Source organism: Rathayibacter sp. PhB179, from assembly GCF_004345345.1.
Lineage (GTDB): Bacteria > Actinomycetota > Actinomycetes > Actinomycetales > Microbacteriaceae > Rathayibacter > Rathayibacter festucae.
The window spans coordinates 344,638-705,342 of record NZ_SLVD01000002.1 but is presented as its reverse complement, the minus strand read 5'-3'; the positions used below and the strand labels follow the sequence as shown (position 1 = coordinate 705,342).

The following is a 360,705-nucleotide window of genomic DNA, read 5'->3' as shown; positions in this document are numbered from 1 at the left end:
CGACAGTTCGAGATCCAGACAGCCCTGCCAGGCGTCAGATACGCAGACGAGTCAGAACCCCGCGACACACCAAGGCAATCACCGATACGCCCGCTGCGCGGGCTACTCGATCAGCATGGAGCGCCTGTTGCGCGGGCTGCTCGATCAGCATGGAGGGCCTGTTGCGCGTCCCTGGCGCACAGCGATCGCGTCGTCGGGCCCCGACGCTAAAGTGACGTTCTGTCGATATTCGAGACGGGTCGCCTCCGCCGAGACGCACCTTCTGAGCTTCGGGCCGCCCGCCTCTCGAGGGAGAAGGAGCCGTCATGAGCGACGAGAACGTGCCGGGACCTCGCACTGAGCGCCTGCGAGCGGGGGTGTACGCGACACGGGACGCCAACGGCACGACCGTGATGGCGTGGCCACGAGCCCTGGCGCTCGGCGACGGCGCGGACGTCGACGAGCGACTCCGGCAGCTCGTCGAGGGCGGGCCGGGCGGTGCCGACGATGCCGTGACTGCGCGGCTGCGCGAGGAAGGCTGGCTCGTCCAGGAGTTCGGGGACGACGACGGTCCCGGCTTCGTCGTCCGCCCGCTGCGGGCCGCGGTCGAGCCCGCTCCTGAGCCGTCCGCCGACCTCGACCTCTCGAGGTTCGCGGTGGTCCGCCGCGACGGCGCCGACCTGCTCGTCGAGTCCCCGCTGGCCAGCGCCGAGATCGTGCTGCAGCGGCGATCGCTGCTCGCCGACGCACTCTCGGGCTCCGGCGGTCTCGCCGCCGCCCTGCGCCGCGAGCTCCAGCGGCACGGGTTCCTCGCGCTGCCGGGCGGACCGGAGGACACCGAGTTCCGCTACCGGCAGTGGGCACCCCACGAGCTGCTCTTCCACGACCGCAGCAGGCAGGGCTATCGCGGCCCGGCCGCCGACTTCGGAGGCACATGGTGGGGTGGGAAGGCGGGTTTCCCTCCGGAAGGCGCCGCCCCGGTCCCGTTCGGCGGGCGCCGGGTCGCACTCCCCGCGGTCGATCTCGCCGCCCTGCGCGCGAGCGACCCGCCCTACGCCGAGGTCGTCGAGCGCAGGGCGTCCCTGCGCGAGCACGACGACGCCGCGCCGATCGACGTCGCCGAGCTCGGCGAGCTCCTGTTCCGGACGGCCCGGGTCCGCGGGCTGCGCATCGACCACGGGACGGAGGTGGTCAGTTCGCCGCGCCCGTCCGGCGGCTCGCTCGCGGAGCTCGAGCTGTACCTCGCCGTCTCGCGCTGCGCCGGGCTCGGGCCGGCGTTCTACCACTACGACGCGCACCGCCACGAGCTCGAGGAGGTGTGCGGCATCGGCGCTCCCGCCGTGCGCCGGATGGTCCAGGTCGCGAGTGGGGTCGCGGCGACCGGGGTCACCCCGCAGGTCCTGATCGTCGTCTCCGCCCGTGTCGGCCGGGTGATGTGGAAGTACCAGAGGATGGCGCTCGAGCTCGTGCTGAAGGACACCGGGGTGCTCTACCAGGCCCTCGCCGGGGCGTGCAGCGCGATGGGACTGGCGGGCTGCCCGCTCGGCACCGACGACCCCGTCGCCTTCGCCGAGGCGACCGGTCGCGACCCGCTCCTCGAGTGCAGCGTGGGCCAGTTCATCGTCGGCTCGACTCCGCGACCGGTGCCGGCGGTGACGCGATGACCCTCACCGTGGACACCAGCGCCTGCGTCATCGACCACGAGGGGCGCACCTACGGCATGACCGCCGCCGGTGACATCGAGCTGACCGGCGAGGTGGCGGGCTGGATGCGCGTGATCGCGGCGTGGATCCTGGCCGGGGACGACGTCGAGGAGCGGGCGCGGTCGCTCGATCCCGCCCGGGCGGATCAGGTCCGGCGCGTGCGGAGCGCGATGCTCAGCCTCGGCCTCCTCCGGGAGGCTCCCGTCGCCGGTCGCGTCCGCCTCCTCGGCGAGACAGAGCTCCTGCAGCGCGCGGTGGCGCGGAGCGGCCGTGCGCTCCCCGAGTGCTCGCTCGCGGTCGGCCCGGTCGGGGGGCGGTGGCTGATCGACGAGGTCCGCGAGCACCCGGAGCGGACGTACGGGGCGGTGCTGCTGCGTGACGGCGCGGCGCTGGTCGTCGGCCCGGCGCCCGGCGCGGAGCTGCTCCCGGTGCTGGTGGCAGCGGCAGAGCGCGGGGTCGAGGCGGGCAGGCCCGAGGGGCACGTGCTCCGGCTGGCCGTCGCCCAGCTGGTCCGCCGCGCTGCCTCCGGTCGCACGGATCCGTGGCGGGCCACGACGGTCACTGCGGACGGAACCGTGCTCACCCGGATCAGCCCGCACCCGTGGCAGGCCGGGCAGCCGGAGGCGACCGGCCCGTTCGAGGAGCGCGCGATGACGCTCGTCGATCCCGACTTCGGGGTCGTCCGGCTGATCGAGGAGGCGGACCTGCCGCAGGTGCCGCGGCACCACTCCCGAGCGCTGGTCGCCTGCGACGCCGTTACCGACCGGCGCGACGTCGAGGTCGTCGGCGAGGGCGCGGACTTCGCGGAGGCACGGGCGGACGCCGTGCGCCGGGCACTCGCGATCCGCGCGGAGTCGGTCCTCGATCCGCGCCGGGTGCTCGACGCCGCAGGACGCGCCGTCGCCGCGCCGACCGCGACCCTCGAGCAGCTGCGCGCGGCGGTCCGCGACATCGTCGCCGCACCCGCGGAGTGCACCGTGCCGGGCCGGCGCCTGGCCGACAGCGCGACCGTCCGGATACCGGTCTCCCTCGCCTTCCGCTGCTCGGACGCCCCTCCGGCGACTGGCGGCCTCGGGGTCGCCGCCACTGAGGAGGAGGCGCTGAGGCTCGCCGTCGAAGCGGCTCCCACCTCCGATCCGCGGGCGGTCGTGGTCGACCTGGACCACGATCCCGTCGTCGCGCGACTCGGGCTCGTCGTCCGGAAGGTGGTGATCCTGCCGTGAGCACGGGTGAGATCGACGCTGCGGACGCCGCGGACGGACTGCTCCAGGGCGCACTGGCCGGCGTCGGCGCGGCGAGCGGGGTCGTCGTCCGGGCGTCCGACACCTGGCGGATCCCGAGTCGTCCTGCCGCGGACGTCCCGTGGCTGCCCGTGCACGTCGAGGTGAACCGCATCGTCATCGGGCCCCTCGTCCGCCCCGGACTCCCGGGCTGCCCGCGGTGCCTGGCGCTCCGGCGGGAACGCCTCGGCGGCGCGGAGCCGTGGCGGGTGCGGCTGACGGCGGAGTACGCGGAGCAGCTCGAGAGCCGCCGCCCCGAGGCGCTCGACGAGCTGGCGACCGACGTCGCGGCGATCGCGCTCGAGCGCCTCCTGGCCCGGGAGCGCGAGGCTGCGGGTGCCCAGCGCCGGGTCGCGGTGGTCCGCCTCGACACCCTGGCGGTGGAGTTCCACGCCTTCCTCCCCGAGCCCCTCTGCGTGCTCTGCGGCGACCTCCCGGAGGACACCGCCGCGGCTGCCCAGCACGTCCTCGCGCCGCAGCCCAAGACCGTTCCGTTCGGAGCGCGGATCCGCGACGTCGTCGGCGAGGCCGACGCCCTCTGCTCCCTCTACATCGACCCCTTCTGCGGGACGATCGCCGCCACGCGGCGCGGGGACGAGGGCGGGCTGGTCATGGCGGCCGCGCCGATGCCGATGCGGCTCGACGGCCTCGTCGAGCCGGGCTACGGACGCGGCCGCGACTACCGGTCCGCCGAGGTCACCGCGGTGCTGGAGGCGCTCGAGCGCTACGGGGGAGTCGCCCCGGGCGGACGCCGGTCGACGGTGCGCGGGAGCTACCGGGATCTCGCCGCCGAGGCCGTGCATCCCGACGTCTTCGGCCGGCATCCGGACGAGTCCTACGACGATGCGGCCTTCCGCTACCGGCGGTTCGACGAGGACGTGCCGATCCAGTGGGTCTGGGCGCACTCCTTCGCCGAGGGCCGCGCGCGCCTGGTCCCCGAGGCCCTCGCCTACTACTTCTCGCAGCGACTGCGCGGGGACGACCCCGTCTCCTACTACGAGGTCTCGAACGGCTGCGCGCTCGGCTCCTCCTGGGAGGAGGCCGCCCTGCACGGCCTGCTGGAGACGGTCGAGCGCGACGCCTTCCTCTGCACCTGGTACACCCGCAGCACGCCGGCCGGCATCGACCTGAGCAGCTGCCGCGACCCGCTCGTCGCGGAGCAGGCGGCGGCGATCACGGCGGCGACCGGCTACGACGTCGCCGCCTTCGACGTCACGACGGACTGGGGCATCCCGGCGGTGTGGCTGCTGGCGACGCGGCAGGGCGGCTCCGGACCGGCCGCCCTCAGCACGGCCGGGGCGGGTTTGGACCCCGAGCGCGCCCTGCTCGGCGCGATGAACGAGCTCGGCCCGATCCTGGCGGACCTCCTCCGGCGCTACCCGGGCGAGGAGGCGCACGCCGCGGAGATGGTGCGCGACCCCTCCGCCGTGCGCACGATGCTCGACCACTCCGCCCTTTACGCGCACCCGGACGCCCGCCACCGCCTCGACTTCCTCCGCGGCGGTCCGACGATCCGCACCGACGACATCGGCGGAGCGGACCGCGTGCGCCCGGACGCCTCGGACCTGGCGGTCGATCTCCGCGCCGCGGTGGACCGGATCGGCGAGGTGCTCGTCGTCGACCAGACCACGCCGGAGCACCGCGCGGGCGGATTCGCCTGCGTGAAGGTGCTCGTGCCGGGCGCCGTGCCGATGACGTTCGGCCACCGCAATCGCAGGATCGACGGGCTTCCCCGGCTCCTCGAGCTGCCGCGTCGGCTCGGTCGGCTCGACCGCGACCTGCTCCCGGACGAGCTGAACCCCGATCCGCACCCGTTCCCGTGACGCCGTCATCAGGGAGCGGAGCTGACGCGTCGACCGACCCGGGTCTCCGCCGGGGCTCGGAGGTCGCCCATCCGCGCCGACCCGAGACCGCAGACCCGCGGCGGCGCGAGCGCATCCTCGACGCGATGCGCGATCTCGTCCTCCGCTGGGGCTACCGCAAGGTCTGCATGCAGGACGTGGCCGACGCCGCGCACGTCGGCAAGGGCACGCTCTACCTGCACTGGAGCAGCAAGGACGAGCTCCTCGACGCCGTCCTCGTCCGCGAGGCGGGCCGGATCGACGCCGAGCTCGGGGCGGCCCTCCTGCGCCGGCCGGAGCTGGTCGCGTTCGGCCTCACGGCCGCGATGCTCTACCACGGGACCATGGCGGTGCCGTTGCTCAGCGCCTACAACCGAGGGGACAGCGCGGTCCTCGGCTCGCGCGGCGCCCGGCCCGGAGCGCCCGACCGGCTCGGGCTCTCGCTCGTCTCCCGGCTCTCCGATCCGGGCTACCTCGGCGCCCTCAGCCGCCACCACCTCGTGCTCGGCGACGCGCGCTCGGAATCCGGGCGGCTGGCGGTCGGAGCGGTCGTCGGCGGCTTCGTCCTGCGGCCCGAGGGCGCCGGCGACGCGGATCGCAACGGCGACTGCGCCCGGCTCCTCGGCACGGTCCTGCAGCGGTCCTTCGGGCAGCCGACCCACGACCGGCACGCCGAGTACGCAGCGGCGGTGGCCGAGACGGTCTCGCCGGAGGGCCGGTGGGCTGCCCCTCCGGCGTCGCCGCGGACGGCAGAAGGCTCCCGTCCTGCGTGAAGCGGGACGGGAGCCCGGTGCGGCACGCGGAGGGACGCGTGCTCGCTTGCCGCGTCGAAGGGGCGACCGGCGCGCCCTCGGCGCTCAGGCGGCGGGGCCGCCGCAGCAGATGTAGCAGACGCAGTTGGAGTCGGCGAGCTCCTTCATGCCATGACCGGCGGTGAGGGACTCGACGACCCCGCCCTGGTCCGCCACCTCGAACACGGTCATCGGCAGGTCCCGGACGTCCGTCAGGTGCTTCTCGTTCATGGTCTCTTCTCCTTCACTCGGTGCGCGTCGCGCCCGGGTCGATCCCCGAGGCGTCTCCTCGACCCTGCGCCGGTCACCGTCGGGCCCACCCCTCCGATGAACGGGTGACCGGGATCCGAGCTCGGTCACCCCACCGCTCGGCGCATCCGTGGTGGCGCTGCCATCCGCCAGATGGCGGGCGAAAGCGCGTCGCTGTCCGGATGACTCCGGGCCGCTGCGTCGGCAGAGTGGCCGGTGGCGTCGATCCCCTCGCGAGGAGTCGCCCCACCCGCACTGCCTGTCGAAGGAGACACGATGCACGTCCACGGACCCACCACGAGATCCCGCCGCCTGACGTCGGCACTTGCCGCGGCCGTGGTGGTGCTGCTGCCGCTGACCGGCTGTCAGAGCGCGACCCCGTCGCCCCCGGCCGGCGAGCGCCCGGCCGAGTGCGACGGCGTCGGGCTCACCCGCGTCGGCTACTCGCCGTACTCCAACTCGGGCGGCTACTTCCCGCTGGTCGAGAAGGGACTGCAGAGCGTCCTCGGCGACTGCGGCATCGACGTCGTCACCTCCGACCCCGACGGCGAGTCCGGCGAGCAGGTCTCCGGCATCGAGAACCTCGTCGCGGCCGGCGCCAAGGCGGTGATCGTGTGCCCGACGGACCCGAAGGCGATCTCGCCGGTGGCGCGCCGCCTGGCGGGGCAGGACGTCCTCGTCATCGGCCTCGCGACCGACATCCCCGAGGCGGATGTCGTCTTCAACCTCGACGACCGCGCCTTCGGCGAGCTCGAGGGCGAGAGCGCCGGCGGCTGGCTCGCGGCGAACCGCGCGGACGAGAAGCCCACCGTCGCGATCCTGCACCAGGACTCGGGCGGTGCACCGCTGATCGCCCGGCACGAGGGCGTGATCGCGGGGCTCGACGCGGCGCTCGGGGAGGGGGAGTGGACGCTCGTCAGCGAGGTCGAGGCGTATCAGGAGGACACCGGCAACGCGCAGACCTCGACCGTCCTGCAGGCGCACCCCGATCTCGACCTGATCGTCGGCCTGAACGACTCCAGCGCGCTCGGGGCGCTCTCCGCGGTCAAGGCCTCGGGACGCACCCCCGGCGAGGACGTGGCGATCGTCACGGGCGGCGAGGACGCGCGGATCCTCCAGGGCGTCCTGTCCGGGGAGGTCGTCTCGACGGTGGGACTCTTCCCGGTCCAGCAGGGCGAGATCATCGCCCGAGCGGTCCTCGAGCTCTCCTCGGGCGGCGACGTGGAGCGCGAGCAGATCGTGCCCGTCGAGCTCGTGACGGCGGAGAACGCCCAGGGGATCCTGGACTCCCTCGGATGACGGCACTGCACGGCAGCGCCCCCGTCCTCACCGTCTGCGGAGTGAGCAAGTCCTTCGGCGGGGTCGCGGCCCTCACCGGCGTCGATCTCACGGTGCACGCGGGCCGGATCCTCGGACTGGCCGGCGCCAACGGGGCGGGCAAGTCCACCCTGATCAACATCCTGACCGGCCAGCTGCCACCCGATTCCGGCGAGCTGCGGGTGGACGGGGAGCCCGTCTCGTTCTCCAGCCCTCGGGAGGCGCAGCAGAAGGGCATCGGCGTGGTGCGCCAGGAGCTGGATCTCGTTCCCGATCTCACGATCGCCGAGAACCTCTTCCTCGGCGACGAGCGGGTGTTCCAGCGGGCGCTGCGGCTCGACCGGCGGCGGATGCGCGAGGCCGCTCGCGCGCTGCTGCGCCGGATGGGGCTCGAGAACGACGTCGACACCCCGGTGTGCGACGTGTCGATCGGCGACCGCCAGCTGATCGCGGCCGCCCGCGCGCTGCGCAGCGCCGGATCCGTCCTGCTCCTGGACGAGCCGACGTCCTCGCTCACGCCGTTCGAGGCGGCTCGCCTCTTCCGCGTGATGCGCTCGCTCAGCGACGAGGGCGTCGGCGTCGTCTTCATCTCGCACCGGCTCGACGAGGTCGTCCAGCTCTGCGACAGCATCGTCGTGCTGCGGGACGGGCGCGTCGCCGGCGAATTCGGCGCCACCGCGGCCGTGCTGCCGCAGGTGGTCGACGCCATGGTGCCCGGGTCCGCCGCTGTCACCCGGGTCGAGCGGGCGGCCGTCTTCGGCGAGCCCGCCTTCGTCGGCAGTGCTCTGGTGGTCAAGGGACGCCCGCCCGTCGACCTCGCGATCCGGCGGGGCGAGGTGCTGGGCGTCTTCGGGCTCGTCGGCGCGGGCAAGTCGTCGATCGGCCGCTCGATCGCCGGGCTGGAGGCCCTGCAGTCCGGCTCGATGCAGCTGGCCGGCCGGCCCTACCGTCCCCGCTCCGCCGCCGCCGGCTTCGCCCGCGGTGTCGCGTACCTCTCCGAGGACCGCCGCAGCGAGGGAATCCTGCCGCACCTCAGCGTGCGGCGGAACATGATCGTCCGGGCGCCGCGGAACGTCGCTCGAGGCGGCGTCTTCGACCGGCGCGCGGTGACCGCCCTCGTCGCCGAGATGACGTCCCGGCTGCGGATCAAGGCCGCGAGCGACGCCCTCGACATCCGCTCGCTCTCCGGGGGCAATCAGCAGAAGGTCCTCGTCGGGCGCCTGCTCGCCGAGGACCTGTCCCTGCTCGTCCTCGACGAGCCCACCCACGGCATCGACGTCCGGGCCAAGGCCGATCTCATCGACACGGTCTGGGATCTCACCGCGCAGGGCGTCGCCGTCCTGCTCATCAGCTCGGAGATCGCCGAGCTGCGCGCCGCCTGCGATCGGATCGTCGTCGTCCGCAACGGCGCCGTCGTCCGGGAGCTCCCGGCGACCACCGCCACCGAAGGAGAACTCTTGTCCGCAGCGACCGGAGGCGTGTCATGACCCGCCTCGACACGCCCGTTCCCGGAGTGGCCCGCGCTCCGCGCCGCGGGTTCGACCAGGAGCGCCTCGCCACGATCGTCCTCCCGGTGGCGCTGGCCGTGATGATCGTCGTCTTCGCCGTCAGCTCGACGACGTTCTTCACCGTGGACAACCTCTTCGTCGTGCTGCGGCAGTCGGCGGTGCTCGGCGTCGCGGCGATCGGCGCGACGATCATCCTGATCGCCGGCCGGCTCGACATCAGCCAGGGCGCGCTGATCGCGGCGTCCGGGATCACCTGCGTCTCGCTCCTGCAGGCCGGGCTGCCGCCGCTCGTCGCCGTCCTCGGGGCGATCGCGCTCGGGGCCCTGCTCGGCCTCGTCAACGGCGTCCTGACCGAGAGCCTCCGGATCCCGGGGTTCATCTCGACGCTCGCGGTGGCGCTGGTGGTGCGCGGTGCCGCTCAGGTCTGGACCAGCGGGCAGTCGATCGCGGCGCCGGTCGTCGAGGGCTTCGACCTCCTGCTCTGGGTCGGCACCGGGTCGATCGGCCCGCTCCCGGTCGCGGTGGTGCTCGTGACCGTCCTCTACGTCGTCGCGTGGCTCGTGATGCGCACGACGACCTGGGGACTGCGGTCCTACGCGATCGGCTCGTCCGGGCGGGCCTCGAGGGTCGCGGGGCTGCGGGTGAACCTGCACGCGATGCAGGTCTTCGTGGTCGCCGGGGCGCTCTCGGCGGTGGCCGGCGTGCTCCTCGCGGGGCGGCTCGGCTCCGGATCCGCGAACAACGGCCAGGGCGCCGAGTTCGACATCTTCGCCGCGGTCGTGCTCGGCGGGACCTCGCTCTTCGGCGGCCGCGGCAGCATTCCGCGCACGGCGCTCGGCATCGTCTTCCTCTCGACGCTGAGCAACGGCCTCGTGATCCTGAATGTATCGTCCTACTGGCAGGGCATCGCGACGGGGACCGTGCTGGTGCTCGCCCTGGCGATCGACCGGTTGCGAGCACGCGATGACGAGTGAGGCTGTGACGCATGGAGGGTCTTCTCCGGCGGCTGTCCGAGGGCGGCGAGAGCGGTGCGGACGCGCTGCGCGTCGTCAGCTTCTTCGACAAGCTCCAGCAGTTCCGGGCCGGGATCGACGAGCTGGTGCGCTCGACGGCGATGCTGATCGGGACCGAGGCGGGGTTCGCTGGTCCGGGCGGTGGCTGCGGCTTCGACAGCCTCGGACGCGCGAGGCCGCACGATCCGCCGACCGGCGCGATCAGCACGACGATCGGCGGGGACACGGCGGACGCCGGCCTGGTCTGGGTGGTGCCCGCGAGCAGCGACCCGGACATGGCGCAGCTGATCCTCGAGCGCATGTCCCTGACAGCGGCCACGATCCTCATCCGGCAGGCCGACGCGGCCCGGCTGGGCGACGGCGAGCCGCTGCGGATGCTCATCGAGGCGCTGCCCTCGATCACGGAGCACCGGGAGGAGGCGCTCCGGCGGCTGGGCTTCCGGCCGGACTGGCGAGTGCGCGTCGTCCTCGCCCGGGGCGCGAGCGGACCGCTCTCGGATCCGCGCGGCTGGCGGGAGTGGTGCGGGCCGGAGCACCGCTGCACCGCTCCCGTGCGCTTCGGGACGGCGCACGCGGTGCTGCTGCACGGTCCCGGGACGCGGCCGGGCACGCTCCCCGAGGGCGCCGAGACCGTCGCCGTCGGCGCGACGGCCTCGGCGCTCTCGCCGCGGGACTCCTACCTCTCCGCGCTGCGCACGCTGCGGCTGTGCTCGCCGGTGCTCGGTCCGCGCGCGCTCGCGCACGACGCGCTCGGCTCGTTGCGCTGCCTCGCCCGGGTCTCCCCGGCGGAGGCCGCCGGCTCGGAGCTCGTGCAGCGGATGCAGCTCCTGGTGCGGACGCCCGTCGGTCTGGGCGAGATCCTCGCCCTGGACGCGTACTGCCGCCACGCGAACGTCCGCGCGGCGGCGACGGAGCTCCTGCTGCACCACAGCTCGCTGGGGCACCGGCTGAAGAACGTGGGCGCGAAGCTGGGGATCGACGTGTTCGACGCCGTGCAGCGCAACGACGCGTGGCTCGCGCTGCAGCTGCTGCGCATCGCCGAGGCGGAGCCGGACGAGGCGTGAGCGCCCTGGGCGCGGCAGGCGGTGGCCGCCGTGGACGCTGAGCTCGCCGCCGCCACCGAGCTGATGCTCCGGCCCGATCTGAACGACGTCGAGGGCACCCGGCGACTGATGGGCTCGTCGACGATGCAGCCGTCGTCCGCCGAGGTGGAATTCGGCGGGTCCGTCGCGATCGAGTCGCGCTCGGTGCGCCTCGACGGACACGACATCGGCCTCCGGCTCTATCGCCCGTCGGCGTCCGTCGGGTCCGCGCTGCTCTTCCTGCACGGCGGCGCCTTCGTCGCGGGGGACACCCTCTCCGAGAACGCCCGCTGCCTGCGCTACGCGGGGGACGCGGGCTGCCTCGTCGTCTCGGTCGACTACCGTCTCGCGCCGGAGCACGCGTATCCGCACGGCCTCCGCGACTGCCGGGCGGTGCTCCGGTGGATGATCGAGCGAGCGGCCGAGCTCGGGATCGATCCCGCCCGGATCGCGGTCGCCGGCGTCAGCGCCGGCGGCGCACTGGCGGCGGGAGTGAGCATGCTCGCCCTCGACGAGGGGGAGCGGGTGCCGCGGGCGCAGCTGCTGCTGTTCCCCGTGCTGGACGACCGCCTGCACAGCTCGTCGATGCGGGAGTTCGACGCCACGCCGGTCTGGGACAACCGCAACGCCGCGGTCATGTGGCGGCTCTACCTCGCCGGTGCGCCGGCCGACGAGTACGCGGCACCGGCGCGACGGGAGTCGCTGATCGGACTGCCCGAGACCTATCTCCTGGCCGCCGAGCTCGATCCCCTGCGCGACGAGGCGCTCCGATTCGGAGCGCGGCTCCTCGAGGACCGGGTCCCCGTCGATCTGCGGCTCTGGGCCGGCACGTACCACGTCTTCGATCAGCTGGTGCCGGACGCCGCCGTGTCGCAGGCCAGCCTCGAGGATCAGGTGCGGTTCCTCCGGCGGACGCTGCGGCCCTGAGCCCGGGCGTCGGCGCGTCGGTCAGCCGGTGTCGTCGCCCGGGCGCGCGGCGTCCACTGCTCGCGCGGCCAGGCGGGCGAACGCCGCGCGGAGCTCGACCGGCTCCACATCGGTGATCGGCGCGTCGAAGCGGGCGATCGACGCGGCGACGCCGGGCCAGGACCAGGAGCCGACGCGGATCCGGCAGCGGCCGTCCGGCTCGACGCTCAGCGTGCCGTCGCCGAGGTACGGGGCGATCTGCACGGCGTCGGCGTCGAGGATCGCCGAGCCCCCGCACGGCCAGGTGTCTGCGCCGGTCGAGCCCTTGAAGCGGGCTGAGAGGAACGCCGCGGGGTCGCCGCCCGGCACGGACCGCGGGGTGAAGCTGGCGCCGGTGTGACTGCGGAGCCGGATCCGGTCGACCCGGTAGGTGCGCCAGTCGTCGCGCTCGGGAGTCCAGCCGATCAGGTACCAGCGGCCGCCGGCAAGGACGAGGTGGTGCGGCTCGGTCGTGCGGGCGGCGGGTTCGGCGTCGGCCGGTCCTGCGAAGGAGTCGTAGTCGAACCGCAGGGTCAGCGCGTCGCGGATCGCGTCGCCGATCCGCAGCAGCACCCCGGCGTCGGCGTGCGCCTCGGCCGGGCGGGTCGCGGTGCCGGCGCTCGCCGCGAGTCCGTCGATCCGGTGCGCGAGGCGGCTCGGCAGCAGTCGGCGGATCGTCCGGAGCGCCCGCTCGGCCGCCTCGTCGAGGTCGGTGCCGAGGGCGCCGGCGGTCCGCAGCGCCAGGGCGATCACGACGGCCTGCTCGTCGTCGAAGAGCAGCGGCGGCAGTTCCGTGCCGGCGGCCAGGCGGTAGCCGCCGTCGGGGCCGCGCGTGGTCTCGATCACGTAGTCCACTTCGCGCAGCCGCTCGACGTCGCGCCGGACGGTGCGCTCGCTCACCTCGAGTCGCCCCGCCAGCACCGGTGCCGACCAGTCGCGGCGCGACTGCAGCAGCGACAGGAGGGTGAGCAGCCGCTTCGAGGTGGAGGGCGAGGAGGAGGTGGGCACGGATCGATCATCGCGCGCGAAGCGGACGTTCCCTGGCCGGTACCGACGAGATCGTGTTCTCAAGCCCCGGAAGAACGGGGAGAACCGCGGCCCCACCACCGCGCAGCGAAGGAGCACACCCATGACCGCAGCAGTCGTCGCCCACCTCAACTTCACCGGAGCGGCCCGCGCCGCCCTCGAGTACTACGCCGCCGTCTTCGGCGGCCGGGCCGTCGTCCGCACATACGGCGACTTCGGGATGCCGGCGGGCCTGCCCGACACCGATCGCGTCGTCCACGGCCAGGTCGTCGGCGCGGGCGGCTTCACCGTGATGGCGTACGACGTCCCCTCGAGCGAGGCGGACCTGCAGGCGGGAGCCACGCGCCGCGAGAACGGCACGACGATCACCGACCGTCCCTTCTTCCTGGCCCTGCAGGCCGCGACGCTCGGGGAGGCGACCGGCCACTGGGACGCGCTCATCGACGGAGCGAGCGTCGTCGAGCCGCTCGCGGCGTCGGCCTGGTCGGCCGGCTTCGGCATGCTCACCGACCGCTTCGGGGTGGTCTGGGCGATCAGCGTCGTCGAGCAGCAGGGCTGAGCGCGGGGCGGGTGGCCGTGTGGCGCGGCCGCCCCTGCCCTCCGGCGCGAATTCCGGGCGACGGATGGCTTTCCGGAGCGCTCTGGGTACTATGTCCCGACGCGGTGGGAGTCCCCTCCTCCGCGCCCGCGGGTCCCAGGCCCGCCCTCAGCTCCACACCCCAGCCCCACCACCCCCAGCCCACAGACGAACGGGAGACGGATGCGCACGACGCGCCCTTCGACGGACCACTCCGCCGCGGACGAGTCGGCGCGCACGCCGCGACCCCACGTCCGGCACGGACGGCAGAAGCGCCACAGCCTGCCGCGGACCCTCGTCAAGGCCGCTGCGACCGTCTCGGGAGTGGGCATCGTCGCCTCGATCTCGATCGTCGCGATCGCCGCGACGCTGCTCGTGCAGTCCGCCCAGCCGTCCGTCAGCCTGCACCCGATCGCGGCGGGCTCCGAGGTCGCGGCCGGCTCGGTCCCCGAGATCGGCGCCCTCGAGGGCGGATTCAACGTCCTCGTCGTCGGCAGCGATTCTCGCCAGGGTCAGGGCGACGCCTACGGTGACCCGGACGAGGAGACCAGCGTCCTCAACGACGTGAACATGCTGATGCACGTCTCGGCCGACCACAGCAACGCGACCGTCGTCAGCTTCCCCCGCGACATGTACGTCGACATCCCGTCCTGCGTCAACGCGGTGACGGGGGAGACCATCCCCGCCCGCTACGACACCAAGATCAACGAGGCGATGGGCAAGGACGTCAGCCTCGGCTGCGTCGCCGGCGTCGCGGAGGAGCTGCTCGGCGTCCGGGTCGACTACGGCGCGGTCGTGCAGTTCAACGGCGTCATCGAGATGTCGAACGCGATCGGCGGAGTCGACGTCTGCGTCGCGACCGAGATCGCGGATCCGTACACCAACACCTACCTCGAGCCCGGCGTGCACTCGCTCGAGGGCATGGCCGCGCTGCAGTTCCTCCGCAGCCGGCACGGCATCGGCGACGGCAGCGACCTGACCCGGATCAGCAACCAGCAGGTCTTCCTCTCCTCGCTGGTCCGCCAGGTCAAGAGCGCCGACACGCTGCTCAACCCGGTCGCGCTCTACGGACTCGCCAAGGCCGCCCTGGGCAACATGACGCTCTCGACCGAGCTCAACAACGTCAATACCCTCGTGCAGATGGGCCTCGCGCTCAAGGACGTCGACATCGCGAACGTCGTGTTCGCGCAGTACCCGACCGGCTCGGTGTCCGGTGGCGTCGTCCCCGACCGCACCGCGGGCGACGTGCTCGCCACCGCCCTGCAGACGGACCAGCCGATCGCCCTCACCGGTGGCACCGGCGCCGGCGCGACGACCTCGGGTGAGCCCGCGGCTCCTGCGGCGACCGAGGCCCCCGCCGCCGGCCCCGCCACGACCGACCCGCTCGCGACCGCGGAGGCGACTCCCGGCGCGACCGCCGCGCCCGGCACGCCCGCGGCCGGCGCACCGGTCGAGCTCCCGGAGGCCATCACCGGCCAGCCCGCCGATCAGCAGACCTGCTCGGTCGGGTTCTTCGGCTGACGCCGGAGGCGGAACCGATGACCGACCCCGTCGTCTCGCGCCGGACAGCGGCCCGTCACGGGCGGCTGCGGCCGCACAGCGGACTCCGGTTCGCCGGGCGGATCCTCGCGGCCTGCGTCGGCGTCGGCGTGCTCAGCACGATCTCGATCGTGGTGATCGCCCTCTCGATGATCGCGGGCAGCGCGCGTCCCTCCGTCGACCTCGGCATCGGCTCGACCGACGCCGGCTCCGCCGTCCCGGAGATCGGCGCGATCGAGGGCGGCGTCAACATCCTGCTCGCGGGCAGCGACAGCGCCGAGGGCTCCGCGGCGGGCGCGTACGGCGACCGCTCCGAGAACCTCAACGACGTCACGATGCTGATGCACATCTCCGAGGACCACTCCACGGTCGAGGTGATCAGCTTCCCCCGCGACATGTACGTGCCGATCCCGTCCTGCACCGACCCGGCGACGGGCACCGTCTCGGACGCGCTCCGCTCCGCCAAGATCAACACCTCGCTGAGCTACGGCGGGCTGGCCTGCACCGTGCAGACCGTGGAGCAGCTCACCGGCCTCGACATCCCCTACGCCGCCCTCATCCAGTTCGACGGCGTCATCGAGATGTCGAACGCGGTGGGTGGGGTCGACGTCTGCGTCGCCACCCCGATCGAGGACGAGTACACCGGCCTGAACCTCACCGCCGGCACGCACACGCTGGTCGGCGCCGAGGCGCTCGCCTTCCTGCGCACCCGGCACGGCGTCGGCGACGGCAGCGACCTCACGCGCATCTCCAGCCAGCAGGTGTACCTGTCGTCGCTGGTGCGCAAGGTGAAGGACGCCTCGACGCTCTCGAACCCCGTCGCCCTCTACGGCCTCGGCAAGGCGGCCGTCTCGAACATGCAGCTCTCCACCTCGCTCGAGAACGTCAACACCCTCGTCTCGATCGGCCTCGCGGTGAAGGACGTGGACCTCGCCAGCGTCGTCTTCGTCCAGTACCCGACCTACATCGACGGCGACGGCGTCTACCCGAGCGAGGAGGCGTCGGCGACGCTGAACGCCGCCCTCCTGGCCGACCAGCCGATCGCCCTCACCGGCACCACCGGCGGCGGCTCGGAGTCGGCCGACGGGTCGACGCCCGCCGCGACCGGCTCGGCGGCTCCCTCGGATCCGGCCACCTCGGACGCGGCCACCTCGGACCCCGCTGCGACCGCGGACCCGGCGACGCCGGCTCCGGGCGAGACCGCCGTCGCCCTCCCGAGCGACGTCACCGGCCAGACCGCCGACCAGCAGACCTGCACCGTCGGCCGCACCCTCGACGAGCAGTAGCGCCGCAGCGCCGGGTGTCACGCCCGGCTCCCGGGTGCGGTTATAGTGGTCGTCGTGCGTTCGCCTGGCGGGCGCTCAGGAGACGTCGCATAGTCCGGTCGAGTGCACCACCCTGCTAAGGTGGAGAACCCTTTATTGGGTTCCGTGGGTTCAAATCCCACCGTCTCCGCACTCCTCGAGAGCCCGCTTCCCCGCGGGCCGATAGCCCTCTGCTCCTCCGGTGCCTGCATCATCGAGGGTCGTGCAGCACTCGTCTCAGCGCATCTTTCTCGCTCGACCGGCTAGCCTGGCGGGATGTCCAGTGCGATCCTCGAGGCCCTGTCCGCAGCTCCCGCCCGGCGGGACGTCGCGTCGATCCGCGGAGCCCTCGCGGAGGTCTCGATCGGCGACTCGGTGCGGGTGCTCGTCCGCTCGCCGCGCTACGGGCTCTACGGCATCGAGGGCGTCGTCCGGCAGGCGGTCGGCGGAGAGCTCGTCGTCGCCGACGTCTTCCTCAACACGGGGACCGAGATCCAGAGCATCGCGCTCGCACCCGAGCCGGAGGCGGGAGCCGACGGGAACCGGTCCGTCGACGGGCTCGCCCACGGAGACCCGGTGCGGGTGACCTTCTCGACGCCGACGATCGGCTCCTTCACCGTGACCGGGCCGCTCACCGCCGGCGGCCGCGACCCCTACCTGCTCGTCGGCAGCTGGATCGTCGCCGAGGACGCGAGCGCCGCCCGCCACGTCGACCGGATCGAGCGGCTCAGCGACGTCGCCCTGCACGTCAAGCACGTCCCCGGGCACCGCTCGGCCGCCGTCGAGGAGTAGCGGGCACGCAGCGCGACAGCGCCGGGCGTCAGGTCTGGCAGCGCGGACACCAGTAGGTGACCCGCAGCTGCAGCTCGTCGTCGCCGAGCTCGCCGCGGCGGATCGCGGTGCCGCAGCGCCGGCACGGCTTGCGGTCGCGGCCGTAGACCCACAGCTGCTGCCCGGGGCGGAGGTTGCCCGTCGTCGTCCGCTCGATGCGCTCGCGGTTGACGGTGATCAGCTTCTTCGCGAGGGCGATGGTGCGGACGAGGTCGCCGCTCTCGCCGACGGGACGCGTGGGCAGCACACCGCGGAGGAAGCAGAGCTCGGCCCGGTAGACGTTGCCGAGCCCGGCCATGATCCGCTGGTCGAGCAGCGCCAGGCCGATCGGCCGCTCGGGGTCGGCGGTGAGGCGACGGAGTGCCTCGTCGGCGTCCCAGTCCGCACCGAGCAGGTCGGGGCCGAGGTAGCCGACGACGTCCTCCTCGGCGGACCGCGGCACGATCTCGAGCAGGCCGAGTTCGAAGCCGACGGCCTGCCACTCGTCCGTCTCGAGCACGATGCGCGCCTGGAAGGCGGGGCGGTGCCACTTCGGCCGGTCGCCGGTCAGCGAGTAGAGGTGCCAGCTGCCCTCCATCTTGAGGTGGGAGTGGATCAGCGCGTCGCCGATGCGCATCAGCAGGTGCTTGCCGCGCGGGACGACGGAGTCGATGGTCTCGCCGGTGAGGTCGACCGTCGCGAACTTCGGCACGCGGACGTCGCAGCGGGTCAGCACCTGGCCGTCGAGGGCGTCGGCGAGGTTGTGGGCGGAGCGGTAGACGGTGTCACCCTCGGGCACGGGCGGTCCTCTCGTGGCGGCCGGCGCTCACGCGCGCAGCCTCAGGCCGCGCGGGTTCGCGACGAACCCGGCGGCGGTCAGGGCGTCGCCGAAGGGCGTGCCCAGGGCGAAGACGCCGTCGATCTTCTCGACGGTGAGCTTCTCGACCCCACGGGAGCGGACCAGCTGCGCGAGCGCTCCGGCCGCGTCCGCCAGGACGGTCTCGTCGGCCGAGAAGGTCAGCGCCGTCTTGCCGCCGCGCTCGAGGTAGACGGCGAGCTCGCCGTCGACGACGGCGACCAGAGCGCCCGCCTTGCGACCGGGCCGGTGGCCCTCGCCCTGCGGCCACGGCAGTGCCGCGCCGAAGGGGTTCGCCGGGTCGGTCGCGGCCAGCGCGAAGACCGGTCGCGCGCGCTGCTGGGCCTCGTCCTGCGGCGCGAAGGTGCGGAGCCGATCGACGCTGCCCGCGGTGCCGAACTGCGCGGCGCCGAGCTTCTCGATGAAGTAGCCGCGGCGGGCGCGGCCCTGCTGCTCGAAGCCGCTGAGCACCTTGTAGGCGAGCGCGAAGCCGCCGAGCACCCCCTCGGCCTGGACGGAGCCGCGGGTGACGATGCCGTAGCGCTCGAGCAGCGTCTCGCCGAGCGCGTGCCCGCGGATCGTCGCGTCCGACTCCGCCAGCGGCACGATCGACCAGCGGCCGCCCGCGGTGGGCGGGCCGACGCGGGTCGCCATGGTGGGCCTGGCGGTCATCCGGCCGCGTGGCGCCCTGGCGCGGGCGGGGGCACGCGGCTGCCGGTGCGCGCCCCCGGTCGAGCCGACGAGGGTGCGCAGCGGAGCGAGCGTGTCGTTCGTGAGCAGGCCCGCCCAGACCAGCTCCCACAGCGCCTCGACCAGCGTCTTGTCGTCGGTGGAGCCGACCGCGTCGGAGAGCTGGCGGAAGAAGTAGCCGCCGCCGGAGCCGAGCACGCCGACGATCTCCTGCTGCAGCTCGCCGAGCGGCACCGCCTCGGCCGCGGGGACGGGCAGCGTGAGCCCGGCGGTGTCGGCGAGGTGCAGGCTCACCCAGCCGTCGTTGCCGGGGAGGGTGCCGGCGCCGGCCCAGAGGACCTCGCCGGTCGCGGTCAGCTCGTCGAGCATGGCGGGCGAGTAGTCGCGCACCCGCGCGGGGAGGATCAGCGACTCCCAGGCCGAGGCGGGGATGGGCGCGCCCGCGAGCTGGTCGATGACGGAGGCGACGCCGTCGATGCCGCGCAGCGAGCCGCCGAGGTGCTGCCAGGCCGGCAGGAAGCGGCCGTAGGCGGCGGCGTCGACCGGCTCGACCTCCTTGCGCAGCGCGGCGAGCGAGCGGCTGCGCAGGCGGCGCAGCACCTCGGAGTCGCACCACTCCGAGCCGGTGCCGTTCGGGCGGAACTCGCCCTCGGAGACGCGCCGCTCGCCGGAGAGCCGGCGAAGGGTGTCGTTGACGACCGCGACGCCGAGGCCGAGCCGCTCGGCGACCGCGACGGCGGTGAACGGGCCGTGGGTGCGGGCGTAGCGGGCGACGAGGTCGCCGAGCGGGTCGCGCACCGGGTCGATGAAGGCGACGGGGACGCCGATGGGCAGCGGCACGCCGAGGGCGTCGCGCAGGCGCGAGGCGTCCTCCATCGCGGCGTAGCGCTGCTCGCCCGCGAGACCGACCGGCAGGACGCGCTTGGCGCGGACCAGCTCGGCGACGATCGCCTCGAGCGTCCCGCGCGCGATCGGCGCGGCCTTCGCGACGTCGGCCGACGTCACCGACTCGTCGACCAGCCGCTCGCCGAGCTCGTCGATCGTCAGCGGGCCGAGCAGGCGGAGCAGGTCCGCCGCTCCCTCGAGGCCGCGCAGGCGCCGCTCCGGCTCGACCCGCTGCAGCTCGCGCTCGATCTGCGCCAGGACGAGCGGGTCGAGCAGCTCGCGCAGCTCGGCGCGGCCCAGCAGCTCGCCGAGGAGCGTCGCGTCGACCGAGAGCGCGGCGGCGCGGCGCTCGGCGAGCGGGCTGTCGCCCTCGTACATGAAGGCGGCGACGTAGCCGAACAGCATCGAGCGGGCGAACGGGCTGGCCGTCGGCGTCTCGACCTCGAGGATCTGCAGCTCCCGGCCGTCGAGCCGCGCGGCGAGGCGCAGCAGCGCGGGCAGGTCGTAGACGTCCTGGAGGCACTCGCGCACCGTCTCGAGGATGATCGGGAAGGTCGGGTAGGTGCGGGCCACGTCGAGCAGCTGGGCAGCGCGCTGGCGCTGCTGCCAGAGCGGCGAGCGCTTGCCCGGGTTGTAGCGGGGCAGCAGCAGCGCCCGCGCCGCGCACTCGCGGAACCGGGCGGCGAAGAGCGCGGAGCCGCCGACCTCGCTGGTCACCAGCTGCTCGAGCTCGTCGCGGTCGAAGAGGAAGAGCTCGGCACCGGGCGGCTCGGACTCGGTGTCGGGGATCCGGACGACGATGCCGTCGTCGCCCGCCATCGCGGCGCCGTCGACCCCGTGCCGCTCGCGGACCCGCGCGCCGATGGCGAGGGCCCAGGGGGAGTGCACCTGCATCCCGTAGGGCGAGTGCAGCACCAGACGCCAGTCGCCCAGCTCGTCGCGGAAGCGCTCGAGCACGAGCGTGCGGTCGTCCGGGATGCGGCCGGTGGCCAGCCGCTGCTCGTCGAGGAAGGACAGCAGGTTGTTGGTCGCGTACTCGTCCAGGCCCGCGGCGGTGCAGCGCTCGCGGGCGGTCTCGACCGCGGCGCCGCCGATCTCGCGGGTGAAGGCGCCGATCGCCTCGCCGAGCTCGGCCGGCCGGCCCTGCGAGTCGCCCTTCCAGAACGGCAGGCGTCCCGGCTCGCCGAAGGCGGGCGTGACGATGACGCGGTCGTAGGTGATCTCCTGGATCCGCCAGCTGGTCGCGCCGAGCGCGAAGACGTCGCCGACGCGCGACTCGTAGACCATCTCCTCGTCGAGCTCGCCGACCCGGTTGCCGGTCGAGCCGGGCTCGCCGACCATGAACACGCCGAACAGCCCGCGGTCGGGGATCGTCCCGCCGCTGGTCACCGCGAGGCGCTGCGCTCCGGGCCGGCCGGTGAGGGTGTTCTCGTCGCGGTCCCAGACGACGCGGGGCCGCAGCTCCGCGAACTGGTCGGAGGGATAGCGGCCGGAGAGCAGGTCGAGCGTCGCCTCGTAGGCCGAGCGCGGCAGGGCGACGAAGGGGGCGCTGCGGCGGACGGTGTCGAACCACTCGTCGACGTCGAGCGATTCCAGTGCCGTGGCGGCGACCGTCTGCTGCGCGAGGATGTCGAGCGGGTTGGCCGGGACCATGATCGCCTCGATCAGGCCGGCGCGCATCCGCTCGGTGGTGACGGCGGAGTGCAGCAGGTCGGCCCGGTGCTTGGGGTAGAACGAGCCTCGCGAGACCTCGCCCACCTGGTGCCCCGCCCGGCCGACGCGCTGGAGCGCACTCGCCACCGACGGCGGGGTCTCGACCTGCACGACGAGGTCGACGGCGCCCATGTCGATGCCGAGCTCGAGGCTCGAGGTGGCGACCACGCAGCGCAGCCGGCCCGACTTGAGGTCGTCCTCGATGATCGCCCGCTGCTCTTTGCTGACCGAGCCGTGGTGCGCGCGGGCGAGGAGCGGCTCGTCCTCGGGAGCGGCCTGACCGGTACCGCTGGTCGCTCCGGCGGCGCCCATCGTCGCGGCGGGGCTCCGGCGGGCGGAGGCGCCGACCGCCTCACCGAGCAGCGCCCCGACCGCGACCGGCTCGCCGGCCTCGCGGGCGCGCTCGGCCTCGGCCTCGCGCCGCTCCGCGTAGATCTCGTTGAGCCGGGCCGTCAGCCGCTCGGCCAGCCGCCGCGAGTTCGCGAAGACGATCGACGAGGTGTGCGCGAGCACGCGGTCGACGATCGACTCCTCCACGTGCGGCCAGATCGAGCCGCTCTGCGGACCGGTGGCGCCCATGGTGGAGCCGTCCTGCGAGGCGGTGGAGCCGAGCTCGGACATGTCCTCGACGGGGACGACGACGCTGAGGTCCCACTGCTTCTCGGAGACCGGGGCGACGATCGTGACGGGGGAGCGGCCGGCCAGGAAGCGCGCGACCTCCTCGCGCGGACGGACCGTGGCCGAGAGCCCGATGCGCTGCACGGGCTGGGGCAGCAGCGCGTCCAGCCGCTCGAGCGAGACCGCGAGGTGCGCGCCGCGCTTGGTGGAGGCGACCGCGTGCACCTCGTCGACGATGACCGTCTCGACCCCGCGCAGCGACTCCCGCGCGGCCGAGGTGAGCATCAGGTAGAGCGACTCGGGGGTGGTGATCAGGATGTCCGGCGGCGTCTTCTGCAGCACCCGGCGCTCGGCCGCGGGGGTGTCTCCGGAGCGGACGCCGACCGTGACCGTCGACGGCGCGCTGCCGATGCCCTCGGCGCTCAGCCGGAGCGCGGTCTGCGTGACGCCGACCAGCGGCGAGCGGAGGTTGCGCTCGACATCGACGCCGAGCGCCTTCAGCGGCGAGACGTAGAGCACGCGGGTGCGGTGCTGCGGGTCCTCCGGCGGCGGGCCCTGGACGAGCCGGTCGATCGCCCACAGGAACGCCGAGAGCGTCTTGCCCGAGCCGGTCGGAGCGACCACGAGGGCGTGCGCGCCGCTCGAGATCGCCGCCCATGCGCCCTCCTGGGCGGCCGTCGGCGCGGGGAAGGCGCCCTCGAACCAGGCCCGCGTGGCGGGGCTGAAGCGATCGAGGACGTGCGGCATGCGTGAATCCTCCCTGCCACCACCGACATTGCCGTGCGCGGGCCCCGCGGGCGAGCCCTTGACGAGCGGTCGCCGCGGCGGGACCTCGTCGGGCGGCACCGGAGTCAGGCGAAGCCCAGCCGCACGAAGGTGCCGATGTCGGCGAGCTCGGCCTGGCTCACGCCGTGGGCCACGCCCTCGTAGACCCTCGCGTCGAGCGCGGTGTGAGCCGGGAACCACTCCGCCGCCGCCGCGACCAGCTCCGGCGGGATCACGGCGTCGAGCGTGCCGCGCCCCCAGAACACCGGCGGACGCTCCTCGGCGAGGACCTCGTCGGCCGCGTCGCCCTCCGCCAGCGGCACCACGAAGCCCGAGAGGGCCACCGCGAACGCGAACCGCCCGGGGGCTCGCCGCAGCAGCTGCACGGCCAGTGCCGCGCCCTGCGAGAAGCCGAGCAGGCCGACAGGACCGTCGTGCTCGAGCGCGTCGAGCCAGTCGAGGACGCCCTGTGCGGCCTCCTCGACCGCGACCGGGTCGGTCCGGGGCTGATCCGGATCCAGCGGCACCCGCAGCGGCCACCAGGCGTTGGCGCCGCCGTCCAGGGCCAGTGGCGCCCGGAGCGAGGCGAGCACCGGCTCCAGCGGCAGGTAGGCGCCGAGCGAGAACAGGTCGCCCTCGTGCGAGCCGTAGCCGTGCAGGAGCACCAGGAGGGGCCGCCCGGCCCGGTCCTTCGCGGAGGAGGACCACAGCACTGCGTTCGCGTCGATAGCCATCGGACCATCATCGCCGAGCCCGCCGGATGCGAGCCGAAACCGGACTGACATGAACGTCGGGTAAGAATGGCCCTATGAGCGTGCGTACCCCTGATCCCAACTCCGGGTGGCTGTCCGACGATGAACTCGCCGAGATCCGCCGTCGGCTCCCGCTGCTGTACGTCGAGGCGGTGCCCGTCCGCGTCGACGGACTCGGCCAGGTGACCGAGGTCGGGGTGCTCCTGCGGGCGACCGCCTCGGGGCAGATCACGCGCACCATCGTCTCCGGCCGGGTGATGTACGGCGAGACCCTCCGCGACGCGCTCTTCCGCCACCTCGAGAAGGACCTCGGCCCGATGGCGTTCCCGCTGCTGCCGGCAAGCCCCCTGCCCTTCCACGTCGCCGAGTACTTCCCCATGCCCGGCATGGGCCCCTTCACCGACGACCGGCAGCACGCCGTCTCGCTCGCCTACGTCGTCCCCGTCACCGGCACCTGCGACCCCCGCCAGGACGCCCTCGAACTGACCTGGATGACCCCCGACGAGGCCTGCTCCGACGCCGTCTCCGCCGAGATGGAGGGCGGGCGCGGCGCGTTGCTGCGCGCCGCACTCGCATCGGTGGGGAAGCTCCGGTAGCGCGCAGCGTGCCTCCTCGCGCGCCGCGGGGCGGCGCGCCGCGGTCGGCTCTTGCAGGTGGTCGGGCCCCGTAGAGCGTCCGACGTCCGCCTGGCGGAATTCGCTGGCACGCGAATTCCTCTTACGGCTCGAAGCGCGCTCTCGCGCCGAGACTAGGGGCGAGGGGCTTCGCATTCGCTGGCACGAGGCAGCCGCCTCCATTGAGTCGTCCGGTGCGGCGCGGGGCGGCGCGCGACATGCTGGCCGAGTAGCGCGGAGCGCGTCTCGAGCGGCGAAGCCGCTTCGCGTCTCGGTGGTGAGGAAAAGGACACGGCGGCGCCGCGTCATGGTGGTCGAGTAGCCCTGCAGGGGCGTATCGAGACCCGCCGTCGCCAGCATGGGCGGGTCTGCAGACTCGTCTTTTAGCGATGGTGGATCTCGATACGCCCGCTCCGCGGGCTACTCGATCAGCATGGCTTTCCCATACGGACTTGGTGAACTTTCCTAGGAGACCCGCCGTGACCTGGCAGGCATCGTCCGCGGTCCTCTGGTCTCAGAGGTCTCGGTGCGGGTGGGCCGCGCTTGCGCGCGAGCATCCCGTCGAGAGGTGCGCCTCAAGCGGGCGACCCGTACACAACGAAGGCTGAAGAGCGTTCTCACGTCCTTTTTCGTGCGGAACGGGCGGTTCAGCCTTAGTTGTGCACACCGCTGACGACTGAGAGACGACGAAGGCCGGGACTCCGACCCGCGACTGTGTCGCGGAAGGACTCCCGGCCTTCTTCATGTCTCTTCGTGCAGTCGTCGCGGCACGCGCACGTCGTCAGACGCTGCGCCCCCGGACCAGCCGCCCCTCGCAAGGCGGAGCGGCGATTCGCGTGCCAAGCGAATCGCCGTAGCCGGTGGCGAGACGCTCCAAGGAACGCAACCACCCGCCCTGCCGACTGCGGCGCGCCGCTGCGCGGCGCGCGAATCAGCCTTGAGCGCGTCGCGCAGGGCGGCGCTCGGCGCCGGCCGGGGCGGAGCTGCCGGAGCCCGAGCCGGTGCTGTAGTACGAGCGCGAGCCGCCCGAGGTGGTCGCTGCGGCGGCGGAGCGGCCGCGGCCGCCGCGCTGTCCGCCGCGAGCGGCGCCGTCGGAGCTCCCGCCGGTGCCGCGGCGGGGACGGTCGGAGCCGGCGCCGGCGGGAGCCGCCGAGCGCTCGCCGCGTCCGCCGCGGGGCGCGGTGCCGCCGTCGGTGCGCGCGGCGCGCTTGCGCTGCGCGTTGGCGCCCTGCGAGCGGCCGCCCTGCGACTGGCCGCGGACGGGCTCGACGACGGCGGTCGGGGTGACGTACGCCGCGACGTCGCCGACGAGCTTCGACACGGCGGCCGAGTCGGCGGTGACGAGCTGCGGGGTGACCTGGATGGCGGCCTTGCGCAGGAGGGTCTTCACGTCGCCGCGCTGGCTGGGCAGCACGACGGTGACGACGTCGCCCTCGCTGCCGGCGCGGGCGGTGCGGCCCGAGCGGTGCAGGTACGCCTTGTGCTCCATGGGCGGGTCGACGTGGATGACCAGCTCGACGTCGTCGACGTGCACACCGCGGGCGGCGACGTCGGTGGCGACGAGCACCTTGACGGTGCCTGCGCCGAAGGCGGCGAGGTTGCGGTCGCGGGCGACCTGCGAGAGGTTGCCGTGCAGGTCGACGGCGGGGATGCCCTGGCCGGTGAGCTGCTTGGCGAGCTTCTTCGCGTGGTGCTTGGTGCGCATGAAGAGGATGCGGCGGCCGGTGCCGGACGCGAGGGTCTTCACGAGGGCGTTCTTGGCGTCGAGGCCGTCGACCTCGAAGACGTGGTGGGTCATCAGCGCGACGGGCGAGTTCGCCTCGTCGACCGAGTGCAGCACCTCGTTCTGCAGGTACTTCTTGACCAGCTTGTCCACGCCGTTGTCGAGCGTGGCCGAGAACAGCAGGCGCTGTCCGCCGCGGGGGGTCTTGTCGAGGATGCGCGTGACGACGGGCAGGAAGCCCAGGTCGGCCATGTGGTCGGCCTCGTCGAGCACGGTGATCTCGACGGCGTCGAGGTTGACGAAGCCCTGCTTCATCAGGTCCTCGAGGCGGCCGGGGCACGCCACGACGATGTCGACGCCCTGCTTGAGCGCGGCGACCTGGCGCTGCTGCGAGACGCCGCCGAAGATCGTGGTGGTGACGATGCCGTAGGCGTCGGCGAGGGGCTGCATGGCCGCGGTGATCTGCGTGGCGAGCTCGCGGGTCGGCGCGAGGATCAGGCCGAGCGGGCGGCCCGGGCGGCGGCGTCCGCCGGCGAGGGCGCCGCCGAGGCGGGCGACCATGGGGATGGCGAAGGCGAGGGTCTTGCCCGAGCCGGTCTTGCCGCGGCCGAGCACGTCGCGGCCGTTCAGGGTGTCGGGGAGCGTGTCCACCTGGATCGGGAAGGGCTCGGTGATGCCGTTCGCGGTCAGGGCGGTGACGAGGGGTGCGGGGACGCCGAGTGCGGCGAAGGTGGGGATGGTCGACATGGATGGTGCCTTTCGGGGCATCATGCCGATCTGACAGCGCAGGCGGTGGCCGGGCGCGGGTGATCGGCTGTTCGGGCGAAGGTGACGGTGGTCACATCCGTTCGCCGTACGAAGCGGTGCGCGCGGCCGGGGGCCTCATGCACGTGCGCCAGATGGTCGGGATCCAGAGGGATCCGCAACGGAAAATGGGCGTTCTACGACGCGGGGGAGCGCAGTCGTCGCGCTCGCACCCTCCCACCCTAGTGGGTGCCGATCCATCCCCGCATGGTCGACTGCACGCGGGAGCCGTCGAGGTCGGCCAGCTTCAGGCCGACGAAGTCCCGCGCCCAGTCCGAGGTCTGCACCCGGAAGGGCGGCTCCGGGTCGCGCAGGGTCTGCAGGATCACGGCGGCGACCTCCGCCGGCTCCTGGGCATGGCTGGAGGAGAAGGCGGAGGCCGTGCGGTCGAGGTAGGCGCCGAGCGCGCCGGCGTACGGGCCGGCCTCGGCCATCAGAGCGGAGGAGTCGATGCCGACGTTCTCGACGAAGCTGCTGCGGACCGCGCCCGGCTCGATCAGCGAGACGTGCACGCCGACGGCCGCGGCGACGGGCGCGAGCGCCTCGAAGAAGCCCTCGATCGCGAACTTCGCGGCGCAGTAGTCCTCGTTGAAGGGCTGGCCGACGGCGCCGCCGACGCTCGACACGGTCACGATCCGCCCGCGCGAGGAGCGCAGCAGCGGCAGCGCGGCACGGGTCACGGCGACGGTGCCGAAGAAGTTGACCTCCATCACACGGCGCAGCTCGGCCGGGTCCTCGAGCTCGGTGATGCCGACGTGGCCCGCGCCGGCGTTGTTCACCAGGACGTCGAGTCCGCCGTGCACGGACTGGATCCGCTCGAGGCACGCGGTGACGGAGTCGGCGTCGGTGACGTCGAGCCGCTGCACGTCGAGCTCCACCCCGGCCCCGCCGATCGCCTCGCGCAGTCCGTCGGCGTGCTCCACGTCGCGGACCGTCGCGACCACCTGCCAGCCCGAGCGGGCGGCCTCGATCGCTGTCGCGCGGCCGATGCCGGTCGAGGTTCCGGTGACGAGGAGGACGGGTCGGGGCATGCTGATTCCTGCTTTCCGGCGCGGGGGCGCGCCGCCCGGAGGCTATCGGCGGAGCCTCCGAGAACGGTCAGCATCGGCGGGCGGGATCTCGATACGCCCTCTGCGAGGGCTGCTCGATCAGCATGTCGCCGCCGCGTCAGCCCTTGTAGCGCTCGCCCACCGGCACCTCGACCGGCAGCGTGTTGCCGGCCTGCGCGAGCGGGCAGGCCCAGGCCGGGTCGTACGCGCAGGAGGGGTTGTAGGCGAAGTTGAAGTCGAGCACGAGCGTCGACGGCGTCGCTCCGGTGCCGAGGTCGGCGCCCTTCACGGTGTCGAGCAGGTAGCGGCCGCCCCCGTAGGTGCCGCCCGGCGTTCCGGCCAGCGCGTCCTTGACGGGCACGAAGAGCCCGCCGCCGTAGGAGCCGAGCTTCCAGACGTCCAGGGTCCCTGCGGAGGGGACCTCGACGGTCCCGACCAGCTCGAACGGCACGACGCCGTCCGTCCCGGTCTCCACGTCCATGCGCCGTGCCTCCTCGGCCGGCGCGACCTCGAGCTCGAACCGCCAGGCCGCGTCGTACGGTGCGATCGGCAGCGAGCGGAAGTGCGCCCGGTCGGCGGGCAGCAGCGGAGTGGCGGGGTGTCGGTCGAACAGCGCGTTGCGCGCCCGGATCCACGACGCGTGCGCGGCGAGCAGGTCGACGTTCGAGAGCCTGCGGACCTCGGCGTACATCGCCTGGACGTGGCGGCGCCAGTCGGCGACCTCGATGGCGGAGGCGAGCCGGCGCCGCGGCGACACGGCGCCCTCTTCCTCGCTGCCGTCGTCCTCGCCGGCGGGCCAGCGGAAGCGCAGCAGGTCCGCGCGGGACAGCTCGACGGCCTCCTCGGCCGATCCGTCGGGGCTCACGGTGCGTCCTCCCCTCGGGGGCGGGTATCGGCGCCGACGTCGTGACGCCAGGTCGGGGCCAGCGCGCGGATGCGGATCCCGCGCCACTGCCAGAACGCCCACATCGACGGCCAGAGCGCCGGCGAGGCGAGTCCGGCGCTGAACTCCAGCCGGTCGCGGAAGAGCGTGCGCCCGTCCGGGAGCGGCGCGACGGCCATCCGGTGGTCCCACGCGGTGATCAGCCGCAGCGCGCCGGAGAGCGGAGCGCCGTTGTCGCGGAGGATCCGGACGTCGGGCATCGACGGGACGCGGCGGTAGGAGAGGTCGATCTCCTGCGCGCCCATCGGCACGATCCCGAGCGCGTCCATCGCGACGTCGTGCGGCCCGAGGCCCCAGGTCGGCCGGAAGCCGCCCTCGTCCAGGGACGCCGCGGTCAGGAACGGGGACATCACCTCGCGGAACACGGCCGGACTCTGCAGGGCGCGCCAGGCGGAGTCGGGGTCGGTGTCGAGCACGTGCTTGAGCATCACCTTCACGGAGTCCATCCTCCTCCGGGTTCTTCCGGGCGGGAACCGGGTGCGCGCCGGGCCGCGGGCGTGTAGGCGGCGGCGGAGCGGTCGGTACCGTGGAGGAGTGAACGCCGCGCTCCCCGACTCCGACCGCACCGCCGCCGCCCCGGCCACCGCCTTCGACCAGGGGTCGTACCAGATCCGCTTCGACTGGGGCGCCCGCGGTCTCCGCGCCCTCGCCCCCGCGCACATCACCGTGCTGGTCGACGCGCTCCCGGGAGGAGCGGACGACGCCGTCGACCCCGACGCGATCGACGGCCACGTCGTCCGCGCCGGTCTGGCCGACCGCACCGCCGTCGCCCGCTGGATCCTCGAGCGCCAGCACGAGAACGGCGGGCGGACCAGCGTCAACGTCGTCGCCGTCGGCGAGGTCGACGCGGCGGGCGAGCCGCGCTTCGCCGTGGAGGACCAGCTGGCCGCGGGCGCGCTGATCGACGCCCTGATCGGGCTCGGCATCGACCACGTCTCGCCCGACGCGGCCGTGGCCTCGGCCTCCTACGAGGGACTCCGCCGGGCGTGCGTCCACCTGCTGACCGCCTCCGCCACCGGCCGCCTGCTCACGGCGCAGGGCCGCGGGGCGGAGATCTCCGCCGCCGCCCGCGTGGACACCGTCGACACGGTGACGGTCCTGCGCTCCCCGCGCTGACGGACCGGGCCTGAGCGTCTCCGCAAGGGGTGCGGCCGCGCTCGACCCGCGGGGCCGGAGCGGCGTAGCGTTCCCCGGGAGCGGAGGACCGCCTCCGCCGATCGTCTCCGCGACAGGAAAGCTGGCCCGAATGAAAGCCGTCCTCAACGACGTCGTCATCGCCGACGCCCCCGACTCCGACCTCATCTCCATCGAGGGCAACTGGTACTTCCCGCCCACGAGCGTGAACAACGACTACCTGGTGCCGAGCAGCACCCAGTACACCTGCCCGTGGAAGGGCGAGGCGCAGTACTACGACGTGAAGTCCGACGACGGGATGCTCAAGGACCGCGCCTGGTCCTACCCGACGCCGTACCCGACCGCGTTCGACCGCGTCGGCAAGGACTTCTCGGGCTATCTCGCGTTCTGGAAGGACGTGAAGGTCGTCGACTAGCCCTCGACGCGGTCCGCGCGCTCGGCGCTCCGGCGCCGGTGCGCGCGGACCTTCGCCCGGTTGCCGCAGCGCTGCATCGAGCACCAGCGCCGCGAGCCGGCCCGGGAGGTGTCGAGGTAGAGGATCCGGCAGTCCTCCGCGTCGCAGCGGCGCAGCCGCCCCGGAGTGCCGCCGCCCAGCAGGTCCACCGCCTCGCGGGCGAGGGTCGAGAGTGCCTGCCGCGCCGCCGCGTGCGAGCGGCCGGCCTGGCGCGAGCCGCCGGAGAGCGACGGCGGGACGTCCGGCATCGCGGCGAAGAGATTGACGACGTCGACGTCCGCCGGGTCGCCCACGACACCCCGCTCGGCGGCGACCGCCAGCCGCGAGACCGCGCCGCGCAGCATCAGCGCGTCGTCGAGCCGCGCGTCGCGGGCGGTGGCGTCGACGGCGTCGAAGCGCTCGGCGAGCCACGCCGCCAGGGCCTCGTCGGAGTCGAGGCGCTCGCCGGGGATCCCGCGCAGCGGCCCGGTGCAGGCGAAGTCGAGCGCGAGGCTGCCGGAGTCGAACCACCAGCGCAGTCCGCCCGCGTCGACCAACCACTGCCCGGTGCTCGGCACCCGGCCGCGGACCACGCGATGCGGTGCGCCCTCGCTCACGCCGAGCGCTCGCTCGCGGCCGGTCGCGCCGGCACCTCGCGGCGCCGCCACTCAATCGCGTTCGCGGCCTCGAAGCGCCGGGCGCACCTCCCGCAGGCCAGCGGCCGGCTCGGGCGGCGGTGCCGGTAGAAGAGGTGCCCGCTCGGGCAGCTGCCGACCCACGGGGCCAGCTCGTCCGCGGTCGGATTGCTGTGCGTGCGGTCGCCGGTGTAGCCGAGCGCGGTGGCGATCCGCCGCCACGCGGGCCCGTGCCCGGCCTTCGGGCCGGCGAGCGCGTGCGCGACCTCGTGCAGCAGGGTCTGGTGCACCTCCTCGTCGCTCCACCGCGCGGCGAGGTGCCGCGAGACGGTGATGCGCCGGTCCTTCCAGTGGCAGGCGCCGCCGCGGGTGCGGGCGTGATCGAAGGCGAAGCTCCACGAGGCGTCCAGGTGCTCGCGCAGCAGCGCGTCCGCCCAGCGGGCGACCTGGTCGAGCTCAGCCATCGGTCGGATCGGCTCCGGGGCTCAGGCCTCGTCGCCCTCGGCGCGGCGGCGGCCGCGCACGGCGCCGTCCGCCCGGGGGCCGCGGGTCGACTCGTCCTGGAACTCGGAGGCGGCGGCGAAGCCGAGGCGCGCGACCTCGAGCTCCTCCTCCTCCACGCCGACGCGCTCGCCGAGCGCGGTCGCCGCGTCGAAGTCGCGCGCGGCCTGGCTGTACTCGCCGCTCTCGAAGAGCGCGAGCCCGCGGTGCTTGAGCGCGAAGGAGTGCTCGACGTGCCACTCGTGCGTGCGCGCCTCCTCGACGCAGAGCGTCAGCTCGGAGAGCGCCTCGTCCGAGCGGTCGCGCAGCTGCATGAGGCGCGCGCGGCGGACGCGCGCGGTGAGCAGCTCGGCGCGGTCGCCGGAGAAGCGGGTGCGGCGGACGGCCTCGGTGGCGATGTCCCAGGCCTCGTCGAGGCGGCCGAGCAGGCGCAGCAGCTCGGCCTTCTCGGTGAGCGCGGCGAGGGAGCGCAGCGCGCCGATCTCCTCCAGGCGGTCCTGGGCGGCGTCGACGTCGATCTCCTCGCGGAGCGTCGCGGGGTCGTGGCGGATGATGATGCTCAGGGCGGTTCTTCCTCGTGGATGCGGATCCGGATCGGCGCACGCTGCGGCGAGAGGACGGAGGGGGCTCTGGCCCCCGTCCACTGTACGGGCAACCGGGCCGGGCCGCCCGGCCCGGACGCGCGGGGTCGAGGTCGGCCCCGGCGACGTTCCTCGGCCCCGGCGCCGCTCCTCAGCCCCGGCGGACCTGGAAGATGCTGCGGGCCGGCAGCGGCGAGGGCGTGGCGGTGTCGTCGGTGACGACCGAGGCACCGCCGAGGAAGTTCTCCAGCTCGCGCCCCTGCACCAGCTTCGCGGGCGCGGGATCGGAGGCGAGCCGCCGCGGCAGCCCGTCCACCGGCAGCGGAGAGGGCGAGGCGAGCATCACCACGTTGCCGAAGCGCTTGGCCTTCAGCATCTGGGTGTCGGTCATGATCGCCGTGTGCGCGAAGACCGCCGCGAGCGTGGCGGCCTGGGCGCGGGCGAAGGCGAGCGCGCCGCCGTCGGCCACGTTGACCGCCACGACGCCGGTGGGCGCGAGCAGCGGCGCGATCTCGCGGTAGAACTCGGCGCTCGTGACGTGCGCGGGTGTCCTGGCCCCGGAGAAGATGTCGACCACCACGACGTCGACCGTGCCGAGCAGCCCCGGCGGCAGCTTGCCGAGCACCTCGCGGGCGTCACCCTGGCGGATCCGGATCTGCGCGCCGCGGGGCAGCGGGAGCGCCTCCCGCACCAGGTCGACGAGCGCCGCCTCGATCTCGACCACCTGCTGGCGCGAGCCGGGCCGGGTCGCCGCGACGTAGCGGGGGAGGGTCAGCGCGCCGGCGCCCAGGTGCAGCGCCGTCACGGCCTCGCCCTCGGGCGCGAGCAGGTCGATCGCGTGGCCGATCCGCCGCACGTACTCGAAGGAGAGGTGCGTGGGGTCGGCGAGGTCGACGTGCGACTGCGGGGTCCCGTCGACGACGAGGGTCGCCGCGTCGGAGGAGTGCCGGTCGGGCTCGATCTGCGCGAGGAATCCGCTGGCGAGCACGGCGCGGGGGTGCTCGGAGTCGTCGCCGCGTCGGCGACCGGTGCGTTCGGCCATCCGACCAGTCTGCCGTGCCGCGCAGGAGGGGAGGCGGAGCGGGAGAGGAGGAGCAGGAGAGGCGGGGAGGAAGACGGAGCGGGCGAGACCCTCGACCCGGCCGTATACCCGAGGCCCGTGCCGGGCGCAAGCACCTGCACTTGCGCGGCGTGGCGCAGTGCATCTATAGTTGTACTTTGCGCTCCCGAGTGCCGAGTCGTCATATTGCGGTCGACCAGCCATCGGAACCCGGCATCAGATGGTGGATGCCGATGCCACACTCTAGCCCCCGCCCCGAAGGCCGCGTCAAACCGGTCGCTTCGTCGCTGCGGCCGCGTCACCGCGGTCACGGAACGGGGAGCAGGACGTGTCGGCCCGCCCGGCGGGAGCCCACTCCACACATCCCACAGATTGAGACCCGCGAGGGTCTACGGAGGTTCCTTCCTTGGCTGCTGCGCCCAACGCAACCACCACCTCACCCAAGAACGGACGCGGAGCTTCGCGTCTCTCGTTCGCCAAGATCAGCGACACCCTGACGGTTCCGGATCTGCTCGCGCTGCAGACCGAGAGCTTCGACTGGCTCGTCGGCTCGGAGGCGTGGAAGACCCGCGTCGCCGAGGCGAAGGCCGTCGGCCGGGAGGATCTCCCCGCCAACTCCGGACTCGACGAGATCTTCGAGGAGATCTCCCCGATCGAGGACCTCAGCGAGACGATGCAGCTGAGCTTCACGAACCCGTACCTCGAGCCCGAGAAGTACACGATCGAGGAGTGCAAGGAGCGCGGCAAGACCTACGCCGCTCCGCTGTACGTCGAGGCCGAGTTCATGAACCACCTCACGGGTGAGATCAAGACCCAGACGGTCTTCATGGGCGACTTCCCCCTGATGACGGAGAAGGGCACGTTCATCATCAACGGCACCGAGCGTGTCGTCGTGTCCCAGCTCGTCCGCAGCCCGGGCGTGTACTTCGAGCGCCAGCAGGAGAAGACGTCCGACAAGGACATCTACTCCGCCCGCGTCATCCCCAGCCGCGGTGCCTGGCTCGAGTTCGAGATCGACAAGCGCGACCAGGTCGGCGTCCGCATCGACCGCAAGCGCAAGCAGTCGGTCACCGTCTTCCTCAAGGCCCTGGGCCTGACGAGCGAGGAGATCCTCGAGCAGTTCGCCGGCTACGAGTCGATCGAGCTGACCCTCGAGAAGGACAACATCCTCACCAAGGAGGACGCCCTCCGCGACATCTACCGCAAGCTCCGCCCGGGCGAGCAGGTCGCCGCCGAGGCCGCCCGCGCGCTGCTGGACAACTTCTACTTCAACAGCAAGCGCTACGACCTCGCCAAGGTCGGTCGCTACAAGATCAACCGCAAGCTCGGCATCGACAAGGCGCTGTCCGACTCGGTGCTCACGGTCGAGGACATCATCGCGACCATCAAGTACCTGGTCGCGCTGCACGACGGCCGCACCAACCTGCCCGGTGTGCGCGACGGCGCCGCGGTCGACCTCCGCCTCGACGTGGACGACATCGACCACTTCGGCAACCGCCGCATCCGCGCGGTCGGCGAGCTCATCCAGAACCAGGTCCGCACCGGTCTGTCCCGCATGGAGCGCGTCGTCCGCGAGCGCATGACCACGCAGGACATCGAGGCGATCACCCCGCAGACCCTGATCAACGTCCGCCCCGTGGTGGCCGCGATCAAGGAGTTCTTCGGCACCTCGCAGCTGTCGCAGTTCATGGACCAGAACAACCCGCTCGCGGGTCTGACCCACAAGCGCCGCCTGTCGGCGCTCGGCCCCGGCGGTCTCTCCCGTGAGCGCGCCGGCGTCGAGGTCCGCGACGTCCACCCGTCGCACTACGGCCGCATGTGCCCGATCGAGACCCCGGAAGGCCCGAACATCGGCCTGATCGGCTCGCTCGCGTCCTTCGCGCGCATCAACTCGTTCGGCTTCATCGAGACCCCGTACCGCAAGGTCGTCGACGGCGTCGTCACCGCGCAGATCGACTACCTCACCGCGTCCGAGGAGGACGAGTACCTGGTCGCCCAGGCGAACGCCCCCCTCACCTCCGACATGCGCTTCGCCGAGGGCAAGGTCCTGGTCCGCCCCAAGGGCGGAGAGGTCGAGCTCGTCGACGCCGAGCGCGTGCACTACATGGACGTCTCCCCGCGCCAGATGGTGTCGGTCGCGACGTCGCTGATCCCGTTCCTCGAGCACGACGACGCGAACCGCGCGCTCATGGGCGCGAACATGCAGCGTCAGGCCGTCCCGCTGCTGCGCAGCGAGTCGCCCGTCGTCGGAACCGGCATGGAGGGCTTCGCGGCCATCGACGCCGGCGACGTCATCACGGCCGACAAGGCCGGCGTGGTCCAGGAGGTCTCCGCCGACTCCGTCACCGTCCAGTTGGACGAGGGCGGCACGCAGACCTACTTCCTGCGCAAGTTCGACCGCTCGAACCAGGGCACCTCGTACAACAACCGCGTGGTCGTCTCCGCCGGTGAGCGCATCGAGGTCGGCGAGATCGTCGCCGACGGTCCCGCGACCGAGAACGGCGAGCTCGCGCTCGGCAAGAACCTGCTCGTCGCGTTCATGCCGTGGGAGGGTCACAACTTCGAGGACGCGATCATCCTCAGCCAGAACCTGGTGAAGGACGACGTCCTCTCCTCGATCCACATCGAGGAGTACGAGGTCGACGCCCGCGACACCAAGCTCGGCAAGGAGGAGATCACCCGCGACCTCCCCAACGTCAGCCCGGAGCTCCTGGCCGACCTGGACGAGCGCGGCATCATCCGCATCGGCGCCGAGGTCCGCCCCGGCGACATCCTCGTCGGCAAGGTCACGCCCAAGGGCGAGACCGAGCTCTCGGCCGAGGAGCGCCTGCTCCGCGCGATCTTCAACGAGAAGAGCCGCGAGGTCCGCGACACGTCGCTGAAGGTGCCCCACGGCGAGCAGGGCACCATCATCGGCGTCAAGGTGTTCGACGCGCAGGACGGCGACGACGAGCTCGGCTCGGGCGTCAACCAGCGCGTGGTCGTCTACATCGCCCAGAAGCGCAAGATCACCGAGGGCGACAAGCTCGCCGGCCGCCACGGCAACAAGGGCGTCATCTCGAAGATCCTGCCGGTCGAGGACATGCCGTTCCTCGCCGACGGCACCCCGGTCGACATCGTGCTCAACCCGCTCGGCGTCCCCGGCCGGATGAACTTCGGCCAGGTCCTCGAGATCCACCTCGGCTGGATCGCGAAGCAGGGCTGGAAGGTCGAGGGCAAGCCCGAGTGGGCCAAGCGCCTGCCCGAGCACGCCCGCGAGGCCGCTCCCGGCACCAAGGTCGCCACCCCGGTGTTCGACGGTGCGGCGGAGGAGGAGCTCGCAGGGCTCCTCGACTCCACCACCCCGACCCGCGACGGCGAGCGCCTGATCGGCTCGTCCGGCAAGACGCAGCTGTTCGACGGCCGCTCGGGGGAGCCCTTCCCGGACCCGGTCTCGGTCGGCTACATGTACATCCTGAAGCTGCACCACCTCGTCGACGACAAGATCCACGCGCGCTCGACGGGCCCGTACTCGATGATCACCCAGCAGCCGCTCGGTGGTAAGGCGCAGTTCGGCGGCCAGCGCTTCGGCGAGATGGAGGTGTGGGCCCTCGAGGCCTACGGTGCCGCCTACGCGCTGCAGGAGCTCCTCACCATCAAGTCGGACGACATCCTCGGCCGCGTGAAGGTGTACGAGGCCATCGTCAAGGGTGAGAACATCCAGGAGCCGGGCATCCCGGAGTCCTTCAAGGTCCTCATCAAGGAGATGCAGTCCCTGTGCCTGAACGTCGAGGTCCTCTCGGCCGACGGCACCGCGGTCAGCCTGCGCGACACGGATGACGAGGTCTACCGCGCCGCGGAGGAGCTCGGCATCAACATCTCCTCCCGGTTCGAGTCGTCCTCCGTCGACGACATCTGATCCCGCGCCAGCATCTGACGACTCCCCGTCTCTGACGAGACACCCTGTTTTCCGACAAGGAGAAAACATTGCTCGACGTAACAACTTTTGACGAGCTGCGCATCGGCCTCGCGACGGCCGATGACATCCGTCGCTGGTCGCACGGTGAAGTGAAGAAGCCCGAGACCATCAACTACCGCACCCTCAAGCCCGAGAAGGACGGTCTGTTCGGCGAGCAGATCTTCGGACCCTCGCGCGACTGGGAGTGCTCCTGCGGCAAGTACAAGCGGGTCCGCTTCAAGGGCATCGTCTGCGAGCGCTGCGGCGTCGAGGTCACCAAGTCCTCGGTCCGCCGCGAGCGGATGGGCCACATCGAGCTCGCCGCCCCCGTCACCCACATCTGGTACTTCAAGGGCGTTCCCTCGCGCCTCGGATACCTGCTGGACATGGCGCCGAAGGACCTCGAGAAGGTCATCTACTTCGCGGCGTACATGATCATCGACGTGGACGACGACGGCCGTCACGCCGACATGCCCGGCCTCGAGAACGAGCTCCGGCTCGAGATCAAGACCCTCTCGGACCAGCGCGACTCCCGCATCGCGGACCGCCTGGCGCGCCTCGAGACCGACCTCGCCGCCCTGGAGGCGGAGGGCGCGAAGAGCGACCAGAAGCGCCGCACCAAGGACGGCGCCGAGAAGGAGATGGGCCAGATCCGCAAGTCCTTCGACGAGGACATCGCGCGACTGGAGAGCGTGTGGGAGCAGTTCCGCACCCTGAAGGTCGGCGACCTCAAGCCCGAGGACGCCGTCTTCAACGAGCTCGTCGACCGCTACGGCGTCTACTTCGAGGCCTACATGGGCGCCGAGGCGATCAAGAAGCGCCTCGAGCAGTTCGACCTCCAGGCCGAGGCCGAGACGCTGCACCTGCAGATCGCCGAGGGCAAGGGTCAGAAGAAGATCCGCGCCATCAAGCGCCTGCGCGTCGTCAACTCGTTCCTCGCCACCGGCAACTCGCCGGCCGCGATGGTCCTCGACGTGGTCCCGGTCATCCCGCCGGAGCTGCGCCCGATGGTCCAGCTCGACGGTGGCCGCTTCGCCACCTCCGACCTGAACGACCTGTACCGCCGCGTCATCAACCGCAACAACCGCCTCCGCCGCCTGCTCGACCTCGGTGCCCCCGAGATCATCGTGAACAACGAGAAGCGCATGCTCCAGGAGGCGGTCGACGCCCTCTTCGACAACGGCCGCCGCGGCCGTCCCGTCACGGGCACCGGCAACCGCGCCCTGAAGTCCCTGAGCGACATGCTCAAGGGAAAGCAGGGTCGCTTCCGCCAGAACCTGCTGGGCAAGCGCGTCGACTACTCGGGCCGCTCGGTCATCATCGTCGGACCGCAGCTCAAGCTGCACCAGTGCGGTCTGCCCAAGCAGATGGCGCTCGAGCTGTTCAAGCCGTTCGTCATCAAGCGCCTGATCGACCTGTCGCACGCGCAGAACATCAAGGCCGCCAAGCGCATGGTCGAGCGCTCGCGTCCGCAGGTCTGGGACGTGCTCGAGGAGATCATCCGCGAGCGCCCCGTCCTGCTCAACCGCGCGCCCACCCTGCACCGACTCGGCATCCAGGCCTTCGAGCCCCAGCTGGTCGAGGGCAAGGCGATCCAGCTGCACCCGCTCGTCTGCGCCGCGTTCAACGCGGACTTCGACGGCGACCAGATGGCCGTCCACCTGCCCCTGTCGGTCGAGGCCCAGGCCGAGGCGCGCATCCTGATGCTCGCCTCGAACAACATCCTCAAGCCCTCCGACGGCCGCCCGGTCACCCTGCCCACGCAGGACATGATCATCGGCCTGCACCACCTGACGACCATCCGCGAGGGTGGCGCCGGTGAGGGCCGCGCGTTCTCCTCCGTCTCGGAGGCGATCCTCGCGAAGGACCAGGGCTCGCTGCACCTGAACTCGAAGGTCCGCATCCGCATGTCGGACGTGTACTTCGCTCAGGGTCAGAGCCCCGAGGGTGTCGAGATCGACGACAAGGGCAAGGTCACCGCGCCCGTCCTCCTCGACACGACGCTCGGCCGCGCCCTCTTCAACGAGGCTCTGCCGGTCGACTACCCCTACTTCGAGCAGGTCGCCGACAAGACGACCATCTCCGGGATCGTCAACGACCTCGCGGAGCGCTACCCGAAGGTGGAGGTCGCCGCCTCGCTCGACCGCATCAAGGACGCCGGCTTCTACTGGGCCACCCGGTCCGGTGTGACCGTCGCCCTCTCGGACATCCTCACCCCGCCCTCGAAGCCCGTCATCATCGCGGGCTACGAGAAGAAGGCGGCCAAGGTCGAGTCCGAGTACGACAAGGGTCTGACCACCCAGGCGGAGCGCCGCCAGGAGCTCGTGAAGATCTGGACCGAGGCGACCGACGAGGTCGCCAAGGCGATGCGCGCGAACTTCCCGATCGACAACACGATCAACCGCATGGTCACCTCCGGTGCCCGTGGAAACTGGCTGCAGGTGCGCAACATCGCCGGCATGCGCGGTCTGGTGAACAACCCGAAGGGCGAGATCATCGCCCGACCGATCATCTCCTCGTACCGCGAGGGACTGTCGGTCGCCGAGTACTTCATCGCCACGCACGGTGCCCGCAAGGGTCTGGCCGACACCGCGCTCCGCACCGCGGACTCGGGCTACCTGACGCGTCGACTCGTCGACGTCTCGCAGGACGTCATCATCCGCGAGGACGACTGCGGCACGACCAAGGGCCTCGACCTGCCGATCATGCTCCAGGACGCCACCGGCGCCTGGATCCAGGACTCCAACGTCGAGAACTCCGTCTACGCCCGCTCGCTCGCCACCGCGGCGACGAACGAGGCCGGCGAGGTCGTGGCCGAGGCCGGCGAGGACGTCGGCGACGTCCTCATCGAGAAGCTCGTCGGTGCCGAGGTCCGTCACATCAAGGTGCGCTCGGTCCTGACCTGCGAGTCGGCCGTCGGCGTCTGCGCGGCCTGCTACGGCCGCTCGCTCGCCACCGGCAAGCTCGTCGACATCGGAGAGGCCGTCGGCATCATCGCGGCCCAGTCGATCGGCGAGCCCGGCACGCAGCTCACGATGCGCACCTTCCACACCGGTGGATCGGCCTCGGCCGACGACATCACGCAGGGTCTGCCCCGCGTGCAGGAGCTCTTCGAGGCCCGCACCCCCAAGGGTGCGTCGCCGATCGCGGAGGCCGCCGGTCGCATCACGATCGAGGACACCGACCGGGCCCGCCGGGTCATCCTCCAGCCGGACAACGGCGACGAGGCGGTCATCTACCCGGTGCTCAAGCGCTCGCAGCTCCTCGTCGAGGACGGCCAGTCGGTCGTGCTCGGTCAGCAGCTGCACGTGGGAACGGTCGACCCCAAGGAGGTCCTGCGCGTGCTGGGCGTCCGCGAGGTCCAGAAGCACCTCGTCGGCGGTGTCCAGGGCGTCTACCGCTCGCAGGGCGTCCCGATCCACGACAAGCACATCGAGGTCATCGTCCGGCAGATGCTCCGCAAGGTCACCGTCGTCGACCACGGCGACACCGACCTGCTGCCGGGTGAGCTCGTCGACCGCTCGCGCTACAGCGAGGTCAACCGTGCGGCTCTGACCGAGGGCAAGCGGACCGCGTCCGCTCGCCAGGAGGTCATGGGCATCACCAAGGCCTCGCTCGCGACCGAGTCGTGGCTGTCGGCCGCGTCCTTCCAGGAGACCACCCGCGTCCTGACGCAGGCGGCCATGGAGGGCAAGCGCGACCCGCTGATGGGCCTCAAGGAGAACGTGATCATCGGAAAGCTGATCCCGGCCGGAACGGGTCTGCCCCGCTACCGGAACGTGTCGGTCGAGGCGACGGAGGAGGCGAAGGCCGAGCGGTACCCCAACCGCATCTTCGCCGACGACGCCGCGTTCAGCGACGCGGACCTCTCGTTCGTCGACTTCGACTCGTTCTCGAGCGACGGCTACGAGCCCGGCAACTACAGCTGAGCACGGTCTGAGTGACGAAGGGCCCCGCCGGGAGACCGGCGGGGCCCTTCGTCGTCAGCCCAGTCACCGGTCACGTGGCGCGATGAACGATTTGGCTATTCAGACTGCTCGGTTGGACGTCGTAGTCTAAATCCTTCGATAAGGACCGTCTGGTCACTCTCAAATAGCTTGATGGGAGCCCTTGTATCCTTGTCGGAAACCAGTGCAAGCTGCTCAAAATGCTCAGCCACCTGATGAGGGGTCACACCCCATTGCTGAAGAACGTGTTCCAATAGCAATGCCGTTGAGCCGGATTTGCCATACTGGTACCACCAGTTGCGTGGGTTCCATTCTCTTAGGCGCAGATCCCCAAAGTCACCAAAGCGCGAGTCTTTTGCCGTCTTCTGAATCTCTTCCGGGAAGAAGTTTCGCGAACCAAGACGAATCACTATAGCGTTATCTGGCAAGTCCAGTTGCCGCCCCTGCTGGCGTTCGCGAAAGACGAGGCTTCCTGAGTCGCTGTGATAGGTGTTGATCTCCCAATCCGGGATGATTACCACTTCGTTTCGCGTTGATAGCCAATCCCCAAGCTGGTCAGGCGATATTTCTCCTGACCGTAAAATTCCGCAAGGCATACTTGGCAAAGAAACGCCGACAGAGCGACCGAGGTCGGCGGCCCCATACCGGGTCGAAGATGAGGCGAATCTCTTCCGGTCCATCAGGTCAATCTGAGTACTAGCCCATCGCTGTAGCTCGGATGGGTTGGCTAGAGGAAAGGAGGAGTTGCGATCAGCTTTGAGCGGTGCGCCTGAAAAGGCGCCAAGGCAGTTGTAGACATAGTCGCTGAGCAAGCCGCCAACATATGTTTTGGCGTCTGGTGCCGGCCACCACCACACGTCAGCTGTCGATTCGTTTTCTAAACCGCTAGCCAGAACCGCCCTACCAATTACGCGTCCATCTTCGTCGAACAAAGACTGCTCATTTTCAATGAAGTACTTTCGCCATTCGATGTACATCTTTTGATAATTCGGGTTCTTCATATCGAAAGTGTAGATACGATCGAAAAGCTGGTCGGCGGGTAGTGTGCTCCACTCGTTGGCTTCAATAAGTCTCTTCGCGTCTCGATCGTCCGGTCCCTCGAACTTCAGATCAACGTCCAGCAAGGCACACATGTTAATCAACATATCCCGCACCATTTGCGAAACGGATTGCTCAATTGCATCCGTTTCCAGTAAGCCCTTTTCGGAGAGCGGAGGATTTTTTAATCTTAGTCTGACGAGGGTGCCATTCTGAGTGAGCTCCTCGCGCACAGGAACGTTTCGGAAAAGTGGCCTACCGGCCAAACCATCTTCAAAGACCAGCATTGCCGTCTCCGACGAACCCTGCCTATATCGCAGAGACTTAATTTCCACGCGATCCGCAATCATAAATGCAGAAAAAAAGCCAATCCCGAACTTTCCGCGAGGTCGAAAAGACGCCGCGGGTAAATCAGCGAGGTCCGAGTTGGTTGTAGCTTTCCATTGTGACCTGCCGAAGTCCAACAATGACTCAGCCATCTGATGCTGCGTCATACCGATGCCGTGGTCTTCGACTTCAAGCCAGTCGGATCCACCGTGCTGGTAAAGCCTGATGCTCACTGCGGGAACATCGCGTTGGGAATGGGCTGCATAGAGGTGACTGGCATCTGCCGCATTCGCGATCAGTTCCCGCAGGGGGATAGTTGGATTGTCGCCATAAAGTTAAGCTCCACCAAGCGTTTCCACCACGGTGTTGACTTTCGAGACTTTCAGGGTTGCGTCAATCGGGGTCCAGCCCTGGGTCTTGACGAGTGACGCGAGTCGTTCTGGCGTCGAGACTCCGGCCACCGAATTCACCTTGAACGGTTTGCGGCCGAGGTCGCGACACACGGCGTCTACTTGTTTGAGTTCAAAGTCAATCATTTTTAGTGTGTCGTAGGCGAGCCACCACGCGCGCGATTCTGACTCAGGAAATGATCTACTGGATGTGTATTCAAGTCGAGACTTGTTTACAATGGGGCGGTTGAGTCGTTGTTGAAATACCCAGTGATCTCTGCTCACTCCGACCTGCGGTCGAAACGCGTGAAGCATTAGCGGGGCGCGCCTACTGTCGATATGACTGGCGTCTGCCAGGCGCAGAATGCAAGCAAGCTTGAGCGGGTCTATGTTCCACTCGCCGGGGAGTGAACCGTCTGTCCCGTGTTTGTCGGCCACAAAAGATGGAAGCTCGTCGACGGAAACCCAATGACTCTGGGCAATTCGTCCAATATCGTCCCCAAAGAAACGACGGAGATCTTCCTGGGCAAGAAGTGTTACTTTGCGTCCTGAATCTGTTTCGAATTCTTGGTCCACTAGGCGCGCGGCCTGCTCTGCATGTCGCAGCCTCAGTGTCGTCACCAGAGCAAGCTCGCGATTCGATGCGTCTTCCGCCGCTGTTGGAGGATCTGTCACGCCGGATTCCAGTACACGTGCAAATGTAGGATCTGCTTCGACGGCGTCCTTTCCACCAGGATATGAATTGAGGCCCATCCCGAGATCGTGCAGCAAGAAAGCGCCGCCAAGGATGAATGCTTCCGCCGGGTTCAGAGGGAAATCATCGTCGACGATCATCGAGGCCATATCCCAGAGCGAGTCTATATGCTCGATGCCGTGGTCCGTGAACATAGGCATGGAGATCTTGATGTCTTCGGCGAGGAGTTTTGCGTTACTTCGAAAGTCGAAATAGGCTTCTCGAAGTCGATTTACTGTAGGTTGATTCTCGCCGAAGTCAGTAGAGCCGAGAGTTCGTCGCCAAAGTGATGACGTCTGATAATCGTATGGCATTGCCCGTCCTGTATATGTCAGTACCCGTGGCCATGGGGAGCTCTTACGCTCCATTGCGGAAGCGTGACAGCCTTCGTGTCGCGGGTCAAGAAAGCTGATCCCGGCCGGAACGGGTCTGCCCCGCTACCGGAACGTGTCGGTCGAGGCGACGGAGGAGGCGAAGGCCGAGCGGTACCCCAACCGCATCTTCGCCGACGACGCCGCGTTCAGCGACGCGGACCTCTCGTTCGTCGACTTCGACTCGTTCTCGAGCGACGGCTACGAGCCCGGCAACTACAGCTGAGCACGGTCTGAGTGACGAAGGGCCCCGCCGGGAGACCGGCGGGGCCCTTCGTCGTCAGCGGCACCGTGCGGGCACAGCGACGCGCGACGGGTGCCTCGCGCGCCGCGCGGTAAGGGCACCCTGACTGGGGGTCCGTCGATTCCCGACAGAGAGCCCGAACGGGGGCGTCCGGATGATTGACTTCTGGGACGTTCGTCCGGTCGATCCCCTGAACCCGCTCAGCAGGGGTCGCGGCGGTGAGGAAACGTGCGGATGAGAGTCCTGATCGCCCTGCTGGCCGCCCTTCTCGTGGTGGTCGGTGCCGTCGTCGTACCGTCGGGCACCGCGGTCGCCGCGGCCGCCGCAGCCGCCCCTCCGCCGGCGACCTGCGGCATCGCCGAGCTCGCCCCGGTCCTCCCGGGCGACGAGGTCGAGTCCACGGCGGCGGCCTCGCTGGTGCCGATCCTGGTGCTGCACGGCTGGCTCGGCACCGCGACGCACGACGCGTCGCGCACGGGCGCCTTCTCGCACCTGGTCGACCTGATCGCCACCAACGGCGTCGACCAGCCGGTCACCACCTCCCAGCGCTCGCTCATCGGCGCGTTCCAGGACACCGAGGGCGCCGTCGTCTACACCTTCGACTACCGCGATCTCGCGGCCCGCTGGGTGACCGATCCCGGCATCGCCGACGCCCTGGCCTCCTCGATCGCCTGCCTCACCGCCGCGACCGGCCACCGGGCCGTCGTCGTCGCCCACTCGATGGGCGGCCTCGCCGCGCGCCAGGCCCTCAGCCAGAGCGTCGACGGCGTGCCGGTGGAGTCGATGGTGCGCGAGGTCGTCACCTTCGGCACGCCCAACACGGGCTCGGACCTCGCCCTCCGCCTCGGCCAGATCATCGACTCCACCGGCACGGTCAGCCCCGCGGTGGTCGGCGGACTCGAGCCGCAGTCGCGCCTCGGCCTCTCGGCGCTGCTCGCCTCCTGCGGCGCGGCGGCCTCGCAGGACGCGGGCAACGCGGGGGAGTGCACGGGCATGCCCATGATCGACGCGCTGTCCTCGCAGGCGGGGATCGCCCTGCGCACCGGCTCCACGCAGCTCGCGGCCCTGCCGCCGTGGCCGGAGAGCGTGCGCGTGGTCTCGCTCGCCGGCGACATCCGCGTGACCATCGCCTCGGTCCTGGGCTCGCGGACGGGCTCGGTGTCGCTCGGCGACATCATCGTCGCGCCGCCGTCGGCCGAGGCGGGCGTCGACGACTACGTCGTGTCGACCTGCTACTACACGCTGCTGTCGATGCCGGACGTCCCGTCGGTGCTCGCGGAGCTGAACCCGATGGCGCGGCTGGGCGACGCGCTGCGCTTCTCCGCGATGGTGGTCGCCATCGACGCCAGCCCCTGCCACCACGCCAAGCTGATGCGCAACGTCGAGCTCGCCGGCCACGCCGAGGCGGAGGTCGCCGGTGCGGTGGCGGACGAGCTCGGCATTCCGCGCCTCGGCGCCGTGCGCGCCGGGCAGCACCTCCTGCCGTTGTCGGACGAGCCTCGCCGCCCCTTCCGCCCCTGACCGGCGGGACATGATGTCCGGAGTTTTGACGCCGCCCTGATCGAGCGCCTACGGTCGAGATCGGCCGAAGGGGCGGCCGCCTGGGGGACAGGCAGCGCGGCTCGCGCGGCTCGCACGCCGAGCGCGAGCCGCGCCCGTCCCGCGCGTCCGGCTGCCTCTGTGACCTCCCGAGTAGCCGATGTGCGCGACGACTGTCGGCGATCGTCTACGCTCGGGTGCACCGGGGACGCCGAAGCCGCCCCGCTCACCCGCCTCCGGAGGCACGATGGGCACCGACACCCCGCCCGAGGTCCCGCCGCGACCGGCCCGTCTCAGCCGTGAGCAGGTCCGGACCCGGCTGCTCGACGCCGCCCTCGCGCTCGTCCGCGCGGAGGGCCTGCGCGTCGGCGTCTCGCACCTGCCGCTCGAGGACGTCATCCGCTCCGCCGGCGTGCCGCGCAGCACGGTCTACCGGATCTGGCCCACCCGCCAGGCGTTCTACGACGAGCTGGTCGCCGCGATCCCCGAGCGGATCCTCACGGCCCGGCTCGACCCCACCTCGCTCACCGCGGGGGACGCGTACCTGCATCGCCGCCTCGCCGAGCAGCCGACCCCCGAGCAGATGCGCGAGATCCTCGTCGCCTCGCTCACCGTCGCGATCGAGGCGAACTACGACAACGTGTTCGCCTCCCAGCACTGGCGTAACTTCGTCGCCCTGATCGGCGCGGTCGACTCGCACTCGGAGTCGGCCCGCGTCGCGATCCACGAGGCCCTGCACTCGCGCCAGGTGCACTTCATCGAGAACATGGCGAAGTACTACCGGCACACCCTCGCCGAGGCGGGCCTGCGCCTGCGCTCGGGCCGGGAGGAGGAGTACGCCGTGCTCGCCTCCGCGATCTCGTCGTTCGTCGAGGGACTCTGCGTCGCCCGGATCGCCGCGCCCGAGCTGGTGACCGGACCGATCGATCCGGGCCGGCCGGACTCGCCCTCGCTCGTGGTGGCGGGCACGCTGATGCTGATCGACGGCTTCTGCGAGCCCGTGCCGTCCGCGCCCACCGGGTCCGCACCGGCGGAGGACGCCGCGCTCTAGCGGTCGGCGGGAGGCTCGTCCTCGGCGACCGGCTCGAGCATCCCGTCGACGATCGAGCGGATCGTCCAGGCGGTGAGGCTCCACTCGACGGGCTCGCCGTCCAGGCCGGGCGCCGTGACGACGGCGTCGAGCTCGTCGTCGAGCAGCCGCCCGCGGTGCACCAGCCCGTCCGTGACGATCGCGGTGAGGTGCGCGAGCTGGAGCGTGGTGAAGCCGGGCCGGAGTGAGGCGCTGAACTGGTCCAGGACGTCCTGGTAGTAGTCGCGCAGCCGCTGGCTGAGCATCGTCTCGAGCCGGCGGGCGGTGGCGCGCACCGCCTCGCGCGCGGGCCCCTCCTCCATCGAGAAGGTGCACGCCAGCAGGGCGTTGTAGGAGGACCAGTCGACGGAGGCGCGAAGGGTCTCCACGCTGGAGTTCGCACCGATGCGGATCATCTCCCAGGCCACCTGACGGCGGCCCGCCGCGGTGCCGAGGTGGGCGGAGGAGCGCTCGTAGACCTCGGTCATCGCCCGCTGGGCGTCGGGATCCGCGCCGTCGGCGAAGCGGTCCGCGACGAAGATCTCGCCGATGAGGTCGGCGACGAACTCCTCCCGCGTGCTCCAGATCCGGTAGACCGAGCTGCGCGGCACGGCGGCCAGGCGGATGTACTCCTCCATCGGCAGGTGGGCGAAGCCGACCGTGAGCCCGTGGGCCGAGATGACCTCGCGGGCGGCGCGGAGCATCCGGGTCCGCACCTGGTCGGCGGGGATCCGGGTCGAGCGGAGGGCGGTCTCGTCGGAGTCGTTCATCGTCACGGAGACTAGCCCTCCTGGGCGGAGTGCGAGCAAGGAGGGGGATCCGCGGTCGGCGGAGATGCGCTGATGGTCGTCGGGACGGAATGTCCCGTGCGTGGCTCGGCCGGTCCTCCTTTCGCTACGGTTCGATCCAGGACGGACCCGACCGTCCTCGCAAGGGGTTTCCGTGGCGGAATTCGAGAAGTTCGCTGTGACCGTGGTGAGCGGTCTGTCCATCGAGCGCGCGGCTCTCGCGGCGCTCCTCGTCGACGTCCTCCCGCACCTGAGTGCCGCGGACCCGGACGCCGCCGAGGCGGACACGATCGCGGTCCTGGACCTCGACCGGGTCGCGCCCGAGGTGCTGACCAGCACGCTCGCGGAGGTCAGCGCGCGGCATCGCGGCCTGGTGGTGCTGTCCGCGTCGGACTCGCTCGAGGCCGTCCGCGCCGTGCTCCGCCTCGAGCGCACCGCCTTCGTCTGGAAGGGCGACGAGCCGGGCGAGCTCGTCGCGGCCCTGGTGTCGGTCGCGTCCGGCCGCTCCTGGATCTCGGAGGCGGCCCGGCACCGCTTCCTCGCCGCCGGCGAGCACCGCCGGCCCGTGCTCAGCCGGCAGGAGAGCCGCGTCATGCGCTCCTACGGGTCCGGCACGGCGGTCAAGGACGTCGCCCTCGACATGCGGATCGCCGAGCACACCGTGCGCACCTACATCAAGCGGATCAAGGCGAAGTACCTCGACGCCGGCATCGCGCTGGAGTCACGGGTCGACTTCTACCGCCACCTCGACGGGCATGACGTCGCGATCCGCAACGGCCGCGACCGGGTGCGGCCCGGCCTGCAGGAGACGGGCGGCGGCGTGCGTGGCGAGGTCGCCTCGTGAGGCGAGCAGGATCGCGTTGCCGCTCCCGCGCCCCTCGGCGTAGCTGAGCGGACCGACGGCGGCGACCACCGGCAGCACGCGCTGCACCTCCCGCCGGAGCCGCCGCAGGCGCCGGTGATCGGCGTCGTCGGCGACGTTGACCGCGAGCAGGCCGACGCCCTCGACCAGCCCGGCGAGACCGCCGAGCACCTCGGTGCGGTAGAAGGGCTCCGGGATCTCGTCGCCGTCGTAGACGTCCAGCACGACGAGGTCGGCCCGCGGCACGGCGAGGGGTCCGGCGGCGTCCGCGGTGACGCTGCGCAGCCTCGTCCCGGTGGGGAGCGGTGCGTGCGCCAGCACGAACTCGACCAGCCCGGCGGCGCGCTCGACGACCGTCTGCTCGGAGCCAGGGCGGGTGGCGGCGACGTAGCGCGCGAGCGCCAGCGCGCCCGCACCGAGGTGGAGGACCGTCACGGGCGCTCCCGCCGGCCCGAGCGCGTCGACCGCGGAGCCGAGCCGGGCCAGGTACTCGAGGCCGAGCTGCTCGGGCGCGCGGAGATCGATCAGGGACTGCTCCGAGCCGTCGATCTCCAGCACCAGCGAGCCCTCGCGGATCGGGTCGGGCTCGAGCGAGACCAGTGCTCCACCGGGGAGACGGGCGGAGGGGGGCACCCGCCCACGCTAGCGGGAGCTCCCGCCTCGCGCCGGACCGCGGCCGCGGCTACGGTTGCAGCCATGGTCGCCCTCATCCTGCTCGACGTCGACGGCGTCCTGAACCCGTCCGTCTCGAGCGACCGCGCGGCGGGCGGCCACCGGCTGATGCTCGAGCCCGAGCGCGAGGACCTGGTGCGCCGCCTCGCCGCCGTCGGCACGATCGTCTGGGCCACCACCTGGCCGCCGAAGCTCACCTCGGTGCTCGCGGACGATCTCGGTCTGCCGGCCGGCACCGAGGCGATCGTCTTCGGCGGTGGCCTCCCGCGCGACCCGCGCTTCCCCGGGCAGACCGGCAAGCTCCAGCCCGTCGCCGTCTGGCTCGAGCAGGCAGAGGACAGGTTCGCGATCGACGCCGTCGTCTGGATCGACGACAACCTCCGCGGCGACGCCTTCGACTGGGCCCGCGAGCAGGAGACCCCCTTCCACCTGATCGTGCCCGAGGCGGCCGCCGGCCTGACGGCGGACGAGGTCGCCGGCGCGGAGTCGTTCCTCGCGGGGCTCGGTGCCCGTCCGGCGTCACACGGCGACATCCGGGAATAGCGGTCCCCCTCCCGCTGGTTGGGTGGAGGGTGCGGACGCGTGCGATCGATCGCCGTCCGCTCCTCCCCACCCCACCGAACCGTGCGCGGCTCCGGCCGCGATCCGGTCGTGAGACACCGCGATGCACCGAAGGAAAGACACTGTGACGCTCCTCCCCGCCCGCACCTCGCTGCGCATCCTGCTCGGCACGACCGCGGCCGCCGCCGCCCTCGTCCTCGCCGGCTGCGCCCCCGCCTCCACCGACGACGTGGTCTCCGGCTCCAGCGACGACAGCACCGCCTCGACCGCCTCCGGGCTGACGCTCGCCGAGGTCGAGGAGTCCGGGAAGCTGACCATCGGCACCGAGGGCACCTACTCCCCGTTCTCCTTCCACGCGGACGGCGGCACGGGCGACCTCACCGGCTACGACGTCGAGGTGATCACCGCGGTCGCCGAGAAGCTCGGCGTCGAGCCGGAGTTCGAGGAGACGCAGTGGGACGCGATGTTCGCGGGACTGGACGGCGGCCGCTTCGACGTGATCGCCAACCAGGTCTCGATCAACGACGAGCGCAGCGCGAAGTACGACTTCTCCGAGCCGTACTCGGTGAGCCCCGGCGTGGTCGTCGTGCCGGCCGACGACACCGAGATCACCTCGCTGGACTCGCTCTCCGGCAAGACCACCGCGCAGTCGCTCTCGAGCAACTGGTACACGCTCGCGCAGGACAGCGGCGCGACCGTCGAGGGCGTCGAGGGCTGGGCCCAGGCCGTCGCCCTCGTCGAGCAGGGCCGTGTGGACGCGACCCTCAACGACCGTCTCACCTGGCTGGACTGGTCGACGACCTACCCCGACCAGGCCGCTGGCCTCAAGGTCGCCGTGACGACCGACGACAGCTCCTCCAGCGCCTTCACCTTCCCGAAGGGCTCGGACGACCTCGTCGCCGCGGTCGACGGCGCCCTCGACGAGCTGCGGGCCGACGGCACCCTCGCCTCCATCTCCGAGCGCTACTTCGGCGCCGACGTCTCCCAGTAGCCAGGCCTCAGGCGGTGGGTCTCGATACGCCCCTCCGGGGCTGCTCGACCAGCAAGAAGGACGCCTGCGGCGCTGGTCGCCGCTTCCGACGGTCGGCTGCGACATGCTGATCGAGTAGCCCGCGCAGCGGGCGTATCGAGATCCACCGTCGCCGTCACGCGAGTCCGCAGACCACCGTCTCGGCCACGGTGGGTCTCGATACGCCCCTCCGGGGCTGCTCGACCAGCATGGGTCGGCCGACACCCCCGCTTCGCAAGGCCGAGCGGCCCCGAGAAATGCGTGCCAGCATTTCTCGGAAGCGGACGCGACCCGCTCTGCCCCACGCATCCACCTCGACAAGCCGACCGCGGTCTTCTCCCGCCTCCGGCGGGAGAAGACAAGATGGAACTGTTCTTCAGGTCGTTCTGGCCGATCCTGTCGGGCGGCATCGTCGGCACGATCCCGCTGGCGCTGTCGAGCTTCGTGCTCGGCCTGGCCCTCGCGCTGGCCGTCGCGCTGATGCGCCTCTCGCGGGTGAAGGTCCTGGCCTGGATCGCCCGGGCGTACATCTCCGTGATCCGCGGCACCCCGCTCCTGGTGCAGCTCTTCGTGATCTTCTACGGCCTGCCCAGCCTGGGCGTCAAGATCGACCCCTGGCCGAGCGCGATCATCGCCTTCGCCCTGAACGTCGGCGGCTACGCGGCCGAGGTCATCCGCGCCGCGATCCTCAGCGTGCCCAAGGGGCAGTGGGAGGCGGCGCACACCATCGGCATGGGCCGCGGTCTCGCCCTGAGGCGGATCATCCTGCCGCAGGCCGCGCGCGTCTCGGTGCCGCCGCTCTCCAACACGTTCATCTCGCTGGTCAAGGACACCTCGCTCGCCTCGCTGATCCTGGTGACCGAGCTCTTCCGCCAGGCGCAGAAGATCGCCACCGCCTCGAGCGAGTTCATGCTGCTCTACCTCGAGGCCGCCCTCATCTACTGGCTCATCTGCCTCGTCCTCTCCAGCGGCCAGAGCCTCCTCGAGAAGCGATTGGACCGCTATGTCGCCCGTTGACGCCTCCTCCGGCACCGCAGGCCGCCCCGCGGACGGCGACCGCCCCGTCCTCCGCGCCACGGGGCTGCGCAAGTCCTTCAGCGGCGTCGAGGTCCTCCGCGGCATCGACCTCGAGATCCGCCGCGGTCAGGTCATCGCGCTGATCGGCCCGTCCGGCTCGGGCAAGACGACGGTGCTGCGCTCGTTGAACAGCCTCGAGGTCCCCGACGGCGGCCTGCTCGAGCTCGCGGACGGCTCGGTGCTCGACTTCGGCGGGCCGGTCGGCAAGCGCGCCCTCACCGCGCTGCGCGACCGCTCGGCGATGGTCTTCCAGCACTTCAATCTCTTCCCGCACCTCACCGTCCTGCAGAACGTCACGGAGGGCCCGCTCCGCGTGCAGCGCCGCCCGGCGTCCGAGGTGGTCCCGGAGGCGGAGGCGCTGCTCGAGCGCGTCGGTCTCGGCGGCCGCGGCGGCGCCTACCCCTTCGAGCTCTCCGGCGGCCAGCAGCAGCGGGTCGGCATCGTCCGGGCCCTCGCGCTCCAGCCCGACCTGCTGCTCTTCGACGAGCCGACGTCGGCGCTCGATCCCGAGCTGGTCGGCGACGTCCTCTCGCTGATGCGCGAGCTGGCGGGCGAGGGCTGGACGATGCTCGTCGTCACGCACGAGCTGGAGTTCGCCCGGCAGGTCGCCTCCGAGGTCGTCTTCATGGCGGACGGGGTGGTCGTCGAGCGCGGCGCCCCTGCGCAGATCCTCCGCGAGCCGCAGGAGCCGCGCACCCGGCAGTTCCTGCACCGCCTGCTGCACCCGCTCGAGTAGCGCAGCGGCGTCCCCCGTCCCGGGGTGGGCGCGGCGGTCGCTCGTCCCGCGCGGACCCGTGCCTAAGCTGTCGGAGTGACGGGGAACAGCGAAGCCGAGACCACGCGGATGCCGACGACGGGCGACGGGGCCGAGCCGACCCGGGAGTACGTCTGGCCCGAGCCGGAGCCGGGCGGCCGACGTCCCGCGACCGGCGCCACCGCCGTGCAGGAGGCGCAGCCCGCGTCGCCGTCCCCGCTCGGCTCCGTCGAGCCGGAGCCGGAGCCCGCCCGCCGGAAGGGCAACCGCCTCGCCGGCCTGGCCATCGCCCTGCTCACCACCGCGGTCTTCGCCGCCCTGTACCTCGTCGCCCTCACCGCGATCCGCGTGCTGATCGACGCCGTCGAGGGCGACCCCGTGGCGATCGCGCTCGCGCAGGGCCCCACGGCCGTCTTCCTCCTCCCGGTGGCCGCCTTCTTCGTCGGCCTCGCCCTGATCGTCCTCGCCGTCAATCGCGCGGGCTGGTGGGCCTACGTCCTCGGCGGCTTCTTCGTCGCCCTGCTCGCCGGCGCGGCGGCCCTCGTCGGCGCCTGGTCCGCGGTCGGCGGCTTCGCCGTGCCGCAGGACCGTACCGCCGTCGTCGACTTCCTCCGCGACCCCGCGACCCTCCTCGCCGTCGCCGCGGCCGCCGTGCTCGCCCGGGAGGTCAGCGTCTGGGGCGGGAGCCTCATCGCCGGCCGCGCGCGGGGAGTGAAGCGCCGCAACGCCGAGCGCGACGCCGCCGCGCAGTCGTGACGCCCGCCGGCCCGGGGGAGCAGGGCCGCGGCGCCGGGCTCGGCTACGGCATCGCCCTCGCGGCGTTCGCGTCCTTCCTCTACCTCGCCCTCGTGGTCTGCGCGTTCGGCGTGCTCAGCCTGCTGCTGGACCAGGACGTCGTCCCCGAGCGCGACGCCGGCCCGATCCTCGGCCCGGTCGTGGTGGCGGTCTGCGTCCTCGCCGTCCTCGTCTCGATGATCACACTCGCCGCCCGGCCCGGCGTCAGCCGTCTCGTCGGCCCCTCGCTGCTGACGGCGGTCGTCGTCTACGCGCTCTTCCTCCTGGTCGGCGGCGCGATCTACGGCCTGGGCCTGGGGGAGCCGGGCGCCATCCTCCGCTTCGTCGTCGACCACGCCGCGACGCCGTTCGCGATCGCCGCGGGCGTGCTGGCCGGAGCGGTGCAGATCCTCTTCCTCGCGATGCTCGCCCGCCGCGACGCCGGCGGCGGGACCCCGCACTGGGGCTGGGAGGGCGACGAGCGCGAGTGAGGCTCCCGGGCGGCGTTCTCGCCCAGGGCGAACGCCGTCCAGTTGACCGCCCCCGTCACTCCCCGTAATATTCTTCGGGTGTGCGCTTTGTCGTGCGCTCGTGTCGTGCCTCCGGGCCGGCACAGTGCCGCGCTTCGCTCCACCGGGTCCGCGAGGACCCGCGGGTTCGTCCGATCGGGCGGCCCCCACGGCATACCCCTCCCCTTCCCCGGTTCCGCTCGTCGGTGCCGAGAGGGAGTCGGGTCCAGATGAACTCGGCCGTCCCGGTAGCGGGCAGGCCGAATGTCGACCATCGATCCGCTGTCACCGTGCAGCATTCAAGGAGCAAATCAGTGCCAACGATTCAGCAGTTGGTCCGAAAGGGACGCACGCCGAAGGTCACCAAGACCAAGGCGCCCGCCCTGAAGGCCAACCCCCAGCAGCGCGGCGTCTGCACGCGCGTCTACACGACCACGCCCAAGAAGCCGAACTCGGCCCTCCGCAAGGTGGCCCGCGTGAAGCTCTCCAACGGCACCGAGGTCACGGCCTACATCCCCGGTGAGGGCCACAACCTCCAGGAGCACTCGATGGTGCTCGTCCGCGGCGGTCGTGTGAAGGACCTCCCCGGTGTCCGCTACAAGATCGTTCGCGGCGCCCTGGACACCCAGGCCGTCAAGAACCGCAAGCAGGCTCGCAGCCGGTACGGCGCGAAGATGGAGAAGAAGTAATGCCTCGTAAGGGACCCGCTCCTAAGCGCCCCGTCGTCGCAGACCCCGTCTACGGCGCCCCGGTCGTCAGCCAGCTCGTGAACAAGATCCTCCTGGACGGCAAGAAGGGCCTCGCCGAGCGCATCGTCTACGGCGCGCTCGAGGGAGTCTCGACCAAGAACGGCCAGGACGCCGTCGTCACGCTCAAGAAGGCGCTCGACAACGTCCGTCCGACCCTCGAGGTCCGCAGCCGCCGCGTCGGCGGCTCGACCTACCAGGTCCCCGTCGAGGTCAAGCCGCACCGCGCCAACACCCTCGCCCTCCGCTGGCTCACCAGCTACGCGAAGGCCCGTCGCGAGAAGACGATGACCGAGCGTCTCATGAACGAGATCCTCGACGCGTCGAACGGTCTGGGCGCCGCTGTCAAGCGTCGCGAGGACACCCACAAGATGGCCGAGTCGAACAAGGCCTTCGCGCACTACCGCTGGTAGCGCACCCCGCGCCCGCCTCTGGCGAGCGCGACCCCCGGTCCCGCGGCGCGCGCCTCAGTGCGCGCGCCGCGGTCCCGGACCCGGCGGCGGATCCTCGGATCCGGCGTGGACGGGCGACCGCCACCATCACGATCCCAGCCGATCGGCCATGAACCCGTTGCGCTGGCTCCATCACCTATCGGAGGAACTCCGTGGCACAAGATGTGCTCACCGACCTGAACAAGGTCCGCAACATCGGCATCATGGCCCACATCGATGCCGGCAAGACCACCACCACCGAGCGCATCCTGTTCTACACGGGTATCACGCACAAGATCGGTGAGGTCCACGACGGCGCCGCCACGATGGACTGGATGGCGCAGGAGCAGGAGCGCGGCATCACGATCACGTCCGCCGCGACGACGTGCTTCTGGAACAAGAACCAGATCAACATCATCGACACCCCCGGTCACGTCGACTTCACGGTCGAGGTCGAGCGCTCGCTGCGCGTCCTCGACGGCGCCGTCGCCGTCTTCGACGGCAAGGAGGGCGTCGAGCCCCAGTCCGAGACCGTCTGGCGTCAGGCCGACAAGTACGACGTCCCGCGCATCTGCTTCGTCAACAAGATGGACAAGCTCGGCGCCGACTTCTACTTCACCGTCGACACGATCATCAACCGCCTCGGCGCCAAGCCGCTGGTCATCCAGCTGCCCATCGGCGCGGAGTCCAGCTTCGAGGGCGTCGTCGACCTCGTCGAGATGCGCGCGCTCACGTGGCGCGGCGACTCGAAGGGTGACGTCGCGCTGGGCGCGAAGTACGAGATCGAGGAGATCCCCGCGGACCTGGCCGACAAGGCCGCCGAGTACCGCGAGAAGCTGCTCGAGACCGTCGCGGAGACCTCCGACGAGCTGCTCGAGAAGTACTTCGGCGGTGAGGAGCTCACGGTCGCCGAGATCAAGGGCGCCATCCGCAAGCTGACCGTCAACTCGGACATCTACCCCGTGCTCTGCGGCTCCGCGTTCAAGAACCGCGGCGTGCAGCCGATGCTCGACGCGGTCGTCGACTACCTCCCCTCCCCGCTCGACGTCCCCGCCATCGAGGCGCACGACGTCCGTGACGAGGAGAAGGTCATCATGCGCCACGCGGACTCGACCGAGCCCTTCTCGGCGCTCGCGTTCAAGGTCGCGGTGCATCCGTTCTTCGGTCGCCTCACCTACGTCCGCGTCTACTCGGGCAAGCTCGACTCCGGCGCCCAGGTCATCAACTCGACCAAGGGCAAGAAGGAGCGCATCGGCAAGATCTTCCAGATGCACTCCAACAAGGAGAACCCGGTCGACTCGGTCACCGCCGGCCACATCTACGCCGTCATCGGCCTCAAGGACACCACCACCGGTGACACCCTGAGCGACCCGACCGCGCAGGTCGTGCTCGAGTCGATGACCTTCCCGGAGCCCGTCATCGAGGTCGCCATCGAGCCCAAGACGAAGGCCGACCAGGAGAAGCTCGGCACCGCGATCCAGAAGCTCGCGGAGGAGGACCCCACCTTCCGCACCGAGCAGAACCAGGAGACCGGTCAGACGGTCATCAAGGGAATGGGCGAGCTGCACCTCGACATCCTGGTGGACCGCATGAAGCGCGAGTTCAACGTCGAGGCCAACGTCGGCAAGCCGCAGGTGGCCTACCGCGAGACGATCCGCCGCACGGTCGAGAAGTACGACTACACCCACAAGAAGCAGACGGGTGGCTCGGGCCAGTTCGCGAAGGTCCAGATCTCCATCGAGCCGATGGAGGTCGAGGCCGACAAGACCTACGAGTTCGTCAACGGCGTCACCGGTGGTCGCGTCCCCCGCGAGTACATCCCCTCGGTCGACGCGGGCATCCGCGACGCCATGCTGGTCGGCGTCCTCGCCGGCTACCCCATGGTGGGCATCAAGGCGACCCTGACCGACGGCGCGGCGCACGACGTCGACTCCTCGGAGATGGCGTTCAAGATCGCCGGCTCCATCGCGTTCAAGGAGGCCTCGCGCAAGGCGCAGCCGGTCCTCCTCGAGCCGCTGATGGCCGTCGAGGTCCGCACGCCCGAGGAGTACATGGGCGACGTCATCGGCGACCTCAACTCGCGTCGCGGGATGATCCAGTCCATGGAGGACGCCGCGGGCGTCAAGGTCATCAAGGCCAACGTCCCGCTGTCCGAGATGTTCGGCTACATCGGCGACCTGCGCTCGAAGACCTCGGGCCGCGCGGTCTACTCGATGACGTTCGAGACCTACGCCGAGGTCCCCAAGGCCGTGGCCGAGGAGATCGTCCAGAAGAACAAGGGCGAGTAGCACTCGTCCCACCCCCGCCGCGGTTCTGCGGAACCGCGGCGGGCCTGGTAGTGTCGTGCGGGTTTGCTGCCGCGTTCTGCGCGCCTCGGATCCTCATCGGATGGCCCGCGCGACCACTGCCGGTAACATACCTACACAAAACCCCCGCAAGTCCTCCTGTCCTCGTGCCGCCCCGTGCGGCGTCGGATGCGGATGCTTGCACCTAAGTCCTGAGGAGGACCCACAGTGGCTAAGGCCAAGTTCGAGCGGACCAAGCCGCACGTCAACATCGGAACCATCGGTCACGTCGACCACGGAAAGACCACCCTCACCGCGGCGATCTCGAAGGTTCTGGCGGACAAGTACCCGTCCGCGACCAACGTCCAGCGTGACTTCGCGTCGATCGACTCCGCTCCCGAGGAGCGCCAGCGCGGCATCACGATCAACATCTCGCACGTCGAGTACGAGACGCCGAAGCGCCACTACGCGCACGTCGACGCCCCCGGTCACGCCGACTACATCAAGAACATGATCACCGGCGCGGCTCAGATGGACGGCGCGATCCTCGTGGTCGCCGCCACCGACGGCCCGATGGCTCAGACCCGTGAGCACGTCCTCCTCGCCAAGCAGGTCGGCGTGCCGTACCTCCTCGTCGCCCTGAACAAGGCCGACATGGTGGACGACGAGGAGATCCTCGAGCTCGTCGAGCTCGAGGTCCGCGAGCTGCTGTCCTCGCAGGGCTTCCCCGGCGACGACGCCCCCGTGGTCCGCGTCTCCGGCCTCAAGGCCCTCGAGGGCGACGAGGCGTGGACCCAGTCCATCCTCGACCTCATGGACGCCGTCGACGCCTCCGTCCCGGACCCGATCCGCGACAAGGACAAGCCGTTCCTCATGCCGATCGAGGACGTCTTCACGATCACCGGTCGTGGAACCGTCGTCACCGGTCGCGCCGAGCGCGGCACCCTCTCGCTGAACTCCGAGGTCGAGATCGTCGGCATCCGCCCGACGCAGAAGACCACGGTCACCGGCATCGAGATGTTCCACAAGCAGCTCGACGAGGCCTGGGCCGGCGAGAACTGCGGTCTGCTCCTCCGCGGCACCAAGCGCGAGGACGTCGAGCGCGGCCAGGTCGTCGTCAAGCCGGGTTCGGTCACGCCGCACACGGACTTCGAGGGCACCGCGTACATCCTGTCCAAGGACGAGGGTGGGCGTCACAACCCGTTCTACGGGAACTACCGCCCCCAGTTCTACTTCCGCACCACCGACGTCACCGGCGTCATCACGCTGCCCGAGGGCACCGAGATGGTCATGCCCGGCGACACCACCGACATGACGGTCGCGCTGATCCAGCCGATCGCCATGGAGGAGGGCCTCGGCTTCGCCATCCGTGAGGGTGGCCGCACCGTGGGTGCCGGAACGGTCACCAAGATCGTCAAGTAGGTTCTCCTACTGATCTCTCGAGAGGGGTCGTCCGCTTCGGCGGGCGGCCCCTCTCGTCGTTCCCGGTGCAGGTCGGCCCCGGTCTCGATCCGCTCGGCGGAGGCTGACTAGCGTGGGAGGCATGCCCTTCGTGAAGACGAACCCGTCCGCTCCCGCGCAGTTCTTCGAGTGGGAGGCGGCGGGACTGCGCTGGCTGGCCGAGGCCGAGGAGGCCGGGGGAGCGCGCTGCGCCGAGGTGCTGCTCGTCGAGCCCGGCCGCATCGAGCTCGAGGAGGTCCGCTCCGCCCGCCCGACGCGGGAGGCCGCCCGGCGCTTCGGAGGCGCCCTCGCGCGCACGCACGACGCGGGAGCCGCCGCCTTCGGTGCGCCGCCGGCCGGCTGGTCCGGCCCCGCCTTCATCGGACGCCGCAGGATGCCCTGCACTCCGGAGGACTCCTGGGGCCGGTTCTACGCGGAGCAGCGGGTCCGGCCCTTCCTCCGCCCGGCCCTCGAGGCGGGGAACCTGTCCTCCGCCGACGCCCGCACCGTCGAGAGCGCCCTCGACCTCGTCCGGGCCGGAGCCTTCGACGACGACGACGTCCCGGCGCGCCTGCACGGCGACCTCTGGAACGGCAACGTGCTGTGGTCGGACGAGGGCGCGGTGCTGATCGACCCGGCCGCGCACGGCGGCCACCGCGAGACGGACCTCGCCATGCTGGCCCTCTTCGGGCTGCCCCGGCTCGACGACGTCCTCGCCGGCTACGAGGAGGTCCACCCGCTCCGGCCCGGGTCCGAGGACCGCGTGCCGCTGCACCAGCTCCATCCGCTCGCGGTGCACGCCGCCGGCCACGGACCCTCCTACGGCCGGGCCCTCGCCGAAGCCGCGGCCCGCGTCCTCGCTCTCTGATCTCCCCGGCGCGTCCCGCATCGTTCGTCCAGGCGGTGTCGCCACACTGAGGCTCGCGCGGCCCCCTGCCCGCACGGATCAAGGAGGAACCATGGTGGACTTCGGCAAGCTCGGACGACAGGCCGGCGAGCTGCTCAACAGCAAGAAGGTCCAGGAGACGCTCCGCAGCGAGAAGGCGGAGGGCGTCTCAGACCAGGTGCTCGAGAAGACCGGCGACATCGCGAGCCGCCTCACCAAGGGCAAGTACGACGACCGCATCGAGGACCTCAAGCGCCAGGCCGACAAGCGCCTCGGCAACGAGTAGCGCAGGGCCGGGGGCGCCCGTCAACCCGCTGACGGTGCCGGAGCCCCCGCCCTATCGTCGGGTCGATGGCCGATCCGCTCACTCAACGACTCCGCCGGACCGACTCGAGCGGTCGCGGCTACAGCCGGGTCCGCTCCGGTACCGGCTTCAGCTACCGCGACCCCAAGGGCGCCACGGTCACGGACCCCGAGCTGCGGGACCGCTTCGACCACCTCGGCATCCCGCCGGCCTGGCAGGACGTCTGGATCGCGCCGTACCCCAACGGGCACATCCAGGCCACGGGCGTCGACGGCGCCGGCCGGCGGCAGTACATCTACCACCCGACCTGGCGCGAGCAGAAGGACCGGATCAAGTTCGACCGGGCGCTCCGTCTCGCGGAAGCCCTTCCCGGTGCCCGCCGCCGGGTGACGATCGCCCTCCGCGACGACGGGCCCACCCGCGAGCGCGCGCTGGCGACCGGCTTCCGGATGCTCGACACCGGCTCGCTGCGGGTCGGCAGCGAGCAGTACGCGAAGGAGCACGGCAGCATCGGCCTCACGACGCTGCTCTGCTCGCACGCGACGACGCACGGCGATCGCGTCGCACTGGCCTTCCCCGGCAAGAGCCACCAGGCCTGGACGAGCGAGATCCTCGACCACGACCTGGCCCGGGTGGTCCGGGCACTGAAGCGCCGCGGCCCGAACGCCCGGCTCCTGGCCTGGAAGGACGGCCGCGTCTGGCGCCCGGTCTCCGCAGCCGATATCAACGACTACGTGCGCGAGCGCGCTGGCGACGACTTCACGGCGAAGGACTTCCGCACTCTGCACGGCACGGTCGCCGCAGCGCTGAGTCTTGCGAAGGCGGGCCCGCAGCCCACCCAGCGGCTGCGCACGAGGGCGATCTCGCAGGCGATGAAGGACGCGTCCGAGGTGCTCGGGAACACGCCGACCGTGGCTCGCGCGAGCTACGTCGACCCGCGGGTGCTCGATCACTTCCGCGCGGGCGAGACGATCGATCCGTCCCGCCCCGGCTCGGCCGACACGACGCTGCGCGCTCTGCTCTTCGAGTGAGCGGCGAGCGTCGCCCGGGTGCGGTGAGGCCCGGGATTCCGCGGGCGGACGTCCGCGGCCACCGACCTCCGCGCCGCGACACGCCCGGGTTGCACGGGTGCTGGATCCGTGAGAGACTCTTCTAGTTCAAAATTTCCGCCCGCGCAGCGTGCTGCGAGGGGGTGGAACACTGCCAGGCAGTGCCGAGACGGCGCCCCAGCGGCTCGACCCGAGAGGGCGGCCCCGCGAGTGCGACGTCGAGGCGGCGGGTAGCAGAACGACAACAACCGACAACTCAACGGGCTCTCCGTGCGTCGTGCGTTCTGCACGGCTCTCAGAGCGCCTCGAGCGCGGTGCTTTTGACAGAAGAACACTGGTGCACTTCCTCCGGTTCTCCGGATGTTCCTTCGCGAGCGCGTCCTATGCGACACGAGCCCGGCTCCGGCCGGGGGAGTGGCGTACGACGCAATAACAAGAGAGTGAGAGATCACACATGGCGGGACAGAAGATCCGCATCCGACTGAAGTCGTACGACCACGAGGTCATCGACACGTCGGCGCGCAAGATCGTCGACACGGTGACCCGTGCCGGTGCAACGGTCGTCGGCCCCGTGCCGCTTCCGACCGAGAAGAACGTGGTCTGCGTGATCCGTTCTCCCCACAAGTACAAGGACAGCCGCGAGCACTTCGAGATGCGCACCCACAAGCGCCTCATCGACATCATCGACCCGACGCCCAAGGCCGTCGACTCGCTGATGCGCCTCGACCTCCCGGCCGACGTCAACATCGAGATCAAGCTCTAAGGAGGAGTGCCACCATGTCTGTCACTGTTTCCCCCACGCTGAAGACCAGCAAGGGCCTCCTCGGCACGAAGCTCGGCATGACCCAGGTCTGGGACGAGAACAACAAGCTCGTCCCCGTCACGGTCATCGAGATCAGCCCCAACGTCGTGACCCAGGTCCGCACGGAGGAGAAGGACGGCTACACCGCCGTCCAGCTCGCCGCCGGTGCGATCGACCCGCGCAAGGTGAACAAGCCCGCCGCCGGTCACTTCGACGCCGCGGGCGTCACTCCCCGCCGCCACCTCACCGAGGTCCGCACCTCCGACGCCGCCGACTACTCGGCCGGCCAGGAGCTGACCGTGGACGCCGTCTTCGAAGCCGGCACCAAGGTCGACGTCGTCGGCACCTCCAAGGGCAAGGGCTTCGCCGGTGTCATGAAGCGTCACAACTTCAAGGGCGTCTCGGCTTCGCACGGTTCGCACCGCAACCACCGCAAGCCCGGCTCCATCGGCGCCTCCTCGACCCCCAGCCGTGTCTTCAAGGGCATGCGCATGGCCGGTCGCATGGGTGGCGAGCGCGTCACCGTGCTCAACCTCAAGGTGCACTCCGTCGACGCCGAGAAGGGTCTGCTGCTCGTCAAGGGCGCCGTCCCCGGTGCGCGCGGTCGCCTCGTGTTCGTTCGCAACGCCGTGAAGGGAGCGTAGTTCCATGGCTACCTCTGTCGACATCATCGACGTCCAGGGCAACAAGTCGGGCGCGTTCGAGCTCCCCGCCGAGCTCTTCGACGTCCAGACCAACATCCCCCTGATCCACCAGGTCGTCGTGGCGCAGCTCGCCGCGGCGCGCCAGGGCACCCACTCCACGAAGAACCGTGGCGAGGTCTCGGGAGCCGGCCGCAAGCCGTTCAAGCAGAAGGGAACCGGTCGCGCTCGTCAGGGCTCGATCCGCGCCCCGCACATGACCGGTGGTGGCGTGGTCCACGGACCCACCCCCCGCAGCTACGCGCAGCGCACCCCCAAGAAGATGATCGCCGCGGCCCTGCTCGGTGCTCTCTCGGACCGCGCCCGCGGCTCGCGCGTGCACGTGGTCGAGTCCCTCGCCCTCGGCGAGACCCCGAAGACGAAGGACGTCCTCGTCCTGCTCGAGGCCCTCTCGGTGTCGCGCAACGTCCTCGTGGTCCTCGAGCGCGACGACTTCATCGCCGAGCTCTCGCTCCGCAACGTGCCGTTCGTGCACATCCTGCCGTCCGACCAGCTCAACGCGTACGACGTGCTCGTCTCCGACGACATCGTCTTCACGAAGGCCGCACTCGACGCGTTCGTCGCCTCGAAGTCCGGCGCCAAGAAGGAAGAGGTGAGCGCATGAGCCAGTCCGCCGCGTTCAACAAGGACCCCCGCGACGTCATCATCTCGCCGGTGGTCTCGGAGAAGTCCTACGGCCTGATCGACGAGGGCAAGTACACCTTCGTCGTCGACCCGCGCTCCAACAAGACCGAGATCAAGCTCGCCATCGAGAAGATCTTCGGTGTCCAGGTCGCGTCGATCAACACGCTGAACCGTCAGGGCAAGACCCGCCGCACGAAGTTCGGGGCCGGCAAGCGCAAGGACACCAAGCGCGCGATCGTCACGCTGAAGTCCGGCTCCATCGACATCTTCACGAGCGTCGGCTGAGCCGAAGAAGCGTAGAGGAAACAGACAATGGCTATTCGTAAGTACAAGCCCACGACCCCCGGTCGCCGCGGCTCCAGCGTTGCCGACTTCGCCGAGATCACCCGATCGACGCCCGAGAAGTCGCTCCTTCGCCCGCTGTCCAAGACCGGTGGCCGCAACAACTCCGGTCGCATCACGACGCGTCACATCGGTGGTGGCCACAAGCGCCAGTACCGTCTGATCGACTTCCGTCGGAACGACAAGGACGGCATCAACGCCAAGGTCGCTCACATCGAGTACGACCCCAACCGCACGGCGCGCATCGCGCTGCTCCACTTCGTGGACGGCACCAAGCGCTACATCCTGGCTCCGAACAAGCTCTCGCAGGGCGACGTCGTGGAGTCGGGCTCGGGTGCCGACATCAAGCCCGGCAACAACCTGCCGCTGCGCAACATCCCGACCGGTACGGTCATCCACGCCATCGAGATCAAGCCGGGCGGCGGCGCCAAGCTCGCCCGCTCGGCCGGCACCTCGGTCCGCCTCGTCGCCAAGGACGGCCCCTACGCGCAGCTCCGCCTGCCGTCGGGCGAGATCCGCAACGTCGACGCGCGCTGCCGCGCCACGATCGGCGAGGTCGGCAACGCCGAGCAGTCGAACATCAACTGGGGCAAGGCCGGCCGCATGCGCTGGAAGGGCGTCCGCCCGACCGTCCGCGGTGTCGCGATGAACCCGGTCGACCACCCCCACGGTGGTGGAGAGGGCAAGACCTCCGGTGGTCGCCACCCGGTCAGCCCCTGGGGCCAGTCCGAGGGACGCACCCGTCGCCCCAACAAGGAGAGCGACAAGCTCATCGTTCGCCGCCGCACCGCCGGTAAGAAGCGCAAGTAGGAGTTGTAGAAGATGCCTCGCAGTCTCAAGAAGGGCCCCTTCGTTGACGACCACCTGCTCCGCAAGGTGTTCACCGCCAACGAAGCCGGCAACAAGAACGTCATCAAGACCTGGTCGCGCCGCTCGATGATCATCCCGGCGATGCTGGGACACACCATCGCGGTCCACGACGGTCGCAAGCACATCCCCGTGTTCGTGACCGAGACCATGGTCGGCCACAAGCTCGGCGAGTTCGCCCCCACTCGGACCTTCCGCGGTCACGAGAAGGACGACAAGAAGGGCCGTCGCCGCTGACGCGGCGACGAGAAGGAGGAGAGAAATGGTGGAGTCGATCGCACGCGTGCGACACATCCGCGTCACCCCCCAGAAGGCTCGCCGTGTCGTGAACCTGATCCGCGGGAAGCAGGCGGAGGAGGCCCTGGCCATCCTCAAGTTCGCCCCGCAGGGTGCGTCCGAGCCCGTCTACAAGCTCGTCGCCTCGGCGATGGCCAACGCTCGCGTCAAGGCCGATGCCTCGAACGAGTACCTCGACGACCAGGACCTGTTCGTGTCCCGCGCCTTCGTCGATGAGGGAACCACCCTCAAGCGATTCCAGCCCCGTGCTCAGGGTCGTGCCTTCCGCATCAACAAGCGCACCAGCCACATCACCGTCGTGCTGGCCACTCCTGAGGAGGGGACCAAGTAATGGGTCAGAAAGTAAACCCCTACGGTTTCCGTCTGGGAATCACCACCGACCACGTGTCGCGCTGGTTCTCCGACAGCACCAAGAAGGGCCAGCGGTACAGCGACTTCCTCGCTGAGGACGTCAAGATCCGCCGGCTCCTCGCCACGCAGCTCGACCGCGCGGGCGTCGCCCGCATCGAGATCGAGCGCACCCGCGACCGCGTCCGCGTCGACATCCACACCGCCCGCCCGGGCATCGTGATCGGTCGCCGCGGCGCCGAGGCCGAGCGCATCCGCGCCGACCTCGAGAAGCTCACCGCCAAGCAGATCCAGCTGAACATCCTCGAGGTGAAGAACCCCGAGGCCGAGGCTCAGCTGGTCGCGCAGGGCATCGCCGAGCAGCTCTCCGCCCGCGTGGCCTTCCGCCGTGCGATGCGCAAGGGTCTGCAGGGCGCGCAGCGCGCCGGCGCCAAGGGCGTCCGCATCCAGGTCTCCGGCCGCCTCGGCGGTGCCGAGATGAGCCGTTCGGAGTTCTACCGCGAGGGACGCGTGCCGCTGCACACCCTCCGCGCGAACATCGACTACGGCTTCTACGAGGCGAAGACCACCTTCGGCCGCATCGGCGTGAAGGTCTGGATCTACAAGGGCGACATCACCAACAAGGAGCTCGCTCGGGAGCAGGCGAACAGCAAGTCGTCGCGCCCCGAGCGCAGCGACCGTCCGCGTCGCGCCCCCCGCCAGCAGAGCGAGGCGCCCGTCGCAGCAGGAGTTGAGGCATAACCATGTTGATTCCGCGTCGAGTCAAGCACCGCAAGCAGCACCACCCGGGCCGTTCCGGCCAGGCCACCGGTGGCACCAAGGTGTCGTTCGGTGAGTACGGCATCCAGGCCCTCACCCCGGCCTACGTGACCAACCGTCAGATCGAGTCCGCTCGTATCGCCATGACGCGCCACATCAAGCGCGGTGGAAAGGTGTGGATCAACATTTACCCCGACCGCCCGCTGACCAAGAAGCCCGCCGAGACCCGCATGGGTTCCGGTAAGGGCTCGCCGGAGTGGTGGGTCGCGAACGTCAAGCCGGGTCGCGTCCTCTTCGAGGTCGCCGGCGTCGACGAGCAGCTCGCTCGTGAGGCCATGACCCGTGCCATCCACAAGCTGCCCCTCAAGGCACGCATCATCAAGCGCGAGGAGGGAGACGCATAATGGCGATCGGATCCAAGGAGCTCGTTCCCACCGAGCTCGACACCTTCGAGGACGAGCGTCTCGTCACGGAGCTGAAGAAGGCCAAGGAGGAGCTGTTCAACCTCCGCTTCCAGTCGGCCACCGGCCAGCTGGACACCAACGGCCGCCTGCGTGCCGTCAAGCGCGACATCGCCCGCATCTACACGGTCATCCGTGAGCGCGAGCTGGGCATCCGCGCCACCCCCGCACCCGTCGAGGCTCCGGCCAAGGCGGAGAAGAAGCCGAAGACCAAGAAGGCCGCCAAGGCCGAGGTCGAGGCGACCGAGTCGAACGAGGAGGCCAAGTAATGGCAACCGTCACTGACAGCGCCGGCCACGAGTCGGCCGCCCACGACATCAAGGAGGCGGGCGCTCGCGGTTACCGCAAGACCCGTCGCGGCTACGTGACCAGCGACAAGATGGACAAGACCATCGTCGTCGAGGTCGAGGACCGGGTGAAGCACCCGCTGTACGGCAAGGTCATCCGCCGCACGTCCAAGGTCAAGGTCCACGACGAGCTGAACTCCGCCGGCATCGGCGACTCCGTCGTCATCAGCGAGACCCGTCCCCTCAGCGCCACCAAGCGCTGGCGCCTGGTCGAGATCCTCGAGAAGGCCAAGTAGGCCCCGGCCCGCTTGAGTTAGCAGGAGAGACACATGCTTCAGCAAGAATCCCGAGTCAAGGTCGCCGACAACACCGGCGCCAAGATGCTCCTCACCATCCGCGTGCTCGGTGGCTCCGGCCGCCGCTACGCCGGCCTCGGTGACGTCATCGTCGCGACCGTCAAGGACGCGATCCCCGGCGGAAACGTCAAGAAGGGCGATGTGGTCAAGGCCGTCATCGTCCGCACCATCAAGCAGACCCGTCGTCCCGACGGCTCGTACATCAAGTTCGACGAGAACGCCGCCGTGATCCTGAAGAACGACGGGGACCCCCGCGGCACCCGCATCTTCGGACCGGTCGGTCGCGAGCTCCGCGACAAGAAGTTCATGAAGATCGTCTCGCTGGCACCGGAGGTTATCTAGTCATGGCCAAGATCAAGAAGGGTGACCTCGTGCAGGTCATCTCGGGCGCGACCCAGGCCCGCGGCGGAGACCGCGGCAAGCAGGGCAAGGTTCTCGAGGTCCTGGTCGAGAAGAACCGCGTCGTCGTCGAGGGTGTGAACTTCGTCAAGAAGCACAACCGCGTCGGCCAGTCGCAGCGCGGCTCGAAGGAGGGCGGCATCGAGACCATCGAGGCCCCCCTCCACATCTCGAACGTCGCGGTCGTCGACCCGAAGACCAAGAAGCCGACCCGGGTCGGCCACCGCAACGTGGCCGTCACCAAGGACGGCGTGACCAAGACGGTTCGCGTTCGCTACGCGAAGGCGTCGGGTGAGGAACTGTAATGACTGACACCACCGCAGTGGCTGCGAAGGTTCAGCCGCGGCTCAAGGCCAAGTACCAGGCCGACATCATCCCCGCTCTCAAGGAGCAGTTCGGCTTCTCGAACATCCACCAGGTCCCCGGCCTGGTCAAGGTGGTCGTGAACACCGGAGTCGGCGAGGCGGCCCGCGACGGCAAGATCATCGACGGCGCCATCAAGGACCTCACCGCGATCACGGGCCAGAAGCCCCAGGTCACGAAGGCCCGCAAGTCCATCGCGCAGTTCAAGCTGCGCGAGGGCCAGGCCATCGGCGCGCACGTCACCCTCCGCGGTGACCGCGCGTGGGAGTTCCTGGACCGCCTGCTCTCGGTGGCGCTGCCGCGCATCCGCGACTTCCGCGGTCTCTCGGACCGCCAGTTCGACGGCAACGGCAACTACACCTTCGGCATCACGGAGCAGTCGATCTTCCACGAGATCGACCAGGACCGCATCGACCGCGTCCGCGGCTTCGACGTGACCGTGGTCACCACCGCGAAGACCGACGACGAGGGTCGCGCGCTGCTCAAGCAGCTCGGCTTCCCGTTCAAGTCGGCGGACAACGCGTAGCACGACCCCCGAGGCCGGAGGGCGGATCACCCGCCCTCCGGCCTCGCTGTGCACCCGCCCGCCCCGCGGCGCGGAAGCACTCTCAGAGCTCCGGTCCTCCTCCGGGAGGATCGGCCGTCGGCCCTCGACCGCCGGCCCTCAGCCGTGTACCATGGCTCGTTGGCCTGCGCTCGCGCGGCCGCATGGGCGTCGACGTCGTCGGCGCCGTCCCACACCACAGGTCGTCACTCTTGTAAAGGGTGCCGAAACCAGGCGAGAAAGGCACCATCAGCCATGACCATGACTGATCCGGTCGCAGATCTGCTGACCAGAATCCGCAACGCGAACTCCGCGCACCACGACTCCATCGCCCTCCCCGGCTCGAAGCTCAAGGCGAACATCGCCGAGATCCTCAAGCGCGAGGGCTACATCTCCGACTGGAAGGTCGAGGAGGCGCGCGTCGGCACGACGCTCTCCATCTCCCTCAAGTACGGACCGAACCGCGAGCGCTCCATCGCCGGCATCAAGCGCGTCTCGAAGCCCGGCCTGCGCGTCTACGCGAAGTCGACCGAGATCCCCACCGTCCTCGGTGGCCTCGGCGTCGCCATCCTGTCCACGTCGAGCGGTCTGCTGACCGACCGTCAGGCCGAGAAGAAGGGCGTGGGTGGGGAGATCCTCGCCTACGTGTGGTAACCCCATGTCGCGAATCGGAAGACTCCCCATCGAGATCCCGGCGGGCGTCGACGTCTCCGTCGCCGGATCCCTCGTCACCGTCAAGGGCCCCAAGGGCGAGCTGACCGTCCCGGTCGCCAGCCCGATCCAGGTCGCCGTCGAAGGCGGCCAGGTCCTGGTCTCCCGCCCCGACGACGAGCGCGAGTCGCGCTCGCTCCACGGCCTCACCCGGACGCTCATCGCGAACGACATCATCGGTGTCACGCAGGGCTACTCCAAGGGCCTCGAGGTCGTCGGAACCGGTTACCGCGTGCTGGTGAAGGGCTCGGACATCGAGTTCGCCCTCGGCTTCTCGCACCCGGTCGTCGTCACCCCTCCCGCGGGCATCTCGTTCACGGTCGAGGGCAACAACAAGGTCACCGTGCACGGCATCTCCAAGCAGGCCGTCGGTGAAGTGGCCGCCAACATTCGTAAGATCCGCAAGCCCGAGCCCTACAAGGGCAAGGGCGTGCGCTACGCCGGCGAGGTCGTTCGCCGCAAGGCCGGAAAGAGCGGTAAGTGATCATGGGACTCGGAACCAGAGGAAAGAGCAAGTCCGCTGCGCGCGGTCGTCGTCACGACCGTCTGCGCAAGAAGGTCGTCGGCTCCGCCGAGCGCCCCCGTCTCGTCGTCAACCGATCGGCCCGTCACGTCTTCGTGCAGATCGTCGACGACTCGCTGGGTCGCACCCTCGCGTCCGCGTCGACCCTCGAGGCCGACCTCCGCGTGTTCGACGGTGACAAGACCGCCAAGGCCCGCCGGGTCGGCGAGCTTCTCGCCGAGCGCGCGAAGACCGCAGGAGTCGAGGCGGTCGTCTTCGACCGCGGAGGCAACAAGTACGCCGGTCGCGTCGCCGCGATCGCCGATGGAGCACGAGAGGCAGGGCTCAACCTGTGACCGCCGCAGAGAGCAAGGAACCCGAGGTCGCCGCCGTGTCGGAGGCCCCCGTCGAGACCGCTGCGTCCACGCAGCCCCAGCAGGAGGCTCGCGAGCCCCGTCGTGGCGGCCGTGACCGCAACCAGGGTGGCCGCGACCGCGGTGGCCGCGACTCCGAGAAGAGCCAGTTCCTCGAGCGCGTCGTGACCATCAACCGCGTGTCGAAGGTCGTCAAGGGCGGTCGTCGCTTCAGCTTCACCGCGCTCGTCGTCGTCGGCGACGGCAACGGACTCGTCGGAGTCGGCTACGGCAAGGCCCGCGAGGTCCCCACCGCCATCTCCAAGGGCGTCGAGGAGGCGAAGAAGAACTTCTTCCGCGTCCCGCGCGTCGGCTCGACCATCCCGCACCCCGTCCAGGGTGAGGCCGCTGCCGGTGTCGTGCTCCTGCGCCCCGCGTCGTCGGGTACCGGTGTCATCGCCGGCGGTCCCGTCCGCGCCGTGCTCGAGTGCGCCGGCATCCACGACGTCCTGAGCAAGTCGCTCGGCTCGTCGAACACCATCAACATCGTCCACGCGACGGTGACGGCCCTGCAGCAGCTCGAGGAGCCGCGCGCCGTCGCCGCTCGTCGCGGGCTCGACTTCGACCAGGTCGCGCCGCCCCGGCTCGTCCGTGCCGAGGCCGACGCCCTCGCCGCCGCGTCCAAGTCGAAGGCAGGTGCCTGATGGCCCAGCTCAAGGTGACCCAGATCAAGTCGAAGGTCAGCGAGAAGCAGTACCAGCGCGACACGCTGCGCTCGCTCGGCCTCAGGAAGATCGGTCAGAGCGTCGTCCGCGAGGACAACTCTCAGAACCGCGGATACGTGAAGACCGTCGCCCACCTGGTGAAGGTCGAGGAGATTGACTAATGGCTGAGAAGAACCAGGCCGTCGCGGAGTCCACGACTCCCGCGCAGGCCTCGACCAAGGAGCACGTGCTCAAGGTCCACCACCTCCGACCCGCAGTGGGCGCCAAGAAGGCGAAGACTCGCGTCGGCCGCGGTGAGGGATCCAAGGGAAAGACCGCCGGTCGCGGCACCAAGGGCACCAAGGCCCGCTACCAGGTGCGCGTCGGCTTCGAGGGTGGGCAGATGCCGCTGCACATGCGCACCCCGAAGCTCCGCGGCTTCAAGAACCCGTTCCGCGTCGAGTACCAGGTCGTGAACCTGTCCGCTCTCGCGGAGCTCTACCCTCAGGGCGGCGACGTCACCATCAGCGACCTGGTCGCGAAGGGTGCCGTCCGCAAGAACGAGAAGGTCAAGGTTCTCGGCGACGGGGACATTGCGGTTACGCTGAACGTCGCGGTCGACAAGGTCTCCAGCTCCGCCGAGCAGAAGATCGTCGCCGCGGGCGGATCCATCAAGTAGCACCAGCAGCTTGTCGGTCGGGCTTGCCACGACGACTCCCCACGGGCACCTCGCCCCTGGAGAGCGCGTGGCAAGCTCGACCTGTATCCCGCACCAAGAACTGAGCAGGAGACCCTAGGTAGATGTTTGGCGCCGTAGCGCGGATCTTCCGCACCCCCGACCTCCGCCGCAAGATCGGCTTCACTCTCGCGATCGTGGCGATCTTCCGGCTGGGATCCTTCATCCCCGCTCCGTTCGTCGACTTCGAGGCCGTCCAGGCCTGCCTCGCCGGCAACCAGGGCACTTCGGGTCTCTACGAGCTCGTGAACCTCTTCAGCGGTGGAGCCCTGCTCCAGCTGTCGATCTTCGCGCTCGGCATCATGCCGTACATCACGGCGTCGATCATCGTGCAGCTCCTGCGCGTGGTCATCCCGCACTTCGAGACCCTCTACAAGGAGGGCCAGTCGGGCCAGGGCCGTCTGACGCAGTACACCCGCTATCTCACGATCGCGCTGGGCGTCCTGCAGTCGACCACCCTCATCACCGTCGCCCGCTCGGGCGCGCTGTTCGGCAACTCCGGTGTCCCGGAGTGCTCGGCGCTCATCATCACCGACGAGTGGTACTCCATCCTGCTCATGGTCATCACCATGACCGCGGGCACCGGCATCATCATGTGGATGGGCGAGCTCATCACCGAGCGCGGCATCGGCAACGGCATGTCGCTCCTGATCTTCACCTCGATCGCCGCCCAGTTCCCCACCTCGCTCTGGTCGATCGCGCAGTCGCGCGGCTTCGAGACCTTCCTCCTGGTCCTCGCGGTCGGGCTCGTGCTCGTCGTCGCGGTCGTCTTCGTCGAGCAGTCGCAGCGGCGGATCCCCGTGCAGTACGCCAAGCGGATGGTCGGGCGCAGAACGTACGGCGGCAACAACACGTACATCCCGATCAAGGTCAACATGGCCGGCGTCGTGCCCGTCATCTTCGCCTCGTCGCTGCTGTACCTGCCCGCGCTCATCGCGCAGTTCAACCAGCCCGCGGCCGGCCAGGAGGCGCCGTTCTGGGTGACCTGGATCACGAACTACCTCACCAAGGGCGATCACCCGCTCTACATGGCGCTGTACTTCCTGCTGATCGTCGGCTTCACCTACTTCTACGTCGCGATCACCTTCAACCCGGACGAGGTCGCCGACAACATGAAGCGCTACGGCGGCTTCATCCCCGGCATCCGCGCCGGCCGTCCGACCGCCGAGTACCTGAACTACGTGCTGACCCGGGTGACGCTGCCCGGCTCGGTCTACCTCGGTCTGATCGCGCTCGTGCCCCTCGTGGCGCTCGCGCTCGTCGGCGCCAACCAGAACTTCCCGTTCGGCGGCACGTCCATCCTGATCATCGTCGGAGTCGGACTCGAGACGGTGAAGCAGATCGACTCCCAGCTGCAGCAGCGCCACTACGAAGGGCTCCTCCGATGACCTCGACCCCGGTCGGCTTCCGTCTGCTGCTGATCGGCCCTCCGGGCGCCGGCAAGGGGACTCAGGCCGCTCGGCTCAGCGAGGTCCTGAAGGTCCCCGCGATCTCGACCGGAGACATCTTCCGCGCCAACGTCGCCAACGAGACCGAGCTCGGCCTGCAGGCCAAGTCCTACCTCGACGCCGGCCGCTACGTGCCCGACGAGCTGACCAACGCGATCGTGCACGACCGGCTGCAGGAGGCCGACGTCTCGACGGGCTTCCTCCTCGACGGCTACCCGCGCACCACGGAGCAGGTCGACGAGCTCGACCGCATCGTCGCGGCGGACGGCAACCGGCTCGACGCGGTCGTGCAGCTGACCGCCGATCCCGACGAGGTCGTCGCACGTCTGCTCAAGCGCTCCGCGGAGCAGGGCCGGAGCGACGACACCGAGGAGGTCATCCGGCACCGTCTCGCTCTCTACGAGGAGCAGACCGCGCCGCTGATCGACATCTACGCCGCGCGCGGGCTCGTCATCGTCGTCGACGGCCTCGGCCCGGTCGACGAGGTCACCGAGCGCATCGTCGTCGCCCTCGAGGGCCACCGCGTCGGTCGCCTCGTCGGCGACTCGCCGGCCGCCTGACCCGTGGCGCTGCGCTCCTCCCTCTACAAGACGCCGGCCCAGCTGCGGTCGATGATCGCGCCCGGGCTGGCGACCGCCGCGTCCCTGGACGCTGTCCGTGCCGCCGTGCGACCCGGCGTCAGCACGCTCGAGCTCGACGCGATCGCCGAGGCCGCGATCGTCGCGCTCGGTGGGCACTCGAACTTCCAGCTCGTGCCGGGCTACCGGCACACGATCTGCGCCTCGGTGAACGAGGAGGTCGTGCATGGGATCCCCGGCGGCCGCGTCCTCGAGCCCGGCGACATCGTCTCCATCGACAGCGGCGCCGAGATCGACGGCTGGAACGGCGACTCCGCCCTGACGATCGTCCTGCCCGACGCCGAGCGCCCCGACGAGGTCGCGCGCCGCGAGGCGCTGTCCCGCGTCACCGAGGGCTCGCTCTGGCGCGGCATAGCGGCTCTCGCGTCGGCGCGGCACCTCAACGAGGTGGGCGCGGCGATCGAGGAGTACATCGAGGACGAGGCGGAGGCCTCCGGCGCCGTCTACGGCATCCTCACCGACTACATCGGCCACGGCATCGGCAGGACGATGCACGAGGCGCCGCCGGTGTTCAACTACCGGGTGCGCCAGCGCGGCCCGGAGGTGAAGCCCGGTCTCGTCGTCGCCATCGAGCCGATGGTCACCGCGGGCAGCGCCGAGACGGTCGTCCGCGAGGACGACTGGACCGTCGCCACCATCGACGGCAGCATGTCGGCGCACTGGGAGCACTCGGTCGCGGTGCACCGCGACGGCATCTGGGTGACGACGCTCGCCGACGGCGGCGCCGCCGGCCTCGCGCAGTACGGGATAGTGCCGACGCCGATCGCGTAGGGGAGGACTTCGTCGCGGTGATGCGACCCATTGAGGGTCGCCGTCGCGTTGTCGAGTCTTCCGCGGTGAGGGCGGTCCACTGGACCGCCCGGCTGGCCGCCTTGGAGGAGCTGGTCAGGGTGACCGACAGCTAGCTGTCGATCACCCTGACCAGCTCCTCGATGAAGCCGCCGAAGTCCGCGGAGCGGCGGATCAGGCGCTGCACCTCCGCGCGGTCGGCGAAGACCTCGACGAACTGGTCGAAGACGGACTGGAAGCTGCTGCGGCCGGCGGAGGCGAAGGCGATCATCGCGATCACGTTCACCCGCTGCTCGCCCCACGCCATCGGCACGTCGTTGACGACGATGGCGATCGCGGTCCGGCGCGCACTCATCGCCATCGCGTGCGGGACGGCGAGGTTGTCGGTGAACGCGGTGGAGCTCATGCGCTCGCGCTCGATCGCGCCGTCGACGTAGTCCTCGTCGATGATGCCGTCGGCGATCATCCGCTCGCCGAGCAGCCGGATCATCGCGGCTTCGTCGCGCGCGTGCACGTTCCGGAAGAAGAGCGACTCGTCGAAGAACTGCAGCAGCTCGTCCTTGATCCTCGCGCGGCGGCGGTGCCGGCGCACCCGGGCGATGGCGCGGCGCACGGCGTCCACGTCGTGGTCGGTGAGGAACGGCTGCACCACGACGACGTCCTCGGAGGCGGGCCGCTCGTCGATCGTGGTGATCACCAGATCCGCGGTCAGGCGGTCCCAGTCGACGTCGCTCCGGGTGATCAGCGAGCGGACCTCCACCTCGGTGCCGAGCGAGCGCTCGACCCGCAGCCGCAGCATGTGCGCGAGGTCGTAGTAGTTCGGGCAGACGATGACGCAGGAGAGCCGCTCCTCGCGCCGGGACACCCGCTCGAGGAAGGAGCCGACGTGCAGGGCGATGTAGGCGATCTCGTCCTCGTTGACGGTGATCCCGCGCAGGCGCTGCAGTCCGCTCGCGAGGAACACCGCGATCTCGTAGGTCATCGGGAAGCTGGTCTTGATCGAGCGGGTGAGCGGGTTCCGTGAGTAGCCGCCCTCGGCCGCCCGCGCGACGAGGTTCCGCACGTGCAGCGCGAGGCGGACGATGAAGCCCTCGTCGTCGAGGTCGACGAGGTACGCCTCGTTCACATCCGCGACGAGCTCGCGGACGACGGCGACGTCCTCCGGATCGAGGTAGTTCTCGACGACGGCGGCGACGGGCTCGTTCTGCCCCGGCGTCGCCACCCGCGTCGTCATCAGGATCGCCAGCTGGGCGAGCTCGGCGTCGGTGAGCCGCGTGGCGAAGTGGCGCTCGACGAGCTCGGCGAGCAGCGCGGCGAGCTCGCCGTGCACCGCGGGGGAGGGGCGCGAGCCGGACGGGTCGCCGATGCCCCGGGAGACGCGGTCGACGGCGATCGCGATGTGCAGCAGCACGCTGTTCACGCCGTAGTCGTTGATGTAGTAGCCGCGGGTCTCGAGCTCGGCCAGCAGCTCGGTCTTGAACGCGCCGAGACCGGGGGAGGCGAACTCGCGCTGCACGTCGTCCAGCGTGAAGACGCCCTGCGCGCTCTCGTCGCGGAACATCCGCGAGATCAGCCGGCGCCGGGCCTCCTCGCTGCCCTCGAGACGAATGGAAGGGCCGCGGCGCACGAGGGCCAGGCCGGACTCGTCCGCCAGCGCCTTCACCCGGCGCAGATCGGCGTCGATCGTCGACTCGCTGACGGAGAGCGTGTCCGCCAGTGCCGCGAGGTCGAGTCCCTCGTCGGAGTCGACCAGGCGCCGGACGATGCTGTACAGCCGGTCGCGCGGGGTGTCCGGCTCGTCGTCGCGGAGCAGCCGGGTCTCGAGGAACGCCGTGTACGCGTCGCGCGCGAGCCGGTAGCCGTTGGCCGACGACTCCACGGGCTCGAGCGGGGCCGCCTGGGCCTTCACCGCCGTCACGTAGCTGCGGACGCTCCGGGTGGTGACTCCGAGCCGGTCGGCCAGCTCGTGCGCGGTCACCCAGCCGTCGGCGCGGGAGAGGTACTCCAGCAGTCGTTCGCGGTTGTCAGGCATCGGTCTTCCAGTCAACCATCTCCGGGTCGGCGGGGTCGGACCCGCGCCGAAGCCGCCGGGAGCGCTCTTCCGCCCCCGCGGAAGATTGTCTGCGGGGGCGGACGCGCGGCCCCCGAGATGCTTGGATGAGGCAAGACCCGGACGCGAGGAGGCGAACGAGGTGCGCACGATCCTGATCGTCTGCGGTGCAGGCGCGTCGAGCACGTTCCTGGCCCACCGGCTGCGAGCGGGCGCGAAGCAGCGCGGCATCGATGCCGTGTTCCGATCCGAGACCCTTCCCGGTCTCGCGGACGCTCTGCCCCAGGCGGACGTCCTCCTGGTCGGACCGCACCTCGAGCCGCAGTTCGACGAGCTCCGCCAGCGCGCGGTGCACGTCGGCGCCGCGGCAGCACTCCTCCCGCACGACGTCTTCGGGGCGCACGGTGCCGATGCCGTGCTCGACACCCTTCCCGTCCTCTTCGCCGCTCGCGCGGTCGTCGCAGGATCGGACGGGGACGCCTCACCTCCCGCCCCGGGCCTCGCGCCCGGCGCCGGGAACCACTGACGCAGTTCCGACTGCAGGATCAAGGAGAAACGTTCATGGTCGAGCGCACCGTGCAGGTTGCATCGTCGAAGGGCCTCCACGCCCGCCCCGCCTCGCTCTTCAGCCAGGCCGCGGCGAAGTCGGGTCAGAAGGTCCTGGTGAAGAAGGGCGAGGGCACCGCGGTGAACGCGGCCTCGATCCTCGGCATCATCTCGCTCGGCATCGAGCACGGCGACTCGCTGACCCTCTCCGTCGAGGGCGACAACGAGCAGGCGATCCTCGACGAGCTCGCGGAGTTCCTCTCCACCGACCACGACGCTTAAGACCCCTCGCCCCACCGCCCTCTCACCGACGAGACGCACGACAGGAACCGGGAACCCATGACGCTGTCCACTCCTTCCACCGCCTACGCCTCCGCGAAGCTCCAGGGCACCGGAGTCGGCCGCGGCCTGGCCCTCGGGCCGGTGCTGCGCATGCCCGACCCGCTCCCCGAGCCCGAGGACACCGCCAGCACCCGCTCCGTCGCGCAGGAGGAGGAGCGCGCGGTCGCCTCCCTGTCGGCGACCGCCGCGACCATCCGCCACCGCGGTGAGCGCGCCGGCGGCTCGGCGAAGGACGTCCTCGACGCGCAGGCGCTGATGGCGGAGGACCCCTCGCTCGCGGACGACGTCAAGGCGCGGCTCGCGACCGGCAAGACCGCCGAGCGCGCGGTGCACGAGGCGTTCGCCGGCTTCCGCGATCTGCTGGTCGCGATGGGCGGCTACATGGCCGAGCGCGCGACCGACCTCGACGACGTCTCGCAGCGGGTCGTCGCCCACCTGCGCGGCGTCCCGGCGCCCGGCGTCCCGGAGTCGGACGAGCCGTTCGTGCTCGTCGCCCGCGACCTCGCGCCGGCCGACACCGCGCTGCTCGACCTCGAGAAGGTCCTCGGCCTGATCACCAGCGACGGCGGCCCGACCTCGCACACGGCGATCCTCGCCCGCGAGAAGTCCATCACCGCCATCGTCGGCACCACCGGCGCGCTCGACCTGCGCGACGGCCAGCTCGTCATCCTCGACGCCTCCTCCGGCGTCGTGACGGTGAACCCGTCCGACGTCGAGATCGGCGACGCGAAGTCCTCGATCGCGGAGCGCGCCGAGATGCTCGCCGCCCCCGTCGTCCCGGGCGCCCTCGCCGACGGTCACGCCGTGCCGCTGCTGGCGAACCTCGGCTCGGCCGACGGCGCCGAGAACGCCGTCGAGCTCGGCGCGGAGGGCGTGGGCCTGTTCCGCACCGAGTTCCTCTTCCTCGACGCGAAGGAGGCCCCGACCGTCGCCGAGCAGGCCGAGCAGTACACCCGCCTCCTCGCCGCCTTCCCCGGCCGCAAGGTCGTGGTGCGCGCGCTCGACGCCGGCGCCGACAAGCCGCTCGCCTTCCTCAACGACAACCACGAGGAGAACCCGGCGCTCGGCCTCCGCGGACTCCGCGCCCTGCGCGCGAGCGAGCAGATCCTCCGCGACCAGCTCACCGCGCTCGCCCAGGCCGATGCCGCGACCGACGCCGACCTGTGGGTCATGGCGCCGATGGTCGCGACGGTCGACGAGACCCGCTACTTCACCTCCATGGCCAAGGAGCTCGGGATCCGCACCGCCGGCGTGATGGTGGAGGTCCCCTCCTCCGCCCTGCTCGCCGACCGGATCCTCGGAGTCGCCGACTTCGCCTCCATCGGCACCAACGACCTGACCCAGTACACCCTGGCGGCGGACCGGATGCTCGGCACCGTGTCCGCCTTCCAGGACCCGTGGCACCCCGCCGTCCTCCGCCTCGTCGGCGAGGTCGGCCGCGCGGGCGCCGCACTGGGCAAGCCCGTCGGCATCTGCGGCGAGGCCGCCGCGGATCCGCTGCTCGCCGTGGTCCTCGTGGGCCTCGGCGCGACGACCCTCTCGATGTCGCCGTCGGCTCTCGCCGACGTCCGCGCCGAGCTGGCCGAGCACACCCTCGAGGACGCGAGGCGCTACGCCGAGCTCGCCCTCGCGGCCGACAGCGCGGCGGACGCCCGGTCCGCCGTCACCGAGGCGATCGCCGCCTCTTGATCCCGGGGATCGCGCGGCCCGCATCCGCGCGATCCTCCGCAGCACCACCCCGCACCACCCGCACCACGGCACGACCCCTGCACCACCCCGTCTCGTCCCGCCCCGCGGGAGCCCGGCCCGCCTCCGGAGCGACCGGATCTCCCACCCTCAGAATCGGAGAACACACCACATGACAACGACGTCAGCGACGTCGACGCGCGGAGGTACGCGCGTCCACGTCCAGCGATTCGGCACCTTCCTCTCGGGGATGGTCATGCCGAACATCGCGGCCTTCATCGCGTGGGGTCTCATCACCTCGCTCTTCATCGCCGCGGGCTGGCTGCCCAACGGCATCCTCGGCGGCTTCGGCGACGCGGCCCAGATCGGCTGGGAGGGTGCCCGCACCCAGCTCGCCGCCGGTGAGGACGGCGCGACCTTCCAGCAGTACATCGGTCTCGTCGCCCCGATGATCACCTACCTGCTCCCGCTGCTCATCGCGAACACCGGTGGCCGCATGGTCTACGGCCAGCGCGGTGGCGTGGTCGCCTCGATCGCCACCATGGGCGTCATCGTCGGCGCCACCATCCCGATGTTCCTCGGCGCCATGATCATCGGCCCGCTCGCCGCGTGGCTGATGAAGAAGGTCGACTCGATCTGGGACGGCAAGATCAAGCCCGGCTTCGAGATGCTGGTCAACAACTTCTCCGCCGGAATCCTCGGCATGCTCCTCTCGCTGGGCGCGTTCTTCGGCATCGCGCCGATCATCTCGTTCCTCACCAAGATCCTCGGCGACGGCGTCGACCTCCTGGTGAACGCGGGCCTGCTGCCGCTGACCTCGATCTTCATCGAGCCGGCCAAGATCCTGTTCCTCAACAACGCCATCAACCAGGGCGTCCTCACCCCGCTCGGCACCGTCATGGCGCAGGACCAGGGCAAGTCGTACCTGTTCCTGCTCGAGGCCAACCCCGGCCCCGGCATGGGCGTGCTGCTCGCCTTCGCGATCTTCGGTGTGGGCATCGCCCGCGGCTCCGCCCCCGGCGCCGCGCTGATCCACTTCGTCGGCGGCATCCACGAGATCTACTTCCCCTACGTGCTGATGAAGCCCGCGCTCGTCGCGGCCGTCATCCTCGGCGGCATGACGGGCGTCGCGACCAACGTCGCGTTCGACTCCGGCCTCGTCGCCCCGGCGTCCCCGGGATCGATCATCGCGGTGCTCCTGCAGACCTCGCGTGACAGCTACCTCGGCGTGATCCTCTCGGTCCTGCTCTCGATGGCCGTGTCGTTCGTCGTCGCGTCGTTCATCATCCGCGGCAGCCGCAAGCGCGACCTCGACGCCATGGAGGCCGGAGACGACAAGCTCGCCGCCGCCGTCGCCGCCAACTCGTCGAACAAGGGCAAGGAGAGCGCCGTCGGCTCGCTCCTCAACGCGAGCGGCGCGTCCAACCAGGACGGCGCCTCGGCGACCGCCACCGCCACGCAGGTGCGCAACATCGTCTTCGCCTGCGACGCCGGGATGGGATCGTCCGCCATGGGCGCCTCCGTCCTGCGCAACAAGATGAAGAAGGCGGGCTTCGAGGACGTCACGGTCACCAACAAGGCGATCGCGGCCCTCGAGGACGACGTCGACCTGGTCATCACCCAGGCCGAGCTGACCGAGCGGGCGCGCCAGCGCACGCCGGGCGCGATCCACGTCTCCGTCGACAACTTCATGAACAGCCCCAAGTACGACGAGGTCGTCTCGCTCGTCGCGGAGCAGCACGGCAAGTAGTCGGGAACACCCCTGAGGGAGCCCGTAGGGTGCGATGTGGCGGAGACGCTCCGCTCGCCCCTGCGGGTTCCCTCATTCGTTCACCACCCACGGAAAGGACGCACGCCATGAGCGATGTGCTCACCATCGGACAGATCAACGCCTCCGGCACCGCCACGTCGAAGGAGACCGCCATCAAGGAGGCCGCCGACATGCTGGTCGGCGTCGGCGCCGTCACGCCTGCCTACCACGAGGCGATGCTCGCCCGCGAGGCGACCGTCTCCACCTACATGGGCAACCTGCTCGCCATCCCGCACGGCACGAACGACGCGAAGGACGAGATCCGCTCCTCGGCGCTCTCCTTCGTCCGCTACGCGCAGCCGATCGACTGGGACGGCAACGAGGTCCGCTTCGTCGTCGGCATCGCCGGCGTCAACAACGAGCACCTCGAGATCCTCTCGAAGATCGCGATCATCTTCTCCGAGGAGGACGAGGTGCAGAAGCTCCTCGACGCCCCGGACGCGCAGTCGCTCTACGCGCTGCTGGGCGAGGTCAACTCCTGATGCCCACCGCCGTCCACTTCGGCGCCGGCAACATCGGCCGCGGCTTCGTCGGGCTGATCCTGCACGGTGCCGGCTACGAGCTCGTCTTCGCCGATGTCAACGCGGCGCTGATCGATCAGCTCGCCGCCGCCGACAGCTACGAGGTGCACGAGGTGGGGGAGTCGTCCGCGACGCACGTCGTCGACGGCTTCCGCGCGATCAACTCGGCGAGCGACGAGGAGGCCCTCGTCCGCGAGATCGCCGCCGCCGACCTCGTCACCACCGCGGTGGGTCCGAACATCCTGCGCTTCGTCGCCCCGGTGATCGCGAAGGGCCTCGCCGCCCGCGCGGACTCCGCGCCCCGCCTCGCCGTGATGGCCTGCGAGAACGCGATCAACGCGACCCGGCTGCTGCAGACCGAGGTCGCCGCGAGCCTCGGTGCGGACGAGTGGGAGCGCCTGCGCTCCCGCGCGGTCTTCGCGGACACCGCGGTCGACCGCATCGTGCCGAACCAGGCGGCCGGCCAGGGTCTCGACGTCACGGTCGAGAGCTTCTTCGAGTGGGTCGTCGACCGCACGCCGTTCGAGGGCTCCGAGCCCGAGATCCCCGGCGCCACCTGGGTCGACGATCTCGAGCCGTTCATCGAGCGCAAGCTCTTCACGGTGAACACCGGGCACGCCACCGCGGCGTACGTCGGCTTCGCGGCCGGCGCGCACAAGCTGTCGGACGCGCTCGCGCTGCCCGAGGTGCACGACGCGGTGAAGGCCGCGCTCGAGGACACCAAGACGCTGATCGTCGAGAAGCACGGCTTCAGCGACGAGGAGCAGGAGGCCTACCTCCGGAAGACGCTGAAGCGCTTCGCGAACCCGGGTCTGACCGACACGGTGGACCGGGTCGGGCGCCAGCCGCTGCGCAAGCTCTCGCGGCACGAGCGCTTCATCGGCCCGGCGGCCGAGCTCGCCGAGCGCGGGCACGTGCCGAGCGGACTTCTGACGGCGATCGGCGCGGCCCTCCGCTTCGACGTGCCGGAGGACCCGCAGAGCGTCGAGCTGAAGGAGAAGCTGGCGGCGCTGTCGCCGGAGGAGTTCGTCGCCGAGGTGACCGGCCTCGGCGCGGACCACCCGCTGTTCGCGCAGGTCGTCGCGGTCGTCCGCGGCTGATCTCGCGGGTCCGCGTCCGAAGGGGCGGGATCGGGTGCTCCGGCATCCGGCTCCGCCCCTTCGCGGTTCCGGGGGCGGGCCGGACTAGAAGAGGCGCCAGCGGGTCAGCGGCCAGGCCACGGCGAAGACGCGCCCGACCACCCTCTCGATCGGCACCGTCTTCACGCAGGAGTCGATCGGGCCCGGCGCCCCGCGGCAGTCGCCGAGCGAGTCGTTGGAGTTCGAGCGGTGGTCGCCGAGGACGAAGAGCGTGTCCTCCGGCACCGTGTACTCCTGGAAGCAGCGGGTGGAGGCGGGCTGCGAGTCGCAGTCCTGGGTGCCGGGGGTGAACGGGAAGTCCTCGAAGACGTAGTCGCCCGCGAGCGGCTGCCCGTCCACGAGCACGTGCCCCTCGGCGTCGCAGCAGGAGACCGTCTGGCCGGCGGTCGCGATCACGCGCTTCACGAGGAACTCCTCGTGCGACGGGCCGATGCTCGTCACGTCGCCGAAGTACTTGACCGCCTCGGAGAGCGGGTTCCCGACCGCGTCCGTCGCGCCCCAGCGCGCGTCGCGAGAGAAGACGACGATCTGCTCCGACTCAGGCTCGCCGTGCAGGGCCGCGGTGCGGTCGACCAGGATGCGGTCGCCGAAGAAGCCGCCGCCCTGCAGGGTGTTCTCCATCGAGCCGGTCGGCACGGTGTACACCTTCACGAAGAACGTCTGCACGAGGGCGATGACGACGATCGCGACGAGCACGGTCACCAGGGGGTGCGAGTACCAGCTCCGCGGGCTCCTCGCCGTGCCGTCCGTCGTCTTCTCCGTGCGCGCCATCCGCGGTCCCTTCGACGAGGGAGAGCCTAGGCGGCGGCCGTCGTGCTCGCGCTCCGCGGCGCGCACACCGCCGTCCGCGGCGGGTGCCCGCCCCCGCCCTGAGGCGACACGCCCGGGCTGGCGGAGAAGCGGGGATTCGCGTAGTATCGACCCTTGGTGTTTGCGCGTGCTCCGGCACGCCCGCGCACCGCTCCCCGGGCTCCGCCCGGGGGGAGGATCGTCGCGGAAGCATTCGCACGACCAGTACACACACTACTTCCGAACGACAGTGAGGCTATGGCCAAAAAAGACGGTGTCATCGAAATCGAAGGTGCGGTTGTCGAGGCGCTCCCCAACGCGATGTTCCGCGTGGAGCTCACCAACGGACACAAGGTTCTCGCCCACATCTCGGGCAAGATGCGTCAGCACTACATCCGCATCCTCCCCGAGGACCGCGTGATCGTGGAGCTCAGCCCCTACGACCTGACCCGCGGCCGGATCGTCTACCGCTACAAGTAGACGTTCGCTCCGCTCAGTTCGCGACGTGCGTGTCCTGTAAGGAACGGCCCCGGCATCCGCCGGGAGCACGACGCCAGCGAAAACAAGGAACAGAACAATGAAGGTCAACCCCAGCGTCAAGCGCATCTGCGACCACTGCAAGATCATCCGCCGCCACGGCAACGTGATGGTCATCTGCAGCAGCAACCCCCGCCACAAGCAGCGCCAGGGCTAGTCCTCCGGGACTCCCGGCGCTCCTGCGAGGAGCGCGGGCGGGAAACCGCCCAGCAGCACGGCAACACACCACCCCGCAACGTCAGAAATCGCGCAGCGCCCCGGGTCTCCCGGGGTGAACGGCGAGGACACCTTCGGTCGGAGGCCGAGGCACCGACGTTGCTTCACACCTCCACTCACTCACAGGAGAAGCCACCATGGCACGTCTGGCAGGAGTAGACATTCCGCGCGAGAAGCGCGTGGAGGTCGCACTGACCTACATCTACGGAGTCGGCCGCACCAGCGCGCTGAAGACGCTGAGCGACACGGGGATCGACGGCAACATCCGCGTCAAGGACCTCACCGACGACCAGCTCGTCGCGCTCCGCGACTACATCGAGGGCAACTACAAGGTGGAGGGAGACCTCCGCCGCGAGGTCGCCGCCGACATCCGCCGCAAGGTCGAGATCGGGTCCTACGAGGGCATCCGCCACCGTCGCGGCCTCCCGGTCCGTGGACAGCGCACCAAGACGAACGCTCGCACCCGCAAGGGCCCGAAGCGCACCGTCGCCGGCAAGAAGAAGGCCGGCCGCAAGTAACGCGGGCGACACGGACCTAGAGGAGATAACAAGTGGCTACCCCCAAGTCGGCCGCGCGCAAGCCGCGCCGCAAGGAGAAGAAGAACATCGCTGTGGGCCAGGCCCACATCAAGTCGACGTTCAACAACACCATCGTGTCGATCACCGACCCCGCCGGGGCCGTCATCAGCTGGGCCTCGTCCGGTGGAGTCGGCTTCAAGGGCTCGCGCAAGTCGACGCCGTTCGCCGCCCAGCTCGCTGCCGAGTCGGCCGCGCGTCAGGCGCAGGAGCACGGCATGAAGAAGGTCGACGTCTTCGTGAAGGGCCCGGGCTCGGGTCGCGAGACCGCGATCCGCTCGCTCCAGGCCGCAGGCCTCGAGGTCGGCTCGATCAACGACGTCACCCCGCAGGCGCACAACGGCTGCCGCCCGCCGAAGCGCCGTCGCGTCTAACGCAGCACTCGCAGCCGTCGGCCGGCCGAACGAAGCGCTCTCCAGCGCGACGTGAGGCCGGCCGGCGGATCGCGCATTTCTTTCACAACTTCAGACTCGCAAACGCACGTGTCATATAGCGGACACGTGATCGAAAGGAATCAACAGTGCTTATCGCACAGCGTCCGACGCTCACCGAGGAGAACATCTCGGAGTTCCGTTCCCGCTTCGTCATCGAGCCCCTCGAGCCCGGCTTCGGCTACACGCTCGGCAACTCGCTGCGTCGCACCCTGCTGTCCTCCATCCCCGGCGCCGCTGTCACCAGCATCCGGATCGACGGAGTCCTGCACGAGTTCACGACCGTCCCGGGCGTCCGCGAGGACGTCACCGAGATCATCCTGAACATCAAGGGACTCGTCGTCTCCTCCGAGCACGACGAGCCGATCACCGCCTACCTGCGCAAGCAGGGCGCCGGCCAGGTCACCGCCGCCGACATCTCGGCTCCGGCCGGTGTCGAGATCCACAACCCGGACCTCGTCATCGCGACCCTGAACGACAAGGCGAAGTTCGAGCTCGAGCTCACCATCGAGCGCGGCCGCGGCTACGTGTCGGCGACCCAGAACCGCAGCGAGTTCTCCGAGGCCGGCCAGATCCCGGTCGACTCGATCTACTCGCCCGTGCTCAAGGTCACCTACCGCGTCGAGGCCACCCGTGCCGGCGAGCGCACCGACTTCGACCGCCTCGTCGTCGACGTCGAGTCGAAGCCGGCGATCACGCCGCGCGACGCCATCGCGTCGGCCGGTCGCACGCTGACCGAGCTGTTCGGACTCGCCCGCGAGCTGAACAACGCGGCCGAGGGCATCGAGATCGGCCCCGCGCCGGTCGACGCCGTCCTCTCGACCGAGCTGTCCATGCCCATCGAGGACCTCGACCTCTCGGTGCGCAGCTACAACTGCCTCAAGCGCGAGGGCATCAACAACGTCAATGAGCTCGTCGCCCTCTCGGAGACGCAGCTCATGAACATCCGCAACTTCGGTCAGAAGTCGGTGGATGAGGTCAAGGAGAAGCTGACGGAGCTGGGCCTGTCGCTGAAGGACTCGGTCCCCGGGTTCGACGGCGCCCACTTCTACAGCTACGACGACGAGAGCATCTAGGTCTCCGCTCCGGCGTTCGACCTTCTGACACCCCTTTAGTACTGGAGTAAAGCCATGCCCAAGCCCACGAAGGGCCCCCGCCTCGGAGGCGGTCCCGCACACGAGCGTCTGCTGCTCGCGAACCTGGCCGCGGCCCTGTTCACGCACAAGAGCATCAAGACGACCGAGACCAAGGCCAAGCGCCTGCGTCCCCTCGCCGAGCGTCTGGTGACGTTCGCGAAGCGCGGCGACCTGCACGCCCGCCGCCGCGTCCTCGCGACCATCGGCGACAAGAGCGTCGTGCACGAGCTCTTCACCGAGATCGCGCCGCTCGTCGCCGAGCGTGAGGGCGGCTACACCCGCATCACGAAGATCGGTCCCCGCAAGGGCGACAACGCCCCGATGGCCGTCATCGAGCTCGTCCTCGAGCCCGTGACGCCGAAGGTCAAGAAGTCGCGCACCGGCGCCGCTCCCGTCTCGGCTCCGGTCGAGGACGAGACCGTCGTCGCGGACGCCCCGGCCGAGGACGCCACTGTCGAGGAGGCGCCCGTCGCCGACACGACCGAGGCCGACGCGACCGTCCAGGACGCGCCCGTCGAGGACGCACCGGTCGAGACGACCGCCGAGACCAAGTAGTCCCGAGCACGTCTCGAGAGCCCTCCGCCCCCTCGGGGACGGGGGGCTCTCGTCGTTCCGCGCGGTGGTCGTCGTCGTACTCGGTGGCGCGGAACGTCGCTTACGATGGCGGGATCGTCCCGACAGAGGGTCGGGATGCGTCCGGTACCCCGGCCCCCGTCCTCGTCGGCCAGCAGGAGGAGTTCCGTGCGCGCGCACCATGCGGTCCTGCTCCTCGCCGCGACGGCTCTGCTGACGGGCTGCTCCTCCGCGGGCGTCGTCGACGTGCCGGAGTCGGCGGGCACGACGGCGCCGGATGCGGTCGCCGCCCCCGAGTCCGTGCCCAGCGCGACCGCTGCGACCGTCGCGCCGGCTCCCGAGCTGGACTGCTCCGCGGCACTGCCCGCCTCGGCGGTCGAGACGGCGGTCGGACTGCCCGCCGGAACGGCCGTGCTCGTCCAGGCGGAGGACTCCTGCTCCTACGGCATCGCCGGCAATCCGTCCGCGGTCCTCGTCAGCGTCGGGCCCGCGCGGCTCGCGGAGACGTTCGCCGGTGCGGGGGAGGCCGTCGGCGCCGTGCCGGCTCCGCTGGGGGAGGCGGCCTACCGGCTCGAGGGCTCGGCGGCGACGCCGTCCCAGCTGGCCGTCCTGGCGGGCGGCTACGAGCTGCACGTCGAGTCCTTCGTCGGGGACCAGGACGTCCTCGCCGACTGGGCGGTGGCCGTCTTCGACTCGCTCGGCGTCCGGCTCTCGGCCGGCTGATCCGGCGACCCGGAACGGCCCGGCGGACGACCTAGACTCGTCGGGTGCTCCACCGCGTCCGCCTCGATCTGGCCTACGACGGCACCCACTTCGCGGGCTGGGCACTCCAGCCCGGCCTCCGCACGGTGCAGGGCGTCCTCGAGGACGCCCTCGGCGTGCTGCTGCGCTCGGAGGAGCGGACGGTGGTCACCGTCGCGGGCCGCACCGACGCCGGCGTGCACGCGAGCGCGCAGGTGGCGCACCTGGACCTCACGCCCCAGCAGTGGTCGCGGCTGAACGGCAGCCCGCGGGCCGGGACCGAGAAGGTCGCGCCGGAGGTCGTGCTCCAGCGCAAGCTGCAGGGGATCCTCGGTCAGTACTCGGACCTGTCCGTGCACCGGGTGACCCGGGCGCCCGAGGGCTTCGACGCGCGCTTCTCCGCGCGCTGGCGGCGCTACGAGTACCGGCTCGCCGACCGCACCTCGTTGCGGCGGCCGCTCGAGCGCGGCTTCACGACCTGGATCAACGAGGCGGTCGACGAGGGCATGATGGCGCAGGCGGCCGAGTCGCTGCTCGGCCTGCACGACTACGCCTCGTTCTGCCGCGCGCGGGTCGGAGCCACCACCATCCGCAGCCTCCTCGACTTCACCTGGGAGCGGGACGAGGACGGCGTGCTGCACGCCCACCTGCGCGCCGACGCCTTCTGCCACAGCATGGTGCGCGCCCTCGTCGGCTCCTGCGTGGCCGTGGGGATCGGCAAGCTGGAGGCGGGCGAGCTCCCGCTGCTGCGCGACGCCGCCCGCCGCACGAACGCCTTCGCGGTCATGCCGGCGCGCGGCCTCATCCTGCGCGAGGTCGATTACCCTGAGGACTCGGAACTGGCCGAGCGGGCGGTGCTCACCCGGGTGAAGCGCACCCTGCCCGGCGGGGACGCCCAGGGGGAGGACGACGAGTGATCCGCAGGAACCACCGCGCGAGCGCGCTGGTCGCAGCGCTCGTCCTGCCGGCCGGGCTGCTGCTGGCCGGCTGCTCGTCGTCGGCGATCGACGTGCCGGACCGGGCGCCCGCCGCCGCGGTCGACTCCACCGCGCCGACCGCCGTGCCCACCGCGGTGCCGACCACTCCCGCGGCCGAGCCGACCGCCGGTGCGACGGTCGAGGTCCTCGACTGCGCCGCGGTGCTGCCGGTGACGGCGATCGAAGCGGCCCTCGAGCTGCCAGAGGGCTTCGTCACCGCCTCGGACCAGGGCTCGGGCTGCGCCTGGGCGATGGCGGGCAACCCCGCCGCGCTCGTCCTGCAGACGGCGACCGGCGCCACCACCGCCGACGTCGCCGCGCAGCAGTCCGAGGCCCCCGTCGAGCCGAGCGGGCTGGGTGACGCCGCCTTCTTCCGCGCCGGCGACCCGGCGGTCGACCCGGCCGCCACGGTCGTCGTGCTCGCCGGGGACCGGCTGCTCTCGCTCCGCTCCTACGTCGGCGGCCAGGCCCCGCTCGAGGAGCTGGCGACCGAGGTCCTGGCCGCGCTGGGGCAGGACGACTCCTGACCCGACCGCCCGGGGGAGCGCGGCGGCGAGCCCGTGAGCTTCCGCTCCGGTGCGGATTGCTGTACTGTCGACCCTTGGTGTTCTCGGCTGCGTGCCGGCACCCGAAGTTGAGCCCTCCACCGGATCGGTTCGGCCCCCTCGCGGGTCGAACGGCCACGGAGCGGGATTCACGAACTCCTCACTCCGATCAGAAAGCAGCACTCACGTGACTCGCACTTTTTCTCCGAAGCCGGCTGACGTCCAGCACGACTGGATCGTCATCGACGCGTCCGACGTCGTGCTCGGCCGTCTGGCCACCCACGCCGCTGCGCTCCTGCGCGGCAAGCACAAGCCGACGTTCGCGCCGCACATGGACATGGGCGACTTCGTCATCATCGTCAACGCCGAGAAGGTGGCCCTCACCGGCCAGAAGCTCCTCCAGAAGAAGGCGTACCGCCACTCCGGCTACCCGGGCGGCCTCACGGCCACCACGTACGCCGAGCTCCTCGAGAAGAACCCGATCCGCGCCGTCGAGAAGGCCATCCGCGGAATGCTCCCCAAGAACTCCCTCGGTCGTGCGCAGCTGCGCAAGCTGAAGGTCTACACGGGCACCGAGCACCCTCACGCGGCTCAGCAGCCCAAGGCGTACGCCTTCACCCAGGTCGCCCAGTAGGCTCCGGCCCTCCCCGACACCCCAGACTTCGAAGACAAAGGATCACCTACACCGTGGCGAAGATCGCAGACCAGATCGACGTGGCTCCCGAGAGCTACTCCACCGAAAGCCCGGCCACCGAGGCGTCCTCGACGCCCCGCGCCGTCCTCAACGTCTCCGGCGCAGCCGTGGGCCGTCGCAAGCAGGCCATCGCCCGCGTGCGCCTGGTCCCGGGCTCCGGCAGCCTGACCGTGAACGCCCGCGAGTTCGCGGAGTACTTCCCGAACAAGCTGCACCAGCAGCTGATCAACGACCCGTTCAAGGTCCTCGACCTCCTCGGCTCGTACGACGTCGTCGCGAAGATCACCGGCGGCGGCCCCTCCGGCCAGGCCGGTGCGCTCCGCCTCGCGATCGCGCGTGCGCTGAACGAGATCGACCGCGAGAACAACCGCGCCATCCTGAAGAAGGCCGGCTTCCTCACCCGCGACGCTCGCGTCATCGAGCGCAAGAAGGCCGGTCTCAAGAAGGCCCGCAAGGCGTCCCAGTTCTCGAAGCGCTAGTCGCTGCGGCCCCCGTGGCCGCCGATCAGCAGCTTCAGAAGGGGACTGGCATCATGCCGCGCCTGTTCGGAACAGATGGCGTCCGTGGCCTCGCGAATCGCGACGTCACGGCCGACCTGGCCCTCGGCCTCGCTCAGGCGGCCGCCCGTGTACTCGGTGCGGCCGCCCGGGCGGAGGGCCGTCGGCCCCTCGCCGTCCTGGCCCGCGATCCTCGGATCTCGGGCCAGTTCATCGGTGCCGCCGTCGCGGCCGGCCTCGCGAGCGCCGGCGTCGACGTGCTGGACGCGGGAGTGATCCCGACGCCCGCCGCCGCCTACCTCATCGCCGACGAGAGCGCCGACTTCGGCGTGATGATCTCGGCGTCGCACAACCCCGCTGCCGACAACGGCATCAAGTTCTTCGCGGCCGGCGGCCGCAAGCTCCCGGACGAGCTCGAGAACCGCATCGAGGCGGCTCTCGGCGTCCCGCCGCTCACGCCGCTCGGCCCCGACGTCGGCCGCATCCGCCGCTTCGCCGACGCCGAGGACCGCTACGTCCTCCACCTGCTCGGCTCGCTCGGCAGCACCCGCCTGGACGGACTGCACGTGGTCATCGACTGCGCGCACGGCGCCGCCGCGGGCATCTCGCCGGAGGTCTTCACGGATGCCGGCGCGACCGTCACCGTGATCGGCAACGATCCGGACGGCATCAACATCAACGACGGGGTGGGCTCGACCCACCTCGACCACGTCGCCGAGGCGGTCCGCGAGGCGGGCGCCGATCTCGGCATCGCGCACGACGGCGATGCGGACCGCTGCCTCGCGGTCGACGCCGAGGGGCGCGTCGTCGACGGCGACCAGATCATGGCGATCCTCGCGACCTCGATGGCCCGTCGCGGCGTCCTCCGCGACAACGTGCTCGTCGCCACGGTGATGAGCAACCTCGGCCTCAAGACCGCGATGGCCGACGCCGGCATCCGCGTGATCGAGACCGGTGTGGGCGACCGCTACGTGCTCGAGGCCATGAACGACGGCGGCTACTCGCTCGGCGGCGAGCAGTCGGGTCACGTCATCATGAGCCGCTTCGCGACGACCGGCGACGGCGTCCTCACCGGGCTCCAGCTCGCCGCCGAGGTGGCGCGGACCGGGAAGTCGCTCGCCGAGCTCGCCTCGGTGATGCGGGTGTTCCCGCAGACGCTCGTCAACGTCCGCGGCGTCGACCGCGAGGGCGTGCACGACGACGCCGTCATCGCGGCCGCCATCGCCGAGGCGGAGCGCGAGCTCGGCACCGGCGGGCGCGTGCTGCTCCGGCCCTCCGGCACCGAGCCGATGGTGCGGGTCATGGTCGAGGCCTCCACCAAGGAGACCGCCGACCGGCTGGCCGAGTCCCTCGCGGCCGTCGTGCTCGAGCAGCTGCGCGTCGCGGCCTAGCGGCCTCGCCCGCCGCTGGCCCGGGGATCCCGATACGCCCCTGCGGGGCTACTCGATCAGCATGATTCCGCCTGCTCGCTGGGCGAGGCACGTCATGACTCGGCCTGCTCGCCGCCTGCTGGTCGAGCAGCGCCGGAGGCGCGTATCGAGACCTGCCGCCTCCCATGCTGGTCGAGTAGCGCCGGAGGCGCGTATCGAGACCAGCCGCCGGGGCCCCGCGTCAGATCTTGCGGAGGAGCACCGAGGAGACGGTGTGGTCGGCCTGCTTGCGCAGGACGAGGCTCGCGCGCGAGCGCGTGGGCCGCACGTTCTGCAGCAGGTTCGGCTCGTTGATCGAGGACCAGATGCTCCGGGCCCGCTCGCGCGCCTCGTCGGGCGTCAGCGAGGCGTAGCGGTGGAAGTAGGAGTTCGGGCTCGCGAAGGCGCCCTGCTGCAGCGCGAGGAACCGCTCCTCGTACCAGCGCGCGATGTCGCTCGTCCGCGCGTCGACGTAGACCGTGAAGTCGAAGAGGTCGCTGACCGCGAGGCCGTGCCCGGGCGCGGGCGGCTGCAGGACGTTCAGTCCCTCGACGATCAGCACGTCCGGTCGCCGCACCACGATCTCGGCGTCGCGGACGATGTCGTAGGAGAGGTGCGAGTAGAACGGAGCACGCACCTCGGCCGCCCCGCCCTTCACCTCCGAGACGAAGCGCAGGAGCGCGCGGCGGTCGTACGACTCCGGGAAGCCTTTCCGGCTCATCAGCCCGCGCCGCTCCAGCTCGCTGTTCGGCAGGAGGAAGCCGTCGGTCGTCACGAGCTCGACGCGCGGGGTGTCGTCCCAGCGGGCGAGCAGCTCGCGGAGCAGGCGGGCGATGGTCGACTTGCCGACCGCGACCGAGCCGGCCACGCCGATCACGAACGGGGTGGGCTGCGCGCGCTCGCCGAGGAAGGTGCTCGTCGCCCGGTGCAGCTGGCGCGCGCCGCCCGCGTAGAGGGTGAGCAGCCGGGACAGCGGGAGGTACACCTCGGCGACCTCGGTGAGGCTCAGCCGGTCGCCCAGCCCGCGCAGCTGCACGACCTCGGTCTCGCTCAGCGGCAGCTCGGTGCTGCGGGCGAGCTCGGCCCAGTCGGAGCGGACGATCTCGACGAACGGGGAGGGGTGCGCCTCGCGCCCGGGTTCGCGAGCTGACGAGGACATCTGCACGATCCTAGCGGCCGCCGCGGCTCGGCCCCGTCGCCGCAGGAGCGCCCCCGCGCGCGATTAGGATCGAGCCCATGTGTGGAATCGTTGGATACGTCGGCGCGCGCGACAGCCTGGCCGTGCTGCTCGGGGGACTGAAGCGACTGGAGTACCGCGGGTACGACTCCGCCGGTGTGGCCGTGATCGACGCCGACGGCCGGATCGACAGCCGCAAGCGCTCCGGCAAGCTCAGCGTTCTCGTCGACGATCTCGAGGCGCACCCCCTCGCGCAGGGCACCACCGGCATCGGGCACACCCGCTGGGCGACGCACGGCGGCCCCACCGACCGCAACGCCCACCCGCACCTCGCGGACGACGGGCGCCTCGCCGTCATCCACAACGGCATCATCGAGAACTTCCAGCCCCTCAAGGAGGAGCTGCTCGCCGAGGGCGCGGTCTTCGAGAGCGAGACCGACACCGAGGTCGCCGCGCACCTCATCGCCCGCGAGCACCGCCGCACCGGCGACCTCGTGCTCGCGTTCCAGGCCGTCGTCGCGCGCCTCGAGGGCGCCTTCACGCTGCTCGCGCTGCACCAGGACCAGCCCGGCGTCGTCGTCGGCGCGCGCCGCAACTCGCCGCTCGTGATCGGCCTCGGCGACGGCGAGAACTTCCTCGGCTCCGACGTCGCCGCGTTCGTCGAGTTCACCCGCCGCGCGGTCGCGATCGGGCAGGACCAGATCGTCACCATCACGCCCGACGCGGTGACCGTCACCGACTTCTTCGGCAACGCGGTCGAGACCGAGCCGTTCGAGATCGCCTGGGACGCCTCCGCCTCCGAGAAGGGCGGCTGGTCGAGCTTCATGGCCAAGGAGATCAGCGAGGGCCCGGAGGCGGTCGCCAAGACGCTCCTCGGCCGCATCCAGGACGGCGCGATCGTCCTGCCGGAGCTCGCGTCGCTCGACGCGACCCTCACCGACATCGACCGCATCACCGTGATCGCCTGCGGCACCGCCGCCTACTCCGGCATGGTCGCCAAGTACGCCATCGAGAAGTGGGCGCGCGTGCCCGTCGAGGTCGAGCTGAGCCACGAGTTCCGCTACCGCGACCCGGTGCTGAGCCCGCGCACCCTGGTCGTCTCGATCAGCCAGTCCGGCGAGACCATGGACACGCTGATGGCCGTCAAGTACGCCCGCGAGAAGGGCGCCAAGACGCTCTCCGTCTGCAACACCCAGGGTGCGACGATCCCGCGCGAGTCCGACGCGGTGCTCTACACCCACGCGGGCCCGGAGGTCGCGGTCGCCTCGACGAAGGCGTTCGTCGCGCAGATCGCGGCGCTCTACCTCTTCGGCCTGCACCTGGCCGCGGTGCGCGGCGCGGCCACGCCCGAGCTGATCGCCTCGCAGGCCGCGCAGCTCGCGGCGATCCCCGAGAAGCTCTCGCGCGTCCTCGACGCCTCCGAGGCGATCGCCCAGCTCGCCGGCTGGATGGCGGACACCCGCGCGGTGCTCTTCCTCGGCCGCCACGTCGGCTACCCGGTGGCACTCGAGGGCGCGCTCAAGCTCAAGGAGCTCGCCTACATCCACGCCGAGGGCTTCGCCGCGGGCGAGCTCAAGCACGGGCCGATCGCGCTGATCGAGCCGGGGCAGGTCGTCTTCGTCATCGTGCCGAGCCCGAGCGAGTCCTACGAGCTGCAGCGCAAGGTGATCTCGAACATCCAGGAGATCAAGGCGCGCGGCGCCCGGGTGATCGCGATCGCCGAGCAGGGCGACGCCGCCGCGATCCAGATCGCCGACGAGGTCGTGCCGATCCCGCTGGCCGACCCGCTGTTCGAGCCGCTGCTCGCGGTGACGCCGCTGCAGATGTTCGCGATGGAGCTCGCCTCGGCCAAGGGCCTCGACGTCGACCAGCCGCGCAACCTCGCCAAGTCGGTCACGGTCGAGTGACCCTGCCGTGATCGTCGGGATCGGCGTGGACGTGGTGGATCTCGCGCGCTTCGAGCGGGCGATCTCCCGCACGCCCCGGCTCCGCGAGCGGTTGTTCGCCGAGAGCGAACGCGACCTGCCGACGGCCTCGCTGGCGGGACGGTTCGCGGCGAAGGAGGCTCTGATCAAGGCGCTCGGCGACTCGGCCGGCGCGCGCTGGCACGACATGGTGGTCGAGCGGGACGAGCACGGGAATCCGTCCTTCGTCCTGCACGGCGCGGCGCGCGCGGCGGCGGAATCGCGCGGGATCGCGCGGGTGCACCTCTCGATGAGCCACGACGCCGGCGTCGCCTGCGCGTTCGTGGTGGCCGAGTCGTGATCGCGCCGCTCGCCTTCCGCGAGGCGCTGATCGATCTGGACGCCGTCGCGGCGAACACGGCGCGGCTCCGGGAGCTGACGGCCGCGCCCCGGCTGATGGCGGTCGTCAAGGCGAACGCCTACGGGCACGGCGCGCTCGCCGTCGCGCAGGCGGCGCTCGCCGGCGGAGCGGACGCGCTCGGCACGGCCGATCTCGACGAGGCGGTCGCGCTCCGCGAGGCCGGGATCCTGGCGCCGGTGCTCTGCTGGCTGCACGACCCCGAGCAGGACTTCGACACCGCCCTCGAGCACGGGATCGAGGTCGCCGTGTCCTCGGTCGGACAGCTCGACCGGCTCGCGCAGGCCGCCGAGGACCGCGGCGTGCGCGGGGCGGTGCAGCTCAAGGTCGACACCGGACTCAGCCGCAATGGGGCGGCGGAGGCGGAGTGGGTGCCGCTCGCGCAGTCCCTCGTGCAGCACGCGGCGCGCGGCTCGCTGCAGCTCACCGGGCTGTTCTCGCACCTCTCCAACACCTCGCGCGAGGAGGACCTCGCGCAGCTCGCCCTCCTGCGCCGCGCGGAGGAGGTTCTGCGCGCGCACGGGACGCCGGCGCCGCTGGTGCACCTGGCCGCGACGGCCGCGGCGCTCCGCCTGCCGGAGGCGCGGCTCGACCAGGTGCGCACTGGGATCGGCGTGTACGGGCTCTCGCCGTTCGACGACGAGACGTCCCTCGGGCTCGGCCTGGTGCCGGCGATGACCCTGCAGGGGCGGGTGGCGGGAGTGCGGCGGGTGCCCGCGGGGACGGGCGTCAGCTACGACTACGCCTACCGCGCGTCCGGCGAGACGACGCTCGCGCTGGTGCCGTTCGGCTACGCCGACGGGATCCCGCGCGCCGCCTCCGGCACTGCCGAGGTGTCGATCGGTCGACGCCGGCACCGCATCGCCGGGCGGGTGGCGATGGACCAGTTCGTCGTCGACGTCGGGGATGCTCCCGTCGCGGTCGGCGACCCGGTGACGCTCTGGGGCGACCCGACCACCGGAGTTCCGTCGGTCGACGAGTGGGCGCGCTGGTGCGGCACCATCAACTACGAGCTCGTCACCCGGGTCGGGCACCGCGTTCCGCGGAGGACGGTCGGCGGCTCTGCGGGAGGCGTCCGTGCCTGAGCGGGACTGGTTCGCCGACCGCACCGTCGAGATCGCGGATCCGGAGGCGATGGAGGGGCTCGGCCGCTCCCTCGGCCGGGTGCTGCGCGCCGGCGACCTGCTGGTGCTGACCGGGCCGCTCGGGGCGGGCAAGACGACCTTCACCCGCGGACTCGGCGAGGGCCTCGGGGTGCGCGGGCCGGTGACCAGCCCCACGTTCGTCATCGCGCGGACGCATCCTCCGCTGCACGGCGGGCCGCCGCTGGTGCACGTCGACGCCTACCGCGTCGGGTCCGCGGTGGAGCTGGACGACCTCGACCTCGACCTCGAGCACTCGGTCGTCGTGGTCGAGTGGGGCGCCGGTCTGCTCGACGGCGTGGCGGACTCGTGGCTCGACATCGTCCTGGAGCGCCCGACCGGCGGCTCCGACGCCGAGGACGGCGAGGAGCCGATCGAGCCGCGCACGGTGCGCTTCCGCGGCACCGGCTGGCGCTGACCGCTCTGCTGACGGCGGGTCTCGCTACGCCGCTGCGCGGCTGCTCGACCAGCATGATCTGCATGCCGATCGAGCAGCCCTCGGAGAGGGCGTATCGAGATCCACCGAGCAGCTGCGGAGCGCCGCGGGCTCCTCGGCCGGTGCCCCGTCGCCCGCGGGTACCCTGTCAGGGTGCTGCTCGCGATCGACACCTCCTCCGGAACCTCCGTCGCCGTCGTCGGCGCGGACGGGGCGGTCCGGGCCGAGCGCACCGAGACCGACACCATGCGGCACGCCGAGGTCGTCGGCCGGCTGATCGAGGAGGCCCTCGGGGCGGCCGGCATCGGCCCGGACGCGATCGAGGCCGTCGCCGTCGGCATGGGCCCCGGCCCCTTCACCGGACTCCGGGTCGGCATCGCCGCAGCCCGCGCCTTCGCGTTCGGCCGCGACGTGCCCACCCTGCCGGTCGTCTCGCACGACGCGGTCGCGCTCGGCGCGCTGCGGCACGGCCGTGCGGACGGCTTCCTCGTCGTCACCGACGCGCGCCGCCGCGAGCTCTACTGGAGCGCCTACGCCGGCCTCGACGAGCAGGGCCTGCCCGTCCGCACCGCCGGACCCGGCCTCGACAAGCCGCCCGCGCTGCCCTTCCCCGAGCTGCCCCGCCTCGAGGCGGAGACGGTGTCCGCCGCCGAGCTGGGCGTCGTGGCCGCGCTCACCCGCGCGGCCGGCCGCGACCCCGCGGCCGACGAGCCGCTCTACCTCCGCTCGCCCGACGTCACACTCTCGGCCGGTCCCAAGCGGGTCACCGCGTGAGCGCGGAGCTGCGCGACGCCACCGTCCACGACCTCGACGCGATCATGGCGATCGAGGAGTCCGAGTTCACCAGCGACGCCTGGTCCCGCACGATGATGCGCGAGGAGATCCGGAGCCGGCACACCCGCTACCTGGTCGCCGAGGACGCGGGCGAGCTGGTCGGCTACGCCGGGCTGCTCTGCCCGGTCGGCGCGCACGAGGGCGACGTGCAGACCATTGCGGTGCTCGCCTCCGCGCGCCGCACCGGACTCGGCAGGCGCCTCCTGCGCGCCCTCGTCGCCATCGCCGCCGAGCGCGGTGCCCGCGAGGTCTTCCTCGAGGTCCGTGCCGACAACCCGGCCGCCCAGTCGCTCTACCGCTCGGAGGGCTTCGAGGAGATCGGGGTCCGCCCCGCCTACTACCAGCCCGACAACGTCGACGCGCTCGTGATGCGCGCGCCGATCGCCGCCCCTCGACAGGAGTCGCCATGACCGCCGGTCCGCTCGTCCTCGGCATCGAGACCAGCTGCGACGAGACCGGGATCGGCATCGTCCGCGGCACGACGCTCCTCGCCAACACCATCGCCTCGTCGATGGAGGAGCACGCCCGCTACGGCGGCGTCGTGCCCGAGGTCGCCGCCCGCGCGCACCTCGAGGCGCTCGAGCCGACGCTGCGGACGGCGCTCGCCGAGGCCGGCGTCACGCTGCAGGAGCTGGACGCGATCGCGGTCACCAGCGGCCCCGGGCTCTCCGGGGCGCTGATGGTCGGTGTCGGCGCGGCCAAGGCGCTGGCGGTCTCGCTCGGGAAGCCGCTCTACGCGGTCAATCACCTCGTCGGGCACGTCGGGGCCGACGTCCTGCGCGCCGACGGCGGCGAGGGCGGCCCGGTCGAGGTGCCGACCATCGCGCTGCTCGTCTCGGGCGGGCACACCTCGCTCCTGCACGTGCGCGATCTCGTCTCCGATGTCGAGCTGCTCGGCGAGACGATCGACGACGCGGCCGGCGAGGCGTTCGACAAGGTCGCCCGCGTGCTCGGCCTGCCCTACCCCGGCGGCCCGCAGATCGACCGCGTCGCCGCCGACGGCGATCCGCGGGCCATCCGCTTCCCCCGCGGCCTCACCCTCCCGAAGGACAGGGAGAAGCACCGCTACGACTTCTCCTTCTCGGGGCTGAAGACCGCGGTCGCGCGCTGGGTGGAGAAGCGCCAGGACGCGGGCGAGGAGGTGCCGGTCGCCGACGTCGCCGCGAGCTTCCGCGAGGCGGTCGCCGACGTGCTGCTCACCAAGGCGATCGCGGCCTGCGTCGACCGGGAGGTGCCCCGGCTGCTGCTGGGCGGGGGAGTGGTCGCCAACGCGCGGGTCCGCGAGCTCGCCGAGGAGCGCTGCGCGGCGGCGGGCACCGCACTGCGGATCCCCCCGCTCTCGCTCTGCACCGACAACGGCGCGATGATCGCGGCGCTCGGCGCCCAGCTGATCGAGGCGGGGCACGCGCCCTCGAGCCTCTCCTTCGGCGCCGATTCCACGCTGCCCGTCACCGAGATCCAGGTGCGCTAGGCGCTCTACCGCAGTGCCGTCTCGCGTCACAAGCGCCGTCCAGGGTTTTGACAGCCCTCCGGGGACGCTGCCACTCTGAGCGCATCCACTCGTTCCTGATCAAGGGGGATCTTCCATGACTGCTCCGTACACGCCCGCGTCCGACCGCTACAACATCCTGGCGATCATCGGCTTCATCGCCTCGTTCTTCATCGCGATCGTGGGGATCGTCCTGGGCTTCATCGCTCTCTCGCAGATCAAGCGGACCGGAGAGAAGGGCCGCGGACTCGCGATCGCCGCCGTTGTGATCGGCTTCGTCGCGATCATCGTCTACATCGTCCTGTTCGTCACCCTGTTCTCCCTCGCAGGCATCGCGGGCACGACGAACTACTGATCCACTCCGCCCCGCCCTGCACGGCGGGGACGGCGGAGCGCTCGAGGAGGGCGACGTGAACGACGAGTCCACCGGCGATCCGGCACCGGGGTCGGTGCCGCCCCCGCCGCCGCGGTACGCGCCGCCCTCCGGAGCACCGTCTCCCGCCTCCGCTCCGCCGGCCGCCGGTGCCGCGTCCGGCTGGACCGGGGAGGCCGTTCCCCCCGGAGCCCCGAGCGGCCCGGAGGCCTTCGACGGCTCCGCGCATCCCGGCGCTCCCGCGCCGCGCCCGCCGCTGAACGGCCTCGCCGTCGCCGCCCTGATCTGCGGCATCCTCGGGCTCGCGCCCGCCGCGATCGTCCTCGGGCACGTCGGCTTCGCGCAGGCGCGCCGCTCGGGGCAGCGCGGCCGCGGACTCGCGATCGCCGGCTTCCTCCTCGGCTACCTCGCGCTCGTGCTGCTGCTGGTCGGCGCCCTCGCCTACTCGGCCTTCGTCGGCGGACTCCGGACGGACGGCTACCTCCCGGCCTGAGCCGGTCGGCGGCCTCGTTCTAGACTTCGAGGCATGAGCGACAGCAGCCGGCCCGGGTCCGACGACCGACAGGGCCCTCCCGTCCCCCCTGCTCCCCCCGTGCCGCCGGCGCCCCCGGCCCCGCCCGTGCACTCCGGTGGCACTCCGGTGCCCCCGGCCCCGCCCGCGTACTCGGGCGGCACCCCGGCGGCACCGGGACAGGGTGCCCAGGATACCCCGCCGCCCGCGTACGGGACCCCGCTCCCGCCGGCCACGAGCGCCGCGCCGCCGCAGTACGCCTACGTCCCGGCGCCCACGACGGTGCCCAAGACCCTGAGCCTCACCGGCATGATCCTCGGCATCGTCGGCCTGGTCATCTCGATCTTCGGCTGGGGCTTCGGCTTCATCCTGTCCGCGCCCGCGATCGTGCTCGGCTTCCTCGGCCGCCGTCGCGAGCCGGGAGCACGCGGCTTCGCGCTGACCGCGATCATCACCGGCATCGCCGGCGTCGTGGTCTCGCTGATCTACCTGGCCGTCACGATCGTGATCTTCGTGGTCGCCCTCGACGCGGCGACCTCCTCCTCCGGCTACTAGGCGCCGGCCCCCGGTCTCACACGACGCGCTCGGCGAGCAGGGCGCGGTGGCGCCCCTGGATCCTGGTGAGGATCAGGACGGCGCTGCCCCGCCCGGCCAGGCCGAGCTTCCTGCGGAAGCGCGCGGGGTCGACGTCCACGCCGCGCTTCTTGATCTCCAGGACGCCGATGCCGCGGGCGCGCAGCTCGCGCGCGAGGGTGCGCTCGTCCAGGGGCAGCTCCGCGAGCACGCGGAAGCTGCGCAGGAACGGCGACGCGGACGGCTCGTCGCCCGTGAGGTAGGCGATGCCGGGCGAGAGCATCAGCGAGCCGCTGGTGCGGGCCAGCTCGCCGAGCAGGCGCGCGCGGATGGCGGACCCGTCCGGCTCGTGCACGAACGCGCCGAGGTCGCCCACCTCCTCGTCGTCGCTGTCGGCCGGTGCGGTGAGCTCCACGGCGCCGGTCGCCGAGAGCAGGAGCGCGGACCGGCGGACGCCCGGCCGCGCCAGCGGACCGAACCACAGGCCCGTCTCGACGAGCTCGCCGTCCACCGACACCCACTGCGCCTCCGCGTCAGCGGGGATCCGCTCGCGGTCGAAGCCCGGCCCGAGCTTCACGCCCACGGGCCGCGCCTCGGCGAGGCCGAAGGCGAAGTCGAGCGAGGGGGAGTAGTCGTCGGGATCGTCGAGGCGCCGGGTCTCGCGGTGGCCGGCGGTGCGGCGGGCCGGATCGAGGTAGACGGCGTCGAAGCCGTCCAGGTCGAACGCCTCGGCGTCGCCGTGCACGGCCTGAGCGGAGGGGAACGGGGCGAGGTTGAAGCTGGCCAGGGTCGCGGTGATCTCGTCCGCGTCCACCGCGGTCACCTCGAGGTCGATGGCGGCCATCGCGAGGGCGTCGCCGCCGATGCCGCTGCCGAGGTCGGCGATGCGGGTGAGCCCGGCGGAGGAGAAGCGGCCGGCGTGCAGCGCGGCGACCCGGAGGCGGGTCGCCTGCTCGAGCCCGGCGTCGGTGAAGAGCATCGACCGGGCGAACTCGCCGAACTTCCCGGTCGCCTTCGCCCGCAGCCGCGCCTGGGTCAGCACGGCCGACACCAGGCCGGGGGAGTGGCCGGCGGAGCGGAGCGCCGCGACGGCGCGCACCAGGTCGTCCGCGCGGTAGCCGTCGAGCGAGTCGAGGAGCCGGAGGCCCTCGGGGGAGAGGAGCTCGACCAGCTCGGCGCGTTGCATCCGGCCATGCTAGGCCACGCCCTCCGCACGACGCGGCGCGCCTGCCTGGCACTCTGATTGCACGAGTGCCAGCGGAGCCTCTACAGTGGAGCTAGCACTCTCGGAGCGTGTCTGCCAACGGCGACGCTCCGCCCCCGTCGTCGTCAAGAAAGAGGTCAACCGTGTCGGTGTCCATCAAGCCGCTCGAAGATCGCATCGTCATCAAGCAGGTCGAGGCCGAGCAGGTCACTGCTTCCGGTCTCGTCATCCCCGACACCGCCAAGGAGAAGCCCCAGGAGGGCGAAGTCGTCGCCGTCGGCCCCGGCCGCATCGACGACAACGGCAACCGCGTCCCGCTCGACGTGGCCGTCGGTGACAAGGTCATCTACTCCAAGTACGGCGGAACCGAGGTCAAGTTCGGTGGGGACGACCTGCTGGTCCTCTCCGCCCGCGACGTCCTCGCGGTCGTGGTCCGCTAGAGACGGATCCCCGAAGGGCCCGGCGACGCGAGTCGCCGGGCCCTTCGTCTTTCAGCGCAGTGGGCCCGGCGACGACAGTCGCCGGGCCCTTCGTCGTCCAGCGCGGTGGGCCCGGTGGCGGGAGTCGCCGGGCCCACCGTCGTGCGCCCGGTCCTCTTCGCGACCGGTGGCCTGATCCTGACGTCCGGTGACCGTTCCGGGCGGTCCGCCGGCGCCGGCCCTGCGTAGCATCGGACGGGTGCCCGCCTCCCGCCTCCCCGCCGATCCCGCCTCGCCGACGACGGGCGACGCCGCGGCCGGCGAGGGCGTCGAGGCCCTGCCCGTGAAGGGCGCCGGCGGCGCGCTGTCGTCGACCGGCCTCTGGTTCGGCTTCGCCGCCTACCTGCTCTGGGGCGCGATGCCGCTCTACTTCATCGCGATGGCCCCCGCCTCGCCGTTCGAGATCGTCGCGCTGCGCGTGCTCTTCTCGCTGGTCTTCTGCCTGCTCCTGCTCACGGTGACGCGCAGCTGGCGCGGCTTCGCGGCGCTCTTCCGCGAGCCGCGGCTGCTCGGCGTGATGGCGATCGCCGGCGTGCTGATCTACATCAACTGGCAGGTCTACGTCATCGCGACGACCACCGGCCACGTGATCGAGGCGGCGCTCGGCTACTTCATGAACCCGCTCGTCACGGTGCTGCTCGGCGTGATCGTGCTGCGCGAGCGGCTGCGGCGGGCGCAGTGGATCGCGATGGCGATCAGCGCCGTCGCCGTCCTCGTGATCGCCGTCGGCTACGGCTCCTTCCCCTGGGTCTCGCTGGCGCTCGCCTTCTCCTTCGGCCTCTACGGCCTGGTGAAGAGCCGGGTCGGCGGCCGGATGGACGCGGTCAGCGGTCTCACGCTCGAGACGCTCTGGCTCACGCCGCTCGCGATCGTGCAGCTGCTGGTCGTCGGCTCGACCGTCGGGCTGACGCTGGCGACGGAGGGCACGGGGCACGCGCTCATCCTCGCCTCGGCCGGCATCGTCACCGCGGTGCCGCTGCTGCTCTTCGCGGGCGCCGCCCGGCGGCTGCCGCTCTCGATCGTCGGCTTCATCCAGTACCTGACGCCGGTGCTGCAGTTCGTCGTCGGCGCCTTCCTCCTGCACGAGGAGATGCCGCCGGAGCGCTGGATCGGCTTCGCGCTCGTCTGGGCGGCCCTGGCGATCTTCTCAGTGGACCTCGTCTCGGCCGAGCGCCGGAGGCGACGCGTGACGGCCGGACCTGCGGATCGCGTCGCGGGAGAGCGCTCCGACGACGAAAAGTAACGATCAGGTCGCGAAACGCATCTGAAACACCCCCGTATTGTTCACGGCTTCTCCGAAGGTTAGGTTGGCCGAGCGGTTGCCTCCGGCACCGCTCCCACGACAGAACCTCTCAAGGAGAAACATGCGCGTTCACGCGAAGGCCGGGACGGCCCGTACGCGATCCCTCCGGGCGACCCTGAGCGGGGTCGCCTTCCTGGGCGCCAGCGCTCTCGTCCTCGCCGGTTGCGCCAGCGGCGGCGGCGGAGACGCGGGCACCGACGGCGGCGAGTCCGGCGACCTGTCCCTGAAGATCGGCACGATCCTCCCGCAGACCGGCACCCTGGCCGTCCTCGGCCCGCCCGAGATCGCGGGCGTCGACCTCGCGGTCAAGGACATCAACGACGCCGCTGCCGGCATCACGGTCGATGTCGAGCAGAAGGACTCGGGCGACACCACGACCGACATCGCGACGCAGTCCGCGACCTCGCTCATCGCAGACGGCGCCAGCGTCGTCATCGGAGCGGCTTCGTCGGGCGTCTCGAAGACGTTCATCGACCAGGTGACCCAGGCGGGCGTCGTCCAGATCTCGCCGGCCAACACCTCGCCGGACTTCACGACCTACGACGACGACGGCTACTACTGGCGCACCGCCCCCTCGGACGTGCTCCAGGGCCGCATCCTCGGCAACAAGATCCTCGGCGACGGCAAGACCAACGTCTCGATCCTCTACATGAACGACGCGTACGGCACCGGACTCGAGTCGAACATCAAGGAGACCCTCGAGGCGGGCGGCGCGACCGTCGCGGCCGAGGAGATCTTCGAGCCGGCCTCGACCGACTTCAACTCGGCGATCACCTCGGTGCTCGCGCCGAACCCCGACGCGCTCGTCGTCATCTCGTTCGACGAGATCAAGACGATCGCGGAGCAGCTCGCGGCGAAGGGCTTCGACTTCTCGAAGCTCTACGGCACGGACGGCAACTACGGCGTCATCACCGACGCGGACACGAACGTCGACATCGCCGGCGCGCAGTTCACCAACCCCGGTGTGCAGGCGTCGGAGGAGTTCCAGTCGAACCTCCAGGCTCTCGTGAAGGAGCAGGGGAACGACGCGCTGACGGTGTTCAGCTACGCTCCCGAGTCGTACGACGCCACGGTGCTCGCCGCGCTCGCCGCGCTCAAGGGCGGCGCGACCGACGGTGCGACGATCCGCGACAACCTGCAAGACGTCTCTGACGAGGGCACGAAGTGCACCACGTTCGCGGACTGCGCCACGATGATCGCCGACGGCGAGGACATCGACTACGACGGCCTCTCCGGCCCGATCTCGTGGGACGAGAACGGCGACCCGAGCGAGGCCTCGGTATCGATCTACAAGTACTCCACCGGCAACGTCACCTCGTTCGAGGAGACCGTCGAGGGCTCGCTGAAGTAGAACACCGCTCGCGGCTCCGGCCGTGACGCGCGAAGGGGCCCGGTCATCCGACCGGGCCCCTTCGTCGTCCCCGAGGTCTCGATACGCCGCTGCGCGGCTACTCGACCAGCATGAAGCGCCGGCTTCCCGTCCCGGTGGACCCGCGCCGATCTCGATCGGCAGGCCATCTCCATGCTGATCGAGTAGCCCTCGGAGAGGGCGTATCGAGATCCATCACCGAACGAACGTCGGTCCCCGCTCCGCCCCTCCCGGTGCCGCACGACGCAGCGAGCGCGCGCCCCCGAGGGGACGCGCGCTCGCTCAGTGCTCGGTGCGGCCTCAGGAGGCGCGGAGGAGCTCCGCCTCCTGGGCCAGGCGGTAGGTCACGAACGAGCGGCTGTAGTTGCGGCGCTTGCCGCCGGTGGTCTCGGCGATGACGACCTGCGCGTAGACGCCGACGACGGACCAGCGCTCGTAGTCGCCGATCGCACCGGTGCCGAAGGTCGCGCCGAGGGCGACGGGTGCGGGGGTGTAGCTCTTCATGGGTCGGCTCCTTCGAAGACGGGGACCGCGGCGCCGGGAGGGGACGCGGAAGGGGAAGGAATCGGTGCCGAGGAGAGCGGGAATCCGGCCCTGATCAGGGGGGAGAGGAGTCCGGTCGTGGTGTCGGCGCCGATGTCTCTTGTCCCCAAAATTACGGCACGGCGGCCGCTGCCCTGACCCTCGGGCGGGGGGTGCCAGCGCAGAGAGAGACTCGATGTCCGTGGCGCGTCGGCGCTCACCGCCAGCGGCAGGAGTCCTCGGCGATGAAGCGGTAGAGCGCCCCGCGCACGGCGTCGGACACACCGACGGCGACGACGCCCGAGGTGCCGTCGTCGAGCGTGACGGCGACCGGGAAGAACGTGCCGCGCTTGTCCTCCGAGACGGTGTGCGTGTTGCAGTTGTTCGGCACGATCGCGAGGTCGACGCGGGTCGTGGCGGCGCCGGCGTCCATCCGCACCCCGACGGGCCAGCTGTCCTGTCCCGAGGCGGGTCGGAGCAGGATCGTGCGTCCGACCGAGGCGATCGAGACGCCCCCGTCGGCCCCCGTCGGCGTCAGGGTGAGCGGCAGGTGCGCGACGGGCTGTCCGCCCTCCTGAGCCACCGTGACGACGTCACCGGGCACGATCGACACCACCTCCGCCACGCGCTGTGCGAGGCAGTCCTCGGCGTGGATGCGCGGCAGGCTGCCGAGCGGATCGTCCGGCGCGACCACCGCCATCCCCGAGACCCCGCCCTGCGTGAAGGCGAGCCGCACACGGGCGTCCGCGCCGGGGTCCGCGCAGTCCGGGGGAGCGAGCTGCAGCCGGAGCGCGGTCGTCGTCCCCGGGCGCACCGTGGTCGGGCCGTCGGTGGCGGCCGGGTCGGTGAAAGCGGGGGAGTCGAGCCGCGCCTCCCAGACGTCCAGGGGCTCGTCGGCGGTGTTGGTCACCAGGACCTCGAGCCGGCGGGGACCGTAGTCGTCGCGGTTCTGCTGCACGCCGACGGAGACGCCCGCCGGCAGCTCCGAGACCGGCCCGGGTGCGCAGCCGGAGAGGAGCCCTGCCGCGAGCGCGACGACGACCAGAGCGGCGCTGCGGCGCATCCGGTCCTCCTCCTCGACGACGACGGGCCCGCCCCCGCCTCTCGGCGGGTGACGGGCCCGGAGGTGCGGCGGCCTCAGCCGCCGACGGTGGGCGTGCTCGTGGTGACCTCGTTGGTCGTCGCGAGTGTGCCGAGGTAGAGCTCGATCACCTTCGGATCGTTCATCAGCTCGCGGCCGGGACCCTCGTAGGCGTCGCGGCCCTGGTCGAGCACGTAGCCGCGGTCGCAGATCTGCAGCGCGCGGCGGGCGTTCTGCTCGACGATCATGATCGAGACGCCGGCGCGGTTGATCCGCTGGACGTTGACGAAGGTCTCGTCCTGGCGCATCGGCGAGAGACCCGCGCTCGGCTCGTCGAGCAGCAGCATCGACGGGTCCATCATCAGGGCCCGCGACATCGCGACCATCTGGCGCTCGCCGCCCGAGAGCGAGCCGGAGCGCTGCTTGAGGCGCTTGGTCAGCTCCGGGAAGAGCTCCGTCACGAACTCGAGGCGGTCCTTGAACATCTTCGGCTTCTGGTACATGCCCATCTCGAGGTTCTCCTCGATGGTGAGCGACGGGAAGACGTTGTTGTTCTGCGGCACGAAGCCGACGCCCTTGGAGACCAGCTTGTCGGCCTTGAAGCCGGTGATGTCCTCGCCGTTGAGCAGGACCGTGCCCTGGCGGATGTTCACCAGCCCGAACATCGCCTTGAGCAGCGTCGACTTGCCGGCGCCGTTGGGGCCGATGATGCCGACGAGCTCGCCCTTCTTCACGTAGACGTTCGACCCGTTGAGGATGTTGACTCCCGGCACGTACCCCGCGTGGAGGTCGTGCGTCTCGAGCGTGTTCTGGGTCACTTCTCGTCCTTTCCGAAGTCGACGGCGGGCGCGTCGGTGGTCGGCGCGATGCTCGTCGGTGCGCCGTCCGCGGGGGCGGCCGTCGCGGGGGCGTCGTCCGCGGTGGAGGCCGTCGCGGTGGAGGCCGTCGCGGTGGAGGCCGCAGGGGTCGCCGCGGCGGCGTGCTCGCCGCCCGTGTGGTGCACGTCGACGCCGGCCGCCTCGGCCCGCTTCTCGACGTCCTCGCGGACGAGGTCCGAGTCCATCTCCTCCGCCACCTCGAGCTGGCCCTCGATCGTGCCGAGGTCGGTGTCGTGGTGCGCGCCGAGGTAGGCGTCGATGACCGCGGGGTCGTTCATCACCGTCGAGGGCGGTCCCTCGGCGACGACCTTGCCCTCGGCCATCACGATGACCCAGTCGGCGATCGTGTTGACCATGTGCATGTCGTGCTCGACGAAGAGCACGGTCATGCCCTCGTCCTTGAGGTTCACGATGTGGCCCAGCAGCGACTGCGTCAGCGCCGGGTTCACGCCCGCCATCGGCTCGTCGAGCATGACCAGCTCGGGCTCCGACATCAGGGCGCGGGCCATCTCCAGCAGCTTCTTCTGGCCGCCCGAGAGGCTGGACGCGTAGTCGTCCTTCTTGGTGTCGAGCTTGAACTTCTCCAGCAGCCGGATGGCCCGGGTCTCGATCGTCTCCTCCTCCTTCGACCACAGCGGCCGGATGAGCGAGGTGAGGATGTTCTCGCCCTTCTGCCCCTTGGCGCCGAGGAGCATGTTCTCGAGCACCGTCATGCCGCCGAGGGCCTTGGTGAGCTGGAACGTGCGGACCATGCCCATCCGGGACACCTTGTAGGCGGGGACGTTCGCGAGGTTCTTGCCCTTGAAGTTCCAGCGCCCGGTGTTGGGCTTGTCGAAGCCCGTCAGCAGGTTGAAGAACGTGGTCTTGCCGGCGCCGTTCGGGCCGATCAGGGCGGTGATCGAGCCGCGCGGGATCTCGACGTGGGCGACGTCGACCGCGGTCAGGCCGCCGAAGCGTCGGCTGACGCCGTCGGCGACGAGGATGGGGTCCTTCTTGACGACCCCGGGGACGATTTCCTGCTCGGTGATGTCCGAGACCGGCGTTTTAGGCAAAGTGCAGATCCTTCTTCTTGCCGAAGATGCCCTGGGGTCTGAAGATCACCAGGAGCATGAGGGCCACACCCACCACGATGAACCGGATCGGTCCGGTCTGCACGGTGGTGAGCTTGATGAGGTCGTTGTTGAGGACCCCGGTGTCGATCCCGAGCGTGAGCAGTCCGTCGGTCAGACCGAGGACGACCCAGAAGACGATCGAGCCGACGACCGGCCCGAAGACCGTCGCGGCACCGCCCAGCAGCATGATCGTGTAGAGGAAGAACGTCAGCTGGGTGCCGTAGTTGTCGGGCTGCAGCGAGCGCGGCAGGATGAACAGCGCTCCGGCCAGGCCGCCCAGCACGCCGCCGAGGATCAGCGCCTGGATCTTGTAGGAGAAGACGTTCTTGCCGAGCGAGCGCACGGCGTCCTCGTCCTCGCGGATGCCCTTGATGACGCGGCCCCAGGGGCTGCGCATCAGGAGGAAGACCAGCAGGCAGGCCAGGAGCACGAGGCCCCAGCCGACGATGCGCACCCACCACTGGTCCTGGTTGTAGGTGAGGATCCCGATCCCGAAGCGCCCCTCCGGCAGCGGGTTGAGGTCGTTGAACGCCTTCGCCGCGCCGTTGATGCCCTCCGAGCCGCCGGTCACCGCCGAGAACTCGGGTGTCTTGACCGAGAGCCGGACGATCTCGGCCGCCGCGATCGTGACGATCGAGAGGTAGTCCGCCCGCAGTCTCAGCGTCGGGATGCCGAGGATGAGGGCGAAGAGGGTCGCCGCGACGATCGTCGCGAGCAGGGAGCCCCAGACGGGCCATTCGAACTTGACCGAGGTGATGGCGAAGGCGTAGCCGCCCACCGCCATGAAGCCGGCCTGGCCGAAGTTGAGGAGGCCGGTGAATCCGAAGTGGATGACCAGGCCGATGGTCGCGAGCGCGTAGGCGGCGACGGTGGGATCGACGATCTGCCCGATCGCCAGCCAGATGAAGTTGAGGTTCATGGTGTCAGCCGATCCGTTCCTTGCGACCGAGGATGCCCTGCGGTCTGACCAGCAGGATGATGATCATGAGGACGAGCGGAGCCACGTACTTGAGGTTCTCCGGGATCCAGATCGTCGAGATGTTCATCATCAGGCCGATGATGAGCGAGCCGACCAGCGCTCCGTAGGCGGAGCCGAGTCCGCCGAGCGTGATCGCCGCGAAGATCAGCAGCAGGATCGACGCTCCGGTGTCCCAGCGCAGCGACTGGTAGTAGCCGATGTAGACGCCGGCCAGCGCGGCGAGGGCTCCGGAGAGCACCCAGACCACGCGGATGACGCGCTCGACGTTGATGCCGGAGGCGGAGGCGAGGGCCCGGTTGTCGGACACCGCGCGCATCGCCTTGCCGATCTTGGTCTTCGTGAGCAGCAGGGCGACACCGACGATGCAGACGATGCCGACGGCCGCGCCGACGAGGTCGGTGAACTTGAGGCTGATGCCGAGCGCCGGGACCGTGAAGAACGGCGCCGTGCTGTTCGGCAGCGAGAGGCGGTCCGCGCCGAAGAAGAAGACGAAGGTGTAGCGCAGCGCGAGCGACAGGCCGATGGTCACGATCATCAGCGGGATGAGCTGGATGTTCCTCTTGCGCAGCGGCTTCCAGAGCAGTCCGTCCTGCGCGAAGCCGAACGCCCCGCCGAGGATCACCGCGATCGGGATCGCCAGCAGCGCCGGCAGCCCGAAGACGCCGGAGAAGAGGTACGCCATCAGCGCACCGAAGGTGACCAGCTCGCCGTGGGCGAAGTTGTTCAGCCCGGTGACGCCGTAGATCAGCGAGGCGCCGATCGCCGCGAGGGCGATCAGGAGTCCGAAGATCAGGCCGGTGACGACCTTGGGCCAGAAGATGATCCAGAAGGTGTCTGCCGAGACCGGCTGGTTCACCGCGTTCGAGGTCCCGTCGGGGTTCGTCGCGTCGTTGCCCGTGGTGCCCTCGGTGGCGGGGCTCGTGGGGGCGGCGGAGTCGGTCGGGACCGGAGCGCTCGCGCCCGTGCCGATCGGGTTGGCCGTCGAGACGATGAAGTTCACGATCTGGTTCTGCGAGGAGACGATCGTCACCTGCTTCGGGTTCTGACCCGCTGCCGGATAGCCCTTGTCGGCGGGGAGCGTCTCCTCGTCGACCGTCACGCTGAAGGTGCCGGCCTCCTCGAGCGGGAAGACGGCGCGGCCGTCGTCGCCCGTGGTGAGGGTCGCGGTGGCGTCGCCGCCGAGCTCGACGGTCACCCCCACCAGGTTCTCGTTCGTGCCCTGCACGCGGACCCAGGCGATGATCGACTGGTCGGCCGTGGTCTCGGCGGTCGCAGCGGGTGCTGCAGCGGCGACGCCGGTCAGGGTCGCGGCGAGCAGGCCGAGTGCGACCAGGCCGTCGCGGAGCGTGCGGAGTGTGGGGAGCCGCCTAGGCACGGGGAGCCTCCCGGTCCGTCGGATGCAGGGTCGTCGCGCGCTTGTGGCGCGTCGAACGGCTGGCTGTGAGCAAGACGTCTACCTCTCGTCAGGGTGCACAGACGGATGGGGTCCTCGGGCGCGCCCGGATCGCCGTCGTCAAACAACGTTGGTTGACCATACGTTCCGCATGTGTCGGCGGTGTTTCCCCACCTGCACTACTGCGTGACGACATTATGCGGGGCGGAGAGCGCTCCCGTGTCCCCCGCACGGGTCGCGAGCGCGCCCGGAGCACATCCGAGGGACGTCCGGGCAGGAATACCGGGCGCGTCGCCGCGCTTAAGATTGAGCATCCGGGACACCCGTGACCGGATGCGCGACCTCCACCACCGGGCCACCCGCACGACCTGCTAAGGGGCATTGATGGACCAGCCGGATCCCTTCGGATTCCTCGGACTCACCTACGACGACGTCATGCTCCTCCCCGGGCACACCGACGTCATCCCGAGCGAGGCCGACACGGCCTCCCGGCTCACCAAGCGCATCACGGTCGCGACCCCGCTGCTCTCCGCGGCGATGGACACCGTCACCGAGTCGCGGATGGCGATCGCCATGGCCCGTCAGGGCGGCCTCGGCATCCTGCACCGCAACCTCTCGATCGCCGATCAGGCCGATCAGGTCGACCGCGTCAAGCGCAGCGAGTCGGGCATGGTGTCGAACCCCGTCACCACCACTCCCGACGCGACCGTCGCGCAGGTCGACGACCTCTGCGGCCAGTACCGGATCAGCGGCCTCCCCGTCGTCGACGCGAGCGGCGTCCTCGTCGGCATCATCACCAACCGCGACATGCGCTTCGTCTCGCCGTTCGAGAAGGCGTCCACCCTCGTCCGCGACGTGATGACGAGCGCCGGCCTGATCACCGGCCGCGTCGGCATCCCCGACAGCGAGGTGATCGCGCTCTTCGCGCAGCACAAGATCGAGAAGCTGCCCCTCGTCGACGCGCAGGGCAAGCTCGCCGGGCTCATCACCGTGAAGGACTTCGACAAGTCCGAGCAGTACCCGAACGCGACCAAGGACGAGGAGGGTCGCCTGCGCGTCGGCGCCGCCATCGGCTTCTTCGGCGACGCCTGGCAGCGCGCCACCGCGCTCCTCGACGCCGGGGTCGACGTCCTCGTCGTCGACACCGCGAACGGGGACTCCGCCGGGGTCCTCGAGATCATCCGCCGCCTCAAGGCCGACTCGGCCTTCGCCGGCGTCGACGTCATCGGCGGCAACGTGGCCACCCGCTCCGGCGCCCAGGCGCTCGTCGACGCGGGCGCCGACGCCATCAAGGTCGGAGTCGGCCCCGGCTCCATCTGCACCACCCGCGTCGTCGCCGGCGTCGGCGTGCCGCAGGTGACCGCCGTCTACGAGGCGTCGCTCGCCGCCCGCGAGTCGGGCGTTCCCGTGATCGCCGACGGCGGACTGCAGTACTCCGGCGACATCGCGAAGGCGCTCGTCGCCGGCGCCGACACCGTCATGCTCGGCTCGCTCCTCGCGGGCTGCGAGGAGAGCCCCGGCGACCTCGTCTTCCAGAACGGCAAGCAGTTCAAGACCTACCGCGGCATGGGGTCGCTCGGCGCGCTGCAGACCCGCGGCGAGCGGACCTCCTACTCGAAGGACCGCTACTTCCAGTCCGACGTCCCCACCGACGACAAGCTGATCGCGGAGGGCATCGAGGGCCAGGTGCCGTACCGCGGGCCGCTCGCGAATGTGGCGTACCAGCTGGCGGGCGGGCTGCGGCAGTCGATGTTCTACGTGGGGGCGCGGACGATCTCGGAGCTGAAGCAGCGCGGGAAGTTCGTGCGGATCACGGCGGCGGGGCTCAAGGAGTCGCACCCGCATGATGTGCAGATGGTGGTGGAGGCGCCGAACTACCGGCGCTGATTCTGCTGCGTCTCTGGGTGGGGGTCGGCGCCGGGTCGTGAGGGCGGCCCCTCTGCCCGATGGGCCTTCGGCCCATACGCCCACCACGCCGGAGGGGCCGCCCTCACGACCCGACGCCTCCCACTCGGGGCACGCGGACGTGTGTGAGACCGAGGGACGCAGCGCGAGCGGCGCTGGCGCGCCGCCGCGACTGCGCCTGCTGGCGGCAGCGCGAGCGGGCTGCGCCCGCCGCGACTGCCCCCCCAGACACGCTCGGCAGCAGGGTGGGAGCGCTATCCGGTGATCCGCGTGTCAGCGGATCGGCGTGCGCGGAAGTAGGACGCTCTGCGGGACGCGACCACCTGCCTGAGCCGACTGCGGCCGTGCAACGAGCGGAGCGAGGCGCACGGCACGGGAAGCACCGCCCGGCGATCCGCGTGCTAGCGGATCGGCGTGCGCGGACGCGAGACGCTCTATGGGACGTGACCGCCTGCTCGAGCCGACTGCGGGCGACAGACGAGCGGAGTGCTGAGCGGAGCGAGGCGCGGAGCGAGGATGGAGCCACAGGTAAACTGCCGCTCATGGAGATCGAGATCGGGCGCGCCAAGCGCGCCCGCCGCGCGTACGCCTTCGACGACATCGCGGTGGTCCCGAGCCGCCGGACCCGCGATCCGGAGGTGGTCTCGGTGAAGTGGGCGATCGACGCGTACCAGTTCAGCACTCCGATCCTCGCGGCGCCGATGGACTCGGTGGTCTCGCCGGCGACGGCGATCACGCTGGGCCGGCTGGGGGCGCTGGGCGTCCTCGACCTCGAGGGGCTGTGGACGCGCTACGAGGACCCGGAGCCGCTGCTGGCGGAGATCCGGGAGCTGCCGGCGGAGCGGGCGACGCAGCGCATGCAGGAGATCTACTCGGAGCCGGTGAAGCCGGAGCTGGTGACGGCGCGGCTCGCGGAGATCCGCGCGGCCGGCGTGACGGTCGCGGGTGCGCTGTCGCCGCAGCGCACCGCCGAGCTGTACCAGACGGTGGTCGACGCGGGGGTCGACGTGTTCGTCATCCGCGGCACGACCGTGTCGGCCGAGCACGTCTCGCGGGACACCGAGCCGCTCAACCTCAAGAAGTTCATCTACGAGCTCGACGTGCCGGTCATCGTCGGCGGGGCCTCGACCTACACGGCCGCCCTGCACCTGATGCGCACGGGCGCCGCGGGCGTCCTCGTCGGCTTCGGCGGCGGCGCCGCCTCGACGACCCGCGCGACGCTGGGCATCCAGGCGCCGATGGCCACCGCGGTCGCCGACGTCGCCGGCGCTCGCCGCGACTACCTCGACGAGTCCGGCGGACGCTACGTGCACGTCATCGCGGACGGCGGCCTCGGCACCTCCGGCGACATCGTCAAGGCCGTCGCGGTCGGCGCCGACGCCGTGATGCTCGGCTCCGCGCTCGCCCGCGCCACCGACGCGCCCGGCGGCGGCTGGCACTGGGGTGCCGAGGCGCACCACCAGCAGCTCCCGCGCGGTCGCCGCGTCCAGGTCGGCACCGTCGGCACGCTCGAGCAGGTCCTCTACGGCCCCGCGACCGACGCGAACGGCACCGCCAACCTGATCGGCGCCCTGCGGCGCTCGATGGCGACCACCGGCTACTCCGATCTCAAGGAGTTCCAGCGCGTCGAGGTCGTCGTCGCCCCGTACCAGCCCAGCTAGCCTGGCGGCCGGCCGAGGCGTCCCCGAACGGTCGAGACGTCCCGCAGCAGCTGGACGCTTCGACCGTTCGAGGCCGTCTCGGTGGGGTGGACTCCCGCGCGCGCGAGGGCGGCGAGCATCGGGCGCGCGGCGTAGGCGTCCTGCCAGCGCCAGCGGACGACGCCGCTGACGAGAGCGCGGAGGCGGTCCTCCCGGCGTTTCTCGTCGCGCAGCGCCCGCTCGGGGCTGCGCCCGCGGAGGAACCGCGGATCCGTGTACTTGTGCGCCCCATCGGCCTCGCCGATGACGCCGGCGTCCTCGAAGAAGAAGTCGACCGGGCCGATCAGGCCCTCGTCGTCGTGGAACGGCCGCTGGAGCACAGGACGGGGGAGCCCCGCCTGGTGCATCGCGACCCGGCTGATCGACTCCAAGGGCGAGTCGGCGCGCTCGTCGGCGAAGTCGATCGCCCGCGCCGCCGCCGCACGGCCGCGGGCCCCGCCGGGAAGGACGGCGAGGCGCTCCCTCAGCTCCTCCAGCTCGAGAAGGTGCTCGCCGTGGCTGCCGCGCATCCGCAGGGCGTGGTCCGCCGCGGTGACGGCGCGCCGGAAGGAGGAGAAGCGGCAGAGGTCGAGCACGGTCTGCGCGAGATCGGAGATCGTCAGCCCGTCGACGACCACCACCGAATCGGATGACACGCCGCGGTGCTCGGCGACGCGGTTGCGCGATCGGCTGCCGACCGCCGGCGACGCCGCGACGTGCACGGTCTCCTCGAGCGGCTCGACCAGGGGGAGGCCCCAGACAGCGGCGGCGGATTCACGGAGGAAGACGGGCCGGCCCCACGTCGCGGCGACCGCGTCGATGCGGGCGCGGTGGCGCGCGTCGACCGAGGCGCCCGCCCACTCCGCCGCGCGCACGTGGACCCCGCGACGGAGGCGGACGAACTCCGCCGACCTCCCGCAGGCCCCTCCCCGGAACAGCTCCACCCGTGTCATCCCGGAACCCTCCCACTCCGGGTGCCCTCATCGGCCGACCTCTCCCCACCTCTGGTGACGGCGCGCGACGCCCTGTGGAGAGCGAGGCGTCCCACTGTGGTCGAGACGTCCTGCTGCGGGTGGACGTCTCGACCGTTCGGGGACGCCTCGGCGGCGGCGACCGGTGGCCGGTGGCCGGGTCCTCCGTGGGCGAACGCGGGTCGGGGGTGGGCGGTGGCCGCCTAAACTGGGGGGATTCCCGACGTCGGAGCGCTGCGAGGCGCGGATGGAGCACGCATGGTCGAGGTCCGCAGGGTCAAGCTGCCCGGTGTCGGTGTCCTGCACACCTTCCTCACCGCCGACGGCGGCAAGGTCGGCGTGATCGCCCACCGCTCGGGTCACAGCGACCTGATCACCTTCGCCGAGGGCGACCAGGACGGCGCGAAGGTCTCGCTCCGCCTCAGCGACGACGAGGCGCACACCCTCGCCGAGCTGCTCGGCGGCACCCAGATCACCGAGTCGCTCACCGCGCTCGACCAGATCCCCGGGCTCTCCATCGACTGGTTCACCGTCGACTACGACGACCACATCGCGGGCCAGCAGCTGGGCAAGCCCGCCGACCGCGGCATCGTCGGCCTCACCGTCGTCGCCGTCGTGCGCGGTGACGCCGCGAACCCCGCTCCCGCCCCCGACTTCCGGGTGTTCCCGGGCGACACGCTCGTCGTCGCCGGCAGCCCCGAGAAGGTCGCCAAGGCCTTCGCCTTCTTCCGCTCCGGCGTCTTCGCCAAGGCTCCCGAGACGCCGCCCGGAGCCTGAGGATGCACCACGGCGAAGACCTCATCGTCCTCGGTGTCCTGTTCGTCGTTGCCTACGTCCTCGGGCGGCTGGGGCGCACGATCGGCCTTCCGGCCATCCCGATCTACATGGTCGTCGGCCTGCTCGCGAGCCCGAACTTCCACCTGTTCCCGCTCGACTTCGAGTCGTCCTACATCGAGCTGACGGCGGTCTTCGGGCTGATCCTGCTGCTGTTCAACCTCGGCCTCGAGTTCGATCAGGACGAGTTCTACGGCAACGCGGCGCGGCTGATCCTCTCCGGCGGCTCCTACATCGCCGTCAACATGGCGGCCGGCCTGGCCTTCGGATTCGTGCTGGGCTGGGGCAGCCGCGAGGCGCTGATCATCGCGGGCATCACGGCGACGAGCTCGAGCGCGATCGTGACGAAGCTGCTGATCGAGCTCAAGCGCCTCGCCAATCCGGAGACGCCGATGATCCTCGGCGTCACCGTCGTGGAGGACATCTTCATCGCGGTCTACCTGGCGATCGTGTCGGTCGTGCTCTCGGGCGAGACGGAGCCGTGGCCGGTCGTGCTCAAGCTGGTCATCGCGTTCGCGTTCCTCGTGGTGATGTTCGCGATCGCGCGCTGGGGCGGCCGGGTCGTCTCGCGGTTCTTCCGCACCCGCGACGACGAGCTGTTCACGATCCTGTTCTTCGGTCTCGCGATCCTCTTCGGCGGGATCGGCGAGGTGCTCGGCGTGACCGACGCGATCGGCGCGTTCCTGATCGGCCTGGTGATCGGCGCCACCCGGTTCCGCGCGCGGGTCGAGCGGATCGCGATCCCGCTGCGCGACGTGTTCGGCGCCTTCTTCTTCGTGAACTTCGGCCTCGGCCTCGACCCCGGGGCGTTCCCCGACGTGGTGCTGCCGGTGATCGCCGCCGCAGTGATGACGATCGTGCTCAACCTCGGCGCCGGCCAGTTCGTCGCGTGGCTGAACAAGCTCGGGCCCCGGGCCGGGCTCAACGCGGCCTTCATCCTGCACAACCGGGGCGAGTTCGCGCTGATCCTCGCGACGCTCTCGCTCTCGGCGGGGCTCGACGAGCGGATCCAGCCGTTCGCGGGACTCTACGTGCTGATCATGGCGATCGTCGGCCCGATCCTCGCGTCGCGCTCGGAGAGCATCGGGCAGTTCCTCTCGCGGCGGCGGCACCGGCCGAAGCCGGCCACCCGCAGTGCGATGGCGGAGGAGGACTTCGCCCTCGTCGAGGCGGCGATGGCGGACGGGGCGGCGGACGAGCGTCCAGCGGTCGACCCCGCCGAGGCGCCGGTCGCCGAGCCTGCTCCCCGCCCGCGCCGACCCGTCGAGCCCGACGAGCTGGACGACGAGTTCCCGGACCCGATGCGGCAGGCCCTCATCGACCAGGCGATGCAGCAGTCCGACGGCATCGACTCCGACCGGCCGCGGCGCCCACGCGAGCCCGACTACTGAGCCGCCGGGTCCGATCATCGGGCGGACCTCCATGCTGGTCGAGCAGCCCGCGGAGCGGGCGCATCGAGACCCACCTGAATCAGAAGGACGGGTCTGCAGGCCCGCCGTGCTGATGACGTCGGGTCTCGATACGCCCCTGCGGGGCTGCTCGACCAGCATGGAATGGGCCCCTGCGGGGCTGCTCGACCAGCATGGAGCAGGGCGCCGCCGTTTCGGTGGTGCTCGACCCGCACGACGTCGGCCAGGCAGCGATCCGAGGGTCCTCCCACCCTGGTTGGCTAGGCTTCAGCGGTCCGCCGCCGCCGAGCGGATCCGCCCCGAACGAGGAACGCATGACGCAGAGCGCCCCGCCGCAGAGCACGGTCTGGCAGGTCGCCCGGCGACCGCGCTGGCTCGCGGCCCTGGCCCTGGCCCTGGTCATCGCGGGGCTCTTCGCGGCCCTCGGCCAGTGGCAGGTGGGACGCGCGGTCGAGGCCGCCGCGCCCGACTCCGGCGTCTCCGAGACGGTGCTGCCGCTCGACGAGGTCGCCGCCCCGTCGCGCCCGATCACCGCGACCGCCGACGGCCAGCGCGTGGCGGGCAGCTCCGAGTTCGTCCCGGGCGGCGCCGAGATCCTCGGCGGGCGCCTGAACGGCGAGCAGCCGGGCTGGTGGGTCATCGCGCGCACCCGCACCGCTGACGCCGACCTCGTCGTCGCCTACGGCTGGACCGCGGACGAGGATCAGGCGCGGAGCGTCGCCGAGCGCCTGAACGACGGCGCGGAGGCGGCGCCGACCGGCTTCACCGGCCGCCTCGTCGCGAACGAGGCCGCCGAGGTGCCCGCCGAGGGCACCGATCCGATGACCCTCACCGCGCTCTCGATCCCGGCACTGATCAACCGCTGGCCGGACCCGCCACTGGATGTCTACCAGGGCTACGTCGTCGTCGACCAGCCGGTCTCCGGGCTCGAGGCGATCGACTCGCCCGCCCGCGTCACCGACGTCTCGCTGAACTGGCTCAACGTCTTCTACGCGATCGAGTGGGTCGTCTTCGCCGGCTTCGCGCTCTACCTGTGGTTCCGCCTCGTCCGCGACGCCTGGGAGCGCGAGACCGAGGAGGCCCTCGAGGCCGCAGAGCTCGCGCAGAGCCCGGTCACCGCCTCCGCCCCGTAAACTGGACCCCATGCCCCTCGAGCCCAAGCCCGCGCAGTTCCCTGCGATCCGGAGCGCGCTGCGCTTCTACCGGGTGACCTCGATCATCACCGGAGTGATGCTCCTGCTGCTCTGCGCGGAGATGCTTCTGAAGTACGTGTTCCACCTCGAGCTGTTCGTCTTCGGGCAGCAGGGGATCGCGCACTTCGCCCCGATGTACGAGGTGCCGGGGGGCGAGTGGAAGTCGAGCGGGACGGGCGCGAACCTGTCCACCGGCATCCTGATCGCGCACGGCTGGTTCTACGTCGTCTACCTCTTCGCCGACTTCCGCCTCTGGAGCCTGATGCGCTGGCCGTTCTCGCGGTTCGTCCTCATCGCGCTCGGCGGCGTCGTGCCGACCCTGTCCTTCTTCGTCGAGACCCGCATCGCCCGTGAGGTGGAGCAGTACCTCGAGCGGCGCACCGCCGCCCTCGAGCCGACGACCCCGACCGACTCCGTGGAGGCCCCCCATCAGTGAGCAGTCCGGCGCCAGCGCGCCGCAGTCCGCCCCGCAGCCGCATCTCGCCGCCCAGCCCGTGCTCGTCGTCGACTTCGGCGCCCAGTACGCGCAGCTGATCGCGCGGCGCGTCCGCGAGGCGAACGTGTACTCCGAGATCGTCCCGTCCGGCACGACGGCCGCGGAGATCGCCGCCAAGTCGCCGGTCGGGATCATCCTGTCCGGCGGTCCCTCGAGCGTGTACGAGGAGGGGGCGCCGCAGCTCGACCCCGCCATCTTCGACCTCGGCATCCCCGTGCTGGGCATCTGCTACGGCTTCCAGGTGATGGCCAAGACGCTCGGCGGCGAGGTCGCGAACACGGGCCTCCGCGAGTACGGCGCGACCGACGCGTCCGTCTCCGCCGAGGGCGGCGTGCTCCTCGGCGACCAGCCCGTCGACCAGACGGTCTGGATGAGCCACGGCGACCAGGTCTCGAAGGCACCCGCCGGCTTCGACGTGCTCGCCTCGACCGGCTCGACCGCCGTCGCCGCGTTCGGCAGCGACGCGCGCCGCCTCTACGGCGTGCAGTGGCACCCCGAGGTCAAGCACTCGGCGCACGGCCAGGCCGTCATCGAGAACTTCCTGCACCGCGCCGCCGGCATCCCCGCGGACTGGAACTCTTCCAACGTCATCGACGACCAGGTCGCGCTGATCCGCGAGCAGGTCGGCACCGGCCGCGTCATCTGCGGTCTGTCCGGCGGCGTCGACTCCGCCGTCGCCGCGGCGATCGTGCACCGCGCCGTCGGCGACCAGCTGGTCTGCGTCTTCGTCGACCACGGCCTGCTGCGCAAGGACGAGCGCCGCCAGGTCGAGGAGGACTACGTCGCCGCGACCGGCGTCCGGCTCGTCACGGTCGACGCGCGCGAGCAGTTCCTCGACGCGCTCGCCGGTGTCAGCGACCCCGAGCAGAAGCGCAAGATCATCGGCCGCGAGTTCATCCGCACCTTCGAGGGCGCCGCCGAGGCGCTCGTGCTCGAGGCGCAGGGCGAGGGCACGTCGATCGACTTCCTCGTGCAGGGCACGCTCTACCCCGACGTCGTCGAGTCGGGCGGCGGTACGGGCACCGCGAACATCAAGTCGCACCACAACGTCGGCGGCCTCCCCGAGGACCTGCAGTTCGCGCTCGTCGAGCCGCTGCGGACCCTCTTCAAGGACGAGGTCCGCGCCATCGGCCGCGAGCTCGGGCTGCCCGAGACGATCGTCGGCCGCCAGCCGTTCCCCGGCCCCGGCCTCGGCATCCGCATCGTCGGCGAGGTCACCCAGGAGCGGCTCGACCTGCTCCAGGAGGCCGACGCGATCGTCCGCGCCGAGCTCACCGCCGCCGGCCTCGACAGCGAGATCTGGCAGTGCCCGGTCGTGCTGCTCGCCGACGTCCGCTCCGTCGGCGTCCAGGGCGACGGTCGCACCTACGGCCACCCGATCGTGCTGCGCCCCGTCTCCTCCGAGGACGCGATGACGGCCGACTGGACGCGACTGCCCTACGACCTGCTCGCCCGCATCTCCAACCGCATCACCAACGAGGTGAGCGGCGTCAACCGCGTGGTGCTCGACGTGACTTCCAAGCCCCCGGGCACCATCGAGTGGGAGTAGCCGCGACCGCGGTCTGAGAACGGGCCTCCTGCGGGGGCCCGTTCGTCGTCGTGGGCGGGTGGTCCGATGAGCAGGTGATCCCGGCGCGAGAGCGCGCTCGCCCGCGTCGGACGTCGACGGGCGGCCGGATCGCCTGCGAATCGGACGGGGGCGGGCGGGACGGGCGGGTCAGACGGGGGTGTCGAGGACGCCGACGAAGCGGGTGCCGATGCCGTCGTACTCGTCGCGGCGGTGGCCCTCGGGGTGGTGCGGCCACGCGTCGGGCGAGTGGTCCTCGCAGACGAGGAAGCTGAAGTCGGGCCACCACTTCTTCGGGCGGGCCGACTCGGAGCGACCGCAGATGGCGCAGTCCAGGGTCACCCAGACCGGGCGCTTCCCGGTGCGGTTCTCGCGCGACTGGGCGAGCCAGGCGGGCGGATCCTGCTCCAGGGCGACGAGCTCCTCCTCGGAGAGGCGCGTGGGCAGCCCGTGCCGCGTCGCCATCTCGACGGGGATGTCGAGGCGCTGAGCGGCTTCGCGTCGCGTGATCATCGGATCACCCTAGCCGAGCGCCGGGCGGGCGGCCCGGGTGCGCGGCCGGAGCGAGGCCCGCGCGACCAGCCACTCCAGCGGCCCCTGGCCGACGAAGCGGCGCCAGAGCAGGGCGCCGAACACCGCGACGACCGTGAAGGACGCGAGCAGCGTCCAGCTCTGCCAGGCGGCGAAGTCGAAGGGCTCGTAGGGGATCAGGTAGACCGCCAGCGCGACGAGCTGCACGGAGTAGACCGTGAGCGGCATGGCCCCCACCGCGGCGAGCGGCGCGGTGACCGCACGGACGACGGCGAGGCGCGCGGTGAGCGCGGTGAGCGCTCCGATCGCGACGGCCGCGACACCGCCGGCGCCGACGATCTCGGCGGTGGTGCTCGAGTGCGCCTCGACGCTCTCCGGCCCGCCGAGGGCGAGGCCGACACCGTAGCCGAGGACCGCGGCGATCGCGCCGCCGATCACGAGCCAGCGCTGCGTCGTGGCCGAGCGGATGTCGCAGCGCGCGATCAGCAGCCCGAGCATCACATAGGCGAGCCAGGAGGGCACGGGGTAGTACTGCGTCAGCCAGGTGAGCGGCATCCGCGCGAGCAGGGCGTCCTCGGGGGAGAGCGTCGCGATCCAGCCGTTCCCGGTGGTGACGATGCGGTCGACGAGCAGGGGGCCGCCGATCGCGAAGACGGCGGCGAGGACGGCGAGGACCGCGCGCGGCAGGAACATCAGCAGCGCCGCGACGACGAACATCAGGCCGTAGTGCGGCAGGATCACCGCGATCGGCGTGCCGAGCAGGTTCAGCCCCACGCCGATCACGAGCAGGTAGAGGCCGCGGAGGAGGATCGACGCGGTGTCCAGGAGCGGACGGGCCGAGCGCGTCGCTCCGCCGGACATCAGGCCGATCGAGACGCCCGCGAGGACGGCGAAGAGGACGGCGCTGCGGCCGTCCCAGATCATCTCGCGCTCGGCGGGGGCGAGGTGCGCCGCGAACATCCCGAGCACGGCGAGACCGCGGGCGACGTCGAGGCCGACGATGCGGGTCGGAGCGGCGGCCATCATTCCTCCATCGTCTCAAAAGCGGCGGGCGGGGTTGCGCGGCCCGGCCGCTCAACGACGGACGGGCGCCCGACCGGTGAGGTCGAGCGCCCGTCGGGCCGGTCCGGATCGCTCCGGAGCGGACGTGACTACTGGCGGAAGATCGAGATCAGTCGCAGCAGCTCGAGGTACATCCAGACGACGGTGACGAGGATGCCGTAGGCGCCCGTCCAGCCGTAGATGCGCGGGGCACCGTTGCGGACGCCCTGCTGGATGAACTCGAAGTCCATCACGAGGGAGTAGGTGGCGAGCGCGATGGCGATGAGGCCGATCACGATGCCGATGAAGCCGGTGCGGAGACCGAAGCCGCCGCCGACGCCGAACAGGCCGAGGCCGAGGTTGACCAGCGAGAAGACCGCGTAGCTGATCATGCCGATGAAGAAGATCTTGTTCAGCTTCGGCGAGGTGCGGATCTTGCCGTTCATGAACAGCGCCAGGGTGACGCCGATCACGACGACGGTCGCGAGCAGGGCCTGGACGACCGCGCCCTCGTAGGCGCTCTCGAAGAAGCGCGAGATCGCGCCGACTCCGATGCCCTGGAACGCCGCGTAGCCGAGGATCAGGCCCGGCGACGGCACCTTCTTGAAGGCGTTGACGATGCCGAGGACCAGCGCGACGAGCACGGCCGGCAGCATCAGCCCGGGGACGAACCAGCCCACCGCGGCACCCGCGAGGAGCACGACGAAGGCGAGTGCCGTCTTCGCGAGGGTGTCCTCGACGGTCATCCGGTTGGTGTCGGCCGAGCCCGCGGCCGGACGGTTGTACATCTGGTCGAGCGTGCCGGGCGACACGTCCGGGACGTCCTGCACGCGGCCGGCGTAGCCCCGGTTGCTGAACTCCGGACGACCGAACGCCGGGTTGTTGCTTGCCATGGTTCCTCTTCTCTCAGGTGCGCTCGACGGTGACGGACGGATCCGTCGGGACTCGCGGAGCTGAGTCGCTGTGACTGCGGGATCCACCGGCTGCCCTCTCGGGCCGCAGGCGGTAGGTCCACAGTATCTGAGAACATCTCTCAGAGTCTGGCTATTCCCTTCGCGGGAGCCCCGGTTCCGCCCGGAGTCGCCTGCCGCCGCCCGTAGGATCGCCGCATGCCGACCCGTCCCGTCCCGCTCGTCATCGGCCACCGCGGGGCCAGCGGCTACCGCCCGGAGCACACCAGATCGGCCTACGAGCTGGCGATCGCGCTCGGCGCCGACGCCGTCGAGCCGGATCTCGTCGCCTCGCGCGACGGGGTGCTGGTGCTCCGGCACGAGAACGAGATCTCCGGCACGACTGACGTGGAACGTCGACCCGAGTTCGCGCAGCGCCGCACGACGAAGCGCGTCGACGGCAAGGAGATCACGGGCTGGTTCACCGAGGACTTCACCTGGGCCGAGCTGTCGACGCTCCGCGCGCGGGAGCGGCTGCCGGCCGTCCGCGCCTCGAGCGCCACCTTCGACGGGCAGTTCCCGATCCTGCGCTTCAGCGATCTCCTCGCCGTGCTCGACCGGGCGGGGGAGGAGTCGCCCCCGTCGCCGCCGGGGCTCGTCGCCGAGATCAAGCACGCCACGTACTTCGATGCGCTGGGTCTGCCGCTGGACGTCCTCCTCGAGCAGGAGCTGGCCGCGGCGGGCTGGGCGCGCACCGATCCGCGGCTGACGATCGAGAGCTTCGAGAAGACCGTCCTCGAGCGCCTCGCGGTCCGCGGGGTGGGCACCCGGCGCGTCTACCTGATCGAGTCGCGCGGCACTCCGCCCGACCTCGTGGCGGCGCACGGCTCGCGGGCGACGCCCTACGCCGACTTCGTCACTCCCGCCGGCCTCCGCGGACTGGCGGGGACGGTCGACGGCGTCAGCGTCGACAAGAGCATGCTGTTCGGCCGGGACGGCGCGGGGCGGGCCGTGGGGACGAACTCGCTGGTCGCGGACGCGCACGCGGTCGGGCTGCAGGTCTACACGTGGACGCTGCGCGCCGAGAACCGCTTCCTCGAGAAGGTGCACCGCGTCGGCCGCGAGCCGGAGGCGTACGGCGCCTGGCAGGACGAGTTCCGCGCGATCCTGCGCACCGGGATCGACGGGGTGTTCGCGGACCAGCCTGACCTGGCCATCGAGGCGCGCGCCGCCGAGGACGACGCCTGGGCGGGGTCCGCCGGCTGACCACGATCGCGCGGTCCGGCGAGTGCGCAGGCGACCGGGAGCCTCCGCTGGCATCATCGGGCCGACGACCCCGCCGCCCGGCGCCCCCGCCGGTGCCGACCGACCCCGCCCCGCGCATCCCGAGAGGAGCCCGACCGTGAAGACCCGCGCCCGCATCACCCGCCGCTGGATCGTGTTCGCCGTGCTCGCCGCGCTCGGGGTCGCCGTGGTCTACGGGCTCGCCGTGCTCACCCCGCAGGGGCAGGCGGCCGAGAACTCCGGGCTGCGCGGCGCGGACCTGGTCTTCGGCCGGGCCACCGGCACCGCGGCGGGGGCGCTCGCCGACGTCACCCCGGTGTCGATGATCGGCGGTGCGCTGCTGGTCGCGGCGATCGCGCTGATCCGCCGGCGTCCGGCGCTGGCGCTCGCCTCCGTCGGCTCGATCGTCGTCACGGCCGGGCTGACGCAGCTGCTGAAGAACGTGGTGCTCGAGCGGCCGCTGCTCGTGGAGACCGACTCCTGGTACACCGGCGGCAGCTTCCCGAGCGGGCACACCGCGGCGGCGGTGTCGGTGGTCTTCGCGCTGGCGATGGTCGTCCCGGGGCGCGGACGCACGGTCGTGCTGGCGATCGGCGGTGCCGTGGTGGTGCTGGTCGGGAATCTGACGATGGCCGCCTCCTGGCACCGCGCGAGCGACGTGCTGGGCGCCGATCTGGTCGGTCTCGCCTCCGCCTCCCTGGCCTGCGCCTGGCTGTCGACGCGGGCGCAGGTGGGGCGGGCGCCGCGGAAGCCGCCGCGCCGGACGGTGCTGCGCGTGCTGCTGATCTGCTCGGTCGTGCTCGTGCTGACGCTCGGGGCGCTCGCCGTGCAGGGCATCCAGTACTACCCCGACGACACCAAGGACCTCACGGCGTTCGTGCTGCTGCAGGTGCTCGCGGTGGCGACCTCGACGGTCGCGGTGGTCGGCTTCGCGCTGGCCTGGCGCGGGCTCGACATCGGCGGGCCGCTCTCCGCGCCCGTGCGGCGGCCGCGCGCCGCCTGATCGGAGCCCGACCGCGCGGCGTCCCGCGGCGGGGTGTCGGAGGCGCGATCTACACTCGGAGGGACATGAGCCTCCTCTTCGATCCGAGCGATTCCCGCGCCACCCCGGTCATCGTCGGCGCGCCCGGCGGGCCCTCCGGCGACTCCGCGCGCACCGACCCCGAGCACGAGCGCCTGGTCGCAGGACTCAACCCGCAGCAGCGCGAGGCGGTCGAGTACCGCGGCGACGCGCTGCTCATCGTCGCGGGCGCCGGGTCCGGCAAGACCAGCGTGCTGACGCGGCGCATCGCGAGCCTGCTCGGCAGCGGCGAGGCCTGGCCCAGCCAGATCCTCGCGATCACCTTCACCAACAAGGCGGCCGCCGAGATGCGCGAGCGCGTCGAGAAGATCGTCGGCCAGGCGGCCGAGGGCATGTGGATCTCGACGTTCCACTCCGCCTGCGTGCGGATCCTGCGGCGCGAGGCCGAGAACTTCGGGATGACCTCCTCGTTCACCATCTACGACTCGGGCGACCAGCGGGCGCTGCTCAAGCGGATCGTGAAGGACCTCGAGGCGGACTCGCTCGGCATCACGGTCGCGAGCGCCTCGTCGAAGATCTCGAAGCTCAAGAACGAGCTCGCCGACGTCGACTCCTACGCGCGGACCGCGAACATGAGCGACCCGAACGAGGAGATGTTCCTTCAGGTCTTCCGCGCCTACTCGCGTGCGCTCGAGAGCGCGAACGCCTTCGACTTCGACGACCTGATCGCGCAGACGGTCTACCTCTTCCGCGCGTTCCCGCACGTCGCGGCGAAGTACCAGCGCCGCTTCCGGCACGTGATGGTCGACGAGTACCAGGACACGAACCACGCGCAGTACTCGCTGATCCACGAGCTGACCCGGGCCGTGCCGCCCGCGACGATCGCGGCGGCCGCCTTCGACCGGCCCTACCGCGGCCCGGTGACGGCCGACGGCTCGATCCCCGGCGCCTCGCTCACGGTCGTTGGCGACTCGGACCAGTCGATCTACGCGTTCCGCGGGGCGGACATCCGCAACATCGTCGAATTCGAGCGCGACTTCCCCGGCTGCCGGGTGATCCTGCTCGAGCAGAACTACCGCTCCACCCAGAACATCCTCTCGGCCGCGAACGCCGTCATCTCGAACAACTTCGACCGCCGTGCGAAGAACCTCTGGTCGGCCAGCGGCGAGGGCGAGAAGATCATCGGCTACACCGGGTACTCCGGCCACGACGAGGCGCAGTTCGTAGTCGACGAGATCGCGCGGATCCACGCGGCCGGCACCGGCTACGACGAGATCGCGGTGTTCTACCGCACCAACGCGCAGACCCGCGCGCTGGAGGAGATCTTCATCCGCTCCGCCCTGCCCTACCGGATCCTCGGCGGCACCAAGTTCTACGAGCGCGCCGAGATCAAGGACGCGCTCGCGTACCTGATCACGGTCGCGAACCCGGCCGACGTGCTGGCGCTGCGGCGGATCATGAACACGCCCAAGCGCGGCATCGGCCCGGCGACGGAGGCGCAGCTGCAGTCCTTCGCGGACACCAACGCGGTGACCCTCCGCGAGGCGATGCGCAACGCCGGGTCGCTGGGCATGGGGCCGAAGGTGACGAAGGCGATCGTCGACCTCGCGACGCTGCTCGACGAGTGCGCCCTGATGCTCGACCCGGCGCGGCCCGAGGGCGAGGCGAAGGTGCACGAGGTGCTGTCGGCGCTGCTGTCCCGCAGCGGCTACATCGACATGCTCCGCGCCAGCCGCGACCCGCAGGACGAGGCGCGCGCCGAGAACGTCGACGAGCTGATCGCCGTGACGAAGGAGTTCGCGCGGAACAACCCCGACGGCGGTCTCGTCGACTTCCTGACCGAGGTGTCGCTCGTCGCCGCGGCGGACGACCTGGACGACGACTCCGGGACCGTGTCGCTGATGACCCTGCACACCGCGAAGGGGCTCGAGTACGACGCGGTGTTCCTCACCGGCATCGAGGAGGACCTGCTCCCGCACCGCATCTCGGCGAACGAGCCGGGCGGCCCGGCGGAGGAGCGGCGGCTGTTCTACGTGGGCATCACCCGCGCGCGCAAGCGGCTCTACCTCTCGCTCGCGATGACTCGCGCGCAGTACGGCGAGACCTCGGTCGCGATGCCCAGCCGGTTCCTCCAGGAGATCCCGGCCGAGCTGATCGAGTGGCGCCAGTCGCCGGGGGCGGCAACCTCTCGCGGCGGCACCCAGCCGCGGGCGCTGAACGCGCAGCGGCCCGGGTTCGGCCGCTCGAAGTCGAACACCGAGTTCCGCCAGGCGCTCGCCGCGGCGCCGAAGGCGAAGGGCGAGTTCCCCAACCGGATCACCGGGATGGTGCGCGACAACGGCGACCTCGAGCTGATCGCGGGCGACCGCATCCGGCACACCGACTTCGGCGAGGGCCGCGTGAACGCGGTCACCGGCGAGGGCAGCAAGCGGGTCGCGCACGTGCTCTTCGACCAGGTCGGCGCCAAGAAGCTGCTGATCAAGGTCGCGCCCATCGAGAAGATCTGAGCCGGTCGGAATGCCCCGTGCCGGTCGACGAGTCGTGAGCCGCTTCAGGGGCACTGCGGCCGACACCGCGACGAGCGGACGCGGGCCGCTCGCGGCGCGGGTGGCGACGGAGGCGTTCGCGCCGCCGGTGCTGGCGATGGTCGTCCCGCTGATCGTGGGCGCGCGGGTCGCGGACCCGCCGCTGCTCGGCGTGGCCTGGGGAGCACTCGCGGCGCTGTTCGTGGGCGTGCTGCCGTACCTCGTGGTGCGGCTGCTGATGCGCGCGGGGCGGATCCGCGGCGATCACCACGTGCCGGTCCGCCGCGAGCGGGCCCTGCCGATCGGGCTCGCGCTGGTCTCGATCGTGGTCGGGCTCGTGCTGCTCGCCGTGCTCGGCGCGCCGGCCGCGGTGACGACGTTCGGCGTGGTGACGGTGGCGGTGCTCACGGTGATCGGGATCGTCAACCTCGGCTGGAAGCTGTCGGGGCACGCCGCGGTCGTCGCGACCTGCGCGGTGGTGGTGCTGATCGCCTACGGCCCGTGGTCGCTGCTGATCACCGTGCCGATCGCGCTCTGGACCGGCTGGTCGCGCGTGCGCCTCGGCGCGCACACTCCCGCTCAGGTGATCGCGGGCGCCCTGGTCGGCGCCGTGCTCGCCTCGCTCGTCTGGTCCCTCCTGAGCTGACCCCCTCCGCGAGATGCCACTTGTGCACGCTCGACACGGCGTGTCGCGTGCACAAGTGGCATCTCGCGGCGGGGGAGGGGGTTACTTGTCGCAGGCGATGCCGTCGCCGTCGCGGTCGAGGTCGTACTCGTCGGGGCCGACGACCGTGACCGGGCCCTGGATGTAGACGGGGCCGTCGCCCTCTCCGGAGGCGCAGTCGCCGTCGGAGGCGATGGGGACGCACTCGCCGGCGTAGCTGGGGTGGCAGCCGGCGTCGGCTGCCGCGGCGACCGGGGCGGGGGCCGGGGCCAGCGTGCCGACGCGGGTGACGTCGTCGACGGCGGGTGTGGTGACCGCCTCCGACAGCTGCGCGCGGGAGACCTCGACGCCGTCGTGCTTGACGACCTCGAAGGTGCGGGTGAGCACGCCGTCGATGCCCGCCACGACGGTGCTCGTGCCCTGCGCGGCGCTCGGGTCGTCCTCGGTGCGGGAGGATCTGGCGATCGGGGCGGTCTCGGTGACCTGCTCGGTCGTGATCACGACGGTGGGGGTCGGGGTCGGGGTTGGCGTCGGCGTGCGGGTGGGCGCCGGCGTGGTCGTGCGAGTCGGAGCGGCGGCGAACGACGCCGGGCTCTCGGACCCGGACGCCACGGCCTGCTCGTCGGCCGGTGCCGACGCGGACGTGGATCCGAACGCGGAGGTGCTCAGGACGAGCACGAGCATCGCGGCGGCCCCCGTCATCGCTGAGGCGCGGCGGCGGCGCGGCAGTCCGAGCCAGGTCGGCCGGCGCAGGAGCACGCCGTAGGCCGCCGTGATCAGCACGACGAGAGCAATCATCATCAGCGCCGACCAGGGCCCGCCCGTCAGCCAGGCGACGAGGGCGAGGAAGGCGGTGATGCCGCCGACGACCCACTGCAGCGGCGTGAGGCGGAGGCGGGTGAGCCGCAGCGATCCCGCCCGCAGCGGCCGGCGCCCGGACGGGCTGCGGTCCGCAGAGGCGTGGGCGGCGGGAACGCTGTCCTGCGGCCGGCCCGCGGACCGGAGGAGGGCGGGCAGGGCGGCCGCCCGCCGGCGGACGGCGGAACGCGGATCGACGGAGCGGGCGTTCCGGCGGGCGCGACCCGGCAGATCGGGCGGGAGGTGCGGGTGGCGGGGGCTCATCATCGTTTCTTCCTGGTGGCGCGGCGGACGCCTCAGCATGCCCCACCCGCGCCCCTCCCCGTGTCCCCCTTACAGGGCAGACTCTGCACAGCGCTCCCGAGCTCGCCTTTCCGCGAGATGCCACTTATGAGCGCGACACGCCGTGAGAGGCGTGCACAAGTGGCATCTCGCGGAGGGGACGCAGGGGTCAGGAGTACTGGGCGACGAGCTCGCGCTTCAGGATCTTGCCGCTCGGGCCGAGGGGGAGAGTCTCGACGAGCTCGATACGGCGCGGGAACTTGAAAGCGGCGAGGTGCTCGTTCGCGTAGGCGATCAGCTCCTCCGCGGTCGCCGTCGCCGAGGGCAGCAGCACGACGGCGGCCATGATCTCCTGGCCGTGCTTCTCATCGGGGACGCCGAAGACGGCGGCGTTGGCCACGGCGGAGTGCCCGATCAGGACCTCCTCGACCTCGCGCGGGTACACGTTGTAGCCGTTGCGGATGATCATGTCCTTGGTCCGGTCGAGGATGCGGATGTAGTCCTCCTCGTCCTTGGTGCCGAGGTCGCCGGTGCGGAACCAGCCGTCGACGACCGCGGCGGCCGACGCCTCCGGGTTGCCGAGGTAGCCCTTCATCAGGTTGTGGCCGCGGACCACGATCTCGCCCAGCTCGCCGCGGGGGAGCAGCTCGATCCGGTCGACGACCTCGGCGCGGGCGACCTCGACGTCCACGCCCCAGATCGGTGTGCCGACGGTGCCGGCGCGCGGCGGGACGCCGACGTGGTTGAAGGTGGCGACGGGGGAGGTCTCGGTCAGGCCGTAGCCCTCGTAGATCTCGACGCCGAACACCTCGCGGAACCGCTCGATCACGGCGACGGGCAGGGCCGCTCCTCCGGAGACCGCGTAGCGCAGCGGCGGGCGGTCCTCACGGCGGGTCGCGGCGTCGAGCAGCGCGACGTACATCGTCGGCACGCCCTCGAACACGGTGCACTCGTGCGCGATCATCGCCTCGAGCGCCGCGTCGCCGTCGAACTTGGGCACGAGCACCACGGTCGCCGCGGTGCGGAACGCGGTGTTCATCGCGCAGACCTGGCCGAAGGTGTGGAAGAGCGGCAGCGCGCCGAGGACCACGTCGCCCTGGTGCAGGTCGAAGGTGTTCATCAGGAGCACGTCGGACTGCGAGACGATCGCGAAGTGCGTGCCCTCGGCTCCCTTGGGCCGGCCGGTGGTGCCGCTGGTGTAGAGGATCGTCGCGGTGTCGAACGGCGAGCGCGGCACGTAGGTGTCGACCGGCGTCGCGTCGGCGGCGAGGTCCTCGAGGCGGGGGAAGGGGCTCTCGGTGCCGTCGGGCACCAGCACGCTCAGCACGGGGACGTCGGCCAGGGCCGCTCCGGCGGCGCCCTCGGCCAGCAGCGGGGCGGCGCAGATCAGCGCGGTCGCTCCGGAGTCGCGCAGCACGTAGGCGATCTCGTCGTGCTTGAGCAGCGCGTGCACGGGCACCACGACGGCGCCCAGGGCGAGGACGGCGAAGTAGCCGCGCGGGAAGTCGGGGACGTTGGGGATCAGCAGGGCGACCCGGTCGCCGGGGCCGATGCCCTGCGCGCGGAGAGCTCCGGCGTAGGCGCGGGTCTGCTCCCAGAGGGTCCCGTAGTCGATCGCCTGCGGGCCGACCCGGACCGCGATCGTCGTCGGCGTGCGGCGGGCCGCCTCCGCCAGGATCGCCGCGACCGAGACGCTGCCGAACCCGGCTGTGGGCGGGGGTGCGGCGGGTGCCTCGGTGGTGCGCGGTTCGGTGATGCTCATCGGGGCTCCAGTCGTCGTTGACCGCCGCGGCGCGTTCGCCGGGTGCTTCACGGTAGATCCGCCGGGGGCGGCGTTCAAGCGCTGCGCATCGGATGCTCAGCGTGCCCTCCCTCTGCGGCAGCGCGGCGGCAGGCGGGTGGTGGTCGTCGGCGAGGGAGCGGATCCCGCCGGAGACAAGGGCCTGCACCCGAGCACGGCCGCCCGTACAGTCGAGGCGACGACGGAGGAGGCGCTCATGCGCGGCGAGGCGACGCTCTACACCGAGACGATCGCGACGGCGCCGTTCGCGCTGGCCGTCATCGCGGAGGCGACCGGCTCGCGGGTGGTCGGCGCGCGCACCGCGGATGCGCACGTCCCGCTCTACAGCGGCCCGACCAGCGCGCGGGTCTCGGTCGCGGGCTTCGGCGACAGCGTGCCGATCAGCGTCGACGTCCGGGACGAGCGCGGGCAGGACGAGGCACGCGCCGCCGCGCAGGCGCTCGGGTTGGAGCTCGCCGCCTACGCGGGCTGGACGATCACGGCCGGCTTCTGAGACCCCGGTCGGACTCCGCGCGCACCCGGGCCAGGAAGAACCGGCTCGGCGCGGTGCGCACCGCGGTCGGCAGGACGCGGTAGACGGCGAAGGTGCGGGCGAGCGCCCGGTCGAACCGCCTCTGCTGCCGGGCGCTCCAGCGGAAGCCGAACGGCGCGCGGAGCTCCGGGGGCAGGAGGCCCGCCGTCATCAGGCGGAGGTAGGGGCCGACCGGGCGCAGCCACCAGGCGGCGATCCCGCCGTCGAGCAGATCGTGGGCGACCCGGCGCGCGGCGGGCGTGACCTCGAGCCGGGCGAGCTCCCGCTCCCAGTAGGCGTCGAACGACGCGCGGGAGTCGGGCCACAGCTCCTCGGGCATCTGCAGCGCGGTGCCGACGACGCGGGAGCGGTGCACGATCTCGTCCGCCTCCTCGCGGCCGAGCGGGCCGAAGGCGCCCTCGTGGAGCTGGAGCATCGACTGGGTGATCGTCGCGGCGACCCAGCGCTGGAGCTCTGGATCGAACGCGGTGTAGCCGGGGCCGCGGACCGGCGCGTGCGCGCGGTTCACCCGGCGCTGGACCGAGCGGACGTCCTCGGGGCTGCCGAACTGCAGGGCGTAGAGGTAGGAGAGGGTGCCGAACAGCCGGCCGAGCGCGCGGTGGACGAAGTCGGAGTGCTCGGCGACGCCGGCGCCGACCGCGGGGTGCGCGATCTGCAGGAGGATGGCGCGCGCGCCCGCGACGAGGAAGACGCCCTCGCGGAAGACGTCGCGGTCGGCGGGTGCGCGCAGGGGCATCCCTCCACGGTACGCGGGGCAGGTCCCTCCACACGCGGCGATCCGGTGGTCCCTCCACAGTCCGCCGCTGCGCGCCCCGCGGCGCAGGAACGCCTCGCGGGGTCCGGAGTAGAGTTGGCGCGGCCCAGGAAGAGTGCCGACACAGAACCGTGCCGAGACTCCGGACAGCGCAGCGGACCACCAGCGCGGATCCGGACAGCACGGACCGCCGGCGCCGTGGGCCGACCTCGGACTCGGAACGCAAGCGCGCTCGGCGCGGAATGGGAATGCAGCGTGGATCTCTTCGAATACCAGGCCCGTGATCTGTTCGAGAAGTACGGCGTGCCCGTGCTCCCCGGCATCATCGCCGACACGCCGGAGGAGGTGCGCGCCGCGGCGGAGAAGCTGGGCGGCGTCACCGTCGTCAAGGCGCAGGTCAAGATCGGCGGCCGCGGCAAGGCGGGCGGCGTGAAGGTCGCGAAGACCGCGGACGACGCGTTCGAGGCGGCGAAGTCGATCCTCGGCCTGGACATCAAGGGCCACGTCGTCAAGCGCGTCATGGTCGCCGGTGGCGCCCGCATCGACCGCGAGTTCTACTTCTCGGTCCTGCTCGACCGGGCGAACCGCTCCTACCTCTCGCTCACCTCCTACGAGGGCGGCATGGAGATCGAGCAGCTCGCCGTCGAGCGCCCCGAGGCGCTCGCGCGCGTCGAGGTCGTCCCCGGCCAGGGCATCGACCAGGCCAAGGCCGAGGAGATCGCCCGCGCGGCGAAGTTCCCGGAGGAGCTCATCGCCAAGGTCGCCCCCGTGCTCGTCAAGCTCTACGACGTCTACACCGGTGAGGACGCGACGCTCGTCGAGGTCAACCCGCTCGTGCTCACCGAGGAGGGCGACATCGTCGCGCTCGACGGCAAGGTCTCGATCGACGAGAACGCCGGCTTCCGCCACCCCGAGCACGCCGCGCTGGAGGACAAGGACGCGGCCGACCCGCTCGAGGCCAAGGCCAAGGAGAACGACCTCAACTACGTGAAGCTCGACGGCGAGGTCGGCATCATCGGCAACGGCGCGGGCCTGGTCATGTCCACGCTCGACGTCGTCGCCTACGCCGGCGAGAAGCACAAGGGCGTGAAGCCCGCCAACTTCCTCGACATCGGCGGCGGAGCCTCCGCCCAGGTGATGGCGAACGGCCTCGACGTGATCCTCGGCGACGAGCAGGTCAAGAGCGTCTTCGTCAACGTCTTCGGCGGCATCACCGCCTGCGACGCGGTCGCCAACGGCATCCTGCAGGCCCTCGAGATCCTCGGCGACTCGGCGACCAAGCCGCTCGTCGTGCGCCTCGACGGCAACAAGGTGGAGGAGGGCCGCGCGATCCTCGAGGCCGCCGCCAACCCGCTCATCACCCTGGCCGCGACGATGGACGAGGGCGCCGACAAGGCCGCCGCACTCGCCGCCGCGTAACGACCCCCTCGACTCAAGGAATCAGAGAACAAGCATGTCGATCTTCCTCAACAAGGACTCCAAGGTCATCGTCCAGGGCATCACCGGCGGCGAGGGCACCAAGCACACCGCGCTGATGCTCAAGGCCGGCACGAACGTCGTCGGCGGCGTCAACGCCCGGAAGGCCGGCACGACCGTCACCCACGGCGACGTCGAGCTGCCCGTCTTCGGCACCGTCAAGGAGGCCATCGAGGCCACCGGCGCCGACGTCTCGATCGCGTTCGTCCCGCCCGCCTTCTCGAAGGACGCCGTCATCGAGGCGATCGACGCCGAGATCGGGCTCCTCGTCGTCATCACCGAGGGCATCCCGGTGCAGGACTCGGCCGAGTTCTGGGCCTACGCGCAGGAGAAGGGCAACAAGACCCGGATCATCGGCCCGAACTGCCCCGGCATCATCACGCCGGGCGAGTCGCTCGTGGGCATCACCCCCGCGACGATCACCGGCAAGGGTCCGATCGGCCTCGTCTCGAAGTCGGGCACGCTGACCTACCAGATGATGTACGAGCTGCGCGATCTGGGCTTCTCGACCGCCATCGGCATCGGCGGCGACCCGATCATCGGCACCACGCACATCGACGCCCTCGCGGCGTTCGAGGCGGACCCCGAGACCAAGGCGATCGTCATGATCGGCGAGATCGGCGGCGACGCCGAGGAGCGCGCGGCCGACTTCATCAAGGCGAATGTCACCAAGCCGGTCGTCGGCTACGTCGCGGGCTTCACGGCTCCCGAGGGCAAGACCATGGGCCACGCCGGCGCCATCGTCTCCGGCTCCGCGGGCACCGCGCAGGCGAAGAAGGAGGCCCTCGAGGCCGCCGGAGTCCGCGTGGGCAAGACGCCCTCCGAGACGGCCGACCTGCTCCGCGAGGTCTACGCGGCGCTGTAGCGCACCCACGTCCCGCGCGCGCCGCGGGACACGATCGGACGGGACCCTCTGCCTCGGCAGGGGGTCCCGTCGGTCGTTCGGGCCCCCGGCGGCGGTAGCGTGCAGGGGTGACCCGCCGCCTCGGACTCGACTTCCTGACCTTCGTCCCCTACCCGGAGGGCCCCGAGCAGCCGGGCGACGCGGCGCGGAGCCTCGAGGACGGCCTCGCGCTGTTCGAGCTCGCGGAGGAGCTCGGCTACGACACCGGCTGGGTGCGCGTGCGGCACTTCGAGCGCTTCCTCGCCTCGCCGATGACCTTCTTCGCCGCCGCCTCGCAGCGCACCCGGCGCCTGCGCCTCGGCACCGCGGTGATCGGCGCGCGCTACGAGTCGCCCGTCCGGCTCGCCGAGGACGCGGCCACGGTGGACCTGCTCTCCGGCGGCCGGCTGAACCTCGGCGTCAGCAGCGGCTTCGCGCACCTCGCCTCGGTCTTCGACGGCGTCTTCGGGCAGGCCGAGCGGGAGTTCCGCGCCGAGGCGCAGGAGCGGATCGAGCGCCTGCGCGACGCGCTCTCGGGCTCGGTGCTCGGCATCGCGGAGTCCGCCCTGATGTCGGTGCCGGTCGGCGATCCGCTCGTGCAGCAGCCGCACGCGCCCGGTCTGGCCGACCGGCTCTGGTACGGCGCCGGCACCACCGCCTCCGCGGTCCGCGCCGGGGAGCAGGGCATGCACCTCCAGGTCTCGACGCTGAACACGGAGGAGACCGGGCTGTCGTTCGCCGAGCAGCAGGCCGCGCAGATCCGCGCCTACCGCGAGGCGTTCGCCGCCGCCCACCCCGGGCGCACCTCGCGGGTCACGGCGGGGCGCATCGTGCTGCCGCTGACCGGCCCCGCCGACGAGGAGGCGCACCGCCCCTTCATCGAGGGCTACCTCGCCCGGATGGACGACGACGGCCGCCCACGCACCGCCGACCGCTCGATCATCGCGGCGCCGATGCGCTTCAGCCCGCTGCACCTCGGCACGGTCGACGAGATCGTCGCGTCGCTCTCGGCCGATCCGGCCCTGGCGGAGGCGGACTCGCTCACGATCACGCTGCCCGCGGTCGGCGGGGTCGAGTCGCACCGGCGGATCCTGCGCACGATCGCCGCGGAGATCGCGCCGCGGCTGGGCTGGACGCCCGCCGCCTAGCCCCGGCGCAGCAGGAGCAGCGAGAGCGGACGCTGGGCGATCAGCAGCAGCAGCCACCAGAGCCCGACCGAGGGCACGAGCAGTGCGAGCGCGAGGGCGAGCACGAGGAGGGCGAACGGGACGACGGCGGGGGCCAGCCGGACCGGCCCGGCGCCCTCCCGCAGCAGGTGCGGTCGGCGCCGCAGCCGCAGCTCGATCAGCAGCAGCGCCCCGCTCACCACGACCATCGTGCCGATGTAGAGGCCGATCGTCGCGCGCGAGTCGGGCAGCAGGGCGATGGCGCTGGTCGAGAACGGGAAGAACGCGATCGCGACCAGCCAGAGCAGATCGAGCCAGACCAGCCCCGCGTCGTAGTCGCCGGCCAGCTCGAAGACCCGGTGGTGCGGCATCCAGAACACCGCGATCAGCGTGAAGGAGAGCGCGAAGGCGAGCACCGAGTCGAGGTGCTGGCCGAGGACCTCGCCCACGCCGCCGCCGTCGCGGCCGATCTCGGGGGCGAGCTCGACCAGCGGGAGCACCAGGATCGTGATCGCGATGGCCACGGTCGCGTCGGAGAAGTTGACCAGGCGGTCGAGGCCCCGCTCCGTGCGGGTGGGCCGGTGCCGCTCCGGCGGGTGACCGCGGTGCACCAGGCGCTCGATCGGGCCGGAGAGCAGCAGCAGCAGGAGCGCGAACATGTTGACGCTCGGGAGGGTGACGGCGAGCACGAGCGCGGCGGCCAGCAGCGCGATCACGATCAGCGAGCGCGAGAGCGAGCGGAGCGGGTCCGTGCCGGGCACGAGGAGGGCGGGGTCCCGGCGCAGGATCAGCTGCATCGCCAGGGTCGCGGTGCTCGCGACGATCATGGTGCCGATGTAGAGCGCGAACACGCTCGGGTCGGTGGTGAAGACGTTCGACAGCAGGTTCGCCGCGAACGGCAGCAGCACGATCGCCGCGAGCCAGACGAAGTTCACCGCGACCAGCGCGGGGGAGTAGCGGGCCACGCCCTCGAAGACCGCGTGGTGCACCAGCCACAGCCGCCCGATCACGGCGAAGGTGATGAAGAAGGCCGAGAGCGTGCCGTAGTGGCCGCCGAGCAGCGCGCCGACGTCGGTCGCGCCGCCCTCCTCGACGACGTCGACGAGGGGGAGCACGAGGAACGTGATCGCGATGGCCACCGTCGCGTCGGTGAAATTCACCAGGCGGTCGAGTCCGCGCTCGGTGCGGGAGGCGCTGGACGTCACGGCTCGACCCTAGGGGACGGCTGCTCTGGTGACGCAGGTGGATCTCGATACGCCCGCTGCGCGGGCCACTCGATCAGCATGAGCGGGCCCATGCATGTCGGTCGTTCGGCACGATCGGGCTATGCCAGTGCCGATCGATCTACGCGACGGGGCCCTTCCCATGCTGGTCGAGTAGCCCCGGAGGGGCGTATCGAGACCTACCGTCGTCAGCGGGGCTTCCGGCCCCGGTCCGGGGCGTCGCTGAGCGGTCGCGGGCGGGGCCGCCGATAGGCTCGACAGGCTCATGAACCGGATCACCGTCGCACTCCTCGCCGCCTTCGACGCCGCGCTCTCGGCGCTGATCGGGCTCGCGATCCCGCTCGTGCCGCTGACGATCCTCTGGGCCGTCCAGTACGACACGGCGGTCGACTGGAGCGTCTTCTGGCGCGTCGCCGCGGACGCCTGGCTGCTCGGCCACGGCGCGGATCTGCAGGCCGCCTTCGCCCCCGACTCCCCGCTGGCGCTCGGGCTGCCGGACGGCGGGCAGCCGTTCGCGATCACTCTCGCCCCACTGGCGTTCGCGCTCCTCGCGATCCTGCTCGGCGCCCGCACGGGCCGTCGCGCGCAGGAGTCGCCCTACCGGCTGCTCGGCATCGGCTCCGCGATCGCCACCTATCTCCTCGTCGCGCTCCTGGTGACCCTCGGCGCGACCACCGACGTCGCCCGGATCGACGTCGTGCAGGGCACGCTGCTCCCGCCGCTCGTCTTCGGCCTCGGCGTGGTGATCGGAGCCGCGACCCACTCGGCCAGGAGCGGCGAGCGCGACCCGATCGGCGAGTTCGCCGACCGGACGCTGCACCGCCTGCCCGAGCCGGCCGCGCCGCTCGTCCTCGCCTCGCTCCGCGGCGGGACGCTCGCGGCCGCCGGCGTGATCGGGGTCGCCGGCGTGCTCGTCGCGGTGCTGCTGGTCGCCGACTACGCCGCCGTCGTCGCGCTCTACGAGGGTCTCGGCGGGGAGGCGCTCGGCGGCCTCGCCCTGACGCTCGGGCAGCTGGCGATCCTCCCGAACCTGGTGATCTGGGCGGCGAGCTGGCTGATCGGACCGGGCTTCGCCCTCGGCACCGGCTCGTCGGTCGCTCCGGCCGGGACGCTGCTCGGACCGATCCCCTCGATCCCCGTGCTCGCAGCACTGCCGCAGGGCGAGCTCGCCTTCGCCTTCCTCGGTCTGCTCGTGCCGCTGCTCGCCGGCTTCCTCGCCGGCTGGCGGATGCGCGCGGAGGTCGTCGACGGGCTCGACGGGCGCTCGCTGTTGCGCTGGGGTGCGGCTGCGGCGGGCGGCATCGGCGTGGTCGGCGGTCTGCTGCTCGGGCTGCTCGCCTGGTTCTCGGCGGGAGCGGCCGGGCCGGGGCGCCTCGTCCAGGTCGGGCCCGACCCGCTGCTCGTCGGGGCGTTCGCGGCGCTCGAGCTGGCGCTCGCCGCGGGTCTCGGACTGGCGGCCGGCCGCATCCGCCGCGGCTGAGCGCCGGGCCCGACCGCCGGTGGTCGCCGCGGAGGCGTCCCCCTAGACTTGCGCAGTGCTGAAGTTGGTCGTCCTCATCTCCGGCGGTGGCTCCAATCTCCGCGCGCTGCTCGAGGCGACGCGCGACGACCGCTTCCCCGCCCGTGTCGTGGCGGTCGGCAGCGACACCGACGCCGACGGCCTGCGCCACGCCGAGGCGCACGACGTCCCCTCCTTCACCGTGACGCCCGGCGCCTTCGCCTCCCGCGACGCCTGGGGCGCGGAGCTGCTCGCGCAGATCCAGGGCTGGCAGCCCGACCTGGTGGTCTGCGCCGGCTTCATGCGGATCCTGCCGCCCGTCGTCGTCGACGCCCTCAGTCCGCGGATGATCAACACGCACCCGGCACTGCTGCCGCTGTATCCCGGTGCGCACGCCGTCCGCGACGCCCTCGCCGCCGGCGCCACCGAGACCGGAGTGACGGTGCACGTCATCGACACCGGCGTCGACACCGGCCCGGTCATCGCCCAGGAGAGCCTCGCCGTGCTCCCCGGCGAGAGCGAGCACGCGCTGCACGAGCGCATCAAGACCATCGAGCGTCGCCTGCTGGTGCAGACGGTGCTCGACATCGCCCACGGAACCGTCGATCTCGAGGAGCTCGCCCGCGCATGAGCATCACCGCACACGATCCCAGCAGCTACGACGACCGCGACGTCGTCCCCGTCCGCCGGGCGCTGATCTCGGTCAGCGACAAGACCGGACTGCTCGAGCTCGCCTCGGCGCTGGCCGGCGCCGGCGTCGAGCTGGTCTCCACCGGCTCGACCGCCGCGACCATCCGCGACGCGGGCCACTCCGTCACCGACGTCTCGGCCGTGACCGGCTTCCCGGAGTCGCTCGACGGCCGGGTGAAGACCCTGCACCCCGGCGTGCACGCGGGCATCCTCGCGGACGTGCGCCTCGCCTCGCACCGCGAGCAGCTCGAGCAGCTCGAGATCGCGCCGTTCGAGCTCGTCGTCGTGAACCTCTACCCGTTCCGCGAGACCGTCGCCGGCGGCGCCGACGCGCCGACCGTGGTCGAGAACATCGACATCGGCGGCCCCGCGCTCGTCCGCGCCTCGGCGAAGAACCACGCGAACGTGGCGATCGTCGTCGATCCGGCCGACTACGCCGGCGTCGTCGCCGCGCTCGGCACCGGCGGCACGACCCTCGCCGCACGCCGCACGCTCGCCGCGCGCGCCTTCGCGCACACCGCCTCCTACGACTCCGCCGTCGCCGCCTGGTTCGCCGGGCAGGAGGCGGGCGGCGAGTCCGAGTTCCCCGGCTCGGTCGAGATCCGCGGCACCCGGCAGCAGGTGCTCCGCTACGGCGAGAACTCGCACCAGAAGGCGGCGCTCTATGTCTCGCCCGACGGCACCGGCATCGCCCAGGCGCGCCAGCTGCACGGCAAGGAGATGTCGTACAACAACTTCGTCGACGCCGACGCGGCCGTCCGCGCGGCCTACGACTTCGTCCTCCCCGCCGTCGCGATCATCAAGCACGCCAACCCGTGCGGCATCGCGATCGCCGGCGCGAAGGCCATCGACCCCATCGCGTCCGCGCACCGCCGCGCCCACGAGTGCGACCCGGTGTCCGCGTTCGGCGGCGTCATCGCCGCGAACCGGACCGTCACCCTCGCCATGGCCGAGACGGTGAAGGAGATCTTCACCGAGGTCCTCGTCGCCCCCGGCTTCGAGCCCGAGGCGCTCGAGGTGCTGAAGACCAAGAAGAACCTGCGCCTGCTGCAGCTCCCCGACTTCTACGCCCCCGTCGAGACCGAGTTCAAGCAGATCTCCGGCGGGATCCTGCTGCAGCAGCCCGACCGCTTCGTCGGCGGCCCCGGCGAGGTCAGCTCCGGCTGGGAGCTCGTCGCCGGCGAGCCCGCCGACGCGGACACGATGCTCGACCTCGAGTTCGCCTGGAAGGCCTGCCGCGCCGTCAAGTCGAACGCGATCCTGCTCGCCAAGGGCGGCGCCTCCGTCGGCGTCGGCATGGGCCAGGTCAACCGCGTCGACTCCTGCCACCTCGCCGTCTCCCGCGCCGGCGACCGTGCCCCCGGCTCCGTCGCCGCCTCCGACGCGTTCTTCCCCTTCGCCGACGGCCTCGAGGTCCTCCTCGCCGCCGGCGTCAAGGCCGTCGTTCAGCCCGGCGGCTCCGTCCGCGACCCCGAGGTCATCGAGGCCGCGAAGCGCGCCGGCGTCACCATGTACACGACGGGGGAGCGGCACTTCTTCCACTGAGCGCCGCAGGCGCTCAGTGGGCGCCTTCTTCCACGCCGCTCCCTGCGCGGCGTGGCGCGGTCGGCCTCTCGGGGTGGTGCGTTCCGCAGGGCGGGTCGCGTCGGCGCTCTCGGGAATCGCTTGGCACGCGATCCCCGATGAAGCGCCTCTCCCGGTGCTGTCTTCCACGCCGCTCCTCGCGCGGCGTGGCGCGGTCGGCCTCCTGGGGTGGTGCGTTCCGCAGAGCGGGTCGCGTCGGCCGCCGCGGGAATCGCCTGGCACGCGATCCCCGCACGCGGCCTCTCCCTTCGGGAGTCGGGGTCTGCCCGCTCCACTCCTCAGAAGTTGTCGTAGTCGAGCGTCGAGTCCGACAACATTTGCGGACTCGGGGTGCGTGCCCGGCGCCGCGCCGCCACTCTCCAAAAGTTGCGGTAGTGGGGGGCGACCACCGCAACTTCTGCGGAGTCGGTGGCCTCCGAGCGCGGACGGGTCCCTCCGCTCTCCAGAAGTTGTCGTAGTCGAGCGTCGAGTCCGGCAACTTTTGCGGACTCGGGGAGCGAGCCCGGCGCCGCGCCGCCACTCTCCAGAAGTTGCGGTAGCGGGGCGCGACTACCGCAACTTCTGCGGAGTCGGCGGCCTCCGGGCCTGGACCGAGGTGTCTGCTCTCCAGGAGTTGTCGTGGTGGGGCGTCGAGTACGACAACTTCTGCGTCCTCGGGGGAGCGGACCCGGTGCGCGCCGCCACTGTCCAGAAGTTGCGGTAGCGGGGCGCGACTACCGCAACTTCTGCGGAGTCGGCGGCTGCCGAGCGTGGAGGAGCCGCTCCGCTCTCCAGGAGTTGTCGTAGTGGGGCGTCGAGTGCGACAACTTCTGCGTCCTCGGGGGAGCGGACCCGGTGCGCGCCGCCACTCTTCAAAAGTTGCGGTAGTGGGGCACGACTACCGCAACTTCTGCGGAGTCGGCGGCTTCCGAGCCGCGGAGGGCCCGCTCTGCTCTCCAGGAGTTGTCGTACTGGGGCGTCGGGTACGACGACTTGTGAGGAGTGGTGGGGGAGCCGGGCGGGCGCGGCCCGGCCCGCGGCTCTCAGACGGCTGCAAGGGTCTGGGCAGGGGGCGCAGGGGTGCGGGCGCGTAGGGTCTCCGGGTGCCCTCCGACTCGACGCTGAACGCGCCCACCGCCCCGACCGCCGCCACCGCTCCGACCGTGAGGCGGCGCCTGCTGACGGCGCTCGCCGCCGCGGCGGCCACGGCGGTCGCGGCCCACCTCGCCAACCTGCTCGCCTTCTTCATCGGCAACCAGCTGGCGCCGACGTCGATCCCGCAGGTCAACGCCTACTTCCTGCTCTCGAGCGTGCTCGCCTTCGTGGTAGTGCTCGTCCTCGCCGCGGCCGGGCTGCTCGCCCGCGCCTGGACGGCGGCGATCGCCGGGCTCGTCGCGGGGATCGTCGGCGCCGTCTTCGGCACCCTCGTGCAGGCCAGCGCGACGGGCGAGCCGATCACCGGCGAGGTCTGGTTCTCCATCGTGCAGACCTTCGGCGGGCTCAACCTCGTCTTCCTGCTCGCCTTCGTGATCGCCGCCGCGACCCTCGGCCACCGCATCGCCGTCGCATCGACGCACGCCAGGTCCGCGAAGTCCTCGGCCACCGCCGCCCGTCCGGAGCGCCGCATCGCCCTCATCCGGCAGCCCGCGGACGACCTCGACGCCGGCGAGCTCACCCACCTCGAGCGCGTCCCCGTCGACCGGGTGAAGGCGCTGCAGCAGTGGGAGGAGTACGTCGACGCACTCGAGGAGGCCGGCTGGGAGACCGTCCAGGTCACGACGGCGCCCGAGCTGCCCGACTCGGTCTTCCTCGAGGACGCGCTGCTCGTCGTCGACGGGCACGCGGTCCTCACTCGCCCGGGCGCCGAGTCGCGCCGCGGCGAGGTGGACGGCGCGGAGGAGGCGGCTCGCGCCCTCGACCTGATCGTGCACCGGATCGAGGCGCCCGGCACCCTGGAGGGCGGCGACGTCCTCCGCGTCGGCTCCACCGTCTACGTCGGCCGCGGCGGCCGCACCAACGCCGAGGGCGTCGCGCAGCTCCGGGCCCTGCTCCGTCCGCTCGGGCTGAGCGTCGTCGCGGTCCCGCTCACCCGCGCGCTGCACCTCAAGAGCGCCGTCACCGCGCTGCCGGACGGCACGGTGATCGGCTGGGAGTCCGTCGTCGACGAGCCGCGGCTCTTCCCCTCCTTCCTGCCGATGCCGGAGGAGGGAGGCGCCCACGTGGTCGTGCTCGGCCCGGACACACTGCTGATGGCGGCGTCCGCGCCGCGGAGCGCGGAGCTGCTCCGCGAGCTCGGCTACCGCGTCGTGACGGTCGACATCTCGGAGTTCGAGAAGCTCGAGGGCTGCGTGACCTGCCTGTCGGTGCGGGTGCGCTGACAGCCTCGGCGCCGCTCGCGCGGGCACTCGGCGGGGCCGGTCGTGGTGCAGAAGACGACCCGGCGATCCGCGCCCGCGGTCGCCGAGCGGTGGACGCCGCCGAGGGACCGGGTATAGCCTTCAAGGCTGCCCAGAAGCCCTCAACGGGCCGGTGGCATCCCCGCCCTCGCGACGCCACGGTGCCGCAGGGCTCCGTCCTCCGTCGCGAAAGCCCAGCACCGTGCTCGCACAGTCCTCCCCGCCCGCCGCTCCGAAGCGCCCGAACACCCTCCGCACTCTGCTGCGCCTGGTCCCGTTCGTCGGCGACGCGCTGCCCCGCCTGGTCGGCGGCATCGCGATCGCCCTCGTGGCCAGCCTCGTCTCGCTCGCGATCCCGATCGTCCTCCAGCAGCTGGTCGACGGACCGCTCGGCGACGGCGCGACCGCCGCCGGCTCCGGCGACCTCGGCCCGCTGATCGGCCCGGTCGTCGTCGTGCTCCTGCTCGGCGTGCTCGAGGCCGCCGCCATCGCGCTGCGCCGCCGGATGGTGCTCACCCCGAGCACGCGGGTCGAGGCGCGGATGCGCAGCGCGCTCTACCGCCAGCTCCAGGACCTGCCCGTCTCGTTCCACGACCGCTGGCAGAGCGGGCAGCTGCTCTCGCGCGCGATGAGCGACCTCAGCCTCATCCGCCGCTGGATCGCCTTCGGCTTCGTGCTGCTGGTGGTCAACGCGCTGACGATCGTCGTCGGCTTCGGCGTGCTGGTCTACTGGAACCCGATCCTCGGCGCGCTGTTCGTGGCCTGCTCGATCCCGGTCTGGATCTACGGCTTCGCCTTCGAGAAGCGCTACTCGAGCATCGCGCGCCGCAGCCAGGACCAGGCTGGCGACCTCGCCACCACGGTCGAGCAGTCGGTGCACGGCATCCGTGTCCTCAAGGCGTTCGGCCGCCACCAGCACGCGCTCGCCGGCTTCGCCGATCAGGCGGAGAAGCTGCGCGGCACCGAGGTGGAAAAGGCGAAGGCCATCGCGGGCATCTGGGTGGTCCTGTTGCTCATCCCGGACATCGCCTTCGCGCTCTGCCTCCTCGCCGGAGTCTGGCTGGCCGCCGACGGGCAGCTCAGCGTCGGCGAGCTCTTCGCCTTCTTCGCCACCGCGACGGTGCTGCGCTGGCCGGTGGAGTCGATCGGCTTCCTGCTCTCGATGACGTTCGACGCGCGCACCGCCGTCGACCGCTACTTCGAGGTGATGGACAGCCGGAACACGATCACCGATCCGGAGACGCCCGCGTCGATCGCCCGGCCGCTCGGCCGAGTGAGCTTCCGCGACGTGCACTTCCGCTACCAGGACGCGCCCGAGCGCTTCGCCGACCTCCTCGACGGCGTCGACCTCGAGGTCGAGCCCGGCGAGACGATGGCGCTCGTCGGCCTCACCGGCTCGGGCAAGACGACGCTCACCGCACTGCTGCCGCGCCTCTACGACGTGACCGGCGGGGCGATCGAGATCGACGGCGTCGACGTGCGGCACCTCCGGCGCGACGAGCTGCGCTCCCACGTCGGCATGGCCTTCGAGGACGCGACACTCTTCTCCACCTCGGTGCGCGAGAACGTGCTTCTCGGCCGCCCGGACGCCTCGGAGGCGGAGCTGCTCGAGGCGCTCGAGATCGCCCAGGCGGACTTCGTGCACACCCTGCCGAACGGGCTGGACACCACCGTGGGCGAGGAGGGGATGAGCCTCTCCGGCGGCCAGCGCCAGCGGCTCGCCCTGGCGCGCGCGATCGCCGCGCGTCCCGCCGTCCTCGTCCTGGACGACCCGCTGTCGGCCCTCGACGTCGACACCGAGGCGCGGGTCGAGAAGGGCCTGCGCCGCGTGCTCGGCGACACCACCGCGCTGATCGTCGCGCACCGCCCGTCGACGGTCGCCCTCGCCGACCGCGTCGCCCTCCTCGAGGAGGGCCGCGTCACGGCGGTCGGCACCCACACCGAGCTGCTCGCGAGCAGCCCGCACTACCGCTTCGTCATCTCGAGCCTCGAGGAGGACGAGCTCGCCCGTCCCCGGGGCACCGAGCGCGTCGGCTCGCGCCCGCGCGCCGAGGCCGAGCTGACGGACCTGACCGACCTCACGGAGCTGGAGACCCGATCATGAGCACTCTCGGATCCACCGAGGAGCGCGACGACCTCACCCGCGCGGAGTCCGCGGCCCTGCGTCGGCGCTCGCTCGCGCTGCTCGGATCGCTGCTCCGCCCGCTGCGGATGCGGCTGGTGCTGACGGCCGTCGTGGTGGTGATCTCGACCGCCGCGCAGGTCGCCGGGCCGGCGCTGATCGCGCTGGGCATCGACAACGGGCTGCCGGCGATCCTCGACGGCGACGCGACCCCGCTGGTCCTCACCGTGATCGCCTACGTCCTGACCGGCGTGGTCGGCGCCGTCCTCGTCGCCTGGTACACCGTGCTGTCGGCGCGGGTGAGCCAGGCGATCCTGATCGACCTGCGCAAGCGCGTCTTCCTGCACACCCAGAAGCTGAGCCTGGAGTTCCACGAGAACTACACCTCCGGCCGGATCATCTCCCGGCAGACCAGCGACCTCGACTCGATCCGCGAGCTGCTCGACTCCGGCATCAACCAGCTCGTGCAGGGCGCCCTCTACATGGGCTTCGTCGCCATCGCGCTGGTCTCGCTCGACGGCGTCAGCGGCCTCGTGCTCGCCTGCGCTCTCGTGCCGCTGGCGATCCTGACCCGCTGGTTCCAGAAGCGCTCGCAATCGCTCTTCCGCGGCACCCGCGTCGCGTCGTCCCGCCTGATCGTCCAGTTCGTCGAGACGATGACCGGGATCCGCGCGGTGCAGACCTTCCGCACCCAGGAGCGCAACGAGTCGGCCTTCGGCGTAGTCGTCGAGCGCTACCGAGTCGCCTACAAGAAGGTCTTCGGCGTCTTCGGCACCTTCGACCCCGGTCTCGTGCTGATCGGCAACGTCACGATGGCGGCCGTGCTCTTCTTCGGCGGGATGCGGGTGCTCGACGGCGGTCTCGAGATCGGCGCCCTGCTCGGCGTGCTGCTCTACACCCGGCGGTTCTTCGCGCCGGTGCAGGAGATGGCGATGTTCTACAACTCCTACCAGTCCGCGGCGGCCGCGCTCGAGAAGATCTCGGGCGTCCTCGCGGAGGAGCAGAGCGTCCCGGATCCGGCGCACCCTGTCGACCTCCGCGAGGCGCGGGGGGCGCTCGGCTTCGAGGGCGTCCGCTTCGCCTACACGACCGACCGGGAGATCCTGCCGCGCTTCGACCTGCGGATCCCCGCGGGCCAGACGATCGCGCTGGTCGGCTCGACCGGCGCCGGCAAGTCGACGCTCGCGAAGCTCATCTCGCGGTTCTACGACCCGACCGACGGAGTGGTGACCCTCGACGGCGTCGACCTCCGGCAGCTGCACCCGAAGGACCTTCGGCGCGCGATCGTGATGGTGACCCAGGAGGCGTACCTCTTCTCCGGCTCCGTCGCGGACAACATCGCGATCGGCCGGCCCTCGGCCTCCTACGACGAGATCGTCGACGCGGCGAAGGCGGTCGGCGCGCACGCGTTCATCCAGGCGCTGCCGGACGGCTACGACACCGACGTGAACAAGCGCGGCGGCCGGGTCTCGGCCGGCCAGCGCCAGCTGATCTCGTTCGCGCGGGCGTTCCTGGCGGACCCGGCGGTGCTGATCCTGGACGAGGCGACCTCCTCGCTCGACATCCCGAGCGAGCGGCTGGTGCAGCTCGGCCTGCAGACGCTGCTCGCGGACCGGACCGCGGTGATCATCGCGCACCGGCTGTCGACGGTCGCGATCGCCGACCGGGTACTGGTGATGGAGCACGGCCGCATCGTCGAGGACGGGACGCCGGAGGCGCTGATCGCGGGCGACGGCCGCTTCGCCACGCTGCACGCGGCCTGGCGCGACTCCCTGGTCTGAGCCGGAGGGTCCGCCGCCGCGGTCAGGGCGTCCAGCGCGCGGCGCGGACGTCCACCCGGTAGCCGCCCGGCGTCGCGACGAGCGGCGTGCCCTCGCGCTCGTAGTGCTCGCGGGCGCGCTCCTCGTGCCCGATCGCCGGGGCGCCGCCGGAGCGGACCACCCGCCACCAGGCCACGTCGGAGCCGTAGCGGGCGAGCACCGTGCCGACGGCGCGGGCGGCGCGGGTGCCGAGCACCGCGGCGATCTCGCCGTAGGCCATCACACGGCCGGGCGGGATCGCGTCGACGACGGCGAGGACCGCCGAGACGAAGTCGGCGGGGTCCGCCGCGTCGTCGGGACGCTCGGTCAGAGCTTCAGCGCCCCGATGTTCTCGCCGTACGGGGTCTCGCCGATGACCTCGAAGCCGATCCAGCGGAAGAACTGCTCAGGGCCGTCGGCGCCGGACTCCCAGATCACGGTGAGGGTGTCGAAGCCGCGGGCCCGCGCCTCGTCGGCGGCGGCACGGACGGCGAAGGTCCCGACACCGCGGCCCTGCTTGGCCGCGTCGATGTTGATCCGCCAGATGCAGCTGCGGAACTCCTCCGGCGCCTGCGGGTCGAAGTGCGCGTGGATGAAGCCGACGAGCTCGTCGCCGTCGAGGATCGCCCGCTGCCAGGCGGCGCCCGGGTCGATCACGGCGGCGGCCGCGGAGTACGACTCCGGTGCGACGAACTGCTCCTGACCCGGTTTGAGGCTCAGTCCGTTCACGGCGGAGATGTTCGCGGCCGACAGCTCTTCCAGGCGGAGGTCACTCATGCCGCCCAATCTAGCGGCCCGGCTCGGCGGCGGTCATCCTCCTCGCGGACGAGCGTCGCGGCGCGCAGGGTGCGGGGCTCCTCCTCGCGGAGAACTGTCTCGACGTCGAGACAGTTCCGGCCTCGGGTAGGCTGGTCGAGGCCGTCTGGAGCGGCCGCGGAGCCACCCGTCCCTCGCAGCAGCGGGGCGGTGCAACGAGACCCTGGGAGTGCAATGTCGAAGATCAAGGTTGAAGGAACCGTCGTCGAGCTCGACGGCGACGAGATGACGCGGATCATCTGGCAGAAGATCAAGGACACCCTGATCCACCCGTACCTCGACGTGAACCTCGAGTACTACGACCTCGGCATGGAGTACCGCGACCAGACCGACGACCAGGTCACGATCGACGCGGCCCACGCCATCCAGAAGCACGGTGTCGGCGTCAAGTGCGCGACCATCACGCCCGACGAGGCGCGCGTCGAGGAGTTCGGCCTGAAGAAGATGTGGAAGTCGCCGAACGGCACGATCCGCAACATCCTCGGCGGCGTCATCTTCCGCGAGCCGATCATCATCTCGAACATCCCGCGCCTGGTGCCCGGCTGGAACAAGCCGATCATCATCGGCCGCCACGCCTTCGGCGACCAGTACCGCGCCACCGACTTCGTCTTCAAGGGCAAGGGCACGCTCACCGTCGAGTTCACCCCCGAGGACGGCTCCGAGCCGATGAGGTTCGAGGTCTACAAGGCCCCCGACGACGGCATCGCGCAGGTCCAGTACAACCAGGACTCGTCGATCCGCGACTTCGCGCGCTCCTCGCTCAACTACGGTCTGACCCGCAACTACCCGGTCTACCTCTCCACGAAGAACACGATCCTCAAGGCCTACGACGGCCGGTTCAAGGACATCTTCGAGGAGATCTTCGAGACCGAGTTCAAGGAGCGCTTCGAGGCCGCCGGCCTCACCTACGAGCACCGCCTCATCGACGACATGGTCGCCTCGGCCATGAAGTGGGAGGGCGGCTACGTCTGGGCCTGCAAGAACTACGACGGCGACGTCCAGTCGGACACCGTCGCGCAGGGCTTCGGCTCGCTCGGCCTGATGACCTCGGTCCTCTCCACCCCCGACGGCAGCGTCGTCGAGGCGGAGGCGGCGCACGGCACCGTCACGCGCCACTACCGCCAGCACCAGGCGGGTAAGCCCACCTCGACGAACCCGATCGCCTCGATCTACGCCTGGACGCGCGGCCTCGCGCACCGCGGCAAGCTCGACGGCAACCAGGAGCTCATCGACTTCTCGCTGACCCTCGAGGACGTCGTCATCAAGACGGTCGAGTCCGGCAGCATGACGAAGGACCTCGCGCTCCTCGTCGGCCCGGATCAGGCCTGGCAGACGACCGAGGAGTTCCTCGCCACGCTCGACGAGAACCTCAAGGCGCGCATGGCGAGCTGAGCTCCGCCCCTCGGCCCGACCTCGGGCTCGCACGAACGGCTCCGGCTCGCGGGAATCCTCGGATTCCGTGAGCCGGAGCCGTTTCCGCGTGCCGGAGGTGCGGTGGCGGTCGGTACCGCCGTCAGAGCACGCGCGCCAGCTGCTCCATCGCCGCCCGGGGGTCGTCGCCGGCCGGCATGAGCACGGTGCTGACCGCTCCGGCCGCGTGCAGCTCGTCGATCCGCGCGCGGGCCGTCTCCGGAGTCCCGACGACGGCGAGCCGGTCGACCCACTCGTCCGGCAGATCGCGGACGAAGGCGGCGCGGTCGGCGCTCCGGGCGCGCAGCTGCGCGAACTCCGCGGCGAAGGGCAGCGGCTCGATGTGCGGTGCCCAGTCCGGCTCACCGACCCACTCCAGTCCGGGGCGCACGGCGGCGCGGGCCTCTCCGGCGTCGTCCGAGACGGCGGCCACGTTGTACGCCACGACGCGGCCCGGCGTGCCCATCTGCTCCCGGGCGCGGGCGAGGTACTCCGGAGCGACCGGCTCGGCGAGGATCGCCCCGTCGGCGATGCGCCCGGCCAGCTCGAGCGAGCGCGGACCGCGCACCCCGGCCAGCAGCGGCGGCACGACCCGCGGCGGCGACTCGAGCCGCAGCCCGTCGACATGGACGTAGCGGCCGTCGCGGGTCACCTCCTCGCCGGCGAGCAGTGCGCGGATCGCGTCGAACTGCTCCGAGAGCAGCGTCAGCGGGCTCTTCGGCCAGACGCCGAGTCCGCGCATCCAGCCCGGCATGCCGTGGCCGATGCCGGCATGGACGCGGCCGGGGAAGAGCTCGGCGAGGGTGCCGAGCTCCATCGCGGTGAAGGCGGCGGTGCGGACGGCGGCGGGCAGGATGCCGATCCCGACGACGATCCGCTCGGTCGCGGCGAGCACGGCCGCGGCCTGGGCGACGCCGCCGCGGAAGCCGAGGTCCTCGACGACCCAGAGCTCGTCGAAGCCGAGCTCCTCGGCGCGGCGGGCGTACGGCAGGACCTCGGCGGCGGGGAGATCGCGGGGGAGCAGGACGCCGACAGCGGCGTCGGGATTCGGAGTGCGCATCTCGCCAGCGTAGGACCGGCGGGGTGGAGTCCCCGAAATGGGGGCATCCGGATCCCCGGAGATCGGACGCCGCTGTCCCCCGAACAAGGACTTCGTTACCTGTTCGTAACAGAGCCGGGCGATCCAGTTCGTAGGGTCGACTCTGTGCGAGAACCGATCCGGTTCTCAGCAACTGTGAGTAAAGGACATCGATTGCCGCTTCACTTGTCCCACCGTCCACCCGTCCGCCGCGCCGAGAAGCGCATCCTCGCCGGCCTCGCCGCCCTCGGCATCGCCGCCTCGGGCGCCTTCGCCGTCTCGGCCGCCTCGGCCGCCCCGCTCGTCGGCGGGGCCGCTCTCGTCGGCGGACTCTCCACCCTCCAGACCTTCGACGACGGCGACTACGTCGTCACGCTCGTCGAGCCGTCCGCGGCGACCTACGAGGGCACCGATGCCCGCTTCGCCCGCACCGCTCCGGACGCCGGCGCGCAGCTGCAGGCCCGCTCGGCTCCGGTCGAGGACTACTCCGCTCACCTCGAGCAGCGGCAGGACGACGTCGCCGCCGCCGTCGACGCCGCGATCGGCTACCACTACACGGTCGCCCTCAACGGCTTCTCCGCCTCGCTCACCGCCGCGCAGGCGAGCGAGCTCGCCGGCCGCAAGGACGTCGCGCAGGTGCGGGAGCTCGAGGATCTGAAGCTCGACCGCGCCCCCGCCGCGACCGCGCCGGCCCCCGGCGCCACCGCCGAGGCCGGCATCCCCGTCCCCGACACCGGTCAGGAGTCCTCGACGAGCTTCCTGGGCCTCGAGGGCGACGGCGGAGTCTGGGACACCGTCGGCGGTGCCGAGAAGGCCGGCGAGGGCATCGTCGTCGGCGTCATCGACTCCGGCATCGCACCCGAGAACCCGTCCTTCGCGGGCGCTCCGCTCGCGACCTCCCCGGGCGCCGCTCCCTACACGGACGGCACGACCGTCAGCTACCGCAAGTCGGACGGCACCACCTTCGCCGGCTCCTGCTCGCCCGGCCTCGCCGGCTCCGAGCAGTGGGACGGCGGCGAGTGCAACCAGAAGCTGATCGGCGCGCGCTGGTTCCTCGGCCCGAACGAGGAGGCCGGCTCCGCCGACAACCCCGAGTACCGCTCCCCGCGCGACGCGGACGGCCACGGCTCGCACACCGCGAGCACGGCGGCCGGCAACGCCGACGTCGAGGCCTCGGTCGACGGCTACGACTACGGCACCATCTCCGGTGTCGCACCCGCCGCGAAGGTCGCCGCCTACAAGGTCTGCTGGAACGGCGACGTGGACGGCACCGACGACGACGACTACTGCTCCGGCGAGGGCATCCTGGCCGCGATCAACGCGGCCGTCGCGGACGGCGTCGACGTCATCAACTTCTCGATCGGCGGCGGTTCCGCCGTGTCGACGCTGACCCCCTACGACGAGGCGTTCCTGAACGCCGCGGCCGCGGGTGTCTTCGTGGCCGCCTCGGCCGGCAACTCCGGCCCGGGCGTCTCGACCCTCGACCACGCCTCGCCCTGGTACACCACGGTGGCCGCGTCCTCGATCCCGACCTACACGGCCACCGCCACCCTGGGTGACGGCCAGGCCTTCGTCGGCGGATCGATCAGTGTGCACGACGACGTCACCGGCCCCCTCGTGAACAGCGCCGACGTCGTCGTCGCCGGGACCGAGAACGCCGACATCTGCGCGCCGGGCTCGCTCGACGCCGCGAAGGTCGCCGGGAAGATCGTCGCCTGCACCGCCGGCGTCACCGCGCGCGTCTCCAAGTCGGCCGAGGTCGATCGGGCCGGGGGCATCGGCATGCTGCTGCTGAACCCGTTCCCGAACGCCCTGCACGTGGACGACCACTCGGTCCCGAGCATCCAGATCGACTCGCAGGCCTACGACGCGATCACCGCGTACGCCGGCACCGCGGGCGCGACGGCGACGCTGACCGAGGGCAACGCGACCGGCACCGAGATCCCGGTGCCGCAGGTCGCAGGATTCTCCTCGCGCGGCCCGGCCGAGGCGGACGGCACCGACGTGCTCAAGCCCGACCTCACGGCGCCCGGCGTCGCGATCCTCGCCGACAGCTTCAACGCCGAGGGCGACGACCCCGCCTTCGCGTTCGAGTCCGGCACCTCGATGTCCTCTCCGCACATCGCGGGCCTCGCCGCCCTCATCCTCGGCGTGACCCCGAACGCGTCGCCGTCGGCGGTCAAGTCGGCCATGATGACGACCTCCTACGACAGCGTCGACCAGTCGGGCGCCGCGTCCGACGACGTCTTCGCTCAGGGCGCCGGACACGTCGACCCGACCGCGTTCCTCGACCCCGGACTGCTCTACGAGAGCGGCACGAGCGACTGGATCGCCTTCCTCAAGGGCGCCGGCTACGTCTTCGCCGACCCCGAGCTCGACGCGGTCGAGGCGATCGACCCGTCCGACCTCAACCAGGCCTCGATCGCGATCGGCGCCCTGGCCGGGACCCAGACGGTCACCCGCACGGTCACCTCGACCGAGGCCGGCAGCTACACCGCCGGCCTCGACATCCCCGGGATCGACGCCGTCGTCTCGCCGTCCACCCTCTCCTTCACCGGAGCGGGCCAGACCGCCGAGTACACGGTGACCTTCACGAGGACCGACGCCGAGCTCGCCGAGTTCGCGACCGGCTACCTCACCTGGTCGAGCGCCGAGCACGAGGTGCGCAGCCCCGTGGCCGTGCGTCCCGTGCTGCTCGACGCGCCGTACGAGGTGTCGGGCTCCGGCTCGACCGGCTCGACGAGCGTCGAGATCATCCCCGGCATCGACGGCCCCCTGCCGCTGGTCCCGAGCGGCCTCGCGGTGGGAGTCCTCGCCGAGGACGCGACCGCGGCGGACGGCCACACCGGCACGCTGCCGCAGGGCGAGACCTTCGAGACGACCGTCGAGGTGCCCGAGGGCACCGAGTTCGCCCGCTTCGACCTCGACTCGCTCGACGACACGGCCGACCTCGACCTGACGATCGCGCAGATCGTCGACGGGAAGCCGGTGACCACGGCGACCAGCGCGACCGGCTCGGCCGACGAGCGGGTGGACCTCTACGCCCCCGAGGCCGGCAGCTACCTGGTCTCCGCGGACATCTACGCGGTGGGCGCGGAGCCGGAGGCGACGTTCGACCTCCGGAGCTTCCTCATCGCGGCGGACGGCGGCGAGGGCTCGCTGACCACCGCGCCCGAGACCGTCGACGCGGTCCTGGGTGAGCCGACGAGCTACTCCGTGTCCTGGACCGGCCTCGCCGGCCCGGCGCAGTACCTCGGCAGCATCGACTACGCGGACTCGGGTCTCCGGACCCTCGTCAGCGTGGACGTGACGGAGGCGGCGACGCCGGCTCCGACCGCGACGCCGACGGCCGGACCCACGGCCGAGCCGACCGCGACGCCGACCGCCGGACCGACGGCGACGCCGGCTCCGACCGGGACGCCGACCGCCGGACCGACCGCGCCTCCCGCGCCGACCTCCACGCCCACCGCCGGACCGGGCGCGCCCGGCCACGGAGCGGGCGGGCTGCCCTCCACCGGCTTCGGCGGCGGACTGCTCGGAGCGGGTGCCCTGGCGCTGATCGGCGCCGGAGCGGTGCTGACGGGACTGCGTCGCCGCGCGCTCGCGCAGCGTGAGGCGGGCGCCGCGGAGTAGCCCTCCGCAGCCCGTCGACGGCCGCTCCGCACGCCCCTCCGGGGTCGGCGGGGCGGCCGTCGCTCGTTGCGCGCGGGATCTCGATACGCCCGCTGCGCGAGCTACTCGATCACCATGGTGCGCCCGCTCTGCGGGCTGCTCGATCAGCATGGGTCGGAAGCCCTGGAGCTCCTCATGCTGGTCGAGTAGCCCCGGAGGGGCGTATCGAGACCCGCCGTCGCCCGCAGGGTGGCTTGCAGGCTCCGGTTCAGACGGTGGTGGATCTCGATACGCCCGCTGCGCGGGCTACTCGATCAGCATGAAGCGCCCGCTCAATCGGCGTAGCTGCTCGATCAGCACGAGGGAGCGAACGGCCACCGCGGAGCTCGCGCCGTCAGCTCAGCGCGCGGCGCCCCGAGATCACGCCGGACACCACGGCGACCACGCCGAAGACGATCGCGACGATCGGCTGGCCGAGGTCGAGCCAGGCGAGGGCGGCGGCGCCCATGATCAGCAGCTCGATCAGCGAGCGGCCGTAGAGGTCGATCGCGAGGACGGCGCGGGGCGAGAGGAACAGCGCCCAGAGCAGGATCGCCAGCACCGGTGCGCCCACGCCGAAGACGATGCTCCACGGCAGGTCCCAGGACAGGAAGCCCCACAGTCCGAGGCTGACGAACGCGAAGAGCTCGAGCACGAGGCGGAGGACGTCGTTCGGCCCGACCTTCTGATCGGTCCGTGCAGTGCCCGCTGTCGCTCGATTCACGCGGACCATCGTATCCGCCCGCGGTGAGTCGCCCGAGAGGGCTCGTTCTCCCGCCCTGCGGGCAGCCGTTCCGGGCGACTCGACGCCGCACGCCGGAGCGGCGCGGCGGTCAGTGGAAGATGATCGTGCGGGCGCCGTCGAGCAGCACGCGGTCCTCCGCGAACCACTTCACGGCCTGGGTCAGCGTGCGGCTCTCCTCGTCCTGCCCGATCGCGACCAGCTGCGCGGGGGAGTGCGAGTGGTCGACCCGCACGACGTTCTGCTCGATGATCGGGCCCTCGTCGAGGTCGCTCGTCACGAAGTGCGCGGTCGCGCCGATCAGCTTCACCCCGCGGGCGTGCGCCTGCTTGTAGGGGTTCGCGCCCTTGAAGCCGGGCAGGAAGGAGTGGTGGATGTTGATCGCCCGGCCGGCCAGGCGCGCGCAGAGCTCGGGGGAGAGGATCTGCATGTAGCGGGCGAGGACGACCAGCTCGATGTCGTGCTCCTCGACGACCTCGACGACGCGGTCCTCGAAGGCGCGCTTGGTCTCGGGCGACGTCACCGCCCGCGACTCGAACGGCACTCCGTAGAAGCCGGCCAGGTCTTGCAGCGTGGCGTGGTTCGAGAGGATCAGCGGGACGTCGATGGCGAGCTGCCCCGCACGCTGGCGGAACAGCAGGTCGTTCACGCAGTGCCCCGCCGTGGAGGCGAGCAGCAGCGTGCGCAGCGGGCGGCCGACGACGTCGAGCCGCCAGGTCATGCCGTAGTGCTCGGTGACCGGCAGCAGGGCGGCCTCGAACTCGTCGCGGGTGACGGGCGACTGCACCTGCAGGCGCATGAAGAAGCGGCCGGTGTCGGCGCTGGAGAACTGCTGGCTCTCGGTGATGTTGCCGCGGGCCTGCACCACCGCTCCCGAGACCGCGTGCACGATGCCGGGCAGGTCGGGGCAGGCGAAGGTGAGGGTCCAGTGGTTGCCGGGACCGCCGTCGGAGCCGCCGCTCGCCGCGTCGGCGGGCGTTCGGGCGGGAGCGGGCGCGGCGGAATCGGTCTGCATCCGCTCAGGATATCGGCCGCCCGTTGCTACACTGGCCGCGTCGCGACTGGCGTTCGGATGGGTGACCATCAGGGAGCGGCACCCTCTCCGGAGACCTCTTCCGGACACTTTTCCTGCCGCTCGCCTGGGCCGGAACGGATACCGTTGTTCTGCGTGCCCGAGCGTGCCTCGTCGCCTCGCGGACGCCATCCGTTTCGCAGCCAAGGAGCGCACGTGTCCTCTTCTCCCGCCTCGAGCACCGCCAGCACCGGTGTCTCGGCCTCGTTCAACGAGCCCGTCTCCGTCGTCGATCCCGAGATCGCCGCCGTCCTGCAGCAGGAGCTCGACCGCCAGCGTGGCTACCTCGAGATGATCGCCAGCGAGAACTTCGTGCCGCGCGCGATCCTCGAGTCGCAGGGCTCGGTCCTCACCAACAAGTACGCCGAGGGCTACCCCGGCCGTCGCTACTACGGCGGCTGCGAGTTCGTCGACGTCGCCGAGCAGCTCGCGATCGACCGCGCCAAGGCCCTCTTCGGCGCCGAGTTCGCGAACGTCCAGCCGCACTCCGGAGCGACCGCGAACGCGGCGGCGCTCGCCGCCCTCGTCCAGCCGGGTGACACCATCCTCGGTCTCGAGCTGGCGCACGGCGGCCACCTCACCCACGGGATGAAGCTCAACTTCTCGGGCAAGCTCTACAACGCCACGGCGTACGGAGTCGACCCGCAGACCTTCCGCATCGACATGGACGCGGTCCGCGAGAAGGCCCTCGAGGTCCGCCCGCAGGTCCTCATCGCCGGCTGGTCGGCCTACCCCCGCCACCTCGACTTCGAGGCGTTCCGCGCGATCGCCGACGAGGTCGGCGCCAAGCTCTGGGTCGACATGGCCCACTTCGCCGGACTCGTCGCCGCGGGCCTGCACCCCTCGCCCGTCCCGCACGCCGACGTGGTGACCACCACGGTGCACAAGACGCTCGCCGGCCCGCGCTCGGGCCTCATCCTCGCCAAGCAGGAGTACGCCAAGAAGCTCAACTCCGCCGTCTTCCCGGGCCAGCAGGGCGGACCGCTCATGCACGTCATCGCCGCGAAGGCCACCGCGTTCAAGCTCGCGGGCGAGCAGGAGTTCGCCGACCGCCAGGCGCGCACCATCCGCGGCGCGCAGATCCTCGCCGAGCGGCTCACCGCCGCCGACTCGAAGGCCGAGGGCATCGACGTGCTCACCGGCGGCACCGACGTGCACCTCGTGCTCGCCGACCTGCGCAACTCCCCGCTCGACGGCAAGCAGGCCGAGGACCGCCTGCACGAGGTCGGCATCACGGTCAACCGCAACGCGGTGCCGTTCGACCCGCGCCCGCCGATGGTCACCTCGGGCCTGCGGATCGGCACCCCCGCGCTCGCGACCCGCGGCTTCGGCGACGCCGAGTTCACCGTCGTGGCCGACGTCATCGCCGAGGCGCTCAAGCCCTCGGCCGACCTCGAGGCGCTGCGCGCCCGGGTCAAGGGGCTCACGGACGACTTCCCGCTGTACCCGGGGCTGTAGGCCGCCCCGCCCCTTTCGGGCGACCCCGCGCTCGGCGGGGTCCGGAGCGCCGAGCGCGCCTGCGGACACCGCCGAGCACTACTGCACGACAGGCGCGGGAGCGCCGACGAACGAGGAGTTCCACGATGACGGCACAGGTACTCGACGGCGTTGCGACCGCCGCGACGGTCAAGGCGGAGATCGCCGAGCGCGTGGCGGTGCTGCGCGAGAAGGGCGTCGTGCCCGGTCTCGGCACGCTGCTGGTCGGCGACGACCCGGCCTCGCGCTCCTACGTCGCGGGCAAGCACCGCGACTGCGCGGAGGTGGGCATCGAGTCGATCCGCGTCGACCTGCCCGCCACGGCGTCCGCCGAGGACATCCGCGCGGCCATCCGGCAGCTCAACGAATCGGACTCGGTGACCGGCTACATCATCCAGCTGCCGCTGCCCAAGGGCATCGACGAGAACGCGATGCTCGAGCTGATGGACCCGGACAAGGACGCCGACGGACTGCACCCGACCAACCTCGGCCGGCTGGTGCTGGGCGTCGAGGGCGAGCTCGACAGCCCGCTGCCCTGCACGCCGAACGGCATCGTCGAGATGCTGAAGCGCCACGAGATCCCGATCTCGGGGAAGCACGTCGTGGTCGTCGGGCGCGGACTCACGGTCGGCCGCCCGCTCGGGCTGCTGCTGACCCGCAAGGGGCTCGACGCGACGGTGACGCTGACGCACTCGCGGACGACGGATCTCGCCGCGGAGGTGCGGCGGGCGGACATCGTGGTCGCTGCCGTGGGCGTTCCTGGGCTGATCGCGGCGGACTGGGTGAAGCCGGGGGCGGCGGTGCTCGACGTGGGGATCACCCGGGTCGAGAATCCGGAGACGGGGAAGGCGAAGCTGACCGGCGACGTCGCTCCCGGGGTGGCCGAGGTCGCGGGGTGGCTGTCGCCGGTGCCGGGCGGGGTCGGGCCGATGACGCGGGCGATGCTGATCCACAACGTGGTGGGGGCGGCGGAGCGGGCTCTTCGCTAGCTCGACGTCGGGGTGCTTGCTGCCGGCGTACTGACGGTGGGAGGTGCGCGGTGCCTCGTCGCGGCTCCTTCCCGCGCGCCTTCGGCGCGCCCGCCAGACCCGAGCCAGGAGCCGCGACGAGGCACCGCGCCCCTCCGGGGGCGACGGCTGCGGAGGGGCGCGCCCTTCGGGCGGCGCGGTGCGGAGTCCGGGTTTCAGGGACCAGAGGTGGTGGCGGACCTCGGTGGTCAGGAGTGGAAGCGGACCTCGTCACCGGGGGCCAGGTGGGCCAGGTGGTCGAGGGAGGCCGAAGTGACGACGGCGAGGACGGGGTAGCCGCCCGTTGTCGGGTGGTCGGGGCCGAAGAGGACGGGGAGGCCTGAGGGCGGGAGCTGGATCGAGCCGTGGACCAGGGCCTCGCTGGGGAGCTCGGGGGCGTCGCCCGTGGGGAGGGGGGTGCCGGTGAGGCGGAGGCCGATGCGGTCGGCGGAGGGGCTCAGGTGCCAGGGGCCGGTGAGCAGGCGCTGCCACGTGCCGGGGGGCAGGAGGTCGAGGCGGGGGCCGGGGTGCACGCGCAGGACCGGGTCTCGGCGCGGGTCGAAGGGCCACCAGTCGGGGAGGAGGACCTCGCCGGCGGGGGTGCCGAACGCGAGCAGGTCGCCGCGGCGAAGGGGAGCCGGGCCGAGGGCGGAGAGGGTGTCGCGGGAGCGGGAGCCGAGGACGGGTGGCGCGGCGATGCCGCCGCGGACGCCGAGGGTGCGGCGCAGGCCCGCCGTCAGACGGCCGAGGGTCAGGAGCGAGCCCGCGGGGGCGAGCGTCGGCAGGACGCGGGCGAGGGCGGCGCCGTCGAGGGTCGCGGCTCCGGCGGCTCCGGTCAGGCTGATCCAGGCGGAGGTCTCGAAGCGGGCGGTGAAGCCGGCGCCGAGCAGTTCGAGCGCAGCCGCGTCCGGGGCGTTGCCGAGCAGGCGGTTCGCGAGGCGGAGAGCGCCGCGGTCCATCGCGCCGGAGCGTCCGACGCCGACGGCGGCGTGGCCGGGGCGGCCGTGGTCCTCGACGAGGGCGAGGGGGCCGGGGTCGAGGATGCGCAGGCTCACGGCAGCGCCCGGAAGCGGACCTCGTCGCCGGGGGCGAGCAGGGCGGGCGGCAGGCGCTCGATGTCCCAGAGCTCCGCGTCGGTCGAGCCGATCAGCTGCCAGCCGCCGGGGGAGGGGCGCGGGTAGACGCCGGAGTAGCCGGCCGCGAGGGCGACCGCGCCGGCGGGGACGCGGGTGCGCGGCTCGGCGCGGCGGGCGACCTCCGGCCAGGGGGCGAGCGCGACGAGGTAGGCGAAGCCGGGGGCGAACCCGCCGAAGGCCGCGCGCCACGGGGTCGCCGTGTGGCGGCGGATCAGCTCGGCGGGCGTCCAGCCCAGGGCGTCCGCCGCCTCGGCGAGGTCGACGCCGTCGTAGCGGACGGCGATCTCGTGCCGGCGGCCGACGGTGCCCGGCCCGTTCGGCTCCGTCGCCTCCGCGGTCCGCAGGATCCACGGGGACGCCGTCGCGACCGGCAGCGACTCGTCCAGCACGACGAGGACCGTCCGCGCGGCGGGGACGAGGTCGAGGACGCCTGCGGGCCGGGAGCGGTCGAGCGCCGCCGCGAGGGCGAGCGCCTCGTCGAGGCCGTCGACCTCGACCAGCACGGCGCGGTCGCCGGAGGGCAGCAGCCGCACCGGGATCACGGGGCGGCGCTCGCCAGAGCGACGCCCGCCTCGGAGAGGGCCGCGCGCACCGCCTCCGCCATCGCGACGGCGCCGGGGGTGTCGCCGTGCACGCAGAGGGAGTCGACGTCGAGCTGCAGGTCCTCGCCCGAGGCGGCCGTCACGGCGCCCTCGAGGACCATCCGCACGGCCCGGGCGGCGACGACCGCCGGGTCGGTCAGCAGGTCGCCCGGCTCGCCGCGGGGCACCAGCGTGCCGTCGGCGCGGTAGCCGCGGTCGACGAACGCCTCGCGCAGGAACGACAGGCCGGCGCTCGCCGCCGCGCGCTCGACGGCGGAGCACCCGAGGCCGAGCAGGGGCAGTGCGGGAGCGGTGTCCCGGACGGCGGCGACCACCGCCTCCGCCTGCCGCTCGTCGTGCACGATGCGGTTGTAGAGGGCCCCGTGCGGCTTGACGTAGCGCACCTCGGTGCCCGCGGCTCGCGCGATCGCCTGCAGGGCGCCGAGCTGGTAGACGACGTCGGCGTGCAGCTCGGCCGGGTCGACGGGGAGGTCGCGGCGGCCGAAGCCGGCGAGGTCGCGGTACGCGACGTGGGCGCCGATCGCCACGCCGCGCTCGGCGGCGGTGCGGCAGGTGGCGAGCATGATCGAGGGGTCGCCGGCGTGGAAGCCGCAGGCGATGTTCGCGCTCGTGACGAGCCGGAGCATCGCGTCGTCGTCGCCGAGCGACCACACGCCGAAGCCCTCGCCGAAGTCGGCGTTCAGATCGATCGTCCTCCGCATCCTCCGAGCCTACGGGCGGCGTCCAGCCGGGGCTCGCTAGCGTGGGCAGACGCGCTCGCGTTCCCACCCCCTCCCGACCACCGCTCGAGCGCGCCCCCACGAAGGAGAAAACATGCTGACCGTCAACGCCTACGCCGCCCCCTCCGCCACCGAGCCGCTCGTCCCCACCACGATCGAGCGCCGCGACGTTGGAGCGCACGACGTGCTCATCGAGATCGCCTACGCGGGCATCTGCCACTCCGACATCCACACCGTCCGCGGCGAATGGGGCCCCGTCCAGTACCCCCTCACCGTCGGCCACGAGATCGTCGGCGTCGTCGCCGAGGTCGGCTCCGAGGTGTCCAAGCACAAGGTCGGCGACCGCGTCGGCGTCGGCTGCATGGTCAACTCCTGCCGCGAGTGCGAGAACTGCCTCGCCGGCGAGGAGCAGTACTGCCTGAAGGGCAACACCGGCACCTACGCCTCCGTCGACCGCGACGGCACCGTCACCCAGGGCGGCTACTCCACGCACGTCGTGGTCGTCGAGGACTTCGTGCTCCGCGTCCCGGAGTCGATCCCCTACGAGGCCGCCGCGCCGCTGCTCTGCGCCGGCATCACCACCTACTCGCCGCTCTCGCACTGGGAGGCGGGCCCCGGCAAGCGGGTCGCCGTCGTCGGTCTCGGCGGGCTCGGCCACATGGCCGTCAAGTTCGCGCACGCGATGGGCGCCGAGGTCACCGTGCTCTCGCAGTCGCTGAGCAAGAAGGAGGACGGCCTCCGTCTGGGCGCCGACCACTACTACGCGACGAAGGACGAGGAGACGTTCTCCACGCTCAAGAACACCTTCGACATCATCATCAACACGGTCAGCGCGCCGCTCGACCTGGACGCCTACCTCGGCCTCCTGCGCCGCAACGGCACGATGGTGAACGTCGGCGCTCCGGCCGAGGCGCTGCCGCTGCACGTCTTCACCCTGTTCGCCGCGCGCCGCTCCTTCGCGGGCTCGGGCATCGGCGGCATCCGCGAGACCCAGGAGATGCTCGACTTCTGCGCGGAGAAGGGCATCGCGAGCGAGGTCGAGGTCGTCTCGGCGTCGCAGATCAACGAGGCCTACGAGCGCGTGCTCGCCTCGGACGTGCGGTACCGCTTCGTCATCGACATCGCGACGCTCACGGAGTAGCGGTGCCACCGGCCGCGGGGTCGGCTACGGTCGTTCGCATGAGCGAGCGCAGCCACCCCGCGGTCGACCGTGTCCTGGCGGATCTCGAAGTGCACGGGGTGCGGCCGCCGGTCCGCTGGCTCGACGAGGCGGCGTCGACGGCGGCGCTCGCCGCGGCCGCCCTCGGCATCGAGGTCGGCCAGATCGCGAACTCGCTGGTCTTCCTTCTGGACGGGTCGCCGCTGCTGGTCCTCACCAGCGGCGCGCACCGCGTGGACACCGACTGGCTGGGCGCCGAGCTGGGCGGGGAGATCACCCGCGCCTCGGCCGCGGTCGTCAAGGCTGCGACGGGCCAGACCATCGGCGGCGTCGCGCCGGTCGGTCACCCAACCCCGCTGCCCACCGTGGTCGACTCCGCCCTGGCCGAGTTCGACACCGTCTGGGCGGCCGCCGGCCACGCCCACACCGTCTACCCGACCAGCGCCGCGGAGCTCGTCCGCGTCACCGGAGGCGCTCTGCGCTCGGTCGTCCCGCCGGCGCCGGCCCAGTAGGCCGCTGTTCGAGCAGCCCGCCCCTCATGCTGTTCGGGCAGCCCGCTCCGCGGGCGTATCGAGCGGCGAAGAAAGGACGCGCCGCGCCCCCTCTCATGCTGGTCGAGTAGCCCCGCAGGGGCGTATCGAGACCCACCGCCCTCGACAGGGCGGGTCTGCAGACTCGCGTTCTGACGGTGGTGGATCTCGATACGCCCGCTCCGCGGGCTACTCGATCAGCATGGTTCGCCCATGCCTACCGGTGATCTCTCCTAGGAGATCGGAGGGTCAGCGGACGCGGCCCGCGCCGTCGGCCGCGGTCACGAGGAACAGCTCGGGGGTGCGGAAGCCCTTGTCGGCGAAGGCGGCGAGGACCGCCGCGCGGACCTCCTCCTCCTTCTCGACGGGGGTGAGCGCGATGGCGGAGCCGCCGAAGCCGCCGCCCGTCATCCGCGCACCGATCGCGCCGGCGCCGCGGGAGGCCTCGACGGCGGTGTCGAGCTCCGGGATCGAGATCTCGAAGTCGTCGCGGAGCGAGACGTGGCCGGCGTCGAGGAGCTCGCCGATCGCGCGCGGCCCCTGCTCGCGGAGGGTGCGGACGGTGGTGAGGACGCGGGCGTCCTCGGTCACCACGTGCTTCACCCGGCGGTAGGTCACGTCGTCGAGGAGCTCCTCGGCGCCCGGCAGGTCGTCCACCGACAGCTCGCGCAGCGACTCGACGCCCAGCGTCGAGGCACCGAGCTCGCAGGACGCACGACGCTCGGCGTAGCCGCCGGTAGCGTGCGCGTGCTCGACCCGGGTGTCGATGACGAGGAGCACCAGCCCGGCCTCCTCGAAGCCGAGCGGCACGACCTCGGTGTCCAGGCTCCGGCAGTCGAGGAAGACGGCCGCGTCGCGCTCGCCGAACAGCGAGGCGGACTCGTCCATGATCCCGGTCGGCGCGCCGACGGCCACGTTCTCGGCGCGACGGCCCACGCGGGCGAGCGTCGCCCGGTCGAGCCCGAGCTCCCAGAGCTCGTTCAGCGCCACGGCCATCGCGCACATCAGCGCGGCCGAGCTGGAGAGCCCCGCGCCGACCGGCACGTCCGAATCGACGAACGCGTCGAAGCCCGAGCGCGCGCTGAGGTCGACGCCGTACTCGGTGAGCGCCCAGACGACACCGAGCGGGTAGGCCGACCAGCCGTCGAGCGCGTCCGGCCCGAGGTCGTCCAGCGAGATCTCGACGTGCTCGGGGGAGAAGGCGCTCGAGATCCGGACGACCCGGTCCTCCCTCGGCGCGACGGCCATCGCGGTGGCGCGGTCGATGGCGAACGGGAAGACGAAGCCGTCGTTGTAGTCGGTGTGCTCGCCGATCAGGTTGACCCGGCCGGGGCCGGCCCAGACGCCGACGGCCGGGTGGCCGTAGGCGCGCTCGAAGTCCTGCGCGGCGCGCTCGGCGACGGCGTCGAGGGAGGCGGAGGTGGTCATCGGGTCTCCTCGGGGGTGGTGTCGGCGGCGGGGAGCGACGCGTCGGGGTTCGCGGCCGTCTCGGCGGCCAGGGTGGCGGCGTCGGCGCGCTCGATCGCCTCGCGCAGGGCGGCGGCGCTCGTCTCGGGGGCGATGTCGCCGATCCAGGCGCCCATCGCCGCCTCACTGCCCGCCAGGTACTTGAGCTTGGTGGCGGCGCGGCGCGGCGACGTGATCTGCAGCATGAGCCGCACCTCGTCGCGCCGCTCGTGCACCGGCGCCTGATGCCAGGCGGAGATGTAGGGGGTGGGCGAGTCGTAGAACGCGTCGATCCCGCGCAGGAGCCGCTGGTAGACCACGGCGAGCTCGTCGCGCTCCTCGGGCGTCGTCTCGCTGATGTCGGCGACGTGGCGGTGCGGCAGCACGTGCACCTCGATGGGCCAGCGCGCGGCGAAGGGCACGAAGGCGGTCCAGTGCTCGCCGCGGACGAGCACGCGCTCGCCGGCCTGCTCGAAGGCGAGGATGTCGGCGAACATCCCGGGGCCGTAGGCGTCGAGCGACGCGAGCAGCCGCGTCGTCCGCGGGGTGACGTACGGGTAGGAGTAGATCTGGCCGTGCGGGTGGTGAAGGGTGACGCCGATCGCCTCTCCGCGGTTCTCGAACGGGAAGACCTGCTGCACCCCGGGCAGAGCCGACAGTGCGGCGACGCGGTCGGCCCACGCCTCCACGACGGTGCGGGCCCGCGAGGCGGAGAGGGTCGCGAACGAGCCCTCGTGCTCGGGGCTGAAGCAGACGACCTCGCAGCGGCCGACGCTCGTCAGGGTCCGGCCGAGGCCGAGCGTGCGGAGGTCCTCGAGGGACGCGGGCGCGTCCTCGTCCTCGAGCAGCGGTCCGAAGGACGGCGAGCGGTTCTCGAAGACGGCGACGTCGTAGACGCTCGGCACCTCCGACGGGTTCGTCGGCGAGGCGGGAGCGAGCGGGTCGAGCTCGGCCGGCGGGAGGAAGACGCGGTTCTGCCGGGAGGCGGCGATCGACACCCACTCCCCGGTGAGGACGTCCTGGCGCATGCGCGCGGTCGCGGGGCGGGGATCGAGCTCGCGGGCGTCCGCCGAGCGCTCGGGAGGGAGGGACGTGTCCGCGTCATCGAAGTAGATGAGGTCGCGGCCGTCGGCGAGGACGTGCGGGCGCTTGACGACGCCGGCGGAGAGGGGGATCGCTTCGTTCATGGCACCGCCCACGATAGACCGCGACCTTCGGAAAGGAAAGCGCGGTTTCTCTTTGACAAGTCGATGGCGCGAAGGACACGATGGAGCGATGAGGACGGACGGGGAGCAGGAGAGCCGCTCGGCGCTCGAGCGCCGCTTCGAGATGCGGCTGCTCGCCGAGAAGCAGGGCTTCGTCTCCGTCGCGGACCTCTCCGACCGCCTCGGCGTCTCCGTCGTCACCGTCCGCTCCGACCTCGATCGGCTCGCGGGCGAGGGGACCGTCCAGCGCGTCCGCGGGGGAGCCGTGCCGACCGGCGAGCGCTCGGGGGAGCGCTCGTTCGAGGAGGGCCTCGCCGCCGCCTCCGACGAGAAGGCCGCGATCGGCCGCGAGGCCGCCGCCTCGGTCGTCTCCGGCGAGAGCGTGATCCTCGACGTCGGCACCACGACGCTCGCGATCGCCCACGCGCTCGTGGCCCGCGACGACCTCCGCGACGTCACCGTCGTCACCAACGGCCTCAGCGTCGCCCTCGCGCTCGAGCCCGCCATCCCGCGCTTCACCGTCGTCGTCACCGGCGGCACCCTGCGCCCGCTGCAGCACTCCCTCGTCGAGCCGCTCGCCTCCGAGGTGCTCGAGCGGATCCGCGCCGACGTCGTCTTCGTCGGCTGCACGGGCGTCCATCCCGAGGCGGGCGTGACCAACGTGAACCTGCCCGAGGCGACGCTCAAGCGCCGCATGCTGCACGCGGCCACCCGCCGCGTCGCGGTCGCCGACTCGAGCAAGCTCGGCGTCGTCGACCTCGGCCGGGTCGCCGGCACCGAGGAGTTCGACCGCCTGCTCACCGGCGCGGCCGCGGGCGACGCCGTCGTGGGGCGGCTCGAGGCGGCGGGCCTCGCCGTCACCCGCTGCGGCACGCTCCGGCCCGGTCCGCAGGCCGACGGCGGTGCCGGTCCGTAGGATTCAGGGATGGCCGACTTCACTCCCGCCCCCGCAACCGGGCGCCAGTTCGCCCTCGACCTCACCGCCGAGGGACGCACCCTGCACGCCGTCGTCACGGAGGTGGCCGCAGGGCTGCGCCACCTCTCCGTCGACGGCGTCGAGATCACCGCCGGATACCCCGAGACCGTCGTCCCGCCGTTCGGCTCGGGCATCGTCCTGATGCCCTGGCCCAACCGCGTGAAGGACGGCCGCTGGCACCACGCCGGCCGCACCCAGCAGCTCGACATCACCGAGCCCAAGTACCACAACGCGATCCACGGCCTGCTGCGCAGCGCCTCCTACCGCGTCGTCGAGCAGGGCCCGTCCTTCGTCGAGCTCGCCGCGCCCGTCGTCCCGCAGGCCGGCTACCCGTTCCACCTCGAGACCACGGTCCGCTACGAGCTGCAGGCCGACGGCCTGAAGGTCGTGCACCGCGTCGTCAACGTCGGAGCCGACGAGGCACCCGTCGCGATCGGCACGCACCCGTTCCTCGCGATCGGCGACGTCCCGACCGACGAGCTCGAGATCACGGTCGACGCGGCCCTGCACATCGAGGTCGACGAGCGGCTCAACCCCACCGGTCAGAGCCCGGTCGACGGCACCGAGTGGGACCTCCGCCGCGGCCGCCGGATCGGCGAGCTCGAGCTCGACGACGCCTGGGCCGACGTCACGATCGTCGACGGCGAGAGCGTCCACGGCCTCCGCGCCGACGACGGCCGACGCGTGCTGCTCTGGGCCGACGCCTCGCACAACTTCATCCAGGTCTTCATCACCCGGATCTTCCCTGACGGCGACGACGTCAAGACCGCCATCGCGGTCGAGCCGATGACCGCGCCCGCCGAGGCGCTCAACTCCGGTCAGGGCCTGCGCTGGCTCGAGCCGGGCGAGGAGTGGAGCGTCGCCTGGGGCATCCGCCACGAGGGCTTCCCCGCCTCGTCATGACGACGAGCAGCACGAGCGCCGTCAGCACCTCCGCCGGCGGCACCTCCGCCGGGCGCGACGACGAGGCGAAGCGCGCCGCCCTCGTCGCGATGAAGCGGCTCGCCACCGGGCTGCTGGTGCTGATGGCGATCGTGTTCGCCGTGTCCTTCGCCCTCCAGGACCGCTACCCCTGGCTCCAGTGGGTGCGCGCGGCGAGCGAGGGCGGCATGGTCGGCGCGCTCGCGGACTGGTTCGCGGTGACGGCGCTCTTCCGGCGGCCGCTCGGGCTGCCGATCCCGCACACGGCGATCATCCCGACCAAGAAGGACGAGATCGGCGCGAGCCTCGCGCAGTTCGTCGAGGAGAACTTCCTCCGCGGCGCGATCGTCCGCGAGAAGCTCGATTCCTTCGGCATCGCCCGCCGTGCCGGGCTCTGGCTCGCCGAGCCCGAGAACGCGCACCGCGTGGGCGGCGAGAGCGCGGCGGCGGTCCGCTCCGCGATCGCGCTGCTCGACGACTCCGACGTGCAGCGCGTGATCGAGGCGCTCGCCCGGCGCCACCTGCTCGACCCGCAGTGGGGCCCGCCGCTGGGCTCGCTCGTCGGCAGCGTCGTCGAGGCGGGGCACCACCGCCGACTCGTGGACACGCTGGTCGAGCAGGCCGAGGCCTGGCTGATCGCGAATCCCGAGAGCTTCACGAGGATGGTCAGCGGCCGGCTCCCGAGCTGGCTGCCCTCCGCGGTCAGCCGGGCGGTCGACGAGCGGCTCTACCGCGAGGCGCTCGTCCTCGTCGAGACGATCCGCGACGACCAGGGGCACCCGTTCCGGATCGCGGTGGACGGCTACCTCGCGACGCTCGCGAAGGACCTCGGCAGCGACCCCGACCTGATCATGCGCGTCGAGGAGATCAAGAACCGCGCCTTCGACAGCCCCCGGGTGCGCGAGCTGGCCGGGGACGCCTGGGAGTCGACGAAGTCGTCGCTGCTCGGCGCGATGGACGACCCCGAGAGCCCGCTGCGCGCGAGCATCGAGTCGATCGTCGTCGACCTCGGCCGCCGGCTCTCGACCGATCAGGCGCTCGCCTCGACCGTCGACACCTGGATCGGCACCGTCGCGGCGAACCTCGTCGACCGCTACCGGGGCGACATCGCCAGCATCATCGGCGAGACGATCGGCCGCTGGGACCCGCAGGAGACCTCCGAGAAGCTCGAGCTGCAGGTCGGCAAGGACCTGCAGTTCATCCGGATCAACGGCACCGTCGTCGGCTCGCTGGCCGGCCTGGTGATCTTCACCGTCGCCCACGCTCTCCTCGGCTCCTGACGCGGGACGCCGGCCGCATCCTGCGCGCGACCGGAACGGGTCGCCCGGGCCCGCTCCGCAAGCCCTCGCCGGTGTCGGTGGTCGGGCGTACGGTCGCAGCATGAGCGACGACATCCCCAACACCACCGATCCCGACGTCAAGACCGAGGGCGACGTCCTCGGCGCCCGTGCCGATGACGGCAGCGACACCAGCGCCAGCAAGGACCCGTCCGACTGGGTCACCGGCGACGAGCCGATGACCGGCCCGCAGCGCAGCTACCTCGACACCCTCGCCCGCGAGGCCGGCGAGACCCTCCCCGCCGACATCACGAAGGCGGAGGCGTCCGAGCACATCGATCGCCTGCAGTCCGCGACCGGCCGCGGCGACGGCAGCAAGTAGCCTCCCGCCCCACTCGCACCCGGGCGCACGACGGCTGAGCATTGCTGCCGTCGTGCGCCCCCGTGTCGGGGCCGTCAGGACGCGCCGACCCTCTCTAGGGTCACGGGCATGGCGATGTCCCGGACCACGCAGACGGCTCTCGATCTCATCGACGCGGTACGGATCCCGGAGGGGATCGACCCGCGTCTCGCCCGCCAGGTCTCGCTCTCGCTGAGGCTCCTCCTCGAATCCGACAGCTTCGGTCCGAGCGACCGGACGCTGCGCCGCCGCTCCCGCAGGCTGCGCGCCGGTCGACTGGTCTGACGGCCCTGGCAGGAGCGCCTGCGTGACCTCGCAGGGGGCAGACAGCGCGCGCGCAGCGGTCTAGAATTCGGGTCATCCGGTCCGCCGGACGCCCGCGGGGCCGAGCACGGGGACGACGTCGTTCCACGAGCCGGGCCCGCCGTCCGCTCGCACGACGAGCGACCGCTCCCTGCCGACGCTCAGCGCCGACGCCGTCTCAATGAGGAGACCGTCATGCCGTCCTTCCGCTCCACCCTGCTCGCCCTCGCCGCCTCCGTCGCCCTCGTGGGCGCCGCCGCCACCCCCGCCCTCGCCGATCACAACGCCGGGGCCAACCTCGACGGCTACGCCTCGACCGACATCTCGTCGAACGGCTCCTGCTACTACGGCGCCCTGCTGCCCGCCGCGCCCGGCTACAGCCTCCAGACGAAGGACTACCGCTTCGTCCGGTCCGGGACGTCGCTGACGCTCGTCTGCGTCTTCACCGGCATCCCCGCCTTCGTGCCCGCCGACGACACGGTCACCGGTGACGACTACACGGCGCCGACGCGGCTCACCCGGTACGTCTCCCTCGGCTCGTGCCTCCCGCCCGGCGTCGACTCCGCCTCCGAGCTCTACCCGGACTACGAGCGCGAGGTGCCGAGGGTCGACGCGGTCACCTACTCCTACCGCTCGACCACCACGATGGTCTGCCACTGGCGCGTCGACCCCACGCGCTGACCCGCAGGGGCGGCCGGCGGTGTCCCCTTCCGCCGGTCGCCCCGCCCCCGCGGCCGCCGCTGCTGATCGCTCAGCCGCCATCGCAGGGCGAGGAGGAGACCGAGGTTCAGAGGGAGGTGGGTCTCGATACGCCCCTGTGGGGCTACTCGACCCGCAAGATCTGCGGTCTGTCTTCCAGTCGACCCGACTCTCGAGCAGCCCCTCCCCGCCACCGATCCCTGTTGGTCGAGTAGCCGCCGCCGACGACGTACCGAGACCCCCCGCCGATCGAGCAGCTCCACCAGGCGCCCCGCCACCACCCCGCCCCGACAGGACACACCCGATGACCCACCGCCTCCAGCCCCACCAGAGCACGACCGTCCGCCTGGTCCGCTGGTTCCGCACCGTGGACGGCTGGCAGTCCGAGATCGTCCGCGGCCGCCTCCTCGAGCACCACGACGGCGTCTGGCGCCTGGTCTCGTTCGAGGACGGCGAGGAGCGCGAGTACCCCGACGCCGCCTGGTCCCTCTGCCACGAGTGATCTCGGCCGACGTCGGGAGGGGTGTCGAGCGCTGCTGCTCCGCCATGTCCACCGGCGCGCGTCACGCGGCGGTCGTGCTCGGGGGGCGGCGGGAGGAGTGGGCCCCGTCGGGCTCGAACCGACGACCCGCGGATTTGAAGCGAGCCACTATCGCTCGTTAGTTCGGGCTAGCGCAGTGGTGCGTTTGGGCCGGTCAGCAGTCATATTGACGATTGCCTACTATCATCGGCTTTCCGCGTATGTTCGGAATATGTTCGGAGCGAGGCCTCAAGGAGGGTGCGGTTCACACCCCCCCCGTCGAAGCTACGCGCCGAGTGCGTGCCCTCCCGATGCCCTAAGCACTGCTGAGGGCGTCGGTACTGCCGACACCCCAGGGGTACGCACTTCTGCGTACCCTTCGCGGATGGGGGTGGGCTTCAAGTCCCCATCTTCCGGTCGGGTATGGGTTCGAGCCACCCCCTCAATGCGGCGGTGATCCGCCACCCCACCGGGGCAACGGGTCAGGGGGTGGTGATCCGCCACCCCCCTCGCGATGCTGTCGGCAGCACCGACGCCATCAGGGGTCCCCACAATCTGCGGACCCTTCGAGGGTGTGCAGAGTTCGCACCCCCCTCACGAGATCTCGGTCGGATGTAGACCTCGTGCGACCTCATTGCTGTTCTTCGGGGTGAGAGGAGCGCCACCTTCTCGTTGCCTACGAGATGGTCATGCCGGCGGCGAGAAGATCAGCTCCGCTTCTCGTAGTCGATCTCTTGGCCCGCGAGATCCTGTTCGAGTCCCGAACGAGGTCTGCGCGATCAAAGCAGCCCGATGAGGAGCCGAGCCAACATCGCGATGAGAACGCGATGGTCACGTGTGCAACGCGAAGATCGTTCTGCGCCTCTCTTACGCGTCGAGCTCGTCAGGCGGCCTGTTGGTCGCGGCGGCGGTACGGACGCGGCAGGGCTTCGACGGCGGGCTGTCCAGCCCATCCGGCAGCCTTCGCCCTTCGCTCTGCGGTCTCCTGCAGCCGCTTCGCGTATCGGGCACGCTCGCGGGCAGCGTTCGCACCCCTGCACGGCTCGCATCGACAGCCCCGCCCGTACTGGCTGCAGGTCCCGTGCTCGAGCGACGCGGCCGACCGCGGCCGGGTCACGTCGGTCGCGAGCTTGCCGACGAACGCCGCCTGCAGATCATCGAGCCAGATGTGTCGGAAGCCGGCGTGTTCGTGACTCGGCATCCCGGCCTCGAGCCACCGGTGGATGGTGCGGCGGGAGCGGTGCATGCGCTTCGCCGCGTCCGGAATGGTCAGTCTTTCTCGTCGCTCCACAGCAGCAGATTAATCCGAGTCGGGGACAAGTGCCGTAGAGCTATCTGCTCGGCGCTTCGTACAGCGCTGAGACCTGCTCCATCGCGGTTCGCAGGCGTGTCATCGATGGCCCGGACTTGTAGCTGCGCGTCATCCGGTTGTTTGAGTGGCCGAGCATCTCGACGATGGCATCTTCAGGCACGCCTGCCTCGTAGAGCATGTCGACCGCAGCGTGGCGTAGGTCGTGCAGCCGGACAGCTGAGGTGATGCCGAGCTCCTTGCGGAGGGTCTTCCACCGGTTGCTCATCCAGTCGGGATCGATGGGGTTACCGACGGCGTTGACGAAGACGAGGCCGTTTCGCGGGATCGGGTTCCGTCGGATGTGCGTCAGAAGGATCGCTCGGAGCGGTTCGACGAGCGGGACGAAGCGAACGCCGGCAACCGACTTCGGGCGAGTGAGGTAGAGGGAGCCGTAGACGTGCCGCCGCTCGAATGATGCGGGCAGGTCGATGTGCCGGCCGGGGCAGTCCGTTGCGCGGCGACCGGCGGAGCAGGGATCTCCGGAGCATCCGTGGACCCAGGGGAAGCGCTGCAGCTGCCAGGACAGCTCGAGCACTTCCCCGACTCTGCTGAGTTCGAGGCCGAGCACTTCCCCGCGGCGTGCGCCTGTCAGCAAGGAGGTGGCCCAGAGCGCTCCATCTGGCCGGGAGCTGAGCTCGTGGAACACACGGACGGCGTCTGACGTGGACAGTGCGGAGAGCGACGCCGGCGCCTTAAGTGGGGGGCGCATGCGCTCAGCCGGATTGCGCTCGAGCATTTCCTCCCGGACAGCGTCACCAAAGCAGACCGCGAGCACGCGATGAGTGTGCAGGGCGCTGCTCGACGAGAGCCCGCGCGCGAGCATGGTGGTCTCCACCTGCCGAAGATGTGCAGGTCCGACCGCCGTCAGGGGGACGGACCCGATGACGGGGTTCACGTGGAGCCGGATGGCGCTCTCGTACGCCGTGTACGTCATCGGTTTGATGCGGCGGCTGGCGATCAGCTCGAGCCAGTGCGCGGACCACGTTGACACCGTCCACGGGAGATCCTTCGCCGCGACCGCCTCTCGCGCTGCAGCCAGCTTCCGGGCAAGACGGTCGGCGGCGACCTGCTCGGACATGACGCGCAGGGCCTCACGTGCAACCGCCTCATCCTTGCTGCGCACGGTCTTACGACGTCGCTTGCCGTCGACCTTCGGCAGGTCGACCGTCGCGCTCCACAGCCCACTGGTGCGCGCGAAGTGCAGAGAGCCGTACAGGCGCGACCCAGAAGGTTCGACGGGCTCGCTCTCGGTCACTTCACGAGCATGCACCACCACCGACCCATGGACGGAGGCTGCCTTTCGGAACCGATAGATCTTCTGTCCGTGGGGAGAGAAATTGCCCGATGAAGACGCGATCAGTGTCGGCGTTTCCGTGCGAGGAACGCTTCAGCTGCGTCTCGCAGCGTGTCGCCGCCCCCGACGACCCACTCACCTCGGGTGACGCAGACGTAGGTGTCGCGGCCCTGGTAGGTGACGAGCCTGATCCAGCCGAGGTCCTCCCGCTTGTCCGCCATCCGCCACTCGCGCGGGACCACGGACCTCGAGACCATCGACAGCGGGGTCCAGTGGTGCGACATGCGCCGATCGTGGCGGCGACCACCGACAACGGCGTGGCTACGATCGTCCGAGTGAGCACGAAGAGCGCGCGCGTAGAGGCGTTGACCCTCGCGGCTGGCGACCTCGTCGTCTCAATCGCAGTGCTGTTCCTGGTGCGGTCGATCCTGACCCTGCACCCGGTCGACGGGTATGGCGCCGGCATCCTGTTTGTGATCGGTTTGGGCCTGCTCCACGACAGAGCGACGGATCACATCGATCTCGGCGAAGGTCGTCCCGGGAGCCAGCCGAACTAACGCGCGCCAAGCGAGCGACATTCAGTCGCAGCGCTTCCACTTCTGAACGGTGTTGGTGGAGATCTCTGCGGCGGCTGCAAGTTCGCGGATTGAGGCGCCTTCCTTGTGTAGGTCGCGGACGACGTCGCGGAGCTCGGCTTGGGCGTTGTCGAGGGCGGCCTGTGCGGCTCTGAGGCGCGTTGTTTGCTCGTCGGTGAGCATCTGCTTGACCCGGGGCACTCTGCAACTGTAGCTAGCTACTGGCGCCTCGCGCTCGTGCCGATTACGTCGATGGCAGGCAGGCTCTCGGGCCCACGGGAGTCACTTCGAAGCTAGCCGCCGCCGGAATCAGTAGAATGCCGACCATGGCCAAGCGCCTGCGCACCCTCTTGCGGTACGGAGTAGTGAGCGGCGGGCAGACGCCATGCGCTTGAAGGCGATCAGTGATCGCTCGGCCAAGGATGGGCTTCAAGCCACATCTCGGCATTGTGGCCAACTCGGCAGATTTCAAGAAAGAGATCCCTGATCGGGACCGAGTCATCGAGGAGGCTTAAATCTCCGCTGTAAGGGTCATAGCTCCGAAGATTTACCCGCGTGGAGTTCTCGATCACTATGGCGTTCAAGCGCCCGATGTAGCTGTCAATCACTGCATTCGGCGGGTCGATCATCACCGAATCAAGACGCTCGTCGAAGTGCTCGATGGAGTTCCTGACCCTCCGCGTCTCGAGCAGGCTGCCGTTGCCCACCTGAGCGAGAGTTCGCAGGGTCTTTGAACGTGCCTTCACAAAGAGTCTGCGTTCGGCTACAGCGTCGGGATCGATGGTCGGCCAAAATAGCTTGGAAATTTGCGCAGCCGCAGTCAGCATGTTCTGCAAGCTTTGGTAGATGCGAAGGCTCTCGTCTGAGTCGTGGGGGCCGTCCGGCGTCAGCGCCAGTCGGAGTGCCGAGTTGTAGTCGTGACTCGCGAGGTCCGCGAACCGGTACTGGCGAACAAGCTCCCTGACATACGGGGTGATCACACGTGTCTGCATCACCGAACGCTACTGAGAGCAGGCCACAACAGCAAGAGCGCCCTCGCCTCCTCGAAGTTCCGGGGAGGCGAGGGCGCTGCTCGCACGAGGCAGGATTCAAACCTGCGGAGCGCCCGTTTCATGACACCTGGCGTTCGTTCTGTAGTTTCAGCCGCCGCCGGTTTGGCCTGCACCGGCAATCGTCGCGCGAGGTTCTGCTAGTAATAGCTGTAGCGGGCTGGCAGGCCCGTCTTTCTGTTTTCCGACCGTTGGGGCTGGTCATGACCAAGCATAGTGGACGTGAGTGTGTTTTTTGTGGCGTTAGCTCAGTTCTCACGAAGGAGCACGTCTTTCGGAGAAAGCTTCGTGAGTACGTCGATGAGCCACTAGGTGTCGCGCACCTTCAAGATTTCATTGGCGACAGGACTCGGTCCAACTCTTCGTTGATTTTCGAGAATCAAGTTCGTCGAACGTGTGGTCCCTGCAATAACGGCTGGATGAACGATCTTGAAAATCAAGTCGAGCCGTTTCTTGGGCCAATGATCGGGGGCGCTCGTGGTCGCCTAAATCCCCGCGACCAGGTAGATCTGGCCAAGTGGGCGGCAAAAACTGCCATCATCCGCTCCTACTTAGACATCGACCGCAGTATTGAGCGCTCAACGGAACTGTCACTTAAGGCGACCCCTCGATTGGATGAGAAGTGGACTGTACGGATCGGCAAGTCGTACACCCCGACAGTCGTAGACCGAACCCAGCACAGCTCCATGTTCTTCGGAGTTCGTTCAGACAAGAGTCGAGAGCCAAACATCTTCATCCAGCAACACACAATGGCGATCGGACAGGTTTTCCTTGTCACGGTTTGCGTCTCGGGAGAGAGCAGGTTCACTCATCTCGTGAGGCAATTCGTGAACAATTTGATTGCCGGCGCCGCCCCTCAGCTGAAGATGCTCGGTCAGCGCTTTCCAATCGTATGGCCGAGTCAAACCGAGGTCACCGATGCCGATATAGGAAGCATCCTTGCGCTCGGTGAGAATATGCAAGCACTCGTGAACCAGGCGGCGAGCGCCATTTCCGGAGCGAGGTTGAGGCGCGAAACCTAGCGTGCAATCGCCCGTCAACGCCCTCGGTGGGTCCTCCTGGGGAGGACCCACCCCGATCTCGGGTTCAGACGAGGCCGCGGAGGCGCGCGGTCTGCCAATCGGCCGCGGCCTGCCCGATCTCTCGCTCGGACTGCCGGGGCTGCGGGTTGACGACGGTCGTCATGTTCGTGGTCGTCACGGTCGAGGAACCACCGCCGCGCCACCCGTCCGCTCCCGGCACGTAGGCGGGGCGCTCGCTCGCATAGGCCGCGGAGTAGGCCCGGGGGTCGTAGATGTCCCCGTCGCCCACGGTGCCGCCGTCCGCGTAGGAGCCCGCGATCATGTCGTAGAGATCCTGGGTGGATGCGCCGGCATTCACGGCCTTGAGAAGCGAGCGGTGCTCGGTCGCCTGGCCGCGCTTGTTGCTGACGACCTCCTCGCCGACAGACAGCGCGAACAGGCCCGCCGTGTCCGAAGACGCGGTGCCAGGGCCGAAGATCGTCCCGCCGTCCGCGTAGGCGTAGGACGGGAGGCCGGTGCTGCTGTAGCCACCCGAGCCGCTCACCGAGTCCACGGCCGACTGCAGCTCCCTGATCTTGCGCTCCGCGTTGGACGTGTCGACCTGGATCGAGGGGTTCTTCGACTCCACGATCAGGCCGTACTCGTCGATGATCTCCTGCACGGTCGACGTACCCTCAGCGAGCTTCCGAGAGATCTCGTCGGCTGTCTGCTGACCCAGCTGCTCGCCTGCGGCAGCGATGACGGGTGCCGAGTTCTCGAGCGCGCCCGCGATGGCGTAGCCCCCATCGACCCCGCCCTGCGACAGCTTCGACTCGAAGGAAGCGATCTGCTCGTCCGTTCCCGCGAACAGGGCGGCGACGATCGGCGCCCCCTCCTCACCCAGGCCGATCAGGTAGTCGAGCGTGCTCTTCGAGACGCGGCCCGACAGCGACACGAGGTTCGCCTCCCAGTTGGTCTGAGCGTCGATCTGTTCCTGCAGGCCCGCGAGGTACTCGTCGAGGTTGAACGACACCCCGTCGTAGTAGTCCTCCCAGGAGTCGCCCGCGTCCTCGGTGGCGTCGGCCGTCGAGGTCGCGTACTCCTTCTGCTTGGTAATCAGGTCGTCGACGGCACCGGTGATGGAGAAGAAGGACCCGTCGGCCTTCACGACCTCCTCGCGCCAGTCGTCGAGCGCCTTCTGCGCTTCCTCCGACATGGTCGCGACCTGCTCGATACCGGCCGAGAGGGTCTCGGTGGTGGTCGCGAGACCTCCGGAGCTTTCCTCTGCGCCGATCAGGGCGTCCGCGTACTGCGGGAACATGTCCTTGACCTGCTCCACGGAGTAACCCTGGTCGATCGCAGCCTGAGCGATTCGGTCGAACTGCTCCGCGGCGGTATCCGCAGCGCCACCCTCGACGAGCGCCCTCAAGTTGGAGTCCAGGCCCTCGAACTGGTCTCGCGTCGCCTGAACGCCATCCTGGATCGGCCCACCGAACGCCTGGTTCACGCTCGACACGAAACGGTTGATGTTCGAGTTCATGTCGTCCCCGAGAACGACGTCGAGAGCGGAACCCAGGTCGCGCACTTCCGACGCGCCGTCGAGGTCGGAGAAGAGCGTGTTCAACCCTTCAAGAGACTTGGCGGCCTTGGCCGTCTCCTCCAAGCCCGCTGCACCCTCAAAACCCGCGGTGGCGATCGCAGACAACACGGTCGCAGCTGTCGTCACCGCGGCTATGGCCCCCAGACCCTTCGCGGCACCCGCCGCGAACTTGGCGGTCCTCGGCATCTCCTTGTTGAGAGTGACGAGGTTTCGGCGCATCTCGCCGACACGAACCGCTCCGACGAGAAGCGAGCCGCCGAGGAGCGCGAAGCCACCGACCGTGCCCGCGAGAGCGAGACCAGTCGAGAGGACCGGGGCCGGGATCTGGCCAATGCCGTCCGCCACGTCGGTGGCACGCTGAACCATCTCGCGCAGCACTTCGTTCGCGCCCGAGCCCGCCTGAATCAGGCCGGTATCGATGGCGCCCTGGAGGTACTCGACGTCGCCAGCCAAGTTGTCGAGCTTCGTGGCGGCAGTGATCGCCGCGTAGCCGCTGTCGTCGGTCTTGTCGATCCACTCCTGGATGCCGTCGGCGCCCTGCGTGTAGAGCACGCTCGCGGCGCGGACGGCGTCCGAGCCGAAGATGGTGGCGAGGGTGGAATCGCGCTCCGCATCGGTCTTGCCGATGAACGCCTGCTCGAGCTGACCCGCGATCTCGGTCATGCCGCGCATCTTGCCCTGCGCGTCGTAAACGGAGATGCCGTACTTCTCCATCAGGCCCTTGGACTTGTCCGTCGGGTTCTGCATCGCGAGGATCGCGGTCTTCAGGGAGGTGCCTGCGTCGGAGCCGAGGAGGCCCGCGGAGGCGAAAGCGGCGAGCGTGCCGGTCGTCTCCTCGATGGAGAAGCCAGCCTGCGAGGCGACGAGGCCGCCCTGGTTGAGGGCCTGAGAGAGGTCGTCGACCGACCCTTGGGCTTTGCCCGCGCCGGCCGCGAGGAGGTCCGCGATGTGCGGGACTTCCGCACCAGTCTTGTTGAAGATCGTCATCGCCGTAGCTGCGGTCGCAGCGGCGTCTGCGACTGCAAGCCCGCCCGCGGATGCGAGATCGAGAGCGCCGGACAGCGCGCCACCTGTGATGTCCGCGGTCGAGACGCCAGCCTTCGCGAGCTCGTCGATCGCGTTCGCCGCCTCAGTCGCCGAGAAGACGGTAGACGCGCCCGCTTCCAGAGCGGCGTCTCGCAGGTCGGCCATGCCGCTGGCGGACTCGTGCGTCGACGCCTGCACCTCGGACATCGACTTGTCGAACTCGACGAATTTCGCGATCGCCACGCCGACGCCCGCGAGGACGACGCCGCCCATGATGGCCGCCTGTCCACCGACGTCGGTCATCGCCTGACGCTGACGTTCGAGAGCCGCCTCGGCGTCCTTCGACGAGTCGGTCGTCGCCTTCGCGGCCTTCTTCATTCCGTCGATGTACTGGCCCACCTGTGCCAGGAGGGTGATTTTCGTGACTCTTTCGACCATGAGGTCGTACCATTCCGGCCCACGGATTTTGGCTGCTATGAAAGTGCTCGCCGCTGCTAGCAGGGGCCGGCGAGCGTGCCCGGTCTAAGCGTCCGGCTGTTGCCGCTTCATCGGCGTGACGCGCTGGCGGAAAGCCGTGACGAAAGCCCGCCAGTTCGGGATTGCGACGATCTGTACATTGAAGTCGCTCACCTCTCGGAGGCAGTAGAACGCGAACAATGACGAGAGCCTCTCGCCGAGAGCGTTGAGGTAGTCGCCACCGCTCTTCGCGAAGATCCGCTCGACCTCCTCCTCGATCAGGGCGTCGTGCAGATGCGGCGCAGCCGACACAAGATGCCACAGCTCCGCGAGATCCCGCTCGTACTGGGCGCCGGAGAACATGGCCATGCGGCCGTCGCCGGAGTCGTAGAAGACCGTGTCGTGAGCGGGCTCGTTGATCATGTTGTCGGTCCTTCGAGTAGTTGAAGCGTGAGGGGTCGCAGCGATGTTGGTGCGCCCCTGAAGCGCTTGCCCGTGAGAGCGATGTAGCGGCCGGCGGAGTAGACCTCAATATTGCGTCCATCGCGGATCTTGCGGCCAGGACCTTCCTCGAGGAGACCGAAGATGTGCAGACCCTCTCCCGAGCGGCTCACCTCCACGAAAGTGCCGTGATTGGCGTCGAGGACGGCCTTAGCCCACGGCTCGAGAGTGTCGCCGTCGAGGCAGTGGTCCAGGTCGATGCAGCCCACCCCATCGCCGAGGACGTAGCCGACACCTTCGCCGGCCGTAGCGGCCCGAGCGCCTGCGAGCGATGTCCAAGTCGTCGAGTCCGTGGACGACGCTGGAGTTCCGGCCGTTGTTATCGGCCGCTTCGAGGGAAGAAACCGGACGAAACGAGCCCTCTCCGCCATCTCTCGGGGCAACTCGCCGGCCTTCCTGGCCTTCCGATGGGCGTAGACACGACATCTCGTGGAGCAGAAGCGGGCGCCCCTGCGAACAATGCGCATAGAAGTCGCGCAGTTGCCGCATCGAGGTCTATCCATGCTTCCATTCTAATGGTGTTACGGATAATCGTCTATATCTCGCGGATAGCTTGCAGAAGGTGAGTACCTCTTCTGCGTCTGCCTCAATGGGGCATTGCCGCCATCGAGAAGTCGTAAGTGGCGACTTTCGCCCGAGAGAAGAGCACTCAGCCGCCGTCGCACCCGGCTGAAAAAACGGGGAGAGTGCGCACGCAGGATCGGAGTTGCTATCCGGCGGTTTGACCAGAAGACGAGAGGGGGTCACCCCCACCCCCTCTCGTCGACGTCGGCAGGTCGTTACTCGGTCGGGACGTCGTTGCCGTCGGGGTCGATCTCGACGGCGTTGCCTGCGCTGATGAGGTGTCGGAGCGAGGACACGGCGAGCTTGTGGCTCGTGAGCACGTCGCCGGCCGTGTGCCCGCCGCTGTCCTTCACCAGTCGCACGCGCACCTCGGGCTCCGTCGGCTGGTCGCGTCGGTCGTGACGGGCGAGTGCGTCGAGCTGCTGAGTGAACTGCTCTCCGGTCGTGATGGGGTCGGTGACTGCCTTCACGAAGGGTGCAGCGCCGGTGATCGAGGAGATGCGGTTGCCTCCGTACACGATCTCGGTGTCGCCCCATTCGCCAGCGCCGCCGCCTCGCACGGTGATGGGGACGCCGTCGATCTCGAGCCCATCGCGAGGGATGCCGAGCTTGTGCAGGCGCGCGGCCCACTCTCGCACCGCCGTGTTGCGTGCATCGAAGGCGAGGAGTACCTGCTCGAGCGCGGTGTTCAGCTCGGCGATCGAGGCAGCTGCCTGCTCGGTACTGAGTGCGGGGTCGACGAGCATTTCGCTGATGGCGGCGCGAATGTCGGCTTCGGGTCCGCGTGCGCTGTCCTCCTGTTCCAGTGCTCGGCGTGCGGCACTGAGCCTGGCGGCGACGAGTGCGCGCTCGTCGTCGAAGCGGGCGAGGGATGCGCCGTCGACGTTGCCGGCGAGCGCGGACTGCTCGAGGCTGATCCGCTGCCGGTCGAGCTGCTCGAGCTGGCGGGTCAGGTCGTCGTGCGCGGTCTGGGCGGGGGTGCTGATCGTGAGCATGTGCGTCTCCGTGGGCTAGTGGTTGAAGATCCGGGCGACCATCGAGTCGATGTCCGTATCGGGCGGGGTGGCTTTCTCCGTCGTGTCGACCGAGCGCTGGTTGTCGGTCATCGATGCGGCGAGGGTCTGCCACTGCTCCTGCGCGAGCTCGAGGGCCGGCTGGCGGGCGCCGGTAGCGCCGACCTTCGCGATGACGAGTCCGGCCTGTTCGATCTCATCCGCGAACGCGGTCAGAGACTCGGACGGCGGCAAGTCCGCGTTGTCGAGGAGCTGCAGGTCAGCCGCGGTGAGGGGTGATCCATTCGCGGCCGACTCGAGCAGGTATCGAACTGGGTGATTTTTGGGCAGGTGGGTCATGAGATCAGCTCTCTCGGTCGCCTCGAGGACGACGCGATCGTCGTGGGGAGAGAAAGGTTGCCGCCCCGGTGGTCCATCGGATCGGGCAGCCTGAGGGGGTAGGGGGTGGGCCTGTTCGTGCTTCCGGCGCTTGAGGCCACGAATGCAGACCCACCCCGTCGTGTCACTGGGGTCAGTACTCGCCGTCTGCCCAGGCCTGAACGGTGTGCCCGGGTGCTCCGTCGACCTCGTGTGGTGCCTGCGGTTCAGCGAACGCGAACACGCTCGAGTCGATCGGCTCGGTGCTGATCTTCCAGAGCTCGTTGAGGTCGGCGTCGTCCTTCTCGTGGGCGTTGGCGTAGGCGTTGATGACGTCCACCTGCTGCCGTTCGTAGGCGACGGCGAGGAGCGCACGAACGAGGGTGGTGTCGCCGGAGATCTCCGCACGGCGCATGAGCTCGACGGCCTGCCGTTCTCCCTCTGCGGTGGTGGAGTCGATGGCGCTGGCCCGGTCGAGCGCGTCGCGGTAGCTGATGGCGTGGCTCGCGTCGGTGGTGTTGGGGATGCCGAAGAGCTTGCGTTCGAGTGCCTGCTTGCGGGTGCTGCGGGTGGCGTTCGTGTCGGAGGCGAGGGCGTTGATCTGCTTCTTGGCGTCGAGCCAGGCGCGGGCGATCTGGTCGCGCTTCTCGATGTCGCTGATGCGGGTGTTCGCTCGGATGCTGTCGACGGTGTTGGTCATGGTTGCTCGGATGGCGCTGCTCTTCTCGTCGACGGGCGAGAGCGTCTGGGTGGGTTCGGGGTTCATTCGTGCTCCTGTTCAGGTACGACCGGCGTTCCGGTCGGGTCGATCTGGATGTAGCCGGCGCCGCGGAGGGCGGCGACGACGTGGTGGGCGAGCTCGCCGAGGATGTCGCTGCGGGCGGATCGCTCGGCTTGCACGCGGGCTTCGTGACGGCGGGCCAGGGTTCGCCACCGGTCACGGTCGACGGTCATCACGTCGAGATCAGTCGGTCTTGGCGTTGTCCGGTTCGGGGATCTCGGTAATCCCGAAGGGGTGATGGCGTCCTCGCCGGAGGCGTCGGTCATGCTTCCTCCTTTTGGTGTTCGTGCCGGTGGTGGTGCTGGTAGAGCTCGGGCTGGTGGAGTGCGATGCATCGGTGTACATCCGGAGAGACGTTCACTCCTTCGGGCATGACGAGGAGGAGGGCGTCGGGGGTGGTGGCGAAGTAGCCGCCGTTGGCGTAGATCTCTGCGAGGGCTACAGCGAGGGGGAGAGTCATGACGTCTCCTGAGGTTGATGAGGGCTTGGGAAGAGGCTGACGATCGCGGGCGGGCGGGCGAAGGTGTCAGCCAAGGTGTCGAAGGTGTCGGGCCTCAGGGTGGTGACACCTTTGACGCCTTCGGTGACACCTTCGTGGTCGAGTTGCCAGACCCATCCGGCCCCGAACGCGGACTTCACGCTCTGGATCTTCGGGTTCCTGCAACGTCTGCGGGCGTTCTTCATCTCGGATTCGTTGAAGCCGGCTCCGCGACCGGCCTTGATGACGTCGGCCGCGTTCGCCTCCTGGGCCTCAGTGCTCCGGATGTAGTCGAGGACGAAGGCTTGTGCAGCGTTCCGGTCGTCTTGCTCGTCCTCACTTCCCCTGTTGATGACGTCGTGCACGGTCCTGTCGGTGACGCCGAGGTCGATGACGCGAGCTACCTGCGTCAGCTCGCCGTCGTCGGTGGGGACGTCGACCGACTCGAGGCGGAACGCGAGGGATTCGCCTGCCGCGGCCGAGTAGTTCGACTTGTCGACGGAGACGATGCGATCGCCGGTCTCTTCGTCCTCGGCGAAGACGAGCACGGAGCGCGCTGCGTCTCGGAAGGCGGCGGAGCCCGTCAGCTTGTCGCTCACCGAGCCGGCTCCCTTGTTGAAGTGGCTGACGATGACGACGGCGGTGCGCGTCTCCTGCGCGACGGTCGCGAGACGATCCATTGCCGCGCGTACGTCCTCGCGCTTGTTGAGGTCGCCGGAGACGATCGAAGAGGCGGGATCAAGCATCACGAGTCCGGCCTTCGTGACATCGATCGCCTCGCGCAGTCGGTCGACGTCGAGAGGCATGACCGGCGAGCTTGTTGAGGACTCGCCACCTTCGTAGGTTGTTCGGACCTCGAAGCGGTGGACTCGCTCAAGGTCGGCGCCCGCTGCGATGAGCCGGGGAACCATGACGGCGCTCCAATCGTCTTCCGGCCCGACAATCAGGGCGTCGGCCGGCGTTCGGACATCGCCGCTGAGGCGGCCGTGAGTGAGGTCTGCGATTCGGGCGAGGACCCAGGAGGATTTGCCGGCGCCTCCCCTTCCGGCGCAGACCGTGAGGGTGGATAGCGGGATCAGGCCGGGGATGAGCCAGGGCTGCCGCAGGGACTTGATGTGTGAGGCGCGCGTGAGGTGGAGGGTGCGGGCGGCTTCTGTCATGCGGCTTCCTCCTTTCGGGAAGGGATTTCGGTGAGGTCGATGAGGCCGGCCATGACGTCCTGCCAGTAGTTCTCGGCTGCCGTGTCGATCCGACGAAGTTGGTGTTCGCGCGTGTCGTACGCGGCTCGGTAGTACCTGTCTGCGTCGGCGTTCGCTCGGTCAATTTCGGCTTGCCGTGAGGCGCGACCTTCGTCGTAGGCGAGCGACCAGAAGCCTGCGAGACCGGGTGCGAGCTGCTGCAGCCCGATCTCGCCAGCGATGAGGCGCCAGAGCGTCTCTTCCAGCTGCGCGTCGACGGAGTGTCCGATCAGCCGTCCGTCCGTGACGCCGCCTCCTCCGTGTCGGGGTTGTCGAGCCAGTCGTCATCCACGGGATGCTCGGATCGGTGTGCCGCCTCAAGGAGGGCTGTTGCGAGCCTCTGCGCCTCGGCGGGCGACAGCGGCACCTCGAGCTCGGGGAAGGCGAGGCGAACGGCGGGTCGACCGAGGAACGTCCCAGGCCTCACGAAGACGGCCCCGCCTGCGTGGCGGATGTCGACCACGATGCTGCTCACAGCGCCACCTCCGTGTCGGCGAGGATCACGCGCGGCGAGAACGCGTCGTGCACGTCGAGGCCGACGACGCGGTATTCGCCGATGTACTCGAACCACATGGTGCTGTCGGAGTCCTCGTCCGCCCAGGACCAGCGAGCTCCGGGCGCCGTGCAGCGGTCGGCGTAGGCGCCGAGGTCGATGTGGAGCGCGACGCCGGCTTCGTACTCGGTGGCGACGAGCGAGACTACGGATCCGATCTTTCCGGCGATCTCCCGCCCCACGTGCGAGGTGGGGATGGAGAACATCTCACGAGCGTTCAGGGTGTCGACCTGGCGAGCGGCAGTACTGAGCGCCACCGATGCGGCGAGGGCGTCGTCGGCCGACAGGACGTCTTGCACGCCCGCGACGACCTTCCATGTCTTGGAGGCCAGATCATGGACCGCGTTGATCTCGAGGGCGGGGTTCGGGCGGGGGATCTCGAGCCAGCTGCTGGGTCCGTCGGTGTCCTGGTCGACGGTGACTGTTCTGGCGGAGGCGAGGAGGTCGGCGCGCTGGTCAACGACGAGGCGGCGCCAGTCGCTCAGGACAGTGGGCGCGGTCGGTGCTACGGTGATTTTAGACATCAGCTGTTTTCTTCCTTGGTTGGTCGGTTCGGCTGTCGGCCCCCCGCTGTTGGCGCAGCGTTGGGGGCTTTCTTCGTGTAGCGGGCGCGGAGGCGTCCGGTTCGGGTGACGGTGACGGAGCAGAGCGTCAGCAGTGCCCGGAGGTCGTCCGCGGTGATCGTGATGCGGGTGTCCCTGCTGGTGACGATCGTGCATTCGCCTTCCAGACGGCGGATGACGTCGGCGGCGACCTGGTCGCGGTAGGTCAGCGGGTTGTAGCCGAGCGAATGGTCAGCCCGGGACGAGTGTTTCTGGCGGCCGTCTATGCCGGCACCGCCTTCGCCTGCTGCGCCTCGATCCAGGCGTCCACGGATTCCTGCGTGAAGCGCAGCTTGGATCCGACCTTGAAGCCCTTCGGCATGTCGGCTCCGATGCTGCGCCAGCGGTAGAGGGTGGCGACGCTGATCCCGAGCTGGATGGCGACGTCATGCACGTCGAGGTAGCGGCTCGCTACCCTCGCGGTCTGGATGGTCATCTACGCTCCAATTCTCAAATCGGCAATCCTAAGTACGACGCTTCGCATCGTGCGGATCCGATGAGATGAAGCTACTTCCCTCGCGCAGCGGCTGTCAACTGCTGCTACGATTCGCATTATGAGAATCGGAGATGGACGATTGGACTCGATCGGCAAGAGAGTCGCCGCGTACAGGCGGAAAAGAGGCTTCCCGACGCCCGCGGCGCTCGCGGCCGCGATCCCAGACGGTGCCGTCACCCGGTCGACGATCATCAACATCGAGGCGGGGCGTAAGAAGGACCCGAGCATCGGGGACCTACTCGGTATCGCGCGGGGCCTGCAGATCTCGCCAGTTCTGCTTCTTATCGACGTGACGGAGCCCTTTGCTCCGGCGGCCGGTTTGTTCCCAGGCGACTGGGCGGAGCTCACCGCCTCCGAGGTCTTCGACCTGTTCGCTGTGCGGTTTCAGCCTCGGCTGCGGGATGAGCCTGGCGAGGTGGAGGAAGAGACGAAGCTCGTGCTCGAGACCCTGAGTGCATTCGGTATGGCTATCGGATTCGCCGAGCAAGCGGAGAAGCTCCGATCAGACCCAGACCGCGAGGATGATGAGCACCTGGCCTGGCTCGAGAGGCGGTCGGAGGCCGAGTGGGGTCTGGCAAGGGCGCTGTACCGAACAGCGGCTGTCTCCGGGATCAGGCTTCCCGATGAGGAAGTCATTGCTGCGAAGGTTCGTTCCCGGCTTGAGCGCGTCAATGGCTCGTCCTCGTAATCCTGCGGGCTCCCACGGTGTTCTGAACATCTTGGAGCTCGAGCCCGGCAAGTGGCGCGCGCGCACGCTCTACCGATTCCACGACGGCAAGCGCCGACAGGTTGAGCGGATCCGAGAGTCGGGACCGAAGGCTCGCCAGGCTCTGCTGCTCGCACTCACGACCATCGAGGCGCCGTCAGAGGAGGAGATCCGACGCGGTACGACCATCGCGAAGCTCGCTGAAACGTACCTCGCAGTGAAGACGGAGGCTGGGCTCAAGCCGCGGTCGATCGACACCTACAGGCACAACATCTCGAGCATCATCGTGCCGGCGATCGGGAGTCTGACCGTGGGGGAGATGACCCCGATGCGGGTTCAGAAGTTCATTACGCAGGTCACGAAGACGAACGGGCCGGGAGCGGCGAAGGGCTGTCGGTCCGCACTCTCCGGGATGCTCGCACTCGCCGTCGTGAACGATGCCCTGCAGGCGAACCCCGTCGCGGGCATCCAGAACATCAAGAAGGCGCCGCCTGGCGCTGCGGCGACGGCGCTGCCGCTCGAATCCGTGCCGGCCTTCATCGCCACGATCCGAGCCGATGACGAGATGAGGAGACTCGATCTAGTTGACCTGTGGGAGTTCATGCTTGCGACCGGATGCCGTATCGGCGAGGCGCTGGGCCTCACGTGGGACCGTGTGGACGTCCGCGCGGGTACCGTCTCGATCGGCCCCAACGTGGTGCGTATCAGGGGAGTCGGCCTGCGGATCCAAGACGAGGGCAAGACTGCTGCCGCGACCCGCACGATCATCGTGCCTGCCGCAACCGTCGCCCTTCTGGAGCGTCGGCAGCGGGAGGGCATCATCACGGACCTCGGCCTCGTGTTCCCGTCGATCCTCGGCAAGCTCCGCGACACGTCGAACACCGAGGCCGACTGGCGTGCAAACCGGGAGAGACTCGGCTACCCCGGGTTCAAGAGTCACGGCTTCCGCAAGACAGTGGCGACGGCGCTCAGCGCGGCCGGCATGCCGCTGAACGAGATCGCGGAGTACCTGGGACACGAGGACCCGACTATCACCACGAACACCTACATGAGCCGGACTACGAAGACGCGCAAGGCTGCGGACGCGCTCGGTTCAATGTTCGGAGTTAGTTCGGAGTGAAGAACCATCAACCCGAGCGGATCGTTGCGCTGGCAGCGATGTGGTGGGCCCCGTCGGGCTCGAACCGACGACCCGCGGATTAAAAGTCCGCTGCTCTGCCAACTGAGCTAGAGGCCCGCGGCATCCAGGGTAGCGCCCCCGCGCGCCCGGACCGGTGTCGGGCATACCTGCCCAGGCGCAGGCGTTACCCTCCTCGAACCCCCACGAAGCAGGACGCGTCCGCGCATCCCGCCCGACCGCGGAAGGCGGCCCCATGACAGACGGCTTCCACAAGCCGACCAAGTTCCCCTCCCGCGTCTTCGAGGCGTTCCAGGGCGGGGAGGACCCGGCGCAGATCAGCCGGGTCGCCCACGAGACGGCGATCGCACTGCTCAGCCGGGTGCGCGAGGACCCGGATCCGGTGGTCATCGACCGCCTGGTCGAGTACACCGACCACAACGGCATCGACGCGCTCGCCGAGCTGTGGGCCCGCTCCAGCCCGTCCAGCCTCCCCGGCGCCCTCTGGCGCATCTACCTGCTGCGGCTCGTCATCCGGCAGGACCCGGAGAGCACGAGCTTCCTCTACCAGCGCGGGGTCGAGCTCTCGGCGACCATCGACCCGGTCGTCGCCGGCGCGGTCACGCCGACCGGACCGACCGAGATCACCGAGCTGGCCGACCGCATCCTCCGCGGAGTGTTCGACGGCGACTTCGCCGTCGCCCTCGACCGCGCCGCGGCCTTCTGCCGGGTGAGCGCCTCCGGTGCCGCCTCGGTGGCCGACGACGTCGAGCTGATCGACGGACCGCGGGCGAGCCAGCTGACCACCCGCGCCCTCCGGCTCTCGACCACCGCGGCCGAGCTGGTGAGCTGCGCACGCCTCTGGCGCAGCGACTCGCTCGAGTAGGAGCGGACTCCGCTACCCGATCGCGGCGCCGTGCGGCACCCCGCGTTCTCGCTCCGCGAACGCCCCTCGCGGGCCTGCGGGGGACAGCCGGTACACTGGTCGGAGCCGGATCGCAGTAACCCCGGGCTCCACTTATAGCCGCTTCGAGCGGCCTCGCGCCGAGAGGCGTTTCTGCGATCCGGCCCCTTCTCCTCTCGACAGCATCCCCAGCGGATCCCGGCGGCGAGCGAGGGCCCAGTGGCGGGCGGTCCGAGGCGCGAGTCCTCCCCTCCCGGCAGAGTCCCCGACAGACAGGCGACATCCGGAATGAAGAACCGCAGGGCACTCCGGATCGGCGCGCGATGGTGGGCCGGGATCGCCCTCCTGGTGATCGCCGTCCTCCTCTTCCTCTCCGCCCCGGGCGTGGACGACGAGATCGGCGCCCTCCTCGGCAACGGCGTCGTCTTCTCGCAGGGCGCGCTGATGCGCACGCTCGCCGTGCTCGACACGGCCGCCGCGCTCTGGGTGCTCGTCCGTCCGCGCAGCTCCGCCGGTCTGACCGCGGCCCTCGTCGCCGTGATCGGACTGTGGCTCGCCCCGCGGATGGGCGCCGCGGCGCTGGTCGACCTGGGCGGCTTCGCTCTCGACGTCCGCTTCGTCGTCCTCCCCCTCGAAGTGTCGGTCGTGATAGCGGGACTCGCCGTGACAGCCTTCTGGATGACCCGGAATCTGAAGTCCCGGGCACGAGCAGGGCAGGGCGCATGAGCGACGACACCACCGCCGAGGGCACCGCCCCCGACCTCGGCGCTCTCCTCGAGCGGATCGCCGCGGGCGAGCAGGCCGCGTTCTCGCAGCTCTACGACCTCGTCGCCTCGCGCGTCCTCGGACTGATCACGCGGGTCCTGGTCGACCGCGCCCAGTCGGAGGAGGTGGCCCAGGAGGTCTTCCTCGAGATCTGGCAAACCGCTGGACGCTTCGCTCCGAATAAGGGAAGTGCGACGACCTGGATCCTCACGATGGCACACCGCAGGGCCATCGATCGGGTTCGCGCGGCCCAAGCGGGCCGTGATCGGGACGTCCGCATAGGAATCCGCGACCTCGGTCGCGACTACGACCAGGTCGCCGAGCAGGCGGAGGTGTCCCTCGAGCACGAGAAGGTCACCGCCGCCCTGGAGCGGCTGACCGAGCTCCAGCGGCAAGCGCTGCAGCTCGCGTACTACGGCGGCTACTCGCACAGCGAGATCGCCGGGATCCTGAACTGCCCCGTCGGTACCATAAAAACGCGCCTGCGCGACGGGATGATACGACTGAGAGAAGAGATGGGGGTGGCCCTGTGAACGACGTGCAACTCCCCGAAGATCCGCGCGAACTCGCAGCAGGACACGCACTCGGCATCCTCACCCCGGACGAGACCGCCCGGTACGAGAGATTCCTGGACGAGAATCCGGAGGCGCGCGGCGAGGCCGACGCGTTCTCGACCGTGGCCGACGCGCTGGCCGCCGACGCTCCGGCGGTCGCACCGTCGCCGGCCCTCAAGGCCGATCTGATGGCGCTGATCGCGACCACGCCCCAGCTGCCCCGCGACGACACCTCCGATGCTCCGGCCGAGGACCTCGCCGACCGGCGCGAAGCAGTCCCGACCCTGCACGCCGTCGAGCCCTCCGCGGCCGCCGCGAGCGGGCCGTCGGCCGTTGCGCCGTCCGCCACCGCGACCTCCGGCCGTCACGGCGCCGAGGCCCGCGCCCGCGGACGCTGGTTCACCCGCCCCGCCGTCTACCTCTCCGCCGCCGCCGCCGCGGCCGTCATCGTGGTCGGGGGAGTGGCGCTCCCGCCGCTGCTCACGCCCGATGCCGGGCAGAGCCAGCAGCTGACCGCGCTCGAGCAGATCCGCAGCGCTCCCGACGTGCAGGAGACGGCCGGAGCCGTCGCGACCGGCGAGACCGCGACCCTGGTCTGGTCGGCCTCGCTCGGCCGCTCGGCCCTCGTCGTCGACGACCTCGCGCCCCTGCCCGACGACAAGACCTACGAGCTCTGGTACATCGGCTCGTCCGGCCCGGTCTCGGCCGGGACGTTCGACGGGGGTGACGGCCGCACGGTCGCACCGCTCGAGGGCACGCTCGCCGAGGGCGCCGTCGTCGCGGTGACCGTCGAGGACGCGGGCGGCTCCGAGGCGCCGACCACCGACCCGATCCTGGCCATCGCGACCGCCTGACACCGCCACAGCACCCGGTACAGAAGAGCCGCACTCCCCGAGGGGTGCGGCTCTTCTGCGCTCCCCACCCGGGAACGCGGACTGCAGACGGCTCTCACGGGCTCCGGACAGCAGAAGAGCCGCACCCCCGGGGGAGTGCGGCTCTCGTGCGTGCGGTCGGAGATTCAGCCGAAGCGGCCCGAGACGTAGTCCTCGGTCGCCTGGACGGACGGCCGCGAGAAGATCGTGGCGGTGTCGTCGTACTCGATGAGCTTGCCGGGCTTGCCGGTGCCCGCGATGTTGAAGAACGCGGTGCGGTCCGAGACGCGCGAGGCCTGCTGCATGTTGTGGGTCACGATCACGATCGTGTACTCGTTCTTGAGCTCCTCGATCAGGTCCTCGATCGCGAGGGTCGAGATCGGGTCGAGGGCCGAGCACGGCTCGTCCATCAGCAGCACGTCGGGGGAGACGGCGATGGCGCGGGCGATGCAGAGCCGCTGCTGCTGACCGCCGGAGAGGCCGGAGCCGGGCTTCTCGAGCCGGTCCTTGACCTCGTTCCAGAGGTTCGCGCCCTGCAGCGACTTCTCGACGAGGTCGTCCGCGTCGGACTTCGAGATACGGCGGTTGTTGAGCTTGACGCCGGCCAGCACGTTGTCGCGGATGGACATCGTCGGGAACGGGTTGGGGCGCTGGAAGACCATGCCCACCTGGCGGCGCACGAGCACCGGGTCGACGCCCGGGCCGTAGAGGTTGTTGCCGTCGATCAGCACCTCGCCGTCGACGTAGGCGCCCGGGATGACCTCGTGCATGCGGTTGAGCGTGCGGAGGAAGGTCGACTTGCCGCAGCCGGAGGGGCCGATGAACGCCGTGACGGTGCGGGGCTCGATGGTGAGACCGACTCCCTCGACCGCGAGGAACTTGCTGTAGTAGACGTTGAGGTCGTTGACTTCGATGCGCTTGGACAACGGAGATCCTTAGGGTTAGCGGCCGAGCTTGGGGGCGAAGATGCGCGCGACCAGGCGAGCGAGCAGGTTGAGCAGCATGACGATCAGGATGAGGACCAGCGCGCCGGTCCAGGCCCGATCGATGTAGGCGGCCGCGTCGGCCCCCTGGTCGGCGTACTGGCGGAACACGTAGACCGGGAGGGTCATCATCCGGTCGTCGAACGGGTTGTAGTTCATCGACTGGGTGAACCCGGCGACGATGAGCAGCGGGGCGGTCTCGCCGATGACTCGGGCGATCGAGAGCATGACGCCCGTGACGATGCCGGCGATCGAGGTCGGCAGGACGATCTTCACGACGGTCAGCCACTTCGGCACGCCGAGGGCGAAGGACGCCTCGCGCAGCTCGTTCGGGACCAGGCGCAGCATCTCCTCGGTGGAGCGCACGACGACCGGGATCATCAGCACCGACAGCGCGATCGCGCCGCCGAAGCCCATCCGGATGCCGTCGCCGAAGAGGAGCACCAGCAGGGCGTAGGCGAAGAGGCCGGCGACGATCGAGGGGATGCCGGTCATCACGTCGACGAAGAAGGTGATGCCGCGGGCGAGCGCGCCCCGGCCGTATTCGACGAGGTAGATGGCCGTCATCAGGCCGATCGGGATCGAGATGACCGCGGCCAGCGCCGTGATGATCAGCGTGCCCACGATCGCGTGCAGCGCTCCGCCGCCCTCGCCGACGACGTTGCGCATCGAGGAGGTGAAGAAGAGGAGGTCGAAGCGCGCGGCGCCCGCGGTGATCGCGGTGTACATCAGCGAGATCAGCGGGATCAGCGCGACGACGAACGCGGCGGTGACCAGGGTGGTGACGACCCGGTCCGTCGCGCGGCGGGGGCCCTCGACCAGGCGGGCGAGGACGAAGACGGCGACCGTGTAGAGCACGGCGCCGAAGAAGACGGTGCCGACCACGTCGAAGCCCTGGGTGGTGCCGGTGACGGCGAGGAGGGCGTAGACGAGCGCCATCACGGCGATGCTGCCGACCAGGAGGGCGACAGGCGCCCACTTGGGCAGCTGGCCGCTGGTGAGCGTGTTGACCGGCGCAGGGACCGCGTCCTCGACGCGGCGCTGGCGGGGCGGAGTCATCGTGACCATCAGTTCGCTCCCGAGAAGGCCTTGCGGCGGTTGATGATGTAGCGCGCGAGCATGTTGACGAGCAGCGTGATGACGAAGAGCATCAGGCCGGAGGCGACGAGCTCGTTGACCTTCAGGCCGTAGGCCTCGGGGAAGCTCAGCGCGATGTTCGCGGCGACGGTGTTCGAGTTCGTCGACTGCAGCAGCGCGAAGTTCACGACGAAGGACGGCGAGAGCACGATGGCGACCGCCATCGTCTCGCCGAGCGCGCGGCCGAGGCCGAGCATCGACGCGGAGATGATGCCGGGGCGGCCGAAGGGCAGGACCGCCGTGCGGACCATCTCCCAGCGGGTCGCGCCCAGGGCGAGCGCGGCCTCCTCGTGCAGCGTCGGCGTCTGGAGGAACACCTCGCGCGAGATCGCCGTGACGATCGGCAGGATCATGACCGCGAGCACGAGGGCGACGGTGAGGATCGTGCGGCCGGTGCCGGAGACCGGGCCGTTGAAGAGCGGGAACCAGCCGAAGGCGTCCGTGAGGAACGCGTAGAACGGCTGGACGAAGGGGGCGAGCACCGTGATGCCCCAGAGGCCGAAGACGACCGACGGCACGGCGGCCAGCAGGTCGATCACGTAGCCGAGGCCCTGCGCGAGCTTGCGCGGGGCGTAGTGCGAGATGAAGAGCGCGATCCCGATCGCGATGGGGACGGCGATTACCATCGCGAGCCCGGCGGCGTAGACGGTGCCGAACACGAGCGGGCCGACGTAGGACCAGAAGCCCGCTCCGCCGGAGATCGTGTCGGGGGACGCCGTGAGAGCCGGGATCGACTGGACGACCAGGAAGAGGGCGACGGCGGCGAGGATGACGAGGATCAGCGCGCCGGAGGCGACTGCCGTTCCGGAGAAGATCCGGTCTGCGGGCCGCTGCTTCGCCTTGATGGCGCCGACGGGCCGCTCTGCGGTGGTCATGTGGGTGTCCCTGCGTTCGGTGTGGGGGAGGGGGCCGAGCCGTGACGCGGCCCCAGACCGGCTGGGGTCCGGGGCCGCGTCATGAGGGGGAGGTTACTTGATCGACTCGATGGCCGTCGCGACCTGGGTCGACAGCTCGGACGAGAGCGGCGCGGCGCCGGCGGAGGTGGCGGCCTCCTGCTGGCCCTCCTCGCTGGTCACGTAGCCGAGGTACGCCTTGACGAGCTCGCCCGTCGCGGCGTCCTGGTACTCCTGGCAGGCGATGAGGTAGCTCACCAGGACGACCGGGTAGACGCCGGCCTCCTCGGAGGCGTAGTCGATCTCGTAGACGATGTCGTTCTCGGGACGGTCGGTCGCCTCGGGGGACGCGTCGACGATCGCGGCAGCGGCCTCGGGCGAGTAGGCGACGAAGTCGTCGCCGACCTTCACCTTGGCGGTGCCCAGGCTGCCGGCGCGCGAGGCGTCGGCGTAGCCGATGGTGTTCTGGCCGTTGGTGACGGTGTCGATGACGCCCGAGGTGCCCTGGGCCGCCTCGCCGCCCTGGTAGGGCCAGACTCCGTCGGGCTCGGCGTCCCACACGGTGGGCGCGGTCGCGTTGAGGTACGCGGCGAAGTTCTCGGTGGTGCCCGAGTCGTCCGAGCGGTGCACGGCGGTGATGTTCGAGGACGGGAGCGTCGCGTCGGGGTTCAGCGCTGCGATCTCGGGGGCGTTCCAGGTGGTGATGGTGCCCTTGAAGATGCCCGCGATGGTGGCGGCGTCGAGGTTGAGCTCGTCGACACCCTCCACGTTGAAGACGATCGCGATCGGCGAGATGTAGGCCGGGACGTCGATGGCGGAGGTGCCGTCGACGCACTTGCCGAAGGAGCCGTCGAGCTCCTCGAGCTTCAGCGCGCGGTCCGAGCCGGCGAAGTCGGCGCCGCCGGCGATGAAGGCCTCACGGCCCGCGCCGGAGCCGTCGGGGGAGTAGTTCACGGTGACGCCGGTGTTCGCCTGCTGGAAGGCGGAGACCCAGGCCTCCTGGGCGGAGCCCTGCGAGGAGGCGCCGATACCGTTGAGGGTGCCCTCGAGGGTGCTGGCGGAGCCGGAGGAGGACGAGTCGCCGGTGGCGGCGGGCCCCTCGTTGGCAGCACAGGAGGTCAGCGTGATGGCTGCGACGGCGGCGATGACGGCCGCCTGGCCGAGACGCGAGAAACGCACAAGTATCCCTTTCGGGTAGGAAAGCAGGGGGGATGGACGGGCTTGGTGCGGCCCGCCAGCGAGAGTACGGAGGGGTCGTGTCCTGGCCCCGTCCGCTCGGTGAACGCGCGGTGAACGACGGGCCGCCCTCAGGCGCCGCCGAGCGCGGAGGAGCAGTATTCGCGCGGCAGGTCTGCGTCCCGCGCGCGGGCTCACTCGAGCGGTGCGTGCGTCTCGATCGCGACGATGCCGGAGCCCGGGTGCTCGACCGAGAGGTGCACGACCGCGAAGCCGCCGGTCGGCAGGTCGGAGGCCTCCTCGAGGTACGGGCCGATCGGGGTCGCGGTGGCCAGTGCCAGCTCGCGCAGGATCTCGGGGATCACCGGACCGTGGCTGCAGAGCACGGCGCTCTTGCGCGCGCGGACCCGCTTGCCGACGACGGAGCGGACGTCGGCGGTGCCGTGCTCGTGCGCGTCCTGGCTGAGGTCCTCCGAGAGGCGGACCGGCCGCTTGAGCAGCGCGGAGAGCGGAGTGATCGTGGTGCGGCAGCGCTTCGCCGTGCTCGAGACCAGCCGGCGGGGCCGCCACGCTGCGACGGCGCGGCCGGCCGCGGCCGCCTCATCCTCGCCGCGGCGGTTGAGGCGCCGGGTCGAGTCGCGCCCGTCCCAGGAGGACGCCGGGACCGCCTTGGCGTGCCGGAGCACCACGACCGCGAAGGTGTCGTGGGTGCCGCGCGAGACGATCCGCGCGAACTCGTCGACGATCTCGATGTCGTGCGGGTAGGTCAGGTAGCTGCGGGCGCGCTTGATCGTGACCCACTCGAGGGCCTCGACCTCGCGGTTCGGCACGAAGTCCGAGGCGAGCACCGCCTTCTCGGTCACCCGTGCCGCCCAGTAGTGCACGGTCTTCGGTCGCCCGTTCGGCAGCGCGTACTGCACGGTGCCGAGCGGCACTCCGAGCGCGACCGCGAACCCGGTCTCCTCGCGGATCTCCCGCACCGCGGTCTCCGGCAGCGATTCGCCCGGATCGACCTTGCCCTTGGGCAGGCTGACGTCCTTGCGGTGCGGCCGGTGGATCACCAGGACGTGCAGACGCCCCTCGATGATCCGCCAGCACACCGCGCCGGCTGCGTAGACGGTCCCCGTCACGGCGTCAGCGGGTGGAGGCTCGCGAGCCGGTCCGCGTCGCCGTGCGCTTGCGATGCGTGATGTGCGCCATCAGCCGGTTCTGCAGATCGGAGAGGGGTGCGCCGTCCTCGTCGAGGTGGTGCCGCGTCCAGATCCCGTCCGGGCCGAGCCACCAGGAGGCCGTCTTCTCGTCCATCGCGCGGTCGAACATGTCGGCGATCTCGCTGAGGTGCGCCGGCTCGACGATCCGCACCAGCGCCTCGACGCGGCGGTCGAGGTTGCGGTGCATCATGTCGGCGCTGCCGATGAAGACCTCGGGCTCGCCGCCGTTGACGAAGCTGAAGATGCGGGAGTGCTCGAGGTAGCGCCCGAGGATGGAGCGGACGCGGATGTTCTCCGAGAGTCCCTCCTGCCCGGGCTTCAGCCCGCAGATGCCGCGGACCCAGACGTCCACGGGCACGCCGGCCTGGCTCGCCCGGTAGAGCGCGTCGATCACCGACTCGTCGACGATCGAGTTCATCTTGATCCGGATGCCGGAGGGGCGGCCGGCGCGGGCGTTCTCGGTCTCGGCCGCGATCCGCTTCAGCAGTCCCTTGCGCAGGTGGCGCGGCGCGACCAGCAGGCGCTTGAACTTCTTCTCGATCGCGTAGCCGGAGAGCTCGTTGAAGAGGCGGGTGAGGTCCTTGCCGACCTCGGGGTCGGCGGTCAGCAGGCCGAGGTCCTCGTAGATCCGCGAGGTCTTCGGGTTGTAGTTGCCGGTGCCGATGTGGGAGTAGTGCCGCAGCACCCCGCCCTTCTCCTGGCGGATGACCAGCGCGAGCTTGCAGTGGGTCTTCAGCCCGACGAGGCCGTAGACCACGTGGACGCCGGCCTTCTCGAGCTTGCGCGCCCAGGAGATGTTGGCCTTCTCGTCGAAGCGCGCCTTGATCTCGACGAGGGCGAGCACCTGCTTGCCGGACTCCGCGGCGTCGATCAGCGCCTCGACGATGGGGGAGTCGCCCGAGGTGCGGTACAGCGTCTGCTTGATCGCCAGCACGTCGGGGTCGGCCGCGGCCTGCTCGAGGAACGCCTGGACGCTCGTCGCGAAGGACTCGTAGGGGTGGTGCAGCAGCACGTCGCCGCGCGAGACCGCCTTGAAGATGTCCTGGCGCTGGTTCGGCTCGCTCGGCGAGAGCTGCACGGCCGTCGTCGGGACGTGGTTGGGGTACTTGAGGTCCGGCCGGTCGATCTTCTGCAGGCTGAACAGGCCACCCAGGTCGAGCGGCGCTGGGAGCTTGTAGACCTCCTGCGTGGTGATGTCGAGCTCGCGGACGAGGAGCCCGAGGGTCTCGTCGTCCATGTCGTCGGTCACCTCGAGGCGGATGGGCGGGCCGAACCGGCGGCGGAGGAGCTCCTTCTCGAGCGCCTTGATCAGGTTCTCGGTCTCGTCCTCGTCGACCTCGACGTCCTCGTTGCGGGTGACCCGGAAGACGTGGTGGTCGAGGATCTCCATGCCCGGGAAGAGGTCGTCGAGCTGGTTCGCGATCAGGTCCTCGAGCGAGATGAAGCGCATCGGCTCACCGGGAGCGGCGACGCCGGCGATCCGGACGAAGCGCGGCAGCATCTGAGGCACCTTGAGGCGGGCGAACTCGGTCTTCTGGGTCTTCGGGTTGCGCACGCGCACCGAGAGGTTGAGCGAGAGCCCCGAGATGTAGGGGAACGGGTGCGCCGGGTCGACGGCCAGCGGCATCAGCACGGGGAAGACCTGCGCCGAGAAGTAGTCGTCGAGCACCTCGCGCTCGGCGTCGCTGAGCTCGCTCCAGCGGACGATGTCGATCCCGGCGTCGCGGAGGGCCGGCTCGACGAGCTCCTTGAAGGCGCGCGAGTGCCGCTGCTGCAGCAGGTGCGCCTTCTCGGAGATGTCGGTCAGCACGTCGACCGGCACCCGGCCGATGTTGGTCGGCAGTGCGAGGCCGGTGAGGATGCGGCGCTTCAGCCCGGCGACGCGGACCATGAAGAACTCGTCGAGGTTGGAGGAGAAGATCGCGAGGAAGTTGGCCCGCTCGAGCGCGGGCACCAGCGGGTCCTCGGCCAGCTCGAGCACGCGCTGGTTGAACGCCAGCCAGCTCAGCTCGCGGTCGAGGTAGCGGTCGTCCGGGAGCAGGGGGTCGGAGTGACCCTCCTCCTCCTCGTCGAAGTCGTCGTCCAGCTCGTCGCTCAGGCCGTCTTCGAGAATCAGGTTGTCGCCGTCCATGCGACCATCCTGGCACCGCGCCGGACGCGCCCGCGCCGCCCGTGGTGAATGCCGGGTGAACCCGGCCTGGGGAGGAGACTCGGAGCCGGTGCGCCGCTCAGCGCACCGCGGGGCGGCGGTGCAGGTACTGCACGTCGACGGCGGCGTCGGTGAAGCCGAGCGAGCGGTACAGCGCCACGGCGGAGCGGTTCTCGGCCTCGACGTAGAGGTCCGCGACGGTGCAGCCGCGCTCGAGCATCCGGGCGAGTCCCGCCCCGAGGAGCGTCCGCCCGAGCCCGCGACCGGCGGTCTCGGGGGCCACGCCGAGGACGTAGATCTCGCCCGTCGTCGACTCCGGCTCGATCTTCAGCCAGTCGTAGCCGACGAGCGCGCCGTCGGCGTCGCGGAGCAGGAGGAAGTCCCCGTCGTCGTACCAGGACTCGGCCCGGCGTGCGGCCAGGTCGTCCTCGGTGATCCGGCCCTGCTCCGGGTGCGCGGCGAAGACCCGGGCGTTGAGGGCGACCCACTCCGCCGGGTCGAGGTCGCGGCCGTCGGAGAGCGCGAAGCCCTCGGGGACGCTCACCTCGGGGGCGACGAGCGGATCGAGCGCGAGGTGCAGCAGCGTCCGCACCGGCGCGAAGTCGTGCGAGGCGGCGAGGGCCCTGGCTGCCGGGTGATCGCCGTGCGCCCAGGCGAGCAGTCCGGTGCGTCCGCTGGCGAGCACCTGATCGAGGACGGCGCGGCCGAACCCGACGCCGCGCCACTCCGGGTCCACGACGAACTCGAGCTCGCCCTGGCCGAGCACGGCGGCCGCCACCACGACGTCGGCGCGCAGGCCGACGAGGAGCGTGCGCGACCCGGCCCGCGCGTCGATCAGGGTCTGATCGCTGAACGGCGGCCGGCCGTCGAACCAGGCGGCCCGGCCGATCAGGTGCTCGAGCCCCGCGGCGACGGCGGGATCGGCCAGGTTCTCAACCGAGAGATTGAGCGACTCGTTCATTGTCCTCTTCGTACACGTTGAAGCGGTATCCGACGTTGCGGACCGTCCCGATGAGCGATTCCAGATCGCCGAGCTTGGCGCGCAGTCGCCGCACGTGCACGTCGACCGTGCGGGTGCCGCCGAAGTAGTCGTAGCCCCAGACCTCGCTGAGCAGCTGCTCGCGGGTGAAGACGCGCGACGGGTGCGTCGCGAAGAACCGCAGCAGCTCGAACTCCTTGAAGGTGAGGTCGAGCGGGCGCCCGTGCACCTTCGCGGAGTAGCTGGCCTCGTCGATCACGACGCCGGACGCCTGGATCCGCGAGGTCGACTGCTCCTGAGCGAGCCGGCCGATGACCAGCCGGATGCGGGCGTCGACCTCGGCGGGGCCGGCCGAGTCGAGGATGACGTCGTTCACGCCCCAGTCCGCGGAGACCGCGGTGAGACCGCCCTCGGTGAGGATGAGGATGAGCGGGACGTTGATCCCGGTGGTGGTCAGGATCTTGCAGAGCGACTTCGCGCTGGCCAGGTCCTGCCGGGCGTCGACGAAGATGAGGTCGCAGCTCGGGGCGTTCACGAGGTGCGCCGGCTCCGCCGGGATCTGCCGGGTCTTGTGGCTGAGCAGGCCCAGTGCGGGGAGGACCTCCGAGCCACCGGCTGAGGTCAGTATCAACAACTGCGCCACGGATCCTCCAGGATTGGTCTCCGGCAATACTAGCGGCGGGTCGGAGAGGCCGATTCCCTGGGGCACAATTGAGGGATGGGCAGGGATCGCGCGGGAGTGGCAGCGGTCTGGGTGCTCGCCCTCCTCGGCTCCGTCGTCACCCTGGTGATCGCCCCGGCCGGCTCGCAGCAGCTCTGGCTGGCGCTGACCTTCGGCGGCTGCGTCCTCGCGACCTTCGCCGTCCAGCTCGCCGTGGCGAAGGCGGACGGCTACCTGGTGCGCACGATGACGAGCGTCGTCGGCGCGATGGTCGTCGTCGCGGTCGCCAGCGGCATCGCCGCCCTCACCTCGCTCTGATCGGGCCTCCTCCACCCCGTCGCGTCGGTGCCGCCGGATAGGATGGGGTCATGCTTCTCGCCCTCGAACTCTTCTATCTCGGACTGCTCGGGCTCGCCTCGCTCGCGATCGCGTGGGTCTCCGGCGTGGTCGTCTACAAGCTCTACCGCGGCCAGCGCTAGCCGCCGCCGGAGCAGGTTTGATCTCCCTCCCCTCGGGCCTCCCGCCCGAACTCGTCCCGCTCTCCTGGCTGCTCGGCGTCTGGGAGGGGTCGGGTGTCATCGACTACGCCGTCGGCGACGACTCCGTGCAGGCCGAGTTCGGCCACCGCGTGAGCTTCAGCTACGACGGCCTGCCCTACCTCAACTACAGCTCGTACACCTGGCTGCTCGAGGACGACAGCGAGGTGGGCCACCGGCCGCTCGTGAGCGAGATGGGCTACTGGCGGCTCAGCCGCCCGCTCACCGACGCCGACGCCGGTCCCGCCATGCTGCCGGGCCGCGGTGCGCCCGCGTTCCCCGACGCCGAGTCGGTCGAGACGCTGCGCAACGGCGCGGGCGGCTTCGACATCGAGGTGTCGCTGGTGCACCCCGACGGCGTCAGCGAGCTGTACCTCGGCCAGGTCAAGGGCCCGCGGATCGACCTCGCGACCGACGCCGTCATGCGCACCGCCGCCGCGAAGGACTACGCGGCCGCCACCCGCCTCTACGGCCTCGTCGACGACCACCTGCTCTGGGCCTGGGACATCGCCGCGCTCGGCCAGGGGCTGCGCACCCACTCCTCCGGAAGGCTCGCCCGTGTCGAATGAGACCGCGTCCTCGGAGCGCCTGCCGATCTCCCCGCTCCTGTCGGTCTCGGGCGCCGTCGTCGGGACCAGTGCGGCCGAGCCCGGCATCGCCGCTCACTACGGCGAGCCGTTCCGCGAGCAGCGGGCGCTGGCCGCGGGCACCGCGATCGTCGACCTCTCGGGCCGCGGCGTCGTCACCGTCACCGGCCCGGACCGCCTCACCTGGCTCGACTCGCTGACCAGCCAGGCGCTCGCCCGTCTCGCCCCCGGCGACTCGGCCGAGACCCTGCTGCTGGACCCGTCCGGGCGGATCGAGCACCTCATCCGCATCGTCGACGACGGCGAGACCGCCTGGCTCCTCCTCGACCGCGACGAGACGCCGGGGCTCGCGGCCTGGCTCGACCGGATGCGCTTCATGCTCCGCGTCGAGATCGCCGACCGCACCGCCGAGTTCGCGACGCTCGCGACGCTCGGCGACGGCCCGGCGACCGCGCTGGCCCTCGAGCTCGCGGGGCAGTCCGGCATCAGCTGGCTCGATCCGTGGGCGCAGGTCCAGCCCGGCGGCTGGCAGTACGCCACCGCTCCCGCGCATCCCGCGGCCGGCTGGACCGCCCGCGAGACCCTCGTGCCGCGCGCGGCGCTCGACGGGCTCGAAGCCCGGGCCCGCGCGGCGGGCGTGGCGCTCGCCGGCTCCGACGCCCTCGAGGCGCTCCGCATCGCCGCCTGGCGCCCGCGGCACGCGACCGAGGTCGACGACCGCTCGATCCCGCACGAGCTCGACCTGCTCCGCTCCTCGGTGCACCTGGCGAAGGGCTGCTACCGCGGGCAGGAGACGGTCGCCAAGGTGCACAACCTCGGCCACCCGCCCCGCCGCCTCGTGCTGCTGCAGCTCGACGGCTCCGACTCGGCGCTGCCCGGCCACGGCGACGTCGTCACCGCACTCAAGGGCGGCGAGCCGGTCGAGGTCGGCACCGTCACCGCGAGCGCCTGGCACTACGAGGAGGGCCCCATCGCCCTCGCCGTCGTCAAGCGCTCGGTCCCCGTCGACCTCGAGCTCACCGTGCTGGCCGGCGAGATCCGCGTCTCCGCCGCCCAGGAGGTCGTCGTGCCGCCGGGCGCCGGCGCCGAGGCGGGAGTGCCCCGCCTGCCCCGCCTCGGGGCAGCGACCAGGTAGGCCACGCCGTGGTGGCCGCAGGACCCGCTCGGCGGGACCGGGCGGCCGCGCGGATCCGGGCGCTCGTCCGCCTCGACGACGTCCGGCCCGGCCGGGGCGTTGCGCGCGCCGTGGCCTCGCTGCCCGCGGTGCTGCAGATCGTCCTCGCGGCGATCCTCGCCTACTCCGTCTCGCGCTTCGTCTTCGGGCACCCCGCCCCGGTGCTGTCGCTGACGGCGACCATCTCGAGCCTGGGCATCGCGCGCGACACCCGGCCGAAGCAGGTCGCCGAGACCGCGATCGGCATGCTGATCGGGATCACCGCGAGCGAGGTGCTGCTGCTGCTCTGGGGCACCGGCGTCTGGCAGCTGGCCGTCGTGCTCGGGATCGTCTTCACCGTGGGGCGGGCGCTCTCGCCGTCCCCCGGCTTCGCCGTCGCGGCCGGCACGCAGGCGATGCTGGTGATGATCCTGCCCGCGCCCGACGGGGGAGTGTTCACCCGGAGCCTCGACGGGCTGGTCGGCGGACTCGCCGCGCTGCTGTGCACCGCGATCGTGCCGCGCAACCCGCTCCGGGCGGCGCGCGCCGAGGCGCGGCGGCTGGTGTCGGCACTGGCGGAGACGATCGACGCGCTCGCCGACGCGCTCCGCCGGGGCGACCAGGCGGCCTCCGCGGCGGCGCTGGAGCGCGTCCGCGGCACGCAGCCGGTGATCGACGGCTGGACGGCCGCCCTCGACTCGGCGATCGGCGTCGCGCGGATCTCGCCGTTCGTCCGGCGGCATCGCGCCGAGCTGGAGCGGCAGCGCACGATGCTCGCCGCGCTCGACCTCGCGACGCGCAACCTCCGCATCGTCGCGCGGCGCACCGACTTCCTGGTCGGCGACGCCGTGCCGCGGCCGGCGCTCGCCGACGTGGTCGCGGACTTCGGCCCGGGGATCGCCCTGCTCGGCCGGGCCGTCACCGAGCCCGCTGTGCTCGCGCTCGCGCGTCAGGACCTCGTGCTGCTCGCGACGACCCTCGACCCGCAGGCGCTGATCCCCGAGGCGCGGCTGGCGGAGAAGACGCTGCTGGTCATCCTCCGCCCGCTCGTCGTCGACCTGCTGACGGCGACCGGTGCGAGCTCGGCCGAGGCGCGAGCCGCGCTGCCCGAGCTCGCCTGACCGGCCGGGCTCCTCCGGCGCTCACGCGTTGGTGGCGTCCTGCACCTCGCCCACGAGCTCCTCGATGATGTCCTCGAGGAAGAGGACACCGGTGGTGCGGCCCTCGGCGTCGACCACCCGGGCGAGGTGCGCGCCGGTGCGCCGGAGCGCGGCGAGCGCGTCCTCCAGCTCGTCGCCGGCCGAGACCGCGGCGAGCCGGCGGATCCGCTTGCGCGGCACCGGCACCTCGGTCGCGTCGAGGTCGGAGACGTCCTTGAGGTGCAGGTAGCCGCCGGGCAGTCCGTCGCCGTCCGCGAGCAGGTAGCGCGAGTAGCCGTGCTCGGCGACCGCGCGGCGCACGTCCGCGGGCGTGGCCTCGGCGGGCAGCAGCACCATCCGCTCGAGCGGGACCGCGACGTCCGCGACCCGCTTGGTCGTGAACTCGAACGCCGCCGTGACGGTGCCGGACGGGTCGACCAGCACGCCCTCGCGGGTCGACTGGCGGACGATCGCGGCGACCTCGTCGAGCGTGAAGGCGCTGGTCGCCTCGTCCTTCGGCTCCACCCGCACCAGGCGGAGGATGCCGTTTGCGACCGCGTTCAGCGACCAGATCACCGGCTTCACCAGGCGCGAGACGAGCACGAGCGGCGGAGCGAGGAGCAGCGCGGCCCTGGTCGGCACCGAGAACGCCAGGTTCTTCGGGACCATCTCGCCGAACACGACGTGCAGGAAGGTGACGAGCAGCAGCGCGGCGACGAACGCGATCACGCCGATCGCCTCCGCGGACAGCGCCGTGAAGCCGAGCGGGATCTCGAGCAGGTGGTGGATCGCCGGCTCGGAGACGTTGAGGATGACCAGCGAGCAGACGGTGATGCCCAGCTGGCTCGTCGCGAGCATCAGGGTGGCGTGCTCCATCGCCCAGAGCGTGGTCTTCGCGGCACGGCTGCCCGCATCGGCCCGTGGCTCGATCTGCGAGCGGCGCGCGGAGATGACGGCGAACTCGGCGCCGACGAAGAAGGCGTTGACGATCAGCAGGACCACGAGCCAGGCGATCCCGGGCAGGTACTCACTCATGGACGGCCCCCTCGGCTCGGAGGGCGGCGACGCCGACGGCATCGCCTCCGTCGGGACCGCCTTCGCCGGCGGCCGGGGTGAAGCGGACGCGGTCGACGCGGTGGGCGGCGACGCGGTCGACCCGCAGCACGCCGCCGGCCACGGCGACCTCGTCGCCGAGCTCGGGCACGCGTCCCAGCGTCGAGGCGAGGAAGCCCGCGACCGTGTCGTAGTCCTCGCCCTCGGGCACCACGGCGCCGAGGCGCTCCGCGACCTCGTCGGGACGCAGCTCGCCGCCGAAGGTCGCCGAGCGGCCGGAGCGGACGACGCCGGCGCGGCTGCGATCGTGCTCGTCCTCCAGCTCGCCGACGATCTCCTCGACGAGGTCCTCGAGCGTCACGACGCCCGCGGTCCCGCCGTACTCGTCGACGACGACCGCGATCGCGAGGCCGCTGCCGCGCAGGGGAGCGAGCAGGGCGTCGGCGCGCGCGGTCTCGGGGACGCGCATCGGCGCGATCATCAGCGACTCCGCAGTCGCCTGCGCCCGGTCCTCCGGTGCCAGTGCGAAGGCGTGCTTGACGTGCAGGACACCGCGGACGTCGTCGGAGTCGCGGCCGATGACGGGGAAGCGCGAGAACCCGGTGCGGTTCGCGAGCCGGACCACGTCCTCCGCGGTGCTCGCGAGCGGGACGGAGGCCATCCGGACCCGCGGCGTCATCACGTCGGCGACGCTGCGGCTCGAGAAGCGGAGCGTGCGGTGCAGCAGGTCCGCGTGGTCGCGGTCGAGCGTGCCCTCGAGCACCGAGCGGCGCACCAGCGAGCCGAGCTCGTCGGCGCTGCGGGCGCCCGAGAGCTCCTCCTTGGGCTCGATGCCCATCGCGCGGATCAGGGCGTTGGCCGTGTTGTTGAAGAGCAGGATCACGGGCTTGAAGACCGTGGTGAAGAGGATCTGGAACGGCACGACGACCTGCGCGGTCCTCAGCGGCAGCGCCAGCGCGAAGTTCTTGGGGACCAGCTCGCCGATCACCATCGAGAAGACCGTCGCCAGCAGGACGCCGACGACCGTGCCGATGCCCGGCACGATCTCGGCCGGGATCCCGAGCGAGCGCAGCGGATCGCCGAGCAGCGAGCTGATCGCGGGCTCGAAGGTGTAGCCGGTGAGCAGCGTGGTGAGCGTGATGCCCAGCTGCGCGCCGGAGAGATGGGTGGAGGTGATCCGCAGGGCGGAGATCGTCGGGTCGAGGCGCTTCTCGCCGCGGCCGCGACGCTCCTCGAGCTCATTGCGGTCGAGGTTGACCAGCGCGAACTCGGAGGCGACGAAGAGACCGGTGCCGACGGTGAGGAGGAGGCCGATGACGATGCCGAGCCATTCAGGCACCCGCGGCACCGCCGATCAGGGTCGAGGTCGGTGCGGCGGGCGAAGGTTCAGGGGGAGGGTCGTCCATGGGGCATGAGGGTAACGACCTTAAATATGAGAATGCTCACAGGAGGGACGGGGCCGGGTCGAGCGGAGCCACCGCCTCCCACGCGACGGTCACCTCGCCGAGCCGCCACCGCCGCCGGCCGCCGAGGATCGGCCACTCGCCGCGGAGCGACTCGACGGCGGCGATCCAGCGCTGCGTCGGCCCGTAGACGGCGAGCGGGGCGGCGTGCAGCCAGGCCCGCTCGAGCGCGAGCAGGAAGGCGTGCACCGGCTCGCCCGCGACGTTGCGGTGGATCAGCGCCTTCGGCAGCCGCTCTGCCGCGATCATCGGCGAGGGCACGGCGCCGAGCCGGAGCGACAGCGTGAGCGAGCGCGGCCCCTCGCGGCCGATCTCGATCCAGGTGCAGATCCGGCCGATCTCGTCGCAGGTCCCCTCCACCAGCACACCGTCGGGGGTCAGCCGGTCGGTCATCGTCCGCCATGCCTCCGCCACCGCGGACTCGTCGTACTGCCGGAGGACGTTGAAGGCGCGGATCACGCTCGCCCGCTGCCGCCCGGGCAGAGGGACCTCGAAGCCGCCGCGCTCGAAGCGCACCCGCGCATCGGCCGGGAAGGCGGTACCCCCTTGGCGGACCCGCTCCAGCTGTCGTCGCGCGGTCTCGACGCGGGCCGGCTCGATCTCGAAGCCGACCACGTCGACGCCGGGCGCCGAGCGGACGAGGCGGCGGTGCAGCTCGAGCGTGGTGACCGCGCTCGCGCCGAAGCCGAGGTCGACGACGACGGGCTCCGGGGTGGTGCGCAGGACCGGCAGCTCGGCCAGCCGGCGGTCGACCCGGCGGAGGCGGTTCGTGCCCGTCGTGCCGCGGGTGACGGCTCCGATCGGCATGGTCTCCAGCGTATCCGTGGGCGCAGGGGCCGCCTCTAAACTGGACGCATGTCCGAGACCTACACCCTCATCCTCGTGCGCCACGGCAACAGCGAGTGGAACCAGAAGAACCTGTTCACCGGCTGGGTCGACGTGCGGCTGACCGAGCAGGGCGTCGCGGAGGCGACTCGCGCCGGCGAGCTGCTGGTCGAGGCGGAGCTGCACCCCGACGTCGTGTACACCTCCCGCCAGACGCGCGCGATCCAGACCGCGAACATCGCGCTCGAGAAGGCCGACCGCCTGTGGATCGACGTGAAGCGCTCCTGGCGCCTCAACGAGCGCCACTACGGCGCGCTGCAGGGCAAGGACAAGGCGCAGACCCTCGCCGAGTACGGTCCCGAGCAGTTCATGACCTGGCGCCGCTCGTTCGACGTGCCGCCGCCCCCCATCGACGACGAGGACCAGTACTCGCAGGCGCACGACGAGCGCTACGCCGACCTCGGCGACGACCTGCCCCGCACCGAGTCGCTCAAGCTCGTGATCGAGCGGATGCTGCCCTACTGGGAGTCGGACATCAAGCCGGATCTCGCCTCGGGCAAGACCGTCATGATCACCGCGCACGGCAACTCGCTGCGCGCGCTGGTGAAGACCCTCGACGGCATCTCCGACTCGGACATCGCCGAGCTGAACATCCCGACCGGCATCCCCCTCGTCTACACCCTCGACGAGAACTTCGAGCCGATCGGCGAGGCCCGCTACCTCGACCCCGAGGCCGCCGCCGCCGGCGCCGCCGCCGTCGCCGCCCAGGGCGCCAAGAAGTAGCCCCCCCCTCGCACCCCCGCACGGCCCGCCGGAGTCCCCACTCCCGCGGGCCGTCCGCGTCCGTCCCCTCGCACGCCGGTCGAGCAGCCGCGGCACGCGTCGTACCGAGACCCCGCCTCCGTACGACGGCGGATCTCGATACGCACGCTGCGCGCGCTACTCGATCAGCATGAATGAGCCAGGTCGCCGAACGCGCCTCTTGCACGGTGGCGCGACTCGATCAGCGTGGACGCGAAAGCCAGGTCGCGGAACGCGCCTCTTGCATGGCGGCGCGACTCGATAAGCGTGGACGCGAGAGCGAGGTCGCGGAACGCGCCCCCATGCTGTGCAAAAGAAGGCCGCGGAACGCGCCCCTTCCCTGCTGGTCGAGTAGCCGCGGCACGCGGCGTATCGAGACCCCGCGTCCTTACGACGGTGGATCTCGATACGCGCGCCGCGCGCGCTACTCGATCAGCATGGAAGTGCGGGCGATCGACCAGCGAGGCACGGTAGCTGTCACTCGACGCCCGGGCGTTGAGCGTGCAGACCAGCCGCCCCCCCACAAGGCGAACGGGCGAATCGCGTGCCAGCGATTCGTCATAGCCGTTCGCGCCCCGCTCTGCGGAACGCAAGCACGCGGTCTGCCGACCGCGGTCGATATCGCGCTCGCGCGACATCGACAAATAAACTCAGCCCCAGTCGCCCGAGATCAGGTACTGGACCTTCTTCGCGATGGACACCGCGTGGTCGGCGAAGCGCTCGTGGTAGCGGCTGGCGAGGGTGGCGTCGACGGTGTCGGCGGCCTGGCCCTTCCACGCCTCGCTGAGGACCTTGTCGAAGACGCTGACGTGCAGCTCGTCGATCTTGTCGTCCTCGTCGCGGATCTCCTCGGCGAGGCGGGGGTCCTGCGTGCGCAGCAGCTCGGTGAGCTTGTGCGCGACGACGACGTCGAGGCGGCCCATCTCGACGAAGGTCGGGCGGAGCGACTTCGGCACGACCTTGTCGGGGAAGCGGTAGCGGGAGAGCTGGGCGATGTGCTCGGCGATGTCGCCCATCCGCTCGAGCGAGGCGCTGATCCGCAGTGCGGACACGACGGTCCGCAGGTCGCGGGCGACGGGGCCCTGGCGGGCGAGGATGTCGATCGCGAGCTCGTCGAGGCTGATGGCCAGCTCGTCGATGCGGGCGTCGCTGGCGATGACCTCCTCGGCGAGGGACACGTCGGAGTGGTTGAACGCCTGGGTCGCCTTCTCGATCGCGATCTCGACGAGTCCGGAGATCTCGACGAGCCGATCCTGGACCTCGGCCAGCTCCTGCTGGAAAACTTCGCGCATCTTCTTCTCGACCCTCTCTGCGGCACGCACGGAGACCGGTGCCGATCCGCGCCGCGCACGGCGCTGCGACTGCACCAGTCCGGCGCAGGCGCAGCCATGATGACCACGGCAGGTTAACGAACGGTGCCGAGCGTTTGAACAGTACTCGACCCGCGACCCGTCGCCGGGCATCCGGTAGGGAGACGCGCGGTGGATGGATAGCCTGGGAGCGTGGATCCAGGCCTGATCGTCGTGCTGTCGCTCGTTCTCGGCATCGTCATCGGGATCGTCCTCACCAGCGTCGTCACCCTCGCCGCGCGCCAGGGCCGGATCGCCGCGGAGGTCGTCACCGTCGGCCTGCCCGAGGGCATCGGCGCGATCATCGACGCCGTCGGCGCTCCCGCGTTCGTGACCGACCCCTCCCACAACGTGCTGAAGGCGTCCGCCCGCGCGATCTCGCTCGGCCTCGTCTCCCAGGACACGCTCCTCCACCCGGACCTCGTCGCGATCGTCGACCGGGTGCGCCGCTTCGGCGACGACATCGAGCAGGACCTGGAGTTGGCGACGAGCCCGCTCTCGGACGCCGCGGTCACCCTCGTCGTGCACGCCACGCGGCTCGGCTCCCGCTTCGTCCTCGTCCTCGCCGAGGACCACACCGAGGCCCGCCGGCTGGAGGCGGTCCGCCGCGACTTCGTCGCCAACATCTCGCACGAGCTGAAGACGCCGATCGGCGCGGTCGGCCTGCTCGCCGAGGCCCTCGACTCCGCCGCCGACGACCCGAAGCAGGTCCGCCGGTTCGCGCACCGCCTCACCCAGGAGTCGCACCGCCTCGCGAAGATCACCCGCGAGATCATCGAGCTCTCCCGCCTGCAGTCGGCGGACGTCGCCGGCTCCGCCGAGGTCGTCCGCGTCGACGACATCGTGGTCGCTGCGCTCGAGACGACGCACGTGATGGCGGAGTCGCACGACGTCACCCTCGTCAAGGGCGGGATGAAGAAGGCGTACGTCGCCGGCCAGGAGAAGATGCTCGTCTCGGCGCTGCACAATCTGCTGGCCAACGCCATCCAGTACTCGCCGCCCGGCTCCCGCGTCGGGATCGGCGTCCGCTCCACCGGCGGCGTCGTCGAGATCGCCGTCACCGACCAGGGCATCGGCATCCCCGAGGAGGACCTCGACCGCGTCTTCGAGCGCTTCTACCGCGTCGACCAGGCCCGCTCCCGCCACACCGGCGGCACCGGGCTCGGCCTCAGCATCGTCAAGCACGCCGTGCAGAACCACGGCGGCGACGTCCGCGTCTGGTCCAAGCCGGGCCGCGGCAGCACCTTCACCATCCGACTCCCCGAAGTAGACCCGGCCAGGACGCCCTTCGCGTCCGCCGCCCCGATAGGAGACACCGCGTGACCAGCATCCTGCTCGTCGAGGACGAGAGCGCCCTCAGCGAGCCGCTCAGCTACCTGCTCGAACGCGAGGGCTACGACGTCACCGTCGCCGAGGACGGGCTGCGCGCCGTCGCCGCCTTCGACGAGGGCGAGTACGACCTGATCCTGCTCGACCTCATGCTCCCCGGCATGCCCGGCACCGAGGTGTGCCGCGAGATCCGCACCCGCTCCGCGATCCCGATCATCATGGTCACCGCGAAGGACTCCGAGGTGGACATCGTCGTCGGACTCGAGCTCGGCGCCGACGACTACGTCACCAAGCCGTACTCGACCCGCGAGCTGCTGGCCCGCATCCGCGCCGTCCTCCGCCGCCGCACCGAGGACCCGGGGGAGGAGCGCATCGTCGTCGCCGGCCCCGTCCGCATGGACATCGAGCGCCACACCGTCGAGGTCGACGGCGTCGAGACCCCGATGCCGCTCAAGGAGTTCGAGCTCCTCGAGATGCTGCTCCGCAACGCCGGCCGCGTCCTCACCCGCGGCCAGCTGATCGACCGCGTCTGGGGCAGCGACTACTTCGGCGACACCAAGACCCTCGACGTCCACGTCAAGCGCATCCGCTCCAAGATCGAGAAGACGCCCAAGGAGCCGGTGCTCCTGGTGACTGTCCGCGGCCTCGGCTACCGCTTCGACGCCTGAGATCGCGGGGCCTGGCGGGGGCGTCTGCGGCGTTGTCGTCGGTTGCGATACCGCCGGTATCGCGCCCTCCTCCGCCTTGCAGCCACCCCCGCCAGGCCCCGCGATCACGTGCTGACGTCGGGGGCGGCGAACCGCCGTCTGCAGACGTGCAGGCGCTGATTTGGCCGTCGCAGTGCGACGAGCGGTCAGAGGGGCCGTCGCTGCGCGACGAGCGGTCTGCGACAGGGCCGTCGCTGTGCGACGAGCGGGTTCGGCGGAACATGCTGGTCGAGTAGCCCCGCAGGGGCGTATCGAGACCCGCCCGCCGGGATGACGAAGGGCCGCCCACCGAGGTGGACGGCCCTTCGCGGGAGCGGGTGCTACTCGGCCGGGGCGTCGACGCCGGGCTGCACGGTCGGGGTGGGCAGCGCCGTCTGCGCCGGGTTCGGCGTGGGCGTGAGGGTCGGGCTGGCCGACGGGGCCGGGGTCAGCGTCGCGTAGGCCTCGAGGGCGTTCGTCAGGATCGGGACGAGCAGCTCCTCGCCCTCCTCCGAGCCGTACTGGAAGTAGACGGGGAACAGGCTGCCGGGGATCGTGTCGAGGCCCTCCATGGTGACCGACTCGGTGCTGCCCGGGCGGACCTCCGTGCGACCGGGGACCGCGTCCACCGTGTCGCTGGTGCGGCCCGTGCTCGCCTCGTACTGCACCTCGACGCTCACCGTCTCGTCGGTGTCGTTGACCAGGGAGACGACCAGCGTGCCGGTCTCGCCGTCCTCGGAGATGATCATCGCGTTGCGGATGGCGAGATCGCCGATCGTCGCACCCACCCCGTCGCTCGGGTCGTAGATGGCCCGCGTCGCCTGCGGGGCGACCAGGTTGCAGCCGGCGGTGGCGAACGCGACGCCGACCGCGAGAACGACGGATGCAGCGATGCGCGCCTTCACGGGTTCCTCCAGATCATCGGCTCCGCCCGCCCCGGACAGGGCGGAATCGAGGTGCAGGAGCCGGAAAAAGACTAGCGCAGCCTCGTCGGCGTCCCGGCCGGGCTGCCCCCTCCTCGCGCCCGCTGCTACTGTGACCGGCGGCGAAAGGACGTCCCGTTGAACACCGTCTCCGGATCGGCGCCGACCGCGGCCGTCGTGATCGTCGCCGCCGGCAGCGGCACCCGCCTCGGGCGCGAGCTGCCGAAGGCCTACGTCGAGTGCGCCGGCGTCACCATCCTCGAGCGCAGCCTCCGCACGGTCCTCACCCTCGCCGAGCCGGTCCAAGTGGTCGTCGTCGCACCGGAGTCCCTCGTCGACGCGACCGTCGAGCTGTGCCGCCGCGCCTCCGGGCCCGCCGTCGAGGTCCTCGTCACCGCCGGCGGATCGACCCGCCAGGACTCCGTCGCCCGCGGACTCGCCCTCCTGCACCCGGGAGTCGACACCGTCCTCGTGCACGACGCCGCCCGGGCCCTCACGCCCGTCGCGCAGTTCGAGCGCGTCCTCGCGGCCGTCCGCTCGACCGGCGGCGGCGCGATCCCGGGCCTGCCCGTCACCGACACCATCAAGCTGGTCGGCGCCGACGGGGCGATCCTCGACACGGTCGACCGCTCGCAGCTCGCCGCCGTGCAGACGCCGCAGGGCTTCCCCCGCCGCCTGCTCGACGAGGCCTACGCCGCCGCCGGCCGGGAGTTCACCGACGACGCGGCCCTCCTCGCCGCTCACGGCCGCGGCTCCGTCGTCGTCCCCGGCGATCCGCTCGCCTTCAAGATCACCACGCCCTGGGACCTCGCCCGCGCGGAGCAGCTGCTCGCGCCGCCGCCGTCGTCCGCGGTGCCGCGGGTCGGCATCGGAACCGACGTGCACGCCTTCGACGACGCGTCGCCGCTCTGGCTCGCCGGACTGCACTGGCCGGGGGAGCGCGGACTCTCCGGGCACAGCGACGGCGACCCCGTCGCGCACGCGATCTGCGACGCCCTGCTCGCCGCGGCGAACCTCGGCGACATCGGCTCCCGCTTCGGCACGGACGACCCGCGGTTCCAGGACGCGCACGGCGAGGTCTTCCTCCGCGCGACGCGCGAGCTCGTCGAGGCGGCCGGCTTCACGATCGGCAACGTGTCGGTCCAGCTGATCGGCAACCGCCCGAAGTTCTCCCCGCGGCGGGACGAGGCCCAGCAGCTGCTGTCCGCGCTCCTCGGCGCCCCGGTCAGCGTCGCCGCCACGACCTCGGACGCGCTCGGCTTCACCGGGCGGGGGGAGGGGGTCGCCGCCACGGCCACGGCACTCGTCCTCCCCACTCCCGGATCCGCGCACTGATCCACCGCGCCAGCCCGCCGCCCGGCCGCGCCCGCCCCGCCCGGTAAACTCGCGGCGTGACTCTGCGACTGCACGACTCGAAGGCCCAGGCCCTCGTCGACTTCGTCCCCCTCCGCGAGAACGAGGTCGGGATGTACGTCTGCGGACCCACGGTGCAGTCGTCGCCGCACATCGGGCACCTGCGCTCCGCCCTGGTCTACGACCAGCTGCGCCGCTGGCTGGCCTACCGCGGCTACCGCGTCACCCTCGTCCGCAACGTCACCGACATCGACGACAAGATCCTCGCGATCGCCGAGCAGGCCCGCCGCGCGGCAGGCGAGGGCGAGCCCTCCGAGCAGTGGTGGGCGCTCGCCTACCGCGTCGAGCTCGAGTTCACCGCCGCCTACTCCGCGCTCGGCATCCTGCCGCCCACCTACGAGCCGCGCGCGACGGCGAGCATCGCCGAGATGGTCGCGCTCGTGCAGCGTCTGATCGAGCTGGGCCACGCCTACCCCGCTCCCGACGACTCCGGCGACGTCTACTTCGACACCCGCTCCTGGCCGGACTACGGCGCGCTCACGCACCAGCGCCTCGAGAGCATGGAGGCGGCGACCGACGCCGACCCGCGCGGCAAGCGCGACCCGCACGACTTCGCGCTGTGGAAGGGCATGAAGCCCGACGAGCCCGAGTCCGCCTCCTGGGCCTCGCCCTGGGGGAGGGGCCGTCCCGGCTGGCACATCGAGTGCTCCGCCATGTCGACCAAGTACCTCGGCACCCAGTTCGACATCCACGGCGGCGGGCTCGACCTGCGCTTCCCGCACCACGAGAACGAGCTCGCCCAGTCGAGTGCCGCGGGCCACGCCTTCGCCAGCTACTGGCTGCACAACGGCCTCGTCTCGGTCACCGGGCAGAAGATGAGCAAGTCGCTCGGCAACTCCGTCTTCGCCTCCGAGCTGCTCGACTCCGCCCGGCCGCTGGTCGTCCGCTACTACCTCGGCTCCGCGCACTACCGCTCGACGCTCGAGTTCCACGACGGTGCGCTCGAGGAGGCCGAGGCGGCGCTCGAGCGGATCGAGGGCTTCCTCGACCGCTCCCGTCGGCGCCTCGAGGGCACCCGCTTCGCCGCCGTCGGCGAGCCGGTCGTGCCGGACGAGTTCGCCGAGGCGATGGACGACGACCTCTCGGTCCCGCAGGCCATCGGCGTCCTGCACGAGACCGTGCGGGCCGGCAACGCCGCCCTCGACGCGGAGGACCTCGGCACGGTGTCCGCGCTGCGCACCCAGGTCCTCGCCATGGCGTCGGTCCTCGGGATCGACCCGGAGGCCCCCGAGTGGGCGCGCTCCGACGACGAGCCCACCTACCGGGCCCTCACCGTGCTCGTCGACCGCCTGGTCGCCGAGCGGCAGACCGCGCGCGAGCAGCGCGACTGGGCGGCCGCCGACCGCATCCGAACCGATCTCGCTGCTGCGGGAATCACGATCGAAGACACCCAGACGGGTGCGCATTGGAGTCTCGATGGCGAATAAGCCCGGCCGCCCAGGAGCGGTCCGCAAGAAGAGCAAGGGCAAGGCCGTCGGTTCCGGCGGTCAGGGCCGTCAGGCCCTCGAGGGCAAGAAGCCCACACCCAAGGCCGAGGACCGGCCGTACCACCCCGCGGGCAAGGCGAAGCTGGCGCGCGAGCGCTTCGTCGCCGCCGGCGGCAAGGGCCGTCCCGGAGCGGCGCTGAACGGCGCGGCCCGCGGCCAGGGCCGTCCGGCCCCGTCGCGGAAGCCCAAGAGCGGCGACGAGTCCGAGATGGTCACCGGCCGCAACTCGGTCCTCGAGGTGCTGCGCGCCAAGATCCCCGCGACGACGCTCTACCTCGCGACGCGCATCGAGATGGACGACCGGGTCAAGGAGGCGCTCAAGCTCGCCACCGCCCGCGGCATCCCCGTCCTCGAGGTCATGCGCCCTGAGCTCGACCGCCTCGCCGGCCCGGACTCCGTGCACCAGGGCCTCGTGCTCAAGGTCCCGCCGTACGAGTACGCGCACCCGAGCGACCTGCTCGAGCGCAGCGTCTCCCGCGGCGTCGTCCCGCTGTTCGTCGCGCTCGACGGCATCACCGACCCGCGCAACCTCGGCGCGATCATCCGCTCCGTCGCCGCCTTCGGCGGACAGGGCGTCATCGTGCCGCAGCGCCGCTCGGTCGGACTGAACTCCGCCGCCTGGAAGACCTCGGCCGGAGCCGCCGCGCGCGTGCCCGTCGCGATGGCGTCCAACCTCACCGCGATGATCAAGGACTACAAGCGCGACGGCGTCTTCGTCATCGGCCTCGACGGAGACGGCGACACCATGCTGCCGGGCCTCGAGCTCGCCGACCGGCCGCTCCTCGTCGTCGTCGGCAGCGAGGGCAAGGGCCTCTCCCGCCTCGTCACCGAGCAGTGCGACGCCGTCGTCTCCATCCCGATCAGCGCCGCCACCGAATCGCTCAACGCCGGCATCGCGGCGTCGGTCGCGCTCTACGAGATCTCCAAACTCCGCGCCGCCTCCGAATAGCGCGGGCAGCGCGGGCGCCGGCACGGCGATCTGCGGCGTTGTCGTCGGGCGCGATACCGCCGGTATCGCGCGGGCGCCGGCACGGCGATCTGCGGCGTTGTCGTCAGGCGCGATACCGCCGGTATCGCTTCCTCCTCCGCCTTGCAGCTCACCGCGCCGGCGCCCGCGCTGACGCCGGGGGAGGAGCAAGGGGCGCCGCCTTCGGCGAGCGGTAGCAGCGGGGCGCCGCCTTTGGCGAGCGGATGAGCATGCTGATCGGCCACCGCCGAGCAAGGGGCGCTTCATGCTGATCGAGTAGCCCGCGCAGCGGGCGTATCGAGATCCACCACCGTCAGAACGCGAGTCTGCAGACCCGCCCTGCTGGTGACGGTGGGTCTCGATACGCCGCTGCGCGGCTACTCGACCAGCATGGAGGCGCAGGCTGATCGGTCATCGCCGGCCAGGGGGCGCTTCATGCTGATCGGGTAGGCCGCGGAGCGGGCGTATCGAGATCCGCGTCAGCACGCGCCGCAGACGACGGAGGGCTCGTGCCGGATCCGGGATCCGCACGAGCCCTCCGGTGGGCCGGGTCAGACGTTCTTCATCCAGTCGACGTCGGCGTCCTCGTCGGTCAGCTCGGCGTCGCCGGCGCCGTCGATGACGAGGTTCGGCAGGGTGATCGCCTCGGTCGGCGGGGCGATGATCGTCGCCTCGTCGCGGCGGTGCCGCAGGATGTCGTTCACGTAGGCGGTGACCGCCTCCGCCAGCGGCACGTCGCGCGCCTGCTGCTGAGACATGAACCAGCGGTGCTCGAGCAGCTGGTGGAACATCTCCGCCGGCTCCAGCCGCCCCTTCAGGTCGCGCGGGATCGAGCGGATGACCGGCTCGAACACCTGCGCGAGCCACTCGTGGGCGACCATCTCCTCGTCCAGCCCCTGCTTGTCGTAGGTGGCCGTGTACGAGTCGAGGTCGTTCAGCAGGCGGCGCGCCTGGTTCTCCTGTGCGTCCAGGCCTGTCAGCCGCAGCAGGCGGCGCTGGTGGTGACCCGCGTCGACGACCTTCGGCTGGATCCGCACCGTGGAGCCCGCCTCGTCGGTCTTGATCGCGAGCTCCTCGATGTCGAAGCCCAGCTCGTTGAGCCGGTTCACCCGGTCGTTGATGCGCCAGCGCTCGGAGGTCGAGAACGACTCGGCGCCGGTCAGCTCCTTCCAGAGGCTGCGATAGGCCGCGACGATGCCGTCGGACACCGTGATCGGGTCGAGGTCGTCGTCGACGCGGCCGCCCGCCTCGAGGTCCAGCAGCTCGCCGGCGATGTTGACCCGGGCGATCTCGAGGTCGTTCTCGCGCTGGCCGTTGGACAGGCCGCCCGAGTAGAGCTGCCCGGTCTCCGCGTCCACGAGGTACGCCGCGAAGGCGCCGGCGTCGCGCCGGAACAGCGTGTTCGAGAGCGAGACGTCACCCCAGAAGAAGCCGATGACGTGCAGGCGCACCAGCAGCAGCGCCAGTGCGTCGACGAGGCGCGTGGCCGTGTCCGGGCGCAGCGTCTGCGAGAACAGCGCGCGGTAGGGCAGGGAGAACTTGAGGTGCCGGGTGACCAGCACGGCGGGCAGCTCGTCGCCCTCGTCGTCGGTGCGGTTCGTGATCACGGCGCCCGGCACGACGCACGGGACGTCGAGCCGCTGCAGGGTCTTGAGCATCTCGTACTCGCGCCGCGACATCTCCGCCGTCGTCTCCTTCACGGCGACGACGTGGCCGGAGAGGTGCGCGAAGCGGACCGTGTGCCGCGAGATGCCCTTGGGCAGCGCGGCGATGTACTCGTCGGGCCAGTCGTTCAGCCGCAGGTTCCACGGCAGGTCGAGGAGGGCGGGGTCGACCGTGGCCGAGGTGATGTTGAGGGAGCCGGACATGGCGCGCCGTTCGTGTCGGGAGTCGGACGGTGGAGGGGCCCGGACGAACGCTGCCGCCGCCTCGGAGGAGACGGCGGCAGCGTGTGCGCGGGGGCGGAGCCTAGGAGAGGCGCAGTCCCGACTCGCCGTCGAAGATGTGCACGCGGTGGTTCGCGGTCACGTAGACGCGGTCGCCCGCGGTCGGGTGCACGCGGCCGTCGACGCGCGCGACGATGTCGGTGCGGCGACCCTCGACCTCGGTGTGGCCGTAGAGGTAGCCGTCCGAGCCGAGCTCCTCGATCAGGTCGACCTCGATCGGCAGGCCGCCGGGCTGGGTCGAGACGGTGACGTCCTCGGGGCGCACGCCGAGCGTGACGACCTTCTGGGCGGTCTTCGCGAGCGCCTCGCGGGCGATCGGCAGGACCGTGTCGCCGAACTTCACGCCGCCGTCGGTGACGTCCGCGTGGAACAGGTTCATCGCGGGCGAGCCGATGAAGCCGGCCACGAAGACGTTGTTCGGGTTCTCGTAGAGGTCGCGGGGCGTGCCGACCTGCTGGAGCAGTCCGTCCTTGAGGACCGCGATGCGGTCGCCCATGGTGAGCGCCTCGGTCTGGTCGTGAGTGACGTAGACGGTGGTGATGCCCAGGCGGCGCTGGAGCGTGCCGATCTGCGTGCGGGTCTGGACGCGGAGCTTGGCGTCGAGGTTCGACAGCGGCTCGTCCATGAGGAACACCTGCGGCTTGCGGACGATGGCGCGACCCATCGCGACGCGCTGACGCTGGCCGCCCGAGAGGGCCTTCGGCTTGCGGTTGAGGTAGGGCTCGAGGTCGAGCATCTTCGCGGCCTCGAGGACCCGCGCGGCGCGCTCGTCCTTGTTGATGCCGGCGATCTTGAGCGCGAAGCCCATGTTCTCGGCGACCGACATGTGCGGGTAGAGCGCGTAGTTCTGGAACACCATCGCGATGTCGCGGTCCTTCGGCGGAACGTCCGTGACGTTGCGATCGCCGATCAGGATGCGGCCCTCGTTGACCTCTTCGAGGCCGGCGAGCATGCGCAGGGAGGTGGACTTGCCGCAGCCCGAGGGGCCGACGAGGACGAGGAACTCGCCGTCTCCGACCTCGAGGTTCAGCTTGTCGACCGAGGCACGCGTGGCCCCGGGGTAGACGCGGGACGCGTTGTCATAGGTTACGGACGCCATTGTTCTTGCTCCTTCACCGGCAGGTACGTGCCGGACGATCCGAGTGAATGGAAGTGACGGTCGTCGTCGCGTGGGCGACTCCGACCAACCGTCACAGTATGCCACGGAGCGCCTGAGCGGGGAGCCTGGGCCCGATGCCGGGCGCCGGGGGCCTGCGGTATCCGTCGTTTGGAGGTTTCCCAGGGCTCGCGCGTAGGATTCCGGCGAGTCGCAGCCCGGCGGCACTTCTTCCTCTCTCATTCGGAGCGTTCTTGTCATGACCATCGGCGGAGCCAACGACCGTCTCTCGAAGAACCAGCGTCGAGAGGCCGCCCGCGAGAAGGCCCGCCGACTCCGCGAGCAGCAGAAGCGACGCGACCGCGTCAGCCGCTTCGCCCTGCAGGGCGGTCTCGCGATCGTGGTGATCGCCATCGTCGCGGTCGTCGTCTTCGCCGTCACCTCGAGCATCCGCCCGGCCGGCCCCGGCCCCGCCAACATGGCGAGCGACGGCGTCCTCGTCACGGAGGGCCTGGTGGCCTCGACGACGCCGGCGATCCCCGCCGACGGCACCCCCACCCCGAGCGCGCTCGACACCTCCACGGGCACCGTTGACATCCGGGTCTACCTCGACTACCTCTGCCCCTACTGCGGCCAGTTCGAGCAGACCAACGGCGACCAGATCAAGGAGTGGGTCACCAGCGGCGCGGCGACCGTCGAGATCCACCCGATCGCCATCCTGACCACCCGCTCGAACGGCACCAAGTACTCGGAGCGCGCGGCCAACGCCGCCGCCTGCGTCGCCGACCGCTCGCCGGACTCCTTCTTCGACTTCAACGCGGCGCTGTTCGCCGAGCAGCCGGCGGAGGGCACCGACGGCCTCTCGGACGACCAGCTCAAGCAGGCCGCCGCCGACGCGGGTGTCGAGGACACCGCCGCGGTGAACTCCTGCATCGACGACCAGTCCTTCGTCAGCTGGGTGCGCGCGGCCACCGAGCGCGCCACCTCCGGCCCGCTGCCGGGCACCGAGGTCGCCTCCGTCTCGGGCACGCCGACGGTCCTCGTCAACGGCGAGGCGTACACCGGCTCGCTCACCGACGCGGACGCCTTCAGCTCCTTCGTGCTCTCGGCCGCCGCCGACACCTACTCCTCGGCCACCCCGACCCCGACGCCCGCCGCGGGCTAGACCGCGAACCCGCTGAGACGGGTCGGAACACGCGAAGGGCCCCGGGAGACCGGGGCCCTTCGTCGTGCTCCTCGGGAGGCCTGAGCCCGGTCGCCACGGGGACGCGCTGCGGGACGGAGGACGGTCCACGATCGCGCGACAGCCGATTCCGCGCCTCCGCGTCGGCTATTCGCGCTCGTGGATAGGCTCACCCGATCTCTCCGGGGGGCCGCCATGACCACGCCGCACATCGTGACGCCGACGACCGCCGGTACACCGATCGTCGAGGGCGTCCAGGCCCTGCGCTTCGTCGCGGCTCTCCTGGTCGTCATCGCGCACGCGACGTTCTACGCGCACGAGCGCCTCGACGACTCGATCGCCGTCTGGAACGGTGCCGCCGCGGGTGTCGACGTCTTCTTCGTCGTCTCCGGCTTCGTGATGGCGGTCACCGCGGGTCCCTTCGAGGTGCGGGGCGGCTGGCGGTTCTTCGCCGTCCGCCGCGTGATCCGGATCGTCCCGCTGTACTGGATCGCCACGACCCTGAAGATCGCGTCGCTCCTCGTCCTGCCCGGGGCAGTGCTGCACGCCGCCCTCACCCCGTGGTCGGGAGTCGCGTCCTACCTCTTCCTGCCCGCGCGCAACCCCGATGGCAATGTGGAGCCGCTCCTCGGCGTCGGGTGGACCCTCACCTACGAGACGGCCTTCTACGCGGTCTTCGCTCTCGGGCTGCTCCTGCGGCGGAACGTCCTCGTGTTCGCGTCGACGGTCGTGCTCGTCGTCGCGTCCGGCCATCTCCTCCGCCCCGCCGAGGACTGGCCGGCCTGGGCGGTCTACTTCGACCCGCTCGTCCTGTACTTCGCGGTCGGCATGGCGATCGGGAGGATCGCCGGGCTCCCGCGCGCGCGCCGCGGCCTGCTCCTCGCGCTGGGCGCCGCCGCCGTGTTCACCGTCGTCGCGGCTCTCGCGCCGGAGGGGATCTCCTGGGAGCGCGACGCGCTCTTCCGGAAGGGGATCGTCACCGCCGCGTTCGTCGCGGTGGTCCTGGCCGAACCGCTCTTCCGGCGGCTCGCATCGCGTCGTGGCGCGAACCGCGTCGTCCGGCGACCGCTGCTCGCCCTGGGCGAGGCGTCCTACAGCCTGTACCTCTTCCATCCCCTGATCGGGCCGGTCGTGCCCGCCGTCCTGGCGCTGATCGGCCTGCGATCAGGAGCGCTCTCCGTCGCGGGCACGATCGCCGTCTCGCTGATCGCCGGGATCGTGATCCACCGCTGGGTCGAAAGGCCGCTCACGCGGAGGCTGCGAGGGCTGCCGTACGCCGGACTGCCGCCGGACGGCCTGAAGCAGCAGGGGGTCGCGGGGGAGCGGGCGGTCGATCGGCTGCTCACGAGGCCGCCTCGGAGCCGACGACGGGACTTGAACCCGTAACCGCCCGATTACAAGTCGGGTGCGCTACCAATTGCGCCACGTCGGCAGGTGCGTCACCGCACCGGGCCACCCTATCGCGGGGCCGGAAGCCGCCTCGGCTCCGGCCCGCGCGGGCGGATCACGGCTCGAGGATGCTCAGGTGCCGCTCGGCCGGCGTCGGCCGCTTCGGCCCGCCGATCTTGCCGTCGGGCCGGCCGACGTACAGCCAGCCGAGGAGCTCCTCGCCCTTCTCCAGGCGGTGCGCCTTCCGCACGGCCTTGGCGCGGGTGTACGAGCCGGTGCGCCAGAAGACGCCCCACCCCGCCTCGTCGAGCAGCAGGCTGAGCAGGTGCGCGACGCCCGAGGCGACGGCCTCCTGCTCCCAGGCGGGCACCTTCGACTTCTTCACGCTCACGACGACCGCGAGGAGGAGGGAGGCGCGGTGCGTCTTCTCGATGTGCTTGCGCGCGTCCTTCTTGTCGCCGGACGCGGCGGCGAAGCTGCGCCCGATGCGGTCGCGCGCCGCCCCGCGGATCTCGATGACCCGCCAGGGCCGGAGCGAGCTGTGGTCGGCGAGCCGCGAGGCGGCCGAGACGTACGCCGCGATCTCCTCGTGCCCCGGCGCCTCCGCGGTCACCTTCGAGCGGGAGCGCCGGGCCAGGACGGCCTCGAGCACGGGAGTCGCGGACACGGTCACTCGCCCTCGGTCGTGAAGTTCATCGCGATCGAGTTCATGCAGTAGCGGTCTCCCGTGGGCGTGCCGAAGCCGTCCGGGAAGACGTGGCCCAGGTGCGAGCCGCAGTTGGCGCAGCGGACCTCGGTGCGGACCATGCCGAGGGTGCTGTCCTCGATGAGTTGCACCGCGTCGGGGCGGATGGACTCGTAGAAGCTCGGCCAGCCGCAGCCGGAGTCGAACTTGGTGCCGCTCTTGAACAGCTCGGCGTGGCACGCCGCGCAGGTGTAGAGCCCCTCGCGGTGCTCATCGAGCAGCTCGCCGGTCCACGGGCGCTCGGTGGCGGCCTGGCGCAGCACCGAGTACTGCTCGCGGTCGAGCTCCTCGCGCCACTCGGCGTCGGTCTTGTTGACGGAATACGACGACATGGGTCTCCCTAGGAATCCTGGTCAGTGTACGGGGGAGGGCGCTCCCCTCTCCTCTCGTAAACTCTCCGCCGTGCAGCTGAATTCCGTGATCTCGAAGGCGTGGAGCGAACTCACGACCGAGGAGGTCTACGCGTTCGCGCGGCTGCGGACCGACGTGTTCCTGCGCGAGCAGCGGGTCGACGACGAGGAGCTCGACGGCCGCGATCTGGAGCCGACGACGCGGCACTGGTGGATCGCCGACGAGCGCGGCACGGCCGCCTACCTCCGCACCCTCCGGGACGAGCGGCCCGAGCACCGCGACGCCCACCGAGTGATCGGGCGGGTGGTGACCCGGGCCGACCGGCGGGGCGAGGGCCTCGCCCACCGGCTGGTGAGCGCGGTCCTGGAGCGACACGGGGACGAGCCGCTCCTGCTCCACGCGCAGTCGTACATCGCGGGTCTCTACGCGCGGTCGGGCTTCGAGCCGTTCGGCGACGAGTTCGACGAGGCGGGCATCCCGCACATCGGCATGTACCGGAGCGCCTCAGCCGCCGCCGAGCCGTCCCTCCCTACTGTGGAGGGATGAGCAGGGCCACGGACGTCGAGCGCAGCACGGGCGCCGTCCTGTCCGAGCGGGACCGCCGCGTCCTCGAGTTCGAGGGTGAGTGGACGGCCCGCGCCGGGGACAAGGACGACGCGATCCGCGAGAGGTTCGGCCTCTCGGTCGCCCGCTACTATCAGGTGCTCAGCGCGGTTCTGGCCTCACCGGCCGCCCTCGCGCACGACCCGATGCTCGTCAAGCGGCTGCAGCGCATCCGCGACGGGCGCGCCGGCGCCCGCGCCGCGCGCCGCCTCGGGCGCCCCGAGTAGACGAGCTGCTCGGGCCCACGAACGGAAGGCCGGCCGTACCGACGATGACCACCACCGCTCCGAAGGACCGCTTCGACGAGATCCCGGCCACCGAGGGCCGCGTCGGCGCCCACCGTCGCCCGCCCGCCCCGCACGCCCGGGCCGTCGCCCTGGCCTGGGCGGCGCTGGCGACCGGAGTGATCGTGCTGCTCGGGTTCATCGGACTGCTGGTGATCGACAACCGAGTGCAGTTCAACGACGTCTTCACGCCGCCGACCGGCATCGCCGAGACGGAGGCGACCCCCGCGGTCACCCCGACGGTCGACCCGGCCCTCGCGATCGCGGTCCTGAACGGGACGGCGACGGCGGGCCTCGCCGCGAACGCCGGGGACGCGCTGGCCGCTGCGGGCTGGAGCGTGCCCACGGTCGCGAACGCGAACACCGAGGACGAGGCGGCCACCACCGTCTACTACACCGACCCGCGACTCGAGGGAGCGGCGCTCGGCGTCGTCCAGTCGCTCGGCGTCGGGACGATCGTCCTGACCGCGGACTTCGTCGAGACCGGCGCCGTCGTCGTCGTGCTCGGCTCGGACTACCCGACGCCGTAGCGAGAGGCCGCGAGCACCCCCGGATCACGGTCGTCGAGCCGCTCTCCGGGGGTGCTCTGTTTCCGGCACGTTTAATTCATGTTGAATCCCGGACAACTCTTTCCCCCGGGCGCTTTCCGCCCCATTCCGGGCCGAAACGCTGGCTTATGCTCCCTAGTCAGGCACCTGCGCATCGCTCGTGTCGCAGGCAGCACAGCACTTTGGGAGTGAGAGATGGCGAACGGAACCGTCAAGTGGTTCAACTCTGAGAAGGGCTACGGCTTCATCACGGTCGACGGCGGCGGACAGGACGTGTTCGTCCACTACTCCGCCATCGACATGTCGGGATACAAGGTCCTCGAAGAGGGCCAGCACGTCGCGTTCGAGGTCGGCACCGGGTCCAAGGGTCCGCAGGCCGAATCGGTGCGCGTGGTCTGAGGCCCCCGCCCTGCCTGGAGCCGTCGTCCGCCTCGTGCGGACGGCGGCTCCTCGCGTTGCGCCAGGCGCCGACGTCACTTGCACTCCTCCCGGGTGAGTGCCAGAATCGCTGTTGGCACTCGCTCCAGTCGAGTGCCAACGACGGAATTCCCCTGACGTCCGGGAGGGACGAAGAACACACATGGCCAAGATCATTGCTTTTGACGAAGAAGCCCGCCGCGGCCTCGAGCGTGGACTCAACACCCTGGCCGATGCGGTCAAGGTGACCCTCGGCCCGCGCGGCCGCAACGTCGTGCTCGAGAAGAAGTGGGGCGCCCCCACCATCACGAACGACGGCGTCTCGATCGCCAAGGAGATCGAGCTCGACGAGCCGTACGAGAAGATCGGCGCCGAGCTCGTCAAGGAGGTCGCCAAGAAGACCGACGACGTCGCCGGCGACGGCACCACCACCGCGACCGTCCTCGCTCAGGCGCTCGTCCGCGAGGGCCTGCGCAACGTCGCGGCCGGCGCCGACCCGATCAGCCTGAAGAAGGGCATCGAGAAGGCCGTCAAGGCCGTCACCGCCGAGCTCGTCGCCGGTGCCAAGGCGATCGAGACCAAGGAGGAGATCGCGGCCACGGCCTCCATCTCCGCCGCGGACCCCGAGATCGGCGCGATCATCGCCGAGGCGATCGACAAGGTCGGCAAGGAGGGCGTCGTCACCGTCGAGGAGTCGAACACCTTCGGCACCGAGCTCGAGCTGACCGAGGGCATGCGCTTCGACAAGGGCTACCTGTCGCAGTACTTCGTCACGGACCCCGACCGCCAGGAGGCCGTGTTCGAGGACCCGTACATCCTGATCGTCAACTCCAAGGTCTCGAATATCAAGGACCTCCTCCCCGTCGTCGACAAGGTGATCCAGGCGGGCAAGCAGCTGCTGATCATCGCCGAGGACGTCGACGGCGAGGCGCTGGCGACCCTGGTCGTCAACAAGATCCGCGGCATCTTCAAGTCGGTCGCCGTCAAGGCCCCCGGCTTCGGCGACCGTCGCAAGGCGCAGCTCCAGGACATCGCGATCCTCACCGGCGGCCAGGTCATCTCCGAGGAGGTCGGCCTCAAGCTCGAGAACGTCACCCTCGACCTGCTCGGCTCGGCCCGCAAGGTCGTCATCACCAAGGACGAGACCACGATCGTCGAGGGTGCCGGCGACGCCGAGGCCATCGCCGGTCGCGTCGCGCAGATCCGCGGCGAGATCGAGAACACCGACAGCGACTACGACCGCGAGAAGCTCCAGGAGCGCCTCGCGAAGCTCGCCGGTGGTGTCGCGGTCATCAAGGCCGGAGCTGCGACCGAGGTCGAGCTCAAGGAGCGCAAGCACCGCATCGAGGACGCCGTCCGCAACGCGAAGGCCGCCGTCGAGGAGGGCATCGTCGCCGGTGGTGGCGTCGCCCTCATCCAGGCCGGCAAGCTCGCCTTCGAGAAGCTCGAGCTGGTCGGAGACGAGGCGACCGGAGCGAACATCGTCCGCGTCGCCATCGACGCCCCGCTCAAGCAGATCGCCCTGAACGCGGGCCTCGAGCCCGGCGTCGTCGCCGCCAAGGTCCGCGAGCTGCAGACCGGTTGGGGCCTCAACGCCGCGACCGGCGAGTACGTCGACCTGATCGCCGCCGGCATCATCGACCCGGTCAAGGTCACGCGCTCCGCTCTGCAGAACGCCGCCTCGATCGCCGGTCTGTTCCTCACCACGGAGGCCGTCGTCGCCGACAAGCCCGAGCGGAACCCCGTCGCCGCAGGCGGAGACCCCACGGGTGGCATGGACTTCTAGTCCGACCCGCACCACGTAGAAGGCGGTTCCCCTCCGGGGGAGCCGCCTTCGGCGTTTCCGGGGCGGCGTCCTCGGTCCGCAGGCGGTCGAGGACGCCGCCGGCGGGTCAGAACGCGAACAGCCGCGCGTTGGCCTCCTCGGTCTCGGCGTACTGCTGGCCCGCGGTGCCGAGCGCGAGCGCGATCGACTCCAGGCCCTCGTCGACCTGCCCCTGCGTGGTCCGCCAGAGGCCGACCACTCCCTGGAACGCGGCCGAGGCCTGCCCCGTCCACGAGCTCTCGAGGCCGGTGAGCAGGCCGAGCATGCCGGCCACCTCGGCGCGGATGCGGTCCGCGGAGCCGTGGATCGAGCCGGTCGCGGTGCTGATCGCGTCGATGTCGGTCTGGAAGTGGGTCATGTCAGGTCCTCTCACTCGTCCGCGCCGTTCGGCGCGTGGGAGAGAACCTAGGGCGGACAGCGTCGGCCGCGCGGGCCGTCAGGCCGCAGCTGGGGACGGATCGCCGTCCGGGTCGACGGTGAGGAGAGGCAGGGCGACCCGGAAGGTGGCGCCGCCGCCCGGAGTCTCGACGACGTCGACGCGGCCCTTGTGCGCCGCGACGATGGAGGAGACGATCGCGAGCCCCAGTCCGCTGCCACCGGTCTCGCGGGTGCGCGAGGTGTCGGCGCGCCAGAAGCGCTGGAAGATCTTCTCCCGGATCTGCGGCGGGATGCCCTCGCCGTGGTCGATGACCTCGAGGAACGCCAGTCGTCGCGCGCGGTCGACGGCGACGCCGACCTCGATCGGGGTGTCCTCCGGCGTGTAGCGGACGGCGTTGCCGATCAGGTTGGTCAGCACCTGGCGGATCTTGTTCTCCTCCGCCATCACCAGCGCCGGGACGCCGACCTGCTCGGGCTCGGGGGCGGTGCCCGCCGCGAGGTCCTCCGCCGGGACACGGCGCGGGCGGCGGCGGAAGCGCGCCAGGCGTGCGCCGGCCGCCGCGATCGGTCCGGTGAGCCCGGCGGCGGCCGGAACCTCCATGGTCTGGGTCGCGGTGCCGGACGGCTCGTCCATCTCGAGCGCGGGCGTCTCGACAGGGGTGTCGTCGCGGGTCTCGACTCCGAAGTCGCGGTCCGGCCAGGAGGCCATGGCGTCCATCGCGGCGTCGCGGGCGAGCGGCATCAGGTCGACGGGGGAGAGGGCCAGCGGCTTGGTCTCGTCGAGGCGGGCGAGCTCGAGGAGGTCCTCGACGAGGCCGCCCATCCGGATCGCCTCCTTCTCGATGCGCTCCATCGCCTGGCCGACCGCCTCGGGCGTCTGCAGCGCGCCCATCCGGTAGAGCTCGGCGTAGCCGCGGACGGAGACGAGGGGGGTGCGCAGCTCGTGGCTCGCGTCGCCGACGAAGCGGCGCATCTGGTCGATGGTGCGGGCGCGGTCGCGGAAGGCGCTGTCGATGCGCACCAGCATCGCGTTCAGCGAGCGGTTGAGGCGGCCGACCTCGGTGTTGGGCGTGGTGCCGTCCAGGCGCTGGCTGAAGTCGCCGTCGGCGATCGCGGCGGCGGTCTGCTCCACCTGGCGCAGGGGAGCGAACGTCGTGGTGACCAGCAGCCGCGTCAGCATCGCGCCGATGACCACGATCGCGACGCCGAACCCGAGGAAGATCGTCAGGTAGATCGTCATGATGTTGTCGATGTCGCGCGTCGACGTGGCGAGCAGCAGCGTCTGGTAGTCGTTCCCGCGGGAGTACACCGTCGAGACGGCGTGGTACTCGATCCGGTCGTTGACGCTCATCAGCGCCTTCGGCTCGCTGGAGGCGCTCAGGGCGTCCTCGATCGAGTAGCGCGAGGGGAAGGCGGGGTCGGTGCCCTGCCCGGCGTTCGAGTAGACGAGATTCCCCGAGGAGTCGTACACGGCGCCGTAGTAGTCGTCCGACTCGGAGAACTGCGAGACGCCCTGCGCGGAGAGGTCGGTCGCCACCTTCTGCACCTTGTCGGCCAGCTGCGCGTCGAGCTGAGCGACGAGCTGCGGTTTCAGCATCGTCATCGTGCCGATGCCGGAGACCAGCAGGCCGAGCGTCAGCAGGAGGACGGTGACGGCCGTGATCTTCGTGCGCAGCGAGATGGAGTTCCACCGCTCGGCCAGACCCTGGTGCATGGCGGTGGAACTCCCTCGAGATCGTGCGGGCGCCCGCCCCCTCACGGGGCCGGCGCCGGGGCGGCGGAGGTCAGACCTTCGCGACCTTCAGCATGTATCCGAATCCTCGCTTGGTCTGGATGAGCGATTCCTCCGAATGCGTGTCGAGCTTACGTCGCAGGTACGAGATGTAGGACTCGACGATGCCCGCATCGCCGTTGAAGTCGTACTCCCAGACGTGATCGAGGATCTGCGCCTTGCTGAGCACCCGGTTGGGGTTGAGCATCAGGTAGCGCAGCAGCTTGAACTCGGTCGGGCTGAGCTCGACCGGCTCGTCGCCGACGAGGACCTCGTGGGTGTCCTGGTCCATCGTGAGCTCGCCGGCGCGGATGACCGCGTCCTCCTCGGCGTGCATCGTGCGGCGGAGGATCGCCTTGATGCGCGCCACGATCTCGTCGAGGCTGAACGGCTTGGTGACGTAGTCGTCGCCGCCGACGGTGAGACCGGTGATCTTGTCCTCGGTGTCGTCCTTCGCCGTGAGGAAGAGGATCGGCGAGGTGTAGCCGGCCGAGCGCAGGCGCTTGGTGACGCCGAAGCCGTTCATGTCCGGCAGCATCACGTCGAGGATGATGAGGTCCGGCTCCTCCTCGAGGACTGCGGAGATCGCCTGGGCGCCGTTGCCCACCGCGCGCACGGCGAAGCCGGCGAAGCGGAGGCTCGTGGTGAGCAGGTCGCGGATGTTGGGCTCGTCGTCGACGATGAGAATGCGGGGTCCGTCCATGCGGACAGTATCTGCGCGTGGCCTGGATGAAGTCTGGGAGTCGCGTGACCGGTTGCTCGTCGAGGGCTCGGCGCAGGCGGAGAGGTCTCCTCTAGGAGGAGCGGCGGCGGCGGACGCCGACCACGAGCATCGCGATCATCATCAGGAAGGCGATCGGCAGGCCGACCAGGGGCAGGGCGAGGACGAACTGCCAGAGGCTCCCGCTGTAGTCGCGGACGCCCATCATCGGCGCGACGAGGACGGCGATGAACGCGATGACGGTCACGACGATGATCGCGACGAACATGTAGGCGAGGACGCGCTCCGCGCGTCCGATGCCCGCGGGCTGCTGTGGCTTCACGGGTCAAGGATAGGGCGGGTGCCGTCCTCTAAACTGATGGCTGCTTCATTTCCAGGAGGGGTTCTGCATGCCTACCGGCAAGGTCAAGTTCTACGACGAGGAGAAGGGCTTCGGCTTCATCAGCACTGATGACGGCCAGGAGGTCTTCCTGCACGCTTCCGCGCTGCCCTCCGGGACCGCGGTCAAGGCCGGCACCCGTCTCGAGTTCGGCATCGCCGACGGCAAGCGCGGTGCGCAGGCCCTCTCGGCCCGGATCATCGACACCCCGCCCAGCATGGTCAAGCTCAGCCGCAAGTCGGCCGACGACATGTCCGTGATCGTCGAGGACACGGTCAAGCTGCTCGACGGCATCGGCACCGGCCTCAAGCGCGGCCGCTACCCCGACAAGGCCCACGGGCGCACGATCGCGACGCTGCTGCGCCGGGTCGCGGACGAGCTCGATGCCTGACGCCGGCGAGACGACCGGCGATCCGTCGCCCGAGACCGACGAGACTCCGGACACCGGGTCCGAGGCCCCGACCGAGGGATCCGCGGGCTCAGCGGACTCGTCGGGCGGCGTCACGGCGTCGCCCGCTCCCGTGGTGGCCGTCTGGAGCGACGAGATCGACGAGGAGGACGAGGACGACTCCGACGAGGACTCCGACTCCGACTCCGACGACGGAGGAGAGCCGGACGCCGGGTCCGCAGCGTCCGCCGGAGAGCCGGAGCCCGCGCCCGTGTACGAGCTCGACGCCGTCCTCGCCGGCTCGGAGGACCGTGCGCGCGAGGCGCTCCTCGACATCACGACCGCCGACACGGTCGGCGACCTGGTCGCGACGCTCGCCCAGGGCGAGCACGTGGTCTCGCTGCAGTTCACGAATCTGATGCGCGGCTACCCGGGCTGGCTCTGGACGGCGACGCTGTCGAGGATCGACGAGTCCGAGGACGTCAACGTCCTCGAGGTCGAGCTCCTGCCGGGCGAGGGCTCCGTGCTCGCGCCCGACTGGGTGCCGTGGTCGGTCCGGCTCGCGGACTACCGCGCGGCGCAGGACGCCAGCGGTGAGCGCGACGAGACCGAGGACGACGAGTACGACGACGACACCGTCGTCGACGGCGACGCGGCGGAGGCGGACGAGGACGAGATCCTCGACGACGACGAGGCCGACGACGACTCGGACGAGGACGACTCGGACGACGACGGCGACGACTCGGACGAGGACGACTCCGACGAGGACGACTCCGACGACGACGACTCCGACGACGACGACTCCGATGAGGACGACTCGGACGGCCAGGACTCCGGCACCGAGGACGGGTCGGTGGCCTCGGCCGCCGGACGACGCGGCGGCAGCGGTCGCGGACGACGGCGCCGCCGCCGGTGAGGACCCGGCCGAGCGGGGTCGCCCTCGCTCGGCCACGGCGCCGGCCGCGCGCACCGCGCGCGGACGTGGGTGGATCAGCGTCGGTTGCGGCTGTAGAACAGGCCGATCGTGCCGAGCACGACGCCGATCACGACGGTCGACAGGACGAGCGGCGGCACGGTCGCGCCGGCCGCCGCGGCGATCAGCACGCCGACGAGGGCGAGCACCCAGACGATGCAGCCCACGAGGAGCGCCGTCGCGTCGTCGGACGCGTAGGGCGGGGGAGCGGGGCGGCGCTCGTCCGGACGGAGCCAGAGCCTCATCCCTCGCCTCCCCGTTCCCCGGTCGCTCAGTCGGCCAGGCGCTCGATGACGTGGTCGATGCAGCCGAGCAGCGAGCGGACGTCGTCCGGCTCGATGGCGACGAAGGTCGCCACGCGCAGCTGGTTGCGGCCGAGCTTGCGGTACGGCTCCGTGTCGACGATGCCGTTCGCGCGCAGGACCTTCGCGATCAGCGCGGCGTCGACCGAGGCGTCGAAGTCGACGGTGGCGACGACCTGCGAGCGGTGCTCGGGCACCTCGACGAACGGGGTCGCGACCGGCGAGGCCTCGGCCCAGTCGTAGATCGCCGACGAGGACTCGAGGGTGCGCGCCGACGCCCAGGCCAGTCCGCCGCTCTCGTTCATCCACTGGAGCTGCGACTCCATCAGCAGCAGCGTGGAGAGGGCGGGGGTGTTCAGCGTCTGGTTCAGGCGCGAATTGTCGACGGCGTTCTGCAGGCTCAGGAACTCGGGGATGTAGCGGCCGCTCGCGGCGATCCGCTCGATCCGCTCGATTGCGGCCGGCGAGAAGAGGCCGAACCACAGGCCGCCGTCCGAGGCGAAGTTCTTCTGCGGAGCGAAGTAGTAGACGTCGGCCTCGGCCGCATCGAAGTCGATGCCGCCGGCGGCGCTGGTCGCGTCGATCACCGTGAGGGCGCCCTCATCGCCGTGCACGCGGCGGACCGGCGCCATGACGCCGGTGGAGGTCTCGTTGTGCGGCCAGGCGTAGACGTCGACGCCCTCGAGGATCTCGACCTCGCTGCGCGAGCCGGCCGGGGCCGAGACGACGTGCGCGGGCTCGAGGAACGGCGCGGAGGCCGCCTTCGCGAACTTCTGGCCGAACTCGCCGAAGGTGAGGTTCTCGGCGCGGCGGTCGATCAGCGAGAAGGCGGCCGCGTCCCAGAAGGCGGTGGAGCCGCCGTTGCCGAGCAGGACCTCGTAGCCCTCGGGGATGCGGAAGAGCGTCGCGAGGTGCTCGCGCACGGACCCGACCAGGTTCTTGACCGGGGCCTGCCGGTGCGAGGTGCCGAGGAGGTGCGCGCCCTGCGTCGCGAGGTGCGCGAGCTGGTCGTGCCGCACCTTGGACGGGCCGCAGCCGAACCGCCCGTCGTGGGGGAGGAGCTCGCGAGGAATGGTGACGTCCGGCATGCGTTAATACTAGGGTTCCCGGCCCGCCCCGCCTTCGACCATCGGAGGCCCTGCGCCCTGCCCCGTCGACGGAGACGGGACACGGTGCCCAGTAAGGTTGTGCGCGCTGAGACCGGAAGGCTGAGATGACGGATCTGATCGACACGACCGAGATGTACCTGCGCACCATCCTGGAGCTGGAGGAGGAGAACATCATCCCCCTGCGGGCCCGCATCTCCGAGCGGCTCAGCCACTCGGGTCCCACCGTCTCGCAGACCGTCGGCCGGATGGAGCGCGACGGCCTCGTCGTCGTCTCCGGCGACCGCCACCTCGAGCTGACCGGCGACGGACGCCGCAAGGCGATCCACGTCATGCGCAAGCACCGCCTCGCCGAGCGCCTCCTCCACGACGTCATCAAGCTCGACTGGGAGTTCGTGCACGAGGAGGCCTGCCGCTGGGAGCACGTGATGAGCGAGCAGGTGGAGCGCCGCCTCCTCGAGATGCTCGACCACCCCACCGAGTCGCCCTACGGCAACCCGATCCCGGGGCTCGACGAGCTGGGGGACACTCCGGCGTCGCGGTTCGCGGACGGCGTCATCAGCATCCCCCGCTTCGTCGCCGGCTCGGCCGAGCCGCAGCGCGGCACCGTGCGCCGGCTCGGCGAGCCCGCGCAGGTCGACCCGGAGCTGCTGCTGCAGCTCAAGCAGGCCGGTGTCGTCCCCGGGGCCGAGGGCGAGTTCTCGGCGCTCAACGGCTACGTGCTCGTGCGCATCGACGGCGCGGAGGCGGGCATCGAGCTGCCCAACGAGGTCGCTGCGCACATCTTCCTCGTCAGCTGAACGCCCGCTCCACGCGCACTAGCGCATCGAGGCTCGGGGCGGGACACGATCTCGTCTCCGGTTGGTGACAAATCGGTAACGGTCGCTTACGCTCTGTGGAGCCCCGCGCCCGAACCCCGGTCGTGAGGCGCGGGGTCCGACGTCCCTTCCCGTCTCGGACTCCGTGAACGCCGATGCTTCGCGCACGTGAGACGGGACAGCTGCCTGGGCTGGCGGGACGTCGGAGGTCCTCCCCCTTGCCCCAGAACCCCACCATTCCTTCCGGTTCCCCCGACCGGTTCCGCTCCACCCACCCGGACAGCCCCCGCAACGCGTCCTCCTTCGAGAACCGGCCGCCGGTGATCCGCGCCCGCTACACCGACGAGGCGCCCGTCGCCCGCCGGGCCGTGCCGTCGGCGCCGTCCCGCCGGGCCGACGTCACCGACTTCGTCCCGACGCCCGCCGGCTCGCCGCGCAAGCGCAGCCGCGGCCGCACGATCGGCAAGGTCGCCATCGTCGGATTCGCCGGAGCGCTCGTCGCGACGATGGCACTGCCGGCCTACGCCTTCTCGCCCGGCACCGAGAGCGACGGGCTGTTCGCCGCCTCGCAGGCCGACCTTCTGCGCCAGGGCGACGCGCAGACCGTCGCCGTCGCCGGGGGAGTGGTCCAGGCCGCGATCGCCCGCGACGGCTTCACCGCCGAGGCCGCGCCGCCGCCGCCCGAGCCGGAGCCGGTCGTCGAGCCCGTCGTCGACACCAGCGACGTCGCCGAGGCCCGCGCCGAGACAGCCGAGAGCTTCAACTCCTACGAGGGCGCCTCGGCCAGCGAGCTCGCGGCGAGTGCGCCGAGCACGAGCTACAGCCTCTCCGCCGTGTTCGACACGGCGCTGCAGTACCAGGGCGTGCCCTACGTCTTCGGCGGCGCGGACCCCAGCGGCTTCGACTGCTCCGGCCTCGTCATGTACGTCTTCGCGCAGTACGGCATCTCGATGCCGCACTCGGCGGCCGGCCAGGCGGCGATGGGCACGCAGATCCCGGTGTCCGAGGCGCAGCCCGGCGACCTGGTGATCATGCCCGGTCACGACGGCTTCTACGCGGGCAACGGCAACATCCTGCACGCGCCGTACGAGGGCGCGAGCGTCCGCGTGCAGCCGATCTGGACGACCGACTACACGATCGTCCGCATCTCCGGCTGACGACGACCGCGAGCACCGGCCGAGAGCCCGTCCCCTCACCGGGGCGGGCTCTTCCGCGTTCCCATGAGTGCAGGCCCGCCGCCCGCCGTGTGAACTGCGGATGACGAAAACCCCGGTTCCTCTGGTGTTCCGGGCGCGAAGGGTTAATCTGAACCTCAGTCCGCTCGCGTGGCGAGCGGAGCGATTCGTCGAGGGACGGAGTGCCGGGATGGCCGAGCGGAACGGGCACCACTGCGTGGGGCTGCGTTCGCGCGTGCGGCGGACCGACGCGATCCGGGCGGGGATCCTCCTCGCCGCACTCCACTCCGCCGACACTCGGATACGGCACCACGTCACCGTGCGGCTCTGCGCCGCGGCCTCGAAGGGCGCCGTCATCACGACGGCGCCCTTTCGCGTGGTCGCGGCGTCTCCGTGCGCCGGCGTGCGACAGCACGGAGGTCACTGATGCGCACACTCGTCCTCAACGCCGGCTACGAGCCGCTCGCGGTGGTGTCGTTCAAGCGGGCGCTGGTGCTGCTGATGACCGAGAAGGCGATGATCATCGTCGCCGACGAGGAGCACCCGGTGCACGGAGCGACCGGCGACTACGTCCGGCCCTCGGTGATCGTGCTCACGCGCTACGTCCGCATCCCGAGCTCGCGGAGCGTGCCGGTCTCGCGCCGCGGGGTGCTGCGGCGCGACAACCACCGCTGCGGCTACTGCGGCCAGCACGCCAACACGATCGACCACATCCAGCCGAAGTCGCGCGGCGGTCGGGACACCTGGGAGAACCTCGTCGCCTGCTGCCACCGCTGCAACAACGTCAAGAGCGACCGCACGCCGCTCGAGATGGGCTGGCAGCTGCGCTCCGTGCCGCGGATGCCGCGCGCCGGCTCCTGGCTCGTGCGCGGTGCCGAGCGCACCCAGCCCGAGTGGGACGACTACCTCACGGCTGCGGCGGCCTGACCCCTCCCGCGAGATGCCACTTGTGCGCGCTCGACACGGCGTGTCGCGTGCACAAGTGGCATCTCGCGGGGAGCGGGGGCGGAGGTGGGGGCGGGGCTACTCGTTGTCGCCGCCGGTGGCCTCGGAGGCGTTGCCGGAGCGGGAGCCGGACCAGGTCCAGTTCGCGACCTCGGGGATGTCCTCGCCGTGCTCGCGGGTGTACGCGCGGGCGCGGATCCGGGCGTCCTGCATCTCCTGGCGGAGGCCCGCCGCCTTCGCGCCGAGGCCGGGGGTGCGGTCGATGACGTCCATCACCAGCGAGTAGCGGTCGAGGTCGTTGAGCATCACCATGTCGAACGGCGTGGTGGTCGTGCCGTTCTCCTTGTAGCCGTGGACGTGCAGGTTGCCGTGGCCGGTGCGCTTGTAGGTCAGGCGGTGGATCAGCCACGGGTAGCCGTGGTACGCGAAGATCACCGGTCGGTCGGGCGTGAAGACCGCGTCGAACTCGCGGTCGGAGAGGCCGTGCGGGTGCTCCGACTCGGACATCAGCCGCATCAGGTCCACGACGTTGACGGTGCGGATCGCGAGGTCGGGCAGCGCCTCGCGGAGGATGCTGACGGCCGCGAGGGTCTCCAGGGTCGGGACGTCGCCGGCGCAGGCCATCACCACGTCGGGCGACTCGCCGCGGCGCTCGCTGCTCGCCCACTCCAGGATGCCGAGGCCGCGGGTGCAGTGCGCCACCGCCTCCGCCATGGTGAGCCAGGCGGGAGCGGGCTGCTTGCCGGCGACGACGACGTTGACGTAGTCGACGCTGCGCAGGCAGTGGTCGTAGACCGAGAGCAGCGTGTTCGCGTCGAACGGCAGGTAGACGCGCACCACCTCCGGCTTCTTGTTGACCACGTGGTCGATGAAGCCCGGGTCCTGGTGGCTGAAGCCGTTGTGGTCCTGGCGCCAGACGTGGCTGGAGAGCAGGTAGTTGAGGCTCGCGATCGGACGGCGCCACTCGATGTCGCGGGTGCCGTCCAGCCACTTCGCGTGCTGGTTGAACATCGAGTCGATGATATGGATGAAGGCCTCGTAGCAGGTGAAGAGCCCGTGCCGGCCGGTGAGCAGGTAGCCCTCGAGCCAGCCCTGGCACTGGTGCTCCGAGAGCACCTCCATCACGCGGCCGGCGCGGGCGAGGTGGTCGTCGAGCGGGCTGAGCTCGGCGTTCCACTGCTTGTCGGTCGCGGCGTAGACGCTCTGCAGCCGGTTGCTGGCGACCTCGTCGGGTCCGAAGATCCGGAAGTTCGTCGGGTTCTCGCGGATGACGTCGGCGAGCCACTCGCCGAGCACCTTCGTCGCCTCCGCGACGGTGCCGCCCGGCTCGTGCACGACGACCTCGTAGCGCCGGAAGTCCGGCAGCCGGAGGGTCTGGCGGAGCAGGCCGCCGTTGGCGTGCGGCGTCGCGCTCATCCGCAGCTCGCCCTCGGGGGCGAGTGAGCGGACGCGGTCGGCGATCCCGCCCTCCTCGGTGAAGAGCTCCTCGGGACGGTAGGAGCGCATCCAGGTCTCGAGCAGGCGGGTGTGCGCCTCGGTATCGCGGGCGTTCGCGAGCGGGACCTGGTGCGCGCGGTAGGTGCCCTCTACCTGCACGCCGTCGATCTCCGCGGGGCAGGTCCAGCCCTTCGGGGTCTTCAGGATGATCATCGGCCAGGTGGGGCGGGAGAGGTCGCCCTCGGCGGCGCGCGCCTTGATCGCGGCGATGCGGTCGAGCACGGTGTCCAGGACCGCGGCGAAGCGCTCGTGCACGCGCATCGGGTCCTCGCCGTCGAAGCCGCCCTCGACGGTGAACGGCTCGTGACCGTAGCCGCGCATGAGGCTCTCGAGCTCCTCGTGGGGGATGCGGGCGAGGACCGTCGGGTTGGCGATCTTGAAGCCGTTGAGGTGCAGGATCGGCAGCACGACGCCGTCGGTCGCGGGGTTCACGAACTTGTTCGAGTGCCAGCTGGTGGCGAGCGGGCCGGTCTCGGCCTCGCCGTCGCCGACCACGGCGGCGACCAGCAGGTCCGGGTTGTCGAAGGCGGCGCCGTAGGCGTGGCTGAGCGAGTAGCCGAGCTCGCCGCCCTCGTGGATGCTGCCGGGCGTCTCGGGGGCGGCGTGGCTCGGGATGCCGCCGGGGAAGCTGAACTGGCGGAAGAGGCGGCGCAGGCCGTCCTCGGTCTCGTCGATGTGCGAGTAGATCTCGCTGTAGGTGCCGTCGAGGTAGGCGTTGGCGACCATGCCCGGTCCGCCGTGGCCGGGGCCGGTGATGTAGAGGGTGGGCTGCGCGCGCTCGGTGATCGCGCGGTTGAGGTGCGCGTAGATCAGGTTGAGGCCGGGGGTCGTGCCCCAGTGTCCGAGCAGGCGCGGCTTGATGTGCTCCCTCGCGAGGGGCTCGCGCAGCAGCGGATTGGCGAGGAGGTAGATCTGGCCGACCGCGAGGTAGTTCGCGGCGCGCCACCAGGCGTCGATGGTGTCGAGGGTGGCGGGGTCGAGCGGACTGTCGTCCCTGGCGGCCCAGACGTGCTGAGCGGCGGGGGAGGTGAGGGATGCGGCCATGCTGCAACGCTCCCAGGCGAGCGCGCGGGACGGAAGGGCCTTGCGGGCGGCGGGGCGCCGTCCGGACGGGGCTGCTCGCCGCAGAACATCAGCTGAGAAGGGAGGGCATCGCTCCTCAGCGGATGCCCCCCTCTCTCAGCTGATGTTCTGCGGCCGGGTCAGCCGCGCGGGGTGGCTCGGCGGAGGATTAGGGCGCCGAGGACCGCGGACAGGACCGTGGGGACGAGCAGCAGGGCGAAGGCGCCCGTGAAGCCGATCGCCTCGAAGGCGAGCCAGACGGAGTCCCAGCTGTCGGTGAGGGTGAACAGGGCGACCAGGCCGACGATCAGCGCACCGAGGGCGAGGAAGAAGACGGTCATCCCCGTGGCCCGCCAGCGGACGAAGACCGCGGCGACCGCCGAGCCGGCGAAGAAGAAGAAGAGGAAGAGGCTGAAGACCGCGAAGGTCTGAGCGAGCCAGGAGACGTCGCTGTAGGCGGCGGCGCGGAACATGTAGCCGCCGAGCCCCCAGCCGTTCGTCGCCTGCTCGAGCGCGGACATCGTGGAGTAGAGGACGGTCCAGGCGGCGGACAGGCCGACGAAGGTCAGCCCCGTGCCGAGCGAGTAGTCGCGGCGGGTCGACCCGTAGCCCAGCGCGAGGGCGAAGGTGACGTTCGTGGCCTGGATGGCGACGACCAGCATGTAGATGAAGATGAACGTCGTGCCACCGGTGATCTGCACGCCGGAGTCGCCGCCGGCGGCCGGGACGCCGACCATCCGCAGCACGAGCAGCCAGATGATCAGGCTGCCGATGAAGATCGCGCCGAGGATCGCGAGCGGAGTGACGAGCAGCGTCGCCGGGTTGGCGAGGTGCAGGCGGACGATGCTGAGCAGGCGGTGGCGCGCGACGGAGCGCTGCGGGGCGAGGGCGGTCATGAGGCGGCCTTTCCGGTGGTCAGCTGGACGACGAGCTGCTGGAGCGAGACGGGCTCGAGCTCGAGGCCGCGGTGGCGGGCCTCGTCGCGGTCGGCGGTGCCGAGGTGGGGGAGCGTCGCGGTGGCGAGGCCGCCGACTCCGCTGCGGGAGAGGACCTCGCGGCCCTCGGTGAAGGAGTCGACCGCGGCGCGGCTGCCGGTGACGGTCGCGGCGGCACCGCGCAGCTCCTCCGTGTCGCTGTCGACGAGGAGGCGGCCGTCGTCGATGACGAGGACGTGCTCGAGGAGGCTGCTGACCTCGTCGATCAGGTGGGTGGAGAGGACGACGGTGCGCGGGTGCTCGCCGAAGTCGGCGAGCAGGCGGTCGTAGAAGAGCTGCCGGGCGACCGCGTCGAGGCCGAGGTACGGCTCGTCGAAGAAGGTCAGCGGGGCGCGGGAGGCGAGGCCGACGATGACGCCGATCGCGGAGAGCTGGCCGCGGCTGAGCTTCTTGACGCGGCGGTCGAGCGGGAGGCGGAAGTCGACGACGAGCTGCTGCGCGAACTCCTCGTCCCAGCCCTCGAAGAACCAGCGGGCGCTGCGGAGGACGTGCGTGACCTTGAAGTCCTCCGGGTACTTCTGGCTCTCCTTGATGAAGCAGGTGCGGGAGAGGACGGCGGCGTTCTCGACGGGGGCCTCGCCGAAGACGCGGATGCTGCCGGCGCTCGCGAACTCCTGGCCGGTGAGCAGCGACATCAGGGTGGTCTTGCCGGCGCCGTTGCGGCCGAGGAGGCCGTGGATCCGGTTCTCCTCGAGGGTGAAGCTGACGTCGGAGACGGCGTGCATGCTGCCGTAGTGCTTGCTGAGGCCGGCGACCTCGATGACCGCGCTCATCGCGATCCTCCTTCGATGTCGGTGATCATGGCGGTGAGCTGCTCGCGGGTGAGGCCGAGCTTGGCGGCCTCCGCGAGGAGCGGTGCGACGAACTGGTCGCGGAACTGCGTGCGGCGCTTCTCGACCAGGCGGTCGCGCGCTCCCTCGGCGACGAACATGCCGATCCCCCTCTTCTTGTACAGGACGCCCTCGTCGACGAGCAGGTTCACGCCCTTGCCGGCCGTGGCCGGGTTGATGCGGTGGAATGCGGCGAACTCGTTCGTCGACGGGACCTGGTCCTCCTCGGGCAGCGCGCCCGCGATGATGTCGTTCTCGATCTGCTCGGCGATCTGCAGGAAGATCGGGCGGGAGTCGTCCATGGGGCTCCTTCCCTCGATATCGGTGCTTCGTGGTGTGTTGGTTCGTTGGTGCAGTAATTAACCAACCACGCAGCTCGTGCTGTGTCAAGAGCGACGGCTCCGGGCGATCGGTACACTGGACGGCACCGGCCTCTGTAGCTCAATGGAAGAGCGACTCCGTCCTAAGGAGCAGGTTGGGGGTTCGAGTCCCTCCAGGGGCACCACTGCTAAATGCGCTCTGATCAGGAGAAATCACTGATGCACGCGTCTCCCAATCCAGGCGGTGTGCCGAACCGGGTGCCCAGGCGCCCGCCCTGATGGCTGCAAGCCGGTCGACGGCGTCTCTCTGCATCGTTTCGGCGACGTGGGAGTAGACGGCCATCGCGACCGAGATGTCGCTGTGGCGTAGGCGCTCCTGCAACACCTTCGGGTGAATACCCGTGCTGAGGAGCAGCGTTGCGTCAGTGTGCCGCAGCACGTGAAGCGCCATGACCGGAAGCGCCTCGCCGCCCAAGCGGCGTCGACCTGCGGCCACCCTCTTGCTCGGAGCGCTCACAGACCGAATTTCGTGCGGTGTCGGCGCGACGCTCCGACGAACGAGTGCCTGCCGACGACACGGCCCAAGTCGGGTACGAACACGGGTCGACCGGCGGCGCTGAACCTGGGAGCCTCAACAGGGGTCCCGGCGCGCTAGACAACCTTGCTACCGTGAGGGGGCTGGTGCCATCGAGGATCAAGCTCCATCTGGGTCGGCTGGTGCTGGTCGACGCTAACGAAAGGTCAACTGTGAGTTCGATTTCAGGCTTTCTCCGAATCGAGTCGTTTCGCACCACAGTTCGAGACCTCCTTACCGTGGAACCGAAGAGGTTCGACGCTCTAGTCGAAACTGCTCTAGTCGAGCTTCGAGACGATTCGCCAGAGATGGCGGCACCGGAAACATCCGAGGAGCTCGAACAGAGGGCCATGTTGCTCCTCCTGCAGGCCGCGGCGACCGACGACGCTGACGACGTGATGGAGGATCTCCGCGGCGCTGCAGATTTGCGCGACGCTACGTTGGAGCGGCTGAGGCCAGCACTTTCTCGTGCGGAGAGCGCTCGTGAGCAATTATTGGCAAACCGCATGCGGAATTCATTTCTTCCGATTCTTACCTCATCGCGGTTTGCGATTGATCTGCGGGTCATACAGGGGATCGAAGCGCCGGTCGCATTGCCTGTGGTAACTACGCGCTTCGAATTTGACGAGCCGGTATCGGGCGGCGGGCGTGCCTTTGTTTTTCAACTGAACGAACGAGAGTTGGAAATATTGATCGCCCAACTTTCCAATGTCCAGTCGGCGTTACAAAATCTGCAAATCCCGGGAGACGGGGTACGGGTAATACATGCCGGGAGTGAGGCTGCGAGGTGATTATGGGATCATCTGGCGATGCGGCCACAACTGTGGTGTTCAACGCCGACACTACGTTCTGGGCGGCTCTCTTTTCTTTTGGTACGGCAATAGTAACTGCAATCGGGGGGCCAATCATCCGGAAGTTCTTTCCGACAAAAGATGGCGCAGCCGACACTGTGAATACGATTGCAACGGATGCGTTCAAGCAGCTTCACGAGTCGGTGGCCGGTGTAGTAAAATTGTCGGCACGGGTTGAGAGTCTTGAAACGAGCGTAAATCAATCGCTAGTCATTTTGAATGATCTCAACAGGAAAAAGGGCAGGTAGCTTATGGAAGCTGTTGGGGCAAGCCTCCCCTTCCTCACTTTTGTCGTCTTTCTCGTTAGCATTTTCATTCCCATTAGGACAGAGGTAATCGCTCGTCGAAAGCGACGTGACCTAATGACGGCGCTGCAGGGAATTGCGGCGGGCGCTCGTGAGTTGAAGGCGCTGGCGCAGGAAGCTGCGTCCGTAGCGGATTTTGAGCGGCATGAGAACACGACGATCCTCGACGTCAGTCTTACCGCAAGCCTTCCCTCTGTTGAAAGTCTTTACGTAGCTCATTTCGATCCGGTCTTTTCGTCCGTGGAGGCTCTTGGAAAAAACTCCTTCGAGCATTTTCCTGGTAAGGGAGCGCCTTTCGTTTCTTGGGCATGGCCAGAGGATGCCCTTTCGGGAGTTCGCTCCCATGTCGATTCCGATCTAAAGCATCATGAAATTTCGTGGGCAATCGAGACCGACGCTCACCTGCGAGCCGTGACCGACGCTCACTTACGGAGCCAGAGGCCGGACGAAGGCAACAGTCCGTTGGCAGGTTTCCCCTCCTCGTGGTGGAAGAACGTCGGAACGCGTGCGCCTGTTGCCCTGTAATTCAGTATTCGGCACGTAGAGGGCAGACGGCGACAACCTCACTTTTTGCACGCAGACTCTCTCACTTTTACTATGAGAAAAATAAGGCACCATCTTTTGATCGGCGTCGTCGTCCTGTAGTGAGAAAAGACTGGCGTGCAGCTGCGCGGCGACGATAACGTGATTGATGGCTCGCAATGGTCTCCTCAAGGCGGGGCAAGATCGAGCTAAGTCACGGACCGAATCTGCAGAGACTTGCGGCGGTGCAGGTGGCCTCGAACCGGTGCAGGGAGATGGCCGCGCAGGTTCCGGGATTGACGTTTTGAGCGATGGTGTGGAACACGAGCCTGTTCCGTTCGTCAAGAATAGGCTTGAGTGTCCTCTTGATCGCAGCTCACTCAGCTGCCAGTTCCGGCGCATGATTGCTGTAGGCCCTGCCTGCTAGTGCCCGTGTGACTTCGAGCAGTCAGCGTAAAAACTTGGCGTTGTCGAAGAACGCGCTGGCGGTTGAGGCGGGCAAATAAACCACGAACATTTGAGAGGCAAGCAAGACCGCGTTCTCGAGCAGACTGTAGGCGATCACGAGGGCTCCTATTGCTAGCGTCACGCGATTCAAGATCCCACTCACGACGTCATCTCCGGCCAATCAACGCTTCTCCGCGTGCTCGCTTTCCATGCTCCGCACCGTAGCGACGGTGAGCAGCTCCAGCAACCATCAACCGCTGCTGAACCTGCGGTCCCGGGGGCGAGGGCTCGATATACATCCGACTCGCGATGAGCACGCGATTCCCTCGCTGACGTTGCAGAATGCCCCGCGGTAAGCAGAAGCTCGCCGACGAGCAGACAATTCGCCCCAGAACCGCACAGCGCTCCCTCGACGATGCGCAAGCCGAACTCCGCGAGGTCGTCGGCGACCTCCTCAACGAAGGCGAATCCATCCGCGAAGTCGCAGCCGCCGCCGAGATCTCCACCAACACCGTGCAGAAGTGGAAGCGTGCGGAGCAGGCGAGTGGGCTTCCTCGACATTGGTCAGACTTAGGCTGCTGCAGCAATTAGGTCGGAGAGCCCCTCGAAGCGAGAGTCGTCAGCCATGACTCGTTCGAAGTCCTTGCGCGCCATGCCCTTCTTCCCTGACGCCAGGTACGTCTTCCCCCGTTCGATCAGCGCCAGGTTCTTCAGCTCCGACGGCCGCGACCGCACGCGGAGCGCCTCCTTCAGGGCCTCAATTGCAGCGTCGTAGTAAGACAGCTCTCGTAACGCCGCTCCGCGCTGCATTAGAAGGTAGGTCGAGGGCTCATCCTCGTTCGTGAGCCCGTCCGTCAATTCAACGACATCTCTCCACCGCCCTTGCTCGGCGTAGAGCTCGGCAAGAGATACAGCCGCAAGTGTCGTGGGTTCCAGACCTTCGACAACTTCCGTCGCTCGCCCAAGATTCCCGGCGTCCTGCTCGATCTCGGCCAGGAGGAGCCCGATCGCGCTGCTATCCACGGGCATCACAGCCGCGATCCCAGTCGCGATGGGGAGGGTGATGGTCTGGTCGATCAGGTACTTCTTCGCCGGCTCGTCCGACTCCGGACGGTAGCCGGACGTAACCAGCCAGTCGAGCAGCGCCCTAGTGCGCGCTAGGTCGCCGTTCTTGGTGGAGTAGAACATCACTTCAGCGAGGCTGAGAACCCCAGCTGCAGTCGGAGTCTCAGCGGCGAGGCGCTGCAGCGACGCCGCGTCCCCGGTACCCGTCACGGTCTTGTGCAGCGCTTTCTCCCACGCCGGCGCGAACATGCCGGGCTTCGGCTTCGTCAGTGGAACAGGCGTCGCCGGGGCGCTAGCTCCTTGCGGCGTGCCCTTCGCCACTTTCGGCCTCCCTGCCGTCGCACTGTACGAGATGCCGCTACCCGGGATGCCAACAGTGCTAGTGACACCCCTCCGGCTGTTGACGCTCACTCGAGCGCCCTTGACCCCCGCGCTCAACCCGATGGACTTCGGCGATACCGACATCCGCACACCAGGCGCGATCTTGAACGACTTGCGCACGCGAAAACCCATGAGAATCCTCCTATTGGTGTTCGGAGACTAGTGGAGCGTCGGCTCGTGGCTCTACGCCTGATCGTTCCAGACCCCGTCGTGGGGCGCTGGCAGAACAGCGAACGCGACGAGACCACGCGGCATGGCACCAGCGGCGGCCAGAGCTACGACGACCATTGTGATGAGCGGGTAGATCAGGAGGGGGTGATGGCAGACCCGAGTTGACTTCGTACCGCCAGCCGGTTTGTCGCTCGCGGTGAGGCTAGCCTGCCTTAGTCCAGTTGGCGCAGGAAGTCGACTCGAAGATCTCGCCGTCCACTAGGGTCACCGTCGCTGGCCCCTGAACGATGTTGTTGTTCACGATCTCGGCGTCGCTCCCCGTGCCGCTCTTCCACGCGTAGTAGCAGCCGACAGGGTTCGCCCCGGTCGGACCCGTTGTTGTGTAAGTGCCGGCAGCAATACCCTGCCCGATGACGCGAGTTCCGTTCCCGAAGCTATTCGCGGCGGCGGTCTGCTCGGCTCCCGACACCTTGGACTCTCGCGCAGCGAGGGCGACCTCCCGCTCATCGAGCGTCTTCGTGCGGGCATCCGACTCAGCTTCCGCTGCCGTGGCTCTCTCGCTGGCTGTGACGGCGTCTGCCTGCGCGTCAGCTGCCTCGTCTCGGGCGGTTGCGATCGCCTCCGTCAGACCCTCATTGCGCAACCGGATCTCCTCCGCGTTACTCGAGAGTTCGTCTCGTTCTGCAACGACGGCTCGGTAGTCGGACTCGGACACGCCTGTCGGCTTTGCAGCGAAGCCAATCGCAAATCCGACGGCCAGCAGTAGCAGAGCCGCAGCTAGGAGGCGGGCGGACAACGGCGCTTTCGCTAGAGCCAGCCGGCCGTGGCTCAGCTGGCCTTCAGCACCTGACGCTCTCATGGTCGCGAGCCTACCCACAGCGGAAGCCAGTAGTCCTACCCTGGCCAATCACAGGACGCGCTTGACCCGATACCGGCCCCGTATCCTACCCAAGGCGCGACTCGGGCCTCTCCGAACTGACTCCTCCGCCTACTGGGCGATGGTGAAGACGCCATCGGCGCCACGGTCGGGGTGGTAGGACCAGGAGAACGAGACATCGCCCCACTCTTCCGTCTGACGGCCGTCGAGTGACGTCGTCTGATTGACGTGCGAGACGACCGATTGGGGAGCGTCCGTCTCCGTCAGTAAACACTCCAACTCGGAGTAATCCAGACCCGCGAAATCCTCTTCGCCTTCGCTATCGATGGTGAGCGTACGGTCCCCGTCAGACAGTGCTGCCCCCTCGGTGTTGGTCACGCACTCCTCAACAGCATTCGTCAGGGCAGAGGCGGACTGCGATCCAGTGGCACCGCCAACGAGCGAGACGGCGGCGACGATGCCGCCTACGAACAACCCGCCGAGTACAAACCCGCCTGCGGCGCCTATGAGCAGGGACGACATGCTCAAGCGCGTCTTCGGTTCGGTTCTCGGTACGGGCTGCGGCAGAGGGTTGTCGGTCACAAGCTCACAGTACCGATGTGGCCAAGGTGGCGGCGTTGCTCTTTGCCGCAGACGATCCGCCTCCGGTGCACAGGCTCAGAAAGAAGAGAAAGCTAGCGATGCGACCGTCCGAGATCTCGAACTTGATGATTGCTCGTGCTAGCAGCAGCGAGGATCTCGGCTGGAAAGTAGTCGTCACTTACCAGGACTGCCACACCTAGGTCTGCCTCACTCGCACCGAGCGAAACGTCGCTGGCGGGGACGCGTTGCGCGACGCCGCTGAATCGTTCCTCGCGTGGTCTCGCAGGCGCTATCTCTGCGGATCGTAACGACCTTCGCCGAGGTCGAGGTGGCTAGTGGCTCGGTCGCTGAGCAGGCCGACGTCGGCCGCGTCCGCGGCGCTTCGGCAGCCACGGTTGATCCGGCACGGTGGGGCGACGCTATGCGCCAGTCCGGCGTCACTGAGGGAGGCTCGCCTACTGTCGTCTGCAGAGACAGCGGGTTCCTCGGTCAGCGGTGCGCCGTCCGCCGTCGGCGGAGGTGCGGATGCGCTGGATGAGGCACGGCCGGAGCCAGCCGGCGTGCGGTGGGCGCCTCTCGTGGCTGCGCTCGCCGATCGTCCCGCTCGCGGTTCTGGCGTTCGCGGTCTACTCGATCTACTCGATCTCCCGAGCCGACCAGATGCTCACGGCGGGGTACGACCTCGGCATCTTCGACCAGGCGGTGCGGGCTTACTCGCAGTTCCGTCCGCCGCTCTCGCCGCTGAAGGGCGACGACTTCAACCTGCTCGGCGACCACTTCCATCCGATCCTCGTCGTTCTCGCTCCCCTGTACTGGATCTGGGACGACGGTCGCGTGCTTCTCGTGGCGCAGGCGGCACTCGTCGCAATCTCCTCCGTGTTCGTCTGGCGCTTCGCACGTCGCAGGGCGGGCACGGGGGCGAGCTGCCTGCTGGTGGTCGGGTATCTCCTCGGCTGGCCGCTGCAATGCCTCGCCGACTTCGATTTCCACGAGGTCGCGTTCGCGGTGCCGGTCCTCGCGTGGGCGGTCGATGCGATCGACGGCCAGAGGGACAGACAGCTCGCAGCGGCAGCGGTGATTCTTCTCCTGGTCCGGGAGGACATGGGGGCTGTGACGATGATTCTCGGTCTTCTGCGGGTTGCGAGGAGGTCTAGGGCACTTGGCGTGCTCCTCGCCGCTCTCGGGGCAGCGGTGTTCGCGGTCGTGGTGCTGGTTGTGATCCCGGCATTCAGCGGACGCGGATACGCGTACTGGGACTACGGAGACCTCGGGCCCGACTCGGCGAGCGTCGTGCACACTCTCCTTGTTCGGCCCTGGGTCGCGATCACGCTCTTCTTCACCCCGGTCGTGAAGACGTTCACTCTGCTGAATCTCTTCTCGCCGCTTCTCTTTCTTCCTCTCCTGTCCCCGATAACCCTGCTCGGTCTTCCGCTTCTGGCCGAGCGTTTTCTTTCTGATAGGTCCTCGCTCTGGACGAGTGAATTTCACTACAACGCCCCCGTCTGGGTCGTGCTGTTCCTGGCCGCTCTCGACGGCGGAGGGCGTCTTCTCGCCCGAACCGCTCGTTCCTCGCCGCATAGCGGAAGGGTGGCGCTAATCGCGGGAATAATTGTCTGTGTCCTGCCTGTAATAGGTACCTTTGTCGTCGGCGACCGGCAGGCCTACCCGCTGGGTCGAATCGCCGCCGGAGAGGTTTGGTCGATAAGTCAGCACATGATCGACCAGGCTTCGGCGGTCGCCCATGTACCTCCGTCGACATGCGTAGCGGCCGATGATCGTCTGGTCCCGCTTCTCACGCGAACGAATCGGGTGTCGCTTCCGGGTGTGCTTCAGCGACCCCCGGATTTCTATGTCCTGGATCTCGGTCAGGAGGAAGCCGGGTCGGTTCGCGGCCTGAAGATGGAGACGTCGGTCATCCGTGACGACGCGATTGCGGATGGCTACCGCATCATAGCGAGCTTTGGCACTGTTGAGGTCCTTGAGTCGCCGGACTACACCGGTCCGTCGAAAGATTGCGCGCGTTAATGCCGTTGCTTGAGTGGGCCCCGCGGGTGAGTCCGAGGGGCCCACTCAGTCGTTGCTGCGCTCAGGGACGAATGAGACCGGTGTTCCAGGTCTGAGTCGAGTTTCCATTCGGCTGATCCTTATGAATCAGTCTGACTGAGCATTCACCTCTGTTGCCGATGGCGAACACGTAGGAGTTCGTTCGTGCCGACGACGCGTTGAATTCGCCGCCGTCTCCGAACCAGTTGCCGTCAGCGCACCAGAGCTGGAAGTCATAGCGGCCGGCGTTTCCCGGTGTGAACGCGGCACGATAGCCTCCGTTTGACACTGTGGCACACAACGTGCCTCCGGCCGCCGTCACGCAGGACGACGTAGCGGCCGACGCGATCGGTGCCAAGAGCAGTGATCCCGCGGTAGCGGCAAGAACTGCGCAGACGAGAGACGGTTGCATTCTCAAGCGTTGCATCTTCGGGCCCTCCTATCCGACGTAGCCGGTTGTCCAGACCTGACCGGTCGCGAGTTTCTTGATCTGGACCTCGCACGGCCCCTGTCCGCCGACGGCGAAGACGTAGGTGTAGGTGTTCGTCGCCGTTGCGGTGAACGCACCTTCGCTGCCGAACCATTTCCCGTTGCTGCAGGCGAGGTTGAAATCCATCACCTCCGAAGGCCCGGAATTCTTGATGTATTTCGCTTGATACCCCCGCGGGTCGGTATTCACGAATACGAGATTGTCTTTTGCTGTCGTCGGATATCCCGGCGACCCCGCCTCTGCGGCAGGGGCGCACCCGATGGCGCATGCGCAGATGCAATCGATCGCGAGTATCGTCTTTGAGACTTTATTCATGATTGGCTCCGTGTCTTCTCTCGAGTGAGAGCTCGGTCGTCGGCGGACGTAACTCTCTTCTTCCGTGGCTCCGTTTGTTGCACTGGGGCGTCAACCGGTGGTCGTGCTCTCCTCGCAACGGGTCATCGCCTGTGCCGGCTTGTAGTGACCAATGCCAAGGCAGGGTTGTATGCCGGCGTTGTGCAAGTCAGGCGGTGACCTTGCTCGACGCCGATCACCGTCGACGAGGAGAGCGGCCGGGTTTCGGAACACAAAGCACAAGAATCGCGGCGCCGTTTTGCTCAGGCTCGGAATGCCGAAAACAGCCTGATCTGTCGAAGTCATGCGCCTCTCCCGGTTCAGTCATCAGATGACTCGGATTGCGGCGGTCTGATCAGGGTGGCAAAGGGCGCGATTGGGGTCAATGAAGTAATTGCGCCATTCGGGCGCAGAGCCGCCAAAGAGGAATGAGATGCGCCAATTAGCGCGGAAATTGACCCTTGGTTCTCGGGTTCGACGGTCCGGCGCCCTGTCTCGTGGCGGGAGACATCGCTGGCGCTGGCGTGTACTCCCCGCGGTGACTCGTGTCAGCCGCTCCTCGAGGTACGCCACCAGGTCTTCCAACGGCGGCGTCGGCGGTGGTCAGAGGTCCGCGCCACCCCCGTGATCGCTGCTCGCGGAGGCGCTCCGATGGCGAGATCTTCCTTGATCTCGCGGCTCGAACGCGCCGTGATGCTGCCGAAGGTACGGGCTGTCTCGAGGCGCTGTTCGAAAGCCTCATCGAGTGCGCTCAGTGCACGTAATTCAGCGCAGCGCCTCGCCGTGGAACTCGGCGCGGTACTCCGAGGGGCTCGTGCCGTTGATGGCGCGGAACTGGCGGGAGAAGTAGAAGGCGTCGGAATAGCCGACGGCGCGGGCGATGTCGGCGATCGAGGCGTCGGTGGTGATCAGGAGCTCGCGGGCGCGGGCGCTGCGCAGGCGCTTGACGTACTCGACGGCGCTCATGCCGGCGGCCTTCTTGAAGAGGGCGGAGAAGTGCGAGGTGCTCATTCCGGCGAGGGTCGCGAGCTCGGTGATGCTGGTGGGGGAGTCGAGGTGCTCGCGCAGGTGGTCCTGGGCCATGCGGATCCGGTCGCCCGACTCGAGGGTGCCGCGGGTGCGGTCGGAGGCGAGCTGGGCCAGGAGGTTCCAGGCGGCACCGCTCGCGGCGTAGAGGCTCGAATCGGTCTCGTCGCGCTCGAGGGCGGCGACGGCGTGCTCGATGAGGGTCTTCGCCGAGAAGGCGTCGCGCGCGGTGACGACGGGGGACGTCCGCTCGTGGACGACCGCCGAGATGAGGGCGGCGGCATCGGCGCCGGCGACGTGCAGCCACCAGATCGTCCACGGGTCGGCGAAGTCGGCCCAGTACCGGTGCGGGGTGCCCGCGGCGATGACGGCGACCTCGCCTGGGTCGACGCGGACGGTCGAGTCCGCGATCGAGACCCAGCCCCGGCCGGCGGTGCAGAGGATCACCACGGCCTCCCGCGTGCCCTCGGGGCGGCTGCGGCCGTGAGCGGCGGCGTGCGGGAAGTGTCCAGCATCCGTCACCAGCAGACGCTCGGTGATCGGGGCAGCGAGCGCCTCGGCGACCCGCGGTTTCGGCAGGACATGCAGGCGCTGGCCGAGGAAGCCGTCGGGGATCAGCATGCCGACGAGTGTAGGTCAGGGCAGAGAATCGTCCAGCTAATGGCGTCCAACGCTTCATTGGTCGGCGCTTGGCGCGTGCCTAGGCTGGCGCCATGCTCACAGCGGAGTACCCCTCGACCCCCTACCAGCCGGTGCCGCTCGCGGACCACCTCCCCGAGCGCCTCACCATCACCCTCTGGGACTTCTCCTGGTTAGTGCGCACCGGACCGGGCGAGCCCTTCGAGGACCTCGACGCGGCCTTCGCCGGCGCCGTCGAACGGGGGTACAACACGATCCGCATCTGCGCGATGCCGTTCCTCCTGTTCGGGTCCGGGATCGACACCCGGGAGCTCCGGCTCGGACCGCTCGGCGGCTCCTACGCGCAGCGGGTGCGCTGGTACGACGTCGCCGAGCCGACCGTGATCGACGGCCGCGCCCACCTCCTCGCGCTGTTCGCGGCGGCGAAGCGGCACGGCGTGTTCGTCATCGTCTCGTCCTGGGAGTACCAGCAGTCCTCCTCCTTCGCGCGCGAGCGCGACTGGTTCGACGCGCTGATGGCGGTGCCGCCGGAGGACCGCGCCGAGCGGCTCGCCGAGGCGCAGGCGGCGCTCGTCGGCTTCCTCGCGGAGCACGACCTCGACGACCGGATCGCCTTCGTCGAGCTGCACAACGAGGTGCAGGCGGGGCACCTCACCGAGGGGCTCGACTACGACCGCGCGGACCTCGACGCGGCGACGCTCGCCCTCACCCCGCGCCTCACCCGCGGCATCGACCGGTTCCACGAGCTGACCGACGGCGTCCCGTGCTCCGTCAACTACGCGCACGTGCCCGTCGGCGGGATGCGCGGGATCCCGTGGAACTCCGACGTGCTCGTCCTGCACCCCTACATCTACGGCGTGCTGAACGAGTTCATCGCCGCCTTCGCGCTGCGCAGCCCGATCGAGGAGTTCGAGCAGGATCTCGCCGCCGAGGCCTTCCTGCTCGAGGGCGCCCCGCCCATCGCCGAGTGGACGCTCCCGGCCGAGGACCAGTGGAAGCTGACCGCGACGATCGTCGGCAAGGGCGAGATCTACGCGCACGACTGGGGCGACGCCGAGCGGATCGACCGCTGGCTGTACGAGCGCTACGGGGCGCACCACCTCGAGATGCGCTCGACGCTGAAGATCTGGATCGCCGTCGCCGCCGACCACGCCGCCCTGCGCGGGGTGCCGCTCGTCTTCGGCGAGGGTTGGGTCGGCTACACGCCGCTCGAGGGCCGCTTCGAGGAGGGGCCGATCGGCGCCGAGTACTGCCGGCTCGCGATGCGCGAGTCGCGGCGGGTCGGCGCCCGGGGATCGATCGTCTGCTCGAACGGCGCTCCCCAGCACCCGATGTGGGACGACGTCGCCCTGCAGCGCGAGTGCAACGAGATCTTCGCCGCGCCCGCGTAGGCGGACCGGCGACGGCACGACCAGCACGACCGCACGACCAGCACGACGGCACGACCGTACGACGGCACGACAGAAGGACCGGCACCACAGCACAGCACGGCCCCCCGGCATCACGGAGTCAAGGAGGACACCATGACCAACAAACAGCGATTCCCGAACCTCACCCGACGAGGCTTCCTGTACGGCGCGACCGCGCTCGGCAGCACCGCGCTCCTCACCGGCTGCATGGGCGGCGGCGGGGGTGGCGGCGGCGCCGGCGGCGGCGGGATCGTCCTGCAGTCCTCCCTCTCCGACCCGGCCCCGAAGGCGGCCCTCGAGGCGCTCGTGAAGAGCTACTCGAGCGGCTCCGTCACCCTGAACACCGTGGCGATCGAGCAGTTCCGCGCCCAGCTCTCCACCTACCTGACCTCGGGCAACCCGCCGGACGTGCTCACCTGGTACGCCGGCTCCGTCGCCCGCGACTACGCCGCGCAGGACCTGCTGCTCGACCTCTCCGACCTCTGGACCGGCGACGGGGCCGCGGCCGGCTACTCCGCCGCGCTCAAGGACCTCTCGACCGACGCGAGCGGGAAGCAGATCTTCCTGCCGACGAACTACTACTGGTGGGGCGTCTTCTACCGCAAGTCGGCCTTCGAGGAGTGGGGCGTGGAGGTGCCCACCACCTGGGACGAGTTCATGGCCCTCTGCGAGACGCTGCAGGGCCAGGGGATCGTGCCGCTCTCCAACGGCATCGGCTCCACGCCGTGGATGGCGTCCGGCTGGTTCGACATCCTCAACCTCCGCGTGAACGGCGCGGATTACCACAAGGAGCTCCTGGCCGGGAAGTCGTCGTTCGACTCCACCGAGGTCAAGAACGTCATGAAGTACTACGCCGACATCGTGCCGTTCATGGATCCGAACGCCCCCTCGTACGCCTGGCAGGACGCGGTCACGCCGCTGGTGCAGAAGAAGAACGCGATGTACCTCGTCGGGGCGTTCATCAGCCAGAACATGCCGGAGGGCGAGGGCGACGACCTCGACTTCTTCTCCGTCCCGCTGATCGACGCGAGCATCCCGACCGCGGAGGAGGCGCCGACCGACGGCTACTTCGCCAGCGCGAAGACCAAGGACGCGGACGCCACCAAGGCGTTCCTCTCCTACCTCGCCGGGGCCGAGAGCCAGTCCGCCTACATCGCGGCCTCGCAGTCGTCGAACCTGCCGACCTCGCCCGACGTCGACACCTCGGTGTTCTCGCCGCTGGTGCAGAAGGGCGTCGCGCTGCTGGCCGGCACCGAGCAGATCACCCAGTTCTTCAACCGCGACTCCTCCGACGACCTGCAGACCACGGCCGACGCGGCGCTCACCAAGTTCATCGCCCAGCCCGGCGAGGTCGACAGCATTCTGAAGGAGTGGCAGACGGCGGCCGACAAGGTCTTCAACCCGTGACCGGGACGACCCGGGCGGCCGCCGTGGAGCGGCCGCCCGCCCCTTCGCCGGGGACGCCGCCGGAGCCGACGGCCCGCCCGCTGGTCCGCTCGGGGAAGGGGCGCCGGATCACCCGGGTGCCCGCGGTGGTCTGGCTCTTCCTGCTCATCCCGCTCGCGGTCGAGCTGGCCTGGGTCTTCTGGCCGGCGATCAACTCCTTCTACCTCTCGCTCACCCGGTGGAACGGGATCGGCGAGCCGGAGTTCATCGGCCTCGACAATTTCGTCGACCTCGGCTCGGATCCGATCTTCGCGACCGCGCTGGTCAACAACGTCATCTGGGTGGTCGGCTTCGGCGGTCTCTCCGTGGCGATCGGGCTGGCGCTCGCCGTCGCGCTGAACAAGCCGCGGCGCGGGGTCGGGATCTACCGCAGCGCGATCTACCTGCCGATGGTCTTCTCGCTCGCGGTGACCGGCCTGTTCTGGCGGGTGATCTACCAGCCGGACGGTGTCGTCAACAGCTTCCTCGGCGGGATCGGCCTGGGCGACCTCGAGCGGCAGTGGCTCGCGGACCCGACCCTCGCGCTCTACGCGGTGCTGGTCGCCGCGGTCTGGCGGCAGTGCGGCTACATCATGGTGCTCTACCTGGCCGGGCTGAAGGGCGTGGACCCGAGTCTCGAGGAGGCCGCCCAGGTCGACGGCGCCTCGCGGACGCAGCGCTTCTGGCGGATCGTGATGCCGCAGCTGAAGGGCGTGAACGGCGTGGTCTTCGCGGTCACCGTGATCGACTCGCTGCGCACCTTCGACATCGTCTGGGCGATGACCCGCGGCGGGCCGTACAACTCGACGCAGCTGCTCTCGACCTACATGTTCCAGGAGAGCTTCACCGTGCTGAACCTCGGCTACGGCTCGGCGATCGCGGTCGTCATCTTCCTGCTCGCGATCGTCTTCATCATCAGCTATCTCGTGCGCGCCACGAAGGAGGAGGACTGAGATGGCCGTCATCGCTCCGGTCGCGCCCGGTCTCGCCGCACCGACTCTCCCGCGCCGCCGGGTGAAGGGCTCGTGGATCTTCCACGCGATCATGGCGCCGGTCGCGCTGCTCTGGGTGCTGCCGATGCTGTTCGTGCTCTTCGTGGCCGTCCGCAGCTTCGACGACATCACCGGCAACGGGCTCGGCGCCCTGCCGGCGAGCTTCAGCTTCGACGGCTTCGTCACGGTGTTCACGGCCGGGCTGGTCGGCGAGGCGCTGGTGAACAGCCTGATCGTCACGGTCTTCACCGTGTTCCTCTCGCTGCTGCTCGCCTCCTGGGCGGCGTTCGCGCTCAGCCGGTTCCACATCCCGTTCCGCCGGGGGATCCTGCTGCTGATGCTGGCCGGCAACCTGCTGCCCCCGCAGATCCTGCTGATCCCGGTCTCGCGGATCACCGAGAGCCTCGGCATCTACGACACGCTCTTCGCGCTGATCGTGGTGCAGGTCGGCTTCGGGCTCGGCTTCTACACCTTCGTGCTGCACGGCTTCATGCGGTCGATCCCGGCCGAGATCTTCGAGGCGGCGCAGGTCGACGGCGCGGGGGTCCTCCGCACCTACTGGCGGATCCTGCTGCCGCTGTGCCGGCCGTCGCTCGCGGCGCTCGGCGCCCTCGCGACGACCTGGATCTGGAACGACTTGATCTGGGCGGTCACCGTGCTGCGGACGGAGACGAACTTCCCGATCACGGCGGCACTGCTCAACATCCAGGGCGGCTACGTGAGCCAGTGGAACGTGGTCGCCTCGGGGGCGGTGGTCGCGGCGATCCCGACCGCGATCGTGTTCTTCGCGTTCCAGAAGCAGTTCGTCTCGGGGCTGATGGTGGGCTCGAGCAAGTAGACGCAGGGCACGAGGAGAGGGCCGGCTGTTCGCAGCCGGCCCTCTCCTCATGTGCGCGGTGTGCGCGGCGCGTGACGCCCCCGCTCCGCTCAGTCGCGGTGGAAGAGCAGCAGTGCGGGCAGGCTCGTGGCGAAGTAGTCGGTGGAGCCGTCCTCGAGCGTCGCCTGCGGGGCGTCGAAGCGGGGACGCGCCTCGCCGAGCGTCGACGGCGGCGTCGCCGGCTCGAGGCCGAGCGCGGCGCGGGCCGCGTCCCAGGCCGCGAGGGTGCGGCCCTCGCCGCCCTCCCACGGCTGGAAGCGGCGCGACTCGAGGAGCGACAGCGCCTCCTGCGCGCGGCCCGCGGCGATCAGCAGTCCGGCGTACTCGACGGTCAGGTCGTCGCGGGAGAGCGTGAGGTCGTGCTCGTCGTCGAGGCGCTCCAGGCGGTCGGCGGCGGAGTGGCCCAGGCGGTCGGCGAGCTGGTCGAGCTCGTAGAGCAGGCGGGCGTCGCGCGGGGCGAGCTCGCGGGCGCGGAGGTAGTGCGCCCAGGCGTCGTCGTCGTCCGCCTCGTCGTTGTAGGCGGCGAGGCCCGCGTTGCGGTGGGTCACGGCGTCGGCGCCGCCGTCCGCGATCGCGCGGCGCCAGTGCTCGGCGGCCTCGGCGCGGCGGCCGGTGTCGTAGAGGAGCATGCCGAGCAGCGACCGCGCGGTGCTGTCGGCGGGGTCCGCCGCGACCGCGGCGGTCAGCGCGTCGTGCGCGTCGAGGCCGGCGGGGAAGGCGCGGGTGAGATCGAGCGCGCGGGTGCCGACGGGCTCGCCGAGCCGGGCCAGGAGGTAGGCGGCGATCGGCGCGGCGTTGCCCGCTCCCGAGGTGCCGGCGTTCCCGCCGGCGACGGCGCGGAGCAGTCGGCGGGCCTCGCCGGTCTCGCCGAACGACGCGAGGTCGAGCGCGACGTCGATGCTCTCTTGCGCGTCGGCGGGGTCGGTGCCGGTGAGCGTGCGGGCGAGCTGGTCGAGCGGATCCAGGCGCAGGGTCTCGTGGAGGGACCGCTCGGCCTCGCCGACGCGGCCGAGCGCACGCAGGCAGACCGCGCGCAGGGCACGGGCGCGGAGGTCGTCGGTGTCGAGACGCAGGGAGGTCGCGAGGTCCTCCAGCGCCGCGGCGTGGTCGCCGGCGGCGGCGGAGAGCCTCGCGCTCTCGAACAGGGCGGCGTGCGCCCACTTCCCGTCCCAGGCGGCCTTGCCGAAGGCGGCGGCGGCGTCGGTCGTGCGGCCGAGGCGGCGCAGGATCAGCCCGCGCAGATAGAGGGCCTCGGTGTCGGTGGGGTTGCCGTTGCGGGCGGTGAGGCGCCGGATCGCGGAGTCGGCGTGGGTGAGCGCGTCGGCGTACTCGCCGCGGCGGTAGGCGTGGTCGGCGAGGGCGAGGTGCACTCGCGCGTCGCCGGGATCGCGGCGCAGCGCCTCCTCCCAGTAGGGCAGCGGCGAGCGGGTCGGGTGCCGGTACTGCGCGAGGTGGACGCCGACGAGGTAGAGCTCGTCGACGGAGGCGGTCTCGGCGGGTGGCAGCGGCTCGGTCGCGATCTCCGGCTCGGCGTCGTCGAACTCGGCGGGCACCTCGTAGTCGAGGAGGGTCGAGCCGTGCGCGACGACCGTGATGCGCAGACCCTCCGGGCCGGTGCGGGTGGTCGGCAGGTCGGCGAGCAGCGGCTGCCCGGGCTCGAGGTCGACGGTCCACTCGTGCAGGACGGCGCCGTCGGCCCGCAGGGTCACGGTCACGGCGGGGATGCGGCGCGTCGTCGCGACGCCCACGCGGAGGATCCCGGCCTCGACGTCGAGGTGCACCGCCGCGTCGCGGGTCGCCTGGTGCGCCACTCCGATGCCGCTGATCGGATACCAGTACTGCGAGAAGGTCTTGGTCTCGCCGGGCATCAGCCAGGAGAAGTCGGGCTGGTTGTCGGTGTAGACGCCGGCCATCAGCTCGACGTAGGGGCCGTCCGCGTCGGTGAGCTGCGCGTCCCAGGCGTGGCCGAACGGGGCGTCGCCCCAGGTCCACTGCTTCTTGCCGGGGGCGAAGCGGCGGTCGGCCCAGTGCACGAAGCCCGCTCCGGCGCGGTGGTCGTAGCCGCCGAAGAAGGAGTCGTCGGTGCGGACGACCATGTAGGAGGTGGGGACCGGGATGTTGCGGTACCAGTCGATCCGGTCGGCGGGCGGGCCGTCCGGCGTCGGTCCGTCGCCGCGCTCGGCCGCGAGGGCGGGGTAGTCGACGCCGTAGTAGGGGCGGTCGGCCGCCGGGAAGGCGGTGATCGCGCGGCGGGCGTGGTCGGCGACGTAGCGGACGTCGCGCGGGAAGAAGGACTGGTAGTCGTCGTGCACCTGTGCCGCGACGTTCGCCCACCAGAGGAAGGTGTGCCGCTCGCTGGTGCGGTTGTGCAGGCGCACGTCGAGCTCGACGAGGCTGGACCCGGGGCGCAGGCGCACGCCGTGCAGGCCCTTCATCCGGCTGAACGGGTCGTGGTCGCTGCACCAGACGACGACCGAGCCGTCGTCGGCGCGCTCGAGGCTCCAGGCGGTGGGCAGGTAGGTGCCGGGGCGGTGGTGCTGCGGCCAGTTGAACTCGACGCCGCCGCTGATCCACGGACCCGCGAGGCCGACCAGCGCCGGCTTGATGACGGTGTTGCGGTAGAAGAAGTCGTAGCCGGTGGTCTTGTCGTAGCCGGAGTAGATCCGGCCGCCGAGTTCGGGCAGGACGACGACCTGGACGAACTCGTTCTCGAGGACGACGACGCGCCACTCCTGGTCGACGGCCTCGGAGGCGATCCGGTCGATGAAGGGCAGCGGGTACACCCGCCCGCTCGAGCCCTGGTAGACGCGGCGGTCGAGGAACATCGGCAGCTGCACCGGCTCCTCGGGGGTGTAGGTGGGGAGGGTGATCGTCGTCTCCCAGACGGCCGCCGCGCCCTGCGCGAGGAGGTCGGCCGCCGCCGGCGGGGGCGCGATGAGCTGCGAGGCTTCTGCGATGACTGCCATGGGTCGAGGGTAGAGAGCGCGGCGAGGGCGGAGGAATGGGCGATCGGCCGGGTCCCCTGGACGATTCGCGGGCGATGCCTCTTCTCGCTGACCGCTCCACCGGGTGTTGCGCGCGCGGGCCTGAACGAACCTGCTCAGTCGGAGTCGATGCCCCAGCGGAAATCGGCGCGCTCGCCCGGCTCCAGCCAGCGGAGCCCCTCGCCCGAGTTCAGGGCGTCGGGCGGGGCGGTCATCGGCTCGATCGCGATCGCGGGTGGGCGCCGGTCGCGATCGATGTAGAGCTGCAGGACGGTGAAGGACGCGTCGGCCCAGAGCGCGGTGCAGCCGTGGCCCGGGGCGCTGAGCTCGGCGCGGACCGTGCCGTCGGGGTCGCGGTCGAGAGCGGTGAAGCTCGCGTGCCAGGGTGCGTCGCGCTCCGGGACGCCGGCGCGGAGGTCGAAGGGCGTGCCCGCGACCGGGCGGCGCTCGCCGGTGGGCAGGTGGCGCTCGTCGAGGACGAGGTGCTCGCGGGCGGGGAGGCGGATGCGCGGGTCGGTCGCATCGCCGGCGCGGAGGTACGGGTGCACTCCGAGCGCGACCGGGGCGCGCCGGTCCGACTCGTTGACGAGGACGTGGCGGGCGTCGATCCCGGCGGGGCGCAGCCGGTAGTGGACGCGGGTGGCGAGGGCGAAGGGGTAGCCGGGCGGGGAGTCGAGGCGGGCGTGCAGGACGACGCTGTCGGCGGTGCGCTCGCCGACGCGGTAGCGGGTCGTCGCGAGGAGGCCGTGGTTGGCCGAGCGAGTCGCCGGGTCGGTGATCGCGAGCTGCTGGACGGCGCCGTCGAGGAGCCAGCGGCCGTCGCGGACCCGGTTCGGCCAGGGGACCAGCACCGCGCCCGCGGCTCCGGGCGGCTGGTCGCCGTCGTAGGGCTCGACGAGGGCGCGGCCGCGCACCGCGAGGGTCCGGATGCTCGCGGCGACGGGGTTGATCGAGGCGCGGACGGACCCGTCGGCGCTGACGAGCTCGATGTCCGGCACGGGTCGACCGGCTCAGCGGCTCGCCGGCGCGGGCCGACGGCGGAGGCGCGGAGGGAGAGTGCCCTCGGCTCGCAGGGGATCGACGCCGCTCATCGCCGACGCAGGATCGCCTCGAGCTCGGCAACGACGAGGTCTGGCCGGGAGAGGAAGGGGTGGTGGCCGGTCGGCAGGTCGATCGAGCGGGTGGCGCGCTCGGCGTGGAGGCGCTGGAGGCCGACCGAGGTGCTGCGGTCCTCGGTGCAGACCAGGTAGGAGGAGTCGACGCCCTGCCAGCCGGCCACGGTGGTCGGGGTGGTGAAGGCGGCGATCGACTGGGTGGTGACCCGTTCCCAGGCGGCGCGCTGGGTGCTCTCGTCGGCGTCCTGGAGGAAGCGGCGGCCGAACGAGGCGGCGTCGTAGCCGGTGACGCCGAGCGTGCCGTCGTCGCCGGGGGCGATCGAGACGGGGTCCGTCTCTCCGGCCATGATGTCGCCCTGCGCCGAGCCGATGTCGGGGAGGTAGGAGGAGATGTAGACGAGGTGGGCGACGGCGGCGTGCGCGCCGGCCTCGGCGATGACGGTGCCGCCGTAGGAGTGGCCGACGACGATCGCCTCGTCGTCCTCGATGTCGTCGAGTGCGGCGCGCAGGGCGGCGGCGTCCTCGACCAGGCCTGCACCCGCGCGGTTCGCCGCCGACTCGCCGCAGGAGGGCAGGGCGACGGCGCGGCTCGCGACACCGGTGCGCTCGAGGAGGAGCTCGGCGGTGCGGTGCCACCACCAGTCGCCGTCGCGGACCAGGGCGCCGTGCACGAAGAGCAGTTCCATGGCAGGAGTCTGCCCGCGATCCTCCGGCGGCGCCTCCCCGGAGGACCCGAGTCCGCTGACAGCGGAGCGCGGGGGCGACCCCTGGTCGGAGCGGGCGCTCTCGGCTTCCGGAGGGTGTTCCACCGGGCTTCGCTCAGGAGGGCCCGCCACTATCGAACCTGTTACCCGACGGAAGGTCCCCTGTGAGTACTCTCAAGCGCATCCTCAGCATGGCGTCGAAGGCGCTCGACTCGAAGAGCTCGTCGAGCTCCTCCTCGCGCCCCTCGTCCTCCACCGGCGGCGGGACGGACTGGCGCGACATGGTCCGCTCGGCCGCGAACGCGGTGACGGGCGACTCCCGCGCCGGTTCCTCGAGCACGGCCACCTCGAACCCCTCGGCGACCCCCACCCCGGCCTACGGCTCGCCGCACCCCTCGGCCCGCCCGCAGGACGCCCGGCCCGCCGCCGTCGCGCCGGAGGACCGCGCGGCGATCGCGCGCTACGACTACCTCCTCCGCACCGCCGACCCCGAGCAGCTGGAGCAGGTTCACCGCGACGCGTTCGCCAAGCTGACCCTGGCGCAGCGCGCCCAGGTCGAGGGGCGCCTGCGCGACGAGCTGCCCGCGAACGAGCAGCCGCGCTCCTCCGCCCCGGACGACCTCGCCCGGGCGGCGACCCGCGGCGAGGCGCACAACCCCGGGTTCCTGAAGAAGATGTTCTCCAAGCCGGGGACGAAGGGCGCGCTGGCCGGTGCCGGAGTCGGCGCGGTCGCCGGCGTCGGCCTGGGAGCCGCGGGCGGACTGCTCGCGGCGGTCGCGGGCGGCGCGGTGCTCAGCAGCGTCGCCGGTCCGCTGCTCGCGCAGGCGGCCGGCATGGGCGTGGACTTCGAGAACCTGGCCGGCGGGCTCGGCGAGTTCGGTGATCTGGGCGAGTTCGGCGACATCACCGGCGGCGCGGGCGAGTTCGTCTCCGGCGCCGGCGAGCACGTGTCGGGTCTCGGCGAGCAGGTCTCGGACTTCGGCTCGAACTTCGAGATGCCCGATCTCGGCGGGCTCGGGAACCTCTTCGACCGCTGAGTCAGCGGGCGCGGCGCCGCACGAGGAGTGCGAGCGCCGTGCCCACCACTCCCAGCAGCGCGAGTGCGGCGCCGGTGATCGCGACGGCGGTGGTCGACCAGTCCGGCGCGGAGTCGACGACGGTGCCGTCGAGCAGCTCCCAGCGGCAGGTGCCGCCGAGCGGCCACCACGACCAGGAGCCGGCGACGAGCGAGCCCTCCTCGGCGGGGACGCGGCCGACGCCGTTGAGGCAGACGTCGTCGAAGCCCTGCGCGGCGAGGGTCGAGTACTGCAGGGTGACGAGGCCGAGGAGGGCGAGGCCGACGACGAGGGCGCTGAGTGCGGCCAGCAGAGCGACGCGGCGCGGGGTGAGGAAGCGGCGTCTCGCGGGGGCGGGGGTCGGCGCGCTCATCCGTCGATGGTGTCACGCGGCGGCTGAGAGGTGCCGGCCGCGCGTTCTGCAGGTGATCCCGGGGCGGGAGCGCGTCCCGCCGCCTGGAGGGCTCCGGAACGCTCCGATCGCCTGCAGATCGGACCGGCGGTGACCGGGCGGAGGTGGTGGCGGCGGGCGGCGAGGGAGGAGGGGGCTCAGAACCGGTGGCCTGCGAGCCGGAGGGTGAGAGCGAGCAGCAGGGCGGTCGCCGCCAGGCCGACCGCGAGGAGGAAGATCCCCGGGTCGTAGCCGGTGACCGCGAGGGGCAGCAGGGCGCCGAGGACGGTGCCGATCTGCACCACCGCCATGTAGGCGCTCGCCCCGGCGCCGGGTCCGCCGCCGCTGGTCCGCTCGAGCAGGAGCAGGCCGATGCTCTGGTAGCCGGCGGCCGCGACCGCGTAGACCGCCTGCGAGAGGAGCAGCGCGAGATAGGACTGGGTGCCCGCGAGGATCGAGAACGCCAGCACCCCTGCGAGGGCGACGACAGCGAGCGTGAGCACACTGCCGCGGGCACTGCTGAGCCGGCTCAGCGCGGGCAGCGCGGCGAGCTCGAGGACCGCGGAGGCGAGCAGCACCGGCGGGACGTGGGCGGCGGGGACGCCGGAGGAGACGGCGAAGAGCGGCAGATAGATCGCGCGGAGCGTGTCGACCGACTTCAGCAGCGCGACCAGCGCGAGGGCCGCGACGAAGACGAGGACGAGGCGCGGGCGGCCCGAGGCGGAGGCGACGCGGGCGTCCGGCTCCACCGCGGGGGTCGACGGGCAGCCGGTCGCGCAGACGGTCGTCAGCACGGCCGCGGCGACCGCGGCGAGCAGCGGATCGAGACCCGCCTGCGCGAGCAGGGCGTAGAGGATCAGGCCGAGGATGTACCCGGAGATCAGTACCGCGCGCATCCGGGCGATCGACGACTCCTGAGTGTCACCGCGACCCTGCGCGGCGACGCGGCCGAAGAGCTGGGGCACGAGGGTGCTGACGAACAGCATCAGCGCGCCGCCCAGGTAGAGCACGACGACGTGGCCGCCGCTGGCGCGCACGAGCAGGAGCCCGGCCGGGACCGCGAGCGAGGTCGCGAGCAGGGCGGACCGCGGGTAGCCGGCCCGGCGGATCCGCGGCACGAGGAGGGTGTTGTAGCCGATCGCGATCGCGGCGTTCACGACGAAGAAGACCGCGATCTGCACCTTGGCGAGTCCGGCGGCGTTCAGCGCGACGGGCACGCCGACCGCGGTGATGCCGCCGAACACCGCGTTGCTGAGCAGTGCGCCTGCGAGGGGCCGGGGGAGCCGGGGCGCTGCGGCCGCCGTCGTCGGGAGGGCGTCGCTCGTCACTCGCACTCCTCCGGGCGCGCCCGGATCCCCTCGACGCGGCGGGACCGGGGTCCGCAGCCGTGATCGGGGATCCTCCGGGCGGCGGGTGCCGACCCTCGGCTCGGGAGGAGACCCTAGCCGCGACCGCGCCCTGCTCGGAGGCCGCTGGCGCGCAGTACGCGGTCGCCGCGTGCCTCGAGGTGCACGGCCGCGGCGCCGGGCGCGGCGGAACGGCGACTGCGAGGATGCTCAGAGCATCGGCGACGTACCCTCGGACGCATGGGGTTTCTGTTCTCGCTGCTGACCGTCGTGCTGATGGTGCTGGCGCTCGTGGATGTCGTGCGTCAGCCGGACAACGTGGTCCGCAATCTGCCCAAGATCGTGTGGATCCTGCTGATCGTCTTCATCCCGCTGATCGGCGTGACGATCTGGTTCCTGCTCGGGCACGACTGGAAGAAGGGCGAGGGCGCGTCCTTTGTGCCGGGCGGGCGCACCCGCCGGCCCCGTCGCTCGAAGACGCCGCCGCCGCCGACCATGGTGGTGCGGCCGCCGACGAAGAGCACCGAGGAGCAGCTCGCCGACCTCGAGCGCGAGGAGGCGCACTACGCGCGGCTCGCCGAGGAGCAGCGCCGGCTCCGCGAGGGCGAGCGGCCGCAGGACGCCTGAGGCGTCGAGCGGCCGCGTCCCGCGCTAGCCCGCGGCTCCGAAGTTCGACGCCGACCACTGCACCGAGGCGATCTTCGCCTGGCCCGCGATGCTGGGGTGGAAGTAGTCGGTGGTGCCGATCAGCGCCTTGGTGACGGGAGTCGCGGTGAGCGCGCCGCCGTCGTAGTCGCAGAGGGTGCCGGCGGCGGTGCACGCCTGCTGCAGGGCGGTGTTGTACTGCGTCGTCCGGGTCTTCGCGGCGGTGGCGGAGGCCGAGGCGGCGGTGCTGCTGAGGCGACCGCCCGTCGCGCTGACGCCGCGGGTGGTGCGGCAGAGGTTGCCGGAGGACCAGATCACCGAGCCGAGGCCGCCCTTGACGACGGCCCACTCGGCGGCCACGTTCGGCATCGAGGAGAGGACGATCTTCGCGGCGGGCCAGGTGCTGCGGATCTTCGTGATCGCGGCGCTCGCTCCGGTGCTGAAGGCGGCGGCCGTGGTCATCGTGTAGCCGTCGGCGGCGACCGGGTTCTTCGCGGAGCAGAGGTCGTTGCCGCCGATCAGCAGGGTGACGACGTCGGGGCGGACGCCGGCGGCGACGGCGGCGTCGATCCGCGCGAGGACGCCGGCGATCAGGTCGCCGGTCTGCGCGAAGTTCGCCGTGGTCACCGTGGTGCCCGGGTTCGCGGTGCGCAGGCGGCTCGCGAAGGAGTTGACGGTCGCGTTCGTGCCGGTGGACCAGTTGTTGCGCGGGCAGTCCGCGAACTGGCCGCAGGTGCCGTAGGCCTGGGTGATCGAGTCGCCGAGGCTGAGCACGGACAGGGTCGGGGTCGCGGCGGAGGCGGCGCCCGCGGGCACCATCGCCGCGGCCAGGGCGAGCACCGCGCCGACGGCGAGCGCGCGCACGCGGCGGCTCCCGATGCGGCGCGGGCGGAGGGAGGTGGGGAGGCGCATGAGGGGAACCGCTCTCGGTCGGGGGACGGCGGTGGGGGCCGCCGATCCTGACGTTAGGCCTGCGGGGTCACCGGCGGTCCTGCGCCTGTGGCCCCAGAACGGGGCCCGCCGAGCCCCGCCCTGTCAGACGGGCCGATCGCCGATCAGCCGCACCCGGCTGAGCGCCCAGACGAGGGCGCCGGAGAGGACGAACGCGACCGCGACGATCAGCACCGCGATCGCGACCGCGCCGTAGCCGTTCGCGGGGTCGAGGAACGGGTACGGGACCCAGCCGTCGGTCGCGCCGCGGACGAGGACGACCACCAGCCAGACGATCGGATAGACGGTGACGACCCAGAGGCGGCGCCAGGGCAGGGCCGGCCGGTCGGCGACGAGCAGCCAGTCGAGCAGTCCGTAGATCGGGAAGACCACGTGCAGCACCGTGTTGGCCCAGGGCAGCGTCACGCCCCCCGCCGTGCCGATCAGCAGGGTGTTGTAGACGATGCCGACGACGAGGATCCAGCTCGTCGCCGCTCCTCGGACGAGCGTCAGCAGCGGTCCCTGCGGTCGGTCGCCGAGCGCGACCGCCGCGGTGATCAGGAGCACGACGGCCAGGAGGATGTTGCCCTGGATCGTGAAGTAGCCGAAGAAGTTGACCGGCACGATCGGCGTCCGCGAGGCGGTGTCGAGGGCGGTGCCGACGACGGCCGCCAGGACCGTCAGGGCGACGACGAGGCGCAGGACGGCGACCGGGATCCGGGTCGCGTGCGTCCCGAGGGCGGGGGAGGGCGGCGTCATCGCACGAGCGTAGCGAGCGCGGGGCCGGGGCGCGCCCGGCGGGTAGCCTGATCCGATGCTCACGATCGGAGTCGACCTCGCCGCGGAGCCCGTGCGGACGGCGGTGGCCGCGCTGGAGTGGGGCGGCGGCCGGGCGGTCGTCCGCTCGCTGGTGCTCGGCGCCTCCGACGACGACGTCGTCGCCGCGTCCCGGGAGGCGACGACGATCGGGATCGACTGCGCCTTCGGCTGGCCGCTGGAGTTCGCCGCGTTCGTCTCGGCGCACACCCGCCGGGAGGTCTCGCCGCGGACGCTCGCCGGGCGGGACTGGCGGCGACGGCTCGCCTACCGGGAGACCGACCGCGCCGCGCGCGAGGTGACGGGCCGCTGGCCGCTGAGCGTGTCGACCGATCGGCTCGGCATGACGGCGATGCGCTGCGCCGAGCTGCTGGACGCCTTCGCGGAGACAGGGGAGGACGTCGACCGCTCCGGGGGCGGCAGGCTCGTCGAGGCGTATCCCGCGGCCGCGCTCCGGCTCTGGGGCGTCGACACCACCGGCTACAAGACGCGGCCCGAGGCGGTGGCGCTCGCCGTCGAGGCGCTGCGCCGGGCGGCGCCGTGGCTGGTGCTGCCGGCGGACGCGGCGGCGCTGATGGCGCGCTCCGACGACGCCTTCGACGCGGTGATCGCGGCGCTGAACGCCCGGGCGCACGCCCTCGGGCGGACGGTGCCGGTGCCGGACGCGCTCCGGGAGGCCGCGCAGGCCGAGGGCTGGATCGCCCTGCCGACCTGCGGGCTGGACGAGCTCGCCGGCTGAGGCGTCAGGCGGACAGCTTGCGGTCGGCGGCCGAGGTGATGGCCTCGGCGGCGCGTTCCGCCTCCTCGACGGTGGCGAAGGGGCCGGTGAAGGCCCCGGTCAGGACGGCTCGTCCGGGTTCGATCTCGAGTCGGAAGCGGGGCAGCTCCGCCCCGGGAACGACGACGATCCGGACTCCGTTGCGACTCCATCGTGCGGGCTGAAGAATGGGGATCTGGGTCATTGGTGCTCTTTCGCGTGCATCGTGCTCGGAAGGCTTCCGCCTCGACCGTGCGTCCTCACGCTAGGTCCGCGGGTGTCCTTCCCGAACGGGGTTGACCTCCCAGGTGCACAGAGGTAGTCACCGACGGGACACCGTGTCCTGCGTCTCGGCGGCGAGGGCGGACTCGAGCTCGGCGTCGAGGGAGGAGTCCTCGTCCGGCTCGCCGCGACGGGGGAGCGGGGCGGTGAGACCGCGCTGCACGCGGAACCGGTGACCGAGCACGATCCCCAGGAGCGCTACCAGGAAGACGGCCAGACCGGTTCCCGCGATCGGGATCGCGACCGTGCCGAGCGCGCCCGGGACGGCGTCGCCCTCGTCGGTGACGGTGAGGGTGACGCGGATCGACTCCGGGACGCCCTGGGCGTCCTGCTCCCGCGCGATCCGGTCGAGGAGGGCAGTGGTAGCGGTGCGGGAGAGCTCGACGGCGCGAGCGGGATCGAACGAGGTTCCGATCACCGAGAGGAAGGGGAGGGTGAAGCGGCCGCCGTTCGACTCGTCGCCGCGCGGCTGGGTGGTGCGGCGGACGGCGCCGACGCCGTCGCCCTCCTCGAGCGGACCGGCCTGCTCGGTGACGGTGGCGCGCACCTCCTCGCCGCTGGCGAGGTAGGCGTAGATCACGGCGGTGTTGCTGAGGTCGCTGAACTGGTCGTCCTCGACGCCGGGGACGCGCTCGATTCCGGGGATCTGCGCGGCGTAGGGGTTCTTCGGGCCGCCGCCGAGCAGCACGGTCACGGCGGCGCTGTGCTCGCGGTCGCCGCGGAGGGTGAGCCCCTCGTCGGTGACGGTGAAGTGCACGGCGGTCGCGACGATCACCGCGAGGACAGCGCTCGCGACGACGAGGAGCTTGCAGCGCCAGAGGACGAGGAGGTAGGTCGGCATTTCCACTGCGCCAGCGTGACCGGCGGGACCTTTCGCCAGCCTGAACAGCCTCGGTGTCCTGCGGTCAGCCGGGAGCCGGCAGGCGGATCTCGAGCCGCGCGCCGCCGAGCGGGGAGTCGAGCAGGCGCGCCGTGCCGCCGCCCGCCCGCGCCGCCTCGGCGACGATCGCGAGGCCGAGGCCCGAGCCGCCGGTGTCGCGGGCGCGGGCGTCGTCGCGGCGCTCGAAGCGGAGGAAGACCCGCTCGCGGTCCTCGGCCGGCACGCCCGGGCCGTCGTCGTCGACGCGCAGGACCGCGGTGCCGTCCTCCTCGCGCACGGTGAAGGCGACGACGCTCACCGCGTGCCGCCGGGCGTTCTCGGCGGCGTTGCGCACGGCGCTGTGCAGCAGCGGCTCGTGCCCGTGCACCTGGGCCGGTCCGACGTCCTCAGTGCGCACGTCGACGCCCAGCGCGCGCAGCCGCGCGGCCTCGGCGAGCACGAGGTCGTCGAGGTCGACGTCCTGCTCGGCTCCCTCGTCGCGCTCGTCCACTCGGGCCAGCAGCAGGAGGCTCGCGACGAGGTGCTGCATCCGCTCGCCCTCGTCCTCGACGACGCGGGCGAGGTCGGCGAGCGGGACCGCCTCCGGATGCCGCAGGGCGACCTGGGCGTGCTGCCGGACGGCCGCGACCGGGGAGCGCAGCTCGTGCGAGGCGTTGGAGACGAAGCGGCGCTGGGCGGCCTGCGAGCGCTCGAGGCGGTCGAGCAGGCCGTTCATCGTGCGGGCCAGGCGGGCGAGCTCGTCGCGGCCGGGCGGCTCTTGGACGCGGCGCTGGAGATCGGCGGCCTCGATCGCCTCGACGTCGGCGCGGATCCGCTCGACCGGCCGGAGCGAGCGGCCGACGACGAACCAGACCAGCGCTCCGACCACCGCCGTGACGAGCGGGACGGCGACCGCGAGCAGCCGGACGGCCGAGCCCGCGGCGTCGTCGGCCCCGGCGAGTGTCCGCGCGACGACGACCGTCTCGCCCGGGTCGCCGCCGAGCTGGAGGCTCTCGGAGCCGACGACGAATCGGGTGCCGTCGATCGAGGTGATCTGCGGCGCGTCGGAGACCGGCAGCGGCACGGCGTAGACGAAGTCGTCGTCCGCGACGGCGACGACCGATCCCTCCCGCTGCAGCTGGATCACGACCTCGTCGGTGTTGAACGGCGGCAGCCGCCCGGCGCTCTCGGTGTCGGTGGCGATCTGGCGGGCCTGCTGGTTCGCGGTGAACGCCTCGGCGTCGACGAGGGACTGCTCCAGCAGAGCGGTGAAGGCGACGGAGCCGGCGACCAGCACGGCGAGGATCACGGCGGAGACCAGGGCGGTCAGCCGCACGCGGATGCTCCAGGGCGGGCGGGGAGCCATCGGTCCTCAGCCCTCGACGAGCCGGTAGCCGGCGCCGCGGAGCGTGGTGATCGACTGCGTGCCGAACGGGCGGTCGAGCTTGGCGCGCAGCCGCGCCACGTAGACCTCGACGATGTTCAGGTCGCCGTCGAACGCGTCGTCCCAGACGCCCTCGAGGATCTCGCGCTTGGCGACCACCCGGTCGCGGTGGCGGGCGAGGAAGTCGACCACGGCGAACTCGCGCGAGGTCAGCCGGATCGGGACGTCTCCCCGGTGCACCTCGCGCAGCGCCGGGTCGATCAGCAGGTCACCGACGCGGTGGACCACCGGCCGCTCCGGCCGCCCGCGCCGCACCAGTGCCCGCAGCCGCGCGACGAGCACGGTGTACTCCAGCGGCTTCACCACGTAGTCGTCGGCGCCGGCGTCGAGGCCCTCGATCTGGTCGCGGTCGCCGTCCTTGGCGGTCAGCATCAGCACCGGAGTCCAGTCGCCCTCGTCGCGGAGGGTGCGGCAGAGGGCGGAGCCGCTGAGCCCGGGCATCATCAGGTCGAGGACGATCGCGTCGTAGACCGTCTCGCGGGCGCGCCACAGTCCGTCCACGCCGTCGTGCGCGACGTCGACCGAGAAGCCCTCGGCCTCGAGACCGCGGCGGACGCCGTCGGCGAAGACCGCCTCGTCGTCGACCACCAGAATCCGCATCCCGTCGAGTATCGCCGGTGCGGCACGACCGGCGCACGGGGAGCGGGCGGTCAGTCCAGGCGGTCGAGGGTCGCGCTGATGGTGCGCAGGCACTCGATCAGGACGCCGATCTGCCGGGAGTCGAGGTCGGCGAGGACCTCGCCCTCGGCCGCGACGAGGTGCCGCATCGCGTCGTCGACGCGCTTGGTGCCGCGTGGGGTGAGCGAGACGATCTTGCTGCGCGAGTCGGCGGCGTTCTGCTCGCGGACGACGAGCCCGCGCGCGCCGAGCCGGTCGACGCGGCTGGCGAGGTTGCCGCTCGAGATGCCCAGCCGGGTGGAGAGGACGGACGGGGTCATCGTGCCGGCCGGGTTCTGGCGCAGCAGCGAGAGCAGCTCGAACTCCCACGGGGCGAGCTCGCCGGCCGCGAAGGAGAGGCGCCGGACCTCCTGCACCCGCGGGCTGAGCCGGCGCAGGCGGGAGAGGACGTCGAGCGGGGCGAAGTCGAGATCGGGCAGGGCGTCGGCCCACGCGTCGATCACCAGATCGACATCGTCGTCTTCACGCATCCCCCGATTATCGTCGGCTCGGGCGCGGCCCGGCGACGGCTGGCCGCGGCGGAGCGGGGGGCCTACCCTGCCCGCTCGCGGCCGGTGCTCGTCGCGGGCGCCGGCGTCAGGGCCGGTACTCGTCGCGGCGCGGGGGCGGCAGGTCCGGACGGTGCGTCTCGCCGCCCGGGCTGAGCGTCGCGATCCCGGCGGTGACGCCGGCGAGCAGGATCCGGCCGGCGGCGGCGAGGAACCGCAGCACCCGCCCGTTCGTGCTGTCTCCTCGAGCTGCCATCGTCGGCTCCCTCCGCCGTTCGACAGCCTGGCACCCCACCCGCCGCGGCGCACCTGCCGCTAGCCTGGTCGAGTCGGAAGGACTCCCGTGCGCGCGCACCTCGAGCAGCTCCTCGCTCTGCTGAGCGGGACGTTCCTGCTGCTCGCGCTCGTCTCGAGTCCCGACGCCGCCGTCGTGCTGGTCGTCACCACGACCGCGGTCGCCGCCCTGGTCCTCGGGGCGCGCTACCTGGCCGTCGGCGCTCGCCGGCCCGTGCTGTCGATCGGCCGCCGCGCCCGGGAGCACCGGCTCGGCCTCGCCGCGCAGCCCTCGCCGCAGCACCCGCGCACCGCGGGTCGCGTGCGCTCGCGGGCACCGGGCCTGCCGGGACTGGTCGCGTAGCCCGGAGCTCTGCCTCGGGAGGCGCGACCGTTCGCGATCGCGCTCACCTCCCGACGACAGGACTCTCTTGAACTTCTACGACTTCCCGCCCCTCGCGGCGGCGCTCGACGCCGCCTCCCACCTCGTCACCGGCCTCGCCTCGGCCCTCGAGCCCCTCGCGGGCGGCGCCTCGGCCGCCGCCGCGATCGTGCTGGTGACCCTCCTCGTCCGCGTGCTGCTGATCCCGGTCGGGATCTCGCAGGGCCGGGCCGAGATCACCCGCCGCCGGCTCGCCCCGCTGCTGCGCGAGCTGCAGCGGAAGCACGCGAAGAATCCGGAGGCGCTGCAGCGGGCCACCATGAAGCTCTACGCCGACGAGAAGGCCTCACCGCTCGCGGGCTGTCTCCCGGTGCTGCTGCAGGCGCCCGTCGTCTCGCTCCTGTACGGGCTGTTCGTGCACCCGGACATCGCGGGGCACGGCAACGCGCTGCTCGACGCTCGGCTGCTGGACGTACCGCTCGGGCGCTCGTTCGTGACGGCGCTCGGCGGCGGCGACCCCGCGCAGCTCGGCGTGTTCGCGGTGCTCCTCGGGGTGATCGCGCTCGTCTCGTGGCTCGCGCGCCGCGTCGCGTTGCGGCAGGCGGCGCTCACCCCGGTGCCGGAGGGGACGCCCGCGGCCGTCGCGCAGCTGACGGGGGTGCTCAGCTGGATGCCGTTCCTGACGGTGGTGTTCGCGGCGTTCGTGCCGCTCGCGGCGACGCTCTACCTGACGGTCACGACGACGTGGACGCTCTGCGAGCGCGTGATCGTGCGGCGGGTGCTGGCGGGCGGGGCGCGGGCGTGAGGCGGCGCCCGCCCAACGGCGCGCTCACCAGCCCGTCGTCAGCACCTCGTCGAGCTGGTCGGCGAAGAAGTCGGCGCTCTCGACGGTGAAGCAGAGCGGCGGCTTGATCTTCAGCACGCACTGCCGGTCGGAGGTGGGCTGCACGATCACACCGCGCTCGCGTAGGCGCTCGCAGATCGCGCGCGTCTCCGCGGTCGCCGGCTCGAGAGTCCCCCGGTCGCGGACCAGCTCGAGGCCGAGGTACAGCCCGCTGCCGTGCACGGCGCCGATCAGCGGGTGGCGCTCGGCGAGCTCCTCGAGCCGGCGGCGGAGGTGCGCTCCGGTGATCCGCGCGTTCTCCTGCAGCCGCTCGTCCGCGAGCACGTCCAGCACCGTCGTTCCGACCACGGAGCTGACCGGGCTGCCGCCCGCCGAGGAGAAGAACGAGCCCTGCGAGCGGTAGCGGTCGGCGATCTCGCGGGTCGTCACGACCGCGCCCAGGGGGTGGCCGTTGCCCATCGCCTTCGCGACGGCGACGACGTCGGGCACCACGCCCTGCTGCTCGAAGCCCCAGAACCAGTCGCCGAGGCGGCCGTAGCCGACCTGCACCTCGTCGGCGATGCAGAGCCCGCCGTGGGCGCGCACGGCCGGGTAGACCGCGGCGAGGTAGCCGTCGGGCAGCGGGATGCCGCCGGCGTTGCCGTAGAAGGTCTCGGCGATGAAGCCGCCCGGGGGAGTGCCGGCCGCGGCCAGCTCCTCGATCCGGGCGACCGCCTCCGGGGCGTAGCGGTGCGCCTCGGCCCCGCGGTGCGTGCCGCGGTAGCTGTTGGGCGCGTCGAGAGTGTGCACCCAGTGCGGCCGGGTCGCGAGCGCGTCGGGGTTGTCGGCGACGGAGGTGGAGACCGCATCGGACAGGCCCGACCAGCCGTGGTACGCCTCCCGCACCGCCAGCACGTCGTCGCGGCCCGACCAGGCGCGGGCGATCCGCAGCGCGAGATCGGCCGCCTCCGTGCCGCTGTTGACGAGCAGCACGGTGTCGAGCCCGTCCGGCAGCAGGGCCGCCAGGCGCTCGCAGAACTCGCCGATCGCGGGGTAGGAGAAGCGCGAGTTGGTGTTGAGCAGCCGCCACTGCCGCGCGACCCGCTCGACGAGCAGCGGGTGGGCGTGGCCGATCGAGGTGACGTTGTTGAGCACGTCGAGGTGCACGCGGCCGGAGTCGTCGACGAGGTGCTCACGCCAGCCGCGCAGCATCGTGGGCGGCGACTCGAAGTAGTGCTCCTGCGCCTCGGCCAGGTGCGCGAGCCGCCGGCCGAGCACCTCGGGGTCCGGGCGCGGGGCGGGCAGGGCTCGTCCGAGGAGCAGCGGGGTCGGGTCGAGGAGCACGTCGAGCCAGGCGTCGGCCCAGCGCGCGTTCGCGAAGGGCGGGAGGTCGACCGCGTCGAGCGCGCGCGGTGCGGCCTGGGCGCGCAGGAGTCCGCGGGCCGTGCCGACCGGATCGCCCGCTCCCACCCGGGTGCCGGGCGCGGGAGCGTCGTCGACCCCGTCGAGCCGCAGCCGGACCCCGTCGGCGACGAGGGTGACTCCGCCGGGGACGCCGCCGCCCACCTCCGCGTCGAACGGCGCGACCAGGGGCGTCTCCGCGGCGAGGTGGACCTCGGTGACCAGTGCGATCGTCTCGGGCTCCTGCGCGGTGTGCGGGCGGCCGCGGGTCAGACGGCGCTCGCCGTAGCGCAGCACCGCGGCCCCGGCGCCGCCGGCGAGCGCGGCGCGGGCGAGGGCGGGCTCGGCGTTGTCGTCCAGCCAGCGGCCGGCGTCGAGCGCGGGGCTCTCGGGCGAGAGGTCGACGACGACGGCGTCGAGGCCGCCGAGCACGGGGACCGCGGGGGTGAGTGCGGTGGGTGCGCTCGGCCGGCCGAGGGCCCGCCGGACCAGCGCCTGCAGCACCGGCAGCGGCGCGGCGATCGCCCGGTCGAGGATCAGCCGCTCGTGCTCGAGGTTCTCGCGGGCGTAGTCGTTGGCGGGGTCGCCGGCCAGGACGTCGTGGGCGCTGACGACGAGCACCGCCGCCCGGAGCACCACGAGCGGCCAGAGCGCCTCGACCTCGGCGTCGGCGAGCGGGCGCACGGCGTCGTACGCGGTGGCGGCACGGAGCACGGTGGCCGCGTCGGCGTCCGCGTGGTGCAGGAGCGAGGACAGCGTGATTGCGAGCTCGCCGACCGCCCAGCCCGCGCCGAGGTCGCCGAAGTCGATGACGCCGTCGGGGAGGACGCCCGCGTCGACCACGACGTTGTCGTCGGTGAGGTCGCCGTGCACGAGCTGCACCGGGAGCGCGGCGGCGAGCGGATCGAGGACCGCCAGCGCCGCGTCGACGGCCGCCCGGATCGCCCGCGCCGAGCGCCGGGGCACTCGGCCGATCAGCGCGTCGACGACCTCGCCCGCCCGTCGCAGGTCCCACTGGTCGGTCTCCTCGAGGCCGTCGAGCGGCTGCTCGGCGAGCGCGACGTCGACCCGGGCGGCGAGGTCGCCCATCGCCCGGACGACGGCGGGGGAGAGGTAGCCGGAGCCGGAGAGCGTGCGGCCGGGGACGAAGTCGAGGACCCGGGCGACGGCGGTCGTGCCGCCGAGGTCGATCTCGTGCAGGGTGCGGCCCTCGCGGTCGGGGCGCACGCGCGGGAGCCGGACGCCCTCGAGGTGCTCGGCGAGGCGCGCGACGGCCGCCGTCTGCGCCTCGATCCGCCCTCTCGGCGTCGCGGGATTCGCGATCTTGAGCAGCAGCCGCTCGTCGCCGGCGTCCACGAGGACGTTGCGGTCCTGATTGCTGCCCAGCTCGCGCAGCGCGCCGTGCAGCCCGTAGCGCTCGCGCAGCAGGGCGGCCGCGACCTCGTGATCGAGCGCGGGCGGGGGCGGCGGAGCGGCGTCGGACGGCATGGCGGGGGTCCTGTCGAGCGGGGATCGTTTGCGTCCATGATCCCGCGTCGTCGGTCGCGGCTGGTGGATCTCGATGCGCCCGCTTCGCGGGCTGCTCGGTCAGCATGACTGCGCGAATTGACCCGCAGCGGGCCTCGCCCCCGGCGCAGGGCCCCGCTCGCGTCCAGTCGGAAGTGAGGACGCGCGCGAGTGGACCCGGACCGGGCCCTGCAGCTCCGCCGGAGACCGCCGCGCGTCCAGTGGCTCGCCGCTGCTGTATGCCGGTCGAGCAGCCCCGCAGGGGCGTATCGAGACCCGCCGTTGTCAGCAGGGCGGGTCTGCAGGCTCGGCTGCTGACGCTGGTGGATCTCGATACGCCCGCTTCGCGGGCTACTCGATCAGCATGAATGCGGTGCCGTCGATCATGTCTCGGCGGAGTACATGCTGGTCGAGTAGCCCCGCAGGGGCGTATCGAGACCCGACGTTGTCAGCAGGGCGGGTCTGCAGGCTCGGCGTCTGGCGCTGGTGGATCTCGATGCGCGCGCTGCGCGGGCTGCTCGATCAGCATGATGTCCGCACCGCATCTACCGCATCTACCTCGTGTCAGCGTGGTCAGTGCGCGTAGGCCGACGGGTCGAAGCGGCCGAGCTCCTCGCGGAAGGCGAAGGCGAAGTCGGGCCAGAGCAGGGTGAGGCGGCGGGAGGCGGAGTCGACGTACCAGCTCTCGCAGCCGCCGTTCGTCCAGACGGTGTCGGCGCTGAGCGCGTCGAGGCGTGCGAGCGCGGCGGCCTCGGCCTCCGGGGTCACCTCCAGCAGCTCGACGCCGGCGGTCTCGCGGTGCTCGAGCGCGGCGAGGACGTAGTCGATCTGCGACTCGATCATGTGCACCGCGGAGTTGTGGCCGAGGCTCGCGTTCGGGCCGTTGATCACGAAGAGGTTCGGGAAGCCGTGCACGGCGGTCGACTCGTACGCCGACATCCCGTCGCCCCAGCGGTCGGCCAGCAGCTCGCCGCCGCGGCCGCGGATCCGGCGGGCGAACGGCGGGCGGGTCGCGTGGAAGCCGGTCGCGAAGACCAGCGCGTCGACCTCGTGGCCGACACCGTCGCCCCCGATCGCCGCCGAGCCTTCGATCCGGCGCAGCGGGCTCGGAACGACGCGCACGTGCGGCTGCGCGAGCGCGGGGTAGTAGTCGTCCGAGAGCAGCACCCGCTTGCAGCCGATCTCGTAGTCCGGCGTGAGGACCGCGCGCAGCTCCGGGTCGGCGACCTGCGCGGCGAGGTGGCCGAGCGCCTCCGCCCGCAGCCGGTCGATGGCGTCGGGCACGCCGACGCGGCCGGCGAAGCCGAGCTCCGCGCGCCAGAACAGCTCGGAGCGCAGCCGCTCGACGGCGCCCGGCACGCGCGCGAGCGTGCGGCGCTCCTCCGGCGGGTACGCGCGGTTCCGACGCGGCACGACGTACGGCGCCGAGCGCTGGAACAGCACGACCTCGGCCGCGCGCTCCGCGAGGTGCGGCACGATCTGCACGGCGGAGGCGCCGGAGCCGACGATCCCGACGCGAGCCCCGTCCAGGATGACGTCGTCGCGCCAGCGGGCGGAGTGGAAGGCCGGCCCCGCGAAGCGGTCCAGCCCCGGGACGTCGGGCAGGCGCGGCTCCGACAGCCGCCCGGCGCAGACCACGAGGACGGCGGCGTCGAAGTCGCCGCGCGAGGTGCGCACCCGCCAGCGCTCGATGTCCTCGTCGAAGGTCATCTCGAGGACGTCGGTGCCGAGCTGCAGCTGCGGCGCGAGCCGCTCGCGCTCGACGACCCGCTCGAGGTAGGCCTGGATCTCGGCGCCCGGCGCGTAGAAAGCCGACCAGTCCGTCTCGGGCGCGAACGAGTACGAGTAGAGGTGCGAGGGGATGTCGCAGGAGACGTTCGGATAGCGGTTGTCGCGCCAGGTGCCGCCGACGCGCTCGGCCCGCTCGAGCACCGCGAAGGAGACGCCGCCGCGGCGGGCGAGGCGCGCCGCCGCTCCGATGCCCGCGAAGCCCGCGCCGACCACGACGACGTCGACCGAGGTCGCCATCAGACGATCGTCCGGGGGAGTGTCGACCCGGCCGGTTCGCGGTGCGGGTCGGCGACGAAGCGCTCGACGAGCGCGAGCAGCTCGGCCGGCCGCTCGGCCAGCACGCAGTGGCCCGCGTCGATCACGGCGTAGCGGGCGTCGTCGATCGCCCCGAGCAGTGCCTCCGCCCCCTCGACGCCGACGACGGCGTCGGCGGTGCAGCCGACGACGAGCGCGGGGACGCGCAGGCGGGCCGCGGCCTCGGTCGCGTCGGCGCGGGCGGCCGCGGCGAGGAGCGCGGCGGTCGCGGCGTCGGCGGCCAGGGGAGTCGCGCGCCCGGGTCCGAGGTCGGCGAGCGCGCGGACGCCGATCACGCGCGCCAGGTCCGCGCGGGCGTCGGGGAGGCCGGCCAGCGACTCCCACAGCCGGGCGACCGCGAGGAGGCGCTCGGTGGGCCGCAGCCAGCCGGCGGCCAGCACCAGGGCGACCACGCGCGGGTCCGCCTCGGCGGCGGTGATCGCGGCCCAGGCGCCGAGGGAGACGCCGACGACCGCCGCCCGCTCGGCGCCGAGCCGGTCGAGCGCGGCGGTGACGGCGCGAGGCGCGTCGGCGAGCGGATCCCGGAGGTCGGCGAGCTCGAGCGCGCCGACCCGGTGCCGGCGCGCGAGCATCGGCAGCAGCAGCGTTCCGTCGGCTCGCGCCCCGCGCCCCGGCCCCGTCACGAGCAGGACGACAGCCGCCGCCGGCTCACCACCGGAGTACAGGCGGACCGTCTCGTCACCCACCGTGAGAGTCGACTCCTGGATCAGCGCGGCCTGCCGTTCGAGGTACGCCGACGACCGCGTCACGAGACGCGGCCGGCCTCGCGCACCGGCAGCCGCAGTCGTCGTGTCCGGGCGCTGCCGGGCGCCGGCACCGTCATCGCGCGCTCGGGGGCGACCTGTCCGTAGTCGGTGGTGCGCTGACGCCAGGGCCGGCCGATCTCGCCGGTGAGACGCGCCACGGTCGCGATGTCGAGGGAGCGGTGCGCCTCGGCGCCCGCCTCCGGGCTCATCGCGCCGTCGAGCAGCAGCCCGCCGAGGTCGTCCGCGCCGCCGCGCAGCAGCTCCTGCGACAGCTGGAGCCCGAGCTTCGTCCAGGCCGTCTGCACGTGCTCGATCCGCCCGTGCAGGAGCAGCCGTGCCACCGCATGCACCGCGCGCGTCTCGCGCCGGGTCGGCCCGCCACGGGTCTGCGCGACGACCGCGGCCGGCGCCTCGGCCGGCACGAACGGCATCGCGATGAACTCGGTGAAACCGCCCGTCTCGTCCTGGATCGCGGCCAGCGCGCGGAGGTGGTCGATCTGCTGCTGCGGCGTCTCGACGTGCCCGTAGACCATGGTCGCGGTCGACTTCAGGCCGCCGCGGTGCGCGGTCGTCACCGACTCCCGCCACTCGGCGACGCTCGGGTCCGCGCCCTCGCTCAGGATCGCACGCACCCGGTCGTCGAGGATCCGCGCCGCGGTCCCCGGCACGGAGTCGACGCCCGCCTCGCGCAGCGCGGCCAGCATCTCGGCGGGGGTGCGCCCGGTGCTCGTCGCGGCGTCGAGGATCTCGCCCGGCCGGAACGCGTGCAGGTGCAGCGAGGGGTGCCGTGCGTGCAGGGTGCGCACGATCAGCAGGTGGTCCTCGCCCGGCGTCGCGAGCGGACCCTGGAGGCACAGCTCGGTGGCGCCGAGCGCGACGGCCTCGTCGGCGAGCTGCTCCAGGGTCTCGACGGTGAGCCCGCCGGCGCCCCAGAGCGCGGTGTCGATGTTGCGGTTGGCCACCACGGTGACGGTGTCGCCCACGGCGGCGCGGCGGACGTCGTCGGCGAGGGCGGCCAGTGCGTCGAGGTCGTCGCCGTCGGCGGCGAGCAGGGCCAGATAGTCGGCGTCGTCGAGACCGGCCGGGTCGGCGCTCGCGCGCTCGAGCACGGCGGCGAGGGTCGGCGCGGCCGGACGCGGTGCGGGCGGCGGCTCCTCCTCGTACGCGCGGGGGACGATCGGCGCGGCCTCGTCGGCCAGCCACGACTCCCGGTCGGCGAGCGCGAGCACGTACGGCGCGACCCGCGGGTCGATCCAGGTCTCCGCGTCGCTCAGGTACCGCGGGTGCGCGGTGAGGCGCTCGTGCAGCCGGTAGCCGGAGTCGGCGGTCAGCCGCGCGAGGTCGTCGATGTTCGGCCACGGCCGCTCCGGATTCACGTGGTCCGCGGTCAGCGGGCTGACCCCGCCCCAGTCGTCGATCCCGGCGCGGAGGAGGAGCCCGAGCTCCTGCTCGTCGGTGAGGTTCGGCGGCACCTGGATCGTCATGTCCGCGCCGAGGACGAGGCGCGCGACGGCGACGTTCGCGACGTACTCCTGCAGCTCGAGGTCGACCTCGTTCTGCATCGCGGTCCGCGGCTTGGCGCGGAAGTTCTGCACGATGCACTCCTGCACGTGGCCCCAGAGCGCGTGCGAGTCGCGGATCGCGAACAGCGCGTCCGCCCGCTCCGCCGTGTTCTCGCCGATGCCCAGAAGCACGCCCGTGGTGAACGGGATCCGGCTGCGCCCGGCGTCGTCGAGCACGCGCAGCCGCAGAGCGGGGTCCTTGTCGGGCGAGCCGTAGTGCACGCCGCCCTTCTCGGACCACAGCCGCTCAGCGGTCGTCTCGAGCATCATCCCCATCGAGGGCGCGACCGGGCGCAGGCGCTGCAGCTCGGCCCAGGACATCACTCCGGGGTTGAGGTGCGTCACCATGCCGGTCTCGGTCATCACCAGCACCGCCATCGCGCGCACGTACTCGAGCGTCGAGGCGTAGCCGTGCTCGGCGAGCCACGCGCGGGCGACGGGCCAGCGGTCCTCCGGGCGGTCGCCGAGGGTGAACAGCGCCTCCTTGCAGCCGAGCGCGGCGCCCGCGCGGGCGACCTCGAGGATCTCCTCCGGCTCCATGAAGGTCGACTCGCGCTTCAGCGCCAGGCCGCCGGGCGTCTCGACGAACACGCAGTAGTGGCAGCGGTCGCGGCAGAGCTTGGTCAGCGGCACGAAGACCTTGCGGGAGTAGGTGATCACTCCCGGCCGGCCGCGGCGGGCGAGCCCCTCGTCGCGCAGCCGCCCGGCGGCCAGCAGCACCGCGTCGAGGTCGTCCCCGCGCGCCTCGAGGAGCACCTCGGCGCTCGCGCGCGTGATCGGCTCGCCCTCGGCGAGGCGGGCGAGGAGGGTGGGCACGGTCATGCGGAGGCGGCTCTTCCGGAGGTGTCGGTCGGCGGGCGCCGACGGGTCGGGGCACGGGAGGGTCGGACGGCCGGCGGCACGGCGCCGCCCGGTCGCGACGGAATCAGAGGGCGCGCAGGCGCGGCGCGAGGTCGCGCTCGAACGCGTCGAAGAAGCGCTGCTGGTCGTCGCCCGGCGCGTGGAACACGAGGTGGTTGAAGCCCGCGTCGACGTAGGGCTTGATCTGGGCGACCGTCTCGTCCGGGTCCGAGCCGACGATCCAGCGCTTGGCGACCTGCTCGATCGGCAGCTCGTCGGCGGCGCGCTCCATGTCGACCGGGTCGGTCAGCGAGTGCTTCTGCTCGGGAGTGAGCGAGAGCGGTGCCCAGAAGCGCGTGTTCTCGAGCGCGAGCGCCGGGTCGGGGTCGTAGGAGAGCTTAATCTCGATCATCCGGTCGAGTGCGGCGGAGTCGCGTCCGCCCGCCGCGATGCCCTCCTCGACCGCGGGGAGAAGCTTCTCGGTGTAGAGCTCCATGCCCTTGCCGGAGGTGCAGATGAAGCCGTCGCCCGCGCGGCCGGCGTACTTGGCGACGACGGGTCCGCCCGCGGCGATGTAGACCGGGACGCCGTTCTCCGGCTTGTCGTAGATGGACGCCTCGTGGGTGGAGTAGTACTCGCCGTCGAAGGAGACGCGGTCCCCGGCCCAGAGGGCGCGCATGAGGCGCACGGCCTCGCGCAGCCGGGCGAAGCGCTCCTTGAAGTCGGGCCAGCTCTGCTCGCCCGCGCCCTGGTAGCCGGTGGCGACCTCGTTCAGCGCCTCGCCGGTGCCCACGCCGAGCATGATGCGGTCCGGGTAGAGCACGCCGAGCGTGCCGAACGCCTGCGCGATGACGGCGGGGTTGTAGCGGTAGTGCGGCGTCATCACCGAGGTGCCGAGCCGGATGGTCGAGGTGCGCTCGCCGGCCGCCGCGAGCCAGGCGAGCGAGAACGGCGCGTGGCCGCCGGTGTGGCGCCAGGGCTGGAAGTGGTCGGAGACCACCGCGCTCTCGAAGCCGTGCCGCTCGGCGCCGACGGCCAGCTCCACGAGCTCGCGCGCCCCGAACTGCTCCGCCGATGCCTTGTACCCGAGCGTGATCGTCATAGTGCCGCCTTCGTCAGAGGGAGGGGACCGCTCCGGACACCGGGCGGTCCCTCCATTCTGCGCCCGCGCGGGCGGCGATCGGGACGCTCAGGCGGACGCGGCGGAGATGTTGACCATCCAGTGCACGCCGAACCGGTCCGTCAGCATCCCGAAGCGGTCGCCCCAGGGCGACGTGGTCAGCGGCTCCTGGACCGAGCCGCCGGCGGCGAGCCCCTCCCAGTAGCCGCCGAGCTCGGCGTCGTCGTCGCCGAAGAGCGCGACGGTGATCCGGGCGCCCTCCTCGAACGTCATCGAGCCCGGAGTGTCGGACGCCATCAGGATCAGCCCGTTCGGCGTGACCAGCTGCGAGTGCATGATCAGGTCCTGCTCGGCCGGATCCTCGCTCGCATGGAAGTCCGCGAAGGTGCTGGACTGCAGCTCCCCGCCGAAGACCGAGTGGTAGAACTCCATCGCCTCGCGAGCGTTGTCGCGGAAGCCGATGTAGGGGCTGAGACTCGTGGACATGACGGCGCCTTCCTGTCGAGGAGGGCCCCAGTATCGACCCGGCGACGATCCCGCTGCAACGGCCGCCCCCGCTGATCGCCCAGCCCGCGGAGCGGGGATCGCCATGCTGATCGGGCAGTCCGCGGAACGGGCATGCCCATGCTGATCGAGTAGCCCGCGCGGCGGGCGACCACATGCTGATCGAGTAGCCCGCGCAGCGGGCGTATCGAGATCCACGCGACCGGCAGGGACGGGTCTCGATACGCCGCCTGCGGCGGCTACTCGACCAGCATGAATGCCGCCACCTTCTTCTGATCGTCCCCGCATGCTGATCGAGTAGCCCGCGGAGCGGGCGTATCGAGATCCACCGGCGTCAGAAGGACGAGTCTGCAGACCCGCCCTGCTGAGGACGGCGGGTCTCGATACGCCCCTGCGAGGCCACTCGACCAGCATGGAGGGCCGCCGCCGCGTCCTCTGCCTCATCATCGAGACGCGAAGCGGTTCAACCGCTTCAACGACCGCCGCGGCGGCGCCGACACGACCGCACGCGGGAGGCATCGACGTAGAGAGCCAGTTCCGCTGCATCGACGTGACCGAAACCCGCGTCGTTCGCGACCAATCCGTTCGCGCCGACGTAGGCGGCAGTGGCGGCATGAGCGGCGTCGTACGACGCCAAGCCGTAGGCGGTCATGGTCGTCAGGACGAGGTCGGCGACCTCGTCGAGCTCGACCCGGAGATGGGGCACCGTCGTCAGCAGGTCACCCCAGGCGTCGAAGAGCTCCTTGCAGAGCCGACCGGCACGACGGCGGACTCGGCCGTCGGCGCGAAGTCGAGGCCACGCCTTCGCTCCGTGCTGCTCCTTGACGGCGATCTTGAACGCGATCTCGGCCAGCTCCAGCTCCAGCAGCCGGTTGTAGAAGACCGTGGAGTTGTTCTCCACCAGATCCAGCATGAAGCCGAGACTCGCGGCATGAAGGGGCTCGGTGGTCACCAGGACGTTCACCACGAAGGACGTGTCCAGCGCGACCTCAGCGGGAAGAACGAGCGCGGGATCCTCGTACGAGTACACGTTGCGAGGGAGCGCCGGTCGACCTGCAGGCACCTACTCGGCCCTGCGGCCGCGAGCCGCGTCCGTCGCCGCGTTCCTGCCCTCGGAAACAGCGAGTCGCCCCGACGCCGCCGCTCGCGCGACGATGCGCCCGCTCGCAGCGGATGCGGCGGCGCGACGCTGGGACGACGTCCCAGACGGTCTCACGATGCGCGACGCCTTGGCGCTCTCGCTCAACCGGTGGAGGGACATGGCGAAATCGTACGCCAAAGGCCTCGTCCGGCACCGAAGTGTTCGAGGATGCAGGGAGCGGTGTCGTGCGACGACGTGAGCCCGGGCCCGGCGGCCCGGCGCGCCCCCTACAGCTCCGCGCGGGTCGGGGGGTTCGCGCCGGAGCGGGAGGTGGTGATGCCGGCGACGCGGGCGGCCCAGTGGCCGATCGCGCGCAGGGACGGCTCGTCGAGGAGCAGGCCGTTCGGGGCGCCGAGGCCCTGGCGGAAGGCCTCGTCGAGGATCGCGCCCATGGCGGAGTCGCCCGCGCCGATGGTGTCGGCGACGACGATGCGGGCGGCGGGGACCGTGGCCCGGGCGACGGAGGAGGCGAGGAGCAGGCCCTCGCCGCCGCGGGTCACGACGGCGAGCTGCGCGCCCAGCTCGAGCAGGCGGGTCAGCACCTCGTCGAGCTGCATCGTCGGGTAGAGCCACTCCGCGTCCTCGTCGCTGAGCTTGACGATCTCGCAGGCCGCGGCGACCCGCTCGAAGCGGGCCAGCGCGTCGCTGTGCTCGCCGACGAGCGCGGGGCGGATGTTCGCGTCCACGCTCGCGGTGACACCGGCCGGCAGTGCCTCGAGCAGTTCGACGATCGCGGAGCCTCCCGGCTCGAGGTAGACCGCGATCGAGCCGGTGTGCACGTGGGTCGCGCTCGAGGGATCGGCGGCCGGCGGGTTCCAGGAGAGATCGAAGTCGTACTCGGCGGAGCCGTCCTCCTGCAGGCGGGCCCGGGCGGTCGAGGTGCGCTCGGCGTCGCCGTGCAGCACGGTCACGCCGGAGGCGCCCAGGTGCTCGGCGATGCGCCGGCCGCGCTCGTCGTCGGCGATGTCGGTGACGAGGGTCGCCTCGCGGCCGAGGCGAGCGAGGGTGAGCGCGACGTTCGCGGGCGAGCCGCCCACGTGCTCGGTGCTCTCGCCGTCGCGCTCGACGATGTCGATCAGGGCTTCGCCGATGACCAGGATGCGGGGTGCCGCGCGGTCGCGGTCGTCGGTGGGGGACATCCCGCCATCATGCCGGTCCGCGCGGTGCCGCCGCGAGACCTCCCGCGCCGTCAGGCGTCGAGCTCGGCCAGCACCTCGTCCACCGTGGTCAGCACGATCAGCGGTGCGTACAGCGCCATCGCGTCGAGCGCGCGGGCGTGGTCGGCCTCGGAGGCACCCGCGCAGGCGTCGGTCACCACGCGCACCTGGACGCCGGCGTCGGCCGCGGCGAGCGCCGTCGACAGCACGCAGCAGTCGGTCGAGACCCCGGTCAGCACCATCGAGCGGGAGTCGTCGAGCAGCGCCTCGAGCTCGGCGCCCCACTTGCCGAACGTCGGCGCGGTGATCGTGCGGTGCCCCTCGAAACCGGGGACCAGCGCGTAGAGCGGATCCTCGTCCGGCACGAGCGCGAACGGCCAGTCCCGGTAGTAGGGGATCCAGGCGCCGCGGGGCTCGGCCGGAGCGACGAAGCGGGTGGTGACCACCCGCTCGCCGAAGTGCGGGAGCAGCCGGGTCGTCCCCTCCGCCGCGCGGTCGAACTCCTTCGACGCCCACGGCGAGGACGCGTCGGCGAAGACGTGCTGCAGGTCGATCGCGACGAGCAGGCTCACGCGTCGGCCTCCTGGCGCCGCACTGCGGAGCGCGAGAGGACGAGCGTGCCGGCGAAGCCGATCACGAGGGCGACCAGCACGCCGAGGTTCGCCCCGGCCCATTCGCCGTCGCGCCCGCCGATCGGGCCGAGCAGGTAGCCCTCCCACTCGAAGCCGGGGGAGTAGTTGACGACGAGGCCCCAGCCGATCACGGCGCCGATCACCACGAGCAGCACCGGCGCGATCGAGACGCTGCCGTAGCGGCCTCGCGAGGTGTAGAGCGCCTCCTGGTCGTAGTCGCGGCGGCGGAGGATCAGGTCGGCCAGGAACACACCCAGCCAGCCCGCGATCGGCACGCCGAGGGTGATGAGGAAGCCCTGGAACGGGCCGAGGAAGTCGCCCGCGACGAAGACGACGTAGATCGCGCCGAGCACCATCAGCACGCCGTCGATGCCGGCGGCCACCGGCCGGGACACCTTGAGGCCGGTGCTGAGCAGCGCGAGACCCGAGGAGTAGATGTCCATCACCGCGCCGCCGATGAGCCCCAGCAGGGCCACCACGATGAAGGGGAGCAGGAACCAGGTCGGCAGGATGCTCGCGAGCGCGCCGATCGGGTCGGCCGCGATCGCGTCGGACAGCTCCGTCGAGGAGGCGGCGAGCAGCAGCCCGACGACCACGAGCACGACGGGCGCGACGGCGCCGCCGATCGTGGTCCAGCCGATGACCCCGGCGGTGCCGGCGGTGCGCGGGAGGTAGCGCGAGTAGTCGGCCGCCGCGTTCACCCAGCCCAGCCCGAAGCCGGTCATCATGAAGACGAGTCCGCCGATCACGGCTCCGGCCGAGCCCGAGGGCAGACTGCCGACGGCGGCGAGGTCGATGCGGTCGAGCACGAGCACGACGTAGACCACGGTCAGCACGGCGGTCGCGATCGTGATCGCGAGCTGGAGCCGCATGATCAGCCGGAAGCCGGCGATCCCGGCGATGACGATCAGCGCCGCGACGACGATGAGCGCGACGACCTTGGTCAGCACGCCGCCGTCCCAGCCGAACTCCTCGAAGACGGTCGCCGTCGCGAGAACGGCGAGCGAGGCGAGCACCGTCTCCCAGCCCACCGTGAGCAGCCAGGAGATCACCGCGATCAGGCGGTTGCCGTCGACGCCGAAGGAGGCGCGGCTGAGCACCATCGTGGGGGCCGAGCCGCGCTTGCCCGCGACCGCGACGAAGCCGCAGAAGAGGAAGGAGACGACGATCCCGATCACGGCGACCGCGGTCGCCTGCCAGAAGGACAGGCCGAAGCCGAGCAGGAACGAGCCGTAGCTCAGCCCCAGCACCGAGACGTTGGCCGCGAACCACGGCCAGAACAGGTCGCGGGGGCGGCCGTGCCGCTCCGACTCCTGGATGGTGTCGAGACCGTTGAGCTCGATGCCGCCGGCGGGGCGGGTGGTCGGTTCGGGAGAGGTCATGACATCCCTCGTTGTCGCGCGGAAGGCCCGGGCGAACGCCGGATCCTGTCGAATGTAGTGCAGGATCGGCGCCCGATAGCGGCGGGCCGGAAGACCGGTGGACGACTCCGCGAGGTCCGCTCCTGGGGAGGAGACCCGCGGCCCCGCCCGCTCAGTCCTCCGCGCGCTCCAGCAGCCCCCGCAGCGTCTCGAGGTCCGCCGCGACCCGGTCGCAGTCCTCGTCCCACTGCTCCATCGTCATCCCGTCGTACCGGCGGACGGTGAAGGCGACCTCGGCGCCGTCGCCGTTGGCGAGGATCCGGAGCGGGTTGTCGAAGACCCGGCCGCCCTCGGTGATCACCCGGTGATCCGCCACGCCGTAGGGGTTCCGCGGCGCGAAGACGATCTCGACCCGGCCCATCGGCGAGTCGGCGAACCAGTGGCCGTCCACCTCCTCGACGGAGGCCTGCGCCAGCCCCGCCGCCCAGAGCGACAGGTTCGAGGGATCGACGACGAAGGAGTACACCTCGTCCGCCGGCGCATCGATCACGACGCCGACCGGGCGCGACTCGTACAGGACCATCTCAGTCTCCCTCCGCGGCGAAGCTCGCCACCAGCAGCGCCGCGAGCGCGGTCCGCTCGAGCATCCCCTCGATGCTCACCGATTCTCCCCGGGCGTGCGCGCCCTCGCCAGGGGCGCCGAGTCCGTCGAGCACGGGGATCCCGAGCGCGGCGATCAGATTGCCGTCGCTGGCGCCGCCCACCGCCGTCTCGGTCAGCGGCAGGTCCATCGTCTTGGCCACCCGCTCGGCCCGGCGGTAGAGAGCGCCGACGGCGGCCGTCCGCTCGAAGACGGGCCGCTGCCACGAGCCGCGGACCTCGATCCGGATCCGCGGGTCCGACGCCTCGAGCGCGTTCATCTCGGCCTCCACCCGCGCCGCCTCGGCCGCGCCGCGGATCCGCACCTCGAGCTCGAGCCGCGCCTTCGCGGTCGTCACGTTCACCCGGCTGCCGCCCTTGACCACGCCGATGTTGACGGTCGTGCCCGCCTCCGGCCGAGCGATCCCGAGCACGCGCGGGATCAGCGCGCCGAGCTCGTGGATCGCGCTGGCCCCCTTCTCGGGCTCGACACCCGCGTGCGCCTCGACTCCGACGACGTCGACGACGAAGTTGCCGATGCCCTTGCGCGCGGTCTTCACCGCGGTGCCGATCGCCCCCTCGAAGACGAGCGCCGCCTCCGCCCCGCGGCTCTGGTGCTCGAGGAAGCTGCGCGAGGTGAGGCTGCCCACCTCCTCGTCGCCGTTCATCACCAGCCGCACGGCCGGGTGCGCGAGTCGGGCGTGCCGCAGCGCCAGCACCAGCCAGACCATCTGCACCAGGCCCACCTTCATGTCGTAGCTGCCCGGGCCGCTCAGGCGGTCGCCGTCGATCGCGAACGGCCAGCCGCGGGTCGTGCCGAGTGGCCAGACGGTGTCGTAGTGCCCCACCAGCGCCACGAACGGGCGGGACCCGCGCGGTCCGCGCCCCGGGGCGCTGCCCGGGAAGGTCCAGCTCGACGCGCTCGGGCAGTCCTGCTCGCGGAGGTGCTCGAGCTCGCCCGCGTGCCCGAGCCGCTCGCCGACCCAGTGCACGAGGAAGGCGTGCAGCTCGTCGAGCGCCTCGAGGGAGTCGCTCGGGCTCTCCATCATCACGAGGTGGCGGACGTCGTCGAGGATGCGCGCGCGCTGGTCGCGGAGGAAGGTGCGGACGCGGGCGGCGTCGGCGGCATCGGGGAAGGTCACCGCTCCGGAGTACCAGAGTGCGGCGCCCGGCGCGAACCGGGGCCGCGGGTGAACCGGACGCCGCCCCTCTACGTTGAAGGAGGAGAGGTGGAGATGTCCGAGGATCAGGCCGAGATGCTGCGTGCCCTGCACGACGAGCACTCGGCGGCGCTGTGGCGGTTCGTCCTCCGGCTCACGGGCGACCGCCAGCTGGCGGAGGACGTGGTGCAGGAGGCGCTGCTGCGCGCCTGGAAGCACCCGGAGATCCTGGCCCAGGGCGAGGCCGCGGCCCGCTCCTGGCTCTACACCGTCGCCCGCAACATCGTCATCGACGACCGCCGCAGCGCCCGGCACAACCGCGAGTTCGGGACCGACGAGGTGCCCGAGCGCGCGCACGGCGACCGCACCGACCAGGTGCTCGACGCCTGGCTGCTCTCGGAGGCGCTGGGCACCCTCAGCCACGACCACCGCGCGGTGATCGTGCACGCCTACTACGGCGGGCGCACGGTCGGCGAGATCGCCGAGCTGCTGGGCATCGCGCCCGGAACGGTGAAGTCGCGGATGCACTACGGGATGCGGGCGCTGAAGCTCGCCCTCCAGGAGAAAGGCGTGACCGAACCGTGAGCACCGAGCAGCAGAGCGACGACGCCTCCCGCGACGACGCCTTCCGCGACTGGGACGCGGCGTACCTCCTCGGCGCGCTCTCGCCCGCCGACCGCCGCGCCTACGAGCAGCACCTGCGGGTCTGCCCCGGCTGCCGCGAGGCGCTGGGCGAGTTCGTCGCGATCCCCGGCCTGCTCGCGCACCTGCCGCAGGAGGACGCGCTCGCGCTGCTCGAGACGGAGCAGCGCGTCGAGGAGTCCGCCCCGCCCGCCCTGCTCGCGCACCTCGCCCGGGCGACCGACGCGCTCCGCCGCCGCACCCGCTTCCGCATCGCCGGCCTCGTGCTCGCCGCCGCCGGGGTCTCCGCGGCCGCCGCGATCGCCCTCCCGCTCGTGGTCGGCACCCCGCCCACGGTGGTCGAGAACACGGTGGCTCTCGCCGCGGCGCCCGGCGTCCCGGTCGAGGCGTCGGTCCGCTTCGTTCCGGAGGCGTGGGGCACGCGGATCGACATGGACTGCAGCTGGGAGGAGAGCGGCGCGGCGACCGGGGGTGCGGCGTCCGTCGGCTACGTGATGTACGTGACCGACACGGCCGGCTCCACGGAGCCGATCGGCTCGTGGACGAGCACGCCCGGCTCGACGGTGGAGCCGAGCCTCTCGACCGGTCTGCCGCTGGCCGAGATCGCCTCGGTCGAGGTGCGCCTGCAGGGCTCCGAGCAGGTCGTCCTCACCGGCAGCCCCTGACGCGGGTCTCGCCCCGGCACGGGCAGCCCCTGACGCGGGGTCCGGCGCCGACCCCGATCTCCCAGGTGCGGAGCCCTGGGACTGAGTAGCTTCTCAGTCATGACGATCGCGACCCTCGCCCTCGCCCCTGCCTCCGTGACGGCGGCCTCCTCCACCGACAGCATCGACGAGCTCTCCGGTCTCGTCGGCGTCGCCGCCCGCGTGATCGCGGCACTGGGCGAGGCCGGGGTCGGTCTGCTGACGCTGATCGAGACGGTCTTCCCGCCGATCCCGAGCGAGCTGGTGCTGCCGCTGGCGGGCTTCCTGGCCCAGCAGGGGCGGATGAACCTGGTGCTCGTCGTGATCACCGCGACCCTCGGCGCCTACCTCGGCGGCCTGATCCTCTACTGGCTCGGCTACCGCATCGGCACCGAGCGCTCGATCCGCCTGCTGTCCAGGCTGCCCCTGGTCGACCGCGAGGACTTCGAGAAGGCCGTCGGCTGGTTCCGCCGCCACGGCACCTGGGCGGTCCTCTTCGGCCGGCTCATCCCCGGAGTCCGGAGTCTGATCTCGCTGCCCGCGGGTGCCGAGCGGATGAACCTGCTGCTGTTCTCGGGGCTGACGATCCTCGGCTCCGGCGTCTGGAACGGCCTGCTGATCGGCCTCGGCGCGGCGCTCGGCACCCAGTACGAGCTGGTCGACCAGTACGCGGGCGTGCTCGACGCGATCATCTACGGCGCGATCGGCGTGGTCGTGCTGCTTCTGGTGGTCCGCAGCATCCGCCGGCACCGCGCCGCCCGCCGCACCGGAGCCGGCCGCCGGCACTGACCCGGGCCGCCGGCACCGCAGGGTAGCGGGCGCGCGGGCTGAGCGCGACCGCCCCCGTGTCCCGCTCGCCACGGGGCGGAAGTGCCCTAGCGTTCGAGGGGTCAGCCCCCGACGAGAGGACCCTCATGCCCGAGAACACGGCCGAGAACGCCGCCGCCGCGACTCCCTCTCCCGCACTCTCCCGCACCGCCGTCGAGCGCAGCTGGATCATCGGCGTCTCGCTGATCGCCATCGCCCTCGGCGTGATCGCGGTGCTGATCCCCGGCCCGACCCTGCTCACCGTCGCGATCGTCTTCGGCATCCATCTGATCGCCGCCGGCGTCTTCCGGCTCCTGCTGGCCTTCACCGCCACGCGCCTGCAGAACCGGGTGCGCTGGCTCGCGGGCCTCCTCGGCGCGCTGATCCTGGTCGCCGGCATCCTCTGCCTGTCCAACCCGTTCGAGTCGCTCAGCATCCTCGGCCTCGTGATCGGCCTCGGCTGGATCCTCGACGGCGTCTCGAGCATCACCAGCGGCCGCACCGTCGCCGGCCCGGTGTGGCTGCCGATCGCCGCGGGCATCGCCTCGGTGATCGCGGGCCTGCTCACGGTCATCATGCCGGTGCTCGCGCTGTCCGCCTTCGTCACCGTCGCAGCGATCCTGCTGATCGTCGTCGGCGTCTCCGGGCTGCTGCTGCTGCCGGGCCGCACGAGGACCGCGCCGGAGACCGCCGAGGCGCGCTAGGCGCTCCAGAGCCCGAGCGCCTGCACCGGGATCGCGTAGGCGAACCAGGAGAGCGGCGCGAGGATCCAGTTCGCGAGGATCCGCCGCCGCCCGTCCGCGTGCGCGAGCACCACGGCGACCTCGGAGCGGGCGATCCGCGGGGAGTAGAGCAGGGGCGCGTTCGCGACGATCGACAGCAGCGCGCCGATGATGACCGGCCCGCCGGCGAGGACGAGGAGACCCGGCTCGGTCTGCAGCGCGAACGCCGTGGCGACGATCAGCCAGATCGCGAGCAGGGTCGCAGCGGTGGCCCGGGTCGCCCGCTGGGCGAGGCTGCGGCCGGAGGCGATCACCGCGTCGAGCGGCTGCGACCGGTCCGCCCGCACGGCGCGCACGGCGCTGAGGCGGAGCGCGACGGCGACGATCAGCGCGAGCACCGCATAGGGCAGGCCCGCCCGCGTCAGCGCCATCGGCAGCCACGGAGTGCTCAGGGCGAGGACGCTCCCGAAGAGGCCGCCGAGCACCAGCATCCCGACCGGGACGACGACCACCAGGCTGAGCGGGAAGCGCGGGGGCCCGTCGTGCGTCGTCCGGGCGTCCGCGTGCCCCGGCTCTCCGAACGGTCGCTCACCGGTCGCCTGCGCGGTGTGCTCGTGATTCCCGTCGTCCCCGACATCCGTGCTCCCGGCCCCCATGACGTCGACCCTAGCCCGGCCGCCGTTCCGCGGCGGGTCCGTGGCAGCATGGCGCCGTGACCGCCGCCGACCCCGCCGCCGAGCCCGACCCCGCCGCCGAGCCCGACCTCGTCCCCGAGCTCCTCGTCGAGGACCTCGAGCGCAGCCTCGCCTTCTGGTGCGGCCCCTGCGGCTTCGCGGTCCGCTACGCGCGGCCGGAGGAGGGCTTCGCGTACCTCGTCCGCGGCGGCGCCCACGTCATGCTCGACCGGATCGGCAGCACCCGCGACTGGATCACCGCGCCGCTGGAGCGCCCGCTCGGTCGCGGCGCGAACCTCCAGATCCGCGTCGACGACGCCGACGCCGTCGCGGCGGCCCTCGACGCGGCGGGGGTGCCCCTGTTCACCCCTGCCGAGGCTCGCTGGTACCGGGTGGGGGAGGAGGAGGCGGGCGTCCGCCAGGTCCTCGTCACCGATCCCGACGGCTACCTCCTGCGCTTCCAGTCCTCGCTCGGGCGGCGCCGCGCGACGTGAGCCGAACGGCGCGCGCCATCATGCCAGCGGAGGACGCAGGAGACGGCCGCCGACTGGTTCCATCGGTTCCATGTCCACTCCGTCCACCGGCACCCTCGCGCTGCCGACCACCGACCCGGCCGCCGCCGCGCCTCCCGCTCCCGCCGCCCTCTCCGAGGACGACGAGGTCCTCCGTCCGGCCGATCTCGTCACCGCGCTGACCGGGATCACCCTCGGCTTCTTCGCTCTCTTCGTCCACGGCCTCACCCAGTGGTCGTACGTCGGACCCACCGTCGAGCGGGCGGGCGTGCTCGGCTGGCTCGCCCCGGCGCTGGTCGGGCTGATCTGCGTCGTCACGGCCGTGACGTCGGTGGCGGTCCGCGCCGCCCGCCGGGCGAGCCGCGGGCCGTCCACGCCGACCGGAGCCGCCTCGTGACCGCCGCGCCCGCCGTCCCGTCCACCGCGACCCCCGCCGTCGCCCTCGCGCAGGAGCTGCTCCTGCGCACCGGCTGCGCCCGACCCGGACTGCCCTGGATCCGCGAGACCGCGGCGGGGCCGGCGGTCGACCTCCCGGTCCTCGAGCGCGGCGCGCACCTGCTCGACCTCTCCGAGGAGGCGGTCGCCCGGATCGCGCTGTCGCTCGCCACCGGCCGCCCGGTCGACCTGCGCGCGGCGTTCGGGCACCTCACCCGCGACCACGCCGAGGCCGTCATGATCGCCGTGGCCGTCGCCGGCGGGCACGACCGCGTCGAGAGCCGCGTCGTCGTCGTGGACGGCGAGCGCCGGGTCGAGAGCGTGCCCCCGCTCGGCGTGTGGCCCGATCGCGGAGCGCGATCCGGCGACGAGGGGCTCGCCCGCGCCGCGGCCTGACCGACCCGCACGACCCCCAGACGCGGGTGACGCCTCGGTCGTCCGGCCGATCCGAGTCGCTACGGCCTTTCGCAGATCCCCGGCTTAGGGTGTCCGTGTGCAACGTGTCGACGATTTCCCAGGAGCCGGACCGGTGGCGACCTCCCCCGAGTCCGGTGACCCGCGCGAGGCGTCCGCCCTCCAGCTCCCCTCCAACGCCACCACGCCCGTCCAGGTGACGAGCGGCGAGGCCGGCTACCAGGGCGGCAACGCGGCCGACCCGGTCTGGCAGTCCTGGCGGGAGGAGCTCGCCAAGGTCGGCGGCCCCTCGCCGCTCCTGCACTTCGTCGACTCCCCGCGCACCCGCATCGAGCTGTCCACCACGCACCCGGGCGGGCTGCCGCCGTTCATCTCGGGCAAGACGACCCTGCTCTCCTCCCTCATCCGCGACGAGCTGGCGCTGCGCACCGCGAAGAACGCCGCCGCCGCCATCACCGACAAGGGGATCGAGCTGCGCTCGGTCCGCGGCATCGAGGGCGTGCACCTCGCGATCGGCCTCGCCCAGTGGCGCGCCGGCGAGACGGAGTTCACCGCCCCCGTCCTGCTGCGCCCGCTCGCGATCCGCCGCTACGGCCGCGACTTCGAGCTCAAGCTCAAGGGCCAGCCCTACTTCAACCCGCAGCTCGCCCGCGCGCTCAAGCAGCAGTTCGGCATCACGATCGACCCCGAGCAGTTCGTCGAACTCGCGGTGCAGAGCGGTGTCTTCAAGCCGCAGCCGGTCATCGACCAGCTCCGCGGTCTCACCTCGCACCTGCCCTGGTTCGCCGTGCACCCGCGCCTGGTGGTGTCGAGCTTCGCCGACGTCGCCGGCGACATGCTCCGCGACGCCCGGATGCTCGAGCACCCCGTCCTGGACGCGGTCGCCGGCAACCCGGCCGCCAAGCGCGCGCTGCAGCAGTCGCAGAAGGTGGCGTCGATCATCCCGCAGGACGAGCGTCCGCCGGCGACCGACAACCTCCTGCTCGACGCCGACGCCGAGCAGGAGCAGGTCATCGCGAACATCGCGGCCGGCAACTCGCTCGTCGTGAAGACCCTCCCCGGAACCGGCGGCACGCAGACGATCGTCAACGCGATCGGCGCGCTCGCCGCGCAGCACAAGCGCGTCCTCGTGGTCGGCGCCCGCCGCTCGAGCCTCGACAGCATCCACCAGCGGCTGCTCTCCGCCGGCCTCGGCGGCATCGCCGTCAGCCCGCGCACGCTCCGCCGCGACCTGATCCAGTCGATCGGCCGCAACGAGAAGGCCGCGCGCCCCTCCGTCAGCGAGATCGACGACGCGCTGCTGCGCCTGCGCAAGGTGCTGCTCGACTACCGCGGCGCCCTCTCGCGTCGCGACCCCAGCTTCGGCGTGTCCGCGCTGCAGGCCCTCGAGGAGCTGGCGCGCCTCTCGCAGCTGCGCACGCCCCCGTCGACCGCCGCCCGCCTCGACCGCCGCGCCGTCACCGCCCTCGCGCACAGCCGCCCCGAGGCGACCCGGATGCTGATCGAGTCGGCTCGTCTCGGCGAGTTCCGCTACGGACCGGGAGACTCGCCCTGGTACGGCGCGCAGTTCGACTCGACCGCCGACGCGGAGGCCGCGCACGAGCTGGCCAAGCGCTTGCACCTGCGCGACCTGCCGCGCCTGCTCGACCGCGCCCAGGACGTCATCGCGCAGACGCGCATGCGCCCGTTCGAGTCGGTCGCCGAGCTCGGCATCTACCTGCGCCTGCTGCAGGACGTCCGCGAGACGCTCGACAAGTTCCAGCCGGCCGTCTTCGACCGCTCGATCCAGGACCTCATCGTCGCCACCTCGCCGCGCCGCGAGGCCGCCGAGATGTCCTCGACGAACCGCCGCCGCCTGAAGAAGCTCGCCCGCGAGTACATGCGGCCCGGCGCGCACGTCACCGACCTCAACGCGTCGCTCCGCCGTGTGCAGCAGCAGCGCACGCTCTGGCAGCGCTACGCCGTCGCGGGCACCGTCCCCGAGGTGCCGGTCGGCGTCGCCGACGTCCAGGTCGCGTTCCAGCAGGTGTCCGACCAGCTCGGCCGGCTCGACGAGCCGCTCGGCCGGCGCGGCGGCAGCACGCCGCTCGCCTCCCTGCCGCTCGCCGAGCTCGTCTCGATGGTCTCCGGGCTCGCCGAGGACAGCGAGGTGCTCGCCAACCTGCAGGAGCGCACGACGCTGCTCTCGACGCTGCGCGAGTGGGGCCTGGACCCGCTGCTGACCGACCTCTCGCGCCGCCACGTGCCGGCCGAGCTGGTCGCGATCGAGCTCGACCTCGCCTGGTGGCGCTCGGCGCTCGAGATCATGCTGACCGACGAGCGCGCCCTGCTCGGCGGCAACACCAGCGTGCTCGACCGCCTCGAGGCGGACTTCAAGCTCGTCGACGAGGCGCACGCCGCCTCCAGCGCCGAGCTGCTGGCCTGGAAGCTCTCGGAGACCTGGAAGATCGGGCTCGTCGACTGGCAGCTCGAGCGCGACGCCCTGCGCGCGCTGCTGCGCTCCGAGGCGTCGACCACGCCGCAGGAGCTGCAGAAGGCCGCGCCGCACCTCTCGCGGGTGCTCGCTCCGGCCTGGCTCGCCTCGCCCTACGAGGTGCACCGCATCGGCACCGAGACGACCTTCGACGCAGTCTTCCTCGTCGACGCCGGCGCCACGACCCTCGCCGAGAACGTCGGAGCGATCCGCCGCGCCAAGCAGGTCGTCGCGTTCGGCGACCCGGTGACGCAGACGCCGACGCCGTTCTCGCTGCGCGTCGACGAGACCGTCGAGTTCGGCAGCGCCGCCTCGCGCACCGACGTCGAGGCCCTGCACGCGCAGTCGGCGCTGGCCCGCCTCGGCGAGCTGCTGAACACCGTCACGCTCACCCGCAGCTACCGCGCGGGCGGCGAGGACCTCGCCGAGCTGGTGAACCGCCGCTTCTACGGCGGCCGGATCGACTCGCTGCCGTGGGCCGGCTCGTTCCTCGGGCACGACTCGCTCCGCTTCCACTACATCGCCAGCGGACACGGCATGCCGGAGAACGACTCCGGAGCGGTCGAGTCCGTCGACGCCGAGGTCGCGAAGGTGGTCGAGCTGGTGCTCGAGCACGCGGTCATCCGGCCGCGCGAGTCGCTGATGGTGATCACCGCGAGCCCGCGGCACGCCGTCCGGGTGCAGCAGGCCGTGCTCACCGCGTTCGCGAAGCGCGCGGACCTCAACGACTTCATCCTCGGCGACCGGCCCGAGCCGTTCGCGGTGGTGACGCTCGAGCAGTCGGTGGCGCAGAGCCGCGACCGGGTGATCTTCTCGATCGGCTACGGCCGCACCCCGCACGGCCGCCTGCTCTCCAACTTCGGTGCGCTGGCCGAGCCGGGCGGAGAGCGCCTGCTCGCCGTCGGCATGACCCGGGCCCGCCGGTCGATGGACATCGTCTCCTGCTTCCGCCCCGGCGACATCGACGAGTCGCGGATGCGCTACGGCATGGTCGCGCTCGCCCAGGTGCTCCAGGAGGCGGAGGACCGCGTCCAGCCGAGCGACCGCGACGACTACTCCGAGCCGATGCTCGTCGACCTGGCCGCGCGTCTCGAGCGCCGCGGACTGCGCGTCAACATCGGGCACAAGGGCAAGCTCGCGCTGGTCGCGGCGCACGGCACCCGCGCCGTCGTCGTCGAGACCGACCGCGACGTCAGCACGCAGAGCCTCCGGGTCTCGCTGCGGCTGCGACCGGAGCTGCTGCGCCGCCTGGGCTGGCACTACCTCCGCGTGCACAACTTCGAGCTGTTCGCCGACCCCGAGGCCGTGGCCGCGCGGGTCGCCGGGCTGATCGGCGCCCCGCAGGACGAGACGTCGACCGGTCCGATCGAGGTGCCGGTGGGCGCCGGCGCGCCGATCGTCGAGGACGCCGCCCCGGCGTCGAACGAGACGCAGCCGATCACGCCCCTGCCCGCCGACTGAGCGTGCCCGAGGACTCCCGGGCCGCCGCGCCCGCCGGCGCTGACCGACCGCTCCGGCGCTCGCGCGGCGGCCGGCGGGCGACCCTGCCCGCGAAGCCGGGCACCGACCCGTCCCCGCACGACGCCGTCGTCCCCGACCCCGAGGCGCCCGCTGTGCGCCCCGACACGGGCCCGAACGACGCCCGCCTCCGCCAGGACGTCCCCCCGCACTACTGACCCCTCCCGCGAGATGCCACTTGTGCACGCTTTCCACGGCGTGTCGCGTGCACAAGTGGCATCTCGCGGGCCGCGGACGACGACGGCCCACCGTGCCGGAGCACGATGGGCCGTCGTCGTCGCGGGAGCGGGTCAGCCGCAGGTGCGGGCCGCGTAGGGGGCCTTGACCGTCGAGGTGACGGACTTGCCACCGACCGTGGCGGTCGCCGTCACCGTCGCCTCGCCGGCCGCGAGCTGGGCGGCCCGGACGGTGAAGGCGGCGGAGGCGTTCGAGCCCGCCTTGACGCCGGCGAAGGACTTCGTGCCCGCCGTCGAGGTGACGGTGACGTCCATCGGGACGGTGTCGCCGTTGGTCGCGACGACCGTCAGCACCACCTTGCCGGCGACGCAGCGGGTGCTCGCCGCGGCCGTCAGCTTCAGCGACGACTGCACGGTGACCGTGGCGGTCACCGGCATCCGCGAGTCGTCCTGCGCCACTCCCCGCACCGTGAAGGTGCCGGCGGCGGCGTAGGAGGCGGGGGCGACGGCGTCCCAGGTCACGGCGACGGTGCGCTTGGCGCCGTCGGCCGTCGTGAGCTCCGCGCTCGGCAGCACCGGGGCGACGCCGGCCGCGGTCGAGACCGCGATCGGAGCGACCGAGGTGACGGCGATGGCTGGGGCGTACGCCTCGAGCATCCGCTGGTACTCGGCGCGGGTCACCGGGATGACCGTGCCGTGGCGGGGCTTGCCGCCGTCGGAGTTCTGCGGCAGGTTCTCCCGCAGCTTCGCTCCGAGCGGCTGCCAGGTGTCGGCGGCCAGGTCGTCGGTGCCGAACGGGATGTAGTGGTTCGGTCCCGCGTGGTAGTCCGGCTGGTCGATGAAGAGGAACCAGTCGAGGCCGTTCACGTCGCCCTCGTTCGCGGGGAAGACGTTCGGGCCCTCACCGCTGGTGAAGGTGCCGTTCGGCTCGCCGTTGGGCAGGCCGGAGGCGACGCGCTCCTTGACCAGGGTCCACTCGTCCGCGGGTCCGGAGGTGCCGGGCAGTGAGCCGCTGACCGTGGCGAGCAGGTCGGTGCTCTTCTCCTCGCGGAGCGTCATCGACGCCTCGTCCTTCGTGAAGCGGTAGTAGGTGTCGCCGTCCTTCGCGATGGTCGAGTCGATCGTGCCGCGGCCGGTGCCGCGCTGAACGTCGATCCACGGCTTCGCCTCCGAGAAGGTGACGAAGTCGTCGGTGGTCGCGTACATCATCTGGTTGTAGGTGACGGCGGTGCGGTCGGCCGCGTTCGTCGTCGGGTACATGTTCGAGGCCCAGAACACGACGTAGGTGTCGAGGTCGTCGTCCCAGTACGCCTCGGGCGCCCAGGTGTTGCCGGCGAAGTCGGTCGAGACCTTCACGTGGCGCTGCGCCGACCAGTTCACCAGGTCGGTCGACTCCCAGACCTCGATGTACTTCGAGCCCGACTTCTGCGCGGTGTCGAAGCCGCCGGCCAGGCCGTCGATCTTGAGGTCCGTCGCGAGCATGAAGAACGTGTCGCCCTCGTGCGAGCGGAGGATGAACGGGTCGCGCAGGCCCTTGGTGCCCTGGTCGGAGGTGAAGACGGGCTGTCCGCCGTTCAGGGTGTTCCAGTCGAGGGCGTCGTTCCCCTTGGAGGCGGCGAGGCTGACGCGCTCGGCGCCGGCGCCCTCACCGGTGAAGAAGGCCCAGACGTAGGCCTCGGTGTCGTCCGTGCCCGTGGGCAGCGGCTGGAGGCGGAGGGTGAAGTCGCGGGTGCGCGTCACCGATCCGCTGGTCGCGGTCGCGCGGACCGTCACGTCGACGGCCGGGCTGCCCGCGGCGGGGCGCTCGACGACGATGGTGCGGCTGTCGGCGGTGCTGCCGTCGCGGATCGTCGCGGCGCTCGAGCCGATGACGCTCCAGGCGATGCTCGAGCCGAGGGCGCCCCGCGCCGGGACCGAGATGTTGGTGCGGACGTCGCCGGCCCGGGCGACGGTCACGGCGTCGAGGTCGCGCTGGACCTTGTCGGCGTCGGCGAGCTGCGCGGTGACGAGCACCGGGTAGTCGACGGTGCGCGTGTCGCTGCCGGAGGTGAAGGTGGCGGTGAGCGTCACGGCGGCGTCGGGGGAGCCGGCGGCCGGTCGCGTGACGACGGCGCTGCCTCCGGAGACCGCGATGGCGGCGCTGCTCGAGCGCCAGGTCACGGCGACGCCGGCGCTGCTGGTGGGCAGCGCGAAGTCGGCGGTCGCGGTCGTCGGGATGCTGACGGAGGCGACGGCGCGGTCGATCGCCTGCGACGAGTACAGCGCGGTGACGGCGTCGGCGGTGAGCGCGCTGTCGTAGACCGCGAAGTCGTCGACGAGGCCGCTCCAGCCGGCGTCGTTGTAGGTCGAGCGGCCGAGGTAGCCGACCAGCGAGGCACCGAAGGACGAGACGTTGCGGGTGATCGCGTTCTGGCCGATCCGGGTGCCGTTGACGTAGACGGAGAGCGTCCCGTTCGTGCCGTCGATGACGGTCGTGTAGAGCGAGTAGCCGGCGGGGGTGCGCAGGCCGGTGCTGGCGGCGTTCGTCGAGCCGGGGCCGACTTCGGTGCCCCACGGGGCGCCGGCGTTGGTCGCGTTCGTGACGACCGACTTGACGAAGCCGGCCGGGTTCGTCGGGTTGAGCAGGTAGTAGCCGGAGGAGTAGGACGCGCCGGCCGCGACCGGGGCGCCGAGGAACGCGGCCGCGGTGTTCGCGGGTCCGGTCCGGTTCGACAGCCAGGTGGAGACCGTGAGGTCCTTCTTGCCGACGAGGCCCGCCGTCGGGATGTCGACGTAGGGGGCCGCGGCGGCCGAGCCGCCCGGCAGGCTCAGCGCGCCCGCGGCGACGGTGGCGCCGCTGCCGCGCAGGGTGCCGTTGTAGCCGTTGCCGCTGGTGTCGGCGACGGTCGTGCCGGTCGGCGCGGTGTCGAAGCTGTAGTGGAGCAGCGGCTGGGCCGTCGCTCCGGAGGCGGAGACCGGGAGGGCGGCTCCGAGCAGCGCGGTGGCTGCGATCGTCGTGGTCGCCAGAGCGGTCCGCAACGTCGATCGTGATCGTCTCATGCAGGATTCCTCGTCGTCGAGAGGGCGACGAGGCCGCGGGCCCTCGAGGGTGAGGGTGCCGGTGCTCCGTCGCACGGGTGGTGAGGAACCACACACTAAAGGCTCGCGAGGGCGACACGCGAGAACTTTGTTACCGTTAACAAGAACTGACACGACGGACGCCGCGGGAGTGCGCTCCGCGGACACCGCCGGACGCGGCGAGAGGGGCGGCGACCTCGCTATCGCCGCCCCTCTCCGCCCGTCAGCGGGCGTCAGTCGACGTGCTTGCCGGAGTTCGCGGTGGTCGCGGTGCCGCCGTTGGCGAGCAGGTCGCGGATGTCGGCGAGGAGCTCGAGCTCGGTGGGCGCCTTGTCCTCGGTGGCCGGGGCGTCGTCCATCTTCTTCTTGAACGCGGCGTTCTTGAGGTGGTTGATCGGCAGCACGAACGCGAAGTAGAGCACGAACGCGACGATCACGAACTGGATCAGGGCGGAAAGGACGCTGCCCCAGGCGATGACCGACGCCTCCTGGCCGTTGCCCTCGGGGCGGATCGTCCAGACGAGCGTCTCGAGGGAGGAGGCGTCGAAGATGACGCCGATGATCGGATTGAAGATGCCCGTCACGATCGCGTTGACGATCGTGGTGAACGCGGCGCCGATGACCACGGCGACCGCCAGGTCGATGACGTTGCCGCGGAGGATGAACTCTTTGAAGCCGTTGATCATGATCTGTTCCGTTTCTGCCGGCGGGCGGAGTGAGGTGCGCGGAGGCGGGCTCGCTCCCGGGGGAGCGGCGGCCCTAGGAGGAGGAGGAGGAGGACCCCGACCCGGAGGACGAGGGCTTGGAGGAAGAGGAGGAGCCCGAGGAGCCGGAGCCGGAGCCGGAGCCCGATCCCGAGGACGAGGAGCCGGAGCCGGAGGATCCCGACCCGGAGGAGCCCGACGAGGCGCCGGAGCCGCCCGAGGACGACCCGCCGGAACCCGAGCCGGTCGACGCGGGAGCGGACGACCCTCCGCCCGACTCGCCCTTCGACTCCTTCGAGCCGGAACCGGACCCCGAGGCGCGCGAGTCGGTCCGGTAGAAGCCCGAGCCGTTGAAGGTCACGCCGACCGCGCTGAAGACCTTGCGCAGCGCGCCCTGGCAGCTCGGGCACTCGGTGAGCGAGTCGTCGGTGAACTTCTGCTGGATGTCGAAGGCGTTGCCGCACTGGGTGCAGCGGTAGGAGTAGGTGGGCACTGGTGCTCCTGAAGCGGTGGCGGCGGCGGGGGAGAGAGGAGGAAGAGGGGGAGTGGATCAGCGGCGGATGTCGACGATGCCCGAGGGAGTGACGACGCCGTCGACCGCCTGGTCGTGCACCTCGCTGGGCACGTGCTCGACGAACTCGCTGTCGAAGACCACGGCGTAGACGGGCGGGCACTTCTCCATCGAGCCGAGCGTCTTGTCGAAGTAGCCGCGGCCCCAGCCCATCCGCATGCCCGAGCGGTCGACGGTGGCGGCGGGGACGATGATCAGGTCGACGTCGTTGATCGCGATCGGGCCGAGCAGCTGACCGACCGGCTCCGGCATCCCGAACAGGCCCTGGGTCTCGGTGTGGCCGTCGCCGACCGCCCAGTCGAGCAGGCCGTCCTGGCGGGAGATGGGGAAGAGGACCCGGATCCCGCGACTCTCGGCCCAGCCGAGGAACGGGCGGGTGCTCGGCTCGTCCGGCGCCGAGAGGTAGCAGGCGATCGACCGTGCGCCGACCCGGGTCGCCAGCTCCTCGAGGTGCTCGGTGAGGTGCAGGGTGGCCTGCTCGCGGGCGGTCGCGGTCTGCGTGCGTCGGCGCTCACGGAGCTCGGCGCGCAGCGCCCGCTTCTCGTGGGTGATGTCGGCTGGCATGCGGCCCAGTCTAGATCCGGGGTGTCGGACGGCTTTCGCGGCCGGAACGGCGATCCTGAAGAGGGACGGATGACGATCGCGAGGAGTGCAGCATCGCGATCGTGAGGAGTCCTGCGGTGGCTCTGTCCACGAGCGGGGTACACGGCGGTCAAGCCCCTCTCCGGGCCGAAACGTGCCCGACCACGGCCGCCGCTAGTATGGCGCCCCATGGGCACTCGAATCCGCAAAGCCGTCATCCCCGCCGCCGGTCTCGGCACCCGCTTCCTGCCGGCGACCAAGGCCATCCCCAAGGAGATGCTGCCCGTCGTCGACAAGCCGGCGATCCAGTACGTGGTCGAGGAGGCCGCGGACGCCGGACTCCAGGACGTCCTCGTCATCATCGGGCGCAACAAGAACGCGCTCGCCAACCACTTCGACTCGGTCCCCGAGCTCGAGCAGAACCTCGCCAAGAAGCTGGACGACGCCAAGCTGGCGCACGTGCAGTACGCGAGCGACCTCGCCGACGTGCACTTCGTCCGCCAGGGTGAGCCGAAGGGCCTCGGCCACGCCGTCTCGCGCGCGCAGCGCCACGTCGGCGACGAGCCGTTCGCCGTCCTCCTCGGCGACGACCTGATCGACGCGCGCGACCCGCTCCTCACCCGCATGATCGACGTGGCGGAGCAGCGCGACACCACGGTCGTCGCCCTCCTCGAGGTCGACCCCGACCAGATCCACCTCTACGGCTGCGCCGCGGTCGAGGCCACCGACGAGGACGACGTGGTGCGCATCACCGGTCTGGTCGAGAAGCCCTCCAAGGAGGACGCGCCCTCGAACCTGGCGATCATCGGCCGCTACGTCCTCAAGCCCGACGTCTTCGGCGTGCTCGAGCACACCGCGCCCGGCAAGGGCGGCGAGATCCAGCTGACCGACGCCCTCGAGCGCATGGCGCAGGACCCGGCCGAGTTCGGCGGCGTCTACGGCGTCGTCTTCCGCGGCCGTCGCTACGACACCGGCGACAAGCTCGACTACATCAAGGCGATCGTGCAGCTCGCCTCCGACCGCGAGGACCTCGGCGTCGACCTCAAGCCCTGGCTGAAGGACTTCGTCGCGGGCCTCTGACCGAGGATCCCGCGGGGCGGGGCCCGCCCTTGAGCGGGGCCCGCTGCGCGGGCGCTGCTCTTCGCACGGCCCGCTGCGCGGCCCGCGCATGCTGATCGTGCAGCCCGCACAGCATGCGTCCGTTCCATGCTGATCGAGTAGGCCGCGCAGCGGGCGTATCGAGATCCGCCGTCGCCTGCAGTCGGGTCTGCAGACTCGCCCTTCTGGTGGCCGTGGGTCTCGATACGCCCCTCCGGGGCTACTCGACCAGCATGAAGTCCGACGGGTTCGCCTCTTCATGAGCGGGCGGGCCTCTGCATGCTGATCGAGTAGCCCGCGCAGCGGGCGTATCGAGATCCACCGTCGTCTGCAGCTGAGCCTGCAGACCCGCCCTTCTGGCGGACGTGGGTCTCGATACGCCCCTCCGGGGCTACTCGACCATCATGGAGTGGCGGCCCCCCGCTGCTCCGGCCCCTGCCGCGTTCCGGCGCTCCGGTCCACCCCCTTCGACCGCCGCGACCGCGCAGTAGGGTCAGCACATGCCGCTGCCGATACCGACGCTCACCGAGGGTCGTGTCACCATCCGCCCGATCCGGGTCCGGGACGCCCGCCCCCTCGAGCGCGAGCTGATCGCGAACCGCGCCTGGCTGCGGCAGTGGGAGGCGTCCGACCCGCGTGGCGGCGCGGCCTTCGACGTCCGGGCCAGCATCCGCTCGCTGCAGCAGAACGCGCGCGCCGGCGGCGGCGTGCCGTTCCTGATCGACTGGGACGGCGAGCTGGCCGGCCAGCTCAACATCTCCAACATCGGCTACGGCTCCCTCTCCTCCGGCTCGATCGGCTACTGGGTCTCCGAGCGCTACGCCGGCCGCGGCATCACCCCCGTCTCGGTGGCGCTGGCCACCGATCACGCCTTCTTCGACCTCGGCCTGCACCGGATCGAGATCTGCATCCGCCCCGAGAACCGGCCGAGCCTGCGCGTGGTCGAGAAGCTCGGCTTCCGCTACGAGGGCCTGCGCCGCCGGTTCATCCACATCAACGGCGACTGGCGCGACCACTTCTGCTTCGCGCTGGTGGCGGAGGAGGTGCCGCGCGGTGTCCTGCGCCGCTACCTCGAGGGCCAGGTGCCGTCCGATGTCGGCGTGCCGACCGACGCCGACCAGCGCGCCTCCCGCCGATCGGGCCTCTCCGGGCCGCCCGACGGCGCCGGTGTCCCCCCGACGGGGAGCCGATTGATCCGCGATCCGCACGGACACACCTACCCGTAATGACGGACGGGAGCGCCCCGTGCTCCTAGCGTTGGTCGCATGAGTAGCGACTGGCTGGGCGGGGGCGTCGTCTGGGCGCTCGCCGCCGTTCTGTGGGTCGCCTACCTCATCCCCGCGTGGATGCGCCGGCGGTCGTTCTACGCGACCGAGCGCAACGCGGTGAGGCTCCAGCAGACCCTGCGGATCCTCGCCGAGACCGCGGAGGTGCCCAAGCACGTGCGTGCGGAGGCGACGGCCCGCGAGGTCGCGCTGCAGCAGCGCACCCTCCGGGCGACCGAGACCAAACAACGAGCCGAAGAGAAGGCACAGGCGATGGAGCTGGCACAGGCGGAGAAGGCGGCGCGCGAAGCGCTGCGGCGGGCGGCCGTGAGCACGCGGCAGAGCACGCGGACGGCTCCCGGCGCGATGCGCTGGCGTCAGGGCGCGGCGCTGACGGTGCTGATCGGCCTCGTCGTCGCCCTCGTCGGGCTGGTCATGCTGCCCTTCGGCGGCGCGGGAGTGGTGCCGCTGGTCGGCGTGCTGGTGCTCGCCGCCGGGCTGGGCACCCTGATCCTGCTCGCTCCGGGACGGCAGCGCAGCGCCGCGCCCGCCGCGGTCTCGACCAGCACCGCCGAGGTGGCCCGCCGCCGCGCCGAGGTCTTCGAGGCCGAGCTCGCCGAGGAGGCGGCCGCCCCCGAGGAGGAGGCCGCCGCCGCCGAGGAGACGCGCTGGACGCCGCAGCCGCTGCCCAAGCCCCTCTACCTCTCCCGCGGCACCGTCGCGGCCAGCGCGATGGCCTCGATCGACGCGGTGGAGCGGCTCCGCGCCGCCGCCGCGGACGCCGAGATCGCCCAGCGCGCCGCCGCGTCGGCCCCCGAGGTCGCGCCGATCCGCTCGCCGCGCGCGACCGGCCCGGTCCCCGTCCCCGAGGCGCCGCGCCCGTCCTCGCGCTTCGCCTCGATGGGCGTCGTCGAGGGCGTCGACGCGATCGACCTCGACCAGGCCCTGCAGCGCCGCCGCGGAGCCTGAGCGGTCCTCCGCCCCTCGGCCACGTGCTAATGTAGACGAGTTGTTCGGGCCGGTGACGGCTCGGAAGGCACGGGTCCGTGGCGCAGTTGGTAGCGCGCTTCGTTCGCAATGAAGAGGTCAGGGGTTCGAATCCCCTCGGATCCACCACCACACGGAAGGCCCGCTCGAGAGAGCGGGCCTTTTGTCGTTTCGGGGGCGGGTTCGCTCGAGCGAGCGGCCCTCCCCGACTCTCGGGTGAGGCCGGCCGAGGATGCGGTGATCGACATGTCCGGGGAGTCGTGCGGGGGTGCGCGGCCGGGCTGCGTCTCGCGCCAGCGGCTCCACCAAGGGCAATACTCGTATTGACTCAGGGGAGTCGTTCGCGGGAGCGACGTGAACACTCCGGAGGTTGCGGGCATGGGTGGAGACGAGCCGACGGCGCAGGTGCGCTGGTGTGACGGTGACGGATCCGAGGCGACGACGCGTTGGCCTCGCTCGTCCCCGACTCCTTCCGTGGAGGTGCGTCATCGGGGCCCAGGCGACCGAGCGGATCGGACGACCGGGCCGTGACCGTCGTCGCTCTCGTCGGAGGTCTCCTCGCGGGCCTGCTGATCGGAGGAGGGCGCGCACCGCGACGGCGGCAGGGCGTGCTCGCTGCAGGTGTCCTCGTCCTGGCCGTTCTCCTCGCGATGCTCGGTGCGAACTCCGTCGCCCTCGGGAACGCGCTGCTCGCGGGCACCGCCACCACCCTCGCCGCGACGGCGTACGCCGCCTCCGTCTGGAAGCGGCGGATCCCGGATCCGGAGGTCTCATGGGCCGGCTGGGCCTGGCGCGAGCTCGTCCACCCTCGGTGGGTCCGGGAGCGGTTCGAGCGGGTCGGTGGACGGTGACGCGTCGGACAGCGAGTCCCGCCCACCCCGTGCAGAGCCGGCCCGGCGGGCCGATCGGGAGGACGCTCGTCGCGCTGAGTGCCGCGCTTGTCCTCGGTCTGACCGCGTGCACGAGTGCCGCGGGTCCGGACGGGCAGTCCGAACCGGCTCTCGGCACGCCTGCTTTCAGTGGTCCTTGGGCATCGGAGTTCGCCACCGCCTACGACCGGGCGACGGACGACTTCACCCGGTCCGTCATCGAGGACGGCGTGGTCTCGGAGCAGGAGCGCGCGGAGATGATCGACCGCTTCACCAGGTGCGTCGCGGATCTCGGCTACGGCATCGACGAGTACGCGCTCGACGGGTCGTTCCACCTGACGTTCGCTCCGGATACCGACGCCGACGCCGCCTACGAAGAGGTGAAGGGCTGCTCGCGCAGCTCGGGCGAGACCGAGATCGGCGCCCTCTCCAGCTGGACGCACCGCAACCCCGAGCGCGCCGACGAGACCACGCTGGTCGTGGAGTGCCTCGCCCGCTCCGGCGTCGTGCCGACGTCGTACTCGACGTCCGACTACGCGAATGACGTCCCGCGTGACGACTACCCCTTCGCCGAGGAGGACGCGGGTCGGGAGGCGCTGCAGCGGTGCCGCGTCGATCCCCTCGGTGTGGGCTCGTGACGCTGGTGCGGAGGGTCGCGGAGCCTTCTCCAGCGAAACGATAGGTCCTCGACCACTGCTGAGAGGAGCTTCGTAGCCCTCTCGGTGGTCGTGCTCACCACAGCCGCCGTCGCGATCGGTCGCTCCGTCGCCGGGATCGTGCTGTTGCTCAGTGGGCCGCCGCGTCCGGGTCGCGCCAGTTCTCGACGGTCTGCAGGATCCAGAAGGCGGTGAAGAGGGCGAGGGCGATCGCCTCGACGATCAGCAGCCACTGCTCGCCGAGGAGCTCTGAGGCCCGGCCGGTCAGCAGGAGGACGATCGCGGCGGCGTCGACCGCGGCCAGGAGGACGGCGAGCGCGGAGTAGGCGAGCGCGTAGGCGCGGAGCGAGCCCGGTCCGCAGACGCCCTGCGAGCGAACGGCATGGGCGTGGATCCCGGCGACGGCCGCGATGAGCAGGAAGAAGAGTGCGGCGGCGGCGTAGTGGCCGAAGTCGGCGAAGGCCGGGGTGGTGGAGAACACGGCGAGGGCGGTGAGCAGCACGGCGGCACCGCCGGCGCGCAGCCAGGCGCCGCGGTCGAGCGCGCGGTCGACGGCGAGGAAGGCGAGCGAGGCGACCAGGGCCGCCGCGACGACGGCGAGGTAGGCGAGCATCCCGACGGCGATCGCGTCCTCCGAGCCGGGGGCGACGCAGCGCGCGACGCCCGCGGGGCAGCCGGTGCCCGTCAGCAGCTCCAGCTCGTCGGAGGGGATCGGCGCGGGCACCAGGGCGATGACGGGGGCGGTGAAGCCGGCGATCACGAGCAGCGTGCGGCGGACGCTGCGCCCGGCGAGGACCACCAGTCCGACGGCGACGGCGAAGAGGGAGCCGACGAAGACCGAGCGGACCGGCGTGTAGTACGCGGCGCTGATGGAGCGCAGGGGGCCGAGCGTGACCAGGTGCCACGTCACTCCGACGCCGAGGAACAGCACCGCGGCGACGAGCGACACCCGGACGTAGCGGTAGGTCCGCAGCGACGAGACGGTGCCGTCGGCCCTCAGCGCGTCGGGGGAGTGCACGGGGTTACTCCGCGCGCAGGCCCGAGGAGGCGAGGGCGAAGTCGACGTCGATGCGGATCGCGACGCGGAGCGGGTTCTCGCGGGGCGTCCGGTAGCGCTGCGAGTACAGCTCGACGGCGTGCGCGACGGCATCCGGGTCCTCCTCGATCGAGGCGGGGCCGCCGAGGCTGAGCCAGCGGATCCCGTCGACCTGGCTGACGGTCGCGGTGCCGCCGCGGCGGACGTTCAGCACCTTCTGGCTCTCGCGCGAGGTGATGACGCGGACGACGCCGTCCTCGTAGGTGAAGCCGACGGCGACGACGTGCAGGCGTCCCTGCTGCCACGGGGTCGACAGGGTGGCCAGGTGCCGCTGGGTCACGAACTCGAGGCCGTCCGCGCTGAGGATGCTCATCCCGCGAGCGTAGCCGGGCGGGCTGACCCTCCCCGCGAGATGCCACTTGTGCGCGCGACACGCCGCGAAAGGCGTGCACAAGTGGCATCTCGCGAGAGCCCGCCTGGCGTCGGGATCGACCAGGAGCGCAAACTGGGTATTGCCAGGCCTTGTGATGCAAGGCATTATGGCGGGCATGGCGACCGACACCGAGAAGATCCTCGCGAACCTCCGGAAGGGGGTTCTCGAGTTCTGCGTCCTGGCGGCCATCGCCGGGGGGCCGAAGTACGGGCGCGAGCTCGCGCTCACTCTCAGCCGCGCCGGCCTGATCGCCGGCGAGGGCACGCTCTACCCGCTCCTCTCCCGCCTGCGCGACAACGGACTGGTGTCGACCGAGCTCACCGACCCGAGGGAGGGACGCCAGCGGCGCTACTACTCGCTCGCCCCGGCGGGTCGGGCACGGCTCGACGATTTCCGCTCGGAATGGGCGCCGTTCCGCAGCACCGTTGACGACCTCCTGGAGACGAACCGATGACGACGACGCACACCACCGAGACCGGTCGGCGCGCTTACGACGCGCAGCTGCGACGCGAGCTCGCCGTCCTGCCGCGACGGTCGCAGCGGGGGCTCCTGCAGGACGCCGCCGAGCACGCGGCGGGGGCGGGAGACGAGGAGGGGTTCGTCGAGTCCTTCGGCGATCCCGCCGTCATCGCCCGCACCGCGATCGAAGAGCACGACCTCGATGCCCGCCGTCCGCTCCGTCCGAGCCTGCTTCTGCAGTCGAAACTCCTGCAGCTGGTCGCCGCCGTCGTGGCAAGCCCGTTCGTCGCGATCGCGCTGATCGCGGTCCTCGTCGACGGTTCCGTGTTCGGCCTGCCGAGCGTCGCGCTGTGGGCGCTCGTCACGCTCCCGCCGCTGCTGGCCCGCTGGACGGCGTGGTGGCGGACGTCCGTCGTCTGCACGATCCTGCACGCCTGTTTCCTCGCCGTGGGCCTCGTCATCCTCGTCGGCGGGATGTCCGTGCCGGCGGCCGGAGTCGTCTTCCTGATGAGCGGCCTGCTTCTCGCCGCTCACTGCCTCTCGCTCGCGCTGTCGGTCCTGGCCCTCCTCCGGGCACCGAGGGTCCTGCGCACCCGCTGACGTCGCACCCGCGCGCGGCGCCTTCCGCGAGATGCCACTTGTGCACGCGACACGCCGCGAAAGGCGTGCACAAGTGGCATCTCGCGGAGGGGCGTCAGGCGCGGAGGAGGAGGGCCTCGCCCTGGCCGCCGCCACCGCAGAGGGCCGCGGCGCCGAGGCCGCCGCCGCGGCGGCGGAGGGCGAGGGCCAGGTGCAGGGCGAGGCGGGCGCCCGAGGCGCCGACGGGGTGGCCGAGGGCGATGGCGCCGCCGTCGAGGTTGACGGACTCGGGCGGCACGCCGAGGTCGTCGGCGGACTGCAGGACGACCGAGGCGAAGGCCTCGTTGATCTCGATCAGGTCGAGGTCGGCGACGGTTCCGCCGCGGCGGGCGAGGGCGCGGCGGATCGCGGCGGACGGCTGCGAGTGCAGCGAGTTGTCCGGGCCGGCGACCTGGCCGTGCTCGGCGATCTCGGCGAGCCAGGGCAGGCCGCGCGACAGGGCCCAGCCCTTGCTCGCGACGACGAGGGCGGCGGCGCCGTCGGTGATCGGGGAGGAGCTGCCGGCGGTGATCGTCCCCTCGGGGCTGAAGGCGGGGCGGAGGCCCGCGAGGATCTCGACGGTGGTCTCGGGGCGGATGCCGTCGTCCTCGGACACCAGGAGGTCCGGGCCGCGGCGCTGCGCGACCTCGACCGGCACGATCTCCTCGGCGAGGACTCCGGAGTCGCGGGCCGCCGCCGCGCGCTGGTGCGAGAGGGCGGCGTAGGCGTCCTGGCGCTCGCGGCGGATCCCGCGCTCGGCGTTGCCGTCGTCGGTGACGCGGCCCATCATCCGGTCGTCGAAGGGGTCGAGGAGGCCGTCGTGCAGGAGCGCGTCCTCGAGGGGCCGCGCGCCGACGCCGAGGCCGGAGCGGGCGCCGAGCAGGAGGTGCGGCGTGTTCGTCATCGACTCCTGGCCGCCGGCGACGACGACGGAGGCCTCGCCGGTGCGGATGAGGCGGGCGGCGTCGATCACGGCGGTGAGGCCGGAGAGGCAGAGCTTGTTGATCGTGGTGGCGGGGACGTCCCAGCCGAGGCCCGCGCGGATCGCGGTCTGACGGGCGGGGCCCTGGCCGGCGCCGGCCTGGATGACCTGGCCGAGGATCACGGCGTCGATGTCGGACGGCTGCGCGCCGGAGCGCTCGAGGGCCGCGCGGACGGCGGCGGCGCCGAGCTCGACCGCGGAGAGCGGGGCGAAGGCGCCCTGGAAGCGGGCGAACGGGGTGCGGGCGCCGCCGAGGATGACGGGGGTGGTGTCGTCGGTGGTCATGGCGGGACTCCTTCGTCGGCGGGTGGATCTCGATACGCCCGCTGCGCGGGCTACTCGATCAGCATGGTGTGCGCGGGTCGCTCGATCAGCATGAGGTGCGCGGGGTGCTCGTGGCGGGTCAGGGGACGAGGAGGATCTTGCCGCGGGTGTGGCCGTCCTCGCTGAGGCGGTGGGCGTCGGCGACGTCGTCGAGGGCGAAGCGCGGGCCGAGCTCGAGCGAGAAGCGGCCGTCGGCGGCGAGCTGCGCGGCGTGGGGGATGCCCTCGCGGCGCAGTGCCTTCTCCTCGTCGGTCAGCGGGACGGGGCTGCCGCCCATCCAGGCGCGGATGCCCAGCTCGGCCGCCCGCGCGCCGACGACGACGGTGCCGACGTGCTGCGGGTCGCTCACGAGGGCGAGGGACGCGGCGAGCGCCTCGTCGGTGCCCGCGGCATCGAGCACGCGGTCCACTCCGCCGGGAGCCGCCGCGCGGAGGCGCTCCTCGAGACCGGGTCCGTAGGCGACGGGCTCGGCGCCGAGCTCGCGCAGCCGGTCGTGGTTGGCCGGGCTCGCCGTCGCGATCACGCGCGCACCCCGCTCCACCGCGAACTGCACCGCGGCCTGGCCGACGGCGCCGGCACCCGCGTGCACGAGGAAGACGGAGCCCTCGGCGACGCCGAGCGAGACGACCGCCTGATAGGCGGTGCTGATCGGGACGCCGAGCGCGGCGGCCTCTTCGAAGCCGAGGCCCGCGGGCTTGCGGTCGAGGCTCTCGGGCGCGACGACGACGGACTCGCCGTAGGTGCCGACCGCGCTGCTCACGATCACCTCGTCACCGACGCTCCAGCCGGAGACGCCCGCGCCGACGGCGGTGATCACGCCGGCGCCGTCCGAGCCGAGGCGGCGGGGGAAGGGCGGCCCGGGGCGGATGCCGGAGCGCATCTTCCACTCGATCGGGTTCACGCCGGCCGCGCGGATCGCGACGACGACGCCTCCCTCGGGCGCCTCGACCTCGGGCGCCTCGACGACCTCGAGCACCTCGGGGCCGCCGTTCTCGGTGTACTGCACGAATCGCGTCATGTCGTTCTCCTTCATCGGGCTGTGACCAGTCGAGCTGTGACCAGTCGAGCTGGGACCCATCGAGCTGTGACCGGGAAGAGGGCGGAGCCGGCCGGCTCAGCCCAGCAGCGTCTCGCGCACCTCGCGGCGCAGCACCTTGCCGATCAGCGAGGTCGGCAGCGCGTCGACCGTCACCACCCGCTTCGGCACCTTGTAGGCCGTCAGGTGCAGTCGGCAGAAGTCGCGCAGCGCCTCGGCCTCGACGACCGTCCCGGCGCGCAGCACGACCGCGGCCGCGACGCTCTCGCCGCCCTCCGCGCGGGGCAGGCCGACGACCGCGGCGCGCACCACGTCCGGGTGCGACTCGAGCACGCCCTCCACCTCGGACGGCGAGACGTTGAAGCCGCCCGTGATGATCAGCTCCTTCGCCCGGTCGACGATCGTGACGAAGCCGTCCGCCGAGACCGTGGCGATGTCGCCGGTGCGGAGCCAGCCGTCGGGCAGCAGCGTCGCCGCGGTGTCCTCGGGGCGCTTCCAGTAGCCCTGGAACACCTGCGGTCCCTGCAGCAGCAGCTCGCCGGACTCGCCGGGTCCGCGGTCGACGGAGGGGTCGGCCGGGTCGACCAGGCGGATCCGGGTGCTGGGGAACGGCACGCCGACGGTGCCCGGCCGGCGACTCGGGCCGACCGGGTTGCCGAGCGCGACGGGCGAGCTCTCGGTCATCCCGTAGCCCTCGACGAGGAGTCCGCGGCTCGCGCGCTCCCAGCGGTCGACGGTCGCGACGGGCAGGCTCATCGCTCCCGAGATCGCGAAGCGGATGCCGCGGAGGCCGAGCTCGCCGCGCTCGGAGGCGCGGGCCAGCGCGTCGTAGACCGGCGGCACGGCGGGCAGGAAGGTGGGCGGCGACTTCTTCGCGGCGGCCTTCACCAGGCCGACGTCGAAGGTGGGGAAGAGCACGACCTTGGCGCCGATGCTGATCGCGAACGTCAGGCAGAGCGTGAGGCCGTAGGCGTGGAAGAGGGGGAGGACCGCGTAGAAGGTCTCGTCGCCCTCGCGGAGCCCGGGCACCCAGGCCTGACCCTGCAGCGCGTTCGCGCGGAGGTTGGCGTGCGAGAGGATCGCGCCCTTCGGCGTGCCGGTGGTGCCGCTCGTGTACTGGAGCAGCGCGGTGTCGGCGAGCGCCGGTCGCGGGTGCGAGCGGGCGATCCGGCGGCCGCCCATTAGTCGGTCGAAGGGGATCAGCGAGCGGGTGCGCGGGCTCGTGGTCAGCTTGGCGCGCGCCTCCCGGGCCTTCTCCAGCGGGAGCCTCAGGGCGAGCCGCTTGCCGAGCGGGAAGGACGCGGTGAGGTCGACCGAGACGACGCGCTCGACGCCGAGGTCGGCGGGCAGCGCGGCGATGACGTCGGCGGTCCTGTTCCAGACCACCGCGACGCGGGCACCGTGGTCCTCGAACTGCCGGCGCAGCTCGCGCGGGGTGTAGAGCGGGTTGTGCTCGACGACGATCGCGCCGAGCCGCAGCACCGCGTAGAACGCGATCACGTGCTCGGGGCAGTTCGGCAGCACCAGGGCGACGCGGTCGCCGGCGCGCACGCCCAGGCGGCGCAGCCCCTCCGCGGCGCGGGCGACCTTCTCGCCGAGCTCGGCGTAGCTCGTCTCGGCGCCGAAGAACTCGAGCGCGATGCCGCGCTTGTAGCGGGCCACCGAGTCCTCGAGCAGATCGACGAGGGTCTGCGTGGGCGGGTCGATCTCGGCCGGGACGCCCTCCGCGTAGGAGGTCAGCCACGGCTTCATCGCCAGGTTCGAGGTTCCGGAGGTCACGGAGCGAGTATCCGGCACCCGCCTCCGGGGATCCTCCGAGCACTCGGCAGGGGGTGACGTGGCACGGGCGCGCCGAGCAGACTGGCGGGATGACTGCAGCCATCGACCTCCTCCGCGACGCCTTCGACCGGGTGCACGGGACCGTGCACGCTGTCCTCGACGACAGCACCCCCGAGCGGCTCGGCTTCCGGGCCGACGCGCAGGCCAACTCCGCCGCCTGGCTCGTCTGGCACCTGACCCGGGTGCAGGACGATCACCTCGCCCCGCTCGCCGGCCGCGAGCAGCTCTGGATCTCCGGCGGCTTCCACGAGCGCTCCGGACTGCCGTTCCCGGCCGAGACGAACGGCTACGGGATGGAGCCTTCCGAGGTCGCGGCGCTCGCCGCGGTGCCGGCCGAGCTGCTCGCGGAGTACTACGACGCCGTGCACGAGCAGACGCTCGCCTACCTCGACACGCTGGAGGACGCCGACCTCGCCCGCGTGGTCGACGAGGACTGGGACCCGCCGGTGACCCTCGCGGTGCGGCTCGTCTCGGTGATCGACGACGACACGCAGCACGCGGGGCAGGCCGCGTTCTCGGCCGGCCTCGCGGAGCGCGCCGGGCTCTGAGCGACGCCGGCCGCCCCTACGGTGGGACGGTGCGGTGGGGGATCAGGGCTCGAGGGGTCGGGGCGGAGTCCATCCCGGCGAGCGCCGTCCTCCTCGTCGCAACCCTCCTGACCCTCCTCGGCTCCTGGATCCCCTCCTACTGGAACGACGAGGCCGCGACCCTCCGCCTCGCGCGGCTCCCGCTGCCCGAGCTGCTCGCCTTCGCGCAGCAGAAGGACGCCGTGCACGTCGTCTACGCGCTGCTGATGCACGGCTGGATCGCGATCGCGGGGGAGTCGGAGCTGGCCGTCCGCGCGCCGTCCGCCCTCGCGGCGGGGGCGGGAGCGGCGGGCGTGCTGGTGCTGCTGCGCTCGCTGGGCCGGCCGCGGGCCGCGCTGCTCGCCGCCATCGTGTTCGTGCTGCTGCCCCGGACGTCGTTCAACGGGACGGAGGCGCGCTCCTCCGCGCTCGCCACGGCGCTCGTCGTGTGGGCGGCGGTGCTGGCGGTCCGCGCGGCGCGGGACGGCGGGGTGCTGCGCTGGGCCGGCTTCGTCGCTGTGGCGGGGCTCGCGAACGCCGTCTTCCTCTACTGCGTGCTCGTGCTGCCGGCCTTCGTGCTGCTCGCGGCGGTCGTCGGGCCCCGGCGCGGCCGCGCCTTCGGTGCCGGCGTGCTCGGCGCGGTGCTGTCGGTCGGCGTCGCGAGCCCGGTGATCGTCACGGCGGCGGGCCAGAGCGGGCAGATCGGCTGGCTCCGCTCGCAGCCGGTCAACGCCTACACGGTGGTCGTCGAGTCGTTCTTCGGCTCGGCGTGGTGGCTGGCGGCGCTCGCCGTGGGGCTGCTGGTCGTCGCGGCGGTCGGGACGCGGGCGGTGCGGTCGCGCGCGACCGTGGCGGGGGCGGTCCACCCGCCGCTCGTCCTCGTGCTGGCCGTCTGGCTGCTCCTGCCGGCCGCGGTCCTGCTCCTCGGCACCGCGCTGATCGAGCCGATGTTCACCCCGCGCTATCTCAGCCTCAGCTCGCCCGCGCTGGCGACGGTGCTGGGGCTGGCCCTCGCCTCCTGGCGCCCGGTGACGGCGGGCGTCCTCGTCGGTGCCCTCGCCGTCGCGGCGCTGCCCGCCCTCGTCCTGATGCGGACGGAGACCGGGAAGCCGGCCGGACAGGACCTCCGCGCCCTCGCGCAGACGATCCAGGCCGGCGCGCGCCCGGGTGACGCGTTCCTCCTCGGCGACAGCGGGACCGTGTCGCTGCGGCCGCGGATCGCCCTCGCCGCCTACCCCTCGGCCTTCGCCGGGCTCGACGACGTCGCCCTCGAGCGCTCGTACGCGACGACCGGCACCTACTCCGACGTCCTGCTCGAGGACGACGCGCTGCGGGCCGCCCTCGGGGGCGAGCAGCGCGTCTGGACCGCCGCTCCCGCCTCCGACCCGGCGGCCTTCGACTGGCTCGCGGCGGGGGGCTTCGAGGCCGGCCCCGCCTCGACCGTGCCGACCGCGACGATCACGCTGTGGGAGCGGCGCTGACGCGTCCGCTCCGCCCCGAGCCGTTACCCTGGACCCCGGCACCGTCGCTGCGCGGCGGGGCTCGCGGTGCGAAGACCGCGCCACCGGAAGGACCTGCTCACGTGACGCTGCCCACCACCTCCACCCCCTCCGGCGAGACCGGCCTGAAGCGCAAGGGGCGCGACGTCGCCCCCGAGATCGCCCGCTCCTGGCTGCTCGTCAACGCGACCCGCACCGACACCTTCGACGCCGCGCACGCCTCGCGTGCCGACCAGGTCGTCCTCGACATCGAGGACGCGGTCGACCCGAAGGCCAAGCCCGAGGCCCGCGCCGACGTCGCCGCCTGGCTCAGCGGCGAGAAGCGCGCCTGGGTGCGCATCAACGACCACTCCACCCCGTTCTGGTCGGACGACGTCGACGCGCTGAAGGGCCTGCCCGGCTTGGCCGGCGTCATGCTCGCGAAGACCGAGGCCGGCGAGCACGTCACCGAGACCTTCGACCGCCTCGGCGGCGCGACCCCGGTGCTCGCGCTGGTCGAGTCGGCCCTCGGCATCGAGGAGGCGGTCTCGATCGCCCGCGCCCGCGGGACCTTCCGCCTCGCCTTCGGCAGCGGCGACTACCGCCGCGACACCGGCACCAGCGCCGACGACCTGGCGATGGCCTACCCGCGCTCGCGCCTCGTCGTCGCCTCGCGCATCGGCGACCTGCCCGGCCCGATCGACGGCCCGACCGTCTCCAACAGCCACCCGGTGCTGCGCGAGCAGTCGGCGCTCACCGTCTCGCTCGGCCTCACCGGCAAGCTCTGCCTCGACACCGAGCAGCTCGCGGTCATCAACGAGGTCATCAGCCCGACCCCGTCCGACGTGGCCTGGGCGCGCGACTTCCTCGACGACTTCGAGGCCCGCGGCCGCGTCATCCGCGACGGCAGCGACCTGCCGCGACTGGGCCGCGCGAAGAAGATCGACAAGCTCGCGACCGCGTTCGGGGTCAACCCGCTCTGACGCTCGGGCCGCTGACACGTCGGCGGCTCCGACCGCTCCGGCCCGCGACGGGGCACACTGGGGATCGACGAGGAGGCCGGCATGGGTGCAGTCAGCACGTTCCTGTGGTTCGACGACCAGGCGAGGGAGGCGGCCGAGTTCTACACCGAGCTCGTGCCGAACTCGCGGATCCTGAGCACCGAGGTGCTGCCCGAGGGCTCGCCCTCGCCGGGCACCGTCACCGTCGTCACCTTCGAGCTCGACGGGCAGCTCTTCCAGGCCATGAACGGCGGCCCCGGCTTCCCGTTCTCCGAAGCGGTCTCGATCTCGGTCTCGGTCGAGTCGCAGGCCGAGGTCGACCGGCTCTGGGACGCGCTGATCGCCGACGGCGGCGAGGAGAGCCGCTGCGGCTGGCTCCGCGACCGGTGGGGGCTGTCCTGGCAGATCGTGCCGACGGCCCTCGGCGCGGTGCTCGGCGGCGCCGACGCGGAGGGAGCGGCGCGCGCCCTGCAGGCGATGCTCGGCATGACCAAGCTCGACGTCGCCGCCCTCGCAGCGGCCTATGCCGGCGCCTGAGCGGGGGCGCCCGCGGCGCTCGTCCGCGTCGCTTCGCGCGGCCTATCTGCGCGACTACCGCTACGCGTACGGCTCGCGGTTCACGCACCTGCGCGAGGGCTGGGACGTCTCGCGCTACGCCTCGGGTAACGGCGCGCCCGTCCTGCTGATCCCCGGGATCTACGAGACCTGGCAGTTCCTGCGGCCGATCGCCGATCGGCTGCACGCGGCCGGGCACCCGATCCACGTGCTGCCCGCGCTCGGCTACAACACCCGGCCGATCGTCGCGTCGGCCGCGCTCGGGCAGGAGTACCTGCGCGAGCACGACCTGCGCGGGGTCGTCGTCGTCGCGCACAGCAAGGGCGGCCTGATCGGCAAGCACATGATGGTCGTCGACGACCGCGACGAGGGCCGGATCGACCGGATGATCGCCGTCTCGACGCCGTTCAACGGCTCACCGCTCGCCCGCATCGCGCCGGCCCGGGCGCTGCGCGAGTTCGGCCCGCACCGCCCCGTGATCCGGACGCTGCTGGCCGAGCGCGACGCCGACCGTCGCATCGTCTCGATCTACGGGATGCGCGACCAGTACATCCCGGGCGGGAGCCGCCTCGCCGGCGCACGCGAGAACATCGCGGTATCGGTGGTGGGGCACTTCGTGCTGCTGTCGCACCCGCGGGTGCTGGCGCTCATCGCGGCCCGGGTGGAGCCGGCGAGCGACGCGCCGGGGACGGACGACGTCACTCCGGAGACGACGGTCGTCGCTCCGGAGTGACGGCCGGCCGGGTCAGGACCAGGGCGTGAGCAGCACCAGCGGGATCTGCCGGTCGGTCTTGGTCTGGTACTCCGCGTAGTCGGGCCAGGCCGCGACCGCGCGCTCCCACCAGGCGGCGCGCTCGTCGCCCTCGAGGACGCTCGCGGTGTAGTCCTTCTTCACCGGGCCGTCCTGCAGCTCGACGTGCGGCTCCTTGACCATGTTCAGGTACCAGACCGGGTGCTCGGGTGCACCGCCCTTCGAGGCGACGACGACGTAGGAGCCGTCGTGCTCGACGCGCATCAGCGCGGTCTTGCGCAGCTTGCCGCTGCGGGCGCCGACCGTGGTCAGGACGATGATCGGCTTGCCGCGGAGGAGGTTCCCCTCCGCGCCGCCGGTGGCCTCGTAGAGCTCCGCCTGCTCGCGGGCCCAGGCGGACGTGCTCGGTTCGTATTCTCCGGTGAGGGGCATGAGTCGATCGTATTGCGCGCAGAACATCAGCCGAGGAGGTCCTTCATCGGCGATGAGCGACGAACTCGGCTCGCAGCTGATGTTCTGCACCGCAGCCGCACCGTCCGGGCTCCGGGCGTGCACGAGGATGGAGCGGTGCAGCCAGCAGACCAGCTCGACCGAGCCCGCATCGCGCTCCTCGGCGACGACCTCTCCCGTGCCCGCTACCGCGTCGACGCCGTCCGCGAGCTGTGGGGCGAGGCCGCGGGCGAGGCGCTGCACCGCGGCGACCGGGTCCCGGCGCGGCGGGCGCTCGAGCGCAGCGGCGATCGCGGGCCGCTGGCCGTGCTGGCCCGGCTGTTCCTCCTCGCCGATCCGGTGCCGACGGAGCAGGCGGAGGCGGCGTTCCCGTCGCTCGGCCTCGACGGCGCCCTGGAGCTGGAGCTCGTGCGCTCCGAGGCCGGAGCGGTGGTCACCGCCGCGCTCGACCTGCGGCCCTACGACCTCGTCGACCTGCACGGCGCCGCCTCCTGGTGGATCGCCTCCGATCTCGGCGAGCTCGCGCTCGGCCGGCCGCTCGACGAGGACCACGTGCTCGGCGTCGGCGGAGCGAGCCTCACCCTCGCCGGGCTGATGATCCAGCGGCCGGTCGGCAGCCTGCTCGACCTCGGCACCGGCTGCGGGATCCAGGCGCTGCACGCCTCCCGGCACGCGGACCGCGTGGTCGCGACCGACGTCTCGCACCGCGCGCTCGCCATCGCGGCCTTCAACGCGGCGCTGAACGGCATCGACTCGATCGAGTTCCGGCACGGCAGTCTCTACGAGCCGGTCGCGGGGGAGCGGTTCGAGCAGATCGTCACCAATCCGCCGTTCGTGATCACGCCGCGGACCGCGGGCGTCCCCGCCTACGAGTACCGCGACGGCGGCCTCGAGGGCGACGAGATCGTCCGCCGCGTGATCGTCGGCGCGGCCGAGCACCTGGTGCCGGGCGGTGTCGCGCAGCTGCTCGGCAACTGGGAGTACCGGGCCGAGGCGGACGCCTTCGACCGGGTCCGCGCCTGGCTGGCCGACGACCGCAGCCCGCTCGAGCAGGCGCTCGAACCTGGGCACGCCGGACTCGCCGCCTGGATGGACGGCACCGCCTCGCCGCTCGACGTCTGGATCGTGGAGCGCGAGCAGCAGGATCCGGCGATCTACGCCGAGACCTGGATCCGCGACGGCGGGACCACCCGCGGAGCGGAGTCGGACGCCCTCGTCGACGCCTGGCTCGAGGACTTCGAGCGGCGCGGCGTGACCGGCGTCGGCTTCGGCTACGTGACCCTGCGGCTCCCCGCGACGCCCCGGCCGCCGATCCGCCGCCTCGAGCGGCTCGATGCGGCGTTCGCGACCGCGGGGCTGGGCGGGCACCTCGCGCACTGCCTCGACGCGCTCGACGCGCTGTCCGCGGTCGACGACGCCGACCTCTCGCGGCTGGCGCTCGTCGTCGCCGGCGACGTGACCGAGGAGCGGCACTACTGGCCGGGCAACGACGACCCGACCGTGCTGCGGCTGCGCCAGGGCGGCGGCTTCGCCCGGGTGGAGGAGGCGGACACGGCCCTCGCCGCGGTCGTCGGGGCGTGCGACGGCGAGCTGTCCGTCGCCGCCATCACGGCCGCGGTGGCCTCGCTCCTGCACGTGGAGGAGGCCGCCGTGCTGGACTCCGTGCTGCCGCGGGTGCGCGAGCTCGTCGCGACCGGGATGCTGCGGCTGCCCTGAGCGCGGGGTGCGCCCCCTCGGGTCAGAACAGGGTCGCGGGGGCGTCCTCGGTGTCGACGGCGGGGGTCACGGCGGGGGAGGCTCCCGGCCAGCCCGGACCGGAGTCCACGGCCGTGCGGCGCTGGTAGGCGGTCGCGGCGGCGCGGGCGCGCACGTCCGCGGCCTCGTTCATCCGGTGATTGGCGTGCCCCTTGACCCACTCGAAGGTGACGGCGCGGCCCTGCAGCTCCTCGTCGAGCGCCTTGATGATCTCGACGTTCATCACCGGCTTGCCGTCGGCCTTCCGCCAGCCCTTCCGCTTCCAGCCCGGCAGCCACTCGGTGCAGGCCTTGATGGCGTACTGGCTGTCGCAGAGGATGTGCACGGGCTCGCTCTCCTGCGCGGTGGCGCGGAGCAGCTCGAGGACCGCGGTGAGCTCGCCGATGTTGTTGGTGCCGTGCGACCAGCCGCCGGCCGCCCAGCGCTCGTCGTCGACGTACCAGGCCCAGCCCGCGGGGCCGGGGTTGCCCAGCGCTGATCCGTCTGCGGCGGCGATGATGCTCACGTGCGGTCCTCCTCGAAGTCGGTGCGCCCTCGCGAGCGCCCTTCGAGGGTAGTCGCCCGCGCCGACGCCGGTCGTCGGGCGCAACCGGGTACCCGGTGTCGGGGGCCGCTGGCAGGGTGGAGGGATGACCAGCATCCCCACCCTCACCCTCGACGACGGCACGAGCATCCCGCAGCTCGGGTTCGGCGTCTTCCAGGTCGACCCCGCCGAGACGGAGCGCATCGTCTCCGAGGCGCTCGAGGCCGGCTACCGGCACATCGACACCGCCGCGGTCTACGGCAACGAGGAGGGCGTCGGGCGGGCGCTCGCCTCCTCCGGGATCGCGCGCGACGAGCTGTACGTGACCACGAAGCTGTGGAACGACGATCAGGGCCGCGACACGGCGGCCGGTGCGCTCGACGCCAGCCTCGAGAAGCTCGGTCTCGACGCGGTCGACCTGTACCTCATCCACTGGCCGAAGCCGAAGCAGGACCGCTATGTCGAGAGCTGGGAGGCGATGCAGGAGCTGCAGGCCGCCGGACGCACCCGCTCGATCGGCGTCTCGAACTTCCTCGTGCCGCACCTGGAGCGACTGCTCGCCGCGACCGAGGTCGTCCCCGCCGTCAACCAGATCGAGCTGCACCCGTACCACCAGCAGCCGACGGTCACCGCGTTCGGCGCGCAGCACGGCATCGCGACGGAGGCCTGGGGCCCGCTCGGGCAGAACAAGTACCCGCTGCTCGAGCTGCCGGTGATCACCGGCGCGGCCGAGGCGCACGGGGTCACGCCCGCGCAGGTCGTGCTGCGCTGGCACCTCGACCGCGGCCACATCGTCTTCCCGAAGTCGTCGACGAAGGCCCGCATCGTGGAGAACATCGACGTCTTCGGCTTCGAGCTGACCGACGACGAGCGCGACGCGATCACCGCGCTCGAGCGCGCCGGCCGCGTCGGCGGCGACCCGAACGAGGTCTGACGCTAGGGTCTCGATACGCCGCTGGCGCGGCTGCTCGACCAGCATGCTCCGCGCCTGCGTTGCGCGGCTCAGCAGGTTCCGCGCCCGCCGTGACGCCCGGCGGAGCAGGAGCGGCATCCCGCTAGGAGGCGCGGTGGGCGATCGTGACGCGGGTCGCGTACGGCATGGCGACGCGGTCGCCGGGCAGTGCGTCGACGACCTCGCCGACGGCCGCGAGGACCGCGGCGCGCTCCTCCTCGGGCATCGCGATGACGTAGCTGCGCGAGGCGAACATGTCGAGCAGCGCCGGACGGTCGAGCTCGTACTTCCAGTCGAACTCGGCGTAGGCGACGCGCTCCAGCGCCGAGCCCAGCGGCGGCTGCACCGTCTCGGAGCGCTCGGCGGCCGAGGAGCCGGCGACCTCGCCGAGGCGCCGCACCCACGGCACCGACTCGTCGCGGATGTTCCAGACCAGCGCGAGCACGCCGCCCGGGACCAGCACCCGCGCGACCTCGGCGCTCGCGCGCTCGGGGTCGACCCAGTGCCAGGACTGCGCCGCGGTGACCAGCTCGACGGACGCGTCCGGCAGCGGGATCGCCTCGGCGGTCCCCGCCAGCGCCCGGACAAACGGCAGCTGCGCGGTCAGCCGCTCCAGCATCGCCGCGTCCGGCTCCACGGCGGTCACATCGAGTCCGCGCGCCACCAGAGACGCGGTGAACTTCCCGGTGCCGGCCCCGAGGTCCGCGACGCGCACCCGGTCGGAGGCGTCCGCGCCGGCCGCCCGCGCGCGCTCGGGCACGAAGGCGCCGGCCACCCGGGCGGGCGCGTGCCCGATGAGCCAGTCCACGGCGTCGTCCGGGTAGCCCGGGCGCCCGCGGTCGTAGGCGTCGACGGCCGAGCCGAAGGAGCGGCCGAGCTCGGCGGGAGAGGCGGAGGGTGTCGCGTCGGAGGGCGTCATGCCCCCGACGCTACGCCCCGGCGACTCGCCCCGGAGTTACGCGTCCGGAGCCGTCGCCCCCAGGGTCCGCGCGAGGACGTCCACCGCGTAGCCGTAGCCCGCGATGCCGGCGCCGACGATCACGGCGACCGCGATGTCCGACAGGTAGGAGTGCCGCCGGAACTCCTCGCGCCGGTGCACGTTGCTCACGTGCACCTCGACCAGCGGCAGCTCGGTGGCGAGGACGGCGTCGCGGATCGCGATCGAGGTGTGGGTGTAGGCGCCGACGTTGAGCAGCAGGCCGGCGGCCGTGCCGCGCGCCTCGTGCAGGCGGTCGATGATCGCGCCCTCCGAGTTGCTCTGGAAGAACTCGATCTCGAGGCCGAGCCGCTCCGCCGCGCGAGTGGCGAGCGCCTCCGCATCCGCGAGCGTGTCGGAGCCGTAGACCGCGGGCTCGCGGGTGCCGAGGAGGTTCAGGTTCGGGCCGTTCACGACGAGGATCTTCACGCTCCGACCCTAGCGACCCGCGGGCGCGGACCGGTCAGGCGAGCGTCGCCGCGATGCCGACCGGCAGCGCCGGCAGCTCGGCGCGCAGCCGGATCAGCTCCCGCGCGTGCTCGTCCAGGCGGCGGTCCTCGTCGCTCCGCGGCTCGAGCGCCGGCACAGCCTCGGCCGCTCCGTCGTCGCCGCGCACCACGAAGACGCTCATGCACTGCGTCGTCAGCTCGAGCTCGCCGGTCCGCGGGTCGCCCGAGCGCACGTGGATCGCGAGGTGCATCGAGCGCGGCCCGGTGTGGATCAGCCGCGCCTCCACCTCGACGAGGTGCCCGATCCGCACCGGCCGGTAGAAGTGGATGCCGCCGGAGTAGACGGCGACCGCGTCCCGCCCGCTCCAGCTCTGCGCGACGGCGTTCGCGGCCTCGTCGATCCAGCGCATCACGATGCCGCCGTGCGCGTTGCCGCCCCAGTTGACGTCGCCGGGCGCGGCCAGGAATCGGAAGACGATCCGCGGGCCGGTCCCCGCCTCGGTGTACTCCTGCGCGCGCATCACCTCGTGCAGCGCGCGCCGGCCGTCGATGCGGGCGGCGGCGCCCTCGGCCAGGGCGAGGTCCTCGATCGTGCGGGGGCTCCACTCCGGCACCGGGCGCGGGCGCTTCTCCTCGTCGACGGCGACGAAGATCAGGAGGCAGTGCGTCGCCGCCTCGTAGCGCCCGGTGCGCGGGTCGGCCTGGGCGACGCGCACCAGCACGTGCATGCTCGTGCGGCCGGTGTGGATGACCTGCGCGGTCGCCTCGATCAGGTTGCCGACGGCGATCGGCCGGGTGAAGTGCACGTTGCCGACGTAGGCGGTGACGCAGTAGCCGCCGCTCCAGCCGACGGCGCAGGCGTAGCCGGCCTTGTCGATCCACTCGAGCACGCGGCCGGCCTGGGCGCTCCGGCCGTCGGCGGTCGCGTCCTGCGGCGCGGCGAGGAAGCGGAGGGTGATGCGGTCGTCCATGGTGCCCGTCTGGTCGTGCGGTGGGTGGGGGATCTCGACATGCTGGTCGAGTAGCCGCGGCAGCGGTCCTCACATGCTGGTCGAGTAGCTGCGGCAGCGGCGTATCGAGACCCACGTGCTCGGCGGTGGTGGATCTCGATACGCCCCTGCGGGGCTACTCGATCAGCATGGCCTTCCCTCCGGGCGGGGCTGCTCGATCAGCAGAGCGGGAGTGGACCCGCGGAGGGGGATGCGAAGAAGGGGATGGTTCCCCTCCGCGGGCCACAGGGGCGCCGGCGCGCGGCCGGCGGGATCCGGGTTCAGGCCGCGTGGGCGGCCGGCAGCTCCTCGGCGAGCAGCCGGAGCCGCAGCGCCCGCAGCTCGGCGGTCAGCTCGGGCGGCAGGCGGTCGCCGAAGCGGGCGAAGAACGCCTCCGTCAGGGCGCACTCGTCGAGCCACGCCTCCACCGGGACGGAGAACAGCTCCTCCTTCGCGGCGGCCGAGAGGTTCAGCCCGTGCGTGTCGATCGACAGCGGCAGGTCGCCGATCGCGCTGGGCCGCGACTCCGCGAGCCCCTCGATCCGCCGGACGAGCCACTGCAGGACTCGGGCGTTGTCGCCGAAGCCGGGCCAGAGGAAGGAGCCGTCGGCGCCCTTGCGGAACCAGTTGACCTGGAAGATCGCGGGCGCCTTCTCGCCGAGGTCCGCGCCGACGGCGAGCCAGTGCGCGAAGTAGTCGGCCATGTTGTAGCCGCAGAAGGGCAGCATCGCGAACGGGTCGCGCCGCAGCTCGCCGACCGTCCCCTCCGCCGCGGCCGTCTTCTCGGAGGCGATGGTCGCACCCAGGAACACGCCGTGCTGCCAGGAGGTCGCCTGGGTCACCAGCGGCACGTTGCTCGCCCGGCGCCCGCCGAAGACGATCGCGTCCAGCGGCACGCCCTCGAAGGCGTCCCACTCGGCCGAGAGAGTCGGGCACTGCTGGGCCGGTGCCGTGAAGCGCGCATTGGGATGCGCGGCCGGGGTCCCGGAGGCGGGCGTCCACGGCTCGCCCCGCCAGTCGGTGAGGTGCTCGGGCACCTCGTCGGTGAGGCCCTCCCACCAGACGTCGCCGTCCTCGCGGAGTGCGACGTTGGTGAAGATCGTGTTGCCCCAGAGGGTGTGCACGGCGTTCGGATTGCTGCTCTGCCCGGTGCCGGGTGCGACGCCGAAGAACCCGGTCTCGGGGTTCATCGCCCAGAGGCGGCCGTCCTCGCCCTTCTTCATCCAGGTGATGTCGTCGCCGAGCGTCTCCACGCGCCAGCCGGGGATCGTCGGCTGCAGCATCGCCAGGTTCGTCTTGCCGCAGGCGCTCGGGAAGGCCGCGGCCACGTGGTAGCTCCGGCCCTCGGGCGAGACGATGCGGATCAGGAGCATGTGCTCGGCCAGCCAGCCCTCCTCGCGGCCCATCGCGGAGGCGATCCGCAGGGCGAAGCACTTCTTGGCCAGCAGGGCGTTGCCGCCGTAACCGGAGCCGAACGACCAGATCTCGCGCGTCTCGGGGAACTGGGTGATGTACTTCGTCGCGTTGCACGGCCAGGCGACGTCGTCGCGGGTCGTGCCGTCGGCGTCGCGGAGCGGGAAGCCGACCGAGTGCACGCCGCGGACGAAGGCGGTCTCCTCGCCGAAGGCGGCGAGCGGCTCGGCGCCGACGCGGGCCATGATCCGCATGTTCAGCACGGCGTAGGCGGAGTCGGTCAGCTGCACGCCGAGCTGCGAGAGCGGACCGCCGACCGGGCCCATCGAGAACGGGACGACGTACATCGTCCGGCCGCGCATCGAGCCGGCGAAGTAGGGGGCGAGCTCGGCCTTCATCGCGGAGGGCTCGCGCCAGTTGTTGGTCGGTCCGGCGTCGGCCTCGTCCGTGGTGCAGAGGAACGTGCGGTCCTCGACGCGGGCGACGTCGTCGGGGTCGGTGCGGGCGAGGAACGAGCCGGGCCGCCACTCCGGGTTCAGGGCGATCAGCTTCCCCTCCTCGACCATCCGGCCGGTGAGGCGGTACCACTCGGCGGGGGAGCCGTCGCACCACTCGATCGCGTCGGGCTGGAGGATCGCGGCCATCTCGCGCACCCAGCGGCGGAGGGCCAGCGGGGCGGGCGGCACGACCGGTGCGGCGACCGGGGTCGGCGCGGTCATGGTGGTCGTCTCGAGGAGGAGGGTGTTGCTGTAGATGCTCATGCTGGCTCCGCTTTCAGTGCAGTCGTCGTCGACGGGGTGGGGAGTCGGTCCTCGTGGCGGTCGTGATCCGACGGTGCGAGGGGCGCTCTCTGGCGCCTGAAGCCAGGATGGAGGAGGATCGAGGGGTATTTGCGAAGCCTTGACCTTCAAGAACCGCGGTTTTTGCGCCTCCGTCACAACCGATCGCTGGAGCTCGCCGTGACCGACACCACCGACCCCGCCACCGTTCCCACCGCCGGGACCGATGCCGCCCTGCTCGGGCAGCGCATCCGGCACTTCCGCACCCGCCGCGGGCTGACCCTCGGGCAGCTCGCCGAGCGCGTGGGTGTCTCGGGCAGCCAGCTCTCTCTGATCGAGACCGGACGCCGGGAGCCGCGGCTCTCGCTGATGCAGGCGCTCGCCACCGCGCTCGGCGTCGAGCTCGCCGCGCTGCTCTCGGACGAGCCGCCGAGCGAGCGCGCCGCCCTCGAGATCGAGCTGGCGCGGGTGCAGAAGGGGTCGCTCTACCGCTCGCTCGGGCTGCCGGAGTTCAAGGTCAACAAGGGCCTGACCACTCCCGTCCTCGAGGCGTTCCTCGGCGTCTACCGCGAGCTGGCGCGCCGCAAGAGCGAGGCCAGCGCGACACCGGAGGAGGCTCGGCGCGCCAATACCGCCCAGCGGCTGCAGCTGCGCGAGCGCAACGCGTACCTGCCCGAGATCGAGGCGGTCGCCGGCGAGATGCTCCGCACGGTCGGACACCGCGGAGGCGCGCTGACCCACAGCTCGGTCTCGAAGATGGCGCGGCACCTCGGCTTCGAGATCATCCACGTCGGCGATCTGCCGCACTCGGCCCGCTCGGTGATCGACCTCGCGAACGGACGGATCTACCTGCCGCCCGCCTCGATCCCCGGTGGCCACGGGCTCCGGGCGCTCGCGCTGCAGGCGATGGCGCACCGGCTGCTCGGCCACGAGCGCCCGGTCACCTACGCCGACTTCCTCCGGCAGCGGCTCGAGATCAACTACTTCGCAGCGGCCTGCCTGATGCCGCTGGAGCCCGCCGTGGCGTTCCTGGAGGAGGCGAAGCGCGATCGGGACATCTCCGTCGAGGACTTCCGCGACGGCTTCGGCGTCACGCATGAGGCGGCGGCGCTGCGCTTCACCAACCTGCTGACCTCGCACCTCGACATCCGGATGCACTTCCTCCGCGTGCTCGGCGACGGCTCGATCCAGAAGGCCTACGAGAACGACGGCCTGCCGCTGCCGACCGACGTGACCGGTGCGGTGGAGGGGCAGACCGTCTGCCGCTACTGGTCGGCGCGCTCCGCCTTCAGCCGCACCAACCGGACGACGGAGTACTACCAGTACGTGGACACGCCGGCCGGCACCTTCTGGTCGGCCTCGCAGACCGGCACCACCGCCACGGAGGAGTTCTCGATCACGGTCGGCGTCCCCTTCGCCGAGGCGCGCTTCTTCCGCGGCCGCGACACCGACCGCCGCGAGCAGTCGCGCTGCCCCGACGAGTCCTGCTGCCGCCGCGCCCCCGCCGAGCTCGCCCAGCGCTGGGACGGCAACGCCTGGCCGAGCGCCCGCCTGCATGCGCACGTCCTCGCCCCGCTGCCCTCCGGCACCTTCCCCGGCATCGACGACGCCGAGGTCTACGCCTTCCTCGACACCCACGCCCGCGAGTCCTGACCCTCCTCCCCAGCCCTGCCGCCCTCCGCGAGATGCCACTTATGAGGTGATTCCTCGGCGTGTCGTGCTTATAAGTGGCATCTCGCGGGAGGGGGCTGTGGAGAACGCGCGCGGGGGAGCGCGGGGTGCGGCAGGGTCCTCGCATGCAGGACGACACAGAGACCCGGATCGTGAACGCGTCGACGAGCGAGCTCGCGCGCCATCGGCTGGTGGCGGAGTACCCGGTCGGCGTCTTCCGGGGTGCTCGTGCCGCGATCGAGCCGGTGACATACGGCGAGAGGATCGCGGCGTTCGCCGCGGTGATGCGGCCGGGCGAGTTCTTCTCGCATGTCACCGCCGCTCATCTCCTCCAGCTGCCTGATCGGCGGGCGACGGAGACCACTCCGCTGCACGTCGCGGTCGCCCCGCCGATGCGAGCCGCGCGTCGGGTCGGCGTGAAGTCGCACCATCTCTGGGACGAGGCGGTGACCGTCGTCGACGCGGGCCATCCGGTGACGGATCCCGCCTCGACCTTCTGCCATCTCGCCGACTCGCGATCGCTCGACGAGCTGGTCGTCCTCGGCGATGCTCTCGTGCGGCCCGACGAGGAGCTCGGTCGCCGCGGCCTCCGCGTCGATCTCGAGATCCTCGCGGCGAGGGCGGCACGGTATCGCGGGCGGGGCGGCCGGCGCGCTCGGGAGGCGGTCGGGCTCGTCCGGGTCGGCTCCGAGTCGCCGAAGGAGACGCTCCTCCGGCTGCTGCTGATCCGCGCGGGGCTGCCCGAGCCGGAGCTCAACGTCGAGCTGTACGACGCGGACGGTGTCTTCGTCGCGCGGGTGGATCTGCTCTATCGAAATCAGTGGGTCGTCGTCGAATACGACGGCGATCAGCACCGGACGGACACGCGGCAGTACGAGCGGGACATCGCGCGCAGCGAGGCGATTCAGGCGCTCGGCTACCGCCACATCCGCGTGCGTCTCTCCGGCCTCGTCGACCACCCCGAGGCGACGGCCGCCCGCGTCCGTCGCGCTCTCGGCCTCTGACCTCCAGCGCGGCATGCCACTTATGACGAGATTCTGCGGCGTGTCGTGCTCATAAGTGGCATCTCGCGGGAGGGGGAGGGGTGGGGAGCCAGGGGTCAGCCGGAGATCAGGGCGCGGGCCGTGCCCTCGTCGAGGATGAGGTCGGTGAGGAGGCCGGCGGCGAGGGCGCCGCGCAGGCCCGGGAGCTTCGAGGCGCCCGAGACGACGCAGATGCGGCGGGAGGCGCGGCGCACGGTGGAGAGGTCCGGGCCGCTTGCACGTTCGTTCATGGGGATGTCGTCCCAGGTGCCGTCGGCCCGGTAGAACACGGTGGCGACGTCGCCGACCACGCCGGACGCACTGAGCGAGGTGAAGTCGCTCGGCTCCAGGTAGCCGCCGATGTAGACCTTCGAGGGCACCGCCGCGAACGGCGAGCCGAGGCCGAAGAGCGCGACGTCCATCCGCTGCTGCAGCTCCAGCACCCGCTTGGTCGAGCGCTCGCGCCAGACCGCCTTCTTGGTCATCGGGTCGTCGAAGAACGCCGGCACCGGGAACTGCTGCACCTTCGCGGCGTACGCGTCGCCGAAGCGCCGCAGGATCTCGCTGGAGTAGTTGATGCCGGTGGTCTCGGTGTTGCCCGCGCCGTTGAGCTGCACGATCTGGGTGTTGTGCGTCTCCTTGGCGATCAGGTGCCGGCTCATCGCGCTCATCGTCGAGCCCCAGGCGATGCCGACGATCATGTTCGAGTCGATGAACGGCCCGAGGATCCGCGCGGCCGACAGCGCGACGCGCTCGAGCCGGTCGATCTCGCTGGTGTGGTCCGGCACCGGGACGATGTGCGCCGTGATGTCGAAGTGCGCGCGCACCTCCGCCGACAGGGCGCTCGCCCGGTCGAGGGGGGAGCGGATCTGGATGTCGACCAGTCCCGTCGCCCGGGCGTGCGAGAGCAGCCGCGACACCGAGGAGCGCGAGGTGTGCAGCTCGTGCGCGATGGCGTCCATCGTCAGGTCCTGCATGTAGTACAGCTGCGCGGCCCGGAGCGCGTCGCGCGTCTTGTCCGGGTGGGTCGCGTGCGTCGTCTCGTCCAGCTCGACGACCGGTCGGACAGGGGTCATTGCCACTCCTTGCACGTATTTCCACCCGTCTTGACCGGATGTGTTGTCGGGTCAAGGATGGCTGTATTCCCTCGCGATATCAACCGTCCATCTGGGGCGGCCACACTCGCACGAGGCATTCGACGCAACACCTACGACACGAAGGCGAGTACGAAGTGGCACAGTCTGTCGGAACTCCCGGAAGCTCCTCTCTCCGCGAGAGCGTCTCCGCACTGCGGGACACCCCCCGCGCGACCGTCCTCGTGATCGGCGGTGGCATCAACGGCATCGGGACGTTCCGCGAGCTCGCGCTCAACGGCGTCGACGTCGCCCTCGTCGAGCGCGGCGACTACGTCTCGGGTGCGTCCAGCGCCTCGAGCCACATGATCCACGGCGGCATCCGCTACCTCGAGAACGGCGAGTTCCGCCTCGTCAACGAGGGCGTGCACGAGCGCAACGGCCTGCTCAAGATCGCTCCGCATTACGTGAAGCCGCTGCAGACCACGATCCCGATCTACTCGACGTTCTCGGGCATCCTGGCCGCGCCGCTGCGCTTCCTCACGCACAAGTCGGGCAAGCCCCAGGAGCGCGGCGCGCTGCTGATCAAGGTCGGCCTGACCCTGTACGACTTCTTCTCCCGCGACGGCGGCGTCGTCCCGCGCCACCAGTTCCACGGCCGCAAGCGCTCGCTGAACGAGCTGCCCAAGCTCGACCCGAAGATCAAGTACACCGCCACCTACTTCGACGCCTCCGTGCACGAACCCGAGCGCCTGGCGCTCGACGTGCTGCGCGACGCGCTCGTCGGCGGCACGAAGGCCCGCGCGGCCAACTACGTCGAGGCCGTCGGCACCGCCGAGGGCGGCGTGCTGCTGCGCGACCGCGAGAGCGGCGAGGAGTTCGCCTTCCAGGCGGACGTCGTCGTCAACGTCTCCGGACCGTGGACCGACTTCACCAACACGGCGCTCGGCACGACCACGAAGTTCATGGGCGGCACCAAGGGCTCGCACATCGTCCTCGACAACCCCGAGCTGGTCGAGGCCTGCGAAGGCCGCGAGATGTTCTTCGAGCACAGCGACGGCCGCATCGTGCTGATCTACCCGCTCAAGGGCCGGGTCATGGTCGGCACCACCGACATCGAGGCCGACCCCAACGAGCCGGCCGTCTGCACCGAGGAGGAGATCGACTACTTCTTCGACCTGGTGAACCACGTGTTCCCCTCCATCCCGGTCACCCGCGAGCAGATCGTCTTCAAGTTCTCCGGCATCCGCCCGCTGCCCCGTCACGACGACGAGACCCCCGGCTTCGTCTCCCGCGACTACCGCATCGAGCCCTCCACCCTCCCCGGCGGGAAGACCCCCGTGCTGAGCCTGGTCGGCGGCAAGTGGACGACGTTCCGCGCCCTGTCCGAGCACCTCTCGAACGAGGTCTTCAAGCGGATCGGCGTCACCCGCCGCGTCTCCACCGTGAAGACCGCGATCGGCGGCGGCAAGGGCTTCCCGCGCACGGACGCCTCGCGCGCCCAGTGGATCAGCCAGCACCGCTCCGGCCTGTCCTCGGCCCGCACCGGCCAGCTGCTCGAGCGCTACGGCACCCGGGCGGAGGAGGTCATCGAGGCCCTGGCCGACGGTCACGACGAGGCGCTCGACTTCGACAAGGACTTCACCACCGGTGAGATCCGCTACCTCGCCCAGCGCGAGAGCGTCGTGCACCTGATCGACCTGGTCATGCGCCGCACCAACCACGCCTTCACCGGCGGCCTGAGCCGCGAGCTGCTCGAGGAGCTCGCCCAGCACACCGGCGAGGTCCTCGGCTGGGACGAGGCGGAGCGCGCCCAGGAGGTCGACGCGACGATCGAGCACCTGAAGAAGTACAACGGCGTCGATGTCGGCGGCACCTCGGTGCAGGCGCCGACGGCGGTCGCGGCCTCCTAGCGGGGCGACTGGCGCGGATCGACGGGAGTCCCGGTTCGAGGAGTGATCTCGAGCCGGGACTTCCGTCGTCACAACGCACAAACGTGCACGCGGCGTTCCTTGTCCCCGGTACGGGGCGCCGATAACTTCACACTCGTCGGGCATCGATGCCCGGCGCGGACGCGCTCGCGCGTTCCGACCGATGAAAAGGAAATGGTCAACGTGGACAATCTCGGAGTGGTGTTCCTCGCGGAAGTCGTGGGAACAGCGATGCTCGTGCTCCTCGGCTGCGGCGTGGTCGCCAACGTCGCGCTCGTGAAGAGCAAGGGCCTCAACGGCGGAACTCTGATGGTCAACATCGGCTGGGGCTTCGCCGTCTTCGCCGGTGTGATCGTCTCCTACAACTCGGGTGCGCACCTCAACCCGGCCGTCACGCTCGGCCTCGTGGCCAGCGGAGCGACGGAGTTCGGCTCGGGCGTCCCGGTCAACATCGTCTCGATCCTGATGTACATCCTCGCCCAGATGATCGGTGCGATCCTCGGCGCCGTCTTCTGCTGGCTCGCCTACAAGCAGCACTTCGACCAGGAGCCCGACCCGGCCAACAAGCTCGGCGTCTTCTCCACGGGTCCTGCGATCCGCAGCTACGGCTGGAACTTCGTCACCGAGGTCATCGGCACCTTCGTCCTCGTCTTCGTCGTCATCGGCTTCGGCGGCGGACGCCAGGGCGACGGCGGACTCGCGGCACTGGGCGCCCTGCCCGTCGCCATCCTGGTGATCGCGATCGGCGCCTCCCTCGGCGGCCCGACCGGCTACGCCATCAACCCGGCCCGTGACCTCGGCCCCCGCATCGCCCACGCGCTGCTGCCGATCAAGGGCAAGGGCTCGAGCGACTGGAGCTACGCCTGGGTGCCCGTCGCGGGCCCGATCGTCGGCGGTGTGCTCGCCGGCCTGCTGTCGACCGCGCTGCTGCCGATCCTCTGAGCGTCGACCCTCCGAACTCTGCGACTCACGAGTCGCACTCCACTTCACCCCGTTACGAAGGAGTAATCATTCATGGCTGACTACGTCATCGCTATCGACCAGGGGACCACGTCGTCCCGCGCGATCATCTTCGACAAGAAGGGCTCGATCGTCTCGACCGGGCAGAAGGAGCACGAGCAGATCTTCCCGCGCGCGGGCTGGGTCGAGCACGACCCGATCGAGATCTGGAACAACGTCCGCGAGGTCATCGGCCAGGCGCTCTCCCGCGCCGACCTGACCCGCCACGACATCGCCTCCGTCGGCATCACCAACCAGCGCGAGACCGCGGTGGTCTGGGACAAGACCACCGGCAAGCCCGTCTACAACGCCATCGTCTGGCAGGACACCCGCACGCAGTCGATCGTCGACCGGCTCGCCGGCGACGAGGGCGCGGACCGCTTCAAGTCGATCGTCGGGCTCCCGCTCGCGACCTACTTCTCCGGCACCAAGATCGTCTGGATCCTCGAGAACGTCGAGGGCGCCCGCGAGAAGGCGGAGGCCGGCGACCTGATCTTCGGCACCACCGACACCTGGGTTCTCTGGAACCTCACCGGCGGAGTCGACGGCGGCGTGCACAAGACCGACGTCACCAACGCCTCGCGCACCCTCTTCCTCGACCTCGAGACGCTCGAGTGGCGCGACGACATCCTCGAGGCCTTCGGCGTGCCGAAGTCGATGCTCCCCGAGGTGTGCTCGTCCTCCGAGGTCTACGGGCAGGTCGAGTCCTCCTCGCTGCTGCGCGAGGTCCCGATCGCCGGCATCCTGGGCGACCAGCAGGCCGCGACCTTCGGCCAGGCGGCGTTCGATCCGGGCGAGGCGAAGAACACCTACGGCACCGGCAACTTCCTGATCTTCAACACCGGCACCGAGATCGTGCACTCCAAGAACGGGCTGCTCACGACGATCGGCTACAAGCTCGGCGACGGCGAGGTGCACTACGCGCTCGAGGGCTCGATCGCGGTCTCCGGCTCGCTGATCCAGTGGCTGCGCGACAACCTGGGCCTCATCGGCTCGGCCCCCGAGGTCGAGGCGCTGGCCGCGACGGTCGAGGACAACGGCGGCGCGTACTTCGTGCCCGCGTTCTCCGGCCTCTTCGCGCCGTACTGGCGAGCGGACGCGCGCGGTGCGCTCGTCGGCCTCACCCGCTACGTCAACAAGGGCCACATCGCCCGCGCCGCTCTCGAGGCGACGGCGTTCCAGACCCGCGAGGTCCTGGACGCGGTCAACGCCGACTCCGGCGTCCCGCTGCAGGAGCTCAAGGTCGACGGCGGCATGATCGCCAACAACCTGCTGATGCAGTTCCAGGCCGACATCCTCGGCGTCCCGGTCGTCCGGCCGGTCGTCGCCGAGACCACCGCGCTCGGCGCCGCGTACGCCGCGGGCCTCGCCGTCGGCTTCTGGGAGAACCTGGACGACCTGCGCCAGAACTGGCAGGAGGACTCGCGCTGGACCCCGCAGATGGACCAGGACGAGGCCGCCCGCCAGTACCGCCTCTGGAAGAAGGCCGTCACGAAGACCTTCGACTGGGTCGACGAGGACGTGCAGTAGGCACTGCACCACTGAACGACGAGGGCCCGCGCACGCAGAGTGCGCGGGCCCTCGTGCGTGGATCCACGGGGAAGAGACGCCCGCAGACATGCTGGTCGAGTAGCGCGCAGCGCGTGTCGAGACCCGCCCCCGGCGGAGCTCCGTCAGAGCAGCGGGCGGCGACGCCCCGTCGCGACCGCGACGAGCGCGAGTGCCAGCAGCCAGGCCGGGCCCGCCAGCACGGCCGCGACCGTGGGCGGCGCGGACGCCGACAGCGCAGCGAGGGGCGTGACGTCCTCGAGGGCGGTGCCACTCGTGAAGGTCGCGACGCTGAGTGGCGCCAGGGCCGCGAAGAGCACGAAGAGCGGTGCTCGGACGATCGTGCCGACCAGCGCGCCCCAGATCGCACCTCCGATCCCGGTCATGGGAACGAGGGTCACGACGCCGAGGTCCGGAGTGACCCTTCCCGCCGAGACGACGGCGACGCCGGCGACTCCGATCACGACCGCCGCCGTCGCGAGCACCGCACCGGCACCGGCCGCCACCAGGAATCGTGCCGCGAGCGCCGGCCGGAGCCCCGACGAGAGCACGTCGCGTGCGAGGATCCCCTTCTCGAAGGCGCTCGCCGTCCGCAGTGCTCCGAAGGCCGCCGCCCCGACGACGCCGCCCTGCAGCAGCGCCGCCGAGATCGAGTGCTCGAGCGAGGCCGCTTCTCCGGGCGGGAGCGCGCCGAGATCGACCTGCGTCACGGCGAGGAGGAGGGGGAGCACGGGCAGCAGTCCGAAGACCAGTCCCCAGAGCGGTGTCCGGCTCGCGACCACGCGTCGGAACTCCGCGGCGACGGCGCGGGTGAGCGGCCCCTCCGCGGCCGCGTCCGTCACCGCGCCCGCCGCTGCTCGAGGATCCGTGCGCCGCCGACCGCCAGGAGCGCCCAGGCGGCCAGGACGGCCAGCGCTAGTGGCGCGGGAAGCATCCCGTCGACCGGCGCCCCGGTCGCTCCCGCGACGGCTCCGATCGGGATCAGTCGCCCGACGTCACGGGCGACGGTGAGCAGCGGCGCGGCGAGGGCGGCGGGGAGGACCAGGACGATCGGGATGCAGGCGTAGTAGTTCCGCACCGCGTAGCCGATGCCGACGCCCAGCACGCCGCTCAGGGCACAGGAGAGGACGACGCCGACCGAGGCGGACAGCAGAGTGATGTCCGGCGTCAGGCGGCGGCCGGCCGTCGCCAGGACCACCGCGGTGATCGGCCACCAGCCCACGACCGCCACCACCCCGAAGACCGCGCCCGAGACCGCGCCGGCCAGCGCCTTCGCCGACAGGATCGCGTCCCGGCTGCCGAGCAGCAGCGTCCGGTCGAGCGAGTGGTAGTACGTCTCCCGGGTGTAGGCGTAGGACCCGTAGAAGCACGCGCCCAGGGCGGCGCAGGCCGCGAAGCCGAAGACGAAGCGGCTCGCCGGAGCGTCGTCGAGGCCGGTGAGCCGATCCGTCGTACCGGGCATGTTCAGGGCGAAGACGGGGATCAGGATCGCGTACGCGAGGAGGACCGGGAACGACGAGCCGCTGCGGGAGCGCAGGATCTCGGCCCGCGCGAGCGCGCCGGCCCCGCTCATCGGCCGGCCTCGCCGTCGACGAGGTCGAAGTAGCCGTCCTCGAGACTCCGCCCGCCCGAGCGGGTGAGGTCCTCGAGCGGGCCGTGGAAGAGCATCCGGCGCCGCAGGACGACCACCTCGTCGACGGTGTGCTCGAGCTCGGCGAGCTGGTGGCTGGAGACGAGGACCGTCCGTCCGCGCTCGGCCTCGGCGCGGATCAGGCGCCGCAGCCACCGGATCCCCTCGGGGTCGAGCCCGTTCGCCGGTTCGTCGAGGACGAGGATCTCCGGATCTCCGGCGAGGGCGGTGGCCAGGCCGAGGCGCTGGCGCATCCCGGTCGAGTAGCCGCGGACCGGCCGACGCGCCGCCTCGGTGAGGCCGACCGTCTCCAGCAGCTCGTCGACGCGGGAGAGCGGCGCGCCGACCGCGCGGCCGACGATCGCGAGGTGCCGACGGCCGGTGATGCCGTTCTCGAAGCCGAGGCCGTCGAGGTGCACGCCGACGACCCGCGCTGGCGCGCGCAGCTCCGCGAACCGGTGGCCGCCGATCCGCGCCTCACCGGAGTCGGGGCGCAGCAGTCCGACCAGCCCGCGGAGCGCCGTGCTCTTGCCGGCGCCGTTCGGGCCGAGGAGCCCGACGACCGTTCCCTGCCGCACGGAGAAGCTGAGGTCGTCCACGACGCGGCGGCCGCGGAAGGTCTTGGTGAAGTGCTGGAAGTCGAGCGCAGAGCTCATGGGCGGACCTTTCGAGGGAGGGGGTCATCGTCGTCGAGCGGTCGTCCCGCCGGCGCCGAGCGGTCGCGCGGTCAGGTCGTCGAGGAGCCGGTGCACGGGAGTGACCAGCGTCGGGTAGTCGCCGGAGACCGACCGCGCGAGCACCTTCGCGGCGGCGAAGGCGAGGGCGGGCAGTGCGGCGTCCGAGTGCAGCCGCTCGCCGAGCACCTCGACGAGGGAGCGCCGGGCGTCCGGGGCGGCGAGGGCGTGCACGTAGAGGGTCGCGACGTCGAGGTGCTCGGGTCCGCGCCCCCAGGCCTCCCAGTCGGCGAGGCCGAGCGGTGCGACGAGCAGGTTGCCGGGGTGCAGGTCGCCGTGCGCCGTCGTCCAGCACGGGGTGCCGCGCGGGAACCGGTCGCCGAAGAAGCTGTGCAGCAGCCGGTCCACCGTGGCGGGGACGGTCGACTCCCGCTGCGTCGGGACGGCGGCGAGCGCGTCGAGGATCCCGCCCAGCTCGACCCAGACCGCCGGATCGACGTCGGTCTCCGGCGCGAGCTCCGCCGTCGGGGACAGGGCACGACCGGGCAGGCGGGTCATCAGCTCGGCGCGGAGCCGGAACCCCTCGACGGAGGGCGGGTCCCACTCCTCGACGGCGAGCACGACCGGCTTGGGCAGGGCGGGGAGCACGGCGCTGGCCGCGGTGCCGGTCCACCACGTCCCCTGGGCGAGCGCGGAGGGGGAGCCGACGAGACGGAGCCAGAGCGGCTCACCCCGGCGCCGGACGGGACCGGAGAGCGTCCGGCCGCGCCAGCCGGGGACCGTGTCGCCGTCCGACTCGACGGTGAGCACGCGGAGGGCGTGCTCGAAGGCGCTCTCGAGCGCGTTCCCGCCGGTCACCGGCCGACCCACAGGCGGCGGAGCGCGTCCCCGGCGACGAGGTCGAGCACCGCGCCACCGATCGTGCCGCCGCCGAGGGAGACCGAGGCGCCGCCCACCGGGGGAGTGCTCGCGGAGTCGGGCAGGGCGAGGGGATAGCCGACGGCGGGCACGTCGTCGAGCCCGGTGAGGGGCGCGAGCGCGGCGATCGGGGCGAGCAGCGGCTCCGCGGGGCCGCTGACGACGGCCGTCGACCGCGGGGACCGCACCGCGATCCCGTTGCTGGTCAGCCGCACCGGGGTGCCCGGCACGACCCTCGGGTCGGCCGAAGTCCGCACGAGGAAGGCCTCGCCGTTGCGGACGACGTAGCCGCCCTCGATGCGCTCCTCGAGGGGGAGGGCTGCGACGCCGGCGAGAGCGGCGGCGAGGACGGCGGACGCGACGGCGACCCGGAGCGCTCCGACTCGCGCTTCTCTCGCGGCTCGCGCGAACCGGACGAGGGAGACGACGAGTGCGCCGAGGAGCGCTGCGGCGAACACGAGCGCGATGACCGCACCCGGCTCGGTGAGGATCAGGACAGGGACGCTGCGGACGTAGGCCCAGCCGATCAGGAGCAGTGCGAAGCCGCGGCAGCCGACCCCGAACAGGACGAGCCAGGGGGAGGCGCGTGGCGCGGTTCCGCCCAGCAGGCGCAGGACGGCGTCGCCGACGGCTCCGATCGCGGCTCTGCGCAGGAACGGCCGGTCGAGGACCGCGACCAGGGCGAGATAGCCGTCGAGGTGAACGAGCGGAACGAGATTGGTCACCGCGCTGAGTGCGGCCGCGACGACGAAGCACGCGAGGGCGGACCGCCCCGTCGGCGACCAGAGCAGCGCCGTGGCGGCGCCCGCCACGAGGACGAGGTGCACCGCCGGGCCGGCCAGCGCGACCGCCGCGCGGGAGCGCCGGTCGCCCAGACGCCAGCCGTCTGTGACGTCGCAGAAGAAGGCGGGGGCGAGGTAGAAGATCATCACCCCGGCGCGCCGTGGCCGTCCACCGAAGGCTGCGAGGGAGACCGCGTGACCGGCCTCATGGACCGCTCCCGCGAGCAGGAACGCGACCGAGACCGCGAGGAGCGAGGGCAGGGGCAGTGGCTCGCTGAGGACGGCGGCGATCTCCGCCGAGTGCGCGATCGCGCTCGCGGTACCCAGGAGCAGCACCGCGACGACGGCGGTGACCGCGAGCAGCCGGACCGGTCGGCGGCGCAGGAGCCGCGCGAGCACGAGCGCCGGCCGCGTCGCGTCGAGCAGGGTCAGCTGGAGACTCGCCGGCGGCCGGAACTGCAGCCGATGCGACCGGGGCTCGCGGCGCTCGGAGCCGGCGAGGAGCCCGGCCGTCGCGAACTCGCGGAGCAGGGCGGCCGTCTCCTCGTCCGTCAGGGAGGTGCTCCCGGTGCCCTCCGTCTCGTCCGTCTCGTGCGCGCTCGGGCGCAGCCCGGCGGCGAAGGTCGCCACCGCGGGACCGACCCGTGCGCGCGGGACGCCCCGCACCGAGAGGATCCACGGAGCGCCGGGCGCGATCGGTTCGTCGATCGTCACGGTGTCCGCCAGCCGGGGCGCGGGATCGCTCATGCCCGGACCAGCTGCAGCAGCGTCGAGTCCTCGGTCTCCACCAGCGCGGTCCGCGCGACGAGCCGCAGTCCCGCGCGCTCGGCCTCCACCGCGACCTGGTCGGCGTCGACGACGTTCACCCGCGAGCGGAAGAAGCGTGCCGCCGCACGCCCCTCGGGATCGAGACCGAGCTGCACGACCTCGACGTCCCGGTGGAGACCGTCGGGGGTGACGGCGGACGTCACGACGGCCGCTCCCGGTCCGCCGGACGGCCCGGGCACGGCGCGGATGCGCGAGCTGCGGCTTCCGGCGACGTAGGCGTGGTCGGGGCTCGACGCGGTGATCAGGAGGACGCCGTCCGCTCCGAGGTGCTCGCGGGCGGCTCGGAGGAAGGCGTGCCGGCCGGCTCGGTCCAGGAGCGCGATGGACGTGGCGCCGAGGACGACGGCGCCGAAGCGCTCCGGCAGGTGGAAGCAGGTCATGTCGCCGACCAGCGCCCGGGAGCCGTCGGCGATCCTGGTGGCGGGCAGTGCCGCGATCCGCGTCCGGAGGATGTCGATCATCGTCGGCGAGAGATCGAGGCCGACGACGGGGCGGCCGAGGCCCAGGAGGGGCACGGTGAGGCGTCCGCCGCCGCAGGCCAGCTCGAGGATCGGCCCCTCGGTCCGGCGGACCGCCGCCAGCAGGGGGCTGATCTCGCTGCGGTCCTCCGCGGTGAAGTGCTCGTAGACGACGGAGCCGTCCGGGCCGTAGAGGTCCTCCGGCGCCGCGGGGACGGGGGAGAGGGCGCCGAGGAGGGCGGCGCTCGCCGTGGTGAGCGGCGGCGGGTCCGAGGGGTGCTGCATGGTCGCTCCAGGTCTGAGAGGGGGCGGTCCCGGACGCTCGAGCGTCCGGGACCGCGGGAGGTGCACGGTCGGCTAGGTCGCGAGCAGCACGATGCTGCCGAGCGCGATCACGATCCTCAGACCGGCGTCGGCGGTCCGCCAGCCGTCGGCCGGAGCGACCGCGGGTTCGATCTCCTGGAAGAGAACGGGGTTCTCCATTTCTCACCTCCTCGGTGATGAAGTCCTCGGTGAAGAGGTGCTCTCCTCGAGAGCTAGGTCAGGACGATCGCGCCGAGCCCGAGGCCGACAGCGATCCCGAGCTTCGTGGCGATGTACCAGTCGGAATCGGGTGCGGCCATCGACTCGATCTCCTCGAATCGCAGGGGGGTGGGTGGTTGCATGCGTCGTCTCCTCGTGTCGTCGTCTGGAATCCGGGTGTCATCGGTCGGTCCCGGTCAGGTGAGGAGACCGACGAAGACGCCCGCGACGAGGAGCCCCGTCGTGAAGCCGGAGGCCGCCGACTCCCAGTCGGGAGCGACCGCCTGCTCCAGCTCATGGAATTCGAGCTCGTTCGTGGTGTTCATGTGTTCACCTCCCTCGTTCGGTCGTAGGGCCCGCGCCGGCGGGAAGGCCGCGCGCAGGAGTCGGAGGGCGTCGTCGAGCGCCAGGCCGGGCAGCGCCGAGCTGTCCCAGCGGGCGACGATCGCGAGTGCCGCGTCGCGGAGGGCGCGGTCGGCGACGGCCGGAGCGGTGATCCCCCACCGCTCGGACCACTGGGCGCTGCCGACGACGGGGTCCGGGTCGAGCCCGAGGGGAGCGGCGAACCACTGCCAGACGGCCCGTCGTCGCGCGCGACGCTCCGGGGAGTCGCGACTCCACAGGACGGGCAGCAGCGGCATCGTCGCCGGCACCTTCCGCAGGCCCGCGCGACTGCTCACCTCGTTCGCGAGGTACCAGTGCGTCGCCGCGAAGGGATCCGCGGTCGCCGAGCGCAGCGCGCCGTGACTGTCGGCGCTCGCCGCAGCGAGCGTCGCGCGGTCGGCGCGGCGGACGAGTCCGGCGCTCTCGGCGACGCGGCCGCCGGCCTCGCCCAGCGCCCCCAGCAGTCGCCTCGACCGGTCGTCGGCGGAGTGGTCGGCGGGCGACCCGGACCGCGAGCCGATCAGTCGCAGGGCCGCCTCCGCCGCTCCCTCGAGCACGGAGGAGCGGGTCAGCATCGCCGTGAGGTCGGCGTCGAGCACGGCGGCGTCGGCCCGGAGCGCTTCGCCGACCACGACGGAGCGGAGGCCGCCGATCTCGCGGCAGGCCGCGACGCTCGTCTCGCTGCCGGGCCCGATCGTCGTGGGCACCAGGACGAGACGAGGGACCTCCGTCGACGCGGGGAGGTCCGGGGCGAGAAGGCCGCCGTGCCTGCTCAGCAGTCCGTCGAGGCGCGATCGGAGGGCGCGGTCGGCGGCGAACAGGCGCGCCAGCGCCGCCACGTCGTGCAGCCTGCCGCCGCCGATGCCGACGAGGCGGTCGGGACGGACGGCACGGAGGGCGCGGTCGACGGTGTCGAGCAGCCGACCCTGCTCGGACGCGACGTCGAGGACGACCACCGGTCCGTGCAGTCGCTCGGGCTCGACGGCTCCGCACCGGACGAGCGCGCTGTCGAGCACGAAGAGGGTCCGCCGGGAGCCGGTGGTCGCCGCATCCGACGCCAGACCGGACCGCAGATCGGTGCTGCGGACGCTCATGCGTCGAGCGCCGCACTGATGATGCGCGGGATGTCCGCGAGGTCGTGGTCGCTGGACACCGCCGCAGGGAGGAACTGGATCCCGCCCGGCGCGGGATGCACGACCGCCCCGCGCCGCCGGATGTCCTCCACCAGGCCGAGGACCTCCTCGGCGCTGGTCACCCCCTCGATCCGCAGGGCCCGGAAGGACCCGGCGCCGGAGGATCCGAGCACCCGCGGATGTGCGGACAGCGCGGTGACGGCGCGGTCGAGGCCGGTACTCACGCGCGGGAAGCCGTCGGCTCCGAGGAGTTCGGGAAGCAGTGCGAGGCTCTGCAGGACGGCGGCGCAGACCGCGGGTGTCCCCGCCTGGGTCTCCGCGTGGACCAACGGGGCGTCGGCGGCATCGATCTCGGCGAGGAGCCGCTCGCCGACGACCACGGCGGCCGCCGCGAGCGTGCCGTTCGTCAGGGCCTTCGAGAGGACCACCGCGTCGGGCGCGAACGGCCAGCGCGAGGAGGCGAGGAACGGGCCGGTGCGGCCGAAGCCGGTCGCCACCTCGTCCGCGACGACGGGGACGCCGTCCTGGGACGCGCGCTCGAGCACCGCGAGGAGTGCGTCCGAGAGCGGGAGAGCGCCGGAGCCGAGGACGGGCTCCACGACGATGCCGCAGATGCGCCGTCCCTCACGGCGGAGCAGCGACTCCAGGGCGTCCGGATCGTCGTGCGCCACGTGCCGGACCCCCGAGCGGTCGACGCCGTAGAGGTCCTGGCCCAGCTCGTCGCCGCTCAGGGCGTGGGCGCCGTAGGTGAGCCCGTGGTAGCTGCCGGACAGGCCGACGACCAGCCGGCGCTCCAGCCGCCCGAGGAGCGCGGCCCGCTGGCGGAGCAGCTTCATGACCGCGTCGTTCGCGCTGCCGCCCGAGGTGGTGAGGAGGACGCGCCGGAAGGAGGCGTGCGGGAGCGCGTCGCCGACGACCGCGAGCAGTGCCGCAGCCGCCCGCTCCGCCCAGGGGTGACTCCGCCGGAAGAGGGACAGGTAGGAGGCCTCTGTCAGAGCCTCGGCGATGGCGGCGGTGAACTCCGGCCGGCCGCAGCCGAACGGCACGTTCCACAGCCCGCTGGTGAGGTCGATCGCCTCGACGCCGTCGGCGAAGCGGATGCGTGTCCCCGTCGCGCTCACTGCCGCGACGGTCCTGGCCGCCGCCGTCGGCGAGACCAGGGGCACGAGGACCGGCGAGGCCGTCACGCTCCTCTCCGGAGGTGGACGCCCTCGTGCTCGAACCGCTCGACGAGCCGCGCGACGAAGGCCTCGTCGGCCGGCGTTCGCACCCCGTCGTCCGGGCCCTCGCTCAGCAGCCGCTCGACGACGATCGCGGTGGCAGGAGCGAGGGCGAACCGCCGCAGGGTCCGGGGCTCCACCAGGACGCGCTCGTCGCCCCGGTGCAGGAGGATCAGATCGGAGCGCGTGAGCGTCGCCACCTCCCCGTCCGGTCGGAGGGACGTTCCGAGCCCGACCACCGACCACGCCGGGCCGGTGTCGTCGGCGGCGGCGAAGGCGAGGCCGGCGCGGTACAGCGCCAGCCAGGGGCGGCGCGCGATGTCGTCGGCGACATCGCCGCCCAGCGCGGCGAGCCGGTCGAGCGGACGGTACGACCTGTCGAGGGCGGCCGCGAGGCCGTCGGGGTCTCGGGCGTCGCCGAGGACCAGCCCGTCCGGACCGAGCGTCGCGACCCCGTCCCGGTCGACATCGACGGCGGCGACGGGTCCGGCAGCGGGGTCGTCCGTCAGCGGCAGACCGCTCACGGCGACCGCGGCTCCCAGGAGCTGCGGGATCAGCCGACCGGAGGCGCGGGCGGCGTCGGCGTCCTCCCGATAGGCTTGCCAGCCGTTCGCATCGCGGAGCCGTGCGGTCGTCGCACCGGTGACCGGAAGGAACGCGATCGAGGCGTAGTCCTCCGTCTGGACCCGCAGCTCGCCGAACCAGGCGACGTCTCCCGGCTCGTCGAGTCCACCGCGGTAGTTGAGGACGGCCGCGCCGTCGCAGGTCGGGGCCTCGCGGGTCGCATCGTCGTCGGTCACGCTCTCGGCCGGGAGGAGCAGGACGTCCTCCGGCCCGAGCAGCGGCTCCATCGCTCCTCGCCACCGCCGGTCGGCGAGGCGCACGACCCGTCGAGCGTCGACCCGGTCGCCGGTCACCCACTGGAGGACGGCCCGGGCGACTCCGCCTCGATCCACCGCGGTCGCTCGCGTGCCGTTGTCGGCATCGGCGGAACGGGACGGAGTCGAGAGCGCCGTTCGCGAGCGGCGGTCGCCGCGATCGGGGGAGCGCGTCGCGTCTCCGTCGGAGCGGATCGGTCTTGTGTCGTAAGCCATACGCGGATGGTAACCGACCGAAGCTCACGTCTGTCAAGCGCGACTCGCCGACCGAATCGACGATCGCTGCTGTGCGCCACTGGCGGGGCTCGGCACGCGCCTCCGGCCCCTCCTGCCGGCGTCGGTGCTAGACATACCGGTATGAACAACGCAGCAGCAAGCAAGCGACTCCTGGGACGGCGGTGGCTGTCGTGAGATCCCGTTCCGTCCTCGTCGTCCTCGTCGTGCTCGGTCTCTACGGCCTCGTCCGAGGCGTCCTCGACACCCCTGCGGTCATCGCGGCACCGAGCGCCCTCGGGATCGCGTCGCTGTGCACCTCCGCCGTGCTCCTGGTCGTGGCGATCGCAGCGCTCGCCCTCGAGCTGCGGCACAGACGGAGGAAGCGTGCCGCTGCGACCTCGCCCGCCGCCGCCCAGACGGCCCGAGAGGTCGGCGACGGGCAGTAGAGCCGGAAACGTCGGCCCCTCGGCCGCGTCAGTACCCACCGATGCTGGTCGAGTAGCCCCGCAGGGGCGTATCGAGACCCACCGTCCTCAGAAGGGCGGTTTGCAGGCTCATCCTCTGACGCGGGTGAATCTCGATACGCCCGCTGCGCGGGCTACTCGATCAGCATGGACACCGCTGAGCGGGCGGCGGACCGCTCCGCACCCGTCGAGACGCCGGATCGCGGCCGCTCAGCCCGTCAGCCCCGCGATCGCGTCCAGCTCGTCCAGCGAGCCGATCCGCTGCACGCCGAGCTCGACGGCCTCCGGCGGCAGCTCGCGCCCGTGCTCGGGCCCGCCGACGCGGTCGAGCCAGACCCCGCGCAGGCCGGCGTGCGCCGCGCCGATCGCATCGGTGCCCAGCCGGTCGCCGACGTACAGCGCGTCCGCCGGAGCGACGCCGAAGCGCTCGCACGCGACGCGGAAGATCCGCGCATCCGGCTTCGTCACGCCGACCTCGCCCGACGCGACGAGGTGCTCGACCCGCTCCGTCAGACCGATCGCGTCCGTCTTGGTCGTCTGGAAATCCACATCGCCGTTGGTGATCACGCCGATCCGGACGCCCGCCGCCGCGAGCCGGTCGAGCACCGGCAGGGCGTCGTCGTGCAGCGTCCACGCCGCGACGTAGTGCCCCAGGTAGGCGGCGAACCACGCGCTCGCCTGCTCCGGCGTCAGCTCGACGCCGGCGTCGGCCGCGAAGGCCGTGGCGCGGGCGCGGCGCTGCCCCTCGTAGTCGAGCTCGCCGGCGAGGTAGCGGTGGTAGTGCTCCTCCTCCAGTGCGTACCATCGCCGCTGCAGCGCGCCCGCCTCGCCCGCGTAGGCGTCGCCGAGCAACGCCGCGTACGCGACGATGCCCTCGCGCACTGCGCGGGCGTGCGCGAAGAGCGTGTCGTCGAGGTCGAAGAGGGCCAGCCGCAGCACGGTCGGCTCAGCGGCCGCGGCGCAGCAGGCCGACGCGCTCGTACACGGTCGCGAGCGTGCGCTCGGCCGTCTCGGAGGCGCGGTCGGCCGCTCGAGCGAGCATCCGGTCGAGCTCGGCCGGGTCGGCGAGCAGCTCGGCGGTGCGCGCGCGGATCGGGTCGAAGGTCGCGGCGACGACCTCGACGAGGCCCTTCTTCAGGTCGCCGTAGCCGCGGCCCGCGTACTCCTGCTCGAGCGACTCGATCGTGCGGTCGGCGAGGACGGAGTAGATCGTGAGCAGGTTCGAGACGCCGGGCTTGGCGGCGCGGTCGAAGCGCACCTCCGACTCGGTGTCGGTGACGGCGCGCATGATCTTCTTCGCGGTGACCTTCGGCTCGTCGAGCACGCTCAGCAGGCCCGCGTCCGACTCCGCCGACTTCGACATCTTGGCGCCGGGGTTCTGCAGGTCGTAGATCTTCGCGGTCTCCTTCGCGATGTACGGCTCCGGCATCGCGAAGGTCGGGCCGAAGCGCGTGTTGAAGCGGTTCGCGAGGTCACGGGTCAGCTCGAGGTGCTGGCGCTGGTCCTCGCCGACCGGCACGGCGTCGGTCTGGTAGAGCAGGATGTCGGCCGCCATCAGGATCGGGTAGGTGAACAGGCCGACCGAGGCCGCCTCCGCGCCCTGCTTCGCCGACTTGTCCTTGAACTGCGTCATCCGGCTGGCCTCGCCGAAGCCGGTGACCGTGTTGAGGATCCAGGCCAGCTCGGCGTGCGCCGGGACGTGAGACTGGATGAACAGCGTCGAGCGCTCCGGGTCGATGCCGGCGGCGATGTACTGCGCGGCCGTCGCGCGGGTGCGCTCGCGCAGCTCGGCCGGCTCCTGCGGCACGGTGATCGCGTGCAGGTCGACGACGCAGTAGTAGGCGTCGTAGTCGTCCTGCATCGCGACCCACTGCGTGAGGGCGCCGATGTAGTTGCCGAGGTGCAGCGAGCCCGAGGAGGGCTGCATGCCGGAGAAGATGACGGGCTTCGCGCCCGGAGTGCTGGGGGTCATGGTGAGGCCTCGTGAGTGACGGCGGCGCGGTCGGCGCCGGGGGAGAAGGGGGTCAGAGCTCGTAGTCGACGACGACCGGCGCGTGGTCGGACCAGCGGGTGTCCCAGGCGCTGGCGCGGTCGATCTCGTAGCTGCGGGCCAGGGCGGCGAGCTCCGGCGTCGCGAGCTGGTAGTCGATCCGCCAGCCGGTGTCGGTGTCGAACGCCTGGCCGCGCTGCGACCACCAGGTGTAGGGGCCGGGCACCTCGCCGGCGAAGCGGCGGCCGAGGTCGACCCAGCCCATCCCCGCTCCGGCGTTGTAGCCCTCCTCGCCCTCGGCGCCGACGAAGCGGTCGAAGTAGGCGCGCTCCTCGGGGAGGAAGCCGGCCTTCTTGACGTTGCCCTTCCAGTTCTTGATGTCGAGGGTGCGGTGCCCGACGTTGAGATCGCCCATCACCACGGCGAGCGGGTTGTGGGCCTGCAGCTGGGGGAGGCGCTCGATCATGGCGTCGAGGAAGCGCATCTTCTCGTCCTGCTTCGGCGTGCCGACGCCGCCCGAGTGCACGTAGGTGGAGACGACGGTCACGGTGCGGTCGCCGACCTCGTAGTCGGCCTCGAGCCAGCGGCCCGCGGAGTCGAAGTCGTCGGCGCCGAGCGCGACCCGGTGGATCGTCGCGCGCTTCCGCGACGCGAGCGCCACTCCGGCGCGGCCCTTGGCGGTCGCCTCGTCGTGCAGCACGTCCCACTCGTCGCCGAGCAGGCCGGTGAGGTCGTCGGTGGAGGCACGGACCTCCTGCAGGGCGAGGATGTCGACGTCGCGGGCGGCGAGCCAGTCGCCCATGCCCTTGCGGAAGGCGGCGCGGACACCGTTGACGTTGACGGAGGCGATGCGGAGCGGCTTTCGAGTCACCGGAGCAGTCTACGGAGGACCGCCGACACGGCGCGGCACGCGGGGGAGCGGCGCAGCGGTGCATCCCCGGGCACGCAGAAGCCGGCGGCCCCGCCCCGCGCCGCCCCCTCGGAGGAGAGGGGCGGCGCGGAGTCGGGACCGCCGGCGGGACCGCTCAGGACGGTCGGTCGATGCGGATCAGACGGCGACGGGGCGGGCCGTGGCCGGCTCCGGGACCTCGGCGACGATCGGAGCGCGCTTGATGCTCTTCGCGATGATCACGCAGACCGCCGTGACCACCATGCCGACGAGGATCGCGACCAGGTAGAGCAGCGGCTGCCCCACCAGCCCGGTCACCCAGATGCCGCCGTGCGGGGCGCGCAGCGTCGAGCCGAAGAGCGCGACGAGCGCGCCGGTGACGGCGGAGCCGATCATGGCGGAGGGGATCACGCGCAGCGGGTCGACCGCGGCGAACGGGATCGCTCCCTCCGAGATGAAGGAGGCGCCCAGCAGGTAGGCCGCCTTGCCGTTCTGGCGCTCGGCGTCGGTGAACAGGCGCTTGCGGAGCGAGGTCGCGAGGGCGAGGCCCAGCGGCGGCGTCATGCCGGCCGCCATCACGATCGCCATTACCTTGAACTGCACGGAGTTCGGGTCGCCGTCCGCGGGGACCGAGGCGAGCCCCGTGGTCGCGAAGGCGTAGGCCACCTTGTTGACCGGGCCGCCCATGTCGAACGCCATCATCAGGCCGAGGATGATCCCCAGGATGATCAGGTTGCCGCCGGTGAGGCCCGAGAGCCAGGCCGACAGTCCCTCGCTCAGCGCACGCAGCGGGGCGCCGAGGACGACGAACATCAGGAAGCCCGTGATGAAGGTCGCGATCAGCGGGATGATGACCACCGGCATCAGCGACTTGAACGCCGCCGGCAGCTTGATCCGCGAGATGTAGAGCGCCGCGTAGCCGGCGATGAAGCCGGACGCGAGGCCGCCGAGGAAGCCGGCGCCGACGGTGACCGCCACGGCGCCGCCGAGGAAGCCGGGCGCGATGCCGGGGCGGTCCGCGATGCCGAAGGCGATGAAGCCCGAGAGCACCGGCACCAGGAACGCGAAGGTCGCGCCGCCGATCAGGAACATCACTCCGGCCCAGTCGGTGATGTTGGCGATGTTGAAGCCGTTGTCGATGATCTGCTGCGGCGTGTAGCTGACGATCTGGTAGCCGCCGAAGAGGAACGACAGTGCGATCAGCAGACCGCCCGCCGCGACGAACGGGATCATGTACGAGACGCCGGTCATCAGGTTCTGGCGGATGCGCGTGCCGACGCCGACCTTCTTCGGGGCGGCGGGCGCCGCGGCCGGAGTCGAGCGGGCGGCGGACGGAGCCGTGCCGGTGCCGCGCAGGGCGAGGGCCCGGTCGAGCACCTCGTCCGGCTTCGACAGCGCCTCGGCGACGCCGACCTGGAGGATCGGCTTGCCGGCGAAGCGGTCCTTGCCGCGGATCTCGAGGTCGGCGGCGAGGATGACGACGTCCGCGGCGGCGATGTCGCCCGCGGTCATCTCGTCCGAGCCGGCGGCGCCCTGGGTCTCGACGTGGATCGGGTAGCCGCGCTTCTTCGCGGCCTGCTCGAGCGCCTCGGCGGCCATGTAGGTGTGCGCGATGCCGGCGATGCAGCTCGTCACCGCGACGAAGCGCGGGGCGCCCGTCGAGGCAACGGCGGCGGCGGGAGCGTCCTGGACCTTCGCGGCGGCGCGGTCGATGACGTCCGCGGCCTTCGCGAGCGCCTCCGAGGTGCCGACCTCGAGGGTCGGCTTGCCGGCGAAGCGGTCCTTGCCGCGGACCTCGAGGTCGGCGGCGAGGATCACGACGTCGGCGTCGGCGATCGTCTGGTCGGACATCGGGTCGGAGCCGGCGGCACCCTGGGTCTCGACCTGGATCTGGTAGCCCTTCTTCTTGGCGGCCTGCTCGAGGGCCTCGGCCGCCATGTAGGTGTGCGCGATGCCGGCGATGCAGCTGGTGACGGCGACGATCTTCACGAGACGACGACCTCTCGGGCGATGATGTCCGCGACTTCCTGGCCGCTGCCGGCGGCGCGGAGGGATCCGGTGAAGGACTCGTGGATCAGCTTGCGGGCGAGCTGGGCGAGGATCTTGAGGTGGGCCTGGTCGGCGCCGTCGGGGGCGGCGATGAGGAAGATCAGGTCCGCGGGGCCGTCCGGCGCGCCGAAGTCGACGCCGGACTTGGCGATGCCGACGGCGACGCTGGGCGAGACGACGTGCGAGGAGCGGGCGTGGGGGATCCCGATGCCGCCGGGCATGCCGGTGGCCATCTGCGACTCGCGGTCGCGGACGTCGGCGAGGAAGCCGTCGAGGTCGGTGACGCGGCCGGCGTCGGCGAGCGTCTTCGCGAGCTGCGCGGTGGCGTCGTCCTTCGTGGCGGCGGTGAGGTCGACGATGACCGTCGACGCCTCGGTGAGAGCAGTCATGCGCTCAGTTCTCCAATCGGGAGGGTGGGGTCGGGGTTCTCGACGACGGAGACGTCGTCGAGGCGGAGGGAGTCGGGACCCGGGGCTTCACTGCCCGGGAGGGTGACGGCGGCGGTGCCCCAGGCGACGGCCGTCCGCAGACGCTCCGCCTCCGAGGCCTCGGTCGCCGACAGGTAGCCCGCGAGGGTGCTGTCGCCGGCGCCGACGGTGCTGAGGGGCACGACGGGGGGTGCGCCCGCCCACCACGACGAGTCCGCCGTGACGAGGAGGGCGCCGTGCTCTCCGAGGCTCACGAGCGCTCGCGCGTCCGGGAGGCGGAGGAGTGTGCGGGCTCCGTCGACGACGTCGCCGACGGACGCGAGGGAGCGGCCGAGGAGCTCCTCGAGCTCCTCGAGGTTGGGCTTCACCAGCGTCGCGGTGCCGGCCGCGATGATCGCGGTCAGCGGTGCTCCGGAGGTGTCGACGGCGAGGGGGACGCCGAAGTGGGTGGCGAGGCGGCCGAGCGCCGGGTAGAAGTCGTCGCCGAGGCCGGGCGGGACGCTGCCGCAGGCGACGAGCCAGCGCGGGCCGGCGACGACGTGGTCGCAGATCAGAGCGGAGAGCGCCTTCGCCTCCTCCGGCGTGACGGCCGGGCCGGGCTCGTTGATCTTGGTGGTCCGGCCGGTCGCGTCGTCGACGACGGTGATGTTGGTGCGGATCGGCTCGGCGATCGCGGCGCTGGCGGAGGCGACTCCGGCCGCCTCGAGCATGGTGCGCAGGTCGAGGCCGGTGGAGGCGTCGGCCGGGTAGATCGCCGTGGCCTCGACGCCGTTGCGGGCGAGGGCCCTGGCGACGTTGACGCCCTTGCCGGCCGGGTCGCGGCGCACGCCGTGGGCGCGGTTGACCTCGCCGACGGCGAAGCCGCTCGTCGACAGGGTGACGTCGATGCTGGGGTTGGCGGTGACGGTGACGATCATGCGCGGACGACCTCCGGGCCGGCCGATTCGATGTCGTCGGCGAGCTCGTCGTCGACCCCTTGATCGGTGATGACGGTGTCGATCGCGGAGAGCGGGGCGACGTGCCCGAAGTCCTGGCGGCCGAACTTGGAGTGGTCGGCGAGGACGACGACCCGGCGCGCGGCGGCGATGAGCGCGGTCTTGACGACGGCCTCGTCGAGGTCGGGGGTGGTGAGCCCCCGCTCCCGGCTGATGCCGTTCGTGCCGATGAAGGCGACGTCCACCGAGACGGTGGGGATCACCTGGGCGACCCACGGCCCGACGGCGGCCTGCGTGACGCCGCGCAGGTGCCCGCCGAGCAGGTGCAGGTCGATGTTGGGCCGGCCGACGAGCGCCACCGCGACAGGGAGGGAATGGGTGACGACCGTCAGCCGGCGGTCCAGGGGGAGCAGCTCCGCGAGGCGGACCGTGGTGGTCCCGGCGTCGATGGCGATCGAGCCGCCGTCGGGGACCTCGGCCAGCGCGGCGGTGGCGATGCGGTCCTTCTCGGCGGCGAGGTGGCCCTCGCGGGCGGCGACCTCGGGCTCGATGCCCAGGCGCTCGACGGGGATGGCCCCGCCGTGGGCCCGGCGCAGGAGGCCGCGCTTCTCCAGGCTGGTGAGGTCGCGCCGGATCGTCTCGGGCGTGACCGCGAGGGACTGCGCGAGGTCGCGGACCTCGACCCGCCCGTCGGTGCGGGCGCGGTCCAGGATCGCCTGGTGCCGCTCCGGTGCGTACATGTGGACTCCGTCGTCTCGCGAGATGCTACGCCTCGTCCGCGGTGTCGGTGTCGACCTCGGATCTGCGTTTACATCATTTTAGACCCGTTCGTGTCCGCTGTCAACAGAAACGGACATATTCGTCGGACGTCGTTCCGCTCGGGGGCTCCGACGCCGCATCAGCGTCGAGGAGAGCGAGTGTCGCGGAGAGCGACTGTCGCGGAGTCAGGCGGCCGCGTCGGCCAGCTCGTCCTCGAGGCGCGAGAGCTGCTTCTCCAGGCGTCGGCGCTTGAGCAGCGAGGCGTCCGGCAGGGCGGCGCGCAGGCGCTCGCGCTCCGCCTCGGCGAGGGTGCGGCGGGCGAGGCGCAGCTGCTCCTCGCGCTCGCGCTCGATCTCGTCCGGCGTGCGCTTGCGCGCTGAGATGCCGGCGTCGCTCATGCCCACCGAGATCCAGGAGGCGACGATCAGGATCACCTGGCAGACCAGGTTGAACCAGATCAGCAGACCGATCAGGACGGCGAAGGAGGCGAGCAGCGGGTTGCGCGAGGCGCCGCCGAGCAGTTGCGTCCCGAGGACCTTGAGCGCGCCGAGCGCGATCCCGCCCATCAGCGCGCCGACCCAGAGGTTCTTCCACGGGATCGGGATGCCGCTGAGGATCCGGAACGAGCCGGCGAGCGTCGCGGTGTCGAGCGCGAGCATGATCAGCAGGCCGACGACGGTGCCGGTGACCCGGCCGAGGGTCGAGTCGCTGCCGATCCCGAGGACGTCGAACGCGACGTCGACGAACGAGGTCGAGAAGACCGAGAGCGCCGCCGAGACGATCAGCACGGCGCCGAAGACGAGCGCGAGCCCCGCGTCCTTGAGCTTGAGCAGCACGAACAGGACGGTCGGACCGGGCAGGGAGAACAGGATCCGCACCGCCTGCCGGAGGCTGCCGAGGAAGTTGAGCGCCGTCCAGAGCAGACCGGCGGCGGCGATCACTCCGGTCCAGCCGAGGATCGTGGAGTCGAGCAGCGTGTCGATGGAGACCAGCGAGTTCTTGTCGCCGATCAGCCCGGGCACCGAGCTGGTGAGCAGCTGCAGGAGCGAGTCGCGCAGCGCCGCGTTGTCGCGCAGGACGAAGCCAAAGACCGCGAAGAAGACGAACAGCGCCGCGAAGATCGCGAACAGCGCCTGGAAGGCGAGCCCCGACGCGAACAGCGGCCCGCCGCTCTCGGAGTAGTGCAGCATCACCCGCACCGGCCGCGTCCGCATGATCCGCTCGAACAGCGCCGGGATGCCGCGCGGTGCCTCGGTCGCCGCCTCCGTCATGCCCTCCAGCGTAGAGGCGCCGGGCGCGGCTCCGAGACGCACGCCTCCGCCGCGCGCGGCGACGCGACCTCCGGCTCGCGGGATCGCCCCCGGCTCGTCGAATGCCGCACATCCGACGTGCCGGAGCAGTTCCTGCGTGCCGGACCTCGGCGGCGCGACCTCCGGCTCGCGGAATCACCTCCGGCTCGTGGAATCACCTCCGGCTCGCAGAATCACCTCCGGCTCGTCGAATCGCCTCCGGCTCGTGGAATGCCGCACATCCGACGTGCCAAAGCAGTTCCTGCGTGCCGGACCTCGGCGGCGCGACCTCCGGCTCGCGGAATGATCCTCGGCTCGTGGAATTGCTTGCATCCCGCGTGCCGAGGTGGTCTCCGCGTGCCGAAGCTCGTCCGCGCGACCTCCGGCTCGCGGAATCGCCTCCGGCTCGTCGTCCTGCGCGCTTCTGACGAGCCGAAGCTCGTCTCGCGTGCCGAGGCGCCGACGCCGTCACGTCCGGCTCGCGAAACGATCCTCGGCTCGTGGAATCGCGGACTTCCGGCGTGCCGGAGCTGTTTCCGCGTGCCCGACCGCGACCGCGGGACCTCCGGCTCGCGGAAGCACGCCCCTCCTGCGTGCCGGAGCCTGTTCCGCGTGCCGGAGCATCGGCGCGGCCGGCCGGTCGTCGCGCGACGACCTCGGCTTCCTCAAGCCGTGCGCCTCTGATCGTCACGGGACGGGTGCTCGCGTGGGGCGGGCGGGGGCTCAGCGGAGCGGGCCGCGCGCGCGGACCGCGAGGATGCTGTCGCGGGTGCGCGGCCAGTGATGCATCACGTCCGCGTAGGTGAAGCGGAGAGTCGTGCACCCGCGCTCGGCTGCCGCTCGGTCGCGATCCCGGTCTCGCTGGAAGGCCCGGGGGTCGTCGTGCCAGGCGCGACCGTCGATCTCGAGGAGCAGCCACCCGTCGACCACCAGGTCGACCCTGCCGACGCCGTCGATCTCGACCTGGATGTCGCACCTGATGCCGAGCAGATGCAGGCGGACCCGAGTGACCGACTCCGTCCCGGACTCCGACCGGGCGTCGACGAGCTCCGCGACGACGGCGAAGCGACGGGGCAGCGCCGCCAGCGCCTGGGCGAGACCATCGGCCCCGATGAGGCGCAGGCGCAGGCATGAATCGGCGACGGCGACGGCGAGCTCGAGAGGCTGGCAGAGGAAGACCTGGGTCAGCGCCTCGATGCGCGTCGTCCGGATGGAGCGGTACTCCGCCGGCCGTGCACGGCGACTCCAGTGAGCGACCACGTCGTCGTCCAGTTCTCGCGGCCGCGGGCGCGAGCTGGAGGTGATGGCGAGGTGGAGTCGGGTGTCGGGCGGGCGGAAAGCGCCCGCCTCCGCCAGCAGCGAGATGCAGGACAGCGACCCGCAGGCCTCCGCCGCGCGCAGCTCCTCCGCCGACGCGTGCGGCGACGCGTACCAACCGCGCCTGATGCGGCGCAGCGCCCCCGATCGCACGGCGGCCGTGGCGTCGACGCCGACCGCGTGAAGGTAGCCGATGTGGTGCACTCCGTACTGCATGCGCCGACTCTGCCGTCGGACGGCGATCCGTGCGGACCTGATCGCCCGTTCGGTGGAGTGCTCGCGCTCACCGCCGACTGTGGAGGAGACGACCGAGGGCCGGCGCCGGAAACGTCGGGCTCGCGATTCGAGGTCCGGCTCGTCGATCCGCCGTCTCCGGGCATGCCGAAGGAGTTTCCGCGTGCCGGAGGTGGGATGGGCTGACGTTCGGCTCGTGATTCCGGGTCGGGCTCGTTGATTCGCCGGTTTCGAACGTGCCGAAGCCGTTACCGCGTGCCGGAGGTGGCGCGGGCGATGTTCGGCTCGTGATTCCGAGTCGGGCTCGTCGATCGGCCGGATTCGGGCGTGCCGGAGCAGTTCCCACGTGCCGGAGGGACACCGCCGGGCCCGGGGACGACGAACGGCCCGCCGGATCCGAGGATCACGACGGGCCGAACGGGGGAGGAAGCGTCAGGCGCGGCCGCGGATGACGGCCTGCTTCACCTCGGCGATCGCCTGGGTGATCTGGATGCCGCGGGGGCAGGCCTCGGTGCAGTTGAAGGTCGTGCGGCAGCGCCAGACGCCCTCCTTGTCGTTGAGGATGTCCAGGCGGGCTCCGCCGGCGTCGTCGCGCGAGTCGAAGATGAAGCGGTGCGCGTTCACGATCGCGGCGGGGCCGAAGTACTGCCCGTCCGTCCAGAACACGGGACAGGACGACGTGCACGCCGCGCAGAGGATGCACTTGGTGGTGTCGTCGAAGCGGGCGCGGTCGGCGACCGACTGCACGCGCTCCTTGCCCTTGGTGGGCGGGGTGTTCGCGATCAGGAACGGCTGCACCTCGCGGTAGGAGGCGAAGAACGGCTCCATGTCCACGACGAGGTCCTTCTCGAGGGGCAGGCCCTTGATCGCCTCGATGTAGATCGGCTGCGAGATGTCGAGGTCCTTGATCAGCGTCTTGCAGGCCAGGCGGTTGCGGCCGTTGATCCGCATCGCGTCGGAGCCGCAGATGCCGTGCGCGCAGGAGCGCCGGAAGGTCAGCGAGCCGTCCTGGTCCCACTTGATCCGGTGCAGCGCGTCGAGGACGCGGTCGGTCGAGAACATCTCGACGTCGAAGTCCTGCCAGCGCGGCTCGGTGTCCTGCTCCGGGTCGAAGCGGCGGATGATGAACGTGACGGTGAACGCCTCCGGGGCCGCGGGGGCGGCGGGGGGCTGCTCGAGAGTGGCGGACGACACGACTAGTACTTCCTCTCCATCGGCTGGTACCGGGTGATCACGACGGGCTTCCAATCGAGGCGGATGTGGTCGCCCGCGTCGGAGGAGTGGGCGTCACCGGAGAGGTACGCCATCGTGTGCTGCATGTAGTTCTCGTCGTCGCGCTTGGGGAAGTCGTCGCGCATGTGACCGCCGCGGCTCTCCTTGCGGTTCCGGGCGGAGTAGACGACGACCTCGGCGAGGTCGAGGAGGAAGCCGAGCTCGACGGCCTCCAGGAGATCGGTGTTGAAGCGCTTGCCCTTGTCCTGCACCGAGATGTTGCGGAACCGGTCGCGCAGGCGCTGGATGGTGCCGGTGACCTGCTCGAGCGACTCGTCGGTGCGGAACACCTGGGCGTTCTTGTCCATCTCGTCCTGCAGCTCCTTGCGGATCGAGGCGATCCGCTCGGTGCCGGTGGCGCCTCGGAGCGAGGCGAGCATGTCGCGGATCGCGCCGGCGGGGTTCTCGGGCAGGGGAGTGAAGTCGACGGTCTGCGAGTAGTCCGCGGCGTTGTTGCCGCTGCGCTTCCCGAAGACGTTGATGTCGAGCAGCGAGTTGGTGCCGAGGCGGTTCGAGCCGTGCACCGAGACGCAGGCGCACTCGCCGGCGGCGTAGAGGCCGGGGACGACGGTGGTGTTGTCCGAGAGGACCTCGGCCTTGACGTTGGTCGGGATGCCGCCCATCGCGTAGTGCGCGGTCGGCATGACCGGCACCGGCTCGACGACCGGGTCGACGCCCAGGTAGGTGCGGGCGAACTCGGTGATGTCCGGGAGCTTCGTCTCGAGCACCTCGGCACCGAGGTGGGTGCAGTCCAGCAGCACGTAGTCCTTGTGCGGGCCGGCGCCGCGGCCCTCCGCCACCTCCTGGACCATGCAGCGGGCGACGATGTCGCGCGGCGCGAGGTCCTTGATGGTGGGGGCGTAGCGCTCCATGAAGCGCTCGCCCGAGGCGTTGCGGAGGATCGCACCCTCTCCTCGCGCTCCCTCGGTGAGGAGGATGCCGAGCCCGGCCAGGCCGGTCGGGTGGAACTGGAAGAACTCCATGTCCTCGAGGGGGAGGCCCTTGCGCCAGATGATGCCGACGCCGTCGCCCGTGAGGGTGTGCGCGTTCGACGTCGTCTTGTAGATCTTGCCGAAGCCGCCGGTGGCGAAGATGATCGCCTTCGCCTGGAAGACGTGCAGCTCGCCGGTCGCCAGCTCGTAGGCGACGACGCCGGACGGCTTGTTCACGCCGTCGACCTCGGTCATCACCAGGTCGAGCACGTAGAACTCGTTGTAGAAGTTGATGCCCAGGCGGACGCAGTTCTGGAACAGCGTCTGCAGGATCATGTGGCCGGTGCGGTCGGCCGCGTAGCAGGCCCGGCGCACGGGCGCCTTGCCGTGGTCGCGGGTGTGCCCGCCGAAGCGGCGCTGGTCGATCTTGCCGTCCTCGGTGCGGTTGAACGGGAGGCCCATGTTCTCGAGGTCGATGACCGCGTCGATGGCCTCCTTCGCGAGGATCTCCGCCGCGTCCTGGTCGACCAGGTAGTCGCCGCCCTTGACGGTGTCGAAGGTGTGCCACTCCCAGCTGTCCTCCTCGACGTTCGCGAGGGCGGCGGCCATGCCGCCCTGCGCCGCGCCGGTGTGCGAGCGCGTCGGGTACAGCTTGGAGATGACGGCGGTCTTCGCCTTGGGCCCGGCCTCGATCGCGGCGCGCATGCCCGCTCCGCCGGCTCCCACGATCACCACGTCGAACTGGTGGTAGTGGACGCCGTCGGCGCCGAGGGTCTGGGTGAAGGCGCTCTGATCAGCGCCGCCGCTGTGGACGTGGCCTGGTGTGCTCACTGGGTGACTGCTCCGTTGAACGGGGTGGAAGGGCGGGAGTGGGGGAGGGGCGCTCCCGGGGGCGTGACGGTGTCGCGCGGACGCACCGCGCGGCACCGGGCGCCTAGGCGGCGCAGAAGGAGGGCAGCAGGCTCGGGTCCCCGCCGGTGGGGCAGGGGTTGAAGCCGAAGACGACGTAGGTGCCGAGCGCGATCAGCGCGACGACCGAGACGACGATGCCGCCCTTGAAGACGCGGGCCAGCAGCGGCGAGGTCGCGTAGTCGTTGACCAGCGTGCGCATGCCGTTGCCGCCGTGGATGAGCGCGAGCCAGAGCATCGCGACGTCCCACCACTGCCAGAACGGGTTGGCGAGCTTGCCGCCGACGAAGCCGAAGTCGATGGCCTTGATGCCGTCGCCGAGCAGCAGGTTGAAGATCAGGTGCCCGAAGATCAGGACGATCAGCACGACGCCGGAGGCGCGCATGTAGATCCAGCCCCACTTCTCCCAGTTGGTGCCGGAGGAGCGGGTCGGGACGTGCGGAGTCCGCGGTGCGGCGACGGTGCTCAATGGGCACCTCCCTCGCTGAAGACGTTGATGAGGTGGCGGGGTGCGAAGCCGAGCATCAGCACGACCCACAGGCCGATGACCACCCAGAAGAGCAGGCGCTGGTGGCGGGTGGCCCAGCTCCAGAAGTCGACCAGGATGATGCGCAGGCCGTTCATGGCGTGGAACGCGATCGCGGCCACGAGGCCGGTCTCGCCGAGGCCCATGATCGGGTTCTTGTACTGGGCGATGACCGCGTTGTACGCCTCGGGGCTCACGGCGATGAGGGCCGTGTCGAGGACGTGAACGAGGAGGAAGAAGAAGATGGCGACACCGGTGATCCGGTGCAGCACCCACGACCACATGCCTTCGCGACCGCGGTAGAGGGTTCCGGCCGGACGGCGGATCTTCCCCTGCTTCCGGGGTGCGAGGGTTTGAGCAGCTGAAACTGACACGAACAACCCTCCCTGGTTGACTGCTCCGTCGGCCTGACCGGACCCGCGACTCGAGGACGCGGGCGGGGCGGAGGAGCGGCGAGAACACTCGCTCGACGATTCTAAGCGCCGGGCCCCGTCGCCGCGGCTTAGGCGAGCCTTAGCTGCCGCGGGCCATCGACACGGGTGCGCCGACCGTCGCGTAGTGCGCGAGGAGCTCGTCCGTGAGCGCGCTCCAGGTGCGGTGCAGCACGCGGCGCCGGCCCGCCTCGCCGAGCCTCGAGCGGAGCCCCGGATCGTCCAGCAGCCGCTCGACCTGCCGACGGAGATCGGAGTCGCTCTCCGGCGCGTAGAGCAGTCCGTCGACCCCGTGCTCGATCAGATCGGTCGGGCCGCCGGCGTGCGGGGCGACGACGGCGGTGCCCGAGGCCTGCGCCTCCTGCACGGTCTGGCCGAAGGTCTCCTCGGTGCCGGTGTGCACGAAGACGTCCAGCGCCGCGAAGACCGCGGGCAGGCGCTCGCCGTCGAGCCGTCCGAGCATCCGCGCCGAGGAGCCGAGCGCCGCCGCGACCCGGGAGGAGGAGGGTCCGTAGCCGCCGACGACCAGGTCCGCGCACGGAAGAGAGGAGAGGGACGCCAGGCGCTCGACCCGCTTCTCGGGGGAGAGGCGGCCGATGTAGCCGACGAGCGCGTCGCCGACGGCGACAGGCGCCCGCACCTCGGCGGCGTAGGGGGAGGAGCGCATCCGCGGGTGGAAGCGGTCGCTCTGCACGCCGCGCCCCCAGAGCGCGGTGCGCTCGATCCCGGCGGCGGCGAGGTCGTCGAGCGCGCTGGTCGAGGGGGCGAGGGTGAGGTCGGCGCCCGCGTGGATCTGACGGATCACCCGCCAGGCCAGGGCCCGGGCGCCGCGGATGCCGTAGCGGGCGGCGAAGCGCGCGACGTCGGTCTGGTAGATCGCGACGCTGGGCACGCCGAGCCGGTTCGCGGAGGCGATGGCGCGCGCCCCCAGAAGGAAGGGCGAGGCGACGTGCACGACGTCGGGTTCGAAGTCGGCGAGCTCGCGGGTGAGCGCGAGCGTCGGGATCCCGACGGGGAAGTCGCGGTAGGCGATCGCCGGGTGCTCGACGACGCGGTGGCCGGCGTAGTGCCCGGGCGCACCCGCGGCAGGGCAGATGACGAGGGCCTCGATCCCTCGCGCCGCGAACTCGTCGAGGACCCGCAGGACGCTCGTGGTGACACCGTTCAACGACGGGAGGAAGCTCTCCGTGACGACCGCGACTCTCACCCTCCGGACGCTACGGGCGCCGTGTGAACGCGGGAGCGCGCCCGGGTGAACGGACGGACACGTCCGGGCGCCCTTGTATCCTGCGGACATGACATCACCTGAGACCGATGGCCGCGCCCCGCTCGACCGCTTCTACAGCGTGATCCCGGCAGGCGGGATCGGCTCGAGGCTGTGGCCGCTCTCGCGGGCCGACGCCCCGAAGTTCCTGCACGACCTCACCGGCTCGGGCCAGACCCTGCTCCGCGACACCTGGGACCGCCTCGCCCCGATCTCGGGTGCCGACCGCATCATGGTCGTCACCGGCCGTGCGCACCGCGCCGCCGTGGAGCGCCAGCTCGAGAGCCTCGAGGACCTCAACGTCGTCCTCGAGAGCGAGCCGCGCGACTCCTCCGCCGCGATCGGCCTCGCCGCCGCGATCCTCGAGCGCCGCGAGCCCGGCGTGATCATCGGCTCGTTCGCGGCCGACCACGTGATCAGCGGTCAGCACCTCTTCCACGACGCGGTGGCCGAGGCGGTCGTCGCCGCCGACGCCGGCTTCATCGTGACGATCGGCATCACGCCGACCGAGCCGGCGGTGGGCTTCGGCTACATCCGCACCGGCGACCACCTCGGCATCGAGGGCGCCGCGCACACGCTCGCCGTCGACTCCTTCGTCGAGAAGCCCGACGCCGAGACCGCCCGCACCTACGTCCAGAGCGGTCAGTACCTCTGGAACGCCGGCATGTTCATCGCCCGCGCCGACCGCCTGCTCGAGGAACTCGGCCGCTCGAAGCCGAAGCTGCTCGCCGGTCTGCTCGAGCTCGCGGAGGCGTGGGACACCCCGGAGCGCGGCGCGGTCGTCGACCGCATCTGGCCGGGCCTCGAGAAGATCGCGATCGACTACTCGGTCGCCGAGCCGGCCGCCGCGGAGGGCAAGCTCGCCGTCGTCCCCGGCCACTTCTCCTGGGACGACGTCGGTGACTTCGCGTCGATCGCGAAGCTGCACGCGAGCGGCCTGCGCTCCGACCTGGCGATCCTCGGCGAGGACGCCCGCGTCCTGGCCGACTCCGCCACCGGCATCGTCGTCAGCGGCGGCAACCGCACCATCGCGCTGATCGGCGTGAAGGACATCGTCGTCGTCGACACCCCCGACGCCCTCCTCGTCACCACCACCGAGAACGCCCAGAAGGTGAAGGGCGTCGTCGACGCCCTCCGCCTCTCGGGCCGCACCGACGTCCTGTAGCCGATCGCCGCGAGATCCGCCCTCCCGGGAGAGGTGGATCTCGATACGCGCGCTCCGCGCGCTACTCGATCAGCAGGGTCGTACGACCGCATGTCTGAGCGGAGCCGCGTCCTTCCCCTGCTGGTCGAGTAGCCGCGCAGCGGCGTATCGAGACCGCCGTCCCCAGCAGGGCGGCTCTGCAGGCTCACGTTCTGGCGTGGTCGGATCTCGATACGCGCGCTCCGCGCGCTACTCGATCAGCATGGGGTGGATGCGCGCCCGGAGGCAGTCGTGCCCTCACCTGCTGGTCGCAGAGCCGTCCGGGAGCGCCGCGTCCCGGACCCCCTCGCCCGCAGGGTCGAGGGCCGCGAGCGGAAATCGCGTGCCAGAGATTTCCGCCAGCCCGACGCGACCCGCTCTGCGGAACGCACCACTCCAGGTGGCCGACCGCGGGGGAGGAGCCGCTCGCGGCTCCTCCCCAAGATCAACACTGTGTAACGCTTCCCGAGTTGGCCCTCCGCGGCGGCTGAGCGTTCCGACACCTTGGGTAACGTGAGGTCATCGATGCCCTGCAGTGCCGATCGTGCGCGCGGGGCCGAATCTTGGAGGACGAATCTTGACTATCACCACGCGTAAGGCCGCGTTCGGCGGTCTCGCCGCTCTGGGCGTCACCGCGCTTCTCGCCGGTTGCGCCTCCGCCCCCGAGGAGACCGGCTCGAGCGCCGCCGCCGGTGGCGACTTCCTGCCCTGCATGGTCTCCGACGCGGGCGGGTTCGACGACAAGTCGTTCAACGAGCTGGGCTACAACGGCCTGGTCGCGGCGTCGGAGGACCTCGGCGTCACCCCGAAGACCGTCACCTCGGAGTCCGAGACCGACTACGCGCCCAACCTGACGAGCCTCGTCGACCAGGGCTGCAACCTGATCATCACCGTCGGCTTCGCCCTCGCCGAGGCCACCTCGGCCGCGGCGGAGGAGAACACCGACATCGACTTCGCCATCATCGACGACGCGTCGATCGATCTGCCGAACGTCAAGCCGATCACCTTCGACACCTCGCAGTCGGCGTTCCTCGCCGGCTACGCGGCGGCCTCGTACTCGAAGACGGGCGTCGTGGGCACCTACGGCGGCCAGCAGTTCCCGACCGTCACCATCTTCATGGACGGCTTCGCGGACGGCGTGGCGTACCACAACGAGCAGAAGGGCACCGACGTCAAGGTCGTCGGCTGGGACGTCGCCGCGCAGACCGGCTCGTTCACCGGAGGCTTCGCCGCCGGTGTCGAGGCCAAGTCGGCCGCGCAGTCCCTGATCGACCAGAACGCCGACGTCATCCTCCCGGTCGGCGGCCCGATCTTCCAGTCGGCCATCGAGGCCATCCGCGACTCCGGCAAGGAGATCGCCATGGTGGGTGTCGACGCCGACCTGTACGAGACCTACCCCGACGGCGGTGACCTGTACCTGACCTCGATCCTCAAGGGCATCGAGGCCGGCACGACCGACGTCACCTCCACCGCGGGCGCCGACGCCTTCGACGCGACCCCGTACGTGGGCACGCTCGAGAACGACGGTGTCGGCATCGCGCCGTTCCACGACTTCGAGTCGAAGGTCTCGGCCGACCTGCAGGGCGAGCTGGACACCATCAAGGAGGGCATCATCGACGGCTCGATCACCGTCGAGTCGCCGTCCGCGCCCGCCGCGTCCTGATCTCCGGATCGATCGCAGCGCACTGACGAAGAGGCCGGTGGGCCCGAGTTCTGCTCGGGCCCACCGGCCTCTCGTCGGCTGTCCCGCCGGCTCCCGCGCGCTGGCACCCCGCACCGAAAGTTAGATTGGACCCATGAAGCTCGAACTGCGGGGCATCACGAAGCGCTTCGGCGCTCTCGTGGCCAACGATCACATCGACCTCACCGTCGAACCCGGTGAGATCCACTGCCTCCTCGGCGAGAACGGCGCGGGCAAGTCCACGCTGATGAACGTCCTGTACGGGCTGTACCAGGCGGAGGAGGGCGACATCCTGCTGGACGACGTGGTCCAGCGCTTCT

358 protein-coding genes and 5 tRNA genes (1 of these 363 only partly in view) are annotated in these 360,705 nt (G+C 71.4%); 202 read left to right on the top strand and 161 right to left on the bottom strand.

Annotated features, from left to right (window positions below; translation table 11 throughout):
• The first annotated feature begins 305 nt into the window (after positions 1-305).
• The 4 genes from EDF43_RS07110 (at position 306) to EDF43_RS07095 (ending at position 5,576) form a co-directional block, all read left to right on the top strand.
• Positions 306-1,643, top strand: a complete 1,338-nt coding sequence (locus tag EDF43_RS07110; protein ID WP_132436063.1) for a SagB family peptide dehydrogenase — start codon at positions 306-308, stop codon at positions 1,641-1,643.
• On the top strand, positions 1,640-2,905 hold the full coding sequence (locus EDF43_RS07105) for a hypothetical protein (RefSeq protein WP_132436062.1): 1,266 nt from the start codon (positions 1,640-1,642) through the stop codon (positions 2,903-2,905). The genes EDF43_RS07110 and EDF43_RS07105 overlap by 4 nt, the downstream gene beginning before the upstream one ends.
• Entirely contained in the window at positions 2,902-4,785 is a 1,884-nt protein-coding gene (locus EDF43_RS07100; protein WP_132436061.1) for a TOMM precursor leader peptide-binding protein, read from the top strand. Before EDF43_RS07105 ends, EDF43_RS07100 begins: the two co-directional genes overlap by 4 nt.
• A 125-nt stretch (positions 4,786-4,910) precedes the next feature.
• Positions 4,911-5,576, top strand: a complete 666-nt coding sequence (locus tag EDF43_RS07095) for a TetR/AcrR family transcriptional regulator (RefSeq protein ID WP_132436060.1) — start codon at positions 4,911-4,913, stop codon at positions 5,574-5,576.
• Between the two features lie 84 nt (positions 5,577-5,660).
• Here the strand turns inward: EDF43_RS07095 and EDF43_RS07090 are convergent, their stop codons facing one another.
• Positions 5,661-5,825 (bottom strand): thiomuracin/GE37468 family thiazolyl RiPP peptide, encoded by a 165-nt coding sequence (locus EDF43_RS07090; protein WP_123445007.1) that lies wholly within the window; start codon positions 5,823-5,825, stop codon positions 5,661-5,663.
• Positions 5,826-6,119: 294 nt separating this feature from the next.
• On the opposite strand from EDF43_RS07090, the gene EDF43_RS07085 reads away from it, so the two are divergent.
• From EDF43_RS07085 to EDF43_RS07065, 5 genes are read left to right on the top strand one after another with little or no spacing between them, the layout of a single operon-like run.
• Complete coding sequence (locus tag EDF43_RS07085; RefSeq protein ID WP_123735001.1) at positions 6,120-7,142, top strand: sugar ABC transporter substrate-binding protein; 1,023 nt, start codon at positions 6,120-6,122, stop codon at positions 7,140-7,142.
• The gene (locus tag EDF43_RS07080; RefSeq protein ID WP_132436059.1) at positions 7,139-8,647 is read left to right on the top strand and encodes a sugar ABC transporter ATP-binding protein; all 1,509 of its coding nucleotides are present in this window, start codon (positions 7,139-7,141) and stop codon (positions 8,645-8,647) included. Before EDF43_RS07085 ends, EDF43_RS07080 begins: the two co-directional genes overlap by 4 nt.
• Complete coding sequence (locus tag EDF43_RS07075) at positions 8,644-9,642, top strand: ABC transporter permease (RefSeq protein WP_123733488.1); 999 nt, start codon at positions 8,644-8,646, stop codon at positions 9,640-9,642. The genes EDF43_RS07080 and EDF43_RS07075 overlap by 4 nt, the downstream gene beginning before the upstream one ends.
• Before the next feature lie 11 nt (positions 9,643-9,653).
• Positions 9,654-10,745, top strand: coding sequence for a helix-turn-helix domain-containing protein (locus tag EDF43_RS07070; RefSeq protein WP_132436058.1), 1,092 nt, complete (start codon positions 9,654-9,656; stop codon positions 10,743-10,745).
• A gap of 30 nt (positions 10,746-10,775) precedes the next feature.
• On the top strand, positions 10,776-11,690 hold the full coding sequence (locus tag EDF43_RS07065; RefSeq protein WP_132436057.1) for an alpha/beta hydrolase: 915 nt from the start codon (positions 10,776-10,778) through the stop codon (positions 11,688-11,690).
• Between the two features lie 21 nt (positions 11,691-11,711).
• On the opposite strand, the gene EDF43_RS07060 is transcribed toward EDF43_RS07065, so the two are convergent.
• The gene (locus EDF43_RS07060) at positions 11,712-12,716 is read right to left on the bottom strand and encodes a WYL domain-containing protein (protein WP_132436056.1); all 1,005 of its coding nucleotides are present in this window, start codon (positions 12,714-12,716) and stop codon (positions 11,712-11,714) included.
• 121 nt (positions 12,717-12,837) lie between these two features.
• On the opposite strand from EDF43_RS07060, the gene EDF43_RS07055 reads away from it, so the two are divergent.
• The 5 genes from EDF43_RS07055 (at position 12,838) to EDF43_RS07035 (ending at position 16,946) form a co-directional block, all read left to right on the top strand.
• Positions 12,838-13,293 (top strand): VOC family protein, encoded by a 456-nt coding sequence (locus EDF43_RS07055; protein ID WP_132436055.1) that lies wholly within the window; start codon positions 12,838-12,840, stop codon positions 13,291-13,293.
• A 201-nt stretch (positions 13,294-13,494) separates the two neighbouring features.
• Complete coding sequence (locus EDF43_RS07050) at positions 13,495-14,832, top strand: LCP family protein (RefSeq protein ID WP_123735007.1); 1,338 nt, start codon at positions 13,495-13,497, stop codon at positions 14,830-14,832.
• A gap of 17 nt (positions 14,833-14,849) precedes the next feature.
• Entirely contained in the window at positions 14,850-16,136 is a 1,287-nt protein-coding gene (locus EDF43_RS07045) for an LCP family protein (RefSeq protein WP_123735008.1), read from the top strand.
• Between the two features lie 78 nt (positions 16,137-16,214).
• Positions 16,215-16,305: transfer RNA gene (locus tag EDF43_RS07040), tRNA-Ser, on the top strand.
• A gap of 125 nt (positions 16,306-16,430) precedes the next feature.
• On the top strand, positions 16,431-16,946 hold the full coding sequence (locus EDF43_RS07035) for a hypothetical protein (protein WP_123735009.1): 516 nt from the start codon (positions 16,431-16,433) through the stop codon (positions 16,944-16,946).
• Positions 16,947-16,974: 28 nt separating this feature from the next.
• Here EDF43_RS07035 and EDF43_RS07030 read toward each other — a convergent pair whose 3' ends face one another.
• The 3 genes from EDF43_RS07030 to EDF43_RS07020 form a co-directional block, all read right to left on the bottom strand.
• Positions 16,975-17,763, bottom strand: coding sequence for a DNA-formamidopyrimidine glycosylase family protein (locus EDF43_RS07030; protein ID WP_132436054.1), 789 nt, complete (start codon positions 17,761-17,763; stop codon positions 16,975-16,977).
• Positions 17,764-17,790: 27 nt separating this feature from the next.
• A complete protein-coding gene (locus tag EDF43_RS07025) occupies positions 17,791-22,473 on the bottom strand; it encodes an ATP-dependent helicase (RefSeq protein ID WP_132436053.1) in 4,683 nt (1,560 codons plus the stop codon).
• Positions 22,474-22,577: 104 nt separating this feature from the next.
• Positions 22,578-23,225, bottom strand: a complete 648-nt coding sequence (locus EDF43_RS07020) for an alpha/beta hydrolase-fold protein (RefSeq protein ID WP_132436052.1) — start codon at positions 23,223-23,225, stop codon at positions 22,578-22,580.
• 74 nt (positions 23,226-23,299) lie between these two features.
• Here EDF43_RS07020 and EDF43_RS07015 point away from each other — a divergent pair, with 74 nt between their 5' ends.
• Positions 23,300-23,839: an NUDIX hydrolase family protein gene (locus tag EDF43_RS07015; RefSeq protein WP_123445016.1), complete on the top strand. Its 540-nt coding sequence runs from the start codon at positions 23,300-23,302 to the stop codon at positions 23,837-23,839.
• A 949-nt stretch (positions 23,840-24,788) separates the two neighbouring features.
• Here the strand turns inward: EDF43_RS07015 and EDF43_RS07010 are convergent.
• The 4 genes from EDF43_RS07010 to EDF43_RS06995 form a co-directional block, all read right to left on the bottom strand.
• Positions 24,789-26,327, bottom strand: coding sequence for a DEAD/DEAH box helicase (locus EDF43_RS07010; RefSeq protein WP_132436051.1), 1,539 nt, complete (start codon positions 26,325-26,327; stop codon positions 24,789-24,791).
• Between the two features lie 239 nt (positions 26,328-26,566).
• A complete protein-coding gene (locus EDF43_RS07005; protein WP_132436050.1) occupies positions 26,567-27,415 on the bottom strand; it encodes an SDR family oxidoreductase in 849 nt (282 codons plus the stop codon).
• Between the two features lie 136 nt (positions 27,416-27,551).
• Positions 27,552-28,124: a DUF1684 domain-containing protein gene (locus EDF43_RS07000; protein ID WP_123445360.1), complete on the bottom strand. Its 573-nt coding sequence runs from the start codon at positions 28,122-28,124 to the stop codon at positions 27,552-27,554.
• Between the two features lie 170 nt (positions 28,125-28,294).
• Positions 28,295-28,804 (bottom strand): hypothetical protein, encoded by a 510-nt coding sequence (locus EDF43_RS06995; protein ID WP_243646246.1) that lies wholly within the window; start codon positions 28,802-28,804, stop codon positions 28,295-28,297.
• Between the two features lie 106 nt (positions 28,805-28,910).
• Here EDF43_RS06995 and EDF43_RS06990 point away from each other — a divergent pair, with 106 nt between their 5' ends.
• Positions 28,911-29,492: a 2-phosphosulfolactate phosphatase gene (locus tag EDF43_RS06990; RefSeq protein WP_132436049.1), complete on the top strand. Its 582-nt coding sequence runs from the start codon at positions 28,911-28,913 to the stop codon at positions 29,490-29,492.
• 130 nt (positions 29,493-29,622) lie between these two features.
• On the top strand, positions 29,623-29,925 hold the full coding sequence (locus tag EDF43_RS06985) for a DUF427 domain-containing protein (protein WP_123445021.1): 303 nt from the start codon (positions 29,623-29,625) through the stop codon (positions 29,923-29,925).
• Here EDF43_RS06985 and EDF43_RS06980 read toward each other — a convergent pair.
• The 4 genes from EDF43_RS06980 to EDF43_RS06965 form a co-directional block, all read right to left on the bottom strand.
• A complete protein-coding gene (locus EDF43_RS06980; protein ID WP_243582558.1) occupies positions 29,922-30,560 on the bottom strand; it encodes a CGNR zinc finger domain-containing protein in 639 nt (212 codons plus the stop codon). The genes EDF43_RS06985 and EDF43_RS06980 overlap by 4 nt on opposite strands.
• Positions 30,557-31,042 (bottom strand): SprT-like domain-containing protein, encoded by a 486-nt coding sequence (locus EDF43_RS06975; protein ID WP_123735016.1) that lies wholly within the window; start codon positions 31,040-31,042, stop codon positions 30,557-30,559. Before EDF43_RS06975 ends, EDF43_RS06980 begins: the two co-directional genes overlap by 4 nt.
• Positions 31,043-31,063: 21 nt before the next feature.
• Positions 31,064-31,723, bottom strand: coding sequence for a hypothetical protein (locus tag EDF43_RS06970; RefSeq protein WP_185019941.1), 660 nt, complete (start codon positions 31,721-31,723; stop codon positions 31,064-31,066).
• Positions 31,724-31,811: 88 nt separating this feature from the next.
• Complete coding sequence (locus EDF43_RS06965; RefSeq protein WP_123733504.1) at positions 31,812-32,702, bottom strand: fused MFS/spermidine synthase; 891 nt, start codon at positions 32,700-32,702, stop codon at positions 31,812-31,814.
• 424 nt (positions 32,703-33,126) lie between these two features.
• Here EDF43_RS06965 and rpoB point away from each other — a divergent pair, with 424 nt between their 5' ends.
• On the top strand, positions 33,127-36,618 hold the full coding sequence (gene rpoB / locus EDF43_RS06960; RefSeq protein ID WP_123702077.1) for a DNA-directed RNA polymerase subunit beta: 3,492 nt from the start codon (positions 33,127-33,129) through the stop codon (positions 36,616-36,618).
• Between the two features lie 68 nt (positions 36,619-36,686).
• Entirely contained in the window at positions 36,687-40,586 is a 3,900-nt protein-coding gene (locus tag EDF43_RS06955) for a DNA-directed RNA polymerase subunit beta' (protein ID WP_132436048.1), read from the top strand.
• Between the two features lie 95 nt (positions 40,587-40,681).
• Here EDF43_RS06955 and EDF43_RS06950 read toward each other — a convergent pair whose 3' ends face one another.
• Both EDF43_RS06950 and EDF43_RS06945 read right to left on the bottom strand, forming a co-directional pair.
• The gene (locus EDF43_RS06950) at positions 40,682-42,265 is read right to left on the bottom strand and encodes an ATP-binding protein (protein ID WP_243646245.1); all 1,584 of its coding nucleotides are present in this window, start codon (positions 42,263-42,265) and stop codon (positions 40,682-40,684) included.
• A 39-nt stretch (positions 42,266-42,304) separates the two neighbouring features.
• The gene (locus tag EDF43_RS06945) at positions 42,305-43,405 is read right to left on the bottom strand and encodes a hypothetical protein (RefSeq protein WP_132436046.1); all 1,101 of its coding nucleotides are present in this window, start codon (positions 43,403-43,405) and stop codon (positions 42,305-42,307) included.
• 133 nt (positions 43,406-43,538) lie between these two features.
• On the opposite strand from EDF43_RS06945, the gene EDF43_RS21740 reads away from it, so the two are divergent.
• The 3 genes from EDF43_RS21740 to EDF43_RS06935 all read left to right on the top strand — a co-directional run bounded on the left by EDF43_RS21740 (position 43,539) and on the right by EDF43_RS06935 (position 46,296).
• Positions 43,539-43,688, top strand: coding sequence for a hypothetical protein (locus tag EDF43_RS21740; RefSeq protein WP_165909036.1), 150 nt, complete (start codon positions 43,539-43,541; stop codon positions 43,686-43,688).
• Between the two features lie 252 nt (positions 43,689-43,940).
• Entirely contained in the window at positions 43,941-45,227 is a 1,287-nt protein-coding gene (locus EDF43_RS06940; protein WP_132436045.1) for a hypothetical protein, read from the top strand.
• 265 nt (positions 45,228-45,492) lie between these two features.
• Positions 45,493-46,296 carry a TetR/AcrR family transcriptional regulator gene (locus EDF43_RS06935; RefSeq protein ID WP_132436044.1) on the top strand — a complete coding sequence of 268 codons (804 nt, stop codon included), beginning with the start codon at positions 45,493-45,495 and terminating at the stop codon, positions 46,294-46,296.
• Here the strand turns inward: EDF43_RS06935 and EDF43_RS06930 are convergent.
• Positions 46,293-47,084, bottom strand: coding sequence for a hypothetical protein (locus EDF43_RS06930; RefSeq protein WP_127885906.1), 792 nt, complete (start codon positions 47,082-47,084; stop codon positions 46,293-46,295). The genes EDF43_RS06935 and EDF43_RS06930 overlap by 4 nt on opposite strands.
• 172 nt (positions 47,085-47,256) lie before the next feature.
• Between EDF43_RS06930 and EDF43_RS06925 the strand changes: the two genes are divergently transcribed.
• From EDF43_RS06925 to map, 37 genes are all read left to right on the top strand, one after another.
• On the top strand, positions 47,257-47,946 hold the full coding sequence (locus EDF43_RS06925) for a LuxR C-terminal-related transcriptional regulator (protein WP_132436043.1): 690 nt from the start codon (positions 47,257-47,259) through the stop codon (positions 47,944-47,946).
• Between the two features lie 714 nt (positions 47,947-48,660).
• A complete protein-coding gene (locus EDF43_RS06920; protein ID WP_132436042.1) occupies positions 48,661-49,179 on the top strand; it encodes an HAD domain-containing protein in 519 nt (172 codons plus the stop codon).
• Between the two features lie 247 nt (positions 49,180-49,426).
• Positions 49,427-50,188, top strand: a complete 762-nt coding sequence (locus EDF43_RS06915; RefSeq protein ID WP_243582595.1) for an amino acid ABC transporter substrate-binding protein — start codon at positions 49,427-49,429, stop codon at positions 50,186-50,188.
• 381 nt (positions 50,189-50,569) lie between these two features.
• Complete coding sequence (locus EDF43_RS06910) at positions 50,570-51,223, top strand: amino acid ABC transporter permease (RefSeq protein ID WP_123445032.1); 654 nt, start codon at positions 50,570-50,572, stop codon at positions 51,221-51,223.
• The gene (locus tag EDF43_RS06905; RefSeq protein WP_132436041.1) at positions 51,210-52,019 is read left to right on the top strand and encodes an amino acid ABC transporter ATP-binding protein; all 810 of its coding nucleotides are present in this window, start codon (positions 51,210-51,212) and stop codon (positions 52,017-52,019) included. Before EDF43_RS06910 ends, EDF43_RS06905 begins: the two co-directional genes overlap by 14 nt.
• 75 nt (positions 52,020-52,094) lie before the next feature.
• On the top strand, positions 52,095-52,793 hold the full coding sequence (locus tag EDF43_RS06900; protein WP_132436040.1) for a hypothetical protein: 699 nt from the start codon (positions 52,095-52,097) through the stop codon (positions 52,791-52,793).
• Entirely contained in the window at positions 52,790-53,302 is a 513-nt protein-coding gene (locus EDF43_RS06895) for a DUF6121 family protein (RefSeq protein ID WP_123735025.1), read from the top strand. Before EDF43_RS06900 ends, EDF43_RS06895 begins: the two co-directional genes overlap by 4 nt.
• 332 nt (positions 53,303-53,634) lie before the next feature.
• A complete protein-coding gene (gene rpsL / locus EDF43_RS06890; RefSeq protein ID WP_011186743.1) occupies positions 53,635-54,009 on the top strand; it encodes a 30S ribosomal protein S12 in 375 nt (124 codons plus the stop codon).
• Positions 54,009-54,479 carry a 30S ribosomal protein S7 gene (gene rpsG, locus EDF43_RS06885; RefSeq protein WP_056037355.1) on the top strand — a complete coding sequence of 157 codons (471 nt, stop codon included), beginning with the start codon at positions 54,009-54,011 and terminating at the stop codon, positions 54,477-54,479. The genes rpsL and rpsG overlap by 1 nt, the downstream gene beginning before the upstream one ends.
• A 191-nt stretch (positions 54,480-54,670) precedes the next feature.
• On the top strand, positions 54,671-56,785 hold the full coding sequence (gene fusA, locus EDF43_RS06880) for an elongation factor G (RefSeq protein WP_123445036.1): 2,115 nt from the start codon (positions 54,671-54,673) through the stop codon (positions 56,783-56,785).
• A gap of 225 nt (positions 56,786-57,010) precedes the next feature.
• A complete protein-coding gene (gene tuf / locus EDF43_RS06875; protein WP_123445037.1) occupies positions 57,011-58,204 on the top strand; it encodes an elongation factor Tu in 1,194 nt (397 codons plus the stop codon).
• A 121-nt stretch (positions 58,205-58,325) separates the two neighbouring features.
• Positions 58,326-59,090 (top strand): fructosamine kinase family protein, encoded by a 765-nt coding sequence (locus EDF43_RS06870; protein WP_132436039.1) that lies wholly within the window; start codon positions 58,326-58,328, stop codon positions 59,088-59,090.
• A gap of 91 nt (positions 59,091-59,181) precedes the next feature.
• Positions 59,182-59,394: an antitoxin gene (locus EDF43_RS06865; RefSeq protein ID WP_123735027.1), complete on the top strand. Its 213-nt coding sequence runs from the start codon at positions 59,182-59,184 to the stop codon at positions 59,392-59,394.
• 65 nt (positions 59,395-59,459) lie between these two features.
• Positions 59,460-60,443 (top strand): DNA topoisomerase IB, encoded by a 984-nt coding sequence (locus EDF43_RS06860; RefSeq protein ID WP_132436038.1) that lies wholly within the window; start codon positions 59,460-59,462, stop codon positions 60,441-60,443.
• A gap of 472 nt (positions 60,444-60,915) precedes the next feature.
• Positions 60,916-61,224 carry a 30S ribosomal protein S10 gene (gene rpsJ / locus EDF43_RS06855; RefSeq protein ID WP_005050520.1) on the top strand — a complete coding sequence of 103 codons (309 nt, stop codon included), beginning with the start codon at positions 60,916-60,918 and terminating at the stop codon, positions 61,222-61,224.
• A gap of 14 nt (positions 61,225-61,238) precedes the next feature.
• Complete coding sequence (gene rplC, locus EDF43_RS06850) at positions 61,239-61,907, top strand: 50S ribosomal protein L3 (RefSeq protein ID WP_104224566.1); 669 nt, start codon at positions 61,239-61,241, stop codon at positions 61,905-61,907.
• Between the two features lie 4 nt (positions 61,908-61,911).
• A complete protein-coding gene (gene rplD / locus EDF43_RS06845) occupies positions 61,912-62,568 on the top strand; it encodes a 50S ribosomal protein L4 (protein WP_132436037.1) in 657 nt (218 codons plus the stop codon).
• Complete coding sequence (rplW, locus tag EDF43_RS06840; RefSeq protein WP_123445042.1) at positions 62,565-62,873, top strand: 50S ribosomal protein L23; 309 nt, start codon at positions 62,565-62,567, stop codon at positions 62,871-62,873. Before rplD ends, rplW begins: the two co-directional genes overlap by 4 nt.
• 27 nt (positions 62,874-62,900) lie before the next feature.
• A complete protein-coding gene (gene rplB, locus EDF43_RS06835; RefSeq protein WP_123445043.1) occupies positions 62,901-63,740 on the top strand; it encodes a 50S ribosomal protein L2 in 840 nt (279 codons plus the stop codon).
• 12 nt (positions 63,741-63,752) lie between these two features.
• On the top strand, positions 63,753-64,034 hold the full coding sequence (gene rpsS / locus EDF43_RS06830) for a 30S ribosomal protein S19 (protein ID WP_055787078.1): 282 nt from the start codon (positions 63,753-63,755) through the stop codon (positions 64,032-64,034).
• A 25-nt stretch (positions 64,035-64,059) separates the two neighbouring features.
• On the top strand, positions 64,060-64,425 hold the full coding sequence (gene rplV / locus EDF43_RS06825; RefSeq protein ID WP_123445044.1) for a 50S ribosomal protein L22: 366 nt from the start codon (positions 64,060-64,062) through the stop codon (positions 64,423-64,425).
• Positions 64,425-65,183 carry a 30S ribosomal protein S3 gene (rpsC, locus tag EDF43_RS06820; protein ID WP_056037327.1) on the top strand — a complete coding sequence of 253 codons (759 nt, stop codon included), beginning with the start codon at positions 64,425-64,427 and terminating at the stop codon, positions 65,181-65,183. Before rplV ends, rpsC begins: the two co-directional genes overlap by 1 nt.
• 2 nt (positions 65,184-65,185) lie before the next feature.
• Complete coding sequence (gene rplP, locus EDF43_RS06815) at positions 65,186-65,605, top strand: 50S ribosomal protein L16 (RefSeq protein WP_123445045.1); 420 nt, start codon at positions 65,186-65,188, stop codon at positions 65,603-65,605.
• A complete protein-coding gene (gene rpmC / locus EDF43_RS06810; protein WP_056037322.1) occupies positions 65,605-65,931 on the top strand; it encodes a 50S ribosomal protein L29 in 327 nt (108 codons plus the stop codon). The genes rplP and rpmC overlap by 1 nt, the downstream gene beginning before the upstream one ends.
• Complete coding sequence (rpsQ, locus tag EDF43_RS06805) at positions 65,931-66,245, top strand: 30S ribosomal protein S17 (protein ID WP_123445047.1); 315 nt, start codon at positions 65,931-65,933, stop codon at positions 66,243-66,245. Before rpmC ends, rpsQ begins: the two co-directional genes overlap by 1 nt.
• A gap of 33 nt (positions 66,246-66,278) precedes the next feature.
• Positions 66,279-66,647: a 50S ribosomal protein L14 gene (gene rplN / locus EDF43_RS06800; protein WP_123445048.1), complete on the top strand. Its 369-nt coding sequence runs from the start codon at positions 66,279-66,281 to the stop codon at positions 66,645-66,647.
• A gap of 2 nt (positions 66,648-66,649) precedes the next feature.
• Positions 66,650-67,009 carry a 50S ribosomal protein L24 gene (gene rplX / locus EDF43_RS06795; RefSeq protein ID WP_123445049.1) on the top strand — a complete coding sequence of 120 codons (360 nt, stop codon included), beginning with the start codon at positions 66,650-66,652 and terminating at the stop codon, positions 67,007-67,009.
• Positions 67,009-67,593: a 50S ribosomal protein L5 gene (gene rplE / locus EDF43_RS06790; protein ID WP_123445050.1), complete on the top strand. Its 585-nt coding sequence runs from the start codon at positions 67,009-67,011 to the stop codon at positions 67,591-67,593. Before rplX ends, rplE begins: the two co-directional genes overlap by 1 nt.
• A 273-nt stretch (positions 67,594-67,866) precedes the next feature.
• Entirely contained in the window at positions 67,867-68,265 is a 399-nt protein-coding gene (rpsH, locus tag EDF43_RS06785; RefSeq protein WP_123445051.1) for a 30S ribosomal protein S8, read from the top strand.
• Positions 68,266-68,269: 4 nt separating this feature from the next.
• Positions 68,270-68,806, top strand: a complete 537-nt coding sequence (gene rplF, locus EDF43_RS06780) for a 50S ribosomal protein L6 (RefSeq protein WP_123445052.1) — start codon at positions 68,270-68,272, stop codon at positions 68,804-68,806.
• 2 nt (positions 68,807-68,808) lie between these two features.
• Positions 68,809-69,180 carry a 50S ribosomal protein L18 gene (gene rplR, locus EDF43_RS06775; RefSeq protein ID WP_123445053.1) on the top strand — a complete coding sequence of 124 codons (372 nt, stop codon included), beginning with the start codon at positions 68,809-68,811 and terminating at the stop codon, positions 69,178-69,180.
• 35 nt (positions 69,181-69,215) lie between these two features.
• Positions 69,216-69,881, top strand: a complete 666-nt coding sequence (gene rpsE / locus EDF43_RS06770; RefSeq protein WP_173287519.1) for a 30S ribosomal protein S5 — start codon at positions 69,216-69,218, stop codon at positions 69,879-69,881.
• Positions 69,881-70,063, top strand: a complete 183-nt coding sequence (rpmD, locus tag EDF43_RS06765) for a 50S ribosomal protein L30 (RefSeq protein ID WP_173232138.1) — start codon at positions 69,881-69,883, stop codon at positions 70,061-70,063. The genes rpsE and rpmD overlap by 1 nt, the downstream gene beginning before the upstream one ends.
• Positions 70,063-70,560, top strand: a complete 498-nt coding sequence (rplO, locus tag EDF43_RS06760; protein WP_123445055.1) for a 50S ribosomal protein L15 — start codon at positions 70,063-70,065, stop codon at positions 70,558-70,560. Before rpmD ends, rplO begins: the two co-directional genes overlap by 1 nt.
• A gap of 122 nt (positions 70,561-70,682) precedes the next feature.
• A complete protein-coding gene (gene secY, locus EDF43_RS06755; protein WP_123445056.1) occupies positions 70,683-72,005 on the top strand; it encodes a preprotein translocase subunit SecY in 1,323 nt (440 codons plus the stop codon).
• Positions 72,002-72,625 (top strand): adenylate kinase, encoded by a 624-nt coding sequence (locus EDF43_RS06750; RefSeq protein ID WP_123445057.1) that lies wholly within the window; start codon positions 72,002-72,004, stop codon positions 72,623-72,625. Before secY ends, EDF43_RS06750 begins: the two co-directional genes overlap by 4 nt.
• Positions 72,626-72,628: 3 nt before the next feature.
• Complete coding sequence (gene map, locus EDF43_RS06745) at positions 72,629-73,474, top strand: type I methionyl aminopeptidase (RefSeq protein ID WP_132436036.1); 846 nt, start codon at positions 72,629-72,631, stop codon at positions 73,472-73,474.
• Between the two features lie 130 nt (positions 73,475-73,604).
• On the opposite strand, the gene EDF43_RS06740 is transcribed toward map, so the two are convergent.
• Positions 73,605-75,524, bottom strand: a complete 1,920-nt coding sequence (locus EDF43_RS06740) for a BglG family transcription antiterminator (protein ID WP_132436035.1) — start codon at positions 75,522-75,524, stop codon at positions 73,605-73,607.
• 160 nt (positions 75,525-75,684) lie between these two features.
• Between EDF43_RS06740 and EDF43_RS21735 the strand changes: the two genes are divergently transcribed.
• The 6 genes from EDF43_RS21735 to EDF43_RS06710 all read left to right on the top strand — a co-directional run bounded on the left by EDF43_RS21735 (position 75,685) and on the right by EDF43_RS06710 (position 81,547).
• A complete protein-coding gene (locus EDF43_RS21735) occupies positions 75,685-76,068 on the top strand; it encodes a PTS sugar transporter (protein ID WP_165909035.1) in 384 nt (127 codons plus the stop codon).
• Between the two features lie 35 nt (positions 76,069-76,103).
• Entirely contained in the window at positions 76,104-76,370 is a 267-nt protein-coding gene (locus tag EDF43_RS06730) for an HPr family phosphocarrier protein (RefSeq protein WP_123702116.1), read from the top strand.
• A gap of 57 nt (positions 76,371-76,427) precedes the next feature.
• A complete protein-coding gene (ptsP, locus tag EDF43_RS06725) occupies positions 76,428-78,119 on the top strand; it encodes a phosphoenolpyruvate--protein phosphotransferase (protein WP_123735033.1) in 1,692 nt (563 codons plus the stop codon).
• A 169-nt stretch (positions 78,120-78,288) separates the two neighbouring features.
• Positions 78,289-79,866, top strand: a complete 1,578-nt coding sequence (locus tag EDF43_RS06720) for a PTS mannitol transporter subunit IICB (RefSeq protein ID WP_123735034.1) — start codon at positions 78,289-78,291, stop codon at positions 79,864-79,866.
• 107 nt (positions 79,867-79,973) lie between these two features.
• Entirely contained in the window at positions 79,974-80,408 is a 435-nt protein-coding gene (locus tag EDF43_RS06715; RefSeq protein ID WP_123445065.1) for a PTS sugar transporter subunit IIA, read from the top strand.
• Positions 80,408-81,547: a mannitol-1-phosphate 5-dehydrogenase gene (locus tag EDF43_RS06710; protein WP_132436033.1), complete on the top strand. Its 1,140-nt coding sequence runs from the start codon at positions 80,408-80,410 to the stop codon at positions 81,545-81,547. The genes EDF43_RS06715 and EDF43_RS06710 overlap by 1 nt, the downstream gene beginning before the upstream one ends.
• 84 nt (positions 81,548-81,631) lie before the next feature.
• On the opposite strand, the gene lepB is transcribed toward EDF43_RS06710, so the two are convergent.
• Positions 81,632-82,357 (bottom strand): signal peptidase I, encoded by a 726-nt coding sequence (gene lepB, locus EDF43_RS06705; RefSeq protein WP_132436032.1) that lies wholly within the window; start codon positions 82,355-82,357, stop codon positions 81,632-81,634.
• A 276-nt stretch (positions 82,358-82,633) separates the two neighbouring features.
• Here lepB and infA point away from each other — a divergent pair, with 276 nt between their 5' ends.
• From infA to glmM, 12 genes are all read left to right on the top strand, one after another.
• A complete protein-coding gene (gene infA, locus EDF43_RS06700) occupies positions 82,634-82,855 on the top strand; it encodes a translation initiation factor IF-1 (RefSeq protein ID WP_022883252.1) in 222 nt (73 codons plus the stop codon).
• A gap of 97 nt (positions 82,856-82,952) precedes the next feature.
• Positions 82,953-83,069 (top strand): 50S ribosomal protein L36, encoded by a 117-nt coding sequence (rpmJ, locus tag EDF43_RS06695; protein ID WP_055787164.1) that lies wholly within the window; start codon positions 82,953-82,955, stop codon positions 83,067-83,069.
• A gap of 196 nt (positions 83,070-83,265) precedes the next feature.
• Complete coding sequence (rpsM, locus tag EDF43_RS06690) at positions 83,266-83,646, top strand: 30S ribosomal protein S13 (RefSeq protein ID WP_056037260.1); 381 nt, start codon at positions 83,266-83,268, stop codon at positions 83,644-83,646.
• Positions 83,647-83,678: 32 nt separating this feature from the next.
• On the top strand, positions 83,679-84,077 hold the full coding sequence (gene rpsK / locus EDF43_RS06685) for a 30S ribosomal protein S11 (protein WP_056037257.1): 399 nt from the start codon (positions 83,679-83,681) through the stop codon (positions 84,075-84,077).
• 146 nt (positions 84,078-84,223) lie between these two features.
• Complete coding sequence (locus EDF43_RS06680) at positions 84,224-85,210, top strand: DNA-directed RNA polymerase subunit alpha (protein WP_123445069.1); 987 nt, start codon at positions 84,224-84,226, stop codon at positions 85,208-85,210.
• A gap of 54 nt (positions 85,211-85,264) precedes the next feature.
• Positions 85,265-85,825, top strand: coding sequence for a 50S ribosomal protein L17 (gene rplQ, locus EDF43_RS06675; RefSeq protein WP_123445070.1), 561 nt, complete (start codon positions 85,265-85,267; stop codon positions 85,823-85,825).
• Between the two features lie 186 nt (positions 85,826-86,011).
• On the top strand, positions 86,012-86,566 hold the full coding sequence (locus EDF43_RS06670) for a hypothetical protein (protein WP_132436031.1): 555 nt from the start codon (positions 86,012-86,014) through the stop codon (positions 86,564-86,566).
• Between the two features lie 44 nt (positions 86,567-86,610).
• Positions 86,611-87,501, top strand: a complete 891-nt coding sequence (locus tag EDF43_RS06665) for a tRNA pseudouridine synthase A (RefSeq protein WP_132436030.1) — start codon at positions 86,611-86,613, stop codon at positions 87,499-87,501.
• Positions 87,498-88,088, top strand: a complete 591-nt coding sequence (locus tag EDF43_RS06660) for a hypothetical protein (protein WP_132436029.1) — start codon at positions 87,498-87,500, stop codon at positions 88,086-88,088. Before EDF43_RS06665 ends, EDF43_RS06660 begins: the two co-directional genes overlap by 4 nt.
• Before the next feature lie 205 nt (positions 88,089-88,293).
• Positions 88,294-88,740, top strand: a complete 447-nt coding sequence (rplM, locus tag EDF43_RS06655; protein WP_123445074.1) for a 50S ribosomal protein L13 — start codon at positions 88,294-88,296, stop codon at positions 88,738-88,740.
• Positions 88,741-88,793: 53 nt separating this feature from the next.
• Complete coding sequence (rpsI, locus tag EDF43_RS06650; RefSeq protein WP_123445075.1) at positions 88,794-89,279, top strand: 30S ribosomal protein S9; 486 nt, start codon at positions 88,794-88,796, stop codon at positions 89,277-89,279.
• Positions 89,280-89,332: 53 nt separating this feature from the next.
• On the top strand, positions 89,333-90,688 hold the full coding sequence (gene glmM, locus EDF43_RS06645; protein WP_123704625.1) for a phosphoglucosamine mutase: 1,356 nt from the start codon (positions 89,333-89,335) through the stop codon (positions 90,686-90,688).
• A gap of 220 nt (positions 90,689-90,908) precedes the next feature.
• Here glmM and coaA read toward each other — a convergent pair whose 3' ends face one another.
• Positions 90,909-91,865, bottom strand: coding sequence for a type I pantothenate kinase (gene coaA, locus EDF43_RS06640; protein ID WP_123445076.1), 957 nt, complete (start codon positions 91,863-91,865; stop codon positions 90,909-90,911).
• A gap of 77 nt (positions 91,866-91,942) precedes the next feature.
• On the opposite strand from coaA, the gene glmS reads away from it, so the two are divergent.
• From glmS to EDF43_RS21730, 10 genes are all read left to right on the top strand, one after another.
• Positions 91,943-93,790 (top strand): glutamine--fructose-6-phosphate transaminase (isomerizing), encoded by a 1,848-nt coding sequence (glmS, locus tag EDF43_RS06635; protein WP_132436028.1) that lies wholly within the window; start codon positions 91,943-91,945, stop codon positions 93,788-93,790.
• Positions 93,791-93,797: 7 nt separating this feature from the next.
• Positions 93,798-94,148: a holo-ACP synthase gene (locus tag EDF43_RS06630; RefSeq protein ID WP_123445078.1), complete on the top strand. Its 351-nt coding sequence runs from the start codon at positions 93,798-93,800 to the stop codon at positions 94,146-94,148.
• A complete protein-coding gene (alr, locus tag EDF43_RS06625; protein ID WP_132436027.1) occupies positions 94,145-95,290 on the top strand; it encodes an alanine racemase in 1,146 nt (381 codons plus the stop codon). The genes EDF43_RS06630 and alr overlap by 4 nt, the downstream gene beginning before the upstream one ends.
• Before the next feature lie 49 nt (positions 95,291-95,339).
• Positions 95,340-95,765, top strand: a complete 426-nt coding sequence (gene tsaE / locus EDF43_RS06620) for a tRNA (adenosine(37)-N6)-threonylcarbamoyltransferase complex ATPase subunit type 1 TsaE (protein ID WP_132436096.1) — start codon at positions 95,340-95,342, stop codon at positions 95,763-95,765.
• A gap of 171 nt (positions 95,766-95,936) precedes the next feature.
• A complete protein-coding gene (gene tsaB / locus EDF43_RS06615) occupies positions 95,937-96,557 on the top strand; it encodes a tRNA (adenosine(37)-N6)-threonylcarbamoyltransferase complex dimerization subunit type 1 TsaB (protein ID WP_132436026.1) in 621 nt (206 codons plus the stop codon).
• Positions 96,554-97,027, top strand: a complete 474-nt coding sequence (rimI, locus tag EDF43_RS06610; RefSeq protein WP_132436025.1) for a ribosomal protein S18-alanine N-acetyltransferase — start codon at positions 96,554-96,556, stop codon at positions 97,025-97,027. Before tsaB ends, rimI begins: the two co-directional genes overlap by 4 nt.
• Positions 97,024-98,088: a tRNA (adenosine(37)-N6)-threonylcarbamoyltransferase complex transferase subunit TsaD gene (gene tsaD / locus EDF43_RS06605; protein WP_132436024.1), complete on the top strand. Its 1,065-nt coding sequence runs from the start codon at positions 97,024-97,026 to the stop codon at positions 98,086-98,088. Before rimI ends, tsaD begins: the two co-directional genes overlap by 4 nt.
• 115 nt (positions 98,089-98,203) lie before the next feature.
• Positions 98,204-98,461, top strand: coding sequence for a DUF4190 domain-containing protein (locus tag EDF43_RS06600; protein ID WP_123735045.1), 258 nt, complete (start codon positions 98,204-98,206; stop codon positions 98,459-98,461).
• A gap of 55 nt (positions 98,462-98,516) precedes the next feature.
• On the top strand, positions 98,517-98,972 hold the full coding sequence (locus tag EDF43_RS06595) for a DUF4190 domain-containing protein (RefSeq protein ID WP_123702144.1): 456 nt from the start codon (positions 98,517-98,519) through the stop codon (positions 98,970-98,972).
• 33 nt (positions 98,973-99,005) lie between these two features.
• Positions 99,006-99,545, top strand: a complete 540-nt coding sequence (locus EDF43_RS21730) for a DUF4190 domain-containing protein (protein ID WP_165909034.1) — start codon at positions 99,006-99,008, stop codon at positions 99,543-99,545.
• A 16-nt stretch (positions 99,546-99,561) separates the two neighbouring features.
• On the opposite strand, the gene EDF43_RS06580 is transcribed toward EDF43_RS21730, so the two are convergent.
• Positions 99,562-100,749 carry a class I SAM-dependent methyltransferase gene (locus EDF43_RS06580; RefSeq protein ID WP_132436023.1) on the bottom strand — a complete coding sequence of 396 codons (1,188 nt, stop codon included), beginning with the start codon at positions 100,747-100,749 and terminating at the stop codon, positions 99,562-99,564.
• A gap of 161 nt (positions 100,750-100,910) precedes the next feature.
• On the opposite strand from EDF43_RS06580, the gene groES reads away from it, so the two are divergent.
• From groES to EDF43_RS06565, 3 genes are all read left to right on the top strand, one after another.
• Positions 100,911-101,207: a co-chaperone GroES gene (groES, locus tag EDF43_RS06575; RefSeq protein WP_068251574.1), complete on the top strand. Its 297-nt coding sequence runs from the start codon at positions 100,911-100,913 to the stop codon at positions 101,205-101,207.
• Between the two features lie 316 nt (positions 101,208-101,523).
• A complete protein-coding gene (gene rarD, locus EDF43_RS06570) occupies positions 101,524-102,489 on the top strand; it encodes an EamA family transporter RarD (protein WP_132436095.1) in 966 nt (321 codons plus the stop codon).
• Between the two features lie 121 nt (positions 102,490-102,610).
• Positions 102,611-103,900 carry an ABC transporter substrate-binding protein gene (locus EDF43_RS06565; RefSeq protein ID WP_123735049.1) on the top strand — a complete coding sequence of 430 codons (1,290 nt, stop codon included), beginning with the start codon at positions 102,611-102,613 and terminating at the stop codon, positions 103,898-103,900.
• 318 nt (positions 103,901-104,218) lie between these two features.
• Here EDF43_RS06565 and EDF43_RS06560 read toward each other — a convergent pair whose 3' ends face one another.
• The 6 genes from EDF43_RS06560 to EDF43_RS06535 all read right to left on the bottom strand — a co-directional run bounded on the left by EDF43_RS06560 (position 104,219) and on the right by EDF43_RS06535 (position 109,865).
• Positions 104,219-104,422 (bottom strand): hypothetical protein, encoded by a 204-nt coding sequence (locus EDF43_RS06560; protein ID WP_123445088.1) that lies wholly within the window; start codon positions 104,420-104,422, stop codon positions 104,219-104,221.
• Between the two features lie 235 nt (positions 104,423-104,657).
• Complete coding sequence (locus EDF43_RS06555) at positions 104,658-105,503, bottom strand: hypothetical protein (protein ID WP_132436022.1); 846 nt, start codon at positions 105,501-105,503, stop codon at positions 104,658-104,660.
• A gap of 74 nt (positions 105,504-105,577) precedes the next feature.
• On the bottom strand, positions 105,578-106,339 hold the full coding sequence (locus EDF43_RS06550; RefSeq protein WP_123445090.1) for an ABC transporter ATP-binding protein: 762 nt from the start codon (positions 106,337-106,339) through the stop codon (positions 105,578-105,580).
• Positions 106,336-107,451, bottom strand: a complete 1,116-nt coding sequence (locus EDF43_RS06545; RefSeq protein WP_132436021.1) for an ABC transporter ATP-binding protein — start codon at positions 107,449-107,451, stop codon at positions 106,336-106,338. The genes EDF43_RS06550 and EDF43_RS06545 overlap by 4 nt, the downstream gene beginning before the upstream one ends.
• Positions 107,444-108,430, bottom strand: coding sequence for a branched-chain amino acid ABC transporter permease (locus EDF43_RS06540; RefSeq protein ID WP_123735053.1), 987 nt, complete (start codon positions 108,428-108,430; stop codon positions 107,444-107,446). Before EDF43_RS06540 ends, EDF43_RS06545 begins: the two co-directional genes overlap by 8 nt.
• A gap of 4 nt (positions 108,431-108,434) precedes the next feature.
• Positions 108,435-109,865 (bottom strand): branched-chain amino acid ABC transporter permease, encoded by a 1,431-nt coding sequence (locus EDF43_RS06535; RefSeq protein WP_243582580.1) that lies wholly within the window; start codon positions 109,863-109,865, stop codon positions 108,435-108,437.
• A gap of 402 nt (positions 109,866-110,267) precedes the next feature.
• Here EDF43_RS06535 and guaB point away from each other — a divergent pair, with 402 nt between their 5' ends.
• Positions 110,268-111,770, top strand: a complete 1,503-nt coding sequence (guaB, locus tag EDF43_RS06530) for an IMP dehydrogenase (protein ID WP_132436020.1) — start codon at positions 110,268-110,270, stop codon at positions 111,768-111,770.
• 560 nt (positions 111,771-112,330) lie between these two features.
• Positions 112,331-113,449, top strand: coding sequence for a GuaB3 family IMP dehydrogenase-related protein (locus EDF43_RS06525; RefSeq protein ID WP_123733534.1), 1,119 nt, complete (start codon positions 112,331-112,333; stop codon positions 113,447-113,449).
• Here the strand turns inward: EDF43_RS06525 and EDF43_RS06520 are convergent.
• Entirely contained in the window at positions 113,446-114,420 is a 975-nt protein-coding gene (locus EDF43_RS06520; RefSeq protein WP_132436019.1) for a hypothetical protein, read from the bottom strand. The genes EDF43_RS06525 and EDF43_RS06520 overlap by 4 nt on opposite strands.
• A gap of 276 nt (positions 114,421-114,696) precedes the next feature.
• Here EDF43_RS06520 and EDF43_RS06515 point away from each other — a divergent pair, with 276 nt between their 5' ends.
• The 5 genes from EDF43_RS06515 to guaA all read left to right on the top strand — a co-directional run bounded on the left by EDF43_RS06515 (position 114,697) and on the right by guaA (position 119,919).
• Positions 114,697-115,215, top strand: a complete 519-nt coding sequence (locus EDF43_RS06515) for a TrkA C-terminal domain-containing protein (protein ID WP_123445096.1) — start codon at positions 114,697-114,699, stop codon at positions 115,213-115,215.
• 2 nt (positions 115,216-115,217) lie between these two features.
• Positions 115,218-116,663, top strand: a complete 1,446-nt coding sequence (locus EDF43_RS06510) for a cation:proton antiporter (RefSeq protein WP_132436018.1) — start codon at positions 115,218-115,220, stop codon at positions 116,661-116,663.
• Positions 116,664-116,995: 332 nt separating this feature from the next.
• On the top strand, positions 116,996-117,814 hold the full coding sequence (locus EDF43_RS06505; protein ID WP_165909033.1) for an SURF1 family cytochrome oxidase biogenesis protein: 819 nt from the start codon (positions 116,996-116,998) through the stop codon (positions 117,812-117,814).
• A gap of 10 nt (positions 117,815-117,824) precedes the next feature.
• The gene (locus EDF43_RS06500) at positions 117,825-118,310 is read left to right on the top strand and encodes a DUF3817 domain-containing protein (RefSeq protein ID WP_123445099.1); all 486 of its coding nucleotides are present in this window, start codon (positions 117,825-117,827) and stop codon (positions 118,308-118,310) included.
• Positions 118,311-118,368: 58 nt separating this feature from the next.
• Entirely contained in the window at positions 118,369-119,919 is a 1,551-nt protein-coding gene (guaA, locus tag EDF43_RS06495; protein ID WP_207901639.1) for a glutamine-hydrolyzing GMP synthase, read from the top strand.
• A gap of 168 nt (positions 119,920-120,087) precedes the next feature.
• Here the strand turns inward: guaA and EDF43_RS06490 are convergent, their stop codons facing one another.
• The 3 genes from EDF43_RS06490 to EDF43_RS06480 all read right to left on the bottom strand — a co-directional run bounded on the left by EDF43_RS06490 (position 120,088) and on the right by EDF43_RS06480 (position 122,402).
• Positions 120,088-120,450, bottom strand: a complete 363-nt coding sequence (locus EDF43_RS06490) for a hypothetical protein (protein WP_123445101.1) — start codon at positions 120,448-120,450, stop codon at positions 120,088-120,090.
• 9 nt (positions 120,451-120,459) lie between these two features.
• A complete protein-coding gene (locus tag EDF43_RS06485) occupies positions 120,460-121,494 on the bottom strand; it encodes a DUF418 domain-containing protein (RefSeq protein WP_132436016.1) in 1,035 nt (344 codons plus the stop codon).
• Positions 121,495-121,619: 125 nt separating this feature from the next.
• Positions 121,620-122,402, bottom strand: coding sequence for a Bax inhibitor-1/YccA family protein (locus EDF43_RS06480; protein ID WP_123735059.1), 783 nt, complete (start codon positions 122,400-122,402; stop codon positions 121,620-121,622).
• A gap of 216 nt (positions 122,403-122,618) precedes the next feature.
• On the opposite strand from EDF43_RS06480, the gene EDF43_RS06475 reads away from it, so the two are divergent.
• From EDF43_RS06475 to EDF43_RS06460, 4 genes are all read left to right on the top strand, one after another.
• The gene (locus EDF43_RS06475) at positions 122,619-123,665 is read left to right on the top strand and encodes a glycerophosphodiester phosphodiesterase family protein (protein ID WP_132436015.1); all 1,047 of its coding nucleotides are present in this window, start codon (positions 122,619-122,621) and stop codon (positions 123,663-123,665) included.
• A gap of 136 nt (positions 123,666-123,801) precedes the next feature.
• Entirely contained in the window at positions 123,802-124,686 is an 885-nt protein-coding gene (locus tag EDF43_RS06470; RefSeq protein ID WP_123733753.1) for a phosphatase PAP2 family protein, read from the top strand.
• Positions 124,687-124,751: 65 nt separating this feature from the next.
• Positions 124,752-127,211, top strand: a complete 2,460-nt coding sequence (locus EDF43_RS06465; RefSeq protein WP_123445106.1) for a UvrD-helicase domain-containing protein — start codon at positions 124,752-124,754, stop codon at positions 127,209-127,211.
• A 34-nt stretch (positions 127,212-127,245) separates the two neighbouring features.
• Complete coding sequence (locus EDF43_RS06460; protein WP_132436014.1) at positions 127,246-127,875, top strand: phosphatase PAP2 family protein; 630 nt, start codon at positions 127,246-127,248, stop codon at positions 127,873-127,875.
• A gap of 81 nt (positions 127,876-127,956) precedes the next feature.
• On the opposite strand, the gene EDF43_RS22285 is transcribed toward EDF43_RS06460, so the two are convergent.
• Both EDF43_RS22285 and EDF43_RS06450 read right to left on the bottom strand, forming a co-directional pair.
• Positions 127,957-129,018 carry a G5 domain-containing protein gene (locus tag EDF43_RS22285; RefSeq protein WP_243646238.1) on the bottom strand — a complete coding sequence of 354 codons (1,062 nt, stop codon included), beginning with the start codon at positions 129,016-129,018 and terminating at the stop codon, positions 127,957-127,959.
• 184 nt (positions 129,019-129,202) lie between these two features.
• A complete protein-coding gene (locus EDF43_RS06450) occupies positions 129,203-130,795 on the bottom strand; it encodes a long-chain fatty acid--CoA ligase (protein WP_132436013.1) in 1,593 nt (530 codons plus the stop codon).
• Positions 130,796-130,934: 139 nt separating this feature from the next.
• Here EDF43_RS06450 and EDF43_RS06445 point away from each other — a divergent pair, with 139 nt between their 5' ends.
• Positions 130,935-131,327: a hypothetical protein gene (locus tag EDF43_RS06445; protein ID WP_132436012.1), complete on the top strand. Its 393-nt coding sequence runs from the start codon at positions 130,935-130,937 to the stop codon at positions 131,325-131,327.
• Here EDF43_RS06445 and EDF43_RS06440 read toward each other — a convergent pair.
• Positions 131,311-132,102, bottom strand: coding sequence for an oxygenase MpaB family protein (locus EDF43_RS06440; RefSeq protein ID WP_132436011.1), 792 nt, complete (start codon positions 132,100-132,102; stop codon positions 131,311-131,313). The genes EDF43_RS06445 and EDF43_RS06440 overlap by 17 nt on opposite strands.
• A 273-nt stretch (positions 132,103-132,375) precedes the next feature.
• On the opposite strand from EDF43_RS06440, the gene sucC reads away from it, so the two are divergent.
• From sucC to EDF43_RS06425, 3 genes are all read left to right on the top strand, one after another.
• A complete protein-coding gene (sucC, locus tag EDF43_RS06435) occupies positions 132,376-133,539 on the top strand; it encodes an ADP-forming succinate--CoA ligase subunit beta (RefSeq protein WP_123702180.1) in 1,164 nt (387 codons plus the stop codon).
• Between the two features lie 34 nt (positions 133,540-133,573).
• Positions 133,574-134,461 (top strand): succinate--CoA ligase subunit alpha, encoded by an 888-nt coding sequence (gene sucD, locus EDF43_RS06430; protein ID WP_123445113.1) that lies wholly within the window; start codon positions 133,574-133,576, stop codon positions 134,459-134,461.
• A gap of 107 nt (positions 134,462-134,568) precedes the next feature.
• Positions 134,569-135,627, top strand: coding sequence for an LLM class flavin-dependent oxidoreductase (locus EDF43_RS06425; RefSeq protein WP_132436010.1), 1,059 nt, complete (start codon positions 134,569-134,571; stop codon positions 135,625-135,627).
• On the opposite strand, the gene EDF43_RS06420 is transcribed toward EDF43_RS06425, so the two are convergent.
• The gene (locus tag EDF43_RS06420; RefSeq protein WP_132436009.1) at positions 135,624-136,850 is read right to left on the bottom strand and encodes a TMEM175 family protein; all 1,227 of its coding nucleotides are present in this window, start codon (positions 136,848-136,850) and stop codon (positions 135,624-135,626) included. The genes EDF43_RS06425 and EDF43_RS06420 overlap by 4 nt on opposite strands.
• 283 nt (positions 136,851-137,133) lie before the next feature.
• Between EDF43_RS06420 and EDF43_RS06415 the strand changes: the two genes are divergently transcribed.
• The 6 genes from EDF43_RS06415 (at position 137,134) to EDF43_RS06390 (ending at position 146,918) form a co-directional block, all read left to right on the top strand.
• Positions 137,134-138,348 (top strand): DUF6350 family protein, encoded by a 1,215-nt coding sequence (locus EDF43_RS06415; protein WP_132436008.1) that lies wholly within the window; start codon positions 137,134-137,136, stop codon positions 138,346-138,348.
• 55 nt (positions 138,349-138,403) lie between these two features.
• On the top strand, positions 138,404-138,997 hold the full coding sequence (purN, locus tag EDF43_RS06410; protein WP_132436007.1) for a phosphoribosylglycinamide formyltransferase: 594 nt from the start codon (positions 138,404-138,406) through the stop codon (positions 138,995-138,997).
• Complete coding sequence (purH, locus tag EDF43_RS06405) at positions 138,994-140,601, top strand: bifunctional phosphoribosylaminoimidazolecarboxamide formyltransferase/IMP cyclohydrolase (RefSeq protein ID WP_132436006.1); 1,608 nt, start codon at positions 138,994-138,996, stop codon at positions 140,599-140,601. Before purN ends, purH begins: the two co-directional genes overlap by 4 nt.
• A gap of 1,121 nt (positions 140,602-141,722) precedes the next feature.
• Positions 141,723-142,997, top strand: coding sequence for a dimethylargininase (gene ddaH / locus EDF43_RS22500; protein ID WP_279388999.1), 1,275 nt, complete (start codon positions 141,723-141,725; stop codon positions 142,995-142,997).
• Between the two features lie 220 nt (positions 142,998-143,217).
• Positions 143,218-145,119: an ABC transporter ATP-binding protein gene (locus EDF43_RS06395; protein WP_132436005.1), complete on the top strand. Its 1,902-nt coding sequence runs from the start codon at positions 143,218-143,220 to the stop codon at positions 145,117-145,119.
• Positions 145,116-146,918, top strand: coding sequence for an ABC transporter ATP-binding protein (locus EDF43_RS06390; protein ID WP_132436004.1), 1,803 nt, complete (start codon positions 145,116-145,118; stop codon positions 146,916-146,918). Before EDF43_RS06395 ends, EDF43_RS06390 begins: the two co-directional genes overlap by 4 nt.
• Positions 146,919-146,940: 22 nt before the next feature.
• Here EDF43_RS06390 and EDF43_RS06385 read toward each other — a convergent pair whose 3' ends face one another.
• Together EDF43_RS06385 and EDF43_RS06380 are read right to left on the bottom strand one after the other, a co-directional pair.
• Positions 146,941-147,267, bottom strand: a complete 327-nt coding sequence (locus EDF43_RS06385; protein ID WP_132436003.1) for an MGMT family protein — start codon at positions 147,265-147,267, stop codon at positions 146,941-146,943.
• Positions 147,264-147,713 (bottom strand): GNAT family N-acetyltransferase, encoded by a 450-nt coding sequence (locus EDF43_RS06380; RefSeq protein WP_123445122.1) that lies wholly within the window; start codon positions 147,711-147,713, stop codon positions 147,264-147,266. Before EDF43_RS06380 ends, EDF43_RS06385 begins: the two co-directional genes overlap by 4 nt.
• A 213-nt stretch (positions 147,714-147,926) precedes the next feature.
• Between EDF43_RS06380 and EDF43_RS06375 the strand changes: the two genes are divergently transcribed.
• Positions 147,927-149,144 (top strand): NADP-dependent isocitrate dehydrogenase, encoded by a 1,218-nt coding sequence (locus EDF43_RS06375; protein WP_123735074.1) that lies wholly within the window; start codon positions 147,927-147,929, stop codon positions 149,142-149,144.
• A gap of 121 nt (positions 149,145-149,265) precedes the next feature.
• On the opposite strand, the gene EDF43_RS06370 is transcribed toward EDF43_RS06375, so the two are convergent.
• Positions 149,266-150,222: an LLM class flavin-dependent oxidoreductase gene (locus tag EDF43_RS06370; protein WP_132436002.1), complete on the bottom strand. Its 957-nt coding sequence runs from the start codon at positions 150,220-150,222 to the stop codon at positions 149,266-149,268.
• 204 nt (positions 150,223-150,426) lie between these two features.
• Here EDF43_RS06370 and EDF43_RS06365 point away from each other — a divergent pair, with 204 nt between their 5' ends.
• A complete protein-coding gene (locus tag EDF43_RS06365) occupies positions 150,427-153,873 on the top strand; it encodes a S8 family serine peptidase (RefSeq protein WP_165909032.1) in 3,447 nt (1,148 codons plus the stop codon).
• Between the two features lie 373 nt (positions 153,874-154,246).
• On the opposite strand, the gene EDF43_RS06360 is transcribed toward EDF43_RS06365, so the two are convergent.
• Together EDF43_RS06360 and purU are read right to left on the bottom strand one after the other, a co-directional pair.
• Positions 154,247-154,615: a YrdB family protein gene (locus tag EDF43_RS06360; protein WP_243582594.1), complete on the bottom strand. Its 369-nt coding sequence runs from the start codon at positions 154,613-154,615 to the stop codon at positions 154,247-154,249.
• 109 nt (positions 154,616-154,724) lie between these two features.
• Entirely contained in the window at positions 154,725-155,648 is a 924-nt protein-coding gene (gene purU, locus EDF43_RS06355) for a formyltetrahydrofolate deformylase (protein WP_132435999.1), read from the bottom strand.
• A gap of 213 nt (positions 155,649-155,861) precedes the next feature.
• Here purU and glyA point away from each other — a divergent pair, with 213 nt between their 5' ends.
• Positions 155,862-157,163, top strand: coding sequence for a serine hydroxymethyltransferase (gene glyA / locus EDF43_RS06350; RefSeq protein WP_185020082.1), 1,302 nt, complete (start codon positions 155,862-155,864; stop codon positions 157,161-157,163).
• 125 nt (positions 157,164-157,288) lie between these two features.
• The gene (locus EDF43_RS06345; RefSeq protein ID WP_123445127.1) at positions 157,289-158,170 is read left to right on the top strand and encodes a bifunctional methylenetetrahydrofolate dehydrogenase/methenyltetrahydrofolate cyclohydrolase; all 882 of its coding nucleotides are present in this window, start codon (positions 157,289-157,291) and stop codon (positions 158,168-158,170) included.
• Between the two features lie 227 nt (positions 158,171-158,397).
• Here EDF43_RS06345 and EDF43_RS06340 read toward each other — a convergent pair whose 3' ends face one another.
• The 3 genes from EDF43_RS06340 to EDF43_RS06330 are packed head-to-tail and all read right to left on the bottom strand — an operon-like array spanning position 158,398 to position 160,627.
• A complete protein-coding gene (locus EDF43_RS06340) occupies positions 158,398-159,243 on the bottom strand; it encodes a biotin-dependent carboxyltransferase family protein (RefSeq protein ID WP_207901638.1) in 846 nt (281 codons plus the stop codon).
• Positions 159,240-159,866, bottom strand: a complete 627-nt coding sequence (locus EDF43_RS06335; RefSeq protein ID WP_243582843.1) for an allophanate hydrolase subunit 1 — start codon at positions 159,864-159,866, stop codon at positions 159,240-159,242. The genes EDF43_RS06340 and EDF43_RS06335 overlap by 4 nt, the downstream gene beginning before the upstream one ends.
• Positions 159,863-160,627 carry a 5-oxoprolinase subunit PxpA gene (locus tag EDF43_RS06330; protein WP_132435997.1) on the bottom strand — a complete coding sequence of 255 codons (765 nt, stop codon included), beginning with the start codon at positions 160,625-160,627 and terminating at the stop codon, positions 159,863-159,865. Before EDF43_RS06330 ends, EDF43_RS06335 begins: the two co-directional genes overlap by 4 nt.
• A gap of 112 nt (positions 160,628-160,739) precedes the next feature.
• On the opposite strand from EDF43_RS06330, the gene EDF43_RS06325 reads away from it, so the two are divergent.
• On the top strand, positions 160,740-161,786 hold the full coding sequence (locus EDF43_RS06325) for an NAD(P)-dependent alcohol dehydrogenase (protein ID WP_123445129.1): 1,047 nt from the start codon (positions 160,740-160,742) through the stop codon (positions 161,784-161,786).
• Between the two features lie 38 nt (positions 161,787-161,824).
• A complete protein-coding gene (locus EDF43_RS06320; RefSeq protein WP_132435996.1) occupies positions 161,825-162,316 on the top strand; it encodes a YbaK/EbsC family protein in 492 nt (163 codons plus the stop codon).
• Between the two features lie 267 nt (positions 162,317-162,583).
• Here the strand turns inward: EDF43_RS06320 and galK are convergent, their stop codons facing one another.
• Together galK and galT are read right to left on the bottom strand one after the other, a co-directional pair.
• Complete coding sequence (gene galK, locus EDF43_RS06315; RefSeq protein ID WP_132435995.1) at positions 162,584-163,762, bottom strand: galactokinase; 1,179 nt, start codon at positions 163,760-163,762, stop codon at positions 162,584-162,586.
• Entirely contained in the window at positions 163,759-164,967 is a 1,209-nt protein-coding gene (gene galT / locus EDF43_RS06310; RefSeq protein WP_132435994.1) for a galactose-1-phosphate uridylyltransferase, read from the bottom strand. Before galT ends, galK begins: the two co-directional genes overlap by 4 nt.
• 88 nt (positions 164,968-165,055) lie before the next feature.
• Here galT and EDF43_RS06305 point away from each other — a divergent pair, with 88 nt between their 5' ends.
• The 7 genes from EDF43_RS06305 (at position 165,056) to EDF43_RS06275 (ending at position 170,063) form a co-directional block, all read left to right on the top strand.
• A complete protein-coding gene (locus EDF43_RS06305) occupies positions 165,056-165,901 on the top strand; it encodes a DeoR/GlpR family DNA-binding transcription regulator (protein WP_243582846.1) in 846 nt (281 codons plus the stop codon).
• 9 nt (positions 165,902-165,910) lie between these two features.
• Positions 165,911-166,864: an aldose 1-epimerase family protein gene (locus tag EDF43_RS06300; protein WP_132435993.1), complete on the top strand. Its 954-nt coding sequence runs from the start codon at positions 165,911-165,913 to the stop codon at positions 166,862-166,864.
• On the top strand, positions 166,861-168,162 hold the full coding sequence (locus EDF43_RS06295) for a DUF445 domain-containing protein (RefSeq protein WP_132435992.1): 1,302 nt from the start codon (positions 166,861-166,863) through the stop codon (positions 168,160-168,162). Before EDF43_RS06300 ends, EDF43_RS06295 begins: the two co-directional genes overlap by 4 nt.
• Before the next feature lie 100 nt (positions 168,163-168,262).
• Positions 168,263-168,541 carry a DUF3072 domain-containing protein gene (locus EDF43_RS06290; RefSeq protein ID WP_123445134.1) on the top strand — a complete coding sequence of 93 codons (279 nt, stop codon included), beginning with the start codon at positions 168,263-168,265 and terminating at the stop codon, positions 168,539-168,541.
• A 108-nt stretch (positions 168,542-168,649) separates the two neighbouring features.
• Positions 168,650-168,844, top strand: coding sequence for a hypothetical protein (locus tag EDF43_RS06285; protein ID WP_123445135.1), 195 nt, complete (start codon positions 168,650-168,652; stop codon positions 168,842-168,844).
• A 213-nt stretch (positions 168,845-169,057) separates the two neighbouring features.
• Complete coding sequence (locus tag EDF43_RS06280) at positions 169,058-169,543, top strand: hypothetical protein (RefSeq protein WP_123445136.1); 486 nt, start codon at positions 169,058-169,060, stop codon at positions 169,541-169,543.
• 322 nt (positions 169,544-169,865) lie between these two features.
• Positions 169,866-170,063, top strand: coding sequence for a hypothetical protein (locus tag EDF43_RS06275; RefSeq protein WP_123735091.1), 198 nt, complete (start codon positions 169,866-169,868; stop codon positions 170,061-170,063).
• A 1,349-nt stretch (positions 170,064-171,412) separates the two neighbouring features.
• Here the strand turns inward: EDF43_RS06275 and EDF43_RS06265 are convergent.
• Both EDF43_RS06265 and EDF43_RS06260 read right to left on the bottom strand, forming a co-directional pair.
• Entirely contained in the window at positions 171,413-172,687 is a 1,275-nt protein-coding gene (locus EDF43_RS06265; protein ID WP_132435990.1) for a site-specific integrase, read from the bottom strand.
• Positions 172,688-172,788: 101 nt separating this feature from the next.
• Positions 172,789-173,010, bottom strand: coding sequence for a hypothetical protein (locus EDF43_RS06260; protein ID WP_132435989.1), 222 nt, complete (start codon positions 173,008-173,010; stop codon positions 172,789-172,791).
• 51 nt (positions 173,011-173,061) lie between these two features.
• Between EDF43_RS06260 and EDF43_RS06255 the strand changes: the two genes are divergently transcribed.
• Positions 173,062-173,283 carry a hypothetical protein gene (locus EDF43_RS06255; protein ID WP_132435988.1) on the top strand — a complete coding sequence of 74 codons (222 nt, stop codon included), beginning with the start codon at positions 173,062-173,064 and terminating at the stop codon, positions 173,281-173,283.
• A gap of 21 nt (positions 173,284-173,304) precedes the next feature.
• Here EDF43_RS06255 and EDF43_RS06250 read toward each other — a convergent pair whose 3' ends face one another.
• On the bottom strand, positions 173,305-173,502 hold the full coding sequence (locus tag EDF43_RS06250; protein WP_132435987.1) for a hypothetical protein: 198 nt from the start codon (positions 173,500-173,502) through the stop codon (positions 173,305-173,307).
• Between the two features lie 200 nt (positions 173,503-173,702).
• Complete coding sequence (locus tag EDF43_RS06245; protein ID WP_132435986.1) at positions 173,703-174,293, bottom strand: hypothetical protein; 591 nt, start codon at positions 174,291-174,293, stop codon at positions 173,703-173,705.
• 476 nt (positions 174,294-174,769) lie between these two features.
• Here EDF43_RS06245 and EDF43_RS06240 point away from each other — a divergent pair, with 476 nt between their 5' ends.
• Positions 174,770-175,372, top strand: coding sequence for a hypothetical protein (locus EDF43_RS06240; RefSeq protein ID WP_132435985.1), 603 nt, complete (start codon positions 174,770-174,772; stop codon positions 175,370-175,372).
• A 64-nt stretch (positions 175,373-175,436) separates the two neighbouring features.
• On the opposite strand, the gene EDF43_RS06235 is transcribed toward EDF43_RS06240, so the two are convergent.
• The 12 genes from EDF43_RS06235 to EDF43_RS06180 form a co-directional block, all read right to left on the bottom strand.
• Positions 175,437-178,376 (bottom strand): phage tail tape measure protein, encoded by a 2,940-nt coding sequence (locus EDF43_RS06235; protein ID WP_165909031.1) that lies wholly within the window; start codon positions 178,374-178,376, stop codon positions 175,437-175,439.
• A gap of 123 nt (positions 178,377-178,499) precedes the next feature.
• Positions 178,500-178,856 carry a hypothetical protein gene (locus EDF43_RS06230; RefSeq protein ID WP_132435983.1) on the bottom strand — a complete coding sequence of 119 codons (357 nt, stop codon included), beginning with the start codon at positions 178,854-178,856 and terminating at the stop codon, positions 178,500-178,502.
• Complete coding sequence (locus EDF43_RS06225; RefSeq protein ID WP_132435982.1) at positions 178,853-179,437, bottom strand: DNA primase; 585 nt, start codon at positions 179,435-179,437, stop codon at positions 178,853-178,855. The genes EDF43_RS06230 and EDF43_RS06225 overlap by 4 nt, the downstream gene beginning before the upstream one ends.
• Before the next feature lie 276 nt (positions 179,438-179,713).
• On the bottom strand, positions 179,714-180,493 hold the full coding sequence (locus EDF43_RS06220) for a hypothetical protein (RefSeq protein ID WP_132435981.1): 780 nt from the start codon (positions 180,491-180,493) through the stop codon (positions 179,714-179,716).
• A gap of 15 nt (positions 180,494-180,508) precedes the next feature.
• Positions 180,509-180,850 carry a hypothetical protein gene (locus tag EDF43_RS06215; protein ID WP_132435980.1) on the bottom strand — a complete coding sequence of 114 codons (342 nt, stop codon included), beginning with the start codon at positions 180,848-180,850 and terminating at the stop codon, positions 180,509-180,511.
• 172 nt (positions 180,851-181,022) lie between these two features.
• Positions 181,023-181,634 (bottom strand): hypothetical protein, encoded by a 612-nt coding sequence (locus tag EDF43_RS06210; protein ID WP_132435979.1) that lies wholly within the window; start codon positions 181,632-181,634, stop codon positions 181,023-181,025.
• Entirely contained in the window at positions 181,631-181,915 is a 285-nt protein-coding gene (locus EDF43_RS06205) for a hypothetical protein (RefSeq protein WP_132435978.1), read from the bottom strand. The genes EDF43_RS06210 and EDF43_RS06205 overlap by 4 nt, the downstream gene beginning before the upstream one ends.
• Positions 181,912-182,109 (bottom strand): hypothetical protein, encoded by a 198-nt coding sequence (locus EDF43_RS06200; protein WP_132435977.1) that lies wholly within the window; start codon positions 182,107-182,109, stop codon positions 181,912-181,914. Before EDF43_RS06200 ends, EDF43_RS06205 begins: the two co-directional genes overlap by 4 nt.
• Positions 182,106-183,287, bottom strand: a complete 1,182-nt coding sequence (locus EDF43_RS06195; protein ID WP_132435976.1) for an AAA family ATPase — start codon at positions 183,285-183,287, stop codon at positions 182,106-182,108. The genes EDF43_RS06200 and EDF43_RS06195 overlap by 4 nt, the downstream gene beginning before the upstream one ends.
• Positions 183,288-183,594: 307 nt before the next feature.
• On the bottom strand, positions 183,595-183,828 hold the full coding sequence (locus EDF43_RS06190) for a hypothetical protein (RefSeq protein ID WP_165909030.1): 234 nt from the start codon (positions 183,826-183,828) through the stop codon (positions 183,595-183,597).
• 8 nt (positions 183,829-183,836) lie between these two features.
• On the bottom strand, positions 183,837-184,442 hold the full coding sequence (locus tag EDF43_RS06185) for a hypothetical protein (RefSeq protein WP_132435974.1): 606 nt from the start codon (positions 184,440-184,442) through the stop codon (positions 183,837-183,839).
• Positions 184,443-184,743: 301 nt separating this feature from the next.
• Complete coding sequence (locus EDF43_RS06180) at positions 184,744-184,956, bottom strand: helix-turn-helix domain-containing protein (RefSeq protein WP_132435973.1); 213 nt, start codon at positions 184,954-184,956, stop codon at positions 184,744-184,746.
• Positions 184,957-185,074: 118 nt separating this feature from the next.
• Between EDF43_RS06180 and EDF43_RS21725 the strand changes: the two genes are divergently transcribed.
• The gene (locus EDF43_RS21725) at positions 185,075-185,704 is read left to right on the top strand and encodes a helix-turn-helix domain-containing protein (RefSeq protein WP_165909029.1); all 630 of its coding nucleotides are present in this window, start codon (positions 185,075-185,077) and stop codon (positions 185,702-185,704) included.
• A 31-nt stretch (positions 185,705-185,735) separates the two neighbouring features.
• On the top strand, positions 185,736-186,842 hold the full coding sequence (locus tag EDF43_RS06175) for a site-specific integrase (RefSeq protein ID WP_165909028.1): 1,107 nt from the start codon (positions 185,736-185,738) through the stop codon (positions 186,840-186,842).
• A gap of 41 nt (positions 186,843-186,883) precedes the next feature.
• Here EDF43_RS06175 and EDF43_RS06170 read toward each other — a convergent pair.
• Positions 186,884-186,959, bottom strand: a tRNA-Lys gene (locus EDF43_RS06170).
• A gap of 136 nt (positions 186,960-187,095) precedes the next feature.
• Between EDF43_RS06170 and EDF43_RS06165 the strand changes: the two genes are divergently transcribed.
• The 4 genes from EDF43_RS06165 (at position 187,096) to EDF43_RS06150 (ending at position 189,916) form a co-directional block, all read left to right on the top strand.
• A complete protein-coding gene (locus EDF43_RS06165) occupies positions 187,096-187,725 on the top strand; it encodes a DNA-directed RNA polymerase subunit beta (protein ID WP_132435971.1) in 630 nt (209 codons plus the stop codon).
• A 306-nt stretch (positions 187,726-188,031) separates the two neighbouring features.
• On the top strand, positions 188,032-188,469 hold the full coding sequence (locus tag EDF43_RS06160) for a hypothetical protein (RefSeq protein WP_123735092.1): 438 nt from the start codon (positions 188,032-188,034) through the stop codon (positions 188,467-188,469).
• Positions 188,466-189,041, top strand: a complete 576-nt coding sequence (gene sigK / locus EDF43_RS06155; RefSeq protein WP_123445139.1) for an ECF RNA polymerase sigma factor SigK — start codon at positions 188,466-188,468, stop codon at positions 189,039-189,041. The genes EDF43_RS06160 and sigK overlap by 4 nt, the downstream gene beginning before the upstream one ends.
• Entirely contained in the window at positions 189,038-189,916 is an 879-nt protein-coding gene (locus EDF43_RS06150; protein ID WP_123735093.1) for an anti-sigma factor, read from the top strand. The genes sigK and EDF43_RS06150 overlap by 4 nt, the downstream gene beginning before the upstream one ends.
• 164 nt (positions 189,917-190,080) lie before the next feature.
• Here the strand turns inward: EDF43_RS06150 and pstB are convergent, their stop codons facing one another.
• From pstB to EDF43_RS06110, 8 genes are all read right to left on the bottom strand, one after another.
• Positions 190,081-190,860, bottom strand: a complete 780-nt coding sequence (gene pstB, locus EDF43_RS06145; protein ID WP_132435969.1) for a phosphate ABC transporter ATP-binding protein PstB — start codon at positions 190,858-190,860, stop codon at positions 190,081-190,083.
• Between the two features lie 15 nt (positions 190,861-190,875).
• Entirely contained in the window at positions 190,876-191,976 is a 1,101-nt protein-coding gene (pstA, locus tag EDF43_RS06140) for a phosphate ABC transporter permease PstA (protein WP_132435968.1), read from the bottom strand.
• 8 nt (positions 191,977-191,984) lie between these two features.
• Positions 191,985-192,929: a phosphate ABC transporter permease subunit PstC gene (gene pstC, locus EDF43_RS06135; protein WP_123445142.1), complete on the bottom strand. Its 945-nt coding sequence runs from the start codon at positions 192,927-192,929 to the stop codon at positions 191,985-191,987.
• A 93-nt stretch (positions 192,930-193,022) separates the two neighbouring features.
• Positions 193,023-194,126, bottom strand: coding sequence for a phosphate ABC transporter substrate-binding protein PstS (locus EDF43_RS06130; protein ID WP_132435967.1), 1,104 nt, complete (start codon positions 194,124-194,126; stop codon positions 193,023-193,025).
• A 191-nt stretch (positions 194,127-194,317) separates the two neighbouring features.
• On the bottom strand, positions 194,318-195,253 hold the full coding sequence (locus tag EDF43_RS06125; RefSeq protein WP_132435966.1) for an NUDIX domain-containing protein: 936 nt from the start codon (positions 195,251-195,253) through the stop codon (positions 194,318-194,320).
• 4 nt (positions 195,254-195,257) lie between these two features.
• Complete coding sequence (locus EDF43_RS06120) at positions 195,258-197,465, bottom strand: RNA degradosome polyphosphate kinase (protein ID WP_123702233.1); 2,208 nt, start codon at positions 197,463-197,465, stop codon at positions 195,258-195,260.
• Positions 197,466-197,562: 97 nt separating this feature from the next.
• Entirely contained in the window at positions 197,563-198,444 is an 882-nt protein-coding gene (gene mshD / locus EDF43_RS06115; protein ID WP_132435965.1) for a mycothiol synthase, read from the bottom strand.
• Positions 198,416-199,105, bottom strand: coding sequence for a response regulator transcription factor (locus EDF43_RS06110; RefSeq protein WP_123445147.1), 690 nt, complete (start codon positions 199,103-199,105; stop codon positions 198,416-198,418). The genes mshD and EDF43_RS06110 overlap by 29 nt, the downstream gene beginning before the upstream one ends.
• Positions 199,106-199,180: 75 nt before the next feature.
• On the opposite strand from EDF43_RS06110, the gene EDF43_RS06105 reads away from it, so the two are divergent.
• From EDF43_RS06105 to EDF43_RS06090, 4 genes are all read left to right on the top strand, one after another.
• The gene (locus EDF43_RS06105; RefSeq protein WP_132435964.1) at positions 199,181-199,441 is read left to right on the top strand and encodes a hypothetical protein; all 261 of its coding nucleotides are present in this window, start codon (positions 199,181-199,183) and stop codon (positions 199,439-199,441) included.
• Positions 199,442-199,619: 178 nt separating this feature from the next.
• Positions 199,620-200,228, top strand: a complete 609-nt coding sequence (locus EDF43_RS06100; RefSeq protein WP_123702239.1) for an FABP family protein — start codon at positions 199,620-199,622, stop codon at positions 200,226-200,228.
• Between the two features lie 85 nt (positions 200,229-200,313).
• Positions 200,314-201,381, top strand: a complete 1,068-nt coding sequence (locus tag EDF43_RS06095; RefSeq protein ID WP_243582871.1) for a folate-binding protein — start codon at positions 200,314-200,316, stop codon at positions 201,379-201,381.
• A gap of 8 nt (positions 201,382-201,389) precedes the next feature.
• On the top strand, positions 201,390-202,520 hold the full coding sequence (locus EDF43_RS06090; RefSeq protein ID WP_132435963.1) for an FUSC family protein: 1,131 nt from the start codon (positions 201,390-201,392) through the stop codon (positions 202,518-202,520).
• A gap of 21 nt (positions 202,521-202,541) precedes the next feature.
• Here EDF43_RS06090 and EDF43_RS06085 read toward each other — a convergent pair whose 3' ends face one another.
• The 3 genes from EDF43_RS06085 to EDF43_RS06075 all read right to left on the bottom strand — a co-directional run bounded on the left by EDF43_RS06085 (position 202,542) and on the right by EDF43_RS06075 (position 205,861).
• Entirely contained in the window at positions 202,542-203,573 is a 1,032-nt protein-coding gene (locus tag EDF43_RS06085) for a hemolysin family protein (RefSeq protein WP_132435962.1), read from the bottom strand.
• Positions 203,566-204,930: a hemolysin family protein gene (locus tag EDF43_RS06080; protein ID WP_132435961.1), complete on the bottom strand. Its 1,365-nt coding sequence runs from the start codon at positions 204,928-204,930 to the stop codon at positions 203,566-203,568. Before EDF43_RS06080 ends, EDF43_RS06085 begins: the two co-directional genes overlap by 8 nt.
• Positions 204,931-205,033: 103 nt before the next feature.
• Positions 205,034-205,861, bottom strand: a complete 828-nt coding sequence (locus EDF43_RS06075) for a class I SAM-dependent methyltransferase (protein WP_132435960.1) — start codon at positions 205,859-205,861, stop codon at positions 205,034-205,036.
• A 48-nt stretch (positions 205,862-205,909) separates the two neighbouring features.
• Between EDF43_RS06075 and EDF43_RS06070 the strand changes: the two genes are divergently transcribed.
• A complete protein-coding gene (locus EDF43_RS06070) occupies positions 205,910-206,662 on the top strand; it encodes a phosphoglyceromutase (RefSeq protein WP_123445151.1) in 753 nt (250 codons plus the stop codon).
• A 668-nt stretch (positions 206,663-207,330) separates the two neighbouring features.
• Here the strand turns inward: EDF43_RS06070 and phoU are convergent.
• Entirely contained in the window at positions 207,331-207,972 is a 642-nt protein-coding gene (phoU, locus tag EDF43_RS06065) for a phosphate signaling complex protein PhoU (RefSeq protein WP_123445152.1), read from the bottom strand.
• 210 nt (positions 207,973-208,182) lie between these two features.
• On the opposite strand from phoU, the gene EDF43_RS06060 reads away from it, so the two are divergent.
• Both EDF43_RS06060 and EDF43_RS06055 read left to right on the top strand, forming a co-directional pair.
• Positions 208,183-209,352, top strand: a complete 1,170-nt coding sequence (locus EDF43_RS06060) for an ATP-binding protein (RefSeq protein WP_123445153.1) — start codon at positions 208,183-208,185, stop codon at positions 209,350-209,352.
• Positions 209,349-210,026: a response regulator transcription factor gene (locus EDF43_RS06055; protein WP_123445154.1), complete on the top strand. Its 678-nt coding sequence runs from the start codon at positions 209,349-209,351 to the stop codon at positions 210,024-210,026. The genes EDF43_RS06060 and EDF43_RS06055 overlap by 4 nt, the downstream gene beginning before the upstream one ends.
• Before the next feature lie 359 nt (positions 210,027-210,385).
• On the opposite strand, the gene EDF43_RS06045 is transcribed toward EDF43_RS06055, so the two are convergent.
• Positions 210,386-210,949 carry a hypothetical protein gene (locus EDF43_RS06045; protein ID WP_123445155.1) on the bottom strand — a complete coding sequence of 188 codons (564 nt, stop codon included), beginning with the start codon at positions 210,947-210,949 and terminating at the stop codon, positions 210,386-210,388.
• 156 nt (positions 210,950-211,105) lie between these two features.
• On the opposite strand from EDF43_RS06045, the gene ispD reads away from it, so the two are divergent.
• From ispD to rlmB, 3 genes are read left to right on the top strand one after another with little or no spacing between them, the layout of a single operon-like run.
• Positions 211,106-212,302 (top strand): 2-C-methyl-D-erythritol 4-phosphate cytidylyltransferase, encoded by a 1,197-nt coding sequence (ispD, locus tag EDF43_RS06040; protein ID WP_132435959.1) that lies wholly within the window; start codon positions 211,106-211,108, stop codon positions 212,300-212,302.
• Positions 212,303-212,358: 56 nt separating this feature from the next.
• Positions 212,359-213,807: a cysteine--tRNA ligase gene (gene cysS / locus EDF43_RS06035; RefSeq protein WP_123445157.1), complete on the top strand. Its 1,449-nt coding sequence runs from the start codon at positions 212,359-212,361 to the stop codon at positions 213,805-213,807.
• Complete coding sequence (rlmB, locus tag EDF43_RS06030) at positions 213,797-214,816, top strand: 23S rRNA (guanosine(2251)-2'-O)-methyltransferase RlmB (RefSeq protein ID WP_127885979.1); 1,020 nt, start codon at positions 213,797-213,799, stop codon at positions 214,814-214,816. Before cysS ends, rlmB begins: the two co-directional genes overlap by 11 nt.
• Positions 214,817-215,385: 569 nt before the next feature.
• Here the strand turns inward: rlmB and EDF43_RS06025 are convergent.
• Positions 215,386-216,702 (bottom strand): DUF4032 domain-containing protein, encoded by a 1,317-nt coding sequence (locus EDF43_RS06025; RefSeq protein ID WP_123445159.1) that lies wholly within the window; start codon positions 216,700-216,702, stop codon positions 215,386-215,388.
• Positions 216,703-216,802: 100 nt separating this feature from the next.
• Complete coding sequence (ugpC, locus tag EDF43_RS06020; protein WP_132435958.1) at positions 216,803-217,879, bottom strand: sn-glycerol-3-phosphate ABC transporter ATP-binding protein UgpC; 1,077 nt, start codon at positions 217,877-217,879, stop codon at positions 216,803-216,805.
• Between the two features lie 256 nt (positions 217,880-218,135).
• Here ugpC and EDF43_RS06015 point away from each other — a divergent pair, with 256 nt between their 5' ends.
• Together EDF43_RS06015 and EDF43_RS06010 are read left to right on the top strand one after the other, a co-directional pair.
• Positions 218,136-219,041 (top strand): thioredoxin domain-containing protein, encoded by a 906-nt coding sequence (locus EDF43_RS06015; protein WP_123735104.1) that lies wholly within the window; start codon positions 218,136-218,138, stop codon positions 219,039-219,041.
• A gap of 213 nt (positions 219,042-219,254) precedes the next feature.
• Entirely contained in the window at positions 219,255-220,445 is a 1,191-nt protein-coding gene (locus tag EDF43_RS06010) for an acyltransferase (RefSeq protein WP_132435957.1), read from the top strand.
• Here the strand turns inward: EDF43_RS06010 and EDF43_RS06005 are convergent.
• The 3 genes from EDF43_RS06005 to msrB form a co-directional block, all read right to left on the bottom strand.
• A tRNA-Thr gene (locus EDF43_RS06005) sits at positions 220,419-220,491 on the bottom strand. The genes EDF43_RS06010 and EDF43_RS06005 overlap by 27 nt on opposite strands.
• A 72-nt stretch (positions 220,492-220,563) precedes the next feature.
• Complete coding sequence (locus EDF43_RS06000) at positions 220,564-221,121, bottom strand: nitroreductase family protein (protein ID WP_123733794.1); 558 nt, start codon at positions 221,119-221,121, stop codon at positions 220,564-220,566.
• Positions 221,118-221,525: a peptide-methionine (R)-S-oxide reductase MsrB gene (gene msrB, locus EDF43_RS05995; RefSeq protein WP_123445164.1), complete on the bottom strand. Its 408-nt coding sequence runs from the start codon at positions 221,523-221,525 to the stop codon at positions 221,118-221,120. Before msrB ends, EDF43_RS06000 begins: the two co-directional genes overlap by 4 nt.
• Before the next feature lie 70 nt (positions 221,526-221,595).
• Here msrB and EDF43_RS05990 point away from each other — a divergent pair, with 70 nt between their 5' ends.
• From EDF43_RS05990 to groL, 5 genes are all read left to right on the top strand, one after another.
• A complete protein-coding gene (locus EDF43_RS05990) occupies positions 221,596-222,090 on the top strand; it encodes a GNAT family N-acetyltransferase (RefSeq protein ID WP_243582848.1) in 495 nt (164 codons plus the stop codon).
• Positions 222,087-222,374, top strand: a complete 288-nt coding sequence (locus tag EDF43_RS05985) for a DUF3263 domain-containing protein (protein ID WP_123445166.1) — start codon at positions 222,087-222,089, stop codon at positions 222,372-222,374. Before EDF43_RS05990 ends, EDF43_RS05985 begins: the two co-directional genes overlap by 4 nt.
• 44 nt (positions 222,375-222,418) lie before the next feature.
• On the top strand, positions 222,419-222,961 hold the full coding sequence (locus EDF43_RS05980; protein ID WP_132435956.1) for a LytR C-terminal domain-containing protein: 543 nt from the start codon (positions 222,419-222,421) through the stop codon (positions 222,959-222,961).
• Between the two features lie 213 nt (positions 222,962-223,174).
• The gene (locus EDF43_RS05975) at positions 223,175-223,378 is read left to right on the top strand and encodes a cold-shock protein (protein ID WP_123445168.1); all 204 of its coding nucleotides are present in this window, start codon (positions 223,175-223,177) and stop codon (positions 223,376-223,378) included.
• A gap of 181 nt (positions 223,379-223,559) precedes the next feature.
• Positions 223,560-225,182: a chaperonin GroEL gene (groL, locus tag EDF43_RS05970; protein WP_123702372.1), complete on the top strand. Its 1,623-nt coding sequence runs from the start codon at positions 223,560-223,562 to the stop codon at positions 225,180-225,182.
• Between the two features lie 106 nt (positions 225,183-225,288).
• Here groL and EDF43_RS05965 read toward each other — a convergent pair whose 3' ends face one another.
• The 4 genes from EDF43_RS05965 to EDF43_RS05950 form a co-directional block, all read right to left on the bottom strand.
• On the bottom strand, positions 225,289-225,579 hold the full coding sequence (locus EDF43_RS05965) for a WXG100 family type VII secretion target (RefSeq protein WP_132435955.1): 291 nt from the start codon (positions 225,577-225,579) through the stop codon (positions 225,289-225,291).
• A gap of 78 nt (positions 225,580-225,657) precedes the next feature.
• Positions 225,658-227,313, bottom strand: coding sequence for a HAMP domain-containing sensor histidine kinase (locus EDF43_RS05960; RefSeq protein WP_132435954.1), 1,656 nt, complete (start codon positions 227,311-227,313; stop codon positions 225,658-225,660).
• 70 nt (positions 227,314-227,383) lie between these two features.
• A complete protein-coding gene (locus EDF43_RS05955; RefSeq protein ID WP_085475163.1) occupies positions 227,384-228,073 on the bottom strand; it encodes a response regulator transcription factor in 690 nt (229 codons plus the stop codon).
• 91 nt (positions 228,074-228,164) lie between these two features.
• Entirely contained in the window at positions 228,165-228,413 is a 249-nt protein-coding gene (locus tag EDF43_RS05950; RefSeq protein WP_243582849.1) for a hypothetical protein, read from the bottom strand.
• 67 nt (positions 228,414-228,480) lie between these two features.
• Here EDF43_RS05950 and EDF43_RS05945 point away from each other — a divergent pair, with 67 nt between their 5' ends.
• Positions 228,481-228,861 carry a cold shock domain-containing protein gene (locus tag EDF43_RS05945; protein ID WP_123445172.1) on the top strand — a complete coding sequence of 127 codons (381 nt, stop codon included), beginning with the start codon at positions 228,481-228,483 and terminating at the stop codon, positions 228,859-228,861.
• Positions 228,854-229,774 carry a DUF3027 domain-containing protein gene (locus tag EDF43_RS05940; RefSeq protein ID WP_207901637.1) on the top strand — a complete coding sequence of 307 codons (921 nt, stop codon included), beginning with the start codon at positions 228,854-228,856 and terminating at the stop codon, positions 229,772-229,774. Before EDF43_RS05945 ends, EDF43_RS05940 begins: the two co-directional genes overlap by 8 nt.
• 74 nt (positions 229,775-229,848) lie before the next feature.
• Here EDF43_RS05940 and EDF43_RS05935 read toward each other — a convergent pair whose 3' ends face one another.
• The gene (locus EDF43_RS05935) at positions 229,849-230,076 is read right to left on the bottom strand and encodes a DUF2530 domain-containing protein (RefSeq protein WP_123702378.1); all 228 of its coding nucleotides are present in this window, start codon (positions 230,074-230,076) and stop codon (positions 229,849-229,851) included.
• 26 nt (positions 230,077-230,102) lie between these two features.
• Positions 230,103-231,221, bottom strand: a complete 1,119-nt coding sequence (gene serC, locus EDF43_RS05930; protein ID WP_132435953.1) for a phosphoserine transaminase — start codon at positions 231,219-231,221, stop codon at positions 230,103-230,105.
• Positions 231,222-231,346: 125 nt separating this feature from the next.
• Between serC and EDF43_RS05925 the strand changes: the two genes are divergently transcribed.
• The 3 genes from EDF43_RS05925 (at position 231,347) to EDF43_RS05915 (ending at position 234,159) form a co-directional block, all read left to right on the top strand.
• Positions 231,347-232,039 (top strand): metal-dependent transcriptional regulator, encoded by a 693-nt coding sequence (locus tag EDF43_RS05925; protein WP_123445176.1) that lies wholly within the window; start codon positions 231,347-231,349, stop codon positions 232,037-232,039.
• Positions 232,040-232,275: 236 nt separating this feature from the next.
• A complete protein-coding gene (locus tag EDF43_RS05920) occupies positions 232,276-233,214 on the top strand; it encodes a C40 family peptidase (RefSeq protein ID WP_243582851.1) in 939 nt (312 codons plus the stop codon).
• Between the two features lie 444 nt (positions 233,215-233,658).
• Positions 233,659-234,159 (top strand): HNH endonuclease, encoded by a 501-nt coding sequence (locus EDF43_RS05915; RefSeq protein WP_123445178.1) that lies wholly within the window; start codon positions 233,659-233,661, stop codon positions 234,157-234,159.
• A gap of 96 nt (positions 234,160-234,255) precedes the next feature.
• Here EDF43_RS05915 and EDF43_RS05910 read toward each other — a convergent pair whose 3' ends face one another.
• From EDF43_RS05910 to EDF43_RS05895, 4 genes are all read right to left on the bottom strand, one after another.
• Entirely contained in the window at positions 234,256-236,718 is a 2,463-nt protein-coding gene (locus tag EDF43_RS05910) for a phosphoketolase family protein (protein ID WP_132435952.1), read from the bottom strand.
• A gap of 158 nt (positions 236,719-236,876) precedes the next feature.
• A complete protein-coding gene (locus EDF43_RS05905; RefSeq protein WP_132435951.1) occupies positions 236,877-237,632 on the bottom strand; it encodes an ABC transporter permease in 756 nt (251 codons plus the stop codon).
• Positions 237,629-238,504 carry an ABC transporter ATP-binding protein gene (locus EDF43_RS05900; protein ID WP_132435950.1) on the bottom strand — a complete coding sequence of 292 codons (876 nt, stop codon included), beginning with the start codon at positions 238,502-238,504 and terminating at the stop codon, positions 237,629-237,631. Before EDF43_RS05900 ends, EDF43_RS05905 begins: the two co-directional genes overlap by 4 nt.
• A complete protein-coding gene (locus EDF43_RS05895) occupies positions 238,501-238,863 on the bottom strand; it encodes a GntR family transcriptional regulator (protein ID WP_123445182.1) in 363 nt (120 codons plus the stop codon). The genes EDF43_RS05900 and EDF43_RS05895 overlap by 4 nt, the downstream gene beginning before the upstream one ends.
• A 128-nt stretch (positions 238,864-238,991) precedes the next feature.
• Here EDF43_RS05895 and EDF43_RS05890 point away from each other — a divergent pair.
• From EDF43_RS05890 to EDF43_RS05865, 5 genes are all read left to right on the top strand, one after another.
• Positions 238,992-239,066 (top strand) — tRNA-Arg (locus tag EDF43_RS05890).
• 739 nt (positions 239,067-239,805) lie between these two features.
• Entirely contained in the window at positions 239,806-240,246 is a 441-nt protein-coding gene (locus tag EDF43_RS05880) for a hypothetical protein (protein ID WP_132435949.1), read from the top strand.
• A complete protein-coding gene (locus EDF43_RS05875; protein ID WP_132435948.1) occupies positions 240,243-240,554 on the top strand; it encodes a hypothetical protein in 312 nt (103 codons plus the stop codon). Before EDF43_RS05880 ends, EDF43_RS05875 begins: the two co-directional genes overlap by 4 nt.
• Positions 240,555-240,668: 114 nt before the next feature.
• On the top strand, positions 240,669-241,136 hold the full coding sequence (locus tag EDF43_RS05870) for a hypothetical protein (protein WP_132435947.1): 468 nt from the start codon (positions 240,669-240,671) through the stop codon (positions 241,134-241,136).
• Between the two features lie 786 nt (positions 241,137-241,922).
• Positions 241,923-242,171: a helix-turn-helix domain-containing protein gene (locus EDF43_RS05865; RefSeq protein WP_123735115.1), complete on the top strand. Its 249-nt coding sequence runs from the start codon at positions 241,923-241,925 to the stop codon at positions 242,169-242,171.
• Here EDF43_RS05865 and EDF43_RS05860 read toward each other — a convergent pair.
• From EDF43_RS05860 to EDF43_RS05850, 3 genes are all read right to left on the bottom strand, one after another.
• Positions 242,151-243,146 carry a DUF4236 domain-containing protein gene (locus tag EDF43_RS05860; protein ID WP_207901636.1) on the bottom strand — a complete coding sequence of 332 codons (996 nt, stop codon included), beginning with the start codon at positions 243,144-243,146 and terminating at the stop codon, positions 242,151-242,153. The two genes, EDF43_RS05865 and EDF43_RS05860, sit on opposite strands and share 21 nt — an antisense overlap.
• A 253-nt stretch (positions 243,147-243,399) precedes the next feature.
• The gene (locus EDF43_RS05855) at positions 243,400-243,912 is read right to left on the bottom strand and encodes a hypothetical protein (protein ID WP_123735117.1); all 513 of its coding nucleotides are present in this window, start codon (positions 243,910-243,912) and stop codon (positions 243,400-243,402) included.
• Positions 243,913-244,185: 273 nt separating this feature from the next.
• Positions 244,186-244,596 carry a hypothetical protein gene (locus EDF43_RS05850; RefSeq protein WP_165909027.1) on the bottom strand — a complete coding sequence of 137 codons (411 nt, stop codon included), beginning with the start codon at positions 244,594-244,596 and terminating at the stop codon, positions 244,186-244,188.
• A gap of 594 nt (positions 244,597-245,190) precedes the next feature.
• Here EDF43_RS05850 and EDF43_RS05845 point away from each other — a divergent pair.
• The gene (locus EDF43_RS05845; RefSeq protein ID WP_165909026.1) at positions 245,191-246,681 is read left to right on the top strand and encodes a DUF2079 domain-containing protein; all 1,491 of its coding nucleotides are present in this window, start codon (positions 245,191-245,193) and stop codon (positions 246,679-246,681) included.
• Positions 246,682-247,138: 457 nt separating this feature from the next.
• Here EDF43_RS05845 and EDF43_RS05840 read toward each other — a convergent pair whose 3' ends face one another.
• Positions 247,139-247,504: a hypothetical protein gene (locus EDF43_RS05840; protein ID WP_132435944.1), complete on the bottom strand. Its 366-nt coding sequence runs from the start codon at positions 247,502-247,504 to the stop codon at positions 247,139-247,141.
• A 783-nt stretch (positions 247,505-248,287) separates the two neighbouring features.
• Positions 248,288-249,169, bottom strand: coding sequence for an AraC family transcriptional regulator (locus EDF43_RS05835; protein WP_243646237.1), 882 nt, complete (start codon positions 249,167-249,169; stop codon positions 248,288-248,290).
• Positions 249,170-249,261: 92 nt separating this feature from the next.
• On the opposite strand from EDF43_RS05835, the gene EDF43_RS05830 reads away from it, so the two are divergent.
• The 4 genes from EDF43_RS05830 (at position 249,262) to EDF43_RS05815 (ending at position 253,851) form a co-directional block, all read left to right on the top strand.
• Positions 249,262-250,578 (top strand): cellulase-like family protein, encoded by a 1,317-nt coding sequence (locus tag EDF43_RS05830; protein ID WP_132435943.1) that lies wholly within the window; start codon positions 249,262-249,264, stop codon positions 250,576-250,578.
• A gap of 132 nt (positions 250,579-250,710) precedes the next feature.
• Positions 250,711-252,003, top strand: coding sequence for an ABC transporter substrate-binding protein (locus tag EDF43_RS05825; protein WP_132435942.1), 1,293 nt, complete (start codon positions 250,711-250,713; stop codon positions 252,001-252,003).
• Entirely contained in the window at positions 252,000-252,974 is a 975-nt protein-coding gene (locus EDF43_RS05820; protein WP_243582856.1) for a sugar ABC transporter permease, read from the top strand. The genes EDF43_RS05825 and EDF43_RS05820 overlap by 4 nt, the downstream gene beginning before the upstream one ends.
• A gap of 1 nt (position 252,975) precedes the next feature.
• A complete protein-coding gene (locus EDF43_RS05815) occupies positions 252,976-253,851 on the top strand; it encodes a carbohydrate ABC transporter permease (protein WP_185019943.1) in 876 nt (291 codons plus the stop codon).
• An 89-nt stretch (positions 253,852-253,940) separates the two neighbouring features.
• Here the strand turns inward: EDF43_RS05815 and EDF43_RS05810 are convergent, their stop codons facing one another.
• The 3 genes from EDF43_RS05810 to EDF43_RS05800 form a co-directional block, all read right to left on the bottom strand.
• The gene (locus EDF43_RS05810; RefSeq protein WP_132435941.1) at positions 253,941-256,856 is read right to left on the bottom strand and encodes a DUF5107 domain-containing protein; all 2,916 of its coding nucleotides are present in this window, start codon (positions 256,854-256,856) and stop codon (positions 253,941-253,943) included.
• A 134-nt stretch (positions 256,857-256,990) separates the two neighbouring features.
• Positions 256,991-257,872, bottom strand: coding sequence for a galactose mutarotase (locus tag EDF43_RS05805; RefSeq protein ID WP_132435940.1), 882 nt, complete (start codon positions 257,870-257,872; stop codon positions 256,991-256,993).
• 89 nt (positions 257,873-257,961) lie between these two features.
• Positions 257,962-258,675: an alpha/beta hydrolase gene (locus EDF43_RS05800; RefSeq protein ID WP_132435939.1), complete on the bottom strand. Its 714-nt coding sequence runs from the start codon at positions 258,673-258,675 to the stop codon at positions 257,962-257,964.
• A 182-nt stretch (positions 258,676-258,857) separates the two neighbouring features.
• Between EDF43_RS05800 and EDF43_RS05795 the strand changes: the two genes are divergently transcribed.
• Positions 258,858-259,730, top strand: a complete 873-nt coding sequence (locus tag EDF43_RS05795; RefSeq protein WP_132435938.1) for a cation-transporting ATPase — start codon at positions 258,858-258,860, stop codon at positions 259,728-259,730.
• Position 259,731: 1 nt separating this feature from the next.
• On the opposite strand, the gene EDF43_RS05790 is transcribed toward EDF43_RS05795, so the two are convergent.
• Positions 259,732-260,121, bottom strand: a complete 390-nt coding sequence (locus EDF43_RS05790) for a hypothetical protein (RefSeq protein WP_132435937.1) — start codon at positions 260,119-260,121, stop codon at positions 259,732-259,734.
• Positions 260,122-260,297: 176 nt separating this feature from the next.
• Positions 260,298-261,467: a hypothetical protein gene (locus tag EDF43_RS05785; RefSeq protein ID WP_132435936.1), complete on the bottom strand. Its 1,170-nt coding sequence runs from the start codon at positions 261,465-261,467 to the stop codon at positions 260,298-260,300.
• A gap of 258 nt (positions 261,468-261,725) precedes the next feature.
• Between EDF43_RS05785 and EDF43_RS05780 the strand changes: the two genes are divergently transcribed.
• On the top strand, positions 261,726-262,112 hold the full coding sequence (locus EDF43_RS05780; protein ID WP_123445203.1) for a PLD nuclease N-terminal domain-containing protein: 387 nt from the start codon (positions 261,726-261,728) through the stop codon (positions 262,110-262,112).
• Between the two features lie 24 nt (positions 262,113-262,136).
• Here the strand turns inward: EDF43_RS05780 and EDF43_RS05775 are convergent, their stop codons facing one another.
• Together EDF43_RS05775 and EDF43_RS05770 are read right to left on the bottom strand one after the other, a co-directional pair.
• Positions 262,137-263,042 carry a GDSL-type esterase/lipase family protein gene (locus EDF43_RS05775; protein WP_132435935.1) on the bottom strand — a complete coding sequence of 302 codons (906 nt, stop codon included), beginning with the start codon at positions 263,040-263,042 and terminating at the stop codon, positions 262,137-262,139.
• A 123-nt stretch (positions 263,043-263,165) separates the two neighbouring features.
• Positions 263,166-263,819: a Pr6Pr family membrane protein gene (locus EDF43_RS05770; protein ID WP_132435934.1), complete on the bottom strand. Its 654-nt coding sequence runs from the start codon at positions 263,817-263,819 to the stop codon at positions 263,166-263,168.
• A 55-nt stretch (positions 263,820-263,874) separates the two neighbouring features.
• On the opposite strand from EDF43_RS05770, the gene EDF43_RS05765 reads away from it, so the two are divergent.
• Positions 263,875-264,615, top strand: a complete 741-nt coding sequence (locus EDF43_RS05765) for a DUF429 domain-containing protein (protein WP_132435933.1) — start codon at positions 263,875-263,877, stop codon at positions 264,613-264,615.
• A 4-nt stretch (positions 264,616-264,619) separates the two neighbouring features.
• Here the strand turns inward: EDF43_RS05765 and EDF43_RS05760 are convergent, their stop codons facing one another.
• The 6 genes from EDF43_RS05760 to EDF43_RS21720 form a co-directional block, all read right to left on the bottom strand.
• Complete coding sequence (locus EDF43_RS05760) at positions 264,620-264,838, bottom strand: hypothetical protein (RefSeq protein WP_123445207.1); 219 nt, start codon at positions 264,836-264,838, stop codon at positions 264,620-264,622.
• Positions 264,839-264,955: 117 nt separating this feature from the next.
• On the bottom strand, positions 264,956-265,762 hold the full coding sequence (locus EDF43_RS05755; RefSeq protein ID WP_132435932.1) for a hypothetical protein: 807 nt from the start codon (positions 265,760-265,762) through the stop codon (positions 264,956-264,958).
• A gap of 58 nt (positions 265,763-265,820) precedes the next feature.
• Entirely contained in the window at positions 265,821-267,140 is a 1,320-nt protein-coding gene (locus tag EDF43_RS05750) for a HAMP domain-containing sensor histidine kinase (RefSeq protein ID WP_132435931.1), read from the bottom strand.
• 6 nt (positions 267,141-267,146) lie between these two features.
• Positions 267,147-267,818 carry a response regulator transcription factor gene (locus EDF43_RS05745; RefSeq protein ID WP_132435930.1) on the bottom strand — a complete coding sequence of 224 codons (672 nt, stop codon included), beginning with the start codon at positions 267,816-267,818 and terminating at the stop codon, positions 267,147-267,149.
• A 50-nt stretch (positions 267,819-267,868) separates the two neighbouring features.
• Positions 267,869-268,366, bottom strand: coding sequence for a MarR family transcriptional regulator (locus EDF43_RS05740; RefSeq protein ID WP_123445211.1), 498 nt, complete (start codon positions 268,364-268,366; stop codon positions 267,869-267,871).
• 106 nt (positions 268,367-268,472) lie between these two features.
• Positions 268,473-268,640, bottom strand: coding sequence for a hypothetical protein (locus EDF43_RS21720; protein WP_165909025.1), 168 nt, complete (start codon positions 268,638-268,640; stop codon positions 268,473-268,475).
• A gap of 87 nt (positions 268,641-268,727) precedes the next feature.
• Here EDF43_RS21720 and EDF43_RS05735 point away from each other — a divergent pair, with 87 nt between their 5' ends.
• Complete coding sequence (locus EDF43_RS05735) at positions 268,728-269,021, top strand: hypothetical protein (protein WP_123733838.1); 294 nt, start codon at positions 268,728-268,730, stop codon at positions 269,019-269,021.
• A 67-nt stretch (positions 269,022-269,088) separates the two neighbouring features.
• The gene (yidC, locus tag EDF43_RS05730; protein WP_132435929.1) at positions 269,089-269,844 is read left to right on the top strand and encodes a membrane protein insertase YidC; all 756 of its coding nucleotides are present in this window, start codon (positions 269,089-269,091) and stop codon (positions 269,842-269,844) included.
• Between the two features lie 24 nt (positions 269,845-269,868).
• On the opposite strand, the gene EDF43_RS05725 is transcribed toward yidC, so the two are convergent.
• The 12 genes from EDF43_RS05725 to EDF43_RS05670 form a co-directional block, all read right to left on the bottom strand.
• A complete protein-coding gene (locus tag EDF43_RS05725) occupies positions 269,869-272,751 on the bottom strand; it encodes an aminotransferase (protein ID WP_132435928.1) in 2,883 nt (960 codons plus the stop codon).
• 591 nt (positions 272,752-273,342) lie between these two features.
• Positions 273,343-274,797, bottom strand: coding sequence for an NAD(P)/FAD-dependent oxidoreductase (locus tag EDF43_RS05720; RefSeq protein WP_132435927.1), 1,455 nt, complete (start codon positions 274,795-274,797; stop codon positions 273,343-273,345).
• Positions 274,797-275,561 (bottom strand): alpha/beta hydrolase, encoded by a 765-nt coding sequence (locus EDF43_RS05715; RefSeq protein WP_132435926.1) that lies wholly within the window; start codon positions 275,559-275,561, stop codon positions 274,797-274,799. Before EDF43_RS05715 ends, EDF43_RS05720 begins: the two co-directional genes overlap by 1 nt.
• A gap of 59 nt (positions 275,562-275,620) precedes the next feature.
• A complete protein-coding gene (cofG, locus tag EDF43_RS05710) occupies positions 275,621-278,005 on the bottom strand; it encodes a 7,8-didemethyl-8-hydroxy-5-deazariboflavin synthase CofG (RefSeq protein ID WP_207901635.1) in 2,385 nt (794 codons plus the stop codon).
• Between the two features lie 103 nt (positions 278,006-278,108).
• Entirely contained in the window at positions 278,109-279,125 is a 1,017-nt protein-coding gene (fgd, locus tag EDF43_RS05705; protein WP_123445218.1) for a glucose-6-phosphate dehydrogenase (coenzyme-F420), read from the bottom strand.
• Positions 279,126-279,212: 87 nt separating this feature from the next.
• Complete coding sequence (locus EDF43_RS05700; protein ID WP_123733845.1) at positions 279,213-279,629, bottom strand: VOC family protein; 417 nt, start codon at positions 279,627-279,629, stop codon at positions 279,213-279,215.
• A 490-nt stretch (positions 279,630-280,119) separates the two neighbouring features.
• Positions 280,120-280,677, bottom strand: coding sequence for a PIN domain-containing protein (locus EDF43_RS05695; RefSeq protein WP_185022452.1), 558 nt, complete (start codon positions 280,675-280,677; stop codon positions 280,120-280,122).
• A 338-nt stretch (positions 280,678-281,015) separates the two neighbouring features.
• On the bottom strand, positions 281,016-281,927 hold the full coding sequence (locus tag EDF43_RS05690; RefSeq protein ID WP_132435925.1) for a carbohydrate kinase: 912 nt from the start codon (positions 281,925-281,927) through the stop codon (positions 281,016-281,018).
• 50 nt (positions 281,928-281,977) lie between these two features.
• The gene (locus tag EDF43_RS05685) at positions 281,978-282,517 is read right to left on the bottom strand and encodes a cysteine hydrolase (protein ID WP_243646236.1); all 540 of its coding nucleotides are present in this window, start codon (positions 282,515-282,517) and stop codon (positions 281,978-281,980) included.
• A complete protein-coding gene (locus tag EDF43_RS05680) occupies positions 282,514-283,959 on the bottom strand; it encodes a cytosine permease (protein WP_132435923.1) in 1,446 nt (481 codons plus the stop codon). The genes EDF43_RS05685 and EDF43_RS05680 overlap by 4 nt, the downstream gene beginning before the upstream one ends.
• A gap of 151 nt (positions 283,960-284,110) precedes the next feature.
• Positions 284,111-284,521 (bottom strand): SRPBCC family protein, encoded by a 411-nt coding sequence (locus EDF43_RS05675; RefSeq protein WP_132435922.1) that lies wholly within the window; start codon positions 284,519-284,521, stop codon positions 284,111-284,113.
• Between the two features lies 1 nt (position 284,522).
• A complete protein-coding gene (locus EDF43_RS05670) occupies positions 284,523-285,719 on the bottom strand; it encodes a M20/M25/M40 family metallo-hydrolase (protein ID WP_207901634.1) in 1,197 nt (398 codons plus the stop codon).
• A 93-nt stretch (positions 285,720-285,812) separates the two neighbouring features.
• On the opposite strand from EDF43_RS05670, the gene EDF43_RS05665 reads away from it, so the two are divergent.
• The 4 genes from EDF43_RS05665 (at position 285,813) to EDF43_RS05650 (ending at position 288,573) form a co-directional block, all read left to right on the top strand.
• The gene (locus EDF43_RS05665) at positions 285,813-286,322 is read left to right on the top strand and encodes a sigma-70 family RNA polymerase sigma factor (RefSeq protein ID WP_132435921.1); all 510 of its coding nucleotides are present in this window, start codon (positions 285,813-285,815) and stop codon (positions 286,320-286,322) included.
• Positions 286,319-287,044 carry a zf-HC2 domain-containing protein gene (locus tag EDF43_RS05660; RefSeq protein WP_123735151.1) on the top strand — a complete coding sequence of 242 codons (726 nt, stop codon included), beginning with the start codon at positions 286,319-286,321 and terminating at the stop codon, positions 287,042-287,044. Before EDF43_RS05665 ends, EDF43_RS05660 begins: the two co-directional genes overlap by 4 nt.
• Before the next feature lie 99 nt (positions 287,045-287,143).
• A complete protein-coding gene (locus tag EDF43_RS05655; RefSeq protein ID WP_123735152.1) occupies positions 287,144-287,851 on the top strand; it encodes a DedA family protein in 708 nt (235 codons plus the stop codon).
• 125 nt (positions 287,852-287,976) lie between these two features.
• Entirely contained in the window at positions 287,977-288,573 is a 597-nt protein-coding gene (locus tag EDF43_RS05650; RefSeq protein ID WP_123735153.1) for a DUF308 domain-containing protein, read from the top strand.
• Here EDF43_RS05650 and EDF43_RS05645 read toward each other — a convergent pair.
• Entirely contained in the window at positions 288,570-289,247 is a 678-nt protein-coding gene (locus tag EDF43_RS05645) for a hypothetical protein (protein WP_132435920.1), read from the bottom strand. The two genes, EDF43_RS05650 and EDF43_RS05645, sit on opposite strands and share 4 nt — an antisense overlap.
• 56 nt (positions 289,248-289,303) lie before the next feature.
• Between EDF43_RS05645 and EDF43_RS05640 the strand changes: the two genes are divergently transcribed.
• The 5 genes from EDF43_RS05640 to EDF43_RS21715 all read left to right on the top strand — a co-directional run bounded on the left by EDF43_RS05640 (position 289,304) and on the right by EDF43_RS21715 (position 294,775).
• The gene (locus EDF43_RS05640; protein WP_132435919.1) at positions 289,304-289,759 is read left to right on the top strand and encodes a VOC family protein; all 456 of its coding nucleotides are present in this window, start codon (positions 289,304-289,306) and stop codon (positions 289,757-289,759) included.
• A gap of 70 nt (positions 289,760-289,829) precedes the next feature.
• Positions 289,830-290,174, top strand: a complete 345-nt coding sequence (locus EDF43_RS05635) for a hypothetical protein (protein WP_132435918.1) — start codon at positions 289,830-289,832, stop codon at positions 290,172-290,174.
• Positions 290,171-290,608, top strand: coding sequence for a hypothetical protein (locus tag EDF43_RS05630; RefSeq protein WP_132435917.1), 438 nt, complete (start codon positions 290,171-290,173; stop codon positions 290,606-290,608). The genes EDF43_RS05635 and EDF43_RS05630 overlap by 4 nt, the downstream gene beginning before the upstream one ends.
• Positions 290,609-290,822: 214 nt before the next feature.
• A complete protein-coding gene (locus EDF43_RS05625; protein ID WP_243646243.1) occupies positions 290,823-294,560 on the top strand; it encodes an AAA family ATPase in 3,738 nt (1,245 codons plus the stop codon).
• A gap of 2 nt (positions 294,561-294,562) precedes the next feature.
• The gene (locus EDF43_RS21715; RefSeq protein ID WP_165909023.1) at positions 294,563-294,775 is read left to right on the top strand and encodes a hypothetical protein; all 213 of its coding nucleotides are present in this window, start codon (positions 294,563-294,565) and stop codon (positions 294,773-294,775) included.
• Positions 294,776-294,907: 132 nt separating this feature from the next.
• On the opposite strand, the gene EDF43_RS05615 is transcribed toward EDF43_RS21715, so the two are convergent.
• From EDF43_RS05615 to EDF43_RS05600, 4 genes are all read right to left on the bottom strand, one after another.
• Positions 294,908-297,832, bottom strand: a complete 2,925-nt coding sequence (locus EDF43_RS05615) for an immunoglobulin-like domain-containing protein (protein WP_132435916.1) — start codon at positions 297,830-297,832, stop codon at positions 294,908-294,910.
• 251 nt (positions 297,833-298,083) lie between these two features.
• Positions 298,084-298,536 (bottom strand): large conductance mechanosensitive channel protein MscL, encoded by a 453-nt coding sequence (mscL, locus tag EDF43_RS05610; RefSeq protein ID WP_207901633.1) that lies wholly within the window; start codon positions 298,534-298,536, stop codon positions 298,084-298,086.
• 73 nt (positions 298,537-298,609) lie between these two features.
• On the bottom strand, positions 298,610-299,047 hold the full coding sequence (locus EDF43_RS05605) for an FmdB family zinc ribbon protein (protein WP_132435915.1): 438 nt from the start codon (positions 299,045-299,047) through the stop codon (positions 298,610-298,612).
• Between the two features lie 57 nt (positions 299,048-299,104).
• Positions 299,105-299,689 (bottom strand): 5-formyltetrahydrofolate cyclo-ligase, encoded by a 585-nt coding sequence (locus EDF43_RS05600; protein WP_123735160.1) that lies wholly within the window; start codon positions 299,687-299,689, stop codon positions 299,105-299,107.
• Positions 299,690-299,896: 207 nt separating this feature from the next.
• Here EDF43_RS05600 and galU point away from each other — a divergent pair, with 207 nt between their 5' ends.
• The 6 genes from galU (at position 299,897) to EDF43_RS05570 (ending at position 304,564) form a co-directional block, all read left to right on the top strand.
• Complete coding sequence (gene galU, locus EDF43_RS05595; RefSeq protein WP_123702478.1) at positions 299,897-300,787, top strand: UTP--glucose-1-phosphate uridylyltransferase GalU; 891 nt, start codon at positions 299,897-299,899, stop codon at positions 300,785-300,787.
• A 518-nt stretch (positions 300,788-301,305) separates the two neighbouring features.
• Entirely contained in the window at positions 301,306-302,031 is a 726-nt protein-coding gene (locus EDF43_RS05590; protein WP_123445236.1) for a GNAT family protein, read from the top strand.
• Between the two features lie 39 nt (positions 302,032-302,070).
• A complete protein-coding gene (locus tag EDF43_RS05585) occupies positions 302,071-303,039 on the top strand; it encodes a hypothetical protein (protein WP_132435914.1) in 969 nt (322 codons plus the stop codon).
• Between the two features lie 71 nt (positions 303,040-303,110).
• Positions 303,111-303,186, top strand: a tRNA-Ala gene (locus EDF43_RS05580).
• 398 nt (positions 303,187-303,584) lie between these two features.
• The gene (locus EDF43_RS05575; protein WP_132435913.1) at positions 303,585-303,908 is read left to right on the top strand and encodes a hypothetical protein; all 324 of its coding nucleotides are present in this window, start codon (positions 303,585-303,587) and stop codon (positions 303,906-303,908) included.
• Positions 303,905-304,564, top strand: coding sequence for a hypothetical protein (locus tag EDF43_RS05570; RefSeq protein WP_132435912.1), 660 nt, complete (start codon positions 303,905-303,907; stop codon positions 304,562-304,564). Before EDF43_RS05575 ends, EDF43_RS05570 begins: the two co-directional genes overlap by 4 nt.
• Before the next feature lie 148 nt (positions 304,565-304,712).
• On the opposite strand, the gene EDF43_RS05565 is transcribed toward EDF43_RS05570, so the two are convergent.
• Positions 304,713-305,600, bottom strand: a complete 888-nt coding sequence (locus EDF43_RS05565) for a hypothetical protein (protein ID WP_132435911.1) — start codon at positions 305,598-305,600, stop codon at positions 304,713-304,715.
• Between the two features lie 4 nt (positions 305,601-305,604).
• Positions 305,605-305,991, bottom strand: coding sequence for a pyridoxamine 5'-phosphate oxidase family protein (locus EDF43_RS05560; protein WP_132435910.1), 387 nt, complete (start codon positions 305,989-305,991; stop codon positions 305,605-305,607).
• Positions 305,992-306,166: 175 nt separating this feature from the next.
• On the opposite strand from EDF43_RS05560, the gene EDF43_RS05555 reads away from it, so the two are divergent.
• Positions 306,167-306,505 (top strand): PadR family transcriptional regulator, encoded by a 339-nt coding sequence (locus EDF43_RS05555; RefSeq protein ID WP_132435909.1) that lies wholly within the window; start codon positions 306,167-306,169, stop codon positions 306,503-306,505.
• Positions 306,502-307,110: a hypothetical protein gene (locus EDF43_RS05550; RefSeq protein WP_132435908.1), complete on the top strand. Its 609-nt coding sequence runs from the start codon at positions 306,502-306,504 to the stop codon at positions 307,108-307,110. Before EDF43_RS05555 ends, EDF43_RS05550 begins: the two co-directional genes overlap by 4 nt.
• Before the next feature lie 94 nt (positions 307,111-307,204).
• Here the strand turns inward: EDF43_RS05550 and EDF43_RS05545 are convergent, their stop codons facing one another.
• From EDF43_RS05545 to EDF43_RS05535, 3 genes are all read right to left on the bottom strand, one after another.
• A complete protein-coding gene (locus EDF43_RS05545; RefSeq protein WP_132435907.1) occupies positions 307,205-308,395 on the bottom strand; it encodes an acetyl-CoA C-acyltransferase in 1,191 nt (396 codons plus the stop codon).
• Between the two features lie 118 nt (positions 308,396-308,513).
• Entirely contained in the window at positions 308,514-309,452 is a 939-nt protein-coding gene (locus EDF43_RS05540; RefSeq protein ID WP_132435906.1) for an NADP-dependent oxidoreductase, read from the bottom strand.
• A gap of 96 nt (positions 309,453-309,548) precedes the next feature.
• Complete coding sequence (locus tag EDF43_RS05535; RefSeq protein ID WP_279388998.1) at positions 309,549-311,249, bottom strand: long-chain-fatty-acid--CoA ligase; 1,701 nt, start codon at positions 311,247-311,249, stop codon at positions 309,549-309,551.
• Between the two features lie 89 nt (positions 311,250-311,338).
• Between EDF43_RS05535 and EDF43_RS05530 the strand changes: the two genes are divergently transcribed.
• The 5 genes from EDF43_RS05530 (at position 311,339) to EDF43_RS05510 (ending at position 315,642) form a co-directional block, all read left to right on the top strand.
• Positions 311,339-311,857 carry a DUF664 domain-containing protein gene (locus EDF43_RS05530; protein ID WP_123735168.1) on the top strand — a complete coding sequence of 173 codons (519 nt, stop codon included), beginning with the start codon at positions 311,339-311,341 and terminating at the stop codon, positions 311,855-311,857.
• 29 nt (positions 311,858-311,886) lie between these two features.
• The gene (locus tag EDF43_RS05525) at positions 311,887-313,356 is read left to right on the top strand and encodes a glycosyltransferase family 39 protein (protein ID WP_132435905.1); all 1,470 of its coding nucleotides are present in this window, start codon (positions 311,887-311,889) and stop codon (positions 313,354-313,356) included.
• Positions 313,357-313,463: 107 nt separating this feature from the next.
• Positions 313,464-314,336 carry a CoA ester lyase gene (locus EDF43_RS05520; RefSeq protein ID WP_207901642.1) on the top strand — a complete coding sequence of 291 codons (873 nt, stop codon included), beginning with the start codon at positions 313,464-313,466 and terminating at the stop codon, positions 314,334-314,336.
• Positions 314,337-314,417: 81 nt separating this feature from the next.
• Positions 314,418-314,891, top strand: coding sequence for a VOC family protein (locus EDF43_RS05515; RefSeq protein WP_132435904.1), 474 nt, complete (start codon positions 314,418-314,420; stop codon positions 314,889-314,891).
• Positions 314,878-315,642: an alpha/beta hydrolase gene (locus EDF43_RS05510; RefSeq protein ID WP_132435903.1), complete on the top strand. Its 765-nt coding sequence runs from the start codon at positions 314,878-314,880 to the stop codon at positions 315,640-315,642. Before EDF43_RS05515 ends, EDF43_RS05510 begins: the two co-directional genes overlap by 14 nt.
• 12 nt (positions 315,643-315,654) lie before the next feature.
• Here EDF43_RS05510 and EDF43_RS05505 read toward each other — a convergent pair whose 3' ends face one another.
• Positions 315,655-316,092: a nitroreductase family deazaflavin-dependent oxidoreductase gene (locus tag EDF43_RS05505; protein ID WP_123445252.1), complete on the bottom strand. Its 438-nt coding sequence runs from the start codon at positions 316,090-316,092 to the stop codon at positions 315,655-315,657.
• A 135-nt stretch (positions 316,093-316,227) separates the two neighbouring features.
• Between EDF43_RS05505 and EDF43_RS05500 the strand changes: the two genes are divergently transcribed.
• Complete coding sequence (locus EDF43_RS05500; protein ID WP_132435902.1) at positions 316,228-317,826, top strand: methyltransferase; 1,599 nt, start codon at positions 316,228-316,230, stop codon at positions 317,824-317,826.
• 22 nt (positions 317,827-317,848) lie between these two features.
• Here the strand turns inward: EDF43_RS05500 and EDF43_RS05495 are convergent, their stop codons facing one another.
• Positions 317,849-318,370: a ribonuclease H gene (locus tag EDF43_RS05495; protein ID WP_132435901.1), complete on the bottom strand. Its 522-nt coding sequence runs from the start codon at positions 318,368-318,370 to the stop codon at positions 317,849-317,851.
• Between the two features lie 124 nt (positions 318,371-318,494).
• Between EDF43_RS05495 and EDF43_RS05490 the strand changes: the two genes are divergently transcribed.
• Positions 318,495-319,322: an aldo/keto reductase gene (locus EDF43_RS05490; protein ID WP_132435900.1), complete on the top strand. Its 828-nt coding sequence runs from the start codon at positions 318,495-318,497 to the stop codon at positions 319,320-319,322.
• Between the two features lie 121 nt (positions 319,323-319,443).
• On the opposite strand, the gene EDF43_RS05485 is transcribed toward EDF43_RS05490, so the two are convergent.
• The 4 genes from EDF43_RS05485 to EDF43_RS05470 all read right to left on the bottom strand — a co-directional run bounded on the left by EDF43_RS05485 (position 319,444) and on the right by EDF43_RS05470 (position 323,886).
• Entirely contained in the window at positions 319,444-320,259 is an 816-nt protein-coding gene (locus tag EDF43_RS05485) for a class I SAM-dependent methyltransferase (protein ID WP_132435899.1), read from the bottom strand.
• 36 nt (positions 320,260-320,295) lie between these two features.
• Complete coding sequence (gene aroQ / locus EDF43_RS05480) at positions 320,296-320,745, bottom strand: type II 3-dehydroquinate dehydratase (RefSeq protein WP_123735176.1); 450 nt, start codon at positions 320,743-320,745, stop codon at positions 320,296-320,298.
• A gap of 34 nt (positions 320,746-320,779) precedes the next feature.
• Positions 320,780-321,736 (bottom strand): hotdog domain-containing protein, encoded by a 957-nt coding sequence (locus EDF43_RS05475; protein WP_132435898.1) that lies wholly within the window; start codon positions 321,734-321,736, stop codon positions 320,780-320,782.
• Positions 321,737-322,035: 299 nt separating this feature from the next.
• Positions 322,036-323,886: a phosphoenolpyruvate carboxykinase (GTP) gene (locus EDF43_RS05470; protein ID WP_132436081.1), complete on the bottom strand. Its 1,851-nt coding sequence runs from the start codon at positions 323,884-323,886 to the stop codon at positions 322,036-322,038.
• A gap of 240 nt (positions 323,887-324,126) precedes the next feature.
• On the opposite strand from EDF43_RS05470, the gene EDF43_RS05465 reads away from it, so the two are divergent.
• A complete protein-coding gene (locus EDF43_RS05465) occupies positions 324,127-325,599 on the top strand; it encodes a helix-turn-helix transcriptional regulator (protein ID WP_132435897.1) in 1,473 nt (490 codons plus the stop codon).
• A 143-nt stretch (positions 325,600-325,742) separates the two neighbouring features.
• Positions 325,743-326,621, top strand: a complete 879-nt coding sequence (locus EDF43_RS05460; protein ID WP_132435896.1) for a DUF559 domain-containing protein — start codon at positions 325,743-325,745, stop codon at positions 326,619-326,621.
• Positions 326,622-326,716: 95 nt separating this feature from the next.
• Here the strand turns inward: EDF43_RS05460 and EDF43_RS05455 are convergent, their stop codons facing one another.
• Positions 326,717-327,715 (bottom strand): sugar-binding domain-containing protein, encoded by a 999-nt coding sequence (locus EDF43_RS05455; protein WP_123445261.1) that lies wholly within the window; start codon positions 327,713-327,715, stop codon positions 326,717-326,719.
• Between the two features lie 155 nt (positions 327,716-327,870).
• On the opposite strand from EDF43_RS05455, the gene EDF43_RS05450 reads away from it, so the two are divergent.
• From EDF43_RS05450 to glpK, 3 genes are all read left to right on the top strand, one after another.
• Entirely contained in the window at positions 327,871-329,625 is a 1,755-nt protein-coding gene (locus tag EDF43_RS05450) for a glycerol-3-phosphate dehydrogenase/oxidase (protein WP_243582883.1), read from the top strand.
• Positions 329,626-329,817: 192 nt separating this feature from the next.
• A complete protein-coding gene (locus tag EDF43_RS05445) occupies positions 329,818-330,585 on the top strand; it encodes an MIP/aquaporin family protein (RefSeq protein ID WP_123735181.1) in 768 nt (255 codons plus the stop codon).
• A gap of 72 nt (positions 330,586-330,657) precedes the next feature.
• The gene (glpK, locus tag EDF43_RS05440; RefSeq protein WP_123445264.1) at positions 330,658-332,172 is read left to right on the top strand and encodes a glycerol kinase GlpK; all 1,515 of its coding nucleotides are present in this window, start codon (positions 330,658-330,660) and stop codon (positions 332,170-332,172) included.
• Between the two features lie 143 nt (positions 332,173-332,315).
• On the opposite strand, the gene EDF43_RS05435 is transcribed toward glpK, so the two are convergent.
• The 11 genes from EDF43_RS05435 to EDF43_RS05395 form a co-directional block, all read right to left on the bottom strand.
• On the bottom strand, positions 332,316-333,032 hold the full coding sequence (locus EDF43_RS05435; protein ID WP_132435894.1) for a hypothetical protein: 717 nt from the start codon (positions 333,030-333,032) through the stop codon (positions 332,316-332,318).
• On the bottom strand, positions 333,029-333,763 hold the full coding sequence (locus EDF43_RS05430; RefSeq protein WP_132435893.1) for a hypothetical protein: 735 nt from the start codon (positions 333,761-333,763) through the stop codon (positions 333,029-333,031). The genes EDF43_RS05435 and EDF43_RS05430 overlap by 4 nt, the downstream gene beginning before the upstream one ends.
• On the bottom strand, positions 333,760-334,476 hold the full coding sequence (locus EDF43_RS05425; protein WP_132435892.1) for an ATP-binding cassette domain-containing protein: 717 nt from the start codon (positions 334,474-334,476) through the stop codon (positions 333,760-333,762). Before EDF43_RS05425 ends, EDF43_RS05430 begins: the two co-directional genes overlap by 4 nt.
• 24 nt (positions 334,477-334,500) lie before the next feature.
• Positions 334,501-335,352, bottom strand: a complete 852-nt coding sequence (locus EDF43_RS05420; RefSeq protein ID WP_132435891.1) for a phosphotransferase — start codon at positions 335,350-335,352, stop codon at positions 334,501-334,503.
• On the bottom strand, positions 335,349-336,941 hold the full coding sequence (gene mpaP / locus EDF43_RS05415) for a daptide biosynthesis intramembrane metalloprotease (RefSeq protein ID WP_132435890.1): 1,593 nt from the start codon (positions 336,939-336,941) through the stop codon (positions 335,349-335,351). Before mpaP ends, EDF43_RS05420 begins: the two co-directional genes overlap by 4 nt.
• On the bottom strand, positions 336,938-337,765 hold the full coding sequence (gene mpaM / locus EDF43_RS05410; RefSeq protein ID WP_132435889.1) for a daptide-type RiPP biosynthesis methyltransferase: 828 nt from the start codon (positions 337,763-337,765) through the stop codon (positions 336,938-336,940). The genes mpaP and mpaM overlap by 4 nt, the downstream gene beginning before the upstream one ends.
• A gap of 72 nt (positions 337,766-337,837) precedes the next feature.
• Positions 337,838-337,963: a hypothetical protein gene (locus tag EDF43_RS22490; RefSeq protein WP_260311822.1), complete on the bottom strand. Its 126-nt coding sequence runs from the start codon at positions 337,961-337,963 to the stop codon at positions 337,838-337,840.
• A gap of 53 nt (positions 337,964-338,016) precedes the next feature.
• Complete coding sequence (locus tag EDF43_RS22485) at positions 338,017-338,145, bottom strand: daptide-type RiPP (RefSeq protein WP_260311824.1); 129 nt, start codon at positions 338,143-338,145, stop codon at positions 338,017-338,019.
• A gap of 54 nt (positions 338,146-338,199) precedes the next feature.
• Positions 338,200-339,480, bottom strand: coding sequence for an iron-containing alcohol dehydrogenase (locus EDF43_RS05405; RefSeq protein ID WP_132435888.1), 1,281 nt, complete (start codon positions 339,478-339,480; stop codon positions 338,200-338,202).
• Entirely contained in the window at positions 339,477-340,706 is a 1,230-nt protein-coding gene (gene mpaD, locus EDF43_RS05400) for a daptide-type RiPP biosynthesis aminotransferase (protein ID WP_207901632.1), read from the bottom strand. The genes EDF43_RS05405 and mpaD overlap by 4 nt, the downstream gene beginning before the upstream one ends.
• Positions 340,703-341,833 carry a hypothetical protein gene (locus EDF43_RS05395; protein ID WP_132435887.1) on the bottom strand — a complete coding sequence of 377 codons (1,131 nt, stop codon included), beginning with the start codon at positions 341,831-341,833 and terminating at the stop codon, positions 340,703-340,705. The genes mpaD and EDF43_RS05395 overlap by 4 nt, the downstream gene beginning before the upstream one ends.
• A 191-nt stretch (positions 341,834-342,024) precedes the next feature.
• On the opposite strand from EDF43_RS05395, the gene EDF43_RS05390 reads away from it, so the two are divergent.
• Positions 342,025-342,279: a hypothetical protein gene (locus tag EDF43_RS05390; RefSeq protein WP_132435886.1), complete on the top strand. Its 255-nt coding sequence runs from the start codon at positions 342,025-342,027 to the stop codon at positions 342,277-342,279.
• A 228-nt stretch (positions 342,280-342,507) separates the two neighbouring features.
• Here EDF43_RS05390 and EDF43_RS05385 read toward each other — a convergent pair whose 3' ends face one another.
• The 14 genes from EDF43_RS05385 to EDF43_RS05315 form a co-directional block, all read right to left on the bottom strand.
• Complete coding sequence (locus EDF43_RS05385) at positions 342,508-343,236, bottom strand: HAD family hydrolase (RefSeq protein WP_132435885.1); 729 nt, start codon at positions 343,234-343,236, stop codon at positions 342,508-342,510.
• A gap of 7 nt (positions 343,237-343,243) precedes the next feature.
• Positions 343,244-344,269 carry a tryptophan--tRNA ligase gene (gene trpS / locus EDF43_RS05380; protein ID WP_132435884.1) on the bottom strand — a complete coding sequence of 342 codons (1,026 nt, stop codon included), beginning with the start codon at positions 344,267-344,269 and terminating at the stop codon, positions 343,244-343,246.
• Positions 344,270-344,321: 52 nt separating this feature from the next.
• Entirely contained in the window at positions 344,322-345,158 is an 837-nt protein-coding gene (locus EDF43_RS05375) for an exodeoxyribonuclease III (RefSeq protein WP_123445277.1), read from the bottom strand.
• Positions 345,159-345,335: 177 nt separating this feature from the next.
• Positions 345,336-347,165, bottom strand: coding sequence for a PTS fructose-like transporter subunit IIB (locus EDF43_RS05370; protein ID WP_243646235.1), 1,830 nt, complete (start codon positions 347,163-347,165; stop codon positions 345,336-345,338).
• On the bottom strand, positions 347,162-347,614 hold the full coding sequence (locus EDF43_RS05360) for a PTS sugar transporter subunit IIA (protein ID WP_123445279.1): 453 nt from the start codon (positions 347,612-347,614) through the stop codon (positions 347,162-347,164). Before EDF43_RS05360 ends, EDF43_RS05370 begins: the two co-directional genes overlap by 4 nt.
• Positions 347,611-348,570: a 1-phosphofructokinase family hexose kinase gene (locus EDF43_RS05355; RefSeq protein WP_123735192.1), complete on the bottom strand. Its 960-nt coding sequence runs from the start codon at positions 348,568-348,570 to the stop codon at positions 347,611-347,613. Before EDF43_RS05355 ends, EDF43_RS05360 begins: the two co-directional genes overlap by 4 nt.
• On the bottom strand, positions 348,567-349,328 hold the full coding sequence (locus EDF43_RS05350) for a DeoR/GlpR family DNA-binding transcription regulator (RefSeq protein WP_132435883.1): 762 nt from the start codon (positions 349,326-349,328) through the stop codon (positions 348,567-348,569). The genes EDF43_RS05355 and EDF43_RS05350 overlap by 4 nt, the downstream gene beginning before the upstream one ends.
• A gap of 204 nt (positions 349,329-349,532) precedes the next feature.
• Positions 349,533-350,618 (bottom strand): YihY/virulence factor BrkB family protein, encoded by a 1,086-nt coding sequence (locus EDF43_RS05345; RefSeq protein ID WP_123735193.1) that lies wholly within the window; start codon positions 350,616-350,618, stop codon positions 349,533-349,535.
• A gap of 741 nt (positions 350,619-351,359) precedes the next feature.
• Positions 351,360-352,169 carry a hypothetical protein gene (locus tag EDF43_RS05340; protein ID WP_132435882.1) on the bottom strand — a complete coding sequence of 270 codons (810 nt, stop codon included), beginning with the start codon at positions 352,167-352,169 and terminating at the stop codon, positions 351,360-351,362.
• A gap of 450 nt (positions 352,170-352,619) precedes the next feature.
• Positions 352,620-353,381 (bottom strand): succinate dehydrogenase iron-sulfur subunit, encoded by a 762-nt coding sequence (locus EDF43_RS05335; RefSeq protein ID WP_123445284.1) that lies wholly within the window; start codon positions 353,379-353,381, stop codon positions 352,620-352,622.
• Between the two features lie 2 nt (positions 353,382-353,383).
• The gene (gene sdhA / locus EDF43_RS05330; protein WP_243582900.1) at positions 353,384-355,126 is read right to left on the bottom strand and encodes a succinate dehydrogenase flavoprotein subunit; all 1,743 of its coding nucleotides are present in this window, start codon (positions 355,124-355,126) and stop codon (positions 353,384-353,386) included.
• Between the two features lie 199 nt (positions 355,127-355,325).
• Complete coding sequence (locus EDF43_RS05325) at positions 355,326-355,769, bottom strand: succinate dehydrogenase hydrophobic membrane anchor subunit (RefSeq protein ID WP_123702562.1); 444 nt, start codon at positions 355,767-355,769, stop codon at positions 355,326-355,328.
• Positions 355,766-356,152 (bottom strand): succinate dehydrogenase, cytochrome b556 subunit, encoded by a 387-nt coding sequence (sdhC, locus tag EDF43_RS05320; RefSeq protein ID WP_279389000.1) that lies wholly within the window; start codon positions 356,150-356,152, stop codon positions 355,766-355,768. The genes EDF43_RS05325 and sdhC overlap by 4 nt, the downstream gene beginning before the upstream one ends.
• A 187-nt stretch (positions 356,153-356,339) precedes the next feature.
• Entirely contained in the window at positions 356,340-357,464 is a 1,125-nt protein-coding gene (locus EDF43_RS05315) for a glycosyltransferase family 1 protein (protein WP_132435880.1), read from the bottom strand.
• 88 nt (positions 357,465-357,552) lie between these two features.
• Between EDF43_RS05315 and EDF43_RS05310 the strand changes: the two genes are divergently transcribed.
• The 3 genes from EDF43_RS05310 to EDF43_RS05300 all read left to right on the top strand — a co-directional run.
• Positions 357,553-358,686, top strand: a complete 1,134-nt coding sequence (locus EDF43_RS05310; protein ID WP_132435879.1) for a mannose-1-phosphate guanylyltransferase — start codon at positions 357,553-357,555, stop codon at positions 358,684-358,686.
• A gap of 595 nt (positions 358,687-359,281) precedes the next feature.
• Positions 359,282-360,367: a BMP family ABC transporter substrate-binding protein gene (locus EDF43_RS05305; protein WP_123735197.1), complete on the top strand. Its 1,086-nt coding sequence runs from the start codon at positions 359,282-359,284 to the stop codon at positions 360,365-360,367.
• Between the two features lie 133 nt (positions 360,368-360,500).
• Positions 360,501-360,705 carry the start of an ABC transporter ATP-binding protein gene (locus tag EDF43_RS05300; protein WP_123445291.1) on the top strand. It continues 1,316 nt past the right edge of the window, so the window shows 205 of its 1,521 coding nt (coding positions 1-205); it begins with the start codon at positions 360,501-360,503; its stop codon lies off the right edge, out of view.

Coding starts and splice junctions, on each gene's coding strand:
- EDF43_RS07110 (WP_132436063.1), top strand. CDS start 306: ATGAGCGACGAGAACGTGCCGGGACCTCGCACTGAGCGCCTGCGAGCG.
- EDF43_RS07105 (WP_132436062.1), top strand. CDS start 1,640: ATGACCCTCACCGTGGACACCAGCGCCTGCGTCATCGACCACGAGGGG.
- EDF43_RS07095 (WP_132436060.1), top strand. CDS start 4,911: ATGCGCGATCTCGTCCTCCGCTGGGGCTACCGCAAGGTCTGCATGCAG.
- EDF43_RS07090 (WP_123445007.1), bottom strand. CDS start 5,825: ATGAACGAGAAGCACCTGACGGACGTCCGGGACCTGCCGATGACCGTG.
- EDF43_RS07085 (WP_123735001.1), top strand. CDS start 6,120: ATGCACGTCCACGGACCCACCACGAGATCCCGCCGCCTGACGTCGGCA.
- EDF43_RS07080 (WP_132436059.1), top strand. CDS start 7,139: ATGACGGCACTGCACGGCAGCGCCCCCGTCCTCACCGTCTGCGGAGTG.
- EDF43_RS07075 (WP_123733488.1), top strand. CDS start 8,644: ATGACCCGCCTCGACACGCCCGTTCCCGGAGTGGCCCGCGCTCCGCGC.
- EDF43_RS07070 (WP_132436058.1), top strand. CDS start 9,654: ATGGAGGGTCTTCTCCGGCGGCTGTCCGAGGGCGGCGAGAGCGGTGCG.
- EDF43_RS07055 (WP_132436055.1), top strand. CDS start 12,838: ATGACCGCAGCAGTCGTCGCCCACCTCAACTTCACCGGAGCGGCCCGC.
- EDF43_RS07050 (WP_123735007.1), top strand. CDS start 13,495: ATGCGCACGACGCGCCCTTCGACGGACCACTCCGCCGCGGACGAGTCG.
- EDF43_RS07045 (WP_123735008.1), top strand. CDS start 14,850: ATGACCGACCCCGTCGTCTCGCGCCGGACAGCGGCCCGTCACGGGCGG.
- EDF43_RS07035 (WP_123735009.1), top strand. CDS start 16,431: ATGTCCAGTGCGATCCTCGAGGCCCTGTCCGCAGCTCCCGCCCGGCGG.
- EDF43_RS07025 (WP_132436053.1), bottom strand. CDS start 22,473: ATGCCGCACGTCCTCGATCGCTTCAGCCCCGCCACGCGGGCCTGGTTC.
- EDF43_RS07020 (WP_132436052.1), bottom strand. CDS start 23,225: ATGGCTATCGACGCGAACGCAGTGCTGTGGTCCTCCTCCGCGAAGGAC.
- EDF43_RS07015 (WP_123445016.1), top strand. CDS start 23,300: ATGAGCGTGCGTACCCCTGATCCCAACTCCGGGTGGCTGTCCGACGAT.
- EDF43_RS07010 (WP_132436051.1), bottom strand. CDS start 26,327: ATGTCGACCATCCCCACCTTCGCCGCACTCGGCGTCCCCGCACCCCTC.
- EDF43_RS07005 (WP_132436050.1), bottom strand. CDS start 27,415: ATGCCCCGACCCGTCCTCCTCGTCACCGGAACCTCGACCGGCATCGGC.
- EDF43_RS07000 (WP_123445360.1), bottom strand. CDS start 28,124: ATGTACGCCGAGGTCCGCAGGCTCTCGAACGTCGACCTGCTCGCCGCG.
- EDF43_RS06995 (WP_243646246.1), bottom strand. CDS start 28,804: ATGCTCAAGCACGTGCTCGACACCGACCCCGACTCCGCCTGGCGCGCC.
- EDF43_RS06985 (WP_123445021.1), top strand. CDS start 29,623: ATGAAAGCCGTCCTCAACGACGTCGTCATCGCCGACGCCCCCGACTCC.
- EDF43_RS06975 (WP_123735016.1), bottom strand. CDS start 31,042: ATGGCTGAGCTCGACCAGGTCGCCCGCTGGGCGGACGCGCTGCTGCGC.
- EDF43_RS06965 (WP_123733504.1), bottom strand. CDS start 32,702: ATGGCCGAACGCACCGGTCGCCGACGCGGCGACGACTCCGAGCACCCC.
- EDF43_RS06945 (WP_132436046.1), bottom strand. CDS start 43,405: ATGCCATACGATTATCAGACGTCATCACTTTGGCGACGAACTCTCGGC.
- EDF43_RS06940 (WP_132436045.1), top strand. CDS start 43,941: ATGAGAGTCCTGATCGCCCTGCTGGCCGCCCTTCTCGTGGTGGTCGGT.
- EDF43_RS06935 (WP_132436044.1), top strand. CDS start 45,493: ATGGGCACCGACACCCCGCCCGAGGTCCCGCCGCGACCGGCCCGTCTC.
- EDF43_RS06930 (WP_127885906.1), bottom strand. CDS start 47,084: ATGAACGACTCCGACGAGACCGCCCTCCGCTCGACCCGGATCCCCGCC.
- EDF43_RS06920 (WP_132436042.1), top strand. CDS start 48,661: ATGGTCGCCCTCATCCTGCTCGACGTCGACGGCGTCCTGAACCCGTCC.
- EDF43_RS06910 (WP_123445032.1), top strand. CDS start 50,570: ATGGAACTGTTCTTCAGGTCGTTCTGGCCGATCCTGTCGGGCGGCATC.
- EDF43_RS06905 (WP_132436041.1), top strand. CDS start 51,210: ATGTCGCCCGTTGACGCCTCCTCCGGCACCGCAGGCCGCCCCGCGGAC.
- rpsG (WP_056037355.1), top strand. CDS start 54,009: ATGCCTCGTAAGGGACCCGCTCCTAAGCGCCCCGTCGTCGCAGACCCC.
- EDF43_RS06870 (WP_132436039.1), top strand. CDS start 58,326: ATGCCCTTCGTGAAGACGAACCCGTCCGCTCCCGCGCAGTTCTTCGAG.
- EDF43_RS06865 (WP_123735027.1), top strand. CDS start 59,182: ATGGTGGACTTCGGCAAGCTCGGACGACAGGCCGGCGAGCTGCTCAAC.
- EDF43_RS06860 (WP_132436038.1), top strand. CDS start 59,460: ATGGCCGATCCGCTCACTCAACGACTCCGCCGGACCGACTCGAGCGGT.
- rpsJ (WP_005050520.1), top strand. CDS start 60,916: ATGGCGGGACAGAAGATCCGCATCCGACTGAAGTCGTACGACCACGAG.
- rplC (WP_104224566.1), top strand. CDS start 61,239: ATGTCTGTCACTGTTTCCCCCACGCTGAAGACCAGCAAGGGCCTCCTC.
- rplD (WP_132436037.1), top strand. CDS start 61,912: ATGGCTACCTCTGTCGACATCATCGACGTCCAGGGCAACAAGTCGGGC.
- rplW (WP_123445042.1), top strand. CDS start 62,565: ATGAGCCAGTCCGCCGCGTTCAACAAGGACCCCCGCGACGTCATCATC.
- rplB (WP_123445043.1), top strand. CDS start 62,901: ATGGCTATTCGTAAGTACAAGCCCACGACCCCCGGTCGCCGCGGCTCC.
- rpsS (WP_055787078.1), top strand. CDS start 63,753: ATGCCTCGCAGTCTCAAGAAGGGCCCCTTCGTTGACGACCACCTGCTC.
- rplV (WP_123445044.1), top strand. CDS start 64,060: ATGGTGGAGTCGATCGCACGCGTGCGACACATCCGCGTCACCCCCCAG.
- rpsC (WP_056037327.1), top strand. CDS start 64,425: ATGGGTCAGAAAGTAAACCCCTACGGTTTCCGTCTGGGAATCACCACC.
- rplP (WP_123445045.1), top strand. CDS start 65,186: ATGTTGATTCCGCGTCGAGTCAAGCACCGCAAGCAGCACCACCCGGGC.
- rpmC (WP_056037322.1), top strand. CDS start 65,605: ATGGCGATCGGATCCAAGGAGCTCGTTCCCACCGAGCTCGACACCTTC.
- rpsQ (WP_123445047.1), top strand. CDS start 65,931: ATGGCAACCGTCACTGACAGCGCCGGCCACGAGTCGGCCGCCCACGAC.
- rplN (WP_123445048.1), top strand. CDS start 66,279: ATGCTTCAGCAAGAATCCCGAGTCAAGGTCGCCGACAACACCGGCGCC.
- rplX (WP_123445049.1), top strand. CDS start 66,650: ATGGCCAAGATCAAGAAGGGTGACCTCGTGCAGGTCATCTCGGGCGCG.
- rplE (WP_123445050.1), top strand. CDS start 67,009: ATGACTGACACCACCGCAGTGGCTGCGAAGGTTCAGCCGCGGCTCAAG.
- rpsH (WP_123445051.1), top strand. CDS start 67,867: ATGACCATGACTGATCCGGTCGCAGATCTGCTGACCAGAATCCGCAAC.
- rplF (WP_123445052.1), top strand. CDS start 68,270: ATGTCGCGAATCGGAAGACTCCCCATCGAGATCCCGGCGGGCGTCGAC.
- rplR (WP_123445053.1), top strand. CDS start 68,809: ATGGGACTCGGAACCAGAGGAAAGAGCAAGTCCGCTGCGCGCGGTCGT.
- rpmD (WP_173232138.1), top strand. CDS start 69,881: ATGGCCCAGCTCAAGGTGACCCAGATCAAGTCGAAGGTCAGCGAGAAG.
- rplO (WP_123445055.1), top strand. CDS start 70,063: ATGGCTGAGAAGAACCAGGCCGTCGCGGAGTCCACGACTCCCGCGCAG.
- secY (WP_123445056.1), top strand. CDS start 70,683: ATGTTTGGCGCCGTAGCGCGGATCTTCCGCACCCCCGACCTCCGCCGC.
- EDF43_RS06750 (WP_123445057.1), top strand. CDS start 72,002: ATGACCTCGACCCCGGTCGGCTTCCGTCTGCTGCTGATCGGCCCTCCG.
- EDF43_RS06740 (WP_132436035.1), bottom strand. CDS start 75,524: ATGCCTGACAACCGCGAACGACTGCTGGAGTACCTCTCCCGCGCCGAC.
- EDF43_RS06730 (WP_123702116.1), top strand. CDS start 76,104: ATGGTCGAGCGCACCGTGCAGGTTGCATCGTCGAAGGGCCTCCACGCC.
- ptsP (WP_123735033.1), top strand. CDS start 76,428: ATGACGCTGTCCACTCCTTCCACCGCCTACGCCTCCGCGAAGCTCCAG.
- EDF43_RS06720 (WP_123735034.1), top strand. CDS start 78,289: ATGACAACGACGTCAGCGACGTCGACGCGCGGAGGTACGCGCGTCCAC.
- EDF43_RS06715 (WP_123445065.1), top strand. CDS start 79,974: ATGAGCGATGTGCTCACCATCGGACAGATCAACGCCTCCGGCACCGCC.
- EDF43_RS06710 (WP_132436033.1), top strand. CDS start 80,408: ATGCCCACCGCCGTCCACTTCGGCGCCGGCAACATCGGCCGCGGCTTC.
- lepB (WP_132436032.1), bottom strand. CDS start 82,357: ATGGCGCGCACGGAGAAGACGACGGACGGCACGGCGAGGAGCCCGCGG.
- infA (WP_022883252.1), top strand. CDS start 82,634: ATGGCCAAAAAAGACGGTGTCATCGAAATCGAAGGTGCGGTTGTCGAG.
- rpmJ (WP_055787164.1), top strand. CDS start 82,953: ATGAAGGTCAACCCCAGCGTCAAGCGCATCTGCGACCACTGCAAGATC.
- rpsM (WP_056037260.1), top strand. CDS start 83,266: ATGGCACGTCTGGCAGGAGTAGACATTCCGCGCGAGAAGCGCGTGGAG.
- rplQ (WP_123445070.1), top strand. CDS start 85,265: ATGCCCAAGCCCACGAAGGGCCCCCGCCTCGGAGGCGGTCCCGCACAC.
- glmM (WP_123704625.1), top strand. CDS start 89,333: ATGCCGCGCCTGTTCGGAACAGATGGCGTCCGTGGCCTCGCGAATCGC.
- coaA (WP_123445076.1), bottom strand. CDS start 91,865: ATGTCCTCGTCAGCTCGCGAACCCGGGCGCGAGGCGCACCCCTCCCCG.
- glmS (WP_132436028.1), top strand. CDS start 91,943: ATGTGTGGAATCGTTGGATACGTCGGCGCGCGCGACAGCCTGGCCGTG.
- tsaE (WP_132436096.1), top strand. CDS start 95,340: ATGGAGGGGCTCGGCCGCTCCCTCGGCCGGGTGCTGCGCGCCGGCGAC.
- tsaD (WP_132436024.1), top strand. CDS start 97,024: ATGACCGCCGGTCCGCTCGTCCTCGGCATCGAGACCAGCTGCGACGAG.
- EDF43_RS06600 (WP_123735045.1), top strand. CDS start 98,204: ATGACTGCTCCGTACACGCCCGCGTCCGACCGCTACAACATCCTGGCG.
- EDF43_RS21730 (WP_165909034.1), top strand. CDS start 99,006: ATGAGCGACAGCAGCCGGCCCGGGTCCGACGACCGACAGGGCCCTCCC.
- EDF43_RS06580 (WP_132436023.1), bottom strand. CDS start 100,749: ATGCAACGCGCCGAGCTGGTCGAGCTCCTCTCCCCCGAGGGCCTCCGG.
- EDF43_RS06565 (WP_123735049.1), top strand. CDS start 102,611: ATGCGCGTTCACGCGAAGGCCGGGACGGCCCGTACGCGATCCCTCCGG.
- EDF43_RS06560 (WP_123445088.1), bottom strand. CDS start 104,422: ATGAAGAGCTACACCCCCGCACCCGTCGCCCTCGGCGCGACCTTCGGC.
- EDF43_RS06555 (WP_132436022.1), bottom strand. CDS start 105,503: ATGCGCCGCAGCGCCGCTCTGGTCGTCGTCGCGCTCGCGGCAGGGCTC.
- EDF43_RS06540 (WP_123735053.1), bottom strand. CDS start 108,430: ATGAACCTCAACTTCATCTGGCTGGCGATCGGGCAGATCGTCGATCCC.
- guaB (WP_132436020.1), top strand. CDS start 110,268: ATGGACCAGCCGGATCCCTTCGGATTCCTCGGACTCACCTACGACGAC.
- EDF43_RS06525 (WP_123733534.1), top strand. CDS start 112,331: ATGGAGATCGAGATCGGGCGCGCCAAGCGCGCCCGCCGCGCGTACGCC.
- EDF43_RS06520 (WP_132436019.1), bottom strand. CDS start 114,420: ATGACACGGGTGGAGCTGTTCCGGGGAGGGGCCTGCGGGAGGTCGGCG.
- EDF43_RS06515 (WP_123445096.1), top strand. CDS start 114,697: ATGGTCGAGGTCCGCAGGGTCAAGCTGCCCGGTGTCGGTGTCCTGCAC.
- EDF43_RS06510 (WP_132436018.1), top strand. CDS start 115,218: ATGCACCACGGCGAAGACCTCATCGTCCTCGGTGTCCTGTTCGTCGTT.
- EDF43_RS06505 (WP_165909033.1), top strand. CDS start 116,996: ATGACGCAGAGCGCCCCGCCGCAGAGCACGGTCTGGCAGGTCGCCCGG.
- EDF43_RS06500 (WP_123445099.1), top strand. CDS start 117,825: ATGCCCCTCGAGCCCAAGCCCGCGCAGTTCCCTGCGATCCGGAGCGCG.
- EDF43_RS06490 (WP_123445101.1), bottom strand. CDS start 120,450: ATGATCACGCGACGCGAAGCCGCTCAGCGCCTCGACATCCCCGTCGAG.
- EDF43_RS06485 (WP_132436016.1), bottom strand. CDS start 121,494: ATGATGGCCGCCGCTCCGACCCGCATCGTCGGCCTCGACGTCGCCCGC.
- EDF43_RS06480 (WP_123735059.1), bottom strand. CDS start 122,402: ATGGCAAGCAACAACCCGGCGTTCGGTCGTCCGGAGTTCAGCAACCGG.
- EDF43_RS06475 (WP_132436015.1), top strand. CDS start 122,619: ATGCCGACCCGTCCCGTCCCGCTCGTCATCGGCCACCGCGGGGCCAGC.
- EDF43_RS06465 (WP_123445106.1), top strand. CDS start 124,752: ATGAGCCTCCTCTTCGATCCGAGCGATTCCCGCGCCACCCCGGTCATC.
- EDF43_RS22285 (WP_243646238.1), bottom strand. CDS start 129,018: ATGATGAGCCCCCGCCACCCGCACCTCCCGCCCGATCTGCCGGGTCGC.
- EDF43_RS06450 (WP_132436013.1), bottom strand. CDS start 130,795: ATGAGCATCACCGAACCGCGCACCACCGAGGCACCCGCCGCACCCCCG.
- EDF43_RS06440 (WP_132436011.1), bottom strand. CDS start 132,102: ATGCCCCTGCGCGCACCCGCCGACCGCGACGTCTTCCGCGAGGGCGTC.
- sucD (WP_123445113.1), top strand. CDS start 133,574: ATGTCGATCTTCCTCAACAAGGACTCCAAGGTCATCGTCCAGGGCATC.
- EDF43_RS06415 (WP_132436008.1), top strand. CDS start 137,134: ATGAACCGGATCACCGTCGCACTCCTCGCCGCCTTCGACGCCGCGCTC.
- purH (WP_132436006.1), top strand. CDS start 138,994: ATGAGCATCACCGCACACGATCCCAGCAGCTACGACGACCGCGACGTC.
- EDF43_RS06390 (WP_132436004.1), top strand. CDS start 145,116: ATGAGCACTCTCGGATCCACCGAGGAGCGCGACGACCTCACCCGCGCG.
- EDF43_RS06380 (WP_123445122.1), bottom strand. CDS start 147,713: ATGAGTGACCTCCGCCTGGAAGAGCTGTCGGCCGCGAACATCTCCGCC.
- EDF43_RS06375 (WP_123735074.1), top strand. CDS start 147,927: ATGTCGAAGATCAAGGTTGAAGGAACCGTCGTCGAGCTCGACGGCGAC.
- EDF43_RS06370 (WP_132436002.1), bottom strand. CDS start 150,222: ATGCGCACTCCGAATCCCGACGCCGCTGTCGGCGTCCTGCTCCCCCGC.
- purU (WP_132435999.1), bottom strand. CDS start 155,648: ATGCAGACCGATTCCGCCGCGCCCGCTCCCGCCCGAACGCCCGCCGAC.
- EDF43_RS06345 (WP_123445127.1), top strand. CDS start 157,289: ATGACGGCACAGGTACTCGACGGCGTTGCGACCGCCGCGACGGTCAAG.
- EDF43_RS06330 (WP_132435997.1), bottom strand. CDS start 160,627: ATGCGGAGGACGATCGATCTGAACGCCGACTTCGGCGAGGGCTTCGGC.
- EDF43_RS06325 (WP_123445129.1), top strand. CDS start 160,740: ATGCTGACCGTCAACGCCTACGCCGCCCCCTCCGCCACCGAGCCGCTC.
- EDF43_RS06320 (WP_132435996.1), top strand. CDS start 161,825: ATGAGCGAGCGCAGCCACCCCGCGGTCGACCGTGTCCTGGCGGATCTC.
- galK (WP_132435995.1), bottom strand. CDS start 163,762: ATGACCACCTCCGCCTCCCTCGACGCCGTCGCCGAGCGCGCCGCGCAG.
- galT (WP_132435994.1), bottom strand. CDS start 164,967: ATGAACGAAGCGATCCCCCTCTCCGCCGGCGTCGTCAAGCGCCCGCAC.
- EDF43_RS06305 (WP_243582846.1), top strand. CDS start 165,056: ATGAGGACGGACGGGGAGCAGGAGAGCCGCTCGGCGCTCGAGCGCCGC.
- EDF43_RS06300 (WP_132435993.1), top strand. CDS start 165,911: ATGGCCGACTTCACTCCCGCCCCCGCAACCGGGCGCCAGTTCGCCCTC.
- EDF43_RS06295 (WP_132435992.1), top strand. CDS start 166,861: ATGACGACGAGCAGCACGAGCGCCGTCAGCACCTCCGCCGGCGGCACC.
- EDF43_RS06290 (WP_123445134.1), top strand. CDS start 168,263: ATGAGCGACGACATCCCCAACACCACCGATCCCGACGTCAAGACCGAG.
- EDF43_RS06285 (WP_123445135.1), top strand. CDS start 168,650: ATGGCGATGTCCCGGACCACGCAGACGGCTCTCGATCTCATCGACGCG.
- EDF43_RS06280 (WP_123445136.1), top strand. CDS start 169,058: ATGCCGTCCTTCCGCTCCACCCTGCTCGCCCTCGCCGCCTCCGTCGCC.
- EDF43_RS06275 (WP_123735091.1), top strand. CDS start 169,866: ATGACCCACCGCCTCCAGCCCCACCAGAGCACGACCGTCCGCCTGGTC.
- EDF43_RS06260 (WP_132435989.1), bottom strand. CDS start 173,010: ATGTCGCACCACTGGACCCCGCTGTCGATGGTCTCGAGGTCCGTGGTC.
- EDF43_RS06245 (WP_132435986.1), bottom strand. CDS start 174,293: ATGCAGACACGTGTGATCACCCCGTATGTCAGGGAGCTTGTTCGCCAG.
- EDF43_RS06240 (WP_132435985.1), top strand. CDS start 174,770: ATGAACGATCTTGAAAATCAAGTCGAGCCGTTTCTTGGGCCAATGATC.
- EDF43_RS06230 (WP_132435983.1), bottom strand. CDS start 178,856: ATGATCAACGAGCCCGCTCACGACACGGTCTTCTACGACTCCGGCGAC.
- EDF43_RS06225 (WP_132435982.1), bottom strand. CDS start 179,437: ATGGATAGACCTCGATGCGGCAACTGCGCGACTTCTATGCGCATTGTT.
- EDF43_RS06220 (WP_132435981.1), bottom strand. CDS start 180,493: ATGCTCACGATCAGCACCCCCGCCCAGACCGCGCACGACGACCTGACC.
- EDF43_RS06215 (WP_132435980.1), bottom strand. CDS start 180,850: ATGACCCACCTGCCCAAAAATCACCCAGTTCGATACCTGCTCGAGTCG.
- EDF43_RS06210 (WP_132435979.1), bottom strand. CDS start 181,634: ATGAACCCCGAACCCACCCAGACGCTCTCGCCCGTCGACGAGAAGAGC.
- EDF43_RS06205 (WP_132435978.1), bottom strand. CDS start 181,915: ATGACCGACGCCTCCGGCGAGGACGCCATCACCCCTTCGGGATTACCG.
- EDF43_RS06200 (WP_132435977.1), bottom strand. CDS start 182,109: ATGACTCTCCCCCTCGCTGTAGCCCTCGCAGAGATCTACGCCAACGGC.
- EDF43_RS06195 (WP_132435976.1), bottom strand. CDS start 183,287: ATGACAGAAGCCGCCCGCACCCTCCACCTCACGCGCGCCTCACACATC.
- EDF43_RS06185 (WP_132435974.1), bottom strand. CDS start 184,442: ATGTCTAAAATCACCGTAGCACCGACCGCGCCCACTGTCCTGAGCGAC.
- EDF43_RS06180 (WP_132435973.1), bottom strand. CDS start 184,956: ATGACCATCCAGACCGCGAGGGTAGCGAGCCGCTACCTCGACGTGCAT.
- EDF43_RS21725 (WP_165909029.1), top strand. CDS start 185,075: ATGAGAATCGGAGATGGACGATTGGACTCGATCGGCAAGAGAGTCGCC.
- EDF43_RS06165 (WP_132435971.1), top strand. CDS start 187,096: ATGACAGACGGCTTCCACAAGCCGACCAAGTTCCCCTCCCGCGTCTTC.
- EDF43_RS06160 (WP_123735092.1), top strand. CDS start 188,032: ATGAAGAACCGCAGGGCACTCCGGATCGGCGCGCGATGGTGGGCCGGG.
- sigK (WP_123445139.1), top strand. CDS start 188,466: ATGAGCGACGACACCACCGCCGAGGGCACCGCCCCCGACCTCGGCGCT.
- pstA (WP_132435968.1), bottom strand. CDS start 191,976: ATGACTCCGCCCCGCCAGCGCCGCGTCGAGGACGCGGTCCCTGCGCCG.
- pstC (WP_123445142.1), bottom strand. CDS start 192,929: ATGACCACCGCAGAGCGGCCCGTCGGCGCCATCAAGGCGAAGCAGCGG.
- EDF43_RS06120 (WP_123702233.1), bottom strand. CDS start 197,465: ATGGACGGCGACAACCTGATTCTCGAAGACGGCCTGAGCGACGAGCTG.
- mshD (WP_132435965.1), bottom strand. CDS start 198,444: ATGAACGAGTCGCTCAATCTCTCGGTTGAGAACCTGGCCGATCCCGCC.
- EDF43_RS06105 (WP_132435964.1), top strand. CDS start 199,181: ATGGGCAGGGATCGCGCGGGAGTGGCAGCGGTCTGGGTGCTCGCCCTC.
- EDF43_RS06085 (WP_132435962.1), bottom strand. CDS start 203,573: ATGAGTGAGTACCTGCCCGGGATCGCCTGGCTCGTGGTCCTGCTGATC.
- EDF43_RS06075 (WP_132435960.1), bottom strand. CDS start 205,861: ATGCCGATCGGAGCCGTCACCCGCGGCACGACGGGCACGAACCGCCTC.
- EDF43_RS06070 (WP_123445151.1), top strand. CDS start 205,910: ATGTCCGAGACCTACACCCTCATCCTCGTGCGCCACGGCAACAGCGAG.
- phoU (WP_123445152.1), bottom strand. CDS start 207,972: ATGCGCGAAGTTTTCCAGCAGGAGCTGGCCGAGGTCCAGGATCGGCTC.
- rlmB (WP_127885979.1), top strand. CDS start 213,797: ATGGCGAATAAGCCCGGCCGCCCAGGAGCGGTCCGCAAGAAGAGCAAG.
- EDF43_RS06025 (WP_123445159.1), bottom strand. CDS start 216,702: ATGTCCGGCTCCCTCAACATCACCTCGGCCACGGTCGACCCCGCCCTC.
- ugpC (WP_132435958.1), bottom strand. CDS start 217,879: ATGGCGTCCGTAACCTATGACAACGCGTCCCGCGTCTACCCCGGGGCC.
- EDF43_RS06015 (WP_123735104.1), top strand. CDS start 218,136: ATGACCATCGGCGGAGCCAACGACCGTCTCTCGAAGAACCAGCGTCGA.
- EDF43_RS06010 (WP_132435957.1), top strand. CDS start 219,255: ATGACCACGCCGCACATCGTGACGCCGACGACCGCCGGTACACCGATC.
- msrB (WP_123445164.1), bottom strand. CDS start 221,525: ATGTCGTCGTATTCCGTCAACAAGACCGACGCCGAGTGGCGCGAGGAG.
- EDF43_RS05985 (WP_123445166.1), top strand. CDS start 222,087: ATGAGCAGGGCCACGGACGTCGAGCGCAGCACGGGCGCCGTCCTGTCC.
- EDF43_RS05980 (WP_132435956.1), top strand. CDS start 222,419: ATGACCACCACCGCTCCGAAGGACCGCTTCGACGAGATCCCGGCCACC.
- EDF43_RS05975 (WP_123445168.1), top strand. CDS start 223,175: ATGGCGAACGGAACCGTCAAGTGGTTCAACTCTGAGAAGGGCTACGGC.
- groL (WP_123702372.1), top strand. CDS start 223,560: ATGGCCAAGATCATTGCTTTTGACGAAGAAGCCCGCCGCGGCCTCGAG.
- EDF43_RS05965 (WP_132435955.1), bottom strand. CDS start 225,579: ATGACCCACTTCCAGACCGACATCGACGCGATCAGCACCGCGACCGGC.
- EDF43_RS05960 (WP_132435954.1), bottom strand. CDS start 227,313: ATGCACCAGGGTCTGGCCGAGCGGTGGAACTCCATCTCGCTGCGCACG.
- EDF43_RS05955 (WP_085475163.1), bottom strand. CDS start 228,073: ATGGACGGACCCCGCATTCTCATCGTCGACGACGAGCCCAACATCCGC.
- EDF43_RS05945 (WP_123445172.1), top strand. CDS start 228,481: ATGCCTACCGGCAAGGTCAAGTTCTACGACGAGGAGAAGGGCTTCGGC.
- EDF43_RS05940 (WP_207901637.1), top strand. CDS start 228,854: ATGCCTGACGCCGGCGAGACGACCGGCGATCCGTCGCCCGAGACCGAC.
- EDF43_RS05935 (WP_123702378.1), bottom strand. CDS start 230,076: ATGAGGCTCTGGCTCCGTCCGGACGAGCGCCGCCCCGCTCCCCCGCCC.
- serC (WP_132435953.1), bottom strand. CDS start 231,221: ATGCCGGACGTCACCATTCCTCGCGAGCTCCTCCCCCACGACGGGCGG.
- EDF43_RS05925 (WP_123445176.1), top strand. CDS start 231,347: ATGACGGATCTGATCGACACGACCGAGATGTACCTGCGCACCATCCTG.
- EDF43_RS05915 (WP_123445178.1), top strand. CDS start 233,659: ATGCGCACACTCGTCCTCAACGCCGGCTACGAGCCGCTCGCGGTGGTG.
- EDF43_RS05910 (WP_132435952.1), bottom strand. CDS start 236,718: ATGGCCGCATCCCTCACCTCCCCCGCCGCTCAGCACGTCTGGGCCGCC.
- EDF43_RS05905 (WP_132435951.1), bottom strand. CDS start 237,632: ATGACCGCCCTCGCCCCGCAGCGCTCCGTCGCGCGCCACCGCCTGCTC.
- EDF43_RS05900 (WP_132435950.1), bottom strand. CDS start 238,504: ATGAGCGCGGTCATCGAGGTCGCCGGCCTCAGCAAGCACTACGGCAGC.
- EDF43_RS05895 (WP_123445182.1), bottom strand. CDS start 238,863: ATGGACGACTCCCGCCCGATCTTCCTGCAGATCGCCGAGCAGATCGAG.
- EDF43_RS05880 (WP_132435949.1), top strand. CDS start 239,806: ATGTTGCTCCTCCTGCAGGCCGCGGCGACCGACGACGCTGACGACGTG.
- EDF43_RS05870 (WP_132435947.1), top strand. CDS start 240,669: ATGACGGCGCTGCAGGGAATTGCGGCGGGCGCTCGTGAGTTGAAGGCG.
- EDF43_RS05865 (WP_123735115.1), top strand. CDS start 241,923: ATGCCCCGCGGTAAGCAGAAGCTCGCCGACGAGCAGACAATTCGCCCC.
- EDF43_RS05850 (WP_165909027.1), bottom strand. CDS start 244,596: ATGTCGTCCCTGCTCATAGGCGCCGCAGGCGGGTTTGTACTCGGCGGG.
- EDF43_RS05845 (WP_165909026.1), top strand. CDS start 245,191: ATGAGGCACGGCCGGAGCCAGCCGGCGTGCGGTGGGCGCCTCTCGTGG.
- EDF43_RS05840 (WP_132435944.1), bottom strand. CDS start 247,504: ATGAATAAAGTCTCAAAGACGATACTCGCGATCGATTGCATCTGCGCA.
- EDF43_RS05835 (WP_243646237.1), bottom strand. CDS start 249,169: ATGCTGATCCCCGACGGCTTCCTCGGCCAGCGCCTGCATGTCCTGCCG.
- EDF43_RS05830 (WP_132435943.1), top strand. CDS start 249,262: ATGCTCACAGCGGAGTACCCCTCGACCCCCTACCAGCCGGTGCCGCTC.
- EDF43_RS05825 (WP_132435942.1), top strand. CDS start 250,711: ATGACCAACAAACAGCGATTCCCGAACCTCACCCGACGAGGCTTCCTG.
- EDF43_RS05815 (WP_185019943.1), top strand. CDS start 252,976: ATGGCCGTCATCGCTCCGGTCGCGCCCGGTCTCGCCGCACCGACTCTC.
- EDF43_RS05810 (WP_132435941.1), bottom strand. CDS start 256,856: ATGGCAGTCATCGCAGAAGCCTCGCAGCTCATCGCGCCCCCGCCGGCG.
- EDF43_RS05800 (WP_132435939.1), bottom strand. CDS start 258,675: ATGGAACTGCTCTTCGTGCACGGCGCCCTGGTCCGCGACGGCGACTGG.
- EDF43_RS05790 (WP_132435937.1), bottom strand. CDS start 260,121: ATGAGCGCGCCGACCCCCGCCCCCGCGAGACGCCGCTTCCTCACCCCG.
- EDF43_RS05780 (WP_123445203.1), top strand. CDS start 261,726: ATGGGGTTTCTGTTCTCGCTGCTGACCGTCGTGCTGATGGTGCTGGCG.
- EDF43_RS05775 (WP_132435935.1), bottom strand. CDS start 263,042: ATGCGCCTCCCCACCTCCCTCCGCCCGCGCCGCATCGGGAGCCGCCGC.
- EDF43_RS05770 (WP_132435934.1), bottom strand. CDS start 263,819: ATGACGCCGCCCTCCCCCGCCCTCGGGACGCACGCGACCCGGATCCCG.
- EDF43_RS05765 (WP_132435933.1), top strand. CDS start 263,875: ATGCTCACGATCGGAGTCGACCTCGCCGCGGAGCCCGTGCGGACGGCG.
- EDF43_RS05760 (WP_123445207.1), bottom strand. CDS start 264,838: ATGACCCAGATCCCCATTCTTCAGCCCGCACGATGGAGTCGCAACGGA.
- EDF43_RS05750 (WP_132435931.1), bottom strand. CDS start 267,140: ATGGCTCCCCGCCCGCCCTGGAGCATCCGCGTGCGGCTGACCGCCCTG.
- EDF43_RS05745 (WP_132435930.1), bottom strand. CDS start 267,818: ATGCGGATTCTGGTGGTCGACGACGAGGCGGTCTTCGCCGACGGCGTC.
- EDF43_RS05740 (WP_123445211.1), bottom strand. CDS start 268,366: ATGCGTGAAGACGACGATGTCGATCTGGTGATCGACGCGTGGGCCGAC.
- EDF43_RS21720 (WP_165909025.1), bottom strand. CDS start 268,640: ATGGCAGCTCGAGGAGACAGCACGAACGGGCGGGTGCTGCGGTTCCTC.
- EDF43_RS05725 (WP_132435928.1), bottom strand. CDS start 272,751: ATGCCGTCCGACGCCGCTCCGCCGCCCCCGCCCGCGCTCGATCACGAG.
- EDF43_RS05720 (WP_132435927.1), bottom strand. CDS start 274,797: ATGGCGACCTCGGTCGACGTCGTCGTGGTCGGCGCGGGCTTCGCGGGC.
- cofG (WP_207901635.1), bottom strand. CDS start 278,005: ATGACCGTGCCCACCCTCCTCGCCCGCCTCGCCGAGGGCGAGCCGATC.
- fgd (WP_123445218.1), bottom strand. CDS start 279,125: ATGACGATCACGCTCGGGTACAAGGCATCGGCGGAGCAGTTCGGGGCG.
- EDF43_RS05700 (WP_123733845.1), bottom strand. CDS start 279,629: ATGTCCACGAGTCTCAGCCCCTACATCGGCTTCCGCGACAACGCTCGC.
- EDF43_RS05690 (WP_132435925.1), bottom strand. CDS start 281,927: ATGTCCCCCACCGACGACCGCGACCGCGCGGCACCCCGCATCCTGGTC.
- EDF43_RS05680 (WP_132435923.1), bottom strand. CDS start 283,959: ATGACCTCTCCCGAACCGACCACCCGCCCCGCCGGCGGCATCGAGCTC.
- EDF43_RS05675 (WP_132435922.1), bottom strand. CDS start 284,521: ATGGTCCTGTACGAGTCGCGCCCGGTCGGCGTCGTGATCGATGCGCCG.
- EDF43_RS05665 (WP_132435921.1), top strand. CDS start 285,813: ATGTCCGAGGATCAGGCCGAGATGCTGCGTGCCCTGCACGACGAGCAC.
- EDF43_RS05655 (WP_123735152.1), top strand. CDS start 287,144: ATGACGATCGCGACCCTCGCCCTCGCCCCTGCCTCCGTGACGGCGGCC.
- EDF43_RS05650 (WP_123735153.1), top strand. CDS start 287,977: ATGCCCGAGAACACGGCCGAGAACGCCGCCGCCGCGACTCCCTCTCCC.
- EDF43_RS05645 (WP_132435920.1), bottom strand. CDS start 289,247: ATGGGGGCCGGGAGCACGGATGTCGGGGACGACGGGAATCACGAGCAC.
- EDF43_RS05635 (WP_132435918.1), top strand. CDS start 289,830: ATGTCCACTCCGTCCACCGGCACCCTCGCGCTGCCGACCACCGACCCG.
- EDF43_RS05615 (WP_132435916.1), bottom strand. CDS start 297,832: ATGAGACGATCACGATCGACGTTGCGGACCGCTCTGGCGACCACGACG.
- mscL (WP_207901633.1), bottom strand. CDS start 298,536: ATGATCAACGGCTTCAAAGAGTTCATCCTCCGCGGCAACGTCATCGAC.
- EDF43_RS05600 (WP_123735160.1), bottom strand. CDS start 299,689: ATGCCAGCCGACATCACCCACGAGAAGCGGGCGCTGCGCGCCGAGCTC.
- galU (WP_123702478.1), top strand. CDS start 299,897: ATGGGCACTCGAATCCGCAAAGCCGTCATCCCCGCCGCCGGTCTCGGC.
- EDF43_RS05590 (WP_123445236.1), top strand. CDS start 301,306: ATGCCGCTGCCGATACCGACGCTCACCGAGGGTCGTGTCACCATCCGC.
- EDF43_RS05585 (WP_132435914.1), top strand. CDS start 302,071: ATGAGTAGCGACTGGCTGGGCGGGGGCGTCGTCTGGGCGCTCGCCGCC.
- EDF43_RS05560 (WP_132435910.1), bottom strand. CDS start 305,991: ATGAGCATCCTCAGCGCGGACGGCCTCGAGTTCGTGACCCAGCGGCAC.
- EDF43_RS05555 (WP_132435909.1), top strand. CDS start 306,167: ATGGCGACCGACACCGAGAAGATCCTCGCGAACCTCCGGAAGGGGGTT.
- EDF43_RS05550 (WP_132435908.1), top strand. CDS start 306,502: ATGACGACGACGCACACCACCGAGACCGGTCGGCGCGCTTACGACGCG.
- EDF43_RS05545 (WP_132435907.1), bottom strand. CDS start 308,395: ATGACCACCGACGACACCACCCCCGTCATCCTCGGCGGCGCCCGCACC.
- EDF43_RS05540 (WP_132435906.1), bottom strand. CDS start 309,452: ATGACGCGATTCGTGCAGTACACCGAGAACGGCGGCCCCGAGGTGCTC.
- EDF43_RS05530 (WP_123735168.1), top strand. CDS start 311,339: ATGACTGCAGCCATCGACCTCCTCCGCGACGCCTTCGACCGGGTGCAC.
- EDF43_RS05515 (WP_132435904.1), top strand. CDS start 314,418: ATGGGTGCAGTCAGCACGTTCCTGTGGTTCGACGACCAGGCGAGGGAG.
- EDF43_RS05510 (WP_132435903.1), top strand. CDS start 314,878: ATGCCGGCGCCTGAGCGGGGGCGCCCGCGGCGCTCGTCCGCGTCGCTT.
- EDF43_RS05505 (WP_123445252.1), bottom strand. CDS start 316,092: ATGCCCCTCACCGGAGAATACGAACCGAGCACGTCCGCCTGGGCCCGC.
- EDF43_RS05490 (WP_132435900.1), top strand. CDS start 318,495: ATGACCAGCATCCCCACCCTCACCCTCGACGACGGCACGAGCATCCCG.
- EDF43_RS05485 (WP_132435899.1), bottom strand. CDS start 320,259: ATGACGCCCTCCGACGCGACACCCTCCGCCTCTCCCGCCGAGCTCGGC.
- EDF43_RS05475 (WP_132435898.1), bottom strand. CDS start 321,736: ATGGACGACCGCATCACCCTCCGCTTCCTCGCCGCGCCGCAGGACGCG.
- EDF43_RS05470 (WP_132436081.1), bottom strand. CDS start 323,886: ATGACCGCGCCGACCCCGGTCGCCGCACCGGTCGTGCCGCCCGCCCCG.
- EDF43_RS05460 (WP_132435896.1), top strand. CDS start 325,743: ATGCAGGACGACACAGAGACCCGGATCGTGAACGCGTCGACGAGCGAG.
- EDF43_RS05455 (WP_123445261.1), bottom strand. CDS start 327,715: ATGACCCCTGTCCGACCGGTCGTCGAGCTGGACGAGACGACGCACGCG.
- EDF43_RS05445 (WP_123735181.1), top strand. CDS start 329,818: ATGGTCAACGTGGACAATCTCGGAGTGGTGTTCCTCGCGGAAGTCGTG.
- glpK (WP_123445264.1), top strand. CDS start 330,658: ATGGCTGACTACGTCATCGCTATCGACCAGGGGACCACGTCGTCCCGC.
- EDF43_RS05430 (WP_132435893.1), bottom strand. CDS start 333,763: ATGAGCGGGGCCGGCGCGCTCGCGCGGGCCGAGATCCTGCGCTCCCGC.
- EDF43_RS05425 (WP_132435892.1), bottom strand. CDS start 334,476: ATGAGCTCTGCGCTCGACTTCCAGCACTTCACCAAGACCTTCCGCGGC.
- mpaP (WP_132435890.1), bottom strand. CDS start 336,941: ATGAGCGATCCCGCGCCCCGGCTGGCGGACACCGTGACGATCGACGAA.
- mpaM (WP_132435889.1), bottom strand. CDS start 337,765: ATGCAGCACCCCTCGGACCCGCCGCCGCTCACCACGGCGAGCGCCGCC.
- EDF43_RS22490 (WP_260311822.1), bottom strand. CDS start 337,963: ATGGAGAACCCCGTTCTCTTCCAGGAGATCGAACCCGCGGTCGCTCCG.
- EDF43_RS22485 (WP_260311824.1), bottom strand. CDS start 338,145: ATGCAACCACCCACCCCCCTGCGATTCGAGGAGATCGAGTCGATGGCC.
- EDF43_RS05405 (WP_132435888.1), bottom strand. CDS start 339,480: ATGAGCGTCCGCAGCACCGATCTGCGGTCCGGTCTGGCGTCGGATGCG.
- EDF43_RS05395 (WP_132435887.1), bottom strand. CDS start 341,833: ATGGCTTACGACACAAGACCGATCCGCTCCGACGGAGACGCGACGCGC.
- trpS (WP_132435884.1), bottom strand. CDS start 344,269: ATGACCCCCAGCACTCCGGGCGCGAAGCCCGTCATCTTCTCCGGCATG.
- EDF43_RS05360 (WP_123445279.1), bottom strand. CDS start 347,614: ATGACTGCTCTCACCGAGGCGTCGACGGTCATCGTCGACCTCACCGCC.
- EDF43_RS05355 (WP_123735192.1), bottom strand. CDS start 348,570: ATGATCGTCACCGTCACCGCCAACCCCAGCATCGACGTCACCCTGTCG.
- EDF43_RS05350 (WP_132435883.1), bottom strand. CDS start 349,328: ATGTACGCACCGGAGCGGCACCAGGCGATCCTGGACCGCGCCCGCACC.
- EDF43_RS05345 (WP_123735193.1), bottom strand. CDS start 350,618: ATGACGGAGGCGGCGACCGAGGCACCGCGCGGCATCCCGGCGCTGTTC.
- EDF43_RS05340 (WP_132435882.1), bottom strand. CDS start 352,169: ATGCAGTACGGAGTGCACCACATCGGCTACCTTCACGCGGTCGGCGTC.
- EDF43_RS05310 (WP_132435879.1), top strand. CDS start 357,553: ATGACATCACCTGAGACCGATGGCCGCGCCCCGCTCGACCGCTTCTAC.